General features: G+C 48.8%; 430 protein-coding genes, 13 tRNA genes, 1 other RNA gene and 4 pseudogenes (2 of these 448 cut by a window edge). 236 read left to right on the top strand and 212 right to left on the bottom strand.

Annotated features, from left to right (window positions below):
• Positions 1–537, top strand: partial view of a DNA polymerase III subunit gamma/tau gene (dnaX, locus tag CYJ98_RS06905; RefSeq protein WP_101755259.1) — the end only. 1,467 nt of this gene lie to the left of the window's left edge; 537 of the gene's 2,004 nt are visible here — the last part of the coding sequence; its start codon lies beyond the left edge, outside the window; its stop codon occupies positions 535–537.
• A gap of 89 nt (positions 538–626) precedes the next feature.
• Positions 627–962: a YbaB/EbfC family nucleoid-associated protein gene (locus CYJ98_RS06900; RefSeq protein ID WP_101755260.1), complete on the top strand. Its 336-nt coding sequence runs from the start codon at positions 627–629 to the stop codon at positions 960–962.
• Positions 963–1,109: 147 nt separating this feature from the next.
• Here the strand turns inward: CYJ98_RS06900 and CYJ98_RS06895 are convergent.
• Together CYJ98_RS06895 and CYJ98_RS06890 are read right to left on the bottom strand one after the other, a co-directional pair.
• Positions 1,110–1,185 (bottom strand) — tRNA-Asn (locus CYJ98_RS06895).
• 138 nt (positions 1,186–1,323) lie between these two features.
• Positions 1,324–1,815, bottom strand: a complete 492-nt coding sequence (locus CYJ98_RS06890) for a NemA protein (protein WP_101755261.1) — start codon at positions 1,813–1,815, stop codon at positions 1,324–1,326.
• Between the two features lie 180 nt (positions 1,816–1,995).
• Between CYJ98_RS06890 and dapF the strand changes: the two genes are divergently transcribed.
• The 4 genes from dapF (at position 1,996) to CYJ98_RS06870 (ending at position 5,140) form a co-directional block, all read left to right on the top strand.
• Entirely contained in the window at positions 1,996–2,847 is an 852-nt protein-coding gene (gene dapF / locus CYJ98_RS06885) for a diaminopimelate epimerase (protein ID WP_101755262.1), read from the top strand.
• Entirely contained in the window at positions 2,844–3,446 is a 603-nt protein-coding gene (locus CYJ98_RS06880) for a hypothetical protein (protein ID WP_101755263.1), read from the top strand. Before dapF ends, CYJ98_RS06880 begins: the two co-directional genes overlap by 4 nt.
• A 106-nt stretch (positions 3,447–3,552) precedes the next feature.
• Positions 3,553–4,485, top strand: coding sequence for a cysteine synthase A (gene cysK, locus CYJ98_RS06875; protein WP_101755264.1), 933 nt, complete (start codon positions 3,553–3,555; stop codon positions 4,483–4,485).
• Positions 4,486–4,639: 154 nt separating this feature from the next.
• Entirely contained in the window at positions 4,640–5,140 is a 501-nt protein-coding gene (locus tag CYJ98_RS06870) for a membrane lipoprotein lipid attachment site-containing protein (protein WP_419150071.1), read from the top strand.
• 822 nt (positions 5,141–5,962) lie between these two features.
• On the opposite strand, the gene CYJ98_RS06865 is transcribed toward CYJ98_RS06870, so the two are convergent.
• A complete protein-coding gene (locus CYJ98_RS06865) occupies positions 5,963–6,346 on the bottom strand; it encodes a YkvA family protein (RefSeq protein ID WP_167382854.1) in 384 nt (127 codons plus the stop codon).
• A 462-nt stretch (positions 6,347–6,808) separates the two neighbouring features.
• Here CYJ98_RS06865 and sdhC point away from each other — a divergent pair, with 462 nt between their 5' ends.
• The 16 genes from sdhC to CYJ98_RS06785 all read left to right on the top strand — a co-directional run bounded on the left by sdhC (position 6,809) and on the right by CYJ98_RS06785 (position 22,786).
• The gene (sdhC, locus tag CYJ98_RS06860; RefSeq protein WP_003686156.1) at positions 6,809–7,186 is read left to right on the top strand and encodes a succinate dehydrogenase, cytochrome b556 subunit; all 378 of its coding nucleotides are present in this window, start codon (positions 6,809–6,811) and stop codon (positions 7,184–7,186) included.
• The gene (gene sdhD, locus CYJ98_RS06855; RefSeq protein WP_003678837.1) at positions 7,180–7,521 is read left to right on the top strand and encodes a succinate dehydrogenase, hydrophobic membrane anchor protein; all 342 of its coding nucleotides are present in this window, start codon (positions 7,180–7,182) and stop codon (positions 7,519–7,521) included. The genes sdhC and sdhD overlap by 7 nt, the downstream gene beginning before the upstream one ends.
• Before the next feature lie 2 nt (positions 7,522–7,523).
• Positions 7,524–9,287, top strand: a complete 1,764-nt coding sequence (sdhA, locus tag CYJ98_RS06850; protein ID WP_101755267.1) for a succinate dehydrogenase flavoprotein subunit — start codon at positions 7,524–7,526, stop codon at positions 9,285–9,287.
• A gap of 119 nt (positions 9,288–9,406) precedes the next feature.
• Positions 9,407–10,114, top strand: a complete 708-nt coding sequence (locus CYJ98_RS06845; RefSeq protein WP_003678833.1) for a succinate dehydrogenase iron-sulfur subunit — start codon at positions 9,407–9,409, stop codon at positions 10,112–10,114.
• Between the two features lie 3 nt (positions 10,115–10,117).
• Positions 10,118–10,366 (top strand): succinate dehydrogenase assembly factor 2, encoded by a 249-nt coding sequence (locus tag CYJ98_RS06840; RefSeq protein WP_003678830.1) that lies wholly within the window; start codon positions 10,118–10,120, stop codon positions 10,364–10,366.
• Between the two features lie 124 nt (positions 10,367–10,490).
• Positions 10,491–11,774, top strand: a complete 1,284-nt coding sequence (gene gltA / locus CYJ98_RS06835) for a citrate synthase (protein WP_063068027.1) — start codon at positions 10,491–10,493, stop codon at positions 11,772–11,774.
• Between the two features lie 209 nt (positions 11,775–11,983).
• Positions 11,984–14,812 carry a 2-oxoglutarate dehydrogenase E1 component gene (locus tag CYJ98_RS06830; protein ID WP_101755268.1) on the top strand — a complete coding sequence of 943 codons (2,829 nt, stop codon included), beginning with the start codon at positions 11,984–11,986 and terminating at the stop codon, positions 14,810–14,812.
• A 99-nt stretch (positions 14,813–14,911) separates the two neighbouring features.
• Positions 14,912–16,093, top strand: coding sequence for a 2-oxoglutarate dehydrogenase complex dihydrolipoyllysine-residue succinyltransferase (odhB, locus tag CYJ98_RS06825; protein WP_063075931.1), 1,182 nt, complete (start codon positions 14,912–14,914; stop codon positions 16,091–16,093).
• Positions 16,094–16,352: 259 nt separating this feature from the next.
• Positions 16,353–17,786 (top strand): dihydrolipoyl dehydrogenase, encoded by a 1,434-nt coding sequence (lpdA, locus tag CYJ98_RS06820; RefSeq protein ID WP_101755269.1) that lies wholly within the window; start codon positions 16,353–16,355, stop codon positions 17,784–17,786.
• Positions 17,787–17,910: 124 nt separating this feature from the next.
• On the top strand, positions 17,911–18,198 hold the full coding sequence (locus CYJ98_RS06815; RefSeq protein ID WP_004519272.1) for a hypothetical protein: 288 nt from the start codon (positions 17,911–17,913) through the stop codon (positions 18,196–18,198).
• Between the two features lie 71 nt (positions 18,199–18,269).
• Positions 18,270–19,436 (top strand): ADP-forming succinate--CoA ligase subunit beta, encoded by a 1,167-nt coding sequence (gene sucC / locus CYJ98_RS06810; protein ID WP_049352726.1) that lies wholly within the window; start codon positions 18,270–18,272, stop codon positions 19,434–19,436.
• Between the two features lie 10 nt (positions 19,437–19,446).
• Positions 19,447–20,337 (top strand): succinate--CoA ligase subunit alpha, encoded by an 891-nt coding sequence (sucD, locus tag CYJ98_RS06805; RefSeq protein ID WP_002221113.1) that lies wholly within the window; start codon positions 19,447–19,449, stop codon positions 20,335–20,337.
• A 191-nt stretch (positions 20,338–20,528) separates the two neighbouring features.
• Positions 20,529–20,963: a DUF883 family protein gene (locus CYJ98_RS06800; RefSeq protein WP_003686098.1), complete on the top strand. Its 435-nt coding sequence runs from the start codon at positions 20,529–20,531 to the stop codon at positions 20,961–20,963.
• Positions 20,964–21,072: 109 nt separating this feature from the next.
• Entirely contained in the window at positions 21,073–21,480 is a 408-nt protein-coding gene (locus CYJ98_RS06795; RefSeq protein ID WP_070632098.1) for a phage holin family protein, read from the top strand.
• Entirely contained in the window at positions 21,461–21,727 is a 267-nt protein-coding gene (locus CYJ98_RS06790) for a hypothetical protein (RefSeq protein ID WP_101755270.1), read from the top strand. The genes CYJ98_RS06795 and CYJ98_RS06790 overlap by 20 nt, the downstream gene beginning before the upstream one ends.
• Before the next feature lie 225 nt (positions 21,728–21,952).
• The gene (locus CYJ98_RS06785) at positions 21,953–22,786 is read left to right on the top strand and encodes a phosphatidylserine decarboxylase (RefSeq protein WP_101755271.1); all 834 of its coding nucleotides are present in this window, start codon (positions 21,953–21,955) and stop codon (positions 22,784–22,786) included.
• A gap of 84 nt (positions 22,787–22,870) precedes the next feature.
• Here the strand turns inward: CYJ98_RS06785 and znuD are convergent, their stop codons facing one another.
• From znuD to CYJ98_RS06770, 3 genes are all read right to left on the bottom strand, one after another.
• Entirely contained in the window at positions 22,871–25,159 is a 2,289-nt protein-coding gene (znuD, locus tag CYJ98_RS06780) for a TonB-dependent zinc receptor ZnuD (protein ID WP_101755272.1), read from the bottom strand.
• A gap of 218 nt (positions 25,160–25,377) precedes the next feature.
• Entirely contained in the window at positions 25,378–25,860 is a 483-nt protein-coding gene (locus tag CYJ98_RS06775; protein ID WP_101755273.1) for a cupin domain-containing protein, read from the bottom strand.
• A 100-nt stretch (positions 25,861–25,960) separates the two neighbouring features.
• Complete coding sequence (locus tag CYJ98_RS06770; protein ID WP_101755274.1) at positions 25,961–27,370, bottom strand: leucyl aminopeptidase; 1,410 nt, start codon at positions 27,368–27,370, stop codon at positions 25,961–25,963.
• A 158-nt stretch (positions 27,371–27,528) separates the two neighbouring features.
• On the opposite strand from CYJ98_RS06770, the gene lptF reads away from it, so the two are divergent.
• From lptF to hflX, 4 genes are all read left to right on the top strand, one after another.
• Positions 27,529–28,644, top strand: a complete 1,116-nt coding sequence (lptF, locus tag CYJ98_RS06765; RefSeq protein ID WP_101755275.1) for an LPS export ABC transporter permease LptF — start codon at positions 27,529–27,531, stop codon at positions 28,642–28,644.
• The gene (gene lptG / locus CYJ98_RS06760; protein ID WP_101755276.1) at positions 28,641–29,711 is read left to right on the top strand and encodes an LPS export ABC transporter permease LptG; all 1,071 of its coding nucleotides are present in this window, start codon (positions 28,641–28,643) and stop codon (positions 29,709–29,711) included. Before lptF ends, lptG begins: the two co-directional genes overlap by 4 nt.
• 119 nt (positions 29,712–29,830) lie before the next feature.
• Entirely contained in the window at positions 29,831–31,051 is a 1,221-nt protein-coding gene (locus CYJ98_RS06755; RefSeq protein WP_234395585.1) for a glycosyltransferase, read from the top strand.
• Positions 31,052–31,095: 44 nt separating this feature from the next.
• Entirely contained in the window at positions 31,096–32,256 is a 1,161-nt protein-coding gene (hflX, locus tag CYJ98_RS06750) for a GTPase HflX (protein WP_101755277.1), read from the top strand.
• 68 nt (positions 32,257–32,324) lie between these two features.
• Here hflX and CYJ98_RS06745 read toward each other — a convergent pair whose 3' ends face one another.
• Complete coding sequence (locus CYJ98_RS06745; RefSeq protein ID WP_003678791.1) at positions 32,325–32,450, bottom strand: hypothetical protein; 126 nt, start codon at positions 32,448–32,450, stop codon at positions 32,325–32,327.
• Positions 32,451–32,811: 361 nt separating this feature from the next.
• Here CYJ98_RS06745 and CYJ98_RS06740 point away from each other — a divergent pair, with 361 nt between their 5' ends.
• Together CYJ98_RS06740 and CYJ98_RS06735 are read left to right on the top strand one after the other, a co-directional pair.
• Positions 32,812–35,298 carry a heavy metal translocating P-type ATPase gene (locus tag CYJ98_RS06740; RefSeq protein WP_101755278.1) on the top strand — a complete coding sequence of 829 codons (2,487 nt, stop codon included), beginning with the start codon at positions 32,812–32,814 and terminating at the stop codon, positions 35,296–35,298.
• Positions 35,299–35,335: 37 nt separating this feature from the next.
• Positions 35,336–35,776 (top strand): DNA polymerase III subunit chi, encoded by a 441-nt coding sequence (locus CYJ98_RS06735; protein ID WP_101755279.1) that lies wholly within the window; start codon positions 35,336–35,338, stop codon positions 35,774–35,776.
• Positions 35,777–35,852: 76 nt separating this feature from the next.
• On the opposite strand, the gene CYJ98_RS06730 is transcribed toward CYJ98_RS06735, so the two are convergent.
• The 6 genes from CYJ98_RS06730 to rph form a co-directional block, all read right to left on the bottom strand.
• Complete coding sequence (locus tag CYJ98_RS06730; protein WP_101755280.1) at positions 35,853–36,290, bottom strand: hypothetical protein; 438 nt, start codon at positions 36,288–36,290, stop codon at positions 35,853–35,855.
• A 165-nt stretch (positions 36,291–36,455) separates the two neighbouring features.
• Positions 36,456–36,866, bottom strand: a complete 411-nt coding sequence (locus CYJ98_RS06725; RefSeq protein WP_070849582.1) for a hypothetical protein — start codon at positions 36,864–36,866, stop codon at positions 36,456–36,458.
• Positions 36,867–37,352: 486 nt separating this feature from the next.
• Complete coding sequence (locus CYJ98_RS06720) at positions 37,353–37,679, bottom strand: purine permease (RefSeq protein WP_234395588.1); 327 nt, start codon at positions 37,677–37,679, stop codon at positions 37,353–37,355.
• A gap of 79 nt (positions 37,680–37,758) precedes the next feature.
• Positions 37,759–38,409, bottom strand: coding sequence for a hypothetical protein (locus tag CYJ98_RS06715; protein ID WP_101755281.1), 651 nt, complete (start codon positions 38,407–38,409; stop codon positions 37,759–37,761).
• A gap of 328 nt (positions 38,410–38,737) precedes the next feature.
• The gene (locus CYJ98_RS06710) at positions 38,738–39,958 is read right to left on the bottom strand and encodes an aspartate kinase (protein ID WP_003745649.1); all 1,221 of its coding nucleotides are present in this window, start codon (positions 39,956–39,958) and stop codon (positions 38,738–38,740) included.
• A 171-nt stretch (positions 39,959–40,129) separates the two neighbouring features.
• The gene (rph, locus tag CYJ98_RS06705) at positions 40,130–40,858 is read right to left on the bottom strand and encodes a ribonuclease PH (RefSeq protein WP_101755282.1); all 729 of its coding nucleotides are present in this window, start codon (positions 40,856–40,858) and stop codon (positions 40,130–40,132) included.
• 137 nt (positions 40,859–40,995) lie between these two features.
• On the opposite strand from rph, the gene CYJ98_RS06700 reads away from it, so the two are divergent.
• Positions 40,996–41,883, top strand: a complete 888-nt coding sequence (locus CYJ98_RS06700) for a YicC/YloC family endoribonuclease (protein WP_283122241.1) — start codon at positions 40,996–40,998, stop codon at positions 41,881–41,883.
• Between the two features lie 846 nt (positions 41,884–42,729).
• Complete coding sequence (locus CYJ98_RS06695) at positions 42,730–43,680, top strand: bile acid:sodium symporter family protein (protein ID WP_101755283.1); 951 nt, start codon at positions 42,730–42,732, stop codon at positions 43,678–43,680.
• A gap of 82 nt (positions 43,681–43,762) precedes the next feature.
• On the opposite strand, the gene CYJ98_RS06690 is transcribed toward CYJ98_RS06695, so the two are convergent.
• Positions 43,763–44,308, bottom strand: a complete 546-nt coding sequence (locus CYJ98_RS06690) for a TIGR00645 family protein (RefSeq protein ID WP_101755284.1) — start codon at positions 44,306–44,308, stop codon at positions 43,763–43,765.
• A 195-nt stretch (positions 44,309–44,503) separates the two neighbouring features.
• Between CYJ98_RS06690 and CYJ98_RS06685 the strand changes: the two genes are divergently transcribed.
• Positions 44,504–45,274, top strand: coding sequence for a sulfite exporter TauE/SafE family protein (locus CYJ98_RS06685; RefSeq protein WP_101755424.1), 771 nt, complete (start codon positions 44,504–44,506; stop codon positions 45,272–45,274).
• 49 nt (positions 45,275–45,323) lie between these two features.
• Here the strand turns inward: CYJ98_RS06685 and CYJ98_RS06680 are convergent, their stop codons facing one another.
• The 4 genes from CYJ98_RS06680 to CYJ98_RS06665 all read right to left on the bottom strand — a co-directional run bounded on the left by CYJ98_RS06680 (position 45,324) and on the right by CYJ98_RS06665 (position 50,751).
• A complete protein-coding gene (locus CYJ98_RS06680; RefSeq protein WP_101755285.1) occupies positions 45,324–46,919 on the bottom strand; it encodes a peptide chain release factor 3 in 1,596 nt (531 codons plus the stop codon).
• Positions 46,920–47,134: 215 nt separating this feature from the next.
• Positions 47,135–48,277, bottom strand: coding sequence for an NADH-dependent flavin oxidoreductase (locus tag CYJ98_RS06675; protein ID WP_101755286.1), 1,143 nt, complete (start codon positions 48,275–48,277; stop codon positions 47,135–47,137).
• A gap of 118 nt (positions 48,278–48,395) precedes the next feature.
• Complete coding sequence (locus tag CYJ98_RS06670) at positions 48,396–49,460, bottom strand: 2,3-butanediol dehydrogenase (protein WP_003745670.1); 1,065 nt, start codon at positions 49,458–49,460, stop codon at positions 48,396–48,398.
• Positions 49,461–49,692: 232 nt separating this feature from the next.
• Entirely contained in the window at positions 49,693–50,751 is a 1,059-nt protein-coding gene (locus tag CYJ98_RS06665) for a histone deacetylase family protein (RefSeq protein ID WP_101755287.1), read from the bottom strand.
• Positions 50,752–50,928: 177 nt separating this feature from the next.
• Between CYJ98_RS06665 and yajC the strand changes: the two genes are divergently transcribed.
• The 4 genes from yajC to CYJ98_RS06645 all read left to right on the top strand — a co-directional run bounded on the left by yajC (position 50,929) and on the right by CYJ98_RS06645 (position 55,268).
• Positions 50,929–51,195: a preprotein translocase subunit YajC gene (yajC, locus tag CYJ98_RS06660; RefSeq protein WP_003678762.1), complete on the top strand. Its 267-nt coding sequence runs from the start codon at positions 50,929–50,931 to the stop codon at positions 51,193–51,195.
• A 75-nt stretch (positions 51,196–51,270) separates the two neighbouring features.
• Positions 51,271–53,124 (top strand): protein translocase subunit SecD, encoded by a 1,854-nt coding sequence (secD, locus tag CYJ98_RS06655; RefSeq protein ID WP_101755288.1) that lies wholly within the window; start codon positions 51,271–51,273, stop codon positions 53,122–53,124.
• A 3-nt stretch (positions 53,125–53,127) separates the two neighbouring features.
• Positions 53,128–54,063: a protein translocase subunit SecF gene (gene secF, locus CYJ98_RS06650; RefSeq protein WP_101755289.1), complete on the top strand. Its 936-nt coding sequence runs from the start codon at positions 53,128–53,130 to the stop codon at positions 54,061–54,063.
• A gap of 323 nt (positions 54,064–54,386) precedes the next feature.
• Positions 54,387–55,268 carry a carbohydrate kinase family protein gene (locus CYJ98_RS06645; RefSeq protein WP_101755290.1) on the top strand — a complete coding sequence of 294 codons (882 nt, stop codon included), beginning with the start codon at positions 54,387–54,389 and terminating at the stop codon, positions 55,266–55,268.
• Between the two features lie 79 nt (positions 55,269–55,347).
• On the opposite strand, the gene CYJ98_RS06640 is transcribed toward CYJ98_RS06645, so the two are convergent.
• The 5 genes from CYJ98_RS06640 to rimP all read right to left on the bottom strand — a co-directional run bounded on the left by CYJ98_RS06640 (position 55,348) and on the right by rimP (position 63,961).
• Positions 55,348–55,905, bottom strand: a complete 558-nt coding sequence (locus tag CYJ98_RS06640) for a nitroreductase family protein (RefSeq protein ID WP_101755291.1) — start codon at positions 55,903–55,905, stop codon at positions 55,348–55,350.
• A 110-nt stretch (positions 55,906–56,015) separates the two neighbouring features.
• On the bottom strand, positions 56,016–58,754 hold the full coding sequence (locus CYJ98_RS06635) for a calcium-binding protein (RefSeq protein ID WP_101804487.1): 2,739 nt from the start codon (positions 58,752–58,754) through the stop codon (positions 56,016–56,018).
• Positions 58,755–59,105: 351 nt separating this feature from the next.
• The gene (gene infB / locus CYJ98_RS06630) at positions 59,106–61,985 is read right to left on the bottom strand and encodes a translation initiation factor IF-2 (protein ID WP_101755293.1); all 2,880 of its coding nucleotides are present in this window, start codon (positions 61,983–61,985) and stop codon (positions 59,106–59,108) included.
• A gap of 11 nt (positions 61,986–61,996) precedes the next feature.
• Positions 61,997–63,502, bottom strand: coding sequence for a transcription termination factor NusA (gene nusA, locus CYJ98_RS06625; protein WP_101755294.1), 1,506 nt, complete (start codon positions 63,500–63,502; stop codon positions 61,997–61,999).
• A 27-nt stretch (positions 63,503–63,529) separates the two neighbouring features.
• Entirely contained in the window at positions 63,530–63,961 is a 432-nt protein-coding gene (rimP, locus tag CYJ98_RS06620; RefSeq protein ID WP_003685973.1) for a ribosome maturation factor RimP, read from the bottom strand.
• A 343-nt stretch (positions 63,962–64,304) separates the two neighbouring features.
• Between rimP and serC the strand changes: the two genes are divergently transcribed.
• The gene (gene serC / locus CYJ98_RS06615) at positions 64,305–65,411 is read left to right on the top strand and encodes a phosphoserine transaminase (RefSeq protein WP_101755295.1); all 1,107 of its coding nucleotides are present in this window, start codon (positions 64,305–64,307) and stop codon (positions 65,409–65,411) included.
• Between the two features lie 61 nt (positions 65,412–65,472).
• Here the strand turns inward: serC and CYJ98_RS06610 are convergent, their stop codons facing one another.
• The 4 genes from CYJ98_RS06610 to rnhA form a co-directional block, all read right to left on the bottom strand.
• Positions 65,473–66,666 (bottom strand): LD-carboxypeptidase, encoded by a 1,194-nt coding sequence (locus CYJ98_RS06610; protein ID WP_101755296.1) that lies wholly within the window; start codon positions 66,664–66,666, stop codon positions 65,473–65,475.
• Between the two features lie 73 nt (positions 66,667–66,739).
• Positions 66,740–67,138 carry an HIT family protein gene (locus CYJ98_RS06605; protein ID WP_070765125.1) on the bottom strand — a complete coding sequence of 133 codons (399 nt, stop codon included), beginning with the start codon at positions 67,136–67,138 and terminating at the stop codon, positions 66,740–66,742.
• Complete coding sequence (locus CYJ98_RS06600) at positions 67,135–67,449, bottom strand: hypothetical protein (RefSeq protein ID WP_070765124.1); 315 nt, start codon at positions 67,447–67,449, stop codon at positions 67,135–67,137. The genes CYJ98_RS06605 and CYJ98_RS06600 overlap by 4 nt, the downstream gene beginning before the upstream one ends.
• Positions 67,450–67,459: 10 nt before the next feature.
• Complete coding sequence (gene rnhA, locus CYJ98_RS06595) at positions 67,460–67,897, bottom strand: ribonuclease HI (RefSeq protein ID WP_036473212.1); 438 nt, start codon at positions 67,895–67,897, stop codon at positions 67,460–67,462.
• 324 nt (positions 67,898–68,221) lie between these two features.
• On the opposite strand from rnhA, the gene CYJ98_RS06590 reads away from it, so the two are divergent.
• The 4 genes from CYJ98_RS06590 (at position 68,222) to tehB (ending at position 70,333) form a co-directional block, all read left to right on the top strand.
• Positions 68,222–68,617: a DUF5376 family protein gene (locus CYJ98_RS06590; protein ID WP_003745696.1), complete on the top strand. Its 396-nt coding sequence runs from the start codon at positions 68,222–68,224 to the stop codon at positions 68,615–68,617.
• Positions 68,614–68,964 carry an EndoU domain-containing protein gene (locus tag CYJ98_RS06585; protein WP_003745697.1) on the top strand — a complete coding sequence of 117 codons (351 nt, stop codon included), beginning with the start codon at positions 68,614–68,616 and terminating at the stop codon, positions 68,962–68,964. Before CYJ98_RS06590 ends, CYJ98_RS06585 begins: the two co-directional genes overlap by 4 nt.
• Before the next feature lie 2 nt (positions 68,965–68,966).
• A complete protein-coding gene (locus CYJ98_RS06580; RefSeq protein WP_049330917.1) occupies positions 68,967–69,341 on the top strand; it encodes a DUF5376 family protein in 375 nt (124 codons plus the stop codon).
• A gap of 122 nt (positions 69,342–69,463) precedes the next feature.
• A complete protein-coding gene (tehB, locus tag CYJ98_RS06575; RefSeq protein ID WP_167382856.1) occupies positions 69,464–70,333 on the top strand; it encodes an SAM-dependent methyltransferase TehB in 870 nt (289 codons plus the stop codon).
• Between the two features lie 56 nt (positions 70,334–70,389).
• Here the strand turns inward: tehB and CYJ98_RS06570 are convergent, their stop codons facing one another.
• Both CYJ98_RS06570 and CYJ98_RS06565 read right to left on the bottom strand, forming a co-directional pair.
• Positions 70,390–70,890: a GNAT family N-acetyltransferase gene (locus tag CYJ98_RS06570; RefSeq protein WP_101755298.1), complete on the bottom strand. Its 501-nt coding sequence runs from the start codon at positions 70,888–70,890 to the stop codon at positions 70,390–70,392.
• Positions 70,891–70,903: 13 nt separating this feature from the next.
• Positions 70,904–71,440 (bottom strand): isochorismatase family protein, encoded by a 537-nt coding sequence (locus CYJ98_RS06565; RefSeq protein WP_101755299.1) that lies wholly within the window; start codon positions 71,438–71,440, stop codon positions 70,904–70,906.
• Positions 71,441–71,593: 153 nt separating this feature from the next.
• Here CYJ98_RS06565 and argS point away from each other — a divergent pair, with 153 nt between their 5' ends.
• Positions 71,594–73,312: an arginine--tRNA ligase gene (gene argS / locus CYJ98_RS06560; RefSeq protein WP_101755300.1), complete on the top strand. Its 1,719-nt coding sequence runs from the start codon at positions 71,594–71,596 to the stop codon at positions 73,310–73,312.
• A gap of 157 nt (positions 73,313–73,469) precedes the next feature.
• On the opposite strand, the gene CYJ98_RS06555 is transcribed toward argS, so the two are convergent.
• Both CYJ98_RS06555 and CYJ98_RS06550 read right to left on the bottom strand, forming a co-directional pair.
• On the bottom strand, positions 73,470–73,826 hold the full coding sequence (locus CYJ98_RS06555; RefSeq protein WP_101755301.1) for an STAS/SEC14 domain-containing protein: 357 nt from the start codon (positions 73,824–73,826) through the stop codon (positions 73,470–73,472).
• Between the two features lie 18 nt (positions 73,827–73,844).
• Entirely contained in the window at positions 73,845–74,735 is an 891-nt protein-coding gene (locus tag CYJ98_RS06550; RefSeq protein WP_101755302.1) for a DMT family transporter, read from the bottom strand.
• 174 nt (positions 74,736–74,909) lie between these two features.
• Between CYJ98_RS06550 and CYJ98_RS06545 the strand changes: the two genes are divergently transcribed.
• A complete protein-coding gene (locus tag CYJ98_RS06545) occupies positions 74,910–75,257 on the top strand; it encodes a hypothetical protein (RefSeq protein WP_101755303.1) in 348 nt (115 codons plus the stop codon).
• A 73-nt stretch (positions 75,258–75,330) separates the two neighbouring features.
• Here the strand turns inward: CYJ98_RS06545 and CYJ98_RS06540 are convergent, their stop codons facing one another.
• Entirely contained in the window at positions 75,331–76,083 is a 753-nt protein-coding gene (locus CYJ98_RS06540; RefSeq protein WP_101755304.1) for a type II CAAX prenyl endopeptidase Rce1 family protein, read from the bottom strand.
• 205 nt (positions 76,084–76,288) lie between these two features.
• Between CYJ98_RS06540 and CYJ98_RS06535 the strand changes: the two genes are divergently transcribed.
• Positions 76,289–76,687, top strand: a complete 399-nt coding sequence (locus CYJ98_RS06535; RefSeq protein WP_039861961.1) for a DUF350 domain-containing protein — start codon at positions 76,289–76,291, stop codon at positions 76,685–76,687.
• Between the two features lie 200 nt (positions 76,688–76,887).
• Here CYJ98_RS06535 and CYJ98_RS06530 read toward each other — a convergent pair whose 3' ends face one another.
• Complete coding sequence (locus CYJ98_RS06530; RefSeq protein ID WP_101755305.1) at positions 76,888–77,730, bottom strand: outer membrane beta-barrel protein; 843 nt, start codon at positions 77,728–77,730, stop codon at positions 76,888–76,890.
• Positions 77,731–78,136: 406 nt separating this feature from the next.
• On the opposite strand from CYJ98_RS06530, the gene CYJ98_RS06525 reads away from it, so the two are divergent.
• From CYJ98_RS06525 to CYJ98_RS06505, 5 genes are all read left to right on the top strand, one after another.
• Positions 78,137–79,150 (top strand): SPFH domain-containing protein, encoded by a 1,014-nt coding sequence (locus tag CYJ98_RS06525; RefSeq protein WP_101755306.1) that lies wholly within the window; start codon positions 78,137–78,139, stop codon positions 79,148–79,150.
• A 203-nt stretch (positions 79,151–79,353) separates the two neighbouring features.
• The gene (locus CYJ98_RS06520; protein ID WP_101755307.1) at positions 79,354–81,051 is read left to right on the top strand and encodes a DUF4178 domain-containing protein; all 1,698 of its coding nucleotides are present in this window, start codon (positions 79,354–79,356) and stop codon (positions 81,049–81,051) included.
• Positions 81,048–81,413: an adenosylmethionine decarboxylase gene (gene speD, locus CYJ98_RS06515; RefSeq protein WP_070588314.1), complete on the top strand. Its 366-nt coding sequence runs from the start codon at positions 81,048–81,050 to the stop codon at positions 81,411–81,413. Before CYJ98_RS06520 ends, speD begins: the two co-directional genes overlap by 4 nt.
• A 105-nt stretch (positions 81,414–81,518) precedes the next feature.
• Complete coding sequence (locus CYJ98_RS06510) at positions 81,519–83,210, top strand: DUF4178 domain-containing protein (RefSeq protein WP_101755308.1); 1,692 nt, start codon at positions 81,519–81,521, stop codon at positions 83,208–83,210.
• Positions 83,211–83,277: 67 nt separating this feature from the next.
• Positions 83,278–84,882, top strand: a complete 1,605-nt coding sequence (locus tag CYJ98_RS06505; RefSeq protein WP_101755309.1) for an NAD(P)-binding protein — start codon at positions 83,278–83,280, stop codon at positions 84,880–84,882.
• A 65-nt stretch (positions 84,883–84,947) separates the two neighbouring features.
• Here the strand turns inward: CYJ98_RS06505 and CYJ98_RS06500 are convergent, their stop codons facing one another.
• Positions 84,948–85,586, bottom strand: coding sequence for a bifunctional 4-hydroxy-2-oxoglutarate aldolase/2-dehydro-3-deoxy-phosphogluconate aldolase (locus CYJ98_RS06500; protein ID WP_003745733.1), 639 nt, complete (start codon positions 85,584–85,586; stop codon positions 84,948–84,950).
• A gap of 90 nt (positions 85,587–85,676) precedes the next feature.
• On the bottom strand, positions 85,677–87,512 hold the full coding sequence (edd, locus tag CYJ98_RS06495; protein WP_101755310.1) for a phosphogluconate dehydratase: 1,836 nt from the start codon (positions 87,510–87,512) through the stop codon (positions 85,677–85,679).
• Between the two features lie 484 nt (positions 87,513–87,996).
• Here edd and zwf point away from each other — a divergent pair, with 484 nt between their 5' ends.
• From zwf to pgi, 5 genes are all read left to right on the top strand, one after another.
• Positions 87,997–89,442: a glucose-6-phosphate dehydrogenase gene (gene zwf / locus CYJ98_RS06490; protein ID WP_101755311.1), complete on the top strand. Its 1,446-nt coding sequence runs from the start codon at positions 87,997–87,999 to the stop codon at positions 89,440–89,442.
• A 63-nt stretch (positions 89,443–89,505) separates the two neighbouring features.
• Positions 89,506–90,201 carry a 6-phosphogluconolactonase gene (pgl, locus tag CYJ98_RS06485; protein ID WP_101755312.1) on the top strand — a complete coding sequence of 232 codons (696 nt, stop codon included), beginning with the start codon at positions 89,506–89,508 and terminating at the stop codon, positions 90,199–90,201.
• The gene (locus tag CYJ98_RS06480) at positions 90,182–91,162 is read left to right on the top strand and encodes a glucokinase (protein WP_070713189.1); all 981 of its coding nucleotides are present in this window, start codon (positions 90,182–90,184) and stop codon (positions 91,160–91,162) included. Before pgl ends, CYJ98_RS06480 begins: the two co-directional genes overlap by 20 nt.
• Before the next feature lie 77 nt (positions 91,163–91,239).
• Complete coding sequence (hexR, locus tag CYJ98_RS06475; protein WP_004519348.1) at positions 91,240–92,088, top strand: DNA-binding transcriptional regulator HexR; 849 nt, start codon at positions 91,240–91,242, stop codon at positions 92,086–92,088.
• Between the two features lie 143 nt (positions 92,089–92,231).
• Positions 92,232–93,875, top strand: a complete 1,644-nt coding sequence (gene pgi / locus CYJ98_RS06470; RefSeq protein WP_101755313.1) for a glucose-6-phosphate isomerase — start codon at positions 92,232–92,234, stop codon at positions 93,873–93,875.
• A 51-nt stretch (positions 93,876–93,926) separates the two neighbouring features.
• Here pgi and CYJ98_RS06465 read toward each other — a convergent pair whose 3' ends face one another.
• From CYJ98_RS06465 to CYJ98_RS06435, 7 genes are all read right to left on the bottom strand, one after another.
• Positions 93,927–95,024, bottom strand: a complete 1,098-nt coding sequence (locus CYJ98_RS06465) for an NnrS family protein (RefSeq protein ID WP_101755314.1) — start codon at positions 95,022–95,024, stop codon at positions 93,927–93,929.
• Positions 95,025–95,319: 295 nt separating this feature from the next.
• A complete protein-coding gene (locus CYJ98_RS06460) occupies positions 95,320–95,943 on the bottom strand; it encodes a CadD family cadmium resistance transporter (RefSeq protein WP_167382857.1) in 624 nt (207 codons plus the stop codon).
• A 309-nt stretch (positions 95,944–96,252) separates the two neighbouring features.
• Entirely contained in the window at positions 96,253–96,945 is a 693-nt protein-coding gene (locus CYJ98_RS06455) for an ATP-binding cassette domain-containing protein (RefSeq protein WP_009310824.1), read from the bottom strand.
• The gene (locus CYJ98_RS06450) at positions 96,945–97,742 is read right to left on the bottom strand and encodes an ABC transporter permease (protein ID WP_101755316.1); all 798 of its coding nucleotides are present in this window, start codon (positions 97,740–97,742) and stop codon (positions 96,945–96,947) included. The genes CYJ98_RS06455 and CYJ98_RS06450 overlap by 1 nt, the downstream gene beginning before the upstream one ends.
• A gap of 96 nt (positions 97,743–97,838) precedes the next feature.
• Positions 97,839–99,635 carry an ATP-dependent nuclease gene (locus tag CYJ98_RS06445; protein ID WP_070513710.1) on the bottom strand — a complete coding sequence of 599 codons (1,797 nt, stop codon included), beginning with the start codon at positions 99,633–99,635 and terminating at the stop codon, positions 97,839–97,841.
• Between the two features lie 392 nt (positions 99,636–100,027).
• Entirely contained in the window at positions 100,028–101,005 is a 978-nt protein-coding gene (locus tag CYJ98_RS06440) for an ABC transporter substrate-binding protein (RefSeq protein ID WP_003745757.1), read from the bottom strand.
• Between the two features lie 57 nt (positions 101,006–101,062).
• Complete coding sequence (locus tag CYJ98_RS06435; protein WP_101755317.1) at positions 101,063–102,982, bottom strand: TonB-dependent receptor; 1,920 nt, start codon at positions 102,980–102,982, stop codon at positions 101,063–101,065.
• Between the two features lie 308 nt (positions 102,983–103,290).
• On the opposite strand from CYJ98_RS06435, the gene fumC reads away from it, so the two are divergent.
• Positions 103,291–104,679, top strand: coding sequence for a class II fumarate hydratase (fumC, locus tag CYJ98_RS06430; RefSeq protein ID WP_101755318.1), 1,389 nt, complete (start codon positions 103,291–103,293; stop codon positions 104,677–104,679).
• Positions 104,680–104,729: 50 nt separating this feature from the next.
• Here the strand turns inward: fumC and CYJ98_RS06425 are convergent, their stop codons facing one another.
• Positions 104,730–105,254 (bottom strand): hypothetical protein, encoded by a 525-nt coding sequence (locus tag CYJ98_RS06425; RefSeq protein ID WP_101755319.1) that lies wholly within the window; start codon positions 105,252–105,254, stop codon positions 104,730–104,732.
• A 166-nt stretch (positions 105,255–105,420) separates the two neighbouring features.
• The gene (gene argH, locus CYJ98_RS06420; RefSeq protein WP_101755320.1) at positions 105,421–106,800 is read right to left on the bottom strand and encodes an argininosuccinate lyase; all 1,380 of its coding nucleotides are present in this window, start codon (positions 106,798–106,800) and stop codon (positions 105,421–105,423) included.
• Between the two features lie 93 nt (positions 106,801–106,893).
• Between argH and CYJ98_RS06415 the strand changes: the two genes are divergently transcribed.
• Positions 106,894–107,931: a sensor histidine kinase gene (locus CYJ98_RS06415; protein WP_101755321.1), complete on the top strand. Its 1,038-nt coding sequence runs from the start codon at positions 106,894–106,896 to the stop codon at positions 107,929–107,931.
• 200 nt (positions 107,932–108,131) lie between these two features.
• On the top strand, positions 108,132–110,717 hold the full coding sequence (acnB, locus tag CYJ98_RS06410) for a bifunctional aconitate hydratase 2/2-methylisocitrate dehydratase (RefSeq protein ID WP_036491670.1): 2,586 nt from the start codon (positions 108,132–108,134) through the stop codon (positions 110,715–110,717).
• Between the two features lie 161 nt (positions 110,718–110,878).
• Here the strand turns inward: acnB and CYJ98_RS06405 are convergent, their stop codons facing one another.
• The gene (locus CYJ98_RS06405) at positions 110,879–112,270 is read right to left on the bottom strand and encodes a DEAD/DEAH box helicase (protein ID WP_036491673.1); all 1,392 of its coding nucleotides are present in this window, start codon (positions 112,268–112,270) and stop codon (positions 110,879–110,881) included.
• A 431-nt stretch (positions 112,271–112,701) separates the two neighbouring features.
• Between CYJ98_RS06405 and CYJ98_RS06400 the strand changes: the two genes are divergently transcribed.
• On the top strand, positions 112,702–113,037 hold the full coding sequence (locus tag CYJ98_RS06400; RefSeq protein ID WP_036491675.1) for a hypothetical protein: 336 nt from the start codon (positions 112,702–112,704) through the stop codon (positions 113,035–113,037).
• A gap of 211 nt (positions 113,038–113,248) precedes the next feature.
• Here CYJ98_RS06400 and clpX read toward each other — a convergent pair whose 3' ends face one another.
• Positions 113,249–114,514: an ATP-dependent Clp protease ATP-binding subunit ClpX gene (gene clpX, locus CYJ98_RS06395; RefSeq protein WP_101755322.1), complete on the bottom strand. Its 1,266-nt coding sequence runs from the start codon at positions 114,512–114,514 to the stop codon at positions 113,249–113,251.
• A gap of 313 nt (positions 114,515–114,827) precedes the next feature.
• Here clpX and CYJ98_RS06390 point away from each other — a divergent pair, with 313 nt between their 5' ends.
• Both CYJ98_RS06390 and CYJ98_RS06385 read left to right on the top strand, forming a co-directional pair.
• On the top strand, positions 114,828–115,736 hold the full coding sequence (locus CYJ98_RS06390) for a serine hydrolase (RefSeq protein WP_419150080.1): 909 nt from the start codon (positions 114,828–114,830) through the stop codon (positions 115,734–115,736).
• Positions 115,737–115,844: 108 nt separating this feature from the next.
• Positions 115,845–116,618 (top strand): M48 family metallopeptidase, encoded by a 774-nt coding sequence (locus CYJ98_RS06385; RefSeq protein ID WP_049348957.1) that lies wholly within the window; start codon positions 115,845–115,847, stop codon positions 116,616–116,618.
• Positions 116,619–116,681: 63 nt separating this feature from the next.
• Here CYJ98_RS06385 and CYJ98_RS06380 read toward each other — a convergent pair whose 3' ends face one another.
• Positions 116,682–117,176 carry a DMP19 family protein gene (locus tag CYJ98_RS06380; RefSeq protein WP_180947865.1) on the bottom strand — a complete coding sequence of 165 codons (495 nt, stop codon included), beginning with the start codon at positions 117,174–117,176 and terminating at the stop codon, positions 116,682–116,684.
• Between the two features lie 113 nt (positions 117,177–117,289).
• Between CYJ98_RS06380 and CYJ98_RS06375 the strand changes: the two genes are divergently transcribed.
• Together CYJ98_RS06375 and CYJ98_RS06370 are read left to right on the top strand one after the other, a co-directional pair.
• Positions 117,290–117,487 carry a zinc-finger domain-containing protein gene (locus tag CYJ98_RS06375; protein WP_003745781.1) on the top strand — a complete coding sequence of 66 codons (198 nt, stop codon included), beginning with the start codon at positions 117,290–117,292 and terminating at the stop codon, positions 117,485–117,487.
• A 3-nt stretch (positions 117,488–117,490) separates the two neighbouring features.
• Positions 117,491–117,847, top strand: a complete 357-nt coding sequence (locus CYJ98_RS06370; protein WP_101755324.1) for a hypothetical protein — start codon at positions 117,491–117,493, stop codon at positions 117,845–117,847.
• A 6-nt stretch (positions 117,848–117,853) separates the two neighbouring features.
• Here the strand turns inward: CYJ98_RS06370 and mutY are convergent, their stop codons facing one another.
• Positions 117,854–118,888, bottom strand: a complete 1,035-nt coding sequence (gene mutY, locus CYJ98_RS06365) for an A/G-specific adenine glycosylase (RefSeq protein WP_101755325.1) — start codon at positions 118,886–118,888, stop codon at positions 117,854–117,856.
• Positions 118,889–119,049: 161 nt separating this feature from the next.
• On the opposite strand from mutY, the gene CYJ98_RS06360 reads away from it, so the two are divergent.
• Positions 119,050–120,090, top strand: a complete 1,041-nt coding sequence (locus CYJ98_RS06360; protein WP_101755326.1) for a zinc-dependent alcohol dehydrogenase family protein — start codon at positions 119,050–119,052, stop codon at positions 120,088–120,090.
• Positions 120,091–120,160: 70 nt separating this feature from the next.
• On the opposite strand, the gene trmA is transcribed toward CYJ98_RS06360, so the two are convergent.
• The 7 genes from trmA to CYJ98_RS06325 form a co-directional block, all read right to left on the bottom strand.
• Positions 120,161–121,243 carry a tRNA (uridine(54)-C5)-methyltransferase TrmA gene (gene trmA, locus CYJ98_RS06355; protein ID WP_101755327.1) on the bottom strand — a complete coding sequence of 361 codons (1,083 nt, stop codon included), beginning with the start codon at positions 121,241–121,243 and terminating at the stop codon, positions 120,161–120,163.
• 117 nt (positions 121,244–121,360) lie between these two features.
• The gene (gene pta, locus CYJ98_RS06350) at positions 121,361–122,863 is read right to left on the bottom strand and encodes a phosphate acetyltransferase (protein ID WP_101755328.1); all 1,503 of its coding nucleotides are present in this window, start codon (positions 122,861–122,863) and stop codon (positions 121,361–121,363) included.
• A gap of 149 nt (positions 122,864–123,012) precedes the next feature.
• The gene (prfA, locus tag CYJ98_RS06345; protein ID WP_003745798.1) at positions 123,013–124,089 is read right to left on the bottom strand and encodes a peptide chain release factor 1; all 1,077 of its coding nucleotides are present in this window, start codon (positions 124,087–124,089) and stop codon (positions 123,013–123,015) included.
• 157 nt (positions 124,090–124,246) lie between these two features.
• Positions 124,247–125,515, bottom strand: coding sequence for an Nramp family divalent metal transporter (locus CYJ98_RS06340; protein ID WP_070695340.1), 1,269 nt, complete (start codon positions 125,513–125,515; stop codon positions 124,247–124,249).
• Positions 125,516–125,802: 287 nt separating this feature from the next.
• Positions 125,803–126,570: a TatD family hydrolase gene (locus CYJ98_RS06335; RefSeq protein ID WP_101755329.1), complete on the bottom strand. Its 768-nt coding sequence runs from the start codon at positions 126,568–126,570 to the stop codon at positions 125,803–125,805.
• A 13-nt stretch (positions 126,571–126,583) separates the two neighbouring features.
• Complete coding sequence (locus CYJ98_RS06330; RefSeq protein ID WP_101755330.1) at positions 126,584–127,567, bottom strand: asparaginase; 984 nt, start codon at positions 127,565–127,567, stop codon at positions 126,584–126,586.
• A gap of 66 nt (positions 127,568–127,633) precedes the next feature.
• The gene (locus CYJ98_RS06325; protein WP_101755331.1) at positions 127,634–128,296 is read right to left on the bottom strand and encodes a DedA family protein; all 663 of its coding nucleotides are present in this window, start codon (positions 128,294–128,296) and stop codon (positions 127,634–127,636) included.
• A 285-nt stretch (positions 128,297–128,581) separates the two neighbouring features.
• Here CYJ98_RS06325 and CYJ98_RS06320 point away from each other — a divergent pair, with 285 nt between their 5' ends.
• Positions 128,582–129,091, top strand: a complete 510-nt coding sequence (locus CYJ98_RS06320) for a DUF2199 domain-containing protein (RefSeq protein WP_101755332.1) — start codon at positions 128,582–128,584, stop codon at positions 129,089–129,091.
• Positions 129,092–129,417: 326 nt separating this feature from the next.
• The gene (gene ubiD, locus CYJ98_RS06315) at positions 129,418–130,896 is read left to right on the top strand and encodes a 4-hydroxy-3-polyprenylbenzoate decarboxylase (protein WP_101755333.1); all 1,479 of its coding nucleotides are present in this window, start codon (positions 129,418–129,420) and stop codon (positions 130,894–130,896) included.
• 268 nt (positions 130,897–131,164) lie between these two features.
• Here the strand turns inward: ubiD and CYJ98_RS06310 are convergent, their stop codons facing one another.
• From CYJ98_RS06310 to nirK, 4 genes are all read right to left on the bottom strand, one after another.
• Positions 131,165–133,258, bottom strand: a complete 2,094-nt coding sequence (locus tag CYJ98_RS06310) for an AsmA family protein (RefSeq protein WP_101755334.1) — start codon at positions 133,256–133,258, stop codon at positions 131,165–131,167.
• Between the two features lie 176 nt (positions 133,259–133,434).
• The gene (rpsO, locus tag CYJ98_RS06305) at positions 133,435–133,704 is read right to left on the bottom strand and encodes a 30S ribosomal protein S15 (RefSeq protein ID WP_003679932.1); all 270 of its coding nucleotides are present in this window, start codon (positions 133,702–133,704) and stop codon (positions 133,435–133,437) included.
• 211 nt (positions 133,705–133,915) lie between these two features.
• On the bottom strand, positions 133,916–134,671 hold the full coding sequence (locus CYJ98_RS06300) for a formylglycine-generating enzyme family protein (protein ID WP_003745813.1): 756 nt from the start codon (positions 134,669–134,671) through the stop codon (positions 133,916–133,918).
• A gap of 173 nt (positions 134,672–134,844) precedes the next feature.
• Positions 134,845–136,014: a copper-containing nitrite reductase gene (nirK, locus tag CYJ98_RS06295; protein ID WP_004519389.1), complete on the bottom strand. Its 1,170-nt coding sequence runs from the start codon at positions 136,012–136,014 to the stop codon at positions 134,845–134,847.
• Between the two features lie 399 nt (positions 136,015–136,413).
• Here nirK and CYJ98_RS06290 point away from each other — a divergent pair, with 399 nt between their 5' ends.
• The 3 genes from CYJ98_RS06290 (at position 136,414) to CYJ98_RS06280 (ending at position 140,627) form a co-directional block, all read left to right on the top strand.
• A complete protein-coding gene (locus CYJ98_RS06290) occupies positions 136,414–138,669 on the top strand; it encodes a nitric-oxide reductase large subunit (protein ID WP_003745817.1) in 2,256 nt (751 codons plus the stop codon).
• 95 nt (positions 138,670–138,764) lie between these two features.
• On the top strand, positions 138,765–139,664 hold the full coding sequence (gene prmB, locus CYJ98_RS06285; RefSeq protein WP_036491733.1) for a 50S ribosomal protein L3 N(5)-glutamine methyltransferase: 900 nt from the start codon (positions 138,765–138,767) through the stop codon (positions 139,662–139,664).
• A gap of 273 nt (positions 139,665–139,937) precedes the next feature.
• Positions 139,938–140,627, top strand: coding sequence for a toxin-antitoxin system YwqK family antitoxin (locus CYJ98_RS06280; protein ID WP_419150079.1), 690 nt, complete (start codon positions 139,938–139,940; stop codon positions 140,625–140,627).
• Between the two features lie 45 nt (positions 140,628–140,672).
• Here CYJ98_RS06280 and CYJ98_RS06275 read toward each other — a convergent pair whose 3' ends face one another.
• On the bottom strand, positions 140,673–141,233 hold the full coding sequence (locus tag CYJ98_RS06275; protein WP_101755336.1) for an adenine phosphoribosyltransferase: 561 nt from the start codon (positions 141,231–141,233) through the stop codon (positions 140,673–140,675).
• 168 nt (positions 141,234–141,401) lie between these two features.
• Between CYJ98_RS06275 and gmk the strand changes: the two genes are divergently transcribed.
• The 3 genes from gmk to CYJ98_RS06260 all read left to right on the top strand — a co-directional run bounded on the left by gmk (position 141,402) and on the right by CYJ98_RS06260 (position 144,542).
• Entirely contained in the window at positions 141,402–142,019 is a 618-nt protein-coding gene (gene gmk / locus CYJ98_RS06270; protein WP_063067948.1) for a guanylate kinase, read from the top strand.
• A gap of 53 nt (positions 142,020–142,072) precedes the next feature.
• A complete protein-coding gene (rpoZ, locus tag CYJ98_RS06265; RefSeq protein ID WP_003682294.1) occupies positions 142,073–142,279 on the top strand; it encodes a DNA-directed RNA polymerase subunit omega in 207 nt (68 codons plus the stop codon).
• A gap of 106 nt (positions 142,280–142,385) precedes the next feature.
• Positions 142,386–144,542 carry a RelA/SpoT family protein gene (locus CYJ98_RS06260; RefSeq protein ID WP_101755337.1) on the top strand — a complete coding sequence of 719 codons (2,157 nt, stop codon included), beginning with the start codon at positions 142,386–142,388 and terminating at the stop codon, positions 144,540–144,542.
• A gap of 96 nt (positions 144,543–144,638) precedes the next feature.
• On the opposite strand, the gene CYJ98_RS06255 is transcribed toward CYJ98_RS06260, so the two are convergent.
• From CYJ98_RS06255 to CYJ98_RS06245, 3 genes are all read right to left on the bottom strand, one after another.
• Complete coding sequence (locus CYJ98_RS06255; RefSeq protein ID WP_049344044.1) at positions 144,639–144,800, bottom strand: hypothetical protein; 162 nt, start codon at positions 144,798–144,800, stop codon at positions 144,639–144,641.
• A 75-nt stretch (positions 144,801–144,875) separates the two neighbouring features.
• On the bottom strand, positions 144,876–145,337 hold the full coding sequence (gene recX, locus CYJ98_RS06250) for a recombination regulator RecX (protein ID WP_101755338.1): 462 nt from the start codon (positions 145,335–145,337) through the stop codon (positions 144,876–144,878).
• A 100-nt stretch (positions 145,338–145,437) separates the two neighbouring features.
• Positions 145,438–146,151 carry a phosphoglycolate phosphatase gene (locus CYJ98_RS06245; RefSeq protein WP_101755339.1) on the bottom strand — a complete coding sequence of 238 codons (714 nt, stop codon included), beginning with the start codon at positions 146,149–146,151 and terminating at the stop codon, positions 145,438–145,440.
• A 421-nt stretch (positions 146,152–146,572) separates the two neighbouring features.
• Here CYJ98_RS06245 and CYJ98_RS06240 point away from each other — a divergent pair, with 421 nt between their 5' ends.
• From CYJ98_RS06240 to CYJ98_RS06225, 4 genes are all read left to right on the top strand, one after another.
• A complete protein-coding gene (locus CYJ98_RS06240) occupies positions 146,573–147,838 on the top strand; it encodes a Glu/Leu/Phe/Val family dehydrogenase (protein ID WP_049331560.1) in 1,266 nt (421 codons plus the stop codon).
• 160 nt (positions 147,839–147,998) lie between these two features.
• A complete protein-coding gene (locus tag CYJ98_RS06235; protein ID WP_003745836.1) occupies positions 147,999–148,817 on the top strand; it encodes an FKBP-type peptidyl-prolyl cis-trans isomerase in 819 nt (272 codons plus the stop codon).
• 97 nt (positions 148,818–148,914) lie between these two features.
• On the top strand, positions 148,915–149,541 hold the full coding sequence (gene purN, locus CYJ98_RS06230; protein WP_070461396.1) for a phosphoribosylglycinamide formyltransferase: 627 nt from the start codon (positions 148,915–148,917) through the stop codon (positions 149,539–149,541).
• A 30-nt stretch (positions 149,542–149,571) separates the two neighbouring features.
• A complete protein-coding gene (locus CYJ98_RS06225) occupies positions 149,572–150,240 on the top strand; it encodes a DUF3108 domain-containing protein (RefSeq protein ID WP_101755340.1) in 669 nt (222 codons plus the stop codon).
• Between the two features lie 57 nt (positions 150,241–150,297).
• Here CYJ98_RS06225 and CYJ98_RS06220 read toward each other — a convergent pair whose 3' ends face one another.
• Positions 150,298–151,791 carry an Rne/Rng family ribonuclease gene (locus CYJ98_RS06220; protein WP_101755426.1) on the bottom strand — a complete coding sequence of 498 codons (1,494 nt, stop codon included), beginning with the start codon at positions 151,789–151,791 and terminating at the stop codon, positions 150,298–150,300.
• Positions 151,792–152,027: 236 nt separating this feature from the next.
• Between CYJ98_RS06220 and grxC the strand changes: the two genes are divergently transcribed.
• From grxC to recG, 4 genes are all read left to right on the top strand, one after another.
• Positions 152,028–152,285 (top strand): glutaredoxin 3, encoded by a 258-nt coding sequence (grxC, locus tag CYJ98_RS06215; protein ID WP_003684090.1) that lies wholly within the window; start codon positions 152,028–152,030, stop codon positions 152,283–152,285.
• A gap of 21 nt (positions 152,286–152,306) precedes the next feature.
• The gene (secB, locus tag CYJ98_RS06210) at positions 152,307–152,741 is read left to right on the top strand and encodes a protein-export chaperone SecB (protein ID WP_003745844.1); all 435 of its coding nucleotides are present in this window, start codon (positions 152,307–152,309) and stop codon (positions 152,739–152,741) included.
• Between the two features lie 262 nt (positions 152,742–153,003).
• Positions 153,004–156,048, top strand: a complete 3,045-nt coding sequence (locus CYJ98_RS06205) for a TonB-dependent siderophore receptor (protein WP_101755427.1) — start codon at positions 153,004–153,006, stop codon at positions 156,046–156,048.
• A gap of 248 nt (positions 156,049–156,296) precedes the next feature.
• A complete protein-coding gene (gene recG, locus CYJ98_RS06200; RefSeq protein ID WP_101755428.1) occupies positions 156,297–158,336 on the top strand; it encodes an ATP-dependent DNA helicase RecG in 2,040 nt (679 codons plus the stop codon).
• 68 nt (positions 158,337–158,404) lie between these two features.
• Here recG and gdhA read toward each other — a convergent pair whose 3' ends face one another.
• Positions 158,405–159,739: an NADP-specific glutamate dehydrogenase gene (gene gdhA, locus CYJ98_RS06195; RefSeq protein ID WP_101755341.1), complete on the bottom strand. Its 1,335-nt coding sequence runs from the start codon at positions 159,737–159,739 to the stop codon at positions 158,405–158,407.
• Positions 159,740–160,153: 414 nt separating this feature from the next.
• Between gdhA and CYJ98_RS06190 the strand changes: the two genes are divergently transcribed.
• The 4 genes from CYJ98_RS06190 (at position 160,154) to CYJ98_RS06175 (ending at position 166,504) form a co-directional block, all read left to right on the top strand.
• The gene (locus CYJ98_RS06190) at positions 160,154–160,948 is read left to right on the top strand and encodes a thymidylate synthase (RefSeq protein ID WP_049348902.1); all 795 of its coding nucleotides are present in this window, start codon (positions 160,154–160,156) and stop codon (positions 160,946–160,948) included.
• A gap of 134 nt (positions 160,949–161,082) precedes the next feature.
• A complete protein-coding gene (smc, locus tag CYJ98_RS06185) occupies positions 161,083–164,565 on the top strand; it encodes a chromosome segregation protein SMC (RefSeq protein WP_101755342.1) in 3,483 nt (1,160 codons plus the stop codon).
• Between the two features lie 478 nt (positions 164,566–165,043).
• Positions 165,044–165,637, top strand: a complete 594-nt coding sequence (locus CYJ98_RS06180) for a PoNe immunity protein domain-containing protein (RefSeq protein WP_234395590.1) — start codon at positions 165,044–165,046, stop codon at positions 165,635–165,637.
• Positions 165,638–165,949: 312 nt separating this feature from the next.
• Positions 165,950–166,504 (top strand): hypothetical protein, encoded by a 555-nt coding sequence (locus tag CYJ98_RS06175; protein ID WP_101755344.1) that lies wholly within the window; start codon positions 165,950–165,952, stop codon positions 166,502–166,504.
• 68 nt (positions 166,505–166,572) lie between these two features.
• Here the strand turns inward: CYJ98_RS06175 and CYJ98_RS06170 are convergent, their stop codons facing one another.
• The 3 genes from CYJ98_RS06170 to pmbA form a co-directional block, all read right to left on the bottom strand.
• On the bottom strand, positions 166,573–167,082 hold the full coding sequence (locus CYJ98_RS06170) for a cold-shock protein (RefSeq protein ID WP_049322709.1): 510 nt from the start codon (positions 167,080–167,082) through the stop codon (positions 166,573–166,575).
• A gap of 153 nt (positions 167,083–167,235) precedes the next feature.
• Positions 167,236–168,405: a glycosyltransferase gene (locus CYJ98_RS06165; protein ID WP_101755345.1), complete on the bottom strand. Its 1,170-nt coding sequence runs from the start codon at positions 168,403–168,405 to the stop codon at positions 167,236–167,238.
• A gap of 87 nt (positions 168,406–168,492) precedes the next feature.
• Positions 168,493–169,824, bottom strand: coding sequence for a metalloprotease PmbA (pmbA, locus tag CYJ98_RS06160; protein ID WP_101755346.1), 1,332 nt, complete (start codon positions 169,822–169,824; stop codon positions 168,493–168,495).
• A 124-nt stretch (positions 169,825–169,948) separates the two neighbouring features.
• Here pmbA and yjgA point away from each other — a divergent pair, with 124 nt between their 5' ends.
• The 4 genes from yjgA to CYJ98_RS06140 all read left to right on the top strand — a co-directional run bounded on the left by yjgA (position 169,949) and on the right by CYJ98_RS06140 (position 174,027).
• On the top strand, positions 169,949–170,482 hold the full coding sequence (yjgA, locus tag CYJ98_RS06155) for a ribosome biogenesis factor YjgA (protein ID WP_004519422.1): 534 nt from the start codon (positions 169,949–169,951) through the stop codon (positions 170,480–170,482).
• Positions 170,483–170,553: 71 nt separating this feature from the next.
• Positions 170,554–171,264 carry a hypothetical protein gene (locus tag CYJ98_RS06150; protein ID WP_101755347.1) on the top strand — a complete coding sequence of 237 codons (711 nt, stop codon included), beginning with the start codon at positions 170,554–170,556 and terminating at the stop codon, positions 171,262–171,264.
• A gap of 108 nt (positions 171,265–171,372) precedes the next feature.
• On the top strand, positions 171,373–173,073 hold the full coding sequence (gene recJ, locus CYJ98_RS06145; protein WP_101755348.1) for a single-stranded-DNA-specific exonuclease RecJ: 1,701 nt from the start codon (positions 171,373–171,375) through the stop codon (positions 173,071–173,073).
• Positions 173,074–173,091: 18 nt separating this feature from the next.
• Positions 173,092–174,027 carry a DMT family transporter gene (locus tag CYJ98_RS06140; RefSeq protein WP_101755349.1) on the top strand — a complete coding sequence of 312 codons (936 nt, stop codon included), beginning with the start codon at positions 173,092–173,094 and terminating at the stop codon, positions 174,025–174,027.
• Between the two features lie 94 nt (positions 174,028–174,121).
• Here the strand turns inward: CYJ98_RS06140 and CYJ98_RS06135 are convergent, their stop codons facing one another.
• Positions 174,122–175,600 carry an aldehyde dehydrogenase family protein gene (locus tag CYJ98_RS06135; protein ID WP_070584307.1) on the bottom strand — a complete coding sequence of 493 codons (1,479 nt, stop codon included), beginning with the start codon at positions 175,598–175,600 and terminating at the stop codon, positions 174,122–174,124.
• 339 nt (positions 175,601–175,939) lie between these two features.
• On the opposite strand from CYJ98_RS06135, the gene adhP reads away from it, so the two are divergent.
• Positions 175,940–176,983, top strand: coding sequence for an alcohol dehydrogenase AdhP (gene adhP / locus CYJ98_RS06130; protein ID WP_083315957.1), 1,044 nt, complete (start codon positions 175,940–175,942; stop codon positions 176,981–176,983).
• A 69-nt stretch (positions 176,984–177,052) separates the two neighbouring features.
• Here the strand turns inward: adhP and CYJ98_RS06125 are convergent, their stop codons facing one another.
• Positions 177,053–177,976 carry an RluA family pseudouridine synthase gene (locus tag CYJ98_RS06125; protein WP_101755350.1) on the bottom strand — a complete coding sequence of 308 codons (924 nt, stop codon included), beginning with the start codon at positions 177,974–177,976 and terminating at the stop codon, positions 177,053–177,055.
• Between the two features lie 209 nt (positions 177,977–178,185).
• Between CYJ98_RS06125 and CYJ98_RS06120 the strand changes: the two genes are divergently transcribed.
• The gene (locus CYJ98_RS06120; protein ID WP_101755351.1) at positions 178,186–178,488 is read left to right on the top strand and encodes a hypothetical protein; all 303 of its coding nucleotides are present in this window, start codon (positions 178,186–178,188) and stop codon (positions 178,486–178,488) included.
• Between the two features lie 55 nt (positions 178,489–178,543).
• On the opposite strand, the gene CYJ98_RS06115 is transcribed toward CYJ98_RS06120, so the two are convergent.
• Positions 178,544–179,050: a hypothetical protein gene (locus CYJ98_RS06115; protein WP_240315430.1), complete on the bottom strand. Its 507-nt coding sequence runs from the start codon at positions 179,048–179,050 to the stop codon at positions 178,544–178,546.
• Between the two features lie 257 nt (positions 179,051–179,307).
• On the opposite strand from CYJ98_RS06115, the gene hisS reads away from it, so the two are divergent.
• The 21 genes from hisS to CYJ98_RS06010 all read left to right on the top strand — a co-directional run bounded on the left by hisS (position 179,308) and on the right by CYJ98_RS06010 (position 199,642).
• Positions 179,308–180,603 (top strand): histidine--tRNA ligase, encoded by a 1,296-nt coding sequence (gene hisS / locus CYJ98_RS06110; protein ID WP_101755353.1) that lies wholly within the window; start codon positions 179,308–179,310, stop codon positions 180,601–180,603.
• On the top strand, positions 180,604–181,233 hold the full coding sequence (locus tag CYJ98_RS06105; protein ID WP_101755354.1) for a YfgM family protein: 630 nt from the start codon (positions 180,604–180,606) through the stop codon (positions 181,231–181,233).
• 142 nt (positions 181,234–181,375) lie between these two features.
• Positions 181,376–182,833, top strand: coding sequence for a ribosome biogenesis GTPase Der (der, locus tag CYJ98_RS06100; protein ID WP_101755355.1), 1,458 nt, complete (start codon positions 181,376–181,378; stop codon positions 182,831–182,833).
• A gap of 298 nt (positions 182,834–183,131) precedes the next feature.
• On the top strand, positions 183,132–183,428 hold the full coding sequence (hfq, locus tag CYJ98_RS06095; RefSeq protein ID WP_101755429.1) for an RNA chaperone Hfq: 297 nt from the start codon (positions 183,132–183,134) through the stop codon (positions 183,426–183,428).
• A gap of 78 nt (positions 183,429–183,506) precedes the next feature.
• A complete protein-coding gene (locus tag CYJ98_RS06090; RefSeq protein WP_101755356.1) occupies positions 183,507–184,076 on the top strand; it encodes a tRNA (mnm(5)s(2)U34)-methyltransferase in 570 nt (189 codons plus the stop codon).
• A gap of 55 nt (positions 184,077–184,131) precedes the next feature.
• A complete protein-coding gene (locus CYJ98_RS06085; protein WP_003681989.1) occupies positions 184,132–184,506 on the top strand; it encodes a SirB2 family protein in 375 nt (124 codons plus the stop codon).
• Positions 184,507–184,521: 15 nt separating this feature from the next.
• Entirely contained in the window at positions 184,522–185,010 is a 489-nt protein-coding gene (folK, locus tag CYJ98_RS06080) for a 2-amino-4-hydroxy-6-hydroxymethyldihydropteridine diphosphokinase (RefSeq protein ID WP_101755357.1), read from the top strand.
• A gap of 97 nt (positions 185,011–185,107) precedes the next feature.
• Entirely contained in the window at positions 185,108–185,743 is a 636-nt protein-coding gene (locus CYJ98_RS06075; RefSeq protein WP_101755358.1) for a deoxynucleoside kinase, read from the top strand.
• Positions 185,744–185,779: 36 nt separating this feature from the next.
• Positions 185,780–186,223: a peroxiredoxin gene (locus CYJ98_RS06070; protein ID WP_049335498.1), complete on the top strand. Its 444-nt coding sequence runs from the start codon at positions 185,780–185,782 to the stop codon at positions 186,221–186,223.
• A 75-nt stretch (positions 186,224–186,298) separates the two neighbouring features.
• A complete protein-coding gene (gene xerD, locus CYJ98_RS06065) occupies positions 186,299–187,177 on the top strand; it encodes a site-specific tyrosine recombinase XerD (RefSeq protein WP_079453676.1) in 879 nt (292 codons plus the stop codon).
• 227 nt (positions 187,178–187,404) lie between these two features.
• Complete coding sequence (locus CYJ98_RS06060) at positions 187,405–187,605, top strand: (2Fe-2S)-binding protein (RefSeq protein WP_003681978.1); 201 nt, start codon at positions 187,405–187,407, stop codon at positions 187,603–187,605.
• Between the two features lie 131 nt (positions 187,606–187,736).
• The gene (locus CYJ98_RS06055; protein ID WP_070645072.1) at positions 187,737–187,970 is read left to right on the top strand and encodes a glutaredoxin family protein; all 234 of its coding nucleotides are present in this window, start codon (positions 187,737–187,739) and stop codon (positions 187,968–187,970) included.
• 69 nt (positions 187,971–188,039) lie between these two features.
• Positions 188,040–188,648 carry an SMC-Scp complex subunit ScpB gene (scpB, locus tag CYJ98_RS06050; RefSeq protein WP_049329900.1) on the top strand — a complete coding sequence of 203 codons (609 nt, stop codon included), beginning with the start codon at positions 188,040–188,042 and terminating at the stop codon, positions 188,646–188,648.
• 251 nt (positions 188,649–188,899) lie between these two features.
• Positions 188,900–190,915 (top strand): BCCT family transporter, encoded by a 2,016-nt coding sequence (locus CYJ98_RS06045; protein WP_101755359.1) that lies wholly within the window; start codon positions 188,900–188,902, stop codon positions 190,913–190,915.
• A 198-nt stretch (positions 190,916–191,113) separates the two neighbouring features.
• On the top strand, positions 191,114–192,775 hold the full coding sequence (gene recN / locus CYJ98_RS06040; RefSeq protein WP_101755360.1) for a DNA repair protein RecN: 1,662 nt from the start codon (positions 191,114–191,116) through the stop codon (positions 192,773–192,775).
• Between the two features lie 114 nt (positions 192,776–192,889).
• Entirely contained in the window at positions 192,890–193,846 is a 957-nt protein-coding gene (gshB, locus tag CYJ98_RS06035) for a glutathione synthase (RefSeq protein WP_101755361.1), read from the top strand.
• Between the two features lie 67 nt (positions 193,847–193,913).
• A complete protein-coding gene (locus CYJ98_RS06030; RefSeq protein WP_070826520.1) occupies positions 193,914–194,297 on the top strand; it encodes a diacylglycerol kinase in 384 nt (127 codons plus the stop codon).
• Positions 194,298–194,428: 131 nt separating this feature from the next.
• On the top strand, positions 194,429–194,905 hold the full coding sequence (locus tag CYJ98_RS06025) for a copper chaperone PCu(A)C (protein WP_101755362.1): 477 nt from the start codon (positions 194,429–194,431) through the stop codon (positions 194,903–194,905).
• A 126-nt stretch (positions 194,906–195,031) separates the two neighbouring features.
• The gene (mnmA, locus tag CYJ98_RS06020) at positions 195,032–196,135 is read left to right on the top strand and encodes a tRNA 2-thiouridine(34) synthase MnmA (protein ID WP_101755363.1); all 1,104 of its coding nucleotides are present in this window, start codon (positions 195,032–195,034) and stop codon (positions 196,133–196,135) included.
• A gap of 92 nt (positions 196,136–196,227) precedes the next feature.
• Positions 196,228–197,883 carry an AMP-binding protein gene (locus CYJ98_RS06015; RefSeq protein ID WP_101755364.1) on the top strand — a complete coding sequence of 552 codons (1,656 nt, stop codon included), beginning with the start codon at positions 196,228–196,230 and terminating at the stop codon, positions 197,881–197,883.
• 124 nt (positions 197,884–198,007) lie between these two features.
• A complete protein-coding gene (locus tag CYJ98_RS06010; protein WP_063076388.1) occupies positions 198,008–199,642 on the top strand; it encodes a CTP synthase in 1,635 nt (544 codons plus the stop codon).
• Between the two features lie 62 nt (positions 199,643–199,704).
• On the opposite strand, the gene CYJ98_RS06005 is transcribed toward CYJ98_RS06010, so the two are convergent.
• Positions 199,705–200,451 carry a carbonic anhydrase gene (locus CYJ98_RS06005; protein WP_101755365.1) on the bottom strand — a complete coding sequence of 249 codons (747 nt, stop codon included), beginning with the start codon at positions 200,449–200,451 and terminating at the stop codon, positions 199,705–199,707.
• A 388-nt stretch (positions 200,452–200,839) separates the two neighbouring features.
• On the opposite strand from CYJ98_RS06005, the gene CYJ98_RS06000 reads away from it, so the two are divergent.
• Entirely contained in the window at positions 200,840–201,955 is a 1,116-nt protein-coding gene (locus CYJ98_RS06000) for a porin (RefSeq protein ID WP_101755366.1), read from the top strand.
• Positions 201,956–202,016: 61 nt separating this feature from the next.
• On the opposite strand, the gene CYJ98_RS05995 is transcribed toward CYJ98_RS06000, so the two are convergent.
• Positions 202,017–202,628 (bottom strand): CNP1-like family protein, encoded by a 612-nt coding sequence (locus CYJ98_RS05995; RefSeq protein WP_036491852.1) that lies wholly within the window; start codon positions 202,626–202,628, stop codon positions 202,017–202,019.
• A gap of 109 nt (positions 202,629–202,737) precedes the next feature.
• Between CYJ98_RS05995 and CYJ98_RS05990 the strand changes: the two genes are divergently transcribed.
• The 3 genes from CYJ98_RS05990 to pyrC all read left to right on the top strand — a co-directional run bounded on the left by CYJ98_RS05990 (position 202,738) and on the right by pyrC (position 204,700).
• Positions 202,738–202,962: a sulfurtransferase TusA family protein gene (locus CYJ98_RS05990; RefSeq protein WP_003681929.1), complete on the top strand. Its 225-nt coding sequence runs from the start codon at positions 202,738–202,740 to the stop codon at positions 202,960–202,962.
• A gap of 12 nt (positions 202,963–202,974) precedes the next feature.
• The gene (locus CYJ98_RS05985) at positions 202,975–203,568 is read left to right on the top strand and encodes an NMCC_0638 family (lipo)protein (RefSeq protein WP_101755367.1); all 594 of its coding nucleotides are present in this window, start codon (positions 202,975–202,977) and stop codon (positions 203,566–203,568) included.
• 97 nt (positions 203,569–203,665) lie between these two features.
• Positions 203,666–204,700: a dihydroorotase gene (gene pyrC, locus CYJ98_RS05980; protein WP_036491856.1), complete on the top strand. Its 1,035-nt coding sequence runs from the start codon at positions 203,666–203,668 to the stop codon at positions 204,698–204,700.
• A gap of 135 nt (positions 204,701–204,835) precedes the next feature.
• Here pyrC and CYJ98_RS05975 read toward each other — a convergent pair whose 3' ends face one another.
• On the bottom strand, positions 204,836–205,399 hold the full coding sequence (locus tag CYJ98_RS05975) for an RBBP9/YdeN family alpha/beta hydrolase (protein WP_070814414.1): 564 nt from the start codon (positions 205,397–205,399) through the stop codon (positions 204,836–204,838).
• Positions 205,400–205,631: 232 nt separating this feature from the next.
• Entirely contained in the window at positions 205,632–206,546 is a 915-nt protein-coding gene (cysD, locus tag CYJ98_RS05970) for a sulfate adenylyltransferase subunit CysD (protein WP_101755368.1), read from the bottom strand.
• 216 nt (positions 206,547–206,762) lie between these two features.
• Here cysD and trhA point away from each other — a divergent pair, with 216 nt between their 5' ends.
• Positions 206,763–207,389 carry a PAQR family membrane homeostasis protein TrhA gene (gene trhA / locus CYJ98_RS05965; RefSeq protein ID WP_101755369.1) on the top strand — a complete coding sequence of 209 codons (627 nt, stop codon included), beginning with the start codon at positions 206,763–206,765 and terminating at the stop codon, positions 207,387–207,389.
• 59 nt (positions 207,390–207,448) lie between these two features.
• Here the strand turns inward: trhA and CYJ98_RS05960 are convergent, their stop codons facing one another.
• Entirely contained in the window at positions 207,449–208,879 is a 1,431-nt protein-coding gene (locus tag CYJ98_RS05960; protein WP_101755370.1) for an alanine/glycine:cation symporter family protein, read from the bottom strand.
• A gap of 364 nt (positions 208,880–209,243) precedes the next feature.
• On the opposite strand from CYJ98_RS05960, the gene CYJ98_RS05955 reads away from it, so the two are divergent.
• Entirely contained in the window at positions 209,244–209,972 is a 729-nt protein-coding gene (locus tag CYJ98_RS05955) for a YebC/PmpR family DNA-binding transcriptional regulator (RefSeq protein WP_049331317.1), read from the top strand.
• 60 nt (positions 209,973–210,032) lie between these two features.
• On the opposite strand, the gene CYJ98_RS05950 is transcribed toward CYJ98_RS05955, so the two are convergent.
• The 4 genes from CYJ98_RS05950 to tgt all read right to left on the bottom strand — a co-directional run bounded on the left by CYJ98_RS05950 (position 210,033) and on the right by tgt (position 213,466).
• Positions 210,033–210,524: a disulfide bond formation protein B gene (locus tag CYJ98_RS05950; protein ID WP_039864291.1), complete on the bottom strand. Its 492-nt coding sequence runs from the start codon at positions 210,522–210,524 to the stop codon at positions 210,033–210,035.
• A 205-nt stretch (positions 210,525–210,729) separates the two neighbouring features.
• A complete protein-coding gene (locus tag CYJ98_RS05945) occupies positions 210,730–211,134 on the bottom strand; it encodes a c-type cytochrome (RefSeq protein ID WP_070873848.1) in 405 nt (134 codons plus the stop codon).
• Positions 211,135–211,254: 120 nt separating this feature from the next.
• On the bottom strand, positions 211,255–212,265 hold the full coding sequence (hemH, locus tag CYJ98_RS05940; RefSeq protein ID WP_101755371.1) for a ferrochelatase: 1,011 nt from the start codon (positions 212,263–212,265) through the stop codon (positions 211,255–211,257).
• A gap of 85 nt (positions 212,266–212,350) precedes the next feature.
• Positions 212,351–213,466, bottom strand: a complete 1,116-nt coding sequence (tgt, locus tag CYJ98_RS05935; protein ID WP_101755372.1) for a tRNA guanosine(34) transglycosylase Tgt — start codon at positions 213,464–213,466, stop codon at positions 212,351–212,353.
• Positions 213,467–213,703: 237 nt separating this feature from the next.
• On the opposite strand from tgt, the gene CYJ98_RS05930 reads away from it, so the two are divergent.
• From CYJ98_RS05930 to accD, 11 genes are all read left to right on the top strand, one after another.
• Positions 213,704–213,780: transfer RNA gene (locus tag CYJ98_RS05930), tRNA-Val, on the top strand.
• Positions 213,781–213,832: 52 nt separating this feature from the next.
• Entirely contained in the window at positions 213,833–215,746 is a 1,914-nt protein-coding gene (thrS, locus tag CYJ98_RS05925; protein WP_036491925.1) for a threonine--tRNA ligase, read from the top strand.
• A 17-nt stretch (positions 215,747–215,763) separates the two neighbouring features.
• On the top strand, positions 215,764–216,285 hold the full coding sequence (gene infC, locus CYJ98_RS05920) for a translation initiation factor IF-3 (protein WP_079453677.1): 522 nt from the start codon (positions 215,764–215,766) through the stop codon (positions 216,283–216,285).
• A 142-nt stretch (positions 216,286–216,427) separates the two neighbouring features.
• Positions 216,428–216,625 carry a 50S ribosomal protein L35 gene (gene rpmI / locus CYJ98_RS05915; RefSeq protein WP_003675505.1) on the top strand — a complete coding sequence of 66 codons (198 nt, stop codon included), beginning with the start codon at positions 216,428–216,430 and terminating at the stop codon, positions 216,623–216,625.
• A 12-nt stretch (positions 216,626–216,637) separates the two neighbouring features.
• Entirely contained in the window at positions 216,638–216,997 is a 360-nt protein-coding gene (gene rplT / locus CYJ98_RS05910; protein ID WP_003675502.1) for a 50S ribosomal protein L20, read from the top strand.
• A gap of 248 nt (positions 216,998–217,245) precedes the next feature.
• A complete protein-coding gene (gene pheS, locus CYJ98_RS05905; RefSeq protein ID WP_003683075.1) occupies positions 217,246–218,235 on the top strand; it encodes a phenylalanine--tRNA ligase subunit alpha in 990 nt (329 codons plus the stop codon).
• Between the two features lie 104 nt (positions 218,236–218,339).
• Entirely contained in the window at positions 218,340–220,703 is a 2,364-nt protein-coding gene (gene pheT, locus CYJ98_RS05900; RefSeq protein ID WP_101755373.1) for a phenylalanine--tRNA ligase subunit beta, read from the top strand.
• A gap of 114 nt (positions 220,704–220,817) precedes the next feature.
• Positions 220,818–221,120 carry an integration host factor subunit alpha gene (locus CYJ98_RS05895; RefSeq protein ID WP_003680933.1) on the top strand — a complete coding sequence of 101 codons (303 nt, stop codon included), beginning with the start codon at positions 220,818–220,820 and terminating at the stop codon, positions 221,118–221,120.
• Positions 221,104–221,451, top strand: a complete 348-nt coding sequence (locus CYJ98_RS05890) for a hypothetical protein (RefSeq protein ID WP_101755374.1) — start codon at positions 221,104–221,106, stop codon at positions 221,449–221,451. Before CYJ98_RS05895 ends, CYJ98_RS05890 begins: the two co-directional genes overlap by 17 nt.
• A 326-nt stretch (positions 221,452–221,777) precedes the next feature.
• Positions 221,778–222,563 carry a tryptophan synthase subunit alpha gene (gene trpA, locus CYJ98_RS05885; protein WP_101755375.1) on the top strand — a complete coding sequence of 262 codons (786 nt, stop codon included), beginning with the start codon at positions 221,778–221,780 and terminating at the stop codon, positions 222,561–222,563.
• A gap of 75 nt (positions 222,564–222,638) precedes the next feature.
• A complete protein-coding gene (accD, locus tag CYJ98_RS05880) occupies positions 222,639–223,505 on the top strand; it encodes an acetyl-CoA carboxylase, carboxyltransferase subunit beta (RefSeq protein ID WP_049331298.1) in 867 nt (288 codons plus the stop codon).
• A gap of 230 nt (positions 223,506–223,735) precedes the next feature.
• Here the strand turns inward: accD and CYJ98_RS05875 are convergent, their stop codons facing one another.
• Complete coding sequence (locus tag CYJ98_RS05875; protein ID WP_003760765.1) at positions 223,736–224,122, bottom strand: helix-turn-helix domain-containing protein; 387 nt, start codon at positions 224,120–224,122, stop codon at positions 223,736–223,738.
• A 149-nt stretch (positions 224,123–224,271) separates the two neighbouring features.
• On the opposite strand from CYJ98_RS05875, the gene CYJ98_RS05870 reads away from it, so the two are divergent.
• Entirely contained in the window at positions 224,272–224,577 is a 306-nt protein-coding gene (locus tag CYJ98_RS05870) for a hypothetical protein (protein WP_101755376.1), read from the top strand.
• Positions 224,574–224,939: a hypothetical protein gene (locus CYJ98_RS05865; RefSeq protein ID WP_101755377.1), complete on the top strand. Its 366-nt coding sequence runs from the start codon at positions 224,574–224,576 to the stop codon at positions 224,937–224,939. The genes CYJ98_RS05870 and CYJ98_RS05865 overlap by 4 nt, the downstream gene beginning before the upstream one ends.
• Positions 224,940–225,025: 86 nt before the next feature.
• On the opposite strand, the gene CYJ98_RS05860 is transcribed toward CYJ98_RS05865, so the two are convergent.
• The 6 genes from CYJ98_RS05860 to CYJ98_RS05835 all read right to left on the bottom strand — a co-directional run bounded on the left by CYJ98_RS05860 (position 225,026) and on the right by CYJ98_RS05835 (position 231,438).
• On the bottom strand, positions 225,026–225,472 hold the full coding sequence (locus tag CYJ98_RS05860; protein ID WP_101755378.1) for a GatB/YqeY domain-containing protein: 447 nt from the start codon (positions 225,470–225,472) through the stop codon (positions 225,026–225,028).
• Between the two features lie 102 nt (positions 225,473–225,574).
• Positions 225,575–225,787 carry a 30S ribosomal protein S21 gene (gene rpsU, locus CYJ98_RS05855; protein ID WP_003680926.1) on the bottom strand — a complete coding sequence of 71 codons (213 nt, stop codon included), beginning with the start codon at positions 225,785–225,787 and terminating at the stop codon, positions 225,575–225,577.
• A 277-nt stretch (positions 225,788–226,064) separates the two neighbouring features.
• On the bottom strand, positions 226,065–227,912 hold the full coding sequence (locus CYJ98_RS05850) for a lytic transglycosylase domain-containing protein (RefSeq protein WP_101755379.1): 1,848 nt from the start codon (positions 227,910–227,912) through the stop codon (positions 226,065–226,067).
• A 178-nt stretch (positions 227,913–228,090) separates the two neighbouring features.
• Complete coding sequence (locus tag CYJ98_RS05845; RefSeq protein ID WP_162817322.1) at positions 228,091–228,558, bottom strand: FxsA family protein; 468 nt, start codon at positions 228,556–228,558, stop codon at positions 228,091–228,093.
• 167 nt (positions 228,559–228,725) lie between these two features.
• Positions 228,726–230,240, bottom strand: a complete 1,515-nt coding sequence (locus tag CYJ98_RS05840; protein ID WP_101755381.1) for a polyamine aminopropyltransferase — start codon at positions 230,238–230,240, stop codon at positions 228,726–228,728.
• A gap of 127 nt (positions 230,241–230,367) precedes the next feature.
• Positions 230,368–231,438: a porin gene (locus CYJ98_RS05835; RefSeq protein WP_070823476.1), complete on the bottom strand. Its 1,071-nt coding sequence runs from the start codon at positions 231,436–231,438 to the stop codon at positions 230,368–230,370.
• 328 nt (positions 231,439–231,766) lie between these two features.
• On the opposite strand from CYJ98_RS05835, the gene CYJ98_RS05830 reads away from it, so the two are divergent.
• From CYJ98_RS05830 to CYJ98_RS05810, 5 genes are all read left to right on the top strand, one after another.
• Positions 231,767–233,386 (top strand): ABC transporter substrate-binding protein, encoded by a 1,620-nt coding sequence (locus tag CYJ98_RS05830; RefSeq protein ID WP_070823478.1) that lies wholly within the window; start codon positions 231,767–231,769, stop codon positions 233,384–233,386.
• A gap of 75 nt (positions 233,387–233,461) precedes the next feature.
• A complete protein-coding gene (locus CYJ98_RS05825) occupies positions 233,462–235,258 on the top strand; it encodes an aminopeptidase P family protein (RefSeq protein ID WP_049331283.1) in 1,797 nt (598 codons plus the stop codon).
• 233 nt (positions 235,259–235,491) lie between these two features.
• Positions 235,492–236,412 (top strand): oligopeptide ABC transporter permease OppB, encoded by a 921-nt coding sequence (gene oppB, locus CYJ98_RS05820; RefSeq protein WP_036490316.1) that lies wholly within the window; start codon positions 235,492–235,494, stop codon positions 236,410–236,412.
• Positions 236,413–236,484: 72 nt separating this feature from the next.
• On the top strand, positions 236,485–237,393 hold the full coding sequence (oppC, locus tag CYJ98_RS05815) for an oligopeptide ABC transporter permease OppC (RefSeq protein ID WP_003683112.1): 909 nt from the start codon (positions 236,485–236,487) through the stop codon (positions 237,391–237,393).
• Between the two features lie 24 nt (positions 237,394–237,417).
• Positions 237,418–239,022: an ABC transporter ATP-binding protein gene (locus tag CYJ98_RS05810; RefSeq protein WP_101755382.1), complete on the top strand. Its 1,605-nt coding sequence runs from the start codon at positions 237,418–237,420 to the stop codon at positions 239,020–239,022.
• A gap of 241 nt (positions 239,023–239,263) precedes the next feature.
• On the opposite strand, the gene CYJ98_RS05805 is transcribed toward CYJ98_RS05810, so the two are convergent.
• Both CYJ98_RS05805 and yaaA read right to left on the bottom strand, forming a co-directional pair.
• Positions 239,264–239,354: transfer RNA gene (locus CYJ98_RS05805), tRNA-Ser, on the bottom strand.
• Between the two features lie 79 nt (positions 239,355–239,433).
• Positions 239,434–240,213 (bottom strand): peroxide stress protein YaaA, encoded by a 780-nt coding sequence (gene yaaA / locus CYJ98_RS05800; protein ID WP_101755383.1) that lies wholly within the window; start codon positions 240,211–240,213, stop codon positions 239,434–239,436.
• Positions 240,214–240,383: 170 nt separating this feature from the next.
• Between yaaA and CYJ98_RS05795 the strand changes: the two genes are divergently transcribed.
• On the top strand, positions 240,384–240,773 hold the full coding sequence (locus CYJ98_RS05795; RefSeq protein WP_101755430.1) for a RidA family protein: 390 nt from the start codon (positions 240,384–240,386) through the stop codon (positions 240,771–240,773).
• Between the two features lie 69 nt (positions 240,774–240,842).
• Positions 240,843–241,673 carry a symmetrical bis(5'-nucleosyl)-tetraphosphatase gene (locus CYJ98_RS05790; RefSeq protein WP_101755384.1) on the top strand — a complete coding sequence of 277 codons (831 nt, stop codon included), beginning with the start codon at positions 240,843–240,845 and terminating at the stop codon, positions 241,671–241,673.
• Positions 241,674–241,727: 54 nt separating this feature from the next.
• On the opposite strand, the gene CYJ98_RS05785 is transcribed toward CYJ98_RS05790, so the two are convergent.
• Both CYJ98_RS05785 and CYJ98_RS05780 read right to left on the bottom strand, forming a co-directional pair.
• Positions 241,728–243,101: an FAD-binding oxidoreductase gene (locus CYJ98_RS05785; RefSeq protein ID WP_101755385.1), complete on the bottom strand. Its 1,374-nt coding sequence runs from the start codon at positions 243,099–243,101 to the stop codon at positions 241,728–241,730.
• A gap of 92 nt (positions 243,102–243,193) precedes the next feature.
• The gene (locus tag CYJ98_RS05780; RefSeq protein ID WP_049333183.1) at positions 243,194–243,457 is read right to left on the bottom strand and encodes a hypothetical protein; all 264 of its coding nucleotides are present in this window, start codon (positions 243,455–243,457) and stop codon (positions 243,194–243,196) included.
• A gap of 509 nt (positions 243,458–243,966) precedes the next feature.
• Here CYJ98_RS05780 and CYJ98_RS05775 point away from each other — a divergent pair.
• From CYJ98_RS05775 to CYJ98_RS05760, 4 genes are all read left to right on the top strand, one after another.
• A complete protein-coding gene (locus tag CYJ98_RS05775; protein ID WP_101755386.1) occupies positions 243,967–244,449 on the top strand; it encodes an FKBP-type peptidyl-prolyl cis-trans isomerase in 483 nt (160 codons plus the stop codon).
• 217 nt (positions 244,450–244,666) lie between these two features.
• Entirely contained in the window at positions 244,667–248,953 is a 4,287-nt protein-coding gene (gene glgB / locus CYJ98_RS05770) for a 1,4-alpha-glucan branching protein GlgB (protein ID WP_101755387.1), read from the top strand.
• A 145-nt stretch (positions 248,954–249,098) separates the two neighbouring features.
• Entirely contained in the window at positions 249,099–251,084 is a 1,986-nt protein-coding gene (gene glgX / locus CYJ98_RS05765; protein WP_101755388.1) for a glycogen debranching protein GlgX, read from the top strand.
• Positions 251,085–251,398: 314 nt separating this feature from the next.
• Positions 251,399–253,879, top strand: a complete 2,481-nt coding sequence (locus tag CYJ98_RS05760) for a glycogen/starch/alpha-glucan phosphorylase (RefSeq protein ID WP_063068232.1) — start codon at positions 251,399–251,401, stop codon at positions 253,877–253,879.
• A 129-nt stretch (positions 253,880–254,008) separates the two neighbouring features.
• On the opposite strand, the gene CYJ98_RS05755 is transcribed toward CYJ98_RS05760, so the two are convergent.
• The 4 genes from CYJ98_RS05755 to ribBA all read right to left on the bottom strand — a co-directional run bounded on the left by CYJ98_RS05755 (position 254,009) and on the right by ribBA (position 261,781).
• Positions 254,009–255,502: a surface lipoprotein assembly modifier gene (locus tag CYJ98_RS05755; protein ID WP_063068231.1), complete on the bottom strand. Its 1,494-nt coding sequence runs from the start codon at positions 255,500–255,502 to the stop codon at positions 254,009–254,011.
• A gap of 115 nt (positions 255,503–255,617) precedes the next feature.
• Positions 255,618–256,583: a Slam-dependent surface lipoprotein gene (locus CYJ98_RS05750; RefSeq protein WP_063068230.1), complete on the bottom strand. Its 966-nt coding sequence runs from the start codon at positions 256,581–256,583 to the stop codon at positions 255,618–255,620.
• A gap of 159 nt (positions 256,584–256,742) precedes the next feature.
• On the bottom strand, positions 256,743–260,186 hold the full coding sequence (locus tag CYJ98_RS05745; protein WP_063068229.1) for a TonB-dependent receptor domain-containing protein: 3,444 nt from the start codon (positions 260,184–260,186) through the stop codon (positions 256,743–256,745).
• Positions 260,187–260,440: 254 nt separating this feature from the next.
• Positions 260,441–261,781 carry a bifunctional 3,4-dihydroxy-2-butanone-4-phosphate synthase/GTP cyclohydrolase II gene (ribBA, locus tag CYJ98_RS05740; RefSeq protein ID WP_063068228.1) on the bottom strand — a complete coding sequence of 447 codons (1,341 nt, stop codon included), beginning with the start codon at positions 261,779–261,781 and terminating at the stop codon, positions 260,441–260,443.
• A gap of 199 nt (positions 261,782–261,980) precedes the next feature.
• Between ribBA and CYJ98_RS05735 the strand changes: the two genes are divergently transcribed.
• A complete protein-coding gene (locus CYJ98_RS05735; protein ID WP_167382859.1) occupies positions 261,981–262,583 on the top strand; it encodes a DUF4230 domain-containing protein in 603 nt (200 codons plus the stop codon).
• A gap of 65 nt (positions 262,584–262,648) precedes the next feature.
• Here the strand turns inward: CYJ98_RS05735 and CYJ98_RS05730 are convergent, their stop codons facing one another.
• Together CYJ98_RS05730 and tsaE are read right to left on the bottom strand one after the other, a co-directional pair.
• A complete protein-coding gene (locus tag CYJ98_RS05730; RefSeq protein WP_101755390.1) occupies positions 262,649–263,896 on the bottom strand; it encodes an N-acetylmuramoyl-L-alanine amidase in 1,248 nt (415 codons plus the stop codon).
• On the bottom strand, positions 263,884–264,354 hold the full coding sequence (gene tsaE, locus CYJ98_RS05725) for a tRNA (adenosine(37)-N6)-threonylcarbamoyltransferase complex ATPase subunit type 1 TsaE (RefSeq protein WP_063076419.1): 471 nt from the start codon (positions 264,352–264,354) through the stop codon (positions 263,884–263,886). The genes CYJ98_RS05730 and tsaE overlap by 13 nt, the downstream gene beginning before the upstream one ends.
• A gap of 171 nt (positions 264,355–264,525) precedes the next feature.
• Between tsaE and pheA the strand changes: the two genes are divergently transcribed.
• The 3 genes from pheA to prfH all read left to right on the top strand — a co-directional run bounded on the left by pheA (position 264,526) and on the right by prfH (position 267,786).
• On the top strand, positions 264,526–265,614 hold the full coding sequence (gene pheA, locus CYJ98_RS05720) for a prephenate dehydratase (RefSeq protein WP_101755391.1): 1,089 nt from the start codon (positions 264,526–264,528) through the stop codon (positions 265,612–265,614).
• A 397-nt stretch (positions 265,615–266,011) separates the two neighbouring features.
• Complete coding sequence (locus CYJ98_RS05715; RefSeq protein WP_101755392.1) at positions 266,012–267,145, top strand: RNA ligase RtcB family protein; 1,134 nt, start codon at positions 266,012–266,014, stop codon at positions 267,143–267,145.
• 2 nt (positions 267,146–267,147) lie between these two features.
• On the top strand, positions 267,148–267,786 hold the full coding sequence (prfH, locus tag CYJ98_RS05710) for a peptide chain release factor H (protein WP_101755393.1): 639 nt from the start codon (positions 267,148–267,150) through the stop codon (positions 267,784–267,786).
• A gap of 84 nt (positions 267,787–267,870) precedes the next feature.
• Here the strand turns inward: prfH and CYJ98_RS05705 are convergent, their stop codons facing one another.
• The 6 genes from CYJ98_RS05705 to CYJ98_RS05680 all read right to left on the bottom strand — a co-directional run bounded on the left by CYJ98_RS05705 (position 267,871) and on the right by CYJ98_RS05680 (position 275,996).
• The gene (locus tag CYJ98_RS05705; protein WP_101755394.1) at positions 267,871–269,100 is read right to left on the bottom strand and encodes an HlyD family type I secretion periplasmic adaptor subunit; all 1,230 of its coding nucleotides are present in this window, start codon (positions 269,098–269,100) and stop codon (positions 267,871–267,873) included.
• An 89-nt stretch (positions 269,101–269,189) separates the two neighbouring features.
• Positions 269,190–271,406 carry a type I secretion system permease/ATPase gene (locus CYJ98_RS05700; RefSeq protein WP_049323523.1) on the bottom strand — a complete coding sequence of 739 codons (2,217 nt, stop codon included), beginning with the start codon at positions 271,404–271,406 and terminating at the stop codon, positions 269,190–269,192.
• Between the two features lie 43 nt (positions 271,407–271,449).
• Entirely contained in the window at positions 271,450–272,718 is a 1,269-nt protein-coding gene (locus CYJ98_RS05695) for a TolC family protein (RefSeq protein ID WP_419150070.1), read from the bottom strand.
• Between the two features lie 257 nt (positions 272,719–272,975).
• On the bottom strand, positions 272,976–274,235 hold the full coding sequence (locus CYJ98_RS05690) for an RsmB/NOP family class I SAM-dependent RNA methyltransferase (RefSeq protein ID WP_049323524.1): 1,260 nt from the start codon (positions 274,233–274,235) through the stop codon (positions 272,976–272,978).
• Positions 274,236–274,271: 36 nt separating this feature from the next.
• Positions 274,272–275,141, bottom strand: coding sequence for a DUF1853 family protein (locus tag CYJ98_RS05685; RefSeq protein ID WP_049323525.1), 870 nt, complete (start codon positions 275,139–275,141; stop codon positions 274,272–274,274).
• Between the two features lie 39 nt (positions 275,142–275,180).
• On the bottom strand, positions 275,181–275,996 hold the full coding sequence (locus tag CYJ98_RS05680) for an RNA methyltransferase (RefSeq protein ID WP_049323577.1): 816 nt from the start codon (positions 275,994–275,996) through the stop codon (positions 275,181–275,183).
• 175 nt (positions 275,997–276,171) lie between these two features.
• Between CYJ98_RS05680 and CYJ98_RS05675 the strand changes: the two genes are divergently transcribed.
• The 6 genes from CYJ98_RS05675 (at position 276,172) to CYJ98_RS05650 (ending at position 280,870) form a co-directional block, all read left to right on the top strand.
• On the top strand, positions 276,172–276,957 hold the full coding sequence (locus CYJ98_RS05675) for an inositol monophosphatase family protein (protein WP_049323527.1): 786 nt from the start codon (positions 276,172–276,174) through the stop codon (positions 276,955–276,957).
• A gap of 263 nt (positions 276,958–277,220) precedes the next feature.
• A complete protein-coding gene (proB, locus tag CYJ98_RS05670; RefSeq protein WP_101755395.1) occupies positions 277,221–278,024 on the top strand; it encodes a glutamate 5-kinase in 804 nt (267 codons plus the stop codon).
• A gap of 9 nt (positions 278,025–278,033) precedes the next feature.
• Positions 278,034–279,284: a glutamate-5-semialdehyde dehydrogenase gene (locus CYJ98_RS05665; RefSeq protein WP_101755396.1), complete on the top strand. Its 1,251-nt coding sequence runs from the start codon at positions 278,034–278,036 to the stop codon at positions 279,282–279,284.
• 86 nt (positions 279,285–279,370) lie between these two features.
• Positions 279,371–279,682, top strand: a complete 312-nt coding sequence (gene grxD, locus CYJ98_RS05660) for a Grx4 family monothiol glutaredoxin (protein ID WP_003681608.1) — start codon at positions 279,371–279,373, stop codon at positions 279,680–279,682.
• A 146-nt stretch (positions 279,683–279,828) separates the two neighbouring features.
• Positions 279,829–280,455, top strand: a complete 627-nt coding sequence (upp, locus tag CYJ98_RS05655) for a uracil phosphoribosyltransferase (RefSeq protein ID WP_003746048.1) — start codon at positions 279,829–279,831, stop codon at positions 280,453–280,455.
• A gap of 97 nt (positions 280,456–280,552) precedes the next feature.
• Positions 280,553–280,870, top strand: coding sequence for a DUF2322 family protein (locus CYJ98_RS05650; RefSeq protein WP_004519528.1), 318 nt, complete (start codon positions 280,553–280,555; stop codon positions 280,868–280,870).
• 61 nt (positions 280,871–280,931) lie between these two features.
• Here CYJ98_RS05650 and trxA read toward each other — a convergent pair whose 3' ends face one another.
• From trxA to CYJ98_RS05605, 9 genes are all read right to left on the bottom strand, one after another.
• Positions 280,932–281,264, bottom strand: a complete 333-nt coding sequence (gene trxA, locus CYJ98_RS05645; RefSeq protein ID WP_101755397.1) for a thioredoxin TrxA — start codon at positions 281,262–281,264, stop codon at positions 280,932–280,934.
• Positions 281,265–281,390: 126 nt separating this feature from the next.
• On the bottom strand, positions 281,391–282,956 hold the full coding sequence (locus CYJ98_RS05640; protein ID WP_101755398.1) for an ABC transporter ATP-binding protein: 1,566 nt from the start codon (positions 282,954–282,956) through the stop codon (positions 281,391–281,393).
• Between the two features lie 81 nt (positions 282,957–283,037).
• A complete protein-coding gene (locus CYJ98_RS05635) occupies positions 283,038–284,591 on the bottom strand; it encodes a fatty acid--CoA ligase (RefSeq protein WP_070625821.1) in 1,554 nt (517 codons plus the stop codon).
• A 309-nt stretch (positions 284,592–284,900) separates the two neighbouring features.
• Complete coding sequence (locus tag CYJ98_RS05630) at positions 284,901–285,686, bottom strand: TatD family hydrolase (protein WP_101755399.1); 786 nt, start codon at positions 285,684–285,686, stop codon at positions 284,901–284,903.
• A 4-nt stretch (positions 285,687–285,690) separates the two neighbouring features.
• Positions 285,691–286,044: a PilZ domain-containing protein gene (locus CYJ98_RS05625; RefSeq protein WP_003682949.1), complete on the bottom strand. Its 354-nt coding sequence runs from the start codon at positions 286,042–286,044 to the stop codon at positions 285,691–285,693.
• A 10-nt stretch (positions 286,045–286,054) separates the two neighbouring features.
• Positions 286,055–287,035, bottom strand: coding sequence for a DNA polymerase III subunit delta' (locus tag CYJ98_RS05620; RefSeq protein ID WP_101755400.1), 981 nt, complete (start codon positions 287,033–287,035; stop codon positions 286,055–286,057).
• Between the two features lie 322 nt (positions 287,036–287,357).
• A complete protein-coding gene (locus tag CYJ98_RS05615; RefSeq protein WP_101755401.1) occupies positions 287,358–288,674 on the bottom strand; it encodes an MFS transporter in 1,317 nt (438 codons plus the stop codon).
• Entirely contained in the window at positions 288,671–288,859 is a 189-nt protein-coding gene (ccoS, locus tag CYJ98_RS05610) for a cbb3-type cytochrome oxidase assembly protein CcoS (RefSeq protein WP_049333240.1), read from the bottom strand. The genes CYJ98_RS05615 and ccoS overlap by 4 nt, the downstream gene beginning before the upstream one ends.
• Entirely contained in the window at positions 288,859–289,164 is a 306-nt protein-coding gene (locus CYJ98_RS05605; protein WP_070644951.1) for an HLGFF motif protein, read from the bottom strand. The genes ccoS and CYJ98_RS05605 overlap by 1 nt, the downstream gene beginning before the upstream one ends.
• Before the next feature lie 235 nt (positions 289,165–289,399).
• Here CYJ98_RS05605 and CYJ98_RS05600 point away from each other — a divergent pair, with 235 nt between their 5' ends.
• Positions 289,400–290,596 (top strand): acetate kinase, encoded by a 1,197-nt coding sequence (locus tag CYJ98_RS05600; RefSeq protein ID WP_101755402.1) that lies wholly within the window; start codon positions 289,400–289,402, stop codon positions 290,594–290,596.
• Between the two features lie 149 nt (positions 290,597–290,745).
• On the opposite strand, the gene CYJ98_RS05595 is transcribed toward CYJ98_RS05600, so the two are convergent.
• Positions 290,746–293,508, bottom strand: coding sequence for a TonB-dependent receptor domain-containing protein (locus CYJ98_RS05595; RefSeq protein WP_101755403.1), 2,763 nt, complete (start codon positions 293,506–293,508; stop codon positions 290,746–290,748).
• A 384-nt stretch (positions 293,509–293,892) separates the two neighbouring features.
• A complete protein-coding gene (locus tag CYJ98_RS05590) occupies positions 293,893–294,354 on the bottom strand; it encodes a c-type cytochrome (protein WP_070633434.1) in 462 nt (153 codons plus the stop codon).
• Positions 294,355–294,486: 132 nt separating this feature from the next.
• Between CYJ98_RS05590 and CYJ98_RS05585 the strand changes: the two genes are divergently transcribed.
• The 6 genes from CYJ98_RS05585 (at position 294,487) to CYJ98_RS05560 (ending at position 299,838) form a co-directional block, all read left to right on the top strand.
• On the top strand, positions 294,487–295,311 hold the full coding sequence (locus CYJ98_RS05585) for an SDR family oxidoreductase (RefSeq protein WP_070607715.1): 825 nt from the start codon (positions 294,487–294,489) through the stop codon (positions 295,309–295,311).
• A 113-nt stretch (positions 295,312–295,424) separates the two neighbouring features.
• Positions 295,425–295,898: a Fur family transcriptional regulator gene (locus CYJ98_RS05580; protein ID WP_049329244.1), complete on the top strand. Its 474-nt coding sequence runs from the start codon at positions 295,425–295,427 to the stop codon at positions 295,896–295,898.
• A complete protein-coding gene (locus CYJ98_RS05575) occupies positions 295,886–296,815 on the top strand; it encodes a CobW family GTP-binding protein (RefSeq protein WP_101755404.1) in 930 nt (309 codons plus the stop codon). Before CYJ98_RS05580 ends, CYJ98_RS05575 begins: the two co-directional genes overlap by 13 nt.
• Positions 296,816–296,914: 99 nt before the next feature.
• The gene (locus CYJ98_RS05570; RefSeq protein WP_003746080.1) at positions 296,915–297,970 is read left to right on the top strand and encodes an ABC transporter permease subunit; all 1,056 of its coding nucleotides are present in this window, start codon (positions 296,915–296,917) and stop codon (positions 297,968–297,970) included.
• Positions 297,971–298,006: 36 nt separating this feature from the next.
• Positions 298,007–299,047 carry an ABC transporter permease gene (locus CYJ98_RS05565; protein WP_063076440.1) on the top strand — a complete coding sequence of 347 codons (1,041 nt, stop codon included), beginning with the start codon at positions 298,007–298,009 and terminating at the stop codon, positions 299,045–299,047.
• Positions 299,048–299,157: 110 nt separating this feature from the next.
• On the top strand, positions 299,158–299,838 hold the full coding sequence (locus CYJ98_RS05560) for a sulfite exporter TauE/SafE family protein (protein WP_101755405.1): 681 nt from the start codon (positions 299,158–299,160) through the stop codon (positions 299,836–299,838).
• An 85-nt stretch (positions 299,839–299,923) separates the two neighbouring features.
• Here CYJ98_RS05560 and CYJ98_RS05555 read toward each other — a convergent pair whose 3' ends face one another.
• The 3 genes from CYJ98_RS05555 to xseA all read right to left on the bottom strand — a co-directional run bounded on the left by CYJ98_RS05555 (position 299,924) and on the right by xseA (position 302,987).
• A complete protein-coding gene (locus CYJ98_RS05555; RefSeq protein WP_101755406.1) occupies positions 299,924–300,733 on the bottom strand; it encodes a sulfite exporter TauE/SafE family protein in 810 nt (269 codons plus the stop codon).
• A gap of 1 nt (position 300,734) precedes the next feature.
• A complete protein-coding gene (gene pssA, locus CYJ98_RS05550; protein ID WP_101755407.1) occupies positions 300,735–301,514 on the bottom strand; it encodes a CDP-diacylglycerol--serine O-phosphatidyltransferase in 780 nt (259 codons plus the stop codon).
• A gap of 123 nt (positions 301,515–301,637) precedes the next feature.
• Positions 301,638–302,987, bottom strand: a complete 1,350-nt coding sequence (gene xseA, locus CYJ98_RS05545; protein ID WP_101755408.1) for an exodeoxyribonuclease VII large subunit — start codon at positions 302,985–302,987, stop codon at positions 301,638–301,640.
• 181 nt (positions 302,988–303,168) lie between these two features.
• On the opposite strand from xseA, the gene lpxK reads away from it, so the two are divergent.
• The 8 genes from lpxK (at position 303,169) to adk (ending at position 307,819) form a co-directional block, all read left to right on the top strand.
• The gene (lpxK, locus tag CYJ98_RS05540; RefSeq protein WP_101755409.1) at positions 303,169–304,179 is read left to right on the top strand and encodes a tetraacyldisaccharide 4'-kinase; all 1,011 of its coding nucleotides are present in this window, start codon (positions 303,169–303,171) and stop codon (positions 304,177–304,179) included.
• Between the two features lie 64 nt (positions 304,180–304,243).
• Positions 304,244–304,690, top strand: a complete 447-nt coding sequence (locus CYJ98_RS05535; RefSeq protein WP_240315431.1) for a hypothetical protein — start codon at positions 304,244–304,246, stop codon at positions 304,688–304,690.
• Between the two features lie 15 nt (positions 304,691–304,705).
• The gene (locus tag CYJ98_RS05530) at positions 304,706–304,909 is read left to right on the top strand and encodes a hypothetical protein (protein WP_240315432.1); all 204 of its coding nucleotides are present in this window, start codon (positions 304,706–304,708) and stop codon (positions 304,907–304,909) included.
• 49 nt (positions 304,910–304,958) lie between these two features.
• The gene (locus tag CYJ98_RS05525) at positions 304,959–305,534 is read left to right on the top strand and encodes a DUF2059 domain-containing protein (protein ID WP_101755410.1); all 576 of its coding nucleotides are present in this window, start codon (positions 304,959–304,961) and stop codon (positions 305,532–305,534) included.
• 94 nt (positions 305,535–305,628) lie between these two features.
• A complete protein-coding gene (locus CYJ98_RS05520; protein WP_002221286.1) occupies positions 305,629–305,811 on the top strand; it encodes a Trm112 family protein in 183 nt (60 codons plus the stop codon).
• A complete protein-coding gene (kdsB, locus tag CYJ98_RS05515; protein ID WP_101755411.1) occupies positions 305,808–306,569 on the top strand; it encodes a 3-deoxy-manno-octulosonate cytidylyltransferase in 762 nt (253 codons plus the stop codon). The genes CYJ98_RS05520 and kdsB overlap by 4 nt, the downstream gene beginning before the upstream one ends.
• A gap of 11 nt (positions 306,570–306,580) precedes the next feature.
• On the top strand, positions 306,581–307,099 hold the full coding sequence (locus CYJ98_RS05510; RefSeq protein ID WP_101755412.1) for a 3-deoxy-manno-octulosonate cytidylyltransferase: 519 nt from the start codon (positions 306,581–306,583) through the stop codon (positions 307,097–307,099).
• A 72-nt stretch (positions 307,100–307,171) separates the two neighbouring features.
• Positions 307,172–307,819, top strand: coding sequence for an adenylate kinase (adk, locus tag CYJ98_RS05505; protein WP_049359612.1), 648 nt, complete (start codon positions 307,172–307,174; stop codon positions 307,817–307,819).
• A gap of 72 nt (positions 307,820–307,891) precedes the next feature.
• Here the strand turns inward: adk and CYJ98_RS05500 are convergent, their stop codons facing one another.
• Positions 307,892–308,254: a hypothetical protein gene (locus CYJ98_RS05500; RefSeq protein WP_063076449.1), complete on the bottom strand. Its 363-nt coding sequence runs from the start codon at positions 308,252–308,254 to the stop codon at positions 307,892–307,894.
• Between the two features lie 110 nt (positions 308,255–308,364).
• On the opposite strand from CYJ98_RS05500, the gene CYJ98_RS05495 reads away from it, so the two are divergent.
• From CYJ98_RS05495 to rfaD, 5 genes are all read left to right on the top strand, one after another.
• On the top strand, positions 308,365–308,625 hold the full coding sequence (locus CYJ98_RS05495) for a helix-turn-helix domain-containing protein (protein WP_101755413.1): 261 nt from the start codon (positions 308,365–308,367) through the stop codon (positions 308,623–308,625).
• 102 nt (positions 308,626–308,727) lie between these two features.
• Entirely contained in the window at positions 308,728–309,459 is a 732-nt protein-coding gene (gene pyrF, locus CYJ98_RS05490; RefSeq protein WP_101755414.1) for an orotidine-5'-phosphate decarboxylase, read from the top strand.
• A 94-nt stretch (positions 309,460–309,553) separates the two neighbouring features.
• Positions 309,554–309,946, top strand: a complete 393-nt coding sequence (locus CYJ98_RS05485) for an immunity protein Imm33 domain-containing protein (RefSeq protein ID WP_101755415.1) — start codon at positions 309,554–309,556, stop codon at positions 309,944–309,946.
• Positions 309,947–310,049: 103 nt separating this feature from the next.
• Complete coding sequence (gene rfaE1 / locus CYJ98_RS05480; protein ID WP_101755416.1) at positions 310,050–311,012, top strand: D-glycero-beta-D-manno-heptose-7-phosphate kinase; 963 nt, start codon at positions 310,050–310,052, stop codon at positions 311,010–311,012.
• Between the two features lie 141 nt (positions 311,013–311,153).
• A complete protein-coding gene (gene rfaD / locus CYJ98_RS05475) occupies positions 311,154–312,158 on the top strand; it encodes an ADP-glyceromanno-heptose 6-epimerase (RefSeq protein ID WP_070588377.1) in 1,005 nt (334 codons plus the stop codon).
• An 82-nt stretch (positions 312,159–312,240) separates the two neighbouring features.
• Here the strand turns inward: rfaD and CYJ98_RS05470 are convergent.
• The 9 genes and pseudogenes from CYJ98_RS05470 to CYJ98_RS05430 form a co-directional block, all read right to left on the bottom strand.
• Positions 312,241–312,528 (bottom strand): annotated as a pseudogene (locus tag CYJ98_RS05470) (transposase); the annotation flags it as partial.
• 269 nt (positions 312,529–312,797) lie between these two features.
• A complete protein-coding gene (locus CYJ98_RS05465) occupies positions 312,798–313,451 on the bottom strand; it encodes an IS1595 family transposase (protein WP_180947860.1) in 654 nt (217 codons plus the stop codon).
• Between the two features lie 341 nt (positions 313,452–313,792).
• Complete coding sequence (locus CYJ98_RS05460) at positions 313,793–313,975, bottom strand: hypothetical protein (protein WP_101756412.1); 183 nt, start codon at positions 313,973–313,975, stop codon at positions 313,793–313,795.
• A 2-nt stretch (positions 313,976–313,977) separates the two neighbouring features.
• Positions 313,978–314,739: a HEPN domain-containing protein gene (locus CYJ98_RS05455; RefSeq protein WP_101756413.1), complete on the bottom strand. Its 762-nt coding sequence runs from the start codon at positions 314,737–314,739 to the stop codon at positions 313,978–313,980.
• A gap of 1 nt (position 314,740) precedes the next feature.
• On the bottom strand, positions 314,741–315,013 hold the full coding sequence (locus tag CYJ98_RS05450) for a YkgJ family cysteine cluster protein (protein ID WP_101756414.1): 273 nt from the start codon (positions 315,011–315,013) through the stop codon (positions 314,741–314,743).
• Positions 315,006–316,679: a GTPase gene (locus CYJ98_RS05445; RefSeq protein ID WP_101756415.1), complete on the bottom strand. Its 1,674-nt coding sequence runs from the start codon at positions 316,677–316,679 to the stop codon at positions 315,006–315,008. The genes CYJ98_RS05450 and CYJ98_RS05445 overlap by 8 nt, the downstream gene beginning before the upstream one ends.
• A 24-nt stretch (positions 316,680–316,703) precedes the next feature.
• Entirely contained in the window at positions 316,704–318,539 is a 1,836-nt protein-coding gene (locus CYJ98_RS05440) for a dynamin family protein (RefSeq protein WP_101756416.1), read from the bottom strand.
• Positions 318,536–319,081 carry a hypothetical protein gene (locus CYJ98_RS05435; protein ID WP_143485326.1) on the bottom strand — a complete coding sequence of 182 codons (546 nt, stop codon included), beginning with the start codon at positions 319,079–319,081 and terminating at the stop codon, positions 318,536–318,538. The genes CYJ98_RS05440 and CYJ98_RS05435 overlap by 4 nt, the downstream gene beginning before the upstream one ends.
• Before the next feature lie 34 nt (positions 319,082–319,115).
• Positions 319,116–319,949, bottom strand: a complete 834-nt coding sequence (locus CYJ98_RS05430; RefSeq protein ID WP_101756418.1) for a GTPase — start codon at positions 319,947–319,949, stop codon at positions 319,116–319,118.
• Between the two features lie 459 nt (positions 319,950–320,408).
• Here CYJ98_RS05430 and CYJ98_RS05425 point away from each other — a divergent pair, with 459 nt between their 5' ends.
• From CYJ98_RS05425 to CYJ98_RS05410, 4 genes and pseudogenes are all read left to right on the top strand, one after another.
• Entirely contained in the window at positions 320,409–320,672 is a 264-nt protein-coding gene (locus tag CYJ98_RS05425) for a zeta toxin family protein (protein ID WP_143485327.1), read from the top strand.
• 81 nt (positions 320,673–320,753) lie between these two features.
• The gene (locus CYJ98_RS05420; protein WP_143485328.1) at positions 320,754–320,993 is read left to right on the top strand and encodes a hypothetical protein; all 240 of its coding nucleotides are present in this window, start codon (positions 320,754–320,756) and stop codon (positions 320,991–320,993) included.
• Positions 320,994–321,144: 151 nt separating this feature from the next.
• Positions 321,145–321,726: a LexA family protein gene (locus CYJ98_RS05415; protein WP_101756425.1), complete on the top strand. Its 582-nt coding sequence runs from the start codon at positions 321,145–321,147 to the stop codon at positions 321,724–321,726.
• Position 321,727: 1 nt separating this feature from the next.
• Positions 321,728–321,928, top strand: a pseudogene (locus tag CYJ98_RS05410) (Y-family DNA polymerase); the annotation flags it as partial.
• A 6-nt stretch (positions 321,929–321,934) separates the two neighbouring features.
• On the opposite strand, the gene CYJ98_RS05405 reads toward CYJ98_RS05410, so the two are convergent.
• The 3 genes from CYJ98_RS05405 to CYJ98_RS05395 form a co-directional block, all read right to left on the bottom strand.
• A complete protein-coding gene (locus CYJ98_RS05405; RefSeq protein ID WP_162817313.1) occupies positions 321,935–322,315 on the bottom strand; it encodes a hypothetical protein in 381 nt (126 codons plus the stop codon).
• 25 nt (positions 322,316–322,340) lie between these two features.
• Entirely contained in the window at positions 322,341–323,081 is a 741-nt protein-coding gene (locus CYJ98_RS05400; protein ID WP_101756420.1) for a hypothetical protein, read from the bottom strand.
• 190 nt (positions 323,082–323,271) lie between these two features.
• Positions 323,272–323,451 (bottom strand): hypothetical protein, encoded by a 180-nt coding sequence (locus CYJ98_RS05395; RefSeq protein ID WP_101756421.1) that lies wholly within the window; start codon positions 323,449–323,451, stop codon positions 323,272–323,274.
• A 575-nt stretch (positions 323,452–324,026) separates the two neighbouring features.
• Here CYJ98_RS05395 and CYJ98_RS05390 point away from each other — a divergent pair.
• Positions 324,027–324,410: a hypothetical protein gene (locus tag CYJ98_RS05390; RefSeq protein ID WP_101756422.1), complete on the top strand. Its 384-nt coding sequence runs from the start codon at positions 324,027–324,029 to the stop codon at positions 324,408–324,410.
• A gap of 46 nt (positions 324,411–324,456) precedes the next feature.
• On the opposite strand, the gene CYJ98_RS05385 is transcribed toward CYJ98_RS05390, so the two are convergent.
• The 3 genes from CYJ98_RS05385 to CYJ98_RS05375 form a co-directional block, all read right to left on the bottom strand.
• Positions 324,457–324,720 (bottom strand): Txe/YoeB family addiction module toxin, encoded by a 264-nt coding sequence (locus CYJ98_RS05385; protein ID WP_079453728.1) that lies wholly within the window; start codon positions 324,718–324,720, stop codon positions 324,457–324,459.
• Positions 324,717–324,965: a type II toxin-antitoxin system Phd/YefM family antitoxin gene (locus tag CYJ98_RS05380; protein WP_101756423.1), complete on the bottom strand. Its 249-nt coding sequence runs from the start codon at positions 324,963–324,965 to the stop codon at positions 324,717–324,719. The genes CYJ98_RS05385 and CYJ98_RS05380 overlap by 4 nt, the downstream gene beginning before the upstream one ends.
• Before the next feature lie 436 nt (positions 324,966–325,401).
• The gene (locus tag CYJ98_RS05375; RefSeq protein ID WP_234395613.1) at positions 325,402–326,112 is read right to left on the bottom strand and encodes a hypothetical protein; all 711 of its coding nucleotides are present in this window, start codon (positions 326,110–326,112) and stop codon (positions 325,402–325,404) included.
• 210 nt (positions 326,113–326,322) lie between these two features.
• Here CYJ98_RS05375 and CYJ98_RS05370 point away from each other — a divergent pair, with 210 nt between their 5' ends.
• Both CYJ98_RS05370 and CYJ98_RS05365 read left to right on the top strand, forming a co-directional pair.
• Positions 326,323–326,979, top strand: a complete 657-nt coding sequence (locus CYJ98_RS05370; RefSeq protein WP_101804488.1) for an IS1595 family transposase — start codon at positions 326,323–326,325, stop codon at positions 326,977–326,979.
• Between the two features lie 11 nt (positions 326,980–326,990).
• Positions 326,991–327,501, top strand: a pseudogene (locus tag CYJ98_RS05365) (site-specific integrase); the annotation flags it as partial.
• 85 nt (positions 327,502–327,586) lie between these two features.
• Here the strand turns inward: CYJ98_RS05365 and CYJ98_RS05360 are convergent.
• The 11 genes from CYJ98_RS05360 to ccoG all read right to left on the bottom strand — a co-directional run bounded on the left by CYJ98_RS05360 (position 327,587) and on the right by ccoG (position 331,755).
• Positions 327,587–327,676 (bottom strand) — tRNA-Leu (locus CYJ98_RS05360).
• Between the two features lie 21 nt (positions 327,677–327,697).
• Positions 327,698–327,775, bottom strand: a tRNA-Cys gene (locus CYJ98_RS05355).
• 10 nt (positions 327,776–327,785) lie between these two features.
• Positions 327,786–327,859, bottom strand: a tRNA-Cys gene (locus CYJ98_RS05350).
• A gap of 31 nt (positions 327,860–327,890) precedes the next feature.
• Positions 327,891–327,966 (bottom strand) — tRNA-Gly (locus CYJ98_RS05345).
• Positions 327,967–327,987: 21 nt separating this feature from the next.
• Positions 327,988–328,063 (bottom strand) — tRNA-Gly (locus CYJ98_RS05340).
• Positions 328,064–328,084: 21 nt separating this feature from the next.
• A tRNA-Gly gene (locus CYJ98_RS05335) sits at positions 328,085–328,160 on the bottom strand.
• A gap of 24 nt (positions 328,161–328,184) precedes the next feature.
• Positions 328,185–328,260 (bottom strand) — tRNA-Gly (locus CYJ98_RS05330).
• Between the two features lie 34 nt (positions 328,261–328,294).
• Positions 328,295–328,370: transfer RNA gene (locus tag CYJ98_RS05325), tRNA-Gly, on the bottom strand.
• Positions 328,371–328,463: 93 nt separating this feature from the next.
• On the bottom strand, positions 328,464–329,024 hold the full coding sequence (pgsA, locus tag CYJ98_RS05320; RefSeq protein WP_003679552.1) for a CDP-diacylglycerol--glycerol-3-phosphate 3-phosphatidyltransferase: 561 nt from the start codon (positions 329,022–329,024) through the stop codon (positions 328,464–328,466).
• Positions 329,025–329,700: 676 nt separating this feature from the next.
• Positions 329,701–330,210, bottom strand: a complete 510-nt coding sequence (locus CYJ98_RS05315; RefSeq protein WP_004520804.1) for a FixH family protein — start codon at positions 330,208–330,210, stop codon at positions 329,701–329,703.
• Positions 330,211–330,270: 60 nt separating this feature from the next.
• On the bottom strand, positions 330,271–331,755 hold the full coding sequence (ccoG, locus tag CYJ98_RS05310) for a cytochrome c oxidase accessory protein CcoG (RefSeq protein WP_101755617.1): 1,485 nt from the start codon (positions 331,753–331,755) through the stop codon (positions 330,271–330,273).
• A 444-nt stretch (positions 331,756–332,199) separates the two neighbouring features.
• Here ccoG and tkt point away from each other — a divergent pair, with 444 nt between their 5' ends.
• Positions 332,200–334,179, top strand: a complete 1,980-nt coding sequence (gene tkt / locus CYJ98_RS05305) for a transketolase (RefSeq protein WP_101755616.1) — start codon at positions 332,200–332,202, stop codon at positions 334,177–334,179.
• Positions 334,180–334,245: 66 nt separating this feature from the next.
• On the opposite strand, the gene clpA is transcribed toward tkt, so the two are convergent.
• On the bottom strand, positions 334,246–336,525 hold the full coding sequence (gene clpA / locus CYJ98_RS05300) for an ATP-dependent Clp protease ATP-binding subunit ClpA (protein ID WP_101755615.1): 2,280 nt from the start codon (positions 336,523–336,525) through the stop codon (positions 334,246–334,248).
• A 3-nt stretch (positions 336,526–336,528) separates the two neighbouring features.
• Positions 336,529–336,840, bottom strand: coding sequence for an ATP-dependent Clp protease adapter ClpS (gene clpS / locus CYJ98_RS05295; protein ID WP_004520799.1), 312 nt, complete (start codon positions 336,838–336,840; stop codon positions 336,529–336,531).
• A gap of 257 nt (positions 336,841–337,097) precedes the next feature.
• On the opposite strand from clpS, the gene CYJ98_RS05290 reads away from it, so the two are divergent.
• The 4 genes from CYJ98_RS05290 to CYJ98_RS05275 all read left to right on the top strand — a co-directional run bounded on the left by CYJ98_RS05290 (position 337,098) and on the right by CYJ98_RS05275 (position 338,635).
• Positions 337,098–337,301 carry a cold-shock protein gene (locus CYJ98_RS05290; RefSeq protein WP_003682902.1) on the top strand — a complete coding sequence of 68 codons (204 nt, stop codon included), beginning with the start codon at positions 337,098–337,100 and terminating at the stop codon, positions 337,299–337,301.
• Positions 337,302–337,376: 75 nt separating this feature from the next.
• Positions 337,377–337,592 (top strand): hypothetical protein, encoded by a 216-nt coding sequence (locus tag CYJ98_RS05285; RefSeq protein WP_003679564.1) that lies wholly within the window; start codon positions 337,377–337,379, stop codon positions 337,590–337,592.
• Between the two features lie 84 nt (positions 337,593–337,676).
• Positions 337,677–338,123: an SsrA-binding protein SmpB gene (smpB, locus tag CYJ98_RS05280; protein ID WP_003679566.1), complete on the top strand. Its 447-nt coding sequence runs from the start codon at positions 337,677–337,679 to the stop codon at positions 338,121–338,123.
• A gap of 71 nt (positions 338,124–338,194) precedes the next feature.
• Entirely contained in the window at positions 338,195–338,635 is a 441-nt protein-coding gene (locus CYJ98_RS05275) for a hypothetical protein (RefSeq protein ID WP_003682952.1), read from the top strand.
• Positions 338,636–338,707: 72 nt separating this feature from the next.
• On the opposite strand, the gene CYJ98_RS05270 is transcribed toward CYJ98_RS05275, so the two are convergent.
• The 6 genes from CYJ98_RS05270 to CYJ98_RS05245 all read right to left on the bottom strand — a co-directional run bounded on the left by CYJ98_RS05270 (position 338,708) and on the right by CYJ98_RS05245 (position 344,861).
• On the bottom strand, positions 338,708–339,193 hold the full coding sequence (locus tag CYJ98_RS05270; RefSeq protein WP_003682910.1) for a DUF4189 domain-containing protein: 486 nt from the start codon (positions 339,191–339,193) through the stop codon (positions 338,708–338,710).
• A gap of 171 nt (positions 339,194–339,364) precedes the next feature.
• On the bottom strand, positions 339,365–340,315 hold the full coding sequence (trxB, locus tag CYJ98_RS05265; protein WP_101755614.1) for a thioredoxin-disulfide reductase: 951 nt from the start codon (positions 340,313–340,315) through the stop codon (positions 339,365–339,367).
• Between the two features lie 108 nt (positions 340,316–340,423).
• A complete protein-coding gene (locus tag CYJ98_RS05260; RefSeq protein ID WP_101755613.1) occupies positions 340,424–341,719 on the bottom strand; it encodes an NAD(P)/FAD-dependent oxidoreductase in 1,296 nt (431 codons plus the stop codon).
• Positions 341,720–341,868: 149 nt separating this feature from the next.
• Positions 341,869–342,756, bottom strand: coding sequence for an ABC transporter permease subunit (locus CYJ98_RS05255; RefSeq protein ID WP_003679574.1), 888 nt, complete (start codon positions 342,754–342,756; stop codon positions 341,869–341,871).
• A complete protein-coding gene (locus CYJ98_RS05250; protein ID WP_003746146.1) occupies positions 342,756–343,721 on the bottom strand; it encodes an ABC transporter permease subunit in 966 nt (321 codons plus the stop codon). The genes CYJ98_RS05255 and CYJ98_RS05250 overlap by 1 nt, the downstream gene beginning before the upstream one ends.
• A gap of 15 nt (positions 343,722–343,736) precedes the next feature.
• Positions 343,737–344,861 carry an ABC transporter ATP-binding protein gene (locus CYJ98_RS05245; protein ID WP_003746147.1) on the bottom strand — a complete coding sequence of 375 codons (1,125 nt, stop codon included), beginning with the start codon at positions 344,859–344,861 and terminating at the stop codon, positions 343,737–343,739.
• A gap of 476 nt (positions 344,862–345,337) precedes the next feature.
• Between CYJ98_RS05245 and radC the strand changes: the two genes are divergently transcribed.
• Positions 345,338–346,012 carry a RadC family protein gene (gene radC, locus CYJ98_RS05240; RefSeq protein ID WP_101755612.1) on the top strand — a complete coding sequence of 225 codons (675 nt, stop codon included), beginning with the start codon at positions 345,338–345,340 and terminating at the stop codon, positions 346,010–346,012.
• 59 nt (positions 346,013–346,071) lie between these two features.
• On the opposite strand, the gene CYJ98_RS05235 is transcribed toward radC, so the two are convergent.
• The 4 genes from CYJ98_RS05235 to CYJ98_RS05220 form a co-directional block, all read right to left on the bottom strand.
• Positions 346,072–346,338: an NF038104 family lipoprotein gene (locus CYJ98_RS05235; protein WP_101755611.1), complete on the bottom strand. Its 267-nt coding sequence runs from the start codon at positions 346,336–346,338 to the stop codon at positions 346,072–346,074.
• On the bottom strand, positions 346,326–346,658 hold the full coding sequence (locus CYJ98_RS05230; protein WP_101755623.1) for a general secretion pathway protein GspG: 333 nt from the start codon (positions 346,656–346,658) through the stop codon (positions 346,326–346,328). The genes CYJ98_RS05235 and CYJ98_RS05230 overlap by 13 nt, the downstream gene beginning before the upstream one ends.
• Before the next feature lie 147 nt (positions 346,659–346,805).
• The gene (aqpZ, locus tag CYJ98_RS05225; RefSeq protein ID WP_101755610.1) at positions 346,806–347,504 is read right to left on the bottom strand and encodes an aquaporin Z; all 699 of its coding nucleotides are present in this window, start codon (positions 347,502–347,504) and stop codon (positions 346,806–346,808) included.
• Positions 347,505–347,849: 345 nt separating this feature from the next.
• A complete protein-coding gene (locus CYJ98_RS05220) occupies positions 347,850–350,903 on the bottom strand; it encodes a DNA translocase FtsK (protein ID WP_101755609.1) in 3,054 nt (1,017 codons plus the stop codon).
• A gap of 164 nt (positions 350,904–351,067) precedes the next feature.
• On the opposite strand from CYJ98_RS05220, the gene CYJ98_RS05215 reads away from it, so the two are divergent.
• On the top strand, positions 351,068–351,745 hold the full coding sequence (locus tag CYJ98_RS05215; RefSeq protein ID WP_180947861.1) for an energy-coupling factor ABC transporter permease: 678 nt from the start codon (positions 351,068–351,070) through the stop codon (positions 351,743–351,745).
• Between the two features lie 79 nt (positions 351,746–351,824).
• Positions 351,825–352,184, top strand: a complete 360-nt coding sequence (locus CYJ98_RS05210) for a CrcB family protein (protein WP_003679592.1) — start codon at positions 351,825–351,827, stop codon at positions 352,182–352,184.
• A gap of 66 nt (positions 352,185–352,250) precedes the next feature.
• Here the strand turns inward: CYJ98_RS05210 and CYJ98_RS05205 are convergent, their stop codons facing one another.
• The 5 genes from CYJ98_RS05205 to ppx all read right to left on the bottom strand — a co-directional run bounded on the left by CYJ98_RS05205 (position 352,251) and on the right by ppx (position 356,651).
• On the bottom strand, positions 352,251–352,940 hold the full coding sequence (locus tag CYJ98_RS05205; protein ID WP_101755607.1) for a suppressor of fused domain protein: 690 nt from the start codon (positions 352,938–352,940) through the stop codon (positions 352,251–352,253).
• A 111-nt stretch (positions 352,941–353,051) separates the two neighbouring features.
• On the bottom strand, positions 353,052–353,678 hold the full coding sequence (locus CYJ98_RS05200) for an NAD(P)H-hydrate epimerase (RefSeq protein WP_101755606.1): 627 nt from the start codon (positions 353,676–353,678) through the stop codon (positions 353,052–353,054).
• Positions 353,679–353,700: 22 nt separating this feature from the next.
• On the bottom strand, positions 353,701–354,615 hold the full coding sequence (truB, locus tag CYJ98_RS05195; RefSeq protein WP_101755605.1) for a tRNA pseudouridine(55) synthase TruB: 915 nt from the start codon (positions 354,613–354,615) through the stop codon (positions 353,701–353,703).
• 68 nt (positions 354,616–354,683) lie between these two features.
• Complete coding sequence (gene rbfA, locus CYJ98_RS05190; RefSeq protein WP_003685554.1) at positions 354,684–355,055, bottom strand: 30S ribosome-binding factor RbfA; 372 nt, start codon at positions 355,053–355,055, stop codon at positions 354,684–354,686.
• An 87-nt stretch (positions 355,056–355,142) separates the two neighbouring features.
• Positions 355,143–356,651 (bottom strand): exopolyphosphatase, encoded by a 1,509-nt coding sequence (gene ppx, locus CYJ98_RS05185; protein ID WP_101755604.1) that lies wholly within the window; start codon positions 356,649–356,651, stop codon positions 355,143–355,145.
• A 172-nt stretch (positions 356,652–356,823) separates the two neighbouring features.
• On the opposite strand from ppx, the gene CYJ98_RS05180 reads away from it, so the two are divergent.
• The 3 genes from CYJ98_RS05180 (at position 356,824) to CYJ98_RS05170 (ending at position 359,473) form a co-directional block, all read left to right on the top strand.
• A complete protein-coding gene (locus CYJ98_RS05180) occupies positions 356,824–357,447 on the top strand; it encodes a lytic transglycosylase domain-containing protein (RefSeq protein ID WP_101755603.1) in 624 nt (207 codons plus the stop codon).
• A gap of 114 nt (positions 357,448–357,561) precedes the next feature.
• On the top strand, positions 357,562–358,944 hold the full coding sequence (locus tag CYJ98_RS05175) for an MFS transporter (RefSeq protein ID WP_070823553.1): 1,383 nt from the start codon (positions 357,562–357,564) through the stop codon (positions 358,942–358,944).
• 1 nt (position 358,945) lies between these two features.
• Positions 358,946–359,473, top strand: a complete 528-nt coding sequence (locus CYJ98_RS05170; protein ID WP_101755602.1) for a single-stranded DNA-binding protein — start codon at positions 358,946–358,948, stop codon at positions 359,471–359,473.
• A gap of 73 nt (positions 359,474–359,546) precedes the next feature.
• Here the strand turns inward: CYJ98_RS05170 and plsY are convergent, their stop codons facing one another.
• On the bottom strand, positions 359,547–360,158 hold the full coding sequence (plsY, locus tag CYJ98_RS05165) for a glycerol-3-phosphate 1-O-acyltransferase PlsY (RefSeq protein ID WP_101755601.1): 612 nt from the start codon (positions 360,156–360,158) through the stop codon (positions 359,547–359,549).
• 57 nt (positions 360,159–360,215) lie between these two features.
• On the opposite strand from plsY, the gene folB reads away from it, so the two are divergent.
• The 4 genes from folB to CYJ98_RS05145 all read left to right on the top strand — a co-directional run bounded on the left by folB (position 360,216) and on the right by CYJ98_RS05145 (position 362,453).
• Positions 360,216–360,566 carry a dihydroneopterin aldolase gene (gene folB, locus CYJ98_RS05160; protein ID WP_101755600.1) on the top strand — a complete coding sequence of 117 codons (351 nt, stop codon included), beginning with the start codon at positions 360,216–360,218 and terminating at the stop codon, positions 360,564–360,566.
• 46 nt (positions 360,567–360,612) lie between these two features.
• Positions 360,613–361,260, top strand: coding sequence for a nuclease-related domain-containing protein (locus tag CYJ98_RS05155; protein ID WP_101755599.1), 648 nt, complete (start codon positions 360,613–360,615; stop codon positions 361,258–361,260).
• Between the two features lie 84 nt (positions 361,261–361,344).
• A complete protein-coding gene (locus tag CYJ98_RS05150) occupies positions 361,345–361,881 on the top strand; it encodes an NUDIX hydrolase (protein WP_070646807.1) in 537 nt (178 codons plus the stop codon).
• Positions 361,882–362,060: 179 nt separating this feature from the next.
• Positions 362,061–362,453 (top strand): hypothetical protein, encoded by a 393-nt coding sequence (locus CYJ98_RS05145; protein WP_101755598.1) that lies wholly within the window; start codon positions 362,061–362,063, stop codon positions 362,451–362,453.
• A gap of 82 nt (positions 362,454–362,535) precedes the next feature.
• Here the strand turns inward: CYJ98_RS05145 and CYJ98_RS05140 are convergent, their stop codons facing one another.
• Positions 362,536–363,174, bottom strand: a complete 639-nt coding sequence (locus tag CYJ98_RS05140) for an alpha/beta hydrolase (protein WP_101755597.1) — start codon at positions 363,172–363,174, stop codon at positions 362,536–362,538.
• A gap of 39 nt (positions 363,175–363,213) precedes the next feature.
• Positions 363,214–364,008 carry a polyamine aminopropyltransferase gene (locus tag CYJ98_RS05135; RefSeq protein WP_101755596.1) on the bottom strand — a complete coding sequence of 265 codons (795 nt, stop codon included), beginning with the start codon at positions 364,006–364,008 and terminating at the stop codon, positions 363,214–363,216.
• 215 nt (positions 364,009–364,223) lie between these two features.
• Here CYJ98_RS05135 and CYJ98_RS05130 point away from each other — a divergent pair.
• The 7 genes from CYJ98_RS05130 (at position 364,224) to CYJ98_RS05100 (ending at position 370,884) form a co-directional block, all read left to right on the top strand.
• A tRNA-Thr gene (locus CYJ98_RS05130) sits at positions 364,224–364,299 on the top strand.
• Between the two features lie 36 nt (positions 364,300–364,335).
• Positions 364,336–364,411: transfer RNA gene (locus tag CYJ98_RS05125), tRNA-Thr, on the top strand.
• Between the two features lie 127 nt (positions 364,412–364,538).
• Positions 364,539–365,330, top strand: a complete 792-nt coding sequence (gene panB / locus CYJ98_RS05120) for a 3-methyl-2-oxobutanoate hydroxymethyltransferase (RefSeq protein ID WP_049329718.1) — start codon at positions 364,539–364,541, stop codon at positions 365,328–365,330.
• Between the two features lie 119 nt (positions 365,331–365,449).
• On the top strand, positions 365,450–366,286 hold the full coding sequence (panC, locus tag CYJ98_RS05115; protein WP_101755595.1) for a pantoate--beta-alanine ligase: 837 nt from the start codon (positions 365,450–365,452) through the stop codon (positions 366,284–366,286).
• A gap of 68 nt (positions 366,287–366,354) precedes the next feature.
• The gene (locus CYJ98_RS05110) at positions 366,355–367,296 is read left to right on the top strand and encodes a DUF4424 family protein (protein ID WP_101755594.1); all 942 of its coding nucleotides are present in this window, start codon (positions 366,355–366,357) and stop codon (positions 367,294–367,296) included.
• Positions 367,297–367,394: 98 nt separating this feature from the next.
• Complete coding sequence (gene mutS / locus CYJ98_RS05105) at positions 367,395–369,995, top strand: DNA mismatch repair protein MutS (RefSeq protein ID WP_101755593.1); 2,601 nt, start codon at positions 367,395–367,397, stop codon at positions 369,993–369,995.
• Between the two features lie 37 nt (positions 369,996–370,032).
• Positions 370,033–370,884 carry a DUF5672 family protein gene (locus CYJ98_RS05100; protein WP_101755592.1) on the top strand — a complete coding sequence of 284 codons (852 nt, stop codon included), beginning with the start codon at positions 370,033–370,035 and terminating at the stop codon, positions 370,882–370,884.
• 43 nt (positions 370,885–370,927) lie between these two features.
• On the opposite strand, the gene CYJ98_RS05095 is transcribed toward CYJ98_RS05100, so the two are convergent.
• Positions 370,928–371,761 carry a DUF4198 domain-containing protein gene (locus tag CYJ98_RS05095; RefSeq protein WP_101755591.1) on the bottom strand — a complete coding sequence of 278 codons (834 nt, stop codon included), beginning with the start codon at positions 371,759–371,761 and terminating at the stop codon, positions 370,928–370,930.
• Positions 371,762–372,013: 252 nt separating this feature from the next.
• Between CYJ98_RS05095 and CYJ98_RS05090 the strand changes: the two genes are divergently transcribed.
• The 5 genes from CYJ98_RS05090 to CYJ98_RS05070 all read left to right on the top strand — a co-directional run bounded on the left by CYJ98_RS05090 (position 372,014) and on the right by CYJ98_RS05070 (position 376,955).
• Positions 372,014–373,057 (top strand): sulfate ABC transporter substrate-binding protein, encoded by a 1,044-nt coding sequence (locus CYJ98_RS05090; RefSeq protein ID WP_180947867.1) that lies wholly within the window; start codon positions 372,014–372,016, stop codon positions 373,055–373,057.
• 77 nt (positions 373,058–373,134) lie between these two features.
• The gene (dinB, locus tag CYJ98_RS05085; RefSeq protein WP_101755589.1) at positions 373,135–374,193 is read left to right on the top strand and encodes a DNA polymerase IV; all 1,059 of its coding nucleotides are present in this window, start codon (positions 373,135–373,137) and stop codon (positions 374,191–374,193) included.
• 115 nt (positions 374,194–374,308) lie between these two features.
• Positions 374,309–375,040, top strand: a complete 732-nt coding sequence (locus tag CYJ98_RS05080) for a phosphoadenylyl-sulfate reductase (RefSeq protein WP_101755588.1) — start codon at positions 374,309–374,311, stop codon at positions 375,038–375,040.
• A 144-nt stretch (positions 375,041–375,184) separates the two neighbouring features.
• Entirely contained in the window at positions 375,185–375,895 is a 711-nt protein-coding gene (locus CYJ98_RS05075) for an AAA family ATPase (protein ID WP_101755587.1), read from the top strand.
• A 10-nt stretch (positions 375,896–375,905) separates the two neighbouring features.
• Complete coding sequence (locus tag CYJ98_RS05070) at positions 375,906–376,955, top strand: ATP-dependent DNA helicase (protein WP_101755586.1); 1,050 nt, start codon at positions 375,906–375,908, stop codon at positions 376,953–376,955.
• 173 nt (positions 376,956–377,128) lie between these two features.
• Here the strand turns inward: CYJ98_RS05070 and recB are convergent, their stop codons facing one another.
• The 4 genes from recB to CYJ98_RS05050 form a co-directional block, all read right to left on the bottom strand.
• On the bottom strand, positions 377,129–380,785 hold the full coding sequence (gene recB / locus CYJ98_RS05065; RefSeq protein WP_101755585.1) for an exodeoxyribonuclease V subunit beta: 3,657 nt from the start codon (positions 380,783–380,785) through the stop codon (positions 377,129–377,131).
• Positions 380,786–380,929: 144 nt separating this feature from the next.
• Complete coding sequence (locus CYJ98_RS05060; RefSeq protein ID WP_101755584.1) at positions 380,930–384,688, bottom strand: hemagglutinin repeat-containing protein; 3,759 nt, start codon at positions 384,686–384,688, stop codon at positions 380,930–380,932.
• 255 nt (positions 384,689–384,943) lie between these two features.
• Positions 384,944–386,611 (bottom strand): ShlB/FhaC/HecB family hemolysin secretion/activation protein, encoded by a 1,668-nt coding sequence (locus tag CYJ98_RS05055; protein WP_101755583.1) that lies wholly within the window; start codon positions 386,609–386,611, stop codon positions 384,944–384,946.
• A 211-nt stretch (positions 386,612–386,822) separates the two neighbouring features.
• Positions 386,823–387,731 carry a Dyp-type peroxidase gene (locus tag CYJ98_RS05050; protein ID WP_101755582.1) on the bottom strand — a complete coding sequence of 303 codons (909 nt, stop codon included), beginning with the start codon at positions 387,729–387,731 and terminating at the stop codon, positions 386,823–386,825.
• A gap of 103 nt (positions 387,732–387,834) precedes the next feature.
• On the opposite strand from CYJ98_RS05050, the gene CYJ98_RS05045 reads away from it, so the two are divergent.
• Complete coding sequence (locus CYJ98_RS05045) at positions 387,835–388,923, top strand: metallophosphoesterase (RefSeq protein WP_101755581.1); 1,089 nt, start codon at positions 387,835–387,837, stop codon at positions 388,921–388,923.
• Between the two features lie 142 nt (positions 388,924–389,065).
• A complete protein-coding gene (locus tag CYJ98_RS05040) occupies positions 389,066–389,656 on the top strand; it encodes a LemA family protein (RefSeq protein ID WP_101755580.1) in 591 nt (196 codons plus the stop codon).
• Between the two features lie 108 nt (positions 389,657–389,764).
• Here the strand turns inward: CYJ98_RS05040 and CYJ98_RS05035 are convergent, their stop codons facing one another.
• The 5 genes from CYJ98_RS05035 to CYJ98_RS05015 form a co-directional block, all read right to left on the bottom strand.
• Complete coding sequence (locus tag CYJ98_RS05035) at positions 389,765–390,877, bottom strand: SGNH/GDSL hydrolase family protein (RefSeq protein ID WP_101755579.1); 1,113 nt, start codon at positions 390,875–390,877, stop codon at positions 389,765–389,767.
• Entirely contained in the window at positions 390,874–391,902 is a 1,029-nt protein-coding gene (gene patB / locus CYJ98_RS05030) for a peptidoglycan O-acetyltransferase PatB (protein ID WP_101755578.1), read from the bottom strand. The genes CYJ98_RS05035 and patB overlap by 4 nt, the downstream gene beginning before the upstream one ends.
• A gap of 10 nt (positions 391,903–391,912) precedes the next feature.
• A complete protein-coding gene (locus tag CYJ98_RS05025; RefSeq protein WP_101755577.1) occupies positions 391,913–393,349 on the bottom strand; it encodes an MBOAT family O-acyltransferase in 1,437 nt (478 codons plus the stop codon).
• 46 nt (positions 393,350–393,395) lie between these two features.
• Positions 393,396–394,034: a DedA family protein gene (locus tag CYJ98_RS05020; RefSeq protein ID WP_101755576.1), complete on the bottom strand. Its 639-nt coding sequence runs from the start codon at positions 394,032–394,034 to the stop codon at positions 393,396–393,398.
• Between the two features lie 119 nt (positions 394,035–394,153).
• Positions 394,154–394,297, bottom strand: a complete 144-nt coding sequence (locus CYJ98_RS05015; RefSeq protein WP_004519870.1) for a hypothetical protein — start codon at positions 394,295–394,297, stop codon at positions 394,154–394,156.
• Between CYJ98_RS05015 and hda the strand changes: the two genes are divergently transcribed.
• From hda to CYJ98_RS04995, 4 genes are all read left to right on the top strand, one after another.
• Complete coding sequence (hda, locus tag CYJ98_RS05010; RefSeq protein WP_101755575.1) at positions 394,265–394,933, top strand: DnaA regulatory inactivator Hda; 669 nt, start codon at positions 394,265–394,267, stop codon at positions 394,931–394,933. The two genes, CYJ98_RS05015 and hda, sit on opposite strands and share 33 nt — an antisense overlap.
• A complete protein-coding gene (locus tag CYJ98_RS05005) occupies positions 394,930–395,598 on the top strand; it encodes an HAD family hydrolase (RefSeq protein WP_101755574.1) in 669 nt (222 codons plus the stop codon). Before hda ends, CYJ98_RS05005 begins: the two co-directional genes overlap by 4 nt.
• A gap of 59 nt (positions 395,599–395,657) precedes the next feature.
• A complete protein-coding gene (locus CYJ98_RS05000) occupies positions 395,658–395,972 on the top strand; it encodes a TonB family protein (RefSeq protein ID WP_003747161.1) in 315 nt (104 codons plus the stop codon).
• A 157-nt stretch (positions 395,973–396,129) separates the two neighbouring features.
• Complete coding sequence (locus CYJ98_RS04995; protein ID WP_101755573.1) at positions 396,130–396,915, top strand: endonuclease/exonuclease/phosphatase family protein; 786 nt, start codon at positions 396,130–396,132, stop codon at positions 396,913–396,915.
• A 1,305-nt stretch (positions 396,916–398,220) separates the two neighbouring features.
• On the opposite strand, the gene CYJ98_RS04990 is transcribed toward CYJ98_RS04995, so the two are convergent.
• The 13 genes from CYJ98_RS04990 to CYJ98_RS04930 form a co-directional block, all read right to left on the bottom strand.
• Positions 398,221–399,957 (bottom strand): DUF927 domain-containing protein, encoded by a 1,737-nt coding sequence (locus tag CYJ98_RS04990; protein WP_101755572.1) that lies wholly within the window; start codon positions 399,955–399,957, stop codon positions 398,221–398,223.
• A complete protein-coding gene (locus CYJ98_RS04985) occupies positions 399,954–401,069 on the bottom strand; it encodes a DUF7146 domain-containing protein (RefSeq protein WP_101755571.1) in 1,116 nt (371 codons plus the stop codon). The genes CYJ98_RS04990 and CYJ98_RS04985 overlap by 4 nt, the downstream gene beginning before the upstream one ends.
• Positions 401,066–401,464 (bottom strand): hypothetical protein, encoded by a 399-nt coding sequence (locus CYJ98_RS04980; RefSeq protein WP_244169019.1) that lies wholly within the window; start codon positions 401,462–401,464, stop codon positions 401,066–401,068. The genes CYJ98_RS04985 and CYJ98_RS04980 overlap by 4 nt, the downstream gene beginning before the upstream one ends.
• 145 nt (positions 401,465–401,609) lie before the next feature.
• Entirely contained in the window at positions 401,610–401,876 is a 267-nt protein-coding gene (locus tag CYJ98_RS04975; RefSeq protein ID WP_101755569.1) for a hypothetical protein, read from the bottom strand.
• Positions 401,877–402,165: 289 nt separating this feature from the next.
• Positions 402,166–402,423 carry a helix-turn-helix domain-containing protein gene (locus CYJ98_RS04970; protein ID WP_101755568.1) on the bottom strand — a complete coding sequence of 86 codons (258 nt, stop codon included), beginning with the start codon at positions 402,421–402,423 and terminating at the stop codon, positions 402,166–402,168.
• A gap of 124 nt (positions 402,424–402,547) precedes the next feature.
• A complete protein-coding gene (locus CYJ98_RS04965) occupies positions 402,548–402,778 on the bottom strand; it encodes a helix-turn-helix transcriptional regulator (protein ID WP_049344708.1) in 231 nt (76 codons plus the stop codon).
• Between the two features lie 138 nt (positions 402,779–402,916).
• Positions 402,917–403,888: a DUF6387 family protein gene (locus CYJ98_RS04960; RefSeq protein ID WP_101755567.1), complete on the bottom strand. Its 972-nt coding sequence runs from the start codon at positions 403,886–403,888 to the stop codon at positions 402,917–402,919.
• 20 nt (positions 403,889–403,908) lie between these two features.
• Complete coding sequence (locus tag CYJ98_RS04955; protein ID WP_070460005.1) at positions 403,909–404,220, bottom strand: helix-turn-helix domain-containing protein; 312 nt, start codon at positions 404,218–404,220, stop codon at positions 403,909–403,911.
• Positions 404,217–404,585, bottom strand: coding sequence for a type II toxin-antitoxin system RelE/ParE family toxin (locus CYJ98_RS04950; protein ID WP_101755566.1), 369 nt, complete (start codon positions 404,583–404,585; stop codon positions 404,217–404,219). Before CYJ98_RS04950 ends, CYJ98_RS04955 begins: the two co-directional genes overlap by 4 nt.
• Before the next feature lie 31 nt (positions 404,586–404,616).
• A complete protein-coding gene (locus tag CYJ98_RS04945) occupies positions 404,617–405,840 on the bottom strand; it encodes a tyrosine-type recombinase/integrase (protein WP_101755565.1) in 1,224 nt (407 codons plus the stop codon).
• A 278-nt stretch (positions 405,841–406,118) separates the two neighbouring features.
• Positions 406,119–406,481: a transfer-messenger RNA gene (gene ssrA / locus CYJ98_RS04940) on the bottom strand.
• Positions 406,482–406,593: 112 nt separating this feature from the next.
• The gene (locus CYJ98_RS04935) at positions 406,594–407,808 is read right to left on the bottom strand and encodes a pyridoxal phosphate-dependent aminotransferase (protein WP_101755564.1); all 1,215 of its coding nucleotides are present in this window, start codon (positions 407,806–407,808) and stop codon (positions 406,594–406,596) included.
• Between the two features lie 84 nt (positions 407,809–407,892).
• A complete protein-coding gene (locus CYJ98_RS04930) occupies positions 407,893–408,108 on the bottom strand; it encodes a tautomerase family protein (RefSeq protein ID WP_003682441.1) in 216 nt (71 codons plus the stop codon).
• Positions 408,109–408,273: 165 nt separating this feature from the next.
• Here CYJ98_RS04930 and CYJ98_RS04925 point away from each other — a divergent pair, with 165 nt between their 5' ends.
• The gene (locus CYJ98_RS04925; RefSeq protein ID WP_070813915.1) at positions 408,274–408,873 is read left to right on the top strand and encodes an MlaC/ttg2D family ABC transporter substrate-binding protein; all 600 of its coding nucleotides are present in this window, start codon (positions 408,274–408,276) and stop codon (positions 408,871–408,873) included.
• Between the two features lie 62 nt (positions 408,874–408,935).
• On the opposite strand, the gene efp is transcribed toward CYJ98_RS04925, so the two are convergent.
• The 3 genes from efp to CYJ98_RS04910 are packed head-to-tail and all read right to left on the bottom strand — an operon-like array spanning position 408,936 to position 411,006.
• Positions 408,936–409,496: an elongation factor P gene (gene efp, locus CYJ98_RS04920; protein ID WP_003747153.1), complete on the bottom strand. Its 561-nt coding sequence runs from the start codon at positions 409,494–409,496 to the stop codon at positions 408,936–408,938.
• A gap of 42 nt (positions 409,497–409,538) precedes the next feature.
• Complete coding sequence (earP, locus tag CYJ98_RS04915) at positions 409,539–410,696, bottom strand: elongation factor P maturation arginine rhamnosyltransferase EarP (RefSeq protein ID WP_101755563.1); 1,158 nt, start codon at positions 410,694–410,696, stop codon at positions 409,539–409,541.
• Between the two features lie 31 nt (positions 410,697–410,727).
• Positions 410,728–411,006: a hypothetical protein gene (locus CYJ98_RS04910; RefSeq protein ID WP_101755562.1), complete on the bottom strand. Its 279-nt coding sequence runs from the start codon at positions 411,004–411,006 to the stop codon at positions 410,728–410,730.
• Positions 411,007–411,108: 102 nt separating this feature from the next.
• Here CYJ98_RS04910 and nadE point away from each other — a divergent pair, with 102 nt between their 5' ends.
• Positions 411,109–411,897 (top strand): NAD(+) synthase, encoded by a 789-nt coding sequence (gene nadE / locus CYJ98_RS04905; protein WP_070813917.1) that lies wholly within the window; start codon positions 411,109–411,111, stop codon positions 411,895–411,897.
• Positions 411,898–411,964: 67 nt separating this feature from the next.
• Here the strand turns inward: nadE and CYJ98_RS04900 are convergent, their stop codons facing one another.
• On the bottom strand, positions 411,965–412,165 hold the full coding sequence (locus tag CYJ98_RS04900; RefSeq protein ID WP_003682450.1) for a protein MIGRI: 201 nt from the start codon (positions 412,163–412,165) through the stop codon (positions 411,965–411,967).
• A 116-nt stretch (positions 412,166–412,281) separates the two neighbouring features.
• On the opposite strand from CYJ98_RS04900, the gene metX reads away from it, so the two are divergent.
• Positions 412,282–413,421: a homoserine O-succinyltransferase MetX gene (gene metX / locus CYJ98_RS04895; RefSeq protein ID WP_070584201.1), complete on the top strand. Its 1,140-nt coding sequence runs from the start codon at positions 412,282–412,284 to the stop codon at positions 413,419–413,421.
• On the top strand, positions 413,418–413,999 hold the full coding sequence (metW, locus tag CYJ98_RS04890; RefSeq protein WP_049329691.1) for a methionine biosynthesis protein MetW: 582 nt from the start codon (positions 413,418–413,420) through the stop codon (positions 413,997–413,999). The genes metX and metW overlap by 4 nt, the downstream gene beginning before the upstream one ends.
• Before the next feature lie 94 nt (positions 414,000–414,093).
• Here the strand turns inward: metW and CYJ98_RS04885 are convergent.
• The 4 genes and pseudogenes from CYJ98_RS04885 to CYJ98_RS04870 form a co-directional block, all read right to left on the bottom strand.
• Positions 414,094–414,213, bottom strand: a pseudogene (locus tag CYJ98_RS04885) (low molecular weight phosphotyrosine protein phosphatase); the annotation flags it as partial.
• Between the two features lie 46 nt (positions 414,214–414,259).
• Complete coding sequence (locus CYJ98_RS04880; protein WP_101755561.1) at positions 414,260–414,964, bottom strand: MIP/aquaporin family protein; 705 nt, start codon at positions 414,962–414,964, stop codon at positions 414,260–414,262.
• A 60-nt stretch (positions 414,965–415,024) separates the two neighbouring features.
• Positions 415,025–415,537: a low molecular weight protein-tyrosine-phosphatase gene (locus CYJ98_RS04875; protein ID WP_167382861.1), complete on the bottom strand. Its 513-nt coding sequence runs from the start codon at positions 415,535–415,537 to the stop codon at positions 415,025–415,027.
• Between the two features lie 86 nt (positions 415,538–415,623).
• Positions 415,624–416,724, bottom strand: coding sequence for a conjugal transfer protein (locus CYJ98_RS04870; protein ID WP_070734790.1), 1,101 nt, complete (start codon positions 416,722–416,724; stop codon positions 415,624–415,626).
• Between the two features lie 205 nt (positions 416,725–416,929).
• On the opposite strand from CYJ98_RS04870, the gene gloA reads away from it, so the two are divergent.
• Positions 416,930–417,343 carry a lactoylglutathione lyase gene (gloA, locus tag CYJ98_RS04865; RefSeq protein WP_003685011.1) on the top strand — a complete coding sequence of 138 codons (414 nt, stop codon included), beginning with the start codon at positions 416,930–416,932 and terminating at the stop codon, positions 417,341–417,343.
• A gap of 53 nt (positions 417,344–417,396) precedes the next feature.
• Here the strand turns inward: gloA and CYJ98_RS04860 are convergent, their stop codons facing one another.
• Together CYJ98_RS04860 and CYJ98_RS04855 are read right to left on the bottom strand one after the other, a co-directional pair.
• A complete protein-coding gene (locus tag CYJ98_RS04860; RefSeq protein ID WP_101755560.1) occupies positions 417,397–418,146 on the bottom strand; it encodes a lysophospholipid acyltransferase family protein in 750 nt (249 codons plus the stop codon).
• A gap of 56 nt (positions 418,147–418,202) precedes the next feature.
• Entirely contained in the window at positions 418,203–418,958 is a 756-nt protein-coding gene (locus CYJ98_RS04855) for a GNAT family N-acetyltransferase (RefSeq protein ID WP_101755559.1), read from the bottom strand.
• A gap of 178 nt (positions 418,959–419,136) precedes the next feature.
• Between CYJ98_RS04855 and CYJ98_RS04850 the strand changes: the two genes are divergently transcribed.
• The 3 genes from CYJ98_RS04850 to CYJ98_RS04840 all read left to right on the top strand — a co-directional run bounded on the left by CYJ98_RS04850 (position 419,137) and on the right by CYJ98_RS04840 (position 421,608).
• Positions 419,137–420,069: an AEC family transporter gene (locus tag CYJ98_RS04850; RefSeq protein ID WP_101755558.1), complete on the top strand. Its 933-nt coding sequence runs from the start codon at positions 419,137–419,139 to the stop codon at positions 420,067–420,069.
• A 182-nt stretch (positions 420,070–420,251) separates the two neighbouring features.
• Positions 420,252–420,725, top strand: coding sequence for an iron-sulfur cluster repair protein DnrN (gene dnrN / locus CYJ98_RS04845; RefSeq protein WP_003681045.1), 474 nt, complete (start codon positions 420,252–420,254; stop codon positions 420,723–420,725).
• A 157-nt stretch (positions 420,726–420,882) separates the two neighbouring features.
• Entirely contained in the window at positions 420,883–421,608 is a 726-nt protein-coding gene (locus tag CYJ98_RS04840; RefSeq protein WP_101755557.1) for a hypothetical protein, read from the top strand.
• Between the two features lie 42 nt (positions 421,609–421,650).
• On the opposite strand, the gene CYJ98_RS04835 is transcribed toward CYJ98_RS04840, so the two are convergent.
• Positions 421,651–422,616, bottom strand: a complete 966-nt coding sequence (locus CYJ98_RS04835; protein ID WP_101755556.1) for a tRNA dihydrouridine synthase — start codon at positions 422,614–422,616, stop codon at positions 421,651–421,653.
• An 83-nt stretch (positions 422,617–422,699) separates the two neighbouring features.
• Here CYJ98_RS04835 and CYJ98_RS04830 point away from each other — a divergent pair, with 83 nt between their 5' ends.
• Together CYJ98_RS04830 and CYJ98_RS04825 are read left to right on the top strand one after the other, a co-directional pair.
• Complete coding sequence (locus tag CYJ98_RS04830) at positions 422,700–424,274, top strand: glycosyltransferase family 2 protein (protein WP_101755555.1); 1,575 nt, start codon at positions 422,700–422,702, stop codon at positions 424,272–424,274.
• 222 nt (positions 424,275–424,496) lie between these two features.
• Complete coding sequence (locus tag CYJ98_RS04825) at positions 424,497–425,825, top strand: anaerobic C4-dicarboxylate transporter family protein (RefSeq protein WP_070646848.1); 1,329 nt, start codon at positions 424,497–424,499, stop codon at positions 425,823–425,825.
• 69 nt (positions 425,826–425,894) lie between these two features.
• Here the strand turns inward: CYJ98_RS04825 and CYJ98_RS04820 are convergent, their stop codons facing one another.
• Positions 425,895–426,320, bottom strand: coding sequence for a DUF4124 domain-containing protein (locus CYJ98_RS04820; RefSeq protein ID WP_070712610.1), 426 nt, complete (start codon positions 426,318–426,320; stop codon positions 425,895–425,897).
• A 189-nt stretch (positions 426,321–426,509) separates the two neighbouring features.
• On the opposite strand from CYJ98_RS04820, the gene guaB reads away from it, so the two are divergent.
• Complete coding sequence (guaB, locus tag CYJ98_RS04815; protein WP_101755554.1) at positions 426,510–427,973, top strand: IMP dehydrogenase; 1,464 nt, start codon at positions 426,510–426,512, stop codon at positions 427,971–427,973.
• 293 nt (positions 427,974–428,266) lie between these two features.
• Positions 428,267–429,286: a lipopolysaccharide heptosyltransferase II gene (waaF, locus tag CYJ98_RS04810; protein ID WP_101755553.1), complete on the top strand. Its 1,020-nt coding sequence runs from the start codon at positions 428,267–428,269 to the stop codon at positions 429,284–429,286.
• A gap of 136 nt (positions 429,287–429,422) precedes the next feature.
• Here waaF and CYJ98_RS04805 read toward each other — a convergent pair whose 3' ends face one another.
• From CYJ98_RS04805 to CYJ98_RS04795, 3 genes are all read right to left on the bottom strand, one after another.
• The gene (locus CYJ98_RS04805; RefSeq protein ID WP_101755552.1) at positions 429,423–430,397 is read right to left on the bottom strand and encodes a class 1 fructose-bisphosphatase; all 975 of its coding nucleotides are present in this window, start codon (positions 430,395–430,397) and stop codon (positions 429,423–429,425) included.
• Positions 430,398–430,464: 67 nt separating this feature from the next.
• Complete coding sequence (locus CYJ98_RS04800; protein ID WP_101755551.1) at positions 430,465–430,818, bottom strand: hypothetical protein; 354 nt, start codon at positions 430,816–430,818, stop codon at positions 430,465–430,467.
• A gap of 130 nt (positions 430,819–430,948) precedes the next feature.
• Positions 430,949–431,794, bottom strand: a complete 846-nt coding sequence (locus tag CYJ98_RS04795; protein ID WP_101755550.1) for a 23S rRNA (adenine(2030)-N(6))-methyltransferase RlmJ — start codon at positions 431,792–431,794, stop codon at positions 430,949–430,951.
• Positions 431,795–431,919: 125 nt separating this feature from the next.
• On the opposite strand from CYJ98_RS04795, the gene CYJ98_RS04790 reads away from it, so the two are divergent.
• A complete protein-coding gene (locus CYJ98_RS04790) occupies positions 431,920–432,534 on the top strand; it encodes a riboflavin synthase subunit alpha (protein ID WP_101755549.1) in 615 nt (204 codons plus the stop codon).
• Between the two features lie 16 nt (positions 432,535–432,550).
• Positions 432,551–433,417: an ATP-binding protein gene (locus CYJ98_RS04785; protein ID WP_101755548.1), complete on the top strand. Its 867-nt coding sequence runs from the start codon at positions 432,551–432,553 to the stop codon at positions 433,415–433,417.
• Positions 433,418–433,483: 66 nt separating this feature from the next.
• Here CYJ98_RS04785 and CYJ98_RS04780 read toward each other — a convergent pair whose 3' ends face one another.
• Complete coding sequence (locus tag CYJ98_RS04780) at positions 433,484–433,912, bottom strand: Spy/CpxP family protein refolding chaperone (RefSeq protein ID WP_003683375.1); 429 nt, start codon at positions 433,910–433,912, stop codon at positions 433,484–433,486.
• Between the two features lie 322 nt (positions 433,913–434,234).
• On the opposite strand from CYJ98_RS04780, the gene CYJ98_RS04775 reads away from it, so the two are divergent.
• Both CYJ98_RS04775 and rpe read left to right on the top strand, forming a co-directional pair.
• The gene (locus tag CYJ98_RS04775; RefSeq protein WP_070646854.1) at positions 434,235–434,741 is read left to right on the top strand and encodes a hypothetical protein; all 507 of its coding nucleotides are present in this window, start codon (positions 434,235–434,237) and stop codon (positions 434,739–434,741) included.
• Positions 434,742–434,790: 49 nt separating this feature from the next.
• Positions 434,791–435,471: a ribulose-phosphate 3-epimerase gene (rpe, locus tag CYJ98_RS04770; RefSeq protein WP_036490579.1), complete on the top strand. Its 681-nt coding sequence runs from the start codon at positions 434,791–434,793 to the stop codon at positions 435,469–435,471.
• Between the two features lie 104 nt (positions 435,472–435,575).
• Here the strand turns inward: rpe and CYJ98_RS04765 are convergent, their stop codons facing one another.
• On the bottom strand, positions 435,576–436,958 hold the full coding sequence (locus tag CYJ98_RS04765) for a phosphomannomutase/phosphoglucomutase (RefSeq protein WP_101755547.1): 1,383 nt from the start codon (positions 436,956–436,958) through the stop codon (positions 435,576–435,578).
• Positions 436,959–437,079: 121 nt separating this feature from the next.
• The gene (locus CYJ98_RS04760; RefSeq protein ID WP_101755546.1) at positions 437,080–437,922 is read right to left on the bottom strand and encodes a neutral zinc metallopeptidase; all 843 of its coding nucleotides are present in this window, start codon (positions 437,920–437,922) and stop codon (positions 437,080–437,082) included.
• A gap of 186 nt (positions 437,923–438,108) precedes the next feature.
• Here CYJ98_RS04760 and CYJ98_RS04755 point away from each other — a divergent pair, with 186 nt between their 5' ends.
• Positions 438,109–438,606: a YbhB/YbcL family Raf kinase inhibitor-like protein gene (locus CYJ98_RS04755; RefSeq protein ID WP_101755545.1), complete on the top strand. Its 498-nt coding sequence runs from the start codon at positions 438,109–438,111 to the stop codon at positions 438,604–438,606.
• Positions 438,607–438,682: 76 nt separating this feature from the next.
• On the opposite strand, the gene CYJ98_RS04750 is transcribed toward CYJ98_RS04755, so the two are convergent.
• The 3 genes from CYJ98_RS04750 to CYJ98_RS04740 all read right to left on the bottom strand — a co-directional run bounded on the left by CYJ98_RS04750 (position 438,683) and on the right by CYJ98_RS04740 (position 442,163).
• The gene (locus CYJ98_RS04750; RefSeq protein ID WP_004519830.1) at positions 438,683–439,192 is read right to left on the bottom strand and encodes a peptidylprolyl isomerase; all 510 of its coding nucleotides are present in this window, start codon (positions 439,190–439,192) and stop codon (positions 438,683–438,685) included.
• Between the two features lie 118 nt (positions 439,193–439,310).
• Positions 439,311–440,726 (bottom strand): SLC13 family permease, encoded by a 1,416-nt coding sequence (locus tag CYJ98_RS04745; RefSeq protein WP_101755544.1) that lies wholly within the window; start codon positions 440,724–440,726, stop codon positions 439,311–439,313.
• A gap of 264 nt (positions 440,727–440,990) precedes the next feature.
• Complete coding sequence (locus tag CYJ98_RS04740) at positions 440,991–442,163, bottom strand: sugar transporter (protein ID WP_101755543.1); 1,173 nt, start codon at positions 442,161–442,163, stop codon at positions 440,991–440,993.
• Positions 442,164–442,307: 144 nt separating this feature from the next.
• On the opposite strand from CYJ98_RS04740, the gene CYJ98_RS04735 reads away from it, so the two are divergent.
• Positions 442,308–442,517, top strand: a complete 210-nt coding sequence (locus CYJ98_RS04735; protein WP_101755542.1) for a heavy-metal-associated domain-containing protein — start codon at positions 442,308–442,310, stop codon at positions 442,515–442,517.
• Between the two features lie 246 nt (positions 442,518–442,763).
• On the opposite strand, the gene cueR is transcribed toward CYJ98_RS04735, so the two are convergent.
• Positions 442,764–443,156 carry a Cu(I)-responsive transcriptional regulator gene (cueR, locus tag CYJ98_RS04730; protein ID WP_101755541.1) on the bottom strand — a complete coding sequence of 131 codons (393 nt, stop codon included), beginning with the start codon at positions 443,154–443,156 and terminating at the stop codon, positions 442,764–442,766.
• A gap of 147 nt (positions 443,157–443,303) precedes the next feature.
• On the opposite strand from cueR, the gene CYJ98_RS04725 reads away from it, so the two are divergent.
• From CYJ98_RS04725 to CYJ98_RS04700, 6 genes are all read left to right on the top strand, one after another.
• The gene (locus tag CYJ98_RS04725; protein WP_003674677.1) at positions 443,304–443,513 is read left to right on the top strand and encodes a heavy-metal-associated domain-containing protein; all 210 of its coding nucleotides are present in this window, start codon (positions 443,304–443,306) and stop codon (positions 443,511–443,513) included.
• Positions 443,514–443,612: 99 nt separating this feature from the next.
• Positions 443,613–445,775 (top strand): heavy metal translocating P-type ATPase, encoded by a 2,163-nt coding sequence (locus CYJ98_RS04720; protein ID WP_101755540.1) that lies wholly within the window; start codon positions 443,613–443,615, stop codon positions 445,773–445,775.
• A gap of 71 nt (positions 445,776–445,846) precedes the next feature.
• Positions 445,847–446,329 carry a sel1 repeat family protein gene (locus CYJ98_RS04715; protein WP_101755539.1) on the top strand — a complete coding sequence of 161 codons (483 nt, stop codon included), beginning with the start codon at positions 445,847–445,849 and terminating at the stop codon, positions 446,327–446,329.
• An 89-nt stretch (positions 446,330–446,418) separates the two neighbouring features.
• Positions 446,419–446,676 carry a hypothetical protein gene (locus CYJ98_RS04710; RefSeq protein ID WP_049333330.1) on the top strand — a complete coding sequence of 86 codons (258 nt, stop codon included), beginning with the start codon at positions 446,419–446,421 and terminating at the stop codon, positions 446,674–446,676.
• Between the two features lie 122 nt (positions 446,677–446,798).
• Complete coding sequence (locus tag CYJ98_RS04705) at positions 446,799–447,365, top strand: SGNH/GDSL hydrolase family protein (RefSeq protein ID WP_070460885.1); 567 nt, start codon at positions 446,799–446,801, stop codon at positions 447,363–447,365.
• 119 nt (positions 447,366–447,484) lie between these two features.
• Positions 447,485–447,832, top strand: a complete 348-nt coding sequence (locus CYJ98_RS04700) for a CsbD family protein (protein ID WP_036490595.1) — start codon at positions 447,485–447,487, stop codon at positions 447,830–447,832.
• Positions 447,833–447,896: 64 nt separating this feature from the next.
• Here CYJ98_RS04700 and trpD read toward each other — a convergent pair whose 3' ends face one another.
• Complete coding sequence (gene trpD, locus CYJ98_RS04695; RefSeq protein WP_003747072.1) at positions 447,897–448,925, bottom strand: anthranilate phosphoribosyltransferase; 1,029 nt, start codon at positions 448,923–448,925, stop codon at positions 447,897–447,899.
• 88 nt (positions 448,926–449,013) lie between these two features.
• Positions 449,014–449,604 carry an aminodeoxychorismate/anthranilate synthase component II gene (locus tag CYJ98_RS04690; protein WP_003683598.1) on the bottom strand — a complete coding sequence of 197 codons (591 nt, stop codon included), beginning with the start codon at positions 449,602–449,604 and terminating at the stop codon, positions 449,014–449,016.
• Positions 449,605–449,779: 175 nt separating this feature from the next.
• Here CYJ98_RS04690 and CYJ98_RS04685 point away from each other — a divergent pair, with 175 nt between their 5' ends.
• The 3 genes from CYJ98_RS04685 (at position 449,780) to kdsA (ending at position 452,700) form a co-directional block, all read left to right on the top strand.
• Entirely contained in the window at positions 449,780–451,321 is a 1,542-nt protein-coding gene (locus CYJ98_RS04685; RefSeq protein WP_101755538.1) for a YdgA family protein, read from the top strand.
• A 78-nt stretch (positions 451,322–451,399) separates the two neighbouring features.
• Entirely contained in the window at positions 451,400–451,783 is a 384-nt protein-coding gene (gene panD, locus CYJ98_RS04680; protein WP_003678944.1) for an aspartate 1-decarboxylase, read from the top strand.
• 74 nt (positions 451,784–451,857) lie between these two features.
• On the top strand, positions 451,858–452,700 hold the full coding sequence (gene kdsA, locus CYJ98_RS04675) for a 3-deoxy-8-phosphooctulonate synthase (RefSeq protein ID WP_101755537.1): 843 nt from the start codon (positions 451,858–451,860) through the stop codon (positions 452,698–452,700).
• Positions 452,701–452,757: 57 nt separating this feature from the next.
• On the opposite strand, the gene mutL is transcribed toward kdsA, so the two are convergent.
• Positions 452,758–454,635: the 3' portion of a DNA mismatch repair endonuclease MutL gene (gene mutL / locus CYJ98_RS04670; RefSeq protein ID WP_101755536.1), read on the bottom strand. It continues 99 nt past the right edge of the window; 1,878 of the gene's 1,977 nt are visible here — the last part of the coding sequence; its start codon lies off the right edge, out of view; it ends in the stop codon at positions 452,758–452,760.

The following is a 454,635-nucleotide window of genomic DNA, read 5'->3' as shown; positions in this document are numbered from 1 at the left end:
GATGAAGCATATGCATATGAAGATTCACACCGTGCTGATGTAATGGAAGTACCGCAGCCGGTTGCATCTGCTGAGTCTGAAGAAGAGGAGGGAGATGAAGAAGAGCTTCAGTTCGCTCCCTTGCCTGAGTTTAAAACAGAGAATTGGCATAGCATTATCGAACGCTTCGCCCGTAAATTAGGCGCGGCGCAGATGTTGGCGCAAAATGCGGCATGGACGAGTTATGATGCGGAAGCAGGTTTAATCATGCTGTCGTTGACGGATGAGGCCAAAGCCACTGCCAATAAAGAGCGCTTGGATAAAATCTGCCAGACGTTGAGCGAGGCCTATCATCTTGGCAATTTAAGGCTGCAAACCGAGCCTTGGCAAGATGATAAAGGCTGGGAAACGCCGGTGATGCGCCGTAAACGTATTCAAGAAGAAGGGCGGCAGCAGGCGCAAGATTTGCTGGAAGCGGATACGACGGCGCAGAAAATCTTGCAAACCTTTGAAGCGCAATGGCTGCCGGATTCTTTAGAATTGGCAGGACATTCTTAACATACTGATATACAAGGCCGTCTGAAAGGCAATAGCGTTTTCAGACGGCACGAGTGAAACCCATTTATTCAAACCCATAGGAGTAAAACATGTTTGGAAAAGCCGGATTAGGCGGCCTGATGAAACAGGCCCAACAAATGCAGGAAAACATGAAAAAGGCACAAGCCAAGTTGGCTGAAACCGAAGTTGAAGGTGAAGCAGGCAATGGTTTGGTGAAAGTCGTGATGACCTGTTCCCACGTTGTCCGCAAACTTGAAATCAGCCCTGATTTGATTCAAGAGGCTGCTGACGATAAAGAAATGCTGGAAGATTTGGTATTGGCCGCCATCAATGCCACTTCTGAAAAAGCCGAAGAAACCACCAATAAAACCATGGGCGCATTCACCCAAGGCCTGCCAGCAGGCATGGGCGATTTCTTCCGTTGATTTAAAATCAATAAAAGGCCGTCTGAAGCCAGATTTGGGTTTCAGATGGCCTTTTTTATTATGAGGATTCAGGGCTTTCTTTGGGGAAGAACAATCGTTCTTTATTGATGTAAAAAAGCCTGAACAGAAGTTCAGGCTTTTAAAATTTGGCTCCCCGACCTGGGCTCGAACCAGGGACCTGCGGATTAACAGTCCGTCGCTCTACCGACTGAGCTATCGGGGAATGGGGCGTATTATAATGGCTGGAAAAAATGTGTCAATCCATATTTTCAAGAAAATGGTGCAAAATATTTCAAATGTTTGAATGTTAAAAATATTTTGTAATCAAGTTTCACAGGCTTTCAGCCGTTTCAGACGGCCTTTAGTATTTGGCGTTAACCAATTTGCCGTTTTGGAACACTTGCTGCTGCATCACGGTGCCGTTGTAGGCGTAAGTGGTCAGCGAGCCGTTGCTTGGCGTGGCGCGGAACTGCATCAGCTGGTTGCGGCTGAGGACGTAGGGGTCCGTGCGTTTTTGGCTGTTGTCGCTGTAAAAGTCTTGGACGACGTATTCGTTGTTGCGTTTGCTGATCAGTTGGCGATGGAAGCCGCCTTTGACTGCGCTGTTGCTGGGTGTGCCGTGTGCATCAAAATAGGTCACGATTTGTTCTTCTGAGATACGGATGCCGTCTGAATCCGTGCCTTTGGTGGTTTTGGTTTTATCCAAGCCGACAGGGATGTTGATGGATGTACCCAGGCCGACGTGGCGGCCGATGCCGGTGCCGACACCTAAGCCGACGGAAACACCTGGCGTGCCGACTGTACATGCGCTGAGTGAAGCGGCCAAAAGGACAGGTAAGAGAACTTTTTTCATAATGTGTATCCTTGTAATAAGAAATGTTTGTAATGTTGGAAGTATAGTATTTTTGCGGGGTGGCTGGTGTTAGTATTGGTAAAAGGACGCAATGCCGTCTGAAAAACAAGATAGAAACGGATATATCATTCTGGTGTAGAATGTGCCGGAATAATGATTTAATAAGAATGTGAATGAATAATGAAAACTTTAAAATTTACGAAGATGCACGGCTTGGGCAATGATTTTATGGTGGTCAATGCCATCGAGCAGGACTTTGATCCGTTGGCTGTGCCGCTTGCCCAATGGGCAGACCGCTATCGCGGCGTGGGATTTGATCAGTTTTTGGTGGTGGAGAAGCCTTCTTCTGATGCGGTCGATTTTCGGTATCGTATTTTCAATGCGGATGGTCGGGAAGTAGAGCAGTGCGGCAATGGTGCGCGTTGTTTTGCGCGTTTTGTCGCGGATAAGGGTTTGACGGATAAAACGGAAATTTTGGTTGAAACGGCCAAAGGGATTATTGTGCCGAAGCTGTTGGATAACGGTTTGGTTACCGTCAATATGGGTAAACCGCGTTTCATGCCGTCTGAAATTCCGTTTGTGCCTGCACATGGTGAAAATGAAGATGCGCTGACACATATTGTCTTGGTCGGTTTGGAGTCTGTACCGGTAAGCTGTGTGAATATGGGTAATCCGCATGCGGTAATTTTGGTTGATAATGTTGAAACCGCACCGGTGGAGCATTGGGGCGGCGCTATTGAATCGCACGAGCAGTTTCCTGAACGGGTCAATGTCGGCTTTTTGCAGGTTGAAGATGAGTTGTCAGTCCGCCTGCGCGTGTTTGAACGCGGGGTGGGGGAAACTCAGGCTTGCGGCACTGGAGCGTGTGCGGCCGTGGTGGCAGGCGTGCGCAATGGCTTGCTGAAAGCGGGTGCGCCTGTGCGTGTTACTCTGCCTGGGGGCGAACTGTTTATCAGTTGGGAAGAAGGCGGCGATGTGCAAATGACCGGCCCTGCTGAAACCGTTTTTGAAGGCGAGTTGCAGTATTCATGATGGTTTCTTTGGATTTTTGGTTTGCCGTCGCGTATGCTGCGGTATCGTTGGCATTTATTTTTCGCGCACAGCGGTTTCAATGGCTTTGGGCTACGGTGTTGTTGTGGCTGGGGATTTCGGCACTGGGCGCACGCTTGTTGCCTGGAATGTGGGGCTTTACGCATACAGGCCCTTTGTTCATCCCTCATTTTTATCTGACAATCGCCAGTATTTTCTTCTTTATCGATGACTGCAGTAAAACGGAAGACAAAAAGTTTTGGTCGGCAGGCGAATATGCCGGTTTGACCTTATTTGCGGTTTCCAATGTCGTCATGACTTTGGCTTTTGTTTTCTTGGCAGGCGTGGTTTATTTCATCTTGCCGCTGGCAGGCTCGGTTTTTGCATGGGCGGCCTTGCTGAAAATTTATGCTTTGAAACCCATTTATTGGTTTGCATTGCAGGGCGTGTTGATGCTGGTGTTTTATCTGCACCGTGTGGTTGTTTGCAAGCAGCCTGCCTCTCTTTTCAGTATGCGGCAGATGTGGGCAGGCTGGATGGTTGCCGTCGTGATGCAGGCTGTGGTTGCTGTTGCATTGATTTTTGAGCGAAGTGGATATTGACCGCGCTTGAACCAAAAGTTATAAAGAAAGAAATTTTCGATATTGGTTTTTCAGACGGCCTGAGTTTAATATGCAGGCTGTATTACATCTAAATCAGGAGCAGGAAATGAAAATTGCAAATAATATTACCGAGCTGATCGGCAACACACCTCTGGTGAAACTGAACCGCCTGACCGAAGGTTTAAAAGCACAAATCGCCGTTAAACTTGAATTTTTCAATCCGGGCAGCAGCGTAAAAGACCGTATTGCCGAAGCCATGATTGAAGCGGCCGAGCAAGCCGGTAAAATCAATAAAGATACCGTTATCGTTGAGGCGACCAGCGGTAATACCGGTATCGGTTTGGCAATGGTGTGTGCGGCCCGCGGTTATAAATTGGCGATTACTATGCCTGAAAGCATGAGTAAAGAACGCAAAATGCTGTTGCGTGCATTCGGTGCAGAGCTGATTTTGACACCGGCTGCCGAAGGTATGGCAGGCGCTATCGCTAAAGCCCAGTCTTTGGTGGACGAACATCCAGATACTTACTTTATGCCGCGCCAATTTGATAACGAGGCTAATCCTGAAGTTCACCGCAAAACCACTGCCGAAGAAATTTGGCGTGATACAGACGGCCAAGTTGATATTTTCGTGGCCGGTGTAGGTACGGGCGGTACAATTACCGGCGTGGGCGAAGTGTTGAAAAAATACAAACCCGAAGTTCAAATCGTGGCTGTCGAGCCTGAAGCTTCCCCAGTATTGAGCGGTGGCGAGAAAGGACCGCATCCGATTCAAGGTTTGGGTGCAGGCTTTATCCCCAGCGTTTTGAATACGACTGTTTACGACAGCATTTCCAAAGTACCTAACGAGGCAGCGTTTGAAACTGCGCGCGCTATGGCTGAAAAAGAAGGCATTTTGGTAGGCATTTCTTCCGGTGCTGCGGTATGGAGCGCATTGCAATTGGCCAAAAAACCTGAAAACGAAGGCAAGCTGATTGTTGTCTTGTTGCCATCGTATGGCGAACGCTATCTTTCTACGCCTCTGTTTGCCGATTTGGCATAATATAGGATTGTTGTTAAAAGGCCGTTTTCAGACGGCCTTTTTTGCGTATGGGCTTGAGATATCGTATGAAATCTGTTGTAATTCAGTTAATCTGTTTTAAATACCGTTATTCAAAAGTTGGTTTCTTCAACGAATCATGCTTATAATGCGCATTATGAAAAAATACATTCTTCCTATCCTTGCCGTAGCGGTACTTGCCGGTTGTGAATCGATTTATGTTCCAACATTGAAAGAAGTGCCAGTTCGACCAACCAATGTCAAAAAGCCTAAGGCTGATTCACAAGTTTCAGCCAGCGGTTATCATTTGGCTCCTTCGCATTGGGCAGATGTTTCCAAGATTCATGATGAAGCACGTCGCTTGAGTACCCAAGTGAGCCAAGGTAGTCTGACCAAAGTTCAGGCTGCACAATATTTGAACCGCTTCCGTATCCAACAAGTGGGACGCAACTCTGTCGATGACAGTATGTACGAAGTTTATCTGCGTTCTGCCGTTGACAGCCAACGTGGTGAAATTACTACCGAGCAATCCAAACAGTACATCCAAGGTGCTTTGCGCGGTTGGCAGCAACGTTGGAAAAACATGGATACCAAGCCAAGCAATCCTGCGTTTACCAACTTCCTGATGGAAGTTATGGGTATGCAGCCTTTGAAATAAAAAAGTCATAAACCGAGAAGGCCATCTGAATATTCAGACGGCCTTCTTTTTATATGTATGTGTGTCGTTGAATTCTATTTAATATTATGTTTTTAAAATTTCAAAACAAACAACAGCGTTTTTTCTATTTATTGACTACGGCTGTTTTTATTTCAGTCGTTATGGTTATATGGTCTTATGCATGGTCGAAATATTTTGATTTAGGAGCGAATGAGTCAAGAGAGGCTGTAGAAATTGCAGGATTGAGTCTGTTATTGCAGTTTTTTTTATGCCTACCCTATTTTTGTTTCAAGAGATATATTTTTACTTCTCTTGCGATTACATCGATTATTAATGGAGTATATCTGTATTTGTATTGGATGTCTTCTACGCCTCCCTGTTGCGGAGATATGGGGCAGGGTTTGATGACTATGCTGTATATGTTTATTTCAGGTATATATTTCGTTGTTTCATGTGGGATTATTATTGACTATTTGTATTCTAAGAAGGTTCAAAAAAATAGGAAGTCATCATAAGTTGAGATATGATGGAGAAAAGGCCGTCTGAAATCTAGATTTTAGGTTTCAGACGGCCTTTTATTTTGCTGTATTGTAAACGTTGTTTGCCGATGCAACACAAGTCTGTCTGTTCTAGTGGTGCACGATATCGCCAGTAATAAACCTATAAGGTTTTTCGAAGTGAAATTCTTACACTGTGAGAGCTAAGGTCAGGGATTTACCCTGGCTGTTGTTAAGGTAGGCTGAAAGTGCAGAGTGGTTTTTCATAGGCGATTTAGGTGTATTTGAAGAAAAAGTGTGTCCGACTTGTGGTCGGTGCATGTTGTTAAGAACCAAACAGCTTGTCAGCCGCTTGACGGGCTTTTTCTTGAATATCTTCGGTCAGATAGTTTTTCATCTGAGAATAAACCAGCGCAATGACGGCAATGTCATCGCTGAAGCCAAATGGAATCAGAAGGTCGGGAATGCTGTCGATAGGGCTGAGGAAATAAACCAGTGCGCCGACAATAATCATTTTGGCCCGTTTGGGCGTGTGTTCGGATTCCCAAAGGTAATAAAGTGCATAAAGTTGACGGACGACAGGTTTGCCCAGACGGCCGGCAAAGCGTCCGAGTTTTTTCATAAAGCTGGATGTGTCTAAGTTTCGACGGCGGAAGGAAGGGATGTAGTCTTTCGGATCGGGTGTGTTTTGATGAGGGGAGTGTGTCATGATGCAGCTTCCTTATAAGGTATGGAAACATTGTTGGTATTTCACTGTATTTTAATCCATCTAGGGATAGATGAAATGTCTTTGAATGTATAACTATGTAAGAGTAGTGGTGATAATGCAATGATAATAAGTTAAGAATGGCTTATGCCTTTGTAAAGATTAGGTATCAAGAGTGAGAATTTATCTCACAATAGATACAATTCTCAAACAATAATGATGTTATCGTAAGTGCTTTGATGGGGAGATGGCTTAATTGCAGGAAAGTAACAAAAAAGGCTAGCCACGCAAAAAAAAATCTAAGAATGATTGTTTGATTTTATTAGTCTTTTGGTAAAAATCATTAGAGCATTCATAAATTGCACTGTTCAAAATGAGATAAAACAGGTAAATTATGGTTTATGTAGCTTATTGTAGTGCTGAGCTATAGGTTTTGAGCTGATAATAAATCTAGAGGAACTGACCATGTCCGCCAAATCACGCCCGGTATTTTTGGAAATTCCGAATATCCGATTGCCCATACCGGGGATTGTATCTATTCTTCACCGTATCAGCGGCGTCGGCTTGTTTGTGATGCTGCCTGTTCTCTTGTATTTCTTCTCTGGAACGCTGGATCGCGAAGCGTCGTTTGAAGCATATCGTTCTGCTATCTCCAATCCGTTTGTGAAGCTGATCCTTATCGGTCTGTTGTGGGCATATCTGCACCACTTTTTCGCCGGTATCCGCTTTCTGTTTTTGGATGTACACAAAGGCTTGGAATTAAATACTGCCCGTGCTACTGCTAAAGTTGTATTTGCTTCTGCTTTGATTCTGACCGTCGTTTTGGGAGCTTTGTTATGGTAGAACGTAAATTGACAGGTGCGCATTACGGTTTGCGCGATTGGGCAATGCAACGTGCAACTGCGGTCATCATGTTGGTGTACACCGTGGTTCTTTTGGTTGTTTTGTTTACGTTACCTAAAGAGTATTCGGCATGGCAGGCATTTTTTGATCAAACTTGGGTAAAAGTATTTACCCAAGTGAGCTTCTTGGCCGTATTCCTGCATGCATGGGTAGGTATCCGCGATTTGTGGATGGACTACATTAAGCCTTTCGGCCTGCGTTTGTTTTTACAAGTTGCCACCATCGTTTGGTTGGTAGGCTGCTTGGTGTATTCAGTTAAAGTAATTTGGGGGTAAATATGAGTTTTCCTGTTCGCAAGTTTGATGCCGTGATTGTTGGCGGTGGTGGTGCAGGTTTACGCGCAGCCCTCCAATTGTCTAAATCCGGCCTGAATTGTGCTGTTTTGTCTAAAGTGTTCCCAACCCGTTCTCATACTGTAGCGGCTCAAGGTGGTATTTCTGCTTCATTGGGTAATGTGCAGGAAGACCGTTGGGATTGGCACATGTACGATACCGTAAAAGGTTCCGACTGGTTGGGTGACCAAGATGCGATTGAGTTTATGTGTCGCGCCGCGCCTGAAGCCGTAATTGAGTTGGAGCACATGGGTATGCCTTTTGACCGTGTGGAAAGTGGCAAAATCTACCAACGTCCTTTCGGCGGTCATACTGCCGAACACGGTAAACGTGCGGTAGAACGTGCATGTGCAGTTGCCGACCGTACCGGCCATGCGATGTTGCATACTTTGTACCAACAAAACGTCCGTGCCAATACACAATTCTTTGTGGAGTGGACGGCGCAAGATTTGATTCGTGATGAAAACGGCGACGTCGTCGGTGTAACCGCCATGGAAATGGAAACCGGCGAAGTTTATATTTTCCACGCTAAAGCTGTGATGTTTGCTACCGGTGGTGGCGGTCGTATTTATGCTTCTTCTACCAATGCTTATATGAATACCGGTGATGGTTTGGGCATTTGTGCCCGTGCAGGTATTCCGTTGGAAGACATGGAATTCTGGCAATTCCACCCGACCGGTGTAGCCGGTGCCGGTGTATTGATCACCGAGGGTGTACGCGGTGAGGGCGGTATTCTGTTAAATGCCGACGGCGAACGCTTTATGGAACGTTACGCTCCAACCGTAAAAGACTTGGCTTCCCGTGACGTGGTTTCCCGTGCGATGGCGATGGAAATCTACGAAGGTCGCGGCTGCGGTAAAAACAAAGACCACGTATTGCTGAAAATTGACCATATCGGTGCAGAAAAAATTATGGAAAAACTGCCGGGCATCCGCGAGATTTCCATTCAGTTTGCTGGTATTGACCCGATTAAAGACCCGATTCCTGTTGTGCCGACTACCCACTACATGATGGGCGGTATTCCGACCAACTACCACGGCGAAGTTGTTGTTCCGCAAGGTGAAGATTACGAAGTGCCTGTAAAAGGCCTGTATGCAGCAGGTGAGTGCGCTTGTGCTTCCGTACACGGTGCGAACCGCTTGGGTACCAACTCCCTGTTGGACTTGGTGGTATTCGGTAAAGCTGCCGGCGACAGTATGATTAAATTCATCAAAGAGCAAAGCGACTGGAAACCTCTGCCTGCTAATGCCGGTGAATTGACCCGCCAACGTATCGAGCGTTTGGACAACCAAACCGATGGTGAAAACGTTGATGCATTGCGTCGCGAACTGCAACGCTCCGTACAACTGCATGCCGGTGTGTTCCGTACCGATGAGATTCTGAGCAAAGGCGTTCGAGAAATCATGGAGATTGCCGAGCGCGTGAAACGTACTGAAATCAAAGACAAGAGCAAAGTATGGAATACCGCGCGTATCGAAGCTTTGGAATTGGATAATCTGATTGAAGTAGCGAAAGCGACTTTGGTGTCTGCCGAAGCACGTAAAGAATCGCGTGGCGCACACGCTTCAGACGACCATCCTGAGCGCGATGACGAAAACTGGATGAAACATACCCTGTATCATTCAGATACCAATACTTTGTCTTACAAACCGGTACATACCAAGCCTTTGAGCGTGGAATACATCAAACCGGCTAAACGCGTTTATTGATGAGTTTTCAGACGGCCTTTACCTTAAAGGCCGTCTGAAACCTAACCATACCCACATTGAACTGCTTGAATTCATAATACAAAATCATTGAGCAGTTTATGAGAAAAGGAACACTTCTCATGGAAAAAATGAGTTTTGAAATTTACCGTTACAACCCGGACGTTGATGCCAAACCTTATATGCAACGTTACGAGTTGGAATTGGAACCAACCGACGTTAAGCTTTTGGACGCTTTAGTGCGCCTGAAAGCACAAGACGATACATTGTCTTTCCGCCGTTCTTGCCGCGAAGGTATTTGCGGTTCTGACGGTATGAACATCAACGGTAAAAACGGCTTGGCATGTCTGACTGATTTGCGCAGCCTGAAACAGCCGGTCAAAATCCGTCCTTTGCCGGGTCTGCCTGTTATCCGCGACCTGATTGTGGACATGACCCAATTCTTCAAACAGTATCATTCCATCAAACCTTATGTTGTCAACGACAATCCGATTGATGCGGACAAAGAGCGTTTGCAAACTCAGGAAGAGCGTAAAGAGTTGGACGGTTTGTACGAATGTATTTTGTGTGCCTGCTGCTCGACTGCCTGCCCGTCATTCTGGTGGAATCCTGATAAATTCGTCGGTCCGTCCGGTTTGCTGAATGCTTACCGCTTCATTGCGGACAGCCGCGATACCATCACTAATGAGCGTTTGGACAATTTGAACGACCCATACCGTTTGTTCCGTTGTCACACCATTATGAACTGCGTAGACGTATGTCCTAAACACTTGAATCCGACCCGAGCCATCGGTAAGATTAAAGAGATTATGTTGAAACGAGCCGTTTAAGAAATGATGGTTTTTGACGATATTGCCAAACGGAAAATCCGTTTTCAAACCCGCCGGGGATTGTTGGAATTAGACTTAATCTTTGGTAGGTTTATGGAAAAAGAATTCGAGCACCTGAGTGATCAGGAGTTGTCCGAATTTTCCGAAATCCTCGAATTTCAAGACCAAGAGTTGCTTGCCTTGATTAACGGACATTCGGCGACGGACAAGAAACACCTGATTCCCATGCTTGAAAAAATCAGACAGGCATGACGTGTTATAGAGCTTGTTTGCGATGCCGATCCGAACAAGCTCTTTCCATACTGAGGCCGTCTGAAAAAAAGGACCGTGCCGCTTGGGCGGCAACGAAAGCCCCAACTTACAAAGGAGTTTAAGAATGTCTAAATCAGTCAAGCTCACCACCCCAAATCAAGAGACCTTGGAACTGCCAGTATTGGAAGCAAGTATCGGCCATGATGTGGTTGATATTCGTACTTTGACTAAAAATACAGGTCTGTTTTCCTTCGACCCCGGATTCGTGTCAACTGCAAGTTGCGAATCCAAAATCACTTATATTGATGGCGATGAAGGTCTGTTGTATTACCGTGGTTATCCTATCGAGCAGCTGGCCGAAAAATCCGATTACTTGGAAGTTTGCTATCTGTTGATTTACGGCGAACTGCCTACCTCTGAACAGAAAAAAGAATTTGATGCCACAGTGGGTCGCCATACTATGCTGCATGAACAGCTGACTTGGTTCTTCCGCGGTTTCCGTCGCGATGCGCATCCGATGGCGATGATGGTGGGTGTGGTTGGCGCGCTGTCTGCGTTTTATCAAGACAGCTTGGATATTACCAATCCTGAACACCGCAAAATTGCAATTTACCGCTTAATCTCCAAAATTCCGACAATTGCGGCAATGTGTTACCGTTATTCCAACGGTCTGCCGTTCAATTATCCAAAAAATAACCTTTCCTATGCTGAAAACTTCTTGCACATGATGTTCGCAACACCATGTGAAGAATACAAACCTAATCCAGTATTGGCTCGCGCGCTTGACCGCATCTTTATTTTGCATGCCGACCACGAGCAAAACGCCTCTACTTCGACTGTACGTTTGGCCGGCTCTTCTGGTGCAAATCCATTTGCCTGTATCGCTGCCGGTATCGCCTGTCTGTGGGGTGCCTCACACGGCGGTGCAAACGAAGCTGTGTTGAAGATGCTGGACGAAATCGGCGATGTGTCTAATGTTGCTGCATACATGGAAGGTGTGAAACAACGCAAATACCGTCTGATGGGCTTTGGTCACCGCGTATACCGCAATATGGACCCACGAGCCAACATCATGCGCGAAACCTGTTATGAAGTCTTGAAAGAATTGGGCTTGGAAGACAGTCCTAAATTCAAGCTGGCGATGGAATTGGAACAAATTGCACTGAAAGATCCATTCTTTGTTGAGCGCAAGCTGTATCCAAATGTCGATTTCTACTCCGGTATCGTCTTGTCCGCATTGGGCATTCCAACTGAAATGTTTACCGTTATCTTCGCATTGTCGCGCAGTGTAGGTTGGATTTCTCATTGGCATGAAATGATTAGCGATCCAGCACTGAAAATCGGTCGCCCACGTCAACTGTATACCGGTGCAGAACGTCGCGATTACGTTCCGGTAGATAAACGCTAATAGATAATACATTAATATATTGTTGAAAAGTCGTTTGAAAAAATCGAATTGCCGTTTTCAATGAGGTTGGTCGTAATTAATTAAGTTGATAGCAGGTAATTTGATTTGAAATAGGGTAGAATAAAGTGTCATTTCAGACGGCCTGAATTCCGTTCGGAGAACACGGGATTCTACCCTTTGTTTATATTTTAAAGAAAAGAGCTCACGCCATGATGGACGAAAAACTCAATTTCTCTTATCTGTTTGGTTCTAATGCGCCATACATCGAGGAGTTGTATGAAAAGTTTCTGGATAATCCGGAATCTGTCGATGAAAAATGGAAACAGTACTTTACCGATTTGAGTAAACAGCCGGGCGCAGTCGCTGTCGATGTTGCCCATACACCGATTCGTGAATCATTTGCCACTTTGGCTAAAAAGAAAATTGCCGCAGCCGTCGCAGGCGGTGTGGATGAGGCAATGATGAAAAAGCAAGTCAGCGTTTTGCGACTGATTTCTGCCTATCGTATCCAAGGCGTGGGTGCAGCCCAACTTGATCCGCTCAAACGTATTCCTCCTCAAAATATCGAAGCTCTCGATCCTAAATTCCACGGTCTGTCAGATGCCGATATGGCGCTTCAGTTCAATATGGGCGAGGGCGATTTTTCCGGTCAGAGCAAACTGCCTCTGTCCCAAATCATCAGTAACCTCAAACAAACCTACTGCGGCCATATCGCGGTAGAGTACATCTACATTCCAAATACCGAAGAGCGTCGCTGGGTTCGCAATTATTTTGAAAGCGTACTGTCTACGCCAAGCTACAACGTTGAACAAAAACGCCGTATCTTGAAAGAAATGACTGCCGCCGAAACTCTGGAACGCTACCTGCATACCAAATATGTCGGCCAAAAACGCTTTGGTGTAGAAGGCGGCGAAAGCGCGATTGCCGGTTTGAACTACCTGATTCAAAACGCCGGTAAAGACGGCGTGGAAGAAGTCATCATCGGTATGGCACACCGTGGCCGTCTGAATGTTTTGGTTAACATTTTGGGCAAAAAACCGGCTGATCTGTTTGCCGAATTTGAAGGCCGTGCTGAAATCAAATTGCCTAGCGGTGACGTGAAATACCACATGGGCTTTAGCTCCGACATTGCTACGCCGCACGGCCCGATGCACGTTTCTTTGGCATTCAACCCGTCACACTTGGAAATCGTTAACCCAGTAGTAGAAGGTTCTGCACGCGCCAAACAAAAACGTTTGGGCGAAAACGGCCGCGATAAAGTCTTGCCGGTATTGATTCACGGTGACTCCGCATTTATCGGTTTGGGTGTTAACCAAGCAACATTCAACCTGTCTAAAACACGCGGCTATACCACCGGCGGTACTGTTCACATCGTGATCAACAACCAAATCGGCTTTACCACTTCCGATACCCGCGATACCCGTTCTACCGTACACTGTACCGATATCGCGAAAATGGTTTCCGCTCCGGTTATCCACGTGAACGGCGATGACCCTGAACGCGTTTGCTTTGCTATCCAAGCCGCTTTGGATTACCGCAAAAAATTCCATAAAGACATCGTGGTCGACGTTGTCTGCTACCGTAAATGGGGCCACAACGAGGGCGATGATCCAACCCTGACCCAACCGATGATGTACAAAAAAGTATCGCAACACCCGGGTGCGCGTGCTTTGTACACCGAACAACTGATTGCCGAAGGCGTGGTAACCCAAGCTGAGGCTGACGGTTACATCCAAGCCTACCGTGATGCTTTGGACAAAGGCGAACATGTTGAACAAACAACTTTGAGCAACTTCCAACGCACACAAATCGACTGGAGCAAATACCAAGGCAAAGATTGGCGCGAAAAAATCGAAACCGGTTTGCCTGCCGCCGACATTGAGCGTCTTACTGAGAAATTCACCGCCGTACCGGAAGGCTTTGCCCTGCATTCGACTGCAAAACGTGTGATCGAAGCGCGTAAAGCCATGGCATCCGGCAAACAAGCCATCGACTGGGGTATGGCCGAAACCCTCGCATACGCAAGCCTGCTGACCAAAGGTCATGGCGTGCGTATCTCCGGTGAGGACTCCGGCCGCGGTACATTCTCACACCGTCATGCAGTATTGCACGATCAAAAACGCGAAAAATGGGACGACGGTACTTATGTTCCTCTGCGCAACATGGGCGAAGGCTTGGGCGAGTTCCTGGTTATCGACTCTATCTTGAACGAAGAAGCCGTGATGGCGTTCGAGTACGGCTTTGCCTGCTCCGCACCTGACAAGCTGACCATTTGGGAAGCTCAATTCGGTGACTTCGCCAACGGCGCGCAAGTGACTATTGATCAATTCCTGTCTTCAGGTGAAACCAAATGGGGTCGTTTGTGCGGCCTGACCACCATCCTGCCGCACGGCTACGACGGTCAAGGCCCTGAGCACTCTTCTGCACGCGTGGAACGTTGGTTGCAACTGTGTTCTGAGAACAATATGCAAGTCATCATGCCGTCTGAAGCGTCGCAAATGTTCCATCTCTTGCAACGTCAAGTCTTGGGTTCATACCGCAAACCGCTGGTGATTTTCATGTCCAAACGCCTGTTGCGCTTCAAAGGTGCAATGAGCCCGCTGGAAAACTTCACCGAAGGTTCGACTTTCCGTCCGGTTATCGGCGATACCGCAGAACGTGCAAGCAACGACAGCGTGAAACGCGTAGTATTGTGTGCTGGTCAGGTTTATTATGACTTGGAAGCTGGCCGTGCCGAGCGTAAACTGGAAGATGATGTTGCTATCGTCCGCGTTGAGCAGCTGTATCCATTCCCATACGAGGAGGTTAAAGCTGAGCTGGCGAAATATCCGAACGCAAAATCTGTGGTTTGGGCACAAGAAGAGCCGAAAAACCAAGGCGCGTTCTACCAAATCCGCCACCGCATCGAAGACGTTATCAGCGAAGAGCAAAAACTGTCTTATGCCGGTCGTCCAAGCAGCGCATCACCTGCAGTGGGCTACTCAAGCAAACACATTGCTCAATTGAAACAATTGGTTGAAGACGCTTTGGCATTGTAAACCAAGTAGCATTCCGTCTGAGTCTGCTCAGGCGGAATACCCATATGCAGAATTAAAAACACACAACAGGCCGTCTGAAAGGGCCATTGGAGACACAAAATGATTATTGATGTAAAAGTACCTATGCTGTCTGAAAGCGTATCTGAAGGCACGCTCTTGGAATGGAAGAAAAAAGTTGGCGAAGCCGTTGCCCGTGACGAAATCCTGATCGATATCGAAACTGACAAAGTGGTTTTGGAAGTACCTTCTCCACAAGCCGGCGTATTGGTTGAAATCGTAGCTCAAGACGGTGAAACCGTTGTTGCCGACCAAGTTTTGGCCCGTATCGATACAGCTGCTACCGCTGCCGCTGAAGCACCTGCAGCCGCTCCTGCCGAAGCAGCCCCAGCCGCCGCTCCTGCTGCTGCACAAAACAACGCCGCTATGCCTGCTGCCGCCAAACTGGCTGCCGAGACCGGTGTTGACGTGAACGCATTGCAAGGTTCCGGCCGTGACGGTCGCGTATTGAAAGAAGACGTACAAAATGCCGCTGCCAAACCTGCCGCAGCCGCTGCTCCTGCTGTTGCACTTCCTGCCGGCGCACGTCCAGAAGAACGCGTACCAATGAGCCGCCTGCGTGCCCGTGTTGCAGAACGCCTCTTGGCTTCTCAACAAGAAAACGCCATTCTGACTACATTCAACGAAGTCAACATGAAACCAATCATGGACTTGCGTGCGAAGTACAAAGATAAATTCGAGAAAGAACACGGCGTAAAACTGGGCTTTATGTCCTTCTTCGTTAAAGCCGCTGTTGCCGCCCTGAAAAAATACCCGGTTGTGAATGCTTCTGTTGACGGCAAAGACATCGTGTACCATGGCTACTTCGACATCGGTATCGCAATTGGCAGCCCACGCGGTTTGGTTGTGCCAATCCTGCGCGATGCCGACCAAATGAGCATTGCCGACATCGAACAAGCAATTGTTGATTACGCGAAAAAAGCAAAAGACGGCAAAATCGCTATCGAAGATCTGACCGGCGGTACATTCAGTATTACCAACGGCGGTACTTTCGGTTCTATGATGTCCACCCCGATCATCAACCCGCCTCAATCTGCGATTTTGGGTATGCACGCCACTAAAGAGCGCGCTGTAGTTGAAAACGGTCAAGTTGTTGTCCGTCCAATGATGTATCTGGCTCTGTCTTACGACCACCGTATCATCGACGGCCGCGAAGCTGTATTGACCTTGGTAGCCATTAAAGACGCGTTGGAAGACCCAGCTCGCCTGTTATTGGATCTGTAATCGTTTCAGACGGCCTTTTATTTGTTAATGAAAAGGCCGTCTGAATTTTTATTTAGATGTAGCGTAATGTAGTATCGTGCTACAATAGGCTCAACGAACGATTGAGGCCGTCTGAAACATTTGATTCGAATGAATCGACAGATATGGACTTTCAGACGGCCTTTTCTTAAAACCATCAAAACGCAGTCATTCAAAATAAAAAAGAAACGAAAAGTATCGTTTTTATTTTGAGATACTGCTAAAAGCAAAGGATGACACGATGTCTCAATATGATGTAGTAGTGATTGGTGCAGGCCCGGGCGGATACGTTGCCGCCATCCGTGCTGCGCAACTGGGTTTCAAAACCGCTTGCGTCGATGCAGGCGTTAACAAAGCAGGCAATGCCCCTGCATTGGGCGGTACTTGCTTGAACGTAGGCTGTATCCCTTCTAAAGCCCTGTTGCAATCCAGCGAACATTTCCACGCTGCGCAACACGATTTTGCCGAACACGGTATCACTGTCGGCGACGTAAAATTCGACGCGGCCAAAATGATTGAGCGCAAAGATGCCATCGTGACCAAACTGACCGGCGGCGTGAAATTCCTGTTCCAAAAAAACAAAGTAACCAGCCTGTTCGGTACTGCTTCCTTTGCCGGTAAAAATGGCGATGCTTACCAAATCGAAGTCGATAACAAAGGCGAGAAAACCGTTATCGAAGCCAAACACGTCATCGTAGCCACCGGTTCTGTACCGCGTCCGCTGCCACAAGTCGCTATCGACAACGTGAACGTATTGGATAACGAAGGCGCATTGAACCTGACTGAAGTACCTGCCAAACTCGGCGTGATCGGTTCCGGCGTGATTGGTTTGGAAATGGGTTCCGTATGGAATCGTGTGGGTGCAGAAGTTACCATTCTTGAAGCTGCGCCGACCTTCCTGGCTGCCGCCGACCAGCAAATCGCCAAAGAAGCCTTCAAATACTTCACCAAAGAGCAAGGCTTGAGCATCGAATTGGGCGTGAAAATCGGTGACATCAAGTCTGAAGGCAAAGGCGTTTCCGTTGCTTACGAAACTGCTGCCGGCGAAGCCAAAACCGAAGTATTCGACAAACTGATCGTTGCCATCGGCCGTATTCCAAACACCAAAGGCCTGAACGCCGAAGCCGTAGGCTTGGAAAAAGACGAACGCGGCTTTATCAAAGTAGATGGCGAATGCCGTACCAACCTGCCTAACGTATGGGCAATCGGCGACGTGGTTCGCGGCCCGATGTTGGCACACAAAGCCAGCGACGAAGGCGTTGCCGTTGCCGAACGCATTGCCGGTCAAAAACCGCATATCGACTTCAACAACGTACCATTCGTGATTTACACCGACCCTGAAATCGCTTGGGTGGGTAAAACCGAAGAGCAGCTCAAAGCCGAAGGCGTGGAGTACAAAAAAGGTACTTCAGGTTTCGGTGCAAACGGTCGCGCATTGGCAATGGGCAAAGCCAAAGGTACGGTTAAAGTGTTGGCAGATTCCAAAACCGACCGCATCTTGGGCGTACACATGATCGGCCCGGTTGTCAGCGAATTGGTTACCGAAGGCGTGACTGCGCTCGAATTCTTCGCCAGCAGCGAAGATATTGCCCGCATTATCCATGCTCACCCAACCTTGTCCGAAGTGGTTCACGAAGCTGCATTGGCGGCCGACAAACGCGCTTTGCACGGTTGATAGACATTAAAGCCGTCTGAAACTTTTCAGACGGCTTTAAGACCTTCGACAAATTGAATGTTTCGAGAGCTTCGTTTTCTGATTTATAATTCCGTCAGGCAAACAAACAGCATTTACATTCGTTATGAACAAAGAAATAGTCGGTATTTTCTTTATACCGATGGGCATCATCAGCATGTGTATGGCCGCATTGTGGCAAATGTATGTGATGATGACCGAAACTTATACGCTCAACCGTTTCAAAGATAAAGAATTGGTTTGGCGCGTGGCATTGTTGTTTATCAGTTTCAGCCTTGCCGTTTATCTGCTCTGCCCGAATTCGCGTAAAAAAGGCATTGTCTTTTTTATTCTCGGGGGAGGCGGCGCAACCATGTATCTGCTGGCGCGGATGTGGTTGCCCTTCAGTAAATAGTAGGGCCGTCTGAAAATATGGGATTGGCCGCAGGGCGATTCCTAAAACCCACTCACCTTAAGGAGAAATCCATGAATTTACACGAGTATCAGGCTAAAGAACTGCTGGCTAGCTACGGTTTGCCCGTACAAGGCGGTATTTTGGCACACAACGGCGAAGAAGCCGCTGCAGCTTACGACAAATTGGGCGGCAAATTCGCTGTTGTCAAAGCACAAGTACACGCCGGCGGCCGCGGTAAAGCGGGCGGCGTAAAAGTCGTTAAAAGCCGCGAAGAAGCTAAAGAAGTGGCTGAAAGCCTGATTGGCACCAACTTGGTAACTTACCAAACCGATGCCAACGGCCAACCTGTCAACAGCGTTTTGGTTTGCGAAGATATGTATCCTGTTCAAACCGAGCTGTACTTGGGCGCAGTGGTTGACCGTTCTACCCGCCGCGTTACATTCATGGCTTCTACCGAAGGCGGCGTGGAAATTGAAAAAGTTGCTGCCGAAACTCCAGAAAAAATCTTCAAAGTAACCGTTGATCCGCTGGTCGGCCTGCAACCTTGCCAAGCTCGCGAAGTTGCCTTCCAACTGGGCTTGAAAGACAAACAAATCAACGAGTTCGTCAAACTGATGACCGGCGCGTACAAAGCGTTTGTCGAAAACGACTTCGCCCTGTTTGAAGTAAACCCATTGGCAGTCCGTGAAAACGGCGACTTGGCCTGTGTAGACGGCAAAATCGGTATCGACAGCAACGCGCTCTACCGCCTGCCGAAAATTGCCGCTTTGCGCGACAAATCTCAAGAAAACGAACGCGAGCTGAAAGCTTCCGAATTCGACCTGAACTATGTTGCCCTGGAAGGCAACATCGGCTGTATGGTTAACGGTGCCGGTTTGGCGATGGCCACTATGGACATCATCAAACTGAAAGGCGGCCAGCCTGCCAACTTCTTGGACGTCGGCGGCGGCGCAACCAAAGACCGCGTGGTTGAAGCGTTCAAACTGATTCTGGAAGACAAATCCGTTAAAGGCGTATTGATCAACATCTTCGGCGGTATCGTACGTTGCGACATGATTGCGGAAGCCATCGTGGCAGCCGTTAAAGAAATCAACGTCAACGTTCCTGTCGTTGTTCGTTTGGAAGGTAACAACGCCGAACTCGGCGCGAAAATCCTGAACGAATCAGGTCTGAAACTGACTTCTGCAGACGGCCTGAATGACGCAGCCGAAAAAATTGTTGCAGCCGTAAACGCCTAAGGAGAAAAGAATGAGCGTATTGATTAATAAAGACACCAAAGTATTGGTTCAAGGTTTCACTGGTAAAAACGGTACTTTCCACTCCGAACAAGCTCTGGCTTACGGCACTAAAGTTGTCGGCGGCGTTACCCCAGGAAAAGGCGGTCAAACCCACCTGAACCTGCCTGTATTCAACACTATGAAAGAAGCCGTTAAAGAAACCGGCGCTGACGCATCTGTAATTTACGTTCCCGCTCCGTTTGTTTTGGATTCTATCGTTGAAGCCGTTGATTCAGGCGTAGGCTTGGTCGTTGTGATTACCGAAGGCGTGCCTACTTTGGATATGCTCAAAGCCAAACGTTACTTGGAAACCAACGGCAACGGTACCCGCTTGGTCGGCCCTAACTGCCCAGGCGTGATTACTCCGGGTGAGTGCAAAATCGGCATTATGCCGGGCCACATCCACACTCCTGGCCGCATCGGTATCATTTCCCGTTCCGGTACATTAACTTACGAAGCCGTGGCACAAACCACCAAACTGGGCTTGGGTCAATCAACCTGTATCGGTATCGGCGGCGACCCGATTCCGGGCATGAACCAAATCGACGCGCTGAAACTCTTCCAAGAAGACCCAGATACCGACGCCATCATCATGATCGGTGAAATCGGCGGTACTGCGGAAGAAGAAGCAGCCGAATACATCCAATCCAACGTAACCAAACCTGTTGTCGGCTACATCGCAGGTGTGACCGCTCCTAAAGGCAAACGTATGGGCCACGCCGGTGCGATTATCTCCGGTGGTAAAGGTACTGCCGAAGAAAAATTTGCCGCTTTCGAAAAAGCCGGCATCGCCTACACCCGCAGTCCTGCCGAGTTGGGCACTACCATGCTGGAAGTGTTGAAAGCAAAAGGTTTGGCATAAGACTTAAGTCTTTAAGCTGAATGGAAAAGGTCGTCTGAAGTTTTCAGACGGCTTTTTTAAGTTTCATTGGATTGTTTTCATAATAAGCACTTAATTTTATTTAAATTAACGTTTATTTTAGAATAAACGGTTATAATTTATTAACAGATAAACAGTCTGTAACCATATCAACCTATATCAAGGAGAAAAGCATGAAAAAACACGATTTTGAAGCACGTCGCGAGGCTTTGCTGAAAGACATCCGAGAAGTGATGGATGATGTGGAAGAATTGTACCGCAATGGTGTTGAAGCCGGTTCGGAAGAGGGCAGCAAAGCTCGAGCCAAATTGGAAGAAAAATTGGCCGTAGCCAAAGAGCGTTTGAGCCGTTTTGAAGAAGAGGCCGGCGAGCGTCTGCGCCATCATGCCGAGCGTGCGCGTGAAAAATACGAGCAGTTTGAGGAAGCGGCTCAGGAGCGTTTGAAAGAAGGCAAAGAACGTTTTGCCGAATTTGAAGCCGATGCAGGTGCGCGTTTGAAACGCGGTGCCAAACACGCTGATGAAGTGGTGCATGAAAAACCATATTATGCGATGGGTTTTGCCGCATTGGCCGGTTTGGTTGTCGGTGTGTTGTTGAACCGTCGTTAATGTGAATATGTTAAGGCCGTCTGAACAGGCGTGCACATGAAATCATGGATTTCATTGCGCCGTGCAGACGGCCTTAGCCTTATTTTTCCTGGGGAAAAGGATAGTTAAGATGGGAATTCGCCAGCGTTTTGAACATGGCAAGGCTTTGTTGAATCAGGGCGCGGATTTGCTGCTGTTGCGTTTGCAGGTATTGAGCTTGGATTTGACGCGTCAGGCGGAGAATGTGTTCCGTTTAGCAATCTGGCTGGTGTTGTCCGGCGCGCTGTTGATGGTGGGCTTGGTCGGTTTGTTATTTGGCTTGAACCGCGTGCTGTCGGATGTGGCTGCTTTGTGGGTATTTTTCGGCATTTTCTTTGTAAGCCTGTTGATTATTGCTGTATTGTTCCGCAAAGTATCGGCAGATTATCGGGAGCAGGGCAGCCGTGTGGCTGAGACCTTGCAGGATATTCGATCGGACATTGCGTATTTGCGCGGTGAGATAGACAAGGATGCGGACGATGAAGCGACAGGAGTATGAAGAAGCGCGCGAGCTGCTGCTTTTAGAAGCCAAGCTGGTGCGGCTGCGGATTGAAGCAGAAAATTTGAAACTGCGTAAAGCGGAAGAAGGTAATGCTCGACAGACTAATCGCTTGGTAATGTTGGCCGATGTGGCGTATCAGTTGAGCCAAACGCGTTTGCTGTCTCAACGCTCTTTGTTCTCTACATCGCGCCGTCGGCATTGGATTTGGCTGGTATTGGCAATCATACTGGGTTTGTCGAGATAACCGAGGGCAGAGGTTTGGTTAAAATGATATTTGCGGCGTGTTGTTGGCTCGTGTGAGCCGCTTGTTGAGGACGCTGCGTCATTGTGTTGCCGAAACTGAAACTTTATCTATGTTGAGTATTTTTTACAAAAGACACCGGCCGTCTGAACATTTCAGACGGCCTCAATGTTTGGAGTTTCAGATATAATGGCGGCAATTTTGAAATTATTAAATGAAGGATAAATGATGAACCGTTTGTATCCCCACCCGATTATCGCCCGTGAGGGCTGGCCGATTATCGGCGGCGGTTTGGCTTTGAGCCTGCTGGTGTCGATGTGCTGCGGCTGGTGGTCTTTGCCGTTTTGGGTGTTTACCGTATTTGCCCTGCAGTTTTTCCGCGACCCTGCGCGTGAGATTCCGCAAAATCCTGAAGCGGTGTTGAGCCCTGTTGACGGCCGTATCGTGGTGGTCGAGCGCGCACGCGACCCGTATCGTGATGTCGATGCTTTGAAAATCAGTATTTTTATGAACGTGTTCAACGTGCATTCGCAAAAATCGCCTGCCGATTGTACGGTAACGAAAGTGGTCTATAACAAAGGCAAATTCGTGAATGCGGATTTGGACAAAGCCAGCACGGAAAACGAACGTAATGCGGTTTTGGCAACTACGGCTTCTGGTCGTGAAATTACTTTTGTTCAAGTGGCCGGTCTGGTGGCACGCCGTATTTTGTGCTACACCCAAGCAGGTGCGAAACTGTCTCGCGGCGAACGCTATGGCTTTATCCGTTTTGGCTCGCGCGTGGATATGTATCTGCCTGTCGATGCGCAGGCGCAAGTGGCGATTGGCGATAAAGTCACCGGCGTCAGCACTGTATTGGCGCGTTTGCCGCTGACTGCGCCGCAAACTGAATCTGAGCCTAAAGCCGCCGCTGCTCCACAAGCTGCGCCTGCTTCTCAAGCTACTCCGGCTTCTCAAGCTGCTCCGGTTGAAACAGTGGCAAGCCAATCTACCGAACAGCAGCAAATTGAAGCGGCGGCGGCTAAGATTCAAGCGGCTGTGCAAGATGTATTGAGAGATTAATAGTCAGTTTTAAATGATTGGTTAAAACAAGAAAAAGGTTTTCAGACGGCCGTCTGAAAACCTTTTTTATTTGCCTGTCCGATTTTAAAACTTCACGTTAACGCCGCCGGTAAAGCTGCGGCCCATTTGCGGCGTATCGGAGAGGAAGCTGCTGTGGGCGTAAACGGATTGGTTGAGCAGGTTGTCGGCTTTGACGTACCAATTCCACTCGCCATAGCGCGTATTGCGGCGGTAGTTTGCGCCGAGGTTGAGCATATGGTGTCCGGGCGTGCGCGTTTCGTAGCGGGCGAGTTTGTTTTGGGCGAACACGCGGTAGTAGTCCAAATTGGCATCGATACGGTCGGTCAGCGAGGCTTTCAGGTGGAAGCCGAGGCGCGCAGCCGGAACGCGGGGTGCGTTTTGGTCGTCCTGTGCAATGAAAGGACGGTTGCCGTAGGCATCTTCCCTACCGGGTAGGGACGGCAGGTTTTTCAGACGGCCTCGTACATAGTCGCCGGAAACGCCGATGCGGTAGCGCGGTGTCGGTTTGAAGTAGATTTCGCCTTCTGCACCGTAGAAGTCGGCGCCGGATTGGTTGTAGCGCACGAGCTTCATTTCGCTGTCGTCTTCGATGGATTTGGGGCCGCGTCCGTCGTTTAAGGTTTGGGCGTAAATGTAGTTGCCGAAGCGGTTGCGATAGAGTGCCAGATTGTATTGCCAGCGGTCGCCTTCATAGCCCAGCGCGAGTTCGATATTGTTGGAACGCTCTTTGTTGAGGTGTTTGTTGCCGACTTCAAAAGTGTTGGTGGCGACGTGTTTGCCGTGTGCGTACAGCTCTTGCGTTGACGGCAGGCGTTCCTGATGGGAGGCGGTCAGGCTGAGTTTGTGTTGTGGCGTGAAATACCAGTTGCCCGAAAGTGCGAACGAGCGGGCGGTTTGGCGGTGCGCGCCGAGGTCGGGCAGGGGTTGGTTGTAGTAGTTTTCTCGATCAATCAATGCTTTGTCGTACTGAATGGAGGCTTTTTGTTTTTCCACGCGTACGCCACCTTCTAGCGTGAAATTGTCCCAGTTTGCCTGTTCTACACCGAAAAAGCTGTAATGGCGCACATTGTTGTCAATCAACATCGGTTGTTGGACGGTTTCTGGAATGGCAGAAAGCGCGCTGGATTTTTGTCCCAAATATTGCACGCCCCAGCTGCCTTTCAGACGGCCTATGGGTTGGTGGCGCAACTCGATACGGGCGTTGTGTGTTTTATTGTTGAAGAAGTTTTCTACTGCATCGCCTGCTTTTTCGTCGTGGTGGTAGTCATTGCGGTTCAGGTGTACGCGCAGGGCTTCAAAACCGGGGAACGGTTGCTTCCATTCGGCGCGGAGTTCGTAGCGTTTGTTGCGCAGGTCTATCCAAGGTTTGCCGTTGTGGGCATGGGCGTGTGCATCATCGTCGTCGTGAAAGCCGCAGCTCAAGCCCGGATTGTCGTAATCGACGTCTTCTTCGGTCAATAGGTGCGGATAAAGCTGCAAATAGCGTTTGTTAATCAAGCTCTTTTGCCAGATGATGTCGGCGTGGCAGTCGTCGTAGAGATGGCTGTGGGCAGGCAGGCCGTAGCGGTCGCGACGGTCGCTGTACGCCACGCCGAGGAAACCTTTATCCCCAACCCAAGACAGGCCGATGCTGCCGGTTTTTGAATCGGCATGGCTGTCGGGTAGTCGTTTCAGACGGCCTTCTTCTTTTTGATAGCGCGGTACGGCGTAATCGCCCGATTTGCGGTACAAGCCTTCGGTATGCAGCACGAAGTTGTTGCCCAAACCGATATTGATGCCTGCAGATGTCAGTTTTTCCAAATTGCCGCTACTCAAACGCAATCCGGCTTCGCCCGATACGCCGTTTTCAGGCATTTTTTCGGGGATTTTGCCATCGGCAACATCGACCAAACCGGCCACATTGCCCGAGCTGTACAAAAGCGTAACCGGGCCGCGCAGGATTTCGACCTGTTGCGACAAGGCGCTGTCCACCATCAGGGCATGGTCGGGCGAGAAATCCGCCATGTCGCCCGTTTCGCCGTGATGGTTCAACACTTTAATTCGTCTGCCTGTTTGACCGCGAATAACGGGAGCGGATGCGCCGCCGCCGTATTGCGAGGCATGAATGCCCGGTACGCCGTCTAAAGCATCGCCCAAGTTGACGGCTTTTTGGCGCAAGGTATCGCCGGAGATGATTTTGTCGGAGGCGGTCGAAGTGTGCAACAGCCCCGAAGTGGCGCGCGGACGGCTTTTGCCGACGACGGTAACCTCTTCCAAGTCAACCGACTGCTCGGTTTCATGCGCTTGGGAGAGGATGGGGGTGCTGATTAAAAGAATAGATAAAACAATGGGTTTGAGTGTAGTTTGTGTCATTTTAGTTTCTCATCATATTTCGAAAGGATGTTATTATATAACATTGCGTCATTTATATGATAAGATTTTTGAGAAAAAAGGCCGTCTGAAAACGAAGCGTGGTTTTCAGACGGCCTTTAGCTTGTATGTAGGTTTAAATGAAAACGGAACAATCTCTCTGCAGCCTGGTTTGGGTAAGGCAGAAAGTCATGGCAGATTGTTTGCTTTCATTGAAAGCATTACTTGGTTTCGGCGGCTTTAGCGCCAGTGGTCTCTGCAATCAGATCAAGGAATACCAAAGGTTTTTTGCCGATATTTTTGAGTGCGTGGGACTGTCCAGGGCGGGCGATGGTAATGTCGCCGGCACCGACTTCGGTTTGTTTGCCTTCGCTATCGGTAAATAGGCCTTTGCCGGATACGATGATGTAAACGTCTTCATTGCCGGTATGTTTGTGTTGGCCGATGGAGGCACCCGGTGGTAGTGTGAGCCAGCCGATTTCTTTGAATGCGTCTTGGTCGGCGGTTTGATGGCGAGTGAAGGCAAAGCTGCCGAGCAATGGGCCTTGACCTCCGGCTGCGTTTTCGCGGTTCCATTCTGCTAAGTCGGCTTTTTTGTACACTTGGATGCTGCGGTCGGTGGGGGTGGTTTGTTCGGCAGCTTGAGCGCTTATGGATATGCCGAGCAGAAGGGCGACAGATAATGCGGCAAATAGTGGTTTCATGGTGGTTCTCCGTTTGTCAGGTTGAGTCAGATAATGCCGATTCCGTTTTCAGACGGCCTGCGGGGTTGAAATGTGTAACCCCGCAGGCTTCCCCCAAGATTTATTTCACATTGCGCAGATAGTTCAACAATAAAGGAACAGGGCGGCCGGTCGCGCCTTTTTCACCGCCGGATTTCCATGCGGTACCTGCGATGTCGAGGTGTGCCCATGGATAGTCTTCGGTGAAGTAAGACAGGAATGTTGCGGCGGTAATCGTGCCTGCACCCGGCGTGCCGATGTTTGGAATGTCGGCAAAGTTGGATTTGAGTTGGTCTTTGTAGGTTTCAAAGAGCGGCAGTTGCCATGCTTTATCGTCCACGTTGCGGGAAGCGGCCAGCAGGCTGTCGACCAAATCTTGATTGTTGCCCATCACGCCGCTGACGTCATGACCCAAGGCGATGATGCACGCGCCGGTCAGGGTGGCGACGTCGATAACGGCTTTAGGTTTGAATTGTTCGGCGTAAGTGAGCGCGTCACACAAAATCAGACGGCCTTCAGCATCGGTGTTTAATACTTCGATGGTCAAGCCTTTCATGCTTTTCACGACGTCGCCCGGTTTGTTGGCCGCGCCGGAAGGCATGTTTTCACAAGTGGCGACGATGGCAATCAGGTTGATCGGCAGTTGCAGTTTGACGGCGGCGCAGAAGGTGCTGATGACGGTTGCCGCGCCGCACATGTCGAACTTCATTTCGTCCATGTTCAGGCCGGGTTTGAGGGAAATGCCGCCGGTGTCGAAGGTAATGCCTTTGCCGACCAATACCACAGGCGCGGCTTCTTTATCGGCCGCACCGAAATAGCTCAATTCGACCAAATATGGGTCTTCGACGCTGCCTTTGGCGACAGACCAAAACGAACCCATGTTTTCTTTGATGTAGTCTTTTTCAATGATTTTAGCGTGTGCGCCCAATTTTTCGGCTTCGGCTTTGGCGGTACGCGCGAGGAATTCAGGCGTGCATTCGTTGGGCGCGGCATTGCCCAAGTCGCGGCAGAGGCTTTGTCCGTAAACTTGCGCTTCGGCAACGCGCAGGGCTTCTTTGACGGCGGTCTCGTGTGCGCTGTGGAACACGGCTTCTGCAAATTTGGCAGGTTTGGCTTCTTTTTTGTAGCGGTCGAAACGGTAGGCGGTATTGCCGAACGCAATCGCAAACGCTTCGACAATGGCTGCTGCTTGCGCTTCATCGAAAGCGTGAACGTCCACATTGACCGTTTCTTGATTTTGCGCCCATTTGGCGGCTTCGGCTGCGGCTTTGTTCAATGCGGCGCGGTCGGTTTTAGCGAGGCGGGCGACGGCAATGGCTTGCAAACCGTTGTCCGTCGGGATTTTGGTGTCGGCGAAATTTTGACCTTCTTCAAGGGAAGCGAAGAGGGCGAGGGCAGTCGGGTTGCTCAGTTGAGATGCTTCGGCGCAGACAAATAATTGCGCACCTGCCTGTTGAGCCTGCAAAGTTTCGGCTTTTGTGCTAAATTTCACGTTTATTCTCCTGATTGGAACGATTGTCGGTTGTTCAGACGGCCTGTTGACCAGCTGTCCGAACAGATGAAAATCATTGTACTCCATTTGTGTCATGCCGTCTGAAGCCTTATTAATAAATATAGGTTTCCCATAAACCGTATACCACGCTCAATCTTATGATTTACCAAAGAAACTTTATTAAAGAACTTTCCTTTACCGCCATCGGCATCTTTGTCGTCCTCTTGGCGGTATTGGTGTCCACGCAGGCCATCAACCTGCTTGGCCGTGCAGCCGACGGGCGTGTCGCCATCGATGCTGTGTTGGCCTTAGTCGGCTTTTGGGTAATCGGCATGACCCCGCTTTTGCTGGTGTTGACCGCATTTATCAGCACGTTGTCTGTATTGACCCGCTACTGGCGCGACAGCGAGATGTCGGTTTGGCTCTCCTGTGGATTGGCATTGAAACAATGGATACGCCCGGTCATGCAGTTTGCCGTGCCGTTTGCCATCCTGATTGCCGTCATGCAGCTTTGGGTGATGCCGTGGGCAGAGTTGCGCAGCCGCGAATATGCCGAAATCTTGAAGCAGAAGCAGGAATTGTCTTTGGTGGAAGCCGGCGAGTTCAATAGCTTGGGTAAGCGCAACGGCAGGGTTTATTTTGTCGAAACCTTCGATACTGAATCCGGCATCATGAAAAACCTGTTCCTGCGCGAGCAGGACAAAAACGGCAACGACAACATCGTTTTTGCCAAAGAGGGCAATTTTTCGCTGACCGACAACAAACGTACGCTTGAATTGCGCGACGGCTACCGTTACAGCGGTACGCCCGGCAAAGCCGATTACAACCGCGTTTCTTTCCAACACCTCAGCCTGATTATCAGCACCACGCCCAAACTCATCGACCCTGTTTCACACCGCCGTACCATTCCGACCGCCCAACTGATTGGCAGCAGCAATCCCCAACACCAAGCGGAATTGATGTGGCGTATTTCCTTGACCGTCAGCGTTTTGTTGCTTTGTCTGCTTGCCGTGCCGCTTTCTTATTTCAATCCGCGCAGTGGCCACACCTACAACATCTTGATTGCCATCGGTTTGTTTTTGGTTTACCAAAACGGGCTGACCTTTCTGCGCAATGCTGTGGAAGACGGCAAAATCCATTTTTGGCTCGGACTGCTGCCTATGCACATCATCATGTTTGTGATTGCCGTCGTCCTGCTGCGCGTGCGCAGTATGCCCAGCCAACCCTTTTGGCAGGCGGTTGCCAAAAGTCTGACATTGAAAGGCGGAAAATGAACCTGATTTCACGTTACATCATCCGTCAAATGGCGGTTATGGCAGTTTACGCCCTCCTAGCCTTCCTCGCTTTGTACAGCTTTTTTGAAATCATCAACGAAGTCGGCGATCTTGGAAAAGGCAGCTATAACGGCGCAAAATTGGGGCAGTATGTTTTCATGCAGATGCCTGCGCGCGCATATGAACTGATGCCGCTTGCCGTTTTGATCGGCGGTCTGATTTCCCTCAGCCAACTGGCTTCCGGCAGCGAGCTGACCGTTATCAAAGCCAGCGGCATGAGCACCAAAAAGCTGCTGTTGATTCTGTCGCAGTTCGGTTTGATTTTCGCCATTGCCACCGTCGCTCTTGGCGAATGGGTTGCTCCCACGCTGAGTCAAAAAGCCGAAAACATCAAAGCCGCCGCCATCAACGGCAAAATCAGTACCGGCAATACCGGCCTTTGGTTGAAAGAAAAAAACAGCATCATCAACGTGCGCGAAATGTTGCCCGACCATACGCTTTTGGGCATCAAAATTTGGCAGCGCAACGATAAAAACGAACTGACCCAAGCGGCGGAAGCCGAATCGGCCGTTTTGAATCCTGACGGCAGCTGGCAGCTGAAAAATATCCGCCGCAGCATATTGGGCGAAGATAAAGTCGAAGTTTCTACTGCCACTGAAGAAAACTGGCCGATTTCCGTCAAACGCAACCTGATGGATGTATTGCTCGTCAAGCCCGACCAAATGTCTGTCGGCGAATTGACCACCTACATCGACCATCTGGAAAAAAATAACCAAAATACCCAAGTCTATGCCATCGCATGGTGGCGCAAGCTGGTGTATCCCGTTGCCGCATGGGTGATGGCGCTTGTTGCCTTCGCCTTTACGCCGCAAACGACGCGCCACGGCAATATGGGCTTGAAACTTTTTGGCGGTATCTGTCTCGGTTTGCTGTTCCACTTTGCCGGACGGCTCTTCGGCTTTACCAGCCAGTTGTACGGCGTGCCGCCGTTTTTGGCAGGCGCATTGCCGACGGTTTTGTTTGCACTGTTGGCGGTGTATCTGATACGTCGTCAGGAAAAAAGATAAGGCAAAATAAACTTCAGGCCGTCTGAAAGGCAATCTTCAGACGGCCTGAGTATTTTGTGTGCAAAAAACAAAATGCTAAAGTAAAATAATACCTTTCCAAACCAATGCGGCTATTAAAAATGTCCCAAACCATCTGCTTGAATATGATTGTCAAAAACGAAGCGGCAATCATCGAAGAAACACTGGCCAACATCACCGACCACATCAAACTTGACTACTATGTCATCAGCGACACCGGCTCGACCGATGATACCGCCGGCGTGATCCGCCGCTTTTTCGATGCAAAGGGCATCGCAGGCGAGATTCATCATGATGGTTGGCAAAATTTTGCATACAACCGCAATCAGGCGTTGAAACACGCAAAAGACAAAACCGATTACGTGTTGATTTTTGATGCGGACGACCGCTTTGAAGGTAAATTGGAATTGCCCGAGCTGACCGCCGACCGTTACCGCCTCCGCATGAGAAATGCCATGGGCAGCGTGGTTTATTACCGTCCGCTGTTGTTGCGCAATGACGGTACATTCTACTGGCGCGGCGTGTTGCACGAATTTATCGAAACCGATAAACAAGATACCAGCGAAGCCACGCTTCATGGCGACTATACGGTTCTCAGCGGCCGTTTCGGCGCACGCAGCAATATGGTGAACAAATACCTGCTTGACGCCGTTTCTTTGGAGAAAGCGTTTTACAGCCCTGAAGATGAAGACCTGAAACCGCGTTACGCCTTTTATGCGGCGCGTTCTTATTGGGATTCCGATATGCCCGAGCGTTCGAGTGAATGGTTTAAAAAACGCATCGAGTTGGGCGGTTGGATCGAGGAAGTGACGGTTTCTTACCAACAGCTGGGCGAGTGCTACAAATTAATGGGCAAACGCGATGAAGCCTTGGCGACTTGGTTGGCAGGCTACGATTACAACCCGCGCCGTGCCGAGTGTCTCTACCTTGCGCAAACCATGCTGCGTCAGGAAGGAAAATACCGTATTTCCCATGCAATCGGCCTGATGGCGAAACGTATCCCGTTCCCGAAAGACGATATTCTTTTTGTCCAAAGCAATGTTTATCAGTTGGACATCGACTATGAATTGTCGGTTACCGCCTATGCGGCCGGCGATTTGCGCCAAGGCTATGAGTCTTGTCGCCACTTGCTCTTGCTGAATGTACGCGAGGCATTGACCACGGTGACTATGCAAAATATGTGGCTCTACCGCGAACACGCGCAAACAGAAACGCGTGAAGTGTTGGAGCAACTGGTGGCCGTCATGCAGCCTTATGCCGAGCAGGGCGGACGTTTGGCGGAAGTGACCGAATATTTTGCCGATATTTTGAAAAACCGTTAATCAGCACTTTGCCCCGGCCATAAGGCCGTCTGAAAGGAAATTTTTTGAGCAAGCGCAATCTGTTTTCCGTCGATAAATCTTTGGAAAAGCCCGAACGCGTCCTCTTGGTCGGCGTGATGCTGACGGCGGACTATTCCGGCGCAAACGAAACGCGTGAGCGTGGCTTTCAGACGGCCTTGACCGAAGCGGCAGAATTGGTGGGCGCGGCCGGCGGCGATTTGGTTTCTATCGAAACTTCACGCCGAGATAAACCGCATCCGGCTTTGTTTGTCGGTACGGGCAAGGCGGAAGAGTTGGCGGCAGTGGTGAAGCAGCATGATGTCGGGCTGGTCGTGTTCAACCACGAACTCACGCCGACACAAGAGCGAAATCTGGAAAAAGAGCTTCAATGCCGCGTCCTCGACAGAGTGGGTTTGATTTTGGCGATTTTCGCCAAACGCGCCCAATCGCAGGAAGGTAAGTTGCAAGTGGAGTTGGCCCAGCTGAACCATTTGAGCGGACGGCTGGTACGCGGTTATGGACATTTGCAAAGTCAGAAGGGCGGTATCGGCTTGAAAGGGCCGGGCGAAACCCAGCTGGAAACCGACCGCCGTTTAATCGGACAAAAAATCACGGCATTGAAAAAACAGCTTGCCGATGTCCGCAAACAACGCGCCACGCGCCGCAAATCGCGCATGAGCGGCCGTCTGAAAACCTTTGCCATTGTCGGCTATACCAATGCCGGAAAATCCAGCCTGTTCAACCGCCTGACCAAAGCAGACGTATTGGCGAAAGACCAGTTGTTCGCCACTTTGGATACCACTGCGCGTCGGCTTTTCCTGTCGCACGAGGCGAGTGTGATTTTGACCGATACCGTCGGCTTCGTCCGCGATTTGCCGCACAAGCTGGTGTCGGCGTTTTCTGCTACTTTGGAAGAGACGGCGATGGCGGATGTGCTACTGCACGTCGTTGATGCGTCCAATCCCGATTTTGAACGGCAGATGGACGATGTCAACGAAGTCTTGGAAGAAATCGGCGCGCATGAAATTCCGCAATTGGTGGTGTACAACAAAATCGATTTGCTGCCGTCGGGTATGCGTGAAGCAGGCATTTTGCGCGACAACTCCGGGCAGGCCGTCGGCGTGAATGTTTCCGTTGCCGAAAGTTTGGGCTTGGACGGTTTGCGCGAAGCGATGATTGAATTGGCCGTACAGCCAAATGCTTGATAGTATGGAATGAAACAAGGCCGTCTGAATGTTCAGACGGCCTTACCGTAAAATTTTAAATCTGAGGATTATGCCGACAGAGGGCTTTTCTTTTTGAACACGCTTTCGTAAAGCATCCAAGCGGCGAGGCTCAGGTATACGGTGCTGGACAAAATGCCGATAACGGCGAAGATAGGCATAAGGCGATCAATCATGGTGAGGTTTCCCAATAAGTTAGTTTTATAAGTAAATGTGTGTTTTTTGATTTCCGTCTTCGCGGAATGCCTAAAGTATGCTGCTCAAATGGATTGAGGTCAATAAAAAATGTATTAGGATTTTTAAAAAAGTTCCATTTTTACATTAAAATAATCGGAAGTTTTTAAAGATAAACGGTATTTATATGTTACCGTTCATTATTTGATAAACGGTCAATACTTTGTTTTCCATATTTTTTATAAAATTCGACAGTCTATTAATTCAAAAGTAAATGAAATGAGGCAGAAAAACGCTTTTTGCTAAAATGTAACACCCTGAAACGATTGTTTCAGGCCGTCTGAAAAATAAATCGAACACATTATGACATCTTCCACACATCCCCAAAAAAACTGCTTCCATTGCGGACTTGAAGTCCCGGATCATCTGCATTTGACGGTTCGTTTTGAAGACGAAGAACACGAAACCTGCTGCGCCGGTTGCCAAGCAGTTGCGCAGAGTATTATTGATGCCGGTTTGGGCAATTATTACAAACAGCGTACTGCAGACGCGGAAAAATCCGAATTGCCGCCACCGGAAGTGTTGTCGCAATTAAAGCTATACGATTTGCCCGAAGTGCAGGCTGATTTTGTCGAGGTTGGTGCAGGGGATGAGCGCGAGGCAGTGTTGATGCTGGGCGGCATTACCTGCGCCGCGTGTGTGTGGCTGATTGAGCAGCAGTTGTTGCGCATGAAGGGCGTAGTGCGCGTGGATTTGAATTACAGTACCCACCGCTGCCGCGTGGTGTGGGACAGCGCCCACATCGAATTGTCGGATATTTTGCTAAAAATCCGCCAAACCGGTTATACCGCCGCGCCTTATGATGCACAAAAAATCGAAGCGCAGGCGCAGAAAGAGCGCAAGCAGTTTATCGTCAGATTGGCCGTAGCCGGTCTGGGTATGATGCAGACGATGATGTTTGCCCTGCCGACTTATTTTTACGGCGGCGACATCGAGCCGCTTTATTTGGAAATCCTGCATTGGGGCGGCTTTTTGATGGTGTTGCCCGTTGTGTTTTACAGCGCGTTGCCGTTTTACCGCGGCGCCTGGCGCGACTGGAAAAACCGCCGTGTCGGCATGGATACGCCGATTGCCATTGCCATTGTGATGACCTTTATCGCCGGTATTTACAGCCTGGCCACCAACGCAGGGCAGGGCATGTATTTTGAATCCATCGCCATGCTGCTGTTTTTCCTGTTGGGCGGGCGTTTTATGGAACAGATTGCCCGACGAAAAGCAGGCGATGCGGCGGAGCGGTTGGTCAAACTGGTTCCGGCATTTTGCCACCGTTTGCCGGCTTATCCGGAAAGCGAAGCCATCGAGGAAGCCGCAGTCGTCCGCCTCAATATCGGCGATACGATTGTTGTGAAACCCGGCGAAGTCATTCCGGTGGACGGTACGGTTTTGTCCGGCGAGAGCGAAGTTAACGAAGCCATGTTGACCGGCGAAAGCCTGCCCATCGTGAAAAGGCCGTCTGAAAAAGTAACCGCCGGCACGCTCAACACCAGCAGCCCGTTAATCATCCGCACCGACCATACTGGCGGCAACACGCGCCTGTCCCATATCGTCAAACTGCTCGACCGTGCGCTGGCGCAAAAACCGCGAGCCGCCGAGTTGGCCGAAAAATACGCGTCCAGTTTCGTGTTTGGCGAGCTCTTGCTTGCTATTCCCGTTTTTATCGGCTGGGCTTGGTATGCCGACGCGCACACCGCCTTGTGGATTACCGTCGCCCTGCTGGTCATTACCTGCCCGTGCGCCTTATCGCTTGCCACACCGACCGCGCTGGCCGCTTCGACCGGTGCGCTGGCCAAAGACGGCATTCTCATCAGCGGCAAACAAAGCCTGGAAACCCTTGCTCAAATTGACGATGTCGTGTTCGACAAAACCGGTACGCTGACCAAAGGGCAGCTTTCCGTCAGCCGGATGTTGTCCGCAGGCCGTCTGAACGAAGCCCAAGCCCTTGCCATTGCCCAAGCATTGGAGCAGCAATCCGAACACCCCATCGCCCGTGCCATTTTGAACCATACGCTTTCAGACGGCCCTGTATCCGCGCTTGATGTGAAAGTACAGCAACGGGTCAACCGTATCGGACACGGTGTCAGCGCGCAAATCGAATTGTATGGCGAAACCCAAGTGTGGGCTTTGGGCAAAGCGGCGTTTGTTGCGGAAATTGCCGGTAATCTGCCTGAAACATTTGCCCATATCGACCACACAGGCGGCATTATTTTCTTGGGCAATCAAAGCGGTTTTCAGACGGCCTTTTTGCTGGAAGACCAAATCAAAGACAGCGCCGCCGAAATGTTGCAAAACCTGAAACAGCACGGCATCCGTCTGCACCTTTTAAGCGGCGACCGTCAGGCTGCCGTCGCCCAAGTTGCGCAAGAGCTGGGTTTGGATGCCTATCGTGCCGAAGCCACGCCAGAAGACAAGCTGGCCTATGTAGAAAATCTACAAAAACAAGGGTGTAAAGTCATGATGATCGGCGACGGGATCAATGATGCCCCCGTCCTTGCCCAAGCCGACGTGTCGGCCGCCGTGGCCACGAGTGCCGATGTGGCGCGCGACGGTGCCGATGTGGTTTTGCTCAATGATGATTTGAACGTTTTGCCCGTGATGATGGAACAGGCACGCCGCACCCATCAAATCATCCGCCAAAACCTGACTTGGGCGAGCGCATACAATCTGGTTGCCGTTCCTCTGGCCGTATTTGGTTACGTGACCCCGTGGATCGCCGCGCTCGGCATGAGTTTCAGCTCGCTGTTGGTGTTGGGCAATGCCTTGAGATTGTTGAAAACCAAAAAAGCCGTCTGAAAACGGCCAATCCATTGCTCAAACGAAAGAATACGCCATGCCTAAAGCCACTTTTTATACACACGTCGCCCAACCGGCCGCCTTTGCCTGCCGCCTGATTGCGCGCGCCATACGCGATGGTGGGCAGATTTTGGTGTGGTCGGATTCCGCTGCGGCAGTGCAGCAACTTGACATCGATTTGTGGCAGCAAATTCCCGAAAGCTTTATTCCGCATGAAGTCTGGCTGCCTACCGACCCCATGCCGTCTGAAACGCCGGTGTTGCTTGCGTTTGGAAACGCATTGCCGAATATTCCGCAGGATTGCATGGTTTTAAACCTGTCTGCCGATTTCTGGAGCCAAGCCCCGTCCATTCCAAACCGTATCCTTGAAATTGTGGGCAACAGCTTAGAAGATTTGGCCGAAGCCCGAGACCGTTTCCGAGCTTATCGTCAGAGCGGATTTGAGATTGAGCATTTTTCGAGAGAAGGAAAGGATTGAGTGTTGAAGATATTCAAGGCCGTCTGAATATAAACAAAGGGACATTTTGATGATGTCCCTTTGTTTTTTAGATTGATTATCGGAAGGTTTCGCGCCATATGCCATAAAATATGAGGCAACAGCAGAAAGCGTAGAAATAGTGGAAAAAGCGTTCGAAAAGGGAAGTATTGGCAAGATACCATTGAACAGACTGATGGTGGTGTTGGGGATTTTTGAGGATTAAGTTGGGGAAACGGACAATCGAAGGTACGGCAAACAAGTCAAACAGATTGAGGAAGATAGTAACCAATAATGAAAAACCGATTGTCTCATGAAATACGTCGAATGGTTGCAATGAAATGGTGTGTGCAAATAATAGGGAGGTCAGGGTAGATTTGTTGGACATCCATAAATAAAACAGCCCACCGATAGACAGGTAAAGCGCAAACCGGACCCATATGGATAGTTTGCGTGGCAAATAAAGGATGAAGAATAAGTTGAGCAGGATAAAGAAAATAGGAAAAACGGATTTCATGGGTTTGTTTGCTTACAGTTTGGTATTTAAAGCTGCTAAGGGAAACGCATTATTGATTGTATGAAAGGCCGTCTGCCATTCTATTTTATGGCCGTCTGAAAAAGATTTGCGTAAGGGCAAGGATTTCAGACGGCCTTAAGTTTTTTGAAGTCAAAAAATGATGGTTTAGGATTCGGTTTTTGAGGCCGCGTTGGCGAAATAGCGGTTGGATACCGGATTGAAGATGAGGAGCAGCAAAACAGGGTGGAGTATGGATTGAATAATGATTTGTTGGGAACTATAGCTCGCCATATCGCTATACACCATGATCAACGAAGCGGCCGCCAACAAAACAGCCAGCCAACGGGCGGAACGGTTGCCTGAAAGCAGACCGACGGCAATAAATACCGGCAAGGAAAGGAGTATGAAGTATAGGGGCATAGACAGCCACCAAGGCAGGAAAGGGAATGCCGAGGCTGCAACCTCTATCAGTACATCGCCCGAATAAATCGCAAGAGCAACGGTGGTAAAGCAAGTAAGGGCAGTTAGGATGAAATAGAGAACGGTGGCGATGGTAACAGGGATTGGACGTTTCATGTAATAAAAGCCTTGGATAGAATATCGGGGATGAGGATTAAAATCGGTATCGGCCAAACCTTGTTATCGAAGGCAATGGCCGTCTGAAAGCAGGCTATTCGTCTTTCTCAAATGAAGAAAGCTTGATAATGGCAGGCTGGAAGACTGCAACCAAATAGATCATGATAGGGAGGATAAGATACGTAAAAGGAATATCTGCGCGCAATAGTGCAATTAGAAAGGCAAGGTATAATGTCAGCAGGGCAAGGAAAATAACGCTCTTTTTCCATGTCGCTTGGCGGATTTCTTTGCAGTCGGTTGCTTATAGCGGACTTTTTTGTGGCAGGTCGGACATTCTTTAATACTTTTCAATCCTTTGAATGCACTACCTCGAATCGGATTGGAACAATGCGGGCAAGAGAATGGGGACGGTTTCATTATTTTTTTATCGGGCTGGATAAGGCATTGCCCATCCGGAAAAGCGGGTTGGATGGGCAACGTATATGTTTATTCGTCTTTTTCAAAAGATGAAAGTTTGTTTTGAATCGGGATAATGTAGTAGACGAGAAAGCCGATAACTAATACCGTACTGATATATGGGGGGAATGTACCAAACAGGCTGATCATTATTGCCGCTACGATGCAGACAACGACTACAAAAATAGCGAAAGGTTTCAGCAAAGCTTTGAAATATTCGCCGACAGGCGGTTTTTTGAATTTGACTTTTTTATGGCAGGAAGGACATTCTTTGACTGCGGCCAAACCTTTAACCAATCCGCCTTGGATCGAAGCATGGCAGTGTGGGCAGGGGAGAGAAGGATTAAGATTGTTCATTGTATTCAATCTGACTTAGGGTTTGGAAAGGTGGTATCGATATTGCCGATACCACCGCTATTTATCGGAAACAATAGGCTTATTGGGAATATTTTTTACCTAAAGCTTCGGCTGCTTTTTGTAATTCTTGATTGGCGGCACGCAGGGTTTCTTGCAATTTTTGAGATTTTTCTTGGAAATCATTGGCAAATTTGAGCGAATCTTTATCTTTACTATCGATAGTCAGTTCAGTAGCATACTTGCTTCCATAAATCATAAACTCATTAATTGTACTGTTGACTTGCACAGTTCGATCTAAAACTGCTTTGATTTCAGGATCTTTGATATCAATAGCAGCTGCACTTTGATGGAATTGTTCCAGTGCGGCAGTCAGTTTTTTTATCTGCTCGATAGTCTCGGCTTCTTTATTCTGTCTAGCCAACTGTTGCAATTCTTGACCTATTCGACCAATTTTTTGAGCTTCCTCACCAGTAATGAAGTTATTGAATTTTTGCAATTCGGCAAGACCGTCTGGAGATTTTTTATCGGAAATGACGATAGGTTCGGCCAGTTTAGGATCTGCTTCCGGGAATTCACTCAGGGCTTTTTCGTATTTGTTGGCCGGGCTAGATTCGCTTTGGGCAACTTGTTCTGCCGGTTTGTCGCTGCTGCCTTTATTGCCGGAGTCGCCGCAGGCTGCCAGTAGGGAAGCGGTCAAGATCAGCATACCGAATTTGTTTAATACGTTCATATTAGGATTCCTTCTTAAGTTAGGGGAAACGGGAAAATTTGTTTTTATTGATGAGTGTAGATAATTATTTGTACTTTTGTTCTATTTTATTACAAATTTGTTTATTTTTCATAAATTAGGTTAAGTGGTATGTTTTTGGAATTAAACGGCAAAGATGGATGGTCGTAAAATATTAAACATATAATGAAATTAACAAGGGTAATAAGGTTGGCTATGCTGTTTTGAACTAAAGTAGATTTTTTATTAAGATATTGTTGGTTGATGCGATAGGAATAAAAAAGGCCGTCTGAAACAATAAAGTTTCAGACGGCCTTTTGATTGGCTGGAATTAGTTGCCCAAGTCGAATGCTTTATGCAGAACGCGGGTGGCCAGTTCCATGTATTTTTCGTCAATCAGGACGGATACTTTGATTTCGGAAGTTGAAATCATTTGGATGTTGATGCCTTCTTCTGCGAGGGTGCGGAAGATTTTGGCGGCTACGCCGACGTGTGAACGCATGCCCAAGCCGACTGCGGAGACTTTGCATACGGTGTCGTCGCCGTCGATGTAGGCTGCGCCGATGCTGTCTTGACGTTGTTGCAGGATTTCGATGGTTTGTTTGTAGTCGCTGCGCGGTACGGTGAAGGAGAAGTCGGTTGTGCCTTCGCTGCCGACATTTTGGATGATCATGTCGACTTCGATGTTGGCATCGGCAACTGCGCCGAGGATTTGGTAGGCAACGCCGGGTTTGTCGGGTACGCCGCGTACGTTGATGCGGGCTTGGTTTTTGTCGAATGCGATACCGGTTACGGCTGCTCTTTCCATGTTGTCGTCCTCTTCAAAGGTAATCAGGGTGCCGTCGCCGCCTTCTTGCAGGCTGCTGAGTACGCGCAGGCGCACTTTGTATTTTCCGGCGAATTCTACGGAGCGGATTTGTAAAACTTTTGAGCCGAGGCTGGCCAATTCGATCATTTCTTCGAATGTGATCGTGTCCATGCGGCGTGCTTCGGGTACGACGCGCGGGTCGGTGGTGTAAACACCGTCTACGTCGGTATAAATTTGGCATTCGTCGGCTTTGAGGGCTGCGGCAAGTGCAACGGCGGAGGTGTCGGAGCCGCCGCGGCCGAGGGTTGAGATATTGCCTTCGCTGCTGATGCCTTGGAAACCGGCTACGATAACGACTTTGCCCTCGGCGAGGTCGGCACGCATTTTTTCGTCATCGATGCTTTCGATGCGGGCTTTGGTGTGGGAAGTGTCGGTTTTGAGGGCAACCTGCCAGCCGGTGTAGCTCTTGGCGTCAACGCCGATGTCTTTCAGGGCCATGGCCAGCAGGCCGATGGTTACTTGTTCGCCGGTGGCAAGGACGACGTCCAGCTCGCGCGGATCGGGATGTTCTTGCATTTCGTGCGCCAGGGCGACCAGTCGGTTGGTTTCGCCGCTCATGGCGGATACGACGACTACGATGTCGTGTCCTTCGGCGCGGGCTTTGGCGACACGTTTGGCTACGTTTTTGATGCGTTCGGGCGAGCCTACTGATGTGCCGCCGTATTTATGTACGATTAACGCCATGTTTCGTGCTTTCTTGTGGGGGTTGTCGGGCAGCTTGGTTTGCTGGAAAAAGGGTTATTATTACTATTTTTTACATGGAATTCAAGGATAGAACGCGCTTTTTTGAGTAAATACGCATAAAGGGGTTTGGTTAAAAAAGGCCGTCTGAAAGTTTTCAGACGGCCTTGCTGATTATCGGACTAAAAGGGCGGCCTGCTGGTGTTGAACCAATTCGGCAATGCCTTTGTGCGCGAGGGCAATGAGTTTGCCCAATTCTTCGATGCTGAACGGTGCGCCTTCGGCCGTACCTTGGATTTCGATTATTTTGCCGGATGCGGTCATGATGATGTTGACGTCGCTGTCGCAGCCTGAGTCTTCGGGATAGTCTAAGTCCAAAAGCGGTACACCGCCCACCACGCCGGCGGAAACGGCGGCAACGGCTTCACGGATTGGGTTTTCGCTGATAAGGCCGTCTGAAAGGAGTTTGTCCACGGCGATTTGCAGGGCAACGTAGGCACCGGTAATGGAGGCGGTACGCGTGCCGCCGTCGGCTTGGATAACGTCGCAGTCAATCAGGATTTGGCGTTCGCCGAGTTTTTCCATATCGACGACGGCGCGCAGCGAGCGGCCGATCAGGCGTTGGATTTCTTGTGTGCGGCCGGACTGTTTGCCCGCGGTGGCTTCACGACGCATACGGGAGGCAGTGGACGCCGGCAACATGCCGTATTCGGCCGTTACCCAGCCTTGTTCTTTACCGCGCAGGAACGGTGGGACATTTTCATCGATGGAGGCAGTGCAAATCACTTTGGTGTTGCCGCACTCGATAAGGCAGGAGCCATCGGCGTGTGGCAGGAAATTGGGGGTGATTTTAATGTTGCGCAGGCTGTCGGCGGCGCGGCCGGTGCGGGTGTAGTCGCTCATGATGGTCCTTTGGGGGAATAAAAAACAGGTTGCCTTGAATTATAGAGGAATTTAGCAGTAAAGGCCGTCTGAAAATCGTCGGTCGGGTGTGTTATAGTGTCCGTACTTTCACTCGTATTTGGAAACGGAGTAAAATCATGGCTACAAGACGAACTATTCAAATCCACAGCATGACCGGCTTTGCCAATGCCGCAGGCGAATGCGGCGGCAAACGGATTAATTTGGAAATCCGCGCGGTCAACCATCGTTATTTGGATGTCCAATTCCGTATGCCGGAAGAGTTGCGCTATTTGGAAGGCGCATTGCGCGAACAGATTGCCGCGGCTGTAGCACGCGGTAAACTGGAGTGCCGTGTTCAGCTGCAAGATGCGGCTTCGGGCGGTCAGACTTTGGAAGTCAATCAGGACTTGGTCGCACAGCTGGCACATTTAAACAAAGAATGGCGCAAGGAACACAATTTCGGCAAGCTGAGCGTGGCCGACGTTTTGCGTTTCCCCGGCGTTTTGGCAGGTCAGAGCGAAGACTCTGAGGCCTTGGCGAAAGGTGTCAAAGATTTATTGACCAGCGCGTTGAAAGAGTTCACAGCCGCCCGCAAACGCGAGGGCAAAAAACTGGGCGAACATTTATTGCAACGTCTGACCGCTATGGAAGAGATTGTGGACGCTTTGAACGAACTGTTCCCAAGCCTTCTGCAAGCGCATATGGACAAAGTCAAAACCCGTTTGGCCGAAGCCGTCGGCAATATCGACAACGACCGCTTGCAACAAGAATTTGCTTTGTTTATCCAGAAATCCGATGTAGATGAGGAATTCAGCCGTTTGCGCACCCATATCGCCGAAGTGCGCCGCATTGTTACCGAAGGCAAGGGCAGCGTAGGCAAACGTTTGGATTTCCTGATGCAGGAGCTCAACCGCGAAGCCAATACTTTGGGCAGTAAGGCCATCGCCGCCGAATGCACGCAAGCGTCGGTTGAACTGAAAGTCTTAATCGAACAAATGCGCGAACAGGTTCAAAATATCGAATAAATCGATAACGAACAGATAAAACAAGGCCGTCTGAAAAGTTTCAGACGGCCTTTTATCAATCAATTTCAAGTAAACAAAGAGATTCAGGCATGATCATTAAAGGCAAGCTGGTTATTACGATGGATTATAAAGCGGAGGAATGAAATCTGCTTACTGGTAAAAAAGCGAAATTCTTAACCAATATGGTTAATACCGGTGCTGTTGTTGGTGACCAAAACTAGATAATTAGTTTGAATACGATTGAACTGTTATGGAAAAAGCCGTAAAGCATTTTGCCTGATTCGAACAGGATCACACGGGGGCTTGTGCCACCGCTCCCTTTCCATTTGGTAACCCATGCTTTACGGCTTTGTTAAAGACAATATACTGATGGTCAAGATAAAAATCAACACAGATGCTCTGCAAAAAGCTTAAATGCTATTGCACAGCGTACAAGTAATACCCAGCCATTGATGACGCAACTTGCCCGTATCATGCGCAATGCGGTACTGGACAACTTCGAGACGAGTGGCCACTATGCTATCAAGGTAAAGAAGTTTTTTCTGCTACTGTTGAGCGTGACGATGGGCATGTCATAGATTTCACCATTATCGCCTGTTCGGGAAACATGACCGATGAGGAAAAAAATGAGTCCTGAAGAATGGTATCGTTGGCGGAATGAAAGATTGAAAAAGGAGCGAGAAAAATAGTTTATTCACCCTTCAGTTTTATGACTATAAAGGGCGGGGTAGGTCATTCATGTTTGAAATATCAAACGCGGTTATTGCCAGAGCTGTATATAAAAGTTAATATCCGTTAAATTATGGCAATTATTGTCATGATAAAAACATACACAGGAGAAAAATAATGAACTTTCTGACCGCTATCAGTCGGCAAATGACCCGCTTCACCGCTCTGATCATCGTCCTTGCTTCCATCATCGCCTTTATCGAACCTGCCACTTTTTCGTGGGTAAAAGGCGATACGCAAGTCGTCGTACTCGGCATCATCATGCTGGGTATGGGCATGACTTTGGGCAAAGAAGATTATCAAATTTTGGCGCAACGTCCGCTCGATATTTTCATCGGTGCCATCGCCCAATATACGATTATGCCCTTGCTTGCCATCGGTATTGCCAGAGCCTTCGACTTGTCGCCAGGATTGACGCTGGGTTTGGTTTTGGTCGGTACTTGTCCGGGCGGCGTTTCGTCCAATATCATGAGTTTTTTGGCTAAAGGCGATGTTGCCTTTTCGGTCGGCATGACCACGGTTTCCACCGTCCTCGCTCCTGTGATGACGCCGCTGTGGATGACTTATTTGGTCGGACAAACCGTTGAAATGGATGGCTGGGGCATGTTTAAATTTATGTTGCTCGTTACCCTGTTGCCTGTCGTTATCGGCTCTGCCGCCAATATATTGCTGCACAAAAAACATTGGTTTGAAGACGTGAGCGCAATTATGCCTGCCGTTGCCGTTGTCGCGTTTGCCTGCATCGTCGGCGGCGTTGCTGCCGTTCACGGCCACCGATTTGCCGAATCCGCCTTGGTTATGGTACTCGCCATCGCTGCCCACAACATCGGCGGCTACATCCTCGGCTATTACAGCGGCGCGCTGACCGGCATGAATACCGCCAAAAAACGCACCCTTGCCATCGAAGTCGGTGTACAAAATGCCGGACTTGCCACCGGTTTGAGTGCTAAATTCTTCCCCGGTAATGCCGAGTCCGCCGTTGCCGCCGCCGTTGCCTGCGTTTGGCACTCTGTATCGGGAACGGTTTTGGGCAACTTGTTTGCCTGGTGGGACAAGCGTAAGCAATAAGTTGAAAGTGTCAGTTTCAAACATTGCCCAATAATCAAAAGGCCGTCTGAAATATTTCAGGCGGCCTTTTGATTGCTTTTTATCAATGCGCTTTATGCGTCGTGCTGTACACGATTTTGTCCGTTAAAGCCATGGCAAGCGCAGAAATCAGGAAACAGATGTGGGTAATACATTGCCACATGATTTGTTTTTCCGACAGATTGGCGGCATTGAGGAAGGTTTGCAGCAAATAGATGGAAGAGATGCTGATGATGGACATCGACAGTTTGACCTTCAAAACCGAAGCATTGACGTGGCTGAGCCATTCGGGTTGGTCGGGATGTTCTTCAACATGGAGGCGGGAAACGAAGGTCTCGTAGCCACCGACAATGACCATAGTCAGCAGGTTGGCAATCATCACGACATCAATCAGGTTCAATACGGCGATCATGATGGTGTTTTCATCCATGATGCTGAAATTGGATACCAAGTGCCACAAGGATTTGAGGAACTTACAGGCATAAATGACTTGGGCGATAATCAAGCCTATATAAATCGGCAGTTGCAGCCAGCGGCTGGCGAAAATGATGTGTGCGAAGATGCCCATTCGTTCGTGGGCTGTGCGCTTGGTCGGGGTGGAATGTTCCATAAAATGTGTTGTGTGTAGGAAAGATAAGGGGCGGCATTTTAATGGAAAAATTTTTAAGCCGCAATTTGAGCGGTTGAATTTAAAAAGAAAGGCCGTCTGAAAACAGGATATTGTTTCTTGTTTTCAGACGGCCTTGTAGGTTGTCAGGATAGGCAAATACGCGCAAAATCGCTTTGCTTTTTAGAGATGGACATTATGCTTGCAGATTCGTTTTTTTATTATCTGGTGTTGGTCGGCTTTGCCGCAGGGCTGATGGATGCGGCGGTTGGCGGCGGAGGGCTGTTGCAGATTCCCGGATTATTCAACCTATTGCCAAACGCTACGCCTGTGGCCTCGGTGATGGGTGTCAATAAATTTGCTTCCTGCTGCGGCACGTTGACCGCGACGGGGCAATATCTGCGCCGAATTCCCGTGCCGTGGAAAATGCTGTTGCCTGCCGCGGCGTTGGCGTTTGCCGCTTCATATTTGGGCGCGAAAACGGTGGTGTATTTCCCCGTGCAATACATGAAACCGGCAATGCTGGTCATCATGATTGCCATGTGTTTGTACACTTTTTTGAAAAAAGACTTGGGGCAGACGGTGCGCACTGAAAAGCTGACGCGCCGTGAAACCTTATGGGGCTTATTTTTCGGTGCATTAATCGGGTTTTATGACGGCGTGTTCGGGCCGGGAACGGGCAGCTTGTTGGCTTTTGTATTCGTCCGCTTTTACGGCTATGATTTTTTAGCGGCGAACGCTTCGGCAAAGGTCATCAATTCGACCACCAATCTTGCCGCGCTGACGTTTTTTATCCCGCAAGGCCATGTCGCGTGGGCATGGGCGATACCGTTGGCGGTAGCGAATTTATGCGGCGGCGTGGTCGGCGCGCGCTTGGCAATGCGCGGCGGAACCAAGCTGCTACGTTACGGATTTATGTTGCTGCTGTGCCTGACCATTGGGAAGTTTGCTTGGGATTTATTGGGTTGATATTGAATGAAAAAAAGGCCGTCTGAAAGTTTCAGACGGCCTTTGCATTTTACAGTTTAACCGAATGCTCGCGTGTTTCGTGGAACACGATATCCGGCCAGCGTTCTTGTGTTAGATTCAGATTGACGCGGTTAGGCGCGAGGTAGGCGAGGTTGCCGCCTGCGTCTATCGACAGATTGCCGGCATTGGCTTTTTCAAACTCCGCCAGCTTTTTCTTGTCTTCGCACGATACCCAGCGCGCAGACCAGATAGATGCGCTGTCGAACACGGCTTCTACGCCGTATTCGTTGGCCAGTCGCGAGGTAACGACTTCAAACTGCAACACGCCGACCGCGCCCAAAATCAAATCCGCGCCGCTCATCGGTTTGAAAACCTGTACCGCGCCTTCTTCGCCAAGCTGTTGCAAGCCTTTTTGCAGTTGCTTGATTTTCAGCGGGTTTTTGATGCGGACGCTGCGGAACAGTTCGGGCGCGAAGAATGGGATGCCGGTGAACGCCAGTTGTTCGCCTTCGGAGAAGCTGTCGCCGATTTGGATGTTGCCGTGGTTCGGGATACCGATAATGTCGCCGGCGTAGGCTTCTTCTACCAGCTCACGGTCGTGGGACATGAAGGTAACCACGCTGGAGGCGGCGATTTCGCGGTTGATACGCAGGTGTTTCATCTTCATGCCGCGCTCGAATTTGCCGGAGCAGACGCGCAAGAAGGCGATACGGTCGCGGTGTTTCGGGTCCATATTGGCTTGGATTTTGAAGATAAATCCGGAGAACTTAGGTTCGTCAGGCTCGACCATGCGTACGGTAGCATCACGCGGTTTCGGCGCAGGCGCCCATTCAATCAATGAATTGAGGATTTCCTGAATACCGAAGTTGTTAATCGCCGAGCCGAAGAACACGGGCGTGAGTTCGCCGGCGAGGAATTCGTCGAGATTAAACTCGTTGGAAGCAGCCTGCACCAATTCGATTTCGTCGCGCAACTGTTGGATTTCCAACGGAAAGCGCTGTTCCAATTCAGGGTTGTCGATGCCTTTGATGATGTCGAACTCGTGCGGCAGGCGCTCGCCACCTGCGTCGAAGAGATAGATTTCATCGTTCAGGATGTGGTACACGCCCTTGAAGTTTTTGCCCATGCCGATCGGCCAGGTTACGGGCGCGCAGCGGATTTGCAGGATGTTTTCCACTTCGTCCAGCAATTCCAAAGAGTCACGCACTTCGCGGTCGTATTTGTTCATGAACGTGACAATCGGCGTGTTGCGCAGGCGGCAGACGTTCAAGAGTTTGATGGTTTGCGCTTCCACGCCCTTTGCCGCGTCGATGACCATCAAGGCGCTGTCCACGGCGGTCAAAACGCGGTAGGTGTCTTCGGAGAAGTCTTGGTGTCCCGGCGTGTCCAAGAGGTTGACGGTGTGGTCTTTGTAGTCGAACTGCATCACGCTTGATGCCACGGAAATGCCGCGCTGCTTCTCGATTTCCATCCAGTCGGAGGTGGCGAATTTGCCGGTTTTTTTGCCTTTTACCGTACCCGCGCTTTGAATTGCACCTGAAAACAGCAGCAGTTTTTCGGTCAGCGTGGTTTTACCCGCGTCAGGGTGGGAGATGATGGCAAACGTGCGGCGGCGGCGCACTTGGTCGAGGATTTCTTGGGACATGGTTTTCTTTGCAAAAAGTTTCAGGCCGCTTTTTCAGACGGCCTGAAGGATATGGGTGTTGGGAAACAGGCTAAAATAAGGGCGTGTGCGACACGCCCTGAAATAGATTGAAAGATGCGGAATTGTACAAAAAAATGCTTGATAATTCAATGTTTGCGCACCAAATCAAAGGCCGTCTGAAAAGTTTCAGACGGCCTTATGCTATGAATCGATGATTAAATATCCATCGGTTTCCATTCCGCGCCTTTTACCGGCGGCAGCCATGATTGCGTACCGCTGGAGGAAAATCCCCACAAGGTGTCGGGGAGGCCGTAATGGTCGGCGCGCGTCGGATCGAGTTGCGTTTCGATTTCATCTTCGCGACCTTCACGGATTTGCGTGGCGATGTGCGGATTAATCATCACGGTTTTGCCCAATGCGATAAATTCTGCCCAGCCGGTTTCATAGGCGGCCAAAATTTGGTCGGCGGTAAACAGGTTGCCCACCCCGATAAGCGGCAGTTTGCCGTTGATGCGTTCGTGGATAAACTGCATACGGGTTTGGGCGGTATCGCCGCCGCGACGGATTTTTTTATCAAATTCCCACAGGGAAACGTGCAGATATTGCAGCGGTTTTTGTACCAATGCGTCAATCAATGCGCCGGTTTCGGTCATGGTTAAGCCGTCATCGCCCGGTTCTTCAGGGGAGAAGCGGTAGCCGATAATGAAGTCATTGCGCTGGTGTTTTTCACGGACGGCAACCACGGCATCGATAACGGCCAGCGGGAAGCGCATTCTGTTTTCCAAGCTACCGCCCCATTGGTCGTTGCGGCGGTTGCTTTGGGCGGAGTAAAACTGTTGGATTAAATAGCCGTTCGCACCGTGGATTTCCACGCCGTCAAAACCGGCACGAAGCGCCAAATCGGCGGCTTGTGCATAAGAAGCGATGAGTGCCTCGACTTCTTCTGCGGTCGCTTCGCGTGCGTGTTCGGCTTCGTTGGCGGAAGCGCTGATTTTGTCGAGACCGTCCAAAAGTTCATCAATGGCTTTGGAACCGCCGTGATGGATTTGCAAAATCGCTTTTGCGCCTTGTTGTTGCAGGATTTGTGCGGTTTCTTTCAGGCTGTCGAGGCAGTGTTCGCCTGTGGCTTCAGGTTGGCCGTGAAAGGCTTTGCCGTCTTTTTGAACCAAAGTGGCGGCAGTGATAAACATGCCCATATCGCCTGCACGGTTGCTGAGAAAGGTACGCTCTTGGTCGCTGATCAAACCGTCGGCTTGTGAGCCGAAATGGGTCATGGGGGCGACGACAAGGCGGTTTTTGATGGTTACGCCGTTATTGAGGGTGTATGTTTGGAAGAGTGGGGCGTATTTTGGATTCATGAGATTTTGCTCTTGATAAGTGAATGGTTGGCAGAGGATTGGGCCATTCGGGAATTTATCAAGTACAAAGGCCGTCTGAAAAGTTTCAGACGGCCTGTTTATTCTTTAAGCCTTAGGATTAAAGATTAGGATTGACAATGATTTTTACTGCGGATTCGTTGTTGTGGATCAAGCGCTCGAAGCCTTCGGAAATCAATTCGTCCAGTTTGATGCGTTGGGTGATGAAAGGCTCAAGGTTGATTTTGCCTTCTTCAACCAATTTGATGGTTTCTGCGTGGTCGTTGCAGTAGGCGATGGTGCCGCGCACGTCCAGCTCTTTCATCACAACGCTGTGGACGTTGATGGTGGCGGGGTGGCTCCAAATGGATACGATGACGACTTTCGCAGTCGGACGGCATGCTTCGACCATGGTGTCCAGTACTTTGTTGACGCTGGTGCATTCGAATGCGACATCTACGCCTTCGCCGTTGGTCAGTTTTTTCACTTCTTCAACGACATCGACTTCGGATGGGTCGAGGATATAGTCGGCCACGCCGGCTTCGCGTGCTTTGTCTTTACGTGCTTTGCTCAATTCGGTGATGATGACTTTGATGCCTTTGGCTTTCAGTACGGCAGCCAACAGCAAACCGATTGGGCCTGCACCGCCGACCAATGCGACGTCGCCTTCTTTCGCGCCACTGCGTACATAAGCATGGTGGCCGACAGATAGAGGCTCAATCAAAGCAGCTTGGTCCAATGGGATTTTGTCGGAAATAGGGTGTACCCAACGGCGTTTGACGGCGATTTTTTCAGACAAACCGCCACCGCAGCCGCCCAAGCCGATGAAGTTCATGTCTTTGGAGAGGTGGTAGTTGCTGCCTTCGCCGGTCGGTACGTCGTCGCGGATGATGTAGGGTTCGACAACAACGTGTTGGCCGACTTTGATGTCGTCCACGCCTTCACCTACGGCATAAACCACGCCGGAGAACTCGTGCCCCATGGTTACTGGCGCTGACTCGCCGGAGATTGGGTGCGGATGGCCACAAGGCGGAATGAAAATCGGGCCTTCCATGAATTCGTGCAGGTCGGTACCGCAGATACCGCACCACGCAACATTGATGCCGACAGTACCCGGAGCGACGGTTGGCTCGGGAATGTCTTCGATGCGGATGTCGCCTTTGTTGTAAAAACGTGCTGCTTTCATTGTAACGCTCCTTTTTTTAAAGTGGAGGCCGTCTGAAAAGACGGTCAATTAGGGAAAGGGAAGCAGTGTGGTGTGTGAAGTATTTTTATTGATATGTTTTATATTTGTTATTTTACTACTGATAATATGGAAATGGTTTGTCTTTGCTCAAATTAAAGTTTGTAAATGAAAAAAGGCCGTCTGAAATGGATAATCTGTTTTCAGACGGCCTGGGGTCGATAGTTTAAATGCGTTATTGCGTAGGATTGTTACTTTTGCCGCGCTTCAAATGCTTTTGGTAGGCGATGACGTAATCGGCCTTGCTCAAGCCTGCTAATACGCGGATGTGGGCGGCGGCGGATTTGGACATGGATTCCAAGGTATAGCCGCCTTCCAGTACGGAAACGACACGCCCCTGACAGCTTGCCGTTGCTTGGACGATTTTGTGTGTCAGCCAGGCAAAGTCGGCTTCATGCAGGTTCAGACGGCCTGTTTCGTCTTGTTTATGCCCGTCAAAACCTGCTGAAAGCAATACCAACTCGGGACGGAAAGCTTCCAGCTTGGGCAGCCATTGTTCGCGGATGGTCGTACGGAAGATACGGCTGCCTGTACCTGGTTTGAGGGGCGTATGCAGCATATTCTTATTGCCGGCGTATTGTTCCGCTTGAGGGAAGGGAAAGATGTCGGTTTCAAACAGGTTGAAAAACATCACGCGCGGATCGTCTCGGAGAATCTCCGCCGTACCGTCGCCGAAGTGGGCGTCGAAATCGATGACGGCGATGCGTTGCAGGCGGTATTGGGCAATGGCGTGCATCACGCCGGCGGCGGTGTTGTTGACGAGGCAGAATCCGCTGGCGCTGTTGCTGTGGGCATGGTGGCCGGGTGGGCGGATGGCGCAAAAAGCATGCCAAGCCTTTTTGTTCATCACCATATCGACTGCTTTGACAACGGCGCCGGCTGCAAAACGGGCAGCTTGGAGGGAGTCGTGGCAGATGACCGTATCGTCATCGATGCGGTGGATTTTGCCGGGGAGCGGTTGGGCAGCTTCCAAGTCGTGCAGATAATTGCGCGAGTGGACCAATGCCAGTTGTGCATCTTTGATTTCGGGTGCTTCAGCGGTTTGCAGATGACGCCAAATGCCTTCCGTTTTTAAGGCGGCTTGAATGGCGCTGATGCGTTCTGGCTTGTCGGGGTGGTTGGTGCCCGGCTGGTGCTGCAGAAATATCGGATGGGAAATCCATACGGTGCGGGCATTTTTGCCAAGTAGTCGACGCAGCAGGGTACGCACGCGCCAAATGATTTTTTTAAGCATGGAAAGTGTGTATCGAACGAGTCGCACGGACTGCTAAATATGGTTAATAAATACGGAAATGCTTGGAAATTTTTCAGACGGCCTTTAGAATAGCTCAATTTTACAGTCCGACCAACTGCGTTTTGGGCTGTATGCAGTTTTTTACTTTATCTTAAAACTCAAAAGAACGGATATATTATGAATCAAGCTGTGGCTCAATTTGCCCCTTTACTGCTGATTATGGTGGTGTTTTACTTCCTGATTATGCGTCCTCAACAAAAGAAATTCAAAGCACACCAAGCTATGCTGGCTGCTTTGAAAGTAGGTGATAAAGTCGTTTTGGCTGCAGGTTTCAAAGGCCGCGTGACCAAAGTCGGCGAGCAATTCTACACTGTCGACATCGGCCAAGGTGCGAGAATCGAAGTAGAAGTGGAACGCAACGCGATTGCCGCGAAAGCCGAATAATCCGTTTTTTTGCGAAAAGCCGCCTCATTTTCCGAGTGCGGCTGTTTGCCTTTATAAATAAAGCAAAGGTTTACCATGAACCGTTATCCTTTATGGAAATACCTGCTGATTGCGTTCACGATTGTGGTTGCGGCTGTTTATTCGCTGCCCAACCTTTTCGGTGAAACGCCTGCGGTACAGGTATCGACCAACCGACAAGCCATCGTTATCAATGAGCAAACCCAGTCTAAAGTGTCTTCTGCGTTACAAAGCGCAGGTATTCAGACTGACGGTATGTTCATTGTCGATAACTCGCTGAAAGTGCGCTTTAAAGATACTGAAACGCAATTAAAAGCGCGTGATGTCATCGAAAACACTTTGGGCGAAGGCTATATTACCGCGCTCAACCTTTTGGCGGACAGTCCTGAGTGGATGGCGAAAATTAAAGCCAATCCGATGTTCCTGGGTCTGGACTTGCGCGGCGGCGTGCATTTCACTATGCAGGTGGACATGAAGGCCGCGATGCAGAAAACGTTTGAACGTTATTCCGGTGATATCCGCCGAGAATTGCGCCGCGAAAAAATCCGTACCGGTACAGTGCATCAGACTGAAAACGGTCTGACCGTGCCTTTGCAAGATGCTACTGATGTACAAAAAGCCTTGCCTCAGTTGCAAAAATTGTTCCCTGAAGCCACGCTGCTGCCGGATGGCAACAATATCGTGCTGACTCTGTCTGAAGAGGCGATCAATAAAGTACGTTCTGATGCGGTAAAACAAAACATCAACACTTTGCATAACCGTGTGAACGAATTGGGTGTGGCAGAACCGGTTATCCAGCAATCTGGCCTTGACCGCATTGTCGTACAGTTGCCGGGTGTGCAAGATACTGCCAAAGCAAAAGACATTATCGGTCGTACCGCGACTTTGGAAGTGCGCATGGTGGAAGATGATCCGATTAAACTGCAAGAAGCCTTAAACGGTAATGTACCGACTGGTTATGAGTTGCTGTCAAGCGGTGGTGATCATCCGGAAACTATTTTGGTCAACAAACAAGTTGAACTGACCGGCGACAACATCAACGACGCGCAACCTAGCTTTGACCAAATGGGTGCGCCTGCTGTGAGCCTGAGCTTGGACAGCGCAGGTGGCAGCATTTTTGGAGAATTGACTTCGGCCAATGTGGGTAAACGTATGGCTATGGTGTTGATCGACCAAGGTAAATCCGAAGTCGTGACCGCGCCTGTCATCCGCGCTGCCATTACCGGTGGTCGTGTGGAGATTTCCGGCAGCATGACAACTGCCGAAGCCAACGATACTTCATTGTTGCTGCGTGCCGGTTCGCTGGCCGCGCCGATGCAGATTGTCGAAGAACGTACCATCGGCCCGTCTTTGGGTAAAGAAAACATTGAAAAAGGTTTCCACTCTACCTTGTGGGGCTTTGCCGCTGTTGCTGCATTCATGGTGATTTACTACCGCTTGATGGGTTTCTTCTCTACCATTGCCTTGAGTACCAATATCTTGTTTTTGGTGGGTATTTTGTCTGCCATGCAGGCAACGCTGACCTTGCCGGGTATTGCCGCCTTGGCCTTAACCTTGGGTATGGCGATTGACTCCAACGTGTTGATTAATGAACGTATCCGTGAGGAATTGCGTGCCGGTGTCGCACCGCAGCAGGCCATCAACCTCGGTTTCCAACACGCTTGGGCAACCATTGTCGACTCCAACTTGACCTCTCTGATTGCCGGTATCGCTTTGTTGGTATTCGGTTCCGGCCCGGTACGCGGTTTTGCGGTTGTACACTGTATCGGTATTCTGACTTCGATGTATTCATCCGTGGTCGTGTTCCGTGCTTTGGTCAACCTGTGGTACGGCCGCCGTCGCAAATTGCAAAATATTTCCATCGGTTCGGTATGGAAGCCGAAAGCTGAAATGGCAGAAGGCAAGGAGTAAAACATGGAATTATTTAAAATCAAACGCGATATTCCGTTTATGAGCTACGGCAAACTGACGACTTTTATTTCGTTGGTTACGTTTATCGCCGCCGTGTTCTTTTTGGTAACCAAAGGCCTGAATTTCTCCGTCGAATTTACCGGCGGTACGGTGATGGAAGTCCAATATCAGCAGGGCGTTGATGTGAATAAAACACGCGAACGCCTCGATACGCTGAAAATGGGCGATGTACAGGTTCAGGCATTGGGTACGAACAAACACATCATGATCCGCCTGCCGAACAAAGAAGGCGTAACGTCTGCCCAGCTGTCCAACCAAGTGATGGATTCGCTGAAAAAAGACAATCCTGACGTTACCTTGCGCCAAGTCGAATTCATCGGCCCTCAAGTCGGCGAAGAATTGGTAACCAATGGTTTGATGGCATTGGGCTTCGTGGTGGCAGGTATTATTATTTATTTGTCCATGCGTTTTGAATGGCGTTTTGCAGTATCCGCGATTATTGCGAATATGCACGATATCGTGATTATTCTCGGCTGTTTTGCCTTCTTCCAATGGGAATTCTCATTGACTGTCTTGGCAGGTATTTTGGCAGTTTTGGGTTATTCCGTGAACGAATCTGTGGTGGTGTTTGACCGTATTCGTGAAAACTTCCGCAAACCGCATATGCGCGGCCATACTGTTCCGGAGGTTATCGACAATGCGATTACCGCTACCATGAGCCGTACCATCATTACCCACGGTTCGACCGAGGCAATGGTTGTTTCTATGCTGGTGTTCGGCGGTGCGGCCTTGCACGGTTTCTCTATGGCGCTGACCATCGGTATCGTGTTCGGTATTTACTCTTCCGTATTGGTTGCCAGCCCGCTCTTGCTGATGTTTGGTTTGAGCCGTGAGAACATTGCCAAAGAAGTGAAGAAAAAAGAAGAAGTGGTAGTTTAAACCTGCAATAATTCGATAAAGGCCGTCTGAAAATTGATTGAATCAATTTTCAGACGGCCTTTTGTATTTAAATTTCAGAATGTTTTGTTTTAATGAAATCAGAGGGGATAAATGTGAAAGAAAAAGAAAAAATATGGACGATATAATTTTGTGATGAATCAAGTTTATTGTCTGATATGCCCTTAATTGCTTGTCAGTCCCAATATTTTAAAACATAATACTTTTGCCCCCAGTACTGGAGTTTTACTACAAGTACATGATTTGCAAAAAATCTGTCGGGTGTGCAGACCCTGCCAATCAACCTCAAATAAGGAAGGTTAAGAATGAAAGTAACCAGTTTCGGCGAAGTGCTGTGGGACGATTTTCCAAACGGAAAGGTATTGGGTGGCGCCCCCTTGAATGTTGCTGTCCGTTTGCAGTCTTTGGGTATCGATGCTGCCATCATCAGCCGTCGCGGTGATGATGCCGACGGCGAGGAATTGCTGCGCCAGGTCCAAAGCAAAAACGTCAATACTGATTATTTGCAGGTTTGCCACGAATGCGCGACCAGTTTGGTAAAAGTGCATTTGGACAAGTCTGGCAGTGCGTCTTATGAGATTGTTTATCCTTGCGCGTGGGACAGAATTGCGAATAATAATGCGGCAATCAAGCGAGTGGCAGAATCCGATGCGTTCGTTTTTGGCAGCTTGGCAACCCGTGACGAGGTTTCGCGTAAAAGCTTGGACGCTTTATTGAAAGAAGCCAAATTCAAAATTTTTGACGTTAATCTGCGCAAGCCGCATTACGATATTGACCGCTTGTTGGAGACCATGAAACAGTCCGATATGGTCAAACTCAATGATGATGAGCTGTATGAGTTGGCTGCGGCTTACGGCTCTCCTTATCACAGTATCGAGCAAAATATCGGCTACCTTGTTAAGCTGACAGGTGTCAAAATCTTGTGTGTGACTTTGGGCAGCCATGGTGCGGTTTTGTATAAGGACGGCGAGGTGTACCGTCATTGCGGTTTCCGCGTCAAAGTGGTGGATACTGTCGGCTCCGGAGACAGCTTCCTTGGTGGTTTGACTTACAAACTGCTGAACAATGCACCTCCTCAAGAAGCCATTGCTTTTGCTTGTGCGCTGGGTGCATTAGTGGCTTCACATCATGGCGCGACGGCGGATATTTCTTTGGAAAAAATTGAAGCGTTTATGAATCCGGCTTGATGCTTCGATAATAGATATAGAAAGGCCGTCTGAACAACCATTAAATCAGGTTTTCAGACGGCCATAGTGTTTTCAGGCTTTACCAATAAGTTGTAAAACATTCCAAGTTGGTATTTTTCGGGCCGCTGCCTTCTTCGGTTGGCGAACCAATCATCATCAGGCCGATGATTTTGTCTTTGTCGGCACACTCAAATGCTTCGCGCAACAATGGGCTGTTGACCCACATGCCCGTAATCCAAACATTGTCGAAGCCTTGAGCAGAAGCAGACAGTTGCAACGCGTAGGCGGCGCATCCGGCGGTCAACATTTGCTCCCATTCGGGTTTGGGTTTTGCTACTTCACGGTTTGGCACGAATGTAACGCCGATAATCATAGGTGCCATGTTGCCGACGCGTTCGGCCTTTTTCATGGCATCATCGCCGAAGTTGAGTTCGGTAACGGTCTTGCTCAAAAGCTCGCGGAAACGTTGCAAACCGGCTTCGCTTTGAATTACAGTAAAGCGGTAAGGGCGCATATTGCCGTGATCGGGTACTTGTGTTGCCGCTTGCAGCATTTGTTCCAGTTGCTCGGCATTGGGTGCCGGAGCAGTCAGTTTTTTGGAAGAGCGACGCGTGGTGAGGAGATTTAAGGCATCCATTTTTATTCTTTCTTGTGAATTCGAATGAGAATAATTATATAGCAGAACGATAAATAAATCAGCAAAGGACAAAGGCCGTCTGAATTAAGGTTTCAGACGGCCTTTGAGTTTTACAGGATACCGTTGTTTTGTGTATTTTCAGTAATCAGTGCTTTGTTGATTTCGTCGGCGGTGTAGCTCTTACCGTTTCCGAATACAAAGCTGTCGACATTATTGTTGGCAATGTCATGGATGGTCAGGGTGTCGCCTGTATCTTTGATGGTTAAGACCCAATCATCGCCGGTTTTTAACTGTAAATCTTTCAGCGTAATCCCTTCTTTGAAAAGGACTTGGGTATCGCTGCCACCATACGGATTAAAGGTGTCGTTGCCGCTGTTTCTGCCGAACATAATCACCGTACGCTCGGAACCGGGGTCGGTAATGGTATCGTTGCCGCCGGCCGTATCAACGATGTTGATGCCTCGGCCCAAAGTAATGGTTTCATCACTGCGGTTGCCCCTGTATTCGACAACAGAAGTGTAACGCGACAAATCTAAATCGCTGTTGTCGCTATCGGCATGGATGGTGTGGTTGAAGTTGTTGTACACATCCCGGTTGAGTTCCTCAACGGGTTGGCCTGTGTATTGGACGATGTTTGTGTTACCGATCATGTGCGGGATAGACAGTTTGAAGTGGTTGATCAGCTCGCCGGTGCTGTATGAGGTATTGCCGTCAAACTGAAACTCGGAAATCGCACCATAAATGCCGCTTTGGTTTTTGATGGTCAAAACATCATCTGTGCCTTTAATGCGGATATGCCAAGTATCGCCATCCAGCAGGGGATTGGATACAAATTGGTTGCTGTCGGGCATGTCGGCAATCCCGGTTTTGTCGTAACCTTTTTCAACGGTAATTTCAAGGTCGTCAAGGGTAATGCCGCCGGTAAATTTCACGACGTTGGCGTTGAGTCTGTGTAGGCTTGCCTCGCTATCAAAACCGAAGTTGAAGTCAAAAATGGTGTCATGACCGTAACCTTTGCCGAAGATATAGGTATCGTTGTGTTCGCCGCCTTCCAGATAATCATTGCCTGCGCCGCCGTCGAATAAGTCGGCACCTACATGGGCATAAAGTTTGTCGTTACCGTTGCCGCCGTAGAGTTTATCGTCGGAAGCGGGTTCGTTGCCGTAATAGGTTTCGCTGTGTTCGCGCAAAATGTCATCGCCGTCGTGGCCATAAAGGGTATCATGGCCGTCATTGCCGCCGTCAATTTCATTGTCGGCTGCATTACCATGCAAAGTATCGTCGCCGTTTGTGCCGACAAATTTAATGGTTTCGTCTTTCAGCGCTTGGAAGGCTTGTTGGAACTGCGCGGCAATATAGGTTTGGTCGTTAAACTGGAAGCGGTCGATGGAAATGCTGCCATCCGCACCGATTTGGTTTTGAATCAGGGCAGAACCTTGTTCGGAAGTAATTTCCCAGCTTTGGCTGCCATCATCGTTATGAATGGTCTTCAGGTTGAGCTTGGCATTGTTCAGGCCGTCTGAAAACTTGAGGGTATTGATGCCTTGGTTGTCGATAATGGTATCGTTGTCGCCGTAGATATAGGTATCGTTTCCGGCTCCGCCTTTCAGAATGTCTTTACCGTTGCCGCCCACCAAAATGTCGTCGCCTGTATCACCGTTGATGACATCGTTGCCGTTGCCGCCATCCAGATAATCATTGCCGTCTCCGCCGTTGAGGTTGTCGTTGCCACCCATGCCGTAAACGGTATCATCACCGCGTCCACTGTTGAGGCGGTTGCGGCCTTCGTTACCGGTCAGGATGTTATTGCTGTTGTTGCCGGCGGCAAAAATATTGGCCGAGCCGGTCAAGGTAACATTTTCGACGTGGGTAGCGGCAGTATGGGAAATGCTGCTGAATACGGTGTCTTCGCCGCCGTCAGCCTGTTCGATAACCACGTCTTTTACATCATCAACGTAGTAAGTGTCATTGCCGTCTCCACCTTCCATAATGTCGGCACCGGCTTTGCCGTCGATAATATCATCGCCGGATGTGCCGATTAGGTGGTCATTGCCGTCGCTACCATCGATGGTCTTACCGCTTTCGGTATATTCAGTCAGGGAAATATCGAAATATTTGGCAAAGCTGTTTACATCCAGTTTTTGTGTGCCGATGATGAATTGGGAGACTGCCGGTGTTGTACCGTTTTGAGTGTATTGGTTTTTGATGGTTAAAACGGCGTTGCTGTTTTTCACGGCAATCAGCCAGTCATGACTGCCGGTTTCATTGTTTCGGACTTCAACGGTTAAATCGTTAAGGCTCAGATCAGTATGAAAGCGGATGCTGTTATGGCCTTGATTGTCGATGATGGTGTCTTGCTCGCTTTTGGCAGAGAAAAGATAGGTGTCGTCACCTTCGCCACCTTCAAGCACATCGTTGCCTGCTTCGCCGTTGAGGGTGTCATTGCCTGTTTCGCCGAAAAGACGGTCGTTGCCTTCGCCGCCGTTGATGAAATCGTTGCCACCACCGCCGTAAACGATGTCGTCGCCGCGGCCGCTGTTGAGGCGGTTGCGGCCTTCATTGCCGATGAGGATGTTGTTGCTGTTGTTGCCTGCACCGAAAATGTTGGCCGTGCCGGTCAAAACAAGGTTTTCAACGTGGTTTGGAAGGGTATAGCTGACGTTGCTGTAAACCGTATCATCTCCGCCATTTGGGTTTTCAATGATTTTATCGTCGCTACGGGTTACATAATAAACGTCATCTCCCGATGTGCCTGTTGTTGCTTGTGCAAGGGGAAATGGCTGTAGTTGCTCTAAATGTCGTAATTCAAATTGCGCATTGCGGATGCGCATTGCTTTTTCGATTGTCATGATATTTTCTTTAGATATTGATGAGAGTAACAAGGAAGTAAACGTATCCGGCATATGGCCGGTATTGCTTAATTTGTATTGTGTTTAGGCTATATATACTAGTGCCGAAATTTGATAAAAACAACAGAAACGTTAAGATATGACAATATGTAGAGAGCCTTATCAGTCTTAGTTTGCCGTCTATTCTTTTGCCAAATGGCTTTGCCTTGTGCGGCTGTTTTGTTTCTTATATACCACACATCAATTTCCATAGTTTCAAACTATGAATGGTTGTAAAAAGGCCGTCTGAAAAATCAGAAGCAGGTTTCGCATTGCAAAACCTGCTTCTGATTTTTCAGACGGCCTGTCTGATTACAGAGTACGGGCAACTTCGACGATGTCGAAACATTCGAGTTGGTCGCCTTCCATAATCTCGTTGTAGCCTTTGAGCATCAGACCACATTCGAAGCCCATGCGGACTTCTTTGACGTCGTCTTTGTAGCGTTTCAAAGAAGATAGCTCGCCGGTATGGATAACCACGTTGTTGCGGATGAGGCGGACATGGGAATCGCGTTTGACCACACCGTCGGTAACCATACAGCCTGCAATATTGCCGACTTTGGAAACGGAGATAACCTGACGGATTTCGACCGTGCCGGTTACTTGCTCTTTCTCTTCCGGAGAGAGCATACCGCTCATGGCGGCTTTCACGTCGTCGATGGCATCGTAAATGATGTTGTAGTAACGGATTTCCACGTTTTCATTCTCAGCCAGTTTGCGTGCGGAAGCATCTGCACGGACGTTAAAGCCGATGATGAATGCGCCGGAAGCGATGGCCAAGTTGACATCAGATTCGGTAATGCCGCCAACGCCGCTGTGCAACACGTTCACTTTCACTTCGTCTGTGGACAGTTTTTTCAGGCTGCCCGCCAAAGCTTCGTAAGAACCTTGTACGTCTGCTTTGATGATGACAGACAAGGATTGGGCTTGGTTTTCACCCATGTTGTTGAACATGTTTTCCAGTTTCGCTGCCTGTTGTTTGGCCAAGCGTACATCGCGGTATTTGCCTTGACGGAAGAGGGCGATTTCGCGCGCTTTTTTCTCGTCGGCCAATACCATTGCATCTTCGCCTGCGTTCGGTACGTCGGACAAGCCGAGGATTTCGACAGGGATAGAAGGGCCGGCTTCATTGATGGCTTTGCCGTTTTCGTCAACCATTGCACGGATTTTACCGAATGCAGTACCGGCCAGCAGCATATCGCCTTTTTTCAGCGTACCGCTTTGAACCAGTAATGTGGCAACCGCGCCACGACCTTTGTCCAAACGTGCCTCAACGATGATACCTTTGGCAGGTGCATCGACTGGGGCAGTCAGTTCCAAAACTTCGGCTTCGAGCAAGACGGCTTCGAGCAATGCATCGATGTTCAGGCCTTTTTTAGCGGAAACGTCGATAAACTGTACATCGCCGCCCCATTCGTCAGGCACGACTTCGTACGCGGTTAGCTCTTGGCGGATACGCTCTGGGTTGGCGGCTTCTTTATCGATTTTGTTGACGGCAACCACCATCGGTACACCCGCGGCTTTAGCGTGGGCAATTGCCTCGATGGTTTGCGGCATCACGCCGTCGTCGGCTGCAACCACAAGAATCACGATATCGGTTGCTTTCGCACCGCGCGCGCGCATGGCGGTAAACGCTTCGTGACCCGGAGTATCCAAGAAGGTAATCACGCCGCGTGGGGTTTCAACGTGGTATGCGCCGATGTGTTGGGTAATGCCGCCTGCTTCGCCTTGTACCACTTTGGCGCGGCGGATGTAGTCCAGCAGGGAAGTTTTACCATGGTCAACGTGACCCATCACGGTAACCACCGGCGGACGCGGCAATGCTTCGGCTTCTACTGCTTCAACGCCTTCATCCAAGAATGCTTCAGGGTCGTCGGCTGCGGCAGGTTTGCCGATGTGGCCGAGTTCTTCCACGACAATCAGGGCAGTGTCTTGGTCGATAGATTGGTTGATGGTTACCATCATGCCCATTTTCATCAGGGCTTTCACCACTTCGACGCCTTTAACGGCCATTTTGTGTGCCAAGTCGGCAACGGTAATGGTTTCAGGTACCAAAACTTCGTGTACGACAGGTTCGGTCGGCGCTTGGAAGGCGTGTTGGTTTGGCTCAAGTTTGAGTTTTTTGCCTTTTTTGCCGCCGCGTACGCGTTCGTCGTCGCCATTGCGTGCATTGTTGCGGTCACGGCCGCCTTTGCCGCCTTTGCCTTTGGCGTTACGGCCTTGGTTTTCTTCGTCACGGTCACGACGGTCTTCTTTTTTACCGCGCGCGTTGTGTTCGGATTTGCCTTCGCCGGATGCCGCTTTTGCTTTCTCGGCAGGTTTGTTGCGTTCGCCTGATTTGGCTTCTTTAGTAGGTTTTGAGTCTTGATCAGCCTGTTGTTTCATGGCTTCACGGCGTGCTTGACGCTCTTGTTTTTCTTTCAACAAGGCTTCTTGATGCGCACGCAGGGCGGCGGCACGACGGGCCTCTTCATCGCGTTGAGCCTGTTCTTCCACGCTGACGACAGGTTGCGGTACGGCAGGAACGGCAGGTTTGGCTGCCTTTTTCGCTTCTTTGCCTTTACCGCCTTTGTCTTGTTTGGCTTTGGCAGGTTTTTTGGCTTCGGCCGGTTTTTCAGCTTCAACGGATTTTTCAGACGGCTTATTGTCTGCTTTAGCTTCAACTTTTGCTTCGGCCTTGGCTTCAACCGGTTTGGTTTCTTCTTTTTGGGCTTCGGCAGGTTTACCTTCCGCTTTTGGTGCAGCTTTGGCAGCTTTCAGTCTGGCTGCTTCGGCCTCTGCTTTGGCGCGGGCTTCGGCTTTTGCGGCAGCTTCTGCTTCAGCTTTTTCTTCAGCAGCTTGAGCGGCTGCTTTTTCTGCTTCGGCTTTTTGGTTTTCCGCTGCTACTTTGGCTTTGGCTTCTGCTGCCAACTCTTCGGAAGAAGGAATGGTAACGGCACGGCTACGGCGGCGTGTTTCCACTTTTACGCCGTCAACGGTGCTGACTTCGGTTTTTTTGCGGCGGATGCTGATGGTGCCGCTGTTGCTGCCGTTTTTCCTTTGCAGGTAAGCAGTCAACAGTTGTTTGTCGTCAGTGGTTATGCTGTCATTACCGCTGTTTTTATTGACCCCGGCTTCTTTCAATTGTTTAAGCAAATCATCGACGGGGCGGTTTAGTTCGGCGGCAAATTGCGCTACGGTTGTATTACTCATTCAGTACCCCCTTAGTTGTTTTCTTCAGTAAACCAGTGTTCGCGTGCAGCCAAAATCACTTTTTTGGCTTCTTCTTCATCAACACCGGTAATTTCGACCAATTCGTCAACAGACAATTCGGCCAGATCATCGCGTTGGGTAACGCCGGCTTCGGCCAGTTTGCGCAACATATCGGAATCTACGCCGTCCAAATTGCGCATGTCTTCAGAAACTTCGCCCAGTTTTTCTTCTGCGGCGATGGTCATGGTCAGGATCGCATCGCGTGCGCGATTGCGCAGGGTTTCAACGATTTCTTCGTCAAAGCCGTCAATGGCGAGCAATTCTGCAGCTGGAACGTATGCAACTTCTTCCAAAGTGGCAAAGCCTTCTTCCACCAAGATATCGGCGGTTTCGTCGTCGATGTTCAAGTGGGTGGTGAAGAGGTTGCGGATAACCGCGTCTTCGGCGGCATTGCGCTCATCGGCTTCTTCAACGGTCATGATGTTCAGCTGCCAGCCTGTCAGGATGGAAGCCAGACGGACGTTTTGACCGCCGCGGCCGATGGCCAGCGCCAGTTGGTTTTCATCAACGATCACGTCAACGGCGTGTTTATCTTCGTCAATCACGATGCGGCTCACTTCTGCAGGAGACAGCGCGTTCATCACAAATTGGGCAGGCTCAGGAGACCACAATACGATGTCGATGCGTTCGCCGGACAATTCGTTGCTCACGGCGTTAACACGGGAACCGCGCACGCCGATACAAGTACCTTGCGGGTCGATGCGTTGGTCGTTGGCTTTAACGGCAACTTTGGCGCGTTGGCCGGGATCGCGTGCTACTTCACGGATTTCCAACAGGCCGTCTGCAATTTCAGGCACTTCGTTGGCGTAGAGTTTGGCCAAGAAGTCGCCGCTGGTACGGCTCAAAATGACTTGTTTGCGGCCGGTATTGCCGATTTCGTCCACACGCAGGAAAAGGGCGCGGATGCGGTCGCCGCTGCGGAAGTTCTCGCGCGGAATCATTTCTTCGCGCGGAATCAGTGCGTCGAGTTTGCCCGCGACGACTTCAACGATGATGCCGTGGCGCTCGACGCGTTTTACCGTGCCGGAAACGATGTCTTCTTTAGAAGCGAGGAACTCGTTCAGGTTTTGCTCGCGCTCTGCATCGCGGATGCGTTGCAGAATGATTTGTTTGGCTGTTTGCGCTGCTTGGCGGCCGAAGCCTTCGTTTGGCAGCTGCTCTTCGTAGTATTCGCCGATTTGGATGGTGGTGCCGGGAATTTCTTCTTGGATTTCCTCGATGGTTTTTTCTACGTCGGGGTAGGTATAGTCTTCATCGGCAACAATCAGCCAGCGGCGGAAGGTTTGGTATTCGCCGGTATCGCGGTCGATTTCGACACGCACGTCCATGTGCTCGCGGTCGGCTTTTTTCTTAGCAGCAGTAGAGAGGGCGAATTCAAGGGCTTTGAATACGACTTCCGTTTCAACGTTTTTTTCACTTGCCAGCGCTTCGGCCAGCTGTAACATTTCGCGACTCATTTTTTAGAATCTCCAAGTAATCGGTTTTTAAAATTTAAATTCGGGGCGCAAACGGGCTTTGTCGATGTTGCTCAATTCGATTTGGGCGGTTTTGCCGTCGAAAGAGACGGTAACGATGTCGTTTTCGCAAGATTCGATGCGGCCGATGAAGTTTTTCTGACCATCAATCGGCAGGCGTGTTTTGATTTTGGCGTTCTGGCCGGCAAAGCGTACGAAGTCGGCGGCTTTTTTCAACGGGCGGTCAAGGCCAGGGCTGGAGATTTCCAAACGTTTGTAGTCGATGTCTTCAACCATAAACACGCGGCTCAGATGGTTGCTGACAGTAGCGCAGTCTTCGACGGTGATGCCGCCTTCTTTATCGATGAAAACTCGCAAATCGCCTTGTGCGGTCAGTTCGAAATCGACCAGCTCGTAGCCCAAGCCGGGCAGGGTTTTATCAAGAATGCTTTGAATATCCATGCTTCTCCAGAAGTACATAAACAAAAAAATGGCCGCGCGGCCATTTTTCGTGTGATTTGAAAAATTGGCCTATTATAACTGTTTTCAAGATAAAAGAAAAGTGTTGATTTGGCGTGGATTTTTTGAAGTGATTGCTTAAATGTAAAGGGGAGAGTTGAGGCCGTCTGAAAAGGAAATTGTTGACAAGTTTTGATGTAGTGTTTTTGAAATTATTTTGGAAAACAAATAATTGGTGTTGCTTTGTTTTCAGACGGCCTTGGATTTCCTGATTTTTCGTGCTTGCACAATGTGCAAGGCGGTTCTACAATTTCTTTATACCCACCGAATAAGAAAGAAGGCCGCCATGTCCGCACACCCGATTTACAATTTTTCCGCAGGTCCTGCCGTATTGCCGGAAGCGGTATTGCGTACCGCGCAACAGGAAATGTTCGACTACAACGGTACGGGTTTCCCCGTGATGGCGATGAGCCACCGTTCGGATATGTTTTTGAGTATTCTGCATCATGCTGAACAAGACTTGCGCCAGCTTTTGAATATTCCGTCCAACTATAAAATCCTGTTTTTACAGGGCGGTGCGACCACGCAATTCAATATGGTGGCCATGAATTTGGCGCACGGTTTTTCGACTGCCGATGCGGTGGTAACGGGCAACTGGAGCCGTATTGCCTATGAGCAGATGAGCCGTTTGAGTAATGCCGAAATCCGTTTGGCCGCGCATGGTGGCGAGCAATATGCCTATAAAAACCTGCCTGCGGTTGAGGATTGGGATGTCAACCCGAATTCTGCGTTTGTTCATTTTGCGATTAATGAAACCGTAAACGGCTTGCAGTATCAAAACGTCCCCAAACTTTCAGACGGCCTGCCACCGTTGGTGTGCGATATGTCGAGCGAGATTTTATCGCGTGAGTTTAATGTATCCGATTACGGCTTGATTTATGCCGGCGCGCAAAAAAATATCGGCCCCGCCGGTGCGACCGTGGTCATTATCCGCGAGGATTTGCTTGAGCGTTGTCCGAACGATATTCCTGATGTGTTCAACTACCGTTCGCACATCAACCGCGACGGTATGTACAACACGCCGTCCACTTATGCGATTTATATGTCGGGCTTGGTGTTCCGCTGGTTGCAAACGCAGGGCGGTGTGAAAAAAATTGAAGCGGTCAATCGAATAAAGGCGCAAACCTTGTATGAGACGATAGACGGCAGCGGCGGTTTTTACATCAACGATATCCATCCTGATGCGCGCTCCAAAATGAACGTGGTCTTCAAAACCGCAAGCGAAGACTTGGACCGCCGTTTTGTGTTGGAAGCAGAGTTGCAGGGCTTGTGCCTGCTTAAGGGCTATAAAACCGTCGGCGGTATGCGTGCCAGCATTTACAATGCGATGCCGCTTGAAGGTGTGAACGCGTTGGCCGACTTTATGAAAGATTTTCAACGGCGTTACGGTTAAGATGAAGATAAAAAGGCCGTCTGAAACTGGGTTTCAGACGGCCTTTTGATTTGAACAAGCCTTATTCGGTGACTTCTTCAGTGATGCTGTCGCGGTAGATGGTGCTGTCGTAAGTCGGAACAGGAGGCGGCAGCAGGCTGTCGAGTGTCAGCGCGGAAGGGTTCAGCGTAGGGTAGCCGCTGAAGGTAACGGAATAACCGCCGTTGCCGGTACTGCGGACTTTGGCATGCGCGCCCAACGGGAAAGTGGTTTTGTTGGTGATGTGGCCGAATGGGAAACCGGTCAACACAGGAATCTTGGCGGTGCGCGAAATGTGGTTGACGACGGCGGAGAAATCGTAGCTGGAGTCGTACACGTCGCGGATGGTGCCCATGCGGAAATCGCCGAAGATGATGGCGCGTTGTTTTTGCAAAACACCTGACAGATAAAGCGTGTTGAGCATACGTTCGATGCGGTAGGGTTGCTCGCTGACGTCTTCGATAAAGAGGATGCCGCCTTGAATATCGGGCATGTAAGGCGTACCGACGAGGGAGGCGAGCACGCTGAGGTTGCCTCCCCACAATGTGCCTTCGACGTTGACATCGGCGCGCTGGATGGTTGGGACATCAACGATGTTGACGTTGTTGGTCGTGCCGCGGATGAAGGAATCCATGGTAAAGACGCTGGGGTCTGCTTTGCCGAATTCGCTGTACACCATCGGGCCTGCAAAGCTCATCATATTGCCTTGGGCCAACAGTGCGAGTTGGACGGCGCATACGTCGCTGAAACCGAAGAACAATGTGCCGCGTTCGCGCATTCTGGCGCCGAGTGAGGAAAAGTCGATTTGCGGCAGGATGCGTGCCGCGCCGTAGCCGCCGCGCAGGCCCATCAAGACTTTGGGCGTTTCGACGCGGCCGCTGGCAACGTCTTGGAAGTCGGCGGCGCGTTGGGCGTCGCTGCCGGCAAAGCGTTGGTAACGGCGGCTGCCTGCCTGTTGGTTGGTTACGGTAAAGCCTGCGTTGTAGAGGCGGGTAAGGCCGGTGGTTACGCGGTTGGGGTCTTCGGCGAAGCCTGACGGCGCAACAACGCGCAGGAGGTTGTCGCCGGAACGTGGCGGATGGGGTTGCTTAGGTTGCACGGTTTTCGCTTTCGCGGTGGTAGAAGTGGTTTTGGTTTGCGGCGTGGTGGTCGTGCCTGTGCCGCAGGCTTGCAACAACCCTGCGCCTGCCGCGGCAGAGCAGGTACGCAGGAAATGGCGGCGCGTGGTGGAGTTCATTGAGGTTTTCCTTTCGTTATATGTTCAGACGGCCTGAACTTGGCATGTCGGACCTTACAGGCCGTCTGAAAGTTTAAGCGATTAAGTTTTTGATTTGTTGCGGCCAGTTTTCGGGCAAGGCCATACCGTGTTCGCGTACGGGCGCGGCCCAAATCGGCGCGGGGAAGTTGGCGTCGTTTTCAAAGCGGGCCATGACGTGCCAATGCAGGTGGGGCACAACATTGCCGAGGCTGGCCAAATTGATTTTGGCCGGGCGGAAGACTTGGCGCATTGCGGATTCAACCTGATACACCATTTCCATGATTTCGTTGCGTTCGGCAGGGGAAAGGTCGGTCATCTCGGAAACATGGTCATTCCAAATAACGCGGCAGAATGCCGGTGCGCCGGCTTCGTTGTGGACGGCGATAACGCGCAGATTGGGCGTTTGCAGCAAAATGTCTTCGTTGTCGGCAGTGCAGATGGGGCAGGTCATGGGTTTTTCTTTCTCAGTCTGAATAGGAATCGGATGATTTCAATCAGGATTTTTAGAATGAGGTAAATAGCAGTCAGCGTGATGAATGCGAAAAGCCACGGTTTGGGTATAAACCACCAAAATAAATAGGAAGGCGTGATTAAGTCGTCACATTCTTCGGCACTCTCAATGTGATCGCACAATCCAAAGTTAAAATAATCATTGACATCATGAAAGGGCGAATAGGCGAACATCAGCGCTATGGGCGTCACACAAATCAATGCAATGATGGCAATCCAAAAGAATGGTTTGAGATATTTGAGTACAGTCATGGGTGAAGTGTTATGCAAATTTTGCCGCCCCTTGATTAGCGAGTTCGTCGGCTTTTTCGTTTTCAGGGTGTCCGGCGTGGCCTTTTACCCACGTCCAGCGGACATCGTGTTGTTGAACCAAACTATCCAGCTCTTTCCATAAATCGTCGTTTTTAACCGGTTTTTTGGCGGCGGTTTTCCAGCCGTTTTTTTTCCAACCGTGTATCCAGCTTTCCATGCCGTTTTTGACGTATTGCGAGTCGGTACAGATGACGACTTGGCAGCGGCGTTTTAAGGATTTCAGGCCTTCGATGACGGCGGTCAGCTCCATGCGGTTGTTGGTGGTTTCGGCCTCACCGCCGAACAGTTCTTTTTCATGTGTGCCGTAGCGCATAAATACCCCCCAGCCGCCTGCGCCGGGATTGCCTTTGCATGCGCCGTCTGTGTAGAGGTAAACGGGTTTATCCATGGGCATGTCTTTGTCGAATAAGGCGGTATCATAACATAAGGCCGTCTGAAATATCGGCAAATACGGTTTGCGCGTGTAAAATACCCTGCACTTTATCATTCGTTAAGTTGTGCTGGATTGGCGTTGGTTAGGGCTAGAGGGATGTCGAAATCCAAGACTAAAAATGCGGTTAATTAATCAGAAGATATAGCTAAATATAGGAGGAAATCGAAATAAAGGATTGAATGAAAGGGTTTCTAATCGCCAAAAAGATCATTACATCAACGAGCAAGAAAATAAAAATGTTTATAAGGTAACAGAGCCAATTGATTTTAAGTAGAAAATATGAGAATTATATTTGAGTATTATTTTAATGAGGTAAAAAAAGAATTTATTCCAACATGTGACTCAGAGTTTAAGGGGGATTATATACCGTTAATATCTTATTTGAATGATGACTTAGGAGATAAAATTGAATATAAAGAATTTCTTAAGGATATTCTGAATATTTTGATAAATAATAGAGAAGAGGATATATCTTCTAATTCTTGGGGAGTGGATGTAGTAGGAGATAATGTTTATATATTCTTTTTATACGATTCAGATAATAAGCAATATCAAATTAAACTACCTAAAATAGAATTTATCTTTATTATTAGACGATGGATTGATTTTTTAAATAAATCGATTAAGGACCCAAACTACCAAGAAGTTATCGACTCAGAGGATGCTTATAAATGACAGTCATGATCGGTGGCCATGCCGCCTTAGGCAATATACGTGTTGATCGGATATTATATACTTATCCAAATGGCGTATATCTTGCACAAATTTCCGCTTTTGATAGTGAAACTAATCAATATATGACTAAAACTAACAATAATGGGGAGACCTTGATGTTTCCTCAAACGTGGACGGCAGATCGTATCAAAGTGGAAATTAATTCTGCTTATATGAATCAAGTAGATGATTTAGATTCTATTCGTAAAGCTGAAGGTATGTGGGTTGGCATTTCAAATTCAGGCGTACGTGTAGAAGGTTATACCTATCCTGTCGTCACAGCTTTCCCAAGTGCTGAGCAGGAGTAAAGATGAAACTTATTTTTACGTATATTCAACATAAAGGGCAAATTATTCCGGCTTGCTATTTGGAAGAAAATCACCAATTAAATCCATTAACCGGCTATTTGAATGATCCAATGGGTGGTCCAAATTATTTCTCTTTTTTGGATCATTCATTGTCAATCTTAACAGATGAGACGATTCAAGAAGCGGATATTTCTTCCAATTCTTGGGGTGTTGAGGTGATGAACGATCAAGTGAATTTTTATTTTCTCTTTGCTCAAGAAGAGGAATCACTTTATCTCACTTTGCCTCGTGGAATTATGGTTGATGTGTTAAGGTTATGGCTGATTTTCCGAAGCCAAGAACCTGAAGAAGGCTTAATACAGCACTTAGAGTTCTAGATTGGAAAGATGGTCAATTATCAAAGAGTTTTAAAATATCTCAAAATTGCCTGCACTTTATTGCCATTCAGAAAGCCTTGGCAGAAGCCGTGTTGAAACCGTCAAAATAGAAAGGAAATATGATGAGCGAACAGCAAGAATTGTTTTGTTACAAACAGATGCCGGTATGGACGGCGGACGAGATTCCCGAAGCCTTGTTGTCCAAACACAATACTGCCGCCGGTACTTGGGGCTGCCTCAATGTCCTCCAAGGCCGTCTGAACTTCAACGAAGTGGACGAGGCGGGCAATATTACGGCCACGCACGAGCTGACGCCTGAAAGCGGCGATTGGATTATCCATCCGCAAGCATGGCACTTTATCGCGCCGCAAACGCAAGATACGGAAATCCAACTGTCGTTTTACTGCGAGGCGGCGGACTATTTCAATAAGAAATACAGCATGAGCGCGACACATTCGGCTGTCCGTGCCGCCGAAGGCATCGTGCCCGTCGGCAAGGTTTTGGATATGGGCTGTGGTCAGGGCCGCAATGCGCTGTATTTGGGTTTGAAAGGTTTTGACGTTACCGCTGTCGATAATAATCCGAACGCGGTTCAAAACGTGGAAGAGCTGGCGCGTATCGAAGAACTGAATGTCCGCGCGTTTGAATACGACCTCAACGCCGCCAATATTCAGGAAAACTTCGATTATATGGTGGCGACCGTGGTGTTTATGTTCCTGATGCCGCGTTACGTTCCTGACGTGATTGCCAATATGAAGGAACACACCAACCCCGGTGGCTACAACCTGATCGTTTCTGCGATGGATACGGAAGATTTCCCTTGCCCGATGCCGTTCCCATTCAAGTTTGGCGAAGGCGAGTTGCGCGAATACTATAAAGACTGGGAATTGGTGGAATACAAGGAAGAGCTGGGTTCGATGCACGCGAAAGACGAATTCGGCAATCCGATTCAGTTTAAATTCGTTACCATGCTGGCGAAGAAACCGGAATAAAGGTTTTACCGTCAAAATGCCGTCTGAATTCAGTTTTCAGACGGCCTTTGCCGTAATCAATCCACAATCCTTTTGCCCAAAATCACCACGTCTGCCAACATGGTGTCCAAATCGCAGACTTGCGGCAGCCGCCCCCATTCTTCAAAACCGAAACGGTGAAACAGGTTCAGGCTCGGATAGTTGTGGCCGAACACAAGCGCGATGACGTTGCGGATGCCTAAGGACGGCGCGCGTTCGAGCATGTGCCGCAACAGGATTTTGCCCACGCCTGCGCCACGCATATCGTGGCGGACATAAACGCTGACTTCCGCGCTGATGTGGTAGGCGTAGCGCGGATGGTAGTCGCTGAAACTGCCCCAGGCCAATACGGTGCCGTCGGCATCGTAAAGGGCGTAGATCGGGCGTTTGTCCGTGTGTGCGGCAAACCACATTTCGCGTTCGGCAACCGTGGTCGGCGACAAATCGGCCGTAGATTGGCGCGTGGCCACGGTGCTGTTGTAAATATCGACGATGGCGGGTAGATCTTGGCGCAGGGCAGGGCGGATGGTGTATTGCATTTCGGACGGCCTGTTATTGAATCAGTTTGGAGATAGTCTTAAAGGCCGGATGTTTGGCATCGCCAAGCAGTTGGAACAAAATACTTTCGACATTGGAAATGATAATGCCCTGACGGCTTAGTTGCGCCAAACCATTGTCACGGTTGGCCGTTGTGCGCGAGGCGGTACATTCAAAAGGCAGGGATACGGCGTAACCTTGCGCCTTCAAATCCAAGGCCGTCTGAAGCATACAGATATGCGCTTCCGCTCCAACTAAAATAACGTTTTTAATGTCGTTTTTGCGTAATATTTCCTGAATTTCGGGTAAAAACGCTGAAAATCGGGTTTTCTCGACAATAGGCGTACCTTCGGGCAACAGCAGCGATACGGCGGATACGGTGTTGCCCAAACCTTTCGGATATTGTTCGGTTACGGCAAAGGGTACGTCCAAAGCCGTCAAGCCTTGAATCAGCAGGCGGCAGCGTTCCAACATTTCGTCCGCGCCGGAAAGGGCGGGCAGCAGGCGTTCTTGAATATCGACAATCAGACAAAGCGTATTTTTCGGGTTCATGGCTTTTCCTTTCAGACGGCCTTGACAGCAAAATCGTTGAATCAGAATGCAATCATATAACAAGCCGCTGGAAAAGTATTGCAGCTTGCCCTGTTTTAAAGCCCGAAATTCTTTTAAAATACCGCCTGATTTGAATTGATAGAGACCGACAACATGAATTTATACCAAACCGTCGAACGCGAAGCCGCCGCCGCCTTTGCCGCCGCAGGCATCGCCGACAGTCCCGTTGTTTTGCAGCCGACCAAAAACGCCGAACACGGCGATTTCCAAATCAACGGCGTGATGGGTGCGGCAAAAAAAGCCAAACAAAATCCGCGCGAATTGGCGCCAAAGGTCGCCGAAGCATTGGCGGGCAACGCCGTGATTGAAAGCGCGGAAGTGGCCGGCCCCGGCTTTATCAACCTGCGCCTGCGTCCCGAATTTCTCGCCCAAAACATTCATGCGGCTTTAAACGACGCGCGTTTCGGCATAGCGAAAACTGACAAACCGCAAACTGTCGTTATCGACTATTCCTCGCCCAATCTGGCAAAAGAAATGCACGTTGGCCATCTGCGCTCCAGCATCATCGGCGACAGCATTTCACGCGTGTTGGAATTTATGGGCAACACCGTCATCCGCCAAAACCACGTCGGCGACTGGGGTACGCAGTTCGGCATGTTGGTCGCTTATTTGGTCGAGCAGCAGAAAGACAATGCCGCGTTTGAACTGGCGGATTTGGAGCAGTTTTACCGCGCCGCCAAAGTGCGCTTTGACGAAGACCCTGCCTTTGCCGACACCGCGCGCGAATACGTTGTGAAGCTGCAAGGCGGCGATGAAACCGTGTTGGCGTTGTGGAAACAGTTTGTCGATATTTCGCTCTCGCACGCCCAAGCCGTTTACGACACATTGGGCTTGAAACTGAGCCCTGAAGACGTGGCGGGCGAATCGAAATACAATGACGATTTGCAGCCCGTGGTCGATGATTTGGTCCAAAAAGGTCTGGCAGTCGAAGACGACGGCGCGAAAGTCGTGTTCTTAGACGAGTTTAAAAACAAAGAAGGCGAACCTGCCGCATTTATCGTGCAAAAACAAGGCGGCGGCTTCCTTTATGCTTCCACCGACTTGGCATGCCTGCGCTACCGCATAGGTCGTCTGAAAGCCGACCGCCTGCTGTACGTCGTCGACCACCGCCAAGCCCTGCACTTTGAGCAACTCTTTACCACTTCCCGCAAAGCAGGCTATCTGCCGGAAGATGTAAAAGCCGAGTTTATCGGCTTTGGCACCATGATGGGCAAAGACGGCAAACCGTTCAAAACGCGCAGCGGCGACACCGTAAAACTGGTTGACCTGCTGACTGAAGCTGTTGAGCGTGCCACCGCTTTGGTGAAAGAGAAAAACCCTGAATTGGGCACAGACGAAGCAGGAAAAATTGGCAAAACCGTCGGTATCGGCGCGGTCAAATACGCCGATTTGAGCAAAAACCGCACCAGCGATTATGTGTTCGACTGGGACGCCATGCTTTCGTTTGAAGGCAATACCGCTCCTTACCTGCAATACGCCTACACACGCGTGCAAAGCGTGTTCCGCAAAGCAGGCGAATGGGACGCAACCGCGCCAACCGTTTTGACCGAACCTTTGGAAAAACAACTGGCCGCCGAGTTGCTGAAATTTGAAGACGTGCTGCAAAGCGTGGCAGATACTGCGTATCCGCACTACCTCGCTGCCTACCTCTATCAAATCGCTACCTTGTTCAGCCGCTTCTACGAAGCCTGCCCGATTTTGAAATCAGAAGGCGCAACCCGCAACAGCCGTCTGCAACTGGCGAAGCTGACCGGCGACACGCTGAAACAAGGCTTGGAGTTGTTGGGTATTGATGTGTTGGATGTGATGTAAGTTTTTGAATAAAAACGATGAAAGGCCGTCTGAAACTTTGCAGGTTGCAAGGTTTCAGACGGCCTTTCTTATGCTTTGAAAAATATTGTGATACCGTTGATTTTGGGCCTAAGCGGTTTTGAATTTGCTCAGGTAATGCGTTCAGACGGCCTTGTCTTTATTTCAAATTGCTTGCCAACAACCAAGCCTGTGCTTCGGTGGCATCGCTGAAATATTTGGGATGTTGGTTGGTCAAGAGGCTGGACAGGCGCGCGCCGAGTTTGATCCAAATGTCGTCGGTAATGACGGCAACGCGGCCAAAGTCGGTTTCATGTTGGTTGAGGAATTTGATTTGTTCGACCGCCATATCGATGGTGAAGTCTTTCAGCATGGACAAGTCCAACAGGACGTCGGGCAGATGGACTTTTTGTTTTGCGGCCAACAAGGCTTCTTCCAATTGGCGGAAATCGTCCAAAGTGAACTCGTTGTACAGCGCTACGTTTAAGCCGTAAGATTGTTCGCGGATGGAAATCATGGTGTTCTCCTTGTTAAATTATTGCTTCATCAGAAATTTTTTGATTGAGGCCGGAGTAAAACTGCTGAACACGCCGCCTGCAACAATGATAACCATGCCGACAGCTTCCTGCCAAGTGATTTTATCGCCGAAAAGCAATACGCCGGACAGGGCGGAGAAAACGACGGTCAGGTAGGAAAGCGAGGCAACGGTAAATTTCTTGCCGACCTTATAGGCGCGGGTCATGGCCAATTGTGCAATCATGGCGGAGATGCCGATGCCGGCCAGATAGGGCAGGGAAGAGATGGTCAGCGGATGCCAGCCTGTGATGGTGCTCCAGACTGCGCCCATAATCAGGCCGGTAAGCGACAAATAAAACACCACGCGCCAGCCCGGTTCGCCCAAAAGCGAGAGTTCGCGCACTTGCAAATACGCCCAGCCTGACATGGCGCCGCCTGCCAAACTGACCAGTGCGGCAAATTCCTGTCCGCCTTGAAAAGATGGATTGAGCAACAGGATAACGCCGATAAAGCCCATAACCAAAATGGCTTGGGTATAAAGCGTAATTCTTTCTTTTAAAATGAAAAATGAAAAGATGGCAAGCCAGATGGAGGAGGTGTAGTTGAGCGTGACGCCTGTTGCCAGCGGCAGATGTATGACGGAATAAAGCGTGCACATCATGGCAAGCGTGCCGATGACGCTGCGGTTGAGATGGGTTTTCCAATGCGGCGTGGAAAATGTGTTGCCTTGCACTTTGGCCATGATGCCTAAGAACAGGGTGGAGACCAGCATGCGCCAAAAGACCAGCTCGCCGCTGGAAAAACCGAAATGTGTAGAGGCGGCTTTGACGGAGAGGTTCATGACGGTAAAGCCGAGCGTGGCAATAACCACCCATGCCGAGCCGAGCGGATCTTTTCTGATGGTTTCCATTTGATGGGTATGTAAAGCGATTTTATTAATAAGAAAATATTATACAGGTCAATCAGGCCGTCTGAAAAATATCGTTGGGTTTCAGACGGCCTTTTTATTAGGAAATGAGAATTGTTATTGAATAATAAAGCGGGTTTTTATAGAATGGAAGCCCTGTTTTAAGAAAGGCTTGTCATGAAAGTATCTAATATTCCTGCTGTATTGCTGTCTGCTTTGTTTTCCATTGCCGTTTCTGCCGCGCCTTTGGGAGAGGTTTCTTCCGAAAACGGTAAGATTTTCAGCGGCGAAAATTATATGGTTGTTAAGAAAGACATGAAGAAAGGGGAGCAAATTAAGCCGCACGATCATCCGGGTTTTAAAACACTGATTTTTGCCGTTGGAAAAGGAAGCTTTGACGTGACGTTGAATCAGACTGAAAAACATACGGTCGGCGCAGGCTCGGTGTTACGGTTTGGCGGCGATGCAGTGATTGAGGCAGTTGCAACCGAAGATGCGGATGTGGCAATTACTTTGATTAAGTAAACCGATAGATAATAAAAGGCCGTCTGAAAAATGATGTTTCAGACGGCCTTGTTTATTCATCCAACCGTTGCTATTAAGCGCAAATCAAATAGATGAAGCCGGAGCCGAAGATATCTGCCAAGGCGTGAATCAGGAAAAACGGCAGCAGGTTTTTGACTTTGTATTTGTAGAAGAAGTAGTACATCAAGCCGAAAACAACGCCGATAACGGTCGCCCAAAGCATGCCTTGGTAAGTATGGAAGGAGACGCGAACCAAGGTCGAATAGGCCAATGCCTGCCATTTGTATTTGTCTTCCACGCAGGTCAAGAGGCCGAGGAAACAGAATTCTTCGTAAAAGCCGTTTAAAAGGCCGTAGAGGATGGCCATCGGCGCAAGGGCGGCGAATTTGTCGAAGATGGATAATGGTTTGATGTATTGGAAGATTTCAGTGGTAAAGTAATTGTAGCCGCCGCTTAACGAAGTTACCGCATCGGCGGTCAGACCCATCAGGATAAAAATCACAGGCGTCCAAAACAACACGCCTAAGTTAAAACGAATCGGCAATTGTTTGAAGTCGAAACGGCGAATAATGAGGTAAATCAGAGCAATAGCAAGCAGCGTCAACTGTAGGCTCATGTTTTCAGAATAAGCTACGCCGGTTACCGCAGTATTGCGAGCCTCTTCGGCAACGGCGGCTGTTTCTACTTGCGGCATCAGGCTGGCGATATAAAGTTGGGTAGAACGGTAGGCAAATTGACCGAACAGGATAGCGGTCACAATCAGCATGTCAAACCAGCGCAGATGGCGCAAAGGCTCTTTAGGGCGGATGGCGGCAAGTATGCTCATATTCTCCTCTTTGCTCTAATAAATAGCGGTGCGCAATAGTTACATAAACATACAAAAATCGTCAACAATTATCACAATAAAACATGAATTAAAAATCAGACCGTTTCAGACGGCCTGAAGCGCTTCTAAAAATGCCATATTTTCCGAAGGGTTTATCTTCAAAAATATGGCATAATCACTTTATTGCAAACCAAGGAATCTTATCGTGAGTATTTCTCTGTCCCAATATCTGCTCTACCTGCAATACATGTTGGCAGGTATCGCCATGACCGTTGTTTTTGCTGCCGTATATCTGCGGATTACACCCGTTGAAGAATTGCGCCTGATTAAAAACGGCAACCTTGCCTGCGCCTTGTCATTTGGCGGCGCGTTGGTCGGTTTCTGTCTGACGCTTGCCTCAAGCATTGCACACAGCGTCAGCTTCATCGATTTTATCCTGTGGGCCCTTGCCGCAGCCGTAATTCAGATTTTTGTCTATTTCGCCGCCACCATGATGATTAAAGGCGCTACCGCAGAACTTATCGGCAACAATGTCGCCGTCGGCGCGTTGTTTGGCGCAGTGTCCATCTCGATCGGTATTTTGAATGCGGCTTGCTTGACTTGATTTTGATGGTCGGTTGGATAGCAAAAGATGTGCGGATCCTAACTCCTGCCTGGAGAAATTATCGGTAGATTTTTTGACTGATAATGTCTTATGTCTGATGGTATTGGCGTTATAGTGAAATTTTGAAAGTATCAAAAAATTCAGACGGCCTGTTATATACAAGGCCGTCTGAAACGTTTTAACTACTTAAATTCGTCAAATTAGAAAGAGTATTGCAATCTTACGCCCGTTTCGTGGGTGTGGTTTTTAGGTTCTATAGATCCCAATCCATATGAGTCATACTCTTCCGTAACGGTAAGGTTCGATTCTTTAACTTTCCAGCCTCGATAGAATGGGGTGAGGCTGATTTTGGAACCGTTCGCGAATTTTTTAGATATAGGCACTTCAACCTCAATACCTTGTCCGCCGCCTTGTTTCATTCGGGTTTCTACTTGGTCGGGTTCGTAAGAATATTGGCGGCCTTTCACGGCACGATTGTAGGCAATGCGGGGAGATATCTCAAAGTTTGCAGGAAGGGCGATATTTACTCCGGTATTGATTTGCGCATATGTGGTTCGGTTTTTGCGGTCATAATCATTAGGATCAATGCGGCTGCTTAAGTCTCTCAGAACACGGTGTCCCAAGCCGGCTCCGGCAGTAATGCTAAAGCGATCGTTAATCGGGAGTGTATATTCGTATAAGGCACGGATATCGTATGCGCGGCGTGGTGCATTTTTGAGTGTGGCTGAGCCATAACTTGCTGAATCGTCGATATAATCCTCAGTTATATATTGTACGCTTCCTGTGTAATCTGTTTTACCGCGCGAATAACGGCCTTCTAATTTTGCCGCATGGCGATCGTTGAAACGGTATTTTACGCCGGCATTAATAGACCATAAGTTGCCTTTTTGCTGCATTAAGCGACTACCATCTTTTTCGTATTCGCGATAGGTCTCGTTGTAATATTCGCTACCAACGGTAAATTCAACAGGGCGGGCAGCCTGTGTACTTACGGCAGCAGAGAGTGCTAACACTGCAAAACAGAAATGAGCAGAATTTTTCATATAAATTCCTTTTACTTTATGAAAGCCAATGTGATAATTTGACAATACAGCATGATGAATTTCTAGGATTTGGTAAATATTAACAGGTGTAGTGAACGCTTGGTATGGTGTTTAATGATTTTCTACCTGTATTTGTCTTTTTTATGATATAGCGCAGGTAAAAGCAGAAAAATAGTGTAAAACAGAGTCTGCATGAATTTTAATTATATGTTAATGTTTCTGGGTCGGCTAGTGGGTTTAACACTAAAAATAGATAGAGCAACCCACTCTATTCCCATGCATAAAGACATTTTGAATGTTTATATCATATGACATTCTATTTGTATAAAATAAGCGATATAACCGATCAGGCAAATTAACCTGACTGCCCATAAGTTATCCCTTCTTCTTCAAATAAGGAACTGCGATGTTCAACTTTATCAAGAAACAGTTTATCGACGTTATTCAATGGCCAAATCCCGATGACAGCCTGCTGATGTGGCGTTTTCCGATTGCCGATGAGGAGATTCAAAACGGTGCGAGCCTGACTGTGCGTGAGGCGCAGATGGCGATGTTTGTCGATGAAGGCGTAACCGCCGACGTGTTTGGGCCGGGGCGTTACACGCTCAATACGCAAACGCTGCCAGTGCTGACCAACTTGAAAAACTGGGACAAGCTTTTTGAGTCTCCGTTTAAATCGGATGTTTACTTTTTCAACACCAAACAACAGCTTGCACGTAAATGGGGTACATCCCAACCTGTTACCGTGCGCGATGCCGAGTTTGGCGCGGTGCAACTGCGTTCGTTCGGTATGTATTCTTACCGTATCAGCGATCCGGCAAAATTCTTCAAAGAAGTCAGCGGCGTGGCGGCGCAATACAGCGGCGTAGACTTGGAAAACCAACTGCGTAATATTGCAGTTACCCAATTGGCGGCCGCGTTTGGCAGCTCCGGTATCCCGTTCTTGGATATGGCGGCGAACCAAGTTTTGCTGTCGCAAAAAATCGGCGAATTGCTTGGAGCGGAATTTGCCAAGCTGGGTTTGGCGCTGGAAAACTTCACTGTTGAAAGCATTACCTTGCCCGCGTCTATTCAGGCTGCGTTGGATAAGAAAATTTCGATGGGTGTTATCGGAGATTTGGGACGCTACACCCAATATCAAACCGCCGAATCTATCCCACTTGCAGCACAAAATGAAGGTGGACTTGCCGGAATTGGTGCAGGCTTGGGCGTGGGTGCCGGCATTGGTCAGGCGATGGCGGGTGCCATGTCTGGCATGATGCAGCCGAATGCGCAACAGGCTCAGCAAAATGTTCAGCCGGCTGCCGAAGATCCGCAGGCGAAATTGATGAAACTCAAGTCTTTGCTGGATGGCGGTTTGATTTCGCAAGAAGATTTTGATAAAGCCAAGGCTGAAGTGTTGAAGCAGCTGATTGGTTGATCAATTGAAGGCCGTCTGAAAAATATCATTCAAAGAAGCGTTGAGTTGCTTCTGTGAAAAGGTTTCAGACGGCCTTTCGAATCATTTGATTGAGTCCGTTCGGTGATTTGGTTTGTTTCTAATCTGAAATCATGGATAAAACCAGTTGATAGAAACGCTAAGGCCGTCTGAAACATTCCAACCCATTCTGGAAAAGCAAATCCATGTCTCAAACTCCTTTCTTCAAAACCGACTGCCCAAGCTGCGGCGCACCTGTCGAAGCGCATTCTGCTTCTGCCGTGACGCTGGTGTGCGGCTATTGCAACAGCATGCTGGTGCGGAAAGATAACGGCGTTGTCGACTCCGGCCGCGATTCCGCATTGCTGGAAGATTTTAGTCCGCTGCAAATCGGAACCAGTGGCACATTTGTTGCTCAACGCTTTACCTTGGTCGGACGGCTTCAGGTGCAATACGACGATGGTGCGTGGAATGAATGGTACGCGCTATTTGACGACGGCAGGGCCGGGTGGCTTTCTGAGGCGGGCGATTTGTATGTGATGACCATGCCGGTCGAAATCGATAATCCGCCGAAATTTCAAGACACGCGAGCCGGATTTAGCGAGCTGACTTTCCAAGATAAGCACTATATTGCCTCCGATGTCCGCAAAATCAGCTTGAAACGCGCCGCCGCGCAGGGTGAGCTGCCGTTTGTTTTGGACGAAGACCGTCAGAACAAAGTCGCAGACTGGCGTTGCGAAGACCTTTTCATCACGCTCGATTACAGTGGCGACACCCCCGAAACCTTCTTCGGCCGCATGGTGAACTTGGATGATTTGAAGCTGGAAAACACCCGCAGCGAAGACGAAATCAAAGAAAGCGCAGGCCGTCTGAAAGGCAGTATTTCCTCAGAAAACTGCCCCAACTGCGGCTCGTCCGTCCACTGGGTCAACGGGCTGACTTCCCATCTTAACTGTCAAAGTTGCGGCAGCGAATTGGCGGTTGGCAAAGATAAAGCGGAGCTTATTACCGCGAACAATCTGCGTTTGTCACAAAATACGATGTTTACTTTGCCTGTCGGCTCGACAGGCCGTCTGAAAAATAAAGAATTTCATGTTATCGGCGCAATCCGATATTTAGAAACAGATGCGCAGGAAACATTTGATAACTTGTTCAAAGGTGCCAAACATACATTGGCACCAGAAGGGCAATGGACGGAGTATCTGCTTTACAACCCAACTCAGGGTTTCTTATGGCTGGTTGAAACTGATGAAGGTTGGAATATTTCCGAAACCTTGAACGATTGGCCGCGCCTTGACCGCAACTGCCAACCGCAAGGATATGGCAAACTTTATGACTATGGCGGACGGGTCAGGATTGCCAGCGGCGCGTTTTATTGGCGTGTCCGAAACGGTGATTTGAACTATTACAGCGATTACCGAGACGGACAAAGCCGTAAGATTGGCTCCGAACTAAACAGTCACGAAATGGCATGGACTAGAAGTGCCCCAATTGCTTATCGGGAAATTGCAGATGCGTTTAATCTGACCAATAAAATATCATCTTATACCGTGAAAATGAGTGCGGATGATATCGATGAAAAATTACGACTTCTGATGATTGCTATTTTGGTTATCGTCAATATTCCGTCATTGTTTATGAATGGCTTCGATATACTGTTCGATATATTTCTTATCGGTTGGGGTGTCTATACTCTTTTTATAGTTGGACGGAAGAGAGATGAAAATGGCGAACAGAGTATCTCTCGAGTGGGATATGTTATTTGTGCAATGGCTTTGATTGTTTTTGTTACGATGATGAATTATGCAGATTTGTCTGATTTGGATGATGACAGCAGCCGAGTTCATTCAGGCGGAAGCTACGGTGGCTTTTCCAGCGGTAGCTATTCTGGAGGCCATAAATGACCCACATGCCCGGTAATCATGGCCTATTGGACTTATATGGCTGCGATGAAGCCATCTTAAAAGATGAAGGCCGTCTGAAAACCGCTTTGATGGCTGCTGCACAGGCCGCAGAAGCCACCATATTGACCGAACACTTCCATACCTTCGGCGGCGCAGGCGGCGTAACCGGTGTTTTGCTGCTTGCCGAGTCCCATATCAGTATCCACACTTGGCCGGAACACCGCTTCGTCGCCATTGACGCATTTATCTGCGGTGGCATGAAATTGGAAAAAGTGAAGGAAGTGTTGTGCAGGGAGTTGGCGGCGGAAAGGGCTGTTTGGACGGTTGCGCAACGTGGCGAAGGTATACTGGACGATATATAACCATCGGTTGAACAATAAAATCTGTCAGGCCGTCTGAAAGCATATTCAATCCGTTTTCAGACGGCCTTAAACCTTGTGCTGATTAAACTGAAATATTGACGTTATATGGAAAAAACGCCTTTTTTTAAAACCGATTGCCCAAGCTGTGGTGCGCCTGTGGAGGCGTATTCCGCTACTGCCGTGACGCTGGTGTGTGGTCATTGCCGCAGTATGCTGGTTGCTAGAAGCGGTAAGGGGAGAAGCGGATATTTTGTTGCCAATTCAGGGCGTGATTCTGCGCTGCTGGAGGATTTCAGTCCGTTGCAGATTGGAACGAGAGGCGTTTTTGACGATCGGAAATTTACGCTGATTGGGCGATTGCAGGTGCATTACGATGTCGGCGCATGGAATGAATGGTATGTCTTGTTTGATGACGGGCAGACCGGCTGGCTTTCCGAGGTTGGCGATTTATATGCGATGACTTGTTTGCTTGCTCAGAAGAGGAGACGGGGGCCGAAAAATTTTAAGTCGGTGAAAGCCGGCTCCAGTTCGTTGGTCTTTAATGGCCAAACCTTTATTGCGTCAGACGTCCGCACCATACATTACCGTAATACTGATGCGCAAGGCGAATTGCCGTTCAATTTATCTGGGAATCAAGCGACAGGCGAGGTTTGCGACTGGCGACGCGGCAATTTGTTTTTGACCTTGGATTATTCGACTTTTCCAATGGACTCCTACTCCGGACGCATAGTCAGTTTGGACAGTTTGAGGCTGGAAAATAAGCGCAGTGATGATGAAATCCGTGAAAGTGCAGGCTGTCTGAAAGGAGAGATTCTTTCTGAAAACTGCCCGCATTGCGGCGCTCCTGTCCATTGGCCAAGTGGTGTTACTTCTTTCCTTTTGTGTCAGTCTTGCGGCAGCAGTTTGAACACGACAAAAGATACTGTTGTGTTGATGGAGGCAAATGCCCAAAGGAAAGAACAAGAAAACTTGTTTACACTTTCCATAGGTACGAAAGGCCGTCTGAACGATACAGAATATCTGATTATCGGGGCTGTAAGATTTGCCGAAATATCGTCCTATAACCAAAATCAGTCCGAATACTGGACGGAATATCTGCTTTATAACACTCAACAAGGGTTTGCCTGGCTGATTGAGTCTGGAAAACGCTGGCGGCTGTCAGAAACCTTACAAACATGGCCGGACTTTGATTCAAGTGGCAATCCTGCCGGTGAAATGTTGATTGATCATTACCGCGGGCAGGTCGAGGCAGCGGCTGGTGCTTTTTATTGGAAAGTCAAACAAGGCGATTTGCTTCATTACAAGGAATATAGCGGCAAGAAAAGTTATGGCCGGAATGTCATTCTGTGTTCTGAGCAGAGCAAGGATGAAATAGTCTGGAGTAAAAGCAGTCCTGTGTCTTACCGTCAAATGAGAAAGGCATTCGGCCTGTCTTTTGATACTAAGGAGATGCTCTCTTACTGGCTGAAGGGCGACAATAGAAATGTTGGGAGTAGAGATAATGTAGCCCGTATCATTGCTATGCTGATTCTTATCATCGTCAACCTTCCGGCCTGGCTGTCGCCGCATCTACGTAGTCCTGTCGGTATAGTGGTCAGTCTGTGTGCGTTGGTATGGATATGGGTTTCTGACAGATATAAAAACGATCGTGATTACGAAGAAGAACGGGTAGGGACGATTATTTTCTTTGCTTTCATCATTTTCCTTACCGTCTTGTTCAACTATGTCAAAGCTGAAGACAGCGACTCATCGCATTCCGGCAGCTCCTATCATGGTTATTCGGCAGGGCATAAATAACGTGAGATCTGTTTAACTTCGTTGTGCCGTTTTACTTTTATTTTTTCAGACGACCTTTTTATAAAACATGCTAACCCGCCGTCAATTTCTCAGCTATACCGCCGCGCTTGGCGCTGCTTCTGCTTTTTCTTGGCAGACTTACAAATACTTCAACCGCAAACCGTCGGTTTCTATTAACCGTGTCGGCTTGCCGCTGGGGCATTTGTTGCGCGATCGAAAATTGTTGCAAGCGCCGGCTCGTCGTTATGAGTGCAATACGTTGATACTCGGCGGCGGTGCGGCTGGGTTGGGGGCGTTGTGGTATTTGGCGAAGCATAATCACCGCGATGTATTGTTGGCAGAAGGGTTTGAACGCAATGGCAACAATGCCGCCTATACGTCTTCAGACGGCCTGAAAGCGCCGAGTGGTGCGCATTATTTGGCTTTGCCGTCGAAAGAAAGCGTGTATGTGCGCGAGATGCTGGCGGATTTCGGTATTTTGCAGTCAGACGGCAGCTTTAGGGAAACCGATTTGGTCTATGCGCCCGAATCGCGCCTCTTATATCAGGATAAATGGGTGGAACATTTATTGCCGAAAGAAGATGCGGATTCCAAACGGTTTTTTGATTTGATAGGCCGTCTGAAACAGGCTTACGGCAATGACGGTAAGAAAATTTTTGCCATTCCGATTGCGCTGTCATCGGTAGATGAGACATGGCGCAAACTTGATGATTTAACGTTCAAACAATGGCTTGAGCAAGAAGGTTACCACTCGCCCGAGCTTTTATGGTATCTCGATTATTGTTGCCGCGACGATTATGGACAAGGTATCGGGCAAGTGTCTGCCTTTGCCGGACTGCATTATTTTGCCGCCCGCAACAGCGCGGAAACCGTCCTTACCTGGCCCGAAGGTTTGGCACATCTTTCTGCAAACCTGCGCCGTCATGCCGGTTTGCAGGAAGGCTGGCAATGGCCGTCTGAAAACCGTATCCGTTTGGAGAAACCTGCTTCGGTTAATGCTTCTGCCGTCAAAGTCAAACCGCTTTCAGACGGCCGGATTGAAGTGTGGCTGCGTGATAATGCAAAAGAGGAAACCGTTGCCGTCACCGCGCAACACGTTATCTCCGCCATGCCGCTGATGGTTGCCGCCCGCATTATTGAATCTCCTGAACAATTTGGTCTGGACATCCCCGAATACGCGCCATGGCTGGTTTCTAATTTTGAACTGCACAGTTTTCCGAAAGAAAAAAACAACAGCGAACTTGCGTGGGACAACGTGGTTTACGGCAGCCAAGGGCTAGGCTATGTTGTTGCGACCAACCAGTTTATTCGGGTTGCCCGTCCTGAACGCACGATTTTTACCGCCTACGCCGCGCTCAACCACGATACGCCACAAGCCGTCCGCCGCCAGCTACTTGAAGCAAGTGACGAAGAGTTGCTCCAGCTTGCCGCCCAAGATCTGCTTACCGCTTACGGCGAAGGCTTTTGGCGGCACGTTTCCCATGTTGACATTACCGTTCGCGGGCATGGCATGAGCGTGCCGAAGCCCGGCTATTTAAGCGATGAGGCTTTATTAAAAATCAGAAACCGAAATGCTGGATTATTGTTTGCACACAGTGATTTAAGCAGCTATTCGGTATTTGAAGAGGCTTTGTATTGGGGTGTGGAAGCGGCACGGAAAGTGTTGGCTTAATTGATATAAAAAGGCCGTCTGAAATCATATTCAGACGGCCTTTTCTTTTTTAACCTATAACCTGATTAGGCTTTTGGTTTCAAAGCGGCAGCTTCGCGAGCCAGACGGGTGATGGTATCCCAGTCTTTGTTTTTGATGGCTTCTTTCGGAGTCAGCCATGAGCCGCCGACGCACAAGACATTAGGCAGTGCCAAGTATTCGGGAGCAGTTGCCAGGCTGATGCCGCCGGTCGGGCAGAAGCGCACGTCGGCGTAAGGGCCGTACAGGGCCTTGAGCATGGCTTTGCCACCGACGACTTCGGCAGGGAAGAGTTTGAGTGTATCGATGCCGTGTTCCAAAGCCAGTTGGACTTCGCCCGGAGTGGCAACGCCGGGAATCAGGGGGATGCCGCTGTTGTGGCTGGCTTTGGCGAGGGATTCGTGCAAACCCGGGCTGATAGCGAAAACCGCGCCTGCGTCTTCGACGGCTTTGAGCTGCTCGGGATTGGTTACCGTACCCGCGCCGACGATGGCGTTGGGCACTTCTTTGGCAATCAGACGGATGGCGTCGAGGCCGACAGGGGTGCGCAGGGTGATTTCGAGGGTGGGAATGCCACCTTCGACAAGGGCATGGGATAAATCGACGGCAGTACTCAAGTCGTCAATCGCCATTACCGGCACAACTGCGCCGGCAGTCAGAATTTCACGAGGGGTCAGTTTAGACATTTTAGGTCTCCGTTGGGGACTGTATCGTAATAGGGTCGTTAACATGGTTTCAGACGGCCTGTTTGTTTTAAGAGGCCGTCTGAAAAGGGTTTAGGCAAATTCGCCGCCGAAGCTCATGGCACCGGTTTCTGCGCTGCTGGTCATGCTGCGGAAGTTGGCGAAAAGTTCGCGGCCGCAACCTTGTTGGTTCGCGCTCAAGTCGATGCGTTCGACTTCGCGGGCGTTCCATTCTGCTTCGTTAATCAGGACGTTGAGTTCGCCGGTAACGGAGTCGAAGCGGATCAAGTCGCCGGTACGGATTTTGGCGATGTTGCCGCCCATCAAGGCTTCGGGCGTCATGTGGATGGAGGCTGGAACTTTGCCGGACGCGCCGGACATACGGCCGTCGGTCAGCAACGCCACTTTAAAGCCGCGGTCTTGCAGGATGCCCAAAGGCGGAGTCAGTTTGTGCAATTCGGGCATACCGTTGGCGCGCGGGCCTTGGTAGCGGACGACGCAGACGAAATCGCGTTCCAACTCGCCACGTTCAAATGCGGCCAATACTTCGCGCTGGTCGTTGAACACGATGGCGGGCGCTTCGATAATACGGCAGCCTTCGCGCACGGCGGACACTTTAATCACGCCTCGTCCGATGTTGCCTTTCATCAGGCGCAGACCGCCGTCTGGGGAGAACGGGTTATCGGCTTTGCGCAGGATGTCGTCGTTGCCGCTGGTTTCGGGGGCTTCTCGCCATTCGAGTTTGCCGTCGATGAGGAAAGGCTCTTTAGTGTAGTGGCGCATACCGTGTCCGACGACGGTATCGACATCGTCGTGCAACAGGCCTGCGTCCAGCAATTCGCGGATGACGAAAGGCAGGCCGCCGGCAGCGGTAAAGTGGTTCACGTCGGCTTTGCCGTTTGGATACACACGGATCAGCAATGGGATGATGGAAGAAATTTCGTCGAAGTCGTCCCAGTTCAAAATCACGCCTGCGGCACGCGCCATAGCAACGAGGTGCATGGTGTGGTTGGTTGAGCCGCCGGTTGCCATCAGGCCGATCAGGGCGTTGATGAAGGATTTTTCGGTCAACATTTCGCCCAATGGTTTGATGGTGCCGTTTTTGATGCCGCGTGCGAGGTGTCCGGCTGCGTAGCGGGTCAGAGCTTCACGCAGGTCGGTATAGGGATGGACGAAGGCGGCAGCAGGCAGGTGTACGCCCATCATTTCCATCATCATTTGGTTGGAGTTGGCGGTACCGTAGAAGGTACAAGTACCCGGGCTGTGGTAAGAACCCATTTCGCTTTCAAGCAAGGCATCGCGACCGACTTTGCCTTCGGCGAAAAGTTGGCGGGTACGGGCTTTTTCTTTATTGCCGATACCGCTGGACATCGGGCCTGCCGGAACGAAGATGCCCGGAATATGGCCGAAAGACAAAGCGCCAATCATCAAACCCGGTACGATTTTGTCGCATACGCCCATAAACAGGCCGCCGTCAAACATTTGGTGTGACAGACCGATGGCGGTACTCATGGCAATCACGTCGCGGGAAAACAGCGACAATTCCATACCGGCGTAGCCTTGCGTGATGCCGTCGCACATGGCGGGTGTGCCGCCGGCGACTTGGGCGGTCGCGCCGTTTTTCTGCGCTTCGTCTTTGATTTGGTCAGGGAAGTCTTTAAACGGCTGGTGTGCGGAAACCATGTCATTGTAGGCAGTGATGATGCCTAAGTTGGGGACGGTTTCCTGAAGCATTTCGATTTTGATGCTCTTAGGCATGGAGGCATAGCCGTGTGCCAAGTTGCTGCAGCCGAGCTGGTTGCGCTCTAAGCGTCCCATCTGTTTGGCGCTGCGGATTTTCGCCAGATACTTTTCACGCGTCGGGCGGCTGCGCTCGATGATGCGCTCGGTAATTTCGGCGAGTTTCGGGTGAATAGGAGTGGGGTTCATGTGTGGTCTCCTGGCTAAACGATATGATAGGGATTTTGTTTGCGCGTTTCTGATTTTTGTATTGGGTGTTTTCTTCAGACAGCCTTGAGCTGTGGGAATGAATAATATGGGCCGTCTGAATATTTGAAGATTTTCTCTTCGAAGCGTCCGCATATTATAGTACAAAATCTGTAATTTTGTTACAAAATAATTTACTAAGTGGAAGAAATTTGATTTAAATCGAGGTATGGTCAATTCGTAAAATGGCAGGCTGCAAAAGTCATCAAACTTTTATGTTAAATCAAACAATTTGTAAAAATGAGAATAGACAAAATGTGTAGCCATGTGTAGTATTACTACTCATTAGCCCGCTTGTTTGAAATTTTGGTGCAGGCGATTGGTTTTTTACTGCTTATTGCTTAAAGGCTTTTGATTCTAATCGATTTTTATAGATGACGACAGTCCAAAAGTTTTGAAGCAAGCTTCCTCAACGAGAGATGAAACAATGAGTACACAGACAAATTTTGATTTGGTGTTGTTTGGCGCGACCGGCGATTTGGCAATGCGTAAACTTTTGCCTTGCCTGTATCAGGCGCATGTAGCCGGTTTGCTTCATCCCGAAGGTCGTATTTTGGGCGTAAGCCGCAGCGAATTGGATACCGCCGGCTTTTTGGCCAAAGTGGAAACGAATTCTAAAATCCATGTCAAACAAAACTTCTCAGAAGAAGCGTGGGCATCGTTTATCCAACGTCTTGAGTATTTGAAGGTCGATGTGACAAAGAAAGACGACTTCATCGCTTTGGGCGACTTGGTAAAAGCACGCAAGAATACTGAAAATGTCGTGATCTACCTCTCAACTGCACCGAAATTCTTTGCGCAAGCCTGTGAAAACCTTGCTGAAATCGGTTTGAATGCCGATAACGTACGCGTGGTTTTGGAAAAACCGTTGGGTACGGACTTGGCCTCTTCCCAACAAATCAATACCGATGTCGCCCGTTATTTTAAAGAAGAACAAATCTACCGTATCGACCATTACTTGGGTAAAGAAAGCCTGCAAAACCTGCTGGCCTTGCGTTTTGCCAATGTGATGTTCGAGCCTTTGTGGAACAACAAATATATTGAAAGTGTACAGCTGACCATCGCCGAGCAGTTGGGCGTGGAAGAACGCGGTGAGTTTTACGACATTACCGGCGCATTGCGCGATATGGTGCAAAACCACTTGATGCAAATGCTTTGTATGACTGCGATGGAAGCTCCGGTGAGCTTGGATGCCGATGCCGTACGCGACGAGAAAGTGAAAGTCATCAAATCGCTGAAACCGCTGACCATCGAATCCGTCAACGAAAATGTTATTCGCGGCCAATATGTTGCAGCAAACGGCATGAACGGCTATTTGGAAGAAGTCGATGTACCGAAAGACAGTTTCACTGAAACCTATGTCGCCATCAAAGCCGAAATCGAAAACGAACGCTGGAAAGGTGTACCTTTCTACCTGCGTACCGGCAAACGCATGGCAGGCAAAGTAGCGGAAATCGTGTTGAACTTCCGTCCGCTGCAAAACCATATTTTTGACAACAGCCAACCTGCGCCGAATCGTTTGGTTATTGAACTACAACCGACCGAATCTGTCCGCCTTTACACTCAAGTGAAAACTCCGGGTGCAGGCAACAAAGTCGAAGTGACACCGATTGGCGTGGACTTGGGTACAGCCGTCGAAGGCCGCCGTGCCGAGGCTTATGAGCGTCTGCTGCTGGATGTGATTAACGGCAAACTCGCTTTGTTCAACCGTCGTGACGAACTCGAAGCCGCTTGGGAATATGTGATGCCGATTTTGGAAAACTGGGCGAACAATACAACGCCTCCACATGCTTACGAAGCCCATTCTTGGGGTCCTGAAGCTGCGCGCGCGCTGTTGGCCCGTGACGGCAACAAGTGGCACGAAGAGCAATAATATTTCTTTCAGACGGCCTTGTTTTCCAACAAAAGGCCGTCTGAAACCATGAAAGGACGAAACATGTTTGTTTGGCACGAACAAGAAAACGCTGCAACTGCCGCGCAGGCTCTCGCCGATGCCGTTGCCACTGCATTGCAGGCCGCGCTGAATGAGAAAGGCCATGCGGTTTTGGCCGTTTCCGGCGGTCGTTCGCCGATCGCGTTTTTCGAGGCTTTGTCGCAAAAAGATTTAAATTGGCAAAACGTCGGCATTACTTTGGTGGACGAGCGTATTGTCCCGACCACGCATGCCGACAGCAATACAGGCTTGGTACGCGAATATCTGCTCAAAAATAACGCGGCCGTTGCCACATGGATTCCTGTTGTTGAAGACGGAAAGTCTGAAACTGAATTACAACCTGAAGTTGTTGTTGCTTATGCATTGAAACATTACAAGCAACCTGACGTGCTGGTGTTGGGCATGGGTTCAGACGGGCATACTGCGTCGTTGTTCCCTCAAGCGCCTCAATTACAGGCAGCAATCAATGAAGCCAATGACCCGACATTGATTCATACTACGCCGGTTACCGCGCCGCATGAGCGTGTGAGCATGACTTTGGGTGCGATTGCCAAGACGCCGAATGTATTTTTGGCCATTCAAGGCGCAGAGAAAAAAGCGGTATTCGACAAGGCAGCAGCAAGGACCGACACCGAATATCCGACCAGTCTGATTCTCAATCACCAAGGAATTAACTGCCATGTCTACTATGCACACTGAAGCTTATCCTCGTTTGGTCGCCGATATCGGCGGTACGAATGCCCGTTTTGCGCTTGAAACTGCACCACAAGTGATTGAGAAGGCTGAAGTTTTACCTTGTAAAGATTACGATACCGTCGTTGATGCCGCCAAAACTTATTTGGAACGCGCAGGCAGCCCGAAAGTTTTGCACGCTGCCTTTGCGATTGCCAATCCGATTTTAGGCGATTGGGTGCAGATGACCAACCACCACTGGGCATTTTCCATCGAAACCACCCGTCAGGCTTTGGGTTTTGAAACGTTGATTCTGTTGAACGACTTTACCGCCCAGGCTTTGGCAGTGACCAAAACCGAAAAGAATGACTTGGTACAAATCGGCGGTCAAAAACCAATCGAATTTGCGCCTAAAGCCGTCATCGGCCCGGGTACCGGTTTGGGTGTCAGCGGTTTGGTGCACAGCGCTGCCGGCTGGGTGGCGTTGGCAGGCGAGGGCGGCCATACCAGTTTTCCGCCGTTTGACGATATGGAAGTGTTGATTTGGCAATACGCTAAAAACAAATATGGTCATGTTTCTGCCGAGCGTTTCTTGAGCGGCGCAGGCTTGAGCCTGATTTACGAGGCATTGGCCAAGCGCGACAACATCAAACAATGCCGTCTGAAGCCTTCTGAAATCACTGATAAGGCATTGAGCGGAACATCGCCGATTTGCCGTCAGACTTTGGATATTTTCTGCGCCATGTTGGGTACGGTTGCTTCCAATTTGGCTTTGTCATTGGGTGCGCGCGGCGGCGTGTATTTGTGTGGCGGCATTATCCCGCGCGTGTTGGATTACTTTAAAACGTCTCCATTCCGCAGCCGCTTTGAAAACAAAGGCCGCTTTGAAGCTTATCTTGCCGCCATTCCCGTGTATGTCGTATTGAGCGAGTTTCCGGGCATCGTCGGCGCAGCGGTCGCATTAGACAATCATTTAAATAACGTTTAGACACACAAACGGCGGTGCAGGGCAGGGTACGAAAAAGTACCTTATCCTGAACGTCAAAAAATCAAAGGGTAGAGTATATGTTAAGCAAAATCAGCGAATCATTGTCCAACCTCTCCGGCGCAGAACGCAAAGTTGCCGAATCTGCGTTGGCCGAGCCGAAATGGTTCGTTCATGCCGCTGTGGCGGAAATCGCCGAGCGTGCTTCCGTCAGTCAGCCGACTGTAATCCGTTTCTGCCGCAGCTTGGGTTATAAAGGCTTGCCTGAGTTCAAACTCGCTTTGTCTGCCAGCATCGGCCACGAAGGCATGCCTTACGTTCATGAAGAATTAAACGCCGATGACAACATGGGCAGCGTGGTCGAAAAAGTATTGGGCAATGCCGCAGCCTCCCTTTTGGGCGAGCGCCGCTTCCTGAAAGAATCCGAGCTGGAAAACGCGATTGCCATTCTGATGCACGCGCGACGCGTTGAGTTTTATGGTGTCGGCAACTCCGGCATCGTTGCCCAAGATGCGCAACACAAATTCTTCCGCTTCGGTATGTCCACCGTTGCCTATGTCGATACGCATACCCAGCTGATGGCGGCTTCCGTGTTGACCGAGCAGGATGTGTTGGTGGCGATTTCCAATACCGGCTCATCTATCGAATTATTGGACGCGGCCAGTATCGCCAAAGAAAACGGCGCAGCCGTTATCGCGCTGACCCGCAATGATTCGCCGTTGGCTCAAATGGCCGACTGCGTATTGAGCATTGCCACTCAGGAAAATGCCGAGCTTTATACGCCTATGGTGTCCCGCCTTCTGCAACTAGCCGTTATCGACATTCTTGCTATTGGCTTGGCCTTACGCTTGGGCGATACCGCCAGCACGCAACTGCAAAAAAGTAAAAAAAGCATACATAACAAACACATCGAATACGATAAAGATTGATTCTTCACTGATATCTTCAGACGGCTCCAACCCACATCAAGGCCGTCTGAAACCCCAAAAAACGGAAACCACCCCGTTCCCGTTTCAGACGACCTCACGGCCGTTTTCTCAACAAAACTGTCCACTATCCAGGAGAGCATCTGATGAAACACCTTCACGATTTACCGGCTTGGTCAAAATTATGGATACATTTTGACGAAACCAAAGAACAACACATGCGCGAAATGTTCGATCAAGATCCCGAACGTGCCGAGCGTTACTGGCTGCAAGTCGGCGGCCTGACGCTGGATTATTCCAAAAACCGCATCAACGACGAAACCATGGCACTGTTGTTCGAACTGGCGCGTGAAGCAGGCGTACCGGAGCGGATGCAGCAAATGTTCCACGGCGAAAAAATCAATACGACGGAAAACCGCGCCGTTCTCCACGTCGCCCTGCGCAACCGCACCAACGCCCCTATCGTCGTGGATGGTGAGGATGTGATGCCTAAGGTCAACCATGTCCTGCAACGCATGGGCGAGTTCGCGCATGAAGTCCGCAGCGGCAGCTGGTTGGGCTATACCAACCAAGTCATCACCGACGTCGTCAACATCGGTATCGGCGGCTCTGACCTCGGCCCTCTGATGATGTGTACCGCGCTCAAGCCTTTCGGCCATCCGCGTTTGAACATGCACTTCGTCTCCAATGTGGACGGCTCCCAACTGCGCGACGTATTGTCCAAAGTCCACCCTGAAACTACGCTGTTCATTATTGCGTCCAAAACCTTTACCACCCAAGAAACCCTGACCAACGCCCTGACCGCGCGTAAATGGTTCTTGGATCATGCAGGCGATGAAAGCGCCGTGGCCAAACACTTCGTTGCCGTATCGACCAACCAAAAAGCCGTTGCCGAATTCGGTATCGATACCGCCAATATGTTTGAATTCTGGGATTGGGTCGGCGGACGGTACAGCCTGTGGTCGGCCATCGGCCTGCCGATTATGCTGTATCTCGGCGAAGAAAACTTCATCGAAATGCTCAACGGCGCGCACTTGATGGACCAACACTTCATCAACACGCCGCTGGAGCGCAACCTGCCGGTTATCCTTGCCCTTATCGGCATTTGGTACATCAACTACTACGGTGGCGGCAGCCACGTTATCGCGCCTTACGACCAACATCTCCACCGTCTGCCCAAATTCATCCAGCAGCTCGATATGGAGAGCAACGGCAAACAAGTGACCCTTGACGGTAAACCGGTCGGTTACGAAACTTCCCCGATTATTTGGGGTGAAACCGGTATCAACGGCCAGCACGCCTTCTTCCAACTGCTGCACCAAGGTACGCACATCACACCGATTGACCTCATCGCCTCTCTTGAAAAACGCAGCAATTTGCAAGGCCACCACGAAATCCTGTTGGCGAACGTCTTTGCCCAAGCCGAAGCCTTTATGCGCGGCAAAACGCCGGACGAAGTACGTGCCGAGCTTCAAGCACAAGGCATGGACGAAGCGCGTATCGAAGAGCTTGTTCCGCACAAAACCTTCTCCGGCAACCGCCCGACCAACCTTATCCTCATGGATAAAATCAACCCGCGCAATATGGGCAGCCTGATTGCCATGTACGAACACAAAACTTTCGTTCAAGGCATTATTTGGGGCATCAACAGCTTTGACCAATGGGGCGTAGAACTCGGCAAACAACTGGCCAAAACCATTCTTGCCGAATTGACCGGCGAGACCGAAGTGCAAAAACACGACAGCTCCACTACACGTCTGATTAATCTTTATTTAAACGCCAACAAATAAAGCATTTATTTAAAGCTAAGGCCGTCTGAAAGTTTCAGACGGCCTTTTGTTTTATTCCGGATCATCCGTAAACGCATTATCCTGAAATATCGGTACAAACGTGAAAAGATACAGTACGAACACGGCGATGGTCAGAATCGCAGGAACGGTGATGAAAAATATCAGGTTCACGTTCATCAAGAAAGCGCGTGAGATGGCGGCCATAAAGAGCAGGGGGACGGCAATGCGGCAGAGTTTTGGGTAGTCGAGTTTGGTAAAGCCGCTATGCCACAGTCCGGCGGTCAGCCACACCATTATCACGCCACCTATCATGCCGCCGAGGGTAATCAGGTGTAATGGGGCGGAGGAGGGCAGATTTTGCAGTTTTGCCGCGCCTGTCCACAGATAGCCTGCGGCGGCAAAGAGCTGGAGCAGGTAATAAGTGCAGACGTAGTGTTTGCGCAGGAGTTCGTGATGGTGGAGCTCACGCAGCTTGGCGAGCAGGATGAATCCGACGGCAAGCGCGGTAAAACCGGCGGTTTGCGCGGGCAGCCAAAGTTCGGCGGCGGCGTGCAAGAGCAGGAAAGTAATGGCGATGTTTTTATAAACGATATTTGGAATAAAAACAGGGTCTTTCAGACGGCATTCTTTAAGGGCTTCCGCGCCCAAAAGAATGCTGACGCGGACGGATACAAACATGACAGCTGCCATGTTCAGATGTACTTGCGCGCGAAGTAAGTTCAAATCGCCATTCGTGGCATAGGCCGTCTGAAAAGCAGTAAATGCGGCGAGCAGCATTAGCAGGGCAAAGTTGTCAGTGTTTCGGTCGAGCCAAATCAGCCAAGAGCAGAACAGCAACAATACCAGCCAATAGGCGGCGACAAAAAACGAGGCAGTTTGCGGCGAAAAGGGCAGTATGGCAGATGCAGCGAGCAGCAATGCCGCCATCAAAGTAGCGACAGGTTTCAGACGGCCTTTATAACCCGTCCATTCGAGCATGGCTGCAGTCAGGAAGCCGCCGTATGCCGCAGGCAGCATGAGTTCTAAGAAGATTTGGCGGTGCAAAATGACGGCACCGGGGCTGATGAAAAACACCAACGCGCCGAGTATGGCAAGCACCGCCGCACCGACGAAAAACGGCCGCATGGGGTGGGTGAAAAACTTATTCATGGTTTGGCTTGATTCTGCATGAAGATGCTTTCGGATATAGATTTATTGGGAGGACAGGGTTGTATCTTGTATTGAAGAAGCAAACCTTCGGCTTTTTTGCCCTCTCCATAGCCCTCTCCCACAGGGAGAGGGAATTAGGCTGTCGAGCCTGAACATTTTCAGGTTTACCTGCCATCTAATTCCCAATCCTGCACTCTTTGATTTTCAGCAACTTGATTCCCTCTCCCCGTGGGAGAGGGTTAGGGAGAGGGCAACGAACCGCAAGGTTTGTCAGATACTCAAATGCCCGTATCATTCATATTATTGATATTATTGATATTATTGTTTGAATTGTATTATTTTCAATAATAATAAATAATCCTAAACCAATATAAATAACAGCCATTATCCAACGACTAAACTTCTCTACAATTTCACCAACACCTGAAATATTAGCCAATCTTTGTGCTGTATATACTAAAACAAAAATCAATATTAAAAATACAAGAAGAGTAACTAATAAGTCGACAAGATCTAAAGTCACAAAGTAAGGAACAAAAAGTCCAATATTATCTGCACCACAACTAGCAACTGTAACCAAAGCAACAATACCGACTAATTTTGACAACCCTTTTTCATCCAATTCTTTTTTAGCTCTTTTTTCGCCCTCACAATCGTCGTAAATAGCAACTTTAATACCTAAGTAAATCGGTATTAAACCTAATAAACCCAACACCCATTTTTCCGGAACATAATGCAAAACAAAAGCTAGAAATAAACTAACTAATATTAAAATTACAGAACCTAAATATTGTCCGATATAAATATCTCGATATTCTTTTCTAGTATTTGCTCTAGCAAAAAATATTAATAGTATTACCAACAAATCTACTGCTGTAGCAATATATAAAACAGTAGCAGTAATCACAGTCGAAAACATAAAGCACCTCATAATGAATCCCCTGCCCCCTTGGCACCACGGCTTTTTCAAAAACCGAATCGCGTTCGGATAACAGATTCGTATCTTTCGCTAAAGAGGCAAGCCTGCGGCTTGCTTACCCTCTCCCTAGCCCTCTCCCACGGGGAGAGGGAATTGGGCTGTCGAGCCTGAACATTTTCAGGTTTACCTGACATCTGATTCCCAATTCTACGGCTCTCTGATTTTGAGAAACCTGATTCCCTTTCCCCGTGGGAGAGGGTTAGGGAGAGGGCAACGAACCGCAAGGTTTGTCAGAAATTTAAATTCCTATCACTCATAATAATGAATCCCCTGAAACTCTCTTGCCACCACGGCTTCTTCAAAAGCCGAATCGCGTTCGGACAGCGGCGTAGGCAGGGTAATCACGTTTTGCACGTTCATGCCCTTAGTGGAAAGCAGCATGATTTCATGGCTCAGGCGTGCGGCTTCGAAGCGGTCGTGCGTTACCAGCATACACGCCATGCCCTGCCGCTCGATTTTTTCCACCAGCATGGCGACCAAAATATCGCGCAAATCGCGGTCCAAACCGACGAACGGCTCGTCCAGCAAGGCAAGGTCGCAGCCGCACAGCAGCAGGCGCAAAAATGCTACCCGTTTCGCCATGCCGCCGGACAATTCGGTCGGATATTTGTTCAAATCGCCCGCAGTCAGCCCGACTTTCGCCGCCAGCGCGATGATTTCGCCTTCATCGGGTTTGTCCATAAAAATAGCGATATTCTGCATCGCGGTCAAGTTTCCCGGCAGGCGGTTTTCCTGAAACAGAAAACCCGTTTTGCGGAAAGTATTGCGTATCGTGCCCGATTTCGGCGTTTCCAAGCCCGCAATCAGCCGCAAAACCGTCGTCTTGCCGCAGCCGCTCGGCCCGAACAAGGCCTTCACTTCGCCATGTTGCAGGTTCAAACTGAAATCACGCACGATAGGGTCGCGGAGAATTTCAAAACGCACGTTTTCAAGACAGAGCATCATCTCCTCCACGGCATAAACAAAATTTCCAAAGGCTTGGTAATCAGGTATTCAAACAGCGACACAAACACAATAACCAACACCACATAAGCCATCACCGTCGAAGTCTCCAGCATCGCCCTCGCGTCCGCAATCCGCGCGCCCACGCCTTCGCTCGCGCCCAAGAGTTCCGCCATAATCACCACCTTCACCCCCATCGCCACCGCCACGCCGATGCTGGAAATCACATAGCCCGTCAGATGCGGGATATACAGATAACGGATTTTTTTCAGACGGCCTAATTTATAAGCGTCAAACAACTCCTCATGCTGCTTGTTCACGCTCGCCATCCCGACCGCCGCACTCGCAAACGTCAGCGGCGCAACCAACACAATGATGGTAAACAACACGCTCGGATTGCCGAAACCGAACCAAAACAGAGCCATCACCACCCAAATAATCGGCGGCATCGCCAACAAAATCGTAATCACAGGCTTGAGCAACGCCATTGCCGTCTTAAAACTGCCCGCCACCAGCCCCGCCGCCAATCCCGCTACCAAAGCAATCGAAATCCCCACCACCGACCGCCACAGCGAAATGCCGATTTCGTTTTCCTGAAAATGTTTCAATAAATCAAACGACTTTTGAAACACCTCCACCGGCGCAGGCAGCATAAACTCACCGAACACGGCACTGCCCCACGCCCACAACGCCACCACCACCATCGCCACGCTCAAACCGGCAAAGCCGCTCCAAAGGTAGTCGATGATGTAAAACACCGCAGGCTGCGGTTTGCGGATTTTGTCGGTTTTAATCATGGTTTGGGTGTTAGTTGATGGGGATGGTTTGGGGATGATAGGTCGTCTGAAAAATGGTTGATTGGGTTAGCTGGGACGCCTTAGCACAACAAATAATTAATTTTTATGCATAATATCAATTAAGAATTTTTTAACTTCTGGATATTTTTTATCAGCATCAATTAACAAACTAGTCATTTTTTTATTGCCAGAAAGATTAAAGTGAGAAGCCAACCCTCCTTTCATATTTGAGGTACGAAAGTTTAGTGCCCCTATACCATTAGGATTTTTATCCTTTAATAATAGATCCATTGAAGCTAATATACCACCATCCGCAAACCCTTTATTCTTTAATTTTCTATCTAACTCATTAAAAGAAAATTTTGTAATATTTTTTCTAGAAAGTAATAACGATGATAAATAGAAGATTAGCTCTGGGTATATAAAATCCTCAATTTCTAAATTACTTCTAACATTCTGCAAATTACTTAAATCTGGTAAATCTCCAGTTCTGGTAGGAATAAACTTACAATCCACTTGAATATTTTTAAATTTTTTTCCTTTAATCAATTTATAACACTTTCTTCCTTCATCGTCATTATCAAAAAGTAACGTAATTTTGGGTTTTTTAGTTGAATCAGAATACCAATCATCATAAAAATCCAAAGTTTTATCATATTTATTTACGCCATTAATAGAAAATATCCTTTTTGTCTCTATTTTGAAAAATTCACATAATTCAGAAATATACTTTTTATCACAATCTCCTTCGACAAAGAGATTATAATTATCCAAAAGATCTGTTTTATCTTCTTCGAGACCTAAATATTCCCGTATCTTTCTAGCACCATCTTCTTTAGATAGATCTATAGAGATAGTATTGATAGGATTCATATAGGATTTAGTTCTTGCATAAACTTTCCCTCCCCCAATATCCTGATCTAATAAAATTACGTTTTTAAGTGTAGATGAGTCAATGAACTCAGGAGAGTGTGTTGTAACAATTACCTGATATTCATTTGATATATCATATAAAATCTCTTTTAATCTTAATTGAAGACCTCTATGTAAAAAAGCATCGGGCTCATCAATACAAAATATTATATTTTTCTTCTTTGATCTTGATAGTTTTTCTATAATTTTCTGATGTAGGAGTATAAAGCCTAATTTTTGTAGGCCTGAACCTTTTCCTTCATTATTAAATCCAGCCTTATCATCGATGTGAAAACTAATATCCTTCGAAATCAAATCTTGGAATTTTTTCACTTCAATATTACTTTTAAATTCTACCGACCAATTCTCATTAAACTTTTGAAATAATGGATTTATCTCTTCTGCCAGTCGGTTCAAAACATCTACTAACCCTTTATTATATTTTTCAAAAGAGGTCTTCAGTTCCCCTTTTAGACCTGAAAACCTAGAATTAATAAATTCAATTTCATATACATCATTAATAATTAGGTTAATCAACTCAGGAAATGATACATTAATTGCTGGAATATAGAAAAATACAAAACCTTTAATTAATTCTGAAATTTTACTAGAATCCAAGATTTTTTTATCTTCTTTCTTTTTAGTTCCCTCTTTATACAAAAGTCCTACGTCTGTTATATCTAGTTTTCCTTTTTTCATCTGAATCTTTTTAGTTATCTCATATATAACTCCTTTATCTTCAAACTGAAGATTAATTTCCGTTGCAATAGATCCACCTCTGGTATTTTGTTTTAAATATGGTGTATCGTTTTCAAAAACATAACTACTAGGATTGAAAAATAAATTTAGAGCTCGAAGTACATTCGTCTTCCCTACATTATTAGGTCCACATATACTAATAAAATTATTACTTGTATCGATCTCTAATTTCAAATCATTAATAGATCTAAATCTTTTAATATTTATGCTTTTAAGCTTCATTATAATTTCTCATTTTAAAATTTAATTAAATATTGCAATTGTTTATGATTTTCCCAAACAATATACTACACCAACTTATTCTGCTTCTTCAATAAATTAAGTTAGTAATCGTAGGTTGGGTTATGTCCTGATATTTCAGGTAGTTCAACGGTTTCTGGTTTTGGCAATCCAACGGTTACCACCCATCGCCATTCGCTTGCAGGCGAAAATCCAGAAGTTTGACGTCGCTGCAATTTTAAAACATTCCTGCAATATCAAAGACTAGATTCCCGCCTGCGCGGGAATGACGGCTTTGTGTGTACTGTTCTAACTATTATCTGATAGGTCGTCTGAAAAGGGTATATTGGATTCCCCAATACTACTTCTCCCTTTTCAGACGACCTCCCCTCCCTTTAAGCCAAGAAGAATCCGTTATCCGGCAGCTTGCCGCCTAGAAGTTTCGGGTTGAACTGCATTAGGATTTCGTAAAACTTCAAAATCTCGTTCTTCACTTCGCTGCCCTTGGTTACCGTCAGCCGCGCGCCGTCCAAGCCCATGACTAGGGCGGGTTCGGGGGCGGGTAGGTAGTTTTTGCCAATTTTCGCGGCGCTTTGGCGGTTGGCCAGTATCCAGTTGAGCGCGTTTTTCAAATCCTGATGGAAGAGGTCGAACTGCGCCTTGTGTGCGTGGAAATATTCTTCGTTGGCGATGATGCCCGCCATCGGAATCAGCGGTTTGGTGTCAAACGCCTGTCCCCATGCTTTTACCAAATCAAAACCGCGCACGACGTTTACGCCCATGGTTTTGCCTTTCAGTAGGCTGGCGGTTGCCATCGGTTCGGGCAGGATGGCGGCATGGTAGTCCTTGCTCAAAAATAGGCCGACTGCTTCGGGCGGCGTGGCGGTGTAGGTAATGCCGACTTTATGCGCGTCGATTTTCAGTTTTTTCAACAAGGCTTGCAGCACGATGTCGGGCATGTCGTTTTTAAACGGCACAAGGATTTTTTTGCCGACCAAATCCTGCGGCGAGGTAATCGCGCTGCCTTTGCACATCAGCTGCGTGATGCCGTTGGTTAAAATATTCACCATGCCGACTTTCTGCCCTTGGTTGCGCAGGTTTACACCGACATTGCTCGGGCTCATCATGACTTTAAATTGTCCGCTTGCTACGCCTGCACGCAGTTGGTCGGGCGAACGCCAAATTTTCAGCGATACATCCGCCTGCTTCGCCAGCTTGCCTTGTAACGCCGCTACGGCGATGGTAACGCTAGGCATTGCCGGTGCGCCGTACACGGTAAATTGTTCTTTACCGGCTGCCAACAATGAAGGCGAAACGCCTGCGGCTGCCAGCGCGGCGGTCATTTTTAAGAAATCGCGTCTTTTCAGTTCCATTTTTTATCTCCTAATTCTTAATAAGCCAATGCAGGCATTCTTTCAGACGGCCTGATTTTAAAATGCCGCATGTAAACTCAACCAATATGTCCTGCCCGGTGCATATACCACGCCGGGGGACAGGGCGAGGACGTGGTCGCCGCTGATGTATTCGGCGTATTTTTTGTTGAACACGTTGTTTACGCCCAAGCGTAAGCCGTATTTGTCTTTGAAGTTTACGCCTGCGTACACGTCGGCAACGGTAAAGCCTTTGGCGGCTTCGCGTTTGTCTATGCCCAGACCGCTTGCCGTGTCAAAATCGCCGCGCGTTTGTTTGGCGACAAAGCGTGTTGCGGCGCCGATGTTGTAGCTGCCGTGGGCAAAGTAGTTTTTATAGTCGGCTTGGACGGCGGCTTCAAACGGGCGGATTTGATAGAGCGGCCTGCCGTCGGTTTCGTTGTGTCCGTAGTTGTAGGCGGCTTTGATGCCTGCCGCCCAATGCGGATTGAAGTTGTAACGCGCGTAGGCCTGAGCGGTAAACAATCTCGCGTCCACGTTGCGTGTGATGATGCCGCCGCCTTTGGAAGCCGTACCGCTTTGTCCGTGTGCGCGGTCAAAAATAATCAGGTCTTTGACTTTGTCCGCCACAAGCGTGCCGCCCACGTTCCAGCCCGCGCCTGCCAACGAGTTCATATAGCCGTTGTAGTAGTCGTTGCGGCTGTCGGCGGTAAGCTTGATGCGGTTGTGTTTTTCGGTTTTCAGTAGGGGATTGCCTGCGATGGCGGCAGCTGGGGTTCGGTTCATCAGCGCGCCGTTCATGCGGTTTTGCACGATGGCGGCAAGCGAGTTGAAGCGTTCGGTGTTGTCGCCGATGCGTTCTAAGTGAGCAAGGGAAACGCTGTATTTTTGCGTTTCAGACGGCGTGAAATCGTATTTGAGTTCACCGGAGAAGGCATGACGGCGCACTTTGCCGTTGAAGTCGTAGCCGTAATGGGTTTTCCAGATTTGTTGTGATGAGGCGAAGGGGAAACCGGGTTTTATTGGGTTTTCAGGCTGTGTCGTATTTTTGCGAATGTCCGCTTCGTTGAGTTCGTAGCTTAAGCCCAAGCCCAGTTTGTGTTGGTCGTTGAACTTGTAAGACAGGGTATCGGCGATGCGCCAGCGGTCGATATGCACATCGGCGAAACGGTAGCCGTTGAGGAAGTCGCGCATGGCGGTGTGGGCGTTGCGCTCGCCGTTTTGGCTGTCGTTGCGGTAGCTGACGGCTGCCGTGTTGTGGAACTTACCGAAATCTGCGTCGTGTTTGAGCGAGAAGTCGTAAACTTTGCGGTCAAGCTCTACAAACATTTGTTGCGGCGTGTTGTTTGGGCGCAGGGAGTAATTGTCGGCGCGGCGTTTGAGTTTGATGACGCCCGCTTCCGCGCTGACCGTATTGCTCAAATCGGCATTGCCCCAACGCGCGTTGAGTTTGGCGATGTGGCGCTCGGTGTCCAATGCGTCGTTAACGAACTGCGGCTGGCGGTCGTTGTTGATGTCATCGTGTAGATAGGTGAGGCGGTATTCTTGATTTTCAGACGGCACGAAACCGAGTACCAAAGCTTGATTGAAACGGCTGTATTTCCAATCTGTTTGATTGCCGTCTCCGTCTTTATAGCCGTTGGCTTTGGTGTGATTGAGGTTGGCCACGCCGTACACTTTCGCCCCGCGCGCTTGCGCGGTAATGGAATTGTAAAAGCTTTTGCCGTAAAAACCGCTGTTTGCTTTTAATGGACGGAAGGCTTGGTCTATGTTTTCGGTAACAAAGTAATGATCGCTACGGTCGGTGCGGTCGAATTGGTTTTCGGGGAAATAGCCTTGTGCGGCGGTCGGAGTAATCGGTTTGGGAGGGGAAAAGGTTTTGACAGGCTGGATTTCATCGGGGTCTGCCAAGGTTTCGGCAAAGCCGTTTGCGGCGGCAAAACCGCTCATTAACAGGTAAACCAAATGTTTTCGTTTCATCTTTATCTCCTGATAATCATTTTTATTTATTATGCTCTTGGAGAGAAACAAAGTAAAGAAACGATAAGGTATTTATTGTCGATAAATACCTAGCGTAGAACACAAATCGACAAGGAGGAAAATTTTTAGAAGAGAGGAGCGGCGGCGCAGGTTGTATTTGTTCCGAAATCGGGTTTTATCTTCTATTAATATTTCAGGTTGATAAAGCAAAAGGCTGTCTGAAAACCCCTCTCTTTTCAGACGGCCTTTTGCTGGGTATAATAAATTTACGAATCATTATTATTTCTGTTTAAATATAGGAGAAACGCATGAGTACCCGTACCGAACACGACACCATGGGCAATGTCGAAGTCCCATCCGAAGCCTATTGGGGCGCGCAGACCCAGCGCAGCCGCAATAATTTCAAAATCGGCGGCGAAACCCTGCCGCAGCCTCTAATTTATGCTTTGGCGCTGGTGAAAAAAGCCGCAGCCGCCACCAATGTTTCCCTCGGCAGGATTAAGCCTGAACAGGCGGATTTGATTACGCAGGCGGCGGACGACGTGTTGAACGGCAAACTCGACGGGCAGTTCCCATTGGTAGTGTGGCAGACCGGTTCCGGTACGCAGTCCAATATGAACATGAACGAAGTGCTGGCGAACCGCGCCAACGAAATCGCCGGTACGGGTTTGGCGGCGTACCAGCCCGTCCATCCCAACGACCATGTGAACCACGCGCAATCGACCAACGACGCGTTCCCGACAGCCATCCATGTCGCCGCCGCGATTGAAATCAACCGCCACCTTATTCCGGCAGTAAAAGCCCTGCGCGACACGTTGGACAAAAAAGCCAAAGAATTCGCCTCCATCGTCAAAATCGGCCGCACCCATTTGCAGGATGCGACGCCGCTGACTTTGGGACAAGAATTTTCCGGCTACGTTTCCCAACTCGACCATGGCTTAGGCCGTCTGAACGACGCGCTCAAAGGTTTGTACGAACTTGCTTTGGGCGGCACAGCGGTCGGTACGGGTTTGAACAGCCATCCCGAATACGCCGAAAAAGCCGCCGCCAAACTCGCCGAATTGTCCGGCCTGCCGTTTGTCAGCGCGCCGAACAAATTTGAAGCCTTGGGCGGACGCGATGCTGCCGTTGCTGCTTCGGGCGCATTGAAAACGCTGGCGGCAAGCCTGAACAAAATCGCCAATGACATCCGCTGGCTGGCAAGCGGCCCGCGCTGCGGTTTGGGAGAAATCAAAATCCCCGAAAACGAGCCGGGTTCGTCCATCATGCCGGGTAAAGTCAACCCGACCCAATGCGAAGCGATGACCATGGTGTGCTGCCAAGTGTTCGGCAACGACGTTACCATCGGCATGGCGGGCGCGTCGGGCAATTTCGAGCTGAACGTCTATATGCCCGTTATCGCTTACAACCTCTTGCAATCCATCCGCCTGTTGGGTGATGCGTGCAACAGCTTCAACGAAAACTGCGCCGTCGGCATCGAACCCGTACCGGAAAAAATCGACTATTTCCTGCACCATTCCTTGATGTTGGTTACTGCGTTAAACCGTAAAATCGGTTACGAAAACGCTGCCAAAGTCGCCAAAACCGCCTACAAAAACGACGAATCGTTGCGCGAAACCGCCATCGAATTGGGCTTGTTGACAGGCGAAGAGTTTGACGAATTGGTTGTTCCTGCCGATATGGTTCATCCGCGTTAAGCTTTAATAATGAAACATGCCGTCTGAAAATGTGTTCAGACGGCATGTTTTTATGCTGCGCTTGTCTTTTGTTCGAATAGGGCAAAAATCATTGGCGTCAGATTGACGACCATTAGAAACATTATTGAGCTCAAAAATGTACGCCAGGCGTAATGCCACGCTTCCGTTCTGTCTGCTTGGGGTAGGAGCGATGCAGTATAGCGGTTGTGTAGGGTTTTTGCGGTGTCATTGTTTTCCAAATAGTCCAACGAAAGTACCAATAATTTGCCCGTGTCCTTGTGTTGTAAGAATTTGGCATGCTCAACCCAGATGCCCGGCTTGGCGTGTTCGCATAAAGATTCAATGCCGACGCAAGAGGCCAAGCTGTTTTGGTTGTTTTGCAAAATCGACAGCTCGTTTTTTTCAGCTTGCATGGTGGCGGCGGAGGTTTGATGAAGGTATGCGCTCATGCCGTTGCGCTCTATTGCTTGGAAATTATGGAGCTGGCTGAATCCGCCATTTTCCCAGGCGACGAATAAGGCATAGCATCCGCTGAATAGGCAGATCATGACCAATTTCACGACAATGTTTTTCATCCTTGCTCCTTTGTTTGAATGGGCGGCAAAGTCAGGAGGCGTGTTTTCTCGTTTGAAGGTAAGTTTAGGTTTTATCAGTTTTTATTGTGAGGTTGAGTGTAACACAGGTAATCAAAAGGCCGTCTGAAAATTTTCAGACGGCCTTTTATTATGTGTTTAGATGGGTTTAAGCCAACAATTCACGCCAGCGTTTAATTTGGAAACGGACTTGTTCAGGCGCGGTGCCGCCCAAGTGGTTACGTGCGTTTAAGCTGCCTTCGGGTGTCAGCACAGTGTACACATCGTCGGCAATCAAACCGCTGAAACCTTGCAGGACTTCAAGCGGCAATTCGCTCAAATCAACGCCAGCTTCATCGGCATAGCGCACGGCTTGAGCGACGATTTCGTGGCTGTCGCGGAAAGGCATGCCCTTTTTCACCAAGTAATCCGCCAAATCGGTGGCAGTGGCGAAGCCCTGCATCACGGCGGCGCGCATATTGTCGGGTTTGACGGTCACGCCGCGCATCATGTCGGCGTAAATGCGCAGGGTGTCGATAAGCGTGTCGGCAGTGTCAAACAGTGGCTCTTTGTCTTCCTGATTGTCTTTGTTGTACGCCAAAGGTTGCGATTTCATCAGGGTAACCAGGCCGATCAGGTGGCCAATCACGCGACCGGATTTACCGCGCACGAGTTCGGGCACGTCGGGATTTTTCTTCTGCGGCATGATGGACGAGCCGGTGCAGAAACGGTCGGCAATATCGATAAAGCCGAAACGCGGACTCATCCACAAAATCAATTCTTCGGAAAGACGGCTCAGGTGAACCATAATCAGGGAAGCGGCGGCGGTGAACTCAATGGCAAAATCGCGGTCAGATACGGCATCGAGCGAGTTTTGGCAGATTTGTTCGAAACCCAACAGCTCGGCGGTGATTTCGCGCTGAATCGGGTAGGTGGTGCCGGCCAGTGCGGCGGCGCCGAGCGGCATACGGTTGACGCGTTTGCGGCAGTCGGCCATGCGCTCGAAATCGCGGCCGAGCATTTCGACGTAGGCGAGCATGTGATGCCCGAAGCTGACCGGCTGGGCAACTTGCAGGTGGGTAAAGCCGGGCATGACGGTTTCGGCATTTTGTTCCGCCAAATCGACTAAGGCCGTCTGAAGGTTTTGAATCAGGCTTTGGATAACGGTAATTTGATCGCGCAGCCACAGACGGATGTCGGTAGCGACTTGGTCGTTGCGGCTGCGGCCGGTGTGCAGGCGTTTGCCGGCGTCGCCGATTTTGTCGGTGAGGCGGCGTTCGATGTTCATGTGGACATCTTCCAAATCCAGCGACCAGGAAATCGTTCCTTCCTTGATTTCTGCTATAATCTCGGCCATACCCTGACGGATGGCGGAGAGGTCGTCTTCGCTCAAAACGCCCGACTGTGTCAGCATTTGCGCGTGTGCCAGCGAGCCTTGGATGTCCCATTCTGCCAGTCGTTTGTCAAAATCAATCGAGCCGGTATATTTTTTGACCAGCTCGGAAACAGGTTCGTTAAAACGGCCTGACCAGGTTTTGTCCTTGCTCATATCAGCATCCTTAAAATATAAATAAAAAAACAGGGTCTACGTCTTCAATATAGCAGACCCGTCTATACATTATGAAAGAAAACGGTTGAAATCATGTCTATTATACGTCAAATAAACCAGAATTTCGCAGTGCCGGATTTGCGCAATTCCGCAACTTTGGTGCGCCTGCTCATTGTTTTATTAATCAGTTTGTTTATCTTTCCGTTGATGACGGTATCGGGCGTACCTTATCCGGAACAGATTTTCCAACATTTTTCATGGGCTTGCCCCGTCATCCTCTTAATTTTACTTAAGGTCTATTTTTTACAGGCATTTGCGCCGTCCCTGCTTCGCTCGCAGTACAGCGTCGTGATTTCCTACGTCTCCAACCTGCTGATTTTCTTGTTTGTCGATGTAGTGATTTTGAAGATGGAGATGTGGCCGCTGATTCAACACTTCTTCTTGCTGACTTTTTTTTGTTTCAGTTTCATGTACATCGAAGCCGCCCGTCGCAACAGCCTTGCGCCTTCCATTTCCGAAGCCAGGCTGAGCGCGTTAACGGCGCGTATCCGTCCGCATTTCTTGTTTAACAGCCTAAATGCCGCCATCAGCTTAATCCGTCTGCGCCCGTATGATGCGGAAACTTTGCTGGAAAATCTGGCCAACCTGTTCCGCGCACAACTGCGCGATGGTAGTCAAAACAGCACCTTAGGGCAGGAAATCGAATGGGCGCAGGAATATATTGCCATCGAGCAAATCCGCATGGGGCATATGCGCGTACAGGTTATGTGGCAACACCATGCGCCCGACGATGCGGAAACGCCGCATCTGCTGCTGCAGCCGCTTTTGGAAAATGCCGTATTCCATGGTGTCGAATCCACCCACCGCCCAGGAATAATTACGGTATTAACAAAATTGGAAAAATCATCTATTTTCATCAGTATCGAGAATCCGTGCGGAACGGAACCTAATGAAAATACCAAGCCGCATAAAGGCAATTCTATGGCCTTACGCAACCTGAAAGAGCGTCTGACTTTGATGTATGACACCGATGCGAAAATCAGAAGCATCCAATCAGACGGCCTGTTTCGCGTTGAAATCATCTTGCCGTACCGTAAAAAATCAGCCGAAGTTTCCCGTCTGTTTGGCTAAAACGCGTAGAAGAGGGCGGCTTGAGATAAATTAGACTATTAATACATTAAATAAAATAGTTTAAATTTATTACATTCAGTAACATAACTGTTCCCATTTTTTGAAAACTGGTCTATGATGCTTAAAAGGATTGTTTACAATCTTTAACTGCAAATCATTTGCAACTGCCCAGAAGAAAAAACAGAAAAAGGAACAAAGAGATGTTAGAAGCCTATCGTAAAGCTGCCGCCGAGCGCGCTGCCCTTGGTATTCCCGCCCTTCCTCTGACTGCTCAGCAAACCGCTGATTTGGTTGAGCTGCTGAAAAATCCGCCTGCCGGTGAAGGTGAATTCTTGGTTGAGCTGTTGGCTCACCGCGTACCGCCCGGTGTGGACGATGCCGCCAAAGTCAAAGCTTCATTTTTGGCTGCCATTGCCGAAGGCAGCGCATCCAGCCCGTTGATTTCCCCTGAGTACGCTACCGAACTGTTGGGTACCATGCTTGGCGGTTACAACATTCACGCACTCATCGAACTCTTAGACAACGACAAACTTGCACCTATCGCTGCAAATGGTCTGAAACACACTCTGCTGATGTTCGACTCTTTCCACGATGTTCAAGAAAAAGCTGAAAAAGGCAACAAATACGCGCAAGAAGTATTGCAATCTTGGGCAGATGCCGAATGGTTCACCTCACGCGCCAAAGTTCCCGAAAAAATCACTGTTACCGTCTTTAAAGTTGACGGCGAAACCAATACAGACGACCTCTCTCCCGCCCCCGACGCGTGGAGCCGTCCCGATATTCCGCTGCACGCGCTGGCTATGCTGAAAAACCCGCGCGACGGCATCACGCCTGACAAACCGGGCGAAGTCGGTCCGATTAAATTGTTGGAAGAACTCAAAGCCAAAGGTCATCCGGTTGCCTACGTCGGCGACGTGGTCGGTACCGGTTCTTCACGCAAATCCGCGACCAACTCTGTCATTTGGCATACCGGCGAAGACATTCCGTTCGTTCCGAACAAACGTTTTGGCGGCGTCTGCTTGGGTGGCAAAATCGCACCGATTTTCTTCAATACTCAAGAAGACTCCGGCGCGCTGCCGATTGAAGTCGATGTTTCCGCGCTGAAAATGGGCGATGTTGTCGATATCCTGCCTTATGAAGGCAAAATCGTGAAAAATGGTGAAACCGTTGCCGAATTCAGCTTGAAATCACAAGTATTGCTGGATGAAGTGCAAGCAGGTGGCCGTATCAACCTGATTATCGGTCGCGGCCTGACTGCCAAAGCACGCGAAGCACTGAAACTGCCTGCTTCCACCGAATTCCGCCTGCCTCAAGCGCCAGCTGAAAGCAAAGCCGGTTTCACATTAGCTCAAAAAATGGTTGGCCGCGCCTGCGGTTTGCCGGAAGGCAAAGGCGTGCGTCCGGGTACTTACTGCGAACCACGCATGACGACTGTCGGCTCGCAAGATACTACTGGCCCGATGACCCGCGACGAGCTGAAAGACTTGGCTTGCTTGGGCTTCTCCGCCGATATGGTGATGCAGTCTTTCTGTCACACCGCCGCTTATCCAAAACCTGTCGATGTGAGAACCCATAAAGAATTGCCTGCTTTCATCTCTACCCGTGGCGGTGTATCCCTGCGTCCGGGCGATGGTGTGATTCACTCATGGCTCAACCGTCTGTTGTTGCCTGATACAGTCGGTACCGGCGGTGACAGCCACACCCGTTTCCCTATCGGTATTTCTTTCCCAGCCGGCTCCGGCTTGGTTGCTTTCGCAGCAGCTACAGGCGTGATGCCGCTCGATATGCCTGAGTCTGTATTGGTACGCTTCAGCGGCAAACTGCAACCGGGCGTAACCCTGCGTGATTTGGTAAACGCCATTCCGCTTTACGCGATTAAACAAGGTTTGCTGACCGTCGCCAAAGCCGGTAAGAAAAACATCTTCTCCGGCCGTATCCTCGAAATTGAAGGCCTGCCTGATTTGAAAGTAGAACAAGCTTTTGAATTGACCGACGCATCCGCCGAACGCTCCGCTGCCGGCTGTACCGTGAAGCTCAACAAAGAGCCGATTATCGAGTACATGAAATCCAACATCGTGTTGATGAAAAACATGATTGCCGACGGCTATCAAGACCCGCGCACTTTGGAACGCCGCATCAAAGCCATGGAAAAATGGCTGGCAAATCCTGAGCTGCTCGAAGCGGATAAAGATGCCGAATACGCCGCTGTGATTGAAATCAACATGGACGACATCAAAGAGCCGATTATCGCCTGCCCGAACGACCCGGACGACGTATGCTTCATGTCCGAACGTTCCGGCACCAAAATCGACGAAGTGTTCATCGGTTCGTGCATGACCAACATCGGCCACTTCCGCGCCGCCTCCAAACTCTTGGAAGGCAAGTCCGACATCCCCGTCCGCCTGTGGATGGCGCCGCCGACCAAAATGGACGCGAAAGAGTTGTCCGACGAAGGCCACTATGGCGTACTCGGCCGTGCAGGCGCGCGTATGGAAATGCCGGGCTGTTCGCTGTGTATGGGTAACCAAGCACAAGTACACGAAGGCGCGACTGTAATGTCCACTTCCACCCGTAACTTCCCGAACCGCTTGGGTAAAAACACCTTCGTTTACCTCGGCTCGGCTGAGTTGGCAGCAATCTGCTCCAAACTGGGTAAAATCCCGACCGTTGAAGAATACCAAGCCAACATCGGCATCATCAACGAACAGGGTGATCAAATCTACCGCTACATGAACTTCAACGAAATCGACAGCTACAACGAAGTAGCCGAGACCGTGAATGTTTAATGTAACAAGGTAAACCGATTTTCAGACGGCCTTAAATAACCAAGGCCGTCTGAAAAGGATAAATAAAGGACGTGTTCATCACGTCCTTTTTATTTTAGGTTTAATAAAAGGCCGTCTGAAAGATATATTTCAGACGGCCTTTTAGTACAAAACAGCGTTGTTTATTTTACGCCAAAACCAGGTTGGAGCAGGGCGCAAGGCTGACGCTCGTGACGGCTACGGCGTGTTCTGCCGGCAATTTTGCCGCAGGCAATACCCGGGTCATTTTTGTCTTCTGTTTTTTTCGAGTTTTTGTCCGACTTGCTCGCATATTCGCTGCGTTTGTTTCTGTCATCGCGGCGGGAGCGGCTGTCGTTGTGTTGATTCTGGTGTGTTTCAGCTTCATCTTGGTTGCCGTTGCCCCACCAATGTGGCTCGAAGCCTTCGATGCGTTCTACTTTCAAATCGCTGTCGGTCAGCTCTTTAATGGCTTCAAACATTTTTTGTTCGGTTTTATCCATCAAGGAAATGGCAACGCCGTCAGCACCGGCCCGGCCGGTACGTCCGATGCGGTGGACGTAGTCTTCGGGTTGGGTCGGTAACTCGTAGTTGATGACGAAAGGCAACTCGGCAATATCCAGGCCGCGCGCGGCAACGTCAGTGGCAACTAAAACGCGTAATGTACCTTCTTTAAAGGCATTGAGGGTTTCCAGTCGGCTTTGTTGGGATTTGTCGCCGTGGATGGATTGCGCGGCGATATTGCGGCGGACGAGGTCGCGGGTAACTTGATCGACGCTTTGTTTGGTTTTGCAGAAAACAATAACTTGATTCATATGCAAATCAACAATCAGGCGTTCGAGCAGGTTGCGTTTTTTGAGTGCATCAACGGCAATGATGTGTTGCTCGACATTGGCGTTGGTGGTGTTTTGCGCAGCCACCTCGACCATTTCAGGCGTATGCATAAAATCTTGTGCAAGCTTGCGGATAGGCGGTGAGAAAGTGGCGGAGAAAAGCAGGGTTTGTCGCTGTTTGGGCAACATCTGCATGATTTTGCGGATATCGTCGATGAAACCCATGTCCAGCATACGGTCGGCTTCGTCGAGTACGACGATTTCAACTTTGTTTAAATTGATGTTTTTTTGTTTGACGTGGTCGAGCAGTCGGCCAACTGTGGCAACAACGATTTCGCAACCGGTGCGCAAGTCGGCAGTTTGTTTGTCCATATTGACGCCGCCGAAGAGGACGGTGTGGCGCAAAGGGAGGTTTTTAATGTATGCCTGTACGTTTTGGTCGATTTGATCGGCCAGTTCGCGGGTAGGGGTCAATACCAGCATGCGGACGGGGTGCATGGCCGGGGAAGTGCTGGATGTGGCGTAGCGTTTCAGGCGTTCTAGGCTGGGCAGCATAAAGGCGGCGGTTTTGCCTGTGCCGGTTTGGGCGGCAGCTAAAAGGTCGTGTCCGGCCAACGCCTTAGGAATGGATGCGGCTTGGATAGGCGTCGGGTTTTCATAACCCTGATCGGTCAGGGCAGAGACCAATTCGCTGCCTAAACCGAGTGAAGAGAAAGGATTCATGATAGCGGCTTTCTGTTCAGACGGCCTTTTGCATAATAAGGCCGTCTGAAAAAATCTGATTCTGAAATGGACAAACCGCAGTATGGTGTCGATTCTGCGGTTTAAAAAAATGGGGTACGGAAAATCCGTCAAGTAGTCCATTATGCCATAAAACGAAGGACTCCCCAAATGATGGCGACAGCTTTGATTGGCCTGATTTTGATATTTTTACAGTCTAAGAGAAGAAAAATAAATTGATCGGCAAGGTTTTGAGTTTATTGAGAATTAAGCATTTGTCTTAACGTCAATAGGATTAATTTATCAAAAACTTACAGGCTAAAATGAAACTAAATTGGAATTGGGTACTCAATATTGTGGTGCAGGGCTGGTTGACAGCCTGTATCTCCCGTTTAACGGTAAACCATAAAATTAAAATTTAGGAATATACAATTATGAAAACTTTATTGATCGCTCTTGCAACCGGTAGCCTGATGTTGGCAGCTTGTTCTTCTTCCAAACCTGCTGAAGAAGCGGCAGCGCCACGCGTCACTGTTGAAGAAGCAATGACCCAATGCCAACAGGCATCTGGTGAAAATGCTGACCGCGCTGTGTTTGATGCCTGCATGAAAGACAAAGGCTATCAACGTACCGCTGAATCAGCTGCTTCCGAGCCTGCTGCCTCTGAACCGGTAGCAGCGCCTGAGGCTGTTGCTCCTGAAGCTGCCGCATCCGAGCCTGCTGCTAAAGCTGCTCCTGCAAAAAAAGCTGCTAAAAAAGCAAAAAAATAAGCTTCATAAAATTCAAGGAAGTCACTCTCATCAATACTCCGGATGAAGACAGACTTAGAGCAACTTGAAAACAAAGGCCGTCTGAATATGTTTCAGATGGCCTTTGTTTTTTTATGTATAAGGCCATTATTAAAAGATATGCTTTTGGTTTTATTAAGAGAATAAAAAAGACGTGTAACAACGGGTACACGTCTTTTTCGGAGAATAAACCTTATTGCTTATATTCGCTGCCGTCTTCACGGAAAAGTTTTGGCTGTTCACCTTTTTCCACCACCTCTTTATTGATGACGACTTTTGCTACGTCTTTCAAATCTGGCAGGGCGTACATGGTGTCTAAGAGGCAACGTTCAACGATAGAGCGCAAGCCACGCGCACCTGTTTTGCGTTCCATTGCTAGTTTGGCGATGCTGCGCAAAGCATCTTCTTCAAACTCAAGGCCGACATTTTCCATTTCAAACAAGGTTTGATATTGTTTGACCAAGGCATTTTTCGGTTCGGTCAAAATGTTGACCAAAGCATCTTCGTCCAATTCTGCCAGTGTGGCAATCACAGGCAAACGGCCGATAAGCTCGGGAATCAAACCGAATTTAATTAAGTCTTCAGGCTCGACTGTTTCAAACAGGGCTGAAATATCGGCGTTTTCATCTTTGCTGTGTACCGCTGCACCAAAGCCGATACCGCCTTTTTCAGTACGTTGACGGATGACTTTTTCCAAGCCTGCAAATGCGCCACCACAAATAAAGAGGATGTTGGTGGTATCAACGTTGATGAATTCTTGGTTCGGATGTTTGCGTCCGCCTTGAGGAGGAACGCTGGCTACCGTGCCTTCAATCAGTTTCAGCAAGGCTTGTTGCACACCTTCGCCGGATACGTCGCGCGTGATGGACGGATTGTCGCTTTTGCGTGAGATTTTATCGATTTCATCGATATAAACGATGCCGCGCTGGGCTTTCTCAACGTCAAAATCACATTTGCCCAAAAGTTTGGTGATGATTTGTTCGACGTCTTCACCGACATAACCGGCTTCGGTCAAAGTTGTGGCATCTGCCATAACAAAAGGGACATCCAATTTGCGCGCCAAAGATTGCGCCAACAGGGTTTTACCTGAGCCTGTCGGACCGATAAGCAGGATGTTGGATTTGGACAATTCAACCTTGCCGTCTGCTTTTGGATGGCGCAGGCGTTTGTAGTGGTTGTAAACCGATACCGCCAACGCTTTTTTTGCGTGTTCCTGGCCGATAACGTGGTCGTTGAGGTTGGCAACGATTTCGGCAGGGGTAGGCAGTTTTTTCTCGGCGTTTTCTTCTTTTACTTTGGCAAATTCGTTTTCAATCTCGCCGGACTCGTTGTCTTGCAGCATCAGGCCGCAAGTTTCCACGCATTCGTTGCAGATGAAGGCGTGTTCGCCTTCAATCAGATTTTTAACGTCGTTTTCAGACTTTCCGCAGAATGAACAGGTGCGTTTTTCTTCAGACATAATAATTTCTTCGTATGGTTGTATGGAGGCTGTGTTGTAAAGGGGAAACAGATATTTCGGGCGTATTGCCGGATTGAGGGAATGCCTCTGACAAAGGTGCCTAAGTATAATGACTATCTTGTGTTTTTTCAAATCAGAGCAGGCATTGTGCCGTATCGTCTGAGAAACAGATGAGGGCGTGGGATTTGAATATCTCGCAAACAAACGCAAAGTTTTCTCAACTCGCTTTACAATTGCCGAAAAATTTAACAGAATGTTGAATTAAATGTATTTTTTTGAATTGGCAGATATGAAATTCTATAAAACTTTAGGAATGGTATGGACAGGTGTGGCATTGGCCTTTGCTTCTGCGCCTGCCGTTGCCGATGATATGGATGTATTGGGACAATTTTTGGAGCAAAATTTCCCTGTGCAAAATGACCCGATGGAAGCTTTTGCGTTGAGTCATGCTGATCAAGTCGAAGCTCAAGCCGCTTTGGCCGGTCCTCTGCTTTCTTCGCAATCTGCTTTGATTTTCAATAATAAAACCGGTGAAGTGCTGTATCAGAAAAACCCTGATCGTGTCATGCCGATTGCCTCTATTTCCAAATTGATGAGCGCTATGGTGGTTTTGGATGCGCGTCTGGATATGAACGAGCCTATCACGATTACCGAGGCTGAAATCGACCGTTTGAAAGGTACGGGCAGCCGTTTGAGCATCGGCACGACGCTGACTCGCGGCGAACTGTTGCACCTGAGCCTGATGAGCAGTGAAAACCGTGCCACTCATGCATTGGGCCGTACTTATCCGGGTGGTATGAGCGCGTTTGTTGCAGCCATGAATGCCAAAGCGCAAAGTCTGGGTATGACCAGCAGCCGTTTCTATGAGCCTACCGGTCTGAATTTCCAAAACGTTTCCACTGCACGCGATTTGAACCGCATGGTTGCGGCAGCCAGCAAATATCCGCTGATCCGTAAAAATTCGACTTCAAATTACGGCTCGGTTTGGACGGCAAACGGTCGTCAAAACTACAAAAACTCCAATGCCTTGGTGCGTGAGGGTAGCTGGAATATCGAATTGCAGAAAACAGGCTATATTCGTGAAGCAGGACGTTCTATGGTGGTTAAGGCCAATGTACAGAATCAGCCGATTACCATCGTATTGCTCAACTCTCCGTCTTCTACAACCCGCGTGAACGATGCGCGTAAGATTGAGTCTTGGATGTTGCAGCGCCGTTCTTAAATGTTACGCTTAAAGGCCGTCTGAAACCGTTCAGACGGCCTTTTGTGTAAAGTGTATTAAATTTGGGTACAATGTCGTTACATTAACTTAAAAACACAGAGAGAAAACATGTTGAAAAAATGGAATAAAAAATATTGGGCCGGCATGGGCGTGATTTTGGCGTTGACCGGCTGTACTTCTGTAGCGGATATGGTTGGCTACGATACTGCGACTTTAAATGAAGACGCGGCTAAAAGTTACTCACAAGTCATTCAAAACGCGCGTGGTCAAAAAGCTTTGGATGTTTCATCTCCAACTGCTCAACGTGTACAACGCGTGTTTGCACGTCTGCGTCCTCATGCTGAGCGCGCTAACAAAACCGGCGTGCCTTTCAATTGGCAGATGAACGTTATCCGCAGTGATGAAATGAATGCATGGGCAATGCCGGGCGGTAAAATGGCCGTGTACACCGGCATAGTAGAAAAATTGAAGCTGACGGATGCTGAAATTGCCGCCGTTGTCGGCCATGAAATGACCCATGCTCTGTTGGAGCACAGTAAAAAAGCTTTGGGCGGGCAAGTGTTGACCGGCTTGGGCGGTTCGATTTTGGCCAGCTCAACCGGTGTAGATGGTGATTTGGTCGGCTTGGGGGCAGATTTGTTGGCAACCAAACCGTTCTCACGCCATCAGGAAAGTGAAGCGGATGCCGGCGGTGTGCGTTTGATGGCTGAAGCAGGCTACAACCCTGAGGCTGCGGTAAGCGTGTGGGAAAAAATGAACAAAGTACAGGGCGGCAGCTCATTGTCTATTTTGTCGACCCACCCGACCAATCAGGCGCGTATCAATGCAATCCGCAAAATGTTGCCTGAAGTGATGCCGATTTATCAGAAAAACAAACGTTAATTTGGCGTATTGATAATTTTGCCGGTTTGAACAGATGATTCAAACCGGCAAAGTTTTATGGTTTCAGCCTGACAGTTTGGCAAATTTATCCCAATTTGCCTGAACGTACGCTGCTGCGGTTTCCAAGTCTTCGTCGGCAACGTCATAATAATCGCCGTCAAGTTCTTCAAAATCGGGAAAAGCTTTGCGGATTTCGTCGAAATCCCTTTGCTCGTCTGCCATTTTTTCAATGGCTTCACCGTGTTTTTCGTACAGGGCTTTGGCTTTGTCTAAAATTTTCGGTATCGGCTTGATGTGCCAGCGGCGCAGGCTGTCGGCAACCGGATTGCCAAAGATGTATTCTCCGTATCCTGAAGCGATAAGCTGTACGAAGCCGCCTTCTTGAACCTGGCTGTCGAGATAGCAAAGGGCGGTCAATGTATGCTGTTCGTCGTTAAGGCCGGACATTTCCTCATCTCCTGCCTGTTCGGTGTGATCCAAATAGGCTGCGCTGAGTGTATAAAGAAATGAAGCGGAATCGGAAGTATCGAAATCTTGAAGGCGGAGCAGGGTAGTCATCATCATCAAAGGCCGTCTGAAAAAAGTGATTATATAATGTTTTCAGTCTGAACCTACCGGCCGTTTTGCTTTACAATATCGGAAGATAAGAAAACATAGTGAGGAACCAAACCATGAGTACACAGTCTGAAAAAAACGTTGTAGTCATCAAACCGCAGGATTTGCCGCTGCATTGCTCCGGCCCTAATCATGAAACATGGAACGGCCATCCGCGCGTGTTCTTGCCGATTCAGTCCAACAGTGAGATTGAATGCCCGTATTGCGGCACTTATTACCGTCTTGATGGCGAGATTCCGCATCATCATTACTAATCTATGTCTATGTCGAACAAAATCATCTGCGCTTTGTGCGTGAGTTTGTGCGCTGCGTGCGGCTCGTATAAGGCCGTGCGCCCTGACGCGCCGTTACCGGTCATTGCACAGGCGCAGACGTATTCTGTCCGTTATCAATCCGCACAAGGTCGGACGATTACTGCAATTTATATCAACAGCCACAGCCCGATGATGGTTGAGCTGCGTGAAGGCAATACGGTTGAGAAACTGGCGCAAGTCCGCTTGCGGAGTCAGGGTGTCGAGTACGCCAATCCAAGCTCGCGTTGGCAAATTGGCGATGGTTTCGCCGTATTGATTCGCGGTGGGAAAGAAGTTGTATTTAAAGAGATTGTGGAATAGGGCGGTTTAGCCTTTTGCCAAATACTTGATTAAAGGTTTGGGCAAACCATAATCCGCCAAATGTTCCAATGATACCCAAAGGCCGTCTGAAAGATGTTCAGACGGCCTTTGTTGCGTCTGAAAAGGGGTAATCATCAATAAGCGGTGGGTCAGTCGGTGGGTAAACGTGGTTTGTTCTTCAAGGCCGTCTGAAATAATGCCGAAGCGTTTGGCGTAAGCATACAAATCGTCTAATTTTTCAAAACAGGGTACGCAATACAGACCGCCCCAAATGCCTTTGGCAGGGCGTTTTTCAAGCAATAATGCGCCGTCAGTGTTATGAATAATCAGCCAATAAAGCGGTAGGGTTTGCACTTCGGGAGCGGTTTTTTTGCGGGGCAGCTCATCAATGCGGTTTTGTTTTCTTGCTTTGCAGATGTCCGCCATCGGGCATTGATGGCACAAAGGTTTTGTCCGTTTGCAGACGGTTGCGCCCAAATCCATCAAGCCTTGCGTGTAGGCAGGCATATCGGCGTTTTCAGACGGCAGTAGGCTTTCGGCAAGTGTCCAAAGCGAGTTTTCAAATTTTTTGTCTTGCGGATTACCGTCTTGGGCAAAAACACGGCAGAGAACGCGTTTGACGTTGCCGTCCAAGATGGTTTCTCGTCGGTTGAAAGCAAAGGCAGAAATGGCGGCGGCGGTACTTCTGCCTACGCCGCAGAGCGTTTCTAAGTCTTTGCGTTCGGATGGAAAGATACCGCCGAATTGTCCGACGACTTGTTGCGCGGCTTTGTGCAGATTGCGTGCACGGCTGTAATAGCCCAAGCCTGCCCATAGGGATAAAACCTCGTCTTGCGGCGCAGCGGCAAGTGATTGCACGGTTGGGAATTTGGCTAAGAAACGCGGATAGTAGTCCAATACGGTAGCAACCTGTGTTTGTTGGAGCATGATTTCTGAAAGCCAGACGGAATAAGGGTCTTTGACCTGCCAAGGCAAGTCGTGACGGCCATGCTGCCGTTGCCAATCGATGAGTCGTCGCGCGAAGGATGTGGGTGTGTTCATTAATATTTACTTTTTAATTATTTATTTTTAAAACAATATATTAAGCATAACATACAAAATAATAATCAGGATTGACTTATCAGGTGGAGGGGTATATAAATATAGTTAATGTGGATTTACGCTGTATTGTTAAAGTTTATTAACCGCTCAAGGAGATTCACATGAAAGCAATGGTTTATCATGGCGCAAACGACATCCGTTTCGAAGAAAAACCCCGCCCTCAAATTATCGATCCGACCGATGCAGTCGTCAAAATCGTTAAAACCACGATTTGCGGTACTGACTTGGGTATTTGGAAGGGTAAAAACCCTGAAGTTGCCGACGGTCGTATTCTCGGTCATGAGGGCATCGGTATTGTAGAAGAAGTCGGCGACGCTGTAAAAAACATCAAAGTCGGTGATAAAGTCATTATTTCATGTGTCAGTAAATGCTGTACTTGCGACAACTGTAAAATCCAACTTTATTCACACTGCCGCAACGGCGGTTGGATCTTGGGCTATATGATTGACGGTACTCAGGCCGAATACGTCCGTACGCCTTATGCCGACAACAGCTTGGTTCCGCTGCCTGACAACGTCAACGAAGAAGTTGCCCTGCTGTTGAGCGATGCCCTGCCGACCGCACACGAAATCGGCGTGCAATATGGCGATGTGAAACCTGGCGATACCGTATTCATCGCAGGCGCAGGCACTGTCGGCATGTCTGCCTTGTTGACTGCCCAACTGTACAGCCCTGCCGCCATCATCGTTTGCGATATGGACGAAAATCGCTTGAAACTGGCGAAAGAATTGGGCGCGACCCATACTATCAACCCTGCTTCCGACGATGTGAGCAAGCAAGTTGCCGCTATCGTCGGCGAAGACGGCGTAGATTGCGCCATCGAAGCGGTCGGTATCCCTGCAACTTGGAATATGTGCCAAGATATCGTGAAACCTGGCGGCCATATCGCTGTGGTTGGTGTGCATGGCCAATCCGTTGATTTCAAACTGGAAAAACTGTGGATTAAAAACCTTGCCATTACTACCGGCCTGGTTAACGCCAATACCACCGAAATGCTGATGAAAGCCATTTCCAGCAGCTCAGTGGATTACACCAAAATGATGACCCACCATTTCAAATTCAGCGAATTGGAAAAAGCTTACGACGTGTTCAAACACGCTGCTGAAAACCAAGCCATGAAAGTAGTTTTGGAAGCGGATTGATTTGAAAATCGCTTAATATGCTGTTAATTAAAGGCCGTCTGAACATTCAGACGGCCTTTTTGTATGGGTTTTATTTTTTCTTCAACCAAACACCGCTTTCGATATGGTGGGTAAATGGGAATTGATCGAACAGGGCGGCGCGTTCGATGGTATGGGTTTGACAGAGCGTGTCGAGGTTGGTACGCAGGGTCTCAGGGTTGCAGGAAATATAGAGGACGTTGTCGAATCGGGTAACCAATTTGAGCGTCTCATCATCAACACCGGCGCGTGGAGGATCAACGAAAATAGTTGAAAAATCATAGTTTTTCAAGTCGATGCCTTGTTCTTGCAGGCGGCGGAATTCACGGTTTTGAGTGTAGGCCTCGGTAAACTCTTCCGCAGATAGGCGGGCGATTTTGAGATTGGTAATTTGGTTGGCTTCAATATTCCATTGGGCGGCGTTAACGGAAGTTTTGGAAACTTCGGTTGCCAGCACCTGATTGAAATGTTGCGAAAGCGGCAGGGTGAAATTGCCGTTGCCACAGTACAACTCAAGCATGTCTTTGCCTAAGTTTTGCGCAGCATCACACGCCCATGTCAGCATTTTTTGGCACACTTGGGCATTGGGTTGGGTAAAGCTGCCCTCGATTTGACGATAGCGGAAGGTCTTGCCGTTGACTGTCAATGCTTCGGTCACAAAATCTTGGCTTAATACGATTTTTTGTCCGCGGCTGCGGCCGATGATGTGGATGCCCAAATTGTGCGCCAACTCTTGCGCGGCTTGTTGCCATGCGTCGTTCAGCTTCTTGTGGTAAATCATGGTAACCAGCATTTCGCCGCTTAAAGTGGACAAAAATTCGACGGCGTACCAGCGGTTTTTCAGTTCGGAATGATTGGATGCGGCTTCAATCAATTTCGGCATCAAGGCATTGATGGATTCGGATGTGGCAGGAAATTGGTCGCAACGGATCAGACTTGCCCCGCTTGCCTTTTGCCCGCGTTCAAACATGGCGTAAAACATTTCGCCGCCTTCATGCCAGATGCGGAACTCGGCACGCATCCTGTAATGCTGTTCCGGAGATTCAAAGACTTCGATTTCAGGGAAATCCAGTCCTTGGAAAAGTTGCTGAAGATATTGCTTTTTGTCGGCTAGTTGTTGCTGGTAGGCAGTCATTGGGGCAGTCTTTCAGAAAATAATGGCGAATTATAATATAGTTGGCGCAAAGATACGAAAGGCCGTCTGAAACATCGGTTTCAGACGGCCTTTGATTTCAAAGCATCAGCTTGTCAATCAGCCTTGCATTTGTTTGGCTTGAACGGCAGTCAGGGCGATGGTGAAGACGATGTCTTCAATCAATGCGCCGCGGGACAAGTCGTTAACCGGTTTACGCAAGCCTTGCAGCAACGGGCCTACGCTCAGGACGTTGGCGCTGCGTTGTACGGCTTTGTAAGTACAGTTGCCGGTATTGAGGTCTGGGAAAATCAGGACAGTTGCTTGACCAGCGACAGCGCTGCCCGGAGCTTTGGATTGGCCGATAGATGGAACGGTAGCCGCATCGTATTGCAACGGACCTTCGATGGCCAAGTCAGGGCGTTTTTCGTTCGCCAGTTTGGTTGCTTCGATCACTGCATCGACATCAGGGCCGCTGCCTGAGTTGATGGTAGAGTAGGAAATCATGGCTACTTTTGGATCGATACCGAAAGCTTTGGCGCTGTCGGCAGATTGAATGGCGATGTCGGCCAGTTGTTCCGGAGTTGGGTTCGGATTAACCGCGCAGTCGCCGAATGCCAAAACTTGGTTAGGCAGCAACATGAAGAATACGCTGGATACAAGGCTTGCACCCGGAGCGGTTTTAATCAGTTGTAGGGCAGGGCGGATGGTGTTGGCAGTAGTGTGGACTGCGCCGGAAACCAAACCGTCTACGTCGTTTTGAGCCATCATCATGGTACCCAAAACAACGGTGTCTTGCAGCTGTTTGCGTGCATCTTCAGGAGTCAGGCCTTTGGATTTGCGTAATTCGCACATCGGCTCGACGTATTGCTCAACCAAAGAAGCTGGATCAATGATTTCCAAAGAATCAGGCAGGGAGATGCCGCGTTCTTTCGCTACGGCTTCAACTTCTTCGCGGGTAGCCAACAGTACGCAACGGGCGATGCCTTTTTCGTGACAGATAGCGGCGGCAGCGACGGTGCGTGGTTCTGCGCCTTCAGGCAGAACGATGCGCATATCGGCTTTGCGGGCAAAATCGATCAGGTTGTAACGGAATTGGGCTGGAGACAGGCGTTTGGCTTCGCGTTTGGCCAAAGCGGATACATCTTGCAGTTTGTCGCTGGAGCCGAAGAAAGTCAGGCCGGTTTGCTCGGCAACTTGTGCGCCCAAAGCAGCGGCTGCGCCGTCAATGATAAAGCCTTCCAATAAGCCTGGGGAATTGGTGTAGAGCTGTTTGGCGAGGTTTAATTGTTGGGCGAGGGCGGCTACGTCGGTATTGTCGGATTTCAGCGCCAAGACAACGCCTGCGTCCAAAGACAGTGCCAATTCGACGTTTTTGCCTGCCAAGAATAATTTGTCCGCATCAGGAGTGATGCCTTCGATAACGAGGTTATCTGCGTTCAATGCTGCAACTTTACCGACAAGCGCATCAAACCAGTCGTCGCTCTTGCCTTGAGCCAACAGGGCTTCTGTAGTGGAGTCAACGGCTTGGAAAACTTGCGCACTCAATGCCGCTGCAAATGCTTTTGCCGCTGCATCGGCGCTCAGGCCGGTAGATACCGGTGCGATCAGGATTTTTGCCATTTTGTGTCCTCTCTTTCGGTGATTGTAGAAGGGTGTTGCTGTTGTGCAGCTGGTGCTGCATTTTATCACTTTGGGATAACATATACACGGCCATATTGACATATGTCATCAGGCCGTCTGAAAAGTATAAACGCAATGGACCAAATTCATCAATCCCCCATTGCCGCCAAAAGCTCAGCTTGATGTTCGGCAATCAGGGCATTGGTAATTTCTTCTAAATCGCCGTCCATCACAAAATCCAGTTTGTGTAGGGTAAGGTTGATGCGATGGTCGGTAACACGACCTTGTGGGTAGTTGTAGGTGCGGATGCGCTCGCTGCGATCGCCGCTGCCGATCAGGGATTTGCGTTCGGCGGCTTCTTTGGCTTGGGCTTCGCGTTTTTGCGCATCGTTTAAGCGGGCGGCGAGGACTTTCATCGCCTGCGCTTTGTTGGCGTGTTGGCTGCGGCCGTCTTGGCATTCGACCACCATGCCTGTCGGCAAGTGGGTAATACGGACGGCGGAGTCGGTTTTGTTGATGTGCTGACCGCCAGCACCGGATGCGCGGAAGGTGTCGATGCGCAGGTCGGCGGGGTTCAATTCGATGTCTTCGAGTTCGTCCGCTTCGGGCATGACGGCGACGGTGCAGGCGGAGGTGTGGATACGGCCTTGGCTTTCGGTAGCAGGGACGCGTTGTACGCGGTGGCCACCCGATTCAAATTTCAGACGGCTGTATGCACCCAAGCCGATAATGCGGGCGATGACTTCTTTATAGCCACCCAATTCGCTTTCGTTTGCGGAAACGATTTCAACCTGCCAGCGGTTGCGCTCGGCGTAGCGGCTGTACATACGCAGCAAATCGCCTGCAAACAGCGCGGCTTCGTCGCCGCCGGTACCGGCGCGCACTTCGATAAAGATGTTTTTGTCGTCGTCGGCGTCTTTGGGCAGCAGTAATTTTTGCAGTTCGGTATCGAGCGTGTCGATTTTGGCTTTGGCCGCTTCGATTTCTTCGGCGGCAAAGTCTTTCATTTCAGGGTCGGACAGCATTTCTTCGGCATCTGCCAAGTCGCTTTGTGCCAACTGATAGTTTTGGAAGACTTCGACCACGGGCGTCAATTCGGCATGTTCGCGTGTGAGTTTGCGGTAATTGTCCATGTCGGACGTGGCTTCGGGCTGTCCGAGCAAATGCGTGACTTCTTCCAGTCGGTCGCTGAGTTGTTGTAGTTTTTCTAAGATAGACGGCTTCATAAATTTTCCAAAATACGGATGCCGTCGAGTGGTCTGCAACGGCGAAATAAGGCGTTATTATAATGGGTTTGAATGAAAATTCAAAAAGATATGATGGATTGGAAAGGCCGTCTGAAACCTGTTTTTAAGTTTCAGACGGCCTTTTTTCCATGTGGGTTTATTTAGGCGCAGCCAAAATGCCTGTTTGGTTCAGTAGGAACAAAACGGTAAAGCCGGTCAAATAAATCAAACCGATAATGGCGAGGAAGTTCATGCCCATCGTCAGTTTGTGGCGTTTGTCGCCTTTGACGAGGCGGTAGTTCAACCAAGCGAACACTGGGGCGGCAACGAAGGCGGTAATCATGGCGAATTTGAGCAGTTCCGCCATCGCGCTGTTGAACCAGAAAATTACGGCCAAGCCTGAGCCTGCGACCCAAATGTTCCAGGCAAACAGTTCGGCATTGCCGGTTTTGTCTTTGCCGCGCAGCAGGCGTACCGGTTCGGCAATCGCGCGCGCGTAGCCGTCTACTACGGTAATGGTGGTGCCGTACATACAAGCAAAGGCGATAAATGCCACCAGAGGACGCGACCAGTCGCCGATGGTCACGGCGTACATATTAATCAGCTGGCCAACATATTTGCCGCCCGCCATTTGCACTTCCTCGCCGTTGCCGTATTGTACATATGCACCCAAGGCGAGGAAAACGACCGCCAAAATCGCGCTGGTAATGTAGCCGACGTTGAAGTCAAAAATGCCGTCGCGGTAGCTGGAAGGGTTGATGCGTTGTTTTTCGGTAACCCACAAAGAGTTGATGGCGGAAATTTCAATCGGTGCAGGCATCCAGCCCATCAGCGCGATGAGGAAGCCCAAGCCTGCCAGTGTCCACGGGGTCGGCTCGATAAAGTCGGGTTTCATCTGCATGCCGCGAGACATGGCCACGGCTGCTGCGGCGACGGTGGCGATGGTCAGGCTGACGATGATGATTTTGGAAACGTTGTCCAATGCTTTATAGCGGCCGCTTGCCAAAATCAGCAGGCAGGAAACCATAATCATGACGGACACCATGCCGGCATCGAAAGTCAGTGATGGGATTGCCATTTTGACGATGGCGGCGGTAACGATGGCGACCGCGCCGGCATTAATCGTTGCCGATGCAATACATAAAATCAAAAATACCCACAAATAAACGCGGCTTTTTTCGGCATAGCCCTCAATCAGACTTTTGCCCGTATCCAGCGTGTAATGTGCGCTGAAGCGGAAAAACGGGTATTTGAACAGGTTGGTCAGAATGATAATCAGCGCAAGCTGCCAGCCGTAAAGTGCGCCTGCCTGCGTGGAGGCAATCAGGTGCGAGCCGCCGACTGCTGCCGAAGCCATCATGATGCCCGGGCCTAGGGCATTAATTTTGCTCTTCCAGGTGGAAGCGTGTGTATGTTGTTCTGCCATAAGTATTTTCCGCCTGTTTCAGACGGCCTTATTATCAAAAAAAAGCATATTTTAACGTAAATAAAAAGTTTGCCCAATAATATGCGTAATACTTTTTATCAATCAAAGGAAAAATACAGTTTTAAAAAGCTGAAATGGTGGAATGAACGAAATTTTGTGCTAAAAACATTTTTTCAGACGGCCTTGTATCGCTTTTTATTCATGAGTATGAGGTAGGGAGGACAGAGTGTGTCGGTTTGGAAACGAAATGGCCGGGCAAGGCTTTTTGATGCCTTGAGGTCGGTATATTAAGGGGAAGTATGGAGTAGGGAATCCACGTTTTGCTCGGTGATTTCAGCCAGTTGCGACAGCGGTACGCCGCGCAATTCGGTGGCAATTTCGGCGATACGGCGGATGTTGGCTGGTGTATTGGTTTCGTGGCCAAGCATAAAAGGGCTGTCGGTTTCGAGAACGAAATCTGTGTCGTTTAAAGCTTGTAAGGCGGCACGAACTTTTTTGGCATTGGGATTGAGCAACAGTGAGCCTATGCCGATTTTGAAGCCGAGTTTCACTAAAATCCGCGCTTCTTCTACGCTGCCGGAGAAGGCGTGAACGATACCGCCTCGTGTGAAACCGGCGGTTTTAACAGCGGCGGCAATGGCGGCGGTGGCTTTCAGATTATGGATGATGACGCGGCGGTTGAGGTGTTGGGCGAGGATGAGTTGGCGGATAAAGACGTCGGTTTGCGTGTTGCGTTGTGCTTGGGTTTGCTCTTTGCCATAAAAATCCAAGCCGATTTCGCCAACCCATGCTTGCGGATGCTGGATTAATTCTTCCTTTAATTGTTGGAATGCCGCTTCGTTGAGGCCGTCTGAAAACCACGGATGAATGCCCAAAGCGATATGGATGTTTTCAGACGGCCTCTCCAACTGCGCAACTGCATGCCAATCCTTGGGGGATGTAGCCGGTACGATAAAACGCGCTACGCCGACGGCTTGCGCTTCGGCAAGTACGGCAGGCAGCGTATCGGCAAGTTTAGGATCGGCAAGATGGCAGTGGGTGTCGGTGAAAGTCATGTTTAATGGCGGTTTACAGCAGATTTAATTGTCGCAATTCTTGTTGCACCTTATCTGCATTCCAGTCATGAGATAAGGCAAGGGTCATCAATGCAGTGGCAGTTTCGAGATTGCATTTGCCGCCGTTGATGATACCTGCCTGACGCAAAGCATCGCCTTGGGCATAGACGGCGGCGGCGCAACCTTGCGGCACTTGGCTGATGTTGAGCAGCAACTTGTCTTGTTGCGTAAAGGCTTGGACGGCTCGGACAAACGCATCGTTGCTCGGCGCATTGCCGTGGCCGTAGCTTTGCAGAATCAGGGCTTGGGCGGAAAGGTGGGGCAGGCCGTCTGAAAGTTCTTGCGCGGCATAACCGGGAATCAGTGTGCGGACGGAAACTTTGGCTTCAGGATTTGGAAGACGCGGTTTGAGGCCGTCTGAATGTTGGGTCGGGGCGGTACGGATATTGTGCCAACCTTTGTTTTCCTCCCATTCTGCGAGTGCGCCAAAATGCAGGTTGTCAAAACCTGCGGCGGTTTCGGTGCTGACCTTGCTGCTGCCGACGGCGGGGAAGAGCTTGCCGTCAAAGGCAATCGCCACTTGTTTGAGTTTGAGCGAGAAAGCGGAAACGGCGGTGGCAAGGTTGCGCGGCGCATCGCTGTTGGCGGCATCGTAAGGCCATTGCGAGCCGGTCAGGATAACGGGTTTGTCCAAACCTTGCAGCGAAAGGGCGAAGAGGTTGGCAGTGTATGCCATGGTATCCGTGCCGTGCAGCACCAAAATGCCGTCATAGTCAGGCAGCTTGGCGATAATAAGCTCCAACCAGTCGCGTTGGTTTTGTAGTGTTACTGCTGAAGAATCAATGAGCGGCTGGCAAACGTGCCATTCGAAATCAAGGCCGTCTGAAAAGGGGGCAAGGGCTTTATCGACGAGAGCGGTGTCGGGACGAAGGCCTGCGCTGCTTTGGGTCATACCGATGGTGCCGCCGGTGTAGAGGACGAAGATTTTTTGTTTCATGGTGTTTCTGATGAATGATTGAGGCCGTCTGAAAGCGGGGAAGTGTTTCAGACGGCCTGGAATGGTTTATTGATTGGCTTGTTTTTTGGCTTTTGCGGCGCGTTTTTCTTGCAGTTTTTCACGGAAGAAGGTATGGCGTCGGTGTTTTCTCCACCAAATCCAGCCGATGATGACTGCGCCGATGCCCAGTACGGTAAAGATACCTGATTGCAGGCTGTGCATTTTTTTCATCAGCCAGTCGGTATTGCGTGCGCCGTATTCGCCCAGATAAATCCAAACTGGAACGGAAATCAGTGCGGCCAAGCCGTCCATCAGGATAAAGCGCAGGTAGGAAACCTTACGGCTGATGCCAGCGGTCACGAAAACGGCAGTACGCAGGCCGGGCAGGAAACGGGCGACGAATAAAACCCAGTTGCCGTATTTGTCGAATTTTTCCTGTACTTGGGCATAGCGTTTGGGCGTCATCACGCGCGCAATCGGTTTGAATTTAAGGATTTTTTGCCCCCAAATTCGGCCGGCCGCAAACATAAAGCCGTCGCCTACCAATACGCCGAGCATGCCGACGGCAAACATAATATGCGAGTTGGTATAACCCAGGCCGGAAATCACACCGCCGGTTACCAGCGTCAAATCTTCAGGAATCGGCACGCCGAAGCCGCAAATAACCAAAACGAAAAACACGGCCGCATAGCCGTATTCAACGAAAAAAGATTCTAAAATTGCAAACATGGCCGCCGTCCCACGATAAATATTGATTGATGATTGGATTAAGTTGGAATTTTACCAAAGATAAGGCCGTCTGAAAGCAATCACAAGCAGATATTGTTTAAATTTGACGGCAGTTTGCAAAAAATCTAGAAATTCGGACGTGGAAAGTTGGGATTTGAACAGATTTGGCAGGTACAATAGCTGCTGGTTTATCTTTCAAACCCGAAATGGAAGTCTGTTTTCAGACGGCCTGTTTGGAAAGTTGGTTGTGGAATTAAAGAATCTAAAATTCAAAAGGAATCCATTATGTACACTTGTACTTCCTGCGGCGAAAATCATGAAGAGATGCCCGCAATCGGCTTTATCACTCCAGATCCCTATAATGAGTTAAGCGAGGACGAACGTAGTACCTACCAGGCCGAGTGTAACGGTGATTTCTGCATTATCCGCTATCCTGACCAAACTGACCGCTTTATCCGCACGGTGCTGCATATCCCCATTATCGGACATGAGGAAACGTTGGAATACGGCGTATGGGTATCTGTCAGCGAAAAGAGTTTTAACGATTATAAAAGCCACTTCCATGATAATCCGGAAAACGTTGTTTATTTCGGTATGATATGCAACTGGCTACCCTCATATGAAACCAACACCTTCGGTCTGCATTGTAATGTCGTTACTCAGCTCAATAACCAACGTCCTCTGCTACAACTCCATCAAAGCAGTAAACATCCGCTGGTACGCGACTTTTACCAAGGCATAGAATACGCTGAAGCGCAGGCAAGGATAGATGCGGTATTCGGATCGGATTACTAAGAACAAAAAGGTAAACATTCCTCTCTTGAACGAAACCATACTTGATATTTCCTACCTTTTCCTGCAACTGTTTTGTAAACCTGTCCGCTATTGAGCAAATTGTCCACTTCAGCGGAATGCCTATTACCTTCGTGTCTGATACGATTACAGGTGAAACGTGGATAGATTTCTGCTACAAGGGCTGGAAGTTCAGTATTCACAACCCATATGGTACATATTGGTTTTTGCTGAAAACAGCGAATGCCCCAAAGCCATATTGCAATATATGATTCAGGCCGTCTGAAATCCAAAATTTGGTTTTCAGACGGCCTCAAATAAGGATCAACATGAAATACAGAGATCTGCGAGAATTTATCGCCGGATTGGAAGCTGATGGCAAACTCAAGCGCATTCAGCATCCGGTGTCGCCGCATTTGGAAATGACCGAAATCGCCGACCGCGTGCTGCGCGCTGAAGGGCCGGCGTTGTTGTTTGAAAATCTGATTAAGCCTGACGGTACGCGTTATGATTATCCTGTCTTGGCGAATCTGTTCGGTACGCCCGAACGTGTGGCGCTGGGCATGGGTGCGGACAGCGTATCCAAGCTGCGCGAAATCGGGCAGACGCTGGCGTATCTGAAAGAACCCGAACCGCCCAAAGGCATTAAAGACGCGTTTTCCAAACTGCCGCTGTTGAAAGACATTTGGAGCATGGCGCCGAACGTGGTGAAAAACGCGCCGTGTCAGGAAATCGTATGGGAAGGTGACGACGTTGATTTATATAAACTTCCGATTCAGCATTGCTGGCCGGAAGACGTTGCACCGCTGGTAACGTGGGGCTTGACCGTCACGCGCGGCCCGTACAAAAAACGCCAAAATCTCGGCATTTACCGCCAACAACTAATCGGCAAAAACAAACTGATTATGCGCTGGCTGTCGCATCGCGGCGGCGCGTTGGATTATCAGGAATTCTGCAAACTCAATCCCGATACGCCGTATCCTATCGCCGTCGTGCTCGGTTGTGATCCTGCCACTATTCTCGGAGCGGTAACGCCTGTTCCCGATACCTTGAGCGAATACCAATTTGCCGGACTGTTGCGCGGTTCGCGGACGGAGCTGGTGAAATGTATCGGCAATGATTTGCAAGTGCCTGCCCGTGCCGAAATCGTATTGGAAGGCGTGATTCATCCAAATGAAACCGCGTTGGAAGGCCCATACGGCGACCACACCGGCTATTACAATGAGCAGGACCATTTCCCCGTGTTTACGGTCGAGCGCATTACCATGCGCGAAAACCCGATTTACCACTCCACCTACACGGGCAAACCGCCCGATGAACCTGCCGTTTTGGGCGTGGCGTTGAACGAAGTGTTCGTACCGCTCTTGCAAAAGCAGTTCCCCGAAATCACCGATTTTTACCTGCCGCCCGAAGGCTGTTCCTACCGCATGGCGGTGGTCAGCATGAAGAAACAGTACGCCGGACACGCCAAGCGCGTGATGATGGGCTGCTGGTCGTTCCTGCGCCAGTTTATGTACACCAAATTCATCATCGTAGTTGATGACGATGTGAACGTGCGCGACTGGAAAGAAGTCATCTGGGCGGTCACCACGCGCATGGACCCAGTACGCGATACCGTTTTGGTAGAAAACACGCCCATCGATTATCTCGACTTCGCCAGCCCCGTCAGCGGACTCGGCGGCAAAATGGGTTTGGATGCGACCAACAAATGGCCGGGCGAAACCGACCGCGAATGGGGGCGTGTGATCAAAAAAGACCCTGCCGTTACGGCCAAAATTGATGAGATTTGGGAGCGTTTGGGTTTGTAGATGTCGGATTCATTGGAATTTCTACTTCAAATCTTGATGGGAATTATTGGGTCTATGTTTGAGGGTACGATAGAAATATTGAGGCTCGATTGGAGAAAAAGAAAACTCTCCAAAAAAGGCTTGATTAATGTTGGCTATATGGTTTGTCATCATTGTTGCACTGATTGCGTATATAGTCATTCCTAAGTAAACATCTTATTCTGACAATGTATCTGTTAAAAGGCCGTCTGAAATTTTTTGGGTTTCAGACGGCCTTTGATTTGAAAACCTAGCGCGGTTTGAGCCACTTCCATTGTTCTTGTATGGTTTCTTGCAGGGCTTTTTGTTTTTCTGCAGGCGTATTCATACCATTGGTCAAGCGGCTGTAATCAAGGGTAATGGAAGGGTTTTGTACGGTTCCGCCGATTTTGAGGGGAATCGGTTTGTTTTTAGGCTGCAGTACGTTGCTGATAAGCAGGTTTTCGGACAGCTTTTGGGTATTCAAATCGGTATAGCCGCTGCTGACAACGTGCAGGCTGTCGGAAAACAGTTCGGTGTTGATATGATGGCTGATGCCTTTCTCGATTTCGCTATTGAGGGTGAAATGATGGAAAGGAGTTTTGAGGTTGCTGTTGTCGATTTTTTCCGAAGAGATGCCGTTTTTCAGAATGCTGTCCATATCGATGCCGTGCCATGCGCCGTTGGTAATATCGAGGAGCAGGCTGCCGTTTAGGGCTTGTATCATTTGGGCGCGGTTGTTGCCGGTGGTTTTAATGTCGATAACGGCGTCGCCGCTGCCGCTGAAGCTGTGGAAACCGAACAAGTCTTGCAGCAGCGGCTGAATTTGTATGCCTTTTGCGTTTTGCTGAAGGTGGTAGGAGGCAGGTTGGGTCGCCGCAATACTCAGACCGCCCTCGGTTTTGCCGCCATAAAGCCCGGCTTTGAAACGGTGCAGGGCGATATGTTCTTTATCGGCGGTGAGCAGGGATTCGATGTTTTCTAATTGCAGGCCGGCAGTTTGAATGCTGCCGATTTGGAGGTTGGCCTCAATGTCGGGCAACCAGGATTTGGCCAGCAGGGAAGGAAGATTCAGTGATGGCTGGGTTTTCAGATCTTCCAAGTAAGGGGTCAGATTAAGTTTTTGTAAGGCGATACCGGCGTCAAGGTGCGGACGCGGTTGGGCATCGCGTTGGTATTTAAAGGCCAAGGCAAGGGCCTGCCTGTCAAATGCGCCTTTCAGACGGCCTTCCCATGTGTTCAGGCTGAAGTTGGCCTGCCCTTCGAGTGTGCTGATGAAGCGTGGACGGGGAAGGCGGTTGATGGTGTCTTGCAGGGTGCTGAGGTGCAGTTTGGGCGCGTCGATGCCTTTGCCTTTTTGCCAAACCAACGGGCTGGAAAAGGTAAAGTTGGTTTGGAGGCGGTCGTTTTTATGGCTGCCTTTGAGTTCAAAATTGGCGGCGGTCAAAACGGTTGCGTAGAGGTTGGCTTTGTCCAGTTTGAATGAGCCGTCCCATTGGTTGTTTTCACTGCCGGCGGTCAATGCACCGTTGAGTGTATTGAGGTGCAAATAGCCGTTTTTGAATTGCAAGAGGGGAGAACGTGCGTTGATATGCAAGTTTTGGTAGCCGCTTTCGGCTTGCAGATTGAAGTCGCGGAGTAGGGCGGTTTGGTTTTGCCAATTAAGGCTGCCTGCGATTTGGGCATCCAGCTTGTTTTTGAGTAATACGGTTTGTAGGTTCAGCTTAAGTGCGGGAACGCTCCAGCCGGCATCATCTTGTACAAGATGGCCAACGCCTTGCCAACTGATGGGGTTGCCTATGTTTTGCAGTGTGCCGCTGATATCGAATGGACGGCCGTCTGAATCGGCTCTGCGCAGGGAAAATTGCAGATCGTTTAAGGCAATATCTTGTTCTTTATTGTGATAGCGGATGCTGCCGCTATTGATGATGACGCGGTTGAGCTGGAAGCTTTCTTTTGATGTATGGTTTTGTTGCAGGCAGGCAGGCAGGTGGTTTTTGGGGCCCAGCGTCAGAGAAGGATTGGAAAGAATCCATTTTTCAAGAACGGGGGCGTCTGACCATAGGCTGCTCCAGCCAAAGCCCATTTTGGACTCGGCAATGTTCAGCGTCGGCGTATCAGGTTCGGAAGATGAAAGGCTGAGGTCTTTTAAAATAAGCGTAGGGCGTGGCAGCCATTTTCTGCTGATATTGGCATTGTATTTAACTTGGCAGCCATGGGCGGAAAAGTTTTTCTGTATGAATACGTCGATGTTTTCTGTATTGAATATGCGGAACATTAAGGCACTCAATACCGCCGCGAGGCATAAAAGCACGGCAATGCTGAAAACCAGGGTTTTCAGCCAAAATTTTCCTGAGTGCAACATGGAATGAACAGACAATTCAGATTCTCGCTTTGATGGGAGCTTTAAGGAGTGATTGGAAGTTTAAGCCTTGCTGCTTAAGCGTGTGGAAGTATAACACAGAGTGGGCATGTGTTTCAGACGGCATGGGTATATGAATAAAAACACCGCCCGAAGGCGGTGTTGATTTTAAGCATAAATTATTTACGCAGACCCAGGCGGGTAATCAGTGTACGGTAAGTATCAGGCTGAGTACGGCGCAGGTAAGACAGCAGGCGACGACGTTGGCTAACCATTTTCAACAGGCCGCGACGGCTGTGGTGGTCTTTAGGGTTGGCTTTGAAGTGAGGAGTCAGGTCGTTGATGCGGAAAGTCAACAGAGCGACTTGTACTTCAGAAGAGCCGGTATCGCCTTCTTTGCGTTGGAAATCTTTAACAATTTGTGCTTTTTGTTCTACGGTCAATGCCATAATGGATAACTCCGAAAATAAAAGAACCTTTTCAGGTTCGGACAAGTTTGCCAAGCCGAACGACCTAAGCAAACTCCTAAGTGCCTTTTTATAAAGACGGGCGGATTATGCCACAATTTGTCTTTGTGCGCCATATCTTTTCAGACGGCCAAAAAAAGCGGCGATACCTTTCAGTACCGCCAAAGCTGCTTTGGTGATAAAAAACTAAACTTTATTTGCTCGCACAGCGGAAGCCCAAGTTATTTAAAACATATTTGGACTGCAGGCTGGTGCGGATGCCGTAGCGTAAGAATGCCGCATAGTTGGACGGATCGCTCGAGCCCACGGATGCGCCGCTACAGAACATTTGTGTGTTGGACGAGCCTGCAGAGAGTTGGCTGCTGTTGAAGTCTTCAGTCCATTCCCAAATCAGGCCGTGCATATCGTATACGCCCCAATAGTTGGGTTTGTTTTTACCGATGTCGTGCAGGCCGTTGCGGCCGCCGTCTGCATACCAATCTAAGATGGTACGGTTGTAGCCGGGTTCGGCAGAGCCGTCTTTTTGAGTGGCAGAGGCTAAGCCTGCAAATTCCCATTCGTCAATAGTCGGCAGGCGTTTGCCTTTGGAAACGCAGTAGGCATTGGCGGCAAACCATGAAACATTGGTTACCGGATGTTTGAGTTCGCTGGCCTTAGGCGCATAACTGTTGCTGCCGTTTTTTACCCAATGTTTCAGGTAAGCTTTTTCAGCTTGTTTAGAGCTGATTTTGTCTTTTTGCCATTGTGGATGTGTTTTCAAAAATTCGGCGAATTCGGCATTGGTTACAGGATATTTGTCAAGTTGGAAGGGCTTGACTTTAATAAGGGAAGTCTCTTTTTTGAGATAGAGAGGACGATAGCTGCCTCCTTCGATTTTTACCATTTCGGCTGCAAATGTATTGCCGCAGATTAAGGCACTGCCTAAGAGGAGGAGTCGTATGAGTTTCATGGTACGCCCTTATTATCGTTTGAAAACAGAAAATTTATTTTTAAGATAGCCTAATCATAACAAGGCCGTCTGAAAAATTAATCTGTCTGATTGAATAGGAAGATTAATTGTGATGGAAGCCACTGCGACTCTAAGAGAAGAGTAGCAGTGGCTTGGCGTATTAAACCGAGGGATTATTTAGCGGCTTCAGAAGCAGCAGGTGCGGCAGACGCAGCGGCTGGGGCAGAAGCGGCAGCACCGGCAGGTTGGTAAACGGTGTCGCTCAGTTTTTTGGTCATGATTTCAGGGTTTTCGTTACCCTCAACTTTCAATTGACCCAAAGCACCTTTGTTGAACGCACGGAAGATAGAGTGGTCAACTATAGTGTAGCTGCCTGGAATATCGACTTTGAATTCGATCATGGCGGCGCCACCAGCAGGAATCACAGTGCTTTGTACGTTTTCGTTAATCAGTTTACCACCTTCAACATATACTTTGTCGAAGATTTCGCCGATAACGTGGAAAGAAGATACCAAGTTAGGACCACCGTTACCAACGTACATACGAACAGTTTCACCAGCTTTAGCTTTCAGGGCATTGTCGCCGGCGATAGAGCCTACGTGGCCGTTGAATACAACGTATTCAGGTTGTTCGGCAATTGCTTTGTCCATATCGAAAGGTTGCAGGCCTTGAGCACCTTTTTTACCTTTAGTATAGAAGTCGCCTTGTACGATGTAGAACTCTTTGTCCACTTTAGGCAGACCTTCTTTAGGTTCAACCAAGATCAAACCGTACATACCGTTGGCGATGTGCATACCTACAGGAGCAACGGCACAGTGGTAAATGTACAAACCGGCTTGCAGAGCTTTAAAGCTGAAAGTAGAAGTGTGGCCTGGGGCAGTGAAGGAAGCTTCTGCACCACCGCCTTGACCGGTAGCAGCGTGGAAGTCAACGTTGTGAGGAACGGTAGAAGAAGGATTGTTAGAGAATTCTACTTCTACGGTATCGCCTTCGCGTACACGGATCATTTGACCCGGAACGTCGCCGTTGAATGTCCAGTAGTGGTATTCAACACCGTCTTCCATGGTCATGGTTTTTTCGACGGTTTCCATTTTAACGCGTACTTTAGCCGGATGATCGCGATCGATTGCAGGTGGAACTTCCGGAGCGTGAGTCATGATGGCATCGACTACAGGCAATTCTGAAGAAGGAGTCTCGGCAGCAGCTTGTGAGTCAGAAGCAGCAGCAGGAGCTTCGGCAGAAGCGGTGGCAGCCGGAGTTTCAGCTGGTTTAGCAGCTTGTTCGCCGCATGCGGCCAGTGCAAATACAGAAGCGATAAGTGCAGCTAAGGTTTGGCGTTTCATGTTTAAAGTTTCCTTATTGTAAGAAAAGTTAAGTATCCTGATAGGATGGTTTGAAATTTTGTATGATTATGTAGGCGCTTGTTTGGGTGTATTTTGACATAAATCAAATTGTTCAATGAATATGAATCTTTTAATCCTTAAATACTCCTTTAGTAGTATAAAAAACTAAACCGAAAAGTTTATTTTTGTGTGAAAATGTTAGTGTGGGCTTAACACAAAATATAACAAAGGAGGAGTTATACAAGATAATAGGAATCAATATCATGTAAGTTAATGGTTTTAAAGGAATATTATTGACAAAATATTTCTTTACTTTTAAAACCGTGATACAATCTTTAACATTCATATTTGATGAATTAATACCCAACCACTTTTTACCAAAATCAAGGAGTACTCAAAATGGGACAGTACAAGAAGCTTTGGTACTTGCTGTTTGCCGTACTGGCAGTATGCTTTACCATTCTTGGTTATATGGGTAGCGAGGTCTATAAAAAGGCTCCGCCATACCCTGAACAAGTCGTTTCTGCATCCGGCAAAGTCCTGATGACCAAAGACGATATTTTGGCAGGTCAATCTGCATGGCAAACTACCGGCGGTATGGAAGTTGGCTCTGTATTGGGTCACGGTGCATACCAAGCTCCGGACTGGACTGCCGACTGGCTGCACCGCGAGCTGGTTGCATGGTTGGATCTGACTGCGCAAGAAACTTACGGCAAAAAATTTGACGAAGTTTCTCCTGAGGAACAAGCTGTTCTGAAAACCCGTTTGGCTGACGAATACCGCAACCAAAGCCGTATTAAGGAAGACGGTTCTGTCGTTATCAGCGATACTCGCGTGAAAGCGATCGAAAGCATTCTGCCTTACTACCACGGTGTGTACAGCGACGATCCTAAGTTCCAAACCACTCGCGAACACTTTGCAATGAAAAACAACACATTGCCAAGCCAAGAAGCGCGTGAAAAACTGTTCAACTTCTTCTTCTGGACTTCTTGGTCTGCTTCGACCAACCGTCCTGACGAGAACTTCACTTACACCAACAACTGGCCGCACGAGCCTTTGATCAACAACGTACCGACTACTGAAAACTACATGTGGTCCTTCACCAGCGTGGTATTGTTGCTGATGGGTATCGGCTTGCTGATGTGGGGTTACTCTTTCTTGACCAAACACGAAGAGGTTGAAGTACCTACTGAGGATCCTATTTCCAAAGTACAACTGACTCCTTCTCAAAAAGCGTTGGGCAAATATGTATTCCTGACTGTTGCGCTGTTTGTCGTACAAGTACTGTTGGGTGGTTTGACCGCTCACTATACTGTCGAAGGTCAAGGTTTCTACGGTATCGATACCGCCTTGGGCTTTGAAATGGCCGACTGGTTCCCATATGCGTTGACCCGTACTTGGCACATCCAATCCGCTATTTTCTGGATTGCAACCGGCTTCCTGACAGCAGGTCTGTTCTTGGCTCCGATTGTGAACGGCGGTAAAGATCCTAAATTCCAACGTGCCGGTGTGAACTTCCTGTACATCGCCCTGTTCATCGTAGTCGGCGGTTCTTATGCAGGTAACTTCTTTGCTTTGACCCACATCATTCCGCCTGAGCTGAACTTCTGGTTCGGTCACCAAGGTTACGAATACTTGGATCTGGGTCGCTTCTGGCAACTGTTGCTGATGGTCGGCTTGCTGTTGTGGCTGTTCCTGATGCTGCGTTGTACTGTCTCTGCCTTTAAAGAAAAAGGTACAGACAAAAACCTGTTGGCTATCTTCGTAGCTTCTATGGTCGGTGTGGGTGTGTTCTATGCTCCTGGCCTGTTCTACGGTGAAAAATCTCCAATCGCTGTGATGGAATACTGGCGTTGGTGGGTGGTTCACCTGTGGGTAGAAGGTTTCTTCGAAGTGTTCGCTACTGCCGCCTTCGCATTCATCTTCTACAACATGGGCTTTGTCCGCCGTAGTACTGCTACTGCTTCTACTTTGGCTGCTGCTGCCATCTTCATGTTGGGTGGTATTCCAGGTACATTGCACCACTTGTACTTCTCCGGCTCTACCTCTGCTTCTATGGCAATCGGTGCATGTTTCTCCGCTTTGGAAGTTGTACCTTTGGTTCTGCTGGGTCGTGAAGCTTACGAACACTGGTCTTACCAACATCTGTCCGATTGGGCGAAACGTCTGCGTTGGCCTCTGATGTGCTTCGTAGCAGTTGCCTTCTGGAACATGATCGGTGCCGGCGTATTCGGCTTCCTGATTAACCCGCCGATTTCCCTGTTCTACATCCAAGGTCTGAACACTACTGCAGTTCACGCTCACGCGGCTCTGTTTGGTGTGTATGGTTTCTTGGCTCTGGGCTTCGTATTGCTGGTTGCACGTTACCTGAAACCTAATGCTCAATTTGACGACAAACTGATGACTTGGGCATTCTGGCTGTTGAACGGCGGCCTGGTGGGTATGATTGCCATCAGCCTGTTGCCGGTTGGCGTGATTCAAGCTTACGCTTCTATCACTCACGGTCTGTGGTATGCACGTAGCGAAGAATTCCTGCAAATGGAAATTCTGGATACCCTGCGTTGGGTTCGTACCGCTGCTGACTTGATCTTTATCGGTGGTGCTGTCTGCGTTGCTATCCAAGCTACCAAAATCGTATTCAGCCGCGATAAATAATCTTAAGCTGAATTAAATCGAAGGCCGTCTGAAAAGTTTTCAGACGGCCTTTCTGTTATAATTTCAATATTCTTAAATCGACAAGACAAAACATTATGTTTAAGCAAGCTGCTCAAGAGCTGATCACTGTTCGCGATTTGTTGCGTTTCGCCGTCAGCCGTTTTAACGATGCCGGACTGTTTTTCGGACACGGAAGCGATAATGCCCATGACGAGGCAGCCTATCTGATTTTGCACACTTTGAATCTGCCGTTGGATACGTTGGAGCCTTATTTGGATGCCAAATTGTTGCAAAGTGAGAAGGAAGAGGTATTATCCATTCTCGAACGCCGCGCAGTGGAGCATATTCCTGCCGCGTATCTGACACATCAGGCATGGCAGGGCGAGTTTGATTTTTATGTCGATGAGCGCGTCATTGTGCCTCGTTCTTTTATTTATGAATTGCTTGGCGACGGTATCCGTCCTTGGATTGAACATGATGAGTTGGTGCATCGAGCTTTGGATTTGTGTACCGGTAGCGGCTGTTTGGCCATTCAAATGGCGCACCACTATCCTGATGCACAAATCGATGCCGTAGATTTGAGCTTAGATGCTTTGGAAGTAGCGGCCATCAATATCGAAGATTATGGCTTGGAAGACCGCATCAGCTTGGTGCATACCGATTTGTTTGAAGGTTTGGATGAAACCTATGACTTGATTGTTTCCAATCCGCCTTATGTCGACGCGGAATCTGTGGAAGCATTGCCCGATGAGTACCTGCATGAGCCGGAATTGGCTTTGGGCAGTGGCGAAGATGGTTTGGATGCTACACGCCAAATCATTTTGCAGGCTGCGAAATATTTGAATCCGAAAGGTGTATTGCTGGTTGAAATCGGCCACAACCGCGAAGTATTGGAGGCGGCTTATCCGGAATTGCCGTTTACTTGGTTGGAAACTAGCGGTGGCGATGGGTTTGTATTCTTGTTGACCCGTGAGCAATTATTGGGTGAAGAATAAATTGTTTTAATGTAATTGAAATAGAGGCCATCTGAAAAAAAATTCAGACGGCCTCTGTTTTGTAATGTCTTTAATGTTTTAAGAAAATACAAATGCCTATGATAGGTCGGCTATGAAATCCAAGCAGGGTTTGAAACTATGGCTTATAATATTCGTCATAGATTTAAATACCGGTAGATTTTTATTACTGACTTTTGTAGAACATATACTGCCAAACCCAATATTATGAATAATCGTTTAAAATCAGGCCTGTTGGCTGCTGTTTTATTCAGTATGCCCGTTGTCGCTTTTGCCCAGCAATATACCGTTTATTTCAATCAAAACGGTAAACTGACGGCAACCATGCCTTCGGTTGCTTATGTCCGCCAATACAAAATTGCGGCAGGTAAGGCGCAGGTTCAGGATTTTTACTATCCATCAATGAAAAAATATTCTGATCCGTACGAGATACCTGCTGGTCAGATTAAGGTTTTTGTGCCGGCGTTGGATAATGGTACATTAACCCTGTGGCATTTCAACGGTCAGAAAAAGATGGTCGGCAGCTATCGCAACGGCAAACCGCATGGCGAATGGGTTAACTGGTATCCAAACGGCAAAAAATCTGCGGTGATGCCTTATCAAAATGGCCTGAGTGAGGGCGTGGGTTCTCGCTATTACCGAAATGGCGTGAAAGAAAGCGAAATTCAGTTTAAGCACGATAAAGCCAATGGCCATTGGAAACAATGGTATTCAGACGGCAGTCCGAAAACTGAAATGATGATGAGCAATGACAAACCAACGGAGATCATCAGTTGGGATGAAAATGGCCGCATCGTGTCTGAATTGAGTATTCGCAACGGTAAACGCAGCGGCATTATTTTGGATTGGTATGATGATGGTGCGAAGAAATCTGAGCTGGTTTATAAAGACGACCAGTTGGTGAAAAAAACTTTTTGGGATACGGACGGATACGTTCTCGAATAATTTTGATTATAAAAAACCGCAAGCTGATTAGCTTGCGGTTTTTTATTACATACAGCCTTTGTTTTGGCATAGGGTAAATAACGGCGCGCCGCTTTCGCGGATTTTTTTTCCGCCGTCCAAGTCGGTAAATTCCAAAATGGCAGCCGCTTCGATTACTTCGCCGCCCAGTTTGCGGATCAGCTCGACACCTGCCAGCATTGTGCCGCCGGTTGCCACCAAGTCATCTACCAACAAAACGCGTGCGCCCGGCTTGATGGCGTCGGTATGGATTTCTACCGTTGCTTCGCCATATTCCAAAGCGTAACTTTGAGAAACCGTATCAAACGGCAGTTTGCCTTTTTTGCGGATGGGGACAAAGCCGACGTTCAGCTGATAGGCCAAAGCCGCACCAATGATGAAACCGCGCGCGTCCAAGCCTGCCACAACGTCAACTTTTTGCCCCATATAGCGGTAAACCAGTAAATCGACCAGTAGGCGGAAATATTCTGCGCTTTGCAAAACAGGAGTAATGTCATGAAACAAAATCCCTTTTTGCGGCCAGTTTTCAATTTTACGGATTTTCTCCGCCAAAGCTTCTACGCCCATTACTTCAGGATGAATCAACATTTCGACATTCCGAAATCAAAAAGTTTTTAACACGATATTGTAGCGGTCATATGCGGACTTGCCAAATTAATCGATACAATAGCCAAATTTTGCAACATGCCGTCTGAAATTCCGAGAAACATTGTGTTGTGTTATAATTTACAGATACATACCATCGGCTGAACCACCATGCAAAATCATAAAAAAGGCAATATTTACATTATTTCTGCCGCTTCTGGCACAGGTAAAACGACCTTGGTGTCGCGCCTATTGAAAAATCATGACGACATCCGTGTTTCTATTTCTCATACCACGCGCCAGCCGCGTGAGGGTGAGGCACATGGTGTGCATTACCACTTTGTTCCCAAAGAAGAATTTGAATCACTGATTGAGCAAAGAGCCTTTTTAGAACACGCCAATGTGTTCGGTAATTATTACGGCACCAGCATTGCCGGCGTGAATTCGTTGAGCGAAGAGGGCTATGACGTAATTTTGGAAATTGATGTGCAAGGTGCGGCGCAAGTGCGTAAATCGTTGCCTGAAGCCAGCAGCATTTTTATCCTGCCGCCTTCCTTTGAAGTTTTGGCGCAACGTTTGATCGGCCGTGGTACAGACAGCGAAGAAGTTATTCAAACACGCCTGTCTAAAGCCCGTCATGAGATTGAACAATCCGTTTTGTTCGATTACGTCGTCGTGAATGACGATTTGGATCGTGCCGAAGCCGATTTGTTCCACATTATTAAAGCAGGCCGTCTGAAAAAATCCGCCCAGCAGGGATTTATCTCAAACCTGTTGGAAAATTCGTAAAAAACAGCGAAAATAACCGTTTTATTTGAAACATAGAAAGAAAGCAAGCAAACATGGCTCGTATTACTACTGAAGACTGCACAGGTAAAATCCCTAACCACTTCGACCTTACCCTCGTTGCCGCCCGTCGTGCACGCCAGCTCGAAAACGGCAATACGCCTTTGGTTGACGACATCCGTAACAACAAACCAACCGTAACCGCCCTACGCGAAATCGCAGCCGGACAAATCGGAACCGAGCTGCTGACCCGCAACAAATAAACCAACCGGCAAACCGATAAAACCGCCGCGCGGACTGTATCGGTGCGATATAACAACCGATACAGTCTGACGGCTTAAAAAAATAGCCATAAAAGGCCGTCTGAAAATGCCAGCCCCACTGCCTACCGCCCCCTATGACCCGCTGACAGCAGAAGCGCGCGAGCTTCTGTTTCGCACCGCATCCTATCTCAATACCAATGAGCAGGCCGAGCTTGAAAGAGCCGTTGCCTACGCTTTCCACGCTCATGACGGACAAACCCGTAAAAGCGGCGAACCCTACATCACCCATCCTCTCGCCGTTGCCACGCAGCTTGCGATTTGGCACATGGATGTTCAAGGTCTTTGCGCGGGCGTTATGCACGATGTATTGGAAGATACGGGTGTAACCAAAGTCGAAATGGCGGCAGAATTCGGCGATACCATTGCTGAAATGGTAGACGGCCTCTCCAAACTGGAAAAACTCAAATTTGAAGATCATGCCGAGCATCAGGCGGAAAGTTTCCGCAAGCTTATCCTCGCCATGACTAAAGACGTGCGTGTCATCGTCGTCAAACTTGCAGACCGATTGCACAATATGCGCACCCTTGGCTCTATGCGTCCGGAAAAACGCCGCCGCATCGCCAAAGAAACCCTCGAAATTTATGCTCAAATCGCCAACCGCATTGGCCTTAACAATGCGTATCAAGAGCTTCAAGACTTATCGTTCCAAAACCTCCACCCAAGACGCTACGAAACCCTGAAAAAAGCCATGGACAACAGCCGCAAAAATCGCCGCGATGTTGTTGGCAAAGTGTTGCGTGCATTCGGTCAACGTTTGGTCGGTGTCAATATTGAAGCCAAAATCAAAGGCCGCGAGAAAAACTTATACAGCATCCATCAAAAAATGCTGGCTAAAAAACTGCGTTTTGCCGAAGTGATGGATATTTACGGCTTTCGGGTCATCGTAAACAACATTCCTGCCTGTTATGCCGCGTTGGGCGCATTACATAATTTATACCACCCCAAGCCCGGCCGTTTTAAAGACTATATCGCCATTCCGAAAAGCAACGGTTATCAAAGCCTGCACACGACCTTGGTCGGCCCTTACGGTTTGCCGATCGAAGTGCAAATCCGTACGCGTGAAATGGATGCCGTGGCAGAGGGCGGTATTGCCGGCCATTGGATTTACAAATCCGGTGAAAACACTCCGGACCAAGCCGTCCTCCATATGAACCGATGGATGAAAAATATTCTTGACCTGCAGGCCAGCAGCTCAAATGCTATCGAGTTTCTGGAGCATGTCAAAGTCGATTTGTTTCCCAACGAAGTCTATATCGTTACCCCGAAAGGCGATATCCTTACCTTGCCTAAAGGTGCGACGCCGATTGACTTTGCCTATGCCGTTCACACCAATATCGGTCATAAAACCGTTGCCGCGCGTATCAATAACGTCATGATGCCGTTGCGCACCAAGCTGAAAACCGGCGATACGGTAGAAATCATTACTTCCGAGCACGCCAAGCCTAATGTGGCATGGCTGAATTTTACCGTTTCCAGCCGTGCGCGCAGCGCCATCCGCCAATATATTAAAAATCTGAATCGTCACGATGCCGTTGTTTTGGGTGAGAACCTGCTGCAAAAAGCTTTATCCAGCCTGTTGCCTAAAGACATCCTGCTTTCAGACGACCTCAAAGAAAAATACCTTGCCGATTTGAATACCAAACAAACCTCGTTTGAAGAGGTCCTCTACAATGTCGGTATGGGGCATACTTTGCCGGTACACGTTGCCATGCACATTGCCGAGTTGGCAGGCCAACATTTTGGCAGCGAGGTCAAACTCAGCCCGATCAAAGTCAACGATCAGGAAACCGGCCGGATTCATTTTGCCGAATGTTGCCATCCGATTCCCGGCGATGCGATCCGCGCATTATTGGTCAAAGACAAGGGTATGATTATCCACCGTGATACCTGTCAAACTTTGGTTAAAGCTGATCCAGAAGAGCAACTGGATGCGGGTTGGGACAGTTTGCGCAATCAAACGTACCGCACCATCCTCAATGTCAAATCCGAAGATGCGCATGGTTTGCTGGCCTCAATGGCGCAAGCGATTTCCAATTCCGGTGCGGATATCGAATCTGTCGATACGCCAACCAAAGCGCAAGCAGGAACGGAAGGTTTTGTAGAATTTAAATTCACAATTAAAGTCAAAGACTTGGATCAGGTTAATCAGATTATTCATGCAATGCATGCCAATCCGAATATCCGCAAAGTGATTCGAGGATAATCTCGTTATAAGCAAAGGCCGTCTGAAAGTGTTTTCAGACGGCCTTTTTGATGTTTATAAATAAAAGCTGTTGGCTTTTTTGTAATTGGATTGGGTTTAATTCAACCAAAAACGGAAAACCAAGAAGAAAACCAAGGCCAAAACGCCGGCCCAAACCAGCAACATGAATCCGGCTACTGCCTGACCCAAGCGGTAAACAGGGTTTTTGCGTTCATCTTCGAGTAGGGGATTAGGTGTATCGTGCGGTTTGTCGGACATGATGAAGCTCTGATTGAATTATTGAATAAAAGCGTAAGGGTACGCCGATAGAAGCAAAGTTTCAAGTGGGAATGATTATTGATAGAAGTCTTCGTCTTCATTCCACGCGGTTTTTAAGGCCATCTGAATGGTGTCGGCACCAAAGCCGCGATAGGCAAGGAAACGCGCTTGTTTTTGTTTTTCTTTCAAATCTTGGGCTTCTTGCTTAAATTTTTTACGCAAGACGGAAATAGCGGTTTGCAGCTCGTCCTCCCTATCGGGTAGGAACTCCCGACAGTCGTCTGCATCGATACCTTGTTGCGCCAAAGCTTGCTTGAGGCGGAGCGCACCGTAACGGTTGCTCTTGCTGTGAATATAGGCTTCTGCGTAACGTTGGTCGGATTGCCAATTTCGTTCGGCGAATTCGTCCAAAACCTTTTCCAATTCTTCTTCGCTTTCAGCGTGCGGAGCCAGTTTGCGTTTCAAGCCAACACGGCTGACTTCCTGACGGGAAAGAATATCCAAGGCGCGGGCGCGTAAGGTTTTGGGAGGTTTCATGGGAATATGGAAAGGGAGGGATTTAACTACATTGAATTACATTTTTAGACGGCCTGATTGGGTGAAAGCACCGAAAAGGCCGTCTGAAAATAAAGCCGAATTATTCTTCGTCTTTGTTTTTTTGCGGTTGCAGATTTTCGTAGATTTCAGGCAGGGCGCGAATCAACAAATCAGGTTTGGTCGCTTTGTCTTGCGAGAGCAAGGTCATGTCGCCGTAGCCGAATGTTACGCCGACGCTGAAGCAACCGGCCGCTTTGGCGGCAAGAATGTCATTTTTAGAATCGCCCACCATTAGCATATTGGCAACGTCGATGCCCAAAACTTCGGCCGCATGTTGAAGCGGCAATGGGCTGGGTTTTTTCTCAGTCAGGCTGTCGCCGCCGAGAACCAGGCTGAAATAGCCGTCGAGATTGAGCTGCTTCAGCAACTCAGCAGCTAGAATTTCATTTTTATTGGTAATGACAACCAATGGAATACCCAAGGACTTGAGCAGGCCGAGACCGGCTTCGGTTTCAGGGTAGGGGCGGGTAAAGTCGCTCAAGTGTTCGCGATAATATTTCATAAAGAACACAAAACCTTTTTCCCAGATTTCAGGATCGGCTTCTTTTTCACGATCATTGCTAATGACGCGATGAACCAACTTGCTGATGCCGTCGCCGACATAACTTTCAACCGTTTGGGTAGGCAAAACAGGTAAACCCAAGTGCGCACACATGGCTTGGGCTGCTGCGGCCAAATCAGGAACGGAATCACATAAGGTACCGTCCAAATCAAAGGCAACGGCTTGAACGTGTTCTAAAGCAGCAGTGGTCATTGAGTAGCTTTCTGTCATATTATTTAAGCGGTTATTTTAACATTGTTTGCCTGATTTGCCGATGTTTTGCTGATTCTTTAAAGGGATATTTGTTTAAATTGTTAACAATTTTTGCTGGTGTAAGTCTGTCCGTCTGTTGGTAATGTGGAAGGGATTTTGTCAACAAAAAGGGCGGTTTGGTAGGCATTAAAAAACAAAGGGTTTGTGTGTTTTTTTGAATGGTTTGATGAGCATTTATACTAGGCCGTCTGAAAATTTTTTGGTCGGCATGCCGATATTTTCAGACAGCCTCAAACTAAATTCATATATAAATGAATGGATTTGCTTTTTATCGACTACATACTATTACATTTTTTCCTGTTTTTGTATATAGTAACAAGTATGGCTTTCGTCTAATCATGTGTATGAAAAGGAAAAATACATGTCCGCATCTGCTGTTAAAGAAACACTGAATCCGTTTGAAATTGCACAAAAACAAGTGAAAATTGCCTGTGATCGCCTGAATGCCGACCCGGCAGTATTTGAAATCTTGAAAAAGCCGCAACGTGTTTTGGAAGTCAACTTCCCTGTCAAACTCGACAACGGTACAGTAGAAAATTTCACCGGCTACCGTTCACAACACAATAATGCCGTCGGCCCTTACAAAGGCGGCGTGCGCTTCCATCCCAATGTAAATCTGGACGAAGTCAAAGCACTGTCTATTTGGATGACCATCAAATGCTGCGTGGCCGGTATTCCTTACGGCGGCGGTAAAGGCGGTATTACTTTGGATCCGCGTAACTATTCCGAAGCGGAATTGGAACGCATTGCTCGCGCTTATTCCGAAGCCATTTCTCCGCTGATCGGCGAGAAAATCGATATTCCTGCCCCTGATGTGAACACCAACGGCAAAATCATGTCTTGGATGGTTGATGCCTATGAAAACGTGGTGAAACATTCCGCGCCGGGCGTATTTACCGGCAAACCGGTTGAGTTTGGCGGCTCCTTGGCGCGTACCGAAGCCACCGGTTATGGTGTAAACTTCGCCGCCGTCCAAGCTTTGGAAAAACTGGGTAAAGACGTGAAGGGTGCCACTTACGCCATTCAAGGTTTCGGTAACGTGGGCTACCACACCGGTTACTATGCACACAAAGCCGGTGCGAAAATCGTTGCCGTATCTACTGTTGACGTTGCCATCTACAACGAAAACGGCTTGGATATGGAAGCAATCATTAAAGAATTCCAAACCAAAGGTTTCATCACCAACGAAGCCGGCTACGGCAAAGAAATCAGCAATGCCGAACTTTTGGCTCTGGAAGTGGATGTACTCGCCCCTTGCGCGCTGGAAAACCAACTGACTTCTGAAAATGCCGGTAAAGTCCGCGCGAAAATCGTGGTTGAAGGCGCAAACGGTCCGACTACTCCAGAGGCCGACGTTATCCTGCGTCAAAACGGCGTATTGGTTGTTCCTGATATTTTGGCAAACTGCGGCGGTGTGGTTGTATCTTATTTCGAATGGGTACAAAACCTGCAAGGCTACTACTGGGAGTTTGACGAAGTTCAAGAGAAAGAAACCGTGGTTCTGCGCCGTGCGTTCCGCGATATTTGGAACTTGGCTCAAGAATACGATGTTGACCTGCGTACCGCTTCTTACATGATGAGTATCCGTCGTGTTGAAAAAGCAATGAAACTGCGCGGTTGGTATTAATCGGTTGACTGATAGCTAAGACAAGGCCGTCTGAAACCTGTTTTCAGATGGCCTTGATGTTTTTAATAAGAGCCTTTACAAATTTTAATCCACCTTGATTCCATTTCAATCAAACTCAGCTATAATCCCCTTTTTTGACCTTTCCGGAAAAGACATAATCATGAACAAAACTTTCAAATTCAGCGCATTGGCTTTGTCTGCTCTGTTGGCGATGACTGCTTGCAACCAACAAAAAGACACTGCCGCCAAAGATGCTCCTGCAGCTTCCGCAGCTTCAAATGCGACTGCAGATGCTTCCGCCATCGGTTCTACTGCCCAACAAGCCAGCTACGCAATGGGTGTGGACATCGGCCGTTCATTGAAACAAATGAAAGACCAAGGTACAGAAATCGATTTGAAAGTCTTCACCGAAGCCATGGAAGCCATGTTTGAAGGCAAAGAAGTCAAAATGACTGAAGCCCAAGCTCAGGAAGTGATGATGAAATTCCTGCAAGAGCAACAAGAAAAAGCGGCTGCCAAACGTGCTGAAGATGCCAAAGCAAACTTGGAAAAAGGCGAAGCGTTCTTGAAAGAAAACGCGACTAAAGAAGGCGTGAAAACCAGCGCTTCCGGTCTGCAATACAAAATCACCAAAGAAGGCGAAGGTAAAAAACCGACTAAAGACGACATGGTTACCGTTGAATACGAAGGCCGTCTGATTGATGGTACCGTATTTGACAGCAGCAAAGCCAACGGCGGCCCAGTCAGCTTCCCTGTAAGCCAAGTCATTCCAGGTTGGACTGAAGGTATCCAACTCTTGAAAGAAGGCGGCGAAGCAACATTCTACATCCCGGCTAAATTGGCTTACCGCGAAGTGGGCGCCGGCGATAAAATCGGCCCGAACGCCACTTTGGTATTCGACGTGAAACTGGTTAAAGTCGGCGCGCCTGATGCTGCCGCACAACAACCAGTACAAGTTGACGTACAAAAAGTTCAATAATCCGAATCAAGGCTTACGCCCTTAAACAACGGATAAAAGGCCGTCTGAAAAAATTCCGTTTCAGACGGCCTTTGTTCCAAACCAACAAGGAATTATGATGAAAAATATCGTCATCCTTATTTCCGGACGCGGCAGCAATATGCAGGCGATTGTGAATGCCGATATTCCCGATGCCAACATTGCAGCCGTATTGAGTAACAGCGAGACCGCAGCCGGATTGGCATGGGCGGCAGAGCGTGGTATTGCCACCGACAGTTTGAACCATAAAAACTTCGACTCGCGTCTGGCATTTGATCAGGCCATGATGGAAAAAATCGATGCCTATCAGCCGGATTTGGTGGTATTGGCGGGCTTTATGCGCATTTTAACCCCGGAATTCTGCGCCCATTATGAAAACCGTCTGATCAATATCCATCCGTCCATCCTGCCTTCCTTTACCGGTTTGCATACCCATGAGCGCGCATTGGAAGCAGGTTGCCGAGTGGCAGGCTGCACCATCCATTTCGTAACTCCTGAGCTGGATTGCGGCCCGATTATTTCGCAAGGCATTGTGCCTATTTTGGACGGCGATACCACCGACGACGTTGCCGCACGCGTGCTGACGGTTGAACACCAGCTGTTTCCGCAAGCCGTTGCCGATTTTGTTGCAGGCCGTCTGAAAATCGAAGGCAACCGCGTTTTGAATGCACAACGCAATGCCGCCGGTCAAAGCCTGCTGGCTTGATTAAAACACCATACACACAAGGAAAACATCATGAATCCGATTAAAACAACCCTGCTGACACTTTCCCTACTTACAGCCTCCATCGGCGCGCAAGCCGCTGAATTGCCGCAATCTGCCGTTTTGCAATACTCAGGCAGCTACGGTATTCCTGCGACCATGACCTTCACACGCAGCGGCAACCAATACAAAATCGTCTCTACCATCAAAGTACCGCTTTACAATATCCGCTTTGAATCCGGCGGCAGCATTAACGGCACGACCTTGAATCCGTCTTACTACAAAGATGTACGCGGCGGCAAAGTGTATGCCGAGGCCAAATTCTCCGGCGGCAACATCACTTACGGCAAAGCAGGTGATTTGAAAACCGAAAAATCCGGCCCGGCCATGGACTTGTTCACTTTGGCATGGCAACTGGCCGCCAATGACGTACGCCTGCCGTCAGGTTTGAAAATTACCAACGGTAAAAAACTGTACACCGTCGGTAGCATGAACAAAATCGGCAACGAAAGCTATAAACTGAGCGGCGGTACAACGCCTGTGAGCAAATATCGCGTCCGCCGGGGCGACGATACTGTTACTTATTCTTTTGCTTCCGATATCGACAATATCCCGGCGCAAATCAGCTATACCGATGACGGCAAAACCTACAACCTGAAACTGACTTCCGTCAAAATTAACGGTAAAGTAGTGAAACCGTAATCTTTATTTGCTCAAACAAGAAGGCCGTCTGAAAAGTTTTCAGACGGCCTTTTATCTTTACAGCAACACAATATCGTATTGTTCTTGCGTGTAGGCAGTTTCGACTGCCAGCGAAATCGGTTTGCCGATAAAGTCTATCAACATCGCCAACGATTGCGATTCTTCGTCTAGGAACAAGTCGATGACATTCGGAGCGGCCAAGATGCGGAAGGCTTGAACATCGTAGCGGCGCGCTTCGCGGACGATTTCGCGTTGGATTTCGTAGCACACGGTTTGCGGCGTTTTCAGACGGCCCCGGCCTTGGCAGGAAGGGCAGGGTTCGCAGAGGATTTGGCTTAAGTTTTCACGCGAACGTTTGCGCGTCAGCTCGACCAAACCCAAACTGGTGAAACCGTTGAGGGTAACGCGGGTACGGTCGAAGGCGAGGGCTTTGGCAAGCTCTTGCAGGACGGCTTCGCGGTGGGCTTCCTGCGCCATATCGATGAAGTCGATGATGATGATGCCGCCGAGATTGCGCAGGCGAAGCTCGCGGGCAATGGTGTGGCAGGCTTCGAGGTTGGTGCGGAAGATGGTTTCATCAAAATTGCGCGCGCCGACAAAGCCGCCGGTGTTGACATCGATGGTGGTCATGGCTTCGGTAGACTCGATGATGAGGTAGCTGCCGAAGTTGAGGTTGACACGCGGTTGCAGGGCGCGGGCGATTTCCTGCTCGATATTGTGGGTTTCAAATAGGGGGCGTTCGCCTTTGAACAGCTCAATTCTGCCCAATGCGCCTTGAACGTATTGCTCGGCAAACTGGGTCATGCGGCGGTGGTTTTCAGTGGAATCGACCAGGATTTTATGCGTATCGAGGCTGAACATATCGCGCAAAACGCGCAGGCTCAAAGGCAAATCTTGATAGAGCAGGGTTTCGGGCGGTTGGATTTTTGCCTGTTTTTGGATGTGTTCCCACACTTTGGTCAGATAGTTGATGTCTGATTGCAGCTGGGTATCGGAAGCGTTTTCGGCGTTGGTACGGATGATGTAGCCGTGGCAGGCGTTTTCTGGCAGCAGGTTGTTGAGGCGTTCCCTCAAACTGCTGCGTTCGGCATCGTCCTCGATGCGTTGGGAAATGCCGATGTGGTCTTCTTGCGGAAGATGAACGAGGAAACGGCCGGCCAGTGAGATTTGGGTGGAAAGCCGCGCGCCTTTGGTGTTGATGGGGTCTTTGATGACCTGAACCAAGACAGACTGGCCTTCAAAGAGCATGTGTTCGATGCGTTGGGTTTCGTCCGGATTGCGGCGTTGTTCGAGGACGTCGACGATGTGCAAAAACGCGGCGCGCTCCAAGCCGATATCGATGAACGCGCTTTGCATGCCGGGGAGGACGCGTTTGACGACGCCCAAATAAATATTGCCGACCAAGCTATGGCCGCTGTTGCGCTCGATGTGCAGCTCGCAGATATTGTTCTCTTCCAAAACGGCCACACGCGTTTCTTGCGGCGTGATGTTGACGAGGACGGTTTCGGGCGGACGCACGGCGTCCTTTGGGATGGGGATTCCTGAAAGCATGGGGATACCTGATTTTGAATAGAAAAACTTTTGCGAAGTGTTCTTCTTCAAAAAACAAATGGCAAAAGTCATTCAGCGAAAGCGCTTATCATACTTTAATTATGGGTTTTCCGCATCTGCGCAGATGTTTATACCAAGAGGCCGTCTGAATGTTTTTTACAACCGTACGGCGGGAACACTTGTAAAATAACGCTTATGCCCATATAGTCATGAACATTGGTATTTTGGAAGAAATCATGCAAACCGTTACTGTTTATACCGGTCCGTATTGTCCGTACTGCACCATGGCGAAAAGGCTGTTGCAGGCGGTGGGCGTGAAAGAAATCAACGAAATCCGCATCGACGGCAATCCGGAAGTTTTTGCCGAAATGCAGCAGCTTTCCGGCCAGCGCAGCGTGCCGCAGATTTTTATCGGCGACACCCATGTCGGTGGCTTTACCGATTTGTACCGCTTGCAGCAGGAAGGCAAGTTGGACGAATTACTGAATCCTTAACCCTTAACTTAGGAAAATAAAATGAGCGAAGAATTGCAACCCGTATTCAGCGTTGAGCGTCTGTATGTAAAAGACTTGTCTTTGGAAGTGCCTCACGCACCACAAATCTTCTTGGAACAAGGCGAGCCTGAAGTGGATATGCGCGTTTCTACCGGCAACACCAAACTGGAAGACGGCTTCTACAGCGTTGACGTTACCGTGACCGTGACTGCCAAACTGAACGAAGAGCGCACCATGTTCTTGAACGAAGTTACCCAAAGCGGCATCTTCCGTCTGGAAAACATTCCTGAAGAAGACGTACAACTGCTGCTGGGCGTTGCTTGTCCGAACATCCTGTTCCCTTACGCACGCGAAGCCATTTCCAATAGCGTAACCCGCGCCGGCTTCCCACCTGTATTGCTCGCTCCGATCAACTTCGAAGCCATCTACCAACAACAACAGGAAGCTAACGCTTAATCGCGTTATACCCAAATTAAGGCCGTCTGAAACATTGCGTTCAGACGGCCTTTTTTTATCTAAAAATCAGGACATAAGAAAAAATCTATAACAAAAAGTTCATATATTAATGCAATAAGTATATAATGATTCCGCCTATCATTACTATGATATTTTAATTTTATAGATTAAATATCATTTAAAATTAATAAATTATAATTTTTATCAAGTAGGTAAGTAGATTCTATTAATTAAGGAAATAGTTGTGAAACCTGATTTTCAAATGAAAACAATTTGTTTGTTATTAGTACTGCCTTGCCAAACTGTTTTTGCAGATACAGGACATCAAGAAGTGGAACATGTAGATATGGATACGGTCAAGGTCAGTGGCAAACGGCAGGCACAAAGGAATACCGAGCGCAGTCAGTCTTATACAATCGGAACGATGGCAACTGCGAATGGCTTGCGTATTTCAGGCAAGGATACGCCGCAGTCGGTAAGCGTAATGACGCGTCGGCAGCTAGATGATAAAGCAATATATTCTTTAGAAGAGGCAATGAAAAACACTACGGGAATCAACGTGGTTCGCGATTCGGGCCTACAAACTCGTTTTTTGTCTCGTGGTTTCTATGTTGATCAGATTGGTGAAGACGGTATTACCACGAATGTGTCTGGGCGTTCGGGCTATACGGCAAAAATCGATGTCTCACCAAGTACAGACCTTGCTGTTTATGATCACATTGAGGTTGTCAGAGGTGCAACCGGTCTTACTCAGTCCAATTCTGAACCGGGTGGAACCATTAATTTAATCCGTAAGCGGCCAACAGCTCTGTTTAAGCATACAGGTGAAATCAGCACTGACCATAGGGGCAGCAAGCGTTTGGCTTTGGATGTATCTGGAAGCTTGAATAATGAACATACGGTACGCGGTAGGCTGGTTGGTGTTCATGAGGATCACCGCTCTTTTAAAGAGGGTGTATGGAACAAGAAAGACATGGTTTATGGTGTGATTGATACGGATTTGAGTGATAACAGTATGCTGACTTTTGGGGGTACTTATCAGAAAAATAAAGACATTCCCGATTTTGCCGGCGTGATTTTACCTTGCGAGGATCAAAAAACCGCGGCCTTCAGTTCCAGTCCTGCCTGTAACAATCCTTTGAAATTGCCACGTAAAACTTATTTGGGTGAAACCTCATGGTCACGCCTGAATGCTGATAAATACAATATTTTTTCCGGTTTCAAACATGTCTTTGACAATGGATGGCAACTCAATGCCGAAATTTCTTATACGCGTAATGATTCAGATGCCAAAGTCGGACAATTTTTTCTGAAAAACGAACACGCGGCAGGTATTTCAGCATCTGCGGCAACAGGTTTCCTAACTGAAAAGGGAGAGGTGATCCCTTTTGAGCCTAAAGACAAGGCGTTGGCAAAATTAAAAGAATATCGTGATGGCGTCACTAAGACATATGAAGAGAAAAAAGCAGATTACGTTGCCCATCATTTCGATGCATCTGCTTTTGAACAATATCGCTCCCAAAGGGCGGCAGCACGTCAGGCAGGTTTTGATCAATGTATGCAGGACATTGGTTTGGATTTCCTGTGCAACGACTGGCAGGATCCTGGTGTAGAAGTAGATAAAAAAGAGTTTGTTGATAAGGAACTTGCAAAGCAAGGCATTATTAACAATGCAGAAGGCCTGTTTCCCAACCGTCTATACGACTCAGCATACAATCTTCGCCACACATACAACCGCCGTTACAACTTCATGCCGTTGCACTATACCAAACACGATGTGCAATGGGGCTTTAAGCTGGATCTGACAGGTAACTATCGCCTGCTTGGACGTGAACATGATTTCTTTGTCGGTTATGCGTATAACAATGAAAAAATCCGTTCTGCTTATACAGAAATATATCAAAACCGTTATTTTGTCCGTCCTCAAGGTTATGCAGGTGCAGGCAGTTGCGGCATTCATCCCGATGGTCCGGAGCGTAATCCTTTAGAAAAAGGCATTGTCGAACCAGATTGGCATATTTATAACGAAAAAGGTAATAACAAAATCTATGTGCCGGAATGCAGTGGCGCGCATGTTACAAAATATACTCCCCGTTTGGATGCTGAGGGCAAGCCTGTCTGGACAGTCAACGACAATGGTGAGCGCGTAATGGTGCAAGATCCTGTTTACGAATTGGATGCAAATGGAAATAAAATACAGGAGCGGGATGAAGAGGGAAATTTGAAATGGGCAAACCAATATCTGAAAACGCCGCTGTGGAAAACTGTTCAGGTTGCAGATGATCATGTTCCGGCGTTATACAATTATTCGAAATATCTTAACACGAATAAAACACATTCTTTGACTTTCAGTACCCGCTTTAATGCGACCAACCGTTTGCATCTCTTAGGCGGTATGCACTATACGCGCTATGAAACCACACAAGCCAAAGAAATGCCTGTACGCTACGGCCAGCCTGCTACGGCATTTCAAACTGAGAGCAGTAACAAAATCGACAAAGAACACTACACCTCAAAAATGCAAAGTCATCGGTTTACGCCATATGCAGGCATTACCTACGACCTGACACCGCAACAAAGCTTGTATGCCAGCTATACTAAGATTTTTAAACAACAGGATAACGTTGATGTAACCAGCAAATCCGTTCTTCCACCACTCATCGGGACTAACTATGAAATAGGTTGGAAAGGGTCGTTCTTGCAAGGCCGTCTGAATGCTTCGCTTGCCTTGTTTGTCTTACAACAGAAAAACCGTACCGTTGTCGATTTTGGATTTGTTCCTGATACTAGTCGTAACGGAGGTTCATTCCAAACCATCGCTAAACCTGTGGGTAAGGTTAAGAGTAGCGGTGCAGAACTTGAATTGGCTGGCGAATTGTCGGAAAACTGGCGTATTTTTGTTGGCTACACATATAACAAAAGTAAATATAAAAATGCTGCAGAAGTCAATGCGGAGCGGTTGGAGAAAAACACGACTGCTGACCCGTATAACTTCAGTAACTTCACGCCGGTACATATGTTCCGCCTCGGTACAAGCTACCGCTTGCCTCAAACTAAGTTGACCTTGGGCGGCGGAATATCCGCGCAAAGTCGTACAAGTAGCCTTTACAATATTCGCCAAGGAGGCTACGGACTTATAGATGGCTTTGTTCAATATGACTTTCACAAACACGGCAGAATCAGCCTGATAGGAACGAACCTGGCTGACAGGACGTATTTTGAAAATAACTACAACCGTACGCGAGGTCAAAACAATTTCTATGGCGAACCGCGGACAGTCAAATTGAAATTGGATTGGCATTTCTAGGAGAATGGATAATGATTGGGTATGTAAACATTATTGGCTAAATTCCTGATAAAAGTATGGATTGAATATCCTTCTTTTTTGAAAGCTGTTTACTAACAATGGCTGAAGTTGATTCGATAGCCGGCGTATTTTCAAATATTCATTTGTTTCAAGTATTCAGCTTTGAAGGCCGTCTGAAACATTGCGTTCAGACGGCCTTTTTATTTTCGGATAAAATACAGCAAACTTTAAATCAGCTGCCTTTTAAGATGACGCCCGAAACCCAAAAACAGCTCAAAATTACCGATGTTTCCGCCAAGAAACTCGAAAAACTCAACCTTCACACCGCATGGGATTTGGTGTTGCACCTGCCGTTGCGTTACGAGGACGAGACGCACATCATGCCGATTAAGGATGCGCCGATCGGCGTGCCGTGTCAGGTCGAGGGCGAAGTCATTCATCAGGAAGTCACTTTTAAACCGCGCAAGCAGCTGATTGTCCAAATTGCCGACGGTTCCGGAAGCGTTCTTTTTCTGCGCTTCATCCACTTTTACACCAGCAACCAGAAACAGATGGCGGTCGGTAAGCGCATCCGCGCTGTGGGCGAAATCAAACACGGGTTTCATGGCGACGAGATGATTCACCCTAAAATCCGTGATGCCGAGAGCAGCGGTTTGGCGGAAAGCCTCACGCCGATTTATCCGACCGTAAACGGTTTAAACCAACCTACTTTGCGCCGTATTATTCAGACGGCCTTGGACGTTACACCGCTGCACGATACCTTGCCTGATGCTTTATTAGGCCGTCTGAAACTGCCGCACCTCGCCGAAAGTCTGCGCCTTTTGCACTCTCCGCCGCCGAGTTTCACCATTCATCAACTTTCAGACGGCACGCTGCCTGCATGGCAAAGGCTCAAATTCGACGAACTTTTGGCACAACAGCTTTCCATGAGGCTGGCGCGGCAGAAGCGCGTCAGCGGCACGGCGGCGGCATTGGGCGGCGATGGCACATTGACCCAAGCCCTGCGCCACGCTTTGCCGTTTGCCCTGACCGATGCGCAAGAAAGGGTCGTGTCCGAAATCTGCCGCGATATGGCGCAAACCCATCCCATGCACCGCCTGTTGCAAGGCGATGTCGGTAGCGGCAAAACCATTGTGGCTGCTTTGTCTGCGCTGACCGCCATTGAATCCGGCGCGCAGGTGGCTGTAATGGCGCCAACCGAAATCCTTGCCGAACAGCATTTCATCAAGTTCAAACAATGGCTTGATCCGTTAGGGCTTGAAGTTGTTTGGCTTTCCGGCAGCCAGCGCAAAAAAGCCAAAGACGAAGCCAAAGCCAAACTCGCCGACGGCAGCGTCAAAATCGCCGTCGGCACGCACGCCCTGTTTTCAGACGACGTCGAGTTTCAAAATCTCGGCTTGGTGATTGTGGACGAACAACACCGTTTCGGCGTCGCCCAACGCCTCGCCCTCAAAAACAAAGGGCGCGACGTCCACCAGCTGATGATGTCCGCCACGCCCATCCCGCGCACGCTTGCCATGAGTTTCTTCGCCGACTTGGACGTGTCTGTTATCGACGAATTGCCGCCCGGACGTACGCCGATTAAGACTCGCCTTGTCAACAACGTCCGCCGCGCCGAAGTCGAAGGCTTCGTCCTTAATATTTGTCGCAAAGGGCAGCAGGCATACTGGGTTTGCCCGCTGATTGAAGAAAGCGAAACCCTGCAACTGCAAACCGCCACCGAAACCCTAGAGCAACTTCAGACGGCCTTGCCCGAACTCAACATCGGCTTGGTACACGGGCGCATGAAGGCTACCGAAAAAGCCGAAGTCATGACGGAATTTGCCGCAGGCCGTCTGAACGTATTGGTAGCCACCACCGTCATCGAAGTCGGCGTAGATGTGCCCAACGCCGCCCTGATGGTGATCGAACACGCCGAGCGCATGGGCTTGGCGCAGCTGCACCAATTACGCGGTCGGGTAGGGCGCGGCGCGGCAGAAAGCGTGTGTGTCCTCCTGTTTGCCGAACCCTTGAGCGAACTCGCCAAAGCGCGATTGAAAGTCATCTACGAACACACCGACGGCTTTGAAATCGCCCGCCAAGACCTCAACATCCGCGGCCCCGGCGAATTTCTTGGCGCGCGGCAAAGCGGTGTCCCCATGCTGCGCTTCGCCAACCTCGAAGAAGACCTGCACCTTTTAGAACAAGCGCGCGAAATTGCCCCGATGCTGATTGAACAAAACCCTGAAATCGTCGAAGCGCATTTGGCGAGATGGCTTTCCAGCAGGGAAGGTTATTTGGGCGTATAAGGTTTGCTTTAAAAGAAAAAGGCCGTCTGAAATATTTCAGACGGCCTTTGATTTGGCTGGATAGGGGTTTAGAAACCTTGCGCCAACATGGCATCGGCAACTTTGACGAAACCGGCAATGTTCGCACCATTGACGTAGTTCACTTTGTCGCCGACTTTGCCGTATTTCAGGCAGGATTCGTGGATGTTGTGCATGATGTCGAACAGGCGGCTGTCCACTTCTTCGCGTGTCCAAGACAGGCGGATGGCGTTTTGACTCATTTCCAAACCTGAAGTCGCTACGCCGCCGGCGTTGGACGCTTTGCCCGGAGCGTAGAGGATGCCGGCTTTGATAAATTGTTCGACCGCGCCCAAAGTTGACGGCATGTTCGCACCTTCGGCAACCACATAGCAACCGTTTGCCAGCAGGATTTTGGCAGCGTCTGCGCCCAATTCGTTTTGGGTGGCGCAAGGCAGGGCGACTTCGGCTGCGATATTCCACGGTTTTTGGTTTTCAAAGTATTGCAGGCCTTGTTCTTTGGCGTAAGTGGCCACGCGTTCGCGGCGTACTTCTTTAAGCTCGATCAAAGCGGCCAGTTGCGCTTCGGTCATACCGCTGTCAGGGAAGAGGACAAAGCCGTTGGAGTCGGAAACGGTCAATACTTTTGCACCCAGTTGGATGGCTTTTTCAGCAGCGTATTGCGCTACGTTGCCGGAACCGGAAATCAACACGCGTTTGCCTTCGATGCTGTCGTTGCGGGTTTCCAACATGGCTTGGGCAAAATACACGCAGCCGTAACCGGTGGCTTCAGGGCGAATCAGGCTGCCGCCCCATTCGAGACCTTTGCCGGTCAGGACGGAAGCAAATTCGTTACGGATTTTTTTGTATTGGCCGAACAGATAGCCGATTTCGCGGCCACCTACGCCGATGTCGCCGGCAGGGACGTCGGTATCGGCGCCGATGTGGCGGTAGAGTTCGGTCATAAAGGCTTGGCAGAAGCGCATTACTTCGGCATCGGATTTGCCTTTAGGATCAAAGTCGGAGCCGCCTTTGCCGCCGCCCATAGGCAGGGTGGTCAGCGCATTTTTGAAGACTTGTTCAAAAGCGAGGAATTTCAACACGCCCAAATCGACGGTAGGGTGGAAGCGCAAGCCGCCTTTGTAAGGGCCGATGGCAGAATTCATTTGGATGCGGTAGCCGCGGTTGACTTGGACTTGGCCTTTGTCGTCCATCCAAGTGACGCGGAACATAATCACGCGCTCCGGTTCAACAATACGCTCAAGCAGGCTTTGTTGGGTGTATTTCGGGTTTTTTGCCAAAAACGGATCCAAACTCATGAACACTTCTTCAACGGCTTGATGGAAGGGTTCTTGGTTGGGGTTGCGTTGTTTGAGATTGGTAAATAGAGTGTTCAGGTCGGTCATTTTTCTACTCCTATTGAGTGAGATATTTCAATATTTATGTTTTGAAATATAGCTGTAAAAATTTTACTTGCCAAGAAAAATTTTACCTAGATTGTTGACATTATTTTTTTACCAATTTGTAAAAATAGAATTATATTTTAAATATAATTAAAAATATTTAAAAATATTTCATTAAATAGATTTAAATAAAAATAAAATGCCGAGTAATTAAACTAGAAAATGTTGAAAATTTTTTTGTAAAAATTTAATTCAGCTCAAAAATTTCTGTAAATTAGTGCTGAATTGTCAACATTGTTAATGAGTGTACTACGCGAATATGGGGAAGGTCGCCCCATTGCAGACAGAGAGGCAGGCCGTCTGAAAATTCGGTACAATACGCATCAAACTCCCACAACACATACATTAAGGAAACCCATGAAAGCCTATCACGACCTTATGCGCCATGTTCTCGACAATGGCATCGACAAATCCGACCGTACCGGCACCGGCACGCGTTCCGTGTTCGGTTACCAAATGCGTTTTGATTTGAGTGAAGGCTTTCCGCTGTTGACCACCAAAAAATTGCATCTTCGCTCGATTATTCATGAGCTGCTTTGGTTTCTCAAAGGCGATACCAACATCAAATACCTGAAAGACAACAACGTTTCCATTTGGGACGAATGGGCGGACGAAAACGGCGATTTAGGCCCGGTTTACGGCTACCAATGGCGCAGCTGGCCCGCACCCGACGGCCGCCATATCGACCAAATTGCCAATGTGGTGGAACAAATCAAGAAGAATCCCGACTCGCGCCGCCTGATTGTGTCCGCATGGAATCCTGCTTTGGTTGACGAAATGGCCTTACCGCCTTGCCACGCGCTGTTTCAGTTTTACGTTGCCAACGGCAAATTGTCCTGCCAGCTTTACCAACGTAGCGCCGATATCTTCCTTGGCGTACCGTTCAACATCGCCAGCTACGCATTGTTGACCATGATGATGGCACAAGTGTGCGGACTGGAAGCCGGTGAGTTTATCCATACGTTTGGCGATGCGCATTTGTACAGCAACCATATCGAGCAGGCCCAACTGCAATTAAGCCGCGACTTCCGAAGCCTGCCGACCATGAAAATCAACCCTGAAGTCAAAGACTTGTTTGCCTTCAAATTTGAAGACTTCGAATTGGAAGGCTACGATCCGCATCCGCATATCAAAGCAGCCGTATCGGTGTAATCCAAATTAAAAATAAAAAGGCCGTCTGAAACTTCAGACGGCCTTTTTATTCAATTTGAATTGTCAGATTTTCTCTCAACGGATAAGCGTATTTCCGTTAAAATACGCCTTCTTTTCCGATTCGAAACATTGCCATGCGCCTGACCCACATCAAACTCTCCGGCTTCAAATCTTTTACCGACCCGACCACGATTCATGTGCCGGGGCAGCTTGTTGCGGTTATCGGGCCGAACGGCTGCGGCAAGTCGAATGTGATTGACGCGGTGCGCTGGGTGTTGGGCGAGGCTTCGGCGAAGCAGCTTCGCGGCGAGAGTATGCAGGACGTGATTTTTAATGGTGCGGCGACGCGCCGTCCTGCCCCGAGGGCTTCGGTGGAGCTAGTGTTTGACAACAGCGACCACAGTTTGCAGGGGGCGTGGGGGCAGTATGCTGAAGTGAGCATTAAGCGGCAGTTGACGCGGCAGGGCGAATCGACTTATTTCATCAACAATCAGATTGTGCGCCGCCGAGACATTACCGATTTGTTTTTAGGTACGGGCGTGGGTGCGCGTGGTTATGCTGTTATCGAGCAGGGGATGATTTCGCGCATCATCGAAGCGCGGCCGGAGGAGTTGCGCGCCTATATAGAAGAGGCGGCGGGCGTGTCCAAATATAAGGAACGCCGCAAGGAGACGGAAGGCCGTCTGAAAGACACGCGCGAGCATTTGCAGCGTTTGGGCGATTTGCAGAACGAGTTGGCGCGTCAGGTGGAAAAGCTGGAGAAACAGGCGGAAACCGCCGAACGCTACAAATCCCTGACTGCGCAGTTGAACCAACAACAGGATTTGCTCGATTACGCGCAATGGCAGCAATCGCTTGCCGCTGCTGATAAGGCGACCGCGCAGCATCAATCTTTGCAGACACAGCAGGATGAAACCGCCGCGCAGATTCAGGCGTTAAACGACGAAGTACACACCTTGCAGACCGCCGAACAGTCGCAGCAACAGGCGGTACACGAATTGAGCAACAAACGCGGCGTGTTACGCGAGCAGATTGCCCGTTTGGAAGAACAAATCCGCCACCAACAAAACCTGCACCAACGCATCGAACGCGACAAGCAGGCGGCGCAGGCGCAGTTGCAACGCATCCATCAAGAGCAGCAGCAAATCCGCGTCAAGCTGGAAGAAAACGAGTTGCAGGTTGAAGAAAAACAAACCGAGCTGGCGGAGTGGGCGATGCAGGTTGCCGAACACGAAGAGCGTCTGCCCGAATTGGAAGAAGCACAAGCTACGCTCAATGCTGCCTTCCAGACCCAGCAGGACGAGGCAAACCGTATCCGCCGTGAACTGGCGTTGAAGCAGCAGCAGCTTGCCCATGCCGAACAAACGATTGCCAAGCATGAAGAGCGCAAAGGCCGTCTGAAGCAGGAAAACCAAGCCCTGAACCTGCCCGATGAAGCCGAAACCGCTGCAGCGCAGGAAGCCGCCGCCTTGTTGCAAAGCCAGCAAGAACATTACGAAGAACAAATCATTGCCGCCGAAGAAGCCTTACACGCTGCACGTGAAGCGTTTCAGACGGCCTTAAACCGCTTCCAAAGCCTGAAGCAGCAACACATCACCTTGCAGGCGCAGCAGCAGGCGTTGTCGCAAATCCTGTCGCAACAGCAGGAAGCCGCCGACTTCTGGCAGGCAACCGACCACGCCGCTGCGCCACAACTGTGGCAACACATCACCGCGCCCGCCGAGTGGCAGCACGCCTTGTCCGTCATCCTTGCTGAACGCCTGCACGCCCGCGCCGTGCCGCACGGCTTCGTGCCGCCCGCGCCGTTGCCGCAGAGGCAGGCTGCATGGCTTTCAGACGACCTCTCGGGTGGTATCAAAAAATCCCTGCCCGTACAGGCATTGCTGAACCAAATCCAAGCGCAGCCGCCGTTTCAGACGGCATTGCACTACTGGCTCGACGGCGTATTGTGCGCGCCCGATTTGACTTACGCCCTCGCGCATCAAAGCGATTTGGGCGCGCATCAAATCTGGCTCACGCCCGAAGGCCATCAGGTTGATAAAGTCAGCGTCCTGCTCTATGCCAAACCTGCGCAGGAAAGCCTGATTGCCCAAAAAGCGCGCCTCAACGGCATCGCGTCCGAACTGGAAAACCTCGCCCCCGAACTTTCCGCTGCCGAAGCCGCGTTCAAACAGGCGGAAGCTGCCGTGCGCTCGTCTGAAACGCAGCACAAAAACCTGATGCAGCAGCAACAGCAGCACACCCGCCAATACAGTCAAGCACAGCAACGCGCCGCCGAACTTCTGGCGCGCACCAACCAAGGGCAAATCCGCCGCGAACACATCGAGCGCGAACTGGCGCAGTTGGCGGAAGAGCAGACCGTGTTGCAACACACGTCCGACGGGCTTTCAGACGACATCGCTACTTTGCAGGAAGCCGCCGCCGAACTCGAACACCAGCAGCAAACCACCGCGCACAGCCGCCAAGAGCAGCAAGGCCGTCTGAAACAAGCGCAGCTTGCCCTGTTGGAAGCCAATCGCCAATACGGGCTGGCCGAAGTCGCTGTTCACAAACTCAACCAGCAAAAACAAAACTACCAACAGCAAATCGCCCGACTCGAACAGCAAACCCTAGACTGGCAGGAACGCCAACAAGAGCTTGCCTTAGCCTATGAAACCGAGTTCCAAAACGACGAGCAGCACATCAAGCTTGAAGAATTAAGCGAAGCCGTACAGACCTTGGATGAAGAATATATCGTCGTACAGGAGAAACTCGCGCAGATTCAGGAACAGGGCAGGGAGCAATACGTCCGCGTACAAACCCTGCAAACCAAGCTGCCGCAGCTTCAGGCCGCCACCCAAACCGCCCTGTTGCAGCAGCAGGAAGCCCTGATTAACGCCAAACGCTACCATCAAAACCTGACCGAACGCGCCGCCGATTTGGACGCGCTCGAAGCGTTGGCGAAAGAATCGCCAAAAGTATTGAACAGCAGCATCGGCAGCCTCACCCAGCAAATCGAAGCCCTCGGCGCCGTCAACCTCGCTGCTCTGCAAGAACTCGAAGAAGCGCGCGAACGCGACGGCTACTACCGCAGCCAAAGCGAAGACGTGCAGGCCGCCATCACCCTTTTGGAAGAAGCCATCGCCCAAATCGACGACAAAACCAAAGAGCGTTTCAAAGAAACCTTCGATGCCGTCAACGGCAAAGTCCAAACCTTCTTCCCGACCCTCTTCGGCGGCGGCGAAGCCACCCTCAAAATGATAGGCGACGACCTCCTGACCGCCGGCGTGTCCATCATGGCGCGCCCGCCCGGCAAGAAAAACAGCACCATCCACCTCCTCTCCGGCGGCGAAAAAGCCCTCACCGCCATGAGCCTCGTGTTCGCCCTGTTCAGCCTCAACCCCGCCCCCTTCTGCCTTCTGGATGAAGTCGACGCCCCGCTGGACGACGCCAACACCTCGCGTTTCTGCAACCTGGTCAAAGAAATGTCGGCGCAAACTCAGTTCCTCTACATCTCCCACAACCGCCTGACCATGGAAATGGCAGAGCAGCTCGTCGGCGTAACCATGCAGGAAAAAGGCGTATCGCGCGTTGTAGCCGTAGACATTAAACAGGCGTTGGAAATGGCTGAGCCGTGATAGGGGGATGGAATTTTTATTGCGCTTGATACGGAAAGGTCGTCTGAAAAACGAAATTAGGTTTCAGACGACCTTTCCGTCAATCGAAATAGGGTGTTGGATTCAGATACCAAGTTGCTAATGTTTGGGTCTTTAAATGTAGTTGAATATAAAGATTCAGATAGAAACCGAGCAACCGAATAAGATAGTACTAAACCGACCAAATTTTACGGGAGTAAACATGAACGAAATCGAGCAAGTTTGTTTTAATGAAAAGCGCAGGCAGCATTTTTTGACGGAGGAGAAGTGGAAATACGAAATAGAGATGCGTGCATCAAACCTACAATTTTGGATAGATAAGTGGCAAGAGGAACAGACAGATTTAAAATATTTAATTTACCTAAAAGTTAATGATAATTGGCGATTTTTGCGTTTAAATTACACTGCAGGCGAACCTATTTCAAATCTACCATCTATTCTAGATGATATTATTCATATTTTGGAAACATCGACACAGTTTTGGAAAGAGCATAAAAAAGAATTAGCCAAGCATAGTTATTACTCCGGTCCGTTTGAGTGGGATAATTCCGACAACTACATGAAGGTTCTCGGTCTGATTTCCGTCTGCTACCTTCTCCAACGTGAAGACTTGCTTCCTCGCCTGCTTGAAGTCATCCTTGCCAATGCAGAAGATGGGCTTGAGCCTGATTCAACCATTGAGGATTTCTTCTACTACCGTTTCAAAGACCGTCCCGATACGGGTTATGTCCAAATGGGCGATCATGCTATTTTGATTTCGGATGCCATACGCGGTGAAACCAAAGAAAAACAACTGGAATCTCTTAGTGCCTACCTCAAAGACTGGTATCGCGAAATGATCGGCATGAGCGACCTTGAGTACCAATCCCACCTCGATCCTGAGCAGAATGGTTATTGCGGCTACTGGGCATTCGAAGCCGCCGCCATTGCTTATCTTGATGATTTGGACGATACCGAATTGCGCCAATCCCCTTATTACCCCAAAGATATGGTTGATTGGGCGAGGGAACAGAAGCGCAAGCGAGGAGGCGAAGCCAAAGGTAAAGTTGATTAGTTTGGAAAAGTTTAAATATTAAAAGGTCGTCTGAAAACCCAATACGGTTTCAGACGACCTTTTTCTTAAATAATTAAAATTAGATATGGTTGATTTGTTTATGTTGGTAAAAGGGGAATTTATATAGATTAACCGGATGAAACAAAATTTCTTATAAAGCTGTAATTCTGGTTAACAGGGCATCGCCATTAAAAATTGTTATTAACAAAGCTAATTCATTATGCGAAATAATGATAAAAAGATTTTATATAGAGAAGTAAACTGATATTATTTGTCATCGTTTGAGAAGTATTATTTCATGGAGCATCCACTATGATTCGCAAGATTTTTTGTTTTATTGTTTTATTCTTGAATGTTGAGATATATGGGATGTCGCCAGCTCCATTTCCTGATGGGGATGTGAATATTACCTCAAGAAATAATGAACCATGTATCTATATAGACAGAGAAGATTTAATAGGCGGATATGTAATTTATATATACTCTTATGATAGCGATAATCCTTTTGAGTATAAAAGTGCCTTTGATAAAAATTATCCGGTAAAAGATAAATGTATACCAATGAATACACAAAACTTTCCCGGTATTGATTTAAGGGAGAATGTTAGATATGAATTTAAACTTATACCTCAAGAGTTGGTTGAGTATGAAGGGTATAGCGCCTATATAAAGAGTAATTTTACTGGTTTATCAGGAGCATATTGTTTTAAAAAAATAGATGGGCAAATGGAAGTACAAGATTTTAATTACCGTCTTGATAAATGCGTAGACCGGACTGTTTCATCTGACAATGGCATCAAACCTAAAAAACAAAAAAGTTGGTGGTATTTATTGATTACTTGGTTCATGGATTTGTGGTTTAAATAAATTGTAGTAAGCGTGTGGAAAAATGCCAATATTACAAATGTCTTGACCTTTTTATGTCGGATGGAGCTTTATTGTTTCGACGTATTATCTTTGGCGCGTTGAGGCTGTCCCGAGCGTTGGTTGCTGCCGTTGACTGCATCGCGCCATGCTTTGCGTTCGGCTTCGATTTTGGCGGCTACTTCGTGAACCATGGTTTCTTGTTTTTTGACGGCCGGCTCTTTGGGTGTGTTGTCGGAAAAGTGGAGGCCGTACCACAAGGCGGCGAAAATGCTGCAGACGAAGATCACGGCAATCAGGCCGACGATGGCTTGTTTGCCGGCGAGGGGTTTTTCGGGGGGAGGGACGAGGACATCGAAGCAGTCGGCGCAATCGAGGGCGAAGCAGACGTTTTCAGCTTCTTTGCGGCCGCGCCGGCCTTCTGTGATGTTGAAGGAGATGTGTTGCCCTTCGGCCGGTAGGCGGGTAAGGGTGGTGAAGGCGGCAAGGGCAAGAAAGATTTCTTGGCCTGTGTCTTCTATGGTAGCGGCGCCGAAGCCGCGCTTGCTGTTCCAGCGAGTAATCGTTCCGTAATAGCGCATAATGTATGTGGGGATATTATTATAGGTAACAGTTTTCTTTGGACTGATTTTAAATCAAAAAGTTTGGTTATTGTCTTAATTTTACACTAGATTTGTCTTGTTGGAAGAAGGCGGGCCGTCTGAAGGATTTCAGACGGCCTGCATGGTTTATGCCTATTTATTAAGCACTTTTTGGAAGGTGTCGATCAGGTGTTGCGCAATGGCTCGGCTGCCGAATTGTTGCAGGCAATCTTGGCGCAAGCGGATGGGATCGTAGTGTGCATGGTTTTCGTAGAGGGTGAGCAATGCTTTGGTCAGTTCCGGTATGTTTTCGATTGGCACCAGCAGGCCGTTGTCGGAAGTAACGATGGATTCGGGGCCGCCGCAGCGTGTGGCGATAACGGGCAAACCTTGCGACAGTGCTTCGATATAGACGACGCCGAAGGTTTCGGTACGGCTGGCGAGGACGAATGCGTTGCTGTGGCGCATGAGGTCTAGGGTTTGGTCGGTGGTCAATGCGCCGGTAAAGGTAACGGCGTGGTTGATGCCCAAGTCGCTTGCCAGTTGTTTCAGACGGCCTTCTTCTGCGCCGCCGCCGCCGATTTTGAGTTTGAGTTGCGGATAGGTTTTGAGTGCTTCGGCAAAAGCAGGCAGGAGCAGGTCGTGGCCTTTGAGGTGGCGCAGGTGGGAGACGCTGCAGAAGGTGAAGTCTTGATGGTTTTTTTCGGGGAACTCGAAATCCTGTTCAAAATTTCCGCCCAGCATATTGGGCAGGTATTGCCAGTCTGTACCGGCGTAGGTTTTTTCGAGAATGCGGCAGAAATCACGGCTGACGGCGAACCGGGCCGCGCTGTGGCGCACGGCTTCGTGCATGGACGGCCATTGGTTTTTGCGGACAAGGCCGCGTGAAATGGCGCTGCTGTGTTCGGTAATCACATAGGGAATGCCGTATTTTTTGAAGATGGCGCAGGCCAAAATGGCGGCGTAGTTGACGCAATGGGCGTGAATTACGTCGGGTTTGCCGTTGTCGGCGATATAGGCTTCAAAAGCTTTCATGCCAGCATTGACCCAGCGGATGCGGTCGATGTCGACAACCGGGCAGCGCGGGAAGAAATACATGCTGTCGTAGGTGTAAGTGTTGAGTCCGCCTTGCTGATGGCGGCGCAGGCCGTAGAAGCGCGAGAAGATGGTTTTCGGCTGGCTTCTCAAGTAGCGGAACATGGGTACGACCAGGCCGATTTTCATGCCTTCGCGTTGCAGGGCTTGGGCTTGGAGGCGGAAAAAGATTCCGTCCACGTCGGTTTCGGAAGAGGGGTACCAAGAGGGGATGACGACAATATGCATGATGTGTTTTTTATGAAAGTAGATAACGGCGAGGCCGTCTGAAAAGAAAAGATATCTTTCAGACGGCCTTTTGTATATTTAGTTCAATCAGTTGCCGGCAACCGTCATTTTGGAAACCAAGACGGAGCCGATTTGGTTGGACGAACGGCGTAATGCGTCGTCTGCCACGCCGATGATGTCGCGGTACATATCCTGCAAACGTCCGGCAATGGTGATTTCCTGAACCGGATAGGCAATGACGCCGTTTTCCACCCAAAATCCGGCCGCGCCGCGCGAGTAGTCGCCGGTAATGGTGTTGACGCCTTGTCCCATCAATTCGGTAACCAGCAAACCTGTTCCCATTTCGTTCAACAGGTCGGCCTGCGTGGCATGGGTGTAGTTCAGATACAGATTGTGTGCGCCGCCGGCGTTGCCTGTTGTCTGCATACCGAGTTTTTTCGCGCTGTAACTGCTGAGGAAATAGCCTTCGACGATACCGTCTTTCACCACAAAACGCGGCTGCGTGGCCACGCCTTCGGCATCGAAATAAGTGCTGCGAAACGAGCGCAGGATATGCGGTTCTTCACGAAGGCTGAGAAACTCGGGCAGCACCTGTTTGCCGATACTGTCAATCAGGAAGCTGCTTTGACGGTAGAGCGCGCCGCCGCTGAGTGCGCCGATAAGGTGGCCGATTAAGCCGACGGCGACAGTGGTGTCGAACAGTACGGGATAGCTGCCGGTCGGAACGCTGCGGCTGTTCAGACGGCGTAAAGTCCGTTCGGCTGCAGTTTTACCGATGAGTTCGGGTGCATCCATGTCTTCGTGACGGCAGGAAGAATCGTACCAATAGTCGCGCTGCATGCCATGCTCGTCGCTGGCGACCACGCTGCAAGAAATGCTGTGGTGCGTACTTTGCTGGTGTGCGGCAAAGCCGTGGGTGTTGCCGTAGACGTATTGGTAATGGCCGGTATGAACCGATGCGCCTTCCGAATTTTCAATGCGTTTGTCCGTTGACAGCGCGGCCTGTTCGCATTGCTTGGCCAAATCAATGGCGGATTCGGTACTCAAATCCCATTCGTGGTAGCGGTCGAGGTCGCCGATATGGGTTGCCATCAAGGCAGCATCGGCAAGGCCGGCGCAATCGTCTTCGGCGGTATAGCGTGCAATATCGATGGCGGCTTTGACCGTATCTTGCAGGGCGCGTTCGGAGAAGTCGGCAGTGCTGGCGCGGCCTTTGCGTTGACCGACATAGACCGTAATGTCTAAAGATTTGTCTTGTTGGAACTCGATTTGTTCGATTTCGCCCAGGCGCACGCTGACGCTTTGGCCGAGCGACTCGCTGAAATCGGCTTCGGCCGAGGTGGCGCCGGATTGTTTGGCCAAATCCAGCGTGTGTCCGCACAAGCGCAACAGTTCGTCCGGTGTGTGGTTAAACAGCATAAAAAGGTTTCCTGACAGGGTTTTGCGGCATTTTAACCGTTTCAGACGGCCACTGCAAAAATCGCACGGAAAGGCCGTCTGAAAACTGATAAAATAGGCAGATTCAGAAAATCAGGTAAACACAATGTTTGAACAAGAAGACGAATGGGTCAGCAAAACCCAAATGAAAAAGCAGATGAACGATTTGCAGGCTTTGGGTATGGAATTGACCAAGCTCTCCAGCGATACGCTGAAAAAAATCGGCTTGGACGAAGAGCTGTTCGAGGCCATCGCCACCTATAAAAAAATCACGTCCAACAGTGCGCTCAAACGCCAAGCCCAATTTATCGGCCGTCTGATGCGCGATACCGACCCCGCGCCCATCGAAGCCTATTTGGCCAAACTGCGCGGCGACAATGCAGCACACAATGCCTTTTTGCAACGCGTCGAGCAGGCGCGTACCCGACTGTTGGCAGACGATGGCGCGATTACCCAATTTATGGCCGATTTTCCGCAGGCCGACGCCGGTAAATTGCGCACTTTAATCCGCAACACCAAAAAAGAGCAGGAACAAAACAAACCGCCGAAAAACTTCCGCGCCCTCTTCCAAGAAATTAAAGCAGTGATGGAGGCCGGTCAATCCGATGCTTCAGAAGAAGGGCAGGATTGGGAGGAATAAACCTTAAGGCCGTCTGAAAACGGATTGCGGTTTTCAGACGGCCTGTATCGTAATACCGAAGGAGGATGACCATGAAATTTCGCCGCTTTGTACCCGCTTTGTTAATCAGTGTATTAACCCTGAATGGTTGTACTGCCTTTCTTTGGGGAGGGAACAACCCGTTCCATAAAACCACAACCGAAAAAACCGTTGCCAAAGACAAGATTCAAGCATTTGGCGTGGTTGCCAAAGACAATACGCAACTGGAAACAGGCAGCCTGGTCATGATGGGCAAAAAATATTGGTTTGTCGTTAATCCTAAAGATTCGGCCAAGTTGAAGGCGGTCTTGGATGTTAAATTGGACAAACAGTTTCAAATGGTTCAGCAAAACCCAAGATATGCGTATGAGGCTTTGCCGGTCGAATTGAAATCCCCTGAAGCGCAAACTTTCCGTTCAAAATTCTGCCTGCGTTACGATACTCAAAAAGCTGCCGAGATTGCCAAGTTGAAACAGCTGGCGTTTAAGCCGGTTGAGATCGATGACAAAACTGTCTACACGCGGTGTATTTCTACCGAAGGTCATTATTATGCGACGCCGAAAAATGTTGCCGAAGACCGCCGTTTTGACACTGCCGTCCCGGTCAGAATTTATTATACGGAAACCAAAAAAAGCACAGACGTTCAGAAGTTGACGGAGAATATCCTGCAAACGCCATTTACATTGGCTTTGGACGCAGTCGGCGCAGTAATAGCAGTCCCCTATGTCGTAGTCAGTGAAATTATCGATGCTTCACGCAAATAATATCCAAGGCCGTCTGAAAACGGATTGCAGGTTTCAGACGGCCTTCCCCACCTTAAAATAAACGCTTCAAAAATATATTAATTTTCTCTCTATTTAATCCCACATACCATGTCCGTCAAAATCCAAACACGCTCCATTAATCCGACTGTTTTCAACGACTTGCTCACTGCCGGTACCGATCCTTTGATTGCACGGCTATGTGCTGCGCGTGATGTGCAAAGTCCGGCCGAGTTGGACGACAAGCTTGCTGCGCTGTTGCCGTATCAAACGCTGACAAACTGCGAAGCCGCCGCCGGCCGTCTGGCGGATGCGATTGAGCGTCAGGAAAAAATCTTGATTGTCGCTGATTACGATGCCGACGGTGCGACAGCATGTTCCGTCGGTATGAGCGGTTTGGCGGCGATGGGGGCGAAAGTGGATTTTTTTGTGCCCAACCGCTTTGAACACGGCTACGGCTTAACGCCCGAGCTGGCTGAAATCGCCGCCGCGCAAGGCGTGGATTTATTGGTGACGGTGGATAACGGTATCGCCAGCATTGCAGGCGTGGCGCGTGCGCAGGAATTGGGTTTGGATGTGATTGTTACCGACCACCATCTGCCTGCCGAGACCGTACCCGACTGCATCATCGTCAATCCGAACCAAAAAGGCTGCGGTTTCCAAAGCAAAAGCTTGGCGGGCGTGGGCGTGATTTTTTATGTATTGATGGCTTTGCGCGCCGAACTGCGCCGTCGCAATTATTTTTCAGACGGCCTGAAAGAGCCGAATCTGGGCGATCTTTTGGATTTGGTCGCACTCGGTACCGTCGCCGATGTCGTCACTCTAGACCACAACAACCGTATCCTCGTGTCTCAAGGTTTGAAACGGATGCGTTTGGGCAAAATGCGCCCCGGTATCCGCGCCTTGTTTGAAGTGGCGCGACGGGATTGGCGCAAGGCTCAGCCGTTTGATATGGGCTTTGCGTTGGGACCGCGCATTAATGCGGCCGGACGGCTGGACGATATGTCGGTCGGCATTGCCTGCCTGTTGGCGCAAGATGATGCCGAAGCGCAGGAACTGGCGGCTCAGTTAAACAACCTCAATATCGAGCGCCGCGAAATCGAGCAGTCTATGCTGCAAGATGCGCTGAATGATTTTCCTGACACCCTGCCTTCAGGGCAGACGACTTTGGTGGCGTATCGCGACGATTTCCATCAAGGCGTGGTCGGCATCGTTGCCAGCCGCCTCAAAGACCGTTTTTATCGTCCGACCATCGTGTTTGCGCCTGCCGACAACGGCGAAGTACGCGGTTCGGGACGCTCCATTCCCAATCTGCACTTGCGTGATGCTTTGGACTTGGTGTCCAAACGCCATCCCGATTTGATTTTGAAATTCGGCGGACACGCAATGGCGGCGGGTTTGAGCATACTCGAACACAATATTCCCGCGTTTCAGACGGCCTTTGAAGAAGCCGTGCGCGAGATGGTGTGCGAAGACGACTTGTCGCAAACCTATATTACCGACGGCAGCCTGCCTGCCCGCGATATTACGCTGGAACAGGCGCAGAACCTTGCCCGACACGTTTGGGGTCAGGGCTTCGCTCCGCCGAGTTTTACCGATGAATTTCATGTTGTCCGCCAGCAGCCTTTGGGCGCGGAGGGCAAACATAAAAAAGTCTGGCTGCAAAAAGACGGCTACGAATTTGAAGCCATGTTTTGGCGTTGCAGTGAAGACATTCCCGAATACATCCGCACAGTGTACCGTCCCGTTGCCAACGAATGGCGGAATAATCTCGAATTGCAGCTTTATATCGACTACTGGGAAGCCGCGTAAACAAAGGCCGTCTGAAAAATGAAGAAACAAAAACCTTGGCTCGGCTTTTCATTAGCGCTGCTTGCCACCATGACTTGGGGCTCGCTGCCGGTAATCGCCCAACAGGCCTTAAAAGCCATCGATGCGCCCACGCTGGTGTGGATACGCTTTTTAGTGGCTTCTCTGGTGTTGTTTGCGTTGTTGGGGCTGACCGGCAAGCTGCCGAGGCCGCCTGAATTTTCCAAGCAAACCTTATTTTTATTGGTGTTGGGCATTATCGGCATTTCTGCCAACTTCGTTCTCGTTGCCATGGGTTTGCACTATATTTCGCCGACAACCACGCAGGTGTTGTGGCAACTCTCACCCTTTACCATGATTTTGGTCGGCGTTGGCGTGTTTAAAGAAGCCTTTACGCACTGGCAGAAAATCGGCTTGATGCTTTTGCTGACGGGTTTGGTCATGTTTTTCAACGATAAATTTGGCGAACTTTTCAGCTTGGGCAGCTACGCGGTTGGCGTGATGATGGCGGCTTCGGGCAGCATGATTTGGGTGTGCTACGGTGTGGCGCAAAAACTTTTGTCCAAACATTTCAATTCGCAACAAATTCTGCTCATGATTTATTTTTGCAGCAGCTTTGTTTTCCTGCCGTTTGCCGAACCGTCTCAAATCGCCCATATCGGCAATCCGTTTTTATGGGGCTGCTTTATCTATTGCTGTTTGAACACGCTGATCGGCTACGGTTCATTCGGCGAAGCGCTCAATCATTGGGACGCTTCAAAAGTCAGTATCGTAACCACGCTGATTCCTGTATTCACCATGATATTTTCCACCATCGGCCATCATCTCGCCCCCGATTATTTTGCCGCTTCGGATATGAATATCGTCAGCTATGTGGGTGCTATGGTGGTTGTGGCCGGAGCCTTGCTGGCTGTGGCCGGAGAGAAAGTGATGGGGCTTTTTTTGAGAAAGATATAAAACATTTATTGCAAAACAGAATAAAGCAAGGCCGTCTGAAACAGGTTTCAGACGGCCTTTTATTTTCTAAATCAGATTAATGTGAATCGCCGAATCAATAGAAGCCTTCGCGTTCTTCACGAGTGCTGATGTAGATGTTTTTCACTTGGGTGTAGGCGGCGAGCATCATTTTGTGGGTCTCGCGACCAATACCTGAAGTTTTGTAGCCGCCAAACGGCGCGCCGGCAGGCAGGCGGTTGTAGCAGTTTACCCAAACGCGGCCGGTTTCCAATGCGTTGGAAACGCGCAGGCAGCGGTTGATGTCGGTACTCCACACTGCGCCGCCCAAGCCGTATTCGCTGTCGTTAGCCATTTTGATGACTTCTTCTTCGGTTTTGAATTTAATCACGGTGGCAACCGGGCCGAAGATTTCTTCTTGGGAAACACGGGCTTCGTTGCTGGCCTCAATCAAAGTAGGCTCGACAAATTCGCCTTTGCCCAATTCGCCTTCGATTTTTTTACCGCCGGTAATGATGCGGCAGCCTTCTTGTTCGCCGATTTTGACGTATTTCAAAATGGTCTCGAGTTGACCAGCATTGACTTGCGAACCCATTTGGGTGTCGTCTTCCCAAGGCAGGCCGACTTTGATTTTTTTGAATTCTTCAGCCAAAGCATTGACGAATTTGTCGTAAATGCCTTCTTGTACAAAAATGCGCGAACCGGCGCAGCACACTTGACCTTGGTTGAACAAAATACCTTTTTGCGCGCCTTCGAGGGCTTTGTCGAAAGGCATATCGTCGAAGAAGATGTTGGCAGATTTGCCGCCCAATTCCAAAGTGGACGGAATCAGCAATTCGGCGGCGGCAATACCGACGCGGCGGCCGACTTCGGTTGAACCAGTAAAGGCCAGTTTGTTGAAGCCTTTGTGGTGCAGCATGTATTCGCCGGATTTAGAACCGCGGCCGGTAATCACGTTCAACACACCTTTAGGCAGCAGGTGGTTGATTTTTTGAGCGAGGGACAACAGGCTCAATGAAGTGCTGGAAGAAGGGTGGATGACGATGGTACAACCTGCGGCCAATGCCGGAGCGATTTTCCATGCGGCCATTAAGAATGGGAAGTTCCAAGGAATGATTTGGCCGACAACGCCGATCGGTTCGCGCAAAACGATGGACAGGTCTTCGGCATCAAGTTGGGTCGCAGTGCCTTCTTCTCCGCGGATCACGCTGGCGAAATAGCGGAAATGGTCGGAAGCCAAAGGCACGTCGGCGGCGCGGGTTTCGCGGATCGGTTTGCCGTTGTCCAAGGTTTCTTGCAGGGCGAACAATTCGGCATTTTCGTCAATCACATCGGCGATTTTGTTCAAAATGGCCGCGCGTTCGGCAGTCGTGGTTTTGCGCCATGTTTTGAACGCTTCTTGCGCAGCGGCTACGGCAGCATCGACATCGGCATCGGTTGCGTCTGTAAACTTGGCCAATTCATCGCCATTGGCAGGGTTGTAAGAGGATAAAAGTTTGCCTTCGCTACCTTTTGTCCATTCGCCGTTGATCAAAAGGCCATATTCTTTATCAAACACATTTAAATCTTTTGCCATAATGCTGTCTCCTTAATGAATGGGAATAGGTGTTTCAACACCATGAAAAGTAGCTTATGCTTTTTTCTTTTTAAGTTCAAGTACTAAAAATGAGAATATTCTTAAAATTTACATTTGCAATGTTGTTTTATGTAGCAGGCCGTCTGAAAAATAAAGGATTGATTGAAATGAAAGTATATTTGTTAATATATTTAAAGATTATACGGCTTAAGTAGAATTTGTTATGGTATAACATTATAACTATTTGTTTTTAAAAAGATTATGGGTTGACGGCTTCGGATATGGGGAGTATTCTCATTTATAGCTAAACAGTTTTTCAACACCCTAGGAGACTCTCTTATGAAAATGCATGCTGTGGTAGTAAATAAAGATGTAGCAGGTGATGTAGAAGTTGTTGAACGCGAACTGCGTCCGCTGGAATACGGCGAGGCGTTGGTGGAAGTCGAGTATTGCGGCGTGTGCCACACCGACTTGCACGTTGCGGCAGGCGATTACGGCGACAAACCGGGTCGCGTATTGGGACACGAAGGCATCGGTTTGGTTAAAGAAGTTGCCGACGGTGTGAAAAATCTGAAAGTCGGCGACCGTGTCAGCATCGCATGGCTGTTCCAAAGCTGCGGTTCTTGCGAATACTGCAATACCGGCCGCGAAACCTTGTGCCGCTCTGTATTGAACGCTGGCTATACTGCCGACGGCGGCATGGCGACCCACTGTATCGTGAGTGCCGATTACGCGGTCAAAGTTCCTGAAGGCTTGGATCCTGCGCAAGCTTCCAGTATCACTTGTGCCGGTGTGACCACTTATAAAGCGATTAAAGTTTCCGGCGTCCGTCCGGGCCAATGGATTGCGATTTACGGCGCAGGCGGTTTGGGCAACTTGGCGGTTCAATACGCGAAAAAAGTATTTGGCGCACACGTCGTCGCCATCGACATCAACGATGAAAAACTGGCATTTGCTAAAGAAAGCGGCGCAGATTTGGTCATCAATGCCGCCAAAGAAGATGCGGCTCAAGTCATCCAAGAGAAAACCGGCGGCGCACACGCAGCCGTTGTAACAGCCGTATCTGCAGCAGCCTTCAATTCAGGCGTTAACTGCGTCCGCGCAGGCGGCCGTGTCGTTGCAGTTGGCTTGCCGCCTGAGTCTATGGACTTGTCTATCCCACGTTTGGTATTGGACGGCATCGAAGTGGTCGGCTCTTTGGTCGGTACCCGCAAAGATTTGGAAGAAGCATTCCAATTCGGCGCAGAAGGTTTGGTTGTGCCTAAAGTCGAATTGCGTGCTTTGGATGAAGCGCCTGCCATCTTCCAAGAAATGCGCGAAGGTAAAATTACCGGCCGTATGGTGATTGATATGAATAAAGAGTGCAGCTGCATTCATCACTAATCAAATGATTCCGTGACAAAAAGGCCGTCTGAAACTTTTCAGACGGCCTTTTTTATTGGACTGGATAACTTACAGCGTAAAGCCGCTTTCAAATGCGCGGATTTCTCCGCTGACAGGATCGGTAAACTCTATTCTTTTGGCCAGAAGTTTTAAAGGCTTTTCATAGTCTTCATCACCGGCTGCCAATGGGGTAGGGTAAAGCGCATCGTTCATCAACGGCATGTTCAAACTCATCATATGCACGCGGAGCTGGTGTTTCTTTCCGGTATGCGGCGTGAGGCGGTAGAGGCTGAATGCGCCGCGGTTTTCGATAAGTTCGATGGTCGTGTGGGCGTTTGGTTCGCCTTCCGTTTCCCGCGTGAGGAAGAATTTTTCGCCTCGTTCCATTCGGGATGAAATATGCAGCGGATAGTCCAAATCCGTCCGCGTCGGCGCTACCGCTTCATAAGTTTTTTGTACAGTTTTTTCTTGGAACATGGTCTGATAATCGCGACGCGTGGCAGGGTTGAGCGAAAGCAGCATAACGCCTGCCGTATCTTTGTCCAAGCGATGAATCGGTGTAATGTCTTCAACATTCAAATGCTGCAATTCAGGCTGCAAACGCAGGCGTGTGAGCAAGGTTTCCCGCAAAAACCTGCCGCTGGGGATGACGGGCAGAAAATGCGGTTTGTCCACCACAAGCAAATGCTCGTCAATATGCAAAATCTTTTCTTTAAACGGAATACGCGGCTCGCTCTCACGGCTGGTTTCACGGTAATAAAACATCGTTTTGCCGGGTTCGAACAAGGTATTCTCATCAAACGGCACACCATCCGCGCCTACTACAAAACCGCTGTTCAGCCGCCGCCGCCAGTTTTCTTCGCCGACAAAGGGAAAATGAGCGCATAGAAAATGCAGCAGCGGCAAGCCGTAAAACTGCTTTTCATGCGGCAAAACCAAGTAGCTGGGTTTGACACCGTCTAAAAGGGGGAGAGGATTGGTACGTTTTTTCATGCGGCGGATTGTACTCGGTTTTTAGGATTTTTTCAGACGGCCTTGTTTATATGGAAAATAAACTTCTAATAACGGATATGTATTGATGCAGGTTTTGTGCTTAAATAGATTCTTCAAACGACTAAAGAAACTGGTTTCTTTGGAACTTGCTTTTGTGGCATAAATTAAATAAATGATAAAGAAGCAATATTTGAGAAAAGGAGAATATTATGCAGAGAAAAATCGGCATAATCATCATGTTATCCGCGTTTTCCGTATCCGCTATGGCGGGAGGGGAAGTTCGGCTCGGTAAGAATAAGGCATACGATAATGAGTATGAGCTTGTGGTAGAGCATGAAGGAAATGAAGAAGTTTCACAATTAAATCAAGATGAGTATGTAGCACATCCAATACGCAACGATAGTGGCCTCATGCAGTCAGGAAAAGCTGCTTCAGGCAGACAAGCCGTTTCCCAATACGGAAAACCTAATTTGCCACCTGTACGCTTAAATCCGCATCCTTCACGACCTTGATTTCAAAATTAAAGGGCTGCTCCATTTGTTTGGGCAGCCCTTTTGTTTTGTCGGCTCACTCACATTTTTGTTTGCGCAAAACGAGTTTGTAATCGGTTTTAATGCTAGTTTGATCGCCAATCATCTTAAAATCATCTATCAAACAACGGTTTTCCGTACATTTCAACATGAAATCTGCACCGACCCTATGGCTGTCAAATTGTTTAAATGTTGCCCGGACGGTATGGGGAGAAGTGACTTTGACTTGCAAGGTTTTATGGAAGTTATCAGGATGATCCTGACCAAAGCCCAAGTAGTAATGTATCGGCATGTCACATCCCATCTCCATATCGGGTTGCTTACGGATATTTGTGTCGAATTTATTGAATTGTCGGATGATTTTTTGTAGTTCAGGCGTAGTAACACGATTGTGTTCAGAGCCTAAATCCACTTTAGACAGATAAACCTTTTTGACTAAATCTATTTTCGTTTGATTGTTTGTGGCGTTATTTGCAGCCGTCGCTTGGGAGAATAAGCTGGTGGTTAACAAGCCGATAACAAAAAGAGAGTGCAGTGTTTTCATGATGTGCATAGGGATGGGATGAAAAGAATCCAAGTATAACGGCATTGAATTTATATTGAATATGTTTCTAAGAAATTTAAGTTGAAAAGCAGGGGAGGAATTGAAATCATTGAATGTGATTCTGCAATCTGCTTTACAGGCCGTCTGAATGCGAAAACCAATTTTCAGACGGCCTTTTGATTTGTTCCCAACCTCACAAACCCTTAAAAATCAGCTATAATGCCCAACTATTTGATTTTCGCTTATCCCATATTGAAATGGCACAAAAAATTCAATCTGTAAAAGGTATGAACGACCTTTTACCTGTCGAACAAAAAGATTTTAAACTGACGGCTGCGTTTTGGCAGGCGTTTGAAGATACAGTCGGCCGTTGGACACGCGCTTACGGCTATCAGCAAATCCGTACACCGATTGTCGAGCAAACCGGTTTGTTTGTCCGCTCTATCGGCGAGGAAACCGATGTGGTTGGCAAGGAAATGTACACCTTCTCCGATTCAAACGATTCTTTGAGTTTGAGCTTGCGTCCTGAAGGTACGGCTTCTTGTTTGCGTGCGGTGGTCGAACACAACCTTCTGTACAACAGCCCGCAAAAGCTGTGGTATATGGGGCCGATGTTCCGCCGCGAGCGTCCGCAAAAAGGCCGTTATCGTCAGTTCCACCAGGTCGGTATCGAAGCTTTGGGGTTTGAGGGGCCGGATATTGATGCGGAAATCATCGCGATGTCTGCCGATTTGTGGGAAAAATTGGGTATTCGCGAATACCTGACTTTGGAAATCAACAGCTTGGGCAACCGTGAGGAACGCGCGGCACACCGTGCGGCATTGGTTGAATATCTGACCCGTTATGAAGATAAATTGGACGAAGACAGCAAACGCCGTCTGAAAACCAATCCTTTGCGCGTTTTGGATACGAAAAACCCTGATTTGCAGGAAATCTGCAATGCGGCGCCACGTTTGGTGGATTACTTGGGCGAGGCTTCGCAAAACCACTATGTACGCTTCAAGGCAATGTTGGACGGTTTGGGTATTCAATATATTGAAAATCCGCGCTTGGTACGCGGTTTGGATTACTACAATCAGACGGTTTTTGAGTGGACGACCGACAAACTCGGCGCGCAGGCGACTGTGTGCGGTGGCGGCCGTTACGATGGTTTGATTGAAGAGCTTGGCGGTAAGCCTGCGCCGTCTATCGGCTTTGCGATGGGTATTGAGCGCCTGCTGCTTTTGGTGAGCGAATACGGCTCGTTGGAGGTGAACGCCGCGCCTGATGTCTATGCAATGCACCAAGGCGAAGGTGCGGACTTGCAGGTGATGAAATACGCGCAAGCCTTGCGCGCACAAGGTTTCAATGTAATGCAGCATTCCGGCTATCAGAGCCTGAAGGCGCAAATGAAAAAAGCAGACAACAGTGGCGCACGCTTTGCCCTGATTGTGGCTCAGGATGAGCTGGCAAACGGTACGGTTACCCTGAAAGATATGCAGGGCAAACACGAACAACAAACCGTTGCCACCGCTGATTTGACAGACACTTTACAACAATGGAAGAACGCATAAATGGCAGCCCATTTGGAAGAACAACAAGAGTTAGACAACTTTAAATATTTTTGGAAAAAAACCGGCCGTTGGATCTTTGCCTTGCTGATCGTGGCGGCTTTGGGGTATTTGGGTTACACCATTTACCAAGGCCAAAAAGCTTCAAAAGATCAGGAAGCCGCCGCCGTATTGGCGCAAATGGTGGAAAAGGCGCAGCAAAAAACCGACCCTAAAGCCATCAACGCCGATTTGGCCGAATTGCAAAAAAACTATCCTGATTCTATTTCGACAGCCCAAGCTACGTTGATGGTGGCGGCGACTGAGTTCGATGCCGGCCGTTATGATGTAGCGGAAGGTCATTTGAATTGGGTGCTGAAAAACCAAAATGCACCGCTGGTTCAAGCTTTGGCAGCGCAGCGTTTGGGCGTTACCCTGTTGCAGCAGAAAAAATACGATGCCGCCATCAATGCCCTGAATACTCAGGTTGAGGCTGATTTCGAGCCTTTGATGCTGGAAACCAAAGGCGATGTTTACGTTGCCCAAAATAAAACCAAAGAAGCCGTACAAAGTTACGAAGCTGCTTTGAGCAAAATGCCGCAAACCGCAGTAGGCCGCGAATTGCTGCAAATGAAAATCGACAGCTTGAAATAAGTTTGTTTGAAATCAAGGCCGTCTGAAGTTGCAATGACTTTTCAGACGGCCTACACTTATCCTTATCAACCGTGTTTTTAAAACACCTGCTTGTGTTCCGCTCCCGATTTTTAGGCGGCACTTGACACAGAAAGACTCCATCATGAAACCAACCATCGCGCTTGTCGGCCGCCCCAATGTCGGCAAATCTACTTTATTCAACCGTTTGACGCGTACCAAAGATGCGCTCGTGCATGACTTGCCCGGTCTGACGCGTGACCGCCATTACGGTCATGGCAAAGTCGGCAGCAAACCTTATTTGGTCATCGATACCGGCGGTTTTGAGCCGGTTGTGGACAGCGGCATTTTGCACGAAATGGCAAAACAAACTTTGCAGGCTGTCGATGAAGCCGATGCGGTTGTATTTTTGGTGGACGGCCGCACTGGTTTGACGCCGCAAGACAAAATCATTGCCGACCGTTTGCGCCAAAGTTCGCGCCCCGTTTATTTGGCCGTGAATAAAGGCGAGGGCGGCAATAGGGCCGTGCTTGCAGCCGAATTCTACGAACTTGCCTTGGGCGACCCTTATGTTATTTCAGGTGCGCATGGCGATGGTGTGTATTATCTGATTGAAGATATTTTGGAAACCTTCCCTGAGCCTGAAAAGGAAGAGGAAGAAGCGAAACATCCTGTTTTTGCTGTAATCGGCCGTCCAAATGTCGGTAAATCGACCTTGGTAAACGCCATCCTCGGCGAAGAACGCGTGATTGCTTTCGATATGGCAGGCACGACGCGCGACAGTATCCATATCGATTTTGAACGTGAAGGCAAGCCGTTTACCATCATTGATACCGCAGGTGTGCGCCGTCGCGGCAAAGTGGATGAAGCGGTGGAAAAGTTCTCCGTTATCAAAGCCATGCAGGCGGTTGAAGCGGCAAACGTTGCAGTTTTGGTATTGGATGCGCAACAAGATATCGCCGATCAAGATGCGACGATTGCAGGTTTTGCTTTGGAAGCAGGCCGTGCTTTGGTGGTGGCGGTCAATAAATGGGACGGCATCAGCGAAGAGCGCCGCGAGCAAGTGAAACGCGATATCAACCGCAAACTGTATTTCCTTGATTTTGCTAAGTTCCACTTTATTTCTGCATTGAAAGAGCGCGGTATAGACGGCCTGTTTGAAAGCATTCAGGCTGCCTACAATGCGGCGATGATTAAGATGCCGACACCGAAAATCACGCGTGTATTGCAAAGCGCGATTGAGCGTCAACAGCCGCCGCGTGCTGGTTTGGTGCGTCCGAAAATGCGTTATGCCCACCAAGGCGGCATGAATCCGCCGGTGATTGTGGTACACGGTAATTCGTTGCACGCGATTTCAGACAGCTACACACGCTATTTGACCCAAACCTTCCGCAAAGCCTTCAATCTGCAAGGTACGCCGCTCAGAATTCAATACAATGTTTCGGAAAACCCGTATGAAAATGCGGAAGACAAACCGAAGAAAAAACCGCTGCGCCGTGTCAGCTTGAGCAACCGTATTGAGAAACGCGAAGGCCGTAAGGAAGAGAAAAACCGCTTCAAGAAGAAAACCAAAGTCAGCGTGAAAAAACAATTCAGCAAATAAGCACAAAGGCCGTCTGAACCATTTCAGACGGCCTTTTTATAATGAAAAACAGCTCATTAGAGCTTCATGGCATATTTTTGATAGGGTTTGCCGAATTTAAAAAAAACATCCAATTTGAATTGGGGATTGTTGTGAATATGGAAATGAAACAGTCGGTTTGGCGGGAAGTTCCCTTATTGCTGGATTCCTAAACGGTGTGATAGAAAAAAATAGTTGGTAATTTATCCTATTCGGGGCTACAATCCCATCAAACGCCGATTTTGGCGTCTTTACAATCATAATAATGGAGCTCAAGAATATGACAGCTAAAGGACAAATGTTACAAGATCCTTTTTTGAATGCGTTGCGTAAAGAGCACGTTCCGGTTTCAATCTACTTGGTAAACGGCATCAAGCTGCAAGGCCAAGTGGAATCATTCGACCAGTACGTTGTTCTGCTGCGTAATACTTCCGTCACTCAAATGGTTTACAAACACGCTATCTCAACAATCGTTCCTGCACGCGCAGTCAGCCTGCAACACGAAAACAAGCAACCTCAAGCCGCTGCCGCAGCTGCTCCGGTTCAAGTTGAGACTGTGCAACAACCTGTCGAATAAATGATGTAACGCATTCCTGTTTTTCAATACCTTACCGCTTTTGCGGTAGGGTATTTTTATTTTCAGACGACCTTTATCATGCTGCTTGAAAACATTCTTCCCTTTGCCCACTCCCTGTTACGACAAGCCTTAAAAGCAGGCGGCCGCGCTTTGGATGCGACGGCCGGAAATGGGCATGATACTTTGCTGTTGGCGCAGTCGGTTGGCGAGACGGGTAGGGTGTGGGCATTTGATGTGCAATCTAAAGCACTGGTGCAGACTCAAGGCCGTCTGAAAGAAAACGGCGTAGAGGGTCGGGTAGCCCTGATACATGACGGCCATGAAAACCTTTTGTCTTATATCGACGAGCCTTTAGATGCTGCAGTATTTAATTTCGGTTGGCTGCCGGGTGGCGATAAAAGCTGCACGACTGAAGCGGCAAGCAGCATCCGTGCGCTGACGGATACTTTGGGTTTGTTGAAAGAGGGCGGGCTTGCCGTGGCGGTATTGTATCCGGGGCATGAAGCCGGCCGAATAGAGGCTGAAGCGATTGTGCAATGGGCGGAAACTTTGCCGCAGGAAGCCTTTGCCGTGTTACGCTATGGCTTTGTCAACCGCCGCAATGCGCCGCCCTATCTGCTGGCGATTGAAAAGTTGCGTCAGAAATAGATGTTTGCGGTAAAATAGCTGCTTTGTTTTTCAACCCTCAACATAAGAAACTGCCATGCAATATCTGTTTGTAAAATACAGCCATCAGATTTTCGTTGCCATTACCATCCTGTTGTTCAACATCCGTTTTTTCCTGCTCTGGCGTCATCCTGAGAAGCCGTTGGCAGGTATTTGGAAAGCCATGCCGCATTTGAATGACACCATGTTGCTGTTTACCGGCTTGTGGCTGATGAAGATTACCCATTTTTCGCCGTTTAATGCGCCGTGGCTCGGCATGAAAATCCTGCTGTTGCTGGTTTATATTGTGTTGGGCATGATTATGATGCGTTCGCGTCCGCGTTCGCCGAAATTCTATATCGTCTACGTTTTGGCCATGTCGTGTGTTGCCACGATTGTTTTCCTTGCCAAAACCAAAACGCTGCCGTTTTAAAAGAGGCCGTCTGAAATGTATCCGCATTTTGCTGTTATTGCTTTGGGCAGCAATCTTGCCAATCCTACCGAACAGGTTCGCGCAGCTTTGGCCGAATTGGACGCGCATCCGCATATCCGGCTCGAAAAGGCTTCTTCCTTGTATTTGACTGCGCCGGTCGGCTATGACGATCAGCCCGATTTTGTGAACGCCGTTTGTACCGTGAAAACTTCATTGGACGGCGTGGCGCTGTTGGCAGAGTTAAACCGCATCGAGGCCGAATTTGGGCGCGAACGTACCTTCCGTAATGCGCCGCGCACTTTGGACTTGGATATCATCGATTTTGATGGTATCCGCAGCGATGACCCGCATCTGACCTTGCCGCATCCGCGCGCGCATGAGCGCAGTTTCGTTATGTTGCCGTTGGCTGAAATTCTTCCGGATTTCGAGTTGGGCGAGCATGGCCGTGCGGCTGATTTGGCTCAGGCTTTGGGCGGGCAGGGTATTCGCCTGTTGAAAGAATAAGGGCCGTCTGAAAAACGGACTAAAACAAGAAAGGGCGTGTTGGACACGCCTTTTTTGCTATAAAATATTGTTGGGAAACACATTACAAAGAGTTACTATGAATCCTCGTTATATTGTTGTCGAAGGCGCCATCGGTAGCGGAAAAACCGCTTTGAGCCGCCGCTTGGCAGAGCATTTCAGCGCGTTGCTGTTGTCGGAGAATCCGGATCACAATCCGTTTCTCATGAAGTTTTACAGCAATGTTTCCAATAATGGTTTGGCTGCCGAGCTTTTCTTCCTGACGCGCCGTGCTGAAAGCGTAAATATTATTGAAGACCAATGCGTGCAAGGCGGAATGGTTGTGGCTGATTTTTTGCTGGAAAAAGACCGTATTTTTACGCCCATCGTTTTGAATGATGACGAGCAGCAGCTTTTTGCCGATATGAAGCAACGTATTTTGCCGCAATACGCGGAGCCCGATGTGGTGATTTATCTGCAAACCGCTGTCGAAAACAACCGCAAACGCCTGCAAAAACGTCACGAAGGCATCATCAGCTTGTTTCCCGAAGGCTATTTGGGACGGGTGCATGACGAATACAGCCATTTCTTCCATTTGTATCAAAGCGCGCCTTTGTTGACCGTCAATGCCGATGAGTTGGATTTGGCCGGCAATGACGACCACTTCCAGCTTTTGTTGCGTGCATTGGAAGATTTTCAAGGTACGCGCAGTTATTTGAATTTAAGTGAAAAATAAACGCAGGCTAGGTTTAGGCCGTCTGAAAGGAATAATATGTCAAAATATCAATTCACACTCCCATCTTCTTCCGGTAGCGATTTTAACTCCGCCGAACATTTGCCGTTGGTTGTCTATTTTTATCCTAAAGACAGCACGCCCGGCTGTACCACCGAAGGCTTGGATTTCAATGCCCGATTGGAGCAATTCAAAGCATTGGGCTATACCGTTGTCGGCATTTCGCGCGACGGTGTCAAATCGCATCAGAATTTCTGCACTAAACAAGGCTTCCAGTTTGAATTGTTGAGCGACAAAGAAGAAACCGTCTGCAAGCTGTTTGACGTGATCAAGCTGAAAAAGCTTTACGGCAAAGAATCCCTCGGCATCGAGCGCAGCACCTTTGTGCTGGACGAAAACGGCGAAATCGCTCATGAATGGCGCAAAGTCAAAGTGGCCGGACACGCGCAGGAAGTGTTGGATACAATTTCTCAAGTCTCTTGATAGGGCTTTGAAAACCTAAGGCCGTCTGAACGGATGTAAAGTCATGCCGTTCAGACGGCCTTTCAATACAGTTTGATGAATATGGACGATTTAATAGACAAGCTGCTTGAATCCCTTTGGCTGCAAGACAGGCTCAGCCACAATACGCTGCAAAGTTACCGCCGTGATTTGGTCAAAGTCGCCGCGCGGTTGGCCGAGGGCGGGCAGGATTGGTTGAGTGCCGATGAGTTTGCCCTGTCTGATGCCGTGTATGCGGAAGGGGAAAAAAATACGTCCCAAGCGCGGGCATTGTCGGCTTGCAAGCGTATGTACGGCTGGTTGGAAGAAACAGGCCAAAGAGCAGACAATCCCACCCGTTTTCTCAAGGCGCCGAAATCGGAACGCAAACTGCCCACGCTGATTACCGAAGCTCAAATCGACGCGCTGCTGGCTGCACCGGATGTGGAAACGCCGCATGGACTGCGCGACAAAGCCTTGCTTGAAGTCATGTATGCAACAGGTTTGCGCGTGACCGAAGCCGTCAAATTGACGCTCAGCGATATCGATTTACATCGCGGCAGTATCCGTACCATAGGCAAGGGCAACAAATTGCGTCTGGTTCCGCTGGGTCAGGAAGCGGCATATTGGGTGGAACGCTATTGCAACGAATCGCGCCCGTTGTTGCTGAAAAACAAAATCTGCGACGAAGTGTTTGTCAGCCAGAAACGCAGCGGCATCAGCCGTCAACTTGCATGGATGATAGTCAAAGAATATGCCGAAGCGGCCGGTATTGCTTCGCTCAGTCCGCACGGTTTGCGCCATGCTTTTGCCACGCATTTGGTTAATCACGGCGTCGATTTGCGTTCGGTCCAGATGATGTTGGGACATTCCGATATCAACACCACACAGATTTATACCCATGTTGCTAATATTCGTTTGAAAAACATGGTCGATGAACACCATTCCCGTTCATGAATAGAGGCGGCATTTCGAAGATGCCGCCTTTTGTTATCGTGGCCGTCTGAACGGTTATAAAGTTTACTATTTATAAAATAACAATCAAAATACAAATTTACATAGAAAAATTTCAAAACAAAAGGACAGTGCCAATATTGCAATGCAAACCGTTTTTATTTATATTTACGTTCAAGAATAAATCCTACTCTCAATTACAGAGGGTAACAAAATTATTGGAGCACATCATGTTTGTCTGCATCTGCAACGCCATTACTGACCACGACATCAAAGAGACCATCGCCGCCGGTGCAACCACCATGAGCGATTTGCAGGCTCAATTGGGTGTGGCGACTTGTTGCGGTTGCTGCGGCGAATTGGCTGCATCGTTTTTGACTGCAAGCAGCGCCCAAAATACCGTGACTGCAGGTATTAACGTTCAGTCTTAATTTCAGAATACACACAAAGGCCGTCTGAAGGCGTTGTTTCGCGCCTGTTCAGACGGCCTTTGTCATGCCTGTATAGTTTAGCGGCATTTTGCTATACAATGGCCGCTTTTGTCCCTCCGAGAGTAACCGCCATGAAACTGACCTTGATGTTTCGGGAATATTGCAGCCTGTGCCACAAAATGCGCGAACAATTAAAGCCTTATCAGGAGCAGTTTGGATTTGGACTGGATATTGTCGATGTCGATGCCGATCCGGTTTTAGAAGAAAAGTACAATGAGCTGGTGCCTGTTTTGCTGGATGGCGATACCGAAATCTGCCATTGGTTTTTGGACGAAGAAAAACTGAAAGCGCATTTGAGCGCATAACAAACCGTTGACCATATTATCTTTCAGACGGCCTTTGGCTATTTATGCCGTCTGAACATTAATTTTATTATGACTGAAAAACTTTCTCCCGATGCGCTGATTGAAGCGGCGCTGTTGACGCAAGTCGAACCCTTAAACGAAAAAACCATGCGCGAATTGTGCGTGCCGCCGTTGTCGCAAGACAAGCTGATTGACGTGTTGGCGCAACTGAAGGCTCGCTGGCAGGGCAGGGCTTTGCAACTGGTGCATACCCATGAGGGCTGGCGTTTCCAAATTGCCCAAGCCGCCTTTGAACGACTGGGCAGCCTGCAAGAGCAGCGCGCGCCGCGTTATTCCCGTGCCGTGATGGAAACGCTGGCGATTATTGCCTATCAACAACCGGTAACGCGTGGCGATATTGAAGGCATACGCGGCGTAGCGGTGTCGCAAAATGTCATGCAAACCTTGCAGGATAGGGGCTGGATTGAAGTCATCGGCCACCGTGATTCTGTCGGTCGTCCGGCTTTGTGGGCGACAACGGCAACATTCTTAAGTGATTTGCGTTTGGAAAGTTTGGAAGAATTGCCGCCGCTGACTGAATTGGGCGAGCTGGTGTTGCCTGATTTGATGGAAACGCCGCCGACAGGCGATGAGGAGGCTGAAGAAGCAGTTGAATCAGGAAACAGACTGATTAACTGATTTGAATGTAAAGGCCGTCTGAAACAATCGTGTTTCAGACGGCCTTTATTGTTGTGTAACATCATGATTTTAAATATAATTTTCATTATATTTGGTAACTTATTGATTTTGTGATATAATTTGAAAAATTATTAGAATAAATATCTCTCGTTCTGTAATAGTTTGAGAAGGCATACGGAAACGTTTCTCTCTTTATCAATCGGCAGCCCGTTTGTTCTTCAAATATGCGCTGTATCAACTACGGAACCGATATGAAATTCAAACAATTCATTCAAAACAAATCTTCTTTCAACCCAAGCGTGGTCGGTATTACGCTTTTCTTCGTCCTTTTGCTTTTGTCAGCTGCTTTGGTTTGGCCTCAAAATACTGAGGCTTTGTTAAATGCCATGAAGCAGTTTATCTTTCAAAATGTCAGCTGGTTTTACATTCTGACTTTCTCTGTATTCCTTATTTTCTTATTGGCGCTTCCCATCAGCAGCCTAGGCAGTATCAGGCTGGGTGCAAACGAGGACGAACCTGAGTTTTCGTTTTTATCATGGCTGGCCATGCTGTTTGCGGCCGGTATGGGCGTGGGCTTGATGTTTTTCGGGGTGGCCGAGCCTTTATCGCATTTTTCTTCCCCGATTGCCAAAGGCAATGCGCAAGAGGCGATTCTGCATACGGTGTTCCACTGGGGGATTCATGCTTGGGCAATCTACGGAATCATTGCGCTTGCCTTGGCGTATTTCGGTTTCCGCTATAAATTGCCGTTGGCGTTGCGCTCCTGCTTTTATCCGATTTTAAAAGACAAAATCAACGGCAAAATGGGTGATGCCATCGATGTGATGGCTTTGATTGCAACTTTGTTCGGTATTATCACAACCTTGGGATTTGGCGCGGCACAAATGGGTTCCGGTTTGTTGAAGATGGGCTGGGTGCAGGACAACAGCTATGTCTTGCAGGTCGGCATTATCGTTGTTGTGATGGCGATTGCCATATTTTCCGCAACTTCGGGCGTGGGCAAAGGCGTCAAAATTTTGAGTGAAACCAACTTGGTATTGGCACTGGCTTTGATGCTGTTTGTCTTGTTGAGTATGCCGACGACGTATTTGATTTTCGCATTCAGCGACAATTTGGGCACTTATTTGAGCAACTTCGTTTCGTTCAGCTTTAAGTCATATACCTACGAGCCTGAGCATACAAAATGGTTTACCGGCTGGACGGTGTTGTATTGGGCTTGGTGGTGTTCGTGGTCACCTTTTGTTGGTTTGTTCATTGCCCGAATTTCGCGAGGCAGAACCATCCGCGAATTTATTTTTGGCGTATTGGCAGTGCCTAGCCTGATGAGTATTTTGTGGTTTACCGTATTTGGCAATTCAGCCTTGTGGCTGGACACGCATGTGGCAAACGGCGCCTTGTCTGCCTTGACCAACGAGCCTGAAAAATTGTTGTTTGCCTTTTTGAATTATTTGCCGTGGCCGGTTGTCAGCAGCTTGGTGGCATTGCTGGTGATTTCGCTGTTTTTTATCACTTCTGCCGACTCGGGCATTTATGTGCTGAACAATATTGCTTCGCGCGATAAAGGGCTGGCTTCGCCCAAGTGGCAATCGGTTATGTGGGGTGTGTTGATTTCGGCTGTGGCTATTGTGTTGTTGGGTGCCGGCGGTTTGCCTATTTTGCAAACCATGACCCTGATTGCGTCTCTGCCGTTTGCGGTGTTGATGATTTTTATGATGGTTTCTTTGTGGAAAGCCCTGAACAACGATGCCAACTATTTTGCAACCGCCGTCAATCCGAGCAGTATTTTCTGGTCGGGCGATCATTGGAGGGAACGCCTTGGACAAATGATGAATCAGACGCAGGAAGTCGATATCATCAAATTTATGAAAAATACGGCGCTTCCGGCAATGCAGGAATTGAAAAACGAATTGACCGAAAAATACAATATGGACGTAGAAATCCGTTGCCTGTTGCAACAGGATGAGCCGTCGGTGGAGCTGGTGGTGCATAAAGGGACGGTAAGGGATTTTGTCTATGGGATTAAATCCGTAAAGCGGGAAATTACCGACCAGTTGATTCGTGAAGACAGCCTGCCTCATTTCAAATATGCGGCAACATTCATACCGTTGACGTATTTCTCGGATGGGCGCGATGGATACGATGTGCAATATATGACGCAAAAAGAATTGATTGCCGATATGCTCAAGCAGTATGAGCGTTATCTGAACCTGCTTGCCGGAGTGGGGCAGGAATTAATGGGGCATGAACAAGTAGAACTGGCAGAGTAAAATAAATTTAGGCCGTCTGAACATGTAGCAATATTCAGACGGCCTTTTTATTGCCTGATTAAAAATAATTTGTTTAAAATAAATATCTTAGATAAATTATAAGAAAAATCTGATTCAAACTATAAAAAATCTTAGTTATAATCAGTTTATCTAAAGCTATTCCGCATAGGTGCGGGTGATTTACTAAGGAATACTACAATGCTGTTGGTACTTTCTTTGCGTGATTTTGTCATTGTTGAAAACCTGAATCTTGATTTTCAAAACGGCTTTACCGTATTGACGGGCGAGACCGGCGCAGGCAAATCGATTACTCTGGATGCGATTGGCCTGTTATTGGGCGATAAAGCCGATTACAGTCAAGTGCGAAGCGGCGCCAAAGAAGCGCAGTTGTCGGCTTTGTTCGATATCAGCGGTTTGCCTGAACTGAAAGCGCAGCTGCAGGAGCAAGGCCTTTTGGAAGAAGATGCCGAAGAGCTCAGCATCCGCCGTATTATCGATGCCAAGGGTAAAAGTCGCAGTTATATCAATAATCAGGCAGCAACATTGGCGCAGCTGAAAGCTATTGGCGAGCAGTTAATCGATATTCACGGCCAAAATGCCCATCATTCGTTGAATCAAGAGTCTGCGCAACGCGAGTTGTTGGACGCATTTGCCGGCAGCAAAGAGCAGGCGGAAACAGTCAAACAGCTTTATCAAAATTGGGTCAATGCGAAAAAAGCCCTGCAAGAAGCACAGGAGCAGGCAGAAACCATGGCCATCGAGCGCGAGCGTTTAGAATGGCAGTTTAATGAATTAAACCAATTGGAGCTTAAACCCAACGAATGGGAAACCTTAAGCCAAAGCCACGACAGCCTGGCGCATTCGGCTGAGTTGCTGCAAACCGCCGAGCAGGTGGGCGACAGTATAGACGGAGACAACGGCATCCAACGTCAAATCTATCAATGCCAAAAACTGCTTGGCAATCTGCAAAACATTGAGCCACGCTTTGCCGAAAGTCTGAATATGCTGGCAAGTATTGAAGCCGAGTTGGGTGAAATCAGTGCCAATATGCGTGATGTGGCCGGTCGCAGCGATATCGATCCTAATGAATTGGCCGCACAAGAAAGTCGTATGGGCGAATTGATGAGCATGGCGCGCAAATACCGCATTGAGCCGGAAGAGTTGCCGCAAAAGTTGGCAGAAATCGACGAGCGCCTGCAAAACCTGCACGCGGCTGCCGATTTGGAAGCCTTGGAAAATACAGTCGCACGCAATCTTGCCGAATACCATGAAGCCGCGCATATTCTCTCTGCCATGCGCCATCAGGCAGCCGGCCGTTTGGGTGAAGAGACCACCGAGCATATGCAGCATTTGGCCATGAAAGGCGCACGTTTTGACATCGTTTTGTTGCCGTCTTCACCGACCGCATATGGTTTGGAACAGGTGCAATTCCAAGTGGCGGCGAATAAAGGCAATCCGTCACGTCCTTTGAACAAAGTGGCTTCCGGCGGCGAATTGGCGCGTATCAGCTTGGCTTTGCAAGTGGTTGCCAGCCAATACACACAAGTGCCGACATTGATTTTCGACGAAGTGGATACCGGTATTGGTGGCGGCGTCGCTGAAATGGTCGGTAAAGCTTTGCGTAGCTTAGGTAAAAAACATCAAGTCCTGGCGGTAACCCATCTTCCTCAAGTCGCCTCTTGCGGTGAAAACCATTGGCAGGTGCGCAAGCATAGCGAAGGCGAACAAACCGTCAGCGAAATCAGCGTATTGAACCATCATCAGCGCATTGAGGAAATCGCGCGTATGCTGGGTGGCGAAATCATTACCGATACCACACGCAGCCATGCCGCCGAACTTTTGCATTTGGCAGCCACCTAAAAGCTTCAAGGCCGTCTGAAAATAGAATTCAGACGGCCTTTTCTATATTTTGCCACCTTTCAGGCAGGCAGAATACAAGGTATGATTATATCGTCTGTTTACAAGGAAATTTTGATGAAAGTCCTGTTTATCGCCGATCCGATGGCAAGTTTTAAAACCTATAAAGACACTACTTACGCCATGATGCGTGAAATGGCAAAGCGTGGTTGGCAGCTTTTTCATACCTTGAGCGGGGAATTGTCCGTCCGTGAAGGCTGGGTAGTGGCTCAGGCAGCGGCATTTGAGTTTGTCGGCGCGAAGAACGATGACGATCACGAATGGTTTAAAGCAGAGGCAAAAGTTCAGACGGCCTTGAAAGATTTCGATGCGGTCATTATGCGCACTGATCCGCCGTTTGATATGCAATATCTGTACGCGACCCAGTTTTTGACGTTGGCAGAGCAGCAGAGCGCAAAAGTATTTAACAGCGGACAGGCAATGCGCGATTTCAATGAGAAATTGGCGATTTTGAACTTCAGCCAGTTTACCGCGCCGACTTTGGTTACCACACGTTCCGCCGATGTCCGTGCCTTTTTGAAAGAACACGGCGATATCATCATCAAACCTTTAGACGGCATGGGCGGTATGGGCATTTTCCGCCTGACCGAATCCGACCCCAATATCGGCAGTATTTTGGAAACCCTGATGCAGCTTGATTCACGCACCATCATGGCGCAACGTTATATTCCTGAAATCGTACATGGCGACAAGCGCATTCTGATTATCGGCGGGGAAGTCGTTCCGTATGCTTTGGCGCGTATTCCGCAAAAAGGCGAAACGCGCGGCAACTTGGCTGCCGGCGGCCGCGGCGTGGCGCAGGAGTTGAGCGAGCGTGACCGTGAAATTGCAGAAACCCTTGCGCCTGAATTGAAGCGCCGCGGTATTTTGCTTGCCGGTTTGGATGTCATCGGCAGCAACCTGACCGAAGTCAACGTAACCAGCCCGACTGGCTTCCAAGAAATCATGAAGCAAAAAGATTTCGACGTTGCTGCCATGTTTGCAGATGCCGTAGCATCTTGGGTAAAACAATAAATCCAAAGGCCGTCTGAAAATTGACCTGACCGTTTTTTTCAGACGGCATTCTAATGTTGAGAATATGATGGAACCATCTTCCTACGCTTCCGAGAAAAAAGGCAAAAACGGCATCAAGCGCATCATTAATGCGTTTGGTTATTCCAAAGACGGACTGGCTGCCGCGTATCGTTATGAAAGTGCATTTCGCCAAGTTTTTTGGTTGAATCTGATTTTAATTGTCTTGGCCTTATTCCTTGATTTCGGCTCGGCCATCAAAATGGTGCTCATTGTTGCATCGTTTATTTCATTGGTTACCGAATTGTTTAATACCGCCATCGAGGCAGCCGTTGACCATACCTCTACTGAAAAACACGAGCTGGCCAAGCGTGCCAAAGATGCCGGTTCGGCCGCGCAACTGATGGCTTTGTTCATGTTATTTATTGTTTGGATTATTGCATTAACTGCTTAAAAATGTGGTAATATGGTAATTCGTTAGGATTAGATAGTATTAATTAATCTATATCAAAGTTTTCAGACGGCCTTTGGTTGTAAGATGAAGGCTGTATATCCCAGCCATTTGGCAAACACAAGGAGCAAAACATGAAAAAATTAATGGCAACCCTGATTCTGGCAGGCTTGGCAACTTCCGTATCTGCAGCCGGTATCCATATTGAAGACGGTTGGGCACGTGCTACCGTTGAAGGTATGAAAATGGGTGGCGCATTCATGAAAATCCAAAACGATGAAGCCAAACAAGACTTCTTGGTAGGCGGCAGCAGCCCTGTTGCCGAACGTGTTGAAGTACACACCCATATTAACGACAACGGTGTTATGCGTATGCGCGAAGTTAAAGGCGGCGTGCCTTTGGCTGCAAAAGGCGTAACCGAGCTGAAACCAGGTAGCTACCACGTTATGTTCATGGGTCTGAAACAACAATTGAAAGAAGGCGAAAAAGTGCCTGTAACCCTGAAATTCAAAAACGCCAAACCTCAAACTGTCGAGCTGGAAGTGAAAACTGCGCCTAAAGCCGAAATGCAGCACGACCACGGCGCACACGGTGGCGCGCATCAGCACTAATTGCTTGAATTTGCATATAAAGGCCGTCTGAAAGTCATTGGGCTTTCAGACGGCCTTTTCTGTTGTTAAATCAAAATGTGCTAAAATCACGCTTTAAAAAATGTATTTAAAACCCACATTCCCCTTATGAATACTACCAACACACCAACAAACATCATCGTCGGCCTTTCCGGCGGCGTCGATTCATCCGTTACCGCGGCCCTGCTCAAACAGCAAGGCCATCAAATCAGCGGCGTGTTCATGCAGAACTGGGAAGATGACGACAACGACGAATATTGCAGCATCAAACAAGACTCTTTTGATGCCATTGCCGTTGCCGATATCATCGGAATCGATATCGACATCGTCAATTTTGCCGCGCAATATAAAGACAATGTATTTGCCTATTTCCTCAAAGAATACAGCGCAGGCCGCACGCCAAACCCGGACGTCTTGTGCAATGCCGAAATCAAATTCAAATGCTTTTTGGACTATGTCATAGAGCAGGGCGCCGATACCATTGCCACCGGACACTATGCCCGCAAAGAAGTTCGCAACGGCGTGCATTACCTGCTCAAAGGCTTGGATCAAAACAAAGACCAAAGCTATTTCCTGTACCGTCTCAAGCCTTTCCAACTCGAACGCGCGATTTTCCCATTGGGTGAGTTGGAAAAGCCTGAAGTCCGCCGTCTTGCCGAAGAATTTAAATTACCGACTGCAACCAAAAAAGACAGTACCGGTATTTGCTTTATCGGCGAACGCCCATTCCGCGAATTTCTGCAAAAATACCTGCCGACCAATAATGGCAAAATGGTTACCCCTGAAGGCAAAGTGGTTGGCGAACACGTCGGCTTGATGTTTTACACGCTGGGCCAACGCAAAGGCTTGGGTATCGGCGGCGCAGGCGAACCATGGTTTGTCGCGGCCAAGGATTTGACCAAAAACGAACTGATTGTCGTACAAGGCCATGACCATCCTTTGCTTTATACACAAAGCCTGGTTATGAACGATTTGAGCTTCACATTGCCCGAACGTCCGAAAGAAGGCCGCTATACCTGCAAAACGCGCTACCGCATGGCTGACGCGCCTTGTACGTTGCGTTACTTGGATGATGAAACCATCGAGCTTGTCTTTGACGAGCCGCAATGGGCAGTAACCCCCGGACAATCTGCAGTACTGTACGACGGCGATGTGTGCTTGGGCGGCGGTATCATCATGTCCACAGACAAGCCTGTCATTATTACTGCTTAATAAAAGGGCCGTCTGAAAACGAAGCGGCAGATTGAATAAAGCCTTCAGACGGCCTTGATTCCAAAAAACGACTCAATAAAAGACTGATCAATATGGAAAAACTCTGGCTCAAAAGCTATGAACAAGGCGTAAGCCCTGAAATCGATATTTCTCAATACAGCTCCATCAGCGACGTATTCCGTCAAAGTGTCGAGAAATTCGCAGATAAACCTGCTTTTCAAAACATGGGTAAAGCGCTGACTTATGCCGAAGTGGGCAAGTTGGCGACCGATTTTGCGTCTTACCTGCAAAACGTATTGAAACTGCCGCGCGGCGAGCGTGTGGCGATTATGATGCCGAACGTTTTGCAATATCCGATTGCGCTTTTCGGTATTTTGCATGCAGGTTTGGTGGCAGTGAATACGAATCCGCTTTATACGCCGCGCGAGTTGGAGCATCAGTTGAAAGACAGCGGCGCGACAACGATTGTCGTGTTGGAGAACTTTGCCAATACGTTGGAGTTGGTGTTGCCGCGTACGCAAATCAAACATGTAATTGTCGCGTCGGTCGGCGAGATGTTCGGCATGATTAAAGGCGCGTTGATGAACTTCGTCATCCGCAAAGTGAAAAAAATGGTGCCGGAATACCGCATTCCCAATACCATCACTTTTCAGACGGCCTTGAAGCAAGGTGCAGCCAATACGTTCAAACCAGTCGAATTGACGCGCGACGCTACTGCCTTGCTGCAATATACAGGTGGCACGACCGGTTTGGCGAAAGGCGCCGTCCTCAGCCACGGCAATATCTGCGCCAATATGTTGCAGGCAAAAGAATGGATTAGAAACAGCCTGCGTGAAGGCGAAGAAACGGTTATTGCCGCGTTGCCGCTTTATCATATCTTTGCCTTGACGGTAAACCTGATGATCTTTGCGAATACCGGTTCTAAAATCATCTTGATTACCAATCCGCGTGACATGAAAGGATTTATCGGTGAATTGAAAAAAGAGCCGATTAGCGTGTTTATTGGTGTGAATACTCTGTTTAATGCGATGGTTAACCGTCCAGATTTTGCCGAAGTCGATTTTTCCCGTTTGAAGCTGACTTTGGGCGGCGGTATGGCAACACAAAAAGCCGTGGCGGAAAAATGGAAAAAAATTACCGGTACGCCGATTGTGGAAGCTTACGGTTTGACCGAAGCCAGCCCGGGCGTATGTTGCAATCCTTTGAATATCGAGGCTTACAGCGGCGGTATCGGTTTGCCGGTTCCTTCGACCGAAGTCGAATTACGCGATGCGGACGGCAAAGAAGTGCCTATCGGACAGCCGGGCGAATTGTGGGTGCGCGGCCCGCAAGTGATGAAAGGCTATTGGAACCGTCCGGAAGAAACTGCCAAAGCAATCGATGCACGCGGCTTTTTGGAGACCGGCGACATTGCTGTAATGGATGAAAAAGGCTGGTTGAAGCTGGTTGACCGCAAAAAAGATTTGATTGTGGTATCCGGTTTCAATGTGTATCCGAACGAAATCGAAGAAGTGGTTGCCGGCAATGACAAAGTCTTGGAAGTCGCCTGTATCGGCGTGAAAAGTGAGAAAACCGGCGAAGCGATTAAGGTCTTCGTTGTGCGCAAAGATCCGTCTTTGACCAAGGAAGAACTGATCGATTTCTGCCGTAAAGAGCTGACTGCTTATAAAGTGCCGAAAGACATCGAATTCCGCGACGAGTTGCCAAAATCCAACGTTGGCAAAATCCTGCGCCGCGAGTTGCGCTGATATATAGAATCAGTATGATAAGGCCGTCTGAAAACGCTGTTTTCAGACGGCCTGAAGCTTTTGCCGTTTGCCAGAATATGCTGCTTCAAGTTAAAATCACACATTCCAACATGGGTATCACATCATGACTAAATTTATTTTCGTAACCGGCGGCGTTGTATCTTCTTTGGGTAAAGGTATCGCCGCCGCTTCTATTGCTACTATTCTCGAGTCGCGTGGCTTGAACGTGACCATGCTTAAGCTCGACCCGTATATCAACGTTGACCCGGGTACCATGAGCCCGTTTCAACACGGCGAAGTATTCGTGACCGATGACGGCGCGGAAACCGACCTCGACCTCGGTCACTACGAGCGTTTCATCAACGCCACAATGACCCGTCGCAACAGCTTCAGTACTGGCCAAGTCTATGAAAACGTGATTGCCAAAGAGCGTCGTGGCGACTATCTGGGCGGTACCGTACAAGTGATTCCGCACATTACCGATGAAATCAAACGCCGTATCCACGAAGGCGCGGCCGGTTATGATGTAGCGATTGTCGAAATCGGCGGTACAGTCGGCGACATCGAATCTTTGCCATTCTTGGAAGCTATCCGCCAAATGCGCAGCCAGCTCGGCCGCAACAATACATTGTTTGCCCACCTGAGCTATGTTCCTTACATTGCCGCCGCCGGTGAAATCAAAACCAAACCGACCCAACATACCGTTAAAGAAATGTTGAGCATTGGTTTGCAACCGGATATCCTGATCTGCCGTATGGACAGAGAAATGCCTGCGGACGAGCGCCGCAAGATTGCATTGTTCTGTAACGTTGAAGAACGTGCCATCGTGGGCAGCTACGATGTGGACAGTATTTACGAATGCCCTGAAATGCTGCACAACCAAGGCATCGACAGCATTATTACCGAGCAGCTCCAACTGAATGTCAAACAAGCTGATTTGACCGAATGGAAGAAAATCGTTCACGCGATTCGAAATCCGAAACATACCGTCAAAATCGCGATGGTTGGCAAATACGTTGATTTGACCGAGTCCTACAAATCATTGATCGAAGCCCTGAAACACGCCGGTATTCACACTGAAACCGACGTACAAATTACCTTTGTCGACAGCGAAAGCATCGAGAAGGGCAATGGAGATGTTTCCATGCTCAAAGGCATGGACGCGATTTTGGTGCCGGGCGGCTTCGGTTCACGCGGCGTGGAAGGTAAAATTGCCGCCGTACGCTATGCGCGTGAAAACAACGTACCATACTTGGGTATCTGCTTGGGCATGCAAATCGCCCTGATCGAATACGCCCGCGATGTTGCAGGCTTGAAAGGTGCGAACTCTACCGAGTTTGACTTGAAATGCGCCGCGCCTGTCGTTGCCCTAATTGATGAATGGCAAACTGCAGACGGCAGCGTAGAAACCCGTGACGAATCTGCCGATTTGGGCGGTACCATGCGTTTGGGTGCGCAAGAAGTTGATCTCAAACCGGGCAGCCTTGCCGCAAAAATCTACGGCAGCGAACATATCCGCGAACGCCATCGCCACCGCTACGAAGTTAACAACAACTATGTTCCTCAGTTGGAAAAAGCCGGTTTGGTCATCGGCGGCGTATCCGCAGGCCGCGAGCGTTTGGTTGAAACCATCGAATTGCCAAATCATCCTTGGTTCTTCGCGTGTCAGTTCCATCCGGAATTCACTTCCAATCCGCGCAAAGGCCATCCTTTGTTCAGCGCGTTTGTGAAAGCCGCGTTGGGTAACAAAAAAGCCTGATTGATGTGATTGAAAAAGCACCCGTTTCCGGGTGCTTTTTTGTTTTCAGACGGCCTTAGAAGTTATTTGTCTTCATTGACTTCGCGGTCGTTCAAAGGTTGTACGGGACGGTTGTTTTCGCCGCCGATAATGTCGCGCATGGCCTTAAACTGCGCCGCATCAGCTTGAACCGGAGTTTTTAAGACAACCCAAGTCACGTTTTCGCTGCAAGGCGGCGTTGTTAGCGAGCCTTTTAGTTGGAATGACTTGCTATCTTTAGGCAGCAGGGCTTGGATATTCAAGTTTTTCAAGGTTACGGATTCTCCTGCTTTCAGTTTTTTGGCAGTAAGCGCGGACAAGGCAGGATTGTTTTTGCCCGGTTTAAATACAGAGCCGATGACCGCCAAAGTACCGTCTTCGGCTTGATGGACGAAATGCGCTTCCATCGGGAAATGTTTGCCTTTGAAAGTATGTTCGCTCGGCGTATGGAAGTGGAATTGTTTGAAGGTATAGGTTTTACCGTTAATCACGATGGTTTGTGCCTTGCCTTGCGGCGTAGCTTGAAGGGTATGGCCGTTATTTTCTACTTTGTAGTCGGCGACGTTGTAACGGTATGCCAGTTGTTTGCCTTTTACTGCTTTTGTTGTGGAGAAGTCCACTGGAGATTGCTGTTTACCTGTTTTGCAGACGGCAAAGTCTTCACTCAAGTCGCCCCAGTGTGCAGCATCGTTTTCACCTGTGTAAGACCAATGTGCATGATGGGTTTCGGCGGATACTGTTGCAGTAGAGACAGCCATTAGCAAAGATAAAAAGAGATGTTTTTTCAACATAAAGGCTCCTGTTTATTTACATTAGGTAAAAGGAAAAATTTATACCAAATAAATTATTGATATAAAAAAACTTCTTCATAAGAAGAAAGTTAATGATAGTGGCAATTTGGGAATGTTGGGTTGATATATGGCAAACATTTATCAAGCAATCATTTTTGATTAAATGATTGCAATAAGAGGGTTGATTGTCTTTGTTGTCACTTTGAATGGGAGAGGCCGTCTGAAATTTCTTTCAGACGGCCTGTTTTATTTGATTATGTTGTAAAAAGTCTAAACTCTAATGAATAAAAGTATTTCTCAAGATGAAAGTAGTTGTTTGTAGTGTTGGAAAACATTAATATTGCTGAACGTGTTTTCACGAGATTTTAACTTTGTTTTGGAGAGAATAATGAAAAAATCGATTATCGCTTTGGTTATTGCCGGTTTGCCGCTGGCTGCATCCGCCGAAGTGATTCTGTATGGTCAAATCAAAAGCAGCGTGACCGTCGGTCAAGTAAAAATCAAAGGTGACGCAGGTTCTGAAACCAGCTCCACCGCAACCAGCATCAATGACAATACTTCCCGTATCGGTTTCAAAGGCAGCGAAAACTTGGGCGGCGATTTGAAAGCCATTTGGCAAGTTGAACAAAAAACAGCCATTACCGGCGGTTCTCAAGGTTTTGCCACTCGTGACTCCTTCATCGGTTTGCAAGGTAAATTCGGTAAGATTCGCGCCGGTAAACTCAGCAATATGCTGAACGAAATGGACACCATCGATCCATGGATGTACAAAACCAATGCCGCAGGCTTGGGCATCTTTACCCGTACCGGCAACCGCAACGCCGCCGTACGCTACGACAGCCCGGATTTCGGCGGATTCAAATTCAACGTGTCTTACGCACCGCGCGACAACCGCAATCCTTCAGACAAATACACGCACTCCAAACCGGCCAAAGACCAATACACTGGCGGCGTGAGTTTCTCTAAAAACGGCTTTACCGCCAATGCGGCTTACGGCCACTACAACGGCGCGTACACCGACAAATCAGGCAAAGTCAAAGCGGCGCAAATCGCCAAAGTCGAAACTTATTACGATAAAGACAATCTCTTTGTCGGTGGCGGCGTACACTATGCCAAAGGCCATGAGACAGGCAACGAATATTTAGGTTATTTCACCGATGGTTTTAATCAGTACAAGGGTAGTGACATTACTGCCGACTCAGGTAAAGAGGAAGCCGTGAAAGTGGTTGATGCAGCGGTAACCGTCGGCTACAAATTCGGCAATGTTACCCCACGCATTACTTACGCACACGGCTGGCCTGCCAAGGGCGTGAACAGCGGCGAAAAATTGGTGGATAAATTCGACCAAGTCGTTGTCGGCGGTCAATATACCTTCAGCAAACGCACCGGCGTAGTCGCCCAACTGGCGTATCTGAAAGTCGGCAATAAAACCCGCCTGACTGCAGCCAACAAAGGCGGTATTGAACAAAAAGCCGCTTCTGTAGGCCTGTATCACAAATTCTAAGCCGTCTAGAAAGACAAGGCCGTCTGAAATTTCAGACGGCCTTTTTGTTGATTGAACAGGTTTATTTGTCGTGGTTGCTCAGCGTGGTACCGTGACGGCCGCCACGTTCTTTCAAACGTTGTACCAAACCTTCGACCGTTGTCGGCATACCGTCGACACAGAATGCCTGATACAGGGCGGTGTGCAGGGCGTCGTTGCGGCTGAACGCATTGCCGATCAGCTTCCAATCGCCTTTGCGCGGCTCAATCCAGCGGCGGTTTACTGTATCGCCGTAAGCAAATACTTTGTAAGACGAACGCTTGTCGTTGCTGTAAGTAAAGGATGTGCGGGCGCAATAGAGGCCTTCGACGGAGAGATTGTCGTAGCCTTTGTCGGAGCGCACGTTCAAGACGTAGCGGATACTGTTGTCCGGCGCAGGCATGATTTGCAGGCTGCTGAGCAGGATTTTGGGCTGCTTGCCGTAGGTTTCGTTAACATAGAGGTCGAACCAATCGCCCGATTGGGTATCGGGCAGGGGTGGCAACTCGGCTTTGTGTTCTTTAAATTCGCGTGCGGCAACTTCTTCAGGGCTTTCCTGATAACGCGTGTTGGTCAGCGTATCTTTTTGGCTGAAACCCAAAGCAAATGCTTGAGTCGCGGCAAGGCTGAGAGCGAGAAGGGCAAAACGGCGCATAGACAGCTCCAAAGTGAAAAACGGCTTTATTTTATGGGCTTGCAGGGTGGGGTGCAAGTAAGTGCGGTATAATTGACGTTAATTCTGATAAATATGACGAGTTTTCATCATGAATACACAAACTCTGGATGTCATCGGTTTGAAATGCCCGCTGCCGATTTTGCGTGCCAAAAAAGCTTTGGCGCAAATGCAGGAGGGCGAAGTGCTGACCGTATTGGCCACTGATGGCGGCGCGCCCGGCGATTTTGAAGCGTTTTGCCGTCAGACCGGACATGTTTTGTTGGAATCGAGCGAGGCTGACGGCGTGTTCAAGCTGGTGTTGAAACACAAATAAAGGCCGTCTGAAATGTCTAAATCCGTCGCGTTGTCTGCCGCCGTATTGGCTGTTTGCCTGAGTGCATGCGGCAATGAAAGTGTTTCGCCGCAGAGCGCTGCCGATTATGCTCAAAATGTAACCAACTTATTCCGCCAAAGCTGTGTGGCCGCAGACGGCGATGCCGCCCTTGTCGGCGAGTTTGCCAATGCCAACAAACTGGTTTTATTGTCGAAAAAAGATATGGCCGATTTGCCTGCCGGAATGATGGATTTGGAGGCATTAAGTATTTGGAAGAAAACGGTAAACGGCGCAGATTATTATTTGAGCCTGACCGAAGACAGTTGCAGCGTGCGTACGGCCAAAGCCAACGACCATCTGATTTTCAAACAATTTTTGGCTTTGGCAGAAAACCCGCCGCAGGGTTTGAACGCTGAGTTGCGTGCCGATAATTTGTCGGAAGCCCCGTTGCCTATGCGTCAGATTTCCTACGCATGGCGCGCGTCCGGCAGTCCGAAAGAAACCTTGCTGACCGTCAAAACAACGTCGTCCGAGCATTTTCCGGTACAGGCTGTTTTTTATTTGACCCATCATTCTTACGACAATAAGGCCGCTGTTTTACCTTAGATCGGTTGACGATTGAAACATCAAATTAATAGAAACCGTTACCGCCGAATAAAGGCCGTCTGAAACATTATCAAACCAAACCACTCGAAAGTAAGCTATGCAAACCCTGACCATCATCCGCCCCGACGATATGCACTTACACCTGCGCGACGGCGACGCGCTCAAAGCTGTTGCCCCGTACACCGCCCGACAAATGGGCCGCGCGGTTATCATGCCCAACCTCAAACCGCCCGTCGTCAGCGTTGCCGATGCCCAAGCATACAAAGCGCGCATTATGGCCGCCCTGCCTGAAGGCAGTACCTTCCAGCCGTTGATGACGCTTTATTTGACCGATAATGCTACGCCCGAACTTGTGCGCGAAGCCAAGGCTGCCGGTATCGTGGCTTTCAAACTCTATCCGGCAGGCGCGACCACCAATTCTGATTCCGGCGTAACCGACTTGTTCAAACTGATTCCCGTGTTGGAAGAAATGGCGAAACAGGGCATTTTGTTCTTGGTTCACGGCGAAGTTACCGACCCCGAAATCGATATTTTCGACCGCGAAGCCGCCTTTATCGAGCGCGTGATGAAGCCGGTTTTGGCGCAAGTGCCGAATCTTAAAGTCGTGTTCGAACACATTACCACTGCCGAAGCCGCCCGACTGGTATTGGAAGCAGGCGATAATGTGGCCGCGTCCGTGACGCCGCAACACTTGCTGCTCAACCGCAACGACCTTTTGGTCGGCGGCGTGCGTCCTCATCATTTCTGCCTGCCCGTACTCAAACGTGAAACCCACCGTCAGGCTTTGGTTGCCGCCGTTACCGGTGATAAGGCGCACAAATTCTTCCTCGGCACAGACTCTGCGCCACATGCCAAAACTGCCAAAGAAAATGCTTGCGGTTGTGCCGGTATGTTCAGCGCGATGACCGCCATCGAGCTTTACGCCGAAGTGTTTGAGAAAGCAGGCGCGTTGGACAAACTGGAAGCCTTTGCTTCTAAAAACGGCCCGCGTTTCTACGGCCTGCCTGAAAATTCCGATACCATCACCTTGGTCAAACAAACGCAAACCGTACCTGCCAGCGTGCCTTACGGCGATGGCGAGCTTGTACCGATGAGGGCCGGCGGCGAGATTGAATGGACGGTGCAATATTAAATTTGCCGTCAATAAGGCATAAAAAGAAACAACCCGCTTGAAAAGGCAGGTTGTTTTTTTATTGTTGTTCAGACGGCCTGTTATGGGGAGGAAAGACAGACGAGGCCGTCTGAAAAACTGGATTATATTGTGTGTTTATTCGGTCAACATGGGTTTCAGCGCTTCCCAAGCCTGCGGCAGTTGGGTAAAGCCGTCCGAAGCCATCAAATGGCCGCCTTCGGGAATATGGGTAACAGGGCTTTTGAGCTTGGCCGCCATGTCCAAAGTCAGTTCGGGCGGAACATGGGTGTCGTTGTCGGAAACCAGACAGTGTTTGGGCATGTCGATTTTGCGCAGGATGTCGAAATCGGGCGACGCTGCTTTAATGTAGGCATCGAGTACAGGCAGGGGCGGCAGTGTATCGGCAAAACCGGCGGCAAGCAACAGACCGCCGATTTTTTGCGGCTGTTGGCGGCTGAGGAAGTGAAGGAGGGTAATGCAGCCTAGGCTGTGGCCGACTAGGAAGGTATGGGCATCGGGCTTGCCGATGTGTTGGTCAAGGGTAAACTGCCACGCTGTCGTGCTTGGTTTGTCGGGATTGGGCATGGCGAGGGAGATTGCTTGTGCGCCGGTGCTTTTGACTTGGGCGCAAAGCCAGTCAAACCAGTTGCCGTGCGGGTTGCCTTCAAAGCCATGTACGATATAAACGCGTCGATTCATGTTTTTCCTCCTTCAGACGGCCTGAGACTTTTGTCTAAATCTCTGCCTGTAAGCGTTCATTATACCATGTTTGTTTATGTTTTATTGTTTGTCGCTTGGTAAGGATTTTTGATTAAGCTTTTGTTGTTAAATGATATTTGCAAGAATAATAAAGCAAACAACACGGCAGGGGCGGATGGCTTTGCCGTGTTGTTCGGGTTTGAAATATATAGGGGCCGTCTGAAAAAACGGTTTAGAAATAGCCTTGTTTTTTGCGTTCTTCCATTGCCGCTTCCGATACGCGGTCGTCCATGCGTGTGGCACTTCGTTCGGAAATGGTCGCGGCGGCGGTTTCGGCAATGATGTCTTCGGGCGTGGCGGCGGTGCTGGCAACCGGGCAGGTGCAGGAAATATCGCCGACAGTACGGAAACGGACGTCGCGGATTTGGGCAACTTCGCCTTCGCGCTTCGGCGTCAATGGTGTAACGGGAACGAGCAGGCCGTTGCGTTCGACAACTTCGCGTTTGTGGGTGTAATAAATCGGCGGCAGGGCGAGTTTTTCGCGTGCGATGTATTGCCAGATGTCTAATTCCGTCCAGTTGGAAATCGGGAATACGCGCATGTTTTCGCCTTGGAACAGGCGCGTATTGTAGAGCGACCATAATTCAGGACGTTGGTTTTTAGGATCCCATTGGCCGAACTCGTCGCGGAAAGAGAAGATGCGTTCTTTGGCGCGCGCTTTTTCTTCATCGCGGCGAGCGCCACCCATTAGCGCATCAAAGCCTTGTTCTTCGATGGTTTCAACCAGCGTAACGGCTTGGGCGGCGTTGCGCGAATCGGTTTCGCGGCGCAAGACGACGCTGCCTTTGCGGATGGATTCTTCTACGTTGCCGACCACAAGTTGTACGCCGGTACGCGCGACCGTGTCATCGCGGAACCGAATCACTTCGGGGTAGTTGTGGCCGGTATCGACGTGCAGGAGTTTGAACGGTAGCTTCAGCGGGCGGCCTTCGATTTGGAAGGCTTTGACGGCCAGCGCCAGTAATACGACGGAGTCTTTGCCGCCGGAAAACAGCAAGGCCGGATTTTGGGCGTTGGCAATCACTTCGCGGATGATGTAGATGGACTCGGCTTCGAGCCAGTCGAGGTGGTGGTTTTGGATGGACATTTTTTCTCTCTTTGCAACCTTGGCGACAGTCGATACTTTAGTGAGGCCGTCTGAAAAAGGGAAAGAATGGTTTGTTTGTTGCAAAGATGTTTTTGTTATATTGCAAGGCCGTGTTTTTCAGACGGCCTTTGCGCTTTAACTTATTTTTAACCCGATTTCTCTGACGAAGCGCCTGTCTTGGCGTACACTTTGGTTTTTTATAAATGAGAATGGTTTATGTATCACGGCGAGAGATTTAATGCGTACAGCCATTTGGTCGGTTTCTTATTGGCAGTGGCGGCGTTGGTGCTGATGCTGGTGAAAGCGGTGGAATCGGCGGACGGCTATCGGATTGCCGGTGCACTGACTTATGGAGTTTGCCTGCTGCTTCTGTATTTGGGCTCAACCTTATACCACAGCATTCCGCAGCCGAAGGCCAAGGCGATTTTGCAAAAGGTCGATCATTGCATGATTTATCTTTTGATTGCAGGCAGCTATACGCCGTTTACGCTGATTACCCTTCACGGCGGCTGGGGCTGGTCGCTTTTCGGTGTGTCATGGGGGCTGGCTTTGCTGGGCATTGTGCAGGAGCTGACGATTGGGCGCAAAAGTGAGAAGCGGCTGCTCTCGATGGTGATTTATGTGTTGATGGGCTGGTTGATTGTGGTGGCGGTGTGGCCGCTGATACAGTCGCTTTCGGCCGGCGGGTTGTTTTGGCTGGTGTTGGGCGGCGTATTGTATAGCGTGGGGATTTATTGGTTTATCAACGATACGAAAATCCGCCACGGCCACGGTATCTGGCACTTGTTTGTCTTGGCAGGCAGTTTGACGCAATTTATCAGCATTTATTTTTATGTGTTGTAGTTTCAGACGGCCTGAAATAAAAAAACCTCTCAGTTTGACTGAGAGGTTTTTGTTTGTCGTTAACCTGGGTTTTTGTCGTGGAATTCGTGGAATTCATAGTGATAGGTCAGCTCTTTTCCGGCTTTGGTTTGCGCCAGATAATCGTCGTAAACCGCACGGATTTCCTTACGCAGCAGGAAGAGGGCGATTAAGTTTGGCAAGACCATAAAGCCGTTGAACATATCGGACATACTCCAAACCAAATCCACTTTGCCCAATGTACCCAATACGATGGCCACCAAAACCAGTGCGCGGTAGATGCCCAAGTGTTTGTCGCGGAACAGGAAGCGGATATTGGATTCCCCGAAGTAGTACCAGCCGATGATGGTGGTAAAGGCGAAGAAGGTCAGACAGACGGCGAGCAGTTGCGAACCGAAACCCGGGAAGGCTTTGTTAAAAGCCAGTTGGGTAACCGCAGCGCCGGTTTCGCCGGACAGGTTGGCGTCGGTCAGCAGGATAATCAGCGCGGTTGCCGTGCAGACCATCAGCGTATCGATAAAGATACCGATAAACGCGGCCATACCTTGTTGTACAGGGTGTTTGACGTTGGCGGTCGCGTGAGCGTGCGGGGTCGAACCCATACCGGCTTCATTGGAAAACAGGCCGCGTGCCACACCGAAGCGGACGGCCTCGCGCATACCGATACCGGCCGCACCACCCAATACCGCTTCAGGATTGAAGGCGGCGACAAAGATACTGTGGAACATCGGGATGATGTGGTCGGAGAATTTGAACAAAATAATCACGGCACATAAGATGTAAATCACCGCCATAAACGGCACGACAAATTGCGCGATACCGGCAATGCGGTTGATGCCACCGATGATGATCAGGCCGGCGAATACCGCCAAAGCAATGCCGACAGCCATCGGAGGAATATCGAAAGCCAAATTCATGGCCGAGGCGATGGAGTTGGATTGGGTCGCGTTACCGATGAAACCCAGCGCGATAATCAAGGCGATAGAGAAAAAGCCTGACAGGAAACGCGCCGCGCCACGGCCGATTTTCGGCGTCAGACCATGCGTAATGTAAAATGCAGGGCCGCCGATGTATTTGCCGTGGCTGACCACGCGGTATTTTTGCGCCAAAACGGCTTCTGCAAAAATGGTAGACATACCCAAAATGGCAGACAACCACATCCAAAAAATGGCACCCGGGCCGCCGGCAGTAATCGCAGTGGCGACACCGGCAACGTTACCGGTACCGATTTGCGCGGAAATCGCCACGGCAAGCGCTTGAAATTGAGACAGGGATTTGCCTTCGTGGTCTTTGTCTTTTTTGCTGAACAAGCCGCCGAAAACGGCTTTAAAACCCGCCCCCAATTTGGTAACTTGCGGCGCGCCCAAGTACAGGGTAAAAAACAGGCCGATACCGATTAAGGCGTAAATCAGCAGGTAGTCCCAAAGAACCTGATTGACTGCACCCACCAGAGCAGACAATATTTCTTCCATAATAAAACCTTTAATAAAAACAATAAAAATAAAATGATACGGGTAACTACTCCCACTCATTTTTCGCAGTTGGCAATATCGGCGAGCAGGCCGTTTTGCCATTCGATACCGGTTAAGTTGTTAACAATTTTGACCGATTTTGTCATCATACCGTAAACCTTCGTGAATTAAAACGAAAAACTGACAAAGGTTTGCCGCAAATGTGCTTCTTTATTTAAAAAAGGTTTTTTTGTTTTCAGACGGCCTTTTTTGCAAATGTTCGGGCCGTCTGAATATTTTGGCTAAAGGCAACTTATGATAAAATGCACGCCTTACAAATGAAGCAAATTCCGCCTCAATGCGTGAAAAAACGAAAGGAATCAACATGGCAGGCCATAGTAAGTGGGCAAATATCCAACACAAAAAAGCCCGACAAGATGCCAAACGCGGCAAAATCTTCACCCGTCTGATTAAAGAAATTACCGTTGCTGCCCGCATGGGCGGCGGCGATCCCGGCGCAAACCCGCGCCTGCGCCTGGCTTTGGAAAAAGCCGCTGAAAACAATATGCCTAAAGACAACGTGCAACGTGCCATCGATAAAGGTACGGGCAATCTAGAAGGCGTGGAATACATCGAGTTGCGTTACGAAGGCTACGGCATCGGCGGCGCGGCTTTGATGGTGGACTGTCTGACCGACAACAAAACCCGTACCGTTGCCGATGTACGCCATGCGTTCACTAAAAACGGCGGTAACTTGGGTACCGACGGCTGCGTAGCGTTCAACTTCGTTCATCAAGGCTATTTGGTGTTTGAACCGGGTGTTGACGAAGATGCGCTGATGGAAGCGGCTTTGGAAGCAGGTGCGGAAGACGTGATCACCAACGACGACGGTTCTATCGAAGTGGTTACCGCGCCGAACGACTGGGCGGGCGTGAAAGCAGCATTGGAAGCCGCAGGTTACAAATCTGTTGACGGTGACGTTACCATGCGCGCCCAAAACGAAACCGAGTTAAGCGGCGAAGATGCGGTTAAGATGCAAAAACTGATTGACGCATTGGAAGATTTGGACGACGTACAAGACGTTTACACTTCTGCCGTGTTGAATCTGGACTAAACAGTTTAAAGAACAAAAGGCCGTCTGAAATTTCAGACGGCCTTTTTATATCGAAACCAATCAGATTTTTCTGGTTTTCAACCAAGCCCAAAGCAGCAGCAATACGACGAAGCTGAAATACAAAATACTCCACACCGGCAGGGCGACGCCGAATAGATAGTCCGGCTCGGCGCAGTTGCCAAAGCCGCGGACGATGGGTTCAAACCAATCGAACAAAGGCCAGTCGCGCAGGCGGAAGGTCCAAGGTGCGCCGCAAGAAGGGGCGGTGCCGGGTGGCAGGCTTTGCAGCCAAATTTGATAGGCGGCGACACCGGCGCCGTAAACGGCCGGAGCGGCAATCAACAATGCCGAGAGCGAGCGGGCAAATTTGGAAGATTGAGAACTGAATGCCGTAACAATGGCCAACAGCCCGACAGCCAATACGCACAAGCGTTGCAGGATGCATAATACGCACGGGTTCATGCCCAAAACGTATTGGGAAATAAAGGAGCCGCAGGCGGCAAATATGGAGAGGACGACTAAAAATAAAACAGTCTTGCGGAAAAAGTTCATAACATAAAACCTTTCAGACGGCCTGGACGCAAAACAGCCGCTAAATAACGTTTACTTTAACACAAAACGCATATGCTTTTTTTGATTTGACGGTTTTTTGCGTATGTTTGTTGATGTTGTATAACCATAAATATGGAAACAAAAATGTGTTCCGTATCGAAAAGGCCGTCTGAAATGTTCAGACGGCCTTTAGGGGAGAGACGTTTTATTTTTTCCCGTGAGATTTTTTGACATCTGCTTCAGTAATCGTACCGCCGCCATTATTGAAGGCGTTCATGATGTACGTGGCAACGGCGGCAACATCGGCATCGTTGATGGCGGTAGAAGGCATGAAGCCGTTGTAGGATTTGCCGTTTACTTTAATCGGGCCGTTGATGCCTTTGGTCATGCTTTGCAACAGCACTTGCGGTTTTTTATTGATATAGTCGGACTGGAATAAAGGCGGGAACATGGCACCTCGGCCTTCGCCTTTTTTCCCGTGGCAGGCGGCGCAGTTGGTTTCGTAAATTTTTTGTCCTTTGCTCATCAACGTGGCATCAGCAGCAAAAGCGGTTGGGATGCTGAGTGCGGTCAGAAGGAGCAGGATAGGGCGGAGTGGGAGTGCAGTCATGATGTGTTCCTTTTTGAGTAGTATTTTTGATGGCTACACGCTTGGTTTGCGTTTTAATAGCTTGATGATAACGCTAAAGGCCGTCTGAAAGTGGATTTTTCAGACGGCCTTTGGTTTAGGTCAAATCCAGCCTTGCAGATTGGCCCGACTTAATTGTGCAAGTGCGGCAATCCAGTCGGCGGAATCGTTGAGGCAGGGGATGTAACGGTATTCTTTGCCTCCTGCGGCGTGGAATTGTTCGCGTCCCATAATGGCGATTTCTTCTATGGTTTCGAGGCAGTCGGCCAGGAAGCCGGGGCAGAATACGTCGAGTTTGGTCGTGCCTTGTTTCGGCAGCTGATCAAACAGGGCTTGCGTGCTGGGCTTGACCCATTGGGATTTACCAAACTGGCTTTGGAAAGAAACGATATATTCTTGTTCGGACAAGCCCAATGCCTGCGCCAGCAGTTTGGCAGAATGGTGGCACTCGTCAGGATAGGGGTCGCCGTCGTCGTGATGCTTTTGCGGAATGCCGTGGAAGCTCAACATCAGTTTTTCACCGCGTCCGTTTTGGGCCCAATAGGCTTCAATATGCTGCTTCATGGCTTGAATATAGGCGGCATCGTCGTAATAACGGGAGACGGTGCGGACGCTCATTTGGTTGCGTTGCAGCAATAACTCTTGAAACACTTTGTCCAAAGCCGCGCCAGTAGAAGAGCCGGCATATTGCGGATAGAGAGGAATGACCAGCAATTTGCCCACGCCTTGGGCTTTGAGTTCCTCCAAAACGTCGGCAACGCTTGGGTTGCCGTAAGTCATGGCATGACGGACGATGACATCGGGTAAATGTTTGGTCAAGGCTTCTGCTTGGCGGCGTGTGTAAACCTCAAGCGGCGAACCTTCTTTAAACCAAACTTTTTCATAGGCATGTGCGCTTTTTTTCGGGCGAAAAGTCAATACCAAGCCGCGCAATATCGGTTGCCATAAGAGCTTGGGCAGTTCGACAACACGTTGATCGGACAGGAATTCTTTCAAGTAAGGCTTGACTGCGGCAGCAGTGGGCGCGTCAGGCGTGCCGAGGTTGAGCAGTAGGACGGCGGTACGGTTTTGTGCGGTGTAGGCTAAGGGCGGTTCGGTATGGAAACGGGACATGATTGTGCTTTATTAATTAAGAATATTGAGGCCGTCTGAAAAGCATTTTGAATTAAAACCTGATTTCAGACGGCCTTTTAAAGGATTAATCCACACCGCGGGCGCGGTTTTCATGGAATTGCGCCTGCCAATCGGCAAATTTGCCTTGTTCGATGGCTTCGCGCATTTCTGCCATGATGACTTGGTAGAAATGCAGGTTGTGGATGGTGTTGAGCTGTGCGCCCAAGATTTCGCCGACTCGATGCAGATGGTGCAGGTAGGAACGGCTGAAATTCTGACAGGCGTAGCAGGTGCAGCTTTCATCAATCGGACGCTTGTCGAATTTGTGTTTGGCATTTTTGATTTTCAAATCGCCAAAACGGGTAAACAGCCAGCCGTTACGCGCATTGCGGGTAGGCATGACGCAGTCGAACATATCCACGCCGTGTGCCACGCCGTACACCAAGTCTTCAGGCGTGCCGACGCCCATCAAATAATGTGGCTTGTGTTCTGGCAGGATAGGGCCGACGGCGCGCAACATGCGGTACATTTCGGGCTTGGGTTCGCCAACGGACAAGCCGCCGATGGCCAGGCCGGGGAAGTCGAGTTCTTCCAAACCTTTCAACGATTCTTCGCGCAAATCTTCATACATCGCGCCTTGTACAATGCCAAACAGCGCATTCGGGTTTTTCAGGTCTTCAAAAGCCTTTTTGCTGCGTTCCGCCCAGCGCAGGCTCATTTGCAGCGATTTTTGCGCTTGGCTGTGCGTTGCTTCGCCAGGAGTGCACTCGTCCAACTGCATCACGATGTCGGAATTCAATACGGTTTGGATTTTCATCGACACTTCGGGCGAGAGAAACAGTTTGTCGCCGTTGATCGGGCTTTGGAATGTACAGCCTTCTTCGGTCAGCTTGCGCATATCGGACAACGAGAATACTTGGAAGCCGCCCGAGTCGGTCAAAATCGGCTTGTCCCAACCGATAAATCCGTGCAGGCCGCCGAATTGTTCGATGACTTCCAAACCTGGGCGCAGCCACAGATGGTAAGTGTTGCCTAAGATGATTTGTGCTTTGATGTCATGCAGGTTTTGCGGGTTCATCGCTTTGACCGAACCGTAAGTGCCGACCGGCATAAATACCGGCGTTTCGATTTTGCCGTGGTTCAGTTCCAAAGTACCGCGTCGGGCATGACCGTCTTTTTTGTGTAAGGTAAATTTGAGCATAGTAATAAGAGATTGGACGTTCGCGTGTGTGCGAAATGAAAGGGCAGATTATAAAGGATTTTTCGTTGGTTGACGGCTGGATTTTATCTTTGTCAAAACAATGCTTCAGACGGCCTGGATAATAGAAGAAATAAAAAATGAGGCATAAATCAAACAAAATTATCCAGGCCGTCTGAAAAGTATTTACAGATGCTTGCAAAAGGGAACACGCTTCGTTACAATAAGCGACTTAGATGAAGGCACATAGCTCAGTTGGTTAGAGCACCACCTTGACATGGTGGGGGTCGTTGGTTCGAGTCCAATTGTGCCTACCAAATTTCCATAACGGCTTTATGCCGTTATTTTTTAATGTTTTGGAGCTTTCTGATGTTGAACATTACCTTGCCGGACGGTTCGGTCCGCCAATATGAATCACCCGTTACCGTGGCGCAAATTGCAGCGTCTATCGGTGCAGGTCTGGCAAAGGCAACGGTAGCGGGCAAGGTTAACGGTAAATTGGTGGATGCTTGCGATCCGATTACTGAAGATGCCCACGTTCAAATCATTACTCCTAAAGACAAAGAAGGTGTGGAAATTATCCGCCACTCCTGCGCGCACTTGGTTGGTCATGCGGTCAAGCAGCTCTACCCAGATGCCAAAATGGTTATCGGCCCGGTGATTGAAGACGGGTTCTATTACGATATCGCAACTGAAAAACCATTTACCCCTGATGATGTGGCTGCTATCGAAGCGCGCATGAAAGAGTTGATTGCACAAGACTATGACGTCATTAAAGTGATGACGCCCCGTGCAGAAACCATCAAAATTTTCCAAGATCGCGGCGAAGAGTACAAATTGCGTCTGATTGAAGACATGCCTGAAGTGGAAGCAATGGGTATGTATCATCATCAAGAATACGTCGATATGTGCCGCGGCCCTCACGTTCCCAATACCCGTTTCTTGAAAAACTTCAAGTTGACCAAGCTGGCAGGCGCATACTGGCGCGGCGACAGCAACAATGAAATGTTGCAACGTATTTACGGTACGGCTTGGGCAAGTAAAGACGAGTTGAAAGCCTATATCCAACGCATCGAGGAAGCAGAAAAACGCGACCACCGTAAGCTGGGTAAACAATTGGATTTGTTCCACCTGCAAGATGAAGCGCCGGGTATGGTGTTCTGGCATCCTAAAGGCTGGGCTTTGTGGCAAGTGATTGAGCAGCATATGCGCAAAGAGTTGAATGCTGCAGGTTATAAAGAGGTTAAAACGCCTCAGATTATGGATAAAACCTTCTGGGAAAAATCCGGCCACTGGGAAAACTATAAAGACAATATGTTCGTGACCAGCTCAGAAAAACGCGAATACGCGGTTAAACCGATGAACTGTCCGGGTCATGTACAAATTTTTAATAACGGCTTGCGCTCATATCGCGATTTGCCAATGCGTTTGGCCGAGTTCGGTTCTTGCCACCGCAATGAACCAAGCGGTGCATTGCATGGTCTGATGCGTGTTCGCGGTTTTGTGCAAGATGATGCGCATATCTTCTGTACCGAAGATCAAATCGTTGATGAAGCACGCGCATTCAATGAATTGCTGGTTCGCATTTATAAACAATTCGGTTTCCATGATGTTGCTGTGAAGCTGTCCCTCCGCCCTGAACAACGTGCAGGTTCTGATGAAGTTTGGGATAAAGCCGAACAAGGTCTACGTGATGCATTGACCGCTTGCAGCGTAGAGTGGGAAGAATTGCCTGGCGAAGGTGCATTCTATGGTCCTAAGATTGAGTACCATGTTAAAGATGCTTTGGGTCGTTCTTGGCAGTGCGGTACCCTGCAGTTGGACTTCGTATTGCCGGAGCGTTTGAATGCCGAATATGTAACTGAAAACAACGATCGTGCGCGTCCTGTAATGTTGCACCGTGCTATTTTGGGCTCTCTGGAGCGCTTCATCGGTATTCTGATTGAAAACCATGCAGGCTCATTCCCATTGTGGCTTGCGCCGGTTCAAATGGTGATCATGAATATCACCGAGAACCAAGCAGATTATTGTCGCGAAGTGGCTGCCAAATTGCAGGCGGCAGGCTTCCGTGTCGAATTGGATTTGCGTAACGAAAAAATCGGTTACAAAATCCGTGACAACAGCCAATACCGTTTCCCTTATCAAATCGTTGTCGGTGATAAAGAGAAACAAGAAAACAAAGTTGCGGTACGCCGCAAAGCAGAAGACTTGGGTTCTTTGAATGTCGATGATTTCATTGCACAATTACAGCAAGAAATCACTGACGCCCTCGTCAATCATTAATTTTTATAGGAGTATTCATCATCGCTCAAGAACGCGAAGCACGAATCAATGGTGAAATTACCGCCAAAGAAGTGCGATTAATCAGTGAGTCAGGCGATCAGCTTGGTGTCGTTTCAGTTCGTGAAGCTCTGGCTATGGCCGAAGAGCAAGATGTCGATTTGGTAGAAATTTCCCCGACTGCCAAACCGCCCGTATGCAAACTGATGGATTACGGTAAATACAAATACCAACAAGCCAAGAAGCGCGACGAAGCCAAGAAAAACCAAAAGCAGGTACAGATCAAGGAAATTAAATTCCGTCCGGGTACTGATGAAGGCGACTATCAAATCAAGATGCGCAACATCAACCGTTTCCTTGCCGATGGTGACAAAGTCAAAGTGACATTGCGTTTCCGCGGTCGTGAGATGGCCCACCAACAATTGGGCGCCCAACTGCTTGAACGCGTAAAAGAAGAGTTGGCTGAAGTGGCACAAATCGAGTCCTTCCCTAAAATGGAAGGCCGCCAGATGGTGATGATGATTGCGCCTAAGAAAAAATAAAGCTATAATGCAAGACTTATTTCGATTGCCGCTCGGAATAAGGTTTAATTAGCGGCAAAAACCGTGGTATTTTGGGATCCAAGTGTTTGAAATTTATTTCAAAACCCCTTATACCTTATCTAATAACGAATGGAGTTTTCCAATGCCTAAAATGAAAACCAAGTCTAGCGCGAAAAAACGCTTTAAAGTACTGGGTAACGGTGGTGTGAAACGCGGTCATGCGTTCAAAAGTCATATCCTGACCAAAAAAACCACTAAAACTAAACGTCAATTGCGCGGCACCGCTATGGTGGATTCACGCGATTTGGCTTCTGTTGCTAAAATGTTGCCCTACGCTTAAGGAGTTTAGAATATGCCACGCGTAAAACGCGGTGTTACCGCTCGTGCTCGTCACCAAAAAGTCTTCGCGTTAGCCAAAGGCTACCGCGGTCGTCGTAAAAACGTTTACCGTGTTGCCAAACAAGCGGTAATGAAAGCCGGTCAATACGCATACCGTGACCGTCGCCAACGCAAACGTCAATTCCGTCAACTGTGGATCGTTCGTATCAACGCAGGTGCCCGTGAAAATGGTCTGTCTTACAGCAAATTCATGAACGGCCTGAAACGCGCTGCTATCGAAATCGACCGCAAAGTATTGGCTGATTTGGCTGTATTCGACAAAGCTGCATTTGCACAATTGGTTGAAAAAGCTAAAGCTGCTTTGGCTGCTTAATTCGATAAGATTATTTAAAAAGGAAGCTTATGCTTCCTTTTTTCTTTTCTTAAAGAAATCCTATGTAGTTGATTTTCTTTCTTTAAACTCTATTTTTTTATACTAATTTGCGATAAAATAGGCCCCTCTTATCAAACGGATTGGCCGCAGTAAGACAAAAGGCCGTCTGAACGGGTTTGTAATCAAATCCAACAGACGGCTTTGTTGTTTCAGACGGCCTGCCATCAACAAACAGACGATAAACCACTATGGAAAATGTAAACCGTATCGTTGCAGAAGGTATTGCCGCTATTGAAGCCGCGCAAGACTTCAATGCCTTAGAACAAATTAAAGCACGCTATCTTGGTAAAACCGGTGAATTGACCGGACTTTTGAAAACTTTGGGTCAAATGTCTCCTGAAGAGCGTAAAACCATAGGCGCGCACATCAACGAATGCAAAAATCAGTTTCAGACGGCCTTTAATGCCAAACGCGATGCCCTGAATGAAGCCAAGCTGCAAGCCCAATTGGCTGCAGAAGCCTTGGATATTACTTTGCCGGGCCGTGCACAAGAGCATGGCGGTTTGCATCCAGTTACTTTGACTTTGCAACGTGTGGTTGAGCTGTTTCATGGTATGGGTTTTGAAGTGGCGGACGGCCCTGAAATCGAAGACGATTTCCACAATTTCCAAGCCTTGAATATTCCTGCAAATCACCCTGCGCGTGCGATGCAAGATACTTTCTACGTTGAAAATGGCGACGTTTTGCGCACACACACTTCGCCTATTCAAATCCGCTATATGCTCGATAAAAAAGAGCCGCCTATCCGAATTATTGCTCCCGGCCGCGTTTACCGCGTGGACAGTGATGCCACTCACTCGCCTATGTTCCATCAAGCCGAAGGTTTGTGGGTAGAAGAGGGCGTAACTTTTGCCGATTTGAAAGCAGTGTTCACTGATTTTATCCGTCGCTTCTTTGAACGCGATGACCTGCAAGTACGTTTCCGTCCGTCTTTCTTCCCGTTCACCGAGCCTTCTGCCGAAATCGACATCATGGGCGAAAACGGCAAATGGTTGGAAGTCGGCGGTTGCGGTATGGTACATCCTAACGTGTTGAAAAACGTCAATATCGACCCTGAAAAATATACTGGTTTCGCTTTCGGTATCGGTCTCGACCGCTTTGCCATGTTGCGCTACAACGTCAATGACCTGCGCTTATTCTTCGATAACGATTTGAACTTCTTGAAGCAGTTTAAATAAATTTCAGATGGTCTTTTGATAGGCCGTCTGAAAAAGTGAATAGATATTACTGATTTCGTCTGATAAAAAATTGTTTCAGACGGCTTGATAGTAGAGAAAATAATATGCAATTTCCTTATTCATGGCTGAGAACCCAAGCCAATCCTGATCTTTCTGCCGATAAACTGGAACATCTTTTGACCATGGCCGGTTTGGAAGTGGAAGAAATCGATACTGCCGCCCCTGCTTTCAGTGGCGTGGTTGTTGCCGAAGTAAAATCCGTTGAGAAACATCCTGATGCAGACCGTTTGAACGTTACCCAAGTTGATGCCGGTACGGGCGAGTTGGTTCAGATTGTTTGTGGTGCGCTGAATGTCAAGCCTGGCATTAAAGTGCCGTGTTCTTTGCCGGGTGCAGTCTTGCCGGGTAATTTCAAAATTAAGCCGACTAAAATGCGCGGCGTACCATCAAACGGTATGCTGTGTTCGACCAATGAACTGGGTTTGCCAGATGATGGTGTAGACGGTCTGCACATTCTGCCTGAAGATGCGCCTGTCGGTACCAATATCCGTGAATACTTGGATTTGGACGATACGCTGTTTACGTTGAAAATTACGCCTAACCGCGCTGATTGCTTGAGTGTTAAAGGCATTGCGCGTGAGGTTTCTGCGTTGACTCAATGTGCGTTTACGCCTGTTGAAATTCAGACAGCCTCTATCGGCAGTGAGAAAAAACAGGCTGTCCGTATTGATGCACCGGCCGACTGTGGCCGTTTTATCAGTCGCGTTATTGAAAATGTCAATGCGAAAGCGGCTACTCCCGATTGGATGAAACAACGGTTGGAACGCAGCGGTATCCGCAGCATTTCCGCATTGGTGGACATTGGTAACTATGTGATGCTGGAAATCGGTCAGCCTATGCATGTTTTCGATGCTGACAAGCTGTCAGGCAGTTTGATTGTCCGCCGTGCTCAAAATGGCGAGACTTTGGCGTGTCTGAACGAGAAGACGGTTACTTTGGCTGACAATACACTGGTGGTCGCTGATGAAAAAGGTGCGTTGAGCTTGGCCGGTTTGATGGGTGGCGAGGCAAGCGCGGTTTCTGATGAGACACAAAATATTGTGTTGGAAGCTGCTTGGTTTGCACCGGAGATTATTGCTGGTAAATCCCGTCAATACGGTTTCGGTTCGGATTCTTCTTTCCGTTTTGAGCGTGGTGTGGATTACCGCTTGCAAGCTGATGCCATTGAGCGTGCTACCGAATTGGTATTGCAGATTTGTGGTGGAGCAGCCGGTGAAATGGTTGAAGCACAAGGCAAATTGCCCGAGGCAAAACAGGTCGAATTGCGTTTAGGCCGTCTGAAAACGGTATTGGGCGTTGAAGTCCCTGCCGATCAAGTCGAAATTATCTTGCAACACTTGGGTTTGAAGCCTGAGAAAACTGCAGAAGGCTTTCGTGTCACTTCTCCTAGCTTCCGTTTCGACATCGAAATCGAAGCCGATTTGATTGAAGAAATCGGCCGCGTTTACGGTTATGAAAATATTCCCGACGACTATACTTCAGGCCGTCTGAAAATGTTGGCTTTGCCTGAAACCAAACGTCCGCGTTTTGCGGTTTATAATGAAATGGCGGCTCGCGGTTACCGCGAAGTGGTCAGCTATGCGTTTGTGGATGAGCAATGGGAGCAAGACTTTGCTGCCAATACCAATCCTATCCGCCTGCAAAATCCGTTGGCGGCGCAGTATGCCGTCATGCGTTCTACGCTTATCGGCGGTTTGGTGGAAGTTTTGCAAAACAATTTGAACCGCAAGCAAAACCGAGTACGCGTGTTTGAGATTGCCCGCGTGTTCAGCAAAGATTCGGCTGATCAATTTGTTCAAAACGAACGTATCGGCGGTTTGTGGTATGGCTCCGTGCTGCCTGAGCAATGGGGCGAGAAAACACGCAACGTGGATTTCTACGATATGAAAGCTGATGTTGAGAGCCTTTTGAAAAGCAAGGAAGTATCCTTTGTTAAGACCGAACATCCGGCATTGCATCCTGGACGTGCTGCTAATATTGTTTCAGACGGCCGAGTAGTTGGTTTTGTTGGCGAGTTGCATCCGAAATGGCTGCAAAAATATGATTTGCCACAAGCGCCGCTGGTATTTGAAATCGATATGGATGCGGTATTGGGTCGTGAGAAAACCCGTTATCAATCCGTATCCAAATTCCAACCTGCACGCCGAGATTTGGCATTTGTAATGCCTGAAGCTGTGACGCATGATGATTTGTTAAATGTCCTGAAAGCGGCGGCGAACAAGCTGGTTCAAGAAATCAGTGTGTTTGACGTTTACCGCGGTACGGGCGTGCCTGAAGGCATGAAGAGCGTTGCCGTCAAAATCATTTTGCAAGATATGGAAAACACGCTGACAGATGAAGTCATCGAGCCTTTGGTTGCGAAAATGATTAAAGCCGCAGCCGAAAAAGACGCGCAACTTCGTGCTTAAAACAAGATAAAAGTTGTCGCCAAAAATCGCCAATCATATTTGATTTTTTGGTGAAGACTTGATTTTTAAAAGAATTTTGGTAATAATTGCACCAGTTTGAATGAAGGTAAACACATGACACTAACTAAAGCAGAATTGGCCGATATTTTGGTTGACAAAGTCAGCAACGTCACCAAGAATGATGCCAAAGAAATCGTCGAGCTCTTTTTTGAAGAAATCCGCAGCACTTTGGCGCGTGGTGAGGAAATTAAAATTTCCGGTTTCGGTAATTTCCAATTACGCGACAAACCTCAACGCCCTGGCCGTAACCCTAAAACAGGCGAAGAAGTGCCGATTACCGCACGCCGTGTGGTAACTTTCCATGCCAGTCAAAAACTCAAAGGCATGGTGGAGCATTACTATGACAAACAACAATAATCCGGTTATTCCTGCCAAGCGTTATTTTACGTTGGATGAAATGTGCCAATTGGTGCAAATCAGTCCGGCTCAGTTTGCCCAATGGCAGCATGAAAATAATGTTGTGATTGGATACGGTGGCGATCGATATACGCGCTCAGATGTCGTTAAGTTGTTGAAACTGAAAGATACGTTTGAACCGTATATCGATACGTTCAGCCGTGGCGCTTTGGATGCAGACGGCAACCCTGCCGCCAATGCGGAAGAAGTCTGTCATGGTCTGGTGCAGATTTTGTCTGATTTGGAGCGTCATCTGGGTTCTGAACAACAAAACCACCATGTCGAGCCGTAATCGATAAGGAAATTGTGATCAAAAGTGCGAAGGCATACAAAGATTTGCATGATTGATTATTGTAAAGGCTGTTTGAATTGTTTTCAGACGGCCTTTATTGTTTTATATTGCTTTCAAAATATCAGAATCTTGATTGCAAATGATTCTACGAAATAGCCGTAAATGTTATACTTAGCCTCTTGTTTGCCGATTGGGAAGAAGCAGTCATTAGATAATGCGGATAGATGCCGCCTTTTCATGGCAGACTGAGGTTTTTAAAACAAATGTAACGGCAGAATAAATAGGCTGCCGAACAACATTCAAATCGATGAAATGGATAGCAGAAAATGAGCAAAATCCAACAAACTTTTTCAGCGCTCAATGGCGCAAAAGCACTGATTCCTTATATTACGGTGGGTGATCCCAGCCTTGAGACAACCTTGGCATTGATGCATAGCCTGGTGGCTAATGGTGCTGATATTTTGGAACTGGGTGTGCCGTTTTCTGACCCGATGGCGGATGGCCCGACTATTCAACGTGCGGCTGAAAGGGCGTTGGCAAATCATGTTTCCTTGCACGACGTATTGGAAACAGTACGCTTGTTCCGCCAAACCAATGATAAAACGCCGGTTGTCTTGATGGGCTATTTGAACCCTGTACATAAAATGGGCTATCAGGCGTTTGCGCAAGCGGCTGCCGAAGCAGGCGTAGATGGCGTATTGACCGTGGATTCCCCGGTAGAAACCATCACCCCGCTGCATGACTCTTTGAAAGCGCAAGGTATTGATTGTATTTTCCTTATTGCGCCGACAACAACTGAAGAGCGTATTCAAACGATTGCCAAAGTAGCCGGTGGTTTTGTGTATTATGTATCGCTCAAAGGTGTAACCGGTGCGGCAAGTTTGGATACTGAAGAAGTTTCGCGTAAAATAGAGCTTTTGCGCAAATATATTGATATTCCGATCGGTGTCGGCTTCGGCATTAATAATGCGGAGAGTGCGCGTAAGATTGGCGCGGTAGCGGATGCCGTTATTGTCGGCAGCCGTATCGTCAAAGAGATTGAAAGCCACGCAGGTAGCGAGGCCGAAGCGGTAGGCGTGTTGGTTAAAGAGTTGAAAGACGCGATTCGCTAATATTTTTTATTCCATTATTTTAAACGGCCTTACGTTCAACAGGCCGTCTGAATTCTGAATTCCAAGGAGTCATTCATGAGCTGGCTAGATAAAATTCTTCCTCCGAAAATTAAAAACCGAAGCAGTTCGTCCAGCGTCCCTGAAGGCCTGTGGCACAAATGTCCGTCTTGTTCGGCAACGGTTTATTCAACCGAGTTAAAGCAAAACAGCGAAGTCTGCCCGAAATGTAATCACCACAATCCGCTTTCTGCGCGCGAACGTTTGAATCTGCTTTTGGATGAAGAAGGCCGTGAAGAGATTGCAGCCAATATTAAACCGACCGACCCGCTGAAATTCAAAGACAGCAAAAAATATCCCGACCGCCTCGCGGCTGCGCGTAAAGCAACCGGCGAAGACGATGCATTGGTTGTTATGAAAGGCACCATGAACGGCCTGCCTGTCGTTGTGGCTGCGTTTGAATTCCGTTTTATCGGCGGCTCTATGGGTTCGGTCGTGGGTGAGCGTTTCGTTCAGGGTGTACGTCGTGCCGTTGCAGATAATTGTTCGTTTATTTGCGTGGCGGCTTCCGGTGGTGCGCGTATGCAGGAAGGGATTAACTCTTTGATGCAGATGACGAAGACCAGCGCGGCTTTGCATTTGCTGACTGAAAAACGTCTGCCGTTTATTTCCGTATTGACTGACCCGACCATGGGCGGCGTATCTGCCAGCTTTGCCTTCTTGGGTGATGTGGTTTTGGCAGAACCGAATGCGCTGATTGGTTTTGCCGGTCCGCGCGTTATTGAGCAGACTGTACGCGAAACCCTGCCAGAAGGTTTCCAACGTGCAGAATTCTTATTGGAGAAGGGCGCAATCGACCAAATCGTCGATCGCCGTTCCATGAAAAAACGTATCAGCGATTTGATTACTTTGTTGCGTCATGAAGGTAAAGTAACTGCTGCTTGATTAGTACAATAAGAAAGGCCGAGACCTTTGCAAAATTCCTTTTCTCCCGACAGCCGAAACCTAAACACAGGTTTTCGGCTGTTTTTGTTTCAAATATCTACTGATTCTACTCAAATACCCCCTTAATCCTCTTTGAATACCTGAGACTTTTGCAAAATTCCCCAAAATCCTCTAAATGTCTTGGTGGGAATTTAGGGGATTTTGGGGAATTTTGCAAAGGTCTCAGAGTGTTAATTTTTTTTGAGTAGAGAAATGATTTCTTTTAAAGCTAAAATCTCGTTTTCTTGTCGTTGGATAATTTCATTATTATGAGATATTGTCAGTTTCAGTTTTTCATTTTCAGCTATTAACGCTTCATTGTTGCCATAGTAATTTGATCCGTAATTATGGCTATTATCTCCGACCAAAAGAAATAATGGTTTTTCCTTTGTAATTAATTCAACTACATCAATTTTAAAAATCTGTGCAATCTGATTCAATTTATCAAAAGTCAGTTTAGTTTGCCCGCGCTCTATCTTTGCATACCCATTGGCAGACATTGCCAATTTTTCTGCCATTTCTTCTTGAGACCATTGGTTCATTTCTCTCATTACTCGAATTTTTTCATGAAGTTCCATGCTTACTCACTTTTAGGCGGAATTTAGATACTAAAAAATAGATATTCAATATGATTAGTGGGTGGTTTGAATCTAACTTTCAGTATAGCATCTTTGTATCTAAGTAGGTATTAAATGAATGCAGAAACAGTCGTTTCAGGGTGCTATGTATGAGTTTTATAACAATAATTTTTTTGATATGTGCATATATTTTTAATTTTGATTCAAAAGATGAGTTTGTTTGGATTATGGTGTTTTGTGGATTCGTGGAGGTGATTTTTTCAGGTAGGTTGTTGTTATTATTACCTTTGATGATTGGTAATTATTTTGCTTCAAGTTATATTTATGAGCAATTTTTACCTAGCGGATTTTGGTCTTTTATATTGTGTGGAGTCGTTTCTGGTATCAGTGGATTATTAATTGGCGGGATAATTTATCTTATTTTAATATTAATTTTTAGGGTAGGTAAGGAATGAAAGTATTACTAATATTTCTTTTTGTTTTAGTCCCATTTATTTGGAGCTATATAAAAAATTTCTCTCAAAAAAATACTGCCAAGATGAAAGTTTATTTACACATAGATAGGCTTTACAATTATATTATTTCTGGACAGGATAGAGAGGCATTTGAAGAGTTAATCAGCTTTACGAGAGAAGCGGATCAAAACCCCGATTTATATTATTATTTCAGTGAACTTCCTTTCGATCGAAAAAAGCTGGCTTGCGTGGCTTATGTAAATGAACTATTTAAGATATATAATCAAGAGAAGAATATAACAAATGATAATTCAAATGCTGAATTTTTGATGAAAATGCATACAGGATATAACACAAAATAATGGTTATCTGGAAAAGGTCGTCTGAAACCCAAAATCTCGGTTTCAGACGACCTTTTTTAAATCCGCCCAAAGCGGTCTGTATTCAATTATGAAGTCAGCGCAGCTTTGAGGATTTTGTTGACTTCACCCATGTCGGCTTTGCCGGCCAGGCGGGTTTTCAATACGCCCATGACTTTGCCCATATCTGCCATGCCTGATGCACCAGTTTCTGCAATGACTGCTTCAACAACAGTCTTGATTTCTTCTGCAGACATCATTTGCGGCAGGTAGCGGTTGAGGATTTCGATTTCCGCGTTTTCTTTGTCAGCCAAATCTTGACGACCGGCTTCGGTGTAGATTTTGGCGCTGTCTTTGCGCTGTTTTACCATTTTGGTCAGGATAGAGATGACTTTTGCGTCATCGGCTTCGGTGCGCTCATCTACTTCAAATTGTTTGATGGCGGCATTAATCAGGCGGATGGTGCTTAAAGAGACTTGGTCTTTGGCACGCATGGCGGTTTTCATGTCTTCGGTTAATTGTGTTTTTAGGCTCATAATGTTCTCACTTTATATCAATAAAAAGGTGCCGTCTGAAAAACAAAACACACCGCAAAGCTGCCCTTGCGGTGTGTCGTTTATCACAGGGCAGGCCTGTAATTAGTACATTTTAGGAGGCAGTTGTTGGCTGCGCAGACGTTTTTGCAGACGTTTGGCTGCAGCAGCTTTTTTGCGTTTGCGTTCGGTAGTTGGTTTTTCGTACGCTTCACGGGCGCGCAGTTCGGTCAACAGACCGGTTTTTTCTACGGCACGTTTGAAACGACGCATGGCAACTTCAAATGGTTCATTCTCTTTAACACGAATAGCAGGCATTTTATTTCCTTTAAATTTTGTTCAATCAAACCGTTTTAAGAAATAGAGGACGGTTTGTCATAATGGGGGAGTTGTTGTATCACTGGTTTGCCTAGGGCAGGGCGGGATACGCGCCGTGATGTAAACATCACCTCCTAACAAGTCGGCTTTTGCCGTGCAAGTGACCTTTTCGGTCAGAAACAATCGGGCGATTATCTTATAAACCCGATAGTCTGTCAAGGTTGTAGGCCGTCTGAACGTTTGATTCTGTCTCACTTTTCAGACGGCCTATCGGGTATTAATAACGGCCGGGAACCGTACCCATACGTTGTTTCAACGAAGTTTGCGGTTCGTTGAACAATGACGCGTAATAAGTCGCGTTGGTCATGACTTTTTTCACGTAATCACGGGTTTCGGTAAATGGGATGGTCTCGGCGTAGATGGCGCCTTCCAAAGGAGAAGAAGCCTGCCAGTTGCGGGCGCGGCCGGGGCCGGCGTTGTAGCCTGCAGTGGCCATTACTTCGTTATTTTGCAGGCGGCGTTTGGCATCTGCCATGTACCAAGTACCCATGCGGATGTTGCCGTCCATGGTGTAGAGTTCGCTGCTGCTCATGCCGATTTTGCCGGCAATTTCGCGGGCGGTTGCAGGCATGACCTGCATCAGGCCTTGTGCGCCGACGCTAGATTGCGCGCCCATGACAAAGCGGCTCTCTTGGCGAATCAAACCGTAAACCCATGCCGGGTCAACGCCTGCCTGTGCGGCATAGCGGACGGTCAGGTCTTTAAACGGAGAGAGGTAGCGCAGTTTGTAGTTGAGTTTGTGGTCGGTACGGTCTGCGCTGTTGATCGCCATGTCGTAGAACTGGTTGTCAAAAGCGACTTGCGCGGCAGTCAGCAGGTTGTCTTCGTTGAAGTCGCGGGTGGCAAAACGCCATTCTGCCTGCGCCTGACGGCGCATTTTGGAGTCGCCGTTGCTTTGGCTGTTTTTAAACAGAACCAATGCGCGTTTGATGGCACCGTCTTCGCTCATGCGGCGGACGTCTCTGGCATCGGCATCGGAAACGTTGTTGCGCGTATTGATGCGGCGGCCCAATTCTTCACCTGCCATTACGGCGTAGAAATTGCGGCCTGAAGCTGCGGCTTTTTCGTACATTTCTTTGGCTTGGCTGCTTTTGCCTTGTGCGGCAAAGCTGCGGCCCAGCCAATATTGCCATGTCGGGTCTTTTTGCAGTTTTTTAGGCATATGCTGAATCACGCTTGCCAATTCGTCCCAACGTTGCAGGCGCAAAGCGGCGCGTGCGTACCATTCCAATTGTTCGTCGGTCAGTTGTTTGCGGTCGGAAACGCGGCCGTAGTAGCTTAAAGCAGTCGGCATGTTTTGGCTTTGTGCATGGTAGTGGCCCAGTACGCCCCATGCAAAGCTGCGTTGTTCGCGGCTGAGGCCTGATTCCATGTCGGACAGGGTAGCGGCGGCAGAAGCGGATTTGCGTGCATCTTTGCCGATCACGCTCAATAGGCTGTATTCGGTCGCACCTTGCGCGCCACCTTCAAACGGGCTGCCCAATGCGGCGGCGAGGTTGCGTGCATCCGTGGTTTGGCTGTTGCTCAACAGGCCGCGCACGCGACGCCATGCGTCGTTGGTGTTCAGACGGCCTGAAGCTGCCGCGCTTTCAACCAAGCGGGTACAGCCAGCAGGCAGTTTGCTGGTCACGCGAACCAGCTCGGCGGCTTTGCTGTAATTGCCGCTGCTCAAATCGGCATAACATTGCACTTCTTGTGCGACGCCGGCGGCGTTCAATTTACTGAATTCTTGACGGAACAAATCCCATTGGCCGCGCGCGCCCAAGGTTTTCAGCCATTCGTTGCGGACATTTTCAGTCATTGCGCTGTCGCTGGCTTGGGATAAAAATTGTTGTACCCAAGCATCGTCGCCGCGTTTGGCGGCATCGATAGCGCTTTGGTATTGGCTGTAATCGGACAGGACTTTGGACTCACTGTCGGCGCGGCGTGAAGGAATAGAAGTGGATTTAGGCTGAACGACGGTTTCGCTTTTCGAAGCAGTCGGTGTGTTTTGGGTGGCGCACGCCGATAAAACAGCGGCGGTAATCAAGCTGAGGGAGAGAGGGAAAAGACGTTGAACGTTCATTGGATACCGTGTCGTTTTTAGAATCAAAATAGCTGCTTATTTTAAATGATTTATGCGGAATAACCGAATTACAAACCGATATTTACATTTTCAAAGCCAGGAAATGACTAAGGCCGTCTGAAATATGAAACACTTTTGAGGTATTCCTAATTCAGACGGCCTTTTATGAAGGAAGTCGTCAATCGGGTTTGTGTTCGATATAGTCTTGCGGTTTCTCGGCTTTGCTGGTGCGCGTAACCGTATATTCGCCTTCGATAATGTCTTCATCATCTTTAGCAGAGCTGTAAGTCTGGCGGCTTTGGAAAGACTGCGTAGAAGAAACGGCCGCGTTGCCTTTAAACGGAATCAGCAAGAGCAGGGCAACGGCGGTTGAAATAAAACCGGGGCTGAGCAGGAAAACCGCGGCGGCAGTATAGCGAATCGGCCACAACATCTGATAGAGGGAAATATTTTGTCCGCTGCGGACGGCTGCGCCTGCGAGCAAAAGGCCGGAGATACCGGTATGGCGCAGCATAAAGATACCGCTGATAAAGCTGAGAGCCATCACAAATAGCGTCCAACCGCCGCCAAGCCAGTCGGCAACCCAGACGATAGACATGATTTCCAAAAAGATTAAAACCAAAAAACCGATTCCAAAATACTGCATAAGTGTTTGTTCCTTCATTCAACGGATAGTGTCGATTGTGTTCTATCTAGATAAAGATAAACCTTATTTTTTCAAGCAAATGCTGTGTGAAAAAGGGTAAACGGGTAATGAGGCCGTCTGAACGGGGATAAAAAGAAGACAGATGTTTCAGACGGCCTTTAGATATTCTATCGCATCACATTGTTCCAATCGCTTTCAAAATAACTGACGAGAATTTGGTTGTTCAAATAATTTGCTTCTACCTTGCGCCTTGCCATATCGGGCGGAAAGCGGAACATTTCGGCGACGGTCTGGGCATTGAGATAGCGGGTGGGTACGTTGAATTTTTGCGGAATAGGGAAATTTTGGTCAAATCCTGCCAACACAAATCCCCATTCGCCAAAGGAAGGGACGTAAACATGATAGGGCGCGGTATTCAATTTGGCCGCCTCGAGGGTGGCAACGACCGACCAGTAGGCATTGGGTGCGAAATAAGGCGAAGTCGATTGCACAACAATCTTACCTTGCGGCTCAAGATGGCGGGCAACGAGGCGGTACATGGGGACGGAGTAAAGTTTACCAAGCGAGAAATTGGACGGGTCGGGTAGGTCGATGATGATAACGTCGAATTTTTCAGACGACCCTTCCAGCCATTTGGCGGCATCGTCGTTGACGACGTGCATTTTGGGATGGGACAGCGAGCCTTGGTTGAGCGCGCTCAAGGTGGCGGAGGTTCTAAAAGTGGCGGTCATGTCGGGGTCGAGATCGACCAAAGTAACATTTTTGACCTGCGGATATTTTAAGACTTCACGTGCCGCCAATCCGTCGCCGCCGCCGAGAATCAGGACGCGTTCGGCGTTCGGCACCATCTGCATGGCAGGCAGGACGAGTGCTTCGTGGTAACGGGCTTCGTCGCGTGAGGAGAATTGCAGGTTGCCGTTGATGTAGAGGCGGGTGTCGTCTTTCCAGCGTGTCACGACGAGCCGTTGGTAGGGAGAATGGCTTTGATAGACGACGGGATCGCCGAAATAGCTTTGTTCGGCTTTGAAAGAGATACGGTCGGCGTAGATGAAGAGCGTAATGAGCGCGGTCAATACGATAAACGCACGCGTACGGATGGCGTGATAGCGGGGTAATTCGGCTTTGAATACACGGGCGGTCAGATAGGCGACGGCGGCGTTGAAGATGCCAAACAACAAGGCGGAACGCGCCATGCCGAGTTTGGGGGCGAGCAGGAGCGGAAACAACAGAGAGACGGCAAGTGCGCCCAAGTAGTCGAAGGTCAATACTTTGGAAACGAGTTCTTTAAATTCCGCCCCTTTTTGGTTTAACACGCGCATGACCAAAGGGATTTCCATGCCGACAACCATGCCGACAATCAGTACAAAAGCGTAGAGCAGGATGCGGAACGGGGCGGCGGATAAACCGAAGGCCACAAATAATGCCAGCGCGGAAATACCACCAATGATGCCGACCAGAAGTTCGATTTCGATAAAGCGGTGCAATACGTCTTTATCTTTGATGTATTGGGTCAGGTGGGCACCGATACCCATTGAAAACAGATAAAGTCCGATGACGGAGGAAAACTGCAAAATACTGTCGCCCAAAAGATAGCTTGCGAGCGCGGCAATGATGAGCTCGTAAGCGAGGCCGCAGCTGGCGACGATAAAAACGGAGATGATGAGGGTGCGGTGGGCGTTCATGATGACGTTTTTGTTGCTTGAGTGTGGGCAATGTAATGATTTTTAAGGTAGGCTGCAAGTTTAATTATAGGATGTAGAAAAGGCCGTCTGAACAAATTGTTTCAGACGGCCTTTAATCTGTCAGGCATTAATAGCGGTGTTTGAATACCATGCCCACTGCGTAAGAAGATTTTTTCGGCAAATCTTCGTCGTATTTCGGATTGACGTTTTCTTTCAACCAGCCGGCGCCGAGTGTGGCGGTTGTCCGTTTGGAGAAGCTGTAATCGGTGCTGACGGCGACGTGTTTGTAGTCTTCGCCGACAGAGCTTTTACCGTAGGCAAAGCCGATTTGAGGTTTGAAATTGCCCACTTTGTATGAGCCGGACACCATAAATTCTTTGGTGTTGTTGATTTCTTTGTCGTAAGAACCGGCTACGTTGCCTGCCGCATCTTTCCATACGCCCCAGCAGCTGAAGCCGTCGCAAGTATTTTTGGCGTATTGGAACGCGGCATCGACGGAGATTTTGTCTTTGCTATATCCGGCCATGAATGCATGGGCTTGGAAGTCTTTGGTTTCGGTTGGAGAGTCGTTGGGTGCGTATTCGGCAGCGTAGTGCGCGTTAAAGCCGTTGTTTGGGTGGTAGTAGTCTACACCCCAGCCGAAGACCCAGTCGCCGTCACGTTTTTTGTCCGGATTCCAGTCATTGTTGTTGCGCGCGGCATTGGAACCGGGGGAAACGTTGAATTTGAATTGGAAACCGTTTTTCCAAGGCGACTCATAAGCCATGGAAACACGGCGTTGGCCGAAGCGGGAAATTTTGCCGAACTCCAAAATCGGGCTGTTGGTGTCGAACGGGTTCAGATAAATGCTGTTCATGGGCGTACTGATGTAACCCATTTTGACGGTGCCAAGGTTTTTGTAGCTGTTGAGCGCGACGTATGAGTCGGCAGTACCCCAGCCGCCCCAGCGGTCGGAATCGAAGTAAATAAAGGAGCCAAGTTGCCATTTCAACCATAAGTCGTCGTTGAGTCGTACTTCATCGGAGAGATAAAGACTGGAACTTTTATCGGAAATGGTTGTATTGGTTACACCGGTTTTATTGTTGTGTTCGACCTCGGTCATGATGTAGATGGTGCCGCTCATTTTAGGTTCGGCGTGGGCGGCACTTAGGGAAGAGCCGATGAGGGCAGTGGCAATAAAGTAAGATAACTTCTTCATTTAATTCTCCTTTTTATGTCTTTTTCTTGCTTATGGCGAAAGAGTTCGGATAATCTTATTTGACAAAACATAAAAAATCAATACATTTGTAACTTATCGTAGGATAAATTGAAAAATAGTTTTCAGTTACGTATTTTTGTGTTAATTTGCCAACAATCTTGGACGGCTTACTATTATTTCGTTGGAATATGTGGTTTGAAACACTATTTTCATGACTTGAAATAGACAATTTAACTATGCTGGAAAACTTCTAAATAAATGTAGTTAAGTGTAGTTTGAATAATCAGGCCGTCTGAAAGAGAAGAATACCCAAAAGAAGGAATGAAATATGGCCGGAAAAACCTATCCGCTGTTGGCTACATCATTGACTGCCGTATTCGCATTGTCAGCGTGCAGCCGCGATGTCAAGCCTGCTCCTGAGTTTAAGCGTACCGATTATGAGCGCGTGGTAGTCAGCAACGGCGTCGAGCCGGGTACGCTGGATCCTCAGATGAGCGGTGATATGGCGGCCGGTGCGATTATCCGTCAGTTGATGGATGGTTTGGTCGGTACGGATGCCGAAGGCAAAACCATTCCTGCTTTGGCGGAAAAATGGGAGAGCGAGGGCGAGCGTGTTTGGACCTTCCATCTGCGTGATGCCAAATGGAGTAATGGCGATCCGATTACTGCCGAAGATTTCGTGTACAGCTTCCGCCGTCTTGCCGATCCGGCCACCGGCGCACCTTTCGGCAGCTATTTGGTCGATGCCCAAGTGGAAAATGCGGAAGATATATTAAACGGCAAAGCCAAGCCTGAGACATTGGGCGTCAAGGCATTGGACGCGAAGACCCTGCAATTTACGTTGATTGCGCCTGTACCTTATTTCCCTGATATGCTGATTCAGCAATTCACTTTTCCGGTTCACCGCGCCACTGTTGAAAAATACGGCAACAAGTGGACGCAGCCCGGTCATTATGTTTCCAGTGGCGCTTATCTGTTAAAGGATTGGAAAGTCAACAGCCACATCAATATGGAACGCAATCCAAATTATTACGATAAAGACAAAGTAGCCATTCCGAAGGCGGTTTTCTTGTCAGGCAGCGGCGAGTACAACCGTTATCGCGCCAATGAAATTGATGTAACTTACGGTATTCCCAGTGACCAGGTCAAAGTGGCGGATATTGAGTTTCCGGGACAAGTGAAACGTACAACTTCTTTGTGTAGCTGGTATTTGGAGCCGAACCACGAAGCGGCGCCGTTTAATGATCCGCGCGTCCGCAAGGCGCTCAATATGCTGACGCGCCGCGACATCGTCGTCAAAGTGGGCGGCCGTGGCGATACGCCTGCGTTCCAATTGACGCCGCCGCAAATGCAGGGCGTGATTCCTGTTTATCCAGAGTGGAAAGAGTGGACGCCTGAAAAACGCATCGAAACCGCACGCAAACTGTTGAACGAAGCAGGCTACAACGATGACCATCCGCTTGAGTTCGATATTTTGTACAGCACCAGCGAAGCGTCTAAAAAACAAATTACTGCCGTGCAGTCGGTGTGGAAGGCCGCCATTCCGTTTATCCGTCCGACTTTGTCCAACGAGGAATGGAAAACTTATTTGGATACGCGCGCGCAAGGCAATTTCAAGGTTTCGTTCAGCGGCTGGTGTTCCGATTTCAACGATCCGGCGGGTATGCTCAATATCTTGAAATCCAACAACTCAAACAATGCATTCCGCTACAAAAGCGCGGCGTTTGACACATTTATGAACAATACGCTGAAAGATGGTGTCAGCAAGGAAGCGCGCAGCCAGCTTTATGCCGATGCGGAGAAGCAGCTTCAAGAAGACGCTGCACTGATTCCGCTGTATCATCAGGTTGAAGTGCGTATGGTCAAACCCGATATTATCGGCTATTCCGACAAAGACCCTTTGCGGAACTATACGGTCAAGAGCTGGTCGTTCGCACCGAAAAAATAGATTGATTATAGACAGTACAAGTTTTCAGACGGCATTGATGACAGAGGCCGTCTGAAACAACAGGAGACATAACACATGAAATCTGTACAACAACGTTTGTCCGCTTTACGCGAAGCCATGAAAAAACATGGTGTGGACGCGTTTGTCATTCCTTCCGCCGATCCGCACCTTTCCGAATACCTGCCCGAGCATTGGCAGGCACGTCGCGATTTTTCCGGCTTTACCGGTTCGGCCGGTACTTTGGTGGTAACCGCCGATAAAGCAGGCGTGTGGACGGACAGCCGCTATTGGGAACAGGCAGGCCAACAGCTTGCGCCAAACGGCATCGAGCTGCAAAAAATGGGCGTTGATGCGCCTTATACCGAGTGGTTGGCACAAAATCTGCCCGAGGGCGCAGTCGTCGGCGCGCCTGCCGATATGTTCGCACTCAGCGGCGAGCGCGGTTTGAAACAGGCACTTGCCGCCAAAAACATCCGCCTCGAATATCCTGAAACTTTGTTGGACGAAGTGTGGGACGACCGTCCTGCATTGCCGACTCCGGAAATCTACGTTCACCATCCCGACTATGTTTCCGAAACGGCGGCCGAAAAATTGGCCCGTATCCGTGCGGCCATGAAAGAGCAGGGCGCAGATGCGCATTTGGTTTCTTCTTTGGACGACATCGCTTGGATTACCAATCTGCGCGGCGATGATGTACCGTTCAACCCTGTGTTCTTGTCCCATCTGTTTATCAGTCAAGACAAAGCCGTATTGTTTACCGATGCAGGCCGTCTGAAAGCCGAATCTGCCGAAGCCTTGAAAGCGGCAAGTTTTGAAGTTTTGCCTTATGCGCAAGCGGCGGACTATTTGGCAGGCGTTAAGGGCGCATTGCTGATTGATCCGAACAAAACTGCTGTCGGTACTTTGCGCCGCCTGCCTGAAGACGTTCGTTTGATTGAAGCCATCCACCCAAGCACATTCTTCAAATCAGTCAAATCTGATGCCGATATCGCCCATATCCGCAATACCATGGCGGAAGACGGCGCGGCATTGTGCGGCTTCTTTGCCGAGTTTGAACAAATCTTGGCAGACGGCGGCGAATTGAGCGAGCTGGATATCGACGGCATGCTCTACAAACACCGCAGCCAACGTCCCGGCTTTATTTCGCCAAGTTTCGATACCATCGCGGGCTACAATGCCAATGCCGCCTTGCCTCATTACAGTGCGACACCAGAAAACAACAGTAAAATCAAAGGCGACGGTATGCTGCTGATTGACTCCGGCGGCCAATACTGGGGCGGTACGACCGACATCACGCGCGTGGTTCCTGTCGGCAATCCGAGTGCGGCCATGAAACGCGATTACACTTTGGTGTTGAAGGCGCATATTTCTCTGGCTGAGACCATTTTCCCTGAAAACATCAAAGGCCCGATGATTGATGCCATCTGCCGCAAATCGCTCTGGCAGGCACAATGCGATTATGGTCACGGTACCGGTCATGGCGTGGGCTATTTCCTCAATGTGCATGAAGGCCCGCAAAGCATTGCCGTTGCCGCCGTGCCGCAACCGCATCACGCGATGCAGTCAGGCATGCTGACTTCCAACGAGCCGGGTCTTTACCGTCCGGGTAAGTGGGGTATCCGTATCGAAAGCCTGGTAATCAACCGTCCGGTTGAAAACCCTGAGGAAACCGAGTTCGGCAAATTCCTGTATTTTGAAACCGTTACCCTCTGCCCAATCGATACGCGCCTGATTGATACCAAACTGATGACCGGCAGCGAAATCGAATGGCTGAACCAATATCACGCTGAAGTGCGCCGCCGTCTCGAGCCTTTGACAGAAGGCGCGGCCAAAGCATGGCTGATCGAACGCACCGAACCTTTGGCGCGTTAATGTGAAAGGCCGTCTGAAACGGCGGATACAAAGTTTCAGACGGCCTTATAACAACAATTATCTAAAAACTAAAAAAACCTTACCCGACTCCGAATAAAAACAATAACCCGGTCGGAATAGAGAGAGAAACCGGCGCGGCGACGTTAAAGATGCCTGCTGCCATTCATCCGATTTCCGCTTCAGGTCAGCTTTGTTTTCACGAGTCCGGTATGTTCAGACAGGACAGCCTGATTATGTTGAAATTCATCATCAAACGGATATGTGCTTCCATCCCGACCATGCTGGTGTTGATTACCGTATCTTTTTTCCTGATGCGGCTTGCACCGGGCAGCCCGTTCACAGGTGAACGCAATTTGCCGCCTGCGGTCATGGCCAACATCGAAGCCAAATACCACCTCAATGATCCGATGTACCTCCAATATTTCCACTACCTCAAGCAGTTGGCACAGGGGGATTTGGGGCCGTCGTTCAAATATAAAGATTTCAGCGTTAATGAGTTGCTTGCCCAATCCCTGCCGGTATCGGCAGAACTTGGCTTCTACGCCTTTTTGATTGCCGCTATCTTCGGCATGTTTATCGGCATTATCGCCGCCTTAAAACAAAACAGCTGGCTGGATTATGCGCTGATGAGCGGTGCGATGACCGGTATTGTCGTTCCCAGCTTTGTGATGGCGCCGGTATTGGTGCTGGTGTTTGCCGTCAGACTGCAATGGCTGCCTGCCGGCGGCTGGAACGATGGCGCACTGATGAATCTGATTTTGCCCGTTGTTACTTTGTCCATCGGTTATGTGTCCAGTATTGCGCGGATTACGCGCGGCGCGATGATCGAAGTATTGAACAGCCCCTTTATCCGCACAGCACGCGCCAAAGGCCTGCCCATGAGCCGCATCATCCTGCGCCATGCGCTGCGTCCCGCCATGCTGCCGATTGTTTCTTTCTTAGGTCCGGCATTCGTCGGCATCATTACCGGCTCCATTGTGATTGAAAACGTGTTCGGTATTCCCGGCGTCGGACAATTGTTTGTCAACGGCGCGCTCAACCGCGACTACGGCATGATTTTGGGTTTGACGATTTTGGTGGGCATCATGACCATTTTGTTCAACGCCATCCTCGATATTCTGTATGCCATTATTGACCCGAAAATCCGTTATTAATCCCATTTGCGCAAAGGCCGTCTGAAACGTTCAGACGGCCTGAAGAAAGAATAAAAAGCGAGAGAGAGCATTATGTTATTTAAAAAGAAGCAGACTCAGGCCCTTGCAGAGGCAGCAGAATACGCCCAAGTACACGGCAAAAGCCTGTGGAGTGACGCATGGAGGCGTTTTAAACAAAACAAAGCGGCGGTGTACAGCATTATCATCCTGTTGCTGATCAGCATTTTTGTGATTGTGGCGCCATGGATTGTCCGTTACACCTACGACTTCACCGACTGGGACAATATGCAGATTCCGCCGTCCTTTTCTACCCATCACTATCTGGGTACGGACTTGCTTGGCCGCGATTTGCTGTCGCGCGCGGCAACCGGAGGACGTATTTCCTTGCTGGTCGGTGTGGCCGGCGCATTGGTGGCCGTTGTCATCGGTACGCTTTATGGCGCGATTGCCGGATTTATCGGCGGTAAGCTCGATTCGCTGATGATGCGCTTTTTGGAAATTTTGAACGCGTTTCCGTTTATGTTTTTCGTGATTCTGCTGACCACATTCTTCGGCCGCAACCTGCTTTTGATTTTTGCCGCCGTGGGTTTGGTGTCTTGGCTGGACGTGGCGCGTATCGTGCGCGGTCAAACCTTGAGCCTGAAGCACAAAGAGTTTGTCGAAGCGGCGCGTGTGAGCGGCGTGGCAAAACGTAAAATCGTAACGCGCCACATTATTCCGAATGTTTTGGGTGTGGTGATGGTGTATGCCTCTTTGCTGGTACCGGGCATGATTATGTTCGAATCCTTTTTGAGCTTCTTGGGTTTGGGCGTGCAAGAGCCGATGACCAGTTGGGGTTCGATGTTGCAAGAAGGTGCGATTTCGATGGAAGCTGCACCATGGCAGCTGCTCGTGCCGAGTTTCTTCTTGGTAACCACTTTGTTCTGTTTCAACTTTATCGGCGACGGCCTGCGCGATGCGCTCGACCCGAAAGACCGCTAAACCGCAACCAAAAGGATAATCAAAATGACAAAACAGTTACTGGTTGTAGAAAATCTGGACATCGATTTTGAGCTGCATGAGAAAACCGTTCATGCCGTGCGTAATGTCAGCTTTAAAGTGGCAGAGGGCGAAACATTGGCTTTGGTCGGCGAGTCCGGATCGGGCAAGTCCGTAACCTCCATGTCCGTTATGCGCCTGTTGCCTGAGAAATTTGCCCGCTACGGTAAAGATTCGCGCATTACTTTTGACGGCATTTCCATCTTGGATGCCGATGAGAAAACCCTGCGTGATTTGCGCGGCAACCGCATCAGCGTGATTTTCCAAGAGCCGATGACCTCGCTCAATCCGTTTATGCGTATCGGTGCGCAACTGATTGAAGCGGCGCGTGTACACAATAAAAAGCTCAGCAAAAAAGAAGCAGGGCAGAAGGCATTGGCATTGCTGGAGCGTGTGGGCATCAAAGAAGCCGAGCGCCGCATGAAACAATATCCGCACGAGTTTTCCGGCGGTCAGCTGCAACGGATTATGATTGCCATGGCGCTCATCAATGAACCCGACCTGTTGATTGCCGATGAGCCGACCACTGCTTTGGATGTAACCATTCAAGCCGAGATTCTCGATTTGCTCCACGATTTGCAACAGCAAATGGGCATGGCGATTATCTTCATTACCCACGATTTGGGTTTGGCGGAACACTATTCCAAAACCGTCTGCGTCATGCGCAACGGCGAAATTGTCGAGCGCGGCAAAATCAAAGACGTATTTGCCCATCCGAAACACGAATATACCGCCGAACTCATCAATGCCATTCCAAAAGGCATGAAAGAGCCGGAAGAAAACAACGCCGGTGTGTTAATCGATGCCGATAATGTCAATGTTTCTTTCGTATTGAAGCAAAACTTTTTCGGCAAGCCGCTCAAAACTTTTGACGCCGTCAAAGGCATCAGCTTCAAAATTAAAGAAGGCGAAACATTGGGCGTTGTCGGCGAGTCCGGTTCCGGCAAGTCCACGCTGGGCAAAGCCGTCATGCAGATGCTGCCTTATACCGGCCATATCTCCTTTGAAGGCAAAGACCTGAAAAACTATACCGCCGAAGAAGCACGCCGTCTGAAATCGCAACGGCAAATTGTGTTCCAAGATCCGTTCGGTTCGCTTTCCCCACGTTTGACCGTTGGCGAAATTATTGGCGAAGGTTTGACGGTTCATCATCCTGAAATGACCAAAAAAGAACGTATCCAACGCGTTTTGGAAGTCATGAAGGAAGTGTCCCTGCCGCTTGACGCGCTCAACCGTTATCCGCATGAATTCTCCGGCGGCCAGCGTCAACGTATCGCCATTGCACGCGCCGTTATCCTGCGCCCGAAATTCATCCTTTTGGATGAGCCGACTTCTGCACTTGACCGCTCCGTACAATCCAAAGTGGTCGAACTTTTGCGCGATTTGCAGAAGAAATACGGCCTGACTTATATGTTCATCAGTCATGATTTGTCTGTCGTGCGCGCCGTCAGCGATAATGTGATTGTGATGAAGCAGGGCGAAATGGTTGAGTACGGCAGCGCGGATCAGATTTTCCACCATCCGCAAAACGACTACACCAAACGTTTGATTAACGCCGCGTTTGATTTGTAGAAAAAGCAAAGGCCGTCTGAAGTAGTTTTCAGACGGCCTTTGCTTTTGTATTTGGTTATAAACAGGGAAGGGGTACTTGGATAGGTATAAAGTTTAAAAGTCCGTCTGAAACCAGATAGGGAAGTTTCAGACGGCCTTTTGTTTATCGATAATGTTGACCCGTCAACATAAACTTAAATTTCAAAAGGACAAAAATAAAAAAAGACTTGAATCAATCAAGTCTTTATATCCTTATCAAGGATGGCGGAAGCGGTGAGATTCGAACTCACGGAGGGCTATCAACCCTCGACGGTTTTCAAGACCGTTGCATTAAACCGCTCTGCCACGCTTCCGTTCTTGAAGCCGTAATACTAATGGAACTTACGGCCTTTGCCAAGTGGTATTTTAAGGAAAATATCTAGTATTTTGTTTTTATTTGGATTGTTCTTCACGCATGAATACCCATTCGGCTTCGTTTGAAGCTGCTTCATTGAATGAATAGCCCTCGTAGTCGAAATTTTTGAGCATTTCAGGCTCGGTAATGCCGTGTTCTGCCGCGTAGCGCACCATCAAACCGCGCGCACGCTTGGCGTAGAAGCTGATGATTTTGTATTTGCCGTTTTTCTCGTCTTTAAAAATCGGCGTAATCAGGCGTGCGTTGAGTTTTTTGGTGTTGATGGATTTGAAATATTCTTGTGAGGCGAGGTTGATTAAAACGTCGCTATCGGCCTGCTCCAGTGTTTGGTTGAGCAGGTCGGTAATTTTATCGCCCCAAAATTCGTAGAGGTTTTTACCGCGCGAGTTGGCAAAGACCGTGCCCATTTCCAAGCGGTAGGGTTGCATCAAGTCGAGCGGGCGCAGTACGCCATATAAGCCGGAGAGCAGGCGGACGTGTTGTTGCAGGTAGTCGATTTGTTCCGGTTTGAGCGTATCGGCGGCGATGCCTTCATAGACGTCGCCGTTGAACATAAATACGGCTTGTTTGGCGTTTTCAGGCGTAAACGGCGTGTGCCATGCGACATTGCGTTCGGCATTGAGCAGGGCGATTTTGTCGGAAACATGCATCAGCTCGGCGATTTGTTGGGGGGCAAGCTGACGCAACTCCTGCATCAGGATTTCTGCTTCGGGTAGAAGGTCGGGCTGGGTAAAGCTGCTGACGGGGGAGGGGTCTTTTTCGTTGAGGTTTTTGGCTGGGGATAAGACAAAAAACATAATAATTTCGGCTTTAAAATGAATAATGTGTGTGATTGTAGGTTTAAAATCGGGGAAGAACAAGATGGGAGAAACGCATTAATTGAATGCTTTTATTGAAACGTATTTCTGTTGAAAGTAAAATTCGAAGCTTCCACCTGTTTCTGACATTTCTATTTGAGGAGAATATCATGTCTAAAACCATTATCCATACCGACAAAGCCCCTGCCGCGATTGGTGCATACAGCCAAGCAGTCCGTGCAGGCGATACGGTTTATATGAGCGGTCAGATTCCTTTGGATCCGGCTACGATGACTGTGGTCGGCGATGGCGACTTCCGTGCCGAAGCAGTGCAAGTATTTAAAAACCTGCAAGCCGTAGCCGAAGCGGCCGGCGGTTCTTTGAACGATATCGTCAAACTCAATGCTTATTTGACTGATTTGGCCAACTTTTCCGTATTCAATGAAGTGATGGCTGAATTTATCGAACAACCTTTCCCTGCGCGTGCGGCGGTTGGCGTAGCCAGCCTGCCTAAAGGCGTTCAGGTTGAAGCGGAAGCAGTATTGGTTTTAAATGCATAATTGATTTTTCAGACGACCTTGGCTGGGCTTGAGGCCGTCTGAAAATAATAACAACGGAAAACAATAATAATGGCACATTACGCAATCGGAGACATTCAAGGCTGTTTTGATGAGCTGACTTTGTTGCTTGCCAAAATCGGCTTTAATCATGGTACGGACACTCTTTGGCTGGTCGGCGATATTGTCAATCGCGGCCCGAAGTCCTTGGAAACCCTGAAATTTGCCAAAGAGCATGACAGCAGTGTGCAAATGGTTTTGGGTAATCATGATTTACATCTTTTGGCAGTCGGTTGCGGTGAAGGAACGCTCAAGCGCAGCGATACGGTTGAGCCGATTTTGACCCATCCCGATAGTCATGCCATGCTTGATTGGCTGCGTCATCAACCGCTTTTGGTACGCGGCGACAGACATGTGATGGTGCATGCCGGTATTTTGCCGCAATGGTCGGTTGATAAAGCCGAAATCCTTGCCCGTGAAGCTGAGGATGAATTGCAAGGTAAAAAGTACAGGAAATTTTTTGGCAAAATGTACGGCAACAAGCCGACCGAGTGGACAGACGATTTGACAGGCTATGAGCGTCTACGCATGATTATCAACGTCTTTACCCGTATGCGTGCGCTGACGTACAAAGGCGAATTGGATTACGAATATAAATCCACTTTGAAAAAAATGCCGCTTTACCTGCGCCCTTGGTTTAAAGCGCCCGATAGACAAAATTTGGATTATATTACCGTGTTTGGGCATTGGTCGTCATTGGGCTACGTTAATACCGATCAGGTCATCGCTTTGGACACCGGTGCGTTGTGGGGCGGAGAGCTGACAGCGGTCAATTTGGATACCAATGAAGTGATACAGGTACCGTCGTTGGGCGGATTGGATTGGAAAACGGCATTGAAATAGTTTGGATAAGATAAAAGGCCGTCTGAAATGTTTCAGACGGCCTTTTTGTATTGTTTAATCCAAAGAAGGCAGGAGTTTGTCCGGATTCATGATGCCATAAGGATCAAGCTGATTTTTGATGGCATGCATCAGAACGAGTTCGGCCTGTGTACGCACGCGGGGCAGCCAATGTTTTTTGATGATGCCTACGCCGTGTTCGGCGGCAATCGTACCGTGGCAGGCAAGGATGTTTTCATAAACAATGGTATTGACGGCGTCTTCGTATTGGTAGGCTTCGTTGCTCAATACGTTGGGCAGGAATATATTGTAATGCAGGCTGCCGTCACCTAAATGTCCGAAGCAGACAATTTGTATGCCGGGAAAGCGGGTTTCCAAGGCAGGGGCGCATTGGCGGACAAAGGCGGCCACTTGGGCGATAGGGACGGCGATATCGTGTTTGATGCTGGTGCCGAGTTTGCGTTGGGAAGCAGAAATATTTTCACGCAAGGTCCATAAGTCGGAGCGCTCTTGCTCGGATTGCGCCAAGATACTGTTTTCCCACCCGTTTTGATAGAGAAATTCGGCAAGTTTTTCATCCAGTCCGGCATCGGGAACGGAATCTGCAAGTTCAATCAAAATATGCCATTCCGCGTCGGCAGGCTTTTTGAGTTGGCTGAATTCCGAGGATAAATCGAGGGCAAAGCGGCTGATCAGCTCGAAGCTGGTCAAGCGTTCGGCAAAATGGCCTTGTACCGCAGTTAAAAGCGAGACGGCGGATTCAATATCGTCTAAACCTACCCATGCGGTCGCTTTGGTTTTGGGCTGGGCAAAGAGTTTGAGTGTGGCGGCGGTAATGATGCCCAATGTTCCTTCGCTGCCGATAAAAAGATGGCGCAAGTCGTAGCCGGTTGTGTTTTTGTGCAGGGGCTGAAGGTGGGAAACCAGTTCGCCGTTTGGTAAAACGACTTCCAAACCCAATACCAAATCACGCATGCTGCCGTAACGCAAGACATTCAAACCGCCGGCATTACAGGCGATATTGCCGCCAATTTGGCAAGAGCCTTCGCTGGCAAGACTGAGCGGAAACAGTCGTTCGGCTTCGGCTGCCGCCTTTTGAGCATTCTGCAAAATCACGCCTGCTTCAACCGTCATGCTGTTGTCGGCAAGGTTGATATCGCGTATGCGGTTTAGCTTGGAGAGGTTGAGCAGTACGCCCTCGGTGGTTACCGTTGCGCCGCATAATCCGGTATTGCCACCTTGCGGGGTTACGCGGATACGGTTCTCAAAGCAGAAACGCATGATTTTCTGCACGCTTTCGACAGAGTTCGGCTGTAAGACAATATCTGGAGAAGAAACAAAACGGCGGCGTTGGTCGTTTAACAAGGCCGGAGTGGCTTCGATGATTTCAGAGGCGGAAAGAAACTCAGCAAAACGGTCGTGAAGGTGCATGGCAGTCAGGCGGAAAAGTCGGGAAGGGGGGGAGGAATGTAAAAAAGCAGGATACGCAATGGTATCCTGCTTTTTTTATATTCAAAAGAATATTATTTAGCAGCTTCAGAAGCGGCAGAAGCAGCAGCTTCAGTAGCAGATGCAGCAGCTTCAGTAGCAGAAGCAGCAGCTTCAGTAGCTTCGGTAGCAGCAGAAGCGGTAGCTTCAGTAGCAGAAGCAGCAGCTTCAGTAGCAGAAGCAGCGGCTTCGGAAGCAGCAGAAGCGGCAGAAGCAGCAGTTTCAGCAGCTTTATCAGCACCGCCACAAGCGGCCAAAGCTAAAGACAACAAAGCAGCAGCGAACAGAGATTTTTTCATTTTTAAGAACCTTTTTTAAATCGATTTAAACTAAAAATAGCCGTCAAACGGCCTGTACAGTAGAAATTCATTGCTGAATTTTTCAATATTATGCCCCACGGGATAGGTCAATGCAACGTTGCGTAACCGTTTGTTGGCTAAAATCAATACGAAAATAGTGAAAATAATGTAAATCATATTGGCGCGCGAAAAATCATCTAAAAATATTCATTATTAATGAAGATTTTAAAAATGTATTGTATTCAATGGGTTGTATATTTTTATTTGTTATTGGTTTTAAGGGTTCGGAATGTTTTTGCGTTTAGGGAAATTTTTGTAATTTAGCAACTTTGTGTTGTGAAAAAGCAACTTTTATGGATTGGAATCATTCAATTTTGTTTTTTATATGGACTTTTTTGGTTTTGTTGTGTTTGCTAAAAGTATTTGTTTAAGGTAAACCGATTGTTTAGTTACAGCTGTGATAGAATAGCCTGAACTTGACTTTATAAATATTGATTAAGGACGACATGATGTCTATTGTTAAAAATTCCGTAGTTTCCCTGCATTATGAAATGTATGATGCAAACAACCAGTTGTTGGACAAAACCGAAGAGCCGATTGCTTACTTGCATGGCGGTTATGACGGTATTTTCCCTTTGGTGGAAGAAGCGTTGCACGGCAAAAATGTAGGTGATACCGTTGAAGTGGCTTTGTCGCCCGATGATGCTTTCGGCGAGCAAGATCCTGAGCTGGTGCGCATTGAAGATGTCAGCGTGTTCCCTGTTGAAGTTGAAGTCGGCATGATGTTTGAAGCCGATGATCCGGAAACCGGCGATGTATTGATTTATCGTGTAACCGATGTTGCCGACGGCAAAGCCGTGGTGGACGGCAACCATCCTTTGGCCGGTATGAAAGTATTGTTCAAAGCGACTGTTGAGGGCGTGCGCGATGCGACTGAGGAAGAAATTGTCCACGGTCACGTACACGGTCCGCACGGTCATCACCACCACTAATCAGGCTTGAAGCATGATAAAGGCCGTCTGAAAAGGAATGAAACCTTCCTTTTCAGACGGCCTTTAAGTTTTTACAAGTCAGATAAACGGCAAATTTTGGCTCAGGTCAAATCAAGCGGGGAAATATGGGGTTTGTTAGAGACTACAATGAATTACATGTAACGGTGCGACAAAATCTGTATTAAGATTCAGATGTTGGTAAAACAGGCAGAATGCAATGAGTGAAACATTGGAGCAGCAGGCTGTAGAGGCCGGTATTGATTTAGGCTACCACGACATCAACGGTACATATCATGCGACCAAACCTGAAGTTTTGGAATCGATCGTTGCTGTTTTGGACAAAAGCAAACCGGATTCAGACGGCCTTTATCTGAATACGATGGTTGCGCATGAAAACGGCGAAGAATCTTTACAGATGCCGTCTGAATTTCATGGCGCTGAAGCGGTCGTATTGATTGATGAAGCAAATAAATGTCAGACCTTGACTTTGTATCCGGGCGACAACAATACGCTTTGGATTAAGCTGCCCCAGCTGGCTTGCGGTTATTACACTTTGTCGGCCGAGATCGGTGGTAAATGTTGCCTTGTACACCTGATTGTTGCGCCTGAATCGGTTTATCAGCCCAAACTGCTTGCCAATGGCGGTCGGATGAATGGTTTGACCATGCATTTGTACAGCCTGCGTTCCGAGCGCAACTGGGGCATAGGCGACTTTACCGATTTGCTGAACCTGATGAAATATGCGGCTGAGAAAAAGCTGGATTTTGTCGGTATCAACCCTTTGCATGCCTTGTTTACCAGCAAGCCTGCCTTTGCCAGCCCGTATAGCCCTTCTTCGCGCGAATGGCTCAATCCGATTTATTTGGATATAGAGAAAGTCGGCGCATTTACTTATAACGAGCAACTGAAAAACTGGCTGGCACAACCGAAAATCCGTCAGCGCATTGCCGCTTTGCGTGTTACGGAAACGGTGACTTATACGGCGGTTTGGGCATGCAAGCGTGATGCGCTACATATGGCGTTTAACGCGTTTGAACAAGATACTTGTGAAGCTGCGGCAAATGAACGCGCTGCATTTGAAGCTTTTGTATTAGAAAAAGGCAAGGCTTTGCAGGGCTTCGGTTTGTTTGAGGCTTTAGACCAGTATTACAGCCGTCCCGGACAAGTGGGTTGGCAGTCATGGCCGTCTGAATTTCATCAGCCTGATGGCGAAGCAGTAGAAAAATTTGCGCTTAGTCATGAGCGTGAAATCCGTTTTTATATGTGGCTGCAATGGCTTTGTGCGGAGCAGTTGCAAGAAGTCAACCAAGCCGCTGCCGAATACGGTGTCAAACTCGGTATTTACGGCGATTTGGCGGTCGGCGTGGCGCGAGGCAGCGCGGATACTTGGTTAAACCGCCAAGATTATTGTATGGACGTATCGGTCGGTGCGCCGCCCGATCCTTTAGGGCCGACAGGGCAGAATTGGGATTTGCCGCCGCTTAATCCGTTGATGTTGAAGCATACGGGCTATGAAAAATTTGCTCATCTGTTGCGCGAAAACATGCGCCTGTATGGCGTATTGCGGATTGACCATGTAATGGCATTGTGTCGTTTGTGGTGGGTGTTAAACGGTAAAACAGCAGATTTCGGCGCGTATGTGCATTACGATGCCGAAGTGATGTTTGCTATTTTGGCATTGGAAAGCCGGCGCAACCGTTGCGTCATCATCGGCGAGGACTTGGGGACGGTACCCGATCAAGCGCGTTATCTGCTCAACCGCTATCAAGTGTTCTCCTACAAGGTCATGTATTTCAGCAAGGGCTGGAACGGTTTTCAATTACCTGAAGAATACCCCGAGCAGGCGATTACGGTCATCAGTACCCACGATGTCGCGCCCTTGGCAGGTTATTGGACAGGCAAAGATTTGGATACGATGTTCAAACTCGGTACTTTGCCTGATGCAGCCGCTTTTCAGACGGCCTTGGATGAACGCGAACACGATAAAGCCGATTTACTGGACAAATTGAAAGAAACCGGCTGTCTGGGTGCGGACGTACAAATGCCGGTAAAAGCCGATGAAACCTTGCTGGCGGCTTTGCATAAATACGGCGCATTGAGTCGCAGCAAACTTTACGCCGTACAGTTGGAAAACCTACTGGGCGTCATCGACAATCTGAATGTCCCGGGTGTAACCGAAGGCTATCCGAACTGGGCGCAAAAAATGCCGGTTTCTTTGGAAGATTTCCTACAACACCGCCTCATGGGCGGCCAACTTGCCATTATTGACGAGGTACGCATGAAAACAAACAGCCAAATCAAGACTTATCATGAACTTGACCAAATCGAGCGCGATACGGTCGAAAGCCTGTTTCTTGCCACCCATAGCGATGTGTTCGCTTATTTGGGACGACACCGCCTTGCAGAGGGCGATGAAGTGGTACGCGTTTTAATTCCCGGCGCAGTAAGCGTGGATATTGTGAACCGCCACAGCGGCGAACTCATCGTGCCGTCTGAAAAAATTGATGAACGCGGTTTCTTTGTGGCCGTTTTGCCCGATGAGGCGCCCGATTACGCTTTGCGTATCCGTTACACCGAAGACACCGAGCCAGTGATTGAAGAAGACCCTTATCATTTCAGCTCTGCGTTGCAAGACATGGATTCCTGGCTGTTGGCCGAAGGCAAACACCTGCGTCCTTATGAGACTTTAGGCGCGCATTTTGCCGAGTTGGACGGTGTGAAGGGCGTACGCTTTGCCGTCTGGGCGCCCAATGCGCAACGCGTTTCCGTCATCGGCGAGTTCAACAACTGGGACGGCCGCCGCCATGTGATGCGTTTCCACCGCGACAACGGCATTTGGGACATCTTCATTCCTGCTGTCAAACTCAACGCCCTTTACAAATTTGAAATCCGCGATGCCAACGGCAATGTACGTGAAAAAGCCGACCCGTATGCTTTCGGTGCGGAACTGCGTCCGACCACGGCATCTATTGTGCGCGGCTTGCCTGACGAAGTCGAAGAACCGGCCTTCCGCGCCCATGCCAACGCTATTGATGCGCCGATCAGCATTTATGAAGTGCATTTGGGTTCGTGGAAACGCAATCCGGAAAACAATTTCTGGTTGACTTACGAAGAGCTCGCCAAAGAATTGGTGGCATACGTCAAAGACATGGGCTTTACCCATATCGAGTTTTTGCCTGTTTCCGAATATCCGTTTGACGGCTCATGGGGCTATCAGGCAACCGGTTTGTATGCGCCGACCAGCCGTTTCGGTTCGCCGGAAGAATTGCGCGCATTGATTAAAGCTGCGCACGATGCAGGCATCAGCGTTATCCTCGACTGGGTGGTCGGCCACTTTCCGACCGATGATCACGGCCTGGCCAAGTTTGACGGCACCGCGCTGTACGAACACGCCGACCCGCGCGAAGGCTACCACCAAGATTGGAACACTTTGATTTACAACTTCGGCAGAAACGAAGTGAAAAACTTCCTGCAAGGCAACGCCCTGTATTGGATAGAACGTTTTGGCTTTGACGGTATCCGCGTTGACGCGGTGGCTTCGATGATTTACCGCAACTATTCGCGCAAAGACGGCGAGTGGATTCCGAACCAATACGGCGGCCATGAAAACCTTGAAGCCATCGCTTTCCTGCGTGATACCAACACCATGTTGAAAGAGGAAGTTCCTGCTGCGACTGAAATCGCCGAAGAGTCTACTTCATTCGCCAACGTCACCCGTCAAGAAGGTTTGAACTTCAGCTTCAAATGGAATATGGGCTGGATGAACGATACTTTGCGTTATATGATGGAAGACCCCATCAACCGCAAATATCACCACAACAAAATGACTTTCGGCATGATGTACCAGTACAGCGAAAACTTCGTCCTGCCGCTTTCACACGATGAAGTCGTGCACGGCAAACGTTCGCTACTCGGACGGATGCCTGGTGACTGCTGGCAACAATTCGCCAACCTACGCGCCTACTACGGCTTTATGTACGGCTTCCCCGGCAAAAAACTTTTGTTTATGGGCAGCGAGTTTGCACAAGGTCGCGAGTGGAATTACAACGAAGGACTGGATTGGTTCCTGCTGGAGCAAGAGGGTGGCTGGCACAAAGGCGTACAAGACTTTGTGCGCGAATTGAACCATATCTATAAAGACACCGCGCCGCTTTACCAATTGGACCAATGGCCTGAAGGTTTTGAGTGGTTGGTTGCCGATGACGGCGACAATTCCGTATTCGTCTTCGAGCGACGCGACCGCGAAGGCAACCGCGTTATCGTGATCAGCAACTTCACGCCAGTAGTACGCGAAGGCTATCGCTTCGGCGTAAATTCTGCCGGCGAATACCGCGAAATTCTCAATTCAGACGACCTACATTACAAAGGCAGCGGCGTTTCTGCCGGCGCAACGGTGGAAACAGAAGAAGTTTGGTCGCATGGCAAACCAAATTCCCTGTCTGTTACCGTACCGCCGTTGGCAACCGTTTACCTGTATCAGGCGGCAGTCAAAGAAGAAGCGTAAATCAACTTTGAGAGTGGGCATCATGCCTGCCCAATCAGCTGAAAATTAAAAGATAGTGATATCAATATGATTCAAGGCCGTCTGAAAGATTTTCAGACGGCCTTATATTGGACACGAAACCAAATACATACCAAGGAATCATTCTATGACTGCCAAATCATGGCATATCGAGGAAGGCAAGCCTTATCCCATGGGTGCGACCCTGACAAGCAAGGGCGCGAATTTCACCTTGTTTTCCATCAATGCCGAAAAGGTCGAATTGTGTCTGTTTGATAAGGATAAAGAAACCCGTTTGGAGATGCCTTCGCGGCGCGGTTCGGTATTTTACGGATTTGTGCCGGATGTTAAGGCAGGGCAGCGATACGGTTTCCGCGTGTATGGACGTGAAAACGCAGAATACGGCTCATGTTTCAATCCCAACAAATTACTGATTGATCCGTATTCCAAAAAAATTGACGGCAAACCAAGCTACCGTACCGCCGAAGAAATGGCATGGTTCAGACCGGAAGATGAACGCGACAATGCCGCCGTTGCGCCGAAAAGCGTCGTGATCGGACGCAGCCGATTCAATTGGGCCAAAGATTGCCGTCCGGAAATACCGTGGGGCAAAACCGTTATTTATGAAGCCCATGTCAAAGGGTTTACCAAGCAATTCCCCGATTTGAAATATGCAGGCACTTATAAGGCCTTGTGCGATAAACGGGTTTTGGCCTATTTGCAAGAGTTGGGGGTAACAACGGTCGAGCTGCTGCCGATTCATTATCATCTGGACGAATACCATCTTCAGCAGATGGGCTTGAGCAATTATTGGGGCTACAACACTTATTCTCATTTTGCCGTCGAGCCGTCTTATGCCGACAATCCCGAGCGTGCGGCGGCGGAGTTTAAACAAGCGGTCAAAGCCCTGCATCAGGCAGGTTTGGAAGTGATTTTGGATGTCGTGTACAACCACACGGCAGAACAGGATGACAAAGGCCCGATGCTGTGTCAGCGCGGTATCGACAACACCTTATGGTATTGGCACACCCCTTACGGCAATTATGAAAACTGGTCGGGTTGCGGCAATACGCTCAATATTGTCCGGCGCGACGTTACCCGTTGGGCGGCAGACAGCCTGCGCTATTGGGCTGAAGAGTTTCATGTTGACGGCTTCCGTTTCGATTTGGGAACCGTATTGGGACGCGAACCCGATTTCCAATCGTACGGCCGTTTTTTTCAAGTCCTGTATCAAGACCCGGTTTTGGCCGGTTTGAAACTGATTGTCGAAGCATGGGACATCGGCGAGGGCGGTTATCACTTGGGCAATTTCCCTCAACCTTTTGCCGAATGGAACGGTCGTTTCCGCGATGATATGCGCGCGTTTTGGTCATGGGAAAGCGGCAATTTGGGTGCATTTGCCGAACGTTTGGCCGGGTCGTCCGATATTTTCAACCACAGCGGCCGCCACCCGTCTGCCAGTATCAACTTCATCACTGCACACGACGGCTTCACTCTGCGCGATTTGGTCAGCTACAACGAGAAACACAACGAAGCCAACGGCGAAAACAACCGCGACGGGCATAATGAAAACATCAGCTACAACCACGGCGTAGAAGGCGAAACCGATGATGAAGAAGTTTTGCTCAACCGCGAATACACCTCCAAAGCGCTGCTTGCCTCCTTATTTTTATCCAACGGTACGCCCATGCTTTTAGCCGGCGATGAGTTCGGCAACAGTCAGCAAGGCAACAACAACAGCTACTGCCAAGATAATCCGATTACATGGTTGGATTGGCAAAATGAGCCTCATGAGTTGCAAAATTACACTCAAGAGCTGATACGCGTACGCAGCCGAATCAAGCTGCTGACAGATGATTGCTGGTGGGAAAAAGAGCGTGTGCAATGGCTCAATGCCGACGGCAGCCCAATGACGGAATATTGTTGGCACAATAGGGGCAGCAAGGCGATTCAGATTGTTTTGGACGACGAATGGCTGTTGTTGGTAAATGCCAAACGTAGTCGTCAGTTATTTAATCTGCCTCAAGGTAATTGGGAAATTTCTTGCGTACCATCAGAGAAATTAAATTACGAAGAATCAGGAAAATGTGTTGTTGAGCATATGGGGATTTGGATTTTACATAAAACAAATTAAATGAGAATCAAACTATTGGTTGGTTAATTCTTTGATATTTTGTCGGTATTTGTTCATTTTTGGCTTGGTGGTATAAATTGAAAATGCCGATAAGATGATGAATGGTTTAATTGTTAATTGAATGTTTTATAAAGAAAAATATATCCTTTTTTTAAATCTTTCCGCTATAATCCCCTTAGTTTGTAACAAATCTACGCACCATTCCTTTCAGACGGCCTGTTGCTGTTGTCAGGCCGTCTGAAAACCGAGTTTCGTTGTTTTTAATAAAACCATCAGGCGCGTTGTCCAGTGCCTCACGCTAGAGAAAGGCTTCCATGGCTAAGAAAAAACTCCCCATCTCCGGTTACGATTATGTAATGCCTAAACCGGACGCCGAAACCATCCGTAAATCCATCGTTTACAAGCTGATTTTCATCTTGGGCGTAGATCCGAAGGAGGCAACTTCACACCAATGGCTCAACGCCGCCATGCTTGCCGCGCGTGACCTGATTGCGGAAGATTTCCTCAAAACACGCCGCGCCCACATCGACAACAGCAAACGCATGGTTTATTACCTGTCTATGGAATTCCTGCTCGGCCGTTCGTTTGTCAACGCGCTGATTAACGAAGGCGTTTACGCCGAATTTGAAGAAGCCTTCAAGCAACTGGGCAAAGAATTTGCCGATGTCTGCGAACAAGAAGAAGATCCAGGTTTAGGTAACGGCGGTTTGGGCCGTCTTGCCGCCTGCTTCCTCGACTCTTTGGCAACCCTGCGCATTCCGGCCATGGGCTACGGCATCCGTTACCAATACGGTATGTTCAAACAAGAAATCGTGGATGGACAACAAGTTGAAAAACCCGATTTGTGGCTCGACCAAGATTTGGCATGGCAATTTGCCCGTCCGAACAAACAATATTCCGTCCGTTTCGGCGGTCAAGTATTGAACTTGGGCGACAAAAAAGAATGGCAGCCGAGCGAAGAAATTTCCGCTTGGGCATACGATGAAATCATTCCGGGCTATGGCGGCGAATGTGCCAACCCATTGCGCTTGTGGACCGCACACGCAGGCAACCTGTTTGACCTTGCCGACTTCAACCGAGGCGACTATGCCTCTGCCGTTCGCGCACAAAACAGCGATGAAAACATCTCACGCGTCCTGTATCCGAACGACTCTACCGATTCCGGCCGCGAATTGCGCCTGAAGCAAGAATACTTCTTGGTTTCCGCTTCCGTTCAAGACATCGTTGCACGTCACAAATGCCGTTTCCCAAGCATCCGCACTTTGGCGGACGAAGTCGCCATCCATTTGAACGACACCCATCCGGTGCTCGCTATTCCAGAATTGATGCGCATCCTGATTGATGAAGAGGGCATCGCATGGACTGAAGCATGGAATATGTGCTGTAAGATTTTCTCTTACACCAACCACACATTGATGAGCGAAGCCTTGGAAACTTGGCAGGTTGACCTGATGGGCCGTCTGCTGCCGCGCCACTTGGACATCATCTTTGAAATTAACGCTTACTTCCTCAATGCCTTACGCGCCATCGGCAACTTCGACGACGACTTTGTCCGCCGCGTATCCATCATTGACGAAACCCACGGCCGTCGCGTCCGCATGGCATGGCTTGCCGTGATCGGTTCGCACAAAGTCAACGGCGTGGCAAAAATCCACTCCGATTTGATGACCACATCCATCTTTGCCGACTTTGCCAAAATATTCCCAGAACGCTTTACCAACGTAACCAACGGCGTAACCCCGCGCCGCTGGATCAACATCGCCAACCCGGGCCTGACCAAATTCTTGGACAAACATCTAGGCGACGAAGACTGGCGTCTGCATTTGGACAACCTGACCAAGCTCAACGACAAAGTGGACGATGCCTCCGTACAGGCAGAATTCGGTGAAGTGAAAAAAGCCGCCAAAGAGCGCCTTGCCAAATACATCGAAACCGAGCTGGGCATCAAAGTTAACACCGATGCACTTTTCGACATCCAAATCAAACGTATCCACGAGTACAAACGTCAAGCATTGAACGTGATGCACATCGTTGACCGCTACAACAAAATCTTGGAAAACCCAGATTTCGATTGGCAGCCGCGCGTGTTTATCTTTGCCGGTAAAGCCGCTTCCGCCTATTACATGGCGAAGAAAATCATCCGACTGATTAACGACGTTGCCAAAGTCATCAACAACGACCCCCGTATCCGTGACCTGATTAAAGTCGTTTACATCCCGAATTACAGCGTCAGCCTTGCCCAAATCATCATCCCGGCCGCCGATTTGCACGAACAAATCTCACTGGCAGGTACAGAGGCATCCGGTACCAGTAACATGAAATTTGCCCTCAACGGCGCAATCTGTATGGGCACACTGGACGGCGCGAACGTTGAGATTTTGGAAAAAGTCGGCGCGGACAACTGCTATATCTTCGGTAACACCGTAGAACAAGTCGAAGAAATCCGCCGCAACGGTTACGACCCGTTGAGCTATATCGAGCGAGACAGCGACCTGCGCCGCGTCGTCAACCAAATCAGCCAAGGCACTTTCTCTCCGGAAGAGCCAAACCGCTACAACGACGTGTTGCAACCATACGGCGACTTCTATCAACTGATGGCCGATTTCCGCAGCTACATCGACACGCAATACAAAGCGGACGAGCACTACCGCAACGTATCCGCATGGCGCAAATCAGCCTTGATCAACATCGCCAACATGGGCTTCTTCTCATCCGACCGCTCCATCGCCGACTACTGCCGCGATATTTGGTACATCAAACCATTGAGCGAAAAAGAATTGCCCAGCAGAAATTAAGCGTTGAGCAGATAGCGAAAGCCGATACATCGGAAAGGTGTATCGGCTTTTTTCAGACGGCATGAAATAGAAACGAGTAAAACAGTATGGTTGTATCGCTGTTTTAGCGTATTTCGAAATGACTCAATTTTAAAATCGATATTTAAAATTTAGTAACCATTCATTCTGACGGTAGCGGTAATGTGCTGTATTGCTATGGGAGATTGAGCGTCTGAAACGAAATTCAGGATACACGCCTTTAAGGTTCCACTGCGGAAAGCCCACAGCGGCTATCATTATGTATTGATTGTCGCGCCGCCGTTTGTTGTCGCTGACAAAACTTGCCGCATCATAAAGACTGCGGCGGTGAAGCAGGATGGCGTTGAGGTAAGTACCGCTTGAAAAAAAACTATACGCTCCCAGCCGTGTTGTATATTCCTTGCTGGAAGAAGATTTTTCGGGATAGGCTTTGCGTGTTGCATCAAAGTTGGCGAACAGGCCGCTTTTCGATGTGAGAGAAAATTCTGTCCCCGCGCCCAGTTCGTATTGTTTGTAGTCGGCAAAATAATCTTTGCTTTGTCCGCTGTATCCGGTCTTTTTCGCTCCGGCACGGGCATTGACACGCCAGCGCGGGGAGAGTGTGCGCGACCAGTCGGCATCCACACCCCATGCGCGGTAGTGGGTGTGGCGGTTGCGGAAGTCGTATTCGAAATAGGGCAGCAGGGAAAAGGAGGAGCGTGTGTCGGCATAGGCATATCCCGCGTACAGCGAACTGTTGTGATAGCTGTAATCCGGCATGGCTGTCGAATCTTTGTCTTTTTCCGTGTAGCGGTTGCCGTACAGTACACCGCGCACCAGTACACCGTGATGCCCTTTGAGCGGGATGGTTTTTTCGGCGGTCGCGCTATAGGATGAGAAGGTCGAATCCGTTGGCGCGGGCAGGGTGCGCTCCATCAGGCACATGCCTGAGATTTCCCACACGCATTGGTTGATGCCGTTGCCTTGGTTTACATTGCTATTGTAGCCGTAGCCGAGGCTGATTTGGCCGTGCCAGCGGCGGCGTTTGCCCAGTTCGGACAGATAGTTTTCCACGATGGGGCGGGTTTCAGCAGGAATATCCGTTTTCAGAACTTTCTCAAACGCGGCGGCGGACTCTTTGTTTTGGTTGTCTTCGGCATAAAACCGCCCCGCTTCGAGCAGCAGGCGGGGGTTGTCGGGTTCGGCTTCCAAGGCCGTCTGAAAACTGTTCCCCGCCGCGTGGAAATCCCCTTCGTCCCGTTTTTGCAGCGCATCAGCCAAATGAATCAGCGCGGGTTTATGCTGGGGCAGTTTGGCGTAGCGGGCAGCGAACTGGCGCACCTTGTGCCACTGCCGCGCGTTGAGGGCGTGGTAAATCGCGCTTTCCAACTCTTCCGCCGTGTCGCCGACTTGGTAGACTGTACCGTCTATCATGATGTAGTCGTCGTTTTCTCCCACTTCCCCGTGTGCCTGCTCCGTGTCCAGCCAGCCGCTTTCGCGGTATTGCTGCGTTTGGCGGCTGCCCTCGTCCAGCAGGCGGCGGCGTTCGTCCGCGGCATCGTCGGACGGGGCGGCAAGGCAGACCGTACAGAGCGGTAGAAAAAGCAGGCAGAAGTGGTGTTTCATGGGATAGGGTCCTTTGGGCGGGGAGGCCGTCTGAAAGAAGTCAGATTCGATAAAACCAAAGCGGGATGCAGACTATGGTCAAGCTGCATCCCGTTGTATTCTTGACAATTTGGGCTTATTGTTTGCGACCGCCGAAGGCTACATCTTTATCTGCTCCCGCGCGATCCACGATACCGGCCAAGGCTTCCGCACTGTTGCCGTAGAAACGGCCGGTAATATGTTCGTTCACCTTGCCGTTGTCAAATGTGCCGTTGCTCCGAATATTGGTACCGGCGAAGTTTACACTGTCACCTGGACGGGAGATACTGCCTGTCAGTGAACCTGACCCTGTCCCGTAATTAGCGGTAAGTGTACCGGTGTAGAAATCGTTGCGGCCGGGAGTGTGTTTGTTCACGCCCAATACATTGTATTTAGCATTAACGAGCTTCGGCATATTTCGGGTCGGATTGTCGCCTACATACCAAACGGTGCGTTTGCCGTCCGCCATATTCAAATCCGTACTGTTTTGCGGCGGATTGCCTTTGCGCGGTGCCCATTCGCCGAAGAACACGTTGCCGTCGCTGCCGTTCATACCCGGCACCTTGGCGATGACTAGGCCGCCGAACTTGGGTGCGGCGGGAATGGCCGGGTTGGCCATCTGGCGCACGCTGTATACTTCGGTGTTGTTGTGGCGGTTTTCATACCACACCTGTCCCAACGGCGGATTATAGAACCAGCCGATTACCGGTTTCACATCCTTTAAGGTCAGATAATGCGGATTGCGCGTGCCGTCCACATTGGCATAGGGGTCGTTGCCGTTAATCGGAACTTTCTGTGTGCCCTGTTTATATTTGATACCGATATGTTTAACCGGGCCGTCTTCCAGATTGATGGAGTTTGACCAACTATGGCCGTTGTCGGTACTGAATGCTAAGCCTGCCTTGCCAGCACCGAAGGGCTGCCAACTGGAGGTACCTGGTTTGACCGTTATCCAATAGCCATCCTTTCTTTTTTGACTTGAACCACCTTCCGGAGCGGCGACGGCTGCGCCAAAAACACCGCACAGCGTCGCGGCCAACAGGGTTTGTTTGAAGATAGACATGATAAGTCTCCTTTTAAACATTAAGTGAATAACAACAAACATCCGCTTTATTGCCGCCGGCTGGCGGAAAAAACGGCAAAAAGCCTTCCCCTGCGGGGCGGTTTGGTTTGTGTATCCCTATGTCCGGCGCGTTTGCCGCACCTGTCGTTATCCGTCCGGCTAAAATTTCGCCGTCAGCCCGAAGGTAACCGTCCTGCCCGGCCCGGGGGCGGGCACGTTGGACATCGGGTCAAGGTAGTAGCGGTTGGTCAGATTGGTAATGCCTAAGTTGACGTTGAGGTTTTTGTGCACCTGATAGCGGCCGTACACGTCCCATGTCAGCGAGGGGTTCCAATGGTAGGGCTTGCCGGTGCTGTTGAAGATATGCCCCAAACCCCGCTTCAACAGTTGGTCGTATTGCTTGGTATTGACGCGGCTGTGGTAGATGCCGCGCAGGCCGAATTCGAGTTTCTCGCCCAAGGCGCGCATGCCCGCATCAAGGTTGACCGAATACTTCGGCTGCAGTGCCTGGTAGCCGCGCGTGCTGCCGTAGCCCCCTTCGATGCAGACCGGTATGCCTTTGTAGCCGTAGGGGTCGAAATCGAAGGCCGTGTCGCGGTCGCACATCTGCTGTTTCAGGCGGTAGGTCGCGCCCAGCGCGGCGAAGAAGCGGCCGCTGTCGATGCGGCCCTGCCATTCCAGCCCGGCGGTATCCTTGCTGTCGTATTGCACGGTGCGGAAATGGTCGGTGGTCTCGATTACGTTCCGGATGCGGTTGCGGTAGTAGGTCAGGCGCATATCGCCTTGGCGCAGCCGGGCAAAGTGCGGTGCGAAGTTAAAGTTGTAGCCGATTTCCAGGCTGCGGCTGCGTTCCGGCTTGAAGCGGAAATTCGGCGCTTTGGGCGATCCGACATAGTCCAGGTCGTTGTAAAAGCTGCCGACTTCGTACACGCTGGGGAAGCGGGTCATCTGCGCGTAGCGCACGAATAAGCGGTTGTTGTCGGTCAGGTCGTAGCTGACGGCGACGGTCGGCGCCCAGGCATGGGCGCGTATCGGTTTGGGCTGCGCCCAGTATTGCTCTTCAGTGTAGTGTTTATTGATAATCTTATGTTCTGATCCGGTATCACCGCCGGTTTCCGGATAACCGACACCCATATTGGATAGTTTTCCTGCTTTGTAATGATCAAGACAGGTTATTACGCTATTTCTTATACAGTTCTCAGAATTCCCCAACCCTGCCCAATATCGGTAATGTGACTGATTCAATCCCTGTGGATTGGCAACCTTTTCCTGATAATTTTTCACAAAATCATGGAAATGTTCGGGCAGCGAACCGCTGTCCAGCTTGCCGTTCACAAACGGCACATATACGGGGCGCACCCGGTACAACGGATGATTTTGAGAATTATTACCATAATAACCTGTACCGTCACCATAAGCAAGCCCGTCACTGCCGATATATTGATACTGGTCGTATACCTTATATTCCGAACTATTATACTCTTTCGGCAGTTTATAGCGTGCGCCGTGCGCCTGCATAGCCCGGTTGGCGGCGGCGATGGCGGCATCATCGCCTGACTGGTGGGCACGTCGGCTCTGTTCGGATACCGCGTCCCAATCGCGCCGCTCCCGATCGCCAACCAGCTCGAAATATGGGATGTACACACCGTCCGAATAAGTGCCGCTGTCGCCACCTCCGGCCTGATAGCGTGGGTCGCGGCGGGCGCGGCCTTCGGCCAGGGCGGTATCGAAGCCCCTGAAGTTGTGGTAGCGGATGCCGGCGGAGATTTTCAAACGGTCGGTGGCCTGCCAGTCGAATACCAAGTTTGTTCCCCATTCGCGCCGTTTGCCACCGCGCGGGCCGGCGATTTTCGTCATGCCGGTGGCCATGCCGGCAAGATTGAACAAATCCTGAGAGTTAACCACATCCACTTCTTCCTCAAGCTTCTCGTTCTGATAGTCGGCGGACAGGGTCATGTTCAGGCGCGGGTGTAGGCGGAAGCGGTTGTTGAGGTCGAAGCCCGTACGGCTGACGCGGGTTTTCTGTTCTGCTCCGGAAAGCACACGGTATTGTCCGTTTTCGTTGGGCAGGATTTTCATCACTTCTTCTTTGCTCAAACCGTTGATGCCGTAATCGTTCAGCAGGCTGCCGCAGCTGCTGTAGTTGTCAGCATAATCTGGCGGAAGTTGTCCGCGTTTGGTACACCAGTACCAGGCATCGTAATAGGGGTCGGGGCGGGCGGCAGACAAATCCATGCCGCCGCTCTGGTGGCGGGTGGAGTTGGTTTTGATGCGCCACAAGTTGGCCTGCAGGTCTATCCAGCGGCTGTTTTCGGGCTTCCAGTCCCAGCCGAGTTTGTAGGTGTCGGTGCGGATATTGGAATCGATACTTTGCATCTGCGGCGACAATGATCTGGGGCGGCTGCTGGGGTTGTGCTCTTCCATATTCATCACATAGGTGGCGTGGAAGGGGTTGATTTCGCCGAAGCGCACGTCGGTGCGCATATACTGCCAGCCAAGTTTATGGTTGCTAGGCAGATGCCAGTTGTTTTTCAGCAGCAGGGTTTTGGTCCTGATGTTGCTGTTGAACACTTCCACACCGGGGTGGTAGACCTTGGCCATATTGGGCACGAAGGTGGCGGAGTTTTTGCAGTCGAATTCGCTGCCGCCTTCATCGCCGCATTTTTGCAGGTCGTATACCGGATTGTGCAGGTAGCCTTCCGCATCCTTGCGTCCGGCAAAGTAGTTACCCTTGTCGCGGTAGCTGTAGGCGGCCAGGCCGTCTGAAAGTTCGGTTTTGAAGGCGGCGGCGGCCATATAGCTGCGGTCATTGCCGAAACGCCAATTGTCGCGGCCGCTTTTATGTTTGGGCGGGGTCAGGCCGTCAGCCACCAAGGCCTGCGGGCTTTGTTTGCCGGTATGCGGGTCGACGCCGCCGCCCGCGCCGTCGGCCGTCGCGCCGAAAGGCAGGGTTCGGTAGTCTTCCCAGCCCAGCCATTGGTTGAGGTTGTTGGCCTGTTTGTTGCTGTTGTTGGAGAACTCCGTTTTCAGTTGGAAGCCGAATTTTTTCCCTTCGGGGATGATGTCGGCGGGTTCGATGGTGCGGATGGTTACCGCGCCGCCGACGCCCGATTTCACGCCGCGCGTGAGGGCGGGGCTTTTTTCCACCGCGATGCTGCGGAATAGGGCGGGGTCGAGGTAGTTGCGGTCGCCCACTCCGTAGTTGTTCATCCATACGTCTATGGTTTGCTCTGTACCATCCACAGTAACGGGGATGCGGCCCTTGCCGGTGATGCCGCGTATGTTGGGCGTAATCGCGCCGCCGGCGGTGCGGGTGTTCATGTTGTACACGCCGTTTAAGCCTTTGAGTACGTCGCCGGCGGATTGGACGCGGTAGCGTTCGAGGTATTCTTTGCCAACATAGGCGTTGGAGACGTTTTTGTAATACACGTCGTCCGCGCCTTTTTGGTCGTTGGTACGTTTGCCACTGACAACAACGGTATCCAATTCTTGGTATTGTTTGGGTTGAGCTGAGGTTTCGATGGCATTAGCAACGGTTAATGTACTGAATGCGCTGGCAAGGCTGAGAATAATTATTTTGGGTTTGGGAGTAAAAGTAGACATAGTTTCTCTTTGTTAAGAACTTAATATAAGAGGTTAAAATACTCTTTTATATAAAAAATATAAAATTTTTAAATATTATTAATATTTATATCATAATTGATTATTCTTATCATTATTGAAATAATCTAATAAATAGTCGTTTTTATCATAATTTTATTTGGATAATATTCAGATAAATAGAAATATGAAAAGGCCGTCTGAAAATGTTCAGACGGCCTTTTGTTTCATTTACTTTGAGAATCAATCAAGCAAGATTATTTTTCAGCTTCTTCAAAACCGACGACTTCTAAGCCGAAGCCGGTGAGGCCGGTGAAGGATGATGGCTGGCCGAGGACGCGCAGTTTTTTGACGTTGAGGCCGGCGAGGATTTGTGCGCCTATGCCGTAACTTTTGCTGTCCCATTTGTAGGCTTGGTTTGCGCCTTTGGGCAGGGTGCGGTCGAGCAGGGTGGCGCCGTCTTCGGTACGGTGTAGGAGGATGACTACGCCGCTTTCGGCTTGTTGGATGCGCTCAAGGGCTTTGGGCAGCGACCATGAATGGCGCGGATTGGCTTGGATGAAGTCCATGACGCTGAAGGGTTCGTGGACGCGGACGAGGGTTTCTTCGTCGGCGGTTGGTGTGCCTTTGACGAGGGCGAGGTGGGTTTCGCCGGAGAGTTTGTCGACGTAAACGTGTTGTTGGAACTCGCCCCATGGGGTTTGTACGGGTGCGTTACCCATGTCTTCAAGCAGGCTTTCGGTACGGCTGCGGTATTCGATGAGGTCGGTAATGGTGCCGATTTTGAGATTGTGTTCTTCGGCGAACTTCATCAGTTCGGGCATACGCGCCATGGTGCCGTCGTCGTTGATGATTTCGCAGATGACAGCGGCGGGAATCAGGCCGTTCATTTGTGCCAGATCGACGCCGGCTTCTGTGTGTCCGGCGCGGACGAGTACGCCGCCTTTTTGGGCGCGCAGTGGGAAGATGTGGCCGGGTTGGACGATGTCTTCAGGTTTGGCGGATGGGGAAACGGCGGTTTGAATGGTCAGGGCGCGGTCGGCGGCAGAAATGCCGGTGGTAATGCCGTGGGCGGCTTCGATGGAGACGGTAAAGTTGGTGCCGTATTGTGCGCCGTTTTTCTGGGTCATCATGGGCAGGCCGAGTTTTTCGACCATTTCGCCGTTCATCGGTAGGCAGACCAGGCCGCGTGCGTTTTTGATCATGAAGTTGATGGCTTCGGGGGTAACGAATTGGGCGGCCATCAGCAAGTCGCCTTCGTTTTCGCGGTCTTCGGCATCGGTGATGATGACCATTTTGCCGGCTTTGATGTCTGCTAGGATTTCGGGGATGGTGGAGATGTGGGACATGGTATTTCTTTCTTGGCTGATGGTGGGGGTGTGGCGGTCTTGGTGGTCTTGATCCAGCCACATGTCAGGCATATTGGCTGTCTGCTCGATTTTTCGGGCTTTTTTCTCGCCGAAAGATTTGTTTTTCAGCAGGGCGGACAGCTCGCCTTGGTTGATGGCGATGGCTTGGGCAAACTTGGTCTGCTGGCCGTTGTGGTGTTGTGTTATCCATTGCCGCAGGTTGTGGCGGCGCAGGTCGGTGGTATTCATGATGAGATGAAATTGAATTGTGTGTAATGGATTGTAGTCTTGTCTTTACCAAAAGGCAAACTTTGTTTATTGAGATTTTTTTATTACTTTTTGGTAATAAGTTTTAATGTTTCAGACGGCCTGGGTATGGCTTGAAATTGACGGTTTTGGGAGAATATGGGGAATGTTTTGATGATTATTTTAACGGGGGATATTTGAAATGAAAATGTTTGGGCGCGGATTGGTCGTGCTGGTGTTGTGTGCGTTGACGGCTGCAGGCGGCTGGTTTTATGCCCTGCATGGTCAGAACGAAGAACATCAGGTTTTGTCCCGTGATGGGGTTTTGATGCAGATTAAGCAGATAAACCGCTTGGAAAGTACGGCATTTTATATCGATACGATTATCCGTACGGAGAAAAAAGGAGATTGGCGCAGGCTGTGGCAGGATTCACAAAGCGGTATTTTTATTGTACGCGGCAAGGTGTTGGCCGGTTTGGATTTGGACAAGTTAGGCGCGGACAATGTTAATATTGTGGACGACAAGGTATTGATCAGTCTGCCGGCGGTGGAAATCTTGAGCGTGGATTTGGAAAATATCGAAGTGTACGATATTCAGACCGGCTCGTTTAATTTGCTGCCTATGGATAAGTCGGTATTTAAGACGGTGCAGGAAGAAGCGAAACGGCAGGTATTGCAAAGCGCGTGTAAGGCTGAGATTTTGGAACATGCCAACCGTCAAGCGCAAACGCAGTTGGAAAACCTGTTTGCGTTGACGCAGACGAAGGTGTCCGTCTATCCGGCTGCGGTAGGGAAGTGCGGTTAAATAGATTGCTTGCAAAGATAAGGCCGTCTGAAAAATTTTCAGACGGCCTTTGTTTCATCAAGCCATTATCCGCGTCGTAAAACGGCGGTATTGATGTATTTTTGAATACCGGTGGCAATGGCTTGGGCGCATTGTTGGCGGAAGGATTCGCTGCCGAGCAGCCGCTCTTCGGTAGGGTTGGAGAGGAAGGCGGTTTCCACCAAAATGGACGGAACATCCGGCGCGCGGAGGACGGCGAAGTTGGCTTCGTCAACGCGGCCTTTGTGCAACTGGTTGAGTTTGCCCAATTCGGTCAAGACGGAATGGCCGAGCTTGCGGCTGTCGCGCAGGGTTGCGGTTTGGGTCATGTCCAAAATGGCGTTGTCGACATTGGGGTTGCCGCTGGTTTGTACGCCGCCGATGGCATCGGCGTTATTTTGGGTTTGGGCAAGGAATTTTGCCGCCGAGCTGGTCGCGCCTTTGGTATTGAGCATATATACGCCGGTACCGCGAGCGGACGGGCTGGTAAAGGCATCGGCGTGGATGGATACGAATACGTCGGCATTACGCGCACGGCCTTTGGCAACGCGTACGCCCAATGGGATAAAGATGTCTTCGTTGCGCGTCATGAATACGTTGTAACCCAAGGCTTCGAGGCGTTTTTTGGTTTCGCGTGCGATGGAGAGTACGACGTTTTTTTCTTTGAGGCCGCTCGGGCCGATTGCGCCGGGGTCTTCGCCGCCATGGCCGGGGTCGATCATAATCACAGGGCGGCGGTTGCCACCACTGCCGCGATTGCTTTTAGGGGCAGGGGTGTCGTATGCGATATTGGTATTCGGACGTTGTTTGGGGATATTGCCGTTGAGCAAGGCCATCATCGGGTCGTTGGCATCTGCGCCGTGCGGATAAAGGTCGATAACCAAGCGGTTTTTGAAGTTTCCGACGGGTGCGAGTGCAAAGACTTGCGGATGGGTGCTTTGCTTGAGGTCTATGACGATACGCACGGTACTGGGCGTATTTTGACCGGCGCGAATGCTGCGGATAAAAGGGTCGTTAGACAGCACTTTGCTGGAAATGCTTTGCAGGACGCTGTTGATTTCCGCTCCTTGAATATCCACGACCAACCGGCTGGGGTTGTCCAACATAAAATGTTGGTATTTCATCGAGTGGTTGCTCTCAAGAGTGACGCGTGTGTAGGCGTGCGCCGGCCAAATGCGGACGGCAAGGAATTGCGCAGGAGAAGCCGGTTTGGCCAATGCGGCACCAACGGGCGTGAGGGTGAGAAATAGTCCTGTGCCTTGACGGAGAATGTGTCTTCTAGTTAATTTGACCATGATTCTAAACTTTTTCGGCCTTGGTTTGTGTGGGCGGAAAAGGTGCAGGTTCTGCCCTTATCGGTGTACGTCAATGTAATGGTAATGTCTGCCGGAGGCGTGAATTCCCCGCCTTGCTGCGGCCATTCGATGAGGCAGATGCTGTCAGGCGCAAACAATTCGTCCAAACCGGCATCTTCCCATTCTTCGGGCATGGTAAAGCGGTAGAGGTCGAAATGGTGGAGGGTGAATGTATCCAGCGGATAAGATTCGACAATGGTGTAAGTCGGGCTTTTGACTGCACCCGTATGTCCCAGTCCGCGCAAAATCCCGCGTGTCAGCGTGGTTTTGCCTGCACCCAGCCCGCCTTCAAGATAGATGGTCAGCGGAGCGGAAAGCTGCTTGCTCCATTCTTCACCCAGTTTCAGGGTTGCTTCTTCATCGGGCAGAAAACGGGTGTACAGTCCGTTTGAGTGCATGGAATAGGCCTTGTCGTTCAAAAGGCTTAATTATGATGGAATTGGCGGCGTTTGCAAACCTGATAGACGATAAAGTTAGATAAAGATAGTGTTGAGGCCGTCTGAAAACGGAATTCAGACGGCCTTTAATGTTAAAATGAAAATATCCCTCACAAAATTGCGAGACAGCTTATGCCTTTATCCATAGACGAACAGTTATTGCCGCACCGCAATGCCATCGACAGCATCGATGCGGAAATCCTCCGTTTGCTCAACGAACGCGCCGGTCATGCGCATGCTATCGGCGAATTGAAAGGGACAGGCGCGGTGTACCGTCCTGAGCGGGAAGTGGCCGTTTTGCGCCGGATTCAGGATTTGAACCGCGGCCCTTTGCCTGATGAATCGGTTACTCGGCTGTTTCGCGAGATTATGAGCGAGTGTTTGGCGGTAGAACGTCCGCTGACGATTGCCTATTTGGGCCCGATGGGAACATTCACCCAACAAGCCGCCATCAAACATTTCGGCCACGCCGCACACACCATGGCGTGTACCACCATCGACAACTGCTTCAAACAAGTTGAAACGCGTCAAGCCGATTATTTGGTAGCGCCGGTAGAAAATTCGACCGAAGGTTCGGTGGGGCGCACTTTGGACTTGCTGGCTGTAACCGCTTTGAAAGCCTGCGGCGAAGTGGTTGTCCGTATTCATCATAATCTGCTGCGTAAAGACAGCCACGAAATCGGCGGCATTGCCAAAGTTTTTGCCCATGCCCAAGCCTTGGCGCAATGCAACGACTGGCTCGGCCGCAACCTGCCCAATGCCGAGCGTATCGCCGTAGCCAGCAATGCCGAAGCAGCGCGTTTGGTTGCCGAATCTGACAGCCCGAATGTGGCCGCCATTGCCGGACGTATTGCTGCGGAAATTTATCAGTTGAGTTTTGCTGCCGAGTGTATCGAAGACGAACCAAACAACACCACGCGCTTCTTGGTGATGGGTCATCAAGAAACCGGCCGCAGCGGCAACGATAAAACTTCTTTGGTCGTATCCGCACCCAACCGTGCCGGTGCCGTTACTTCTTTGTTGCAACCTTTCACCGAGTTGGGCATTTCTATGACCAAATTTGAAAGCCGCCCAAGCAAATCGGTTTTGTGGGAATACCTGTTCTTCATTGATATCGAAGGCCATCAAAGCGATGAAAATGTCCAAAAAGCCTTGCAGCTTTTGGGCGAACGTGCTTCCTTCGTGAAAGTTGTCGGCTCTTATCCGACCGTTGTTTTGTAAGGATTATTGGGTATCAAAGGCCGTCTGAAAAGTTTTCAGACGGCCTAAATTATGTTCTCAATAATTGCCATTTATGCAACATCATTGGCAGATTGATGTCAGTAAGTTTGCATGATTGGAAATGAACCCTCTATAATCCGAACGTTTTTAATATTTTCATGCAAAGAAAGGAGCAAGCCATGACACGCAATACTTCAATCCGCTCAATCACATTCTTTGCAGCCCAAGCGTCGGTCTGATTTTCGGATAACGCTTTTCGCATTCCATGTCGCCCGCTTCGGGCTGCTTTCCTTACGATTATCGGCTAGAAACCAGGCCGTCTGAACATTTCTCAGACGGTGGCTATTTATTGTCATCTGCTGACGGTTTCTATCTGTTTTAAAGAAAGCATAAACACATGGGCAATTATCCCCATCATATTCAAATTATTGCCGATTCAAATACATGGATTGAAGGCAACGCTGTCGCACAGCTCGAAACCACCGCCCGATTACCGCATATGTTGCGCGTTGCCGGAATGCCGGATTTACACGCAGGGCGCGGTTATCCGGTTGGCGCGGCATTTTTCAGCGACCGTCATTTTTATCCTGCCCTGATTGGGAATGATATCGGTTGCGGCATGGCGTTTTGGCAGACTAATTTACGCACGGCCAAACTCAAATCGGCCAAACTCGCCAAACAGCTCGGCAATATCGATACGCCATTGGATAAAGACGAACAGGTCGATTTATTAGGCGATGCTGTCGATATGTTCCCATTTTCAGACGGCCTTGCAGTCGGTACGATTGGCGGCGGCAACCATTTTGCCGAGTTGCAAACCGTTGATACCGTTTATCGCACCGATTTGCTTCCGCCCGATTTTGATGAAAACCATCTGCAACTGTTGGTGCATAGCGGTTCGCGCGGATTGGGCCAGCAGATTTTGCAACGCCATATTGCCGCCTTCGGGCATCAAGGTTTGGCGGAAGAGGGCGAAGCGGCGGCAGCCTATCTTGCCGAACACCAAGCAGCCCTGGAATTTGCCAGCCTTAACCGCCGTTTGATTGCAGCCAGAATGCTCGACCGTTGGCGCGCAGAAGGAACATGCCTGCTCGATGTCCACCATAATTTTTTGGAACAAACCGAGATTGACGGTACAACCGGTTGGCTGCACCGAAAAGGCGCAACGCCCACCGATAAAGGCTTGGTCATGATACCCGGCTCGCGCGGCGATTACAGCTATCTGGTCCGACCTGCCGAAGATTGCCAAATTTCGTTGAATACCTTGGCTCACGGCGCAGGTCGGAAGTGGCAGCGCGGCGAATGCAAAGGCAGGCTGTCGCACAAATATACTGCCGACAGCCTGCGCCAGACCGAATTTGGCAGCGTAGTCGTTTGTCAGGATAAGGCACTGATTTTTGAAGAAGCGCCGCAGGCTTATAAAAGCATCGACAGCGTTATTACTGCCATGAAAAACGCTGGTTTGATTGAATTGGTCGCGCGGTTCAAGCCTGTTTTAACTTATAAAACCGGCGGCGAGTGTGGAGCTTAAAGATGAAACAGAATACACCATTGATTTATCTGCAAATTTCCACCGCGCAAGGGCCGGCAGAGTGCCGTATATTTGCCCGTTTCGTTTTGGGCAAGCTGCTTGCCGAAGCTCAAGTAAAAGGCATTGATGCCGAACTTGTTACTGAAACCGCCGATAAGTACGGCATTTTGTCGGCAACGCTCAAATTGGAAGGGCAGAAAGCCGAAAGTTTGGCACAATCTTGGCAGGGGACGCTCCAATGGATATGCCCCAGCCCTATCCGCCCGAAACATCCGCGCAAAAATTGGTATATAGGTGTTTTCCGCTTGCCCGATATGCCGCAGATGTATGAAATGCCTTCTGAAAACGGAATCGAGTTTCAAACCTGCCGTTCGGGCGGTAAGGGTGGGCAACACGTCAATAAAACTGAAAGCGCCGTCCGCGCCACCCATAAAGAAAGCGGCATTTCCGTGCGGGTCGAGAGCGAACGCAGCCAGCATGCCAATAAAAAATTGGCGGTAATGTTATTGGCGCAAAAACTGGCGGAGCATCATGCCGAACAGGCAGAAAATTTTACGCAGGAGCAGCACGCGCAACTCTATCAAGTTGAGCGCGGCAATCCGAAAAGGACGTTTGTCGGAGCGACGTTTAAGGAGAAGTAATTTGCCTGCCGGATAAGTAGGCATTTAAAACATAAACTAAAGGCCGTCTGAAAACTTTCAGACGGCCTTTTATCGGTTTATCGATTAGCGTTCGCTTAACGCTTGTTTCATACGTGTGATCGGTTTGATCAGGTATTGGAAGATGGTTTTTTCACCGGTTTTGATGTCCACCGTTGCAACCATGCCCGGAATAATCGGCATAGGTTTGCCGTTTTTGTCTTTCAGGGAGTTGTTTTCGGTTTGGACGAGAACACGGTAATAGACTTGGTTCGGGTCGAGTTTCAAGTCATTGGCACGGTTTTGCATGGAGTTGCTGACGGTATCAGCACCGACGAGGGTAACCTTGCCTTCCAAACCGCCGTAGATGGAGTAGTCGTAGGCGCTGACTTTAACCAATGCAGGTTGGCCTGCGCGGATAAAGGCGATGTCTTGCGGACGGATATAGGCTTCGACCAGCAGTTTGTCGTCAACGGGGACGATTTGCATGATGTCTTCGCCTGCGTTCACAACGCCGCCGATGGTGGTGACTTTTATGCCTTTGACGATGCCGCGCATAGGCGCGCGGATTTGCGAGCGTTCAACCGGGTCGGCACGCATGGCAACGTTTTCTTTGGATTGCGCCAGCTCGGATTCGGCTTGCAAGAGTTCGTTGTTGGCATCGGCTTTGTAGCGGTTGCGGCGTTCGGAGATTTGGGTGGCCAAGTCTGCGGAATCGCGGCGCATTCTTAAAAGTTCGACTTCGGAAACCACGCCTTCGGCAACCATAGGTGCGGTAATGGCGATTTCGCGGTCAAGCGCGGCCTTGCTTTGGGAAAGGCCGCTGACGGCGTCGGTCATGGCTTGACGGCGTGCTTTGTAGGCGGCGATTTCGCGACGGCGAAGCTCGGGACCCACGCTGTCAGGGAAGGAGAGCTTGGTGCCGTAGGCCTCGGCTTTAAGGCGGGCAACGGTGGCTTCGAGGTTTTCGACTTTGGCTTCGCTTTCACGCAAAACGGCGGAGCTGCGTGTGTCGTCGAGTTTCATCAGAATCTGATCTTTCTCGACCATATCGCCTTCTTTAACCATGATTTCGGTTACGATGCCGGGGTCGAGGCTTTGAATCACTTGCTCACGGCTGCTGGGAATGATATTGCCGTTGCCGCGGGTCACTTCTTCGACCGGGCTGTTGTAAGCCCAAATAACGAAGACAACCAGGAAAATGAAGAAAAGGATGATGACCCAAAATTGACCGCTGTGTTTTTCTTTTTGAAGGGCGGCGTTGAGGTCGTTGATGAGGTGTAGGTCTTTGGATTTGACGTTGTTTTCGCGGCTCATAATCGTGTATCTTTATTGTGTTTGGTGGATTTTAACCATTAGGGCAGGCCGTCTGAAAGAGTAAGTAGGTTTTCAGACGGCCTTTTGCTTTATTGTGCTGCCGATTGAGGGGCTGAGGCAGCTTGTTGTTGCTGCTGTTTGACTGCAGCAGCTTGTTGCTGTTGTTGTTTGACGTTGGCTGCTTTGGACTGTTCGTTTTGCATGAGTTTTTGCAATACTAGGTCACGCGGGCCGTCCATCACGACTTTACCATTGTCCATCACAATGATGCGGTTGACGATTTGCAGCACTTGCGGACGGTGGGTTACCAAAAGCATGGTGCGGTTGCGGCCCCATTGGGCAATGGCATTGAGCGCCATGCGTTCGGTAGCCTGGTCCAGGCTGGTGGTTGGTTCGTCCAGCAGGACGACTTTCGGGTTGCGCAAGGTCATGCGTGCCAGAGCGATGATTTGTTTTTGACCACCGGACAAGCCCAAGCCGTCTTCACCCAGAGGCATATCCAAACCGCGCGGATGGTTGCGGATGATTTTGTCGAGGCCGAAGCGGTTGAGCGCAATCAGCAGGTCTTGGTCGGTAGAATAACTGCCGGTACGCGCCAAGTCCATGTTTTCGCGCAATGTGCCGAGGAACAGGCGTGGCGATTGGCTCAACAGTAGGACTTGGTCGCGCAGGAAGTTGGGGTCAAGCTGGCGCATATCGACGCCGTCAAGGGTAACGTTGCCTTTTTCGGTATCGTACAGGCCGCTGGCCAGTTTGAGCATGGTGCTTTTACCGCTGCCGATACGGCCCAAAATACCGACTTTTTCACCCGGTTTGATGGTCAGGCGCAAATCTTCGACGGCGCTGTTGTTGTCGGCTTGATATTTGAACGATACGTTTTCAAAGGTAATATTGCCTTGAACGTTGTCCAAAGTAATGTATTTGCGTTCCGGATTGCGCTCGATAGGGCGGTTAACGATGTCGTTTACGCCTTTGAGGGCAAGTTTGGCTTGTTGGAAGCGGGTGGCCAAACCGGCGATTTGTGCCAACGGCGCCAAAGCGCGGCCGGACAGAATCACGGAGGCAATCAATGCACCCATGGTGATGCGTTCTGCATGGTTGTCGGCATGAATCAGATAGGTGCCGACGACGACCAAGAAGACGGTATTGAGCTGCTGCATGGCAACGGCGAAGTTGACCATGAAGTTGCTGGTGTCTTTGACTTTGATGGAAGAAGCGGAAGTTTTGGCGGTGTATTCATCCCAACGTTGTTGTGCCCAAGATGTGGCGTTGTTGGTTTTCAGGGTTTCGATGCCTTCGATGGCTTCAACGGCAAGACCGGAGCGTTGCGAACCTTCTTTCATCGATTCGTTGATGTGGCGCGAGAGCGGGCGTTGTACGACAAAACCGACAATTACGACAATCGGAATGATGGTCAGGGGAACGAGTGCCAATTTGCCGCCGACCATGGAAATCACGAAGATAAACAGCAACAGGAAAGGCAAATCGACAATAGTCAACAAGCTGGCACTGGTCATGAACTCGCGCACGGCTTCAAATTCGCGCAGGTTGCTGGCGTATGAACCGGAAGAAGCAGGACGGTCTGCCAGACGCAATGCCATCACGCGGCGGAATAAAGCGGAGCTGATGATCAGGTCGGCTTTTTTACCGGCAATATCGGTCAAGTGGCCGCGGATCATCTTGGCGGCAAACTCAAACAAAATCGCCAAGACTACGCCGATGCTCAATACCCACAAGGTTTCATAGGCTTGGTTGGGAATCACGCGGTCGTACACGTTCATCACATACAGAGAGCTGACGAGCGCAAGGAAGTTAATGATGATGGTGGCCAAGATGACTTGGTAGTAGTAGCTGCGGAAACGCCAAATGACTTTCCAAAACCATGCTTTGGGCAAATGGTATTCAGGCAGCTCCGAGCGCATATCGGTAGCCATTTTGGGTTTGATAAACCAGCAGTAGCCTAAATACAGGCCGGAAAGCTGCTCGTGGCTGAGTTCCTGTTCCAAACCGTCAACCTGGCGGATATGGTATTTGCGCTCTTGGCCGGAGCCTTCGATTTTGGTAATGACCGCGGCCTCTTCGTTGTGCAGGATAATCATGACCGGCACGGCAAGCGAGGGAATGTCTTCCAGATTGCGTTTGGACAAGGTGTTTTCAAAGCCGTGGCTGCGCAGGACTTCGACCAGCGAGTGATAGTTGACCTTGAGCTTTTTGTCGCGCACAACTTCGGCGGACAAAGCGGCTTCGGATACGGGCGCACCCAAAAGGCGGGTCACTAAAACGATGTGTTCAATGATGGCTTTCATATTTTTTCGCGTAATGTTTTTGGTTTAACCGGCGGATATGGCTTTATTTTTGCGCCAAACCGACCCAAGCGGAGATTTTGGCCTGGGTATTTAAATAGTCGAGCGCCGCATCGCGGAAATCGTTGCGTGCGGCAACATAATCCTGTTCGATGGAGGATAACTCGCTGTATGCGCTTAAAACGTCGGTCAGTGTGCGCCGGGCGATTTTAAACTGCAATTCGTACACTTTGATGACTTCTTTCTGGGCGGCGATGTGTTGCGCCGTCAGCGCGGCACGCTGCTCGCTTTCCTGCATATCGATGGCCGACGTTTGGATGCGTTCGTTCATGTCGCGCAGGATTTGTTCGGACTTGGCTTCTGCGGCAATCAATGATTTGGCATTGCGTTCTACATTGTGTCGGGCGGCAATATCCAGCACATTCCATGCAACGTTTAAATAAAGCTGTTTGGTGTTGCGCGTTGCACTGCCTTCCAAATTGAGGGCAGGCAGGCGTTCGGCTTTGGAGGCGTCCAAATCGGCACGGACGCTGTCGCGTTCGGCCAACTGCGCCTGATAGGACGGATTATTGTTGCGGTTGGGGCTGCTGAAGCGTTCACTGATGGATTTTGCCGTGTCGTTTTTAAACGGATCTTCCAAATCGTTGGCAGTCAGTTGGCGCGAGGTGTAGCGGGATAGGCGGCTCAGCGCCAAATCCATGGTGCGGCGTTGTTGGGCAATGATGTTGGCCACTTGTAGTTGGCGCGCGCGCGCTTCAATCAACTCGGAACGGCGGCCGGCATCATATTTGACGATGGTATTTAAGTCTTTTAAGAGGTTGTTGTGGCGCGCCAAAGTCTGCTCGTTGAGGATCAGGGTTTCTTTTGCACGCAATGCGCTCAGATAGAGGCGGCCGATATCGCTTCCCAGCTGCTCTTGGCTTTCGGTGTATTTGTGTTGATAGTATTCTTCGCGGCTGCGGTCGCGGCGGACGGCGGCTTCAATCGCGCCCCATGAATAGATGTTCAGGCTGCCGCGTACGCCGACGCCGTCTTCCATATCGTTGCTGGTGTATTTATTGTGTTGTGCCAGTACTTTGGTGCCGGTCAGGGTAACAACGGGGTAATGGCGCGCACGCGTGGCTTTGGTTGTGCTTTGCGCCGCTTCTTGGGTAGCCTTGGCTTCACGCACAATCGGGTCGCTGATTAAAGCATCCCTGAGGATGTCTTGCAGGCTGTATGCAGAGGCCGTCTGAAACGGCAGCAGACAGCAGGCAACGGCAACGGCCGATGACAATAAACGGGGCTTTGTGGGGGAAGAATAAATATGCGACATGATTTTTAACCAAATGATTTATATATTATCGTTGTCCGTATCGGGTATCGCTTGAGGCAGCGAATTTTGAACGAGAACACATACATTTACAAAGCATAAAGCATTTTTTCCACCTTTTCACAATATTCTGATGAAAGGTCGAGATACATGCCTTAAAGTATATTATTGCAGAGCGCGACTATCGTATCTAATGATTTTAATGAAAAAAATCTATGAAAAAGGCCGTCTGAAAGGATTTCAGACGGCCTTTTTCAACCTTAATCCTTACGTTGCAATACGGCGGCAAAGAAGCCGTCGGTTTGGTGTTCTCCGGAGTTAAGGCGCAGGTATTTTCCGGTATCCAAATCAACCTTCAGGTTTTGCAGCAGTTCGGCGCAGTTGACGAGTTCAAATTCGGGATGTTCGGACAGGAAACGTTCGACCTGCTGCTCGTTTTCTTCCGGCAATACGCTGCAGGTGGCGTACACCAAGCGGCCTTGAGGTTTTACCAGTTTGGAGGCGGCATTGAGGATGCTGTGTTGCTGTTCCAAAAGGTTGGCCACTGTTTCGGCGGATTGGCGGTATTTGAGGTCGGGATTGCGGCGTAAAGTACCCAAACCGGAGCAGGGCGCGTCCACCAACACACGGTCAGCTTTGCCTGCCAGTCGGGCGATACGGGTATCGTGTTCGCTGCTGATGCGTTCGGGGTGGATGTTGGTCAGTCCGGCACGGGTCATGCGCGGTTTGAGGTTGGCAAGGCGTTTTTCGGCGATGTCGAAGGCGTAGATTCTGCCTTTGTTGGCCATTTGCGCGCCGACAGCCAAGGTTTTACCGCCGGCGCCGGCACAGAAATCGACAATGATTTCGCCGCGTTTTGCGCCCACCAATAAGGCAAGCAGCTGGCTGCCTTCGTCTTGGACTTCCAGTGTGCCGTCTAAAAACAATTCGTGTTTGTTAAGCGCGATTTTGTTTTTCAGGCGGATGCCCCAAGGCGAATAAGGCGTTGCCTCTGCATCGGCACTTTCGGCTTGTAACAGCGGCAGCACTTTATCTCGTTTGCCTTTCAAAGTATTGACGCGGATGTCGAGCGGGGCAGGTTGGTTGATGCTGCGGCCGAAGGCAAGGATTTCTTCTTCGCTCCAATGCTGTTGCAGTTGTTCCACCAGCCATTGCGGCAATTCTGCGGCGGTATTCAGGCCGTCTGAAAACTCGGTTTTACGGGCTTTCAAATTGCCGAGGAACGCTGTTTCTTCTTCATCAAGCAGGTCTTTGATTTGGCTGATATTGGTACTTCTGCCGAGAACCAGTGCGGCGAGAGCGGCTTTACGCGGCTGCGCGTGCGGACGGCGCAGGGCGGTGCTGATTTTTTGATAGTGGCGCAGCGCGGCAAAGGCAGTTTCGGCGATTTCGTGGCGGTCTTGGCGGCCGAGTTTTTTGTGTTCGCGGAAATAGGCGGAGAGGACGGCATCGGAAGGCTGTTTGAAAGTCAGCATTTCAGCCAAAACTTTGGCGGTGTGGTCGAGTTGTGCGGCGTTCATGATGTAATGGGTTTCTCTTAAAGTTAGTAAAGGGTTTCAGACGGCCTTCATAATGCGTTCGATTTCGTGCCAAAAGCCGTCCGGCCGTAATTCCAAAACGGCAATCAAGCCTTGGTCGATACGGCGGATTTCGGTTTCATTCAATGTTTCGGTTTCGGCAACACGCGCAGGTGCAAGATAGGCCATGCGGTCGAGCAGGTGGTAGCGCGCTTCTTGGCGTTCAAACCCGTATTCCGCCCAATCTTGAATATAGACGCCGCGCCAGCCGTATGGATTAAGCGGTGGCTCAAAAGCATGGAAACCTTGTGGAAAAAAGCCGATGCCGCGCACGATGGAAGCAGGAAGCGGATTTTCCGGCAGGTCTTGTGCGGCTAAGGTTGCTTTGCCTTGCGGCGTATGCAGCAGCTGGGATTGCTGCACCAGTTTGGCGGCTTTGTCCGGCAGCGTGTCTTTAGTATTGAGGCCGCGCAGGTTTTGCACTTGGTCTCCGCCGTAGTATTTACACGCCAGCTCGATATGGTAGGGCTGTTGGTTGAGGGAAACGACAAAATCCGCGGCGCCTAAAGTTTGGCCGTCTGAAAAAACGGGCAGATTGTATGCGTGCAGTTTGGCGTGCGGCGCGTTGGCAAACCAAAAAGCCAACAGTTCTTCGGCGTAAATGCCGAGACGGTGACCGAACGGGGCGCGTTGGGCAAGGTAATCCGTCAGCGGAGCGGGATCGGCGTCCAATGCTAAAAGATAGCGGAAACCGTGTTCCCCCAATAGTTCGCGCACGCTCAATTCGCAACCGCTTTGCCACAAAGGCGGCGCAGTCAGCAGCGAGGCGAGGTCACGGACGGGTTGGCTGGTGAGTTTCCACCATAATGCGTCTAGGGCGTAATTCATGCTTATCCGAATATCAGTCATGCCGTCTGAAAAGCTTATAATGTTTTCAGACGGCCTTAATCAGTCTTTTTTATGGATACGGTGGCTGACAGTATTGAAAAAACCGCGCAGGATGTCGATGTCTTCGGTTTGCGTGTTGGCGCGGCCGAACAGGCTCTGCATGCGGCGCATCAGGCGCTCGCCGTTGCGGCGGTTGAAAAAGCCGATGTCGGTCATCACGCTTTCCATGTGGGCGACCATGCCTTTGATTTGCTCGTGGGTTGCGGCATGGTCTTCCTGTTGCAGGTGAGTCATGGGCGAATCGGTTTGACTGAAGATTTCGTAGCACACGACCTGCACTGCTTGGGCGAGGTTGAGCGAGAAATAGTCGGGATTGCCGTTGATGGTCATCAGTCGGTTGCAGGCTTGGACTTCTTCGATGTTCAAGCCGAAAGTCTCGTTGCCGAAGACCAGCGCCACTTTCTCGCCACGGTTGGCGGCCTGCAGTAATTCGGGTACTAACTCGCGCGGGGTTTGCAGCGGCGCAGTGATTTCGCGGCGGCGGCTGGTCAGGGCGCAGGCGATAGTGGTGTCGGCAAGGGCTTCGTCCAAAGAGGCGGCAATGGTGGCATTTTCCAAAACGTCTGCCGCGCCGGAAGCGAGGATGAAACTTTCTTCCGGTAATTTAAACGATTGCGGATGATCCGGGTCGAACACGGGCGGATTTTCCGTCATCGGTGTTGCCATCAGATTGGGGGTGACGATGGTCAGTTTGTTCAGGCCCATTGTTTTCATGGCGCGCGCGGCGGAGCCGATATTGGAAGGATGGCTGGTGCGCGTGAGGATGATGCGGATGTTGTCCAGATAAGCGGGCAGGGCGGGTTTTTCGGAAGTCATGTTTTGTTTTCTGTTTGTACGGGAATCAGGTATAATGCGCCATCTTTTTGTTTTCAGACGGCCTTTTTCCATGCCGTCTGAAATGTTCTTTAACAGCATCGGAAACGATTAACAGCCTCTTGTGTGCCTTGTTCGGCGCATTAGGGCGTATTTTACCTGAATTAGGAAGAAAACCATGAATCCGTTTTTAAATACCGCTTTCAAAGCCGCCCGTAAAGCAGGGCAAATGATGATTCGCGCCGCCGGCAATCTGGATGCCGTCAAAGTAGACAGCAAAGCATTCAACGACTTCGTTTCCGATGTTGACCGCAGCTCCGAAATGATTTTGGTGGAAGCGCTCAAAGAAGCCTATCCGCATCACAAAATCACTTGCGAAGAAGGCGGCTCCCACGGTAAAGCCACCGCCGAGTACGAATGGATTATCGACCCGCTCGACGGCACAACCAACTTCCTCCACGGCCATCCTCAATACGCCATCTCTATGGCACTCCTGAACAAAGGCGTGTTGCAAGAAGCTTTGGTGTACGCACCTGAGCGCAACGACGTATACATGGCTTCCCGCGGCAAAGGCGCGTTGCTCAACGACCGCCGCATCCGTGTCTCCAACCGCATCGAATTGAACCGCTGCCTGATCGGCACCGGCTTCCCTGTTGTCGATCAAAGCATGATGGACAAGTATCTGGCGATTTTGAAAGATTTCTTGGCCAAAACCGCCGGCGGCCGTCGTGAAGGCGCGGCTTCTTTGGATTTGTGTGCCGTTGCGGCAGGCCGTTTGGACGGTTTCTTCGAGTTCAACCTCAAACCTTGGGATATTGCCGCCGGTGCATTGATTGTCCAAGAAGCAGGCGGTATCGTTACCGATATGTCCGGCAATGAAGGCTGGTTGGAAAGCGGCGACATCGTTGCGGCCAATCCTAAAGTATTGGCGCAAATGTTGAAAATTATTTCCGACCATCAATAAGCGTTTGTAGGGAACAGTCTGTATTTATCTTTGCAGACTAGAGTTTCAATAATTGGTAAAAGGCCGTCTGAAACCTGAAATAGGGTTTCAGACGGCCTTTTGTTTTGTTGTTAATGGATTCGGATAAGAGCTGAAAATATGGCTTTTGAAGGAGGCACTTTTAATTTTGTCTGTATTTTCTATTGCTTCGCAGTTATGATGTAGATACGTTTGGCTGAAATAATGCCGCTTGCAATCATAAAAATAGAAAGCAGAGGAGAATAATGAAACGAGATTTTGAAGCAGTAAAACGCATTGTCATTAAGATTGGAACCAGTTCTTTGGTGTTGCCAAACGGTAAAATCAATTTGGCAAAAATCGACCAACTGGCCTTTGTCATTTCCAGCTTGGTCGGAAAGGGCAAGGAAATTGTGCTGGTGTCTTCCGGCGCGATGGGCTTTGGGCTGAATGTCCTTAACATGGAAAAACGTCCGGTGGAAATGGCGCAGCAGCAGGCTGTTTCCAGCGTCGGCCAAGTGGCCATGATGAGCCTTTACTCGCAGATTTTTTCCCATTATCGGATGACGGTATCGCAAATCCTGCTGACGCGCGATGTGGTCGAATATCCGGAAAGTTTGGCAAACGTTACCAATGCTTTTGAATCCCTGCTTTCCATCGGCGTCATCCCTATTGTCAATGAGAATGATGCGGTCAGCGTGGACGAGATGGACCATGCCACCAAATTTGGCGATAACGACCGTTTGTCGGCAGTCGTGGCGAAAATCGTTAAAGCCGATTTGTTGATTATGTTGTCCGATATCGACGGTTTGTTTGATAAAAATCCGGCTGTTCACGCCGATGCCAAGCTGCGCAGCCATGTTGCCGATATTACCGAGGAAATTATTGCTTCTGCCGGCGGATCGGGCAGTAAATTTGGTACGGGCGGCATGCTCAGTAAGATTAAGAGCGCGCAGATGATGTTTGAACATCACAGCCAGATGGTGTTGATGAACAGCGCCAATCCGCGCGATATCCTTCAGGTTTTAGATGGCGCGCCTATCGGAACGTGGTTTGCACAAGAGAAATAGGGAGGTTTGATGAGCTATATCGAACAGATGGGCAAGAATGCCCAAAAAGCCAGTAAAACGTTAATCAGCTTGGGAAGCGTGGAAAAAAACAATCTGCTGCGTCAGGTTGCAAAGGATTTGGTTGAACAGGCTGAGATGATTTTGGCGGAAAATGCCCGCGATTTGGTCGCTGCAAAAGAAAACGGCATTTCGGACATTATGCTCGACAGGCTGCGCTTGAATCATGAACGCATCAAAGGCATTGCGGAAGGTGTTGAGCAGGTTGCCGATTTGCAGGACCCGATTGGGCAGGTTGTCCGCGGTTATACCAATCTGGACGGCTTGAAGATTGTTCAAAAACGCGTGCCTTTGGGCGTGGTTGCCATGATTTTTGAAAGCCGCCCGAATGTTTCGGTCGATGCGTTCTCTCTGGCCTTTAAAACCGGCAATGCTATTATTTTGCGTGGAGGTCGCGACGCGATCTATTCAAATACCGCATTGATTGCCGTCATCAGGCAGACTTTGGTAAAAGCGGGAATGGATGCCGATGTGGTGCAGCTGGTCGAAGATACCAGTCATGCTGCTGCCGAGGAATTGATGCAGGCAGTCGATTATATTGATGTGCTGATTCCGCGAGGCGGCGCGCGCTTGATTCAGACGGTGAAAGAGAAATCGAAAGTTCCCGTCATTGAAACCGGAGTCGGTAATTGCCATATTTATGTAGATGACAGTGCCGATTTGGAGATGGCGGTCGATATCGTCGTGAATGCCAAAACGCAGCGCCCAAGCGTGTGTAATGCCGCTGAATCTTTGGTTGTTCATGAAAAGATAGCGGAGGCGTTTTTGCCCAAACTGGAAGAAGCCGTTGCCAAAGTGCATCCGGTCGAATTTAGAGCCGATCAGGAAGCACTGCGTATGTTTAAAAATGCTGTTTTGGCAACCGAGGAAGATTACAGTACCGAGTTTCTTGACTATATTATGTCAGTCAAAATAGTGAAAACAGTGGAAGAAGCCGTCGATTGGATTAACGGCCATACGACGCATCACTCGGAAGCGATTGTGACCCAAAGTATTGCCCATGCCGAGTTTTTCCAAGAAAGCATTGATGCGGCGGCGGTTTATGTCAATGCATCCACTCGGTTTACCGACGGCTTTGTGTTCGGATTGGGCGCGGAAATCGGGATTTCCACCCAAAAAATGCACGCCCGCGGCCCGATGGGTTTGGAAGCGCTGACTTCGACCAAGTTCTACATCAACGGCAACGGTCAGATCCGACGTTGAGAAACGCCCCCCAATTCCATCAATTTGCGTATAATGGCGGGAAATTTGATTTTCCCCGAACAACCGATTTAGTAAAAGGAATACACATGTCCTCTATCCACGATCAAATCAAAGAAGTCGTAACCACCCACCGCGTCGTATTGTTCATGAAAGGCACGAAGCAATTCCCGCAATGCGGCTTCTCTTCCCGTGCCGTACAAATCCTGAATGCGGCAGGTTGCACCGACTATGTGACTGTCAACGTATTGGAAAACGATGCCGTACGCCAAGGCATTAAAGAATACAGCGATTGGCCGACCATTCCTCAACTGTACGTTAATGGCGAATTTGTCGGCGGTTCTGACATTTTGATGGAAATGTACGAAGCCGGCGAACTGCAAGAATTGCTGAAAGCTTAATTATCCACAATATTCCGTAATGTAAAATTGTTGACAAAGGCCGTCTGAAACCCTGATTCAGACGGCCTTTCGCGTGAATACGCACTTTGCGCGCCATGCGAAAAAAAGTATAATCCCTCTCCATCAACGCAATTCGGAAAATCAACATGAACGTTACCGTTATCAACCACCCTTTAGTCCGCCACAAACTCACGCTGATGCGTGAAGCGGATTGCAGCACTTACAAATTCCGCACGCTTACCACCGAGTTGGCACGTCTGATGGCATATGAGGCCAGCCGTGATTTTGAAATTGAAAAATACATTATTGACGGCTGGTGCGGCTCTATTGAAGGCGACCGCATCAAAGGCAAAACGCTGACCGTCGTCCCGATTTTGCGTGCCGGTTTGGGTATGCTAGACGGCGTACTCGACCTGATTCCGACTGCCAAAATCAGCGTTGTCGGCTTGCAGCGCGATGAAGAAACGCTAAAACCGGTTTCTTATTTTGAAAAATTTGTCGACAGCATGGACGAACGTCCCGCGCTGATTATCGACCCAATGTTGGCGACCGGCGGCTCTATGGTTGCCACCATCGACCTTTTGAAAGCCAAAGGTTGCCGTAACATCAAAGCATTGGTATTGGTTGCCGCACCGGAAGGCGTGAAAGCCGTCAACGAGGCGCATCCTGATGTAACCATCTACACTGCCGCGCTCGACAGCCACTTGAACGAACACGGCTACATCATCCCCGGCTTGGGCGATGCCGGCGATAAGATTTTCGGTACACGTTAATTGAAATGTTTAAGGCCGTCTGAAAAGTGTCAAACATCAACTTTCAGACGGCCTTGTTATATGGTTTGCTTTAAAACCCACATCAGAAAGGACAATCATGAGCTTCCAAGACAATCTGGCCGCCATGCCTGCCATCGATCATTTGAGCGGCTTGGATATTCTCGATAAAGAGGGCAATGTGGTTCATCACATTCCCAATGCCCCCGGCAAACAAGGCTCGCTCAAGCTTTACCATGCTTTGGCGCAAGAGTTTGACGGCAAGCTGGACGCAGCAGCGGCAGAACGCGGCTTGGCATGGTTTGCAGAACATGTTGCCGATGCCGAAGCCAATCCAGGCAAACATCCGAATATTGATTTACTGTTTAAAGTGAAGGCTGAAAATGCCAGCCTGATTTTGAAACCATTGGCTGCTTAATGAATACAAAAAAGGCCGTCTGAAAATTGTTTTCAGACGGCCTTTTTATATGCTTAAAGCCTTAAGCGATAGAGGCTTCAACGAATGCAGTCAGTTGGCCTTTAGCCAAGGCACCGACTTTAGTGGCAACGTTTTCGCCGTTTTTGAACACCATCAGGGTAGGGATGCCGCGAACGCCGAATTTGGCAGGAGTGACTTCATTTTCGTCGATATTGATTTTAACGACTTTCAGACGGCCTTGGAATTCGGAGGCAATGTCGTCCAAGATTGGGGCGATCATTCTGCAAGGGCCGCACCATGGTGCCCAGAAGTCCAGCAATACAGGTACGTCGGATTTCAAAACGTCTTGTTCGAAGCTGGCATCGCTGGCGTGGATAATCAATTCGCTGCTCATGTTTGTTTCCTTTTGAATCGGGATTAATAAATATGTTGTTCAGAATAGTGGCAGACAGGGAAAATTTCAAGTGCCGCCGCTCGGTAATAGTTTTTTTGAAATGCGCCTATCGTAATCTTTAAAGATTCAGACGGCCTCTTGAACCATGTGGCCGGAGTGTGCAATCAAATGGCGCGTGTAGTCGCTGCTTGGATTGGCAAACACATTTTCGCATTCGCCTTCTTCAACGATTTTACCGTCTTTCAACACCATCACGCGGTGGGAAATGGCGCGGATGACGGCGAGGTCGTGGCTGATGATGATGAAGGCGAGGCCGTATTCTTTTTGCAGGCCGCTGAGCAATTCAAGGATTTGTTGTTGCCATTGGACATCGAGTGCGCTGGTTGGTTCGTCTAATACGAGGATTTTCGGGCGGACAATGATGGCACGGGCGATGGCGAGGCGTTGGCGCTGGCCGCCGGAGAATGCGTGCGGATAGCGTTCGAGGGCGTCTTCGGGCAGGCCGACTTGTTTAAGGACTTCTTGAACGCGGCGGCGCATTTCTTCACGCGGCATACTAGGCTCGTGAACGCGCAAGGCTTCGGAAACGGTATCAAAGACGTTCATGCGCGGATTGAATGCGCCGAACGGGTCTTGGAACACCATTTGGATTTCGCGGCGCAATTCGTGTCGCCATGGCTCGCCGTTGATGTTCAGGCTGCCTTCGGAATCGATAAGGTGCATAACGGCTTTCGCCAGCGTGGTTTTGCCGCAGCCACTTTCGCCGATAATGCCCAATGTTTCCCCCGATTTGAGATCGAAAGAAACGGGGTTGAGAATGATTTTGTCGCGTTTTTTAAACCAGCCGTCTGATTCTTTGACGGAAAAGGCGATTTGTTCGGCCTTAAGGACGGTGGCAGGGTTTTCAGGCAATGGAGCCACTCGGCGCGTTGTGCCGGCGTTGAGCAACATTTTGGTGTATTCGTGCTGCGGATTGGCGAAGACTTCGTTTGCTTTGCCGGTTTCGAGGATGCGGCCATCACGCATAACGGCGACATCATCGGCAAAACGGCGCACAAGGTTCAAGTCGTGCGTAATGTAGAGCATGGTCATGCCGTGTTCTTCCTGCAGGCGTGAAAGCAGGTCGAGAATTTGGGCTTGGACAGCAACGTCCAAAGCGGTGGTCGGTTCGTCGGCAATCAGGAGCTTGGGCTGGGCTGATACAGCCATGGCAATCATGGCGCGTTGGCGTTGGCCGCCGGAAAGTTGGAAAGGGTATGCCTGGGCTTTTTGCTCGGGCTGGTGGATGCCGGTTTCGTCCAGGAGTTCGATAGCGCGCGCCCATGCCTGTTTTTTGTCCAAACCCAAATGCAGGGACAGGACTTCGGCGATTTGTTCGCCGACGCGCATGACAGGGTTGAGGGCGGTCATGGGTTCTTGAAACACCATGCCGATTTCGCGGCCACGCAGTTTTTGCAGGGCGCGTTCGGGCTGGGTCAGCAGATCGGTTCCGCAATATTTCAGACTGCCTTCAAAGCTAACCATCGGATTCAGGCGCATAATGCCTTGCGACAATACGGTTTTGCCGCTGCCACTCTCGCCGACCAATGCCAGCTTGCGGCCGGGTTGCAAAGTCAGGTTGATGTCGTGCAGGACTTGCTTGCTCGGAAAGGAGCCGTTTAGGTTTTCGATTTCGAGTATAGGTGTCGTCATGGTCGTGGCCGTCTGAAAAGTTTGTTGATGACAGGTTTTCAGACGGCCTGCATGAATCAAGGGGCCGTCTGAAACAGCGGTTTAGTCTTGAAACTGTTCTTTGAGTTTGCGTTTTAACACTTTGCCGGTCGCATTGCGCGGCAGCTCGTCTTGGAAGATGATTTGTTTGGGGATTTTAAAGTTTGCCAACAGGCCGCGCAGGTGGCTGCGGACTTCGGCTTCTTCCAGTTTCATGCCTTCTTTGAGTTGGATAAAGGCAATGATTTCTTCATCGGCGTATTGGTCTTTCACGCCGATTACGGCGGCGGCTTCCACGGCTTCGAGTTTGTAGATGGCTTCTTCGATTTCGCGCGGATAGACGTTTTGGCCTTTGGAGATAATCAGGTCTTTTTTGCGGTCGACGATGAAGATGAAGCCGTCTTCGTCTATGGTAACGAAGTCGCCGGTTTTCAGCCAACCGTTGACGATGGTTTCATCTGTGGCGTCAGGCATATTGAGGTAGCCCTGCATGACTGAGCCGCCTTTGATGATGAGTTCGCCCACTTCGCCGCGTGGCACTTCGATTAATTCGTCATCGACGGCTTTCACGGTCAAGCCGGGCAGGGCGACGCCGACACTGGCGGTTTTTTGGCGCTCAGGCGTATTGACGGCCACAACGGGCGAGCATTCGCTCAAGCCGTAGCCTTCCAGTAATTTGGCGCGCGGGAATTTGGCTTTAAAGTCGTCAATGGTTTGTCCGGCCAAAGGCGCGCCGCCGCTGATAAACAGACGGACGCGGTTGAACCATCTGAAATACCAAGGGATTTTGGCTTTGCTCATGGCAGTGTAAATAGCCGGTACGCCGAGGAAAATGGTAGCGCGTTTGAGCAAAACCTGTTTCAACACGTTGGAGAACGGGAAGACGGATTTGACCAAAATAATCGAGCAGGCTTGAGATATCGGCAGCAAAACCATGGCGGTCAGCGTAAAGCTGTGGAACATGGGCAAGAAGACGACGAAGCGGTCTTTTTGCGAGATTTGGAAAATTTGTTCGATACCCGAAAGGTTGGAAAACAGATTGCTGTAACTGATTAATGCGCCTTTGGGATGGCCGGTTGTGCCGGAAGTGTAGATAATGTGCGCCAAATCGTTGACGGACGGCTGACGGCTCAGATTCGGCTTGCCGGGGAATGTACGCGCGGCATCGAAATAGCTGTCATCGCCACTGGCGGCGTTGGTTTCACCAATCCAGATAATTTTATTGACTTTGGTTTTGGCTTTGATGTTTTTAAGTTCTTTGGCCAACGGCGCGGATGCGAACATAAAGCGTGCGCCGCAGTCATTGAGGATGTAGGAAAATTCTTCGCTTTTCAAAAAGACGTTGAGTGGGACGGCTACCGCGCCGATGGAAGTAATGGCGAAATAGGCGGCAATAAATTCGGGAGAGTTGGAAACGACAAGGGCGACCCTGTCGCCATATTGTACGCCTTGGTGTTGCAGATAGGCGGCGACGGTTTCTACTTCGCGTTTGAGGGAGGAATAGCTGATTTTTTCTTTGTCGTTGAAAATGACCGTGCCTTTACCGTTTTTTTGGCAGGCTGCAGTCAGCATAGCGTAAAAATTAGGGTGGGTGTGCATTTCGGAGTTTGTGTCCATATTGTGTCGATTGATGTACGGTTTCGATGAACCGTTTATTTCGAAGGGTAGGTTTTACATCCTATCGGTAAAATAAGCAAGAGGCCGTCTGAAAATACTTTCAGACGGCCTTGAGCTTTGCTGGGCTTAGGAAAGCAATATTTTGAATTTAAACTTATTTATTGTGTTGATGGGAATATTCCCATTCTTCAAAGTCTGCCGTTCGGAAGATAGCGCAAGCCGATTGCGTTTTTGTCTCAAGCCATTTCGAGTTTACCGTTGAGTTTGAGGCAGAATCCTGATAGAGCCAATGTTTAGAGACTTTGAGACCTAGCCATTGTTCAGACGGCCATCGGGTACTTTCTTAAACAGGCGATAGAAATTGTCGCTGGTGTTTTGTGCCAATGTTTCCAAGCTCTCGCCGCGCAGATTGGCTAAGAACTCAGCCGTATAGCGGACGTAGGAAGGCTCGTTTTGTTTGCCGCGTTTGGGAACCGGCGCGAGGAAGGGCGCATCGGTTTCTACTAAGATTCTATCGGCAGGGACGAATTTGGCGGCTTCCTGTATCAGCGGTGCGTTTTTAAACGTCACAATGCCGGAGAAGGAGATGTATAACCCTAAATCCAAAGCGGCTTTGGCAAAAGCGATGTCTTCAGAGAAGCAATGAATCACGCCGGAATTAGTGTGGCATTCTTTCAAAATCCGCAACGTGTCTTCGGCCGCATCTCGCGTGTGGACGATAACGGGCAGGCCGCTTTCGTTGGCGGCTTGGATATGGTCGGCAAAGCGTTGATGTTGCCATGACAAATCGCCTTTGCACCAGTAATAGTCCAAACCGGTTTCGCCAATACCGACGATTTTCGGATGTTTGGCCGCTTCTACCATTTCGGCAATGGTAAATTCTTCCGCTTCTTGGCTGTCGGGATGTATGCCGATGGTGCAGTAGATATGGTCATTTGCCTGAGCAATGTCGAAGACTTCGGCAAAACTTTGTTTGCTGACGCTGATGGCAAGCGCCTGTTTGACGCTTTGCGCTTCCATATTGGCAAAGACTTCGGGTAGGCGGTCTTTTAAGCCGTCAAAGTTGAGATGGCAATGTGAGTCGATTAAATACATGGTATTACAGGGTAAAAGTAGTGCGGTCGCTGCGCAGGCGCGGGCCAAGCTCGGCTTCGATCAGGTTTTTTGCCTGCAGGCAGCTTTCGTGTTCGGAGAATGCAAGACCTACGCCTTTAGGGCGGTGAGCCGAAGTGCGCGCCGGATTGATCCAAACGACTTTGGTTGGCAGGAAACGTTTGGGATAGTCGGCGATTTCTACGGCCAAGAGGATGTCTTCGCCTAGGGAGAATACGTCATCGGTCGGTACGAACAGGCCGCCGTGTTCTAAAAACGGCATATAGCAGTTGTACAACAGATTGGGGTCTTTGAGTTGCAAAGCCAACATCTTCGCCGGAATGTCTTTTTTATTCATCATTGATTACCTGTTAGGGTTTGTTTTGCCAAAAATCTAAATATTCGATAAGCAGATACTCAAGCTGCATTTTAACACTCAAGGTATGGTATCCGTAAGGGTTGAGCGCGTTCAGACGGCCCAATAGGGCAAACAGCTTGCGTGAATCGGTTTTAGAGGCCGTCTGAAGCAGGGCTTGGGCATGGTGCGGATAATAAAGCGGCGCCATATTTTGTTGTGCCAAGCCGACATCCATCAGCCACTTTTGCAGCCAGTCGATGAAAACGGCCAGCGGTTGTTTTTGTTTGTCGAACGCGGCGGCGTAGTCGAGTATGGCTAACAGGCGCGGGGCGGCCAGCAGCGTCAGCAACTCTTCGCGCAATGCGTCCAATTCGGGAGTCGGCGTGAATAAAGGCGCGCCGCTGTGGAATGCCAACAAGGCTTCTGCATTTTCTACGCCCTGTTGGCGCAGGTATGTCGCAGCCTGCTCATGGGTAGGCGAGGGCAGCACCAACTGGCGGCAACGGCTTTTGATGGTGGGAAGAAGTTTGTCGCGCGCATGGGTAACGAGCAGGAAAACGACGTGTTGCGGCGGCTCTTCCAGAGCTTTCAACAAACCGTTTGCCGCCTGTGTATTCATGCTTTCCGCTGGATGTACCAATACCACGCGCAGGCCGCCTCGGACAGCAGTCAGGTAAATGTTTTCCACAATATCGCGCACGGCATCGATTTTGATTTGTAGGAGTTTGCGCCCCGTTGCCTCGCCTTCGGGCATTTCCGGCGTGAGTTCGTAAAAGTCGGGATGCGTGTTTTGGCTGAACAAATGACACGAAGCGCACTCGCCGCAGGGTTCATGGCCGGACTTGGGCGATTCGCACAGCAATGCCTGCGCGACAAAGCGGGCAAACTTGGTTTTGCCGGTATTTTCTTTGCCGGTAAACAGCCAGGCGTTGGGACGGTTTTGCCAATGGGCGGCGAGCTGTTGCCATTGTGTTTCATGCCATGGATAAATCATATTGTTTGGGAACTATTAGGTAGGTAGTTATTATACTCTCAGGCTGTCTGAAAAAGGTTTCAGACGGCCTTTAATAAACTGCCTAAAAATTAATCAAATATCGTTTTTCTTTGAAATATCAATGATTAAGATGATTTATGCACAGCCTTTGCACACGCTTGTTTGGGGATAATGTGCATTTTGTTTGGCGGTAAAGTTGTGCTTAAAATTTAGGCAGATGTGTTTTTTAATTTTAAATCAGACAGTAATCTGATTTATGCACAAGCTGTCCACGCGATTGAACAGTGAAAATGTGCATGGTGGGGATATATTTCAGACGGCCTTATTTGCTGATTTTCAACAAAGCGGTTAAATCCCCGATAAATTTCGGTTCCCGTTTGATGAGGTAAACAATCAACGGAAGATTACCCACGGCAACAATCAAATATAGCAGCGTGATGCTGTCGAACAACATCAGCAAAACCGCGCTCAAAATAGCGGCCGACACCATAAACACACCATTGATGATGTTGTTGGCGGCGACCGCGTGGGCGCGGAAGGTTTCGCTGCTGGCAGTTTGCAGCCAAGTGTAGAGCGGTACGGAGAAAAAGCCTCCGAAAAAGCCGATGGCCGACATCACGAGCATAATCGGATACGCCTTGGCTTGCGATAAGAACCAAATAATGCCGTTTAATTCGGTAAAGCGTTGGCCTTGGGTCAGCCACACCAGCAATAATCCACAGACGGTCAGCCCCAGAGTGCCGATGGTAACCAAGCCCAAAATCAGGCGTTCATGGCTGAGTTTGGCGCATAATACCGAGCCGATGGCGATACCGATGGAGAACAGCGCCAACATCAGGTTGAACACATTATCGTTGCCGCCCAAATGGATTTGCGTGAACGTCGGTAGTTGGGTGGTATAAACCGAGCCGATAAACCAAAACCATGAAATACCGATGATGGACGTGAATACGGGACGATTGGCTGCCGCTTCACGAATCAGTGAATTCGTGCCTTTGATGATGTTCCATTCGATTTTTGTGTCCGGCATTTTAGCGGGTACAGACGGCATAAACAGGCTGGTCATCGTGCCGCCGATAGCGACCAATAACACCAAACCGCCGACAATATACGGCGGAACGCCTGCGACTGCCGTGCCCAAAATCTGGCCGAGCAAAATGGCGATAAACGTACCTGATTCAATCAGGCTGTTGCCCATAATCAGCTCTTTGTCGTTGAGGTAATCGGGCAAAATGGCATATTTCAGGGGGCCGAACAAGGTCGATTGCGTACCCATGCAAAACAGGCAGATTAAAAGCAAAGGTGCGGATTGGATGTAGAAGCCATACGCCGCCACTGCCATGATGATGATTTCCAACAGCTTGATCCAGCGCGCCAAAACTGCTTTATCGAATTTGTTGCTCAGTTGTCCTGACAGCGCGGAAAACAGGAAGTAGGGCAGGATAAACAGCATCGCACCCAAGTTCAGCATTTGGCTGGGTGGCAGAAAGTCGTTTTTACCCAAACCGTAAAAACTGATCATCACGAATAATGCGGTTTTGAACATATTATCGTTCAACGCGCCCAAAAACTGCGTCCCAAAGAGCGGCGCAAAACGGCGGGTCGTGTGGAAATTCAGATTGTCTTTTTTAAGGCTCATCGTTTGGATTCTTTGTCTTCGTCTTTTTCGATCAGTTTTTCAGTGGAGTCATCGTCCATCAAAATGCGGTGCGCAGGTCCTTCAAGGTCGTCAAACTGTCCGTTTTTACCCGACCACCAGAAAAACCAGCCGATGATAAAGGCCAAAATAATGCTGATGGGGACAAGGATAAACATACTTTCCATTACATCGCTCCGGTCAAATCGGTCAGGATAAAGGTTTTACCGCTGATGGTCAGGTATTCGTTGCGCAATGCACCGATATTTTTATCGTCAAAAAACAATTCGATACGGTCTTTAACCACGCGCCAGTATTGCGGGATATCGGTTTGCTCAAAAGGCGACAATACCGCCGCTTCGGCTGCATCTTCGTTTTGCAGCTTGATTACAAAGCGTCCGCTTTGCGGTGGATTTTGCGATTCATCATCTGCCAACATAATAAAAAATCCGGCGTGTTCGCCGTCTTGAGTGTGGATACTGAAATAATGCATATCGGGAAATCTTCAAAACCGCCGTCATTTTTTCAGACGGCCTTAAAATAAAATTCCGTCCATTTTACATCAAATATTAAGTCAAGCAGCCGATTACATTTTTTGTTAGAATACGACGTTTACTTTGTTAATCTGTTCAGACCGCTACCCACTACGTCCCACAAGGGATGCAACATAGCCGGAGCCGCAGTAAGGTCCCGACAAAAATGCCGTCTGAAACCTCAAGGAGCATAAAATGACACAAAAATTAATCTTGGTTTTGAACTGCGGCAGCTCTTCCCTCAAAGGTGCCGTATTGGATAACGACAGCGGCGAAGTATTGTTGAGCTGCTTGGCAGAAAAACTCAATCTGCCTGATGCCTATATCACCTTTAAATTCAACGGTGAAAAACGCAAAGTCGATCTTTCTGCCAAACCTGACCATACCGGTGCCGTTGAAGCCCTGATGGAAGAACTGAAAGCGCATGATCTCGACAGCCGTATCGGCGCCATCGGCCACCGTGTCGTCAGCGGCGGCGAGTTGTACAGCGAATCCATCCTCGTTGATGACGAAGTTATCGCCGGCATCGAAAAATGTATTCCGCTCGCTCCGCTGCACAACCCTGCGCACCTCTTGGGTCTGCGCGCTGCACAAACCATTTTCAAAGGCCTGCCGAACGTTGTCGTATTCGACACCGCCTTCCACCAAACCATGCCGGAACATGCCTACACCTACGCTGTTCCACATGAATTGTATGAAAAATACGGCTTGCGTCGCTACGGCGCGCACGGTACCAGCTACCGCTACGTTTCTGATGAAACCGCCCGTTTCCTCGGTAAAGACAAAAAAGATTTGCGCATGGTTATTGCCCACCTGGGAAACGGCGCATCCATTACCGCCGTTGCCAACGGCCAATCTCAAGACACCAGCATGGGCCTGACTCCGCTGGAAGGTTTGGTAATGGGTACCCGCAGCGGCGATATCGACCCTGCCGTTTTCAGTTTCTTGGCTGAAAACGCCAACATGACCATTTCCCAAATTACCGAAATGCTGAACAAAAAATCCGGCCTGCTCGGTATCTCCGGTTTGTCCAACGACTGCCGTACCATCGAAGAAGAAGCTGCCAAAGGTCATCCGGGCGCCAAACTGGCTCTGGAAATGTTCATCTACCGCTTGGCTAAATACATCGGCAGCATGACAGTAGCGGCAGGCGGTTTGGACGCATTGGTCTTCACCGGCGGTATCGGCGAAAACTCCGACATCATCCGCGAACGCGTATTGGGATACTTGGGCTTCCTCGGTCTGCACATTGACCAAGAAGCTAACCTGAAAGCCCGCTTCGGCAATGCTGGTGTGATTACCACTGCCGACAGCAAAGCTGTTGCCGTTGTGATTCCTACCAACGAAGAATTGATGATTGCACACGATACTGCCCGTCTGAGCGGCCTGTAATCCGTCATTATTGAAGACCTGCCCGCAAGGGCAGGTTTTTTGTTGTGTATAGATGAAGAAAATTTTGAGAATATATTGAAAAAAGCCGGCAAACATTGCGTTTGCCGGCTTTTTAATCAGTGCAATATTAAGAATACTGATAGATAGGTTTAGAACTTATAACTGATGGTAAACAGCAAAGTCCTGCCTCGTGCGTAGTTGTTCAAGACGGAGCGTGTCGTGCCGCCATATTTGCCATTGCATAAACCGTTGGCATCGCATTCGACTTCCTCATCATCTAAACCGCCTTTTCTTTCAAATACGCTGAAATAGCGCTGGGTTGCGGCATCGTTTGCGGCATCCAAAGGATCGATATAGCGTTTATTGAACGCATTTTGAATGTCGAAACGAAGGATAAGGTTTTTCTTCGGTTCATAATTGGCATAGAAATCAAAAATCAGCGGCTGTCTGTTGATGCTTTCTGTTTTTTTGATCACCCTTCTGCCCATTTGGTGTAAAGAGTAGGTATTGGCACCGGTTGTACCGTCAACAAATTCCTCCTCAGTCGTTGCCCGTGTACTTTTGCCGTAATAGCGCATAATGCCGCCGATGGTCAATTTGTTGCCCAACCATCGGGACCCTAATTCAACCCGACCGTAATCTCGGGGTAAGCGGGAAATTTTGCTTAAGCCGTAGCCTTGTTTGATTTGGTCTTCTTTAGAAGAGTTGCGGGGCGATTCGCTGGCATCGCTATAATTGGTCGGCTGGTTGGTTTTTTGATAGGCGTAAGACAGGGTTGTAAAAAAGCGGCCGAAATCATAGTTCATTTCCACTTCCAAACCATTTTTATGGACAGGTTTGGCGTAGTTTCGATGCTGGATAGAGTATTGCAGGCCGGTACTGGTTACCCAGCTGGGTGCTTTATCCAAATCCCACCATTTGCCATAAACATTGTGGATATAGTTGTTGATCCTGCTGCGATAGGCAACCAGTTTGAAACCCAATACATCGTCCGGCTTGAAAATCCCTTTTTTGAAGGTATTGAAGCCTATTTGATAAGTATTGGCCTGTTCCGGCTTGAGGGCGGTATTGACGCCCGAGTCGCCGATTTGTGAAAAATACATTTCTTGAATATTCGGCATTCTATGCGTACGTGAATAGCTGATAAACGGCATAAAGTAATCGTTGACATTGATGTTTAATGCTACCGAATGGTTTACCGCATGCTTTTTACCGGATTTGGTATAAACCGGTTCGTAAAGGTCGCAGCTTGGCGTGCAATGCTGTTTATAAATTTCAGAATCTTCTCCAAATGCTTTTTTAAAGTCTTCTTGGGTATTGAAGTAGTCGGTATATTCGCCTTTGTAGCGGTAGTTGACCATATTGGCGCTGTAATTCAATTGATAAATGCCTTTTTTCAAGGAAGTATCAAAATAGAACGTATTGAATTTTTGCTGGCCTGAAGGTTGCAATATGGTTGATTTCTGAGGAAATATTCCTTTGTCGCCTTTGAAGCGGCCTAAAAAGCTGTACAGGCCGGCATCTTGATCCGGGCCGTCGTAAAACAGGCTCAGCTCTTCCGGAAAGCGGTTTTTACTGTATTGGTTTTTAAAGAAATTGAAACCGACAGTAGCTTTTAAATCTGTTTTTTGGGGAAGTTTGAAAGAAAAACTGTTGTTGATATCCAAAAGATTAGCTGTATTTTTGGTTTCCAAATAATCAAGCAGTCCCCATCCTGAAAAACGTGAGTTTTTCGGATATTTTTGTTTTCCCAAATTATGGGCGGCCAACACGTTTAAATCGACATAATCGCCAATGTTTAAATTGTAATTGGCTTGGTAGTTGCGGTTTTCTACTTTGCGGCTGCCGATACGGTTGTTCATGGTACGAAGCTGAAGGTCCAGCTTGTTGTTGTCGTTTTCGTATTCCACTTTGACCAAATGGCTGTTTGAGCGTTGTTGCAGGCTGGTCGGGTCGATTGGAGTCAGATCCCATTGCGGTGCCAGATTCTCTTTCCAGCTTCTTTCCAAGTCATCGACATAATCTCTTTGCAAAACCTCAGGATCGTTATATTTTTTGGAGAAAGGGTAGTCCCAATAGCTTTTGCCGACTGCGTTACGTTTGGAAAAATCGCGAACCCAGAGATTTTGTTCGTGGTCGAATTTCAATAAGTTGCTCTCAAAATATTCTTGTTTTTTACGGTCCAAATATTCTTCGCCAAAATTGCCGATACGCTGACCGCCGCCGCCTACTTTATAGTTTTGCTCGACATTACGGTGGCTATAACCATATAACGCGCCAAGGCGCGCTCCGCTGTCAAACCATTTTTGTACTGCTCCGGTTGCCATAAAGTTGCTTTTGGTGCTGTTTGTGCCGTTCAATCCTTTGGTTAAGAGACCGAAGGTATTGTTTCCGTGTACCACATCGTCTACCCGTAAAGTACGGAAATTGGCTGTACCGGATAAGGTATTGATGCCGTTGGCACCCGAGAAACTGCCTTTGGTTACATCCACACCGGCAATAAAATTGGGATCCAGTGCCGTACCGAATTGCGAGGAGCTGCCGCTGCGTCCGGCATCGGCGGAAGTGGAATAGAAGGTTTGGGTTACGCCGTCAACCATCGTATTGACACGTCCCAAACCGCTATCGCCACGGATATTGACCGCCAATACCCCCGATCCCTTGTCTTGTTGGGTGAAAACGCCGGGCATGCTCCGAACGATGGTATCAATGTTTTCGCTGGATTGATAAACGCGTTCACGCGAACTTTTGGCTTGGCCTTCGGTAAAAACTTTTTTCTCTTTGGCAATGTGTTTGCCTTTGACTTGAATTTCATCAAGCTCTTGAGTTGAAACCTCGTCTTCTGCGTGTGCGATACTTGTTATAGCCAGTAAAGATAATGTTAGTAGATTTAATTTGAAATTCGGATTCATGATAGTTACCTCAGAAACGAAGCTGCTACTGTATAACATATTATTAAACTTTACAAACATTTTGATAATGGTTTTTATTTGTTAAAAAATAAAGCAGAGTCTTGTTTCAGGAGATAATCCACCCGCATATGATTCATCTGGCTGAAAAGATAAAGCAGGTCTGAATTTGAATTTGGTTGGTTGAGAAGAAGGGAGATTTAATTGAATTTAAACAGCCGGAAGAAGAAAATTTGATTGCGATATGTGAATTGAGCCGTCGGTTTCAAATGAAACCGGTAAAAACATGAAATGCAAAATATAAAGTCAATATAGAAAGATTTGAATTCAGTTGAAGCAAAGGCTGTCTGAAAATGATATTTCAGACGGCCTTTATTGTTTTAAGCCTTATTCCGGACCGCGGAATGTGTCGTGGCAGGATTTGCAGGTTGCACCGGTTTCACCGTAAGCGGCTTTGATTTCTTCGAGCTTGCCGGTTTGGGCAGCGGCGTTGAGTTTTTCAACCGCAGCAACGAATTTTTCTTCTTCGGCTTTGAATGTTGCTGTGTCTGTCCAGATGGCAGGCAGGGCGCGGCCGTTGCCTTGAGGGTCGGATTCAAACAGGGTGAACGGTTTTTTGCTGTTTTCGGCGAAGGTTGCGGCGGCTTGTTTGAATTTTTCTACGTCGTAAGGCTCTTCGTCTTTGACCATTTTGCCCATGCGGGTAAACTCGGGCATCATGGATTTGAACGCGGCCGTACGGTCTTCGGAAATCGGGCCTTTAGGCTGGGAAGGCGCGCCGCTGCCACCGCAGGCGGAAAGCGTAAGCACCACTGTTGCCAAAGCAACAGGGAGAAAACGGGTTTTCATATGGAGTGTGTCCTATTGTAATGATATGATTATCGTTAAATTTAAAATCAGTCGGCCAAACACTCAGGCCGTCTGATAAGGCGTTATCATACCTTAAACCCAAGTCTGAAACGAGTACAGAAAGGAAACGATATGGCAATTTTGATTACCGGGGCATCGGCAGGATTTGGCGCGGCAATGTGCCGTACTTTTGTTGCGGCAGGCTATCATGTCATCGGCGCGGCACGGCGCGAAGACAAATTGCAGCAGTTGGCAGAGGAATTGGGCGAGCAGTTTTACCCTTTGGAAATGGATGTTTCGCGTACGGAGTCGATTCAAAATGCTTTGAACAGCCTGCCCGAGCATTTGTCCGAAATCGATTGCCTGATAAACAACGCCGGTTTGGCTCTAGGTTTGGATACTGCCGATAAAGCCGATTTTGGCGATTGGGAAACCATGATTCAAACCAATATCATCGGCCTGACTTTTCTAACCCGCCAGATTTTGCCGCAAATGGTAGCGCGTAAACAGGGCTATATCATCAATTTGGGTTCGATTGCCGGCAGTTATGCTTATTCCGGCAGTAATGTCTATGGTGCAACTAAGGCTTTTGTGCGCCAATTCAGTATGAACCTGCGCGCCGAATTGGCAGATAAAAATATCCGCATTACCAATATCGAACCGGGTTTGTGCGGCGATACCGAGTTTTCCAACGTCCGTTTCAAAGGCGACGATCAGCGTGCGGCCGAGGTTTATGAGAATGTCGAGTTTATCCAGCCGCAAGATATTGCCGATACCGCTTTATGGCTCTATCAGCGTCCGGCGCGGATGAACGTCAATTCCATCGAAATCATGCCGGTTGCCCAGACCTTTGCAGGCATGAAAGTTTACCGCGATGAGCCTGCTCCGGTGAAGGAAGAAACGTTTGAAAAACAAAGCATGTCTTTGTTTGGAAAAATTAAATCTTGGTTTAAGTAATCGGCATCAGGCCGTCTGAACGTTTCAGACGGCCTCTTTGTTATCTGAAATTGAACAAACACGTTATAATGTAATTTTTTATTAACAAGGCCGTCTGAAAGGCTGTTTCAGTTATGAACGCAATCAAACAAAAAATCTTAGAACAAGCGCAGCGCGATGGTGTGCAGGTAACCGCATTGCGCGAGCAAGTGCTTGATATTGTTTTGAAACAAAGCGGCGTGATTAAAGCCTACAACGTTCTGTCGCAGATGCAGCAGCAAAGCGAGGGCGTGGTTGCGCCGCCGACGGCCTACCGCGCCCTTGATTTTTGGGCGGAGCAGGGCGTTTTGCACAAAGTGGCGGCGGTCAACGGCTATATTCTGTGCAGTCACGCGCAGCACGAGTGCAACGACCATTGCCATGACCACGAAGAAGCCGAAGCGCACCACAGCGCGTTTATTTTGGTTTGTACCGAATGCGGTACAGCAGATGAGCAGACCTTGAGCCAAGAATGGGCGGCATTGCGTGCAGGCGTGGCCGAAACTGGTTTCTCATTAAAAGAAGAACATGTTGTTTTAACAGGAATTTGTAAAAAATGTCAGAAGTAAAAAAGACTAAAGTCCACCTGATTTCAGGCTTCCTCGGAACAGGCAAAACCACCGCCCTTAAAAGTCTGATGGCACAAAAAGACCCGAATGAAAAATGGGTCATCATTGTCAACGAATTTGGCGAAATCGGCATTGACGGCGCCGTCTTGAGCGACAACGGCATTCCCGTAGCTGAAATCGCCGGCGGCTGTTTGTGCTGTACTGTCGGCGCACAAATGGGTACGACCGTACAAAAGATGCTGCGCGATGCCCAACCCGACCGCTTGATGATTGAAGCCAGCGGCCTGGCGCACGCCGCCAGCGTTATCGACGAACTGAAAGCCAAACCGCTCGACAGTATGTTAGAAATCGGTGCAGTCTTTACCGTTGTCGATCCGCGTCAATTCATCAATCCCGATTACGCTCAACAAGCCTTGTATAAAGACCAAATCGGCATTTGCGACGTATTGGTTGCCAGCAAAACCGACTTGTGCACGCCGGAGCAACTGGCCGAATTTCATGATAAAGCGGCCAAGCTGTTCCCGCCCAAAGCCAAAGTGGTTGAAGTCCAAAATGCGCAACTCGACATCCAGTGGCTTGATATTCCCGTGGTCGAAAAATCGCGCTACCGCCTCAAAGCCCTGCCGGACAACACCATGGGCTTCCAGTCGCAAGGTTTCACATTCCCTGCCGGACGCGATTTCGACGGCGAAAAGCTGACCGATTTCTTCAACGACCTGCCTAAATTTACAGACGGTCTCGTGCGTGCCAAAGGCGTGTTCCAAGTGCTTGGTACATGGGTATGGCTGAACTGGGTGGACGGTCAATGGGGCGCAAACCAAGTTTCGTGGCGCCGTGACTCGCGCTTTGAGCTGATTGCCAAATCGTTTGACGCGGATTTAATTGAGAAGAAACTGCAGGAGGCTTTGGAGAAGTAAATCATCGTCCAAACGCTTATTAATCCGTTACGATAACGCCGTCTGAAGCAAGCGGTTTCAGACGGCCTTCAAATCAAAAAAATAGAGGAACACTTAACCATGTGGCGTTATATCTTTCATCGTTTGCTCCTTTTGATTCCCACGTTGTTGGGGATTTTGGCGATTACTTTCGCCGTGATTCAGTTTGTTCCCGGCGGCCCGGTGGAGCAGATGGTTCAGCAGCTGACGCAGGGCGCGGTTGGCGGCGAGACTGCGGGACACAGTATGCCCGGAACTTTGGCCAAAAACGGCAACCGTATCAGTGCGGAGGATTTGGCCGCGCTGAATGCTTTATACGGTTTCGACAAGCCGCCTTTGACGCGTTTTGCCGATATGGTATGGAAATTCGCCCGTTTCGATTTGGGCGAGAGCTTTTTCCATCACCAAACTGTGTTTGAATTGGTGAAAGAAAAAATGCCGGTATCGATGAGTTTAGGTTTGTGGACGTTTTTTCTAACTTATTTGATATGTATTCCGTTGGGTATTGCCAAGGCGGTCAGGGATGGCAGCCGTTTCGATACGATTACGGGTATGATCATTTTGGTCGGCTATACCGTACCGCCGTTTGTATTGGGTTTGGTGTTGCTGGTGTTGTTTGGCGGCGGCAGCTTTTTTGCCTGGTTTCCTCAGGGCGGCTTGGTCGGCGATGATTTTGATACGCTCTCTTGGGCAGGTAAAGTCAAAGATTATTTGTGGCACATGGCCTTGCCGATTACCGCTTCGGTAGCAGGCAACTTGGCGGTGATGACCGTATTGACGAAAAACGTGTTCCTTGAAGAAATCCGCCGTCAATATGTTTATACCGCCCGAGCCAAGGGCTTGCCTGAGAAACAGATTCTGTGGAAACATATTTTCCGCAACGCCATGATTCCTCTGATTACCGGTTTCCCGGCCGCATTTATCGGCGCATTCTTTACCGGAAGCCTGTTGATTGAAACGCTGTTCTCGCTGGACGGGTTGGGTTTGTTGTCTTACGAGGCAGTGATGAAACGCGATTATCCTGTCGTAATGGGTACGCTGTACGTGTTCACGCTGATGGGGTTGTTGGCTAAATTGGTGTCGGATATTTCTTATTCGTGGGTCGATCCGCGCATTCACTTTGGCGGACAGAAATAAGGCCGTCTGAAAATATCTTCAATCCATTATTAAAGAATGTTTCGAACCATGAAAAAGAAAAAATCTACTTCAAACCCTACTTGGCAAGCCTTTAAGCAGCATAAGCGCGGTTGGTTGGCTTTGCGGATTTTGGCCGTTTTGTTTGTCGTCACTTTGCTTGCTCCTTTGTGGAGCAACGACAAACCTTTGTGGATACGCTATCAGGGCGAGTATTTCTTCCCCTTGGTAAACGAATATAACGAAACCGCATTTGGTGGCGATTTCGATACGCCTGCGGATTATTTGGATCCGCTTATCCGTCACAACATCACTTCAGACGGCAATTTTGCCCTTTATCTGCCCAATCCTTACGATGCCGATACCTTAAACGATTTTGATACGGCCCCCGATCCTGCCAAACCGTCCGAACGGCATATCTTGGGAACGGATGACCGCGGCCGCGACCTGTTGGCGCGCTTGGTTTACGGTTTCCGCGATTCACTGCTGTTTGCCTTGGTGTTGACTGTGGTGACTACCGTAATCGGCGTGGTTGCAGGCGCGGTACAGGGTTATTTTGGCGGTAAAACCGACCTTCTGATGCAGCGTTTTATCGAGGTTTGGGGCGGTATGCCGGAGCTGTACCTCCTGATTATCCTGTCTTCGTTCTTTAATCCGGGACTGTTGATTTTGCTGGTATTGCTGTCGCTTTTCGGCTGGATGGGCTTGTCCGACTATGTCCGTGCCGAGTTTTTAAAAAACCGTCAGACCGATTACGTTTTGGCGGCGCGCGCGATGGGCGTGAGCAACCGTGAAATCATGTGGCGCCATATCCTGCCCAACAGCTTGACGCCGGTATTGGCTTTCCTGCCTTTCCGTATTTCCGGTGCCGTACTTGCCCTGACCAGTTTGGACTTCTTGGGCTTGGGCGTACCTGCCTCACAGGCAAGTTTGGGCGAGTTGCTGGCGCAAGGCAAAGACAACTTGGACGCGTGGTGGATCGGCCTGTCTGCCGTCGCTACGCTGACGGTGATGCTGCTTTTGCTGGTCATGATCGGCGAAGGTTTGCGTCAGGCATTTGACGTACGCGCACGCAGTTAATTGCTTTTCTAAAGCGTGAAGAGGGTGGGCTGAAAAGCTTATCCTGCATTCTCAGGGCCGTCTGAAAAGTTTCAGACGGCCTCATCCATTCGTTTGAATCATTAAAAACCATGAATCAAGAAATCACATTTCTTACTCTTTTTCTGCTCGGCTTTTTTGGCGGAACGCATTGCGTCGGTATGTGCGGCGGATTGAGCAGCGCATTTGCTTTGCAGCTGCCGCCACATTTAAACCGAATCGGGCTGATTGTATTGTTGAACTTGGGGCGCATCAGTAGCTATGTCGTCATCGGCCTTCTGGTCGGCTTGGTCGGGCAGGTCGGCATTTCCTTGGACGATACACGCGCAGTTCAAAACGGTTTGTATATTGCCGCCAATGTCTTATTGCTTTTGCTTGGACTGTATCTTGCCGGTATTTCGACTGCCGCAACCAAAATCGAAGGCATCGGAAAACCGATATGGAAACGCCTGAATCCTTTGCTGAACAAATTGTTGCCGATTAAATCGGTGCCTGCCTGTTTCGGCGTCGGCGTGCTTTGGGGTTGGCTGCCTTGCGGTTTGGTGTACAGCGCGTCTTTGTATGCCTTGGGCAGCGGCAATGCTTTGCACGGCGGGCTGTATATGCTGGCGTTTGCATTGGGGACATTGCCGAACCTGCTTGCGATGGGCATATTTGCAGCGCAGTTGAAAACCTTTCTGCAAAAACGCATGGTTCGTTTGTGCGCCGGATTGTTGGTGGCAGGATGGGCGATATGGCGCTTGGCTGTATTTGAGATGGGGCAAATCGGGTAAGGTAAAAAGGTTTTATTTAGTTTGTTGTTTTGCAATCAAAAAGGCCGTCTGAAAGATTTTCAGACGGCCTTTTCACAAGAAAGATTTAATGTATCAAATTCCAAGCCATCTTGGCGGCAATCAGCAGCAACATAATACCGAAGGCGATTTTGAGTTTTCGGGCGGGCAGCTTGTGCGCCGTTTTTACGCCGAGCGGAGCAAAGAGGATGGTGGCAATGCTCAATATGGCCACGGCCGGAAGATAGATAAAGCCTGCCGCGCCTTTAGGCAGGTTGGCAATATGCAAACCGTTGGCAAAATAGCCGATGGTGCCGGCAATCGCAATCGGCCATGCTAAACCTGAAGATGTGCCTATGGCGCGGTGTGCCGGAAAGTTGCAATAGAGTAGAAATGGAACGGATAGCGAGCCGCCACCGATACCGACCCAACTCGAAGCCGCCCCAAAAAGCGTGCCGACGGTTGTCAGGCCGGGGAGGGCAGGCAGGGTGCGTGAAGGTTTGGGTTTGGAATCGCGTAGGGTTTTAAGTGCGATAAAGGCAAGAAATGCAATAAAGAAAACTTGCAAAGCCAGCGTCGGCATATATTTTGCCGTTGCTGCGCCGAGGAGTACGCCAAGTATCATGCCCGGCGTCATCCGGCGGACGGTCGCCCAATCGATGGCGTGCTTTTTATGTTGGGCGTACATACTAGAGAAGGTGGTAAACACCATGACGGCAAAGGAAGTGCCGATGGCAAGATGCTGTGCATAGGGGTGGCCGCCTATACCTTGCAGTTGCAATGCCCATAAGACGACAGGGACGATCAACGTGCCACCGCCTACGCCGAATAGTCCGGCAATAAAGCCCGCCGCGCTGCCGACGGCGAGCAGGGCAAGGATGATGTCCCAAGACCACATTTCAGACGGCCTTGTCGTGTTTGTGAGTTTTATGGCGTTTTTTAAACCAACGGATGACTGCCATCACATAACCGGACAGGCTGTAACCGAGGAAAAATAGGAAGAGGACGAGAGAAGGCTCCCAGTTGATGAGCAGCAATACCAACACGGCCAACACCATGCCCATAAACGGTACTTGGCGGCGGATGTTGATTTCTTTGAAGCTCCAAAACGGAATCTGCACAATCATGGAAATGCCGGCAAACAGGGTGATACCCAATGCCCACCAATGCACGCCGGGGAAGCGTTCGATGCTGTGGTTGACCCAAATCAGGCCGACAATCAACGCAGCGGCGGTCGGGCTGGGCACGCCGATAAACCAGCGTTTGTCGACTTTGCCGATAAGCGTGTTGAACAGTGCCAAACGCAGAGCGGCGCAGGCGCAGTAGATAAAGGCGACGGAATAGCCGATTTTGCCAAACTGCCAAAGTTGCCATTTGTAGGCAATCAGGGCAGGCGCGACGCCGAAACTGACCATATCGGCGAGGCTGTCGAGCTGTTCACCGAATGCGCTCTGGCTGTTGGTCAAGCGGGCAACGCGTCCGTCCATGCCGTCGAGCAGCATGGAAAGGAAAACTGCAATCGCCGCTGTTTCATAACGTCCGTGCATGGACTGGGTAATGGCAAAGAACGCGCAAAACAGTGCGGCGATGGTAAAGGAATTGGGCAGCAGGTAAATGCTGTTTTTGCGGATGGAGTTGCGTGGAGGAATCGGATTTTCTGTATTTTGTGCGTTGTCCATAATGTTTCCGTATATGCTGCGTGTGCAGATGAGGCATTATACCGCATTGGTTGGTTAAGGATTTTTAAAAGGCAGACATAGTTTCACTTCAATCGCATAAAGCTTCAGACGGCCTTTATTTTATCAGTCAAACAACTCGCCCTGCGCCTGCTCTTTGGTCACGCGTACATCGGTTTCGCCGTCGGCAAAAGTGATGTGCAGTTTTTGCCCTTGTTTCAACGTATCGGCATTGCGGATGACTTGTCCGCGGGTGTTTTTGACGACCGAGAAGCCACGCTCCAGAATATGCTGCGGCGATACGGCTTCGAGCAATGCGGTTTGGGCGGTCAGGCTTTGACGGTGGTGGGCAAGCAGCTGGTGGAAGGAATGCGATAGGGTCGACTGAAAGCGGTCGATGTTGTGTTTGTAAATGGAAACATCAGGACGGCAATGTTTCAGGGTTTGGGTTTGGCGTTCAAAACGGGCGGTATGGGCACGGAGATTTTGCGTCATCGAGTAAGACAGCATTTGCGCCAGCTTGCTGATTGAAGCGCGCTGATCGTCAAGTTTTTGGCGCGGATGACGGATTTGCCGCGCCAACCAGTCGAGTTTTTGGCTGGCATCGAAATATCGTTGCTCCAAAACAGTTTTCAGACGGCCTTGCGCTTGGGCTAGACGATGTAGCGATTCTTGGCGGTTGGGGCTGACCAATTCTGCCGCGCCGGTCGGTGTCGGTGCGCGCACGTCGGCAACAAAGTCGGCGAGCGTGAAATCGGTTTCGTGTCCTACGCCGCTGACGACCGGAATCGCGCAGGCTTCAATGGCGCGCACGACCGGTTCTTCGTTAAACGCCCACAAGTCTTCAATGCTGCCGCCGCCGCGACAGACAATCAATACGTCACACTCGGCGCGTTGCGAAGCGGTTTTAATCGCTTGGGCAATTTGCAATTCGCTGCCTGTGCCTTGAACGGGCGTTGGATAAACGATAACGGGGATTTCGGGCGCGCGGCGGTTTAAGGTGGTTACAACATCGCGCAATGCCGCCGCCGCCAGACTGGTAACGATGCCAATACATTGCGGACGGGCAGGTAACGGTTTTTTGCGTTCCGCCGAAAACGCACCCTCCGCCTGCAACTGCGCTTTCAATCGTTCATAGGCTTCGTAAAGCTGCCCCAAACCTTTGAGCCACACCTCATTTACGGTAATTTGAAATTCGCCCCGCGCTTCATAAATACTGATTTTTCCTGATACCTCGATATGGTCGCCTTCTTTCAAAGGCTTCGCCAAGCGCATGGCCGCACCCTTAAACATCGCGCAACGCACCTGAGCGCGGCTGTCTTTGAGCGAGAAGTAATAATGTCCGCTGGCGGCACGGGTCAGGTTGGATACTTCACCAGCAATCCACAAGCCTGCAAGATGGTCTTCCAGCAAAGCTTTGGCAAGGGCGTTGAGTTCGGATACGGAAATGGAGGAGGGCGCGAAAAGTTCGGACATTGCGAAACAGGAAAAATTTGGGAAAGCTGAATTATAAGGGTTTTAGGACGATTCGTTGTATTCGTTTTTATGAAACTTGCGTCCTTTGTTTTAATATTATCAAAGCCGCATGTTCAGACGGCCTTGTCCGGGCAGGCTTGTGTTATATTATCGTTTGATTTTCGCTTCAAAAGCCGTGCGTATGCCCAAACTCCACCAAATTATCGAGCGCCATTGGCAATCCCCCAATCCGTTTTTGTCTTTGCTGTTAAAACCATTGTCCAAGCTGTTTGCCAAAATTGCGGCGAAACGGCGCGATGATTTTGTTTCAGGCCGTCTGAAAAGCGAAAAATTGCCTGTGCCAGTGGTGGTGGTCGGCAATATCCATGCAGGCGGAACAGGGAAAACGCCGATAGTCGCCGCGCTGGTGTCGGGTTTGCAGAAAAAGGGCGTTAAGGTCGGCATCATCAGCCGGGGTTACGGGCGCAAGAGCAAGGCGGTTCATGTATTGAATACAGCCAGCAGCGCGGCAGATGCAGGCGACGAGCCTTTATTGCTGTTTCGCCAAACCGGTGCGCCGACGGCGGTAGGCAGCAGCCGTGCAGAAGCAGTTAGGGCATTGCTTGCGGCGCATCCGGAGCTTGAATTGATTGTGGCCGACGACGGTTTGCAACATTATGCCTTGCAGCGCGATATGGAAATTGCCGTATTTCCGGCGGCAGATACGGGGCGGATGGATTTGGATTTACTGCCCAACGGCAGCTTGCGCGAACCTTTGTCTCGGTTGGCTTCCGTTGATGCGGTTGTCGTCAGCGGCGGAAAAGCAGATGTGGCGTTTAGGCCGTCTGAAAATATGTTTGCCAGCCATATTGAAACAGGGCGGATTTACCGTTTGAACAGGCCGTCTGAAATACTGGATACAGGCCGTCTGAAAAACCAAACCGTCGCCGCCGTCGCCGGTATCGCCAAACCGGAGCGTTTTTTCGATTCGCTGCGGAATATGGGCATTACCTTGAACCAAACCGTCGCACTGCCCGACCATGCCGATATCGCAGTAGCAGACTTGCCCAATGCGGATGTGGTCATTATTACGGAGAAAGATGCGGTCAAGTTTTCAGACGGTCTTAATCTGAATCATGTATGGGTATTGCCTGTTTGTGCGATAATTGAGCCGGACTTGGCGGCGTTTGTATCCGCGAATGTTTCAATCTAAATGCTTATAGATGTTTCACAGATGTTTTAAAGATGATCTTCAAACTACGCAATAGGAGTAAATCATGAAGTTAAAATATTTGTTGGTCGCTTGTGCAGCTTTATTTGTATCCACTCAAAGCCTGGCTGCTAAACCAAGTGATGAATCTGCAATGAAATGGTTGGAGATTCAAGGGATAAGCAATAATTATAGCGAGAAAGTACAACGTTCTTTGGAGATGGTGAATAAAGAGGACAATGAGCGCTTGTTAACGATGACGCCCAAAGCTCAAAAAGCGCAGATGAAGGCAGTCATCAGCCGTTATATGAAAAATATGCAAGACGATTTGAGTCGCCCTGAGTTGAAAAAGCAATGGTTGGATGAAGAAAAGCGTGCCGTACAGAAAGTATTTACACAAGAAGAAGTCGATGTAACCAACCGTTTTTTCTCTTCAGCTCAGGGAAAAAATATTTTGAAAAAGATAAGAAGTTTACAACAGCATGGTGGAAATCTTGAGGATATGTTGAGCTAATCGGATATAGAAAAGATGGCTGAAGCATTTGGGCATGGTGCCGGTAAGTCTGCGCTCGAAAAAGTCAAACATTTCGATAAGCTGAGTGATGAGATTATCCAAAAAAACATGAGTCAAAACTACCTCAATGCAAGTGATAAATATACGCCCGCTTTTGAGGAGCAGACACATGGTATTTTATGCAAGGGCAACAAAAATTTGCCGAAATGTGCCAAATAATTCTCCGATCATCTGTAAATATTTATTTTTTGTTGAAAGGTAGAAAAAAATGAAACTGAAAACCTTATTATTGCCCGTCGCCGCGCTGGCATTGTGTGCCAACGCATTTGCCGCCCCACCCAGCGATGCGTCGCTGGAGCGTCTGTTTGAAGTACAGAAGATGGATGCCCTGTTAGACCAGTCTTTCCAAAGCATGGAGAGCATTGTGCTTTCCGATCCGAATGCACAGAAATTTTTGAAAGATGTGCCGGAAGACAAACGTCCGCAGTTGGAGGCGGTATTGAAAAAGTATGCAAACCAATCAATTGCCGAAATCAATACGCCGCAAGTGCGCGCCCAATTGCGTAAAGCGACTTTAGACGGCATGAAGACGGTTTATACGCAGGAAGAAGTCAACGCATTGATTGGCTTTTACAGCACGGCGGTAGGTCAATCGATAATGGACAAAACGCCGCGCTATCTTGAGGCAACGGTGAAACCTATGATGGACATCCTTGCCGGCAAATACACCCAATCCAACCAAAGCGCAAACCTGAGACGTGAAATCCGCCAAATCATGTGCGAAGGCAAAAATCCTGCCCAAGCCTGCGCCAAACAGCATAACAAACCGGCACGGAAAAAATAATGCCGCTTGAGGTCGTCTGAAAACGAGCGAAGCAAGTTTCGCCAAAACGAGCGAAGCGAGCTTCGCTAAAACCATCAAACCCGAAAGAAACCCCATGGAAAAAAAATTCTTAGACATCCTCGTCTGCCCCGTTACCAAAGGCAGGCTGGAATATCATCAGGACAAACAGGAATTGTGGAGCCGTCAGGCGAAGCTGGCTTATCCGATTAAAGACGGCATCCCTTATATGCTGGAAAACGAAGCACGAGCGTTGAGCGAAGAGGAACTGAAAGCATGACCGAATTTGTCGTATTGATTCCGGCGCGGCTGGATTCATCGCGCCTGCCCGGAAAAGCCTTGGCGGACATCCACGGCAAACCGATGGTTGTACGCGTTGCCGAACAAGCAGCAAAAAGTGAGGCTGCGCGTGTTGTCGTTGCCACCGACCATCCCGATATTCAGACGGCCTGTCAGGCGCATGGTGTCGAAGTGGTCATGACTTCCAATCAACACGAAAGCGGTACAACGCGCCTTGCCGAAGCGGCCAATACGCTGAAACTGCCGCAACATCTGATTGTCGTGAACGTACAAGGCGACGAGCCTTTAATCGATCCCGAACTCATCAACCGTACGGCTGAAGTTTTGGTTGAAAACAATGTGCAAATGGCGACGGCCGCCCACGAATTGCACGATTTTGACGAGTTTATGAATCCTAACGTTGTCAAAGCCGTCCTCGACAAAAACCGCAACGCCATCTATTTCAGCCGCGCCCCGATTCCTTATCCGCGCGACGCCATGCGCGCCGAAAAACGCGAATTACCTTCAGAAACAACTGTTTTGCGCCATATCGGCATTTATGCCTATCGTGCAGGTTTCCTGCAACGCTATTCCGAAATGGAAGTTTCTCCTTTGGAAACCATTGAATCTCTGGAACAATTGCGCGTCCTGTGGCACGGTTATCCGATTGCCGTTGAAATTGCCCAAGAAGCGCCAGCCGCCGGCGTGGATACGCAGGAAGATTTGGACAGGGTAAGGGCTGTGTTCGAGGCCGTCTGAAAGGAAAAAACATGAATGATTTACGCCATTTGAGCCGTGACGAACAAAAACTGCTTGCCGATGTCGCTTTGCTGGTCAAAGACGACGATCAAGAGTTCAACTACGAAATGTTGAAAGTGGCCGCGCCCGACGAGGCCAGCGGCGAATTTTGGTTTCGCATGGCAGAAATGCTCAGCACCCTGCCGCCCAACCAATCCTTAGATTTGCGCATGACCGGCGGACGGTTGGCGGTCGCCGTATCGATTTTATCGGTGTTGTTGCAGGAAAGCCCCGATATTCCCCAGCTTTGGGCACAAAAAGTGATTGCGCTCAACTATCTGGCACACGGCCATCGGACACGTGCCCTCGGTTTAGCGCAACAGCCGGACAAAGCGGCAGAAGCCAACGAGGAAGAATATTTGGCAAAAGCCTTGTCCCAAAACCTACTTTCCACGTTGAAAGACGCGTTGGAACGCTTCCCTGAAGACAGCTGGTTTATCGAAATGCGCGATGATGCGTGGCAGCACTTTGGCACAGAACAGGCCGTCTGAAGTTTTGAACGATAAACGCAAGGCGTGTAGAATTAAACAAACATTAAATCCATAAACCAAGAAGGACTCATCATGAAAGTATTATTGTTGGGCGCACCAGGCGCCGGCAAAGGCACACAGGCTCAATTCATCACTGCTGCATTCGGCATTCCTCAAATCTCTACCGGCGATATGCTCCGCGCTGCCATCAAAGCAGGCACTCCGCTGGGTTTGGAAGCAAAAAAAATCATTGATGAAGGCGGTTTGGTACGCGACGACATCATTATCGGCATGGTTAAAGAGCGCATTGCCCAAGATGACTGCAAAAACGGTTTCCTGTTTGACGGTTTCCCACGCACATTGGCGCAAGCCGAAGCTATGGTTGAAGCCGGTGTGGATTTGGATGCCGTGGTTGAAATCGATGTGCCTGACAGCGTGATTGTCGACCGCATGAGCGGCCGCCGTGTGCATTTGGCTTCCGGCCGTACTTACCACGTTACCTACAATCCGCCTAAAGTTGAAGGCAAAGACGACGTAACCGGCGAAGATTTGATTCAACGCGACGACGACAAAGAAGAAACCGTGAAAAAACGCCTTGCCGTTTACCACGAGCAAACCGAAGTTTTGGTTGATTTCTACAGCAAATTGGAAGGCGAACACGCGCCTAAATATATCAAAGTTGACGGTACCCAAGCAGTAGAAACCGTGAAAGCCGAAGTATTGAAAGGTTTGGGCAAATAAGTTTTGCCGAAGTAAAATCATGAGGCCGTCTGAAAAAATATTTTCAGACGGCCTTTTTCATTATTGTATAAATCAACTGAATTTTTGTTCCAGTTCTTTTGCAAGAGTCCATCCTGCTGCTTCAAGTAATGCAACAGAAATAGTTGGTGCAACAACGCTGCCTAAGCCTGGAATTAATTTTGACAATTCTTTTGCTATTGTTTTTATGGGTTGTTTTAACATGGTATTTTTAATTGCAGCTATAGCCATTGCCTTGGCAGCCGCTTCGGTCATATTACCACCAAAAACAGCACAAAGGCTTGTGCACATAGTAGTCATTGTAACCATATCTGTAGCGATACCAAGTCCTGGTACGGGTATGGCGTTGCCTGCGGCAGCAGCAATTGCATGAGAATGAATAATTTTATGGCATTTTGATTCTTGGTCCGGTGTCATGGTTTTCTCACAATAGGTAAAGTATAAAATCATTAAATACTACGTTATTCGTAGTAAATAATCAAGAGAAATATACGAAATTCGTAACTTTGATTTTTAGGATAGAAGTTATGAATTTACAAGAAGTTTTTATAAAGCGATTTAAGGAAGCGAGAAAAGCAAAAAATTTGACGCAGGAGAAGCTGGGACTGGCGATAGGATTAGATGAGTTTGTGGCGAGTACGCGTATTAATCGCTATGAGAAAGGAAATCATCAGCCTGATTTAAATACTTTGCAGAAAATTGCTGAAGTATTGGAAGTTCCACCAGCCTTTTTTTTCAGTGATGATGAATTTTCTGTAAAAATTTTAGATTTATATAAGAATAATTAAGGTGTGTTGTGATGAGGCCGTCTGAAAAAATATTTTCAGACGGCCTTTTGTGTACAAAAGCTGTTAAAATCGAAGCTATAACCGTTTATCCGCAGGCATCTTATGAATCCCTTAATCTCCGACTTCCAAACCCAGCAACAACGTACTCCCGTCATCGTCGCCCTTGATTTTGCCAACGAAAAAGATACGCTCGGATTTGTTCGTAATCTTGACCCGACATTGTGTCAAATCAAAATCGGCAAAGAGCTGTTTACCGCAACCGGCCGTAGTTTGGCAGAAAGCTTAATCAATCAAGGTTTCAAACTTTTCCTCGATTTGAAATACCACGATATTCCCCACACAGTTGCTCAGGCCTGTAAAGTTGCTGCCGATATGGGCGTTTGGATGGTCGATATGCACGCCTCCGGTGGCCGCCGCATGATGGAAGCCGCCGTAGAAGCCGTTGTCGGATATCACACCAAGCCGCTTTTGATCGGTGTAACCGTGTTGACCAGCATGGAACAAAGCGACTTGGCCGAAATCGGTTTGAACATCGCCCCTGAAGAACAAGTCATCCGCTTGGCGAAACTGGCGCAAAGTTCAGGCTTGGACGGCGTGGTCTGCTCCGCCCAAGAAGCTGCACCGTTGCGCCGCGAATTGGGACAAGATTTCGTCTTGGTCACACCGGGTATCCGCTTGGACGTTGCCAGTAATAATGACGATCAACGCCGCATCATGACCCCGGCCGAAGCATTGGCGGCAGGCTCGACTTATCTGGTAATGGGCCGTCCGGTAACCAAAGCTGCTGATCCGGTAGCCGTATTGCGCGAAGTGAACCGCGTGGCGAATGCTTAAGTATAATAATTTTGATGTTGTTCAAAGAAACTATCTCACTTTGATACGGTAGATAAATAGCCAGAAAATTTCAGCTTGGAAAGGAATTTGTCCGATGTCTCAATGTAGTCCAGATGTGAGTAATATTTTTGATCTTGATGCATTCCCGGAAGATGATTTGCTTGTAACGGATGCACCTGTTGGATGGTATGCAATCGTATCGCATAAAATTGTCAAAGAAGGGCTTCCTGTTAGATTCATGTATCGGGAGCATCAAGGAAATTTACCATTTGACAGCGGATGGCGAGTATTTTCCGGAACAGAAGATAATGAATACACGAATAATCCTGAAAATTTCTCTTTTCATAGTTTAACGCGGCTTACTCATTATCAAGCAGATGTTGGAGAGCTGTTTTGGATGGATATTGGTAGTGTTTTTGAAAAAAAAGAAGGAGAGGATTGTTTTTCTCCTGTTGCCGATTGGTCTCCTTTCGACTTTGAAGAATAATAAAAAGTCAGATTTTATTTTTAATCAGTAAATCTGCCAGATAAGTGCTGAGAATATATTGAAGTTTTCACACATATAAACAACTTATTTTGGAGTGCATAAAATGCCCACCAAGTTCCAACAAGAAACCCTCAAATCACGTTTTTCACAAGCCAAAGTCCTTGTTGTCGGCGATGTGATGCTCGACCGTTATTGGTTTGGTGATGTGTCCCGTATTTCTCCTGAAGCCCCCGTGCCGGTGGCGAAAATCGGACGTATCGACCAACGCGCGGGTGGCGCGGCAAACGTTGCGCGCAATATCGCCTCATTGGGCGGTAAAGCAGGGCTGTTGTCCGTTACCGGCGATGATGAAGCTGCAGATGCACTGGATGCGTTGATGGCGCAAGACAGTGTTTCTTCCTATCTGATGCGTGACAAGCAAATTGCGACTACTGTCAAACTGCGCGTTGTTGCCCGTAATCAGCAGCTTATCCGACTTGATTTTGAAGAGCCGCCTCATCGTGAAGTGTTGGAACAAATCAAGCAGCAATACCGCGAAGTGTTGCCTGAATATGATGCCATTATTTTTTCAGATTACGGCAAGGGCGGTTTGTCGCATATTTCCGATATGATCGATTGGGCGAAGCAGGCCGGTAAACCCGTTTTAATCGACCCGAAAGGTGATGATTACGAAAAATATGCCGGCGCTACGCTGATTACGCCTAACCGTGCAGAATTGAAAGAAGTGGTGGGTAGCTGGAAAAACGAAAACGATTTGACCGAGAAAGCCCAAAATCTGCGCCGCCATCTCGACTTGACCGCTATTTTGCTGACCCGAAGCGAAGAGGGTATGACCTTGTTCAATGAGGGCGAGCCGATTTATCAGCCTACACGGGCTCAAGAAGTTTATGATGTATCCGGTGCGGGCGATACCGTTATTGCCGGAGTGGGTTTGGGTTTGGCGGCAGGTTATACCATGCCCGAAGCGATGCACCTTGCTAATACGGCGGCAGGCGTTGTCGTGGCAAAACTTGGTACGGCGGTGTGCTCGTTTGCCGAATTGACCAAGGCATTGGAAGAGCAATAATGATTGTTTCAGACGGCCTTAAAATTCTAAATGCCGTCTGAAAATAAGAGTTGGAAAATAATCCAGACAGAAAAGTTTTTATTTTCAGACGGCATGATTACTTCAAGGCCGTCTGAAAAATCAAAATAAAGGAAACTCATTATGACCATTATCGTAACAGGCGCGGCCGGCTTTATCGGCAGCAACATCGTTAAAGCACTTAACCAGCGCGGTATTACCGACATTGTTGCCGTTGACAATCTGAGCAAAGGCGAAAAATTTAAAAACCTTGCCGAGTGTGAAATTGCCCATTATCTCGATAAACACGAATTCATCCGCCAAGTGCGCGGCCATCTTCTGCCTTACGATAATATCGAAGCGGTTTTCCATCAAGGTGCGTGTTCCGACACGATGAACCACGACGGCCTCTACATGATGGACAACAACTATCAGTACACGCTCGACCTCTTGGACTGGTGTCAGGACGAACGTATTCCGTTCCTCTACGCCTCCAGCGCCGCCGTGTACGGCAAAGGCGAAATCTTCCGCGAAGAGCGCGAACTGGAAAAACCACTCAATGTGTACGGCTACTCTAAATTCTTGTTTGACCAAGTATTGCGCCGCCGCATGAAAGAAGGTTTGACCGCCCAAGTCGTCGGCTTCCGTTACTTCAATGTTTACGGGCAACAAGAGCAACATAAAGGCCGTATGGCATCCGTCGCCTTCCACCATTTCCACCAATACCGAGAACACGGCTATGTTAACCTGTTTGGCGCCAATGACGGCTACGGCAACGGCGAGCAAACACGCGACTTTGTCAGCGTAGAAGACGTCGCCAAAGTTAACCTTTACTTCTTCGATCATCCTGAGCTTTCAGGTATCTTTAACCTCGGTACAGGCCGCAGCCAACAGTTTAACGAACTCGCCGCCGCAACCGTCAACGCCTGCCGTGCGGCCGAAGGCAAGCCTGAAATGAGTTTGAAAGAGTTGGTTGAAGAAGAACTTATCCGTTATATCCCATTCCCAGATGCACTTAAAGGCAAATATCAGAGCTTTACTCAAGCGGACATAACCAAGCTGCGCGAAGCCGGGTATAAAGAAGAATTCTTGGATGTAAAACAAGGCGTCAGTCGTTACGTTAAATGGATGCTGGAGAAATTGGTTTAAGTCCTTCTAATTTGAATGATAAGGCCGTCTGAAAAAGGATTTTCAGACGGCCTTATCATTTTGGGAAATTTTGCAAAGGTCTCAGTTCGTCAAAACGGCAAAACAGGTTGAAATCGATGCGGGTGATGAGGCTGTGTTCGAGTTCGGGATCGGATAGGCTGTGCCATTTTCTGAGCAGGACGGCTTTGAACATGGACAACAGGGGATAGGTGGGACGGCCGCGGTGGTCTCGGAGGTAACGGTTTTTTTGACGATTCAGGTATTGTTCGATCGGTTGCCAATCAATCACCTGATCCAACTTCAATAGTGGAAAGCGGTCGATGTGTTTGGCGATTATGGCTTGGGCGGTTTGCTGGAAGAAGGTGCTCATGGAAAATCCCCTAAATGTCTTGGTAGGAATTTAGGGGATTTTTGGGAATTTTGCAAAGGTCTCAATTTGCTTTTCTTCGATGAAAATTGAAATAGTAAGGCTCCATTAGGGTAGAAGTGTATCTGCTGGAGTATTTGTAAAAGCTGTTGAGGTACTTAGATGTGAATAAATGAAATGAGATGATGCTATAACCAGTAAAACAAAAATGACTGGGAGTTTTTTAGTCTATTTATATTTATGTTTTTTAATGGGGCTGTACTAGACTAGCCCTAAATTTCACACCACTCCCGCAGGATTTTAAGCTGCCGGGAGGGTGTGCCGAAGTTAAACCGAAATTCGCATTCTTTCAAGAACAGCGGGAAGAATTTGCGTTCGATTCCGTTGTATTTGCGTAAGACGCGTTTTGCCTGATTCCAAAAATTATCAATGCCGTTAATGTGGTTCTGACGGTCTGCAAATTCCTTGGAATGGTTGATGCGGTAATGAATAAAACCGCTCACGTCCAACTTGTCGTAACTGCTCAGACTATCGGTATAAACAATACTGTCCGGCATAATTTTCTGTTTGATAACAGGCATCAGAGTATCGGACTTGGCATTATCTACGACAACGGTATAGCCCTGTCCGTTGCGTTTCAGGATGCCAAAGACAACTACTTTTCCTGCTGCACCGCGACCACGTCTGCCTTTACGCCGTCCGCCGAAATAACTTTCGTCCAGCTCAACAGAGCCCTCAAAAACCTCATCGGCAGCCAAGGCCAAATGATGGCTGATAACCGTGCGGATTTTACGGTAGAACAATGCTGCCGAATTGGGATGGATACCCAAAATATCGGCGGCAGGACGGGCGGTAACTTCCAGTACAAAAAAACGGAGCAGTTCTTTCTGTACTTTTTTCTTTAATTTGCAGTGCGTTATCTTCATATTTCGAGGGTAACATATCTGCTAATCTAGTACAGCCCCTAAGGGAAATATATGTAAGCTGGAGAACGTTGCGATTATTTGGGTAAATATGTAGATGCAAATACCAACAGATTCGGATATTTCAACACAGTTTATATCACTCTAGACTCAATCGCTAGGTAGATTAAGAAACGAAATAAAGGAACGATAGCCTTCATATAACGACCGCTTACCCCAAAAGACGTCTCGGGAGAAGCACTGACTATTAATAATGATTGGATAGAAAACCCTCCTGCAAAATTAAACTGATTAGGGGACAAGATGTAACTACAAACAAGACAACGAGAAATTATCTACCTTATTTATAATTTAAATATAGAAGTGATACGGTTGGTCATCATTGTTGCTTTAAGTCCAATTTCACTACCGCATTTTGGACATTTTTCAAGTTTAGGCAGCAAAACATCCGATTTATTGACCACAGCTTGTCGCCAATCACATTGACTACATGCCCATTGTTGTGGCGTTTTTAACGAAACAGGCATGATTAATCTCCTTTCACAAATGGATAAAATGGGTTACCCCATGCTTCGTCGAGCGGATTGTTCATCATGACGTGCAAAAATACGGGAAGGATTTTGCTTAAAAACGCACAAGCTGATTTGACTTGTTCGCGGTTGGCAGAACTGTTCCATGTTGCGCCACCATGTACGATTTGATTACGCAGTGTATATAAGCGGTCAAACACTGCTATCAGCAAAGTATCGGTATCCTGCTGCGCTAATGCTGAACTAATTTTCTGATTGGCCACGTAAAAATTGTGTTCAAATTCATCTCGTGAAATCGAACCATTATGAAAATCCCAAAATGATTGAAATACATAACGATTGTTAACCAGTGCGCGAAGATCTGAAGAAAACACTTGCCATACTAAGTTATAAATTTGCTTATCCTCATCCAAGCGACAAATCCGATTGAGAAATTCGCGTAATACAGCTCTATCTTGGCTAGTTTTAAGATTGAAATCGCGGGCATAAATTGCGTTAAATGCAATCCATAGTGACACAAAACCAAAATCCCAATCACTTTGCGTTTTTTCTAATACTTGCCATGCAGTTTTCGATAAGCGTGTTTTGGAGTGTGGTGTATTGATTTTTAAGGCTCGATTAAGTTCGCAAGAACCACCGTCTGCTAACAACACTTCAGCGCGTTTCAGCCAGCTAATTGCGCGATGAATGCGTAGGCGGAAAGGTTCAGGATAATGGTTACGTTGGTCGTGGTGTAGTTGGTTTAAATCGTCTAAATCCATATCAACTCCCTTTTTTTTCTTGTTGAAACTTTTGACATATTTCAACATTTAATTGTACAAATTTTTGCCAAGTTATTTGTTCATTCAAATGAGTTGCGTAAAATTCTTCTATCCGACAAATCAAAGGTCGGTCTAAATAAATTTGGCATAATTTACTGGAATCATCAAAATGGCGACAAGTGCCATCACCTCTGTCCAAAAAAGCAGTTAATTTGCTTTCATTGACACGGCGACAGCACTCGCCACATGCATTACATGGAAACGGTTCACGCATTGTATGCTACAGTGTAATATGCTGATAATTGCTCAATCCATTCACTATTTTGGCGGTCATCGTTTCTGAAACCTTGGCGCAAAGCGTGAATTTGTTTCATGATATTGGTAAAAATTTCATCAGTTACTTTTTCAGTATGTTCACGCATTATATTTTCAAATCGCGAAGCAATATCGTTTGATATGTCGGTAATTTGTTGCATAGTACGTTCACGTTGGCGATTGTGTTCATCGATTTTTTGTTGCATTTGCGTGGTTTGGCTATCTTCTGTAAATATATCTTTTAATGCAAATAGGCCTGTAATCATGGGACCGATATACGGTAATTTATTCATAATTGCCTTAGCCCATTTCTCCATTGTTTTAATTCCGATGCCTTTCATAAGCTCAGGAAGATATTTTTTTACAAATTTCAATGATTCCACAATATATTCAGGTTTTGCTAATTTAGTTAATCGCTCCACAGTTTGCGCCATCATTTCAGGTGAAATTTGTGATGCTTCTTGCACAATTGATTCTACATTCTCCATTGAAGGCGAAGAATTATCTATATTTTGAATATTGATATTAGCCATTTCAAAATTACTTGGTGGAATTTCTGCTTGAATATTATCGATATCTACCTGTAATTGTTGCATTAAGGCTTCAACTTCATTTTGTAAAGTATTATTCACTTTTTCTGCGCTGTATTCAAAGGCTGCCTGAATACATTTTTCGATATCTGATTCAGATAAATTTTCTTCTCCAAAAACGTTACGACGTAATTGACGTTGAACTTCGCTTCCAATGCGATTACGTTCATTGGCAATTGCTTGACGTACATTGCGACGAACTTGATTTTTATTGCGTTCAATATTTTTTAGCAAGTCATCGTATTTTTTTACCATATCTGCTTGCGAACGCATTTTCAATATATTCAGGCTGCCTGAAAGAAAATCGACTAACGCATTTTTCAAACGAACATAAATTGTATCTTGTGAAATGCTTTGCAAAAATTCAGTCAAACGCTTTTCAAATTCAGGAAATCCGCTACTTTCTAGCAAAGCTGATTTATTTTCCGTTTTAGCTTTAAGAGCACTTTTCGCATTTACTCGCACAATAGGGATATCTTTTAAAACATTACTTAACCCCGATTTAGCTGCTAATTCTTGCAGACGTGATTGCGTTTGGTCTTTCAGTTTTTGAAAATCTTCAATAGCCAACGGTTGCTTTTCATTGAATACCAAAAAGACTTGTTTACGCGCTTTGACCAACTCTAATAATTTGGACAAGGTTCCCAACTCTTCTGCCACACCTACAGGATTAACCACAAAAATAACCGCATCGGCTTTCAACATTTCTTCATCGGTAATTTGTTCATGTTCAATCGGTGCATCTACACCTGGCGTATCCAGGATATCGTATTGCCTCCAACGATATGCACTCACGCTATCTGTTTTAGGTACATCATCGATTTCTGCGACTACTTTGCCCAGTAGTGCGTTAATCAAGGTACTTTTACCAGCGTTGTACACGCCGTACACCATAATATGTGCATCCGGTTTTTTACGTTTGTCTTCAAACATGGTTTGCACAGTTTGAAATTCAGTGGTTTCAAACTGATTAGTTTGAACAAAATGAGCCGTTTTATCATAGGTTTGAAATAAAATTTCTGCTTGAATACTCATGTTTCTACCTTTTTATAGAATAAATTACATTTGTTTTAATACAAGTTCTACATCATCATGCAAATCTTGTAATTGATTTTCCATGTGCTGTACATCATCGTTTAAGTCTTGAAGCAACTTTTTCGCTTCTTGTAAAACTTGGTTGAGTAGTTTATCGGCACTCTGTGAGATTTGTTGGCTAACTGCTTCCGAATAAGCTGTTATCGCAACATAACGGATTTCATGGAAATTGTCCCCCACAGGTAAAGAAATTCTTTCGGTAATTGATGATGCATCACTGCCTAATACGTTACCTAACATACCACCTACAAAACTACCTGCTACCGCTCCAGCTGGTCCACCAATAAATGCGCCAATACCCATCCCAATCAAAGTACCAATACCCGAATTACGCTTCTTCGTTCCAGAACTCACACCTGAAACAATTTCTTGCTGTTGCATTTCCACTGAAAAATCAGGTAGCTTAATCATGTCGCTACTATTGAAATCATCGCTAATTTCTTTTTGGAAATCGTTCATAATTTCATCAAACACATTTGCCAAATGTTTTTGTACGATTTTGGCACTTTCTTTGCTTAATTTTTGTTGCGCTGTCTGAATCCCCTGTTTCTTCTGGCTATCTGAATGATTTTCCAGTAGATCAAATTCATGATTAACTGCATTGGTAATATCGGATTTTGCTTTCGACTGCACCGCAGAAATGCTTTTAGGCAATTTATTTTGTAAATTCACGACCGTTTTTTCAAAATCTGCCAATAAACTACGGTACGGCGCAATATCGCGTACACAATCACTCACAAAATTTTTAAAATTAGTCATCGGTACACGCTTTTTCATCGATACACCTTCAGCATGAATCAAATCGTGCAATACAGTGAAAAACTGGCCCATGCCACTATCTTGGAATAATTCAGGTTCTCGCTCGTGCAGTTGGGCATAATGCGCCGAAAATGAAATGATTTCCATATTATTTGTTGCAGGTAAATTAAGTTTTTCCAATGCGTCAGCCACATAGCTACGCTGCTTTGCACAGGTATCGGTGTCTTTCATTACAAGGACTTGGATGATTTGTTCATTTTCATCTTCATCTTCTTCAGTTGTATCACTACCTGTGAGCAATAAAACGGTTTTTTTATCTTTGTGAAATAATTCACGGATTTCTGCCAAATCGGTTTCGCGTCCAGGCGCATCTGATTTCATGGTGTACAAAATTAAATCAGCATGTTCCACATAATCACGCGCTAATTGACCATTTTCGCTATTCACAGAATGCAGACCAGGTGAATCTACCCAAGTTAAACCCGACAAACGAAAACCTTGAATAGAACTGGTTGCTTCGGTCGCGCCAACACGAAATTCTTGTTTATTTTCCGCTTCTTTAAGTGCGTCGCCGCTAGCTACATTGGTGCGATCGTGCGAAAAATATTGTGGCTGTAAAGCTTCATGAATTGATTGTTTTAAATTAGGTACGGTATCAGGGTCGGTATTGCCCCAAGCAACATAATTGCCTAACGAGCTTTTGCCAGATTTCACTTTGCCATAAACAAATACCAGCAATGAATCGTTAAAATTTTGGCGAAACGCCACGCCCTTGTCGCGCCCTGCAATTTTTTTATCCCATTCTTCATTAGTTCTAGTCAGCACATCCATAAATTGACTGACTTGTTGTGCCAAAGGATTTTTTTCAGGTAGCCTTTTTTTTGCATCTTGCAAACGCCGAGACAAATTATCGTAAAAAGTACGGCGCAAACTTTCAAAAGCTTGGTCTTTGGATTGTGCATCATTCAGTGCTTGGCTAAATTGCACTTTCAGTTGTTCAAATGATTTCAACAAATCGGCGCGTGTAAGTACAGCATTCATAAGTTATTTCCCCTTAATTTCATGGATGTTTGTAAAATAGATTGTTTTAATTGTTGAGCTTCTTGCAACGTCAATTGAGAATCTTCAATCTCTTGCAAGGCATAGTGCAAATCGATATCTGGAGTAATTTCGACGTCATACATTGTTTTCACATAATTCAGATTAACTTCGGTTTTGTGCAAGGGTTGCATTTCTGTGTTTTGCGTAGAAATGCCAAAAAAATTATACTGATTATTTTCGTTAATATATTCTTTAATAGAGCAATGTCCGCCAAATTTCATTGAGAAATAGGGCACAACATTGTTTTCAATCGTCTCTTGCGTTTCTGATAAGCGTGTATCAAATTGTTCACGCAACAACTGTTTTGATGCTTGTTTTTGTGCCTTTTTACGTTCTTTTGCGGCCTGTTTTTTTGCAGCTTTTGCTTGTGCTGCCTGGTCATTATCGTTGTCGTCGTTGTTATCGCTAGAATCACTACGAGAACCTACAATAGCAGCACCTAGCAGCACCGCTGCTCCTGCAACTAAAAATGGTATTGCCATAATTAATCTCCAAATTTTATAAATTTACTTCTAATTAAATAGCTCGATAGCGTTTCTGTATATCAGTAACGTAATCGCGTAAGTCATCAACTGTCTGATTAAATGAGTCAAACTCATCTGCTAAATTACGAATTAACTTATTTTGTTGTTGCTCCAATCGTTTGATCACATCATCACTTTCTTCTGCTAATTCTGCCAATTTCACAGCAATGCGTTGCTTACTCACACCCTTGCTTTCACTTGCCACTTGGTGCACATAATCATTCAATTCATTGATACGACTGGCTTTGGTAAGCGCGTTTTTGTGTTCTATCATGCCTTTGCGAAAACGGGTATTGGAAATCTGAAAACATTTTGGCGAAAACCCCAAAATATCGTTGCATTGCGCCAACATTTTATTTTCAACGAGCTGGATGTTTTCAGGTGTGGCCTTATCCACTTTGCTGATTACTAGAATAATGTTTTTTTCAGCATGATCACCAAAACTATTTTTTAATTGTTGCAAAAAGTCTATTTCAATTTTTTCCAATTCGCCTTGTGGTTGATGAACAAACAACACTACGTCAGCACGTGCCACACCGCGCAATGCTTCCAAATCATCGGTGTTACTGGCATCTAGTCCAGGTGTATCCAAATAGGTAATATTGCCAAATTGTGCTGTTTTGATTTCAGCTGTTTCACGAAAATCGTTGGTTTTGAAATACTCGTTTTCCAAATGTTGCGTCAACATATTGAGCAAGTAACTTTTACCTGCATTCATCAATCCCCAAACTGCGACAATGGATTCATCTTTTTGATTATTTAATATTTTTCTTAATTCAGTATATTCTTGCTGAATATGATTTAATTGATGTCGAATATGTTGCATCTCTTATTTCCTATCACTAATTTCAAAACTAAATTGTTGCTTCTAAAACAAAATAAAATGTCATAATCAAAAGTACTTGCGGAATCTGCGCAGGCAATATCATCATGAAGAATAAATCCCTTATGAATATGGCAATTGTTTCATTTTGAGATTCATGATGAACTTCGTTGAGTGGTAGGTGAAGATAAAGCTATTAAATTCGGGTAGCCTGAACGGTTGTTTTGTGGAAATTATTAGCAGTGTTATTTTTTGTGAAGATTGTACTATTTGTTGCTTAATAATATTTTATAATTATATTCTATTAGTATAAAATTTAGCTATCGTTTTATGACAATGAGTGTGGAATCTCTCATCAACCAAAGTCCAGGCAATGCGTTTCATAACAGCGAAAAGCAGTCCGCTTAACGCAAGTGCAATTAGTGGAGCGTTTGAATTTAAGCTTTGATAAGTAGTTGAGTTTTGCAAATCAATCCAGCGACGATTTGTTCTGCGGTTACAAAGGTATTTCAATATGGTAAGGACTTCGCCAAGCATACAGCATATTTTCTAAGAGAAATGACAGGTAGTTTTATAGAGCAAGCACTTGGAAAAGGGTATAACATTGTTGTTGAAGGAACTTTCAGGATGCCTGAGTCGTCAATTAAGACTTTGAAAGATATGCAACAGCGTGGTTATCAAACTGCTGTCTATCTACAAACTGCTCCTTCAGAAGTAAGTTGGTAAGGCACATTAGAATGCCATGATGAAATGGTCTAAGCTGGGGAAACGCTAAGAGCAACAACAAAAGAACATCATGATTTAGTGGTGGAAAAACTTCCAGAGAATGTAGATAGAGTTTTTCTTTCCGGTAAGGCTAATTATTTTGCTGTTTATTCACGCGAAGGTCTGATTTTTGATAGTAGAATCCATCAAAACCATTTACCTTGTATGGCGATTGACCATGAGCTTCATCGCAATACTCGATATTTAGAAAAATTGGAGTCTCATATTAAACAGGAGTTTGACTCTTTGAGTGCTTTTCAGAAACAAGGGATTGACCGCTAAATTACTATGTCATTTGTTCCAAAGAAAAAACACCCTTCGGGGTGTTTTTGTATTCTAAACAAAAGGATGTTTGGTTACGGGAAATTTAAATCCAAAAGAACTATAATTCTTTGATAAAATGATTTTGTTACAAAATCAAATTACAAGAACTATGAGCGAAATCCCTAAGAAACGTGGTGGCCGTAGAGATGGTGCAGGACGTAAAAGCAAGTCCGGTGAAGCAACGGCAGTTAAACGTATCCCGGTGTCGCTGATACCAACAGTGGATGCCATGATTGCTTTTACAGCTATGCCTCAAGGCAGCCTTATACCCATCAATCGGACAACACTAAAAGTCCCATATGCTCTCGAGAAAATTCCCGCTGGCTTCCCATCGCCGGCGGAGCCGTATGTTGCTGACTATCTCGATTTTAACGAATACCTTATTACAAACCCGTCTGCCACTTTTGCCGCACGTTCCGGCGGCTATTCCATGCTCGACGCGGGTATCGGTAAAGACGATATTATGATCATCGACCGATCCAAAACGCCGAAGCACGGCGATATTGTGATGGCCGATGTTGGCAATGAGTTTACGATGAAACGACTGTACAAAGTTCCAGGTCGCAAGCCTGAGCTACACTCTGAAAATGCCTCCGGCGAGTACCCTGACTTTATACCTGATGACAGTGATACCTGGACAGTCGTTGGAGTTGTTACCTTTGTTATCAAAGATGTTCGTCAGGGAAGCTAAGATGTTTGCTCTTATTGATGGAAACAGCTTTTACTGTTCTTGTGAAAGAGTTTTCAGGCTGGAATTGAAGAATGTTCCGGTCGTCGTCTTGTCAAACAACGACGGCTGTGTGGTTGCACGATCTACCGAAGCAAAGGCTTTAGGTATTAAGATGGGCGAGCCGTATTTCAAAGTAAGGCATTTAGTGGCACAAGGCCGTCTGAATAATTCAGACAGCCCAAATTTGTATCTTCCACACAACTATCGCCACAGTACGGCCTTCAATACCAACAGTATAACGCTTACCATCAAAATCAACATCCTTGGTAGCCGCACCGACGGAATTCTTGTTCTCAGCCATCAAATCGGTCAAAGTAGTAAACAGCTTTTTCCCCAATTCCGTCTCACCGAATTTGGTTGACCCATTAACCGACATTACTGTTTGCAAAGAGGCAAGGGCATTATTCATATTTTTCAGCAATCCCTCTTGACCGCTGATGTTTTGATAGCCGACAGCCAAATTGCGCACCTTCTGTTGCTCATCCAATTCCAGACGGATAGTGCCGTAAGTCATGGCCATATCCAACGTATAGCCGCAATCATAGTCCATCAGTCATTCCCTTGCGGTTTCGATTTCAAGATCTCTTGTACTTGCGACCAGTCACAGGCTTGTCGCTTGAGGGCTTCTTGTAGTTGTGCTTGCCTTTCTGGTCTCGTTTGAAGTCAGCCTTGTTAATCCCCAGCTTTGCTTGCAAGTCCTCCTGAACCTGTGACCATGTACGGGATTTGCCTTCAGCAAGATAACCTGCATGGATGTCAGCATAAGTCTGGGACAGGCCTAAGGCAGGGTCAGAAACCTTGATTTCTCGCAATAACTTGTCCTTATCAACAAGCCCTGCTTGCATGTAAGTTATGAAGTCTGCCTGCGACTGAGCCTTATCAGGAGCAGCAACCAGCCACATGAGTGCAAGGTCTAATGGCTGAGCAACTGGGACTTTCACACCAAACATGTTTCTAGGCTTGGCGCGGTTCACTGCTGATGAGTTAGGGTCAAAGCAGATATTGAACAGCAAATCGTAGGGCCCGTTTTTGCCTGAGCCTTTGGCAGCCCTCACCTGGTACTGGCCTGCTCCTATCTCCCTGAAGTCAAACTCCTCCAGTGCCTCCATCACCTCTGACTCGTCTGAGATGATCAGCAGGTCTAGGTCTTGTGTTGCTCTAGGTTGGGGCGCATACTCGTTATAAGCAAGTCCACCTATTAAGCAGTACTTAAAATCATGCTCATTCAAGACTTTTATCAGTCGCTTGAACTGAGACTTGAAGTCTTTGTAGCCTAAGGCTTCATAGGCCTTGAGTAGCTCTGCACTTCTTGACATACATTTCCTTTCAATTTTGAAATTGGCTAAAATCCAAAGCTTGGCCGCACAACACATACTTTGCCTGTTCTGCCGTCATTTCCTGTTTAGGTTGAGCCGGATGAGTTTCCGACTGCTGCTGCCCGCAATCGGCTAAAGCCAATCCTACCGCAATACCCATTAAATATTTTTTTCATGACCAACCTCTTAATTAACGGCCGCAAATACGTTTTGATTTACTAATACTGCCGTCTTGGCATACAAACTTATCCCCCGCACAATGCGACACACCGTCTTTTTTACCCGAACAAGGCTGACGGCCCTTAGCTTGTACAGTTAAAGGCATCGACACCAAAACCAAAGTTACGCAGGCAATTAATAGTTTCTTCATAATTTATCCCCATATGATATAGTCAAAATGTTGTTTGATTATACGCAATATGACTACAAACAAAAAGGCCGCCTGAAACAGGTTTTAAACCCCATTTCAGACGGCCTTTAAATGCCTTTTAAAGCATTGCTTCTAATACCTCTTTCGACGGTATAACCACGACACCAAATAACGAGACCAGAAAGACTGAGACACTTGTCTTAGTCTGGACTTTTGCGCTTTGAAATTTAGACATCAACCAATAACACTGCGGCAGATGCCCCCGATGGTTGTTCAAACCTTCAGCCGCTTTGCGGCGTTTCCGCCTTGTTGGGCGGAATTGAAAAACACATTTAGTGCGTTTTTTGGCACTCGTTGCCTATCCTGCATTGTAGTTAAAATTTATCGGTACTTATTCAATATTCTTTTTTGAGAGAAGAAGTACGCGCGGAGATGAAGTATTTGTTGTCAATTGTTGTAAATATGTTGTTTTTAGTTGTTTAGTGTTGTTATAGGTTGTATTAATGTTGTATTAGTGTTGTATATTTTGTAAAATAGGTTGTATAAATGTTGTATTGACGCTGTAAGAGGTGTGTATGAGTGATTTAGAAGATTTCATCAAATCGTATGAAAATAAATTGAGCCCAGGTAAACGATCCGTACTGGAGCCTTATAAAGATGAAATTTTAAAAATGAAGCAGCTTGGATTTACTGAAAAACTGATATTACAGTTTTTGGCTGAAAAGAAAAATGTAAGAGTAAGCCAACAGGCATTAAATCGATTCATCCGTTCCCGGCTTCAAAAAATGAATTTAGGAGCTGAAAAGAAGGTAGAAAAATCTCAAAATGATATTAAATTAACTAATTCAAAAAGCCCCGTTTCTGAACCTGAAAAGCAAAAAGAAACTTTGGCTTGTTCCACTTCCGGAAAGAACAAATTTGATTGGCAAAATCAGATTAACCCGGAGGACTACAAATGAAAAAGCCGTCTGAATTTTCAGACGGCCTCAAAGTCAACAAGTTATTTTAGCGTTCGTAATGGTATCGGCAGGCATATACAGTTACCGTATCTTCATCTACCGAATAAACCAAACGGTGTTCCCGATCAATCCTTCGCGACCATAAGCCCGATTTATGGTGACGAAGTGGTTCGGGTTTACCGATTCCCTTCGGATGGTTGGCTTTAATATCTTCCAAAAGCAACTTAATCCGTTCAACCTTCCTAGCATCATGCTTTTTCCAATATGCCAAATCTTCGGCAGCATCAGCGGTAAAACGGTGCTTCCTCACAGATCAACCTCTACAAATTCCCCCTGTTCTGCTTGCGCCAGCGAGTGTTCCAAACGTGCAGCATTAATAGGGTTTCCGAACAGGTAAAGTGTCTCCATAATAGAGCTGTACTCTTCCTCAGACATCAAGACACAGTTCCCTCCGTTCCGGCGCGTAATATGTGTTACTACTTGGTCTTCACAAACTTTAGTCATAACTTGCGCCAAATCTTCACGGGCCGCGGTGTAGCTGATTACATAGTCCATTTTTATATCTCCATTAGGCAATATAATTTATTGTACAGTAACCCTGTACATATTTCTAACGATTTATCCACAAAACCTGTACATATCTCTCCCTCAAAAAGAGTCTATATCATCTCAAACGTCAATATCCATCTACATCCATCATAAATTGCACAAAAAACAGTCAGGTATGAGCCTGTAATATTTTTTGATAGTGGTCTGTGAACGTGATCTTTGTATAAAGGCCGTCCTATACGGACAAAGTTCTATGTCCCCTAAAGCCAAAGTTCTTTGCTCATTATGTACAAACATAATATTTTCAGATACTTATATTCAACATTAAAACTTATTCTTTAAATTTGATTCGGATAAAAATAGGTAAACGAAGCAGAAAAACAGCCCATCACATCTCAAATTGTTTAGGGAAACAGACAAAACAACCTTTTAGGCGGCATATTTACCGGTAAAAGCGCAAAAAAAGCTGCCGGAGCAGCTTTGGGGCATGGCTGTGCCAACAGCCTAATGATGGTAACTGTTTTTTCTTATAGTAATTTTGGAGATTTTGACGATGAGGGTTGTCGGGATTCCGCTGCTGTCCGTCTGTATCAGGAGGATGAACGGATTGTTTGATTTGTGCCTCATATTCTGCCAGTACCTTAAGGGCTTTTGCTTCAGGTGTCGGTTGTGAGGGGATAGGCGATCGGTCGGATGCGTAGAAGCCTGCCCAGCCGTTTAAAATGGCTTTTCGCATAGCAGCTTCCAAGTCGTAATTTTTATTTTTGAGGTCTTTGAGTTGGTTGAGCAGGATCTTTTTCTGCTTAATTGTGACTGACTTGCCTTTTTCGGCACGCATTTTGAGGAAGTCATTCCAAAGGTCGAGATTAATCCACTTTTCAAGACGGAAATTGTCGATGTCGAGATAGTAACGGCTGTTGAATTGCGGCACTGGTTGGCCTTTGACAAGATAGCATAACTCTAACAGACGCTCTTTATTGAGCTGCCAGTGCATCCTGCCGTGTACACCTGCACGTCGGCATTGGATAACGCCTTTGCCTGAAAGGAATTTTCTTGCCTTTTCATAGCCACGCCGTGTTAGTCCGAACTCATCGAACAGCTGGGAAGCGGTTTTATAAAACCAACCCTGACGTTTTGGTTCTTTATCGGCCACGTCGCTCCACTAAAACAGCCCTGATAATAAAGTCGCTGCCTGAATATTGGAGCCGCACAAAAGCCCGAACTCGCGGTAAACCACGAAATCCGTTGTTATATGGTGGCGGATTTTGGCTGTGAGCATAGGTTTTATTTTGTTCGTTTGTTATAAAGTGATGGGTTAACTTTTGGGGCTGTACTAGATTAGCAGATATGTTACCTTCGAAATATGAAGATAACGCACTGCAAATTAAAGAAAAAAGTACAGAAAGAACTGCTCCGTTTTTTTGTACTGGAAGTTACCGCCCGTCCTGCCGCCGATATTTTGGGTATCCATCCCAATTCGGCAGCATTGTTCTACCGTAAAATCCGCACGGTTATCAGCCATCATTTGGCCTTGGCTGCCGATGAGGTTTTTGAGGGCTCTGTTGAGCTGGATGAAAGTTATTTCGGCGGACGGCGTAAAGGCAGACGTGGTCGCGGTGCAGCAGGAAAAGTAGTTGTCTTTGGCATCCTGAAACGCAACGGACAGGGCTATACCGTTGTCGTAGATAATGCCAAGTCCGATACTCTGATGCCTGTTATCAAACAGAAAATTATGCCGGACAGTATTGTTTATACCGATAGTCTGAGCAGTTACGACAAGTTGGACGTGAGCGGTTTTATTCATTACCGCATCAACCATTCCAAGGAATTTGCAGACCGTCAGAACCACATTAACGGCATTGATAATTTTTGGAATCAGGCAAAACGCGTCTTACGCAAATACAACGGAATCGAACGCAAATTCTTCCCGCTGTTCTTGAAAGAATGCGAATTTCGGTTTAACTTCGGCACACCCTCCCGGCAGCTTAAAATCCTGCGGGAGTGGTGTGAAAAGGACTAATCTAGTACAGCCCCAAATATTTTGCTGATATGATCATTTTTAGTCTGAATACTGGCTTGCGACAGGCAAATGTTTTGGGTTTGACATGGAATCAGGTTGATTTAGACAGGAAGGTCTGTTGGTATCATCCTGATGAAATGAAAGGTGGAAATGCACTGGGTGTTGCTTTGAATGATACTGCTGTTGAAGTATTAAAGCGGCAGTTAGGCAAGCATAAGAAATTTGTTTTTGTGAATAAGCGGAATAATCCAATTGGCGGCATTAACAGCCGATATTGGAAGAAGACGTTAGAACTGGCAGAAATAGAAGACTTTACTTGGCACAATTTAAGGCACACTTGGGCAAGTTGGTTAGTTCAGCGTGGCGTACCACTGAGAGTGTTGCAAGAAATGGGTGGTTGGAAGACGTTAAGGATGGTGCAGAGATACGCACATTTGGCTCCTGAACATCTTCATCAACATGCTCAAGTTTTGCACGAGCTTGTCACATTTGACACAAATGGCGCAAGTTAGACACAAATAAGGCACAAACAAAAAAGACAGCCTTACAAATAAGCTGTCAATTAGAAATTTGGAATATTAGGTTTTCAATAAATTCAGATATTTATTGGTGCCCGGAGCCGGAATCGAACCGGCACGGCCGGTTTAGGGCCGACGGATTTTAAGTCCGTTGTGTCTACCTATTTCACCACCCGGGCGTAGACAGTAAATTGAGAAATTGGAGGCGGGGGCGCGGATTTGAACCGGCCTGTATAAGGGTTGCACCCCTTATAGCATAAACACTCTGCCACCCCGCCATGAAAGGGATGGAGGCGAGAGTCGGAATCGAACCGGCGTAGACGGATTTGCAATCCGCTGCATAACCACTTTGCTATCTCGCCAAAACTACGTTTGAGTGTTGTAGTATGAAACTGGAGCGGGAAACGAGTCTCGAACTCGCGACCTCAACCTTGGCAAGGTTGCGCTCTACCAACTGAGCTATTCCCGCGTATTCAGATACATGATTTAATGGAGCGGGAAACGAGTCTCGAACTCGCGACCTCAACCTTGGCAAGGTTGCGCTCTACCAACTGAGCTATTCCCGCGTATTCAGATACATGATTTAATGGAGCGGGAAACGAGTCTCGAACTCGCGACCTCAACCTTGGCAAGGTTGCGCTCTACCAACTGAGCTATTCCCGCATTTGAGTGCATCTGAAATTAAACTGGAGCGGGAAACGAGTCTCGAACTCGCGACCTCAACCTTGGCAAGGTTGCGCTCTACCAACTGAGCTATTCCCGCATATTGAAAAAGAACAATCAACAAGTAATCAGTATGGAGCGGGAAACGAGTCTCGAACTCGCGACCTCAACCTTGGCAAGGTTGCGCTCTACCAACTGAGCTATTCCCGCTCTGATATTTGTTGCTTCGTATATCGAAGAAGACGCAATTATTATGGATTTAATCGCGTGCGTCAAGTGTTTTGTTTTTATTTTTTAAAAAATTTATTTGAATTCTTTCCATGCCATTTTCAGGTAGTAGCACATTGACCAGATGGTCAATACAGATGCTATAAACATCAATATGTTACCAATGAGATAGAAAGGGTCGTTATATTTGTCCGTGCCGATAAGCAAAAGGAAGATGGCGATCATTTGGGCAGTGGTTTTGAATTTGCCGATAGTGGCCACTGCAACGCTGCCGCGTTTGCCCATTTGTGCCATCCATTCGCGCAAGGCGGAAATGGTAATTTCCCGGCCGATAATAATCATGGCGAAGATGGCGTATGTTCTGCCAAGGCTGACGAGCAGGAGCAGGGCAACGGCAACCATGAGCTTGTCGGCAACGGGGTCGAGGAATGCACCGAAGTCGGAGGTTTGTTTCCAGCGGCGTGCTAAAAAGCCGTCAAACCAGTCTGTAATAGCGGCAAGTGCAAAGATGATGGCGGCTGTCCAGTTGACGGTTTGTGGTTGAATCCATGTGTTCGGTAAATAGAATAGGATGGTGAACACGGGGATTAATAGGACGCGCATCCAGGTAAGTAAAATAGGTATGTTCCAAGGCATGGTTTGGGATCTTTTGGATGATGTGTCGGGTTGTTTATTATAGCTTATTTGTTCACTCTGCTTTTTGAAGTGTTGTTTTTTTGCCGACAAGTATCTTGGGCATAGATTTTTGTCGTGTGGGTTGTGAAGAAAATCTGCTAAGGCCGTCTGAAAAATAGGCTGTTGCGGGGTGTAAATGTTTTGGGGTAGAAAAGTAGCTGCGAAATAGTGGGCAATAAGGTCTGCCTGCTGTTCGATATTTAATTGGTTGATGTGGGGTAAGGGGATGGGGTAGGCGTAAGCTTTGCGTTTTCTGTATCCGCCTTTGAGCATGATGAATAGGCCGGAAAGCCAAACTTTGTGACCGCGCTGGTGTTGCCAGACATGTGTCAGCTCATGAATCAGCCAAATTTTGTAGGCTATGCCGGCTTGAGTGAAATCTTCGGGGCAGTGTTTACGCGGAAAGTATATGTTTCCATTGGGCGCAATGGCGGTATTGGCGTTGGGTATAAGTGGAATGCCGCGATATATTTTGATGCGGTGGAAGTTTATGCTGTCCGCAAAAACTTGTTTTGCCATACGGACTTCATTTTCGGTCAGTCTGCGCCAATCGGAAAAAATCATATTTGGAAGGGAATATAAAAGGGTATGAAGATTTCAGGCCGTCTGAAAGGTTTCAGACGGCCTGGGTCGGGATTTATTGTTCTGTTGAAGCGGCTTGTTTGCCGTTGTCGAACAATTTGTCCATAGGCGTCAAGTTGACTGCATTGCCTTGGCTGACTATCCATTTGTTTTCAACACGCCATACGCCTGAGGCATCTTCAACGCGTAAGTACCAATGATTGGTTGGGCGTAAAGGTTTAAAGACGGCTTCGTATTCCATGCGGCCGTTTTGCGGTTCGGCTGTTACGGCGCGCAGCTTGACGGTTTGGTCATCGGCTTTGCGTGTTGGGTGCATCAACAATAGGTTTAATGGCTGTTTGGTATCGAATTGTCCGCTGACGAATACTTTGGCGGCATTCATATCCGGACTGATTAAGACCTGCACCTGAATTTGCCGTTTAACGGCTTCTTCATCGCGGTGAAGTTGGATTTCGATGTGTTTGCCGTCTTTGTAGTAATCGTCAGACACCAAGTCTGTCGTATGTTCTTTTGCGACGAAGAACATGGAAACGCTGGCGATAACGACGAAGATGGGGCCAGCCATCAGCACCCAGGGCCAAATATGTTTGTACCAAGGTTTGATTTTGGGTTGTGGGGACACCGTTTATTCTCCGATAAAGGTTGCTTTTTCTTCTAAAGTAGTCGGTTTGGAGTCAGCAGAGCCGGTCTCGTGATAGATAAAGGTAAATTCAATCGGATGGCTGCCTTTGTCGGCATATTCGGGAATGGTAGATACCTGTACCGGGATGGTAACGGTTTCCCGCGGCGCAATTTTAATACCGTTTTCAGGCAGGCCGGTCAGCGCGATTTCATCAAAGCCTTTGACGGTTGCAGTCATCAGTTGTTCATTTTCACTATTGTTGATAATGCGCAGGTTATAGGCATTTTCCAACCAGCCTTGGCTGTTTTCGCGAACCATGACGCCACGGTCTTTCAGGATATCGACTTCGACCATTTTTCGGGTGGAAATGCCGACCAGGAAGGCGATGATGACCACCAGGAGTACTGCGCCATAACCAGCTACACGCGGACGTTTCAAGCGTTTTTTGATGTCGCTTTCAGGGTATTCGTGTTCCAACGCGCCTTCGGTCGTATAACGGATTAAGCCGCGCTCGTAGCCCATTTTGTCCATGATTTCGTCGCAGGCATCGATACACGCCGCGCAGCCGATACATTGGTATTGCAAACCGTCGCGGATGTCGATACCGACGGGACAGACTTGCACGCACATGGTGCAGTTGATGCAGTCGCCCAAGCCGCTGTCTTCTTTGTTGGCGGTTTTCTTGCGTGCGCCGCGCGGTTCGCCGCGTTCGGTATCGTAAGAAATAATCAGCGTGTCTTTGTCAAACATTGCACTTTGGAAACGTGCATACGGACACATATGCAGACACACTTTTTCGCGCATGATGTGGGCGAAGAAGAAAGTCATGAATCCGTAAAATGCTGCGGCAAACATTGCGCCGCCGCCTGCTGCTCCGGTGAATAAATCGGGAATAAATTGGCGGATCGGGATAAACCAGCCTGCAAAAGTGATACCTGTCCATGCGCAGACAAGGAAAATCAGCAGGTATTTGGTGGCCTTAATGCGAATTTTAGTAAAGTTCCAAGGCGATTTTTCCAGTTTCAGGCGTTTGTTTCTATCGCCTTCGACCAAGTTGTCGATCCACAGCATAATTTCGGTGTAAACTGTTTGCGGGCATGAATAGCCGCACCACAAACGACCGGCAATGGTTGTCCACCAAAACAATCCGAATGCGCAAATCATCAGCAGCAAGGCAAGGTAGATCAAATCGCCCATGCCCAGCGACAGTCCGAAAATGAAGAAATGACGGTCAGGGATATTGAATAAAACCGCCTGACGGCCGCTCCAGTTGAACCATGGAATAACGTAAAATACAAACTGGGTCGCCAATACGGCGGCGATACGCAGTTTGGCAAAGCGTCCTTCTGCCTTTTTAGGATGGATGCGTTCGCCTTCGGGATGGATTTGAATCACGCTGGATTTGGGTTTGGAAGGTTTGGGCGTAGTGGCTTTTGCTGTTTTTTCTGTTGAGGGTGTGGTGTTTTCAGCTTGGTTTTCTGGTGACATTTCAGTGTTCCTTGATGAAGTGCACACAAGCCTGTTGTCATGGTAGTAGTTTGATGTGAATATTTTCAGACGGCCTTTCGCGTGCATGCAAATCATAACATTTGACTCTATTCAAAGCAAAAGAAGGACTTCGTCTTAACAATGGATTCCTTGCGGCCGTTTGATGTAGGGCCGTCTGAAAAGGGCAGTATTCAAAGGTTTGCGAATCAGTCTGTGTGCAAACTTATAGTGATTTGCTATTTACACGATAAAAATATATAAAGCACTGTTTCAAAACGAAATAACAGTTAATATCATCTATTCATTCCGTTTCGGGCAACCGAGTGGAAACAGGCCGTCTGACAAAGTGAATATCAAAAGCTATCCTTGAAAGCACGGCTGATTCAGGCGATAATCGGCACACCTTTTTTCATATTTCCAATCTTGTCCAAGGAAGGTCAAACCATGTCTCAACTGGCAAACGCAATCCGTTTCCTCTCAGTCGATGCCGTACAGAAAGCAAACTCCGGCCACCCCGGCGCACCTATGGGTATGGCGGAAATGGCGGAAGTATTGTGGACGAAGTTCCTCAACCATAACCCTGCTAACCCTAAATTCTACAACCGCGACCGCTTCATCCTTTCCAATGGTCATGCGTCCATGCTGCTGTACAGCCTGTTGCACCTGACCGGCTACAATGTATCCATTGAAGACTTGAAAAACTTCCGCCAACTGCACAGCAAAACTCCCGGCCATCCGGAATACGGCTACACCGACGGCGTGGAAACCACGACCGGCCCGTTGGGACAAGGTATTGCCAACGCAGTGGGCATGGCTTTGGCCGAAAAAATCTTGGCTGCCGAATTCAATAAAGACGGCTTGAACATCGTTGATCACCACACCTACGTCTTCATGGGCGACGGCTGCATGATGGAAGGCGTGTCGCACGAAGCCTGTTCACTCGCCGGCACTTTGGGCTTGGGCAAGCTGATTGTTTTATATGATGACAACAATATTTCCATCGACGGCAAAGTGGACGGCTGGTTTACCGAAAACATCCCGCAACGCTTTGAAAGCTACGGCTGGCATGTGATTCCAAATGTAAACGGTCATGATACCGATGCCATTCAGACGGCCATTGAAGCGGCCAAAGCTGAAACCGGCAAACCGTCCCTTATCTGCTGCAAAACCTTAATCGGCAAAGGCAGCGCCAACAAAGAAGGCAGCCACAAAACCCACGGCGCACCTTTGGGCGCGGACGAAATCGAAGCCACGCGCAAACATTTGGGTTGGGCATATCCTGCGTTTGAAATTCCGCAAGAAATCTATGCCGCATGGAATGCAAAAGAAAAAGGCGCAAAACTTGAGGCCGAATGGAACGAGCTCTTCGCTCAATATCAAGCCAAATATCCTGCCGAAGCCGCAGAATTCGTGCGCCGCATGGATAAAAAACTGCCGGACAACTTCGATGCTTACGTTCAAGCCGTATTGAAAGAAGTGTGTGCCAAAGCCGAAACCATCGCCACCCGTAAAGCCAGCCAAAACAGCATTGAAATTCTGGCCAAAGAGCTGCCTGAGTTGGTGGGCGGTTCTGCCGACCTGACCCCGTCCAACTTGACCGACTGGTCAAACAGCGTGTCTGTTACCCGCGAACGCGGCGGCAACTACGTCCACTACGGCGTACGCGAGTTCGGCATGGGCGCCATCATGAACGGCCTTGCATTGCACGGCGGTGTGAAACCCTTTGGTGCGACTTTCCTGATGTTCAGCGAATACGAACGCAACGCCCTGCGTATGGCAGCACTGATGAAAATCAACCCAGTATTTGTGTTTACCCACGACTCCATTGGTTTGGGTGAAGACGGTCCGACCCACCAACCTGTCGAGCAAACCGCCACCCTACGCCTGATTCCAAATATGGACGTATGGCGTCCGTGCGATACCGTCGAATCCTTGGTGGCGTGGTCTGAAGCCGTTAAAGCGGCTGATCATCCGTCCAGCTTGATTTTCAGCCGTCAAAACCTGAAATTCCAAGCGCGTGATGAGCAACAGCTGAACGACATTAAGCGCGGTGCTTATGTAATCAGTGAAGCTCAAGGCAATGTGCAAGCTGTTGTGATTGCTACCGGTTCTGAAGTTGAATTGGCTCTAGAAGCGCAAAAAGTATTGGCAGAACAAGGTATTGCTGTGCGCGTTGTTTCCATGCCTTCTACCAATGTATTCGACCGCCAAGATGCCGCCTATAAAGCCGCCGTTCTGCCGGAAGGCTTGCCACGGGTAGCCGTAGAAGCCGGACATGCCGACGGTTGGTATAAATACGTCGGTTTAAACGGCGCCGTGGTCGGTATCAACCGCTTTGGCGAGTCTGCACCTGCTGATTTGCTGTTCAAAGAATTCGGCTTTACCGTAGATAATGTGGTTGCCACTGTTAAGTCCGTTTTGTAAATCAGATTTTTGATTGAGATAAAAAGGCCGTCTGAAATCTCAGATGGCCTTTTATTTTTCAACCAGTTAAACAGTTTCTGCTTCAGGTTTGACCTTGCTTTTCTTAAACTTCAACACGGCTTCTTCTTTTGCCGCATCCCAGTCTATCAGCACAAAGCCGCCTTCGGCGAGTTTGCCAAACAGGAGTTCGTCGGCGAGCGGTTTGCGGATTTTTTCCTGAATCAGTCGGTTCATCGGGCGTGCACCCATCTGTGGATCGAAACCTTTTTCTGCCAGATATTTGCGCAATGCCGGTGTGAATTCGGCTTCGACTTTTTTGTCGAGGAGCTGGTGTTCGAGCTGGAGTAGGAATTTGTCCACGACTTTGACGATGATGGGTTCGGACAAGGGTGCAAACGGGATAATCGCGTCCAAGCGGTTGCGGAACTCGGGCGTGAAGAGTTTGTTGATTGCCTGCATTTCGTCGCCGCGTTCGCGTTTGGCGGTAAAGCCGAGGCTGGGGCGGCTGAGGCTTTCCGCGCCTGCGTTGGTAGTCATGATCAGGATGACGTTGCGGAAGTCGGCACTCTTACCGTTGTTGTCGGTCAGTTTGCCTGCGTCCATGACTTGTAGGAGGACATTGAAAATGTCGGGGTGGGCTTTTTCGATTTCGTCCAAGAGCAATACGCAATGCGGCTGTTTGTTGACGGCTTCGGTTAAAAGGCCGCCTTGTTCAAAGCCGACGTAGCCCGGAGGCGCGCCGATGAGGCGCGATACGGCATGGCGTTCCATGTATTCGGACATATCAAAGCGTTGCAGCGGTACGCCCATCGAGTAGGCAAGCTGTTTGGCGACTTCGGTTTTGCCGACGCCGGTCGGGCCAGAGAAGAGGAAACTGCCTATCGGTTTGTCGGGTAGGGAGAGGCCGGAGCGCGACATTTTGACGGCGGCGACCAGCGCGTCGATAGCGTTTTCCTGACCGTAAACCATGTTTTTCAAATCGCGGCCGAGGAATTGCAGCACTTGTTTGTCATCGTGCGACACGGTTTTTTCTGGAATCCGCGCAACTTTGGCGATGACGGTTTCGATTTGCGCTTTGCCGATGACTTTTTTCTGCTTGGATTTGGGCAGAATCCGTTGCGCCGCTCCTGCTTCGTCCATTACGTCAATGGCTTTGTCGGGCAGGAAACGTTCGTTGATGTAGCGTGCGGAAAGTTCGGCTGCGGCTTCAAGTGCGCCTTGCGTATAGCGGACTTGGTGGAAATCTTCAAACATCGGTTTCAAGCCGCGTAGGATTTGCACGGTTTCGGAAACGGTGGGTTCGACCACGTCGATTTTTTGGAAACGGCGGCTTAAGGCGTGGTCTTTGTCGAAAATGGTGCGGTATTCGTCGTAAGTGGTTGCGCCGATACAGCGCAATGAGCCTTTCGCCAATGCGGGTTTGAGCAGGTTGGATGCGTCCATCGTGCCGCCGCTGGTGCTACCTGCGCCGATGATGGTGTGGATTTCGTCGATGAATAAAATGGCGTGCGGGATTTTTTCGAGCTGTTTCAAGACGGATTTGACCCGCGCTTCAAAGTCGCCGCGGTATTTCGTGCCCGCCAAAAGCGAACCCATATCCAGTGCGTACACTTCGGCTTCTTTAAGCGCGTCGGGAATGTCGCCGTTGACGATTTGGTGTGCCAAACCTTCCGCCAGTGCGGTTTTGCCCACGCCAGCCTCGCCGACCAAAAGCGGATTGTTTTTGCGGCGGCGGCACAGGATTTGCACCAGCCTTTCCATTTCGTGTTTGCGACCAATCAAAGGGTCGATACGGCCGGCTTTGACTTCGGCGTTGAGGTTGACGGTGTAGTCGGAAAGGGAGCCGGTTTTTTGTTCCGCTTCTTCGCCCTCGCGTCCCAGGCCGTCTGAATCATTGCCGTCTTCGTCATCAGGCGAGCCATGGGCAATGCAACGCAAGACTTCAAAGCGCGTAATGGATTGCAATTTGAGGAAATAAACGGCATGGCTTTCGGATTCGCTCATCATGGCAACCAAAATATCCAAAGGCTCTACTGCGGCTTTACCGGCAGACTGGGTATGCACCATCGCCCGTTGGATGACGCGTTGGAAGCCCAATGTCGGCTGGGTTTCGACCGTATCCAGAAGATGATCGGGAATTTGCGGCGTGTTTTCTGCAACGCTGGCGGCAAGCTGCTCGGACAGGACTTTCAAATCCGCACCACACAGTTTCAAGACGTTCGGCACAGCCGCATCTTCTTCTATCAGCACCAAAAGCAGGTGTTCCAAGCTGATAAACTCATAACGAGCGTTGCGTGCTTCACGATAGAGCAGTTGCAGGATGTGTTCCAATTCGGGTGACAGCATGATTTAAACCTCTTCGACTATACATTTGAGCGGATGCCCTTCAGCTTTGGCACGTTCCATGACCTGATGCTGCTTGGTCTGCGCAATATCGCGCGTGTAGGTGCCGCACAGGCCTTTGCCTTCGTGGTGCACCAGCAACATGACGGCCACTGCCTGTTCCTGTGTAAGCATAAAGACTTCGGTCAGGATTTCGACGACAAATTCCATGGTGGTGTAATCGTCGTTCAATAAAAATACGCCGTAACGTTTCGGAGGCTGTGTGTTGATATCGCTGAGCAGGGTATCGGATTGGTGGTCGGTATTAGGATGGTTCATAATCTTAGGTTTCAGTTTTCAGACGGCCTGTTTTAGAGTGTAAACCGTTTTCTGTTGTATTTCGGCAATTTTTTTCTATTTTCCCACTTTTTTGAAAACATAGCTTGACGTTTTGTCTTAACAAATGTAAAAAGACGGTTAAGCAGAAGTTGGCACTCGACCACGTATGCAATACGGGGGAGAAACGCTGAACGTTTTAGTTTGCTGTATGCCTTGTTTTGCTGATTTTGTTAATTTTTAAGTATAGGAAGTTTCTAATGGCAACCGGTATCGTAAAATGGTTTAACGACGCTAAAGGTTTTGGTTTCATCACTCCTGATGAAGGTGGCGAAGATTTGTTCGCTCACTTCTCAGCGATCAACATGGATGGTTTCAAAACCCTGAAAGAAGGTCAACGCGTATCTTTCGACGTAACCACCGGCCCTAAAGGCAAACAAGCTGCTAACATTCAAGCTGCTTAATCAAATGCGCGGCGTAAGCCGTAAAATCATGGCGGGGTTTCCCGCCATTTTTTATGGGCGTTTAGGTTAAAAATTATGAATCAAAATTCATCTTATCAAAATGCTTTAAACCAGTTGGACGAGCTTATCCGTCATTTTCGCAGCGAAGGTGAGGTTAGCTGCGCCGTTGCCGAGCGTGAAGACCAAATCTTGATCCGCCTTGCCGATTTGAAACTGGATTTGCGCCCTGAAGATGAAAAAGCCATTGCCGATATAGACCGCTTTTACCGTCGCCATGTTTTAAGCGAATAAACGTTTCAAAACCGTTTGCCGTTTTATTTTTTAAGCATGCCTGATAAAATAGGCCGTCTGAAAAGTTTGTAAAGAATCAGCACAATGAGTATTGCCAATAATAAAAAAGCCTTTCACGATTTCTTTATCGAAGACCAAATCGAAGCCGGTATAGTATTGGAGGGATGGGAAGTCAAAGCCATCCGCGCTGCACGCGTGCAATTAAAAGAAAGCTATATCTACTGGAAAAAAGACGCATTCTATTTGGTGGGCTGCCACATTACCGCATTGCCCACTGCCTCGACACACGTCAAACCTGACCCTGTCCGTCCGCGTAAGTTGTTGTTGAAACAATCGGAAATCAACAAGTTAATCGGTAAAACCGAACGTGCCGGTTATACGATTGTGCCCTTAAACCTGCATTACACCCGCGGTAGAATCAAAGTGGAAATCGGTTTGGCTAAGGGTAAGAAACAGCATGACAAACGCCAAAGCCTGAAAGAAGCGGATTGGAAGCGTGAGAAACAGCGTTTGATGAAAAACGTACGTTGATTTTTTCAGACGGCCTTTTTATAAAGGCCGTCTGAATATTTATTGTTTGAAAATTTTAAAAAGGAAAACAGATGAAAACCATGATTTTAGCGGCGGCTTCAGCCGTATTGTTGTTGGGCGCTTGTTCCACTACGGAACAAAGAGTATTGAAACCTGAAGAGCTGACCAGCATCAAACATGTCTGCATCATTCAAAATGCAAAAGTAAGACCGCATGATTTGGATCGTGCTTTGTCTAAAGCTTTGGCAAAACGCGGTATCGGCAGCACGATTGTGACAGCGGATAACCGTGGCAAACTGTATGATTCTTCTTGCCCGTATAATCTGCGTTACAAAACCAAAGGTAATAACGAAATCTTGCGTAAAGGCGTATTTGTGTTGAGAAGCACCAAGTACGCGGTTTCTACGGTCAGCTACTCTTTAAATGATGAAAACCACTTCCGAACCAACCCTGATTTGGTGAAACAGGCTGAAGGCGTTGTGGCCAAATTGTTGGAAAAAAACAGCAAATAAAAGCCAGAATAAAAAACCGGCTTGCCGTGATATGGAGAATATCGGGCAAGCCGGTTTTATTTTCAGACGGCCTTAAATGGATTTGATTTTTTCCCAAAGGGTTTTGACCGTACCTTGGTAGTAGGTTTCGGAAGTGCAATAGACTGTTTCTAAGGCACATTGTCCTTGTGAGCCGTATTTTTTGATACACTGGTTCAAGGCAATCTGATGCACGGTTTTGAAACGTGGGGAGGTAATGGCCACTACGTTTTGAGCAGTCAATTTGCCCATGGCTTTAGGATAGGCAACAGCGATACAGGTGTTGTGCAGAGGGACAACCGTTTTGCAGCCTGTTGCTTGGCCTGCGCTGATACCGGCTAAGGCATCTTGGCCTTTACAGAATGTTTCGAGTTCGGCTGTCGCATCCAGTTGGGTGGCATTTTCTTTGGTGGTTTTGATTTGCAGCACTTCATTGCTGTCGGCAGGGTTTTGCCACATGGCCAGGTAGCCGTAAGTATCGGCAGCCAGGGCGGCAGGAGTCAGTGCGCAAAGGATAAGTGTCGTTAGTGTTTTTTTCATGTTCGTTCCCTGTTTGTTGGGTATTTGTCGTTATTATAAAGCAAAAGTACTTATTTGATATAAATTTGCTTTTAAAATGAATATTTGAGTGTGGCAGATAGATTATAGGCCGTCTGAAATTTCAGACGGCCTTTTGATTATGTTTTAAAGAATAGGGCGTAGCTTAGAGGCTCATACGCCGTGGCGGTCGAGCCAACGTTCGGCATCAAGCGCGGCTTGGCAGCCGGAAGCTGCGCTGGTGATGGCTTGTCGGTAGGTATGGTCTTTTACGTCGCCTGCCGCCCATACGCCTTCGATATTGGTTGCGCCGACATTGTCACCGGTACCGCCTTTGGTTTTCAGGTAGCCGGTTTCATCCATGTCGAGTTGGCCTTTGAAAATATCAGTGTTGGGTTTGTGGCCGATGGCGATGAAAACGCCTTTGACGGCGATTTCTTCAGTGCCGCCGTCATTGTGTTTCAGGCGTGCACCGGTAACGCCGCTTTCGTCGCCCAAGATTTCATCAACCGAGCTGTTGAGCTTGAGGATGATTTTACCTTCTTCAACCCGTTGCATCAGTTTGTCCACCATGATTTTTTCGGCGCGGAAGCTGTCGCGGCGGTGAATCAGGGTAACGGTGTTGGCGATATTGGCAAGGTAGAGGGCTTCTTCCACAGCGGTATTGCCACCGCCGACTACGGCAACATCTTGTTTTTTATAGAAGAAGCCGTCGCAAGTTGCGCAGGCGGAAACGCCTTTGCCGGCAAAGGTTTCTTCGCTTGGCAAACCTAAATATTTGGCGGATGCGCCGGTGGCAACGATGAGTGCATCGCAGGTGTATTCGCCCATATCGCCTTTGAGAGTAAACGGACGGTTTTGCAAATCAACGGTGTGGATTTGGTCGAAAATCATTTCAGTGCCGAAGCGTTCGGCATGAGCTTGGAAACGGGCCATCAGTTCCGGACCTTGTACGCCTTCGGCATCGGCAGGCCAGTTATCCACTTCGGTGGTGGTCATCAATTGTCCGCCTTGCTCAACGCCGGTAATGATCACAGGGTTGAGGTTGGCACGGGCGGCATAGACGGCGGCAGTATAGCCGGCAGGGCCGGAGCCGAGGATGATGAGTTTGTGATGGTTGCTCATGATGGTTTCCTTGCTGATAAATGATTGAATTTTGTCGTATCTAAGCTTTCAGACGGCCTGAATTTTACTTGAATCTGCCGCCGTCTGAAATATGTTTGTTGCTTGGGTTTAGTGGCTGTCTTTCCATTGATAGTATTTTGAGCCGAGGAAAGAGCCGAGTTTGCGTAGGAAAGGCTGGGTAATGATGTTGCTGTGGCGCAGTTGCTCGAAAGGTTTCAGACGGCCGTCATCACCCATGATGGCTTCGGCAATCGCCAAGCCAGCAATGCCGGTAATCGCCATGCCGTGTCCGGAATAGCCTTGGGCGTAGAAAACGGTAGGGGCGAGGCGGCCGAAATTTGGGGCGAGGTTGCGCGTAATGTCGCATTCGCCGCCCCAAGAATGCTCGATTCTGACATCGGCAAGTTGCGGGAAAACTTTCAGCATATCTTGGCGGACGAGTTCGGTCATGCGGTCAGGGTCGTCGATAAACTCGTTGTCTTTACCGCCGAAAAGCAGGCGGCCGTCAGCGCTGAGGCGATAGTAGTCAAGGATGTGGCGGTTGTCGCAGATGGCCATATTGTTGCGGATCAGGTCTTTGGCACGCTCGCCCAGAGGCTCGGTGGCGATGATAAAGGTACTGACGGCAATGGCTTTTTGTTCCAATACTTTGAATTTCGGGTGTAAACCGGCATAAGTATTGACGGCATAAACGAGGTTTTTGCACTCAACGCTGCCATTGGGCGTGTGTACCAGCCAGCCGTTATCGCATGGCTCGATACGCGTCATCGGGGATTGCTCAAAAAGTTGTGCGCCTGCATCGGCTGCCGCTTTGGCAATGCCTAGGGTGTAATTGAGCGGGTGCAAGTGGCCGGATAAAGGATCAAATTGCGCGCCTTGATACATATCGCTGGCAAGTTGTTGCTTCAGCGTGGCTTTATCCCAAAGCTGGTAATGGCTTGCGCCATAATGTTTTTGGGCGTGTTCGTGCCATTGTTGCAATTCTTCCCAATGCTGAGGACGGACGGCGACGGTAGCGTAGCCGCGTTGCCAATCGCATTGGATATTGTGTTTTTGAATGCGCGAGTCAACTAGTTCAACGGCTTGCAGAGATTGCTGCCAGAACCATTGGGCCTGTTCCAAACCGACTTGTTTTTCGATTTCTTCCATGCCGCAGGCAAAATCGCTGATGACTTGTCCGCCGCTGCGGCCTGATGCGCCGAAACCGATACGGGCGGCTTCAAGTACGATGACTTCATGGCCGTTTTCGGCAAGCGGTAGGGCGGTGCATAAGCTGGACAGACCGCCGCCGATAACGCAGGTTTCAGTTTTCAGACGGCCTTCAAGCGTCGGATAAGACGGATGGGGATTGGCCGTGCTGACATAGTAGGAAGGAAGGTATTCTTTGAAGCTGGGATTGATCATGATTTGAGCTTTAGGTTGGTTTTCACTTCATTGAAAATAGGTTTTCAGACGGCCTGGAATGTGGGTTTGGGTTCAGGCCGTCTGAAAGGATAAGATGCAGTTAATAAAACAGGCTGTTCCGACACTTTATCGGACAGCCTGTCTGCATATTAGGCGGCTTTCTCGGCTGCCAATTTTTCTTGGCGGTAGGCTTCGGCAGCCTCGCGTTCCCGTTTGGTTGCCTGACGCATCATCCAGTAGTTAACGACAATAACCAGTGTACCGATGATACCGATCAGGATGGTTGCCAAAACGTTCATCTGAGGGTCAAGGCCGAGTTTGATTTTGGAGAAAATCACTTGTGGCAATGTCGATGAACCCGGGCCTGACAGGAAGGAGGTAATCACCAAGTCGTCCAAAGACAGGGTAATGCCCAAGAGGAAGCCGGAAGCAATCGCAGGGGCAATCAGTGGTAGGGTAATCACGAAGAAAATCTTCAGCGGACGGGCACCCAAGTCCATAGCAGCTTCTTCCAAGGATTGATCCAATTCCACCAAGCGCGAGCGGATAACGACGGTAATGTACGCCATACAAAGTGTGGTGTGGCCGAGGAAGATGGTGAAGAAGCCGCGATCGAAGTAGAGCGATTGCAACAATTCACTGCCTTGCAGGAACATCTGCACCTGAATAATCAACAGCAGCATGGACAAACCGGTAATCACATCAGGCATCACCATAGGCGCGGAAATCATACCGGCAAACAGGGTGCTGCCGCGGAAGCGTTTAATACGCGCCATGGCGTAGCCTGCCAATGTGCCGAGTGCCACGGCGGCAAGCGAGGAAACGATGGCGATACGCAATGACAGCCAGGCCGCTTCCAAGATGGTGTCGTTTTCCATTAATGCGCCGTACCATTTGGTTGAGAAACCGCCCCAAACGGTAACCAGTTTGGATTCATTGAAAGAATAGATGACCAAAACCACCAGCGGAATATAGAGGAATGCCAGCGAGAGCAGGAGCATCAGTTTCAAGAACCAGGATAATTTGGTTTTCTGCATTATTTGCCTCCTTCTTCCAATTCGCGGTTTTCATAGTGCTGGAACAGGGCAATCGGTACAACCAGCAGGGCAACCATGACGACGGCGACGGCAGAAGCCAGCGGCCAGTTGTTTTGGTCGAAGAATGCCTGCCACAATACTTTACCGATCATCAGGTTTTCAGAACCGCCCACCAATTCAGGAATCACAAATTCACCGACGGCTGGAACGAAGACCAACATAGAGCCTGCGATGATGCCGGTTTTGGACAAAGGCAGGGTAATGGTAAAGAACGATTTGATCGGACCTGCACCCAAGTCGGAAGCAGCTTCGAGCAGGCGGTTGTCCAGTTTTACCAATTGTGTGTACAGCGGCAAAATCATAAACGGCAGATAGGCGTAAACCATCACCAAATTCAGCGAAAAAGCATTATAGAACAAGTCTAAAGGCTCGCTGATGATTCCGTATTTAATTAAGAAATTGTTGATGATGCCGTTGTGTCCCAATAAGCCCATCCATGCGTAAACACGCAACAGGAAAGAGGTCCAAAAAGGCAGCATGATTGCCAACAGCAGGCCGTTGCGCGCAGCCGGATTCGCGCGCGAAATGGCATAAGCGGTCGGATAACCGATCAACAGGCAGATGATAGTCGTCGTCAGCGCCGTCTTAATCGAAGACCAGTAGGTCATCAGATAGATATTGCTGTTTTCACTGTCACCAAACGGATTGAGCGTATTCCAAAAGTTTTGGAAAATGTCGGCGTAGTTCTGATAGCTGATGGCAATGTTCAGACGGCCTAAGTCTTCATCAATCGTTGTCAGCGGCGTAAATGGCGGAATGGCGATTTCTTGTTCGGCAAAGCTGATTTTCAATACGATGGCGAACGGAATCAGAAACAGAATCAAAAGCCAAATATACGGCACGGCAATCACTGCACGCTGGCCGGGGCGGCGGAACAGTTTGTTTTTCAGTTTTTTAAGGTTCATTGCATTTCCCTCAAATTAACTGAACAGAGGTGTTGGTTGGTTTTCAGGCCAGCTGATGTAGACAGTCTCGTCCCAGGTCGGCGGCGTAATGTTGCGCACATACCAATAAGGTGCGGGAACTTGGCTTTTGACGACACGGCCGTTGGCAAGTTTGATGTGGTAAATCGCGAAGCTGCCCAAGTAGGCAATTTCTTTAACCGTGCCTTGGGCCCAGTTGTGCGCGCCCAAGTGTTCCGGTTTTTCTTTGTGCAAATCAATGTCTTCAGGGCGAATGCTGATCCAAATTTCATGATCGTTCGGAACGCCCAAGCCGTGGTCGATGCGGACGTGGTTTTCCAAGCCGTCACATTTGACGATGGAGAAATCGGCGCGGTCGTCAATAACGACGCCGTCAAAAATATTGGTTTCGCCGATAAATTCGGCGGTAAAGCGGCTGTTAGGATAGTCGTACACGTCGCTAGGTGTGCCGACTTGGCGCAATTGGCCGTCGGACATGATGGCGATGCGGGTAGCCATCGTCATCGCTTCTTCTTGGTCGTGGGTAACCATGATGCAGGTTACGCCGACTTGTTCCAGCGTGTTGACCAATTCCAGTTGGGTTTGTTGGCGCAGTTTTTTATCGAGTGCGCCCAAAGGTTCGTCAAGCAGCAGGATTTTCGGACGTTTCGCCAGGCTGCGCGCCAAAGCAATACGCTGTTGTTGGCCGCCGGAAAGTTGATGCGGCTTGCGTTTGGCGTATTTGGTCATTTGCACCAGGCGCAACATTTCTTCGACGCGGGCGTCGATTTCGCCTTTAGGCATTTTGTCTTGTTTCAGGCCGAAAGCGATGTTTTGTTCAACGCTCATGTGCGGGAACAGGGCATAGCTTTGGAACATCATGTTGATTGGGCGCTCATACGGAGCAAGCTTGGTAATATCTTGGCCGTCGAGAATGATTTTGCCCTGATTGGGGCTTTCCATGCCTGCCAACATGCGCAGCAGTGTGGATTTGCCACTGCCTGAGCTGCCCAAAAGGGCGAAGATTTCGTGTTGATAGATGTCCAAGTCGATGTTATCGACAGCGTAATTGTCACCAAACTTTTTCACCAAGCCTTGGATTTGCAAATAAGGTTTGGCTGAAGACGCAGTGGTTGCGGTCATAATGGCAATACTCCAAAAAGAAAGACGAGTACCGGCAAAACGGATTTTCGAATGGGTGATAAAAAGCTGTTTGATTGCTGGCGGGAGTCGGACGGAGGCCGTCTGAAACTCTTGTAAAGCGCACGGGCAGCGTGGATAGAAAGCAGTTTAAGCCTCAGCTTTTGCTTTCGGCAAACTCAATATTATATTAGCCTAAGCCTCATAGGGGCAATATGAAAATGCTTGTAGCGGCTGATTTGAAACAAATAGGAAAGGAAAGGCAGGCAGGGGAACAGGATAGCAAAAATGGGTAACGTTGTTTTTCTGCACAAAAGGATTTAATTTATATTCAAATGTCTTAAAAAATAATTTAAGATAGAATAAAATACGCAAATTGCATTAATTTTAATAAAGTCGTGCGGATTGCGTTTTATGCGGGCAAGATGGTTTTGTTCTGAATAAAAACCAAATCCGTTATATGAATAAAAAGGGAAAACATGAGCATTAAAGAATGGCCCGAGGGGGAGCGGCCGCGTGAGAAGCTGTTGGAGCGCGGCGCGGCGGCGTTGAGTGATGCGGAGTTGCTGGCGATTTTATTGCGTGTCGGAACACGCGGCATGAGCGCGGTCGATTTGGCGCGTTATTTGTTGAGTGAGTTTGGCAGCTTGGGGAAGCTGATGAGTGCGGATGCTAAAACACTTGCTGCTTATAAGGGCATGGGCTTGGCGAGTTATACTCAGTTTGCAGTGGTCAAAGAAATCGGGCGGCGGATTTTGGGTGAAGATTTGCAGGAGCAGATGGTTTTGTCAAACCCGAAATCGGTTGCGGATTATCTGCGCTTGCATCTTGGGCATGAAAAAATCGAAGTCAGCGTTGCGTTGCTGCTCAACCGTCAAAATCAATTGATTGCGGTACGGGAATTGTCGCGCGGTACGGTGGCGGAAAACACGGTTTATATCCGTGAAATTGTCAAATTGGTATTGGATGAATACGCCGACAGTTTGATTTTGGCACACAATCATCCGGGCGGCTCGGCAAGGCCGTCTGAATCTGATGTGCAGTTTACAGAGCGTTTGAAACAGGCTTTAAGTTTGGTGGATATTACGCTCTTGGACCATTTTATCGTAACGGCAAAAGAAACCTGTTCTTTGCGTGAACAAGGCTATATGTAAGGATGAATGTTCAGACGGCCTCAGTAAGATGGGTTACCTTACCAAGGCCGTCTGAAGAATTATTGCGTTACTTCATCGGAGGACTCTTCCTTATAGATGATTTCTTCCGATTTTGGCTTTTCTTTGCTCTTTTCTTTGTCCTTGTCTTTTTTGCCGTCAGGAATGGCGGCATCAATCACTGCCCCCGTTCCTTTGACAACCAATTTTCCGGCAGTCAGGACAGTTGTAGCAGCCAAATCGACAGCCGCGCCTACAACGCAGCCGTTAAGCGTCAGGCAAAGGGCAAGTGCCGGAAGCAGGCGTTTTGTACATCTCAATGGCTGCATCCGCAGTGTCCTTCGTGATGATGGCCGCATCCGAGTGCTTCTTGCCAAGCATCGTCGTCGCCGTCAAATTCTTCGACTTCGTCAAATTCACCGTTTTCTACCATGCTTACCAGCTCTTCCAGGCTTTCTGCGCCTTCTACCCAACAGCAGGGAATATCGGGTGGTGTGTTGGGTGCAAGCAGGGCGGCCTGTTGGTCGTGCCAAGCAATCCAATAGCCGTTTTGCGTTTGTACGAATACGGCATCGGGATGGATGGTTTCGTTTTCAGTATTGACCAGCATTCTGGCGGCGATATCGGTTTGAAAAGGTAAGGTTTGCATGATGGTTTGAGAATGTGGGAAAAGAAAGTATTGTAACATGGCAAAAACAAACGCACCGTCTGAGTCAGGCGGTGCGTTTGTGTCTCGGCAACTTGGGTGCGGACGGTTTAAGGTGTCGGCCGCACCGGAAATATCATTCCGTTCAGATTATTTGTTGTCGTTGTTTGCCAAAACAAAGCGGTAAATAGCCGCGCCCACTGCTGCGCCGGCAATAGGGGCCAACCAGAACAACCACAGTTGTTCAACAGCCCAGCCGCCTTGGAACAAGGCAACGCCGGTAGAACGTGCAGGGTTGACGGAAGTATTGGTCACAGGAATGCTGATCAAGTGAATCAGGGTCAGACCCAGGCCGATGGCGATAGGGGCGAAGCCGGCCGGAGCCAGTTTGTCGGTAGAACCCATGATGATGATCAGGAAGAATGCAGTCAGGACAAATTCGATCAGCAACGCGGCCATCATGTCGTAACCGTTAGGAGAGTGTTCGCCGAAACCATTGCTGGCAAAGCCGGAAGCAACAGCATCAAAACCGGTTTTACCGGAAGCAATCAGATACAGAACGCCTGCAGCGGCAATCGCACCGACAACTTGGGATACGATGTAAGGCAACAAGTCTTTACCGTTGAAACGGCCACCGATGAAGAGGCCGACGGAAACGGCAGGGTTGAAGTGGCCGCCTGAAATATGGCCGACGGCGTAAGCCATGGTCAGTACAGTCAAGCCGAACGCCAAGGCGACACCGGCAAAGCCAATGCCGAGTTCAGGGTAGGCTGCTGCCAATACTGCGCTGCCGCAGCCGCCGAATACCAGCCAGAAAGTGCCGAAAAATTCTGCAAAATATTTTTTCATTTGTTTTTCCTCGTAAAGGTTGGGGTGTTGCCGAGGGCATGAATCATAATAATATTGTTTCTAATCGAAAAACGGATTTACCTGTTTTTTCCGGTCTTGACAAAAGGCCGTCTGAAAATAGTGACAAACGGGTAGAGATATGCATTTTGCAGGTCGAGTTTGGTTGATTGAACCTTGTTTTTTGTGAAGCAAATGCCGTCAATGCAAAAGCATTTAGATTAGTAAGAAATGTTGTTTATAGATTACTTATTTGCTTGTTTATTTGATTGGAATTGTTGAACCATATCTGATTTAAAAAGGCCGTCTGAAAAGTTTTCAGACGGCCTTGATTTAAGCAAGGATAAATTAATCCAGATGGTCGCTGCTTTGCGCCAAGATGGTGCGGTTGCCGTTGTTTTCCGCCGGGGAAACAATACCGTCGGCTTCCATTTGTTCAATCAGGCGGGCGGCGCGGTTGTAGCCGATGCGCAGTTGGCGTTGGATATTGGAAATGCTGGCCTTACGCGATTTCAAGACAACGGAAACGGCTTCGTCATACATGGGGTCGAGGTTGCTGTCGTTGCTGCGGCTGGTGCCGGTAAAGTCTTCGGTGGAACCGTTGCTCAAAATATCGTCGATATAGTCGGGTGCGCCAAATTGTTTCAGGTATTCCACTACGCGGTGAACTTCATTGTCGGAAGCGAATGCGCCGTGTACACGTTGCGGATAGTTGGTACCGGGTAGCTGGAACAGCATATCGCCTTGGCCGAGCAGGTTTTCCGCGCCCATTTGGTCAAGAATCGTGCGGCTGTCGATTTTGCTGGATACTTGGAAAGCAATGCGTGTCGGAATATTGGCTTTAATCAGGCCGGTAATGACATCCACGCTGGGGCGTTGGGTGGCAAGAATCAAATGGATACCGGCTGCGCGTGCTTTTTGGGCAAGGCGGGCAATCAGTTCTTCAATTTTCTTACCGGCGGTCATCATCAGGTCGGCAAACTCATCTACGACGACCACGATAAACGGCAGTTTTTCCAATGGCTCAGGATTTTCAGGCGTGAGGCTGAACGGGCTGCCGATTTTTTCGCCACGAGCGGCGGCTTCGGCAATTTTTTGGTTGAAACCGGCAAGGTTGCGCACGCCCATAAAGCTCATCAGGCGGTAGCGTTTTTCCATTTCGTTGACGCACCAGTTCAGCGCGTTTGCAGCCAGCTTCATATCGGTTACGACAGGGGCGAGCAGGTGCGGAATGCCTTCGTAAATGCTCAGTTCCAGCATTTTCGGGTCAATCATAATCATGCGCACGTCTTCAGGCGTTGCTTTGAAGAGCATGGACAGAATCATGGCGTTCACGCCTACGGATTTACCCGAACCAGTCGTACCGGCAACCAGCAGATGCGGCGCTTTGGCCAAGTCTGTCACAACAGGCTGGCCGGTGATGTCTTGGCCGAGGGCGAGGGTCAGTTTGGATTTAGATTCGGTAAACGCAGGTGAATTGAAGATTTCGCTCAGGCGGATCATTTGGCGTTTCGGATTAGGCAATTCCAAGCCCATGCAGGTTTTGCCGGGGATGGTTTCCACCACGCGGATGGAAGCCACGCCAAGCGAGCGTGCCAAGTCTTTCTCAAGGTTCAAAACGGCACTGCCGCGCACACCGACATCAGGCTCAATCTCGTAGCGCGTAATGACCGGGCCGGAATAGGAGTCCATCACTTTGACTTTAACTTTGAACTCGGCCAGTTTTTCTTCGATGGTAATGCTGTTTTCCAGCAACTGTTCTTCAGTTTGCGAGGCGCTCGGGTCAAACTGCGGCGGCAGGAGCAGGGCAGTGGTCGGCAGAAGCGCATCGGTCAGGGTTGCCGAAGTTGGAATAGCTATGCTTGGTGTATCTTCTTGAACGCTTGGTTCTACGCTTCGAACAGGCGTTTCAACGATTGTCTGTGTATATTCAGACGGCCTTGCGATTGTTTCAACAGGTTCAACGGGTTCAATGGTTTCAACCGCTTGAATCGCTTCTGCTTCCGCTTGTACAGGCGCTTCCGGCTCACCATCGAATTCTGTTTCTTCTTCGGCTGATTCGCTGATTAAATAATCGCGGATACTGCGTTCAGGCTGATTGCTAACATGCGCATTGACTTGTGCATCAAAAATCGGCACTTGGATTTTATGTTCGAAAGCAGGCGGCTCGGGAATATCAATCGGCGCAATCGAGGTTTGGAAAACGGGTGGCTCGGGAATATCGGTTTTAGCCATAGGGACAACCGGTACGGCAGGCGGCTCGACTACGGTTGCGTTTGGTGCGGCAGGTCGGGAGATATAAGGGGATTTTTTAACAGGCGCAGCCGGTTTTGGACGGGACGGCGTTGCCGGTGCGGCAGGTTGTGGTGCAACAGCCTCCGTGGCAGCTCGTTTACGCGCCCATCTTTCGGCGGCCGCTTCGGTATGGCGGACTTGACGGCGCAGGCTGGCAGGACGGCTGATTTGTCCCAAGTTGGCCAAAATTTCGTCATTTTCGATGGTGCGCGGAGAGTAGTCGCGCAATGGGGCGACGGCTGCGGCCAGTTTGTGGCGAGCGGCGGTACGGCGGGCAAGGTTGTCGTGAATATCTTCCGCTTGGATTTCAGAAGGGAATGCCTGCATGGAAGTATAGGGGAGGATGGCTTCTTTTTCGGCAGTTCTTAAGGCCGTCTGAACAGTTTCGATATGCGGTGCATTCGCTTCTGCCACGCGGACATTGTTGGCACGCGCCAAGGCACGTTCGCGTGTGCGGCGCAAGATAGGGTCGTTGTAGTCGATGATTTCCATACCTGTCATCGGCAGGGATGAAGCGCGCAACAATGGGGTCTCGACTTCGTCTTTGTAAATCGGCGCATTTTTTTCGGCCAAATGCTCGTTCCATTCTTCAACCGCCGCTTCGTGCAGGGAACGGGTGGCTTCTTCTAATGTGATTTCTTCAAAATTGCTGTTTTGCACCAAAGACGGGCTGTATTCGGGCGTTTCCATTTGCGCAAACGGCGTGATTTTGGGAATACGTTCCGGCTTGGTAGATTTGCGGGTTTTAGGCGCCACTTTGATTTCTTCTTCGGTCGTTGCGATGTGTTCCGGCTCTTCGGCAACGGGCTCTGCTGCGTGCTCTTCGTCTGTTTCGGCGTGTTGCATTTTATTGTGTTCGAGCGCGGAAAGCAGGCGGATGCGGGCGATTTTATGGTTGTCGGCGGTGCGCTTGTTCATGCTGAACAAACGTTTCAGGCTGTCCAGTTGGCTGGCAAAACCGACCGGGCTGTCTTCTTCGTTTATTTCTTCTTCATCGCCACTGAGTCGTGCCAATTCTTGGCGCCACTTTTGCTCTTGTTTCTGGCGCCACCAGAACAAGCCGGCTATGGCGGCCAGCAGAATTAAAGCCAATATTGTCCAAAGCATGCGTTCATCCCCTTAATTAAACGGCAAAGTCCGTTATTCTAACGCTTTTTTCGGGTAAACAAAACCAGCTGAAACAAGCTTTAACGGCAAAGGCGGACAGGATTGTCAAAGCTGTGGCTTGAGGCGCGTATAATAGGCCGTCTGAACATTTTGCGGATGAGATGATGATTTTTCAAAACGGATGGTTTCCCGTTGGTGTCGTGATGGCGGCATGGCCTGTGTTGCTGGTGATTTTTGCTTTGTGTGCAAAGCAGGCATGGGTGTCGGTATCGCAGCATCGTTCCGCATTTTTGTTGGCTGCCGTGATGTTGCCGCTGGCTTGGAGTTTGAATGCCTCTCCGGAAAGCGGACAACTGGCCGGCATGAGCTATCATTTGCTTGCTTTAAACCTGACGGCTTTAATGCTGGGCACCTCTGCTGCGTTCTGCATCGGCGTTTTGCTGTTTTTTCCATATTTGTGGCTTTGGGGCGATTGGCATATGTTCCCCATCAATGCCTTGTCTGTATTGCTTCCGCCTTTGTTGGTGAACTTGGGTTTCCGCCATTGGGTGTCACGTTTGCCTGCCAATATCTTTATCTTTATTTTTCTGAATGGTTTTTGGGCTGCGGCGATCGGCATGGTGTTTACCGGCGTAATTTTGGTCGGTTTGTTGGACTGGGCGGATGTATTTGATACGACAGTATTGTGGAAAACCGCTTTTCCTGTTTTCTTCTTAATCGCTTGGGCAGAGGCATTTTTGAGCGGTATTTCAACAGCCATTTTTATCGCGCTCAAGCCGCAATGGATTTGTACTTTTGATGACGGCAGGTATTTGAAATCCGCGCCTAAAATTTGGCAATAAGATATGAAGGCATCTTTGTGTGGTTTTCAGACGGCCTCATGACCGGATGGCCTGTTTTCAATTGAATTTTTAACGTGTTATGTTTGCTTATATTTTTCCCATTGTTTGCGGTGCCGCTGTCGGGGCTGTATTGCGTTGGCTGTTTGGCTTGGTGCTGGTGTCTTCGGCGCCTTTTTCTATCGGTACATTGGCGGCAAACTGGCTGGGCGCGCTGCTGATCGGCGTATTGGCAGAACTATTAACCGATCCGCAATGGCGTTTGCTTTGGATTACCGGATTTCTCGGCAGCTTGACCACATTTTCAGGTTTTTCAGTGGAGATGGTGGGTTTGATGCAGGCGCAACGCTGGGGCATGGCTTTGATGGCAACCTGTCTGCATGTTTTCGGTTCGTTTGGTTTGACGGCGCTGGGGATCAAATTGGCGCAGATTTGGAAGTAAGTTGCTTGAAATATAAACCTAAGGCCGTCTGAAAATCTGTTTTCAGACGGCCTTAGGTTTAATCAATTAGGGTTGTACATAGCTTTTTGTACGCGCTAAATCGGTAATCAACAGCGGATTGTCTTTGCGCATCATATCGATCAGCTCTTGGCAACGTTTGGTTGTTGGATCTTGCCAGAGCCAGTCAAGCTCGGGCTGGGTAAGGCCGACTATCTGCAGAAATTGAACTTCACCGTTTGGCGTTTTGATAGCGGGCAGCTTGGGGTCTGGTGCGAAGGCTACGCCGACGATGGCGGTTTCTGTATCCATTCGGATAGGGTCGTTAGTTGAAGTAAAGTGGTAGGCTTCAAACCAGTTACCACTTTCAAAAACGTAACGGCCAAGATTATTCATTAGATTAATTGCCCAGTAAGGCTCGTGTTTGGTGTTGTAGCCAGAATCCGGATCCTGATCGTAAGGGGGAGTACGGAAGGTAAATTCAAATCCCCATTTACTGTAATCTGCACCGGCAAGTTCTGGATTAAAGTAAAGTTCGCTCATGCCGTAGGAAACAATGTGGCGATGGAAGGTTTGCTCTTCGCAATCATAAATACTACTGCCGTCTAATGGGTCATCACCACCTAGAATGTATTTGATAATAGAGCCGTAATGACGAGGTTTGATATCACCATAAAGTGCTTTAAGCGCAGTATCGATGGCTTCCCAGCCGACAGCCTGATCTTCTTTAAAAGTTTGGCGATATTCTTGTTCGTTCATTGTCTGTTTCCGTGTCGTTGATAATTGGATTGTAAATTAATTCGCGTGTTTTTTTAGAATGTGTTGTTTCTAAAAATAAAGCGATTTAAATATGACATCTTATTTGCTTTTTTAATCAATGCCAATAGGTAAACAGACGGTTTCTTGACAATAGGTTTTGCCGGACTCGCTTAAATGCGCCGGTTTGTAGGCGGCAAAGGTGTAGGTCAGGTCTGCGCGGAATGTGTCGGGATCGGCTTCAGCGGTGTCGCAGTTGAGGCCGGTGGGAATATCGAGGGCGACTTTCAGGCCGTCTGAATGATTGAGTTGGCGGCAGAGGGCGGCGATTTCGGTTGGAAGCGCGCCGCTGAAGCCTGTGCCGAATATGCCTTCGATAATGATGTCGTAACCTTTTTTCAGACGGCCTTCCAGTTCTTGTGCGGATATCAATTCAATATGGGGCAAACCGTTGAGGCGTTCTCGATTGGTTTGAGCCAAAGGGGAGAGGTTTTCTCCGAGTGAAAACAGAATATCGATATGCCAACCTTGCGCCTGCATATATCTTGCCATGACTAGGCCGTCGCCGCCGTTGTTGCCTTTGCCGCAAACGATCAGGGCGCGTCCGGCTTGAGGATGACGCTTCATGAGGTCTCGGGCGGCAGAGCTGCCGGCGTTTTCCATCAGTTGGTCGAAGCTCGTGCCTTTATCGACGGCTGCTTGTTCGCGTTCGCGCATTTGGGCGGCGGTATAGACTTTCATGATCGGCTCTCTTTGCAGGAAGTTATTGGTCGGCGGTATTCATCAGGCGCAAGGCTTTCAGACGGCCTATTTCTTTTTGATATTCCACCAGCCCGATAAATGTGCCGTCTCGGCTGTATACACGGATGGGCTGATCGGTGGAAATGTTTTCGGTGAACTGGGGACGTTGGCCGTGTTTGAGCATGGTAACGGCGTAGTCGTTTAGCTCAAGTTTGGGGAAATGTTGCACCAAGACATCGCAAGGCAGCAGCAGGGCATCGCGTTCGGCTTCGTCCAATTCTGCCAAGGCTTCGAGCGTGTGGCTTTGGGCAATGGTAAAGCCGGCGGTTTCAGTACGGCGCAGGGCGGTCAGGTGGGCGAATGTGCCGATGTGTTTGGCGATGTCTTCGCTGAGGGTGCGGATATAGGTACCCTTGCTGCAACGTACGTCTATCACGGCTTTGGGTGCATCAAATTCAGTGATATCAATGGAGTAGATGGTGATATCGCGCGCTTTGCGTTCGATAACGATACCTTTGCGTGCGTATTCGTATAGCGGTTTGCCTTCGTGCTTGAGGGCGGAAAACATGGGTGGAACTTGGCGGATATCGCCCGTTAAGGCTTGGCAGGCCGTCTGAAATTCGGACAATGAAATATCGGCGCGTGCGGTGGCGATGATTTCGCCTTCGGCATCGCCCGTGCTGCTGGCTTCGCCCAGTTTCAGCGTGGCGGTATAGGCTTTGTCGGCATCAATCAGGTATTGGGCAAACTTGGTCGCTTCGCCGAAACAAACGGGCAAAAGCCCTGTGGCCAAAGGATCGAGTACGCCGGTATGCCCGGCTTTTTCAGCACGGAACAAACGCCGCGCTTTTTGCAGGGCGGTGTTGCTGGAAAGGCCTTCGGGTTTGTCGAGGAGAAGAACGCCGTTGACCGGGCGTTTGGTGGGTTTGGCTGTCATATTAAGTAGGGGAGCGTTAATGTTTAGGCCGTCTGAAAGCATTCAGACGGCCTGTGTGTTTTAATCAATCAGTCTTCAACCGGTTTTTCCGCCGCCACTTGGTCGATCAGGCTGGAAATACTCATGCCGCGTTCGAGTGATTCGTCGTATTTGAAGTGCAGCTCAGGCGTTTTGAAGAGTTTGATGCGTTTGGCCAATTCGCTGCGCAAATGGCCTTTGGCGTGTTCCAAAGCTTCTTCGGTGATGTCGCGCGTGCTGTCGTCGAGGACGGTGTAGAACACGGTCGCGTGGCTGTAATCGCGGGTAACTTCGACTTCGTTGATGGTGATGAAGCCTGCACGCGGATCTTTCAGGCCGGTGCGGACGAGTTCGGCAAGCTCGCGCATGATTTGTTCTTTGACACGGTCTTGGCGGGCGTAGCCGCGTTGGGGTTTTCTCATGGTTTTCCTTGATGTATGGCAGGCTGTCGTTTTCAGACGGCCTGCGGTTTGGATTTTGAACAGCTGCCTATTATAACGGAGCGCGGTTTATTGTGCTTGAACCGAGAAAGGCATATCGATTTTTTGCCATTGCGCGCTTTCGTAGTCCAGCGCATCGGCGATGAGGGGGTGTTGCTCCAGCCATTGGGCGTTGATGCGCAAGATGAAGCTGTGGTTGCTTTCATCTATGCGAAGCTGGGTTTGCGGCGGCAAATCGAGCGGCAGGCGCGAGCGGCAGAAGAGGGCGGCCAGGCGCAGGGACAATACGGCACACCACATGATTTCGTTGTCGCCGATAATGTCCGCCATTTTCTTGAGGTCGCCGCGATGGCCGATAACCAGTTGCGCCAAAATGGTTTGCTCTTTGCGTGAGAAGCCCGGCATATCGGCGTTTTCGAGAATGTAGGCGGAGTGTTTATGATAACCGGTATGGGCGATATCCAAACCGATTTCATGCAGACGGCCTGCGCGGCTGAGGTATTGGTTCCACAGGGCAAGCTCTTGAACGGTTACGTTTTTGGCGTGGCACAGACTGTTCATGAAGGCTTGCGCGGTATCGGCAACGCGTTTGGCTTGGTTGAGGCTGACGTGGTAGCGTTTTTGGAACTCTGCCGTTGTCTGCTCGCGCATATCGACATTGAGGCTGCGGCCGATTAAGTCGTAGAACACGCCGTCGCGGAGGGCGGCTTCGGTAACGGTCATTTTGGTCAGTGAGAGTTCTTCAAAAGCGGCCATCATCACGGCCAATCCGCCTGCAAAAACTTCGACACGTTCGGGTTTGAGGTTTTCAAATTTGGCTTTTTTAACCGAACCGGCTTCGATAATCCTATCGGCAAGATAACGCATGCCTTGGGCGGTAATATCGGCTTCTTGCGGCAATTCGGCCGCCAAAACGTCGCGTATGGATTTTGCTGAACCGGACGTGCCGATAGCGAAATCCCAGCCGGTACGCTTCATCAGTTTGCTGATGCGCTGGATTTCGATACGCGCGGCGGAAACGGCGGCTTGGAAATCTTTGGCGGTAATTTTGTTTTGGAAGAAGCGCATGCTGTACGTTACGCAGCCCAAAGGCAGGCTTTCTGTGGTCAGCGGTTGCAAATCAGAGCCGATGACAAATTCGGTCGAGCCGCCGCCGATGTCGATAACCAGCATTTTATCGCCTTTGGGCGGCAGGGTATGCACTACGCCGGTGTAAATCAGACGCGCCTCTTCGCGGCCGGCAATGACTTCGATGGGGAAACCCAGCGCCGCTTCGGCACGGGGCAGGAATTGGGCGATGTTTTTGGCGACGCGGAAAGTGTTGGTGGCCACCACGCGCACGTTTTCAGGTTGGAATCCGCGCAGGCGTTCGCCGAATTTTGCCAAACATTCCAAGGCTTGTTCTTGAGAGGCTTCGCTCAGGTTTTTTTGTTCGTCCAAGCCGGCGGCAAAGCGTACCATTTGTTTGAAGGAGTCGATGACTTTCAGCTGGCCGTTGTTGTTTTCACAAATTTGCAGGCGGAAACTGTTGGAGCCCAAATCGACGGAGGCTAAAACGTTGGCGGGAGTGGTGGTCATAAAAAATACCGCTTGATTAGAAAAACCTAAATGTTACTTGAGGCGGTATCACTTGACAATAAAAGGAATACAGCTCTTTGATTCTGCTCATAGATGTATTTTATAATGCTGATTTTAAGCAAATATATCAAAGGCCGTCTGAACTTTTCAGACAGCCTAAAAAGAGAAACACATGAAATCGGAAAACCAAGATTCCTTATTTTTATCGCGCCGCCGCCTGTTGCAAGTTGGCGGAGCCATGCTTTTGACGCCTACGGCCGCTTGGGCGGGGGCGCAACGTGAAGAAACGCTGGCCGATGATGTGGCGTCCGTGATGCGAAGTTCGATCAATAGCGCCAGCCCTGCGCGGCTGGTGTTTACCGATGCAAGGGAAGGGGAGCGTTGGTTGGCGGCGATGTCTTCCCGATTGGCACGCTTTATTCCCGATGAAGGCGAGCGCCGCCGCCTGCTGATCAATATCCAATACGAAAGCAGCCGCGCCGGACTCAATACTCAAGTGATTTTGGGTTTGATTGAAGTGGAAAGCGCGTTTCGCCAATATGCCATCAGTGGCGTGGGTGCGCGCGGTTTGATGCAGGTGATGCCGTTTTGGAAAAACTATATCGGCAATCCGTCGCACAACCTTTTCGACATCCGCACCAATCTGCGCTACGGCTGCACCATTCTGCGCCATTACAACAATATCGAAAAAGGCAATATTGTCCGCGCTTTGGCAAGGTTTAACGGCAGCTTGGGCAGCAACAAATATCCGAATGCCGTGTTAGGCGCGTGGCGAAATAGATGGCAGTGGGGTTGAGCGGCTTGCGATTTGCCCCATGCAATTCCTTTGAATCCTGTATAATCAGAAAATCTGTTAATTCACACTTTCAGACGGCCTTTCGCAAATTTAAGGCCGTCTGAAACATTATTTATGGCAAGAGATAACCGCATTCAAATGTTTCCGCACGAATGGCGTGCCAGTACCACACTCTCCGGCGTTTACGCACTGCGTATGCTGGGGATGTTTTTGGTACTGCCTGTTTTGGCAATGTATGCCGCTTCGTTGCCCGGTGCGGAAGATAATAAAGCATTGGTCGGTATGGCAATGGGCATTTACGGGCTGACACAGGCCTTGTTGCAGCTGCCATTGGGCATCGCTTCCGACAAGTTCGGCCGTAAAAAAGTGATTTATATCGGCTTGATTGTGTTTGCCGCCGGTAGTTTCCTGGCCGCAGTTGCCGACAGCCTGCAAATGCTGGTTGCCGCGCGTGCCATTCAAGGCGCGGGTGCCGTCAGCGCGGCGGTAACGGCTTTGCTGGCGGATTTGACCCGTAGCGAAGTACGGACGCGTGCGATGGCGATGATCGGCCTGAGCATAGGCTTGACCTTCTCTGTCAGCCTGGTGCTTGCTCCGATGATTGCCAGCTTTATCGGCGTATCCGGCCTGTTTGCGCTGACCGGTATCCTGACGGTAATCAGTATCGGCGTGGTTGCGTGGATGACGCCTGATCCTGAAGTGTCAAAACTGCACGAAGACACACAGGCGCAGCCTTCGCGTATGGGCGAAGTATTGAAAAACCGCCAGCTGCTCAATCTCGACTTCGGTATTTTTGCCTTGCATGCGGCGCAAATGGCATTATTTACCGCATTGCCGTTTGCCATGACGCAGTTGGGTTTGGAAAAAATCCATCACTGGCAAGTCTATCTGCCGTCAACCATTACCGGCCTGATTATTATGGTGCCACTGATTATCGTCGGCGAAACGCGCAACAAGCTCAAGCAAGTGTTTATCCTCGGTATCGTCTGCATTGCCGCGGCACAAATCGGCTTGCTGTTTGGCATGCACTCAATATGGTTGATTACCGCTTATTTGATTGTTTATTTTATTGGTTTCAATGTATTGGAAGCCAGCCTGCCGTCTATGGTATCGAAAATCGCCCCGTCCGATTTGAAAGGAACGGCGATGGGCGTGTATAACACATTACAGTCGGTCGGCTTGTTTGTCGGTGGCGCGACCGGTGGCTTATTGTTCCAAAAATATGGGTTTTCAGGCGTTTTTACCTTTTGTAGCGTATTGATGTTGCTGTGGCTGGTATTGGCACTCATCTTACCGGCACCGAAACCCGTCAAAAACCTCAGCTATCCGCTTAACGCCGAATGGCAACAAAATCCGGATTTGCTCTACCAAAAACTGACCGAAATTGAAGGCGTCGAAAGCATCAGCTTCAGCGCAGACAAACAAACCATTTATATCAAGGCCTTGCAAAAAGGATTCGACCAAGAGGCCGCCGAAAAAATCATCACAGGAGTGTAAAATGTCATTAAATAAAGTCATCCTTATCGGCCGTCTCGGCCGCGACCCGGAAGTCCGCTATATGCCCAACGGCGAGGCCGTCTGTAACTTCAGCGTTGCCACCAGCGAAACGTGGAATGACCGTAACGGCCAACGCGTAGAACGTACCGAATGGCACAACATCACCATGTACCGCAAACTCGCCGAAATCGCCGGTCAATACCTGCGTAAAGGCAGCCAAGTGTATCTGGAAGGCCGTATCCAAAGCCGTAAATACCAAGGCAAAGACGGCATCGAGCGCACCGCTTACGACATCATCGCCAACGAAATGAAAATGCTTGGCGGCCGCAACGACAACAGCGGCGGCGCACCATATGATGACGGCTACAACCAAGGCGGCCATTCAAGCCAAGGCAGTTACCAACAAGCGCCACAGCAGCAATACCAATCTGCTCCGGCTCAAGAACTCCCAGCAGCCCCAGCCCGTCGTCCCGCTCCGGCACAACCGACCGCTCCGGTTGATGATATCGACGATGATATTCCATTCTAATTATTGAGTAATATAGAAGGCCGTCTGAAAAATATATTTTCAGACGGCCTTTTATTTGAATATGTCTACGTTTTTAAGATTTTTCGGCTTTATCTCCGATTTTACTTTCTTTGCCTTGAATCAGGTTTTGAATATTGCTTTTATGGCGGTACAACACCAATGCGGCAATGAATACGGTTGCCCATGCCCAAGAGGCGTGTGGCATCATGAAGAAGGCGAAGATGGGTGCGCAGACGGTGGCGACCAGTGCGGCAAGGGAAGATACTTTGAAACCGAACGCCATGACCAGCCAAACCAAGGCGCAGAGTAGGGCGGTTGCGGGAGAGAGGGCGAGCAAAACGCCCAATGCGGTGGCTACGCCTTTCCCACCTTTAAAATTGAAAAATATTGGCCACATATGGCCGACCAATGCGGCGATGGCGACCAGGGCTATCGTTGCATCAGACAAATTTAAAGCATCTTGAAGACAGCGTGCCAAGATGACGGCAACCAAGCCTTTTACTGCATCGCCGAGCAGGGTCAGTGCGGCCGCTTTTTTCTTACCGCTGCGCAAGACGTTGGTGGCACCGGGGTTGCCGGAGCCGTAAGTGCGCGGATCGTCCATGCCGTAATATTTTGATACGATGACGGCAAAAGACAGGGAGCCGATAAGATAGGCGGCAATAATGGCAAGTACATTGAACATTTTGGGTGCTTTACTTAAAATGGGAACGGTTATTCTATCAAAAAAACGGACAGGCAAATGGATAAAATCTTTTTGTACGGCATGAAAGCCGATACTTTAATCGGCGTATATGATTGGGAACGTGAGCGTAAACAGACTTTGATTTTGGATTTGGAAATCAGTGTTCCCGAGCGTACCGGCACGAGCGACGATATCGGCGACACCATTCATTATGGCGAAGTATGCGAAGTCGTACGCCGCAGCCTTGCCGAACAGGATTTTTTACTGCTGGAAACTTTGGCGGAACATATCGCCCAATTGATTTTAAATGATTTTGGTGCAGTCAAAGTGCGCGTACGTATTGTGAAACCAGGTATCTTGCCCGATGTGGCGCAGGTCGGTATTGAGATTGAACGCACTCGGGAATAAACCATAAATATATAAATTTTTAGTTTTAAATAAAAAAGAAAACGTCATGATTGAACAAATATTGGGAAGTATGTCAGGTATATTTTGGATTTTTCTGATCATTATTCCTTTGCTTTTATTAAAAGCACTGTTGAGAAATCCTAAAATAAAGGGAAGCATGGGGGAAATAGCTGTTCGTTCTGTAATTGGAAAAAATTTAGATGAGAAAACTTATTTTGAGTTTCACGATTTAATTATTCCATCTCGAGATGGTACGACACAAATTGATCATATTTATGTCTCAATTTTTGGGATATTTGTGATAGAAACTAAAAATTACACAGGCTGGATTTTTGGTAGTGAAAAACAATCTAAATGGACGCAAATCATCTATAAACAGAAACATTATTTCCAAAATCCGTTGCGTCAGAATTATGCTCATATCAAAGCATTGTCAGAACTATTGCAATTTCCTGAGGAGAAGTTTCATTCAATGGTAGTTTTCTTAGGTGATTGTGAGTTGAAATCGAAAATGCCACCAAATGTTTGCTGTATTAGGCAGGCGGCGGCTTATATTAAGAATTTTCAGACGGCCTTATTGCTTCCTCATGAGGTAGAGGCAATAGTTGCTGTATTGTCTTCAAGTGACTACCAAGCAAATAGTGAAAAGCTGCGAACACATACGGAGCGTTTGCAACAACGACATCAGCGGTAACTATTAGAAAAGGCATCCTCTGAGTTTATTTCTGTAAAATTTCAGACGGCCTTTAATATTTAATAATTTGGAAATGAGGTAAAAATGGATTTGAAAGAAACTAAATTAAGCAGTGAGCCAATCTACGAAGGTTCTTTTGTTACCATCAGCCGCGATCGGGTTCGCCTGCCCAACGGCAACGAAAGCCAACGGGTTGTGATCCGTCATCCGGGTGCTGCGTGTGTATTGGCGGAAACGGAAGACGGCAAAGTTGTTTTGGTGCGCCAATGGCGTTATGCCGCCGATCAGGCGACGTTGGAATTGCCGGCGGGTAAATTGGATGTGGCGGACGAAGATCCTGCCGAATGCGCTTTGCGTGAGTTGGCGGAAGAAACGCCATATGTCGCCGATAGCGTCAAACTGTTGTACTCCTTTTATACTGCAGTCGGTTTTTGTGATGAAAAAATGTATCTCTACCAAGCGCAAGGCGTGCGTTTGGGCAGTGAATTGAGCAACGATGAGGATGAAATTACAGAAACCGTCCTGATGAGCAAGGAAGAGGTCCGCAATGCATTGGCAAACGATGAAATCAAAGATGGTAAGACTTTGATTGGTTTGCAGTATTGGTTGACTCAGAATTGATGCATTGATTTAAGAATCTTTTGGATATTTAATCGGTTAAACGACCTATCTGTAAAAATGAATATACGGTAGGTCGTTTTTTAATGATAATTAAATCTCTTTTGATAATTTGGTTGATTATGGTGTCGAATCGATTTATCTTCTTGGAATGAAAAAATTTCTATCTGAAAGGGGAAATGATGTTTGAGATTATTGCAGGGGACTTGCCTGAAGAAACAGTTTATGTTGAATATCCGCAACCACATTTTGTTTATCCAGAAGGTGAATTAAAACATCCTTTTTTATCAGGATTACTTGGATTAAAAGATAAGCGAAAAAAGGTAGAGATTCCGTTCAATAATATTACAGAGTATGAAATAGCAACTGAAGAATCTGTAAAACGTATGGGCGGTGCGATTGGTTGGGGTGCAGCGGGAGCACTGCTATTTGGTAGTGTGGGTTTGCTTGCAGGAGTGATGGCTGGTGGAAATACAAAAGAGATTATTGTAGTAGGTCGTCTAACTGATGGGCGCAAGTTTGTGGCAAAAACTGATTCTAAAACACATGCTAAAATCTTAGGAGGTTTAGCTTAAATTATAAGTTAATAAGGTTTCATACAAACAGGGCCGTCTGAAAAAGCTTTCAGACGGCCCTGTTTTATTTTGTAGCCGGATTTTAGCCTAATAAAGCCGGTGCGAACCGTGTAATCGTATCGCGTAAAACAATGAGTTTGCCGTGGAAGAAGTGGGACGAGCCGGCAATGGTCACAACAGGCAGGCCTTGTGGTTCTGCCCATGTCAGGGCTTTGTTGACTTCGACGACTTCGTCTTCCGCGCCATGAATCATCAATGTTTTGGCGACATCAGGAACGTTGGATGGTTCCGGGCGGTCGGTGTAGTGATGGACGGCGGCACCCATCAGCAACAGTAAATCAGGCGTGCGCGCTTGTGCGGCAAAGGTGGAAACGTAGCCGCCGAATGAGAAACCGGCCAGGGCGAATTGCGGTGCGTCTGGATGTTGCGCGCGGGCGTAGTCGATAACGGCAATGCAGTCTTGCGTTTCTCCGCGGCCGTAGTCGTGTTCGCCTTCGCTATTGCCTACGCCGCGCAAATTGGGCAGGTAGCAATGAAAACCGAGTTGGCTGAGGGCTTTGGCGGCGGTTTGGATGACTTTGTTGGTGTTGGTGCCGCCTTGCAGGGGGTTGGGGTGGTTGATGACGGCAACGCCGCGGGCGGATTCTTGTGTGCTTGGCAGGTAGATGGTTTCCAGCAAACCGGCCGGGCCGGGGATTTGAATGATGTCGGGTTTGAGCATGAGTGTGTCCTTGTTTGTTTTCAGACGGCCTGAAGCGGTTTACAGATAAAAATTCTTGCCGTTGTTTTGATTGTTGGCTTTCAAATCGGCAAGCATTCGTTTGAAGTCCAAGCCGTATTTTTCGCTTAATTTTTCGGCGCGTTTTTTTAGGTTGTCGAGATTTTGTTCTTTAGGGCTGCTTTGGAATGCCATGACCGCTACGTTGCCGTGGCTCTCGGCAGGCAGCTCGAGCACGTGGCCGTCAAAGACGTTGAGCAGGCGTTCGACAAAGCGTTGATAACGCTGATCGCCGCTCCACCAGTTGGTAACAAATACGCCGTCTGGAGAGAGTGCATTGCGGCAGTCTTGGAAGAAGGGTTCTTCCACCAAAGCATCGATAATCTGTTCGCCGTCAAAACCATCTACTAAAATCACGTCGGTATTGTGGCGGAACACTTTAATATATTCCGCACCATCCGCCTCGATAATTTCGAAATTTTCGCCTTCGTGCGGCAATTCAAACAGGCTGCGCGCCACGGCGATGACTTGAGGATTGATGTCCACGGCGGTTTGCTTGGTGTGGGGCAGATAGCTGTCTATCCAACGGGAAAACGAGCCGCCGCCCAAGCCGATTTGGGTGATGTGTTTGGGCGGGGTTTCTGTAAACAGCAGCCAACCCATCATGGCGCGGCTGTACGACAACACCAGCTCGGACGGATGATCGACATTCATGGAGCTTTGAATGGTGTCGCTGCCCAAGTGCAGGGAACGGATATTGCCTTCTTCGGAAATGCCGACTTCGGGCAGATGGGATTTGGCTGGGCGCAGGCGGTGGTAAGGATGGCGGGGTGGCATGGGTGCAGGCAAAAGATATTGAAGGCGTTATTTTAACAGAAACAATGATGTTTTGCGCTGGGGTGGTTTTCAGACGGCCTTTGAGTGTGTTGGATGGAAAGATAAGGTATGTATTTAATTTTCTTTAAAATCATTGGTTTTTATAATTTCGTGAGTAACTTTGTTTTAAAATGCTTGCCAAAATGGGAACTTATCGGCATAATGCCGACTTCCTTGCCGGTATAGCTCAGTTGGTAGAGCACCTGACTTGTAATCAGGGGGTCCCGAGTTCGACTCTTGGTGCCGGCACCAGTTAAAGACTGATGGTGCCGCAAGGCATTTCAGTAAGCCGGTATAGCTCAGTTGGTAGAGCACCTGACTTGTAATCAGGGGGTCCCGAGTTCGACTCTTGGTGCCGGCACCAATTAAAAGCCCGATTGTGAAAGCAGTCGGGCTTTTTGCTTATGCTTTGATATTTTAAAAGCAGACCTTATAATACCGCGTTTCCATTACAACAAAGGGCTGCCCGTCGGGCGGAACACACAAAACACATGATTACCGTAAACACTTTGCAAAAAATGAAAGCAGAGGGCGAAAAAATCGCCATGCTGACCGCTTATGAATCCAGCTTTGCCGCGCTGATGGATAATGCCGGCGTGGATGTATTGCTGGTAGGCGATTCTTTAGGTATGGCGGTGCAAGGTCGTCAGTCCACTTTGCCGGTGAGCTTGCAGGATATGTGCTACCACACTGAATGTGTGGCTCGAGGTGCTAAAAATGCCATGATTGTCAGCGACTTGCCGTTTGGCGCGTATCAGCAGAGCAAAGAGCAGGCATTTGCGGCAGCGGCAGAGTTGATGGCGGCCGGCGCACATATGGTCAAGCTCGAAGGCGGTGTCTGGATGGCGGAGACCACTGAATTTTTGCAAATGCGCGGTATCCCTGTTTGCGCCCACATCGGCCTGACTCCGCAATCCGTGTTTGCATTTGGCGGCTATAAAGTTCAAGGCCGCGGCGACAAGGCAGAAGCGTTGCTCAACGATGCTAAAGCGCATGATGCGGCAGGTGCGGCAATTGTATTGATGGAATGCGTTCCTGCAGAGTTGGCGAAAAAAGTGACCGAGACAGTTTCTTGCCCAACCATCGGTATTGGCGCAGGCGTGGATTGCGACGGTCAGGTTTTGGTGATGCACGATATGCTCGGTATTTTTCCCGGTAAAACCGCCAAATTCGTGAAAAACTTTATGCAGGGCAAAGACAGCGTTCAAGCTGCGGTCAAAGCCTATGTGGACGAAGTCAAAGCAAAAACGTTCCCATCTGTCGAACATACGTTTGCCGGATAAAATAAAAACCAGGCCGTCTGAAACTTATTTCAGACGGCCTTTTTGATGAATAAAAGCGTATAATCGGCGCGTGATTTCCGTTGATGAAACGGCGGAAAAGATAAAGGATTTTTCAAACCATGCAAATCATTCATACGATTAAAGAATTGCGCGAGTGGCGCAAAACTGCCGGAAAAGTGGCATTTGTGCCGACCATGGGCAATCTGCACGAAGGCCATCTTGCGCTGGTGCGCGAAGCAAAAAAACGTGCCGATAATGTTGTGGTCAGTATTTTTGTTAACCGCCTGCAATTCGGACAGGGCGAAGATTTCGACAAATATCCGCGCACTTTGCAGCAAGATGCCGACAAATTGGTGGGCGAAGGCGTTGCCGTCGTGTTCGCGCCTGATGAAAAAGAGCTGTATCCGAATGTGGAACAGCGTTTCAATGTCGAGCCTCCACACCTGCAAAACGAATTGTGCGGCAAATTCCGCCCGGGCCATTTCCGCGGCGTTGCAACCGTTGTGACCAAGTTGTTCAACATCGTTCAACCCGATACCGCCTGTTTCGGTAAAAAAGACTATCAGCAGCTGGCGATTATCAAAGGCTTTGTCGAAGACTTGAATTTCAATATCGAAATCGTTCCCGTCGACACCGGCCGCGCTTCAGACGGCCTGGCACTGTCCAGCCGCAACCAATATTTGAGCGAAGCAGAACGCGCAGAAGCGCCCCGCCTCTATCAAGAGTTGCAAAACATTGCTGCCGCCTTGAAAAACGGCAATCTGGATTACGCCCAGCTTGAAGCCGAATGTATCCGTCGTTTGACCGATGCCGGCTGGGTGGTTGATTACGTTGAAATCCGCCATGCACACAACTTGGCAGTGGCTCATGTTGGCGATAAAGAATTGGTGGTGCTTGCCGCCGCCCGTTTGGGTACCACGCGCCTGATTGATAATTTGGAAGTGGTTTTGGCTTAAAACCAAGCTGCTGTTAAAGGCCGTCTGAAACCTGTTTTTCAGACGGCCTGTTTCAAAGGGGTTAAATCATGAAACAAAAAGCTTTAATCTTGCTTTTTCTGCTGGCTGGGGCCGCTCATGCCAATGACAGTATGGGTACGGTCAGCACAAGCGGCATCAAATATCTGAAAAATCCGCATATCGATATGCAGAGCGAAGATTTGCACATCAGCGAAAAGCAAATCCGCGTACATTACAAGTTTAAAAATACTACAGCGCAAGACATTACCGAGACGGTTCTTTTTCCTTTGCCCATCGTTCCTGCTTTCACCGATTCCGACTTTGCCGACACCAAAGGCTTGGTTAACAGCTTCCGCATTTACGCCGACGGCAAACCTGTCCGCCCGCAAGCCCACGTCCGCGCCTATTTTGAACGTAGTAACGGAACGTTGGTGGATGTAACCGCCGACTTGAAAAAATGCGGTTTGAGCGATCAGGAACTGATGCACCCTTGGACGAAAAAGCAAGACGGTGAAAAAATCGGCAGCAAAATCGGAGCCTGCCGCTCCGCCAAAGTCCAATCCATGCTGCCCAAACAGACGGATGAACTGCCCGATTGGTCGGCGCAGATTGTTTACAGCTGGAAGCAAACCTTCAAAGCCGGCAGCGTCACCGAAATCAAACACCAATACACCCCGCTGGTTGGCGGCAGCTTCCTGCCTTCGCTCAAAGCCAAAGACAGCAAAGCATTCATAGATGAGTACTGTATGGATGAAAACTTCCTTAAAAACTTTAAGACTGTGGAAGAAGGTTCAAAGCTTTATCACTATTTGGGTTATGTCTTGACTACAGGTGCTAACTGGGCAAAACCGATAGGAAAATTCACGTTGACCATAGATCGCGAGCCCAATACTGTGATTTCACTCTGCTGGGACAAATCCTTGCGCAAAGTAGGGCCGAACCGTTTCCAAGCAGTCAAAGAAAATTTCCTGCCGAAGAAAGACTTAGACATTATTTTCGTTTATAACTAATCTTATTTTGGCATACATAAAAGGCCGTCTGAAAGCTTATTTAGGTTTTCAGACGGCCTTTTGTTACAATAACGCTTTTGCGTTTCTAAGGCTTTTCCATGTCCAAACCCACCGTTTCCCCGATGATGCAGCAGTATCTCGCCATCAAATCGCAACACGCCGACAAGCTGGTGTTTTACCGTATGGGCGACTTTTACGAGTTGTTTTTGGATGACGCGGTGGAAGCGGCGAAGTTGTTGGACATTACCCTGACCACGCGCGGGCAGATGGACGGCGTGCCGATTAAGATGGCGGGCGTGCCGTTTCACGCGGCGGAGCAGTATCTGGCGCGGCTGGTGAAGATGGGCAAAAGCGTGGCGGTGTGCGAGCAGGTGGGCGAAGTTGGCACAGGCAAAGGGCCGGTGGAGCGCAAAGTCGTGCGTATTGTGACGCCCGGCACGCTGACCGACGCGGCGTTTTTGGAAGATAAGGAAACCAACCGCATCGCGGCGGTGAACGCGGATAAAAAACACGTCGCCATCGCGTGGGCATCTTTGCAAAGCGGCGAATTCAAAACCAAGCTGACGACGGCGGACAAACTAGCCGACGAGCTGGCACGTTTGCAGGCGGCGGAAATCCTGTTGCCCGAAGGCAAAAGCCTGCCTGACGGTTTTCAGGTAGCCTCCGCCAACATTACGCGCCTGAACTCATGGCAGTTTGCCGCTGACGCCGGCGCGAAATTGTTGACCGAATACTTCGGCTGCCAAGACCTGCACGGCTTCGGTTTGGACGGCAAAGAACACGAAGCTGCCGTCGGCGCGGCGGGCGCGTTGTTGAACTACATCCGCCTGACGCAAAACCTGATGCCACAACACCTCGACGGCATTTCGCTCGAAACCGATAGCCAATATATCGGCATGGACGCCGCCACACGCCGCAATCTCGAAATCACGCAAACCCTCTCCGGCAAAAAATCGCCGACCCTGTTTTCCATACTCGACGGCTGCGCCACCCACATGGGCAGCCGCCTCTTAGCACTTTGGCTGCACCACCCCTTACGTAGCCGCGCCCACATCCGCGCCCGCCAAGAAGCCGTTGCCGCGTTGGGTTCGCAATACGAAACTTTGCAAGGCCGTCTGAAAAACATTGCGGACATCGAACGCATCGCCGCCCGCATCGCCGTCGGCAACGCCCGTCCGCGCGACCTCGCTGCCCTGCGCGACAGCCTGTTTGCCCTGTCCGAAATCGAATTGTCCTCCGAGGGCAGCAGTCTCTTAGAAACCCTCAAAGCCGTTTTCCCCGAAACCCTGCCCGTCGCCGAAATCCTCAAAGCCGCCGTGATGCCCGAACCCGCCGTCTGGCTCAAAGACGGCGGCGTCATCAACCAAGGCTATTCGGCAGAACTCGACGAGTTGCGCCACATCCAAAACCACGGCGACGAATTCCTGCTCGACCTCGAAGCGCGCGAACGCGAACGCACCGGCCTCTCCACCCTCAAAGTCGAGTTCAACCGCGTCCACGGCTTCTACATCGAGCTATCCAAAGTTCAAGCCGAACAAGCCCCCGCCGACTACCAACGCCGCCAGACTCTGAAAAACGCCGAACGCTTCATCACTCCTGAACTCAAAACCTTCGAAGACAAAGTCCTGACCGCGCAAGAGCAGGCATTGGCACTGGAAAAACGCCTGTTTGAAGCCCTGCTGAAAGAAGTTCAGACGGCCTTGTCGCAGCTTCAAAAAGCAGCCAAAGCCGCGGCCGCCCTTGACGTACTTTCTACGTTTGCCGCGATTGCGGCCGAACGCGGCTTCGTTTGTCCTGAGTTCGCAGACTACCCCGTCATCCATATCGAAAACGGCCGCCATCCTGTCGTCGAGCAACAAGTGCGCCACTTCACCGCCAACCACACCCGCCTCGACCACAAACACCGCCTCATGCTCCTGACCGGCCCCAACATGGGCGGTAAATCCACCTACATGCGCCAAGTCGCCCACATCGTCCTCATGGCGCACACCGGCAGCTTCGTGCCTGCCGATGCCGCCCAAATCGGCCCCATCGATCAAATCTTCACCCGCATCGGTGCCTCCGACGACCTCGCCTCCAACCGCTCCACCTTCATGGTAGAAATGAGCGAAACCGCCTACATCCTTCACCACGCCACCGACCAATCCCTCGTCCTCATGGACGAAGTCGGACGCGGCACCTCCACCTTCGACGGCCTCGCCCTCGCACACGCCATCGCCGAACACCTGCTGCAAAAAAACAAATCCTTCAGCCTCTTCGCCACCCACTATTTCGAGCTGACCAAACTGCCCGAAGCCCACGCAACAGCAGTCAACATGCACCTCTCCGCACTCGAACAAGGACAAGATATCGTCTTCCTCCACCACATCGAACCCGGTCCCGCCAGCAAAAGCTACGGTATCGCCGTCGCCAAACTCGCAGGCCTGCCCAACCGCGCTTTGAAAGCGGCTCAAAAGCATTTAAACGATTTGGAAAACCAAGCCGCCGCCAACCGTCCGCAGTTGGATATTTTCAGCGCCATGCCGTCTGAAAATAGGGAAGATGAGGAAGGGAAAGCACAAGAAATTGAACCTGTCGATAATTTGCAGACCAATGAATTGGCTGAAGCTTTGGCGCAAATTCAGCCCGACAACCTCACGCCGCGTGAAGCTTTGGATGCCTTGTACCGTTTGAAAGAAATCTGCAACAAGGTGTCGTAAACAACGCAAAGGCCGTCTGAAATAGGAGAAACATATAATGAGTTTTGCTGACATTACCGTGGTGGGTATTACCGGCGCAGATTCTTATACCGAGGGCACGATGTATGCCATTATCCGCAGCTGTGCCGAATTGCCCGGAAGCCACGGATTGCTGATTAGCCCGAGCCGTCCGCAAGGTTTGCCGGAAAATATCCTGCATCAGCCTTGCCGGCCATTCGGTTATCTGGAATACAATCTGTTTGTTTTGTACCAACTGATGTATTACATCGAAACCGATTATTGTTTGATTGTTCAAAATGACGGCTGGGTGCTGAACGGTCAAAACTGGCAGGATGCCTATCGGGAATATGACTATATCGGCGCACCTTTGCCGATTTTGTTGGAAACCGAAGCCGATGGGCAGTTTTTCCTGAAGGGGACCGACCAATATTTGGCCAAACAGCATCTGATTCAGAATTCTTCGAATTTGGACGAGCCGCAGAACGGCGGTTTCAGCCTGCGCAGCAAGCGGCTTTTAACCATGCCTCGGCAACTGGGTTTAAATGTAGAAATCCGGCCGCCTTTGCCGCCGAGAGACGGAAAAATTGCCGGTATGGAATGGCTGGTGCGGCTGCACCACGAAGATATGTTTTTGACGGCGCAACACCGTTATACATTGCAGGACTTGGGTCTGAAATTTGCGCCTCCGAATATTGCAACACAATTTTCTTCAGAAGTACCGTTTATCAATCGAATGAGGAATGTCCCTTTAGAGCACGTCTTTGGGGCGCACTGGATGGGCAATGTAGTCTTGACCGGCTGCAACCGTGTCCGTTTTGTCCAATTGAATGAGGATAAATTGGAAACATTATCCCGTTTTTTTAGAAATTTGGGTTATGAATTAGAATAAATGAAGGCCGTCTGAAAGTTCAGACGGCCTTTTTTAATGGCTGTTAATGATGATGGTGGGCATGGCGTGCGGCCGCGCGTTTGGTACCGACAGGCACAATCAGCGTCGCGTAAGTATTGTCTTTCTGACATACGCTTTTATCGCCGTAATCGGTCTCGTTCACCACTTTGATTTTCCACAAACCGTCAATCAGCGTAATCACATTAACCACGCCGTTTTTATCGGTTTTGCCGGAGAAGCCTTGAGGTTCGCGGTGGTCATGGGTTGATTCCAAGTCCATTTCGGCCAAAGTGTCGGAGCTGGCGGTAACGGTGGCTTTAACTAAAGGCTCGCCTTTGTACAGGACTTTGACTGGCAAAATACCGCCGGCTTTGACTGCGTTCGGATTTTTCAGCGGAACCAGTTCCAGCTCTTGACCGATAGGGCGGGTCAATACCGCTTCATCGACTGCGCCGTTGCCCACGTGGATGAAACTCTTGCCGAACATTTGCGATTGTTCGCAATAGGTGGCACCGGCCAGCTGTTTCAAGGTTTGCTGTTTCCAGCCGTCTTGGTTTTTCGACCAGAAAGTCGGTTGGTAGGTCGCGCTGACCCAGTAGGAGCCTGCGGGCAGGGCGGCTTTGGAAACGTATTGATAGTTTTCGCCCTTATTCACCAAATCAACGGTTTTCTTTGAGCTGTCGGTCAATTGCAGCGGTTTGAAAATATGCACGCGGTCATCGGCGATTTTTTCGACATTGGGGAAGTCGTGGCTGTAACCCAAATCCGCATGCAGGATTTTGCCGGCAGGCTGATGTGCCGGTGCGGCCACCCAAACATCGTGCGCCTGTGCCACTGCGCCCAATCCCAGCAATCCTAAAAGCATCCACTGTTTCATCGTTTCTACACTCCATCTTTCTATTATTGAACAAAACGCCTAATGATTCGGCGAATACGAACGGTACTCTTTTTTATTAACTTTGTAAATAATATGGTTTAGATTTTATAGTTATAAATAATTATTTTTTGATTTCAGACGGCCTCGGTTTATATAACCAAAACTGATAAACCCAAAAGCAAACATTATTTCCCGTTTGCCTCCGATCCCGATAAAGTATCGCCATACTTTTAATAGGAGCCGACCATGAATATCCGTACCCTTTCTTTTGCCGCATTGACCGCCGCGCTGGCGTTGAGTGCCTGCTCTCCCAAAAACGAACAATCTGCCGACAATGCAGCTTCCGCAGGCAAGGGCGGTAATGTGAAGTTGTTGAACGTCTCTTATGATGTCGCTCGCGATTTTTATAAAGAATACAATCCTTTGTTTGTCAAAGAATATGCTGCTAAAAACGGCGGCGCAACGGTTGAAATCCAACAGTCGCACGGCGGCTCCAGCAAGCAGGCTTTGGCCGTGGCCAACGGTTTGGCTGCCGATGTGGTAACCATGAATCAGACTTCCGATATCGAGCTTTTGGTGAAAAAAGGCCTGATCAAAGACGACTGGAACACACGCCTGCCGGATAATGCCGTGCCTTATACCAGCAACGTCGTTTTCTTGGTACGCAAAGGCAATCCGAAACACATTCAGGACTGGGGCGATTTGGCCAAAGACGGCGTGCAAATCGTTTTGGCTAACCCGAAAACCACAGGCAACGGCCGCTACGCCTTTTTGGGTGCGTACGGTTATGGTTTGAAAGTCAATAACGGCGATGAAGGCAAAACCAAAGATTTTGTGGCCGCATTGCTGAAAAACACGCCGGTGTTTGAAAACGGCGGCCGCGCAGCAACGACGACCTTCAGCCAACGCCATATCGGCGATGTTTTGGTTACCTTTGAAAATGAGGCCAACTACGTCAGCAAAAAGCTGACCCAAGACCAATTTGAAATTGTCTACCCAAGCTACACTATTCTTTCCGAAGCGCCGGTTGCCGTTGTGGACAGCGTAGTCGACAAAAAAGGCACGCGTGCAGCTGCCGAAGCCTATCTGCAAAACCTCTGGAGCGAACCGGCCCAAGAGTTGGCCGCCAATCTTTACCTGCGACCGCGCAATGCCGAAGTATTGGCGAAACACAAAGCCGATTTCCCTGAGATTGAAACTTTCAATCCGAATGAGAAGTTCGGCGCTTGGTCGGACATCATGAAAAAATTCTTTGCCGACGGCGGATTGTTTGATCAGCTTTCCGGTAAAAAATAAGGTGTGAACATGGAGGCCGTCTGAAATTTCAGACGGCCTTTTGTTACAATAAGCCTTTTCCTTATCCACCTTTTCCCATGTCCCAACGCAAAATCATCCATATCGATATGGACGCATTCTACGCTTCGGTAGAACTGCGCGAGCAGCCGCATTTGAAAGGGCTGCCCGTCGTTGTGGCATGGGATGGCGCGCGCTCGGTTATTTGTGCTGCGTCTTATGAAGCGCGCAAATTCAGTTTGCACTCGGCCATGTCGGTGGCGACGGCAAAAAGACTGTGTCCTCAGGCGGTGTTTGTGCCGCCGCATTTCGATTTGTACCGCAAGGTGTCGGCGCAGATTCATGCCGTGTTTCGGCGTTATACCGATTTGATCGAGCCTTTGTCTTTGGACGAAGCCTATTTGGATGTTACCCGAAATTTTAAAAATATCCCGTATGCCAGCGAGGTGGCCAAACGCATTCGCGCCGAAATTTTTGAAGAAACCGGTTTGACGGCCTCTGCAGGTATCGCACCCAATAAATTTTTGGCTAAAATCGCGTCCGACTGGCGCAAGCCAAACGGACAGTTTGTGCTGCCGCCGCCCAAAATCATGGCGTTTTTGGAGAGCCTGCCGTTGGGTAAGATTCCCGGTGTCGGCAAAGTCACGCTGAAAAAGATGAATGCCCTCGGTATGAAAACCGCCGGCGATTTGCGCCGTTTTGAGCGCGGCGAACTTTTAAACCATTTCGGCCGCTACGGCTACCGCCTTTATGATTTGGCACGCGGTATCGACGAGCGGCCGGTCAAAGCCGAACGCGAACGCCTGCAAATCTCAACTGAAATCACTTTGCCCGAAGATTTATCTTTGGCGCAGGCTTCAAGCCATTTGCCGCACCTTGCCGAAGACCTTTGGCGGCAGATTGAGCGCAAAAACGTTGAAGCCAAAGGCGTTACCCTTAAACTCAAAACCCACGATTTCCGCATTATTACGCGTTCGCTGACGTATTCTTCCGTCCTTCCCGACAGTGCTTCGCTGCTTCAGGCGGCGCATACTTTGTTGCAACGCATACCGCCGCAACGCGAAGACGCCTTCCGCCTGATCGGTATCGGCGTGAGTCATTTGCTGCCGAAAAACCAGCAGCAGACGCTTTGGTTATAAAGAAATAGAAAAGCATTCTTTCCGTTTGAAGATAGGGCGCAGGACAATATCGTTCCATAACCATATCGACAGCCGTTTCAACAGGCCGTCTGAAAATTATTAGGAACAACCAGCCATGTCTTTATTCCGCCCACAATTCTGGAAAATCCCTGAAACCAATGATGCCGAACGCCGCCGCCTGCCTGAGTTGGCGGCTGCTTTGGAGCGCCGTTTGCAAGACATTGCCGCGCGCTATCCGCAAGCCGTGTTCGCATCCAGCCTTGCGGTTGAAGATATGGTCATTACCGATGCCGTTTGCCGTCTGAAACTGCCCATCCGCATCATTACGCTCAATACGGGCAAACTCAATCCCGAAACCGCCGCGCTGATTGCCGAAACCAATGCGCGTTATCAAACCGAATTGGAAGTGTTTTATCCCAACCGGCAAACCGCCGATGAATTTGAAGCTGAATTCGGCACGACCGCCATGTACGACAGCGTCGAGTTGCGCCGCCGTTGCTGCCATATCCGCAAAATCGAACCGCTCAACCGCGCTTTGCACAACGCGCCTGCATGGCTGACCGGACAACGCCGCAGCCAGTCCGAAACGCGCAGCGAATTGAATTTTGAAGAGCTGGATACGGGTCGCAACATCGCCAAATTCAATCCTATTTTTGATTGGGAAGAGCAGGATGTTTGGGCATATGCACACGAACACCAAGTTCCGCTCAATGCGCTTTATCATCAGGGCTATCCCAGTATTGGGTGCGAACCCTGCACGCGTCCGGTCAAGCTGGGTGAAAATATCCGTGCCGGACGATGGTGGTGGGAGAGCAAAGACAGTAAGGAATGCGGTTTGCACAAATAATCAAAGGGCTGTCCTGGATAACTAGAATACATCCTTCTTTACATTTGGATTACCTAGTTATCTAGGACAGCCTCTATATTCATTCACTAGATACTTTTATATTCTAATGATATAATTCACTACGGGTAAAAAAAGGAAATAAAAATGGGTTTCTTACTTAACTTATTTAAAAAAACTTCAGATAATGAAAAACTATTGTCTGGGGAAAATCAGCATATTCAGTATTTGATCAATAAGATTGAAGGTTTAGAAGAAAAACTTGAAAAATTACAATCAGATAAAATTAATTATGAGTTAATCATAGTAAACTTAAAAAATGAATTGGTTTCGTTGCAAAAAGATAAAGAAAGTTTACAACAACTACTTGATCAAAAAAATGAAGTACCATGCTTCCTAGATGATCATAATGATTTTGAGACCGAAGAGCCTTTATCTCATAATAATAATTTTACTGACATTACTGATGATGACATCGATGATGACATCACTGACGATGATATTCTTACAGAAAAAAGTATTAGAATTGATGGCGTTATTCTAGATGAAAACAATCCAGCTTTTATAGACGCTTTTGATATTGTTAATAATTCTAACGAAAGCCTGTTTCTAACGGGGAAGGCAGGAACTGGTAAAACAACATTTTTAAAATATCTAACCTCGCAATTAAAGAAAAAATTTATTGTTCTAGCTCCTACAGGAGTAGCAGCAGTTAATGCTGGTGGCGTTACACTACATTCTTTTTTTCAACTTAGTTTTAGTCCTTATTTACCTGATGATTCAAGATTAACTATAGAGGAATTAAAATTTAATAAAGATAAACTAGACATTATTAAAAATGTAGAAACTTATTATTGATGAAATATCTATGGTACGTTGTGATATCATAGATGCTATTTCACAGATTCTTCAAAGATTGAGGCATAACAATAAACCATTTGGTGGAGTTCAAATGGTATTTATTGGAGATTTATTTCAACTTTCTCCTATTGCTGATTCTAGGTTTTGGGAATTTCTTGGTGAGTTTTATAAAAATGAATTTTTCTTTGAATCTTATGCATTTAAAAATAAAAAATTTAAATATATTGAATTAGAAAAGATTTATAGACAGAGTGATCCGGTCTTTATTGATTTATTAAATAGAGTGAGAGAAAACGAAACAACAATATCAGATTTACAGTTGCTCAACTCTCGATTAAGAAATATCAATAACCATTCTCTAGATGGTTACATTACGCTTTCAACACATAGAAAAGATGCAGATTCATTAAACTCTATAAAACTGGCAAAACTTACAACAAAACTTTACTCTTTTAATTCTATTATTACAGGAATGTTTGATGAAAAATCGGCGCCTGCAGATATATTGCTATCTATAAAAGTTGGTGCTCAAGTGATGTTAATAAAAAATAACCTGCCTGATTATTATAATGGAAGTATGGGAGTTGTTGAAAAAATTGAAGAAGAAAGATCTATTAATGAGAATGGAGAAGAACTTATTGAAGATGTTATTTATATTAAATTGTACTCAAATAATGAAGTTGTCAAAGTTTTCAGAAACGTATGGGAAGAACATAAATATACTTATAATAGAGAAAAGAAAAGAATTGAGCCTGAAGTAATTGGTACATTTACACAATTTCCTATCAAATTGGCGTGGGCTATTACGATTCACAAAAGTCAAGGTTTAACTTTTGATAAGGTAATCATTGATGCAGGAAAAGCATTTACCCATGGACAAACCTATGTGGCATTAAGCCGATGCCGATCGCTAGAAGGTACATTATTAAAAACAAGGATTGATAAAAAATCAATTATTGTTAATGAGAATGTCCTTGAATTTATGCAGCAGCAAATGAAAAATAAACAAGCTGATTTTGATTTGGATGATGATTTGGATGATGATTTTCCATTTTGATGAATAGAATTTAAATAATAAAGGGTCTGATATTATATTAGCCCCTTTATTTTTTTGTTTTGTACGGACCAGTAAAAGTACAGTTATTTCTTGAGACCCCTGATAGCCGAAGCCCAAATGCAGGATTTCGGCTGTTGTGTTGGAGGAAAAGGCGAAGAGGTGTACTTTATTTATCAAGAATTTGTTTTTCGTTCAACAAAAGTGGAAAGCAGGGCGGTATCGATGTCCCATTTCCAAATACCTTGATCCGAGCCGTCCATACCGCGCAGGAAAAGGTAGCGGATGGCGATTTTGGGCAACGGCTTGCCGCGCAGAGCGTAGTAGCGCGCAATGGCAACAGCATAGATCAGGGCTTGCAGGTAGTAGTGATGATGCGCCACGGCTTCGTTCATCGCCTGTTGCGTGTAGGCGCTTGCATCGTTGCCCAAATGGTTGGATTTGTAGTCGATTAAAACGACATTGCCGTCTGAATCTTGGCAAACCATATCGATGAAGCCGTTCAAATAACCTTGTAAATCATGGAAATCAAGCAGTTGCGCGGCTTGAACGCATTCGGGCGGCAGGTTTGCTTCGCTTGAGGCAAACCAACGGCGCAAGTCGTCCAGTTTGAAATCGTCCATGTACAGGGTGAACCCCATTTCGGGCAGGCGTCGGGTCGTCGGAATCTGTGACAGGCTCTCGCCGATTAAAGGCGTCAGGCGGCAGGTGTCGAGCATGGCGCTCACCGTCGGCAGCCATTTGTCTTCAAAGCTGTGGCGTTGCAAAACTTCGGCAATCATTTCGGATTGGCTCTCGGCAGAGGCGGCGAAGTCGAGTTTTTCCAACATTTCATGCAAACATACGCCGGCATTGGTGCCGCGGGGGAAATGATGGATATCGAGGCCGTCTGAAAGTGGGGACGGCAGGTTTTCAGATGGCATGGCACGGTCTGCGCTTTCTGCCGGATCGATGGCAGGTTGCAAAGGCTCGTGTTGTTCGTCGGTTGACTTAGTATGCCTGCTCAAACCGGTAAAGCTGGTGTGGCGGATAAAGTCAAAATCGCGGCGTTTAATGCTATGTGCGCTCAAGGCTTGGTCTTGCTGGCGGCTGTATTGGTAGACGGTTTCCGGCGGAGCTTCTTCCGTGAAGGCAAACTCCGTATTTTCAGGCGCGTTTTTAATAAAGCGTTGCCAGTTGGTTTTAAGCATTTCCACAACGTCTGTCGTGCTTTGATAGCTTTGGCTGACGCTTTCGCGGCCGGCATCCGGCAAACCTTCGAGCAGATAGGCAAAAGGATTGTTCGGCGTACAGTTTTTGTTGGCGGCAGCGTAGATGTTGAGCTGTTCTTCGGCGCGGGTAAGGGCGACATAAAGCAGGCGTAAATCTTCTGCCGTCTTTTCGTCGGCCAGATGGCTTAGTTCTGCTTCCGAGGTTTGCGATTTCGCCAGCAGCTCGGTTTCATGGTTTTCGGTATGTAGGATTTTCCAGTTTTCTTTGGAATTGTCTTTGGTATCCCATGCGAAGGGGCAGTAAACCAAAGGATATTGCAAACCTTTCGACGCGTGCATGGTAACGATTTTGACCAGTTTTTCGTCGCTTTCAAGACGGATGGTTTGCGCATCTGACGGGAAATGGCCGCTGCGCGCACGGCTGATTTGTTCGTTTAACCATTTATGCAGGGCGGCAGGGTTGCGGCTTTGGCTGTCTTCTTCGGCCAAAAGCTCCAGAATTTGGTAGTAGTTGGTCAGGCTGCGCTCGTTGCCGCCTTTGAGCAGGCGTGTTTCAATATCATGTAGGACGGCAAACTGCTGCACGGCGGCAAAAATGCCACCTTTCCGCCATTTTTCCATGGCCTCGGCAGACGACTCCAGCCATTTGAGCAGCTGGTGTTCGTTGTGGTTGAGTTCGTAAATCTCTTTGGCGGTATAGCCGAACAAAACGCCGGTCAAGACAAAGCGCAGCCAGTCGGTTTGCCTTGGGTTGAGCCAAAAGCCGATCAGCGCGGACAGCGAGTCGGCCTCGGCGGAATCGAAAACGGACTGGCGCGACAGCAACACGCTTTGGATACGGCGCTGTTTCAGTTTTCCGGCAATCATCGCCGCTTCGTTGTTGGTACGGACCAAAACGGCAATATCGCCGGATTCCAGCGCGCGGCCTTTGAAATTCAGACGGCCTTCGGCTGCTTCATTGAGCGCAAAGGCAATTTCATCGGCGCAATATTCGGCGGCTCGGCTGCGCAAAATCTCTTTGCCGGTTTGATCGTCCGTATTGAGCCAGCGCACTTGGATGGCAGGGCGGTGTGGCGACAGCCGGCTTTCGGCGCGGCTGGCGGAGACCTCGCTGTAATCGATGTTTTCCAATACAAAGGGATGTTTTTTTTGTTTGAACAAAGCGCTGATGCCGTTGATCAGCTTGGCATGGCTGCGGTAGTTGACGGCGAGGGTGTAATGCCTGTCCGCATCTTGAGCGGCTTGCAGATAGGCGTAAATGTCTGCACCGCGAAAGCTGTAAATCGCCTGCTTGGGGTCGCCGACGAGAAACAGCGGGCAGCCTTGTTCGATAAAAATTTGGCGGAAAATTTCGTATTGCAACGGGTCGGTATCTTGGAATTCGTCAATCAGCGCGATTTCCCAGTTTGCCGCTGCCGCTTTTGCCAATGCGTTGCCGTGTTCATTGGTGGTCAATGCCTGATGGACGTCCAGCAGCAAATCATCAAACACGCGCTCGCGGCGTGATTTTTTTTGTTCGGCAATGGATTGGTTGATGTAGGAAAGTAGGTCGAGTTGCAGGCAAATGAAGACTGCTTCTTCCGCGCTTTTCATTGCCTGCAAATCACGACCGAGATTAGCCAAGGCTTGAAGCTGAATAATTTCCGGCGCATCGGCATCGGCTTTATATTCTTTTTTCAGTTTGCTGTTGAGCGTATCGATACTGAAGAGGCTTAATTTTTCTAGCGTTTGTTTGCTCAGGCGGGGCAGACGGTTGGATTCGGCGTTTGTTTTTAAATCGGTAAAAACATTTTCAAAGGTTTTTCGTTTGTAGGTTTGGCCGTTCAGTTTGGGAAAAATTGTCCAAAACGCTTTTTCCAAGTCTTTCAACTGGCCGCAAATTTTTTGCCATGTTTCTTGAAGCTTGGCTTGAGCTTCTTTCAAATTGCCTTCAGGCCGTCTGAATTTCAGATAGGGGCGGCCGGTATAGCTTTTGATTTCGGCAAGCATTTCTTCGGGTGTGCATTTTCGGTCAAAAACCAATTGTGCCAATGTGGTATCGGTTGCCACTTTCTGCCGCCAAAAGTCCTGCGCTGGAATCAGCAGCCTTTCGCGCGAGTCGTCCGACAGCTCGACATCCAAAGGTGCGCTGCACAAAAACGCGTAATCGCGCAAGACGCGCTGACAGAAGCCGTGGATGGTGTAAATCGATGCGTTGTCAAACTGGCTCAGCGCTGCTTTGAGGCGGAGAATCAGGCGATGGCAGCTTTCCTGTCCGTCTTGCTCGCCTAAAGCCAAAGGAATCAAGCGATTGAGAAAGTTATCGGGGGATTTTTTCTCTTTTTCGTAATATTTGTTCAGGCCGTCTGAAATATGTTCCGGCTCGCCACCCAAGGTTTGGATTTCGTTCAAAACCTGCAACACTTCGTCCAAACGCGCGCGCAAACGGGTTTTCAGTTCTGCTGTCGCCGCTTTGGTAAAGGTAACGACCAGAATTTTCTCGATGTCTTTTTTTTCTAAAACAATAAGTCGGGTAAAGAGCGCGGCAATGCCGTAGGTTTTACCCGTACCGGCAGAAGCTTCGATGAGGTTGGTGCCGTCGATGGAAAGGGTGAGCGCGTCAAAAGGAAGGGCGGAAGACATGGTTGGAACGGAATAATATTAGCGAGGCATTATCATAACAGAGATAGTGTGTGGTTTTGCATTGATGATAAAAATGCCGTCTGAAAACTTTCTGTTTTCAGACGGCATGTCTTAATGGCTATTCAATGACTTCAATAGCGCATCTTAGTAACGCAAACGGCGTTTGGCGTAGCTTGGTTGGCGAGGACGGTAGGTATAACGGTTCGCCGCAGAAGCTTTAGTGTTGTCATAGTAGTGCACAACATTATTACCGTTGATGGCCGTATTGTTGACGCTCAATCCGGTTGGAGAGCCGGTAGTAATAACGACATTGTCGCTTTGGATGACGTTTGCCGTATTGGTTACGTTGGCGTCGTTTTTACCTTTGGCGTTGATGCCGCCGTTTGGTTTGCCTGAAGCGTAGCTGCCGTTGACATTGACGGTCAGATTTTTTTCGTTAACGCTGCTGATCGCGCCGGAAGTATTGACTTTGTTGCCTTCTACTTCAACGGAGTTGTTGGATACCAAGTTGGTACCGTGCAGGTTGACGTCGCCGTTGTTGGCATTGATTTTAATATCGTTGCCGGCAGCTACATTTGCGCCTGCGGCGGTAGAAGAAGCGTTATTGGTTTTGTTGACGCCGACAGAGCCGTTGACGTGAGGAACGGCTACACCGGTTTCAACATTGATTGTCGCACCAGCGCCGATACCGACATTAACGGCTGTACCTTGGTTGGAGGCAGTATTGGCTGACTCGGTGAAGGTTACGCCGTTGCCTGCGGTAATGTTGACGTTGTTGTTGGCGGTAATATTGGATGCGATTTCAGCAGAGTCTTTGGCGTTGATGACAACATTGGCCGCATTCATATCGCCTTTGACGGCGGTAGATTCTTTTTTGTTTTCATCAGCGTAGTTGACGTTCAGGTTGGCATTCACATCAACGTTTGAACCGTCTTTGGTGTATGCGCCGACAGTCAAAGACGCGCCGCCTTGTTTGCTGCTGCTGTTGCTGGTGTTGTGAGCGGCAGTGTTGTGGTATGAACCTGCGTCAATGTTGATCGCACCGGTTACATCGTATTTTGTACCTTCATCAGACACTTTGTCATTTGCCAAAACGATGGCATTGCCTGCGTTGATGGTGGTGACGGTTGCAGTGGATTCATTGTGGGTCGAAGAGTTGCCTTGACCTTGCGCAGTGATTTCACCGCCGATGCCTTTGTTGGTGCTGATACCGGCAGAAACGACCAAACCGCCGCCGTTTTGTTTCACATCGGATTTTGCGCCGCTGTGTGCCGCCGCATGAGTAACGTTTTTGGCAGACTCAATCACATTGCCGGTCGCATTAATCACGGTACCTTCTTGATTAATATTGCCGTTGGCAGTGATGGTGGTGTTGCCGCCGGTGTTGATGTTGGATACATGGGATGTGTCCGTTACGGTCGTTGCATCCGTTTTGGTGCTGGTAATACCGACAGATACGCCGACGCCTGCGGCGTTATTTTTTCCGTATGCGGTGGCAGATACACCCAAATCGGTTACGCGGCCGGATTCGGTCACTGTGCTGCTGCCTTTGGAGGCAACAACATTAACGTCATTGGCTGCGGAAATGTTGACGGATTCTTCGCCGTTGACTTGGCTGCCGCTGACGGTAACGTTTGAGTTGGAAGACAACTGGGTGTTTTTACCGGTCAAAATGCTGCCGTTCAGGCCGACAGAATGGGTGTCGGTGTGGGTATCGGTGAATTTGATACCGGCTTTGGCAGTCACGCTGCCGTTTTCTTTATTGGTTTCAGTACCGGAGTAGCCTTTGATGGAATACTCGTTGACCTGTTTGTTTTCTACCGCTTTGGCAGCATCGATGGTCAAATCGCCTGCGGAAGCCAGTTGCAGTTTTTGTGCCGCAAACAATGCAGAGCCGATCACATTGATGTCTTTGTTGGAAACAACGGTCAGGTCGGCATTGGAAACCAGGGTGGAACCGGTTACTTTTTCAATGCTGCTGTTGCTGCTGGTTTTAGAGGTCGTGATATTGAAAATCGTACCTTTACGCGCGCTTTGTGCGGAAGTGTCGGTGCTGGTGGCGTTTTTAATATCAACATTGCCTGCTTTGGAGCTGACGAATGTACCGGCTTGGCCTTCGACGGTACTGCCGTAAACGTTGACGCCGTTTTTTGCACCCAAAACTACGTTTGAGTTGGCAGTAATGCTGCTGCCGTGCAGGTTTTCGGTACGGTTGTTTTGAACTTGGCTTTCACCGCCGAACAGGCCGCCCCAGTATTTTTTCTGGTCATCGAGGCTGCTGGTGTTGATGGTGGTTTGCGTACCCAAGTTGATGTTGTTGACATCGGTAACGACATTGCCGTTTGCCGCGATGCTTGCGCCGTAAGTGCTTAAATCGCCTTCAGAAATCAAACCGATATCACCGGCTGCGGAGATTTTGGTTTGATGGGCGGTAGAGTTTTTGGAGGATTTTGTAGCGATACCGGTTTTCAGGGCAGCAGTTTCGTTTTTGAAGCTGACATAAGTCGAGCTGCTGTCGGTTTCGCTGTTGCTGCTCAATACGATGCCTTGTTGGGCGGCAATGCGTGCATCGGCAGCCGAGTTCAGTTCGGTCGCGTCCAATTGGACTTTGCCTGTGGTCGCAATATTGACAGAGCCGGCATTGATTTTGGTTTGATGCAGGCTTTCGTCAACAGAAGAACTCAGGTTGTTGTTGTACCAAAGGCCTTTGCTTTGAGTGTGGTCGGATTCTGTACGGTTGGTGGTTTTTACCGCGTTAGAATTGATGTTGCCTGTGGCAGAGGCGGTCAGCGCGCCGGCATTGATGTTGGCCGCGCTTAAGTTGAGGCTGCCGCTGTTGTTCAGAGTCAATGACTCGGATGCATTGATATTGCTGGCGGTAAAGGTTTCCGTTTTGTTGCGGTCTGAACGGAAGTGCTGAACATTTTGCGCTTCTTTGCCGCTGGAAGATTTGTTAGCGGAATGGCTGGTAACCGTGCCTTTGATGTCGGTATCGCGGGCAAACAATTCCATTTGTGCGCCGGTCAGGTTGGCGGACTGGATGCTCAGGTTGCCTTTGCTGTCGATATTCAGGTAGCGGGTACCGGTAATGGCGGCATTTTGAATGTTTTGTTTGGCGCGTTTGTCTGTCGCGTGGATGCGGATGGTACCGGCGCGCATACTGCCGAAGATATGACCGTCAAGAACCGGCGCATTTGAAGCTGCGTCCAAGGCTTCGATTTGTGCGGTTTTGTAGTCGAAGTTGCTTTTGCCTGAAGAAACGTTGATGGCGTCGGCGGCATTGACGTTGGCTGATTTGCCGACCACAACTTGCGGCGCGAGCAGGTCAACCACGCGGTTGCCGCTCAAATTGCCGTTTACTTGCAGCTGTTTGCCATTGTCGCTGATATGGAAAGATTTCAACGTGCCGTCTGAAACGGTTGGCGTACCGACAACCAAGGATGCGCGGTTGGCATTCAGGATGCTGCCACCGTTGTGGGTAATGCCGTTAGGATTTGCCAAAACATAGTCTGCGGCAATACCGAAGATCTCTTGTTGACCTAAAATCAGGGAAGGGTTTTTGCTGACTACTTCGTTCAAGATCACAGATGCGGCCTGACCTTGGAAGTTTTTGTTGGCAGACAGGTTTCCGGCCAGTTGGGATTTGCCGGCGGACAGGGCGTTATTCAAAACGGCGCCGTGTTGGGAAACGTTGTACTTGTTGTATTGGTTGTGAGAAAGACCTTGGGCCGTCGGTGCGGCAATGTTGACGATGTCGACATTGTTCTGCTGCTGTACCGAAGTTTGGCCGATGGCTTCGATATTGGCGGCTACCGCTGCATTTCCCAGGAATGCAAAGCACACGGCGACAGTCACTTTGCCGGAAGCTGAGAGCTTAGGCTGATATAAAGTGTCGATTTTCATGGATTTTAATCCTTATTTATCGTGATGGAGAGTGAATCAGAAATCCCATATCGGGTATCGGATTTCTGTTGAGAAAACTTTTGAATGTATTAACATTGGTATGGAAATTTTTACAATCATACCACCAGTATGACCTTGTGTGCACTATTTCAAATGCAAATAAAAGCCGCTCATCTTGTTGATATTAATAGAAAATTAATAACGTTAAGACGAGCGGTTTATATATTGGATAAAAGGATATGTATTTACATAATTTTAAAATGGAATGCGTAAAGAAACGGTCACATGATCCTGTTTTTCGCTGTTTGATTGGTTGGGTATGCGCGCAAAACCTTTGCCGTAGTCGGCAGAAAGCTGCCATTTGTCCGCCTTGCCCAAATTCAAACCTGCCACTAAGCCCATGGCGCGTTGCGAACTTTCGTGATGATTTTTGGCAACGCCGATGTCTGCGCCCAGATAAGGTTCGATATAGATGCCGTGGGGCGTATTGCGGCGGAAATAAACGGTATTGCTCAACAGGACTGCGCTGCTTGCGCTTAAAGAAGTCGAACGGAAACCGCGTACATTTTGATAACCGACGATGTCCATTTCTTTGGCGGCAAACAAATCATGCGGGCTATATTGGGCATCGATTTGGTGATGGTTGCGCACGATCCATTTGCCCAATAGGCGGTTTTGAATCAAATTGCTTTGCAAGGATACAGAGGTATAGCGCTTGTCAAACGGCGTATGTTCGGTATTTTTCGCAAATCCTTGTTCCACGCCGATATTGTTGAGCCAAATGCCGTTTGGCAGGATGGCCGTGTGCGACAGGCCGACTTGTGCCGAATAGATTTCCGGGCTTTGCAATTCCAGTTTGCTGTCGGCAAATTTTGCAGTCTGTTTCACATAGTCGATACCGACATAGGCGGAGGCAATGTGTTTTTGACTGCGTGAGAATACTCGGTCTGCTTTGATTCCTGCTGCTTTGGATTGGGAGCGGTAGGCGTAGCGCGTTACGCTGGGCGTTAAGATGCTTTGCGATTGCGACGCGGCGGCGTAAGTGCTGAATGTCCATGCGCCATAAGGAACTTGGTAGAACAGGCTGCCGCCGCGACTGTAATGGCTGTCGTGGTTGTTTAGATTGGTGTAGCCGTTTAGATAAAGGGAGTCGCTCAATCCCAACGGGCTGCCGATATTCAGGCTGCCGCGCAGTGTTGTGGTATTGGGTTTGCTGCCTTTATTGTCGATGGTGATGCTGCCGCCCCAATGTTTTTCGGCATCGTTGTTGAGTTGGATGGAGGCGGTGCCGTCATCATGCGGATAAACATCGATGCTGACGTTGTTGCCGGCAACATGGTTTGCCTGTTCGATACCTTGGTCGAGGTATTGGATGTTCAGCGGTTTACCTTGATGATTGGGGAAGAGGGTATTGACGTTGACCGTACGGGAGCTGCCGGTAATTTCACGGATTTTGCCTTCGATGACGGCCAATTTCAGGACGCGTTCAGGCGTGGTTTCAAATTTGATTTGCGTGTGCGGATAGCCTTGAGCGATATACTCGGCAACGATGTCCCGGTTCAGTTGGTTGATGCTGTTTTGATTGATGCATTTGGGGAGCTTGGCTTCAATCTTTTTGGAATCGATGAGGGTAATACCGGAAAGTTCGATACCGGTGTAATCCAAGCATTCGGTATTGTTTTCAGACGGCCCTTCTTGTGCAACTGCGTCGTTATCTTGTTTTTTCTGTAAATCCCATGCCGACTGCTCGCGTTTTTGGATTTCGACCGAATGAATCTGATCGAGATTGTCGCGGAAGTCTTTGTCGAATTGGTTGGGTACGTTTTTATCGATTTGATTAAGCGGATTCGGTGTATTGGCCGCATAGGCGTTTAGCGCGGAGAGAATCAATACGGGCAGGGGAAGAAGGCGGGATTTATACATGGTGTCGTAATTTTATAGGGATAATAATTGGGTTTATTTTATCGAAAATAGCTGCTTGGGGCGTATCGGTTTTTATCCTTGTCTGCAATCAGGGTTTATTAAGCAACAATGGGATAAATTTTTATGATAATACCATAAAAATATTAAGGGAATTTAAATAACAAAAACCTGCCTTTGAAAAAGCAGGTTTTTTCAGACGGCCTGTGAGCCGTTAAAGATTTTGCAAACGCTCGACAGAAGGCGCGTAGTAGTAAGCACCTGATACGGCTTTAGACAAATATTTCAGCAGTAAGTCGGTTTTGCCGTCTGCATCGCCGAACATATTGAGCAGCTGAACTTCAATATTGTGCAGCGTGTTGCAATAGGAAGTGAACATCAAACCATGTTCGCCGCTGATTTTGCCGAAGGGCAGGCTGCGGCGGACAATTTTCAAGTCAACGCCGTTTTCTTTGACATTGACGCGGCCGAGATGGGAGTCGGGCAGGCGCACGTCTTCGCTGAATTCATCATTGGTTTCTTTGCTGCGGCCTACGCTGGCTTCTTGTTCGGCAGTAGGGACGGCATCCCATTTTTTCAAATCGTGCAGGTATTTTTGCAGCAAAACATAGCTGCCGCCGGCATCCGGTTTGCCTTCGGGAATAATGGCGACATTGCGCACATTGTCATCGCCCTGCGGATTTTCCGTACCATCGACAAAACCGTCCAAACCACGGTCTTCATACAGGCGCAGGCCGTGTTCTTCAGTGGCTACGCGGATGCTGTCTCCGAATGCGCTGAAAACAGATTGTGCCAAGGCATAGGCGGCTTTTTGCTCGGTGGCTTGAATGTGGATATAGAGATCGTGTTGGGTGGAGGGGGCGAGGCCGTTGCCCAATTCAGGGAAAGGTTTGATTTCGCTGCCTTCGTCAGTATGGCCGAACGATTGCCATGCGCGGCTGCCAAAGGCAATGGTCAAACCCAAAATATCATTTGGAAAACGGGTTTTTAATTTGGCCAGAGCCTCCAAAGAAAGACGGCAGGCGGATTTGATGTCTTCGTTGCGGCCGTCTGAAATGTCTGCTTCGATAAAAATACCGGCTTGTGCGTGATCAGGAATAATAGCTGATTGAGGGTGGCTCATGATGATTCCTTTCAAAATATTATGGGTTTTTACGTGGGGGATTATACACTGAAAGTTTCAGACGGCCTAAAATCTGCCTTTTGATTTTTTAGGGCGGAAAGGCATGTTTGGCAAGATGTTTTTTGTGAGCGTCATTCTATTGCAAGTGTTTACATTCGGGCTCGGGCGTTCGCTGCAATGGCTGTTTGCGCCTTGGATTGGCAAAGTCGGCAGACGTTGGCTGATGGGTATTTCCTATTTCATTACAAACGGCTTGTTGGTCGGCTTGCTGCTGGAGTTGGGACATATAATGTTCCGCGTGGTGGCGTTTTGGATGGTAATCTTACTGTTTGTGATGTATGCCGCGTTGGCGACATTTATCCTGTATCTTTTGCTGCGCCGTTTTATGGCGCGCCAACCGCTGTCACGAAGTCTGCGGCTGTTTGCACCTTTGTTTGTGGCCGGTTTACTCGGTTTTGGGATGTATAACGCCTATACGCCCGTGGTCCGCCATCAAACCGTATTCATCAATAAGAAAATGGATAAGCCGCTGCGTATCGGAGTGGCCAGCGATTTGCACTTGGGGATTTTGTTTGGCACGCGTCAATTGGACAAACTGACGGACATCATGAAGCAGGAACAAGTCGATATGGTGTTGCTGCCGGGCGATTTGATGGACGATACCGTCGATGCGTACTTGAAAGAAAACATGAAACCGCATTTGCAGAAGCTGGCTGCGCCGATGGGCGTTTATGCCACTTTGGGAAATCATGACTGGTTCCGCGATCAGAAGCGTATCAAACATGAATTGGAAGCGGCAGGTTTGACGGTTTTGGCCAATCAGGTTTTGGAAGTGAATGGTGTGTTGCTGGTAGGGCGGAGCGATGATTTGGATCGTAAACGCCCCAGTGCGGAGCAGCTTTTAGAAGGTCAAAATACCCAATTACCGGTTTTATTGATGGACCATCGCCCTACTTCAATCGGAGCCCATGCCCGGCTGCCGATAGATGTGCAGGTCTCCGGCCATGTCCACAACGGCCAAGTTGCACCTGCCAACCTTATCGTCCGTACGCTTTATCGTCTCGCTTATGGTTATGAAGCAATCGGCAACGGTCATTTCTTCACTACTTCGGGTTATGGCTTCTGGGGTATTCCCCTGCGTTTGGGTTCGCAATCAGAAGTGTGGGTGATTGACATCAAGTCAAAGCATTGAAATAGAAATATAAAATTCAGGCCGTCTGAATTTCAGACGGCCTTTTTTATGAAAATTGGGAAAAAATATTGAAATTGGATTATAATCGATGTTAATAAAATCAGCCACCGGTATGAGTGGCATCATAACTAGGGAACTCACTATGGGCATTATTAGTCTTGCACTTATCTTCGTATCAATCGCCGCCGTCTTATTGTATTTCAAACAACAGTTGAAAGACCGCAAAAAAGACTGCCGCGAATCCTTTGTCTCTTTGCGCATTGCACTCGATTGCCGACATCAGGCCGTCCGTCATGTATTGGATGCATACAGCAAACACCTGCAAGAGCAGGGCATTGCATCGGATCGAAACGTTCAGCAGATGTGTGCCGAAGTCGAAACCGCATTGGCGCAAACTGCCAAAACATTTTCCGAATCTAAAATCAAACATCTGTGCGAAGCCGAAACAGCATTGAATCATGCGCTGAAAAAATTGCAAACTGCCGTCAACGGCCTTTTGAAACAGTATCCTGATGAGCAATTGGCCGGTTTGATGGAAATGCTGGATGCAGCAGAAGCGGAAGTCGCATCGGCACGCCGCACTTACAACCGCAGAGCCGGAAGCTACAACCATCATTTGAACAAGCTGCCCAACCGCCTTGTCGCCAAGCCATTAGGCTTTGACAAGCAGGCAAGATTGGTTCGTTTTACGGAAAACCAAACGCAACGAATGAGCAGCAATTTATTGGCTTAAAAATTAAGCAGTTTGCTGAATAAGTGATGCACAAAAGGCCGTCTGAAATATTAATTTCAGACGGCCTTTTGTGTGCTGTTAATGAAAAGCACTTAGGCTTTTGCCAATTTATTGGGCAAAGCGGATCAGGCTGTCGGCAAGCTTATCAGCTGCAGTTTCATAACCTTGTGCAGAGAAGTGAACGCCGTCTTTGGCTGCCAAGCCTTGAGCCATCCAGTTTTTCATACTGCATGCTCCGCCCATCGCATCCTGCCAAGACCAAAACATGATTTTTTCGTCACGGGCAACGCGTTGCTGCATTTGTTGTACTTCGCTGAGCAAGACAGGACGGTTGCCGCAGCTGCCGTAGGCGGTTTTCAAAGATTCCGGAGCACCGAGGATCAGGATACCTGCGTTGGGCAGGGTGTTTTTGATTTGACGGATGTAATTGCGCCATGTCCGCTCGGTAGAGGAAATATCGAGGTTGCCGGAAAAGGCTTCGTTGGTACCGTAGGCAAGGATGATTAAATCGGCTTTGGTTTGTGCCAAATCTTCCCACATACCCGGCCGCCATTTTGACCATTGAGATAACTGTGCGCCGTTGATGCCCATGGCGGAAACGGTTACGCCGCGTCCGGGGCGTTCGATATTAATGAAACCGATTTGCCAAGGCATGCTGCTGCTTAGGGTCATCGGCAGGGAAGCATTGGTACGTATCAGTTGCCAACCGTTTTGTGTGGCAGGGATTTCGCGGCCGTTGACGGTCAGGGTTTGCTCGGACCAAACCGGTTTGCCGAAAATGGAGATTTGTTGCATATCCATGCTGCCGTCGGCTGCGCTTAAGGTAACGCTGCCGCCATCGGCGCGTGCTTCAATACCGCCGAAAGAAAAATCGCTGTGTGATTTGCGGCTGCTGATGGTGTTCCAACCGCTGCCGTTGTAACGGACGGTTGCCATGCGCTGGCCTTTGACAGTGTTGGGATAAACCCAACCAATGCCGCCGTTGCCCCATTGTTGTTGCAAACGGCGACGCAGGCGGTCGGTGAAATAGTCGCCGGCGGTGTGGGAGTCGCCAACTTGGATAATGCGGAATTTGCCGTCTGAAGTATGGTTGAGCTGTTGCAGTTTGTTCAGCCAGGTAGGGTGGTTGGAGCCGTAGTTGCTTAACAGGCCGTCATTGGTTGCGCAGGCGGTAATAGGGAGTGCGAGAAGCGTGAGGAGTAAGGTTTTATTAAATTTCATGGTTGTGTATCGTGTGTAAAATTAATTTTTTCCATAATTTTTCCGGCCAATAGCTTTTGGCCTTCTGCGGAAAAGTGAATGCCGTCCTTGCTGCGGTAACGGATGATTTTTCCATCTACTTTGACAGAGTCGGCATATTCTTCTGCGCCATTGCTCAACAGTTTGTCAGTCGGCAGCCAAATGGCTTGAGGCGATACTGTACCCGACAGGATTTTGTCGAGGTAGCGCATCTGTTCGTTGAGCTTGGCTTTTTTCATGTAAGGAATGCCCAGCCAAATGACTTGGACATCATGTGCGGAGGCTGCATCAAGAATACGGCGGACGCGGTTGAGGTATTCTGCCTCCCATTCGGGGGAGGCGAACTTCAGGTATTTTTTACCCATCGGGAAATCCCAAGGGTCGTTAGGGCCTAAGAATACAACCAAAACGCGGATGTCGGGTTCTTTTTGCAAAGTTTGTTCGATGGTTTTCGGCCAGTCGAAGAAGTTGGGGTAGGACAAACCAGTGCTTTGTTTGCTGAGGTTGACTGATTGTACGCCATATTCTTGCTTGAGGTGTTTTTGTACGAAAGGTGCAACGCCCTGCATCAGCGAGTCGCCGGCAAAGAAAACTTTATTGCCTTTTTTCAACACGACCTGTGTTGCCGACTGATCGTCCTGATTGCTTGGATCGCTGGCTGTGGTATCTGTATTGTTAGTCGCATCGGAAGCAGCAGAGTCTTTTTGATTGTCGGATACTTCAATGTTTTCCGTATTTTCAGACGGCCTTGTTGTTTCAATATCAGAGTCTTCTGAAGCTAAAGCGTCTTCTGCTTCCAGCGAAGCTTTCAGGCCGTCTGAAAATTCGTAGGCTTTTTGTTGCCAATCTGCACCGATACGCCACCAAGTGTATTCGGATAAAGGCTCAAGCGGGCTGTTTTCATGATAGGTCTGCTGCCAATAGGCATTGATGGAGTTTTGGGCAAACCACGTCAGTGCAACCGCACTGAGCAGAATAGAAACAAACAGGGAGATAAAGCGTTTCATGTTCTGCTCCTTAGAAATTGGCGTAAATAAAACCGGGAATGCCGGACGGGGCGAAGACGATAATCAGGGCGAGAATAAGCGTGATGGGGATAAACCACAGCCATGCAGGCAGTTTGTCCAAGCCTTTTACCGATGCTTCAAATAAGCGAAGCAAATACGGGTACAGCAAAAGCATCATCGCAAATACACCCAGCAACATGAGGTCGGTCGGCAGAGGCGCGTTCCAACCTTTGTCATTGGCAAATAAGGCGCTGAACAGCATTTCCGTATCGGCAAGCGTTGCGCTGTTGAACACGACAAAAGCGAAACAAACGAAATGGAAGGTAAACAGCCAGGCAAGCGGTTTGCCGATTTTCAGACGGCCTAAGGCATTGCGGCCGACGATTTTGTCTCCGCAGTTAAGGAAGACCAAAGCCGCACCGTGCAACGCGCCCCAAATCAAAAAGCTCCAACCGTAGCCATGCCAAATGCCGGAAAGCAACATGGCAATCATTAGGTTGAGCTGGGTGCGTCCGAAGCCTTTTTTGCTGCCGCCCAAAGGGATATAGATATAGTCGCGAATCCAAGTGGACAGGCTGATGTGCCATCTGTCCCAGAAGTCGCGGATGTTGATGGCGCGAAGCGGCGCGGCAAAGTTTTTCGGCAGTTGGAAGCCGAGCAGCATGGCCAAGCCGATGACCAAATCCGAGTAGCCGGAAAAGTCGAAAAAGAGTTGGAAGGTGTAGCCATAAATCGCAGACAACACGCCCCAGCCGTCGAACTGAGCCGGATTTTCAAAAACAGGCGATACCCAGCCTTCCGCCAATACGCCGGCAAGCCACCACTTTTTGGCAATGCCCAACACAATCAGGCCGACCGCCAAAGCCGGATAAATCAGCTGGCGTGCCTGTTTGGTGCGGATTTGCACCAATGCCCCCGCTTGTTCGCCGTCTATGCTTTTAAAAGCGGTCGAACGGATAATCGGGCCGGATGTGATGGTGGGGAAGAAGCTCAGATGCAGTAGTAGCTCGTGCCATTCAAAACGGTCTCCTTTAGGCTCGCGGTAGCAATACACCAAGTAAGCCAGCGATTGGAATGTGTAATAAGACAAGCCCAGAGGCAAAAGGATGTCGATGACGGCGCTTTGCCCCGTATATTGCTGAATAATCGGGCGGAAAAAGTCGAAATATTTGAAGAAACACAAAACAGTCAATGCTGCCGAAATACCGCAACCCAGCCAAAATTTGCGGATATTCTCGTTTTCAGAAAACATCAGCACGCTGATCAGGTAAACCACAGACGAGTAAACCAAAATCAGCGCGGCAAAAATAGGGTCGATACGGTAAAGCCAGCCCAGCCCGGCAACCAAAAGTAAAACGTTTTGAACTTGCGGCAAACGTGCAAATGCCCAGTACACTGGCAAAAATACGATAAAGAATACCGCAAACTCAATAGACAGCAACGGCATGACAATTCCTTGATGTGTTTAAACTTTCAAACTTTTCGATTGATTGTTATTTTTTGGCGTTAAGTTTGGCGCGGACGACTTCGACTACCGCAGGTAAAATCGAAATCACGATGATTGCCGCCATGACTAAGCCCAGATTGTTTTTGACGACGGGGATATTGGCGAAGAAGTAGCCTGCATAGGAAAACGACAATACCCACAACACTGCGCCGATAATGTTGTAACGGATAAACGTCCCGTAGTGCATATCGCCCATACCTGCGACAAATGGCGCAAATGTCCGCACAATCGGCACAAAGCGCGCAATGATGATGGTTTTGCCGCCGTGTTTTTCATAGAACGCATGGGTTTTTTCTAAATACGAACGTCGGAAAATTTTGGAATCCGGGTTGGCAAACAGTTTTTGTCCAAAATACTTGCCAATCATAAAGTTGGCCGCATCGCCTAAAATGGCGGCCGCTAAGAGCAGCAATACCATGACGTGGATGTTCATACCTCCGATGGCCGCAATACCGCCGGCGGCAAACAGCAGCGAGTCGCCGGGCAAAAATGGCGTTACGACCAAACCGGTTTCGCAGAAAATCATAACAAACAAAATTGCGTAAATCCACGGGCCGTATTGGGCGGAGAGGTGGACAAGGTGTTGGTCGATATGGAGGATGAAATCAATAAGGGTAGAAATCACTAAGGTTCCCCAAATAAAAAGGCCGTCTGAAAAAGAACAGACAAATGTTTCGGCGAGAAGTTCGACATTGTAAAACCAAAGCGGAATAAAACCAATGCCGTAAGCGCGTCAAGATATGTTTAGAAGTGCAGATATGTTGCAGGTATAGGCTTCAGACGGCCTTTATCCTTGATGGTGGACGGCAAAACAACGTAAAATAAAGCCGATTTCAACCTAACCGGTGCGCCTTTGTGAACCAGCTCATCTTCGATTTTGCCAGCCATGATTATCCCGGCTTCGACAAATTTCTGGGAACAGAAAATGCCGAGCTGGTGTATGTGTTGCAGCACAAACATGGGCAATTTATCTATGTGTGGGGAGAAGAGGGCGCAGGCAAAAGCCATCTCTTGCAGGCGTGGGTCGCACAGGCGCTCGATGCCGGACGAAATGTCCTCTATATTGATGCCGCCGCCACGCCGCTGACAGAAGCCGCGTTGGATGCGGAATATCTTGCCATTGACCAAATCGAAAAGCTTAATAATGAAGAACAGGCTTTACTATTTGCCATCTTCAACCGCTTCCGTAACAGCGGCAAAGGCTTTTTGCTTTTGAGTTCCGAATATACGCCGCAGCAACTCGTTATCCGCGAAGACCTGCGCACACGCATGGCGTATTGCTTAGTTTACGAAGTCAAACCGCTGACCGACCAGGAAAAAATCGATGCGCTCGTCAGCATGGCGGCCGCCCGTCAGGTAACCATCGATCCGGAAATCTTCGAATACCTGCTGAACCATTGGCGGCGTGATATGGACAGTCTGATGCAAATGCTCGATACCCTCGACAACTACGCCGTCATGATGGGCAAGCGCATTACTTTGCCGCTTTTGCGCCAGCTTTTAAAACAACAGGAAACCCAATGAAAAACCTTGCCATTTTCGACCTCGACAATACCTTGATCAATACCGATTCGGATCACTCCTGGCCGCAATACCTGATTAAAAAAGGCATAGTCGATGCGGCTGAAACCGAGGCGCAAAATGAAAAGTTCTACCAAGACTATCAAAACGGTTGTCTTGATATTGATGCCTTCCTCAAATTCCATCTCGCGCCTTTAGCCCGTTTCAGCAAGGAAGAATTGGCTGATTTTCATCGCGAGTTTATGGCCGAATATATTGTTCCGCATATTTCTCCGATGCAGCGTATGTTGGTGCAAAGCCATCAAATGGCGGGCGACGAAATGTTGGTTATTTCTTCGACCAACGAATTCATCATTACCCCAATCTGCCATCTTTTCGGTATTCACAATGTTATTGGCACACAGCTTGAAACCGGAGAAGACGGCCGATATACCGGCAACTATGTCGGTACGCCCAGCCTGAAAGAAGGCAAAATTACCCGATTGAACCAATGGCTTGCCGAGCGCGGCGAGACATTTGAAAGCTACGGCAAGGTTTATTTTTACAGCGACTCCAAAAACGATTTGCCGCTGTTGCGTATCGTGGATGAACCTGTCGCCGTCAATCCGGATGCCGAGCTGGAAAAAGAAGCTAAAGCAAAAGGTTGGCCGATTTTGAATTTCAAATAACGACGAATCAGGCTGTCTGAAATATTTAACCTAACCACAACCCTAATAAGGACTAAAACATGAAAACGACTAAACTCCTCGCCTCAGCCCTGTTGTTTGCCGCTGTATTCGGTACCGCACAAGCAGCCGATACAGAAACTCTGGAAGCCATGAAAGCGCAAAACGGCAGCGTTAAAACCGTTTTGATGGATGTTTTCACGACTCCTGCCGGCAACGTTGACCGTGTGAATATCATTCAATCCAGCGGTAATCCTGAAATGGACGAACGCGCAGTGAAAAGCGTTTCCAAATATCCTTATCCGAAACGCAAAACCGCATCTAAATACCAACACACCGTCACTTTTGAAACCAATGTTGAAGTAATCAACAACTGATTCGGATGTAAGGCCGTCTGAAAAACAGAAGGCGTTTTGATGGGGAAATTCCCTGTCAAAACGCCGTTTTATTCTTTAAACAAGTATAACCAAAATTGCCGTAAAACCACACGCTCCGGTGCTATACTGAAACAAATAAACCGCTTTATCACACATCATGTCTCCCCGTCCAGTTACCATTACTTCCTACAATATGCACAAAGGCATGTCTGCGCTCAATCGCAAAGTGCAGGTCAACCGCATGGCTGACGCGTTGGGTGCATTGGGTTCGGACGTTTTGTTTTTACAAGAAGTCCAAGGGCAACATCTCAACAGAAGCCGCCGTACCGACTTTCCCGATGCGCCGCATTATGACATCATCGGCGACAGCCTCGATTATCATCGCAGCTACGGCAAAAATGCCGTCTATCCGAAACGCCACCACGGCAACGCCATTCTCAGCCGCCTGCCGCTGAAAACGGAAAACAACCTCAACATCAGTGTCAACAAACTCGAACAACGCGGCCTGTTGCATTGCGAAGTCGTGCCTGAAGGTTGGGAAGACTCGCTGGTGTGTTTGTGTGTCCACCTCAACTTGCGCGAGCCGGACCGCCTCAAACAATACCGCGCCATCAGCGACTACGTTGGCCGATACATTCGTCCGGAAAGCCCGTTGATTATCGCCGGCGATTTCAATGACTGGCGGCAGAAATCAGCGCGTGAGCTTGGCAGGGTATTAGATTTGAACGAAGTATTTGTCGATAATACAGGCAAACGCCCCAAAACCTTCCCTTCGCGCCTACCCATCCTCAGTCTCGACCGCATTTACACGCGCAATCTTGACGTCATCGATTCTGAAATCCACAACAGTAAAGACTGGCAGCATTTGTCAGATCATCTGCCATTGAGCGTAACGGTTAGGCCGCATCGTAAAATGAATATGAAATCAGATAGAAAAATGTAAGGCTGCAATCTTTTTTAAAGCACTATTGGCAATGTATCGAAAGAAAAAAGTGTTTTATTCTGATATTTGATATAAAAACAGGCCGTCTAAAATTTTTCAGACGGCCTGTTTAAGTTTATAAAAAAGCGCAAACCTTTTTATATCAAAAGTTTGCGCTTCAAATCTGGTGGAGGCGGGGTCAATCGTACTTTGAACTTAACTTATTGATTTAAATATAATCATGTTCTTGTTTGCGGTAAAAGTTACCCCAAAAGTTACCCCAAAACTTTAAGGTAGGGGCATTTTTTTGGCACTATTTACCCCTTGCTAGATTGTCAGTTTAAGCTGTTTGGGTGGCAGGGGCAAAAATATTTTGTGGCATTTCTGCCAAGCTGTGAAATATGGTCTGATTGTAACACCGGTAATCACGCGCCGTCTTGTGGGCTGGTGCTTGCTTTATTTTCCAGCCGTCCGATATTGCCTTTCGGTCTGCTTTTGTCTGTATCAGTTCTGCCGTTCATTTGCCCGCAAAAGAAAGCGTATATATACAAAAAAACGCAAAAATCGTTTGTTACCTTGTTACCAATGGCTGAAACCCTTGTCATTCGTGGCTTTCGTGGTAACAAAATACATATCTTAACCTTGTTACCATTTGTTACCGCTCCTGTTTTTTTAATGTAACCATATGAATATAAAAGGGTAACAAGTGGTAACAAATCGGTAACAAGTAAATTTATGTTCATTTGTTACCGTTTTTTCTGTGTTTTTATATTTATATTCATATAGTTATAAATGTTAAGTTTTGTGGTAACAAAGGTAACAAGTGATTTTGTCTCGCGCATATGGTTTTATCTTTTCGCGTGTCTTGGTCTCCTTTCCTTTTTATGGGCTCCAAAAATTCAAGGGCTACATTATTACGCGCGTATTAGTATAAAAAAACGTCAGGAAACATAGCTGTAGGCTTATGCTTCATTATTACGCGGGCGCGCATTTGGTCTTTGCTGGAAGCGGGGGGGTATTCATAAGAACACATCTACCTCACTATTACTCGCGCGCGCGTATTGGTGTCGAAATTATTTATCTCTCATCTGTTTTTGTTGGTCATAGCGGAAACAGGGCGTAATTGCGCTGTAAGCGCGTTTTGTTGATTTGGTAGGGGTAGGTATAGGGTAGGGTGTGAATAGCTCTAATTTTTGAGATTTAGGGGCTTCCTGTCGATTTTATGCGTCATGGTTGGTCTGCCTGAATGTTTAGACGTAAAAAAGCCCGCCTGTGTTGGTCATGGCGGGCTTGGTTAGGATTTTGGAATTAACCCCATGTAAATGATTAGTCGTCCAGTTCTATATTTGTAGCTAAAACATGAAACCAGCCGTTACCTTTCCGCTGGTGTTGGTAGCCTCTGTTTTTGTGGTTATATTTCAACAATCCATTATCTACTAATACGCGGCAAACTTTCGCTTCATCGAAACTTTGGGCGATTTCATCGGCAAAGACACGGCGGATTACCCATAATTCCAATTTTTCCCCCTCCTGTTTCCTATATCCTGCATGGTCTTTATTGGTGCTTTTATCGCTCCATTCCATAAACCGCGTGCCTAACGCGTGCTGGGCGATAAAATCTTCTGCCTGCTCAATGATTCGGCGGTCTTCGTGTTTTCCTGCTCCGTTGGCTTCCAGCCATTCATCAAAGCATTTTTTCACGCCTGCCATGCCTACACCTACGGGCAAGCCGGTAACAGGGGCGGCAAGTTCCAAAGCAGCGGCGGCGATAGCAAAGCGTTTTGCTACTCTTCGCGCCTGTCCTGATAATTCGGGAATGGTTGCCATAAATGCGGCCATGCGCTCCGTTGCGTGCTGTTTGGCTTGTTCTAGGTCGTCTAAAAGCTGTCGGATAAATAGTCTTCCTGCCGTTCCGTGATATTTTTCTGTTGATTGGGCGATATGCTCACTCAACAATGCGCCATCTTCAAATCCGTGCAATGTGTCATAAATGCCGTATTGCGCGGCGGCTCTGATACTAGGCAGGCGGGCGGCTTGTCCTGCGTTCCAATCGCCCTTATGGTGCTTCAAGATGGAATCGGGGGTCTTTTCGCCGGTGGAAAACATCATCACTTTCCAGCGGCTTAAAGCGCGGTTCCCGCCTTGTTTTGCGCCTTGCACTTTGTTGATACCGTTCATAACGCTATAAACAGTATCGCCGATAACGTGCGGGCTTGCCTGTCCTATTTCGTCCAACACCAGCAAGCCATCATTACGGGCGGCGGCTGTGTTGGAAAAGCCTATTTTCGTACCGCTCCAAGATAACAGGCTGCCTGATGGTTTGCCCCATACGCTCAAGGCTACTTTTGCGGCTGTGGTTTTGCCGTCTGAAGAATCGCCCATCAAGTGGAAGCCCCCCGATTCTTCGTTTAACAGGGAAAGCAACGGGGCGGCAAATGAAGCTCCCAAAGCAAGGCACAAACGGCTATTTCCTACTGCATATCGGGCTATGTTTTGTTGCCAGTCGGTAAGCTCTCCGTTCGGCTGATATGCCTTTGCTTGGCTGGTGTCGCCGTTGTAGATAATGGCGGGGTCTTTGTCGGTCGCTGTGATGGTTTCCCCGCTGGGCATAATGTAGCTGTCTTCGTGCCAGCCTGCGCGGTCGGTAATAGTAAAGGCTGTCTGGCTTCCCTCTTTCTGCAAATAGTCTGCCAGTTTTCGCCTTTTTGTTGGGTTGCTCTCAATGAATAAGCCGTAAAACCCCAAACGCTCCCAGCATTTCCCACCGGCAATTTCTGCTTGTGGCAGGGCGGCGGTCTTATGCCGGCGTGTGATTTTGTCTTTAAACTTGATAATCCGATAATACGCGCCGTCATTGTCTTGCCCCGTGCCTATGATGTCGATAGGGTCGGAAAGCAATAGCGGCTCTGCTTCGATAATATCGCCGTCTTTGTCGGTTCTAACGTTTATCCACCATACGCCCCGATTATCGGTGTCAAAGCGTGGGTGTGGGCGGAATGGCTCGATATTCTCAAGGTTGTAGTCTTTGGTGCTTTCCTGCTTCGCTGTTTCGGTATTTTTCATGCTGTCTGTCCTCCGAAATGATTGTCTGATCGCTTTTTCTCGTTCAGTTCGTCCAGTGCGTCATAGCCTGCTGTTTCACTCTGCCATATGCTCGCCTTGATTCCCTGCTTAATGGCTCGCATTGCCAAGTCATAAGCGGCTCTGTAACCAACAGGGCGGGGCGTGTCGTTATCGGCAATAATTGCAATTTCTTTTATACCGTTCAGAAAGTGAAAATTTGCCATGCTGTTTGCGCTCAAGGCCGCGTATAAGCCCCAATCGTAAGCCTTACACAATTCACGGGCGGCAAGGGCGGTTTCTATGCCCTCTGCAATGACAAGACGGCCATTTTCAGGAATCGGGAACAAGTGGACGGCTTGCCCCGATATGCTGCCTTTCTTGCGGCTTCTCATTTTCTTGGCCGGTAATGTTTCGCCCGTTTCAGGGTCTTTGATTGCCAGTTTCTGATAGCGCGGGGTGTGTAGTCCGTCCTCTCCGCATTGCTTGTCATAGCTCGCCTGCAAATAGGTCAGGTGCAAGCCTTGTAGCTCCTCGTCCATATCGCGGATAGCGCAAACCATACACGGGAAACTACCAAGCAAAAGCGGCTTATCCGCGCCCGTTGTCCAGTAGTCTTTTTCAGGTAGGAAACGGACGTTTTCGGGTAAATGCGCCATGTCCAAACCGCGTGATTTCAAATACTGGATAACAGGGGAATCGGGGCGGATAGGCTCAGTGCGTCTCCACAATGCGGCCAGTTTCTCGATTTGGTCTTTTTCGGGGCGTGGTTGCGCTTGTGGGCGTTTGGGCGGTATCGACAAAGGGTTTGCATTGTCCATGCCTAAAATGCCAGCAACGGTGCGTAATGCCTCGTCAAAATTGCAATTCAGAAAATGCATAACCAGCCCAAAACCGTTTCCGCCGCCCACTCTGTCCCCATCTTTCCAATGTGTGCAAAAAAATGTGCCGTTTCCGTCCTCGTCGTCATATCTGAAACGGTCATGCCCATCATTACACGCGGGGCAGGGCTGGTGTTTGTCGCGTAAAAACTTAGGGTCTATGCCGATTGCCCTGTGGATTTCCTGCCAGCGGTATTGCGCGGCTGCTCTGATTTCTTTGTATGTTGGTTTCATTTTCCTACCTCCTCGAATCTGTCCATAGCTTCGCGGGCTATGACTGATACAGTATGAATCGCCTCTTTTTGGCTTGCTCCGTCATTCACAATCAGCAAGATAGTGCTTACAACGTCCACCGCTACGATTGCTTTCTCTTTGTTGTTTAGTTGGTTTGCCAGCTTATCCATGATGGTTTTCATTGCTCTGCCTCCTCTGATACAGGTTCTAAAACGATTCCGGCTGTCGGGTCTGTTTCCCATATTGCGGGCGTTTCCGGCTCTGGTTGCTCCGTGTCGGCGTGGGCGGGGCTGGTTACAGGCTCGGATTACCAAAGCCAAAAGCAACACCCAAAACACCAGCAAGGCGCGGTTTAAATACCGGCGGAAACGGTCAGATTTATTGGTCTGTTTCATGGTTTTATCCTTTGCTCTGCCTCCGGTGTTTCAAAACATGAATCTAATAAAATCAATTAGTTATGAAAACACTAGGGCGAAGTTTGCCCTATGCCGTCTGAAATAGGCGGCATAAAGGCGGGTAAATTTCAGGGAATAGGTGGGCTTAACCGGCGTGGGTTACGCTGTAAGCAGCCCATTCTTTCAGGCCGTCTGAAATGGAATTGATAAAGGATTTACAGGCTAAGATGGCCGCGCCTTGTGATGGATAGATACCAAGTGGGCGGGCAATAGATGAACAGGCCTTTAAATCGTCAAAGTAGGCGATAGGCTCGTAAACAATGGCGGCAAAGCCTGAAGCATGGCAAGTGGAAGCCATAGCAGCGGCTTGATTTTGAATGGTTTGGATTTGGGTAGAAGTGCAAGATTGCATTTGAAATGCTCCTATGTTTTTTGTGAGATTTGAGAAATGCCCGAAATAAGGGGGCGGTGCTCTCACTGGACATAAGAAACCAGCCTGCGCCTTGCGGTTGGCAGACACCGCCATAAACTTTGATACGCCGTCCAAAGCCTGTGAATAGGCTTCAAACGCCATAGGGGAAAATGGCGATAAAAAATCAGCATTGCCCTGCTGATTTGGGCTTATGTTTTTTGTGAGAGAAACTAAATTCTGCTTCTCAAGGCTCAATCTGTCAAATGGTTTTTTACGTGGTTAGACGGCGTTATGACTTACTCTTTTCCGACACCAGCAAAGAAAACCGCCCGCGTTTCACGGTTTCGCCATATTGGTTTTGGATTTCTTCCATCGTGGTAACGATGTTATGCCCCGCTTGGCGAAGCTCCATAATGCGCGTGTTATAGCCAAGTATGCCCATCTGTGCCAGCTCCCATGATGTAACGCTCCCTTTTCTCAATCGGGCTAAAATGCGCTCTCTTTGGCTTGGCGTTTTGGGCTTGTTATTGATACAATCAAGTTTCATAATCTACTCTTCTTTCTACCGTCTGAATGTCCGTTCAGGCGGTTTTATTTTTCAAAAATTAGGTCTTGAGTTACCATCGCGCGCGCGGGCGCGTATTGGTCCGAAAACTCCTGTTCTCCTTTCATTAGCTTGCCTGTTCTGTAAGCCATTTCTTCACTTCTCCTGCTACATAAAAGCGGCTGCGCGTGCCTGTGATTTGGCGTGATTGCGGGAATTGTCCTGCTGCCTCCAGTCGTCTGATTTGGCTGCTGCTCAAGCGAGTGATTCCGCGCCGTCCTTTCGCTTGGCTTGTCTCAAGTTCTGCAATAGTTAATTGCGCGGTATCAGGTAAGCTGTCGATATTGATAATGTGCATTTATTGCCTCCGTTTGGTTAATCGTGCCTGCGGGTTGCTGGCGTTTCGGTAGGCATAAATATAGCCGCCTCAATGGGCGGCTTTCGAGAGAGAAAAAAATGAGAAAAAACTCTCTTTTAATTTCAAAATTTACTTAGGTTATTTTTGTTTCTTTTTCATATGTAATTGATACATATCTATAAAATCATCTTCAAATTCTATTACCTCATTCATTTCTTTGCGTTTAATGTCATATCTATGCATGAAAGGGTTTGCCACTGCTTCCAATAATAGATTAGCTTTTGGTAATACACTGTCTTTGATTGTGGACTTATCGGGAAACCATTCTTCCCCTGTTTTTGGGTTGATAATGGTTTCTGTACCGTCGCCAAATAGTAAGAATAACAGTTCTTCATGCGTGAAGCTTTGGTCAGTGTATTCCCCCCAAATCAGCAAATCTAGGCATGGCAATACTCTGAAACGGTTTAGGCTTTCTATTTCTGCCTCGCTAAATGTTCTTGCTATGTTGTCTTTTTTGCTTCTAGGGATATAGCCGTCGTAAAGTTGAAATGCTCTGTATCGTTGCAAGAAATACTCAAACATTTCTTTTAGCTCATCATCGGTATATTCTTGGAAATTAATCAGCACCGGCGTGAAACAATTATATGCCCCTGCTTTTTTTTCATATCTGAATTGCCCTAGTTCAGGTAATTGAATCCCAATAGTAGAAATTGAATCTATTAGCATTTCTTCTCCGTCAGAATCGACAATTTCAGCCCTATATCTTGCTGTTCCATTAAAGCAAGAGAGAAAGGAAGGCTCAGGGAATGTTGTCTCTAAGTCTTCAAATGGTCTTTTGTACATATCATCAGAAATTAGATTCTTGCCTAATGGAAGCCCTCTAGAATCTCTTGGAATATCAGTATTGCCTAAAAACAGTGATTGCCAAGAGTTTATGCAATCATCGTTTATGCCATACCCTAAAGCTGGATTACTGGCATATTCTAAATTCTCATTGTAGTGGTAAATTTTATGTTCAAAAGCGATTGCCCAATCTTCCCGCCCCCATTGGTAGGTCTCTTCATACTTGGAAATATCAAACCATTTAGGGCAATAATCATGAGTATTCATTTTTAGCTCTGTTTCCAGTATCAGGCAATCGCCTCAATTCCCTTGTTCTTGACGATGGTAAGTAGCTTCAAAGCTGCGCCGCTCGGCTTTTTAATGCCCCGCTCCCATTCGGAAACTTGGTTTTTACCGATGTTTAGATACATGGCAAAAGCGGCTTGTGATAATGCTTCGCGCTCTCTGATTGCCTTGATGTCTTCGCCGCTCAATGGTTTGATTTCGGTCAGGCATGATTTGTCAAAATCGCGCATGGTTTTTTTGTCGATAATGCCGATGTCGTGCAAACCTTGCATGGTTTCATGTATCGCTGCGAAAATCTCGCTTTTGTATTTCATGGCTGTATCTCCGTGAAAGTGCCGTTTGATTTGGCTTGTTCTATGTCGGTTTCCGTCATTGCCAAGATGATGGCGGCGGCTTTCTTTAATTCTGCAAGTTCTTTATCTGTGATGTTTTCGCGGTCGTTCTTGGCAAAGGCGGTCATGAAAAACGCCCGTTCTCCATGCCTGAAAAATATCAGGCTACGATAACCGCCGCTTCTGCCTTGTCCTTGCCTTGCTATGCGCTGCTTAATAACACCGCCGCCTAAATCTGCGTCTATCAGTCCGTCATTTGCCCGCTCTACTGCTTCTATTAGCTCGGAATCGCTGATTTTGTGTTTCTTGGCAAATTTCGTTATCCACTGGTTTCTAAATATCCGCATGGTTTTCTTTCGTAATGCTTAAGATGATAGTTTATTCTGCCGTTTCCTGCAATATGCCTGAATGTGCTTTCAATTCATCGAGATAATCAGCCCATTTTTGAACCATATCGGCGCGCTGTTCTAAATATTCCGCATGGTTATAGGCTGCCCTTGTCGTGTTGGGGTCTTTGTGGGCTAGTTGCCGCTCTACCCAATCAGCGTTATAGCCCATTTCATTCAATATCGTGCTGGCTGTATGCCTAAAGCCGTGCTGTGTGGTTTCTTCCAAGAATCCTAGACGGTCTAATGCTTTCCGTATCGCCCCCTCGCTCAAGGGCTGTTTTTTGCTGGTGTTACAAAATACATATTCATAATGCCCCGTTACGGGTTTCAAGCCGTCCAGTATTGCTAAGGCTTGGCGGCTCAAAGGTACGATATGGTCTATCTTGTTCTTCATGTTTACGCCGTCTTTATAGTATTGCTGCTCCTCCCAATCAATTTCACGCCAGCGCAATAAACGCAATTCGGAAGGGCGGGCAAATACATAAGGGGAAAGCTGTAATAGGGCGCGTGTTTGCGGAAAGCCAGCGTAACCGTCAAAAGCCCGTAACATCTCGCCTATCCTTTGCGGGTCTTTAATGAAGCGGTAATGTTTCTGTTCCACCTTTGCCAGCTCTCCCCGTAATTCGGCGGCGGGATTGAACAGGCTCAAGCGAAGTTTCACGGCATATTTGAAAACTTGATTTACCACGTCATAAACTTTCTGTGCCGTGTCATATTTTCCCGCCGATTCCAGCCTCTGTAACAGTCCTAAAACCTCAAGCGGCATGATTTCGTCTATTTTGCGTGTTGCAAGGTCAGGGAAAATATGAAGCTCAAGGCTGCGGATAACTCTTTGTGCATGGTCGGGCTTCCATTTATTCGGCTTTGTTACTTGGTCGCTATGCCATTTGCGCGCGATAGCCTCAAATGTGTTTTTTAGCTGCTCTGCCTGCCTCTGTGCTTTGTCTTGCTGGTGTAGCTTAGGGTCTATCCCTTTTGCTATCAGCCCGCGTAATTCTTCGCGTTTTTCCCTTGCTTCTTTTAAGCTGATTTCAGGATAAACACCCAGTCGCATTTCATCGCGTTTGTTGTCGCCCGGCCGGTAGTAACGAAAACGCCAGTATTTGCCGTTTCCCCTTGCTTGAAGATATAACCCTCCGCCGTCTGATAATTGATTCGGCGGTTGTAGTTTTTTGCATTGGCTATCTGTAAGCGGTAGCGTCTGTTTAGGCATTTTTAATCCAGTTTGGGGTAACTTTTAAAAACTCATCAAGCCATTGTTAATAATAGGTTTTATGGATTTTTTGGGTAACTTGTTTAAAAAAATAGGGCTAATTTGCCCACTTTTCGGGCTTGTTTTTTGGGTAATTCCTGAAAAGTTACCCTAAAAGTTACCCCATAAATGATGAAAACTCAAGCATACGCCAGCATATTTGAGGCAATAAAAAAGCCTTGAAACCGTTATGGTTCAAGGCTTTATGCGTATTACAGGATACTGCTGAAAATTGGGTATGGTGGAGGCGGGGGGAATCGAACCCCCGTCCGAAAGTCCTCTACAGAGCGTTCTACATACTTAGTTGTGTCTATTTAGAATCTCGTCCTCATCATGCCGACCAACAGGCCTTCAGAGAACCAGTTACCTTAAATCTCGTTTTCTGCCAAGTAACCCGACAGAAAACCAGTCAATGTAGAATGACGTTGCGGTAGCTTGCGCTACACAGCCCATTGACCAACTGCTGCAACGGCAGGCCTTAAGCGGCCAGTGCGTAAGTTTCGTCGTTTGCGACTATTTAAATTCAGTGTTTAACGGGAAATCTGAGACCCCGGTATGCCCGCATCTGCTTTGCAACCCCCGTCGAAACCAAGATCGCCCCCAGATAGGAAAGGTCGATTATACGCATGTCAGCAGGCTTTGCCAAGTTACTGTTTGATGAAAAAGGCCGTCTGAACAGCGGTTTGCTTTTTCAGACGGCCTCTTTGTTTAGGTTTATTGACGGTAGTTTTGCAGGAAGCGTTCGAGTTTGCCCATGGCCTCTTCAATTTGATGAACGGGAGGAAGGGTAACGATACGGAAGTGGTCGGGGCGTATCCAGTTGAAGCCTGTACCTTGGACGAACAAGACTTTTTCACGTACGAGTAAGTCGTAGATGAATTTCATGTCGTCGTGGATGCTGTACATTTCGGTATCGATTTTTGGGAACATATACAATGCACCCATGGGTTTGACGCAGGATATGCCCGGAATCTGGTTGACCAGTTCCCATGCTTTGTTGCGTTGCTCGAGCAGGCGGCCGCCGGGGAGGAGGAATTCGTTGATGCTTTGGTATCCGCCCAAGGCCGTCTGAATGGCGTGTTGCATGGGTGTGGTGGCACAAAGGCGCATAGACGAGAGCATATCCAAGCCTTCGATATAGCCTTTTGCATGATGTTTCGGGCCGTTGAGCACCATCCAGCCTTGGCGGAAACCGGCCACGCGGTAGGCTTTGGAGAGGCCGTTAAAGGTAATGGTCAGCAAGTCGGGAGCAAGGGCGGCGATATGGTGGTGTACGGCGTCGTCGTAGAGGATTTTGTCGTAAATTTCGTCGGCAAAAATAATCAGGCCGTGTTTGCGCGCCAATTCGGCGATTTCGAGCAGGATTTCTTTGCTGTACACCGCGCCTGTCGGGTTGTTGGGGTTGATGACGACGATGGCTTTGGTTTTAGGCGTAATTTTGGCTTCCATATCGGCCAGGTTGGGGAACCAGTTGTTTTCTTCGTCGCATAGATAATGGCGGACGGTACCGCCTGCCAGTGTTGCGGCGGCGGTCCACAAAGGATAGTCCGGTGCGGGAATCAGGATTTCATCGCCGTCGTTGAGCAATGCCTGCATGGACATGGTGATCAGCTCGGACACGCCGTTGCCGATGTAAACATCGTTGACGGTAACGTCGAGCAGTCCTTTGGTTTGGTAGTAGTGGACGATGGCTTTGCGTGCGGAGTAAAGGCCTTTGGAGTCGCAATAGCCTTGCGAAGTCGGCAGGTTGCGGATGACGTCAACCAAAATTTCGTCAGGCGCTTCAAAGCCGAACGGAGCCGGATTGCCGATATTGAGCTTGAGGATTTTGTTGCCTTCTTCTTCCAGTTGCAGGGCTTTTTTGTGAACTGGGCCGCGAATATCGTAGCAAACGTGATCCAGTTTGGATGATTTAGGGAATTTCTCCATGATGTGTGTTCCGTAAAATTGTTAACAATGGGATAAATGTACTCTTTTTGTGGGTAAATTAAAAGGGTTTCAGACGGCCGAGGCTTACTTATTGCGCGCTTCAGCACGGCGAACCGTCACGCTTTTGCCGCCTATGCCCCAGTTGTCCATATCGATTTCGTCAATAACGACGACGGTTGTCTCAGGATTTTTGTTGAGAACGCGTGAGAGTAACTCGGTAACGCCGCGGATTAATTCGGCTTTTTGCTCTGCACTCGGGGCTTCGCTGCCGCCGGTTACTTTGATGTTGACGTAAGGCATGGCTTTTTCCTTTTAAAATAGCGTTCACATGTTATCTTATTTTTATCAGGCTGTCTGAAATTTGATTGCAGGATTTTTCATTGCTCATGACTGCTTTTACAAAGAATTAAGTTTTTTGGAATAGATTGTTTTTAAAATGCGGTTTTATTTTGGATGGATATCGTCATGAACCGTTTTCTTCAGACTTTGATTGTGGCCGCACCGATGGTAATTGCCGCGCCTTATGTGGCGGCGGAAACGCATCCTGCGCAAAAGCAGATGCAGCAGAATATTGATGCCGTGTTGAAAATTGCACGCAACACGTCTTTGACAGAAGCGCAACGAGTGAAACAGGTTGAGCAGTATGCCAACCGTTATCTGGACTATGAACGTATTTCGGCTTTGGCGGTTGGTGCGCCATGGCGTGAATTTTCTGCCAAACAGAAAACTGATTTTATCCGTGCATTCAAAGATATGGTGATTGCGATGTACTCGCATTCTGCACTGATTGGTGCGGCGGATGCGAATGTGCGCCTGTTGCCGAAGATGACGGCAAACGGTAATAAGTTTGATGTTTTCTCGGAAATTCAGACCAAAAAAGGCACTAAGTATGAAGTGGCCTACCAGCTTTACCAAAGCGGCGGTGCGTATAAGATTTACAACATCCGCGTGGACGGCACCAGCTTGGTAACGGTATACCGCAACCAATTTGGGGAGCTGATTAAGAGCAAAGGCATTGACGGTACGATTGCCACTGTCGAAGCCAAGGGCTTGAAGAAACAATAAGGCAGATTGATAAAAGGCCGTCTGAAACTTGTTTCAGACGGCCTTTTTGTATTACGGGCTGATTAGGCGCGTTTGCGGAATTCGCCGGTACGGGTATCGATTTCGACTTTGTCGCCGTTTTCGATGTAAGACATCACTTGGATTTCAGTGCCGCCGACCAGACGTGCGGTTTTCATTACTTTACCGGAGGTATCGCCTTTAACGGCAGGCTCGGTGTATTCAACTTCGCGAACGATGATAGTAGGCAATTCTACGGAGATTGGGTTGCCTTCGTAGAAAGTAACTTCGCATACGTCTTCCATGCCGTCAACGATGAATTTCAACGCGTCGCCGATGTTGTCAGCTTCGATTTCGTATTGGTTGAACTCTTCGTCCATGAAGACGTACATTGGGTCGGCAAAGTAGCTGTAAGTACAGTTTTTGCGGGACAGGATCACGACGTCGAATTTGTCGTCGGCTTTGTAAATGGTTTCAGTAGCGGCACCGGTCAGCAGGTTTTTCAGTTTCATGCTGACTTTGGCGGAAGAGCGGCCGCCTTTGATGTATTCGGTTTTTTGAACGACCATAGGATCGTTGCCGACCATGAATACGTTGCCGGCGCGCAGTTCTTGTGCTGTTTTCATTGTGGTTTTCCAATCAAATCGGTTGTAATAAAACGCGCTATTTTAGCGTATTTTTTTGTGCTTTGAAATAAAGGCGGCAAGTTTTTCGACGGCACTTTTTTGGGCAAAAAGTCCGTCCCGCCATTTTGCCGCGCTTTGGCGCCATTCGTTTTGATGTGCCGTCAGGGTTTGCCATGCCTGCAGGCGTTGGTTGTCGCTGAGTGCTTCGCCGTTGTTGAGTTCGTCGGAAAGGAGGCGGTGTGCTGTGGCGACAACATCCGGATAAATCTGATGCGCTTTGTCCCAAAACGCGTGCAGCTTGTCGAGGTGGATATTTTCTTCTTGCGGGTAGATGTGCCAAAAGAAAGGTTTTCCGGCGAGCTGGGCGCGAATAAAGCTGTCTTCGCCGCGTATGACGGCGCCGTCGGCAAGATTGAGCAGTTTATCGAAATCCTGTTGGGCAACGAAAGGGATTTTGATCAGGGTAATGTGTTCGCTCTGATACACATCGCCGTCTTCAAGCAGGGCATTTTGCGGCACTAGGTCGCCGTTTTTCAGGCTGGCGATGATTTGTGTACCTGCAAGCAGCAGGGTAATGGGTTGGTCGGCCTGTTGCCACATGGTCAGCCATTTTGCCCAGATATCGCTTTGATAGCCGAAAAGCAGCCATTCGGGCGCATTTTTTGTGGGAAGTTTGAGTTGTCGGCGTAAGTCTTCCGTATCAAATCCGGCAGATTCGGCGTAATCGCGTTCGCGCAGCAGGCCGCCGCTTTTTTCGCTGAAACCCATAAACCAAAAGTATTTCTGTATGCCGCCAGCTTGGGGCGAGGGCATCAAGTGCAGCCTCTCGTTGCTGTCTTCCGCGCTGAGGTATTCCCAGTTGAGCCAAAGCGGTCGGTGTCGGTGGATGATGGTTTGAACGTTGTCGGGTAGCTCGCAGGCGAAGGTTTCGATGACGATGTCGGGGGTAGGGGCTGTATCGGTATCTTCGGCATGATTGGCTTGCCAAGCGTGAATGCCGATGCCTTGATGGATATTGGGAATTGAGGCCAAGTCAGGGCAGAGTGCCTGAAGGGACGGGAAGTCGTCTGTCCACAAATGCACTTGCCAGCCGAGTTCGCGTTGCAAAACACGCGCCAGCCGCCATGAAACGCCGATGTCGCCGAAGTTGTCGATGACGTTGCAGAAAATCCAGCAGGTATAAGGTGGGGTGGTGTTCATGGAAAAATATGCCCAAGGCCGTCTGAAAACATCAGAATGCGCCGAAATAATGGAACAAATAAACAATCAGCAAAACAATCGGGATAAACATCAAAATGCTTTGCCGTTTCAATTCAGGCTCTTGTTTGAGGTGGTGTTTGATGACGTCAAAGAGGACGAATTTAAATAGGAACGTGGCTTCGCAGGCAAGGATGATGCCGTTGATGAGGTGTTGCGTTTTGTCTTCGGGCGGGTTGAGGGCAAACCACAAAAGGGTGGCAAACGGAATCAGGCAGACAACGAGCCAGCGCAGAAGGATGGGTTTGGACATGGTGTGCGTGCAAGAAATAAAAAGGGCATTATACCCTGTCGTCTTTCAGACAAGTGCAAATCAGGCTATCATTCGTTTTATTTGAAGCGAACATTTATCCCTATGCAAACCCAAGCCATCATCCGCCATATTGTTCAATGGCTCAAAGATTACGCCGAGCAGGCGCGTGCCAAAGGTTTTGTCGTCGGCGTATCCGGCGGCATCGATTCTGCAGTGGTTTCCACCCTTGCAGCGCAAACCGGTTTGTCGGTTTTGTTGTTGGAAATGCCGATTCGTCAGAAATCCGACCAAGTCAACCGCGCGCAAGAACACATGGGCCGTCTGAAACAGCGTTATCCGAATGTAAAAGCGCAAAGCGTCGATTTGACCCAAACTTTCGATACGTTTGCCGATACCGTCGACGTCAGCGAAACCGAATTTCCCAACAAACAGCTGGCACTTGCCAATGCACGCAGCCGCCTGCGCATGACGACGCTTTATTATTACGGCCAGCTACATGGTTTGCTGGTGGCGGGGACGGGCAACAAAATTGAGGATTTCGGCGTCGGTTTCTTCACCAAATACGGCGACGGCGGCGTGGACATCAGTCCGATTGCCGATTTGACCAAGACTCAAGTGTACGCGCTGGCAGCCGAGTTGGACGTATCGGAAGACATTCAAAAAGCCGTGCCGACAGACGGCCTTTGGGATACCGAGCGTACCGATGAAGAGCAAATGGGCGCATCTTATCCCGAACTCGAATGGGCGATGAGCGTGTACGGCAGCCACAAGCCTGAAGATTTTGAGGGCAGGCAGCGCGAAGTTTTGGCAATCTATACCCGATTGCACAAAGCCATGCAGCACAAAGTCAATCCGATTCCGGTTTGCAAGATTCCGGAAGAGCTGTTTTAAGTTTGACATCAAAAGGCCGTCTGAAAACGCTGGATTAAGGTTTTCAGACGGCCTTTTATATTTTATTTCAATAAGAATTGGGAATATGCTTGAAAAACAGCATCATCAGATACCAAAATAGCGTAGCGGCCGCCGCACCCAGCAATACCCATGCGCTGATTTTGGCGATTTCCCGAATGGTGCGCTTTTGTTTGCGGCTGAACAAACGGTTCACAATCAATGCCGCTATGGCGCAAAAGAAAAAAAATCGCAAAAGCCTGCCTATCATTTCACATTCTCCCAAAAATATTGCCTTTAATCAGGGCAGGCCGTCTGAAGCCTCATGCACAAAACAAAAACGAAACGTTATAATACCCCTTTTGCCGCTTCACTTGGAAATTACAAATGACAACAAATGCCTCAGTGGGCATTGTAACGCCCCAGAAAATCCCGTTTGACACACCGCTTGCTCTGGAAAACGGCAAAACCTTACCCCGTTTCGACCTAATGATTGAAACCTACGGCACACTCAATGCCGACAAAAGTAATGCCGTCCTGATCTGCCACGCCCTGTCAGGCAATCATCACGTTGCCGGCAAGCACAGTGCAGAGGATAAATACGCCGGTTGGTGGGACAATATGGTTGGCCCCGGCAAACCTATCGATACCGAACGCTTTTTTGTAGTCGGTTTGAACAACTTGGGCGGTTGCGACGGCAGTACCGGCCCTTTGTCCGAGAATCCTGAAACCGGCCGCGAATATGGTGCGGATTTCCCCGTTGTAACCGTCAAAGACTGGGTGAAGTCCCAATCCATGCTTGCCGATTATCTCGGTATTCAAAAATGGGCGGCCATTGTCGGCGGCAGCTTGGGCGGTATGCAGGCATTGCAATGGACGATTTCTTTGCCTGAACGCGTTGCCCACGCGCTCGTCATCGCTTCTGCGCCTAAACTTTCCACTCAAAACATCGCTTTTAACGATGTTGCCCGTCAGGCTATTTTGACCGATCCCGATTTCCATGAAGGCAATTACCGCAGCCATCATACCGTTCCTTCACGCGGTTTGCGTATCGCGCGCATGATGGGGCACATCACCTATCTTGCCGAAGACGGCTTGGGTAAAAAATTCGGCCGCGATTTAAAATCAGACGGCTATCAGTATGGCTACGGCGTTGAATTTGAAGTGGAATCTTATCTTCGCTATCAAGGCGATAAGTTTGTCGGCCGCTTTGATGCCAATACTTATCTGCTGATGACCAAGGCGCTTGACTACTTCGACCCGGCCGCCGATTACGGCCACAACCTCACGCGCGCCGTGGAGAATGTGCAGGCCAAGTTTTTTGTTGCCAGCTTCAGTACCGACTGGCGCTTCTCGCCGCAACGTTCGCATGAATTGGTCAAGGCATTAATCGCCGCGCAAAAATCCGTGCAATACATTGAAGTCAAATCCAATCACGGCCACGATGCGTTCTTGATGGAAGACGAAGCCTATATCCGCGCGGTTGCCGCTTACATGAACAACGTTTACAAGGACTGCCAAAAATGAATCTGCGCGACGATTTGCAACTCATTTACGATTGGATACCCGAAGGCAGCCGCGTACTCGATTTGGGCTGCGGCGACGGCGAGCTGTTGGCCGCGTTGGTGGAACATAAAAACTGCACCGGCTACGGTGTTGAAATCGATACCGACAGTGTGATTGCCGCTATATCCCGCGGCGTAAACGTCATTCAAGCCGATTTGGAAGAAGGCTTGGTGGCGTTTGGCGATCAAAGTTTTGATGTGATTGTCTTGAGCCAAACCATTCAGGCGATGCAGAATACGGAAAAAATCCTGCGCTGCCTGATGCGCGTGGCCAAACAGGCCATTGTCAGCTTCCCTAACTTCGGCTACTGGCGCAACCGCTTTCAAATCGCCATTGGCGGCCATATGCCGGTTTCCGAGCGGATGCCGTATCATTGGTACGATACGCCCAATATCCATTGGTGTACCCTTAAAGACTTTGATTTATTGTGCGCCAAAAACAAAATCCGCGTGCTTGAGCGTGCGGTCATGACGGGCAACCGACAGGTCAAACATCTGCCGAATTTATTGGGCAGTCTGGCGTTTTATCGCGTAGGTTGATTACGGTGAACAATAAAGGCCGTCTGAACAGGTAATCACGAAAGCATGGCTTTTGAGATAGCTGTTCAGACGGTCTTTTTTTGTTAAAGCCGATTTAAGCCTGTTTCAATTTTTCCAATAAGGCCAAACTGCCGGCATCGACCAGACGGTAGGTTTCGTCAAAGTCGCCTGTGTACCACGGATCGGGAACGTGGTTGTACCCTGAATCGGGGATCCTGAGATTTTCATCTCAAGCTCTATCAAAATAATTATTTTCTATATTAGAAAAGTGAGAATACAAGCACAGCCAAGGCTGCACCGATAACAGGTCCCACAACTGGAATCCAAGCATAAGACCAGTCTCCATCGCCTTTGTTTGGAATTGGCAAGATACTGTGCATGATACGAGGTCCAAGGTCACGCGCAGGGTTCAAGGCACAACCTGTTGTCCCACCTAGTGATAGACTAATACCGGCAATCAAAGTCCCCACTGCAAAGGTGCCGATACCTGCCTGAAAATCATAAAGCCCCAAAGCAAAGATTGTCAATACCAAAACAAAGGTGCCAAGGATTTCACTGATTAAGTTAGAAACTGTATCCTTGATGGCCGGTCCAGTACTGAAGGTTGCCAGGATATTGCCTGCATTTTCTTCTGCCTCATAATGCGGTTTGAATTGCAACCAAACCAAAATCTGACCCAGCATAGCCCCTGCGAACTGAGCTAGGATGTATGGGAAAACGGAAGCCCAAGGCAAACCACCTTTTAAGGCCACACCAATGGTCACAGCTGGGTTTAAATGAGCTGGACTGAGCTTGCCAGATACAAAGACCGCAACTGCAACCGCAATTCCCCAACCCATAGAAGTCACAATCCAACCTGCATTGTTGCTCTTGGTTTTAGGAAGAACCACACCTGCAACAACACCATTTCCTAGAAGAATCAGGATTAAAGTCCCCAAAAATTCTCCAAATAATTCATTCATCATCTTTCTGTCTCCATTAAAAAGAAGGAGAGGGTAGACTAGGAGTCCTGCCCTCCACCTCTTTTATTTTAATTCTGCTAAATCATTGTTAGCAAGAGCTGCTTCGACATCAGCACGGTAAGCGGCTTTTTCTTCTTCAGTCCAGTCATAGAATCGTCCCATTTCATTCAAAACTGGCTCAACGATGCTGTCCAAGCTATCACGCATGAAAAGCATGTGGTTGGTACGACGAAGGTCGGTCAGTTTGAAGATTTTGCCGGGGTGGAAACCGAGCTGTTTTTCAGTTTCTCTGAGATTGTTGTCGTCCATCACGATGATGTAGTCGAAATGTTCGGCATCGCTGGGTTTGATTTTGCTGCTGGTAAAGCCTGACGGGTCGATGCCGTGTTGCTTGAGCACGCGGCGCGTGCCTTCGTGCATGTCTTCCCCATCGTGCCAACCTGATGTGCCTGCGCTGGCCGTAATGATGGCATTGTCCATGCCTGCTTCGCGGGCGCGATGGCGCAGGACGTATTCGGCCATGGGGGAGCGGCAGATATTGCCGAGGCAGACGAAAAGGATTTTGTGGGTTTTCATATGCGTGAAAATGAGCGGTAAGGTTTGAAAATAAATGCAACACGCTAAACCGTTTTCAGACGGCCTTGGCGTGTTGCATTTTCAATTTAGTTTACATTGCTGAAGAAAGGATTATGGCCTTCCAGTTTCAACGCTTGGGCATAAGTAGGGATGTTCTCGTTTTCTCCCAGTGGGTTATGCAGCAGGTAGAGGTGCTCGATTCGGCATTCTGCCATCAGGTCGAGGAAGTTTTGCTGCACGATGGCGATATTGTCGGTTGAGGCCAGCTCCCAAGTGAAGGTCTGTGGAACGATTTCAAACGCGCTGTCTGTCGCGTTGAAGCTGAACTGGAGCTTACCGTCCGCTTTCGCTGCGGCAACAACGCCGACACGCGGGCTTTGCATACGGATGGCGCGGATGGCGTTGGTGGCAAAAACGTCCATGGCCATGCGTTGGCGGGTGTGGCTGCCGTCGGTAAGCGCGTCAAGCGGTGTATTGGGCGAGAGCGGGTTGGTAAAGAGGGTAACGCCGTCGAGGGCGAGATGTTCTTGCCAAACCTGCATCAATGGCAGACCTGCCTGTTGCAGGTTGAGGCCCAAGGCCGTCTGAATGTCTTTATTGCCGTAGCCCAGCGCGTAAACAACATGGACGGATTGACCTTCGGGCAGCATCAATGGTTTGTATTCGAATTTTTGCAGGAATGCGCCTGCCGCTTCATCGTTTTGCTTGGCTTGGAACCAGTCGCCCGGGGTAATGCTGCTCAAGTCGGTAGATTGGACGAGGTAAGGCAGCCATTGCGTGTTTTGCGTGAGGGTGCGCAGGTTGGGGTAGTTTTGCAGGCAGGCGAAGAGGGCTTCGGTAGGCAGTGTGAGCGGCAGGGTTTGTTCTTTTTTGCAACCGGCAACCAAAACGACAGGCAGGGCAAACCATTGGGCTTCGTTATCGTTTTCTGCCTTCAGGACTTCGCCCACGCTTTGAATCAGGCTGGTGTAAGTGCCGACATCTGGCGCCATGGTCATTGCCAATGAAAGGTTGATGTAATGGTTTTGGCTGAGCATGGTGCGGATTTCGGTTTGTAGTTGGCCAGCTGAAAGCTTGCGTGATGCGGAGGAGGAGTTGTGCGCCAGCTGATAGGCATTGAGCAGAAGGTAGTTTTTGATAGGGCTTTGCGGATAAGGGCGGGTATCGGGAAGAACAAAGGTTTTCATGACGGTTTGAAGTGTTGTGTTGTAAGTGTGGCGATTATAGCAATTTAGTCGGTTGGTGTGCTTGTTAATACATGAAATTCAAATGGCGATAGAGGATACGCTTCATTTCTACACGGTGTATGTATCGGCATTTTCTAAGATGAGGGGGCAAATGCCTGATGTGTTATAATCCATGACCAAACATAATTCAGAAAGGAACAAAATCATGCGCTTGCTTCATACTATGTTGCGTGTCGGCAATCTCGAACGCTCTTTGGATTTCTATCAAAACGTATTGAATATGCAACTGCTGCGCCGCCGCGATTATCCTGAAGGCCGTTTTACTTTGGCTTTTGTCGGTTATGGCGATGAGGCGGATCATACTGTTTTGGAACTGACCCACAACTGGGATACCGAGTCTTACGACTTGGGCGATGCTTACGGCCACATCGCGATTGAAGTCGATGATGCTTACGCCGCGTGCGAACGTGTCAAAGAGATGGGCGGCAAAGTGGTACGCGAAGCCGGCCCGATGAAACACGGCACGACTGTGATTGCGTTTGTCGAAGATCCGGACGGCTACAAAATCGAATTTATTCAAAAGAAAAGCGGTAGCGATTCGGTACAATATTCATCTTAAGACATAAGATAATGGAAAAGGCCGTCTGAATATTCAGACGGCCTTTTGTTTGATCAGCCCAACTGTTTTTGCTTTTCGCTCAACAGGGCGTGTACGTGAAGCGCGGTAGCGTAGCGGTCTTCTCCTGCTTCAATCGGATCGAGGAAATGCAGCTCGACCGTGCTGGAAGGCTGGCTGATGACCATGCAGATGGATTGCCAGAGGCTGATGTCGCCGTAGTAGGCAGTGTGCGGATTGGGGCTGCTGCCGTCCGGATTCGGGTAGCGGCAGAGCGCTGGAATAATCGGTACGCCTGCATCATAGGCCGTCTGAAAAAAGCTGGGTTTGAACGGCAGGATTTCACGGCCTTCGGTACTGGTACCTTCGGGGAAAATGGTGACGGTGTCGCCGTTTTTCAGTGCTTCGGTCACGCCTGCAATTTTGGCGGAGTTGCCTTTGATGCCGCGGTTGCGCGAGACGTAAACCGTTTGCGCCTGTGTGGCGAGATAACCGACCACCGGCCATTTGGCCACATCGTCTTTAGCTACAAAACGGCCGGGAAATGCGCCGTTAACCGCCATAATGTCCAACCATGAAATATGGTTGCTGATAATCAGCTGACCGCGATTTTCTTGCGGCGGCGTGCCGAAGGTTTGCAGTTTCATGCCGCAGGAAGCGAGCACGCGCAGCGACCATAATTGGATCGCGCGCAGTTTGCGTTTGCTGCTGTAAAAGGGAAACAGAAAAAACATTTCGGCCATGCCGTACAAAAGGCAGCCGGCAATACAGAGAAGACGGAAGATAAAACGGATTTTGGCAGTCATTGTGTGTGTTTTTATAAAGATTAGGTAGGCCGTCTGAAGTTTCAGACGGCCTTTTATTATGAATCGGTTTTAGGGGCAAAACGCTGCAAGTAGCGGTCGGAAAGGTGGCTGATGTCCATCATGATCAGCACATCCGCGCAGTTGAATGCTTCATCGACGCAAGGCTCGCCGCAGAACCACGCGCCTGCTTTGAGATAGCCTTTGATCAGTGCGGGTACAGGCGGATTTTCAGACGGCGTGATGCTGTCCCATTTGAGCGGGTTGAGCGGTTTGACGCGCCATTGTTCCGGAGCGAGGTATTTGTCTTTCAAAGCATGATACAGGCCGGCCGCATCGTTGCCGCCGTCGCGCATTTCGATACTGCCGCAACCAATCATAAAGCGCAGGTTTTCGTCTTTCATGAATTTGACCAAACCGGTCCACAACAGCATGACCAAGCCGCCGTTGCGGTAGTCCGGGTGAGTACAGGCGCGACCGAGTTCGACGGTTTGCGGCAGGATGTCTTTCAAAGGCTCAAGGTTGAATTCATGCTCGCTGTACCAGCCGCCGACTTTTTTTGCGGTTTCTTCGGTAATCAGGCGGTAGCAGCCGATTACCTCGCCGGTTGCATCGTCGAAGGCGAGCAGGTGGTGGCAATGTTCATCATAAGGATCGACATCGCGGCCGTCATCGCTTTCGATTTCCGCCCCCAATTCTTGGGCAAAAACTTGATAGCGCAATCTTTGGGCGGCTTCGATTTCAGCTTGGGTTTCTGCAAGGCGTACGCTCAGGCCGATTTTGGGGCCCGTTTGATTGAAACGGCTGGGGGACATGATGTTTCCTGTTTGAAGAAAATGGCTGATTATAGCGGATATACAGACAGATTTATATTGATTTGCTTTGCGGTAGGGCAAATTATGTCGGGTTGTTGGAAAAAGGCTTCAGGCCGTCTGAATTTGGCATGCGAAGCGGTAGAAGCGTAAAATCAACGTTTTTGCCGCTTTTTTTATTATGGAAACCTCTTTCCTGCTTGCCGGAAAAATTACCGAGCTGACGCTGATTGTTTTGATGGGCGTGGCCTTGGTGAAGGCAGGGCTGTTGAAATCGGAAAACAGCTACACGCTCTCCGTCATCGCGCTTTACCTGATCAGCCCGTCCGTCATGATTCATGCTTTTCAGATGGACAATACGCCGCAGATTATTGAAGGGCTGAAGCTTTCCGTCATGCTGGCGGTGTTTTTCCATGTGGTTTTGATTGTTTTGGGCAGGTTGTTTAAGCACTTGTTCAAACTCGATGCGCTCGAACACGCGGCGACGGTGTACAGTAATTCGGGCAACCTGATTATTCCTTTGGTGATGTCGGTCTTTGGTGCGGAATGGGTGATTTACACCAGCGGTTTTATCATGGTGCAGACGTTTTTGTTTTGGACACATCTGCGCCTGTTGATTTGCGGCCACGGTAATGTGGCTTGGAAAACCATTTTTACCAATATCAACATTTTATCCATGCTGGTCGGGCTGCTGATGTTTACCTTTCAAATCAAGCTGCCACATATTATTGATAATACTTTGGCGACGGTGGGCGGCATGATTGGCCCGGTTGCCATGTTGGTGGCGGGCATGCTTTTGGCCTCTTTGCCGCTACGCTCGATTATGTGGACGCCGAGGCTGTATCTTGTTGCTTTTTTAAGGCTGATTTTGATTCCGGTATTATTGCTTTTCGCCGTCAAAGTTTGTAATTTTGCCCATCATGATGCGCATGCGGATACGGTTGTTTTAATCAGCTTTTTGGCAACGACTTCGCCTGCCGCCTCGACGGTTACCCAAATGGCGGTTGTTTACGGTAAAAATGCCCAAAAAGCCAGCGCGATTTATGGGCTGACGACCTTGCTTTGTGTGGTAACCATGCCGGTGATGATTGCATTATATCGTTGGATTATTTAAGAAAAGGGCAGGCCGTCTGAAACTTTAGCCTTATGTTTCAGACGGCCTGTTTGTTATTTTAAATTTGAAAATAACTTTTATTATCAATTAATTAAACAATTAAAAAACTATACAAAGCTGATTGCTGCGTGTATCCTTACGCCTAACATTCATTCAATATAAATCTTTAAAGGAACACAGCCATGACCGACTTTACCCTTTGGGAAACCGCGCCTTTCAATTCTACGATTGACCATATCCTGCAACGTTATCACAACGTTCACCGCGCCCAGTTTGAAGAGTTGGTACCGCTGGCGCAAAAAGTGGCGCAGGTTCATGCCGATACTTTCCCTGCCGAAGTGGCCGATTTGTTGGCCTATATGCAAAACGAGCTGTTGATGCACATGATGAAAGAGGAACGCATGTTGTTCCCGATGATTAATCAGGGCGTGGGCCGTGGCGCGGCAATGCCCATCAGCGTGATGATGCACGAACATGAAGAACATGACCAAGCCATCGCGCGTCTGGAAGAGTTAACCAACAATTTTGAACTTCCCGAAGGCGCTTGCGGCAGCTGGACTCGTTTGTACACATTGGCCAAAGAGATGGTGGACGATTTGAAAGACCATATCCACTTAGAAAATGAAATTTTCTTCCCCCGCGTTTTGGCTTCTTAAAATTTGCGGTTAATCAAGGCCGTCTGAATGTTCAGACGGCCTATTCTTTAATCCCTTGCTAAGTTAGTACAATAGTTCTAAAATTTTAATAAAGAAATAAAATTAGGCAGTAAAGGCACACATCCGTTCTTTTGTTTACTTAAGAAGGAGTTTATGAATGAAACATTCTAAAGTTTTACTATCGGGTATTCTGTTTGCTGCTGTGACTGCGTGCGCCCAAACGACGGGCGGTGACTGGAGCGCCCTGCAGGACACGAAAACAGGCGTGCAGTCGCGGCCTTATTATGAATTTGGCAATGTACTTCAGAAGATTTCTTTTAAGCAAACCGGCAATCCGGAAAATGGTCTGAAAAAGCCTGTCTTGACGGTGTATCGTCAGGGCAAGCTGTTGGGCGAAGCATATAATTTGGAAGCCTATCATGGCACCCCCTTGTTGCCAACCCTGTTTTTGGTAAACGGCAAGTCATTAAATATCAATGACGGCAACGATAGAAAACTGTTGGCTTCTGCGAAGAGAATCGATTTTTACGATTTCGGCCACGGCCGGATCGGCCATGCAGTCTTTACCGCGCCTAACGGCATCTGTCAGGATATGAAACACGGCAAAGGCGTTTCCTACAAGCTGGTTACCAACTATATTGATTTTCCGGATTATCCTGCGCCTGAAAATATCTTGATTATTACTGCGCAAGGCAAATATGAGCAAGACGGCTTCATGTTGGATTCTACCGAGTCAAGGGTGACCAGTGCCAATAAAGAATTTGCCAGAAAATATGGTGAAGCCCTGAAATCTAAGAATGGCCCTGAGACCAGACAGGTAAACATGGCTAATGCAGCCAGTGCGGAAAAAGGCAGACTGTTGGCTGATTATGTATGTAGGTGATGAAATCAAAGGCCGTCTGAAATTCAGACGGCCTTTTTTTAATCATGAATGCATCTCTTGTTCAAACGACAGCAGAATCTGTTTCACTTCATCCACTTCTTTGACAGCGCGGATACGGTCGAACAATACCTGCGCCTGTTCAAACTCTTTTTTCATCATGCCCAGCCACTGTTTCAAACGGGCAACCGGATATTTGTTGTTGGCTTCTTTGGCAAGGCACAAGTCGAAGAATTGGACTATCCATGAGGAGACTTCGGCAAAGTCGGTGTCTTTCACTGTTTCGCCGTTTTCATATTGTTTGATTTGCCGAGCCAAGTCGGGACGGATAACCGCGCCGCGCCCGAGCATCACGCTGTCGCAGCCGCTGACGGTTTTAATATCGAGATAGTCTTGAAGGCTGAACACATCGCCGTTGGCGGTAACAGGAATACTGGCCGCATCGCGGATTTTGCGCACCCATTCCCAATGTGCCGGCGGTTCGTAGCCTTCGACTTTGGTGCGCGCATGGACGGTTAACGCGCATGCGCCGCCGTTTTCAATCGCGGAGGCGCATTCCAATGCCAGACTTTTGTCTTCATAACCAAGCCGCATCTTGGCAGTCAGCGGAATGTGTTGCGGCAGGCGTTGGCGCAGGGTGCGGACGATGTGGTAAATCAAGTCGGGCTCTTTGAGCAAGACCGCACCGCCTTTGTGTTTGTTGACCGTCGGCGCGGGGCAGCCGAAGTTGAGGTCGATTTTGTCCGCACCGAAACGCACGGCTTCCAAGGCGTTGACGGCCATGTTTTCCGCATCGCTGCCCAAAAGCTGGACAGTACAGGGCGTGCCGGCCGGCGTGCGGTTGGCATGGGCGATTTCGGGAACATATTTAAGCCAAGTGGCGCGTGAGTGGACCGTGTGCGTAATGCGGACAAATTCGCTGACGCATTCGTCAAATCCGCCGATGCGCGTCAACAGGTCGCGCATCACATCGTCCACCAGCCCCTGCATGGGGGCGAGAATAAGCTGCATGAGTCAGGCCGTCTGAAAAAAGGAGGACATATTGTAGCGGTATATCGGTTAAAATACAGCTTCCTTTTTCAGACGGCCTTTTTATGATGCACACAATTCCGGCAACCGCCGCCATGTTGGTAAAAAATTCAGAACGTTATCTTTCAGAAGTTTTGAGTGCACTGAAAGACTTTGACGAAGTCCTGCTGTTGGACAACGGCTCGACCGACCGTACTTTTGAAATTGCCAAGGGATTTTCCAATGTCAGCTATTACAAGCATGACTTTATCGGATTTGGCCCGATGAAAAATCTGGCGGCCAGACTGGCGCAAAACGATTGGATTTTCAGCATAGACAGCGATGAAGTGGCGGATGAGGCTTTAATCGAATCCATTCGTGCGGCCGTTTTGGAAAATGAGAAGGAGCATATTTTTTCACTTTCCCGTTTGAACCATTACCACGGCAGACTGATTAAAGGCTGCGGTTGGTATCCGGATATTATTCCGCGCCTTTACCATCGCAGATTTACCCGTTTTTCCGACCGTCAGGTGCATGAGTCTTTGGTGTTGCCGCAGGAAGCCAAGATGAAACAACTCGATGGCCGTCTGAAACATTATTCTTTTGAAAACGCCGAAGGGCTGATTCAAAAAATGCAGCAGTACAGCTCGCTGTATGCGGAAGAAAACCGCTTTAAGAAAGACAGTTCTCCGTTTAAGGCTTTGCTGCATGGCGGCGTATCGTTTGTGAAGAACTATCTGCTCAAGCGCGGTTTTGCCTATGGGGCGGACGGCCTGACGATTTCGGTGTCCAACGCGCAAGGTTCGTATTACAAATATGTCAAACTTTACGAGCGCAACCGCACGATAACCGTCTCCCTCATCATCACTACCTATAATCGTCCCGATGCTCTGGAGCTGGTGTTGAAATCGGCTTTATCGCAAACCCGTCTGCCGGATGAGATTATTGTCGCGGATGACGGCTCAAAGCAGGAAACCGCTGAAGTGGTCGATTTTATCCGCCGCAGAACAAGCATTCCGGTCAAACATTCATGGCAGCCGGATAGAGGCTTTCGTGCCGCCGAATCGCGCAACCGTGCGCTGGCGCAGGCGAAAAGCGATTATATTGTGTTGATTGACGGCGATATGATCTTGGATCCGTCTTTTATCGCCGATCATTTGAAGATTGCCCGCAAAGGCCGTCTGATACAGGGTTCCCGCGTGATTTTGGCTGAGGATAAAACACAGGATATTTTGGACGAAGGCGATTTGCCTGCTTTGTCCATGTTCAGCTCGGGAATAGAAAAACGGCTTTCCGCCCTGCGCTGCCGTTGTTTGGCCAAACTGGCAGGCCGAAAAGGCAACCGCAAACACAAAGGCATCAAAACTTGCAATATGGGCTTTTTCCGCAGCGATGCGCTGGCCGTCAACGGGTTTGACAATAGCTTTGTCGGTTGGGGCAGGGAAGATAGTGAATTTGTCGCCCGTTGCTATCATAACGGTATGAAACGCCATAATTTGAAATTTGCCGGCATTGCGTACCACCTCTGGCACAATGAGGCGGAACGTGATTCCTTGCCGCAAAACGATGCTTTGTTGGAGGCAACGTTGTCGGAACGCAAAATCCGCTGTGTTCATGGCGTATCGGATTTTATAAAAGATGAAGAAGTAACCGGGAAATAGCCTTATCATCTTTTTAAATCATAGAGGCCGTCTGAAAATTTTCAGACGGCCTCTTTTGTATTTTTAAAAACCTAGCGCTTAAATGAGAATATTATTTATTTGATGTAGATCAGTATGTATAATTAGGTAAAGTATGGTTAGGGAAGAGGGTTTACTCTATAATCCAACCGTTTGTAATTTTATTTCGGCGAAGGCCGGATTTTGGGAGTTGTGATGTCAACTATGTTTTTTATCCAGTTTGCTATTGTGCTGCTGTGTATCCTGATTGGTGCGCAGGTTGGCGGTATTGGTTTGGGCGTGCTCGGCGGTATCGGCTTGGCTGTATTGTCTTTTGGTTTCCATCTTCAACCGACCAGCCCGCCGATTGATGTGATGCTGATGATTATGGCGGTAGTGTCTGCCGCGGCGGCCATGCAGGCCAGCGGCGGTTTGGACTATATGATTAAGATTGCCACGCGCGTGTTGCACCGCAATCCGAAATACATCACCTTTATCGCGCCGGCGGTAACTTACACCTTTACCGTCTTGGCAGGTACAGGCCATGTGGCTTACTCGGTCTTGCCTGTGATTGCCGAAGTCAGTCGTCGCAATGGCATCCGTCCTTCCCGTCCGCTGACGATGGCGGTTATCGCTTCCCAATTTGCGATTGTCGCCAGCCCGATTGCCGCCGCCGTTGTTGCCTGCGTTACCATGCTTGAGCCGCAACACATCACGATGGCGGACGTGTTGAAAGTTACCGTTCCGTCCACGATTTTGGGTATCGGTTTGGCTTGCGTGTTTGTAAACAAACTGGGCAAAGAATTGAAAGACGATCCGCATTATCAGGCTTTGCTGAAAGACCCGAACTATGTGAAAGAATACATTGATGTGGAGGAGCAAAAAACCGATGTCACTATTTCGCCGAAAGCCAAATTGTCGGTCGGTATTTTCTTGACTGCGGCATTGCTGGTGGTAGTAATGGGTGCGCTGCCTGAGCTGCGTCCGGCTTTTGAACACGATGGCGCGATCAAGCCTATGGGCATGGCGCATACGATTGAAATTGTGATGTTGTCTGCTTCTGCGCTGATTATTTTGGCGTGTAAACCCAATGGCGATGCGATTACCCGAGGTTCGGTATTCCATGCCGGTATGCGAGCCGTGATTGCGGTGTTTGGCGTGGCTTGGTTGGGCGATACCTTGATGAACGGCCACTTAACAGAAGTGGAATCGACCGTCAGCCATTTGGTTGAATCTGCACCATGGACCTTTGCCTTTGCCCTGTTTGTCTTGTCGGTATTGGTCAATAGTCAAGGCGCGACAGTGGCAACGCTATTTCCAATCGCCATCAAACTGGGTATTCCTGCGCCCATCATTATCGGCACATTTGTTGCGGTAAACGGCTATTTCTTTATACCAAACTACGGTCCGATTATTGCCGCTATCGACTTCGATACAACCGGCTCGACCAAAATCGGCAAATTCATCTTCAACCACAGCTTCATGATTCCGGGCTTATTGAGCATGGCATTTAGTTTGGCGTTCGGTTTGTTGTTGGTTCAACTGTATTATTGATAGGCTGAAAAATGAAGGCCGTCTGAAATTAAATTTCAGACGGCCTTTTTGATATTGTTATTTGAGAGCTTAATTGCAGTATTTATTGACGTCGTTTTGGTATTGCTTAATCAGGCTGTCGCGATTGGCCAAGCGTGCGCTTTCGGCGACTTGGCGGTTGATTTTGGCGATTTTGCAGTTTTCCAGCTTGTTTTGTCGGTTTTGCTCTTCGATTTTTTTATTGCGCTCTTCGATTTGTTTGTTTTGTTCCGCAACCTGTTCGTTGGGCTGCTCGGCAACCGGCTCAGATGCCGCTACGGCAGGCGCAACAGCAGGTTTGACGTTGTGCGTGCGGATGTTGACCACGCCGGAACGCTTCGGTTGCAGACGGTTTGGCGTATCGGAATAGCTGTTGCCCGACGCGCCTTTCCAAGTGTAAACCTCGGCCGCGCCGGTCAGGGCGGCGGAAGAGAGAAGGGCTGCTGTCAGACAGGTTTTGAGTACGGAAGATTTCATGGGTTTCCCTTATGTAAATGATGTTCTCATGCGGCTTATTTTACTTGAAACTGCAATGCGTTGGCATATTTTTGTACGCCAAATCAAATCATGTAAAAAAATAACGTTAAAACGTGTATTGCCAATGTTAGCATCAAGCCGGTGTGATATAATGCCGTGCATCTTGCACAAACTGAAAGACCGAGCATCATGCGTATTGTAGAAAAAGCCTATACTTTCGACGACGTTTTGTTGGTTCCAGCGCACTCAAACGTGCTGCCTCGAGATGTCAAACTTCAAACCAAACTCACCCGCGATATCACGCTCAACCTCCCTCTACTTTCTGCTGCAATGGATACCGTTACCGAAGCGCGTCTGGCCATCTCTATGGCTCAAGAAGGCGGCATCGGCATTATCCATAAAAACATGACGCCGGAGTTGCAAGCGCGTGCCGTTTCCAAAGTGAAGCGCCATGAGAGCGGCGTGGTGAAAGATCCCGTTACCGTTGCGCCGACCGCATTGATCCGCGAAGTCTTGGAAATGCGCGCACAACGCAAACGCAAAATGTCCGGTCTGCCTGTTGTAGAAAACGGCAAAGTGGTCGGTATCGTGACCAACCGCGACCTACGTTTTGAAAACCGTGTCGATCTGCCGGTTTCTGCCATCATGACCCCCCGCGACCGTTTGGTTACCGTTTCTGAAGGTACCAGTATCGATGAAGCCCGCGAAATCATGCATGCGCACAAAGTTGAGCGCGTTTTGGTGTTGAACGACCAAGACGAACTCAAAGGTCTGATTACAGTTAAAGATATTCTGAAAACAACTGAGTTCCCTAATGCCAACAAAGATGCCGAAGGCCGTCTGCGCGTCGGTGCCGCGGTGGGTACCGGCGGCGATACCGAAGAGCGCGTCAAAGCATTGGTAGAAGCAGGCGTGGACGTAATTGTGGTCGATACTGCCCACGGTCATAGCCAAGGCGTTATCGATCGCGTGCGCTGGGTCAAAGAAACCTATCCGCACATCCAAGTCATCGGCGGCAACATCGCGACTGCTAAAGCTGCTTTGGATTTAGTCGCTGCCGGTGCGGATGCCGTTAAAGTCGGTATCGGTCCGGGCTCGATTTGTACGACCCGTATCGTGGCAGGCGTGGGCGTGCCTCAACTGACTGCGATTCACAATGTTTCCGAAGCCCTGAAAGGTACAGGCGTTCCCCTGATTGCCGACGGCGGTATCCGCTTCTCCGGCGATATTGCCAAAGCTCTGGCAGCAGGTGCATACAGCGTCATGCTGGGCGGTATGTTTGCCGGTACGGAAGAAGCACCGGGCGAAATCGAACTTTACCAAGGCCGCTCTTACAAGTCTTACCGCGGCATGGGTTCGTTGGGTGCGATGAGCCAAGGTTCAGCCGACCGCTACTTCCAGGACAAAACCGACAGCACAGACAAATATGTTCCTGAAGGCATCGAAGGCCGCGTTCCTTACAAAGGTCCGATTGTGAACATCATCCACCAGCTGACCGGCGGTCTGCGCTCCAGCATGGGTTACTTGGGTTGCGCCAATATTGCTGAAATGCATGAAAAAGCAGAATTTGTGGAAATCACTTCTGCCGGTATGAGCGAATCCCACGTTCACGACGTACAAATCACTAAAGAAGCGCCTAACTACCATCGTTAAACCAGTATAAAAAGGTCGTCTGAAAATATTTCAGACGACCTTTCTGTTTTTATAAGGTTTTAAAAATGAAGCAAATATTGCTTGCCGCTGTTTGGTCTGGTGTTCAGGTTGGGTATTTGCAGAACTTGCCGGATAAATTGGGAAGACAAACGCTTCACGCGCTCAAGCCAGAGTGCATCTGTTGAAATAATATGTATCAACTAGTACGTTCTGATCTAGGCGATTAAACCAAGTTTCAGACGGTCTTTTAAAAATCGTATTACAATAAGCCAAAATTGAAAACACATTCCATTATGTCCAAAAAAATCCTGATTATTACCCCAAGCTGGATTGGTGACTGCGTCATGACCCAACCGCTTTATCGCCGTTTGCATGAACTGCATCCCGGCAGCACTATTCATGCTTTTGCCCCCAAATGGTCGATGGCTGTATTTGAGCGTATGCCTGAAATCAACCGTGTGATGGAAAATCCGTTTGGACATGGTGCGTTGGAATTGAAAAAACGTTGGCGTATCGGGCGTGAATTGGGAAAAGAAGGCTATGATCAAGTGATTGTTTTGCCCGGTTCGCTCAAATCCGCCATCATTGCCTTGGCTACGGGCATCAAGCAGCGTACGGGCTACGTCGGCGAGTCGCGCTATTTTTTGCTGAACGATATCCGTAAGTTGGATAAGGCAGCATTGCCTCTGATGGTTGACCGCTATACTGCGCTGGCGCATCCGACCCAAGCGGATTTTAACGGGCATTCAGATAATCCCTGTTTCACGATTGATCCCGAAAGCCGTCAAGCCGCTTTGGCAAAACATGGTTTGACGACGGATAAACCGATTTTGGCATTTTGTCCCGGTGCGGAATATGGCCCGGCCAAGCGTTGGCCTGCGCGTCATTTTGCCGAACTTGGCCGCCGCTATTTGGCTGAAGGTTGGCAGGTTTGGCTGTTTGGTTCGCAAAAAGATTTCGATATTGCAGATGAAATCAACCGACTTTCAGACGGCCTGTGTACCAATCTTTGCGGCAAAACCAATCTTCCGGAGGCGATTGATCTGTTGTCTTGCGCCGATACGGTCGTGTGCAACGACAGCGGTCTGATGCACCTTGCGGCCGCGCTTGATCGGAAATTGGTTGCGGTTTACGGCTCATCCAGCCCTGACCATACGCCGCCTCTAAGCCAAAAGGCAAAAATCGTCAGTTTGAATTTGGATTGCTCGCCTTGTTTCAAGCGAGAATGTCCGTTGGGGCATACGGATTGTTTGAACAAGCTGACGCCGGATAGGGTACAAAAAGCGGCGGAAGAGCTGGCTCGTTCGGCGTAATCCAATAAAGACTAGATGGAAAACAGCAAAGGGTGGATTTGAATCTGCCCTTTTGATTTTTGTTTTTTTATTTTTTAACAAAAGGCCGTCTGAAAATCATATTTCAGACGGCCTTTTTTGGTTTCAATATATCCGATTATTTTTGATGCAGATTGTAAACGTATTCTACTTCTTCGCGGCTGCCCATGAATACGGCAACACGTTGGTGCAGGCCGGTAGGTTGGATGTCGAGCATGGCTTCGATGGCGTTGTTTGATGCGCCGTCGGCTTGTTCCATAAGCAGGCTCATCGGGTTGGCTTCGTACATCAGGCGCAGTTTGCCCGGTTTGGATGGGTCGCGTTTGTCTTGCGGATACATGAATACGCCGCCGCGCATCAGGATGCGGTGGATTTCGGCAACCATGCTGGCTACCCAGCGCATATTGTAGTTTTTGCCGCGTACGCCGGTTTCGCCTGCCAGCAATTCGTCAATGTATTGTTGAACAGGGGCGAACCAATGTCTTTGGTTGGACATATTGATGGCGAATTCTTTAGTAGATTCTGGAACGCGCGGATTTTCTTTGGTCAGCAGGAATTGGTTGGCATCGTCCAGAGTGAAGACGAACACGCCATGACCGACAGTCAGTACCAGTTGTGTTTGCGGACCGTATAAAACATAGCCTGCAGCCACTTGGTCGCGGCCTTTTTGCAGGAAGGATTCGGTAGTCAATGCGCCTTCTGGTTTCGCCAAAATGGAGAAAATGGTGCCGACGGAGATGTTGACGTCGATATTGGAAGAGCCGTCCAACGGGTCAAACAATACCAAATAGCCGCCGTTTTCGTGCGTGGCGACATAGGTGTCTTCTTCTTCGCTGGCAAGGCCTGCGATGTTGGCATTGGCTTTTAAAACATCAATCATGATGTTGTTGGCGATGACATCGAGTTTCTTTTGGTCTTCGCCTTGGATGTTGCCGGTACCTGCCATACCCAAAACGCCGGAAAGTGCGCCGAGGCGGACTTTGGCGTTGATATCCAAACAGGCGGCGGCTACGGATTCCAATACGCTGGCCAGCTCTTGCGGCAGTTTGTGTTCGGGCAGGTGTTGGGCTAAGAATTGGTTCAATGTATTCATGGTTTCACTCTTTTCCTAAGTTTGAATCGAATATTTTTCAATTTCAGGCCGTCTGAAAACGGCGTGTTCATTTGGTTTTGCTGTCGGCCATGCCTAAAACTTCTTTAGTGCAGGCGATGCTGGTGTCTTTGATGCGTTTTTTCAGCTCGTCGCTCATGGAGTCGCTGCCGCCCAAAAGCGAGGTCGCTTCTTCAGGATTGATTTGGTCGACTGTTTTTTCGCCGATACAGCGGCAGATTTTTTCAGTGGTCGCGGAATCAAACGGGCTTTTTCCTGCGGCTTTTTCTACGCAGGCTTCGGTTGCCGAGCGGACAAATTCGGTGCGGAAACTTTGGGTAAATTCTTCTTTAAATTCGTTTTTTACTGATTCGCTGCACGCGCAAAGCAGGAGCGTGCAGGCTAGGGGTGTGCGTATATTCATGAGTGGACGGCCGTTAATTGTTATGTTGTGAATTGTAGTGGAAAAAGGCTTAAGTATAAAGGGTTAAGGCCGTCTGAACGGGTATGGCGGCAAAATCGAAGCGCTTGGGTATGCGTTCAGACAGCGGCGTTTATTTCGTTTTGCTTTCCAATACATAATGCGCACCTGCATCTTGCGCCAAAATTTTGGAAAGTTCGGGCAGATTGTTTTGCAACTGTTCGGCAAGCATATAGGGCGGGTTGATGACGAACATACCGCTGCCGTGCATACCGAAACCGTCGCTGCGCGGCGTATGGACATGAAGCTCGGCGTGCAGATAATTGTCGGGAGCGATTTTTTTGAGTTCGTCCGGCAGTTTGCGGCTTTCTTCGCGGCTCAGGCAGGGATACCAAACCATGTAGCAGCCGGTTTCAAAGCGTTTCAAAGCATCTTTCAAAACTTGGACGACACGGCGGTAGTCTTGTTTTTCTTCGTAGGGCGGATCAATCAAGACGGCGGCGCGGCGCGGCGGAGGAGGCAGAAGTGAAATCAGGCCTTGGTAACCGTCCGCTTGGCTGACCTGTACTTTACGCGCAGGACGGACTTCGCGCATATTATTTTGCAAGTGGACAAAATCGGCAGGGTGCAGCTCAAAGAGGCGCATTTTGTCGCTGTCGCGCGTGATCGCCTGTGCCAGCCAAGGCGAGCCGCAGTAAAGGTTGTCTTGCGGCAGTATTTGTTTCAGACGGCCTACAAATTCGGCCAATTCGGCAGGCAGCTTGTCAGCTTGTTCCAAGAGCACAATGCCTTGTTTGTATTCGCCGACTTTTTGCGCTTCATCGCCGCTCAAATCATACAAACCGGCACCGCTGTGCGTATCGATATACCAATAAGGCTTGTCTTTGCGGTTGAAATATTCGAGGACAAGGAAGAGGGTAAAGTGCTTGAGCATATCGGCATGGTTGCCGGCATGGAAGGCGTGGCGGTAGCTGAGCATGATCGGGCTGCGGAAATAAAAAACCGATTATACCCCAAACCATCGCCATCACCGCTTTCAGACGGCCTTTGTGCCTGGAAAATGCTACAATATCCGCCTTATCGTACCATCGGAAAGAAGACATCATGTTTACAGGCATCGTACAAGGCATGGGCAAAATTACAGACATCGCCCAACCTTCGCCCGACTTTCGTACCCACACTGTCGAGCTGCCCCCCGAAATCGCCGACAATCTGCAAACCGGCGCCTCTGTTGCCAACAATGGCTGCTGCCTGACCATTACCCGAATCGACGGCAACAAAGTCAGCTTTGATTTGATGGACGAAACCTTACGCAAAACCAATCTCGGCAGCTTGAAAGTTGGTGACAGTGTCAATTTGGAACGCGCGGCGCGGTTTGGCGATGAAATCGGCGGTCATGTGATGAGCGGCCATGTGATGGCGGTTACCCGAATTTCCCGTATCGAATCCAGCGAGTTCAACCGCACAGTCTGGTTTGAGCTGCCGGAAAACCTCAAACCCTACATCCTGACCAAAGGCTTTGTCGGTTTGGACGGTTGCAGCCTGACCATAGGCGAAGTCAGCGACAGCGAATTTTGCGTACACCTGATTCCGGAGACTTTGGATCGTACCCTGTTTGGCAGCCGCAAAGAAGGCGACCTCATCAATATTGAAATCGATCCGCAAACCCAAGCCGTTGTCGATACCGTGATGCGTGTATTGGCACAAAAGGCCGTCTGAAAAAAAGAAAGCCAAAATGAAATTATCCAATTTTTTGAAAAAAGCGAATTCCGTTTTAAACCGTCTGGATTTAATCCTGCCTGACGAAGCCGGTAAAACCGACTGGCGTGCTTTAGCCTACCGTTGGCACAGCGTGGGTAAAAAAGGCATTTTGGAAAGCCTGCCGCGTCCGCATACGTTTCCTTTGAGCAGATTGGCGGCAGTCGGTTCGCAAACCGACAGGCTGAAACGCAATACCGAGCAATTTTTGGCAGGCCGTCCTGCAAATAATGTCTTGATGACCGGCGCGCGCGGTACGGGGAAATCCTCCTTGGTTAAAGCGTTGTTGCACGAATACGCTGAGCGCGGCCTGCGGCTGATTGAGGTGGATAAAAGCGATTTGATCAGTTTGCCGGCTTTGTTGACGCTGTTGTCCGAGCGTCCCGAGAAATTTATCGTCTTCTGCGATGATTTGTCGTTTGAAGCCGGCGATGAAACCTATAAAGCCTTGAAAACTGCTTTAGACGGTGGACTGTCGCAACGTTGCACCAATGTTTTGGTTTATGCCACTTCCAACCGCCGTCATTTAATTCCCGAATACATGGATGAAAACGGCGGTACTACGGGCATTCGCGGAGAAATCCATCAGAAAGAGGCCGTCGAGGAGAAAATCTCCCTTTCCGACCGCTTCGGCTTATGGCTGAGTTTTTATCCTTTTGATCAAAACGATTATTTGACCGCAGTTGCCAACTGGTTGGACGATTTCAATGTGCCTTTTGACGATACGGCGCGCCAAGCCGCGGTGCAATGGGCGCAAATGCGCGGCAGCCGTTCAGGCCGCTCGGCATGGCAGTTTGCCTGCGACTGGGCAGGTCGGTTGCCGGAAGAAAGAGTGCTGGATTAAGGCTGAAAAAAGCAAAGGCCGTCTGAATATGGTTTCAGACGGCCTTTTTGTATTTTTATTTATCCATCAGCGCAAGCATGAAGACAACCATTGCTGGCGTTGGCGCGGATTGAGCAGATGATAGAAGCGGTATTGGATTTCCATTTCATCTACCGCATAGTCCATGCTGGAGAGGTAGCGGTTTTCAACATAATCGCGGGCGGCGTTTGAGTCGAATGAGTCGCCGGAGAGGATTTTGATGATGGTTTGACGGCGGTTGCGGTCGGAGCGTACGGTTTTGCGGTAGGCTTTATCGTTGATTTGTTTGAAGTCGGTACGCAGGCGGCGCAGGGCGGCGTGTTGGTCGGCGGATAAATTGAGCTGTCGGATGTCGCAATTCGGGTGGAAGTCGTCCAAAGTGGCCAGAAACGGACCGGCATGTGCAGGCAGGCTGGAACAGAGTAGGGCGAGTGCTAAGAAAATAAAAGTCGGATAGCGGGAAAGTGCAACAGACACGGTGTTTTCCTAATGTTTCATCAGGTTTGGAAATATAACCGATAAGCGTGTGAAAGGCAGTATCAATGCAGTTAACTTTTGTTAATGATGTTAGATTTTTTTGAATGTGTATGTAATCTAATAATTTATTTTCAAAGCCTTATTATGTGATTATAAGTTTCATTAATGTATATGAAATGTAAATTCATAAAAATGACGGCAGAGATGTTGTCGGCGGCATACAACATAGGGTTAAAAATGCGATAATGACATCAGCTTTACTACAACAGAATAATGAAGTTTCATTAAAACTAAAATTCCCAGTAAAAAGTGAGGTTAAGTAATGTTAAAGCAAAGTTATTTGTTTAATATGTATGAGAAATTGCAATGGTGTTCTGATATTGAGCTTGGGATATCTAACTTTTTCCCTATGACATTAGATATGAATCTTGAAAATAGAAAATATTTATTTCAGGTCGGTATTGAGTTTGTTTATAGAGCTATAAAGTGTGGTTTATTAGAGTCATTAATTGATTTAGACTTTCCTTCTGGGGAATTGAACTCTTTGGAACATGAGTTTTCGATTATTGCTAATATAGAACTTACATCATTTGCTGATAATAATGAAATGTCATGCCAAGAAAGGGATATTTGGACAACAGAAATGTTAGAGGGCACTGATAAATTAAAATCTATTTGCCAGGATTGTTGTTTAATCGGATATGAAGAGTTTGATGAGAATGATCCTAGGTGGGAGATTTTTGTTCAGAAAATAGAAAAAATATTTTCTGAACAAAATTTGCCTTGGAATTTAGAACAGCCTTTGTTTACAGTAAAATATAAAAGATAGTTTAATTTCTAGGTATATAACAAAAGGAACACACTTTAGGAGAATAAACATGACCGACTACCGTATTGCCCCCAGTATTTTGTCTGCCGATTTTGCCCGCTTGGGCGAAGAGGTTGCCGAAGTTATCCGCGCCGGTGCGGATTTGATTCATTTTGATGTGATGGACAATCATTATGTGCCGAATCTGACTTTCGGCCCTATGGTTTGCGCGGCTTTGAAACCGTATGCAACCGTGCCGGTCGATGTGCATTTGATGGTTGAGCCGGTGGACGATTTGATTCATGCGTTTGCCAAAGCCGGTGCCAATATCATTACCTTTCATCCGGAAGCCAGCCGCCACATCGACCGCAGCTTGGGTTTGATTAAAGAATACGGCTGTCAGGCAGGTTTAGTATTGAATCCTGCTACGCCGGTCAATATTCTGGAAAACGTTTTGGACAAACTGGATATGGTGTTGCTGATGTCGGTCAACCCTGGCTTTGGCGGACAAAGCTTTATCCCGAATACGCTGGTGAAAATCCGCAAAGTGCGCGAGATGTTGGACGAGTATGAACGGCAAAGCGGCCGCCATATCGCCTTGGAAGTCGATGGCGGCGTGAAGACAGACAATATTGCTGAAATTGCGGCGGCAGGTGCGGATACGTTTGTGGCCGGTTCGGCGATTTTTGGCAAACCGGATTACAAAGCCGTTATCGATGAAATGCGTCAACAGTTGGCGCAAGTCGGATAACTAAGCCGGGATATTCTTGGTTTCCAAACTTTAAATAATCAATGTTTAATATTAAAGGCCGTCTGAAATGATTTTCAGACGGCCTTTTGTTTTAGCCTAAACCCTTACAGCGGCCATTTCAATGCTGGATTGTTTTCAATGACTGCTTTGAATTGGTTTTGGATACGTTCAATCGCTTCTTGCGTATCCGCTTCAAAACGCAATACCAAAATCGGCGTGGTATTGGAAGCACGCATCAGGCCGAAGCCGTCAGGGAATTCAACGCGCAAGCCGTCGATGGTGATGATTTCGGTCGCACCTTCAAACTTGGCATTGGCAGCCAGCTCTTCAATCACTTTGTGGCCGTTGCTGCCTTCCGGCAGGTCGATGTTGAGTTCCGGAGTGGAAATGCTTTGCGGTAGCTTGTTCAACACTTCGGACGGATTGTCGAAGGCAGACAGGATTTCCAAGAGGCGTGCGCCGGCATACATACCATCGTCGAAGCCGAACCAGCGTTCTTTAAAGAAAACGTGGCCGCTCATTTCGCCGGCAACCAGTGCGCCGGTTTTTTTCATGGTGGATTTGATGAAGCTGTGGCCGGTTTTTTCCATCACAGGTTCGCCGTCGTGTTCTTTAATCCAAGGCGCGAGCAGGCGGGTGGATTTGACGTCGAAAATCACTTTGGCTTTAGGATTGCGGCTCAACACGTCTTGCGCGAAAAGCATCAGTTGGCGGTCTGGATAGATGATGTTGCCATCTTTGGTGACCACGCCCAAGCGGTCGGCATCGCCGTCAAATGCCAAGCCGATTTCGGCATCGCTGTTTTTGAGCTCGACAATGAGGTCTTGCAGGTTTTTCGGTTTGGAAGGATCAGGGTGGTGATGAGGGAAATTGCCGTCCACTTCGCAGAAAAGTTCGGTCACTTCATTGCCCAAACCTTTGTAGAGTTTGCCTGCAAATGCGCCGCCGACACCGTTGCCCGCGTCAATCACGATTTTCATCGGGCGTTTGAGCTTGATGTGGCCGACGATGTTGTTGTGGTATTCGCCGGAGATGTCTTTTTCGGTTACGTTGCCTTGTTTGTCGGCGGCAACAAAACCGTCTTTCTCAACAATAGCTAAAAGTTCTTGAATGGCTTCGCCTGCGAGCGTGTCGCCGCCGAGCATCATTTTGAAACCATTGTAATCGGGCGGATTGTGGCTGCCGGTAATCATCACGCCGCTGCCGCCGCATTCGTTGATGGCTGCGAAGTAGAGCATAGGGGTGGCAACCATGCCGACGTTGAGGACGTCGATGCCGCTGTCTGTAAAACCGCGTTGAATTTGTGCCATCAGGCCGGGACCGCTCAAACGGCCGTCGCGACCGAGTGCGATGCGGGTAATGCCTTTTTCGGAGGCTTTGGTGGCAATGGCTTTACCGATTAAATAGGCAGCTTCGTCGGTCAGGGTTTTACCGACGATGCCTCGGATGTCGTAGGCTTTGAAAATGTCGCGGGCGATATTTGCCATGTGGATTTCCTTTGAATTTAAGGGAAAATAATAGGCGTTATTCTAACACGGCTAAAAGGCCGTCTGAAGAATTCAGGCGGCCTTTTGTCGTTACATCAAAGAACAGTGTTGCTTGGACGAATCAATTGTTGAAAGTGTTGCACTGGTTGATGTCGCCGCTTTCCAAACCGCGCTTGAGCCAAGTCATGCGTTCTTCGGACGAGCCGTGGGTAAAGCTGTCGGGAACGACATAGCCCTGAGCCTGTTTCTGCAAGCGGTCGTCGCCGACGGATTCGGCGGCAAGCATCGCTTTTTGAATGTCTTCGGCTTTGAAGATATTGTTGTTGACGGCGTAGTGTCCCCAAATACCGGCGAAACAGTCGGCCTGCAATTCGAGTTTGACGGAAAGGGCATTGGCCTCTTTTTTGCCGACTTGTTGTTGCATTTTGTGGACTTTAGGCAGAATGCCGAGCAGGTTTTGAACGTGATGGCCGACTTCATGGGCAATAACGTAGGCAAACGCGGCATCGCTGGCGGATTCGAGCTTGGTGCGCATGTCTTCGTAGAAACTCAAATCCAAATAAACTTTTTGGTCGCCCGGGCAGTAAAACGGACCCATGGCAGATTGGCCCGTACCGCAGGCGGTGGACGTACCGCCTTCATACAACACCATGGTCGTCGGTGTATAGCGTTGGCCGTGTTGTTGGAAATATTTGCCCCATGCTTTTTCCGTATCGGCAAGGACGACGCGGGACAGTTCGTTCAACTCGGCTTCTTGTTGGCTGTCGAGTCGGGTAGCTTGCTGGGTAGGAATGCCCATCGAAGATGAGCCGCCAACTAAACCGCTCAAATCCACGCCGTAATATGCACCAACCAAAACCACGATAATGCCGAGTATGCCCGGCGTTTTGCCGCCACCGCCGCCGCCACGGCTTCCGCGGCGATCTTCTACGTTTTGGCTTTGCTCACGACCTTTCCAATCCATAATGCGTATCCTGTGTAGTTTTCATGCGGCGGATTATACTATGGAATGTCAAATGTGTTTGATCGAATTGTGAATATTGCTGGAGGCCGTCTGAACATGCGACATCTGGAAAGTGAAAACGGCAGTATCTTTCAGACGGCCTTGGTGTTTGTTAGAATGAACAAACCTACTATTGGGAGATACAAGATGAAAGTCAGCAGTAAAGCTATTGTCAACGGCGAATTTGAAGACAAATACGGCAAGCGCGGCAACCAGTTCAGCCCGAGCGGTATGCCTTCTTATTCGATTCCTTTTGAGATCGAAGATGCGCCTGAAGGAACAAAATCGTTTGCTGTGGTGTTGGAAGACAAAGATGCCATTTCAGCATCAGGTTTCGTATGGACGCATTGGTTGATTTCGGATTTGAAACGTACTTCCGTAGCAGAAAATGAAAGTATTTCTGCAACAGATTTTACGCAGGGCGCGAACACTTGGGCGAGCGCATTGGGTAAATTTGAAATTGAAGAGGCTTCTTTTTACGGCGGTATGGCGCCACCGAACAACCGTCATCGTTATGAACTGATTGTGTACGCGCTGGATACTGTTTTGGATTTGCCGCGCGGTTTCCGCTTTAATGAGCTACATTTTGCCATGCAGGGCCATGTGTTGGATTCGGCATGCGTGGTCGGTACTTATGATGTGTGACGGTATGCGTCATTATTGAAAAACAGCCCGTCCGTTTTTAATTCGGACAGGCTGTTTTTATGGGAAATCAAATCAATTAAACCACTTCGGCTTTAGTGATGATGACAGGCTCGCTTGGTACGTCGTCGTGATAGCCGTGACGTTTGGTAGAAACGCCTTCGATGGCATCGACAACGTCAAAACCGTCAACGACTTTACCGAATACGGCATAGCCCCAGTCTTGGACTACGGTTTTGCCGTACAGCTCTTTAGAACGGAAGTTCAGGAAAGCGTTGTCGGCAGTGTTGATGAAGAATTGCGCGCTGGCAGAGTGAGGATCGGAAGTACGCGCCATGGCGATGGTGTATTTTTCGTTAGGCAAACCGTTGGACGCTTCGTTTTGAATCGGATCGCGGGTTTCTTTTTCGTTCATGTTTTCATCCATGCCGCCGCCTTGAATCATGAAGCCTTTGATGACGCGGTGGAAGATTACGCCGTCATAGAAGCCGTCTTTAACGTATTGCTCGAAGTTTTTAGCAGTAACGGGGGCTTTGTCGAAATCGAGTTCGATTTTGATGTCGCCTTTGTTGGTGTGCAGGATAATCATGGGTTTCCTTTCGTTAGAATCCGGTTTTGAATCATTCGTTAAATTGTGTCTGAACGACAAACTTCAAGGCCGTCTGAAAAATATTCTTTCAGACGGCCTTGAAGTTTGGGTCGATGGTTTACATCAGTACAACATAAGCCCACAGAGCAACCAATACCACGCAGAGGATGTTCAGCAATAAGCCGACATTCATCATTTCGCGTTGTTTAATCAAGCCTGTACCGAACACAATCGCGTTAGGCGGTGTGGCAACCGGCAGCATGAAGGCACAAGATGCGCCGACACCGATCACGAATACCAAGACTTGTTCAGGCAGGCCCATTTGCGCGGCGATGCTGGCGAAAATAGGCACAAGCAGGGCGGCGGAAGCCGTGTTACTGGTGAACTCGGTCAGGAAGATGATGAAGGTGGCAACCACGAAAATCACCAGCAATGCAGGAGAATGGGAGAACGTGGAAGCGACTTGCTGACCCAATGCTTCAGATGCGCCGGAGGATTGCAGCAACGCGCTCAAGCTGATACCGCCACCGAAGAGCATCAATACACCCCAGTCGGTATTGCGGGCAACTTCTTTCCATTGCGCCACGCCGAATACGACGACGGCAACGGCGGCAATCAGGGCGATAACGGTATCAGGGTTGGAAATGCCGAATGCGGCTTTGATTTTGGAGCTGAATACCCAAGCGATGGCTGCAGCCAAGAAAATCAACAGCGCGATAACGCGGTGCAAAGTCCAAGGGATAGATTCGGCTTTAACTTCCACGCGCTCGTTCAAATTAGGCTTGAGGATGACGTACATGGAGAACAGCATCAGCGGCAGAATCAACAGCATCATCGGCAGGCCGAGCTTCATCCAGCCGACGAAGTCCAAGTTCAGCGCTTTGGCGGCAATCATGTTTGGCGGAGAACCGACCACGGTACCCAAGCCGCCGATACTGGCGCAGTAGGCGATACCGAGCAGGACGAAAACGTAGGTTTTGCGTTCTTTTTCTTGATCGAGGTGGCTCATCATACCCATTGCCAAAGGCAGCATCATCGCGGCAGTCGCAGTATTACTGATCCACATAGACAGGAAGGCGGTAACGGCAAACAGCATCAATACGGCAACTTTCATATTGCCGCGGGACAGGCGCAACAGGCTGACGGCAATTTTACGGTCGAGACGTTGCATGTGCAGGGCGGTTGCAAGCGCGAAGCCGCCAAAGAAGATATAAATCGTCGGGTCGGAGAAACCTGACATTGCTTTTTTGATGTCCATATCTGGGAAGCCGAGTACAACGGCAAGGATAGGGATCATCAGCGCGGTAACGGTAATGTGTACGGCTTCGGTAAACCAAAGTGCCGCAACAAAAATCAACAGCGCAATACCTTTGTTGGCGTCGGGGCTGTAAGGAAGGATGTAATAAATGCCGAAGCAGACAACAGCAGAGATAATGGTCGTCAGCAGTCCTTTAAAGTCGGTAATCGGCTTCTGTGCACTGAGAAGCTCGACGTTCTCAGGATGCTGAGTCTTATCCTTGGCGTTTAAGTCCATGATGTATTCCTCTGAAACATGATTGGTTTTTCTTTTCAGCCGTACGTTCAGACGGCCTAATAGGCGACAGTATATTTGTAATTTAATGTAGTGTAAACAAATTGTAAATTGTTTTTTAAAAATGAAATGAAAACCGGATAAGCAGCAAGAAAACTGCTTATCCGGCGGAGTGAAGACCCATCGTGGGTCAATAAGAATCAGGATAAATCGGTAAACTGCCAAAATTACGGCAGAGTCAGTAATACCATCCTGATTTATATGGATTTAAACGTTTTGCGTCAGATTGTCTTGTTCCTTAAACAACAAGCCGCAAACGGCCAGACCTGCCGCCGCCAGCAAGGCTCCGGCAATGCCGATATTGGAAAGGCCGAACCAAACGGTTACATAATGTCCCAAAAGCGCACCGCCACCGATGCCGACATTGTACAAACCTGAATAAATCGAGTTGGCCACATCTGTTGCATCCGAGGCAAATGCCAAGACTTTCGACACCATGCCCAAGCTGACGATGACGATGGCCACGCCCCAAATAAACACCAGCGCGTACACCGCATAAGGGAAAGAGGCAAACGGCAGAAGCAGCAGGGCAGAGAGCAGGATGACCGCCACCGCGCCAAGCATAAACAGGCGTTGTGATTTGGCAAACCATTTGCCAAACAGATAAGAAGCGGCGAAGCCTGCCAAACCGTACAGGCTCAAAACGATGGTGACTTGTTCAGCCTTAAATCCGCCAACTTGCAACACAAAAGGCTCGATATAGCTGTATGCCGTGAAATGTGCCGTAATAATCAACACCGTCATGGCATAAAGCAACATCAGGTTGCGGCGTTTGAACAAACTCGGCAGGCTGCTTAAAGAGCCGGTATTTTGGCTGGGTAAAGCAGGCAGGTTTTTGGCCAACACCAGCATTACGCCGGCAGCACAGACGCCGATCAGCAGGAAGCTGAGCTGCCAGCCGAAGTATTGCCCAACCACGCGCCCCAGCGGAATACCCAAAACCATCGCTAAAACCGTACCCGTACTGAGCAAGCCCAAAGCCTGATTGGTTTTGCCGGCGGGCGCAAGCCGTACCGCCAAAGAAGCCGTAATCGACCAAAATACCGCGTGTGTCAGCGCAATACCGATACGGCTGATCAAGAGGATGTTGAAGTTCCAAGAAAAAAACGACAGCGCGTGAAACAGCGCAAATAGTGCGAACAGCATCAGCAATAATTTGCGCCGTTCGATGTTTTTCGTCATCAGCATCAGCGGCAGCGATAGGAGCGCAACAATCCACGCATACACCGTAATCATCATGCCCACTTCCGTTGCCGCTTTGCCAAAGCTCTGACCGATATCGCTCAAAAGCGCAATCGGAATGTATTCGGTGGTATTGAAAATAAACGCTCCCACCGCCAGAGCGCATACGCTAACCCATTGTTTGAATGTTGAAGTCATTATTATGTCCGTTTGATGAAGCAAAAGGTGTTATTGTACGCCTATCTGCATTTTTCAGACGGCCTTAATAAAGAATTTGCAAGCTGTTTGCGTAAGGAGTAAAGTATTTGGTAACCATATTTGTGTGAATGAAAGGAAATACAAATGCAAACTGTTACCCTCAACATCGACGGCATGACCTGCGGCGGCTGCGTGAAAAGCGTAACCCGTCTTTTGGAAGGCGTAGAAGGCGTGGAAAAAGCAGAAGTCAGCTTGGAAAACAAAAATGCAGTGATTACTTTTGATGAAAGCAAGACAAATACCGATGCGCTGATTGATGCCGTAGAAGACGGCGGCTATGATGTGGCTTTGTAACCGATAAGCGTATTTTGAAAAGGCCGTCTGAAACGCTTCAGACGGCCTCTGTCTCTTGATAACTTACTTTTTGCCATTATTTGGATTACACCGCCACACGGGTAAACAAAAGTTTTCGCGCATATCTGAAGCAAAGCGGCGGCAAGTGGCTGCCGTATTACGACGAGGCCTGTACCAAACCGTTAGCGGCCGACTAAGGCTACCTGAAAAGTTTCAGGTAGCCTGTTTCTATTCTGCCCAAGCCGCCTAACGCTCCTCCAGCCCGGCCAAAATCGCACAATCCGGGCAGTCGTCTCCCGCGCAGGCATCGTGCCAACGTTGCAGCTCGGCCACCATGCCCTGCAAGCGTTCGATTTTGGCTTCCAGCTCGGCGATGTGCCGCGCGGTGAGCGTTTTCACTTCGCGGCTGGTGCGCTGCGGGTTGTGTTGCAGGCTCAAAAGCTGCCCGATCTGCGGCAGCGAAAAGCCCACTTCCCGCGCATGGCGGATAAAGCGCAGTCGGGCAAGGTCGGCCTGTCCGTAGCGGCGGTAGTCCGCTTCGCTGCGCGCGGCCGGGGCGATTAGGCCGTGTTTTTCGTAGTCGCGGATTTGTTTGGCGGAAAGGCCGCTCTCGGCCGCGGCCTGGCTGATGTTCATCATGATGCTTGACCTTTACTTCGGGTAAAGCTTTATAGTGGCGGCACTTAGCGGGAAAGCAAGAGCAGACCCATCATTTCAGGTTACCTGAAAGCTTTGGCTGCAACGGGCTTTAAAACCTCAGCCTCATTCCAACAGAAAGGAAACCCTATGCAAACCATCACATTAAACATCGAAGGCATGACCTGCGGCGGCTGCGTGAAAAGCGTTACCAGCATCCTCGAAGGCGTAAACGGCGTGGACAAGGCCGAAGTGAGCCTGGAAAACAAGAATGCCGTCGTGGAATTCGACCCCGCCCAAACCAACCCCGCCGCGCTGATAGAAGCGGTGGAAGACGGCGGCTTTGATGCGGCTTTGTAAATCGAATCGCAACAAATCGACTGCAACACCCCAAAGGCTACCTGAAAACCCTGCCCCGCTTTTTTCAGGTAGCCCAACCACATTCAGAAGGAAGAAACCATGCAACAAAAAGTCCGTTTTCAAATCGAAGGCATGACCTGTCAGGCCTGCGCTTCGCGTATTGAAAAAGTGTTGAACAAAAAAGATTTTGTCGAATCGGCAGGGGTGAACTTTGCCAGCGAGGAGGCGCAGGTTACGTTTGACGACAGCAAAACTTCCGCAGCCGACATTGCCAAAATCATTGAGAAAACCGGTTACGGCGCGAAGGAAAAAACGGAAGACGCGCTGCCGCAGCCCGAAGAAACAGCGCATGTAAGCTGGAGGCTGTGGCTTTTGCTGGCCATTAATATCCCGTTCTTAATCGGCATGACAGGCATGATGATCGGGCGGCACGATTGGATGATTCCGCCTGTATGGCAATTTGTACTGGCAAGTGTTGTGCAGCTTTGGCTGGCAATCCCGTTTTACAAAAGCGCGTGGGCGAGCATTAAAGGCGGACTGGCGAATATGGACGTACTTGTTACCATCGGTACAGTGTCGATTTATCTGTATTCTGTCTATATGCTGTTTTTCAGTCCGCATGCGGCGCATGGCATGGCGCATGTGTATTTTGAAGCAGGCGTGATGGTGATTGGTTTTGTGTCGCTGGGCAAATTTTTGGAACACCGCACCAAAAAATCCAGCTTGAACAGCTTGGGCTTGCTGCTCAAACTCACGCCGACCCAAGTCAATGTACAACGCAACGGCGAATGGCAACAGCTTCCCATCGACCAAGTACAAATCGGCGACCTTATCCGCGCCAATCACGGCGAACGCATTGCCGCCGACGGCATCATCGAGAGCGGCAGCGGTTGGGCGGACGAGAGCCATCTTACCGGCGAATCCAACCCCGAAGAGAAAAAGGTGGGCGGCAAAGTGTTGGCAGGTGCGCTGATGACCGAAGGCAGCGTGGTATACCGCGCTACGCAGCTCGGCAGCCAAACCCTGCTCGGCGACATGATGAATGCGCTCTCTGAAGCACAAGGCAGTAAAGCACCGATTGCGCGCGTAGCCGATAAAGCGGCGGCGGTATTCGTGCCTGCCGTCGTGGGCATTGCGCTTTTGACTTTTATCGTTACTTGGCTGGTGAAAGGCGATTGGACGGTGGCGCTGATGCACGCCGTCGCCGTTTTGGTGATTGCCTGCCCGTGCGCGCTCGGTCTGGCAACGCCCGCCGCGATTATGGTCGGCATGGGCAAAGCAGTGAAACACGGCATTTGGTTTAAAGACGCGGCGGCAATGGAAGAAGCCGCCCACGTCGATGCCGTCGTGCTGGACAAAACCGGCACGCTGACCGAAGGCAGGCCGCAGGTTGCCGCCGTTTATTGCGTTCCCGACAGTGGCTTTGACGAAGACGCTTTGTACCGCATCGCCGCCGCCGTCGAACAAAACGCCGCTCATCCGCTTGCCCGCGCCATCGTTTCCGCCGCCCAAGCGCGCGGCTTGGAGATTCCTGCCGCACAAAACGCGCAAACCGTTGTCGGCGCAGGCATTACCGCCGAAGTGGACGGCGTGGGTTTGGTGAAAGCAGGCAAAGCCGAATTTACCGAACTGACCTTGCCGAAGTTTTCAGACGGCGTTTGGGATATTGCAAGCATTGTTGCAGTCTCAGTCGATAACAAACCTATCGGCGCATTCGCACTTGCCGACGCGTTGAAAGCCGATACCGCCGAAGCCATAGGCCGTCTGAAAAAACACAATATCGATGTCTATATTATGAGCGGCGACAACCAAGGCACGGTCGAATACGTCGCCAAACAACTGGGTATCGCACACGCCTTTGGCAACATGAGTCCGCGCGATAAAGCTGCCGAAGTGCAGAAACTCAAAGCTGCCGGCAAAACCGTGGCGATGGTCGGCGACGGCATCAACGACGCTCCCGCACTCGCCGCCGCAAACGTCAGCTTCGCCATGAAAGGCGGTGCGGACGTTGCCGAACACACCGCATCCGCTACGCTGATGCAGCATTCGGTTAATCAGCTCGCCGATGCCCTGCTGGTGTCGCAGGCAACTTTGAAAAACATTAAGCAAAACCTGTTTTTCGCCTTCTTCTACAATATTTTGGGCATTCCGCTTGCCGCACTCGGCTTTTTAAACCCCGTCATCGCAGGCGCGGCAATGGCGGCAAGCTCGGTTTCCGTGTTGAGCAATGCCTTGCGCCTGAAACGAGTGAATATTGAGTGATAATATAAAGGCCGTCTGAAGATTGTTTTTTCAGACGGCCTGTCATCAAGTATTTTTGAAGGAATAATCAGATGAAAACACTTCGTTTATTGTTTGGCTTAGTATTGGTTGCTACTGCGTTTAGCGTGCAGGCTGAGGATTACAGCGAGAAGCAGCACGATAAGCTGATACGGGAATGCAATCGGAACAATCTGGAGAGTTGCGTCACTGCGGCCATTTGGATGCGCGATTATCTTGAAGCGCCTGCTCATGCGTATCCGTTTCTGAAAAAAGCCTGCGATGGCGGCAATATGCGCGGCTGCAATGTTTTGGGTAATCTGTATCTCAATCCGTCCAGCAGTTTGGGCATGGATTATGCTGCAGCGGTCAAGCTCTACGAGCGAGCCTGTAAAGGCGGTTATGAAAATGCCTGTACTAATCTTGAAGAAACTAAAGCAGAGATGGCGCAAGGCACTACATCAGACCGCGACAGCCGTTTAAACCAACTGAGCGAATCTTGTGCTTTGGAAAACGAAGCTGCTTGTCAGGCGTTAATGATGGAAATGCAACGTTGAGCGTCACGCTGAGGCCGTTTGAAGACTGTTTTTCAGACGGCTTTTAATCCATATTTTCTGATTTTGAGACCCACGCGGGAGTATGTCGTATGGACATGATGTTGTTTACCAATATTGTATTGATTGTTTTATGTATTTTTACCATGTTGCTGGTGTGGTCGCGCAACTGGAAACGCAAGCAGGCGTATTTTGAGAAAATCAAAAGCAATCCGGAAAACCTCAAGTGGGTTGGGCAAAATCTGACCGGTCAGGAATGGAAGGATTTGAAAGCCGTGAGCGACCGTTTTGGGCTGCCCATGTTGCAGGCCAAGCAATTAATTGATTTTTATAAAAACAGTCAGCTCTAATTGATGATTTAACGATAGAACTTGACTGAAGTTAAGGCCGTCTGAAATAGCACTCTTATAATAATATAAGTGATATTTCAGACGGCCTTGCTGTTGATTCAAATAAAGGGAGGAGAACAAAAATGACCGTTTACTTAATCGGCGACTCCGTTCGGCTTGCTTCGGAGCCTTACACGCGCGCCGCTTTGCCTGAGGTGGATATTGTTTCTCCATCGGAAAACTGCCGTTCGTCGCATGATGTGTTAGAGCATATCAGGCAATGGACAGAGGGCGCGACTGTGGGAGACATTATCCACATCAATTGCGGTTTGCACGACATCCGCCATAATCAAGGCTGTAATGAGCCGGTGGCCGATATAAAAACCTATCGCAGCAACCTGATTCAAATTTTCGATTATCTGAAACAGACAGGGGCAAAAATTATTTGGGCGAGCAGTACGCCGTTTTTGGAAAGCGTACACAATATCGTCAAACCCTCGCGCCGCTATCTGGCCGACTTGAAGGCCTATAACCGTGTGGCGGAGGATTTGGCAAGGCAATATGGTTTTACCGTCAATGATTTATACAGTCTGATGTTTGAGCAGGATTTGACCGATGTGATGCTGTGCGATGGACTTCATTTCAATGAGTTCGGCAGCAAGATGATAGGCGAGGCAGTAGCCGAAGCGATATTGAAACAGTTGTGCTAACTTGACGTAATCCATTTTTATTATGTTTTTAATATTGAGACAGACTTTAAGTTGCAACCCAATATCTATTGGGGTATAGTGATTACTCTTATCAACATGAAACTAAGAAGGAATAAATGATGACTGGCAAATTAGATCAAATCAGCGGTGAAGTAAAAGAGAAAGCCGGCGAAGTTCTTGACGATTCCAAACTCAAAGCTGAAGGCGTAGTTCAACAAGGCGTCGGTAAGACAAAAGAAGTTGCTGCGGATGCTAAAGAAAAAGCAGAAAACTTTGCAGGTGAAGCCAAAGAAAAAGCGGCGCACTTCGCAGGCGAGGCTAAAGAAAAAGTAGAAAACTTTGCAGGTGAAGCTAAAGAAAAAGCAGCTCATTTAGCCGGTGAAGCCAAAGAGAAAGTAGCACACTTGGCTGAAGAAGCCAAAGAAAAAGCTGAAGGCTTGATTAATGATATTAAAAGCAAATTTTAATATTTAAAGAATAAAAGGCCGTCTGAAAGATTTTTCAGACGGCCTTTGTTTATGGTTTTAAAGTTTAGGCAAACTGTTTGCCAAATTCGATAAACTCGTCTTTTTTGGCTTTGGCTTTGCCGGAGTCGATGGCTTCTTGCGCGGCTTTGACACCGTCCGCCAGCGATGCGACCACATTTCCTGCGTAGAGCGCGGCGGCTGCATTGAGGACGACGATGTCGCGTGCGGCACCGACTTTGCCATCCAGCACTTCGTTCATTTTTTGCAGGGATTCTTGCGCGTTTTCGACTTTGATTTCGTCCAAATTGCGGCGGATTTCCATGCCGAAATCGGCCGGGCTGATATCGTATTCGGTGATTTTGCCGTCTTTCAGTTCGGCAACACGGGTTTTGCCGGTCAGCGTGATTTCATCCAAACCGCCTTCGCCGCACACGACCAAAACATGTTTGGAGCCAAGCTGTTGCAATACGCGGGAAAGAATGCCGCACAAGTCGATGTGGAACACGCCCAAAAGTTGGTTTGCCGCACCGGCCGGATTGGTCAGCGGGCCCAAGATATTGAAGATGCTACGGAAACCGAGCGAACGGCGGACAGGAGCAACATAGCGCATGGCGCTGTGGTGGTTGGGCGCGAACATAAAGCCGATGCCGGTTTGCTGAATGCTTTGGGCAACCTGTTCGGGGTTGAGGTTGAGGTTGGCACCCATTTGTTCCATAACATCAGCAGCACCGCTGGATGAAGAAACGGAGCGGCCGCCGTGTTTGGCGACTTTCGCACCTGCCGCAGCCGCGACAAACATGGAAGTCGTGGAAATATTGAAGGTTTTGGCACCGTCGCCACCCGTGCCGACAATATCGACCAAGTCATCGGCGTTTTCCAGAGGCACTTTGGTGGCAAATTCGCGCATCACGCTGGCTGCGGCGGTAATCTCGGAAACGGTTTCAACTTTAATCCGCAGGCCGGTCAGAATGGCGGCGATTTGCTCGGGCGGAACTTGGCCGCTCATGATTTGGCGCATGAGGTCGGTCATTTCATCGTAGAAAAGTTCGTTGTTGCTGATGAGGCGTTCAATCGCTTGTTGAGGGGTAATCATGATTTTTCCTTTGTTCGTGTCCGATGTGATTCAGGCTGTCTGAAAATGCGGTTTGAACACTGTCAAACACCTTTCAGACGGCCTTTTATTAAGATTTTTGTGGGCGATAGTCTTTGAATTCTTCCAAGAAGTTTTTCAGCATATCGTGGCCGTGTTCGGTCAGCAGGGCTTCGGGGTGGAACTGTACGCCTTCGACGGCATATTCTTTGTGGCGTACGCCCATGATTTCGCCGTCTTCCGTCCATGCGGTAATTTCGAGGCAGTCGGGCAGGGTGGCGCGGTCGATGGCCAGGCTGTGGTAGCGCGTGCAGTTGACCGGATTGGGCAGGTCTTTAAACATGCCTGTGCCGTGATGGAAAACGGGGGAGACTTTGCCGTGCATCATTGTTTGCGCGCGCACGACATTGCCGCCGAACGCTTCGCCCATGGTTTGATGGCCGAGGCACACGCCCATGACGGGCAGCCTGCCGGCAAAGTGCTGCATGGCCGCAACAGAAATGCCTGCCTCTTTAGGGGAGCAAGGGCCGGGGCCGATGACCAGATATTGCGGTTTCAGGGCTTCGATTTCTTCGATGGTGATTTCATCGTTGCAGCGTACCAAAACTTCCTGCCCCAATTCGGCAAAGTATTGGACGATGTTGTAGGTGAAGCTGTCGTAGTTATCAATGAATAAAAGCATTTGCAAACCTTTAATGACATTTCGGCAGACAGGGTAAGGTCTGCCAAAATTGTAAAAATCGTTTATGTTTGCATAATATCACAATCTTTACCTAAAGGCCGTCTGAAACGGCGGATAAGACAAAACAGCTAAAAAATGCTATGCTTTACGCTTTGAACCTAATCTGTTTGAAGTGATGAAAAAGTATCTTATCCCGACTGCCGCCGTCGTTGTCGCCGCTGCGCTCGGCACGCCTTATTATCTTGGTGTCAAAGCGGAAGAAAGCCTGACCGAGCAACAAAAGCTGTTGCAGGAATCCGGTTTCCTGACCGTTGAGTCCCACCAATACGATCGCGGCTGGTTCAGTTCAACCGAGACGACCGTCATCCGCCTCAAACCGACCCTGCTTCAAAATACGCAAAAATACCTGCCGGACAATTTGAAAACCGTCCTGCAAGAGCCGATTACGGTCGTCAACCACGTAACACACGGCCCGTTTGCCGGCGGCTTCGGTACGCGTGCCCATGTGGAAACCGAGTTCCAATACCATCCGGAAACCAAAAAAGTTTTAGACCGCTTCTTCGGCCAGCAAACGCCGTTGACCATGACCAATACGGTTTACCTTTCCGGCGACGGCAAACTCAGCCTCAATATTCCCGCCTTCGATTATGAAGAGCTTTCCGGTATCAAGCTCAACTGGAAAGGCTTTAGCGGCAATACCGATTACAGCCAAGGCTTCAAAAGCTATCGCCACGATTACCTTGCGCCGTCTTTACAAGTCAAATTGGCCGACAAAGGCGATGTGTCTTTGGAAAACCTGCGCTTCCAATCCGAGACGGAAGACGGCCTGACCAAGCTTGCTTTGGGCAAGAGCAGCATTACGCTGGATAAATTCCTGCTGCAATGGAAAGAAAACATCGATTACAACGTTAAGTTGAATGAGTTGGTCAACCTTGTGACCAACCTGCAAATCGGTGCATTTATCAATCCGACCGGCACGATTGCTCCGTCTAAAATCGAAGTCAACAAACTGCGTTTCGATACCCAGACCAGCGAAGTCGATAAATTCATCAACAGTGAAGGCCGCTTCCAATTTGAAAGCCTGACTTATGGCGAAGACAAATACGGCCCTCTGGACATCAATGTCGCTGCTGAGCATTTGGATGCGGCATCACTTTTGGCATTGAAAAACAAAATTGCCGAAGTGTCCGTGAAGAAAATGAGCGAAGAAGAAATTCAGGCTTCCTTGATTCAGACGGCCAAAAACGAGGCTTCGGGCCTGTTTACCAATAATCCGGTTTTGAACGTCAAAACCTTCAAATTCACCATGCCTCATGGTGATGTCGATGTCAGCGGCAAACTCGCGTTTAAAGGTTTGACGGCCAAAGACCTCAACAGCCTGGGCGATATGCTGAAAAAAACCGAAGCCGACTTCAACATGAGCGTACCGCAAAAATTGTTGGAACAACTCGCCGTCAACCAAGCAAGCAGCCTGTTTAGCGTCAATGCCGAAGATGAAGCCGCAGGCCGTGCCAGCATCGACGATATCAACGAGACCTTGCGCCTGATGGTGGACAGCACCATTAAAAGCATGGCAAGTGAGAAATATCTGACCTTAGAAAACGATAATGTCAAAACCCATCTGACTCTGCAAAACAGCGAGTTGAAATTAAACGGAAAAGTTCTTCAAAGCGACCCGGAACCCGAGTTTGACGAATCAGACTTTCCCAATAACTAATCCTCAATCACACAAACAGCGGTTTTAACTTCCCGGAAGTTAAAACCGCAAATCAACCCACAATCAAAAAGGAAACCCATGTTCCGTACCATGCTCGGCGGCAAAATCCACCGTGCCACCGTTACCGAAGCCGACCTCAACTACGTCGGCAGCATTACCGTTGACCAAGACCTACTGGATGCGGCAGGTATTTGCGTTAACGAAAAAGTCGCCATCGTCAACAATAACAACGGCGAACGTCTTGAAACATACACCATCCCCGGCGAACGCGGCAGCGGTGTCGTTTGCCTCAATGGCGCGGCCGCGCGTTTGGTTCAAAAAGGCGACATCGTAATTATCATGTCTTACGTTATGTTGTCCGAGCCTGAAATTGCAGCGCATGAGCCGAAAGTCGTCCTCGTCGATGAGAACAATAAAATCCGCGACGTGATTTCTTATGAGCCGCCGCACACCGTGTTGTAATATTCAAACAAAGGCCGTCTGAAACGTTTCAGACGGCCTGTTTCCCAAATTCAACTTATCTGAAAGGCTTTGCCGTGAATATCCAAATCAACAACATCACCGTCAGCAACGATGCGCCCTTTACCCTTTTCGGCGGCATCAATGTCCTTGAAGACCTTGACTCTACGCTGAAAGCCTGTGAGCAATACGTTAAAGTAACTAATAAACTCGGCATCCCTTACGTGTTCAAAGCCTCTTTCGACAAGGCAAACCGCTCTTCCATCCACTCTTTCCGCGGTGTGGGTTTGGACGAAGGTATGAAGATTTTTCAAGCGGTGAAACGCGAGTTTAACGTTCCCGTGATTACCGACGTTCACGAGCCTTACCAATGCCAACCGGTTGCCGAAGTCTGCGATGTCATCCAGCTGCCAGCCTTCTTGGCACGCCAAACCGATTTGGTGGTGGCAATGGCGAAAACCGGCAATGTCATCAACATCAAAAAGCCGCAATTCCTCAGCCCGTCTCAAATGAAAAACATTGTGGAGAAATTCCAAGAAGCAGGCAATGAGCAAATCATTTTGTGTGAACGCGGCGCAAATTTCGGCTACGACAATTTGGTGGTCGATATGCTCGGCTTTGGCGTGATGAAAAAAACGTGTCACAACCTGCCCGTTATTTTTGATGTAACCCATTCCCTGCAAACGCGCGAATCCGGCGCTGCTGCGTCAGGCGGCCGGCGCGCCCAAGTATTGGACTTGGCGCTTGCCGGTATGGCAACCCGATTGGCTGGTTTGTTCCTCGAATCTCATGCCAATCCCGACCAAGCCAAATGCGATGGCCCAAGCGCATTGCCGCTTGCGCAATTGGAAGATTTCCTGACCCGTGTTAAAGCAATCGATGAAACCGTGAAATCGTTTGCACCTATGGATATTCGTTAAGGGTCAATCAATTAAAAGGCCGTCTGAAAGCAGTTTCAGACGGCCTTTTTATTAGCGTTACTGTCCGCGTAAAAACAACGCATCCAATTCTTTTAAAGTCAGTTTGACCCAAGTCGGACGGCCGTGATTGCACTGGTTGCTACGTGGCGTATTTTCCATATCGCGCAGGAGTGCGTTCATTTCGGGCAGGGTAAGCTGGCGGCCGGCGCGGACTGAGCCGTGGCAGGACATGGTGGCGAGGATGTGGTTTTCGTGTTCCTTGATGGTTTCGCTGCTGCCGACTTGGGCGAGTTCTTCCAAAACATCTTTCGCCAGTGAAACGACGTCGGCTTTGCCGAGCATAGCGGGAACTGCACGGACGGCAAGGGTATTGCCGCCCATGTCAGACAATTCCAAGCCAAAGCCTGCCAGCGTTTCGGCATGATCTGCAAGGGCGGCGCATTCTTCGTGGGATGCGGCAAAGGTTACGGGAATGAGCAGGCGCTGGCTTTGCAGGTTGCCGTTTTCCTGACGTTGGCGTTTCATTTTCTCGTAGTTGACGCGTTCGGCGGCGGCGTGCATATCGATGAGCAACAGGCTGTCTTCTGCTTGGGCAAGGATGTAGATGCCTAGTAATTGGGCAATGGCAAAGCCGAGAGGCGGCAGTTCGGATTGGGAGGGAAGGCCGTCTGAAAACGGCGTATCTGTTTGGGGAGTAGGCGTTTCAGACGGTATATTGCCGAAACGTGCCTGCTCGAATTGGCTCAATTCAAGGTCGATATCGTCGGTTTTTTTGTAGAGCTCGGCATAAGTATTCATTGCCGCGCGACTTTCGCGCAGGGATAGGCTGCGTTGTTGCGGCGTGCGCGCGGCTTGGTAAGGCATGGGCGCGGTTTTGCCTGATGGACCAAAGGCATTGCGTGTATCGGGTTTGTTGCCTGTTGGGTAGTTGGATGCGCTATCAAACAGATTTTCGCTGTTGTTTTCAGACGGCATTGGTGCAGGAGTAACGCCGGTAATGTCATGCAACACTTCGCCTGCATTGCTGACGCTTTCGGTCAGGTCGGCGCGTGTGTCAGCAAGGGCTTTGTTGAGTGTGTGGAACACGAGTTGGTGCACCTGCTGGCTGTCGCGGAAGCGAATTTCGGTTTTGGTCGGGTGGACGTTGACATCTACGGCTTCGGGCGGCAGGTCGAGAAAGAGGACGAAAGCAGGCGTCAGTGCGTTGTGCAATACGTCGCGGTATGCCTGTTTGACAGCATGGAGCATGACTTTATCGCGGACAAAACGATGGTTGACGAAGCAATATTGTTTGTCGGTTTTGCCTTTGGCGAAAGTTGGCTTGGCAATCGCTCCATAGAGCCGTAGCGCGCCATTGCTGCTGTCAATTTCTAATGAGGCCGTCTGAAAATCATCGCCGACAATGGCGGCAATCCGTTCATGCAGGCTTTGGGCAGGAAGTTTGAACACTTGTTTGCCGTCGCGTTTGAGCGAGAAGGCGATGTGCGGATGCGCCAGCGCGAGGCGTTCGAGCATGGTGGCGCAGTGAGCGTATTCGGTGTTTTCGGATTTGAGGAACTTGCGCCGCGCGGGGGTATTGAAGAAGAGTTCGGCGGCTTCGATGGTGGTGCCGACGGGGTGGGCGGCAGCGGTGGGGCTGCTGAGTTTGCCGTCTTCGGCTTTGACTTGGGTTGCGTGCGAACTGTCTTCTTGACGGCTGGTCAGGGTCAGGCGACTGACGGAGGCGATACTGGCCAAACCTTCGCCGCGAAAGCCCATGCTGGCAACGTGTTCCAAATCGTTTAAGGTTTTGATTTTGCTGGTGGCATGGCGGTGTAGTGCAAGCTCGATGTCGTCCGGATGGATACCGCCGCCGTTGTCGCTGACGCGGATGAGGCGGATGCCGCCGCCGGCCAGCTCGACATCAATCGCCGTTGCGCCTGCATCGATACTGTT

The organism is Neisseria perflava (assembly GCF_002863305.2).
GTDB lineage: Bacteria > Pseudomonadota > Gammaproteobacteria > Burkholderiales > Neisseriaceae > Neisseria > Neisseria perflava_A.
The sequence above is the reverse complement of the archived record's forward strand: the minus strand, read 5'-3'. Positions and strand labels throughout refer to the sequence as shown.

Bases quoted from the DNA above. Each gene is read 5' to 3' on its own strand.
- CYJ98_RS06900 (WP_101755260.1), top strand. From the start codon at position 627: ATGTTTGGAAAAGCCGGATTAGGCGGCCTGATGAAACAGGCCCAACAA.
- CYJ98_RS06890 (WP_101755261.1), bottom strand. From the start codon at position 1,815: ATGAAAAAAGTTCTCTTACCTGTCCTTTTGGCCGCTTCACTCAGCGCA.
- dapF (WP_101755262.1), top strand. From the start codon at position 1,996: ATGAAAACTTTAAAATTTACGAAGATGCACGGCTTGGGCAATGATTTT.
- CYJ98_RS06880 (WP_101755263.1), top strand. From the start codon at position 2,844: ATGATGGTTTCTTTGGATTTTTGGTTTGCCGTCGCGTATGCTGCGGTA.
- cysK (WP_101755264.1), top strand. From the start codon at position 3,553: ATGAAAATTGCAAATAATATTACCGAGCTGATCGGCAACACACCTCTG.
- CYJ98_RS06870 (WP_419150071.1), top strand. From the start codon at position 4,640: ATGAAAAAATACATTCTTCCTATCCTTGCCGTAGCGGTACTTGCCGGT.
- CYJ98_RS06865 (WP_167382854.1), bottom strand. From the start codon at position 6,346: ATGACACACTCCCCTCATCAAAACACACCCGATCCGAAAGACTACATC.
- sdhC (WP_003686156.1), top strand. From the start codon at position 6,809: ATGTCCGCCAAATCACGCCCGGTATTTTTGGAAATTCCGAATATCCGA.
- sdhD (WP_003678837.1), top strand. From the start codon at position 7,180: ATGGTAGAACGTAAATTGACAGGTGCGCATTACGGTTTGCGCGATTGG.
- sdhA (WP_101755267.1), top strand. From the start codon at position 7,524: ATGAGTTTTCCTGTTCGCAAGTTTGATGCCGTGATTGTTGGCGGTGGT.
- CYJ98_RS06845 (WP_003678833.1), top strand. From the start codon at position 9,407: ATGGAAAAAATGAGTTTTGAAATTTACCGTTACAACCCGGACGTTGAT.
- CYJ98_RS06840 (WP_003678830.1), top strand. From the start codon at position 10,118: ATGATGGTTTTTGACGATATTGCCAAACGGAAAATCCGTTTTCAAACC.
- gltA (WP_063068027.1), top strand. From the start codon at position 10,491: ATGTCTAAATCAGTCAAGCTCACCACCCCAAATCAAGAGACCTTGGAA.
- CYJ98_RS06830 (WP_101755268.1), top strand. From the start codon at position 11,984: ATGATGGACGAAAAACTCAATTTCTCTTATCTGTTTGGTTCTAATGCG.
- odhB (WP_063075931.1), top strand. From the start codon at position 14,912: ATGATTATTGATGTAAAAGTACCTATGCTGTCTGAAAGCGTATCTGAA.
- lpdA (WP_101755269.1), top strand. From the start codon at position 16,353: ATGTCTCAATATGATGTAGTAGTGATTGGTGCAGGCCCGGGCGGATAC.
- CYJ98_RS06815 (WP_004519272.1), top strand. From the start codon at position 17,911: ATGAACAAAGAAATAGTCGGTATTTTCTTTATACCGATGGGCATCATC.
- sucC (WP_049352726.1), top strand. From the start codon at position 18,270: ATGAATTTACACGAGTATCAGGCTAAAGAACTGCTGGCTAGCTACGGT.
- sucD (WP_002221113.1), top strand. From the start codon at position 19,447: ATGAGCGTATTGATTAATAAAGACACCAAAGTATTGGTTCAAGGTTTC.
- CYJ98_RS06800 (WP_003686098.1), top strand. From the start codon at position 20,529: ATGAAAAAACACGATTTTGAAGCACGTCGCGAGGCTTTGCTGAAAGAC.
- CYJ98_RS06795 (WP_070632098.1), top strand. From the start codon at position 21,073: ATGGGAATTCGCCAGCGTTTTGAACATGGCAAGGCTTTGTTGAATCAG.
- CYJ98_RS06790 (WP_101755270.1), top strand. From the start codon at position 21,461: ATGAAGCGACAGGAGTATGAAGAAGCGCGCGAGCTGCTGCTTTTAGAA.
- CYJ98_RS06785 (WP_101755271.1), top strand. From the start codon at position 21,953: ATGAACCGTTTGTATCCCCACCCGATTATCGCCCGTGAGGGCTGGCCG.
- znuD (WP_101755272.1), bottom strand. From the start codon at position 25,159: ATGACACAAACTACACTCAAACCCATTGTTTTATCTATTCTTTTAATC.
- CYJ98_RS06775 (WP_101755273.1), bottom strand. From the start codon at position 25,860: ATGAAACCACTATTTGCCGCATTATCTGTCGCCCTTCTGCTCGGCATA.
- lptF (WP_101755275.1), top strand. From the start codon at position 27,529: ATGATTTACCAAAGAAACTTTATTAAAGAACTTTCCTTTACCGCCATC.
- lptG (WP_101755276.1), top strand. From the start codon at position 28,641: ATGAACCTGATTTCACGTTACATCATCCGTCAAATGGCGGTTATGGCA.
- CYJ98_RS06755 (WP_234395585.1), top strand. From the start codon at position 29,831: ATGTCCCAAACCATCTGCTTGAATATGATTGTCAAAAACGAAGCGGCA.
- CYJ98_RS06745 (WP_003678791.1), bottom strand. From the start codon at position 32,450: ATGATTGATCGCCTTATGCCTATCTTCGCCGTTATCGGCATTTTGTCC.
- CYJ98_RS06740 (WP_101755278.1), top strand. From the start codon at position 32,812: ATGACATCTTCCACACATCCCCAAAAAAACTGCTTCCATTGCGGACTT.
- CYJ98_RS06735 (WP_101755279.1), top strand. From the start codon at position 35,336: ATGCCTAAAGCCACTTTTTATACACACGTCGCCCAACCGGCCGCCTTT.
- CYJ98_RS06730 (WP_101755280.1), bottom strand. From the start codon at position 36,290: ATGAAATCCGTTTTTCCTATTTTCTTTATCCTGCTCAACTTATTCTTC.
- CYJ98_RS06725 (WP_070849582.1), bottom strand. From the start codon at position 36,866: ATGAAACGTCCAATCCCTGTTACCATCGCCACCGTTCTCTATTTCATC.
- CYJ98_RS06720 (WP_234395588.1), bottom strand. From the start codon at position 37,679: ATGAACAATCTTAATCCTTCTCTCCCCTGCCCACACTGCCATGCTTCG.
- CYJ98_RS06715 (WP_101755281.1), bottom strand. From the start codon at position 38,409: ATGAACGTATTAAACAAATTCGGTATGCTGATCTTGACCGCTTCCCTA.
- CYJ98_RS06710 (WP_003745649.1), bottom strand. From the start codon at position 39,958: ATGGCGTTAATCGTACATAAATACGGCGGCACATCAGTAGGCTCGCCC.
- rph (WP_101755282.1), bottom strand. From the start codon at position 40,858: ATGAGCGACTACACCCGCACCGGCCGCGCCGCCGACAGCCTGCGCAAC.
- CYJ98_RS06700 (WP_283122241.1), top strand. From the start codon at position 40,996: ATGGCTACAAGACGAACTATTCAAATCCACAGCATGACCGGCTTTGCC.
- CYJ98_RS06695 (WP_101755283.1), top strand. From the start codon at position 42,730: ATGAACTTTCTGACCGCTATCAGTCGGCAAATGACCCGCTTCACCGCT.
- CYJ98_RS06690 (WP_101755284.1), bottom strand. From the start codon at position 44,308: ATGGAACATTCCACCCCGACCAAGCGCACAGCCCACGAACGAATGGGC.
- CYJ98_RS06685 (WP_101755424.1), top strand. From the start codon at position 44,504: ATGCTTGCAGATTCGTTTTTTTATTATCTGGTGTTGGTCGGCTTTGCC.
- CYJ98_RS06680 (WP_101755285.1), bottom strand. From the start codon at position 46,919: ATGTCCCAAGAAATCCTCGACCAAGTGCGCCGCCGCCGCACGTTTGCC.
- CYJ98_RS06675 (WP_101755286.1), bottom strand. From the start codon at position 48,277: ATGAATCCAAAATACGCCCCACTCTTCCAAACATACACCCTCAATAAC.
- CYJ98_RS06670 (WP_003745670.1), bottom strand. From the start codon at position 49,460: ATGAAAGCAGCACGTTTTTACAACAAAGGCGACATCCGCATCGAAGAC.
- CYJ98_RS06665 (WP_101755287.1), bottom strand. From the start codon at position 50,751: ATGCTTAAAAAAATCATTTGGCGCGTGCGTACCCTGCTGCGTCGACTA.
- yajC (WP_003678762.1), top strand. From the start codon at position 50,929: ATGAATCAAGCTGTGGCTCAATTTGCCCCTTTACTGCTGATTATGGTG.
- secD (WP_101755288.1), top strand. From the start codon at position 51,271: ATGAACCGTTATCCTTTATGGAAATACCTGCTGATTGCGTTCACGATT.
- secF (WP_101755289.1), top strand. From the start codon at position 53,128: ATGGAATTATTTAAAATCAAACGCGATATTCCGTTTATGAGCTACGGC.
- CYJ98_RS06645 (WP_101755290.1), top strand. From the start codon at position 54,387: ATGAAAGTAACCAGTTTCGGCGAAGTGCTGTGGGACGATTTTCCAAAC.
- CYJ98_RS06640 (WP_101755291.1), bottom strand. From the start codon at position 55,905: ATGGATGCCTTAAATCTCCTCACCACGCGTCGCTCTTCCAAAAAACTG.
- CYJ98_RS06635 (WP_101804487.1), bottom strand. From the start codon at position 58,754: ATGACAATCGAAAAAGCAATGCGCATCCGCAATGCGCAATTTGAATTA.
- infB (WP_101755293.1), bottom strand. From the start codon at position 61,985: ATGAGTAATACAACCGTAGCGCAATTTGCCGCCGAACTAAACCGCCCC.
- nusA (WP_101755294.1), bottom strand. From the start codon at position 63,502: ATGAGTCGCGAAATGTTACAGCTGGCCGAAGCGCTGGCAAGTGAAAAA.
- rimP (WP_003685973.1), bottom strand. From the start codon at position 63,961: ATGGATATTCAAAGCATTCTTGATAAAACCCTGCCCGGCTTGGGCTAC.
- serC (WP_101755295.1), top strand. From the start codon at position 64,305: ATGTCCGCACACCCGATTTACAATTTTTCCGCAGGTCCTGCCGTATTG.
- CYJ98_RS06610 (WP_101755296.1), bottom strand. From the start codon at position 66,666: ATGAACTCCACCACGCGCCGCCATTTCCTGCGTACCTGCTCTGCCGCG.
- CYJ98_RS06605 (WP_070765125.1), bottom strand. From the start codon at position 67,138: ATGACCTGCCCCATCTGCACTGCCGACAACGAAGACATTTTGCTGCAA.
- CYJ98_RS06600 (WP_070765124.1), bottom strand. From the start codon at position 67,449: ATGACTGTACTCAAATATCTCAAACCATTCTTTTGGATTGCCATCATT.
- rnhA (WP_036473212.1), bottom strand. From the start codon at position 67,897: ATGGATAAACCCGTTTACCTCTACACAGACGGCGCATGCAAAGGCAAT.
- CYJ98_RS06590 (WP_003745696.1), top strand. From the start codon at position 68,222: ATGAGAATTATATTTGAGTATTATTTTAATGAGGTAAAAAAAGAATTT.
- CYJ98_RS06585 (WP_003745697.1), top strand. From the start codon at position 68,614: ATGACAGTCATGATCGGTGGCCATGCCGCCTTAGGCAATATACGTGTT.
- CYJ98_RS06580 (WP_049330917.1), top strand. From the start codon at position 68,967: ATGAAACTTATTTTTACGTATATTCAACATAAAGGGCAAATTATTCCG.
- tehB (WP_167382856.1), top strand. From the start codon at position 69,464: ATGAGCGAACAGCAAGAATTGTTTTGTTACAAACAGATGCCGGTATGG.
- CYJ98_RS06570 (WP_101755298.1), bottom strand. From the start codon at position 70,890: ATGCAATACACCATCCGCCCTGCCCTGCGCCAAGATCTACCCGCCATC.
- CYJ98_RS06565 (WP_101755299.1), bottom strand. From the start codon at position 71,440: ATGAACCCGAAAAATACGCTTTGTCTGATTGTCGATATTCAAGAACGC.
- argS (WP_101755300.1), top strand. From the start codon at position 71,594: ATGAATTTATACCAAACCGTCGAACGCGAAGCCGCCGCCGCCTTTGCC.
- CYJ98_RS06555 (WP_101755301.1), bottom strand. From the start codon at position 73,826: ATGATTTCCATCCGCGAACAATCTTACGGCTTAAACGTAGCGCTGTAC.
- CYJ98_RS06550 (WP_101755302.1), bottom strand. From the start codon at position 74,735: ATGGAAACCATCAGAAAAGATCCGCTCGGCTCGGCATGGGTGGTTATT.
- CYJ98_RS06545 (WP_101755303.1), top strand. From the start codon at position 74,910: ATGAAAGTATCTAATATTCCTGCTGTATTGCTGTCTGCTTTGTTTTCC.
- CYJ98_RS06540 (WP_101755304.1), bottom strand. From the start codon at position 76,083: ATGAGCATACTTGCCGCCATCCGCCCTAAAGAGCCTTTGCGCCATCTG.
- CYJ98_RS06530 (WP_101755305.1), bottom strand. From the start codon at position 77,730: ATGAAAAATTCTGCTCATTTCTGTTTTGCAGTGTTAGCACTCTCTGCT.
- CYJ98_RS06525 (WP_101755306.1), top strand. From the start codon at position 78,137: ATGTTCAACTTTATCAAGAAACAGTTTATCGACGTTATTCAATGGCCA.
- CYJ98_RS06520 (WP_101755307.1), top strand. From the start codon at position 79,354: ATGTCTCAAACTCCTTTCTTCAAAACCGACTGCCCAAGCTGCGGCGCA.
- speD (WP_070588314.1), top strand. From the start codon at position 81,048: ATGACCCACATGCCCGGTAATCATGGCCTATTGGACTTATATGGCTGC.
- CYJ98_RS06510 (WP_101755308.1), top strand. From the start codon at position 81,519: ATGGAAAAAACGCCTTTTTTTAAAACCGATTGCCCAAGCTGTGGTGCG.
- CYJ98_RS06505 (WP_101755309.1), top strand. From the start codon at position 83,278: ATGCTAACCCGCCGTCAATTTCTCAGCTATACCGCCGCGCTTGGCGCT.
- CYJ98_RS06500 (WP_003745733.1), bottom strand. From the start codon at position 85,586: ATGTCTAAACTGACCCCTCGTGAAATTCTGACTGCCGGCGCAGTTGTG.
- edd (WP_101755310.1), bottom strand. From the start codon at position 87,512: ATGAACCCCACTCCTATTCACCCGAAACTCGCCGAAATTACCGAGCGC.
- zwf (WP_101755311.1), top strand. From the start codon at position 87,997: ATGAGTACACAGACAAATTTTGATTTGGTGTTGTTTGGCGCGACCGGC.
- pgl (WP_101755312.1), top strand. From the start codon at position 89,506: ATGTTTGTTTGGCACGAACAAGAAAACGCTGCAACTGCCGCGCAGGCT.
- CYJ98_RS06480 (WP_070713189.1), top strand. From the start codon at position 90,182: ATGTCTACTATGCACACTGAAGCTTATCCTCGTTTGGTCGCCGATATC.
- hexR (WP_004519348.1), top strand. From the start codon at position 91,240: ATGTTAAGCAAAATCAGCGAATCATTGTCCAACCTCTCCGGCGCAGAA.
- pgi (WP_101755313.1), top strand. From the start codon at position 92,232: ATGAAACACCTTCACGATTTACCGGCTTGGTCAAAATTATGGATACAT.
- CYJ98_RS06465 (WP_101755314.1), bottom strand. From the start codon at position 95,024: ATGAATAAGTTTTTCACCCACCCCATGCGGCCGTTTTTCGTCGGTGCG.
- CYJ98_RS06460 (WP_167382857.1), bottom strand. From the start codon at position 95,943: ATGTTTTCGACTGTGATTACTGCTACTGTTTTATATATTGCTACAGCA.
- CYJ98_RS06455 (WP_009310824.1), bottom strand. From the start codon at position 96,945: ATGCTCTGTCTTGAAAACGTGCGTTTTGAAATTCTCCGCGACCCTATC.
- CYJ98_RS06450 (WP_101755316.1), bottom strand. From the start codon at position 97,742: ATGATTAAAACCGACAAAATCCGCAAACCGCAGCCTGCGGTGTTTTAC.
- CYJ98_RS06445 (WP_070513710.1), bottom strand. From the start codon at position 99,635: ATGAAGCTTAAAAGCATAAATATTAAAAGATTTAGATCTATTAATGAT.
- CYJ98_RS06440 (WP_003745757.1), bottom strand. From the start codon at position 101,005: ATGGAACTGAAAAGACGCGATTTCTTAAAAATGACCGCCGCGCTGGCA.
- CYJ98_RS06435 (WP_101755317.1), bottom strand. From the start codon at position 102,982: ATGAAACGAAAACATTTGGTTTACCTGTTAATGAGCGGTTTTGCCGCC.
- fumC (WP_101755318.1), top strand. From the start codon at position 103,291: ATGAGTACCCGTACCGAACACGACACCATGGGCAATGTCGAAGTCCCA.
- CYJ98_RS06425 (WP_101755319.1), bottom strand. From the start codon at position 105,254: ATGAAAAACATTGTCGTGAAATTGGTCATGATCTGCCTATTCAGCGGA.
- argH (WP_101755320.1), bottom strand. From the start codon at position 106,800: ATGAGCAAGGACAAAACCTGGTCAGGCCGTTTTAACGAACCTGTTTCC.
- CYJ98_RS06415 (WP_101755321.1), top strand. From the start codon at position 106,894: ATGTCTATTATACGTCAAATAAACCAGAATTTCGCAGTGCCGGATTTG.
- acnB (WP_036491670.1), top strand. From the start codon at position 108,132: ATGTTAGAAGCCTATCGTAAAGCTGCCGCCGAGCGCGCTGCCCTTGGT.
- CYJ98_RS06405 (WP_036491673.1), bottom strand. From the start codon at position 112,270: ATGAATCCTTTCTCTTCACTCGGTTTAGGCAGCGAATTGGTCTCTGCC.
- CYJ98_RS06400 (WP_036491675.1), top strand. From the start codon at position 112,702: ATGAAAACTTTATTGATCGCTCTTGCAACCGGTAGCCTGATGTTGGCA.
- clpX (WP_101755322.1), bottom strand. From the start codon at position 114,514: ATGTCTGAAGAAAAACGCACCTGTTCATTCTGCGGAAAGTCTGAAAAC.
- CYJ98_RS06390 (WP_419150080.1), top strand. From the start codon at position 114,828: ATGGTATGGACAGGTGTGGCATTGGCCTTTGCTTCTGCGCCTGCCGTT.
- CYJ98_RS06385 (WP_049348957.1), top strand. From the start codon at position 115,845: ATGTTGAAAAAATGGAATAAAAAATATTGGGCCGGCATGGGCGTGATT.
- CYJ98_RS06380 (WP_180947865.1), bottom strand. From the start codon at position 117,176: ATGACTACCCTGCTCCGCCTTCAAGATTTCGATACTTCCGATTCCGCT.
- CYJ98_RS06375 (WP_003745781.1), top strand. From the start codon at position 117,290: ATGAGTACACAGTCTGAAAAAAACGTTGTAGTCATCAAACCGCAGGAT.
- CYJ98_RS06370 (WP_101755324.1), top strand. From the start codon at position 117,491: ATGTCTATGTCGAACAAAATCATCTGCGCTTTGTGCGTGAGTTTGTGC.
- mutY (WP_101755325.1), bottom strand. From the start codon at position 118,888: ATGAACACACCCACATCCTTCGCGCGACGACTCATCGATTGGCAACGG.
- CYJ98_RS06360 (WP_101755326.1), top strand. From the start codon at position 119,050: ATGAAAGCAATGGTTTATCATGGCGCAAACGACATCCGTTTCGAAGAA.
- trmA (WP_101755327.1), bottom strand. From the start codon at position 121,243: ATGACTGCCTACCAGCAACAACTAGCCGACAAAAAGCAATATCTTCAG.
- pta (WP_101755328.1), bottom strand. From the start codon at position 122,863: ATGGCAAAAATCCTGATCGCACCGGTATCTACCGGCCTGAGCGCCGAT.
- prfA (WP_003745798.1), bottom strand. From the start codon at position 124,089: ATGAAGCCGTCTATCTTAGAAAAACTACAACAACTCAGCGACCGACTG.
- CYJ98_RS06340 (WP_070695340.1), bottom strand. From the start codon at position 125,515: ATGGCAGAACAACATACACACGCTTCCACCTGGAAGAGCAAAATTAAT.
- CYJ98_RS06335 (WP_101755329.1), bottom strand. From the start codon at position 126,570: ATGACTTTCACCGACACCCACTGCCATCTTGCCGATCCTAAACTTGCC.
- CYJ98_RS06330 (WP_101755330.1), bottom strand. From the start codon at position 127,567: ATGAAACAAAAAATCTTCGTCCTCTACACCGGCGGCACCATCGGTATG.
- CYJ98_RS06325 (WP_101755331.1), bottom strand. From the start codon at position 128,296: ATGTTTGCAATTTTAGAATCTTTTTTCGTTGAATACGGCTATGCGGCC.
- CYJ98_RS06320 (WP_101755332.1), top strand. From the start codon at position 128,582: ATGTACACTTGTACTTCCTGCGGCGAAAATCATGAAGAGATGCCCGCA.
- ubiD (WP_101755333.1), top strand. From the start codon at position 129,418: ATGAAATACAGAGATCTGCGAGAATTTATCGCCGGATTGGAAGCTGAT.
- CYJ98_RS06310 (WP_101755334.1), bottom strand. From the start codon at position 133,258: ATGTTGCACTCAGGAAAATTTTGGCTGAAAACCCTGGTTTTCAGCATT.
- rpsO (WP_003679932.1), bottom strand. From the start codon at position 133,704: ATGGCATTGACCGTAGAACAAAAAGCACAAATTGTTAAAGATTTCCAA.
- CYJ98_RS06300 (WP_003745813.1), bottom strand. From the start codon at position 134,671: ATGAAACTCATACGACTCCTCCTCTTAGGCAGTGCCTTAATCTGCGGC.
- nirK (WP_004519389.1), bottom strand. From the start codon at position 136,014: ATGAAACGCCAAACCTTAGCTGCACTTATCGCTTCTGTATTTGCACTG.
- CYJ98_RS06290 (WP_003745817.1), top strand. From the start codon at position 136,414: ATGGGACAGTACAAGAAGCTTTGGTACTTGCTGTTTGCCGTACTGGCA.
- prmB (WP_036491733.1), top strand. From the start codon at position 138,765: ATGTTTAAGCAAGCTGCTCAAGAGCTGATCACTGTTCGCGATTTGTTG.
- CYJ98_RS06280 (WP_419150079.1), top strand. From the start codon at position 139,938: ATGCCCGTTGTCGCTTTTGCCCAGCAATATACCGTTTATTTCAATCAA.
- CYJ98_RS06275 (WP_101755336.1), bottom strand. From the start codon at position 141,233: ATGTTGATTCATCCTGAAGTAATGGGCGTAGAAGCTTTGGCGGAGAAA.
- gmk (WP_063067948.1), top strand. From the start codon at position 141,402: ATGCAAAATCATAAAAAAGGCAATATTTACATTATTTCTGCCGCTTCT.
- rpoZ (WP_003682294.1), top strand. From the start codon at position 142,073: ATGGCTCGTATTACTACTGAAGACTGCACAGGTAAAATCCCTAACCAC.
- CYJ98_RS06260 (WP_101755337.1), top strand. From the start codon at position 142,386: ATGCCAGCCCCACTGCCTACCGCCCCCTATGACCCGCTGACAGCAGAA.
- CYJ98_RS06255 (WP_049344044.1), bottom strand. From the start codon at position 144,800: ATGTCCGACAAACCGCACGATACACCTAATCCCCTACTCGAAGATGAA.
- recX (WP_101755338.1), bottom strand. From the start codon at position 145,337: ATGAAACCTCCCAAAACCTTACGCGCCCGCGCCTTGGATATTCTTTCC.
- CYJ98_RS06245 (WP_101755339.1), bottom strand. From the start codon at position 146,151: ATGACCACTGCTGCTTTAGAACACGTTCAAGCCGTTGCCTTTGATTTG.
- CYJ98_RS06240 (WP_049331560.1), top strand. From the start codon at position 146,573: ATGTCCGCATCTGCTGTTAAAGAAACACTGAATCCGTTTGAAATTGCA.
- CYJ98_RS06235 (WP_003745836.1), top strand. From the start codon at position 147,999: ATGAACAAAACTTTCAAATTCAGCGCATTGGCTTTGTCTGCTCTGTTG.
- purN (WP_070461396.1), top strand. From the start codon at position 148,915: ATGAAAAATATCGTCATCCTTATTTCCGGACGCGGCAGCAATATGCAG.
- CYJ98_RS06225 (WP_101755340.1), top strand. From the start codon at position 149,572: ATGAATCCGATTAAAACAACCCTGCTGACACTTTCCCTACTTACAGCC.
- CYJ98_RS06220 (WP_101755426.1), bottom strand. From the start codon at position 151,791: ATGCTTTCAGGAATCCCCATCCCAAAGGACGCCGTGCGTCCGCCCGAA.
- grxC (WP_003684090.1), top strand. From the start codon at position 152,028: ATGCAAACCGTTACTGTTTATACCGGTCCGTATTGTCCGTACTGCACC.
- secB (WP_003745844.1), top strand. From the start codon at position 152,307: ATGAGCGAAGAATTGCAACCCGTATTCAGCGTTGAGCGTCTGTATGTA.
- CYJ98_RS06205 (WP_101755427.1), top strand. From the start codon at position 153,004: ATGAAAACAATTTGTTTGTTATTAGTACTGCCTTGCCAAACTGTTTTT.
- recG (WP_101755428.1), top strand. From the start codon at position 156,297: ATGACGCCCGAAACCCAAAAACAGCTCAAAATTACCGATGTTTCCGCC.
- gdhA (WP_101755341.1), bottom strand. From the start codon at position 159,739: ATGACCGACCTGAACACTCTATTTACCAATCTCAAACAACGCAACCCC.
- CYJ98_RS06190 (WP_049348902.1), top strand. From the start codon at position 160,154: ATGAAAGCCTATCACGACCTTATGCGCCATGTTCTCGACAATGGCATC.
- smc (WP_101755342.1), top strand. From the start codon at position 161,083: ATGCGCCTGACCCACATCAAACTCTCCGGCTTCAAATCTTTTACCGAC.
- CYJ98_RS06175 (WP_101755344.1), top strand. From the start codon at position 165,950: ATGATTCGCAAGATTTTTTGTTTTATTGTTTTATTCTTGAATGTTGAG.
- CYJ98_RS06170 (WP_049322709.1), bottom strand. From the start codon at position 167,082: ATGCGCTATTACGGAACGATTACTCGCTGGAACAGCAAGCGCGGCTTC.
- CYJ98_RS06165 (WP_101755345.1), bottom strand. From the start codon at position 168,405: ATGCATATTGTCGTCATCCCCTCTTGGTACCCCTCTTCCGAAACCGAC.
- pmbA (WP_101755346.1), bottom strand. From the start codon at position 169,824: ATGCTGTTTAACCACACACCGGACGAACTGTTGCGCTTGTGCGGACAC.
- yjgA (WP_004519422.1), top strand. From the start codon at position 169,949: ATGTTTGAACAAGAAGACGAATGGGTCAGCAAAACCCAAATGAAAAAG.
- CYJ98_RS06150 (WP_101755347.1), top strand. From the start codon at position 170,554: ATGAAATTTCGCCGCTTTGTACCCGCTTTGTTAATCAGTGTATTAACC.
- recJ (WP_101755348.1), top strand. From the start codon at position 171,373: ATGTCCGTCAAAATCCAAACACGCTCCATTAATCCGACTGTTTTCAAC.
- CYJ98_RS06140 (WP_101755349.1), top strand. From the start codon at position 173,092: ATGAAGAAACAAAAACCTTGGCTCGGCTTTTCATTAGCGCTGCTTGCC.
- CYJ98_RS06135 (WP_070584307.1), bottom strand. From the start codon at position 175,600: ATGGCAAAAGATTTAAATGTGTTTGATAAAGAATATGGCCTTTTGATC.
- adhP (WP_083315957.1), top strand. From the start codon at position 175,940: ATGAAAATGCATGCTGTGGTAGTAAATAAAGATGTAGCAGGTGATGTA.
- CYJ98_RS06125 (WP_101755350.1), bottom strand. From the start codon at position 177,976: ATGAAAAAACGTACCAATCCTCTCCCCCTTTTAGACGGTGTCAAACCC.
- CYJ98_RS06120 (WP_101755351.1), top strand. From the start codon at position 178,186: ATGCAGAGAAAAATCGGCATAATCATCATGTTATCCGCGTTTTCCGTA.
- CYJ98_RS06115 (WP_240315430.1), bottom strand. From the start codon at position 179,050: ATGAAAACACTGCACTCTCTTTTTGTTATCGGCTTGTTAACCACCAGC.
- hisS (WP_101755353.1), top strand. From the start codon at position 179,308: ATGGCACAAAAAATTCAATCTGTAAAAGGTATGAACGACCTTTTACCT.
- CYJ98_RS06105 (WP_101755354.1), top strand. From the start codon at position 180,604: ATGGCAGCCCATTTGGAAGAACAACAAGAGTTAGACAACTTTAAATAT.
- der (WP_101755355.1), top strand. From the start codon at position 181,376: ATGAAACCAACCATCGCGCTTGTCGGCCGCCCCAATGTCGGCAAATCT.
- hfq (WP_101755429.1), top strand. From the start codon at position 183,132: ATGACAGCTAAAGGACAAATGTTACAAGATCCTTTTTTGAATGCGTTG.
- CYJ98_RS06090 (WP_101755356.1), top strand. From the start codon at position 183,507: ATGCTGCTTGAAAACATTCTTCCCTTTGCCCACTCCCTGTTACGACAA.
- CYJ98_RS06085 (WP_003681989.1), top strand. From the start codon at position 184,132: ATGCAATATCTGTTTGTAAAATACAGCCATCAGATTTTCGTTGCCATT.
- folK (WP_101755357.1), top strand. From the start codon at position 184,522: ATGTATCCGCATTTTGCTGTTATTGCTTTGGGCAGCAATCTTGCCAAT.
- CYJ98_RS06075 (WP_101755358.1), top strand. From the start codon at position 185,108: ATGAATCCTCGTTATATTGTTGTCGAAGGCGCCATCGGTAGCGGAAAA.
- CYJ98_RS06070 (WP_049335498.1), top strand. From the start codon at position 185,780: ATGTCAAAATATCAATTCACACTCCCATCTTCTTCCGGTAGCGATTTT.
- xerD (WP_079453676.1), top strand. From the start codon at position 186,299: ATGAATATGGACGATTTAATAGACAAGCTGCTTGAATCCCTTTGGCTG.
- CYJ98_RS06060 (WP_003681978.1), top strand. From the start codon at position 187,405: ATGTTTGTCTGCATCTGCAACGCCATTACTGACCACGACATCAAAGAG.
- CYJ98_RS06055 (WP_070645072.1), top strand. From the start codon at position 187,737: ATGAAACTGACCTTGATGTTTCGGGAATATTGCAGCCTGTGCCACAAA.
- scpB (WP_049329900.1), top strand. From the start codon at position 188,040: ATGACTGAAAAACTTTCTCCCGATGCGCTGATTGAAGCGGCGCTGTTG.
- CYJ98_RS06045 (WP_101755359.1), top strand. From the start codon at position 188,900: ATGAAATTCAAACAATTCATTCAAAACAAATCTTCTTTCAACCCAAGC.
- recN (WP_101755360.1), top strand. From the start codon at position 191,114: ATGCTGTTGGTACTTTCTTTGCGTGATTTTGTCATTGTTGAAAACCTG.
- gshB (WP_101755361.1), top strand. From the start codon at position 192,890: ATGAAAGTCCTGTTTATCGCCGATCCGATGGCAAGTTTTAAAACCTAT.
- CYJ98_RS06030 (WP_070826520.1), top strand. From the start codon at position 193,914: ATGGAACCATCTTCCTACGCTTCCGAGAAAAAAGGCAAAAACGGCATC.
- CYJ98_RS06025 (WP_101755362.1), top strand. From the start codon at position 194,429: ATGAAAAAATTAATGGCAACCCTGATTCTGGCAGGCTTGGCAACTTCC.
- mnmA (WP_101755363.1), top strand. From the start codon at position 195,032: ATGAATACTACCAACACACCAACAAACATCATCGTCGGCCTTTCCGGC.
- CYJ98_RS06015 (WP_101755364.1), top strand. From the start codon at position 196,228: ATGGAAAAACTCTGGCTCAAAAGCTATGAACAAGGCGTAAGCCCTGAA.
- CYJ98_RS06010 (WP_063076388.1), top strand. From the start codon at position 198,008: ATGACTAAATTTATTTTCGTAACCGGCGGCGTTGTATCTTCTTTGGGT.
- CYJ98_RS06005 (WP_101755365.1), bottom strand. From the start codon at position 200,451: ATGTTGAAAAAACATCTCTTTTTATCTTTGCTAATGGCTGTCTCTACT.
- CYJ98_RS06000 (WP_101755366.1), top strand. From the start codon at position 200,840: ATGAAAAAATCGATTATCGCTTTGGTTATTGCCGGTTTGCCGCTGGCT.
- CYJ98_RS05995 (WP_036491852.1), bottom strand. From the start codon at position 202,628: ATGCGCCGTTTTGCCCTTCTCGCTCTCAGCCTTGCCGCGACTCAAGCA.
- CYJ98_RS05990 (WP_003681929.1), top strand. From the start codon at position 202,738: ATGAATACACAAACTCTGGATGTCATCGGTTTGAAATGCCCGCTGCCG.
- CYJ98_RS05985 (WP_101755367.1), top strand. From the start codon at position 202,975: ATGTCTAAATCCGTCGCGTTGTCTGCCGCCGTATTGGCTGTTTGCCTG.
- pyrC (WP_036491856.1), top strand. From the start codon at position 203,666: ATGCAAACCCTGACCATCATCCGCCCCGACGATATGCACTTACACCTG.
- CYJ98_RS05975 (WP_070814414.1), bottom strand. From the start codon at position 205,399: ATGAATCGACGCGTTTATATCGTACATGGCTTTGAAGGCAACCCGCAC.
- cysD (WP_101755368.1), bottom strand. From the start codon at position 206,546: ATGTCCATCCAAAACCACCACCTCGACTGGCTCGAAGCCGAGTCCATC.
- trhA (WP_101755369.1), top strand. From the start codon at position 206,763: ATGTATCACGGCGAGAGATTTAATGCGTACAGCCATTTGGTCGGTTTC.
- CYJ98_RS05960 (WP_101755370.1), bottom strand. From the start codon at position 208,879: ATGGAAGAAATATTGTCTGCTCTGGTGGGTGCAGTCAATCAGGTTCTT.
- CYJ98_RS05955 (WP_049331317.1), top strand. From the start codon at position 209,244: ATGGCAGGCCATAGTAAGTGGGCAAATATCCAACACAAAAAAGCCCGA.
- CYJ98_RS05950 (WP_039864291.1), bottom strand. From the start codon at position 210,524: ATGAACTTTTTCCGCAAGACTGTTTTATTTTTAGTCGTCCTCTCCATA.
- CYJ98_RS05945 (WP_070873848.1), bottom strand. From the start codon at position 211,134: ATGACTGCACTCCCACTCCGCCCTATCCTGCTCCTTCTGACCGCACTC.
- hemH (WP_101755371.1), bottom strand. From the start codon at position 212,265: ATGTCCCGTTTCCATACCGAACCGCCCTTAGCCTACACCGCACAAAAC.
- tgt (WP_101755372.1), bottom strand. From the start codon at position 213,466: ATGCTCAAATTTACCTTACACAAAAAAGACGGTCATGCCCGACGCGGT.
- thrS (WP_036491925.1), top strand. From the start codon at position 213,833: ATGTTGAACATTACCTTGCCGGACGGTTCGGTCCGCCAATATGAATCA.
- rpmI (WP_003675505.1), top strand. From the start codon at position 216,428: ATGCCTAAAATGAAAACCAAGTCTAGCGCGAAAAAACGCTTTAAAGTA.
- rplT (WP_003675502.1), top strand. From the start codon at position 216,638: ATGCCACGCGTAAAACGCGGTGTTACCGCTCGTGCTCGTCACCAAAAA.
- pheS (WP_003683075.1), top strand. From the start codon at position 217,246: ATGGAAAATGTAAACCGTATCGTTGCAGAAGGTATTGCCGCTATTGAA.
- pheT (WP_101755373.1), top strand. From the start codon at position 218,340: ATGCAATTTCCTTATTCATGGCTGAGAACCCAAGCCAATCCTGATCTT.
- CYJ98_RS05895 (WP_003680933.1), top strand. From the start codon at position 220,818: ATGACACTAACTAAAGCAGAATTGGCCGATATTTTGGTTGACAAAGTC.
- CYJ98_RS05890 (WP_101755374.1), top strand. From the start codon at position 221,104: ATGACAAACAACAATAATCCGGTTATTCCTGCCAAGCGTTATTTTACG.
- trpA (WP_101755375.1), top strand. From the start codon at position 221,778: ATGAGCAAAATCCAACAAACTTTTTCAGCGCTCAATGGCGCAAAAGCA.
- accD (WP_049331298.1), top strand. From the start codon at position 222,639: ATGAGCTGGCTAGATAAAATTCTTCCTCCGAAAATTAAAAACCGAAGC.
- CYJ98_RS05875 (WP_003760765.1), bottom strand. From the start codon at position 224,122: ATGGAACTTCATGAAAAAATTCGAGTAATGAGAGAAATGAACCAATGG.
- CYJ98_RS05870 (WP_101755376.1), top strand. From the start codon at position 224,272: ATGAGTTTTATAACAATAATTTTTTTGATATGTGCATATATTTTTAAT.
- CYJ98_RS05865 (WP_101755377.1), top strand. From the start codon at position 224,574: ATGAAAGTATTACTAATATTTCTTTTTGTTTTAGTCCCATTTATTTGG.
- CYJ98_RS05860 (WP_101755378.1), bottom strand. From the start codon at position 225,472: ATGAGCCTAAAAACACAATTAACCGAAGACATGAAAACCGCCATGCGT.
- rpsU (WP_003680926.1), bottom strand. From the start codon at position 225,787: ATGCCTGCTATTCGTGTTAAAGAGAATGAACCATTTGAAGTTGCCATG.
- CYJ98_RS05850 (WP_101755379.1), bottom strand. From the start codon at position 227,912: ATGAACGTTCAACGTCTTTTCCCTCTCTCCCTCAGCTTGATTACCGCC.
- CYJ98_RS05845 (WP_162817322.1), bottom strand. From the start codon at position 228,558: ATGCAGTATTTTGGAATCGGTTTTTTGGTTTTAATCTTTTTGGAAATC.
- CYJ98_RS05840 (WP_101755381.1), bottom strand. From the start codon at position 230,240: ATGAACGCCCACCGCACCCTCATCATCTCCGTTTTTATCGTCGCCAGC.
- CYJ98_RS05835 (WP_070823476.1), bottom strand. From the start codon at position 231,438: ATGAAGAAGTTATCTTACTTTATTGCCACTGCCCTCATCGGCTCTTCC.
- CYJ98_RS05830 (WP_070823478.1), top strand. From the start codon at position 231,767: ATGGCCGGAAAAACCTATCCGCTGTTGGCTACATCATTGACTGCCGTA.
- CYJ98_RS05825 (WP_049331283.1), top strand. From the start codon at position 233,462: ATGAAATCTGTACAACAACGTTTGTCCGCTTTACGCGAAGCCATGAAA.
- oppB (WP_036490316.1), top strand. From the start codon at position 235,492: ATGTTGAAATTCATCATCAAACGGATATGTGCTTCCATCCCGACCATG.
- oppC (WP_003683112.1), top strand. From the start codon at position 236,485: ATGTTATTTAAAAAGAAGCAGACTCAGGCCCTTGCAGAGGCAGCAGAA.
- CYJ98_RS05810 (WP_101755382.1), top strand. From the start codon at position 237,418: ATGACAAAACAGTTACTGGTTGTAGAAAATCTGGACATCGATTTTGAG.
- yaaA (WP_101755383.1), bottom strand. From the start codon at position 240,213: ATGTTTTTTGTCTTATCCCCAGCCAAAAACCTCAACGAAAAAGACCCC.
- CYJ98_RS05795 (WP_101755430.1), top strand. From the start codon at position 240,384: ATGTCTAAAACCATTATCCATACCGACAAAGCCCCTGCCGCGATTGGT.
- CYJ98_RS05790 (WP_101755384.1), top strand. From the start codon at position 240,843: ATGGCACATTACGCAATCGGAGACATTCAAGGCTGTTTTGATGAGCTG.
- CYJ98_RS05785 (WP_101755385.1), bottom strand. From the start codon at position 243,101: ATGCACCTTCACGACCGTTTTGCTGAGTTTCTTTCCGCCTCTGAAATC.
- CYJ98_RS05780 (WP_049333183.1), bottom strand. From the start codon at position 243,457: ATGAAAAAATCTCTGTTCGCTGCTGCTTTGTTGTCTTTAGCTTTGGCC.
- CYJ98_RS05775 (WP_101755386.1), top strand. From the start codon at position 243,967: ATGTCTATTGTTAAAAATTCCGTAGTTTCCCTGCATTATGAAATGTAT.
- glgB (WP_101755387.1), top strand. From the start codon at position 244,667: ATGAGTGAAACATTGGAGCAGCAGGCTGTAGAGGCCGGTATTGATTTA.
- glgX (WP_101755388.1), top strand. From the start codon at position 249,099: ATGACTGCCAAATCATGGCATATCGAGGAAGGCAAGCCTTATCCCATG.
- CYJ98_RS05760 (WP_063068232.1), top strand. From the start codon at position 251,399: ATGGCTAAGAAAAAACTCCCCATCTCCGGTTACGATTATGTAATGCCT.
- CYJ98_RS05755 (WP_063068231.1), bottom strand. From the start codon at position 255,502: ATGAAACACCACTTCTGCCTGCTTTTTCTACCGCTCTGTACGGTCTGC.
- CYJ98_RS05750 (WP_063068230.1), bottom strand. From the start codon at position 256,583: ATGTCTATCTTCAAACAAACCCTGTTGGCCGCGACGCTGTGCGGTGTT.
- CYJ98_RS05745 (WP_063068229.1), bottom strand. From the start codon at position 260,186: ATGTCTACTTTTACTCCCAAACCCAAAATAATTATTCTCAGCCTTGCC.
- ribBA (WP_063068228.1), bottom strand. From the start codon at position 261,781: ATGAATACCACCGACCTGCGCCGCCACAACCTGCGGCAATGGATAACA.
- CYJ98_RS05735 (WP_167382859.1), top strand. From the start codon at position 261,981: ATGAAAATGTTTGGGCGCGGATTGGTCGTGCTGGTGTTGTGTGCGTTG.
- CYJ98_RS05730 (WP_101755390.1), bottom strand. From the start codon at position 263,896: ATGGTCAAATTAACTAGAAGACACATTCTCCGTCAAGGCACAGGACTA.
- tsaE (WP_063076419.1), bottom strand. From the start codon at position 264,354: ATGCACTCAAACGGACTGTACACCCGTTTTCTGCCCGATGAAGAAGCA.
- pheA (WP_101755391.1), top strand. From the start codon at position 264,526: ATGCCTTTATCCATAGACGAACAGTTATTGCCGCACCGCAATGCCATC.
- CYJ98_RS05715 (WP_101755392.1), top strand. From the start codon at position 266,012: ATGGGCAATTATCCCCATCATATTCAAATTATTGCCGATTCAAATACA.
- prfH (WP_101755393.1), top strand. From the start codon at position 267,148: ATGAAACAGAATACACCATTGATTTATCTGCAAATTTCCACCGCGCAA.
- CYJ98_RS05705 (WP_101755394.1), bottom strand. From the start codon at position 269,100: ATGAGCCGCGAAAACAACGTCAAATCCAAAGACCTACACCTCATCAAC.
- CYJ98_RS05700 (WP_049323523.1), bottom strand. From the start codon at position 271,406: ATGAAAGCCATCATTGAACACATCGTTTTAGTGACCCGCCTTTTGGGT.
- CYJ98_RS05695 (WP_419150070.1), bottom strand. From the start codon at position 272,718: ATGTCGCATATTTATTCTTCCCCCACAAAGCCCCGTTTATTGTCATCG.
- CYJ98_RS05690 (WP_049323524.1), bottom strand. From the start codon at position 274,235: ATGAACGCCGCACAACTCGACCACACCGCCAAAGTTTTGGCTGAAATG.
- CYJ98_RS05685 (WP_049323525.1), bottom strand. From the start codon at position 275,141: ATGACTGATATTCGGATAAGCATGAATTACGCCCTAGACGCATTATGG.
- CYJ98_RS05680 (WP_049323577.1), bottom strand. From the start codon at position 275,996: ATGACTTCCGAAAAACCCGCCCTGCCCGCTTATCTGGACAACATCCGC.
- CYJ98_RS05675 (WP_049323527.1), top strand. From the start codon at position 276,172: ATGAATCCGTTTTTAAATACCGCTTTCAAAGCCGCCCGTAAAGCAGGG.
- proB (WP_101755395.1), top strand. From the start codon at position 277,221: ATGAAACGAGATTTTGAAGCAGTAAAACGCATTGTCATTAAGATTGGA.
- CYJ98_RS05665 (WP_101755396.1), top strand. From the start codon at position 278,034: ATGAGCTATATCGAACAGATGGGCAAGAATGCCCAAAAAGCCAGTAAA.
- grxD (WP_003681608.1), top strand. From the start codon at position 279,371: ATGTCCTCTATCCACGATCAAATCAAAGAAGTCGTAACCACCCACCGC.
- upp (WP_003746048.1), top strand. From the start codon at position 279,829: ATGAACGTTACCGTTATCAACCACCCTTTAGTCCGCCACAAACTCACG.
- CYJ98_RS05650 (WP_004519528.1), top strand. From the start codon at position 280,553: ATGAGCTTCCAAGACAATCTGGCCGCCATGCCTGCCATCGATCATTTG.
- trxA (WP_101755397.1), bottom strand. From the start codon at position 281,264: ATGAGCAGCGAATTGATTATCCACGCCAGCGATGCCAGCTTCGAACAA.
- CYJ98_RS05640 (WP_101755398.1), bottom strand. From the start codon at position 282,956: ATGACGACACCTATACTCGAAATCGAAAACCTAAACGGCTCCTTTCCG.
- CYJ98_RS05635 (WP_070625821.1), bottom strand. From the start codon at position 284,591: ATGGACACAAACTCCGAAATGCACACCCACCCTAATTTTTACGCTATG.
- CYJ98_RS05630 (WP_101755399.1), bottom strand. From the start codon at position 285,686: ATGTATTTAATCGACTCACATTGCCATCTCAACTTTGACGGCTTAAAA.
- CYJ98_RS05625 (WP_003682949.1), bottom strand. From the start codon at position 286,044: ATGATGAATAAAAAAGACATTCCGGCGAAGATGTTGGCTTTGCAACTC.
- CYJ98_RS05620 (WP_101755400.1), bottom strand. From the start codon at position 287,035: ATGATTTATCCATGGCATGAAACACAATGGCAACAGCTCGCCGCCCAT.
- CYJ98_RS05615 (WP_101755401.1), bottom strand. From the start codon at position 288,674: ATGAGCCTTAAAAAAGACAATCTGAATTTCCACACGACCCGCCGTTTT.
- ccoS (WP_049333240.1), bottom strand. From the start codon at position 288,859: ATGGAAAGTATGTTTATCCTTGTCCCCATCAGCATTATTTTGGCCTTT.
- CYJ98_RS05605 (WP_070644951.1), bottom strand. From the start codon at position 289,164: ATGCATTATTTCAGTATCCACACTCAAGACGGCGAACACGCCGGATTT.
- CYJ98_RS05600 (WP_101755402.1), top strand. From the start codon at position 289,400: ATGACACAAAAATTAATCTTGGTTTTGAACTGCGGCAGCTCTTCCCTC.
- CYJ98_RS05595 (WP_101755403.1), bottom strand. From the start codon at position 293,508: ATGAATCCGAATTTCAAATTAAATCTACTAACATTATCTTTACTGGCT.
- CYJ98_RS05590 (WP_070633434.1), bottom strand. From the start codon at position 294,354: ATGAAAACCCGTTTTCTCCCTGTTGCTTTGGCAACAGTGGTGCTTACG.
- CYJ98_RS05585 (WP_070607715.1), top strand. From the start codon at position 294,487: ATGGCAATTTTGATTACCGGGGCATCGGCAGGATTTGGCGCGGCAATG.
- CYJ98_RS05580 (WP_049329244.1), top strand. From the start codon at position 295,425: ATGAACGCAATCAAACAAAAAATCTTAGAACAAGCGCAGCGCGATGGT.
- CYJ98_RS05575 (WP_101755404.1), top strand. From the start codon at position 295,886: ATGTCAGAAGTAAAAAAGACTAAAGTCCACCTGATTTCAGGCTTCCTC.
- CYJ98_RS05570 (WP_003746080.1), top strand. From the start codon at position 296,915: ATGTGGCGTTATATCTTTCATCGTTTGCTCCTTTTGATTCCCACGTTG.
- CYJ98_RS05565 (WP_063076440.1), top strand. From the start codon at position 298,007: ATGTTTCGAACCATGAAAAAGAAAAAATCTACTTCAAACCCTACTTGG.
- CYJ98_RS05560 (WP_101755405.1), top strand. From the start codon at position 299,158: ATGAATCAAGAAATCACATTTCTTACTCTTTTTCTGCTCGGCTTTTTT.
- CYJ98_RS05555 (WP_101755406.1), bottom strand. From the start codon at position 300,733: ATGTGGTCTTGGGACATCATCCTTGCCCTGCTCGCCGTCGGCAGCGCG.
- pssA (WP_101755407.1), bottom strand. From the start codon at position 301,514: ATGGACAACGCACAAAATACAGAAAATCCGATTCCTCCACGCAACTCC.
- xseA (WP_101755408.1), bottom strand. From the start codon at position 302,987: ATGTCCGAACTTTTCGCGCCCTCCTCCATTTCCGTATCCGAACTCAAC.
- lpxK (WP_101755409.1), top strand. From the start codon at position 303,169: ATGCCCAAACTCCACCAAATTATCGAGCGCCATTGGCAATCCCCCAAT.
- CYJ98_RS05535 (WP_240315431.1), top strand. From the start codon at position 304,244: ATGAAGTTAAAATATTTGTTGGTCGCTTGTGCAGCTTTATTTGTATCC.
- CYJ98_RS05530 (WP_240315432.1), top strand. From the start codon at position 304,706: ATGGCTGAAGCATTTGGGCATGGTGCCGGTAAGTCTGCGCTCGAAAAA.
- CYJ98_RS05525 (WP_101755410.1), top strand. From the start codon at position 304,959: ATGAAACTGAAAACCTTATTATTGCCCGTCGCCGCGCTGGCATTGTGT.
- CYJ98_RS05520 (WP_002221286.1), top strand. From the start codon at position 305,629: ATGGAAAAAAAATTCTTAGACATCCTCGTCTGCCCCGTTACCAAAGGC.
- kdsB (WP_101755411.1), top strand. From the start codon at position 305,808: ATGACCGAATTTGTCGTATTGATTCCGGCGCGGCTGGATTCATCGCGC.
- CYJ98_RS05510 (WP_101755412.1), top strand. From the start codon at position 306,581: ATGAATGATTTACGCCATTTGAGCCGTGACGAACAAAAACTGCTTGCC.
- adk (WP_049359612.1), top strand. From the start codon at position 307,172: ATGAAAGTATTATTGTTGGGCGCACCAGGCGCCGGCAAAGGCACACAG.
- CYJ98_RS05500 (WP_063076449.1), bottom strand. From the start codon at position 308,254: ATGACACCGGACCAAGAATCAAAATGCCATAAAATTATTCATTCTCAT.
- CYJ98_RS05495 (WP_101755413.1), top strand. From the start codon at position 308,365: ATGAATTTACAAGAAGTTTTTATAAAGCGATTTAAGGAAGCGAGAAAA.
- pyrF (WP_101755414.1), top strand. From the start codon at position 308,728: ATGAATCCCTTAATCTCCGACTTCCAAACCCAGCAACAACGTACTCCC.
- CYJ98_RS05485 (WP_101755415.1), top strand. From the start codon at position 309,554: ATGTCTCAATGTAGTCCAGATGTGAGTAATATTTTTGATCTTGATGCA.
- rfaE1 (WP_101755416.1), top strand. From the start codon at position 310,050: ATGCCCACCAAGTTCCAACAAGAAACCCTCAAATCACGTTTTTCACAA.
- rfaD (WP_070588377.1), top strand. From the start codon at position 311,154: ATGACCATTATCGTAACAGGCGCGGCCGGCTTTATCGGCAGCAACATC.
- CYJ98_RS05465 (WP_180947860.1), bottom strand. From the start codon at position 313,451: ATGAAGATAACGCACTGCAAATTAAAGAAAAAAGTACAGAAAGAACTG.
- CYJ98_RS05460 (WP_101756412.1), bottom strand. From the start codon at position 313,975: ATGCCTGTTTCGTTAAAAACGCCACAACAATGGGCATGTAGTCAATGT.
- CYJ98_RS05455 (WP_101756413.1), bottom strand. From the start codon at position 314,739: ATGGATTTAGACGATTTAAACCAACTACACCACGACCAACGTAACCAT.
- CYJ98_RS05450 (WP_101756414.1), bottom strand. From the start codon at position 315,013: ATGCGTGAACCGTTTCCATGTAATGCATGTGGCGAGTGCTGTCGCCGT.
- CYJ98_RS05445 (WP_101756415.1), bottom strand. From the start codon at position 316,679: ATGAGTATTCAAGCAGAAATTTTATTTCAAACCTATGATAAAACGGCT.
- CYJ98_RS05440 (WP_101756416.1), bottom strand. From the start codon at position 318,539: ATGAATGCTGTACTTACACGCGCCGATTTGTTGAAATCATTTGAACAA.
- CYJ98_RS05435 (WP_143485326.1), bottom strand. From the start codon at position 319,081: ATGGCAATACCATTTTTAGTTGCAGGAGCAGCGGTGCTGCTAGGTGCT.
- CYJ98_RS05430 (WP_101756418.1), bottom strand. From the start codon at position 319,949: ATGCAACATATTCGACATCAATTAAATCATATTCAGCAAGAATATACT.
- CYJ98_RS05415 (WP_101756425.1), top strand. From the start codon at position 321,145: ATGAGCGAAATCCCTAAGAAACGTGGTGGCCGTAGAGATGGTGCAGGA.
- CYJ98_RS05405 (WP_162817313.1), bottom strand. From the start codon at position 322,315: ATGGACTATGATTGCGGCTATACGTTGGATATGGCCATGACTTACGGC.
- CYJ98_RS05400 (WP_101756420.1), bottom strand. From the start codon at position 323,081: ATGTCAAGAAGTGCAGAGCTACTCAAGGCCTATGAAGCCTTAGGCTAC.
- CYJ98_RS05395 (WP_101756421.1), bottom strand. From the start codon at position 323,451: ATGAAGAAACTATTAATTGCCTGCGTAACTTTGGTTTTGGTGTCGATG.
- CYJ98_RS05390 (WP_101756422.1), top strand. From the start codon at position 324,027: ATGAGTGATTTAGAAGATTTCATCAAATCGTATGAAAATAAATTGAGC.
- CYJ98_RS05380 (WP_101756423.1), bottom strand. From the start codon at position 324,965: ATGGACTATGTAATCAGCTACACCGCGGCCCGTGAAGATTTGGCGCAA.
- CYJ98_RS05370 (WP_101804488.1), top strand. From the start codon at position 326,323: ATGAAGATAACGCACTGCAAATTAAAGAAAAAAGTACAGAAAGAACTG.
- pgsA (WP_003679552.1), bottom strand. From the start codon at position 329,024: ATGCCTTGGAACATACCTATTTTACTTACCTGGATGCGCGTCCTATTA.
- CYJ98_RS05315 (WP_004520804.1), bottom strand. From the start codon at position 330,210: ATGGCTGGCCCCATCTTCGTCGTTATCGCCAGCGTTTCCATGTTCTTC.
- ccoG (WP_101755617.1), bottom strand. From the start codon at position 331,755: ATGTCACCAGAAAACCAAGCTGAAAACACCACACCCTCAACAGAAAAA.
- tkt (WP_101755616.1), top strand. From the start codon at position 332,200: ATGTCTCAACTGGCAAACGCAATCCGTTTCCTCTCAGTCGATGCCGTA.
- clpA (WP_101755615.1), bottom strand. From the start codon at position 336,525: ATGCTGTCACCCGAATTGGAACACATCCTGCAACTGCTCTATCGTGAA.
- clpS (WP_004520799.1), bottom strand. From the start codon at position 336,840: ATGAACCATCCTAATACCGACCACCAATCCGATACCCTGCTCAGCGAT.
- CYJ98_RS05290 (WP_003682902.1), top strand. From the start codon at position 337,098: ATGGCAACCGGTATCGTAAAATGGTTTAACGACGCTAAAGGTTTTGGT.
- CYJ98_RS05285 (WP_003679564.1), top strand. From the start codon at position 337,377: ATGAATCAAAATTCATCTTATCAAAATGCTTTAAACCAGTTGGACGAG.
- smpB (WP_003679566.1), top strand. From the start codon at position 337,677: ATGAGTATTGCCAATAATAAAAAAGCCTTTCACGATTTCTTTATCGAA.
- CYJ98_RS05275 (WP_003682952.1), top strand. From the start codon at position 338,195: ATGAAAACCATGATTTTAGCGGCGGCTTCAGCCGTATTGTTGTTGGGC.
- CYJ98_RS05270 (WP_003682910.1), bottom strand. From the start codon at position 339,193: ATGAAAAAAACACTAACGACACTTATCCTTTGCGCACTGACTCCTGCC.
- trxB (WP_101755614.1), bottom strand. From the start codon at position 340,315: ATGAGCAACCATCACAAACTCATCATCCTCGGCTCCGGCCCTGCCGGC.
- CYJ98_RS05260 (WP_101755613.1), bottom strand. From the start codon at position 341,719: ATGATCAATCCCAGCTTCAAAGAATACCTTCCTTCCTACTATGTCAGC.
- CYJ98_RS05255 (WP_003679574.1), bottom strand. From the start codon at position 342,756: ATGCAGAAAACCAAATTATCCTGGTTCTTGAAACTGATGCTCCTGCTC.
- CYJ98_RS05250 (WP_003746146.1), bottom strand. From the start codon at position 343,721: ATGAACCTTAAAAAACTGAAAAACAAACTGTTCCGCCGCCCCGGCCAG.
- CYJ98_RS05245 (WP_003746147.1), bottom strand. From the start codon at position 344,861: ATGACCGCAACCACTGCGTCTTCAGCCAAACCTTATTTGCAAATCCAA.
- radC (WP_101755612.1), top strand. From the start codon at position 345,338: ATGAGCATTAAAGAATGGCCCGAGGGGGAGCGGCCGCGTGAGAAGCTG.
- CYJ98_RS05235 (WP_101755611.1), bottom strand. From the start codon at position 346,338: ATGCAGCCATTGAGATGTACAAAACGCCTGCTTCCGGCACTTGCCCTT.
- CYJ98_RS05230 (WP_101755623.1), bottom strand. From the start codon at position 346,658: ATGCAAACCTTACCTTTTCAAACCGATATCGCCGCCAGAATGCTGGTC.
- aqpZ (WP_101755610.1), bottom strand. From the start codon at position 347,504: ATGAAAAAATATTTTGCAGAATTTTTCGGCACTTTCTGGCTGGTATTC.
- CYJ98_RS05220 (WP_101755609.1), bottom strand. From the start codon at position 350,903: ATGCTTTGGACAATATTGGCTTTAATTCTGCTGGCCGCCATAGCCGGC.
- CYJ98_RS05215 (WP_180947861.1), top strand. From the start codon at position 351,068: ATGATTTTTCAAAACGGATGGTTTCCCGTTGGTGTCGTGATGGCGGCA.
- CYJ98_RS05210 (WP_003679592.1), top strand. From the start codon at position 351,825: ATGTTTGCTTATATTTTTCCCATTGTTTGCGGTGCCGCTGTCGGGGCT.
- CYJ98_RS05205 (WP_101755607.1), bottom strand. From the start codon at position 352,940: ATGAACGAACAAGAATATCGCCAAACTTTTAAAGAAGATCAGGCTGTC.
- CYJ98_RS05200 (WP_101755606.1), bottom strand. From the start codon at position 353,678: ATGAAAGTCTATACCGCCGCCCAAATGCGCGAACGCGAACAAGCAGCC.
- truB (WP_101755605.1), bottom strand. From the start codon at position 354,615: ATGACAGCCAAACCCACCAAACGCCCGGTCAACGGCGTTCTTCTCCTC.
- rbfA (WP_003685554.1), bottom strand. From the start codon at position 355,055: ATGAGAAAACCCCAACGCGGCTACGCCCGCCAAGACCGTGTCAAAGAA.
- ppx (WP_101755604.1), bottom strand. From the start codon at position 356,651: ATGACCACCACTCCCGCCAACGTTTTAGCCTCCGTCGATTTGGGCTCC.
- CYJ98_RS05180 (WP_101755603.1), top strand. From the start codon at position 356,824: ATGAAATCGGAAAACCAAGATTCCTTATTTTTATCGCGCCGCCGCCTG.
- CYJ98_RS05175 (WP_070823553.1), top strand. From the start codon at position 357,562: ATGGCAAGAGATAACCGCATTCAAATGTTTCCGCACGAATGGCGTGCC.
- CYJ98_RS05170 (WP_101755602.1), top strand. From the start codon at position 358,946: ATGTCATTAAATAAAGTCATCCTTATCGGCCGTCTCGGCCGCGACCCG.
- plsY (WP_101755601.1), bottom strand. From the start codon at position 360,158: ATGTTCAATGTACTTGCCATTATTGCCGCCTATCTTATCGGCTCCCTG.
- folB (WP_101755600.1), top strand. From the start codon at position 360,216: ATGGATAAAATCTTTTTGTACGGCATGAAAGCCGATACTTTAATCGGC.
- CYJ98_RS05155 (WP_101755599.1), top strand. From the start codon at position 360,613: ATGATTGAACAAATATTGGGAAGTATGTCAGGTATATTTTGGATTTTT.
- CYJ98_RS05150 (WP_070646807.1), top strand. From the start codon at position 361,345: ATGGATTTGAAAGAAACTAAATTAAGCAGTGAGCCAATCTACGAAGGT.
- CYJ98_RS05145 (WP_101755598.1), top strand. From the start codon at position 362,061: ATGTTTGAGATTATTGCAGGGGACTTGCCTGAAGAAACAGTTTATGTT.
- CYJ98_RS05140 (WP_101755597.1), bottom strand. From the start codon at position 363,174: ATGCTCAAACCCGACATCATTCAAATCCCCGGCCCGGCCGGTTTGCTG.
- CYJ98_RS05135 (WP_101755596.1), bottom strand. From the start codon at position 364,008: ATGCCACCCCGCCATCCTTACCACCGCCTGCGCCCAGCCAAATCCCAT.
- panB (WP_049329718.1), top strand. From the start codon at position 364,539: ATGATTACCGTAAACACTTTGCAAAAAATGAAAGCAGAGGGCGAAAAA.
- panC (WP_101755595.1), top strand. From the start codon at position 365,450: ATGCAAATCATTCATACGATTAAAGAATTGCGCGAGTGGCGCAAAACT.
- CYJ98_RS05110 (WP_101755594.1), top strand. From the start codon at position 366,355: ATGAAACAAAAAGCTTTAATCTTGCTTTTTCTGCTGGCTGGGGCCGCT.
- mutS (WP_101755593.1), top strand. From the start codon at position 367,395: ATGTCCAAACCCACCGTTTCCCCGATGATGCAGCAGTATCTCGCCATC.
- CYJ98_RS05100 (WP_101755592.1), top strand. From the start codon at position 370,033: ATGAGTTTTGCTGACATTACCGTGGTGGGTATTACCGGCGCAGATTCT.
- CYJ98_RS05095 (WP_101755591.1), bottom strand. From the start codon at position 371,761: ATGAAACAGTGGATGCTTTTAGGATTGCTGGGATTGGGCGCAGTGGCA.
- dinB (WP_101755589.1), top strand. From the start codon at position 373,135: ATGTCCCAACGCAAAATCATCCATATCGATATGGACGCATTCTACGCT.
- CYJ98_RS05080 (WP_101755588.1), top strand. From the start codon at position 374,309: ATGTCTTTATTCCGCCCACAATTCTGGAAAATCCCTGAAACCAATGAT.
- CYJ98_RS05075 (WP_101755587.1), top strand. From the start codon at position 375,185: ATGGGTTTCTTACTTAACTTATTTAAAAAAACTTCAGATAATGAAAAA.
- CYJ98_RS05070 (WP_101755586.1), top strand. From the start codon at position 375,906: ATGGTACGTTGTGATATCATAGATGCTATTTCACAGATTCTTCAAAGA.
- recB (WP_101755585.1), bottom strand. From the start codon at position 380,785: ATGTCTTCCGCCCTTCCTTTTGACGCGCTCACCCTTTCCATCGACGGC.
- CYJ98_RS05060 (WP_101755584.1), bottom strand. From the start codon at position 384,688: ATGAAAATCGACACTTTATATCAGCCTAAGCTCTCAGCTTCCGGCAAA.
- CYJ98_RS05055 (WP_101755583.1), bottom strand. From the start codon at position 386,611: ATGTATAAATCCCGCCTTCTTCCCCTGCCCGTATTGATTCTCTCCGCG.
- CYJ98_RS05050 (WP_101755582.1), bottom strand. From the start codon at position 387,731: ATGAGCCACCCTCAATCAGCTATTATTCCTGATCACGCACAAGCCGGT.
- CYJ98_RS05045 (WP_101755581.1), top strand. From the start codon at position 387,835: ATGTTTGGCAAGATGTTTTTTGTGAGCGTCATTCTATTGCAAGTGTTT.
- CYJ98_RS05040 (WP_101755580.1), top strand. From the start codon at position 389,066: ATGGGCATTATTAGTCTTGCACTTATCTTCGTATCAATCGCCGCCGTC.
- CYJ98_RS05035 (WP_101755579.1), bottom strand. From the start codon at position 390,877: ATGAAATTTAATAAAACCTTACTCCTCACGCTTCTCGCACTCCCTATT.
- patB (WP_101755578.1), bottom strand. From the start codon at position 391,902: ATGAAACGCTTTATCTCCCTGTTTGTTTCTATTCTGCTCAGTGCGGTT.
- CYJ98_RS05025 (WP_101755577.1), bottom strand. From the start codon at position 393,349: ATGCCGTTGCTGTCTATTGAGTTTGCGGTATTCTTTATCGTATTTTTG.
- CYJ98_RS05015 (WP_004519870.1), bottom strand. From the start codon at position 394,297: ATGGCTGGCAAAATCGAAGATGAGCTGGTTCACAAAGGCGCACCGGTT.
- CYJ98_RS05005 (WP_101755574.1), top strand. From the start codon at position 394,930: ATGAAAAACCTTGCCATTTTCGACCTCGACAATACCTTGATCAATACC.
- CYJ98_RS05000 (WP_003747161.1), top strand. From the start codon at position 395,658: ATGAAAACGACTAAACTCCTCGCCTCAGCCCTGTTGTTTGCCGCTGTA.
- CYJ98_RS04995 (WP_101755573.1), top strand. From the start codon at position 396,130: ATGTCTCCCCGTCCAGTTACCATTACTTCCTACAATATGCACAAAGGC.
- CYJ98_RS04990 (WP_101755572.1), bottom strand. From the start codon at position 399,957: ATGAAAAATACCGAAACAGCGAAGCAGGAAAGCACCAAAGACTACAAC.
- CYJ98_RS04985 (WP_101755571.1), bottom strand. From the start codon at position 401,069: ATGAAACCAACATACAAAGAAATCAGAGCAGCCGCGCAATACCGCTGG.
- CYJ98_RS04980 (WP_244169019.1), bottom strand. From the start codon at position 401,464: ATGAAACAGACCAATAAATCTGACCGTTTCCGCCGGTATTTAAACCGC.
- CYJ98_RS04975 (WP_101755569.1), bottom strand. From the start codon at position 401,876: ATGCAATCTTGCACTTCTACCCAAATCCAAACCATTCAAAATCAAGCC.
- CYJ98_RS04970 (WP_101755568.1), bottom strand. From the start codon at position 402,423: ATGAAACTTGATTGTATCAATAACAAGCCCAAAACGCCAAGCCAAAGA.
- CYJ98_RS04965 (WP_049344708.1), bottom strand. From the start codon at position 402,778: ATGCACATTATCAATATCGACAGCTTACCTGATACCGCGCAATTAACT.
- CYJ98_RS04960 (WP_101755567.1), bottom strand. From the start codon at position 403,888: ATGAATACTCATGATTATTGCCCTAAATGGTTTGATATTTCCAAGTAT.
- CYJ98_RS04955 (WP_070460005.1), bottom strand. From the start codon at position 404,220: ATGAAATACAAAAGCGAGATTTTCGCAGCGATACATGAAACCATGCAA.
- CYJ98_RS04950 (WP_101755566.1), bottom strand. From the start codon at position 404,585: ATGCGGATATTTAGAAACCAGTGGATAACGAAATTTGCCAAGAAACAC.
- CYJ98_RS04945 (WP_101755565.1), bottom strand. From the start codon at position 405,840: ATGCCTAAACAGACGCTACCGCTTACAGATAGCCAATGCAAAAAACTA.
- CYJ98_RS04935 (WP_101755564.1), bottom strand. From the start codon at position 407,808: ATGGAGAAATTCCCTAAATCATCCAAACTGGATCACGTTTGCTACGAT.
- CYJ98_RS04930 (WP_003682441.1), bottom strand. From the start codon at position 408,108: ATGCCTTACGTCAACATCAAAGTAACCGGCGGCAGCGAAGCCCCGAGT.
- CYJ98_RS04925 (WP_070813915.1), top strand. From the start codon at position 408,274: ATGAACCGTTTTCTTCAGACTTTGATTGTGGCCGCACCGATGGTAATT.
- efp (WP_003747153.1), bottom strand. From the start codon at position 409,496: ATGAAAACAGCACAAGAACTGCGCGCCGGCAACGTATTCATGGTCGGC.
- earP (WP_101755563.1), bottom strand. From the start codon at position 410,696: ATGAACACCACCCCACCTTATACCTGCTGGATTTTCTGCAACGTCATC.
- CYJ98_RS04910 (WP_101755562.1), bottom strand. From the start codon at position 411,006: ATGTCCAAACCCATCCTTCTGCGCTGGCTCGTTGTCTGCCTGATTCCG.
- nadE (WP_070813917.1), top strand. From the start codon at position 411,109: ATGCAAACCCAAGCCATCATCCGCCATATTGTTCAATGGCTCAAAGAT.
- CYJ98_RS04900 (WP_003682450.1), bottom strand. From the start codon at position 412,165: ATGATAGGCAGGCTTTTGCGATTTTTTTTCTTTTGCGCCATAGCGGCA.
- metX (WP_070584201.1), top strand. From the start codon at position 412,282: ATGACAACAAATGCCTCAGTGGGCATTGTAACGCCCCAGAAAATCCCG.
- metW (WP_049329691.1), top strand. From the start codon at position 413,418: ATGAATCTGCGCGACGATTTGCAACTCATTTACGATTGGATACCCGAA.
- CYJ98_RS04880 (WP_101755561.1), bottom strand. From the start codon at position 414,964: ATGATGAATGAATTATTTGGAGAATTTTTGGGGACTTTAATCCTGATT.
- CYJ98_RS04875 (WP_167382861.1), bottom strand. From the start codon at position 415,537: ATGAAAACCCACAAAATCCTTTTCGTCTGCCTCGGCAATATCTGCCGC.
- CYJ98_RS04870 (WP_070734790.1), bottom strand. From the start codon at position 416,724: ATGAAAACCTTTGTTCTTCCCGATACCCGCCCTTATCCGCAAAGCCCT.
- gloA (WP_003685011.1), top strand. From the start codon at position 416,930: ATGCGCTTGCTTCATACTATGTTGCGTGTCGGCAATCTCGAACGCTCT.
- CYJ98_RS04860 (WP_101755560.1), bottom strand. From the start codon at position 418,146: ATGACTGCCAAAATCCGTTTTATCTTCCGTCTTCTCTGTATTGCCGGC.
- CYJ98_RS04855 (WP_101755559.1), bottom strand. From the start codon at position 418,958: ATGTCCCCCAGCCGTTTCAATCAAACGGGCCCCAAAATCGGCCTGAGC.
- CYJ98_RS04850 (WP_101755558.1), top strand. From the start codon at position 419,137: ATGGAAACCTCTTTCCTGCTTGCCGGAAAAATTACCGAGCTGACGCTG.
- dnrN (WP_003681045.1), top strand. From the start codon at position 420,252: ATGACCGACTTTACCCTTTGGGAAACCGCGCCTTTCAATTCTACGATT.
- CYJ98_RS04840 (WP_101755557.1), top strand. From the start codon at position 420,883: ATGAAACATTCTAAAGTTTTACTATCGGGTATTCTGTTTGCTGCTGTG.
- CYJ98_RS04835 (WP_101755556.1), bottom strand. From the start codon at position 422,616: ATGCAGCTTATTCTCGCCCCCATGCAGGGGCTGGTGGACGATGTGATG.
- CYJ98_RS04830 (WP_101755555.1), top strand. From the start codon at position 422,700: ATGATGCACACAATTCCGGCAACCGCCGCCATGTTGGTAAAAAATTCA.
- CYJ98_RS04825 (WP_070646848.1), top strand. From the start codon at position 424,497: ATGTTTTTTATCCAGTTTGCTATTGTGCTGCTGTGTATCCTGATTGGT.
- CYJ98_RS04820 (WP_070712610.1), bottom strand. From the start codon at position 426,320: ATGAAATCTTCCGTACTCAAAACCTGTCTGACAGCAGCCCTTCTCTCT.
- guaB (WP_101755554.1), top strand. From the start codon at position 426,510: ATGCGTATTGTAGAAAAAGCCTATACTTTCGACGACGTTTTGTTGGTT.
- waaF (WP_101755553.1), top strand. From the start codon at position 428,267: ATGTCCAAAAAAATCCTGATTATTACCCCAAGCTGGATTGGTGACTGC.
- CYJ98_RS04805 (WP_101755552.1), bottom strand. From the start codon at position 430,397: ATGAATACATTGAACCAATTCTTAGCCCAACACCTGCCCGAACACAAA.
- CYJ98_RS04800 (WP_101755551.1), bottom strand. From the start codon at position 430,818: ATGAATATACGCACACCCCTAGCCTGCACGCTCCTGCTTTGCGCGTGC.
- CYJ98_RS04795 (WP_101755550.1), bottom strand. From the start codon at position 431,794: ATGCTCAGCTACCGCCACGCCTTCCATGCCGGCAACCATGCCGATATG.
- CYJ98_RS04790 (WP_101755549.1), top strand. From the start codon at position 431,920: ATGTTTACAGGCATCGTACAAGGCATGGGCAAAATTACAGACATCGCC.
- CYJ98_RS04785 (WP_101755548.1), top strand. From the start codon at position 432,551: ATGAAATTATCCAATTTTTTGAAAAAAGCGAATTCCGTTTTAAACCGT.
- CYJ98_RS04775 (WP_070646854.1), top strand. From the start codon at position 434,235: ATGTTAAAGCAAAGTTATTTGTTTAATATGTATGAGAAATTGCAATGG.
- rpe (WP_036490579.1), top strand. From the start codon at position 434,791: ATGACCGACTACCGTATTGCCCCCAGTATTTTGTCTGCCGATTTTGCC.
- CYJ98_RS04765 (WP_101755547.1), bottom strand. From the start codon at position 436,958: ATGGCAAATATCGCCCGCGACATTTTCAAAGCCTACGACATCCGAGGC.
- CYJ98_RS04760 (WP_101755546.1), bottom strand. From the start codon at position 437,922: ATGGATTGGAAAGGTCGTGAGCAAAGCCAAAACGTAGAAGATCGCCGC.
- CYJ98_RS04755 (WP_101755545.1), top strand. From the start codon at position 438,109: ATGAAAGTCAGCAGTAAAGCTATTGTCAACGGCGAATTTGAAGACAAA.
- CYJ98_RS04750 (WP_004519830.1), bottom strand. From the start codon at position 439,192: ATGATTATCCTGCACACCAACAAAGGCGACATCAAAATCGAACTCGAT.
- CYJ98_RS04745 (WP_101755544.1), bottom strand. From the start codon at position 440,726: ATGGACTTAAACGCCAAGGATAAGACTCAGCATCCTGAGAACGTCGAG.
- CYJ98_RS04740 (WP_101755543.1), bottom strand. From the start codon at position 442,163: ATGACTTCAACATTCAAACAATGGGTTAGCGTATGCGCTCTGGCGGTG.
- CYJ98_RS04735 (WP_101755542.1), top strand. From the start codon at position 442,308: ATGCAAACTGTTACCCTCAACATCGACGGCATGACCTGCGGCGGCTGC.
- cueR (WP_101755541.1), bottom strand. From the start codon at position 443,156: ATGATGAACATCAGCCAGGCCGCGGCCGAGAGCGGCCTTTCCGCCAAA.
- CYJ98_RS04725 (WP_003674677.1), top strand. From the start codon at position 443,304: ATGCAAACCATCACATTAAACATCGAAGGCATGACCTGCGGCGGCTGC.
- CYJ98_RS04720 (WP_101755540.1), top strand. From the start codon at position 443,613: ATGCAACAAAAAGTCCGTTTTCAAATCGAAGGCATGACCTGTCAGGCC.
- CYJ98_RS04715 (WP_101755539.1), top strand. From the start codon at position 445,847: ATGAAAACACTTCGTTTATTGTTTGGCTTAGTATTGGTTGCTACTGCG.
- CYJ98_RS04710 (WP_049333330.1), top strand. From the start codon at position 446,419: ATGGACATGATGTTGTTTACCAATATTGTATTGATTGTTTTATGTATT.
- CYJ98_RS04705 (WP_070460885.1), top strand. From the start codon at position 446,799: ATGACCGTTTACTTAATCGGCGACTCCGTTCGGCTTGCTTCGGAGCCT.
- CYJ98_RS04700 (WP_036490595.1), top strand. From the start codon at position 447,485: ATGACTGGCAAATTAGATCAAATCAGCGGTGAAGTAAAAGAGAAAGCC.
- trpD (WP_003747072.1), bottom strand. From the start codon at position 448,925: ATGATTACCCCTCAACAAGCGATTGAACGCCTCATCAGCAACAACGAA.
- CYJ98_RS04690 (WP_003683598.1), bottom strand. From the start codon at position 449,604: ATGCTTTTATTCATTGATAACTACGACAGCTTCACCTACAACATCGTC.
- CYJ98_RS04685 (WP_101755538.1), top strand. From the start codon at position 449,780: ATGAAAAAGTATCTTATCCCGACTGCCGCCGTCGTTGTCGCCGCTGCG.
- panD (WP_003678944.1), top strand. From the start codon at position 451,400: ATGTTCCGTACCATGCTCGGCGGCAAAATCCACCGTGCCACCGTTACC.